Source organism: Janibacter sp. FSL W8-0316 (genome assembly GCF_038004165.1).
In the GTDB taxonomy this organism is placed as follows: domain Bacteria; phylum Actinomycetota; class Actinomycetes; order Actinomycetales; family Dermatophilaceae; genus Janibacter; species Janibacter indicus.
Genome location: NZ_JBBOQX010000001.1, coordinates 1,919,670 through 2,368,641, shown reverse-complemented (window position 1 = coordinate 2,368,641; position 448,972 = coordinate 1,919,670). Strand labels below are relative to the sequence as shown.

At 71.1% G+C, this 448,972-nt stretch carries 427 protein-coding genes, 4 tRNA genes, 5 pseudogenes and 3 riboswitches (2 of these 439 only partly in view); of the genes and pseudogenes, 241 read left to right on the top strand and 195 right to left on the bottom strand.

Annotated elements, in window-relative coordinates; translation table 11 throughout:
- Nucleotides 1–79, bottom strand: the beginning of a protein-coding gene (locus NYE39_RS11620; protein WP_341012763.1) for a DUF4395 domain-containing protein. It extends 428 nt beyond the left edge of the window; 79 of the gene's 507 nt are visible here — the first part of the coding sequence; it begins with the start codon at nucleotides 77–79; the stop codon falls past the left edge of the window.
- 74 nt (nucleotides 80–153) lie between these two features.
- Here NYE39_RS11620 and NYE39_RS11615 point away from each other — a divergent pair, with 74 nt between their 5' ends.
- Complete coding sequence (locus NYE39_RS11615; RefSeq protein WP_341012762.1) at nucleotides 154–546, top strand: hypothetical protein; 393 nt, start codon at nucleotides 154–156, stop codon at nucleotides 544–546.
- A 10-nt stretch (nucleotides 547–556) separates the two neighbouring features.
- A complete protein-coding gene (locus tag NYE39_RS11610; protein WP_341012761.1) occupies nucleotides 557–1,024 on the top strand; it encodes an aminoacyl-tRNA deacylase in 468 nt (155 codons plus the stop codon).
- A 133-nt stretch (nucleotides 1,025–1,157) separates the two neighbouring features.
- Here the strand turns inward: NYE39_RS11610 and NYE39_RS11605 are convergent, their stop codons facing one another.
- Nucleotides 1,158–1,916, bottom strand: a complete 759-nt coding sequence (locus NYE39_RS11605) for an SDR family NAD(P)-dependent oxidoreductase (RefSeq protein WP_072623388.1) — start codon at nucleotides 1,914–1,916, stop codon at nucleotides 1,158–1,160.
- An 80-nt stretch (nucleotides 1,917–1,996) separates the two neighbouring features.
- Here NYE39_RS11605 and NYE39_RS11600 point away from each other — a divergent pair, with 80 nt between their 5' ends.
- The 3 genes from NYE39_RS11600 to NYE39_RS11590 all read left to right on the top strand — a co-directional run bounded on the left by NYE39_RS11600 (nucleotide 1,997) and on the right by NYE39_RS11590 (nucleotide 4,927).
- On the top strand, nucleotides 1,997–2,956 hold the full coding sequence (locus tag NYE39_RS11600; protein ID WP_226282841.1) for a 5,10-methylenetetrahydrofolate reductase: 960 nt from the start codon (nucleotides 1,997–1,999) through the stop codon (nucleotides 2,954–2,956).
- A 169-nt stretch (nucleotides 2,957–3,125) separates the two neighbouring features.
- Nucleotides 3,126–4,289 (top strand): LLM class flavin-dependent oxidoreductase, encoded by a 1,164-nt coding sequence (locus NYE39_RS11595; RefSeq protein ID WP_341012760.1) that lies wholly within the window; start codon nucleotides 3,126–3,128, stop codon nucleotides 4,287–4,289.
- Nucleotides 4,286–4,927 carry an FMN reductase gene (locus NYE39_RS11590; protein ID WP_341012759.1) on the top strand — a complete coding sequence of 214 codons (642 nt, stop codon included), beginning with the start codon at nucleotides 4,286–4,288 and terminating at the stop codon, nucleotides 4,925–4,927. The genes NYE39_RS11595 and NYE39_RS11590 overlap by 4 nt, the downstream gene beginning before the upstream one ends.
- Nucleotides 4,928–5,074: 147 nt before the next feature.
- On the opposite strand, the gene NYE39_RS11585 is transcribed toward NYE39_RS11590, so the two are convergent.
- On the bottom strand, nucleotides 5,075–6,559 hold the full coding sequence (locus NYE39_RS11585; protein ID WP_341012758.1) for a hypothetical protein: 1,485 nt from the start codon (nucleotides 6,557–6,559) through the stop codon (nucleotides 5,075–5,077).
- A gap of 31 nt (nucleotides 6,560–6,590) precedes the next feature.
- On the bottom strand, nucleotides 6,591–7,511 hold the full coding sequence (locus NYE39_RS11580) for an NAD(P)H-dependent flavin oxidoreductase (RefSeq protein WP_341012757.1): 921 nt from the start codon (nucleotides 7,509–7,511) through the stop codon (nucleotides 6,591–6,593).
- A gap of 39 nt (nucleotides 7,512–7,550) precedes the next feature.
- Here NYE39_RS11580 and NYE39_RS11575 point away from each other — a divergent pair, with 39 nt between their 5' ends.
- Nucleotides 7,551–8,222, top strand: a complete 672-nt coding sequence (locus NYE39_RS11575) for a peptidylprolyl isomerase (RefSeq protein ID WP_341012756.1) — start codon at nucleotides 7,551–7,553, stop codon at nucleotides 8,220–8,222.
- Nucleotides 8,223–8,247: 25 nt separating this feature from the next.
- Nucleotides 8,248–8,583 (top strand): MGMT family protein, encoded by a 336-nt coding sequence (locus NYE39_RS11570; protein WP_341012755.1) that lies wholly within the window; start codon nucleotides 8,248–8,250, stop codon nucleotides 8,581–8,583.
- Between the two features lie 66 nt (nucleotides 8,584–8,649).
- On the opposite strand, the gene NYE39_RS11565 is transcribed toward NYE39_RS11570, so the two are convergent.
- Both NYE39_RS11565 and NYE39_RS11560 read right to left on the bottom strand, forming a co-directional pair.
- The gene (locus tag NYE39_RS11565) at nucleotides 8,650–10,158 is read right to left on the bottom strand and encodes a DHA2 family efflux MFS transporter permease subunit (protein WP_341012754.1); all 1,509 of its coding nucleotides are present in this window, start codon (nucleotides 10,156–10,158) and stop codon (nucleotides 8,650–8,652) included.
- A 56-nt stretch (nucleotides 10,159–10,214) separates the two neighbouring features.
- Nucleotides 10,215–10,394: a hypothetical protein gene (locus NYE39_RS11560; RefSeq protein WP_072623379.1), complete on the bottom strand. Its 180-nt coding sequence runs from the start codon at nucleotides 10,392–10,394 to the stop codon at nucleotides 10,215–10,217.
- 16 nt (nucleotides 10,395–10,410) lie between these two features.
- Here NYE39_RS11560 and NYE39_RS11555 point away from each other — a divergent pair.
- Nucleotides 10,411–10,578: pseudogene (locus tag NYE39_RS11555) on the top strand (XdhC family protein); the annotation flags it as partial.
- Here the strand turns inward: NYE39_RS11555 and NYE39_RS11550 are convergent.
- Nucleotides 10,569–11,129 (bottom strand): nucleotidyltransferase family protein, encoded by a 561-nt coding sequence (locus tag NYE39_RS11550; RefSeq protein ID WP_341012753.1) that lies wholly within the window; start codon nucleotides 11,127–11,129, stop codon nucleotides 10,569–10,571. The pseudogene NYE39_RS11555 and the gene NYE39_RS11550 sit on opposite strands and share 10 nt — an antisense overlap.
- Before the next feature lie 181 nt (nucleotides 11,130–11,310).
- On the opposite strand from NYE39_RS11550, the gene NYE39_RS11545 reads away from it, so the two are divergent.
- From NYE39_RS11545 to NYE39_RS11515, 7 genes are all read left to right on the top strand, one after another.
- Nucleotides 11,311–11,979, top strand: a complete 669-nt coding sequence (locus NYE39_RS11545) for a TetR/AcrR family transcriptional regulator (protein WP_341012752.1) — start codon at nucleotides 11,311–11,313, stop codon at nucleotides 11,977–11,979.
- Complete coding sequence (locus NYE39_RS11540; RefSeq protein ID WP_341012751.1) at nucleotides 11,976–12,932, top strand: ABC transporter ATP-binding protein; 957 nt, start codon at nucleotides 11,976–11,978, stop codon at nucleotides 12,930–12,932. The genes NYE39_RS11545 and NYE39_RS11540 overlap by 4 nt, the downstream gene beginning before the upstream one ends.
- The gene (locus tag NYE39_RS11535) at nucleotides 12,929–14,518 is read left to right on the top strand and encodes an ABC transporter permease (protein WP_341012750.1); all 1,590 of its coding nucleotides are present in this window, start codon (nucleotides 12,929–12,931) and stop codon (nucleotides 14,516–14,518) included. The genes NYE39_RS11540 and NYE39_RS11535 overlap by 4 nt, the downstream gene beginning before the upstream one ends.
- 934 nt (nucleotides 14,519–15,452) lie before the next feature.
- The gene (locus NYE39_RS11530; protein WP_341012749.1) at nucleotides 15,453–16,703 is read left to right on the top strand and encodes a beta-propeller fold lactonase family protein; all 1,251 of its coding nucleotides are present in this window, start codon (nucleotides 15,453–15,455) and stop codon (nucleotides 16,701–16,703) included.
- A gap of 10 nt (nucleotides 16,704–16,713) precedes the next feature.
- Nucleotides 16,714–17,607, top strand: a complete 894-nt coding sequence (locus tag NYE39_RS11525; protein WP_341012748.1) for a diacylglycerol/lipid kinase family protein — start codon at nucleotides 16,714–16,716, stop codon at nucleotides 17,605–17,607.
- A gap of 192 nt (nucleotides 17,608–17,799) precedes the next feature.
- Nucleotides 17,800–18,864, top strand: a complete 1,065-nt coding sequence (locus NYE39_RS11520; RefSeq protein ID WP_341012747.1) for a phosphotransferase family protein — start codon at nucleotides 17,800–17,802, stop codon at nucleotides 18,862–18,864.
- A gap of 31 nt (nucleotides 18,865–18,895) precedes the next feature.
- Nucleotides 18,896–19,654 carry an SDR family oxidoreductase gene (locus tag NYE39_RS11515; RefSeq protein ID WP_341012746.1) on the top strand — a complete coding sequence of 253 codons (759 nt, stop codon included), beginning with the start codon at nucleotides 18,896–18,898 and terminating at the stop codon, nucleotides 19,652–19,654.
- A gap of 77 nt (nucleotides 19,655–19,731) precedes the next feature.
- Here the strand turns inward: NYE39_RS11515 and NYE39_RS11510 are convergent, their stop codons facing one another.
- A complete protein-coding gene (locus NYE39_RS11510; protein ID WP_341012745.1) occupies nucleotides 19,732–20,691 on the bottom strand; it encodes a helix-turn-helix transcriptional regulator in 960 nt (319 codons plus the stop codon).
- A 126-nt stretch (nucleotides 20,692–20,817) separates the two neighbouring features.
- Between NYE39_RS11510 and NYE39_RS11505 the strand changes: the two genes are divergently transcribed.
- Entirely contained in the window at nucleotides 20,818–21,408 is a 591-nt protein-coding gene (locus NYE39_RS11505) for a mycothiol transferase (protein ID WP_341012744.1), read from the top strand.
- 7 nt (nucleotides 21,409–21,415) lie between these two features.
- Nucleotides 21,416–22,054: a VOC family protein gene (locus tag NYE39_RS11500; protein ID WP_341012743.1), complete on the top strand. Its 639-nt coding sequence runs from the start codon at nucleotides 21,416–21,418 to the stop codon at nucleotides 22,052–22,054.
- Between the two features lie 181 nt (nucleotides 22,055–22,235).
- On the opposite strand, the gene NYE39_RS11495 is transcribed toward NYE39_RS11500, so the two are convergent.
- Entirely contained in the window at nucleotides 22,236–23,207 is a 972-nt protein-coding gene (locus NYE39_RS11495; RefSeq protein ID WP_341012742.1) for a glycosyltransferase, read from the bottom strand.
- Between the two features lie 170 nt (nucleotides 23,208–23,377).
- Here NYE39_RS11495 and NYE39_RS11490 point away from each other — a divergent pair, with 170 nt between their 5' ends.
- On the top strand, nucleotides 23,378–23,890 hold the full coding sequence (locus tag NYE39_RS11490) for a MarR family winged helix-turn-helix transcriptional regulator (protein WP_341012741.1): 513 nt from the start codon (nucleotides 23,378–23,380) through the stop codon (nucleotides 23,888–23,890).
- Nucleotides 23,887–25,575, top strand: a complete 1,689-nt coding sequence (locus tag NYE39_RS11485) for an MDR family MFS transporter (protein ID WP_341012740.1) — start codon at nucleotides 23,887–23,889, stop codon at nucleotides 25,573–25,575. Before NYE39_RS11490 ends, NYE39_RS11485 begins: the two co-directional genes overlap by 4 nt.
- A gap of 179 nt (nucleotides 25,576–25,754) precedes the next feature.
- Here the strand turns inward: NYE39_RS11485 and NYE39_RS11480 are convergent, their stop codons facing one another.
- Nucleotides 25,755–26,678 (bottom strand): pseudouridine synthase, encoded by a 924-nt coding sequence (locus tag NYE39_RS11480; RefSeq protein ID WP_341012739.1) that lies wholly within the window; start codon nucleotides 26,676–26,678, stop codon nucleotides 25,755–25,757.
- Nucleotides 26,679–26,786: 108 nt separating this feature from the next.
- On the opposite strand from NYE39_RS11480, the gene NYE39_RS11475 reads away from it, so the two are divergent.
- Both NYE39_RS11475 and NYE39_RS11470 read left to right on the top strand, forming a co-directional pair.
- On the top strand, nucleotides 26,787–27,809 hold the full coding sequence (locus NYE39_RS11475) for a pirin family protein (RefSeq protein WP_192911235.1): 1,023 nt from the start codon (nucleotides 26,787–26,789) through the stop codon (nucleotides 27,807–27,809).
- Between the two features lie 109 nt (nucleotides 27,810–27,918).
- On the top strand, nucleotides 27,919–28,767 hold the full coding sequence (locus NYE39_RS11470; protein ID WP_341012738.1) for a hypothetical protein: 849 nt from the start codon (nucleotides 27,919–27,921) through the stop codon (nucleotides 28,765–28,767).
- Between the two features lie 24 nt (nucleotides 28,768–28,791).
- On the opposite strand, the gene rsgA is transcribed toward NYE39_RS11470, so the two are convergent.
- Together rsgA and NYE39_RS11460 are read right to left on the bottom strand one after the other, a co-directional pair.
- The gene (gene rsgA, locus NYE39_RS11465) at nucleotides 28,792–29,943 is read right to left on the bottom strand and encodes a ribosome small subunit-dependent GTPase A (protein ID WP_341012737.1); all 1,152 of its coding nucleotides are present in this window, start codon (nucleotides 29,941–29,943) and stop codon (nucleotides 28,792–28,794) included.
- A 76-nt stretch (nucleotides 29,944–30,019) separates the two neighbouring features.
- Nucleotides 30,020–30,523: a hypothetical protein gene (locus tag NYE39_RS11460; RefSeq protein WP_185221256.1), complete on the bottom strand. Its 504-nt coding sequence runs from the start codon at nucleotides 30,521–30,523 to the stop codon at nucleotides 30,020–30,022.
- A gap of 210 nt (nucleotides 30,524–30,733) precedes the next feature.
- Here NYE39_RS11460 and NYE39_RS11455 point away from each other — a divergent pair, with 210 nt between their 5' ends.
- Nucleotides 30,734–31,438: a thermonuclease family protein gene (locus tag NYE39_RS11455; protein ID WP_341012736.1), complete on the top strand. Its 705-nt coding sequence runs from the start codon at nucleotides 30,734–30,736 to the stop codon at nucleotides 31,436–31,438.
- Here the strand turns inward: NYE39_RS11455 and NYE39_RS11450 are convergent, their stop codons facing one another.
- On the bottom strand, nucleotides 31,439–31,918 hold the full coding sequence (locus NYE39_RS11450; protein WP_084450887.1) for an ATP-binding protein: 480 nt from the start codon (nucleotides 31,916–31,918) through the stop codon (nucleotides 31,439–31,441).
- 99 nt (nucleotides 31,919–32,017) lie between these two features.
- On the opposite strand from NYE39_RS11450, the gene NYE39_RS11445 reads away from it, so the two are divergent.
- From NYE39_RS11445 to NYE39_RS11430, 4 genes are all read left to right on the top strand, one after another.
- Nucleotides 32,018–32,899, top strand: a complete 882-nt coding sequence (locus NYE39_RS11445) for a DUF5926 family protein (protein ID WP_341012735.1) — start codon at nucleotides 32,018–32,020, stop codon at nucleotides 32,897–32,899.
- Nucleotides 32,900–32,901: 2 nt separating this feature from the next.
- Nucleotides 32,902–33,603: a glycosyltransferase gene (locus tag NYE39_RS11440; RefSeq protein WP_234993805.1), complete on the top strand. Its 702-nt coding sequence runs from the start codon at nucleotides 32,902–32,904 to the stop codon at nucleotides 33,601–33,603.
- Nucleotides 33,600–35,069 carry a glycosyltransferase family 87 protein gene (locus NYE39_RS11435; RefSeq protein ID WP_341012734.1) on the top strand — a complete coding sequence of 490 codons (1,470 nt, stop codon included), beginning with the start codon at nucleotides 33,600–33,602 and terminating at the stop codon, nucleotides 35,067–35,069. Before NYE39_RS11440 ends, NYE39_RS11435 begins: the two co-directional genes overlap by 4 nt.
- 310 nt (nucleotides 35,070–35,379) lie before the next feature.
- On the top strand, nucleotides 35,380–36,036 hold the full coding sequence (locus tag NYE39_RS11430; protein ID WP_192911227.1) for a hypothetical protein: 657 nt from the start codon (nucleotides 35,380–35,382) through the stop codon (nucleotides 36,034–36,036).
- Here the strand turns inward: NYE39_RS11430 and NYE39_RS11425 are convergent.
- Entirely contained in the window at nucleotides 36,018–38,285 is a 2,268-nt protein-coding gene (locus NYE39_RS11425) for a hypothetical protein (RefSeq protein ID WP_226282834.1), read from the bottom strand. The two genes, NYE39_RS11430 and NYE39_RS11425, sit on opposite strands and share 19 nt — an antisense overlap.
- 54 nt (nucleotides 38,286–38,339) lie before the next feature.
- Here NYE39_RS11425 and NYE39_RS11420 point away from each other — a divergent pair, with 54 nt between their 5' ends.
- The 3 genes from NYE39_RS11420 to pheA are packed head-to-tail and all read left to right on the top strand — an operon-like array spanning nucleotide 38,340 to nucleotide 40,952.
- Nucleotides 38,340–39,584: a glycosyltransferase 87 family protein gene (locus NYE39_RS11420; RefSeq protein ID WP_226282832.1), complete on the top strand. Its 1,245-nt coding sequence runs from the start codon at nucleotides 38,340–38,342 to the stop codon at nucleotides 39,582–39,584.
- Nucleotides 39,581–39,988 (top strand): DUF4446 family protein, encoded by a 408-nt coding sequence (locus NYE39_RS11415; protein ID WP_072623351.1) that lies wholly within the window; start codon nucleotides 39,581–39,583, stop codon nucleotides 39,986–39,988. The genes NYE39_RS11420 and NYE39_RS11415 overlap by 4 nt, the downstream gene beginning before the upstream one ends.
- A 31-nt stretch (nucleotides 39,989–40,019) precedes the next feature.
- On the top strand, nucleotides 40,020–40,952 hold the full coding sequence (gene pheA, locus NYE39_RS11410; RefSeq protein WP_192911225.1) for a prephenate dehydratase: 933 nt from the start codon (nucleotides 40,020–40,022) through the stop codon (nucleotides 40,950–40,952).
- 67 nt (nucleotides 40,953–41,019) lie between these two features.
- Here the strand turns inward: pheA and NYE39_RS11405 are convergent, their stop codons facing one another.
- From NYE39_RS11405 to NYE39_RS11380, 6 genes are all read right to left on the bottom strand, one after another.
- Nucleotides 41,020–41,973 carry an alpha/beta hydrolase gene (locus NYE39_RS11405; protein ID WP_192911224.1) on the bottom strand — a complete coding sequence of 318 codons (954 nt, stop codon included), beginning with the start codon at nucleotides 41,971–41,973 and terminating at the stop codon, nucleotides 41,020–41,022.
- Nucleotides 41,970–42,998, bottom strand: a complete 1,029-nt coding sequence (locus tag NYE39_RS11400) for a 1-acyl-sn-glycerol-3-phosphate acyltransferase (protein ID WP_341012733.1) — start codon at nucleotides 42,996–42,998, stop codon at nucleotides 41,970–41,972. The genes NYE39_RS11405 and NYE39_RS11400 overlap by 4 nt, the downstream gene beginning before the upstream one ends.
- Nucleotides 42,995–43,822 (bottom strand): patatin-like phospholipase family protein, encoded by an 828-nt coding sequence (locus NYE39_RS11395; protein ID WP_072623347.1) that lies wholly within the window; start codon nucleotides 43,820–43,822, stop codon nucleotides 42,995–42,997. Before NYE39_RS11395 ends, NYE39_RS11400 begins: the two co-directional genes overlap by 4 nt.
- A gap of 10 nt (nucleotides 43,823–43,832) precedes the next feature.
- A complete protein-coding gene (locus tag NYE39_RS11390) occupies nucleotides 43,833–44,918 on the bottom strand; it encodes a transglutaminase family protein (protein ID WP_164513540.1) in 1,086 nt (361 codons plus the stop codon).
- Nucleotides 44,915–47,509: a circularly permuted type 2 ATP-grasp protein gene (locus tag NYE39_RS11385; RefSeq protein ID WP_072623346.1), complete on the bottom strand. Its 2,595-nt coding sequence runs from the start codon at nucleotides 47,507–47,509 to the stop codon at nucleotides 44,915–44,917. Before NYE39_RS11385 ends, NYE39_RS11390 begins: the two co-directional genes overlap by 4 nt.
- A 152-nt stretch (nucleotides 47,510–47,661) precedes the next feature.
- Complete coding sequence (locus NYE39_RS11380) at nucleotides 47,662–48,867, bottom strand: endonuclease/exonuclease/phosphatase family protein (protein ID WP_341012732.1); 1,206 nt, start codon at nucleotides 48,865–48,867, stop codon at nucleotides 47,662–47,664.
- 347 nt (nucleotides 48,868–49,214) lie between these two features.
- Here NYE39_RS11380 and NYE39_RS11375 point away from each other — a divergent pair, with 347 nt between their 5' ends.
- Nucleotides 49,215–49,862 (top strand): helix-turn-helix domain-containing protein, encoded by a 648-nt coding sequence (locus tag NYE39_RS11375; RefSeq protein ID WP_341012731.1) that lies wholly within the window; start codon nucleotides 49,215–49,217, stop codon nucleotides 49,860–49,862.
- Nucleotides 49,859–51,163, top strand: a complete 1,305-nt coding sequence (locus NYE39_RS11370; RefSeq protein ID WP_341012730.1) for an MFS transporter — start codon at nucleotides 49,859–49,861, stop codon at nucleotides 51,161–51,163. The genes NYE39_RS11375 and NYE39_RS11370 overlap by 4 nt, the downstream gene beginning before the upstream one ends.
- A gap of 43 nt (nucleotides 51,164–51,206) precedes the next feature.
- Here the strand turns inward: NYE39_RS11370 and NYE39_RS11365 are convergent, their stop codons facing one another.
- From NYE39_RS11365 to NYE39_RS11350, 4 genes are all read right to left on the bottom strand, one after another.
- Complete coding sequence (locus NYE39_RS11365; protein ID WP_341012729.1) at nucleotides 51,207–52,370, bottom strand: acyl-CoA dehydrogenase family protein; 1,164 nt, start codon at nucleotides 52,368–52,370, stop codon at nucleotides 51,207–51,209.
- 125 nt (nucleotides 52,371–52,495) lie between these two features.
- On the bottom strand, nucleotides 52,496–53,338 hold the full coding sequence (locus NYE39_RS11360; protein ID WP_341012728.1) for a CaiB/BaiF CoA-transferase family protein: 843 nt from the start codon (nucleotides 53,336–53,338) through the stop codon (nucleotides 52,496–52,498).
- 1 nt (nucleotide 53,339) lies between these two features.
- A complete protein-coding gene (locus NYE39_RS11355; protein ID WP_341012727.1) occupies nucleotides 53,340–55,514 on the bottom strand; it encodes a 3-hydroxyacyl-CoA dehydrogenase NAD-binding domain-containing protein in 2,175 nt (724 codons plus the stop codon).
- A 35-nt stretch (nucleotides 55,515–55,549) separates the two neighbouring features.
- The gene (locus tag NYE39_RS11350) at nucleotides 55,550–56,770 is read right to left on the bottom strand and encodes an acetyl-CoA C-acetyltransferase (RefSeq protein WP_072623340.1); all 1,221 of its coding nucleotides are present in this window, start codon (nucleotides 56,768–56,770) and stop codon (nucleotides 55,550–55,552) included.
- Between the two features lie 114 nt (nucleotides 56,771–56,884).
- Between NYE39_RS11350 and NYE39_RS11345 the strand changes: the two genes are divergently transcribed.
- Both NYE39_RS11345 and NYE39_RS11340 read left to right on the top strand, forming a co-directional pair.
- The gene (locus NYE39_RS11345; RefSeq protein ID WP_341012726.1) at nucleotides 56,885–57,457 is read left to right on the top strand and encodes a TetR/AcrR family transcriptional regulator; all 573 of its coding nucleotides are present in this window, start codon (nucleotides 56,885–56,887) and stop codon (nucleotides 57,455–57,457) included.
- A 327-nt stretch (nucleotides 57,458–57,784) separates the two neighbouring features.
- Nucleotides 57,785–58,333 carry an NYN domain-containing protein gene (locus tag NYE39_RS11340; protein WP_341012725.1) on the top strand — a complete coding sequence of 183 codons (549 nt, stop codon included), beginning with the start codon at nucleotides 57,785–57,787 and terminating at the stop codon, nucleotides 58,331–58,333.
- Nucleotides 58,334–58,540: 207 nt separating this feature from the next.
- On the opposite strand, the gene NYE39_RS11335 is transcribed toward NYE39_RS11340, so the two are convergent.
- A complete protein-coding gene (locus tag NYE39_RS11335) occupies nucleotides 58,541–58,744 on the bottom strand; it encodes a hypothetical protein (RefSeq protein WP_125932744.1) in 204 nt (67 codons plus the stop codon).
- Between the two features lie 129 nt (nucleotides 58,745–58,873).
- On the opposite strand from NYE39_RS11335, the gene NYE39_RS11330 reads away from it, so the two are divergent.
- Entirely contained in the window at nucleotides 58,874–59,479 is a 606-nt protein-coding gene (locus NYE39_RS11330; protein ID WP_341012724.1) for a M23 family metallopeptidase, read from the top strand.
- 59 nt (nucleotides 59,480–59,538) lie between these two features.
- Here NYE39_RS11330 and NYE39_RS11325 read toward each other — a convergent pair.
- Nucleotides 59,539–59,621 (bottom strand) — tRNA-Leu (locus NYE39_RS11325).
- 77 nt (nucleotides 59,622–59,698) lie between these two features.
- The gene (locus NYE39_RS11320; protein ID WP_341012723.1) at nucleotides 59,699–60,331 is read right to left on the bottom strand and encodes a MerR family transcriptional regulator; all 633 of its coding nucleotides are present in this window, start codon (nucleotides 60,329–60,331) and stop codon (nucleotides 59,699–59,701) included.
- Between the two features lie 84 nt (nucleotides 60,332–60,415).
- On the opposite strand from NYE39_RS11320, the gene NYE39_RS11315 reads away from it, so the two are divergent.
- On the top strand, nucleotides 60,416–60,913 hold the full coding sequence (locus NYE39_RS11315; RefSeq protein ID WP_185221230.1) for a DUF4188 domain-containing protein: 498 nt from the start codon (nucleotides 60,416–60,418) through the stop codon (nucleotides 60,911–60,913).
- Nucleotides 60,914–61,035: 122 nt separating this feature from the next.
- On the opposite strand, the gene NYE39_RS11310 is transcribed toward NYE39_RS11315, so the two are convergent.
- Nucleotides 61,036–61,872 carry a LysR substrate-binding domain-containing protein gene (locus tag NYE39_RS11310; RefSeq protein WP_341012722.1) on the bottom strand — a complete coding sequence of 279 codons (837 nt, stop codon included), beginning with the start codon at nucleotides 61,870–61,872 and terminating at the stop codon, nucleotides 61,036–61,038.
- 163 nt (nucleotides 61,873–62,035) lie between these two features.
- Here NYE39_RS11310 and NYE39_RS11305 point away from each other — a divergent pair, with 163 nt between their 5' ends.
- From NYE39_RS11305 to pknB, 6 genes are read left to right on the top strand one after another with little or no spacing between them, the layout of a single operon-like run.
- Entirely contained in the window at nucleotides 62,036–62,965 is a 930-nt protein-coding gene (locus NYE39_RS11305; RefSeq protein WP_226282826.1) for an FhaA domain-containing protein, read from the top strand.
- Between the two features lie 28 nt (nucleotides 62,966–62,993).
- A complete protein-coding gene (locus NYE39_RS11300; RefSeq protein WP_072623326.1) occupies nucleotides 62,994–63,503 on the top strand; it encodes an FHA domain-containing protein FhaB/FipA in 510 nt (169 codons plus the stop codon).
- 2 nt (nucleotides 63,504–63,505) lie between these two features.
- On the top strand, nucleotides 63,506–64,741 hold the full coding sequence (locus NYE39_RS11295) for a Stp1/IreP family PP2C-type Ser/Thr phosphatase (RefSeq protein WP_341012721.1): 1,236 nt from the start codon (nucleotides 63,506–63,508) through the stop codon (nucleotides 64,739–64,741).
- On the top strand, nucleotides 64,738–66,114 hold the full coding sequence (locus tag NYE39_RS11290; RefSeq protein ID WP_072626047.1) for an FtsW/RodA/SpoVE family cell cycle protein: 1,377 nt from the start codon (nucleotides 64,738–64,740) through the stop codon (nucleotides 66,112–66,114). The genes NYE39_RS11295 and NYE39_RS11290 overlap by 4 nt, the downstream gene beginning before the upstream one ends.
- Nucleotides 66,111–67,565 (top strand): peptidoglycan D,D-transpeptidase FtsI family protein, encoded by a 1,455-nt coding sequence (locus NYE39_RS11285; protein ID WP_072623324.1) that lies wholly within the window; start codon nucleotides 66,111–66,113, stop codon nucleotides 67,563–67,565. The genes NYE39_RS11290 and NYE39_RS11285 overlap by 4 nt, the downstream gene beginning before the upstream one ends.
- A 46-nt stretch (nucleotides 67,566–67,611) precedes the next feature.
- Complete coding sequence (pknB, locus tag NYE39_RS11280; RefSeq protein ID WP_083545897.1) at nucleotides 67,612–69,504, top strand: Stk1 family PASTA domain-containing Ser/Thr kinase; 1,893 nt, start codon at nucleotides 67,612–67,614, stop codon at nucleotides 69,502–69,504.
- A 260-nt stretch (nucleotides 69,505–69,764) separates the two neighbouring features.
- On the opposite strand, the gene NYE39_RS11275 is transcribed toward pknB, so the two are convergent.
- Genes NYE39_RS11275 through NYE39_RS11265 form a run of 3 tightly spaced genes read right to left on the bottom strand, consistent with a single transcriptional unit; the run spans nucleotide 69,765 to nucleotide 72,215 of the window.
- On the bottom strand, nucleotides 69,765–70,748 hold the full coding sequence (locus NYE39_RS11275; RefSeq protein WP_072623323.1) for a YihY/virulence factor BrkB family protein: 984 nt from the start codon (nucleotides 70,746–70,748) through the stop codon (nucleotides 69,765–69,767).
- Nucleotides 70,749–70,765: 17 nt separating this feature from the next.
- Complete coding sequence (locus NYE39_RS11270) at nucleotides 70,766–71,422, bottom strand: aminodeoxychorismate/anthranilate synthase component II (protein ID WP_072623322.1); 657 nt, start codon at nucleotides 71,420–71,422, stop codon at nucleotides 70,766–70,768.
- 16 nt (nucleotides 71,423–71,438) lie between these two features.
- On the bottom strand, nucleotides 71,439–72,215 hold the full coding sequence (locus NYE39_RS11265; RefSeq protein WP_341012720.1) for a DUF881 domain-containing protein: 777 nt from the start codon (nucleotides 72,213–72,215) through the stop codon (nucleotides 71,439–71,441).
- 79 nt (nucleotides 72,216–72,294) lie between these two features.
- Between NYE39_RS11265 and NYE39_RS11260 the strand changes: the two genes are divergently transcribed.
- Entirely contained in the window at nucleotides 72,295–72,660 is a 366-nt protein-coding gene (locus NYE39_RS11260; protein ID WP_341012719.1) for a cell division protein CrgA, read from the top strand.
- A gap of 163 nt (nucleotides 72,661–72,823) precedes the next feature.
- On the opposite strand, the gene NYE39_RS11255 is transcribed toward NYE39_RS11260, so the two are convergent.
- The gene (locus tag NYE39_RS11255; RefSeq protein WP_341012718.1) at nucleotides 72,824–73,744 is read right to left on the bottom strand and encodes a rhomboid family intramembrane serine protease; all 921 of its coding nucleotides are present in this window, start codon (nucleotides 73,742–73,744) and stop codon (nucleotides 72,824–72,826) included.
- A 4-nt stretch (nucleotides 73,745–73,748) separates the two neighbouring features.
- Nucleotides 73,749–74,270 (bottom strand): peptidylprolyl isomerase, encoded by a 522-nt coding sequence (locus tag NYE39_RS11250; RefSeq protein WP_341012717.1) that lies wholly within the window; start codon nucleotides 74,268–74,270, stop codon nucleotides 73,749–73,751.
- Between the two features lie 122 nt (nucleotides 74,271–74,392).
- Here NYE39_RS11250 and NYE39_RS11245 point away from each other — a divergent pair, with 122 nt between their 5' ends.
- Complete coding sequence (locus tag NYE39_RS11245) at nucleotides 74,393–75,400, top strand: hypothetical protein (protein WP_072623320.1); 1,008 nt, start codon at nucleotides 74,393–74,395, stop codon at nucleotides 75,398–75,400.
- 102 nt (nucleotides 75,401–75,502) lie between these two features.
- Here the strand turns inward: NYE39_RS11245 and NYE39_RS11240 are convergent, their stop codons facing one another.
- Entirely contained in the window at nucleotides 75,503–76,333 is an 831-nt protein-coding gene (locus NYE39_RS11240; protein ID WP_072623319.1) for an alpha/beta fold hydrolase, read from the bottom strand.
- Between the two features lie 296 nt (nucleotides 76,334–76,629).
- Between NYE39_RS11240 and NYE39_RS11235 the strand changes: the two genes are divergently transcribed.
- A complete protein-coding gene (locus NYE39_RS11235; protein ID WP_072623318.1) occupies nucleotides 76,630–76,983 on the top strand; it encodes an MmcQ/YjbR family DNA-binding protein in 354 nt (117 codons plus the stop codon).
- Nucleotides 76,984–77,077: 94 nt separating this feature from the next.
- On the opposite strand, the gene NYE39_RS11230 is transcribed toward NYE39_RS11235, so the two are convergent.
- The 6 genes from NYE39_RS11230 to gyrB all read right to left on the bottom strand — a co-directional run bounded on the left by NYE39_RS11230 (nucleotide 77,078) and on the right by gyrB (nucleotide 82,717).
- Nucleotides 77,078–77,150, bottom strand: a tRNA-Ala gene (locus tag NYE39_RS11230).
- Between the two features lie 13 nt (nucleotides 77,151–77,163).
- Nucleotides 77,164–77,337, bottom strand: a complete 174-nt coding sequence (locus NYE39_RS11225) for a DLW-39 family protein (protein WP_341012716.1) — start codon at nucleotides 77,335–77,337, stop codon at nucleotides 77,164–77,166.
- Between the two features lie 23 nt (nucleotides 77,338–77,360).
- A tRNA-Ile gene (locus NYE39_RS11220) sits at nucleotides 77,361–77,437 on the bottom strand.
- 85 nt (nucleotides 77,438–77,522) lie between these two features.
- A complete protein-coding gene (locus NYE39_RS11215; protein ID WP_226282821.1) occupies nucleotides 77,523–77,996 on the bottom strand; it encodes a DUF3566 domain-containing protein in 474 nt (157 codons plus the stop codon).
- Entirely contained in the window at nucleotides 77,993–80,563 is a 2,571-nt protein-coding gene (gyrA, locus tag NYE39_RS11210; RefSeq protein ID WP_072623317.1) for a DNA gyrase subunit A, read from the bottom strand. Before gyrA ends, NYE39_RS11215 begins: the two co-directional genes overlap by 4 nt.
- Nucleotides 80,564–80,635: 72 nt before the next feature.
- Nucleotides 80,636–82,717, bottom strand: a complete 2,082-nt coding sequence (gene gyrB / locus NYE39_RS11205; RefSeq protein WP_341012715.1) for a DNA topoisomerase (ATP-hydrolyzing) subunit B — start codon at nucleotides 82,715–82,717, stop codon at nucleotides 80,636–80,638.
- A gap of 257 nt (nucleotides 82,718–82,974) precedes the next feature.
- Between gyrB and NYE39_RS11200 the strand changes: the two genes are divergently transcribed.
- Nucleotides 82,975–83,685 carry a hypothetical protein gene (locus NYE39_RS11200; protein ID WP_341012714.1) on the top strand — a complete coding sequence of 237 codons (711 nt, stop codon included), beginning with the start codon at nucleotides 82,975–82,977 and terminating at the stop codon, nucleotides 83,683–83,685.
- A gap of 43 nt (nucleotides 83,686–83,728) precedes the next feature.
- Here NYE39_RS11200 and NYE39_RS11195 read toward each other — a convergent pair whose 3' ends face one another.
- From NYE39_RS11195 to NYE39_RS11155, 9 genes are all read right to left on the bottom strand, one after another.
- Nucleotides 83,729–84,598, bottom strand: a complete 870-nt coding sequence (locus NYE39_RS11195; protein WP_341012713.1) for a hypothetical protein — start codon at nucleotides 84,596–84,598, stop codon at nucleotides 83,729–83,731.
- A gap of 1 nt (nucleotide 84,599) precedes the next feature.
- The gene (locus tag NYE39_RS11190; protein WP_341012712.1) at nucleotides 84,600–85,463 is read right to left on the bottom strand and encodes a hypothetical protein; all 864 of its coding nucleotides are present in this window, start codon (nucleotides 85,461–85,463) and stop codon (nucleotides 84,600–84,602) included.
- A gap of 117 nt (nucleotides 85,464–85,580) precedes the next feature.
- Entirely contained in the window at nucleotides 85,581–87,038 is a 1,458-nt protein-coding gene (locus NYE39_RS11185; protein WP_341012711.1) for an aldehyde dehydrogenase, read from the bottom strand.
- On the bottom strand, nucleotides 87,035–87,280 hold the full coding sequence (locus NYE39_RS11180; protein ID WP_264158414.1) for a tautomerase family protein: 246 nt from the start codon (nucleotides 87,278–87,280) through the stop codon (nucleotides 87,035–87,037). Before NYE39_RS11180 ends, NYE39_RS11185 begins: the two co-directional genes overlap by 4 nt.
- A 10-nt stretch (nucleotides 87,281–87,290) precedes the next feature.
- Entirely contained in the window at nucleotides 87,291–88,076 is a 786-nt protein-coding gene (locus NYE39_RS11175) for a 2-keto-4-pentenoate hydratase (protein ID WP_072623310.1), read from the bottom strand.
- Nucleotides 88,076–89,164: a 4-hydroxy-2-oxovalerate aldolase gene (gene dmpG / locus NYE39_RS11170; protein WP_341012710.1), complete on the bottom strand. Its 1,089-nt coding sequence runs from the start codon at nucleotides 89,162–89,164 to the stop codon at nucleotides 88,076–88,078. The genes NYE39_RS11175 and dmpG overlap by 1 nt, the downstream gene beginning before the upstream one ends.
- Entirely contained in the window at nucleotides 89,161–90,141 is a 981-nt protein-coding gene (locus tag NYE39_RS11165; RefSeq protein WP_341012709.1) for an acetaldehyde dehydrogenase (acetylating), read from the bottom strand. The genes dmpG and NYE39_RS11165 overlap by 4 nt, the downstream gene beginning before the upstream one ends.
- 11 nt (nucleotides 90,142–90,152) lie before the next feature.
- Nucleotides 90,153–90,944 carry a 2-keto-4-pentenoate hydratase gene (locus NYE39_RS11160; protein ID WP_341012708.1) on the bottom strand — a complete coding sequence of 264 codons (792 nt, stop codon included), beginning with the start codon at nucleotides 90,942–90,944 and terminating at the stop codon, nucleotides 90,153–90,155.
- Nucleotides 90,945–91,142: 198 nt separating this feature from the next.
- Complete coding sequence (locus NYE39_RS11155) at nucleotides 91,143–91,949, bottom strand: IclR family transcriptional regulator (RefSeq protein WP_341012707.1); 807 nt, start codon at nucleotides 91,947–91,949, stop codon at nucleotides 91,143–91,145.
- Between the two features lie 62 nt (nucleotides 91,950–92,011).
- Here NYE39_RS11155 and NYE39_RS11150 point away from each other — a divergent pair, with 62 nt between their 5' ends.
- Nucleotides 92,012–92,776, top strand: coding sequence for an IclR family transcriptional regulator (locus NYE39_RS11150; RefSeq protein WP_192911207.1), 765 nt, complete (start codon nucleotides 92,012–92,014; stop codon nucleotides 92,774–92,776).
- 35 nt (nucleotides 92,777–92,811) lie between these two features.
- Here NYE39_RS11150 and NYE39_RS11145 read toward each other — a convergent pair whose 3' ends face one another.
- From NYE39_RS11145 to NYE39_RS11120, 6 genes are all read right to left on the bottom strand, one after another.
- Nucleotides 92,812–93,909 carry an NADH:ubiquinone reductase (Na(+)-transporting) subunit F gene (locus NYE39_RS11145; RefSeq protein ID WP_072623306.1) on the bottom strand — a complete coding sequence of 366 codons (1,098 nt, stop codon included), beginning with the start codon at nucleotides 93,907–93,909 and terminating at the stop codon, nucleotides 92,812–92,814.
- Nucleotides 93,910–94,024: 115 nt separating this feature from the next.
- The gene (locus tag NYE39_RS11140; RefSeq protein WP_072623305.1) at nucleotides 94,025–94,351 is read right to left on the bottom strand and encodes a phenol hydroxylase subunit P4; all 327 of its coding nucleotides are present in this window, start codon (nucleotides 94,349–94,351) and stop codon (nucleotides 94,025–94,027) included.
- A gap of 1 nt (nucleotide 94,352) precedes the next feature.
- Entirely contained in the window at nucleotides 94,353–95,921 is a 1,569-nt protein-coding gene (locus NYE39_RS11135; RefSeq protein ID WP_192911206.1) for a YHS domain-containing protein, read from the bottom strand.
- Nucleotides 95,922–96,018: 97 nt separating this feature from the next.
- On the bottom strand, nucleotides 96,019–96,333 hold the full coding sequence (locus tag NYE39_RS11130) for an MmoB/DmpM family protein (protein WP_192911205.1): 315 nt from the start codon (nucleotides 96,331–96,333) through the stop codon (nucleotides 96,019–96,021).
- Nucleotides 96,334–96,415: 82 nt separating this feature from the next.
- Nucleotides 96,416–97,351: a hypothetical protein gene (locus NYE39_RS11125; protein ID WP_341012706.1), complete on the bottom strand. Its 936-nt coding sequence runs from the start codon at nucleotides 97,349–97,351 to the stop codon at nucleotides 96,416–96,418.
- A gap of 39 nt (nucleotides 97,352–97,390) precedes the next feature.
- Nucleotides 97,391–97,843: a hypothetical protein gene (locus NYE39_RS11120; protein ID WP_192911204.1), complete on the bottom strand. Its 453-nt coding sequence runs from the start codon at nucleotides 97,841–97,843 to the stop codon at nucleotides 97,391–97,393.
- Nucleotides 97,844–98,086: 243 nt separating this feature from the next.
- Here NYE39_RS11120 and NYE39_RS11115 point away from each other — a divergent pair, with 243 nt between their 5' ends.
- Nucleotides 98,087–99,034, top strand: a complete 948-nt coding sequence (locus NYE39_RS11115; RefSeq protein ID WP_192911203.1) for an AraC family transcriptional regulator — start codon at nucleotides 98,087–98,089, stop codon at nucleotides 99,032–99,034.
- A 10-nt stretch (nucleotides 99,035–99,044) separates the two neighbouring features.
- On the opposite strand, the gene NYE39_RS11110 is transcribed toward NYE39_RS11115, so the two are convergent.
- From NYE39_RS11110 to dnaA, 9 genes are all read right to left on the bottom strand, one after another.
- The gene (locus NYE39_RS11110; protein WP_072623299.1) at nucleotides 99,045–99,476 is read right to left on the bottom strand and encodes a GlcG/HbpS family heme-binding protein; all 432 of its coding nucleotides are present in this window, start codon (nucleotides 99,474–99,476) and stop codon (nucleotides 99,045–99,047) included.
- Between the two features lie 2 nt (nucleotides 99,477–99,478).
- Nucleotides 99,479–100,408: a catechol 2,3-dioxygenase gene (locus tag NYE39_RS11105; protein WP_072623298.1), complete on the bottom strand. Its 930-nt coding sequence runs from the start codon at nucleotides 100,406–100,408 to the stop codon at nucleotides 99,479–99,481.
- Nucleotides 100,409–100,410: 2 nt separating this feature from the next.
- On the bottom strand, nucleotides 100,411–100,779 hold the full coding sequence (locus tag NYE39_RS11100) for a 2Fe-2S iron-sulfur cluster-binding protein (RefSeq protein ID WP_072623297.1): 369 nt from the start codon (nucleotides 100,777–100,779) through the stop codon (nucleotides 100,411–100,413).
- 170 nt (nucleotides 100,780–100,949) lie between these two features.
- Nucleotides 100,950–101,504 (bottom strand): LURP-one-related/scramblase family protein, encoded by a 555-nt coding sequence (locus NYE39_RS11095; RefSeq protein ID WP_341012705.1) that lies wholly within the window; start codon nucleotides 101,502–101,504, stop codon nucleotides 100,950–100,952.
- A 14-nt stretch (nucleotides 101,505–101,518) separates the two neighbouring features.
- Entirely contained in the window at nucleotides 101,519–102,091 is a 573-nt protein-coding gene (locus NYE39_RS11090) for a DUF721 domain-containing protein (RefSeq protein WP_341012704.1), read from the bottom strand.
- Entirely contained in the window at nucleotides 102,088–103,293 is a 1,206-nt protein-coding gene (gene recF, locus NYE39_RS11085; protein ID WP_341012703.1) for a DNA replication/repair protein RecF, read from the bottom strand. The genes NYE39_RS11090 and recF overlap by 4 nt, the downstream gene beginning before the upstream one ends.
- A gap of 142 nt (nucleotides 103,294–103,435) precedes the next feature.
- Nucleotides 103,436–104,500, bottom strand: a complete 1,065-nt coding sequence (gene gnd, locus NYE39_RS11080) for a phosphogluconate dehydrogenase (NAD(+)-dependent, decarboxylating) (protein ID WP_072623294.1) — start codon at nucleotides 104,498–104,500, stop codon at nucleotides 103,436–103,438.
- A gap of 49 nt (nucleotides 104,501–104,549) precedes the next feature.
- Complete coding sequence (gene dnaN / locus NYE39_RS11075) at nucleotides 104,550–105,683, bottom strand: DNA polymerase III subunit beta (protein WP_072623293.1); 1,134 nt, start codon at nucleotides 105,681–105,683, stop codon at nucleotides 104,550–104,552.
- 738 nt (nucleotides 105,684–106,421) lie between these two features.
- Nucleotides 106,422–107,924, bottom strand: a complete 1,503-nt coding sequence (gene dnaA, locus NYE39_RS11070; protein ID WP_341012702.1) for a chromosomal replication initiator protein DnaA — start codon at nucleotides 107,922–107,924, stop codon at nucleotides 106,422–106,424.
- A 452-nt stretch (nucleotides 107,925–108,376) separates the two neighbouring features.
- Between dnaA and rpmH the strand changes: the two genes are divergently transcribed.
- From rpmH to NYE39_RS11030, 8 genes are all read left to right on the top strand, one after another.
- Entirely contained in the window at nucleotides 108,377–108,514 is a 138-nt protein-coding gene (rpmH, locus tag NYE39_RS11065; RefSeq protein ID WP_072626039.1) for a 50S ribosomal protein L34, read from the top strand.
- Nucleotides 108,515–108,525: 11 nt separating this feature from the next.
- The gene (gene rnpA, locus NYE39_RS11060) at nucleotides 108,526–108,900 is read left to right on the top strand and encodes a ribonuclease P protein component (protein WP_072626038.1); all 375 of its coding nucleotides are present in this window, start codon (nucleotides 108,526–108,528) and stop codon (nucleotides 108,898–108,900) included.
- A complete protein-coding gene (gene yidD / locus NYE39_RS11055) occupies nucleotides 108,897–109,229 on the top strand; it encodes a membrane protein insertion efficiency factor YidD (RefSeq protein WP_072626037.1) in 333 nt (110 codons plus the stop codon). The genes rnpA and yidD overlap by 4 nt, the downstream gene beginning before the upstream one ends.
- Nucleotides 109,226–110,266 carry a membrane protein insertase YidC gene (gene yidC / locus NYE39_RS11050; RefSeq protein ID WP_083546244.1) on the top strand — a complete coding sequence of 347 codons (1,041 nt, stop codon included), beginning with the start codon at nucleotides 109,226–109,228 and terminating at the stop codon, nucleotides 110,264–110,266. The genes yidD and yidC overlap by 4 nt, the downstream gene beginning before the upstream one ends.
- 54 nt (nucleotides 110,267–110,320) lie before the next feature.
- A complete protein-coding gene (locus NYE39_RS11045) occupies nucleotides 110,321–110,968 on the top strand; it encodes a Jag family protein (protein ID WP_072626036.1) in 648 nt (215 codons plus the stop codon).
- Between the two features lie 274 nt (nucleotides 110,969–111,242).
- Complete coding sequence (locus NYE39_RS11040) at nucleotides 111,243–111,641, top strand: 16S rRNA (guanine(527)-N(7))-methyltransferase RsmG (RefSeq protein WP_341012701.1); 399 nt, start codon at nucleotides 111,243–111,245, stop codon at nucleotides 111,639–111,641.
- A 291-nt stretch (nucleotides 111,642–111,932) separates the two neighbouring features.
- A complete protein-coding gene (locus NYE39_RS11035) occupies nucleotides 111,933–113,024 on the top strand; it encodes a ParA family protein (RefSeq protein ID WP_341012700.1) in 1,092 nt (363 codons plus the stop codon).
- Nucleotides 113,021–114,175 carry a ParB/RepB/Spo0J family partition protein gene (locus tag NYE39_RS11030; protein ID WP_192911201.1) on the top strand — a complete coding sequence of 385 codons (1,155 nt, stop codon included), beginning with the start codon at nucleotides 113,021–113,023 and terminating at the stop codon, nucleotides 114,173–114,175. The genes NYE39_RS11035 and NYE39_RS11030 overlap by 4 nt, the downstream gene beginning before the upstream one ends.
- Before the next feature lie 96 nt (nucleotides 114,176–114,271).
- On the opposite strand, the gene trxA is transcribed toward NYE39_RS11030, so the two are convergent.
- From trxA to NYE39_RS10990, 8 genes are all read right to left on the bottom strand, one after another.
- Entirely contained in the window at nucleotides 114,272–114,595 is a 324-nt protein-coding gene (gene trxA / locus NYE39_RS11025) for a thioredoxin (RefSeq protein WP_072626033.1), read from the bottom strand.
- Nucleotides 114,596–114,650: 55 nt separating this feature from the next.
- Entirely contained in the window at nucleotides 114,651–115,670 is a 1,020-nt protein-coding gene (gene trxB / locus NYE39_RS11020; RefSeq protein ID WP_072626032.1) for a thioredoxin-disulfide reductase, read from the bottom strand.
- Nucleotides 115,671–115,804: 134 nt separating this feature from the next.
- Nucleotides 115,805–116,566 (bottom strand): hypothetical protein, encoded by a 762-nt coding sequence (locus tag NYE39_RS11015; protein ID WP_341012699.1) that lies wholly within the window; start codon nucleotides 116,564–116,566, stop codon nucleotides 115,805–115,807.
- Nucleotides 116,563–117,189 carry an RNA polymerase sigma factor SigM gene (sigM, locus tag NYE39_RS11010; protein WP_341012698.1) on the bottom strand — a complete coding sequence of 209 codons (627 nt, stop codon included), beginning with the start codon at nucleotides 117,187–117,189 and terminating at the stop codon, nucleotides 116,563–116,565. Before sigM ends, NYE39_RS11015 begins: the two co-directional genes overlap by 4 nt.
- Nucleotides 117,190–117,200: 11 nt before the next feature.
- A complete protein-coding gene (locus NYE39_RS11005) occupies nucleotides 117,201–119,210 on the bottom strand; it encodes a hypothetical protein (protein WP_341012697.1) in 2,010 nt (669 codons plus the stop codon).
- Between the two features lie 93 nt (nucleotides 119,211–119,303).
- Nucleotides 119,304–120,980: a murein biosynthesis integral membrane protein MurJ gene (gene murJ / locus NYE39_RS11000; RefSeq protein ID WP_341012696.1), complete on the bottom strand. Its 1,677-nt coding sequence runs from the start codon at nucleotides 120,978–120,980 to the stop codon at nucleotides 119,304–119,306.
- A gap of 3 nt (nucleotides 120,981–120,983) precedes the next feature.
- On the bottom strand, nucleotides 120,984–123,014 hold the full coding sequence (locus tag NYE39_RS10995; protein ID WP_341012695.1) for a DUF6049 family protein: 2,031 nt from the start codon (nucleotides 123,012–123,014) through the stop codon (nucleotides 120,984–120,986).
- Nucleotides 122,987–123,469, bottom strand: a complete 483-nt coding sequence (locus tag NYE39_RS10990) for an NUDIX hydrolase (RefSeq protein ID WP_072626027.1) — start codon at nucleotides 123,467–123,469, stop codon at nucleotides 122,987–122,989. Before NYE39_RS10990 ends, NYE39_RS10995 begins: the two co-directional genes overlap by 28 nt.
- A gap of 156 nt (nucleotides 123,470–123,625) precedes the next feature.
- Between NYE39_RS10990 and NYE39_RS10985 the strand changes: the two genes are divergently transcribed.
- The 17 genes from NYE39_RS10985 (at nucleotide 123,626) to NYE39_RS10905 (ending at nucleotide 145,973) form a co-directional block, all read left to right on the top strand.
- Nucleotides 123,626–124,579: an esterase/lipase family protein gene (locus NYE39_RS10985; RefSeq protein WP_341012694.1), complete on the top strand. Its 954-nt coding sequence runs from the start codon at nucleotides 123,626–123,628 to the stop codon at nucleotides 124,577–124,579.
- A 40-nt stretch (nucleotides 124,580–124,619) separates the two neighbouring features.
- Nucleotides 124,620–126,086 (top strand): CCA tRNA nucleotidyltransferase, encoded by a 1,467-nt coding sequence (locus tag NYE39_RS10980; RefSeq protein WP_341012693.1) that lies wholly within the window; start codon nucleotides 124,620–124,622, stop codon nucleotides 126,084–126,086.
- Nucleotides 126,087–126,195: 109 nt separating this feature from the next.
- On the top strand, nucleotides 126,196–127,509 hold the full coding sequence (locus NYE39_RS10975) for a hypothetical protein (RefSeq protein WP_341012692.1): 1,314 nt from the start codon (nucleotides 126,196–126,198) through the stop codon (nucleotides 127,507–127,509).
- Between the two features lie 67 nt (nucleotides 127,510–127,576).
- Entirely contained in the window at nucleotides 127,577–128,053 is a 477-nt protein-coding gene (locus NYE39_RS10970) for a hypothetical protein (protein WP_341012691.1), read from the top strand.
- A 16-nt stretch (nucleotides 128,054–128,069) separates the two neighbouring features.
- Nucleotides 128,070–128,543, top strand: a complete 474-nt coding sequence (locus NYE39_RS10965) for a hypothetical protein (protein WP_072626022.1) — start codon at nucleotides 128,070–128,072, stop codon at nucleotides 128,541–128,543.
- A 35-nt stretch (nucleotides 128,544–128,578) separates the two neighbouring features.
- Nucleotides 128,579–129,379, top strand: coding sequence for a PP2C family protein-serine/threonine phosphatase (locus NYE39_RS10960; RefSeq protein ID WP_341012690.1), 801 nt, complete (start codon nucleotides 128,579–128,581; stop codon nucleotides 129,377–129,379).
- Nucleotides 129,380–129,381: 2 nt separating this feature from the next.
- Complete coding sequence (locus NYE39_RS10955) at nucleotides 129,382–131,598, top strand: FHA domain-containing protein (RefSeq protein ID WP_341012689.1); 2,217 nt, start codon at nucleotides 129,382–129,384, stop codon at nucleotides 131,596–131,598.
- 7 nt (nucleotides 131,599–131,605) lie between these two features.
- Nucleotides 131,606–133,303: a serine/threonine-protein kinase gene (locus tag NYE39_RS10950; RefSeq protein WP_341012688.1), complete on the top strand. Its 1,698-nt coding sequence runs from the start codon at nucleotides 131,606–131,608 to the stop codon at nucleotides 133,301–133,303.
- 5 nt (nucleotides 133,304–133,308) lie between these two features.
- Complete coding sequence (locus tag NYE39_RS10945) at nucleotides 133,309–133,797, top strand: hypothetical protein (RefSeq protein WP_341012687.1); 489 nt, start codon at nucleotides 133,309–133,311, stop codon at nucleotides 133,795–133,797.
- Nucleotides 133,797–134,513, top strand: coding sequence for a hypothetical protein (locus NYE39_RS10940; protein WP_341012686.1), 717 nt, complete (start codon nucleotides 133,797–133,799; stop codon nucleotides 134,511–134,513). The genes NYE39_RS10945 and NYE39_RS10940 overlap by 1 nt, the downstream gene beginning before the upstream one ends.
- A gap of 73 nt (nucleotides 134,514–134,586) precedes the next feature.
- Entirely contained in the window at nucleotides 134,587–135,939 is a 1,353-nt protein-coding gene (locus tag NYE39_RS10935; protein ID WP_341012685.1) for a hypothetical protein, read from the top strand.
- Between the two features lie 13 nt (nucleotides 135,940–135,952).
- Entirely contained in the window at nucleotides 135,953–136,921 is a 969-nt protein-coding gene (locus tag NYE39_RS10930) for an AAA family ATPase (RefSeq protein WP_072626016.1), read from the top strand.
- A 19-nt stretch (nucleotides 136,922–136,940) separates the two neighbouring features.
- Complete coding sequence (locus tag NYE39_RS10925) at nucleotides 136,941–138,359, top strand: DUF58 domain-containing protein (protein WP_341012683.1); 1,419 nt, start codon at nucleotides 136,941–136,943, stop codon at nucleotides 138,357–138,359.
- Nucleotides 138,356–140,785, top strand: a complete 2,430-nt coding sequence (locus tag NYE39_RS10920) for a transglutaminaseTgpA domain-containing protein (RefSeq protein WP_341012682.1) — start codon at nucleotides 138,356–138,358, stop codon at nucleotides 140,783–140,785. The genes NYE39_RS10925 and NYE39_RS10920 overlap by 4 nt, the downstream gene beginning before the upstream one ends.
- Before the next feature lie 5 nt (nucleotides 140,786–140,790).
- A complete protein-coding gene (locus NYE39_RS10915; RefSeq protein WP_164513619.1) occupies nucleotides 140,791–145,194 on the top strand; it encodes an FtsK/SpoIIIE domain-containing protein in 4,404 nt (1,467 codons plus the stop codon).
- Nucleotides 145,195–145,376: 182 nt separating this feature from the next.
- Nucleotides 145,377–145,649, top strand: a complete 273-nt coding sequence (locus NYE39_RS10910) for a WXG100 family type VII secretion target (protein ID WP_159451182.1) — start codon at nucleotides 145,377–145,379, stop codon at nucleotides 145,647–145,649.
- Nucleotides 145,650–145,694: 45 nt separating this feature from the next.
- Nucleotides 145,695–145,973: a WXG100 family type VII secretion target gene (locus tag NYE39_RS10905; RefSeq protein ID WP_125932886.1), complete on the top strand. Its 279-nt coding sequence runs from the start codon at nucleotides 145,695–145,697 to the stop codon at nucleotides 145,971–145,973.
- 84 nt (nucleotides 145,974–146,057) lie between these two features.
- On the opposite strand, the gene NYE39_RS10900 is transcribed toward NYE39_RS10905, so the two are convergent.
- The gene (locus NYE39_RS10900; protein ID WP_072626011.1) at nucleotides 146,058–146,276 is read right to left on the bottom strand and encodes a biotin/lipoyl-binding carrier protein; all 219 of its coding nucleotides are present in this window, start codon (nucleotides 146,274–146,276) and stop codon (nucleotides 146,058–146,060) included.
- Nucleotides 146,277–146,343: 67 nt separating this feature from the next.
- Here NYE39_RS10900 and NYE39_RS10895 point away from each other — a divergent pair, with 67 nt between their 5' ends.
- Entirely contained in the window at nucleotides 146,344–147,546 is a 1,203-nt protein-coding gene (locus NYE39_RS10895; protein WP_341012681.1) for a cytochrome P450, read from the top strand.
- 186 nt (nucleotides 147,547–147,732) lie between these two features.
- Here the strand turns inward: NYE39_RS10895 and NYE39_RS10890 are convergent, their stop codons facing one another.
- Nucleotides 147,733–148,827, bottom strand: a complete 1,095-nt coding sequence (locus NYE39_RS10890; RefSeq protein ID WP_072626009.1) for an inositol-3-phosphate synthase — start codon at nucleotides 148,825–148,827, stop codon at nucleotides 147,733–147,735.
- Nucleotides 148,824–149,432 (bottom strand): PadR family transcriptional regulator, encoded by a 609-nt coding sequence (locus tag NYE39_RS10885; protein ID WP_236953401.1) that lies wholly within the window; start codon nucleotides 149,430–149,432, stop codon nucleotides 148,824–148,826. Before NYE39_RS10885 ends, NYE39_RS10890 begins: the two co-directional genes overlap by 4 nt.
- A 187-nt stretch (nucleotides 149,433–149,619) precedes the next feature.
- On the opposite strand from NYE39_RS10885, the gene NYE39_RS10880 reads away from it, so the two are divergent.
- The 8 genes from NYE39_RS10880 (at nucleotide 149,620) to NYE39_RS10845 (ending at nucleotide 157,808) form a co-directional block, all read left to right on the top strand.
- Nucleotides 149,620–151,980, top strand: coding sequence for a transglycosylase domain-containing protein (locus tag NYE39_RS10880; protein WP_341012680.1), 2,361 nt, complete (start codon nucleotides 149,620–149,622; stop codon nucleotides 151,978–151,980).
- Nucleotides 151,980–153,320 carry a hypothetical protein gene (locus NYE39_RS10875; RefSeq protein ID WP_341012679.1) on the top strand — a complete coding sequence of 447 codons (1,341 nt, stop codon included), beginning with the start codon at nucleotides 151,980–151,982 and terminating at the stop codon, nucleotides 153,318–153,320. The genes NYE39_RS10880 and NYE39_RS10875 overlap by 1 nt, the downstream gene beginning before the upstream one ends.
- A gap of 170 nt (nucleotides 153,321–153,490) precedes the next feature.
- The gene (rpsF, locus tag NYE39_RS10870) at nucleotides 153,491–153,778 is read left to right on the top strand and encodes a 30S ribosomal protein S6 (protein WP_341012678.1); all 288 of its coding nucleotides are present in this window, start codon (nucleotides 153,491–153,493) and stop codon (nucleotides 153,776–153,778) included.
- 73 nt (nucleotides 153,779–153,851) lie between these two features.
- Nucleotides 153,852–154,487, top strand: coding sequence for a single-stranded DNA-binding protein (locus NYE39_RS10865; protein WP_341012677.1), 636 nt, complete (start codon nucleotides 153,852–153,854; stop codon nucleotides 154,485–154,487).
- 95 nt (nucleotides 154,488–154,582) lie between these two features.
- Nucleotides 154,583–154,819 (top strand): 30S ribosomal protein S18, encoded by a 237-nt coding sequence (gene rpsR, locus NYE39_RS10860; protein WP_007925814.1) that lies wholly within the window; start codon nucleotides 154,583–154,585, stop codon nucleotides 154,817–154,819.
- 27 nt (nucleotides 154,820–154,846) lie between these two features.
- Nucleotides 154,847–155,293, top strand: a complete 447-nt coding sequence (gene rplI / locus NYE39_RS10855; RefSeq protein WP_341012676.1) for a 50S ribosomal protein L9 — start codon at nucleotides 154,847–154,849, stop codon at nucleotides 155,291–155,293.
- Between the two features lie 185 nt (nucleotides 155,294–155,478).
- Complete coding sequence (locus NYE39_RS10850; RefSeq protein ID WP_341012675.1) at nucleotides 155,479–157,131, top strand: DUF3352 domain-containing protein; 1,653 nt, start codon at nucleotides 155,479–155,481, stop codon at nucleotides 157,129–157,131.
- Nucleotides 157,132–157,196: 65 nt separating this feature from the next.
- Nucleotides 157,197–157,808: a hypothetical protein gene (locus tag NYE39_RS10845; RefSeq protein ID WP_192911178.1), complete on the top strand. Its 612-nt coding sequence runs from the start codon at nucleotides 157,197–157,199 to the stop codon at nucleotides 157,806–157,808.
- An 86-nt stretch (nucleotides 157,809–157,894) separates the two neighbouring features.
- On the opposite strand, the gene NYE39_RS10840 is transcribed toward NYE39_RS10845, so the two are convergent.
- A complete protein-coding gene (locus NYE39_RS10840) occupies nucleotides 157,895–159,238 on the bottom strand; it encodes an MATE family efflux transporter (protein ID WP_192911177.1) in 1,344 nt (447 codons plus the stop codon).
- 310 nt (nucleotides 159,239–159,548) lie between these two features.
- Here NYE39_RS10840 and NYE39_RS10835 point away from each other — a divergent pair, with 310 nt between their 5' ends.
- The 7 genes from NYE39_RS10835 to NYE39_RS10805 all read left to right on the top strand — a co-directional run bounded on the left by NYE39_RS10835 (nucleotide 159,549) and on the right by NYE39_RS10805 (nucleotide 166,784).
- The gene (locus NYE39_RS10835) at nucleotides 159,549–161,627 is read left to right on the top strand and encodes a discoidin domain-containing protein (protein WP_341012674.1); all 2,079 of its coding nucleotides are present in this window, start codon (nucleotides 159,549–159,551) and stop codon (nucleotides 161,625–161,627) included.
- 112 nt (nucleotides 161,628–161,739) lie between these two features.
- Entirely contained in the window at nucleotides 161,740–162,732 is a 993-nt protein-coding gene (locus NYE39_RS10830) for an AAA family ATPase (RefSeq protein WP_341012673.1), read from the top strand.
- A gap of 7 nt (nucleotides 162,733–162,739) precedes the next feature.
- Entirely contained in the window at nucleotides 162,740–163,621 is an 882-nt protein-coding gene (locus tag NYE39_RS10825) for a DUF58 domain-containing protein (RefSeq protein WP_072625998.1), read from the top strand.
- Complete coding sequence (locus NYE39_RS10820; protein WP_341012672.1) at nucleotides 163,611–164,084, top strand: hypothetical protein; 474 nt, start codon at nucleotides 163,611–163,613, stop codon at nucleotides 164,082–164,084. The genes NYE39_RS10825 and NYE39_RS10820 overlap by 11 nt, the downstream gene beginning before the upstream one ends.
- Entirely contained in the window at nucleotides 164,084–165,067 is a 984-nt protein-coding gene (locus NYE39_RS10815) for a VWA domain-containing protein (protein ID WP_072626400.1), read from the top strand. Before NYE39_RS10820 ends, NYE39_RS10815 begins: the two co-directional genes overlap by 1 nt.
- Entirely contained in the window at nucleotides 165,064–166,047 is a 984-nt protein-coding gene (locus tag NYE39_RS10810) for a vWA domain-containing protein (RefSeq protein WP_341012671.1), read from the top strand. Before NYE39_RS10815 ends, NYE39_RS10810 begins: the two co-directional genes overlap by 4 nt.
- Nucleotides 166,044–166,784 carry a hypothetical protein gene (locus NYE39_RS10805; RefSeq protein WP_072625996.1) on the top strand — a complete coding sequence of 247 codons (741 nt, stop codon included), beginning with the start codon at nucleotides 166,044–166,046 and terminating at the stop codon, nucleotides 166,782–166,784. Before NYE39_RS10810 ends, NYE39_RS10805 begins: the two co-directional genes overlap by 4 nt.
- A 1-nt stretch (nucleotide 166,785) precedes the next feature.
- Here NYE39_RS10805 and NYE39_RS10800 read toward each other — a convergent pair whose 3' ends face one another.
- Nucleotides 166,786–167,517 (bottom strand): GntR family transcriptional regulator, encoded by a 732-nt coding sequence (locus NYE39_RS10800; protein ID WP_164513640.1) that lies wholly within the window; start codon nucleotides 167,515–167,517, stop codon nucleotides 166,786–166,788.
- A gap of 141 nt (nucleotides 167,518–167,658) precedes the next feature.
- Between NYE39_RS10800 and NYE39_RS10795 the strand changes: the two genes are divergently transcribed.
- The 11 genes from NYE39_RS10795 to NYE39_RS10745 all read left to right on the top strand — a co-directional run bounded on the left by NYE39_RS10795 (nucleotide 167,659) and on the right by NYE39_RS10745 (nucleotide 180,271).
- Nucleotides 167,659–168,681, top strand: a complete 1,023-nt coding sequence (locus NYE39_RS10795; protein WP_341012670.1) for a Gfo/Idh/MocA family protein — start codon at nucleotides 167,659–167,661, stop codon at nucleotides 168,679–168,681.
- 2 nt (nucleotides 168,682–168,683) lie between these two features.
- On the top strand, nucleotides 168,684–169,667 hold the full coding sequence (locus NYE39_RS10790; protein ID WP_341012669.1) for a TIM barrel protein: 984 nt from the start codon (nucleotides 168,684–168,686) through the stop codon (nucleotides 169,665–169,667).
- 17 nt (nucleotides 169,668–169,684) lie between these two features.
- Nucleotides 169,685–170,629 carry a 5-dehydro-2-deoxygluconokinase gene (gene iolC / locus NYE39_RS10785; RefSeq protein ID WP_445667089.1) on the top strand — a complete coding sequence of 315 codons (945 nt, stop codon included), beginning with the start codon at nucleotides 169,685–169,687 and terminating at the stop codon, nucleotides 170,627–170,629.
- On the top strand, nucleotides 170,626–171,546 hold the full coding sequence (locus tag NYE39_RS10780; protein ID WP_341012667.1) for a Cgl0159 family (beta/alpha)8-fold protein: 921 nt from the start codon (nucleotides 170,626–170,628) through the stop codon (nucleotides 171,544–171,546). The genes iolC and NYE39_RS10780 overlap by 4 nt, the downstream gene beginning before the upstream one ends.
- Nucleotides 171,543–172,517 (top strand): 5-deoxy-glucuronate isomerase, encoded by a 975-nt coding sequence (gene iolB / locus NYE39_RS10775; protein ID WP_341012666.1) that lies wholly within the window; start codon nucleotides 171,543–171,545, stop codon nucleotides 172,515–172,517. Before NYE39_RS10780 ends, iolB begins: the two co-directional genes overlap by 4 nt.
- Nucleotides 172,514–174,478 (top strand): 3D-(3,5/4)-trihydroxycyclohexane-1,2-dione acylhydrolase (decyclizing), encoded by a 1,965-nt coding sequence (gene iolD, locus NYE39_RS10770; RefSeq protein WP_341012665.1) that lies wholly within the window; start codon nucleotides 172,514–172,516, stop codon nucleotides 174,476–174,478. Before iolB ends, iolD begins: the two co-directional genes overlap by 4 nt.
- Before the next feature lie 79 nt (nucleotides 174,479–174,557).
- The gene (locus tag NYE39_RS10765; RefSeq protein ID WP_185221161.1) at nucleotides 174,558–175,529 is read left to right on the top strand and encodes a substrate-binding domain-containing protein; all 972 of its coding nucleotides are present in this window, start codon (nucleotides 174,558–174,560) and stop codon (nucleotides 175,527–175,529) included.
- Nucleotides 175,530–175,536: 7 nt separating this feature from the next.
- The gene (locus NYE39_RS10760; protein WP_072625991.1) at nucleotides 175,537–176,577 is read left to right on the top strand and encodes an ABC transporter permease; all 1,041 of its coding nucleotides are present in this window, start codon (nucleotides 175,537–175,539) and stop codon (nucleotides 176,575–176,577) included.
- Entirely contained in the window at nucleotides 176,574–177,458 is an 885-nt protein-coding gene (locus NYE39_RS10755; RefSeq protein WP_072625990.1) for an ATP-binding cassette domain-containing protein, read from the top strand. Before NYE39_RS10760 ends, NYE39_RS10755 begins: the two co-directional genes overlap by 4 nt.
- A gap of 182 nt (nucleotides 177,459–177,640) precedes the next feature.
- A complete protein-coding gene (locus NYE39_RS10750) occupies nucleotides 177,641–178,666 on the top strand; it encodes a Gfo/Idh/MocA family protein (protein ID WP_072625989.1) in 1,026 nt (341 codons plus the stop codon).
- 96 nt (nucleotides 178,667–178,762) lie between these two features.
- A complete protein-coding gene (locus tag NYE39_RS10745; RefSeq protein ID WP_072625988.1) occupies nucleotides 178,763–180,271 on the top strand; it encodes a CoA-acylating methylmalonate-semialdehyde dehydrogenase in 1,509 nt (502 codons plus the stop codon).
- A 327-nt stretch (nucleotides 180,272–180,598) separates the two neighbouring features.
- Here NYE39_RS10745 and NYE39_RS10740 read toward each other — a convergent pair whose 3' ends face one another.
- The gene (locus NYE39_RS10740) at nucleotides 180,599–181,408 is read right to left on the bottom strand and encodes an alpha/beta hydrolase (protein WP_083546238.1); all 810 of its coding nucleotides are present in this window, start codon (nucleotides 181,406–181,408) and stop codon (nucleotides 180,599–180,601) included.
- 139 nt (nucleotides 181,409–181,547) lie between these two features.
- On the opposite strand from NYE39_RS10740, the gene NYE39_RS10735 reads away from it, so the two are divergent.
- Both NYE39_RS10735 and NYE39_RS10730 read left to right on the top strand, forming a co-directional pair.
- A complete protein-coding gene (locus tag NYE39_RS10735) occupies nucleotides 181,548–183,662 on the top strand; it encodes a HelD family protein (RefSeq protein ID WP_341012664.1) in 2,115 nt (704 codons plus the stop codon).
- The gene (locus tag NYE39_RS10730; RefSeq protein WP_341012663.1) at nucleotides 183,601–184,917 is read left to right on the top strand and encodes an NAD(P)/FAD-dependent oxidoreductase; all 1,317 of its coding nucleotides are present in this window, start codon (nucleotides 183,601–183,603) and stop codon (nucleotides 184,915–184,917) included. Before NYE39_RS10735 ends, NYE39_RS10730 begins: the two co-directional genes overlap by 62 nt.
- A 1-nt stretch (nucleotide 184,918) precedes the next feature.
- Here the strand turns inward: NYE39_RS10730 and NYE39_RS10725 are convergent, their stop codons facing one another.
- Genes NYE39_RS10725 through NYE39_RS10715 form a run of 3 tightly spaced genes read right to left on the bottom strand, consistent with a single transcriptional unit; the run spans nucleotide 184,919 to nucleotide 187,892 of the window.
- Nucleotides 184,919–185,944 carry a Gfo/Idh/MocA family protein gene (locus NYE39_RS10725; protein WP_341012662.1) on the bottom strand — a complete coding sequence of 342 codons (1,026 nt, stop codon included), beginning with the start codon at nucleotides 185,942–185,944 and terminating at the stop codon, nucleotides 184,919–184,921.
- A 1-nt stretch (nucleotide 185,945) separates the two neighbouring features.
- Entirely contained in the window at nucleotides 185,946–186,716 is a 771-nt protein-coding gene (locus NYE39_RS10720) for an SDR family oxidoreductase (protein ID WP_341012661.1), read from the bottom strand.
- A 9-nt stretch (nucleotides 186,717–186,725) separates the two neighbouring features.
- Nucleotides 186,726–187,892 carry a phytanoyl-CoA dioxygenase family protein gene (locus tag NYE39_RS10715; protein ID WP_341012660.1) on the bottom strand — a complete coding sequence of 389 codons (1,167 nt, stop codon included), beginning with the start codon at nucleotides 187,890–187,892 and terminating at the stop codon, nucleotides 186,726–186,728.
- 137 nt (nucleotides 187,893–188,029) lie between these two features.
- Between NYE39_RS10715 and NYE39_RS10710 the strand changes: the two genes are divergently transcribed.
- Both NYE39_RS10710 and NYE39_RS10705 read left to right on the top strand, forming a co-directional pair.
- Complete coding sequence (locus NYE39_RS10710; protein WP_072625982.1) at nucleotides 188,030–188,293, top strand: type II toxin-antitoxin system VapB family antitoxin; 264 nt, start codon at nucleotides 188,030–188,032, stop codon at nucleotides 188,291–188,293.
- The gene (locus tag NYE39_RS10705; protein ID WP_084451100.1) at nucleotides 188,290–188,682 is read left to right on the top strand and encodes a type II toxin-antitoxin system VapC family toxin; all 393 of its coding nucleotides are present in this window, start codon (nucleotides 188,290–188,292) and stop codon (nucleotides 188,680–188,682) included. The genes NYE39_RS10710 and NYE39_RS10705 overlap by 4 nt, the downstream gene beginning before the upstream one ends.
- Before the next feature lie 9 nt (nucleotides 188,683–188,691).
- Here the strand turns inward: NYE39_RS10705 and NYE39_RS10700 are convergent, their stop codons facing one another.
- The gene (locus tag NYE39_RS10700; RefSeq protein ID WP_341012659.1) at nucleotides 188,692–190,212 is read right to left on the bottom strand and encodes a multicopper oxidase family protein; all 1,521 of its coding nucleotides are present in this window, start codon (nucleotides 190,210–190,212) and stop codon (nucleotides 188,692–188,694) included.
- Nucleotides 190,209–190,640: a hypothetical protein gene (locus NYE39_RS10695; protein WP_084451101.1), complete on the bottom strand. Its 432-nt coding sequence runs from the start codon at nucleotides 190,638–190,640 to the stop codon at nucleotides 190,209–190,211. The genes NYE39_RS10700 and NYE39_RS10695 overlap by 4 nt, the downstream gene beginning before the upstream one ends.
- A 173-nt stretch (nucleotides 190,641–190,813) precedes the next feature.
- Between NYE39_RS10695 and NYE39_RS10690 the strand changes: the two genes are divergently transcribed.
- A complete protein-coding gene (locus NYE39_RS10690; protein WP_341012658.1) occupies nucleotides 190,814–191,596 on the top strand; it encodes a MerR family transcriptional regulator in 783 nt (260 codons plus the stop codon).
- An 86-nt stretch (nucleotides 191,597–191,682) separates the two neighbouring features.
- Here NYE39_RS10690 and NYE39_RS10685 read toward each other — a convergent pair whose 3' ends face one another.
- Nucleotides 191,683–192,297: a DUF5701 family protein gene (locus NYE39_RS10685; protein WP_341012657.1), complete on the bottom strand. Its 615-nt coding sequence runs from the start codon at nucleotides 192,295–192,297 to the stop codon at nucleotides 191,683–191,685.
- 132 nt (nucleotides 192,298–192,429) lie between these two features.
- On the opposite strand from NYE39_RS10685, the gene NYE39_RS10680 reads away from it, so the two are divergent.
- The 4 genes and pseudogenes from NYE39_RS10680 to NYE39_RS10665 form a co-directional block, all read left to right on the top strand.
- Nucleotides 192,430–192,822, top strand: a complete 393-nt coding sequence (locus NYE39_RS10680) for a YciI family protein (protein ID WP_341012656.1) — start codon at nucleotides 192,430–192,432, stop codon at nucleotides 192,820–192,822.
- Nucleotides 192,819–194,105, top strand: coding sequence for an RNA polymerase sigma factor (locus NYE39_RS10675; protein WP_341012655.1), 1,287 nt, complete (start codon nucleotides 192,819–192,821; stop codon nucleotides 194,103–194,105). Before NYE39_RS10680 ends, NYE39_RS10675 begins: the two co-directional genes overlap by 4 nt.
- 100 nt (nucleotides 194,106–194,205) lie before the next feature.
- Entirely contained in the window at nucleotides 194,206–194,448 is a 243-nt protein-coding gene (locus NYE39_RS10670; RefSeq protein ID WP_445667072.1) for a transcriptional regulator, read from the top strand.
- A pseudogene (locus NYE39_RS10665) lies at nucleotides 194,445–194,858 on the top strand (SRPBCC family protein); the annotation flags it as partial. The gene NYE39_RS10670 and the pseudogene NYE39_RS10665, both read left to right, overlap by 4 nt.
- Nucleotides 194,859–194,893: 35 nt before the next feature.
- Here NYE39_RS10665 and NYE39_RS10660 read toward each other — a convergent pair.
- Nucleotides 194,894–195,277: pseudogene (locus tag NYE39_RS10660) on the bottom strand (AAA family ATPase); the annotation flags it as partial.
- A gap of 119 nt (nucleotides 195,278–195,396) precedes the next feature.
- On the opposite strand from NYE39_RS10660, the gene cmtR reads away from it, so the two are divergent.
- From cmtR to NYE39_RS10645, 3 genes are all read left to right on the top strand, one after another.
- Nucleotides 195,397–195,756 (top strand): Cd(II)/Pb(II)-sensing metalloregulatory transcriptional regulator CmtR, encoded by a 360-nt coding sequence (gene cmtR / locus NYE39_RS10655; protein WP_006590980.1) that lies wholly within the window; start codon nucleotides 195,397–195,399, stop codon nucleotides 195,754–195,756.
- Nucleotides 195,753–196,355 (top strand): cadmium resistance transporter, encoded by a 603-nt coding sequence (locus tag NYE39_RS10650; RefSeq protein ID WP_007925754.1) that lies wholly within the window; start codon nucleotides 195,753–195,755, stop codon nucleotides 196,353–196,355. Before cmtR ends, NYE39_RS10650 begins: the two co-directional genes overlap by 4 nt.
- A gap of 382 nt (nucleotides 196,356–196,737) precedes the next feature.
- On the top strand, nucleotides 196,738–198,180 hold the full coding sequence (locus NYE39_RS10645) for an alkaline phosphatase PhoX (protein WP_341012653.1): 1,443 nt from the start codon (nucleotides 196,738–196,740) through the stop codon (nucleotides 198,178–198,180).
- Between the two features lie 75 nt (nucleotides 198,181–198,255).
- Here NYE39_RS10645 and NYE39_RS10640 read toward each other — a convergent pair whose 3' ends face one another.
- Complete coding sequence (locus NYE39_RS10640; RefSeq protein WP_185221148.1) at nucleotides 198,256–198,558, bottom strand: sulfurtransferase TusA family protein; 303 nt, start codon at nucleotides 198,556–198,558, stop codon at nucleotides 198,256–198,258.
- Nucleotides 198,559–199,047, bottom strand: a complete 489-nt coding sequence (locus NYE39_RS10635; protein WP_341012652.1) for a glutathione peroxidase — start codon at nucleotides 199,045–199,047, stop codon at nucleotides 198,559–198,561.
- A 76-nt stretch (nucleotides 199,048–199,123) separates the two neighbouring features.
- On the opposite strand from NYE39_RS10635, the gene NYE39_RS10630 reads away from it, so the two are divergent.
- From NYE39_RS10630 to NYE39_RS10620, 3 genes are read left to right on the top strand one after another with little or no spacing between them, the layout of a single operon-like run.
- Nucleotides 199,124–199,783: a lysoplasmalogenase family protein gene (locus tag NYE39_RS10630; protein WP_192911159.1), complete on the top strand. Its 660-nt coding sequence runs from the start codon at nucleotides 199,124–199,126 to the stop codon at nucleotides 199,781–199,783.
- On the top strand, nucleotides 199,784–200,827 hold the full coding sequence (locus tag NYE39_RS10625; protein ID WP_341012651.1) for a LacI family DNA-binding transcriptional regulator: 1,044 nt from the start codon (nucleotides 199,784–199,786) through the stop codon (nucleotides 200,825–200,827).
- Nucleotides 200,824–202,041: an MFS transporter gene (locus NYE39_RS10620; RefSeq protein ID WP_341012650.1), complete on the top strand. Its 1,218-nt coding sequence runs from the start codon at nucleotides 200,824–200,826 to the stop codon at nucleotides 202,039–202,041. Before NYE39_RS10625 ends, NYE39_RS10620 begins: the two co-directional genes overlap by 4 nt.
- Before the next feature lie 124 nt (nucleotides 202,042–202,165).
- Here NYE39_RS10620 and NYE39_RS10615 read toward each other — a convergent pair whose 3' ends face one another.
- Nucleotides 202,166–203,614, bottom strand: coding sequence for a DHA2 family efflux MFS transporter permease subunit (locus NYE39_RS10615; RefSeq protein ID WP_341012649.1), 1,449 nt, complete (start codon nucleotides 203,612–203,614; stop codon nucleotides 202,166–202,168).
- A gap of 97 nt (nucleotides 203,615–203,711) precedes the next feature.
- Between NYE39_RS10615 and NYE39_RS10610 the strand changes: the two genes are divergently transcribed.
- From NYE39_RS10610 to NYE39_RS10595, 4 genes are all read left to right on the top strand, one after another.
- Entirely contained in the window at nucleotides 203,712–203,987 is a 276-nt protein-coding gene (locus tag NYE39_RS10610) for a DUF2277 domain-containing protein (protein ID WP_072625968.1), read from the top strand.
- A gap of 375 nt (nucleotides 203,988–204,362) precedes the next feature.
- Complete coding sequence (dnaB, locus tag NYE39_RS10605) at nucleotides 204,363–206,588, top strand: replicative DNA helicase (protein WP_445667071.1); 2,226 nt, start codon at nucleotides 204,363–204,365, stop codon at nucleotides 206,586–206,588.
- A gap of 328 nt (nucleotides 206,589–206,916) precedes the next feature.
- A complete protein-coding gene (locus NYE39_RS10600; protein ID WP_341013408.1) occupies nucleotides 206,917–207,540 on the top strand; it encodes a TnsA-like heteromeric transposase endonuclease subunit in 624 nt (207 codons plus the stop codon).
- Nucleotides 207,537–207,761: a hypothetical protein gene (locus NYE39_RS10595; protein WP_341012648.1), complete on the top strand. Its 225-nt coding sequence runs from the start codon at nucleotides 207,537–207,539 to the stop codon at nucleotides 207,759–207,761. The genes NYE39_RS10600 and NYE39_RS10595 overlap by 4 nt, the downstream gene beginning before the upstream one ends.
- Nucleotides 207,762–208,088: 327 nt before the next feature.
- Here NYE39_RS10595 and NYE39_RS10590 read toward each other — a convergent pair whose 3' ends face one another.
- A complete protein-coding gene (locus tag NYE39_RS10590) occupies nucleotides 208,089–209,045 on the bottom strand; it encodes a DMT family transporter (RefSeq protein WP_341012647.1) in 957 nt (318 codons plus the stop codon).
- Here NYE39_RS10590 and NYE39_RS10585 point away from each other — a divergent pair.
- Complete coding sequence (locus tag NYE39_RS10585) at nucleotides 209,044–210,483, top strand: aminotransferase-like domain-containing protein (protein ID WP_341012646.1); 1,440 nt, start codon at nucleotides 209,044–209,046, stop codon at nucleotides 210,481–210,483. The genes NYE39_RS10590 and NYE39_RS10585 overlap by 2 nt on opposite strands.
- Nucleotides 210,484–210,526: 43 nt before the next feature.
- Here NYE39_RS10585 and NYE39_RS10580 read toward each other — a convergent pair whose 3' ends face one another.
- The 11 genes and pseudogenes from NYE39_RS10580 to NYE39_RS10540 all read right to left on the bottom strand — a co-directional run bounded on the left by NYE39_RS10580 (nucleotide 210,527) and on the right by NYE39_RS10540 (nucleotide 220,083).
- The gene (locus NYE39_RS10580; RefSeq protein WP_341012645.1) at nucleotides 210,527–210,985 is read right to left on the bottom strand and encodes a hypothetical protein; all 459 of its coding nucleotides are present in this window, start codon (nucleotides 210,983–210,985) and stop codon (nucleotides 210,527–210,529) included.
- Between the two features lie 458 nt (nucleotides 210,986–211,443).
- Nucleotides 211,444–212,184 (bottom strand): SDR family oxidoreductase, encoded by a 741-nt coding sequence (locus NYE39_RS10575; RefSeq protein WP_341012644.1) that lies wholly within the window; start codon nucleotides 212,182–212,184, stop codon nucleotides 211,444–211,446.
- Nucleotides 212,181–213,320, bottom strand: a complete 1,140-nt coding sequence (metX, locus tag NYE39_RS10570) for a homoserine O-acetyltransferase MetX (RefSeq protein WP_341013406.1) — start codon at nucleotides 213,318–213,320, stop codon at nucleotides 212,181–212,183. The genes NYE39_RS10575 and metX overlap by 4 nt, the downstream gene beginning before the upstream one ends.
- Nucleotides 213,321–213,331: 11 nt before the next feature.
- Entirely contained in the window at nucleotides 213,332–214,300 is a 969-nt protein-coding gene (cysK, locus tag NYE39_RS10565; RefSeq protein ID WP_341012643.1) for a cysteine synthase A, read from the bottom strand.
- A gap of 31 nt (nucleotides 214,301–214,331) precedes the next feature.
- A complete protein-coding gene (locus NYE39_RS10560) occupies nucleotides 214,332–215,144 on the bottom strand; it encodes an arginase family protein (protein WP_341012642.1) in 813 nt (270 codons plus the stop codon).
- Nucleotides 215,145–215,173: 29 nt separating this feature from the next.
- Nucleotides 215,174–215,434 (bottom strand): annotated as a pseudogene (locus tag NYE39_RS17310) (YqcI/YcgG family protein); the annotation flags it as partial.
- A 136-nt stretch (nucleotides 215,435–215,570) separates the two neighbouring features.
- The gene (istB, locus tag NYE39_RS10555) at nucleotides 215,571–216,347 is read right to left on the bottom strand and encodes an IS21-like element helper ATPase IstB (protein ID WP_341011666.1); all 777 of its coding nucleotides are present in this window, start codon (nucleotides 216,345–216,347) and stop codon (nucleotides 215,571–215,573) included.
- On the bottom strand, nucleotides 216,344–217,891 hold the full coding sequence (istA, locus tag NYE39_RS10550) for an IS21 family transposase (RefSeq protein ID WP_341012641.1): 1,548 nt from the start codon (nucleotides 217,889–217,891) through the stop codon (nucleotides 216,344–216,346). The genes istB and istA overlap by 4 nt, the downstream gene beginning before the upstream one ends.
- Before the next feature lie 64 nt (nucleotides 217,892–217,955).
- Nucleotides 217,956–218,567 carry a YqcI/YcgG family protein gene (locus NYE39_RS17305; RefSeq protein ID WP_445667070.1) on the bottom strand — a complete coding sequence of 204 codons (612 nt, stop codon included), beginning with the start codon at nucleotides 218,565–218,567 and terminating at the stop codon, nucleotides 217,956–217,958.
- Nucleotides 218,568–218,941: 374 nt separating this feature from the next.
- Entirely contained in the window at nucleotides 218,942–219,535 is a 594-nt protein-coding gene (locus NYE39_RS10545) for a dihydrofolate reductase family protein (protein WP_341012640.1), read from the bottom strand.
- Nucleotides 219,532–220,083, bottom strand: coding sequence for a CGNR zinc finger domain-containing protein (locus NYE39_RS10540; protein ID WP_341012639.1), 552 nt, complete (start codon nucleotides 220,081–220,083; stop codon nucleotides 219,532–219,534). The genes NYE39_RS10545 and NYE39_RS10540 overlap by 4 nt, the downstream gene beginning before the upstream one ends.
- 196 nt (nucleotides 220,084–220,279) lie before the next feature.
- Between NYE39_RS10540 and NYE39_RS10535 the strand changes: the two genes are divergently transcribed.
- From NYE39_RS10535 to NYE39_RS10485, 11 genes are all read left to right on the top strand, one after another.
- The gene (locus NYE39_RS10535; RefSeq protein WP_341012638.1) at nucleotides 220,280–220,819 is read left to right on the top strand and encodes a hypothetical protein; all 540 of its coding nucleotides are present in this window, start codon (nucleotides 220,280–220,282) and stop codon (nucleotides 220,817–220,819) included.
- The gene (locus tag NYE39_RS10530) at nucleotides 220,816–221,394 is read left to right on the top strand and encodes a dihydrofolate reductase family protein (RefSeq protein WP_341012637.1); all 579 of its coding nucleotides are present in this window, start codon (nucleotides 220,816–220,818) and stop codon (nucleotides 221,392–221,394) included. Before NYE39_RS10535 ends, NYE39_RS10530 begins: the two co-directional genes overlap by 4 nt.
- A 371-nt stretch (nucleotides 221,395–221,765) precedes the next feature.
- On the top strand, nucleotides 221,766–222,671 hold the full coding sequence (locus NYE39_RS10525; protein ID WP_341012636.1) for an Abi family protein: 906 nt from the start codon (nucleotides 221,766–221,768) through the stop codon (nucleotides 222,669–222,671).
- A 91-nt stretch (nucleotides 222,672–222,762) separates the two neighbouring features.
- Nucleotides 222,763–224,559, top strand: coding sequence for a type I restriction-modification system subunit M (locus NYE39_RS10520; RefSeq protein ID WP_341012635.1), 1,797 nt, complete (start codon nucleotides 222,763–222,765; stop codon nucleotides 224,557–224,559).
- 434 nt (nucleotides 224,560–224,993) lie between these two features.
- Nucleotides 224,994–225,872, top strand: coding sequence for a hypothetical protein (locus tag NYE39_RS10515; protein WP_341012634.1), 879 nt, complete (start codon nucleotides 224,994–224,996; stop codon nucleotides 225,870–225,872).
- Nucleotides 225,872–229,012 (top strand): type I restriction endonuclease subunit R, encoded by a 3,141-nt coding sequence (locus NYE39_RS10510; RefSeq protein WP_341012633.1) that lies wholly within the window; start codon nucleotides 225,872–225,874, stop codon nucleotides 229,010–229,012. Before NYE39_RS10515 ends, NYE39_RS10510 begins: the two co-directional genes overlap by 1 nt.
- Before the next feature lie 376 nt (nucleotides 229,013–229,388).
- Nucleotides 229,389–231,278 carry a hypothetical protein gene (locus tag NYE39_RS10505; protein WP_341012632.1) on the top strand — a complete coding sequence of 630 codons (1,890 nt, stop codon included), beginning with the start codon at nucleotides 229,389–229,391 and terminating at the stop codon, nucleotides 231,276–231,278.
- Nucleotides 231,275–232,414, top strand: coding sequence for a phosphoribosyltransferase-like protein (locus NYE39_RS10500; protein ID WP_341012631.1), 1,140 nt, complete (start codon nucleotides 231,275–231,277; stop codon nucleotides 232,412–232,414). The genes NYE39_RS10505 and NYE39_RS10500 overlap by 4 nt, the downstream gene beginning before the upstream one ends.
- A gap of 94 nt (nucleotides 232,415–232,508) precedes the next feature.
- A complete protein-coding gene (locus tag NYE39_RS10495) occupies nucleotides 232,509–234,320 on the top strand; it encodes a hypothetical protein (protein WP_341012630.1) in 1,812 nt (603 codons plus the stop codon).
- 34 nt (nucleotides 234,321–234,354) lie between these two features.
- On the top strand, nucleotides 234,355–235,437 hold the full coding sequence (locus tag NYE39_RS10490; protein ID WP_341012629.1) for a hypothetical protein: 1,083 nt from the start codon (nucleotides 234,355–234,357) through the stop codon (nucleotides 235,435–235,437).
- Nucleotides 235,438–235,712: 275 nt separating this feature from the next.
- The gene (locus NYE39_RS10485; protein WP_341012628.1) at nucleotides 235,713–236,471 is read left to right on the top strand and encodes a PfkB family carbohydrate kinase; all 759 of its coding nucleotides are present in this window, start codon (nucleotides 235,713–235,715) and stop codon (nucleotides 236,469–236,471) included.
- Nucleotides 236,472–236,688: 217 nt separating this feature from the next.
- On the opposite strand, the gene NYE39_RS10480 is transcribed toward NYE39_RS10485, so the two are convergent.
- Nucleotides 236,689–237,810, bottom strand: a complete 1,122-nt coding sequence (locus NYE39_RS10480; protein WP_341012627.1) for a PD-(D/E)XK nuclease family protein — start codon at nucleotides 237,808–237,810, stop codon at nucleotides 236,689–236,691.
- 135 nt (nucleotides 237,811–237,945) lie between these two features.
- On the opposite strand from NYE39_RS10480, the pseudogene NYE39_RS10475 reads away from it, so the two are divergent.
- A pseudogene (locus NYE39_RS10475) lies at nucleotides 237,946–238,880 on the top strand (IS3 family transposase); the annotation flags it as partial.
- A gap of 110 nt (nucleotides 238,881–238,990) precedes the next feature.
- Here NYE39_RS10475 and NYE39_RS10470 read toward each other — a convergent pair.
- The 4 genes from NYE39_RS10470 to NYE39_RS10455 form a co-directional block, all read right to left on the bottom strand.
- Complete coding sequence (locus NYE39_RS10470; protein WP_341012626.1) at nucleotides 238,991–239,773, bottom strand: hypothetical protein; 783 nt, start codon at nucleotides 239,771–239,773, stop codon at nucleotides 238,991–238,993.
- A gap of 199 nt (nucleotides 239,774–239,972) precedes the next feature.
- Nucleotides 239,973–240,560, bottom strand: coding sequence for a hypothetical protein (locus NYE39_RS10465; RefSeq protein WP_341012625.1), 588 nt, complete (start codon nucleotides 240,558–240,560; stop codon nucleotides 239,973–239,975).
- A gap of 942 nt (nucleotides 240,561–241,502) precedes the next feature.
- Entirely contained in the window at nucleotides 241,503–242,621 is a 1,119-nt protein-coding gene (locus NYE39_RS10460; RefSeq protein ID WP_341012624.1) for a sensor histidine kinase, read from the bottom strand.
- Nucleotides 242,618–243,340: a response regulator transcription factor gene (locus NYE39_RS10455; protein ID WP_255494255.1), complete on the bottom strand. Its 723-nt coding sequence runs from the start codon at nucleotides 243,338–243,340 to the stop codon at nucleotides 242,618–242,620. The genes NYE39_RS10460 and NYE39_RS10455 overlap by 4 nt, the downstream gene beginning before the upstream one ends.
- A 156-nt stretch (nucleotides 243,341–243,496) precedes the next feature.
- On the opposite strand from NYE39_RS10455, the gene NYE39_RS10450 reads away from it, so the two are divergent.
- The 4 genes from NYE39_RS10450 to NYE39_RS10435 all read left to right on the top strand — a co-directional run bounded on the left by NYE39_RS10450 (nucleotide 243,497) and on the right by NYE39_RS10435 (nucleotide 246,914).
- Nucleotides 243,497–243,730, top strand: a complete 234-nt coding sequence (locus tag NYE39_RS10450) for an SHOCT domain-containing protein (protein WP_341012623.1) — start codon at nucleotides 243,497–243,499, stop codon at nucleotides 243,728–243,730.
- 34 nt (nucleotides 243,731–243,764) lie between these two features.
- On the top strand, nucleotides 243,765–245,261 hold the full coding sequence (locus NYE39_RS10445; protein WP_341012622.1) for a multicopper oxidase family protein: 1,497 nt from the start codon (nucleotides 243,765–243,767) through the stop codon (nucleotides 245,259–245,261).
- Entirely contained in the window at nucleotides 245,258–246,151 is an 894-nt protein-coding gene (locus NYE39_RS10440; protein ID WP_341012621.1) for a F510_1955 family glycosylhydrolase, read from the top strand. Before NYE39_RS10445 ends, NYE39_RS10440 begins: the two co-directional genes overlap by 4 nt.
- A 160-nt stretch (nucleotides 246,152–246,311) precedes the next feature.
- On the top strand, nucleotides 246,312–246,914 hold the full coding sequence (locus NYE39_RS10435) for a DUF305 domain-containing protein (RefSeq protein WP_179461440.1): 603 nt from the start codon (nucleotides 246,312–246,314) through the stop codon (nucleotides 246,912–246,914).
- 70 nt (nucleotides 246,915–246,984) lie between these two features.
- On the opposite strand, the gene NYE39_RS10430 is transcribed toward NYE39_RS10435, so the two are convergent.
- On the bottom strand, nucleotides 246,985–247,392 hold the full coding sequence (locus tag NYE39_RS10430) for a four-helix bundle copper-binding protein (RefSeq protein WP_084453131.1): 408 nt from the start codon (nucleotides 247,390–247,392) through the stop codon (nucleotides 246,985–246,987).
- 264 nt (nucleotides 247,393–247,656) lie between these two features.
- Here NYE39_RS10430 and NYE39_RS10425 point away from each other — a divergent pair, with 264 nt between their 5' ends.
- The 9 genes from NYE39_RS10425 (at nucleotide 247,657) to NYE39_RS10385 (ending at nucleotide 256,653) form a co-directional block, all read left to right on the top strand.
- Complete coding sequence (locus NYE39_RS10425; RefSeq protein ID WP_179461439.1) at nucleotides 247,657–248,247, top strand: YdhK family protein; 591 nt, start codon at nucleotides 247,657–247,659, stop codon at nucleotides 248,245–248,247.
- Nucleotides 248,248–248,460: 213 nt separating this feature from the next.
- Complete coding sequence (locus tag NYE39_RS10420) at nucleotides 248,461–248,802, top strand: NADH-quinone oxidoreductase subunit A (RefSeq protein WP_200811261.1); 342 nt, start codon at nucleotides 248,461–248,463, stop codon at nucleotides 248,800–248,802.
- A complete protein-coding gene (locus tag NYE39_RS10415; protein WP_223277688.1) occupies nucleotides 248,793–250,022 on the top strand; it encodes a hypothetical protein in 1,230 nt (409 codons plus the stop codon). The genes NYE39_RS10420 and NYE39_RS10415 overlap by 10 nt, the downstream gene beginning before the upstream one ends.
- A gap of 10 nt (nucleotides 250,023–250,032) precedes the next feature.
- Complete coding sequence (locus NYE39_RS10410) at nucleotides 250,033–250,950, top strand: complex I subunit 1 family protein (protein WP_223277687.1); 918 nt, start codon at nucleotides 250,033–250,035, stop codon at nucleotides 250,948–250,950.
- 3 nt (nucleotides 250,951–250,953) lie between these two features.
- Complete coding sequence (locus NYE39_RS10405; RefSeq protein WP_084453108.1) at nucleotides 250,954–251,517, top strand: NADH-quinone oxidoreductase subunit J; 564 nt, start codon at nucleotides 250,954–250,956, stop codon at nucleotides 251,515–251,517.
- A complete protein-coding gene (locus NYE39_RS10400; RefSeq protein ID WP_084453106.1) occupies nucleotides 251,514–251,816 on the top strand; it encodes an NADH-quinone oxidoreductase subunit NuoK in 303 nt (100 codons plus the stop codon). The genes NYE39_RS10405 and NYE39_RS10400 overlap by 4 nt, the downstream gene beginning before the upstream one ends.
- Nucleotides 251,813–253,723, top strand: coding sequence for a proton-conducting transporter transmembrane domain-containing protein (locus tag NYE39_RS10395; protein WP_192911136.1), 1,911 nt, complete (start codon nucleotides 251,813–251,815; stop codon nucleotides 253,721–253,723). The genes NYE39_RS10400 and NYE39_RS10395 overlap by 4 nt, the downstream gene beginning before the upstream one ends.
- A gap of 2 nt (nucleotides 253,724–253,725) precedes the next feature.
- The gene (locus NYE39_RS10390; protein WP_341012620.1) at nucleotides 253,726–255,216 is read left to right on the top strand and encodes a complex I subunit 4 family protein; all 1,491 of its coding nucleotides are present in this window, start codon (nucleotides 253,726–253,728) and stop codon (nucleotides 255,214–255,216) included.
- Between the two features lie 3 nt (nucleotides 255,217–255,219).
- Nucleotides 255,220–256,653, top strand: a complete 1,434-nt coding sequence (locus tag NYE39_RS10385) for an NADH-quinone oxidoreductase subunit N (RefSeq protein WP_192911134.1) — start codon at nucleotides 255,220–255,222, stop codon at nucleotides 256,651–256,653.
- Nucleotides 256,654–256,819: 166 nt separating this feature from the next.
- On the opposite strand, the gene NYE39_RS10380 is transcribed toward NYE39_RS10385, so the two are convergent.
- A complete protein-coding gene (locus NYE39_RS10380; RefSeq protein WP_341012619.1) occupies nucleotides 256,820–257,419 on the bottom strand; it encodes a TetR/AcrR family transcriptional regulator in 600 nt (199 codons plus the stop codon).
- 139 nt (nucleotides 257,420–257,558) lie between these two features.
- Here NYE39_RS10380 and NYE39_RS10375 point away from each other — a divergent pair, with 139 nt between their 5' ends.
- The 3 genes from NYE39_RS10375 to NYE39_RS10365 all read left to right on the top strand — a co-directional run bounded on the left by NYE39_RS10375 (nucleotide 257,559) and on the right by NYE39_RS10365 (nucleotide 259,330).
- Nucleotides 257,559–257,987, top strand: coding sequence for a DUF6153 family protein (locus NYE39_RS10375; RefSeq protein ID WP_341012618.1), 429 nt, complete (start codon nucleotides 257,559–257,561; stop codon nucleotides 257,985–257,987).
- A 91-nt stretch (nucleotides 257,988–258,078) separates the two neighbouring features.
- Entirely contained in the window at nucleotides 258,079–258,696 is a 618-nt protein-coding gene (locus tag NYE39_RS10370) for a DUF305 domain-containing protein (protein ID WP_072625916.1), read from the top strand.
- A 67-nt stretch (nucleotides 258,697–258,763) separates the two neighbouring features.
- Complete coding sequence (locus NYE39_RS10365; protein WP_084453151.1) at nucleotides 258,764–259,330, top strand: DUF411 domain-containing protein; 567 nt, start codon at nucleotides 258,764–258,766, stop codon at nucleotides 259,328–259,330.
- Between the two features lie 343 nt (nucleotides 259,331–259,673).
- On the opposite strand, the gene NYE39_RS10360 is transcribed toward NYE39_RS10365, so the two are convergent.
- Nucleotides 259,674–260,384 carry a 4a-hydroxytetrahydrobiopterin dehydratase gene (locus tag NYE39_RS10360; RefSeq protein WP_341012617.1) on the bottom strand — a complete coding sequence of 237 codons (711 nt, stop codon included), beginning with the start codon at nucleotides 260,382–260,384 and terminating at the stop codon, nucleotides 259,674–259,676.
- 219 nt (nucleotides 260,385–260,603) lie between these two features.
- Nucleotides 260,604–262,802, bottom strand: coding sequence for a DUF4185 domain-containing protein (locus NYE39_RS10355; RefSeq protein ID WP_341012616.1), 2,199 nt, complete (start codon nucleotides 262,800–262,802; stop codon nucleotides 260,604–260,606).
- A 125-nt stretch (nucleotides 262,803–262,927) separates the two neighbouring features.
- Between NYE39_RS10355 and NYE39_RS10350 the strand changes: the two genes are divergently transcribed.
- The 5 genes from NYE39_RS10350 (at nucleotide 262,928) to NYE39_RS10330 (ending at nucleotide 266,705) form a co-directional block, all read left to right on the top strand.
- Nucleotides 262,928–264,094, top strand: a complete 1,167-nt coding sequence (locus tag NYE39_RS10350; protein WP_341012615.1) for a glutathione-independent formaldehyde dehydrogenase — start codon at nucleotides 262,928–262,930, stop codon at nucleotides 264,092–264,094.
- 1 nt (nucleotide 264,095) lies between these two features.
- Nucleotides 264,096–264,665 carry a type 1 glutamine amidotransferase domain-containing protein gene (locus NYE39_RS10345; protein ID WP_341012614.1) on the top strand — a complete coding sequence of 190 codons (570 nt, stop codon included), beginning with the start codon at nucleotides 264,096–264,098 and terminating at the stop codon, nucleotides 264,663–264,665.
- A complete protein-coding gene (locus NYE39_RS10340) occupies nucleotides 264,662–264,964 on the top strand; it encodes a putative quinol monooxygenase (protein WP_072625910.1) in 303 nt (100 codons plus the stop codon). Before NYE39_RS10345 ends, NYE39_RS10340 begins: the two co-directional genes overlap by 4 nt.
- Nucleotides 264,965–265,105: 141 nt before the next feature.
- Nucleotides 265,106–266,236, top strand: coding sequence for an NAD(P)/FAD-dependent oxidoreductase (locus tag NYE39_RS10335; RefSeq protein WP_341012613.1), 1,131 nt, complete (start codon nucleotides 265,106–265,108; stop codon nucleotides 266,234–266,236).
- A 130-nt stretch (nucleotides 266,237–266,366) separates the two neighbouring features.
- Nucleotides 266,367–266,705: a TraR/DksA family transcriptional regulator gene (locus tag NYE39_RS10330; protein ID WP_007929433.1), complete on the top strand. Its 339-nt coding sequence runs from the start codon at nucleotides 266,367–266,369 to the stop codon at nucleotides 266,703–266,705.
- Nucleotides 266,706–266,783: 78 nt separating this feature from the next.
- Here the strand turns inward: NYE39_RS10330 and NYE39_RS10325 are convergent, their stop codons facing one another.
- Nucleotides 266,784–267,668 carry an aldo/keto reductase gene (locus tag NYE39_RS10325; RefSeq protein WP_341012612.1) on the bottom strand — a complete coding sequence of 295 codons (885 nt, stop codon included), beginning with the start codon at nucleotides 267,666–267,668 and terminating at the stop codon, nucleotides 266,784–266,786.
- Nucleotides 267,669–267,840: 172 nt separating this feature from the next.
- Nucleotides 267,841–268,473: an alpha/beta hydrolase gene (locus tag NYE39_RS10320; protein WP_341012611.1), complete on the bottom strand. Its 633-nt coding sequence runs from the start codon at nucleotides 268,471–268,473 to the stop codon at nucleotides 267,841–267,843.
- A 206-nt stretch (nucleotides 268,474–268,679) separates the two neighbouring features.
- On the opposite strand from NYE39_RS10320, the gene NYE39_RS10315 reads away from it, so the two are divergent.
- Complete coding sequence (locus NYE39_RS10315) at nucleotides 268,680–271,976, top strand: DEAD/DEAH box helicase (RefSeq protein WP_341012610.1); 3,297 nt, start codon at nucleotides 268,680–268,682, stop codon at nucleotides 271,974–271,976.
- 3 nt (nucleotides 271,977–271,979) lie between these two features.
- Here NYE39_RS10315 and NYE39_RS10310 read toward each other — a convergent pair whose 3' ends face one another.
- From NYE39_RS10310 to NYE39_RS10300, 3 genes are all read right to left on the bottom strand, one after another.
- A complete protein-coding gene (locus tag NYE39_RS10310) occupies nucleotides 271,980–272,324 on the bottom strand; it encodes a DUF2200 domain-containing protein (RefSeq protein ID WP_341012609.1) in 345 nt (114 codons plus the stop codon).
- A 279-nt stretch (nucleotides 272,325–272,603) separates the two neighbouring features.
- Nucleotides 272,604–273,683: a hypothetical protein gene (locus NYE39_RS10305; protein WP_341012608.1), complete on the bottom strand. Its 1,080-nt coding sequence runs from the start codon at nucleotides 273,681–273,683 to the stop codon at nucleotides 272,604–272,606.
- On the bottom strand, nucleotides 273,680–274,786 hold the full coding sequence (locus NYE39_RS10300) for a hypothetical protein (RefSeq protein WP_341012607.1): 1,107 nt from the start codon (nucleotides 274,784–274,786) through the stop codon (nucleotides 273,680–273,682). Before NYE39_RS10300 ends, NYE39_RS10305 begins: the two co-directional genes overlap by 4 nt.
- Nucleotides 274,787–274,913: 127 nt before the next feature.
- On the opposite strand from NYE39_RS10300, the gene NYE39_RS10295 reads away from it, so the two are divergent.
- The 5 genes from NYE39_RS10295 to NYE39_RS10275 all read left to right on the top strand — a co-directional run bounded on the left by NYE39_RS10295 (nucleotide 274,914) and on the right by NYE39_RS10275 (nucleotide 280,222).
- Nucleotides 274,914–275,543 (top strand): TetR/AcrR family transcriptional regulator, encoded by a 630-nt coding sequence (locus NYE39_RS10295; protein WP_341012606.1) that lies wholly within the window; start codon nucleotides 274,914–274,916, stop codon nucleotides 275,541–275,543.
- Nucleotides 275,540–277,084, top strand: a complete 1,545-nt coding sequence (locus NYE39_RS10290; protein ID WP_341012605.1) for an MFS transporter — start codon at nucleotides 275,540–275,542, stop codon at nucleotides 277,082–277,084. Before NYE39_RS10295 ends, NYE39_RS10290 begins: the two co-directional genes overlap by 4 nt.
- Before the next feature lie 107 nt (nucleotides 277,085–277,191).
- Nucleotides 277,192–277,968, top strand: a complete 777-nt coding sequence (locus NYE39_RS10285) for a HEAT repeat domain-containing protein (RefSeq protein WP_341012604.1) — start codon at nucleotides 277,192–277,194, stop codon at nucleotides 277,966–277,968.
- A 29-nt stretch (nucleotides 277,969–277,997) separates the two neighbouring features.
- The gene (locus tag NYE39_RS10280; RefSeq protein WP_341012603.1) at nucleotides 277,998–279,896 is read left to right on the top strand and encodes a hypothetical protein; all 1,899 of its coding nucleotides are present in this window, start codon (nucleotides 277,998–278,000) and stop codon (nucleotides 279,894–279,896) included.
- Between the two features lie 17 nt (nucleotides 279,897–279,913).
- Nucleotides 279,914–280,222: a GNAT family N-acetyltransferase gene (locus tag NYE39_RS10275; RefSeq protein ID WP_341012602.1), complete on the top strand. Its 309-nt coding sequence runs from the start codon at nucleotides 279,914–279,916 to the stop codon at nucleotides 280,220–280,222.
- Between the two features lie 6 nt (nucleotides 280,223–280,228).
- Here the strand turns inward: NYE39_RS10275 and NYE39_RS10270 are convergent, their stop codons facing one another.
- The 3 genes from NYE39_RS10270 to NYE39_RS10260 all read right to left on the bottom strand — a co-directional run bounded on the left by NYE39_RS10270 (nucleotide 280,229) and on the right by NYE39_RS10260 (nucleotide 282,653).
- Nucleotides 280,229–281,638 (bottom strand): dihydrolipoyl dehydrogenase family protein, encoded by a 1,410-nt coding sequence (locus NYE39_RS10270; protein WP_341012601.1) that lies wholly within the window; start codon nucleotides 281,636–281,638, stop codon nucleotides 280,229–280,231.
- Between the two features lie 41 nt (nucleotides 281,639–281,679).
- Entirely contained in the window at nucleotides 281,680–282,162 is a 483-nt protein-coding gene (locus tag NYE39_RS10265) for a cupin domain-containing protein (protein WP_341012600.1), read from the bottom strand.
- Between the two features lie 89 nt (nucleotides 282,163–282,251).
- Nucleotides 282,252–282,653 carry an ankyrin repeat domain-containing protein gene (locus NYE39_RS10260; protein WP_341012599.1) on the bottom strand — a complete coding sequence of 134 codons (402 nt, stop codon included), beginning with the start codon at nucleotides 282,651–282,653 and terminating at the stop codon, nucleotides 282,252–282,254.
- A 135-nt stretch (nucleotides 282,654–282,788) separates the two neighbouring features.
- On the opposite strand from NYE39_RS10260, the gene NYE39_RS10255 reads away from it, so the two are divergent.
- Nucleotides 282,789–284,219, top strand: coding sequence for a protein kinase domain-containing protein (locus NYE39_RS10255; RefSeq protein ID WP_341012598.1), 1,431 nt, complete (start codon nucleotides 282,789–282,791; stop codon nucleotides 284,217–284,219).
- A 33-nt stretch (nucleotides 284,220–284,252) separates the two neighbouring features.
- Here NYE39_RS10255 and NYE39_RS10250 read toward each other — a convergent pair whose 3' ends face one another.
- Both NYE39_RS10250 and NYE39_RS10245 read right to left on the bottom strand, forming a co-directional pair.
- Complete coding sequence (locus tag NYE39_RS10250) at nucleotides 284,253–285,443, bottom strand: winged helix DNA-binding domain-containing protein (RefSeq protein ID WP_341013403.1); 1,191 nt, start codon at nucleotides 285,441–285,443, stop codon at nucleotides 284,253–284,255.
- On the bottom strand, nucleotides 285,443–286,114 hold the full coding sequence (locus tag NYE39_RS10245; protein ID WP_341012597.1) for a class I SAM-dependent DNA methyltransferase: 672 nt from the start codon (nucleotides 286,112–286,114) through the stop codon (nucleotides 285,443–285,445). Before NYE39_RS10245 ends, NYE39_RS10250 begins: the two co-directional genes overlap by 1 nt.
- Nucleotides 286,115–286,251: 137 nt before the next feature.
- On the opposite strand from NYE39_RS10245, the gene NYE39_RS10240 reads away from it, so the two are divergent.
- Together NYE39_RS10240 and NYE39_RS10235 are read left to right on the top strand one after the other, a co-directional pair.
- Nucleotides 286,252–287,280: an excalibur calcium-binding domain-containing protein gene (locus NYE39_RS10240; protein ID WP_341012596.1), complete on the top strand. Its 1,029-nt coding sequence runs from the start codon at nucleotides 286,252–286,254 to the stop codon at nucleotides 287,278–287,280.
- 140 nt (nucleotides 287,281–287,420) lie between these two features.
- The gene (locus NYE39_RS10235) at nucleotides 287,421–288,002 is read left to right on the top strand and encodes a class F sortase (RefSeq protein ID WP_341012595.1); all 582 of its coding nucleotides are present in this window, start codon (nucleotides 287,421–287,423) and stop codon (nucleotides 288,000–288,002) included.
- 51 nt (nucleotides 288,003–288,053) lie between these two features.
- Here the strand turns inward: NYE39_RS10235 and NYE39_RS10230 are convergent, their stop codons facing one another.
- The 4 genes from NYE39_RS10230 to NYE39_RS10215 form a co-directional block, all read right to left on the bottom strand.
- Nucleotides 288,054–289,793 (bottom strand): AMP-dependent synthetase/ligase, encoded by a 1,740-nt coding sequence (locus tag NYE39_RS10230; RefSeq protein ID WP_341012594.1) that lies wholly within the window; start codon nucleotides 289,791–289,793, stop codon nucleotides 288,054–288,056.
- 141 nt (nucleotides 289,794–289,934) lie between these two features.
- Nucleotides 289,935–290,783 (bottom strand): C40 family peptidase, encoded by an 849-nt coding sequence (locus NYE39_RS10225; protein WP_072625895.1) that lies wholly within the window; start codon nucleotides 290,781–290,783, stop codon nucleotides 289,935–289,937.
- Nucleotides 290,780–290,968, bottom strand: a riboswitch (cyclic di-AMP (ydaO/yuaA leader). It overlaps the preceding gene by 4 nt.
- A gap of 180 nt (nucleotides 290,969–291,148) precedes the next feature.
- Entirely contained in the window at nucleotides 291,149–291,922 is a 774-nt protein-coding gene (locus NYE39_RS10220) for a C40 family peptidase (protein ID WP_341012593.1), read from the bottom strand.
- Nucleotides 291,919–292,102, bottom strand: a riboswitch (cyclic di-AMP (ydaO/yuaA leader). It overlaps the preceding gene by 4 nt.
- Nucleotides 292,103–292,232: 130 nt before the next feature.
- Nucleotides 292,233–292,904 (bottom strand): GTP pyrophosphokinase, encoded by a 672-nt coding sequence (locus NYE39_RS10215; RefSeq protein ID WP_205703078.1) that lies wholly within the window; start codon nucleotides 292,902–292,904, stop codon nucleotides 292,233–292,235.
- Nucleotides 292,905–293,005: 101 nt separating this feature from the next.
- On the opposite strand from NYE39_RS10215, the gene NYE39_RS10210 reads away from it, so the two are divergent.
- Nucleotides 293,006–293,971, top strand: coding sequence for a GNAT family N-acetyltransferase (locus NYE39_RS10210; RefSeq protein WP_341012592.1), 966 nt, complete (start codon nucleotides 293,006–293,008; stop codon nucleotides 293,969–293,971).
- On the top strand, nucleotides 293,968–294,462 hold the full coding sequence (locus NYE39_RS10205; RefSeq protein WP_341012591.1) for a hypothetical protein: 495 nt from the start codon (nucleotides 293,968–293,970) through the stop codon (nucleotides 294,460–294,462). Before NYE39_RS10210 ends, NYE39_RS10205 begins: the two co-directional genes overlap by 4 nt.
- On the opposite strand, the gene NYE39_RS10200 is transcribed toward NYE39_RS10205, so the two are convergent.
- Both NYE39_RS10200 and NYE39_RS10195 read right to left on the bottom strand, forming a co-directional pair.
- A complete protein-coding gene (locus tag NYE39_RS10200) occupies nucleotides 294,449–294,715 on the bottom strand; it encodes a metal-sensitive transcriptional regulator (RefSeq protein WP_084449617.1) in 267 nt (88 codons plus the stop codon). The two genes, NYE39_RS10205 and NYE39_RS10200, sit on opposite strands and share 14 nt — an antisense overlap.
- Nucleotides 294,716–294,740: 25 nt before the next feature.
- On the bottom strand, nucleotides 294,741–295,142 hold the full coding sequence (locus tag NYE39_RS10195) for a DUF302 domain-containing protein (RefSeq protein WP_341012590.1): 402 nt from the start codon (nucleotides 295,140–295,142) through the stop codon (nucleotides 294,741–294,743).
- Nucleotides 295,143–295,360: 218 nt separating this feature from the next.
- Here NYE39_RS10195 and NYE39_RS10190 point away from each other — a divergent pair, with 218 nt between their 5' ends.
- The 5 genes from NYE39_RS10190 (at nucleotide 295,361) to NYE39_RS10170 (ending at nucleotide 300,985) form a co-directional block, all read left to right on the top strand.
- A complete protein-coding gene (locus tag NYE39_RS10190; protein WP_341012589.1) occupies nucleotides 295,361–296,173 on the top strand; it encodes a sulfite exporter TauE/SafE family protein in 813 nt (270 codons plus the stop codon).
- A 63-nt stretch (nucleotides 296,174–296,236) separates the two neighbouring features.
- Entirely contained in the window at nucleotides 296,237–296,824 is a 588-nt protein-coding gene (locus NYE39_RS10185; RefSeq protein ID WP_341012588.1) for a rhodanese-like domain-containing protein, read from the top strand.
- Nucleotides 296,825–296,836: 12 nt separating this feature from the next.
- Nucleotides 296,837–298,210: an MBL fold metallo-hydrolase gene (locus NYE39_RS10180; protein ID WP_341012587.1), complete on the top strand. Its 1,374-nt coding sequence runs from the start codon at nucleotides 296,837–296,839 to the stop codon at nucleotides 298,208–298,210.
- A 292-nt stretch (nucleotides 298,211–298,502) separates the two neighbouring features.
- Nucleotides 298,503–299,540 carry an NAD(P)-dependent alcohol dehydrogenase gene (locus tag NYE39_RS10175; RefSeq protein WP_341012586.1) on the top strand — a complete coding sequence of 346 codons (1,038 nt, stop codon included), beginning with the start codon at nucleotides 298,503–298,505 and terminating at the stop codon, nucleotides 299,538–299,540.
- Between the two features lie 275 nt (nucleotides 299,541–299,815).
- Nucleotides 299,816–300,985: an endonuclease gene (locus NYE39_RS10170; protein WP_341013401.1), complete on the top strand. Its 1,170-nt coding sequence runs from the start codon at nucleotides 299,816–299,818 to the stop codon at nucleotides 300,983–300,985.
- 3 nt (nucleotides 300,986–300,988) lie between these two features.
- Here NYE39_RS10170 and NYE39_RS10165 read toward each other — a convergent pair whose 3' ends face one another.
- Entirely contained in the window at nucleotides 300,989–301,396 is a 408-nt protein-coding gene (locus tag NYE39_RS10165; RefSeq protein WP_072625891.1) for a hypothetical protein, read from the bottom strand.
- Nucleotides 301,397–301,498: 102 nt separating this feature from the next.
- Between NYE39_RS10165 and NYE39_RS10160 the strand changes: the two genes are divergently transcribed.
- The 5 genes from NYE39_RS10160 to NYE39_RS10140 are packed head-to-tail and all read left to right on the top strand — an operon-like array spanning nucleotide 301,499 to nucleotide 307,089.
- Nucleotides 301,499–302,341: a MerR family transcriptional regulator gene (locus NYE39_RS10160; RefSeq protein ID WP_192911105.1), complete on the top strand. Its 843-nt coding sequence runs from the start codon at nucleotides 301,499–301,501 to the stop codon at nucleotides 302,339–302,341.
- 42 nt (nucleotides 302,342–302,383) lie between these two features.
- Nucleotides 302,384–303,640 carry a glutaminase gene (locus NYE39_RS10155; RefSeq protein WP_341012585.1) on the top strand — a complete coding sequence of 419 codons (1,257 nt, stop codon included), beginning with the start codon at nucleotides 302,384–302,386 and terminating at the stop codon, nucleotides 303,638–303,640.
- Complete coding sequence (locus NYE39_RS10150; protein ID WP_072625889.1) at nucleotides 303,640–304,410, top strand: alpha/beta hydrolase; 771 nt, start codon at nucleotides 303,640–303,642, stop codon at nucleotides 304,408–304,410. Before NYE39_RS10155 ends, NYE39_RS10150 begins: the two co-directional genes overlap by 1 nt.
- 31 nt (nucleotides 304,411–304,441) lie before the next feature.
- Nucleotides 304,442–305,824, top strand: coding sequence for an FAD-binding oxidoreductase (locus NYE39_RS10145; RefSeq protein WP_341012584.1), 1,383 nt, complete (start codon nucleotides 304,442–304,444; stop codon nucleotides 305,822–305,824).
- On the top strand, nucleotides 305,821–307,089 hold the full coding sequence (locus tag NYE39_RS10140; protein ID WP_341012583.1) for a cyclopropane-fatty-acyl-phospholipid synthase family protein: 1,269 nt from the start codon (nucleotides 305,821–305,823) through the stop codon (nucleotides 307,087–307,089). The genes NYE39_RS10145 and NYE39_RS10140 overlap by 4 nt, the downstream gene beginning before the upstream one ends.
- Before the next feature lie 21 nt (nucleotides 307,090–307,110).
- Here NYE39_RS10140 and NYE39_RS10135 read toward each other — a convergent pair whose 3' ends face one another.
- The 3 genes from NYE39_RS10135 to NYE39_RS10125 all read right to left on the bottom strand — a co-directional run bounded on the left by NYE39_RS10135 (nucleotide 307,111) and on the right by NYE39_RS10125 (nucleotide 308,966).
- Nucleotides 307,111–307,905 carry a GTPase domain-containing protein gene (locus tag NYE39_RS10135; protein WP_341012582.1) on the bottom strand — a complete coding sequence of 265 codons (795 nt, stop codon included), beginning with the start codon at nucleotides 307,903–307,905 and terminating at the stop codon, nucleotides 307,111–307,113.
- Nucleotide 307,906: 1 nt separating this feature from the next.
- A complete protein-coding gene (locus NYE39_RS10130; protein WP_072626379.1) occupies nucleotides 307,907–308,128 on the bottom strand; it encodes a mycoredoxin in 222 nt (73 codons plus the stop codon).
- Nucleotides 308,129–308,246: 118 nt separating this feature from the next.
- Complete coding sequence (locus tag NYE39_RS10125) at nucleotides 308,247–308,966, bottom strand: SprT-like domain-containing protein (protein WP_341012581.1); 720 nt, start codon at nucleotides 308,964–308,966, stop codon at nucleotides 308,247–308,249.
- A gap of 71 nt (nucleotides 308,967–309,037) precedes the next feature.
- On the opposite strand from NYE39_RS10125, the gene NYE39_RS10120 reads away from it, so the two are divergent.
- From NYE39_RS10120 to NYE39_RS10100, 5 genes are all read left to right on the top strand, one after another.
- Nucleotides 309,038–310,054, top strand: a complete 1,017-nt coding sequence (locus NYE39_RS10120; RefSeq protein ID WP_341012580.1) for an LLM class flavin-dependent oxidoreductase — start codon at nucleotides 309,038–309,040, stop codon at nucleotides 310,052–310,054.
- Between the two features lie 146 nt (nucleotides 310,055–310,200).
- Nucleotides 310,201–311,007, top strand: a complete 807-nt coding sequence (locus NYE39_RS10115) for a M57 family metalloprotease (RefSeq protein ID WP_072625886.1) — start codon at nucleotides 310,201–310,203, stop codon at nucleotides 311,005–311,007.
- A 248-nt stretch (nucleotides 311,008–311,255) separates the two neighbouring features.
- Nucleotides 311,256–312,050, top strand: coding sequence for a M57 family metalloprotease (locus NYE39_RS10110; protein WP_192911100.1), 795 nt, complete (start codon nucleotides 311,256–311,258; stop codon nucleotides 312,048–312,050).
- Nucleotides 312,051–312,263: 213 nt separating this feature from the next.
- Entirely contained in the window at nucleotides 312,264–312,770 is a 507-nt protein-coding gene (locus NYE39_RS10105) for a hypothetical protein (protein ID WP_072625884.1), read from the top strand.
- A 19-nt stretch (nucleotides 312,771–312,789) separates the two neighbouring features.
- Nucleotides 312,790–313,275 carry an ASCH domain-containing protein gene (locus tag NYE39_RS10100; RefSeq protein WP_072625883.1) on the top strand — a complete coding sequence of 162 codons (486 nt, stop codon included), beginning with the start codon at nucleotides 312,790–312,792 and terminating at the stop codon, nucleotides 313,273–313,275.
- Nucleotides 313,276–313,401: 126 nt separating this feature from the next.
- Here NYE39_RS10100 and recD read toward each other — a convergent pair whose 3' ends face one another.
- The 3 genes from recD to recC are packed head-to-tail and all read right to left on the bottom strand — an operon-like array spanning nucleotide 313,402 to nucleotide 322,060.
- Nucleotides 313,402–315,258, bottom strand: a complete 1,857-nt coding sequence (gene recD, locus NYE39_RS10095; protein WP_341012579.1) for an exodeoxyribonuclease V subunit alpha — start codon at nucleotides 315,256–315,258, stop codon at nucleotides 313,402–313,404.
- On the bottom strand, nucleotides 315,255–318,662 hold the full coding sequence (locus NYE39_RS10090) for a UvrD-helicase domain-containing protein (protein ID WP_341012578.1): 3,408 nt from the start codon (nucleotides 318,660–318,662) through the stop codon (nucleotides 315,255–315,257). Before NYE39_RS10090 ends, recD begins: the two co-directional genes overlap by 4 nt.
- Complete coding sequence (recC, locus tag NYE39_RS10085) at nucleotides 318,659–322,060, bottom strand: exodeoxyribonuclease V subunit gamma (RefSeq protein ID WP_341012577.1); 3,402 nt, start codon at nucleotides 322,058–322,060, stop codon at nucleotides 318,659–318,661. Before recC ends, NYE39_RS10090 begins: the two co-directional genes overlap by 4 nt.
- Before the next feature lie 82 nt (nucleotides 322,061–322,142).
- Between recC and NYE39_RS10080 the strand changes: the two genes are divergently transcribed.
- Both NYE39_RS10080 and NYE39_RS10075 read left to right on the top strand, forming a co-directional pair.
- Nucleotides 322,143–322,694, top strand: a complete 552-nt coding sequence (locus NYE39_RS10080; protein WP_072625879.1) for a GNAT family N-acetyltransferase — start codon at nucleotides 322,143–322,145, stop codon at nucleotides 322,692–322,694.
- Nucleotides 322,695–322,746: 52 nt separating this feature from the next.
- A complete protein-coding gene (locus NYE39_RS10075) occupies nucleotides 322,747–323,451 on the top strand; it encodes a transporter substrate-binding domain-containing protein (RefSeq protein ID WP_072625878.1) in 705 nt (234 codons plus the stop codon).
- Between the two features lie 28 nt (nucleotides 323,452–323,479).
- Here NYE39_RS10075 and NYE39_RS10070 read toward each other — a convergent pair whose 3' ends face one another.
- The 3 genes from NYE39_RS10070 to NYE39_RS10060 form a co-directional block, all read right to left on the bottom strand.
- On the bottom strand, nucleotides 323,480–324,451 hold the full coding sequence (locus NYE39_RS10070) for a threonine ammonia-lyase (protein ID WP_341012576.1): 972 nt from the start codon (nucleotides 324,449–324,451) through the stop codon (nucleotides 323,480–323,482).
- 87 nt (nucleotides 324,452–324,538) lie between these two features.
- Complete coding sequence (locus NYE39_RS10065; RefSeq protein WP_341012575.1) at nucleotides 324,539–325,171, bottom strand: DUF305 domain-containing protein; 633 nt, start codon at nucleotides 325,169–325,171, stop codon at nucleotides 324,539–324,541.
- Nucleotides 325,168–325,806 carry a DUF3105 domain-containing protein gene (locus NYE39_RS10060; protein WP_341012574.1) on the bottom strand — a complete coding sequence of 213 codons (639 nt, stop codon included), beginning with the start codon at nucleotides 325,804–325,806 and terminating at the stop codon, nucleotides 325,168–325,170. The genes NYE39_RS10065 and NYE39_RS10060 overlap by 4 nt, the downstream gene beginning before the upstream one ends.
- An 89-nt stretch (nucleotides 325,807–325,895) precedes the next feature.
- Here NYE39_RS10060 and NYE39_RS10055 point away from each other — a divergent pair, with 89 nt between their 5' ends.
- From NYE39_RS10055 to NYE39_RS10045, 3 genes are read left to right on the top strand one after another with little or no spacing between them, the layout of a single operon-like run.
- Nucleotides 325,896–326,825, top strand: a complete 930-nt coding sequence (locus NYE39_RS10055) for an alpha/beta hydrolase (RefSeq protein WP_341012573.1) — start codon at nucleotides 325,896–325,898, stop codon at nucleotides 326,823–326,825.
- Entirely contained in the window at nucleotides 326,822–327,193 is a 372-nt protein-coding gene (locus NYE39_RS10050) for a hypothetical protein (protein WP_341012572.1), read from the top strand. The genes NYE39_RS10055 and NYE39_RS10050 overlap by 4 nt, the downstream gene beginning before the upstream one ends.
- Nucleotides 327,190–327,780, top strand: a complete 591-nt coding sequence (locus NYE39_RS10045) for a DUF998 domain-containing protein (RefSeq protein ID WP_341012571.1) — start codon at nucleotides 327,190–327,192, stop codon at nucleotides 327,778–327,780. The genes NYE39_RS10050 and NYE39_RS10045 overlap by 4 nt, the downstream gene beginning before the upstream one ends.
- On the opposite strand, the gene NYE39_RS10040 is transcribed toward NYE39_RS10045, so the two are convergent.
- On the bottom strand, nucleotides 327,777–328,715 hold the full coding sequence (locus NYE39_RS10040; RefSeq protein ID WP_341012570.1) for a LysR family transcriptional regulator: 939 nt from the start codon (nucleotides 328,713–328,715) through the stop codon (nucleotides 327,777–327,779). The genes NYE39_RS10045 and NYE39_RS10040 overlap by 4 nt on opposite strands.
- 156 nt (nucleotides 328,716–328,871) lie before the next feature.
- Between NYE39_RS10040 and NYE39_RS10035 the strand changes: the two genes are divergently transcribed.
- Nucleotides 328,872–330,077, top strand: a complete 1,206-nt coding sequence (locus NYE39_RS10035) for a Glu/Leu/Phe/Val dehydrogenase dimerization domain-containing protein (protein WP_072626377.1) — start codon at nucleotides 328,872–328,874, stop codon at nucleotides 330,075–330,077.
- A gap of 130 nt (nucleotides 330,078–330,207) precedes the next feature.
- Here the strand turns inward: NYE39_RS10035 and NYE39_RS10030 are convergent, their stop codons facing one another.
- Genes NYE39_RS10030 through NYE39_RS10020 form a run of 3 tightly spaced genes read right to left on the bottom strand, consistent with a single transcriptional unit; the run spans nucleotide 330,208 to nucleotide 332,379 of the window.
- The gene (locus tag NYE39_RS10030) at nucleotides 330,208–330,885 is read right to left on the bottom strand and encodes a GntR family transcriptional regulator (RefSeq protein WP_072625868.1); all 678 of its coding nucleotides are present in this window, start codon (nucleotides 330,883–330,885) and stop codon (nucleotides 330,208–330,210) included.
- Nucleotides 330,872–331,636 (bottom strand): maleate cis-trans isomerase family protein, encoded by a 765-nt coding sequence (locus NYE39_RS10025; RefSeq protein WP_072625867.1) that lies wholly within the window; start codon nucleotides 331,634–331,636, stop codon nucleotides 330,872–330,874. Before NYE39_RS10025 ends, NYE39_RS10030 begins: the two co-directional genes overlap by 14 nt.
- A complete protein-coding gene (locus NYE39_RS10020) occupies nucleotides 331,633–332,379 on the bottom strand; it encodes a maleate cis-trans isomerase family protein (RefSeq protein WP_072625866.1) in 747 nt (248 codons plus the stop codon). The genes NYE39_RS10025 and NYE39_RS10020 overlap by 4 nt, the downstream gene beginning before the upstream one ends.
- A gap of 71 nt (nucleotides 332,380–332,450) precedes the next feature.
- Between NYE39_RS10020 and NYE39_RS10015 the strand changes: the two genes are divergently transcribed.
- Both NYE39_RS10015 and NYE39_RS10010 read left to right on the top strand, forming a co-directional pair.
- On the top strand, nucleotides 332,451–333,440 hold the full coding sequence (locus NYE39_RS10015; RefSeq protein ID WP_083546221.1) for a D-2-hydroxyacid dehydrogenase: 990 nt from the start codon (nucleotides 332,451–332,453) through the stop codon (nucleotides 333,438–333,440).
- Nucleotides 333,437–334,807, top strand: coding sequence for an amidase (locus NYE39_RS10010; RefSeq protein ID WP_341012569.1), 1,371 nt, complete (start codon nucleotides 333,437–333,439; stop codon nucleotides 334,805–334,807). The genes NYE39_RS10015 and NYE39_RS10010 overlap by 4 nt, the downstream gene beginning before the upstream one ends.
- Nucleotides 334,808–334,950: 143 nt before the next feature.
- Here NYE39_RS10010 and NYE39_RS10005 read toward each other — a convergent pair whose 3' ends face one another.
- Nucleotides 334,951–335,445, bottom strand: a complete 495-nt coding sequence (locus NYE39_RS10005; protein ID WP_072625864.1) for a DUF3830 family protein — start codon at nucleotides 335,443–335,445, stop codon at nucleotides 334,951–334,953.
- A 1-nt stretch (nucleotide 335,446) separates the two neighbouring features.
- Nucleotides 335,447–336,688, bottom strand: coding sequence for an aspartate aminotransferase family protein (locus tag NYE39_RS10000; RefSeq protein WP_072625863.1), 1,242 nt, complete (start codon nucleotides 336,686–336,688; stop codon nucleotides 335,447–335,449).
- Between the two features lie 90 nt (nucleotides 336,689–336,778).
- Here NYE39_RS10000 and NYE39_RS09995 point away from each other — a divergent pair, with 90 nt between their 5' ends.
- Complete coding sequence (locus tag NYE39_RS09995) at nucleotides 336,779–338,260, top strand: NAD-dependent succinate-semialdehyde dehydrogenase (protein WP_341012568.1); 1,482 nt, start codon at nucleotides 336,779–336,781, stop codon at nucleotides 338,258–338,260.
- A gap of 54 nt (nucleotides 338,261–338,314) precedes the next feature.
- On the opposite strand, the gene NYE39_RS09990 is transcribed toward NYE39_RS09995, so the two are convergent.
- Entirely contained in the window at nucleotides 338,315–338,785 is a 471-nt protein-coding gene (locus NYE39_RS09990) for a VOC family protein (protein ID WP_072625861.1), read from the bottom strand.
- A gap of 9 nt (nucleotides 338,786–338,794) precedes the next feature.
- Nucleotides 338,795–339,211, bottom strand: a complete 417-nt coding sequence (locus NYE39_RS09985; RefSeq protein WP_072626375.1) for a helix-turn-helix transcriptional regulator — start codon at nucleotides 339,209–339,211, stop codon at nucleotides 338,795–338,797.
- A gap of 141 nt (nucleotides 339,212–339,352) precedes the next feature.
- Between NYE39_RS09985 and NYE39_RS09980 the strand changes: the two genes are divergently transcribed.
- Entirely contained in the window at nucleotides 339,353–339,685 is a 333-nt protein-coding gene (locus tag NYE39_RS09980; protein WP_341012567.1) for a DUF952 domain-containing protein, read from the top strand.
- 14 nt (nucleotides 339,686–339,699) lie between these two features.
- Here the strand turns inward: NYE39_RS09980 and ybaK are convergent, their stop codons facing one another.
- The 3 genes from ybaK to NYE39_RS09965 are packed head-to-tail and all read right to left on the bottom strand — an operon-like array spanning nucleotide 339,700 to nucleotide 342,389.
- On the bottom strand, nucleotides 339,700–340,209 hold the full coding sequence (gene ybaK, locus NYE39_RS09975) for a Cys-tRNA(Pro) deacylase (protein WP_341012566.1): 510 nt from the start codon (nucleotides 340,207–340,209) through the stop codon (nucleotides 339,700–339,702).
- A gap of 12 nt (nucleotides 340,210–340,221) precedes the next feature.
- A complete protein-coding gene (locus tag NYE39_RS09970) occupies nucleotides 340,222–341,682 on the bottom strand; it encodes a protein adenylyltransferase SelO (protein WP_341012565.1) in 1,461 nt (486 codons plus the stop codon).
- Nucleotides 341,683–341,702: 20 nt separating this feature from the next.
- A complete protein-coding gene (locus NYE39_RS09965) occupies nucleotides 341,703–342,389 on the bottom strand; it encodes a hypothetical protein (RefSeq protein ID WP_341012564.1) in 687 nt (228 codons plus the stop codon).
- A gap of 58 nt (nucleotides 342,390–342,447) precedes the next feature.
- Between NYE39_RS09965 and ppk2 the strand changes: the two genes are divergently transcribed.
- The gene (ppk2, locus tag NYE39_RS09960; protein WP_341012563.1) at nucleotides 342,448–343,338 is read left to right on the top strand and encodes a polyphosphate kinase 2; all 891 of its coding nucleotides are present in this window, start codon (nucleotides 342,448–342,450) and stop codon (nucleotides 343,336–343,338) included.
- Here the strand turns inward: ppk2 and NYE39_RS09955 are convergent.
- Nucleotides 343,257–344,030: a hypothetical protein gene (locus NYE39_RS09955; protein WP_341012562.1), complete on the bottom strand. Its 774-nt coding sequence runs from the start codon at nucleotides 344,028–344,030 to the stop codon at nucleotides 343,257–343,259. The two genes, ppk2 and NYE39_RS09955, sit on opposite strands and share 82 nt — an antisense overlap.
- 108 nt (nucleotides 344,031–344,138) lie before the next feature.
- Between NYE39_RS09955 and NYE39_RS09950 the strand changes: the two genes are divergently transcribed.
- The 5 genes from NYE39_RS09950 to NYE39_RS09930 all read left to right on the top strand — a co-directional run bounded on the left by NYE39_RS09950 (nucleotide 344,139) and on the right by NYE39_RS09930 (nucleotide 346,530).
- Nucleotides 344,139–344,795 (top strand): TetR/AcrR family transcriptional regulator, encoded by a 657-nt coding sequence (locus NYE39_RS09950; RefSeq protein ID WP_341012561.1) that lies wholly within the window; start codon nucleotides 344,139–344,141, stop codon nucleotides 344,793–344,795.
- 5 nt (nucleotides 344,796–344,800) lie between these two features.
- The gene (yczE, locus tag NYE39_RS09945) at nucleotides 344,801–345,484 is read left to right on the top strand and encodes a membrane protein YczE (RefSeq protein ID WP_341012560.1); all 684 of its coding nucleotides are present in this window, start codon (nucleotides 344,801–344,803) and stop codon (nucleotides 345,482–345,484) included.
- Between the two features lie 91 nt (nucleotides 345,485–345,575).
- Entirely contained in the window at nucleotides 345,576–345,800 is a 225-nt protein-coding gene (locus tag NYE39_RS09940; protein WP_341012559.1) for an OsmC family protein, read from the top strand.
- A 74-nt stretch (nucleotides 345,801–345,874) separates the two neighbouring features.
- A complete protein-coding gene (locus NYE39_RS09935) occupies nucleotides 345,875–346,135 on the top strand; it encodes a type II toxin-antitoxin system Phd/YefM family antitoxin (RefSeq protein WP_341012558.1) in 261 nt (86 codons plus the stop codon).
- On the top strand, nucleotides 346,132–346,530 hold the full coding sequence (locus tag NYE39_RS09930; RefSeq protein ID WP_072625852.1) for a type II toxin-antitoxin system VapC family toxin: 399 nt from the start codon (nucleotides 346,132–346,134) through the stop codon (nucleotides 346,528–346,530). Before NYE39_RS09935 ends, NYE39_RS09930 begins: the two co-directional genes overlap by 4 nt.
- Here the strand turns inward: NYE39_RS09930 and NYE39_RS09925 are convergent.
- From NYE39_RS09925 to NYE39_RS09915, 3 genes are all read right to left on the bottom strand, one after another.
- Nucleotides 346,527–348,335, bottom strand: a complete 1,809-nt coding sequence (locus NYE39_RS09925; protein ID WP_341012557.1) for a SelB domain-containing protein — start codon at nucleotides 348,333–348,335, stop codon at nucleotides 346,527–346,529. The genes NYE39_RS09930 and NYE39_RS09925 overlap by 4 nt on opposite strands.
- On the bottom strand, nucleotides 348,332–349,684 hold the full coding sequence (selA, locus tag NYE39_RS09920) for an L-seryl-tRNA(Sec) selenium transferase (RefSeq protein ID WP_341012556.1): 1,353 nt from the start codon (nucleotides 349,682–349,684) through the stop codon (nucleotides 348,332–348,334). The genes NYE39_RS09925 and selA overlap by 4 nt, the downstream gene beginning before the upstream one ends.
- A 41-nt stretch (nucleotides 349,685–349,725) precedes the next feature.
- Nucleotides 349,726–349,821 (bottom strand) — tRNA-Sec (locus tag NYE39_RS09915).
- A 59-nt stretch (nucleotides 349,822–349,880) separates the two neighbouring features.
- Here NYE39_RS09915 and selD point away from each other — a divergent pair.
- Nucleotides 349,881–350,882: a selenide, water dikinase SelD gene (gene selD / locus NYE39_RS09910; RefSeq protein ID WP_341012555.1), complete on the top strand. Its 1,002-nt coding sequence runs from the start codon at nucleotides 349,881–349,883 to the stop codon at nucleotides 350,880–350,882.
- Complete coding sequence (locus NYE39_RS09905) at nucleotides 350,879–351,271, top strand: rhodanese-like domain-containing protein (RefSeq protein ID WP_072625848.1); 393 nt, start codon at nucleotides 350,879–350,881, stop codon at nucleotides 351,269–351,271. Before selD ends, NYE39_RS09905 begins: the two co-directional genes overlap by 4 nt.
- A gap of 99 nt (nucleotides 351,272–351,370) precedes the next feature.
- On the opposite strand, the gene NYE39_RS09900 is transcribed toward NYE39_RS09905, so the two are convergent.
- From NYE39_RS09900 to NYE39_RS09875, 6 genes are all read right to left on the bottom strand, one after another.
- Nucleotides 351,371–351,799, bottom strand: coding sequence for a hypothetical protein (locus NYE39_RS09900; RefSeq protein ID WP_072625847.1), 429 nt, complete (start codon nucleotides 351,797–351,799; stop codon nucleotides 351,371–351,373).
- A gap of 337 nt (nucleotides 351,800–352,136) precedes the next feature.
- Nucleotides 352,137–353,672, bottom strand: coding sequence for an OFA family MFS transporter (locus NYE39_RS09895; RefSeq protein WP_341012554.1), 1,536 nt, complete (start codon nucleotides 353,670–353,672; stop codon nucleotides 352,137–352,139).
- A 54-nt stretch (nucleotides 353,673–353,726) separates the two neighbouring features.
- Nucleotides 353,727–354,893, bottom strand: coding sequence for an NrfD/PsrC family molybdoenzyme membrane anchor subunit (nrfD, locus tag NYE39_RS09890; protein WP_341012553.1), 1,167 nt, complete (start codon nucleotides 354,891–354,893; stop codon nucleotides 353,727–353,729).
- Nucleotides 354,890–355,996, bottom strand: coding sequence for a 4Fe-4S dicluster domain-containing protein (locus NYE39_RS09885; RefSeq protein WP_341012552.1), 1,107 nt, complete (start codon nucleotides 355,994–355,996; stop codon nucleotides 354,890–354,892). The genes nrfD and NYE39_RS09885 overlap by 4 nt, the downstream gene beginning before the upstream one ends.
- Nucleotides 355,996–359,319, bottom strand: a complete 3,324-nt coding sequence (gene fdh / locus NYE39_RS09880) for a formate dehydrogenase (protein ID WP_341012551.1) — start codon at nucleotides 359,317–359,319, stop codon at nucleotides 355,996–355,998. The genes NYE39_RS09885 and fdh overlap by 1 nt, the downstream gene beginning before the upstream one ends.
- Before the next feature lie 719 nt (nucleotides 359,320–360,038).
- Complete coding sequence (locus tag NYE39_RS09875) at nucleotides 360,039–361,598, bottom strand: SDR family NAD(P)-dependent oxidoreductase (protein WP_341012550.1); 1,560 nt, start codon at nucleotides 361,596–361,598, stop codon at nucleotides 360,039–360,041.
- Nucleotides 361,599–361,783: 185 nt separating this feature from the next.
- Between NYE39_RS09875 and NYE39_RS09870 the strand changes: the two genes are divergently transcribed.
- On the top strand, nucleotides 361,784–362,437 hold the full coding sequence (locus NYE39_RS09870; protein WP_341012549.1) for an HAD-IA family hydrolase: 654 nt from the start codon (nucleotides 361,784–361,786) through the stop codon (nucleotides 362,435–362,437).
- 16 nt (nucleotides 362,438–362,453) lie between these two features.
- Here the strand turns inward: NYE39_RS09870 and NYE39_RS09865 are convergent, their stop codons facing one another.
- From NYE39_RS09865 to NYE39_RS09850, 4 genes are all read right to left on the bottom strand, one after another.
- A complete protein-coding gene (locus NYE39_RS09865; RefSeq protein WP_072625839.1) occupies nucleotides 362,454–362,978 on the bottom strand; it encodes a ferritin in 525 nt (174 codons plus the stop codon).
- Nucleotides 362,979–363,053: 75 nt separating this feature from the next.
- Complete coding sequence (locus tag NYE39_RS09860; RefSeq protein ID WP_072625838.1) at nucleotides 363,054–363,236, bottom strand: hypothetical protein; 183 nt, start codon at nucleotides 363,234–363,236, stop codon at nucleotides 363,054–363,056.
- Between the two features lie 86 nt (nucleotides 363,237–363,322).
- Nucleotides 363,323–363,757, bottom strand: coding sequence for a hypothetical protein (locus tag NYE39_RS09855; RefSeq protein ID WP_192911072.1), 435 nt, complete (start codon nucleotides 363,755–363,757; stop codon nucleotides 363,323–363,325).
- Nucleotides 363,758–363,793: 36 nt separating this feature from the next.
- Nucleotides 363,794–364,582 (bottom strand): PIG-L deacetylase family protein, encoded by a 789-nt coding sequence (locus tag NYE39_RS09850; protein ID WP_341012548.1) that lies wholly within the window; start codon nucleotides 364,580–364,582, stop codon nucleotides 363,794–363,796.
- Between the two features lie 69 nt (nucleotides 364,583–364,651).
- On the opposite strand from NYE39_RS09850, the gene NYE39_RS09845 reads away from it, so the two are divergent.
- The 5 genes from NYE39_RS09845 (at nucleotide 364,652) to NYE39_RS09825 (ending at nucleotide 369,421) form a co-directional block, all read left to right on the top strand.
- A complete protein-coding gene (locus NYE39_RS09845) occupies nucleotides 364,652–365,485 on the top strand; it encodes a maleylpyruvate isomerase N-terminal domain-containing protein (protein WP_341012547.1) in 834 nt (277 codons plus the stop codon).
- 172 nt (nucleotides 365,486–365,657) lie between these two features.
- Nucleotides 365,658–366,629 (top strand): siderophore ABC transporter substrate-binding protein, encoded by a 972-nt coding sequence (locus NYE39_RS09840; protein WP_185221070.1) that lies wholly within the window; start codon nucleotides 365,658–365,660, stop codon nucleotides 366,627–366,629.
- On the top strand, nucleotides 366,626–367,609 hold the full coding sequence (locus NYE39_RS09835; protein WP_072625835.1) for an ABC transporter permease: 984 nt from the start codon (nucleotides 366,626–366,628) through the stop codon (nucleotides 367,607–367,609). Before NYE39_RS09840 ends, NYE39_RS09835 begins: the two co-directional genes overlap by 4 nt.
- Entirely contained in the window at nucleotides 367,602–368,669 is a 1,068-nt protein-coding gene (locus NYE39_RS09830; RefSeq protein WP_205703075.1) for an iron chelate uptake ABC transporter family permease subunit, read from the top strand. Before NYE39_RS09835 ends, NYE39_RS09830 begins: the two co-directional genes overlap by 8 nt.
- The gene (locus NYE39_RS09825; RefSeq protein WP_185221069.1) at nucleotides 368,666–369,421 is read left to right on the top strand and encodes an iron ABC transporter ATP-binding protein; all 756 of its coding nucleotides are present in this window, start codon (nucleotides 368,666–368,668) and stop codon (nucleotides 369,419–369,421) included. The genes NYE39_RS09830 and NYE39_RS09825 overlap by 4 nt, the downstream gene beginning before the upstream one ends.
- 54 nt (nucleotides 369,422–369,475) lie before the next feature.
- Here the strand turns inward: NYE39_RS09825 and NYE39_RS09820 are convergent, their stop codons facing one another.
- The gene (locus tag NYE39_RS09820; RefSeq protein WP_185221068.1) at nucleotides 369,476–370,657 is read right to left on the bottom strand and encodes a sterol desaturase family protein; all 1,182 of its coding nucleotides are present in this window, start codon (nucleotides 370,655–370,657) and stop codon (nucleotides 369,476–369,478) included.
- Between the two features lie 89 nt (nucleotides 370,658–370,746).
- Here NYE39_RS09820 and NYE39_RS09815 point away from each other — a divergent pair, with 89 nt between their 5' ends.
- Entirely contained in the window at nucleotides 370,747–371,346 is a 600-nt protein-coding gene (locus NYE39_RS09815; RefSeq protein WP_205703074.1) for a TetR/AcrR family transcriptional regulator, read from the top strand.
- Here the strand turns inward: NYE39_RS09815 and NYE39_RS09810 are convergent.
- Nucleotides 371,330–372,634: a spinster family MFS transporter gene (locus tag NYE39_RS09810; RefSeq protein WP_341012545.1), complete on the bottom strand. Its 1,305-nt coding sequence runs from the start codon at nucleotides 372,632–372,634 to the stop codon at nucleotides 371,330–371,332. The genes NYE39_RS09815 and NYE39_RS09810 overlap by 17 nt on opposite strands.
- Before the next feature lie 207 nt (nucleotides 372,635–372,841).
- Here NYE39_RS09810 and NYE39_RS09805 point away from each other — a divergent pair, with 207 nt between their 5' ends.
- The gene (locus NYE39_RS09805) at nucleotides 372,842–373,417 is read left to right on the top strand and encodes an LOG family protein (RefSeq protein ID WP_205703073.1); all 576 of its coding nucleotides are present in this window, start codon (nucleotides 372,842–372,844) and stop codon (nucleotides 373,415–373,417) included.
- Between the two features lie 10 nt (nucleotides 373,418–373,427).
- Here NYE39_RS09805 and NYE39_RS09800 read toward each other — a convergent pair whose 3' ends face one another.
- Entirely contained in the window at nucleotides 373,428–373,637 is a 210-nt protein-coding gene (locus NYE39_RS09800; RefSeq protein ID WP_341012544.1) for a hypothetical protein, read from the bottom strand.
- A gap of 97 nt (nucleotides 373,638–373,734) precedes the next feature.
- On the opposite strand from NYE39_RS09800, the gene fumC reads away from it, so the two are divergent.
- Nucleotides 373,735–375,135, top strand: a complete 1,401-nt coding sequence (fumC, locus tag NYE39_RS09795; RefSeq protein WP_072625830.1) for a class II fumarate hydratase — start codon at nucleotides 373,735–373,737, stop codon at nucleotides 375,133–375,135.
- 121 nt (nucleotides 375,136–375,256) lie between these two features.
- Here the strand turns inward: fumC and NYE39_RS09790 are convergent, their stop codons facing one another.
- Together NYE39_RS09790 and NYE39_RS09785 are read right to left on the bottom strand one after the other, a co-directional pair.
- Nucleotides 375,257–375,673, bottom strand: coding sequence for a tetratricopeptide repeat protein (locus tag NYE39_RS09790; RefSeq protein WP_341012543.1), 417 nt, complete (start codon nucleotides 375,671–375,673; stop codon nucleotides 375,257–375,259).
- A gap of 53 nt (nucleotides 375,674–375,726) precedes the next feature.
- Nucleotides 375,727–376,290: a nucleosidase gene (locus NYE39_RS09785; protein WP_185221065.1), complete on the bottom strand. Its 564-nt coding sequence runs from the start codon at nucleotides 376,288–376,290 to the stop codon at nucleotides 375,727–375,729.
- 32 nt (nucleotides 376,291–376,322) lie between these two features.
- Here NYE39_RS09785 and NYE39_RS09780 point away from each other — a divergent pair, with 32 nt between their 5' ends.
- Nucleotides 376,323–377,825, top strand: coding sequence for an amidohydrolase (locus tag NYE39_RS09780; protein WP_341012542.1), 1,503 nt, complete (start codon nucleotides 376,323–376,325; stop codon nucleotides 377,823–377,825).
- Nucleotides 377,826–377,890: 65 nt separating this feature from the next.
- Here NYE39_RS09780 and NYE39_RS09775 read toward each other — a convergent pair whose 3' ends face one another.
- Nucleotides 377,891–378,319 carry a hypothetical protein gene (locus tag NYE39_RS09775; RefSeq protein WP_341012541.1) on the bottom strand — a complete coding sequence of 143 codons (429 nt, stop codon included), beginning with the start codon at nucleotides 378,317–378,319 and terminating at the stop codon, nucleotides 377,891–377,893.
- Nucleotides 378,320–378,488: 169 nt separating this feature from the next.
- Nucleotides 378,489–379,652, bottom strand: coding sequence for a S1 family peptidase (locus tag NYE39_RS09770; RefSeq protein ID WP_341012540.1), 1,164 nt, complete (start codon nucleotides 379,650–379,652; stop codon nucleotides 378,489–378,491).
- A gap of 311 nt (nucleotides 379,653–379,963) precedes the next feature.
- Here NYE39_RS09770 and ahpC point away from each other — a divergent pair, with 311 nt between their 5' ends.
- The 10 genes from ahpC (at nucleotide 379,964) to NYE39_RS09720 (ending at nucleotide 391,276) form a co-directional block, all read left to right on the top strand.
- On the top strand, nucleotides 379,964–380,530 hold the full coding sequence (gene ahpC / locus NYE39_RS09765; RefSeq protein ID WP_084449693.1) for an alkyl hydroperoxide reductase subunit C: 567 nt from the start codon (nucleotides 379,964–379,966) through the stop codon (nucleotides 380,528–380,530).
- A 130-nt stretch (nucleotides 380,531–380,660) separates the two neighbouring features.
- Nucleotides 380,661–382,340, top strand: a complete 1,680-nt coding sequence (ahpF, locus tag NYE39_RS09760; RefSeq protein ID WP_341012539.1) for an alkyl hydroperoxide reductase subunit F — start codon at nucleotides 380,661–380,663, stop codon at nucleotides 382,338–382,340.
- Between the two features lie 52 nt (nucleotides 382,341–382,392).
- Nucleotides 382,393–382,821 (top strand): cupin domain-containing protein, encoded by a 429-nt coding sequence (locus NYE39_RS09755; RefSeq protein ID WP_341012538.1) that lies wholly within the window; start codon nucleotides 382,393–382,395, stop codon nucleotides 382,819–382,821.
- A 91-nt stretch (nucleotides 382,822–382,912) separates the two neighbouring features.
- A complete protein-coding gene (locus NYE39_RS09750) occupies nucleotides 382,913–383,731 on the top strand; it encodes an alpha/beta fold hydrolase (RefSeq protein ID WP_341012537.1) in 819 nt (272 codons plus the stop codon).
- 212 nt (nucleotides 383,732–383,943) lie between these two features.
- Nucleotides 383,944–385,596 carry a flavin-containing monooxygenase gene (locus NYE39_RS09745; RefSeq protein WP_341012536.1) on the top strand — a complete coding sequence of 551 codons (1,653 nt, stop codon included), beginning with the start codon at nucleotides 383,944–383,946 and terminating at the stop codon, nucleotides 385,594–385,596.
- Nucleotides 385,593–386,444 carry an SDR family NAD(P)-dependent oxidoreductase gene (locus NYE39_RS09740; protein ID WP_341012535.1) on the top strand — a complete coding sequence of 284 codons (852 nt, stop codon included), beginning with the start codon at nucleotides 385,593–385,595 and terminating at the stop codon, nucleotides 386,442–386,444. The genes NYE39_RS09745 and NYE39_RS09740 overlap by 4 nt, the downstream gene beginning before the upstream one ends.
- A 19-nt stretch (nucleotides 386,445–386,463) precedes the next feature.
- A complete protein-coding gene (locus NYE39_RS09735; protein WP_341012534.1) occupies nucleotides 386,464–387,462 on the top strand; it encodes an NAD(P)H-dependent flavin oxidoreductase in 999 nt (332 codons plus the stop codon).
- 66 nt (nucleotides 387,463–387,528) lie between these two features.
- Nucleotides 387,529–388,359, top strand: coding sequence for an aldo/keto reductase (locus NYE39_RS09730; protein WP_072625821.1), 831 nt, complete (start codon nucleotides 387,529–387,531; stop codon nucleotides 388,357–388,359).
- Nucleotides 388,359–389,711 (top strand): aspartate aminotransferase family protein, encoded by a 1,353-nt coding sequence (locus NYE39_RS09725; RefSeq protein WP_341012533.1) that lies wholly within the window; start codon nucleotides 388,359–388,361, stop codon nucleotides 389,709–389,711. Before NYE39_RS09730 ends, NYE39_RS09725 begins: the two co-directional genes overlap by 1 nt.
- 44 nt (nucleotides 389,712–389,755) lie before the next feature.
- On the top strand, nucleotides 389,756–391,276 hold the full coding sequence (locus NYE39_RS09720; RefSeq protein ID WP_341012532.1) for an acyl-CoA synthetase: 1,521 nt from the start codon (nucleotides 389,756–389,758) through the stop codon (nucleotides 391,274–391,276).
- Nucleotides 391,277–391,381: 105 nt separating this feature from the next.
- Here NYE39_RS09720 and NYE39_RS09715 read toward each other — a convergent pair whose 3' ends face one another.
- Complete coding sequence (locus NYE39_RS09715) at nucleotides 391,382–392,848, bottom strand: cytochrome P450 (protein WP_341012531.1); 1,467 nt, start codon at nucleotides 392,846–392,848, stop codon at nucleotides 391,382–391,384.
- Between the two features lie 115 nt (nucleotides 392,849–392,963).
- Between NYE39_RS09715 and NYE39_RS09710 the strand changes: the two genes are divergently transcribed.
- Nucleotides 392,964–393,260: a hypothetical protein gene (locus NYE39_RS09710; RefSeq protein ID WP_072625819.1), complete on the top strand. Its 297-nt coding sequence runs from the start codon at nucleotides 392,964–392,966 to the stop codon at nucleotides 393,258–393,260.
- A gap of 108 nt (nucleotides 393,261–393,368) precedes the next feature.
- Here NYE39_RS09710 and NYE39_RS09705 read toward each other — a convergent pair whose 3' ends face one another.
- Complete coding sequence (locus NYE39_RS09705) at nucleotides 393,369–395,489, bottom strand: NAD(+) synthase (protein WP_072625818.1); 2,121 nt, start codon at nucleotides 395,487–395,489, stop codon at nucleotides 393,369–393,371.
- Between the two features lie 351 nt (nucleotides 395,490–395,840).
- Between NYE39_RS09705 and NYE39_RS09700 the strand changes: the two genes are divergently transcribed.
- Nucleotides 395,841–396,587, top strand: coding sequence for an N-acetyltransferase (locus tag NYE39_RS09700; protein WP_341012530.1), 747 nt, complete (start codon nucleotides 395,841–395,843; stop codon nucleotides 396,585–396,587).
- A 97-nt stretch (nucleotides 396,588–396,684) separates the two neighbouring features.
- Here NYE39_RS09700 and NYE39_RS09695 read toward each other — a convergent pair whose 3' ends face one another.
- Entirely contained in the window at nucleotides 396,685–397,194 is a 510-nt protein-coding gene (locus NYE39_RS09695; RefSeq protein WP_192911056.1) for a hypothetical protein, read from the bottom strand.
- A gap of 181 nt (nucleotides 397,195–397,375) precedes the next feature.
- Between NYE39_RS09695 and NYE39_RS09690 the strand changes: the two genes are divergently transcribed.
- On the top strand, nucleotides 397,376–398,479 hold the full coding sequence (locus tag NYE39_RS09690; protein WP_192911055.1) for a Fic family protein: 1,104 nt from the start codon (nucleotides 397,376–397,378) through the stop codon (nucleotides 398,477–398,479).
- Nucleotides 398,480–398,495: 16 nt separating this feature from the next.
- Here the strand turns inward: NYE39_RS09690 and bla are convergent, their stop codons facing one another.
- Nucleotides 398,496–399,374, bottom strand: a complete 879-nt coding sequence (gene bla, locus NYE39_RS09685) for a class A beta-lactamase (protein WP_341012529.1) — start codon at nucleotides 399,372–399,374, stop codon at nucleotides 398,496–398,498.
- A 100-nt stretch (nucleotides 399,375–399,474) separates the two neighbouring features.
- Between bla and NYE39_RS09680 the strand changes: the two genes are divergently transcribed.
- Entirely contained in the window at nucleotides 399,475–399,888 is a 414-nt protein-coding gene (locus NYE39_RS09680) for a DUF1801 domain-containing protein (RefSeq protein ID WP_341012528.1), read from the top strand.
- Between the two features lie 108 nt (nucleotides 399,889–399,996).
- On the opposite strand, the gene NYE39_RS09675 is transcribed toward NYE39_RS09680, so the two are convergent.
- Nucleotides 399,997–400,899, bottom strand: coding sequence for a LysR family transcriptional regulator (locus NYE39_RS09675; protein WP_072625807.1), 903 nt, complete (start codon nucleotides 400,897–400,899; stop codon nucleotides 399,997–399,999).
- 93 nt (nucleotides 400,900–400,992) lie between these two features.
- Between NYE39_RS09675 and NYE39_RS09670 the strand changes: the two genes are divergently transcribed.
- Complete coding sequence (locus NYE39_RS09670) at nucleotides 400,993–401,280, top strand: hypothetical protein (protein WP_341012527.1); 288 nt, start codon at nucleotides 400,993–400,995, stop codon at nucleotides 401,278–401,280.
- Between the two features lie 128 nt (nucleotides 401,281–401,408).
- On the opposite strand, the gene ppdK is transcribed toward NYE39_RS09670, so the two are convergent.
- From ppdK to NYE39_RS09655, 3 genes are all read right to left on the bottom strand, one after another.
- A complete protein-coding gene (ppdK, locus tag NYE39_RS09665) occupies nucleotides 401,409–404,126 on the bottom strand; it encodes a pyruvate, phosphate dikinase (protein ID WP_445667069.1) in 2,718 nt (905 codons plus the stop codon).
- A 112-nt stretch (nucleotides 404,127–404,238) separates the two neighbouring features.
- Nucleotides 404,239–404,787: a GNAT family N-acetyltransferase gene (locus tag NYE39_RS09660; protein WP_341012526.1), complete on the bottom strand. Its 549-nt coding sequence runs from the start codon at nucleotides 404,785–404,787 to the stop codon at nucleotides 404,239–404,241.
- 147 nt (nucleotides 404,788–404,934) lie between these two features.
- Nucleotides 404,935–406,092 carry an MFS transporter gene (locus NYE39_RS09655; RefSeq protein WP_341012525.1) on the bottom strand — a complete coding sequence of 386 codons (1,158 nt, stop codon included), beginning with the start codon at nucleotides 406,090–406,092 and terminating at the stop codon, nucleotides 404,935–404,937.
- Between the two features lie 152 nt (nucleotides 406,093–406,244).
- On the opposite strand from NYE39_RS09655, the gene NYE39_RS09650 reads away from it, so the two are divergent.
- The 5 genes from NYE39_RS09650 to NYE39_RS09630 all read left to right on the top strand — a co-directional run bounded on the left by NYE39_RS09650 (nucleotide 406,245) and on the right by NYE39_RS09630 (nucleotide 412,621).
- Nucleotides 406,245–408,767, top strand: a complete 2,523-nt coding sequence (locus tag NYE39_RS09650) for an MMPL family transporter (RefSeq protein ID WP_341012524.1) — start codon at nucleotides 406,245–406,247, stop codon at nucleotides 408,765–408,767.
- Between the two features lie 11 nt (nucleotides 408,768–408,778).
- Entirely contained in the window at nucleotides 408,779–409,252 is a 474-nt protein-coding gene (locus tag NYE39_RS09645) for an SRPBCC family protein (RefSeq protein ID WP_341012523.1), read from the top strand.
- A gap of 582 nt (nucleotides 409,253–409,834) precedes the next feature.
- Nucleotides 409,835–410,641: a hypothetical protein gene (locus NYE39_RS09640; RefSeq protein ID WP_125932878.1), complete on the top strand. Its 807-nt coding sequence runs from the start codon at nucleotides 409,835–409,837 to the stop codon at nucleotides 410,639–410,641.
- Between the two features lie 79 nt (nucleotides 410,642–410,720).
- Nucleotides 410,721–411,530 carry a crotonase/enoyl-CoA hydratase family protein gene (locus tag NYE39_RS09635; protein ID WP_341012522.1) on the top strand — a complete coding sequence of 270 codons (810 nt, stop codon included), beginning with the start codon at nucleotides 410,721–410,723 and terminating at the stop codon, nucleotides 411,528–411,530.
- The gene (locus NYE39_RS09630; RefSeq protein WP_341012521.1) at nucleotides 411,527–412,621 is read left to right on the top strand and encodes a GNAT family N-acetyltransferase; all 1,095 of its coding nucleotides are present in this window, start codon (nucleotides 411,527–411,529) and stop codon (nucleotides 412,619–412,621) included. The genes NYE39_RS09635 and NYE39_RS09630 overlap by 4 nt, the downstream gene beginning before the upstream one ends.
- Nucleotides 412,622–412,720: 99 nt before the next feature.
- Here NYE39_RS09630 and NYE39_RS09625 read toward each other — a convergent pair whose 3' ends face one another.
- Nucleotides 412,721–414,019 (bottom strand): saccharopine dehydrogenase family protein, encoded by a 1,299-nt coding sequence (locus NYE39_RS09625; RefSeq protein ID WP_341012520.1) that lies wholly within the window; start codon nucleotides 414,017–414,019, stop codon nucleotides 412,721–412,723.
- A gap of 217 nt (nucleotides 414,020–414,236) precedes the next feature.
- Here NYE39_RS09625 and NYE39_RS09620 point away from each other — a divergent pair, with 217 nt between their 5' ends.
- From NYE39_RS09620 to NYE39_RS09605, 4 genes are all read left to right on the top strand, one after another.
- Complete coding sequence (locus NYE39_RS09620; RefSeq protein ID WP_341012519.1) at nucleotides 414,237–414,515, top strand: hypothetical protein; 279 nt, start codon at nucleotides 414,237–414,239, stop codon at nucleotides 414,513–414,515.
- On the top strand, nucleotides 414,512–415,747 hold the full coding sequence (locus tag NYE39_RS09615; RefSeq protein ID WP_341012518.1) for a cupin domain-containing protein: 1,236 nt from the start codon (nucleotides 414,512–414,514) through the stop codon (nucleotides 415,745–415,747). The genes NYE39_RS09620 and NYE39_RS09615 overlap by 4 nt, the downstream gene beginning before the upstream one ends.
- Before the next feature lie 10 nt (nucleotides 415,748–415,757).
- Nucleotides 415,758–416,651, top strand: a complete 894-nt coding sequence (locus NYE39_RS09610; RefSeq protein WP_341012517.1) for a sucrase ferredoxin — start codon at nucleotides 415,758–415,760, stop codon at nucleotides 416,649–416,651.
- A gap of 73 nt (nucleotides 416,652–416,724) precedes the next feature.
- Entirely contained in the window at nucleotides 416,725–418,182 is a 1,458-nt protein-coding gene (locus NYE39_RS09605) for a glyceraldehyde-3-phosphate dehydrogenase (protein WP_072625794.1), read from the top strand.
- Nucleotides 418,183–418,328: 146 nt separating this feature from the next.
- Here NYE39_RS09605 and NYE39_RS09600 read toward each other — a convergent pair whose 3' ends face one another.
- The gene (locus NYE39_RS09600; protein WP_341012516.1) at nucleotides 418,329–419,840 is read right to left on the bottom strand and encodes a metallophosphoesterase family protein; all 1,512 of its coding nucleotides are present in this window, start codon (nucleotides 419,838–419,840) and stop codon (nucleotides 418,329–418,331) included.
- 72 nt (nucleotides 419,841–419,912) lie between these two features.
- On the opposite strand from NYE39_RS09600, the gene NYE39_RS09595 reads away from it, so the two are divergent.
- The 4 genes from NYE39_RS09595 (at nucleotide 419,913) to NYE39_RS09580 (ending at nucleotide 426,207) form a co-directional block, all read left to right on the top strand.
- A complete protein-coding gene (locus tag NYE39_RS09595; RefSeq protein ID WP_341012515.1) occupies nucleotides 419,913–421,577 on the top strand; it encodes an FAD-binding dehydrogenase in 1,665 nt (554 codons plus the stop codon).
- Between the two features lie 63 nt (nucleotides 421,578–421,640).
- Nucleotides 421,641–424,685 carry an FtsX-like permease family protein gene (locus NYE39_RS09590; RefSeq protein WP_341012514.1) on the top strand — a complete coding sequence of 1,015 codons (3,045 nt, stop codon included), beginning with the start codon at nucleotides 421,641–421,643 and terminating at the stop codon, nucleotides 424,683–424,685.
- Nucleotides 424,682–425,521: an ABC transporter ATP-binding protein gene (locus NYE39_RS09585; protein ID WP_341012513.1), complete on the top strand. Its 840-nt coding sequence runs from the start codon at nucleotides 424,682–424,684 to the stop codon at nucleotides 425,519–425,521. Before NYE39_RS09590 ends, NYE39_RS09585 begins: the two co-directional genes overlap by 4 nt.
- Nucleotides 425,518–426,207 (top strand): ABC transporter ATP-binding protein, encoded by a 690-nt coding sequence (locus NYE39_RS09580; protein WP_341012512.1) that lies wholly within the window; start codon nucleotides 425,518–425,520, stop codon nucleotides 426,205–426,207. Before NYE39_RS09585 ends, NYE39_RS09580 begins: the two co-directional genes overlap by 4 nt.
- Before the next feature lie 90 nt (nucleotides 426,208–426,297).
- Here NYE39_RS09580 and NYE39_RS09575 read toward each other — a convergent pair whose 3' ends face one another.
- Nucleotides 426,298–427,275: an NAD(P)H-quinone oxidoreductase gene (locus NYE39_RS09575; RefSeq protein WP_341013396.1), complete on the bottom strand. Its 978-nt coding sequence runs from the start codon at nucleotides 427,273–427,275 to the stop codon at nucleotides 426,298–426,300.
- Nucleotides 427,275–427,574: a DUF4235 domain-containing protein gene (locus NYE39_RS09570; protein WP_007928796.1), complete on the bottom strand. Its 300-nt coding sequence runs from the start codon at nucleotides 427,572–427,574 to the stop codon at nucleotides 427,275–427,277. The genes NYE39_RS09575 and NYE39_RS09570 overlap by 1 nt, the downstream gene beginning before the upstream one ends.
- 85 nt (nucleotides 427,575–427,659) lie before the next feature.
- A riboswitch (TPP riboswitch) is annotated at nucleotides 427,660–427,762 on the top strand.
- 77 nt (nucleotides 427,763–427,839) lie between these two features.
- Between NYE39_RS09570 and NYE39_RS09565 the strand changes: the two genes are divergently transcribed.
- Nucleotides 427,840–428,484 carry an ECF transporter S component gene (locus NYE39_RS09565; RefSeq protein WP_341012511.1) on the top strand — a complete coding sequence of 215 codons (645 nt, stop codon included), beginning with the start codon at nucleotides 427,840–427,842 and terminating at the stop codon, nucleotides 428,482–428,484.
- A gap of 107 nt (nucleotides 428,485–428,591) precedes the next feature.
- Nucleotides 428,592–430,736, top strand: coding sequence for an ATP-binding cassette domain-containing protein (locus NYE39_RS09560; RefSeq protein WP_341012510.1), 2,145 nt, complete (start codon nucleotides 428,592–428,594; stop codon nucleotides 430,734–430,736).
- A gap of 4 nt (nucleotides 430,737–430,740) precedes the next feature.
- Here the strand turns inward: NYE39_RS09560 and NYE39_RS09555 are convergent, their stop codons facing one another.
- The 13 genes from NYE39_RS09555 to NYE39_RS09495 form a co-directional block, all read right to left on the bottom strand.
- Nucleotides 430,741–431,337: a hypothetical protein gene (locus NYE39_RS09555; protein WP_341012509.1), complete on the bottom strand. Its 597-nt coding sequence runs from the start codon at nucleotides 431,335–431,337 to the stop codon at nucleotides 430,741–430,743.
- On the bottom strand, nucleotides 431,334–432,257 hold the full coding sequence (locus tag NYE39_RS09550) for a hypothetical protein (protein WP_192911039.1): 924 nt from the start codon (nucleotides 432,255–432,257) through the stop codon (nucleotides 431,334–431,336). The genes NYE39_RS09555 and NYE39_RS09550 overlap by 4 nt, the downstream gene beginning before the upstream one ends.
- Nucleotides 432,258–432,270: 13 nt before the next feature.
- Nucleotides 432,271–435,486 (bottom strand): LysM peptidoglycan-binding domain-containing protein, encoded by a 3,216-nt coding sequence (locus NYE39_RS09545; protein WP_341012508.1) that lies wholly within the window; start codon nucleotides 435,484–435,486, stop codon nucleotides 432,271–432,273.
- Complete coding sequence (locus tag NYE39_RS09540) at nucleotides 435,458–435,952, bottom strand: hypothetical protein (RefSeq protein ID WP_072625781.1); 495 nt, start codon at nucleotides 435,950–435,952, stop codon at nucleotides 435,458–435,460. Before NYE39_RS09540 ends, NYE39_RS09545 begins: the two co-directional genes overlap by 29 nt.
- Nucleotides 435,952–436,386 carry a TadE/TadG family type IV pilus assembly protein gene (locus NYE39_RS09535; protein WP_226282732.1) on the bottom strand — a complete coding sequence of 145 codons (435 nt, stop codon included), beginning with the start codon at nucleotides 436,384–436,386 and terminating at the stop codon, nucleotides 435,952–435,954. The genes NYE39_RS09540 and NYE39_RS09535 overlap by 1 nt, the downstream gene beginning before the upstream one ends.
- Nucleotides 436,383–436,850, bottom strand: a complete 468-nt coding sequence (locus tag NYE39_RS09530) for a TadE/TadG family type IV pilus assembly protein (RefSeq protein ID WP_192911037.1) — start codon at nucleotides 436,848–436,850, stop codon at nucleotides 436,383–436,385. The genes NYE39_RS09535 and NYE39_RS09530 overlap by 4 nt, the downstream gene beginning before the upstream one ends.
- Complete coding sequence (locus NYE39_RS09525; protein ID WP_072625778.1) at nucleotides 436,847–437,065, bottom strand: hypothetical protein; 219 nt, start codon at nucleotides 437,063–437,065, stop codon at nucleotides 436,847–436,849. The genes NYE39_RS09530 and NYE39_RS09525 overlap by 4 nt, the downstream gene beginning before the upstream one ends.
- 121 nt (nucleotides 437,066–437,186) lie before the next feature.
- Nucleotides 437,187–437,549: a hypothetical protein gene (locus NYE39_RS09520; RefSeq protein WP_341012506.1), complete on the bottom strand. Its 363-nt coding sequence runs from the start codon at nucleotides 437,547–437,549 to the stop codon at nucleotides 437,187–437,189.
- A gap of 238 nt (nucleotides 437,550–437,787) precedes the next feature.
- Entirely contained in the window at nucleotides 437,788–438,705 is a 918-nt protein-coding gene (locus NYE39_RS09515; RefSeq protein ID WP_341012505.1) for a type II secretion system F family protein, read from the bottom strand.
- On the bottom strand, nucleotides 438,702–439,577 hold the full coding sequence (locus tag NYE39_RS09510; RefSeq protein ID WP_234993707.1) for a type II secretion system F family protein: 876 nt from the start codon (nucleotides 439,575–439,577) through the stop codon (nucleotides 438,702–438,704). Before NYE39_RS09510 ends, NYE39_RS09515 begins: the two co-directional genes overlap by 4 nt.
- On the bottom strand, nucleotides 439,574–441,202 hold the full coding sequence (locus NYE39_RS09505; protein WP_192911036.1) for a CpaF family protein: 1,629 nt from the start codon (nucleotides 441,200–441,202) through the stop codon (nucleotides 439,574–439,576). Before NYE39_RS09505 ends, NYE39_RS09510 begins: the two co-directional genes overlap by 4 nt.
- Entirely contained in the window at nucleotides 441,199–441,996 is a 798-nt protein-coding gene (locus tag NYE39_RS09500) for a MinD/ParA family ATP-binding protein (RefSeq protein ID WP_072625773.1), read from the bottom strand. Before NYE39_RS09500 ends, NYE39_RS09505 begins: the two co-directional genes overlap by 4 nt.
- A complete protein-coding gene (locus NYE39_RS09495; RefSeq protein WP_072625772.1) occupies nucleotides 441,996–442,763 on the bottom strand; it encodes an SAF domain-containing protein in 768 nt (255 codons plus the stop codon). The genes NYE39_RS09500 and NYE39_RS09495 overlap by 1 nt, the downstream gene beginning before the upstream one ends.
- 133 nt (nucleotides 442,764–442,896) lie before the next feature.
- On the opposite strand from NYE39_RS09495, the gene NYE39_RS09490 reads away from it, so the two are divergent.
- The 5 genes from NYE39_RS09490 (at nucleotide 442,897) to NYE39_RS09470 (ending at nucleotide 447,236) form a co-directional block, all read left to right on the top strand.
- On the top strand, nucleotides 442,897–443,391 hold the full coding sequence (locus NYE39_RS09490; protein ID WP_072625771.1) for a flavodoxin family protein: 495 nt from the start codon (nucleotides 442,897–442,899) through the stop codon (nucleotides 443,389–443,391).
- Nucleotides 443,392–443,493: 102 nt separating this feature from the next.
- The gene (locus tag NYE39_RS09485; protein ID WP_341012504.1) at nucleotides 443,494–444,249 is read left to right on the top strand and encodes a hypothetical protein; all 756 of its coding nucleotides are present in this window, start codon (nucleotides 443,494–443,496) and stop codon (nucleotides 444,247–444,249) included.
- On the top strand, nucleotides 444,249–445,940 hold the full coding sequence (locus NYE39_RS09480) for a hypothetical protein (protein ID WP_341012503.1): 1,692 nt from the start codon (nucleotides 444,249–444,251) through the stop codon (nucleotides 445,938–445,940). Before NYE39_RS09485 ends, NYE39_RS09480 begins: the two co-directional genes overlap by 1 nt.
- 31 nt (nucleotides 445,941–445,971) lie before the next feature.
- Nucleotides 445,972–446,379, top strand: coding sequence for a hypothetical protein (locus NYE39_RS09475; RefSeq protein ID WP_192911034.1), 408 nt, complete (start codon nucleotides 445,972–445,974; stop codon nucleotides 446,377–446,379).
- A 92-nt stretch (nucleotides 446,380–446,471) separates the two neighbouring features.
- Nucleotides 446,472–447,236, top strand: coding sequence for a thioesterase family protein (locus NYE39_RS09470; protein WP_341012502.1), 765 nt, complete (start codon nucleotides 446,472–446,474; stop codon nucleotides 447,234–447,236).
- 84 nt (nucleotides 447,237–447,320) lie between these two features.
- Here the strand turns inward: NYE39_RS09470 and NYE39_RS09465 are convergent, their stop codons facing one another.
- The 3 genes in view from NYE39_RS09465 to NYE39_RS09455 are tightly spaced (at most 42 nt apart) and all read right to left on the bottom strand, a layout consistent with a single transcriptional unit that may run on beyond the window.
- Nucleotides 447,321–447,839 carry a hypothetical protein gene (locus NYE39_RS09465; RefSeq protein WP_192911032.1) on the bottom strand — a complete coding sequence of 173 codons (519 nt, stop codon included), beginning with the start codon at nucleotides 447,837–447,839 and terminating at the stop codon, nucleotides 447,321–447,323.
- A 42-nt stretch (nucleotides 447,840–447,881) separates the two neighbouring features.
- On the bottom strand, nucleotides 447,882–448,649 hold the full coding sequence (locus NYE39_RS09460; protein WP_341012500.1) for a hypothetical protein: 768 nt from the start codon (nucleotides 448,647–448,649) through the stop codon (nucleotides 447,882–447,884).
- Nucleotides 448,646–448,972, bottom strand: partial view of a DinB family protein gene (locus tag NYE39_RS09455; RefSeq protein WP_341012499.1) — the 3' portion only. Its footprint extends 261 nt past the window's final position; only the last 327 of its 588 coding nucleotides appear in the window; its start codon lies off the right edge, out of view; the stop codon is at nucleotides 448,646–448,648. Before NYE39_RS09455 ends, NYE39_RS09460 begins: the two co-directional genes overlap by 4 nt.

The following is a 448,972-nucleotide window of genomic DNA, read 5'->3' as shown; positions in this document are numbered from 1 at the left end:
CGCTGATCGCGACGACACCGGTGGCGACCGTGCGCGCCGCCTTGTCGTTGACCGGGTTGGGGAAGGTGAAGAAGGCCATGCGTCCAATCATAAGCCTGCGTTTGGGTATTCATAACGTCATGTGATGTGTGCGTGCTGGCACGATGAACCGTCATGGACTCCGTGACGCGCGTGCTGACCGTCGTCGACCTCAACGGTGGCGCCAACGGCCCCCGGTCGATGTCCGTGTCCGCTCTCCACCTGGCCGTCCTCGACGACGGCAGCCGGCGGGTCCTGCTCGCCGACCGTGGCTGGACCACCCAGGGCCCCGACGACCTCTGGCGGCACACGACCGTCGAGGAGATCGCCGAGACGGCTGTGACCGTGGTCGGCCCGGACGAGCCCGGCGAAGACCTCACGGCTGACGACATGGCGCAGGCCCATTGGGAGTACCTGGCGGAGCACCTGCGGAGGCAGGGAGTGGCTGCTCGCGCGGCCGAGCTCAGCCGGCTCCAGCACGACGTCGAGCTGAGCCAGCGCCTGAGAGCGCGACTCGGGCGGCCGTAGGCTGCTGACCATGGACGGCGGCACCCGAGCGGCACAGGCCCTGGTCGACAGCGGCATCGAGCACACGATCACCCGGCACGGCATGGTCCGCTCCCTCGAGGAGGCGGCCGCGGCCCGCGGGGTCGAGCCGCGCGACATCATCAAGACCCTCGTCGTGCGAAGGGGGGAGGGCGACCACCTCTTCGTCCTCGTCCCGGGCGACCGGCAGATCTCCTGGCCCAAGCTGCGGGCGCTGCTGTCGGTCAACCGAATCTCCTTGCCCGACAAGGAGATCGCCCGCGAGGTGACCGGCTACGAGCGGGGGACGATCACCCCCTTCGGCTCGCTGCGGGCCCTGCCCGTCGTCGCCGACGAGACCGTCGCCGGCCGCACCGTCTCGATCGGCGCCGGCGCCCACGGCGTCGCCGCCACCCTCGACGCCGACGCCATGCTCGCCCACCTCGACGCCACCGTCGCCGACGTCACCGACCCCGCCTGACGCGCGCCCCCTGCGGGTGAAATACACAGCGCGTGAGCGATCACGCGCCGTGTATTTCACTGAGGACCGGCCTGACGCGACGGCCTCGCGGAGCGGACGCAAGCGAGGAGTCGCTGCCGAGAGGGACCGACACTCAGCGAGGAGCCATGCGCAGCGAGCCGTCCATGCGGATGACCTCGCCGTTGAGGTAGTCGTGGTCGATGATCGACAGCGCCAGCTGGGCGTACTCCTCGGGGCGGGCGAGGCGCTGCGGGAAGGGAACTCCCTTGGCCAGGCCCTCGCGGAACTCCTCGGAGACGGTCGCGAGCATCGGGGTCTCGACGATGCCGGGGGCGATGGTCATGACGCGGATGCCGTGCTGGGCGAGGTCGCGGGCGGCGGGCAGGGTGAGGCCGACGATGCCGCCCTTGCTCGAGGAGTAGGCGGCCTGGCCGACCTGGCCGTCGTAGGCGGCGATCGAGGCGGTGTTGATGATGACGCCGCGGGCGCCGTGCTCGAGGGCCTCGGTCTGGGAGATCTTCTCGGCGGCGAGGGTCAGCACGTTGAAGGAGCCGATGAGGTTGACCTGGATGATCTTGGCGTAGAGGCCGAGGTCGTGCGGACCCTTCTTGCCGAGGATGCGCATCGACGGGCCGATGCCGGCGCAGTTGACGACCGTGCGCAGCGGGACGCCGGCACCAGCGGCGGTGTCGACCGCGGCCTGGACCTGCTCGGGGTCGGTGACATCGACGGCGACGTACTCGATGCCGTCGACCTGCGGGGCCCCCTCGATGGCGGCCGGCAGGTCGAAGGCGAAGACGCGCGCGCCGCCCGCGACGAGCGCTGCGGCGGTCGCGGCGCCGAGACCCGAGGCTCCTCCGGTGACGATGGCGGCGGTGTCGGTGATCTGCACGGTGCTCTCCTCGAAGGGGGACGGTGTCCGGGTGTCGGGCCGAGCCTAGCCAGTGGCCGATCGCCGGTTACGGTGCCCGCATGAGTGAGCTCCCTCCGGAGGAATCCAAGACCCCTTCCCCCGGCGACTTCCCCGCCGCGGTGCGCAACCCGCGCGAGGTCCTGCTCTTCGGCATCACCCCACCCCGCGCCGAGACCGCGCCCGATCGGATCAGCGAGATCGCCGCGCGGACCCTCGCCCGCGTCGAGGCCCTGCCGGTCGACGCCCTCGTCCTCTACGACATCACCGACGAGGCCGACCGCAACGCCGCCCCCCGCCCCTTCCCCTTCGCCTCGATGCTCGACCCGGGCGACTACCTCGACCGCCAGCTCGCGGACTGGGATCGGCCGGCGATCGTCTACCGGGCCGTCGGCAAGTACCGCGAGGACGAGCTCGCCACCTGGCTGCAGGCCGCGCCCGACAACGTCCTGACGGTCTTCGTCGGCAGCTCGAGCAGCGATGCCGAGGTGCGCACGACGCTGCCGCGCGCGCTCGAGCTGCACCGCGAGGTGCGGCCGAGCCTGCCGCTGGGTGGCGTGACGATCCCCGAGCGCCACTCGAGTCGCGGCGACGAGCACGAGCGCCTCCTGCGCAAGCAGCACGGGGGCGCCGGCTTCTTCATCAGCCAGATCGTCTACGACATCGGCGCGGCCAAGAACCTCGCCTCCGACTACCGCTATGCCGTCGTCGAGGACGAGCTCGACCCGGCGCCGCTGATCTTCACGCTGTCGCTTTGCGGGTCGGACAAGACGCTGAGCTTCCTCGAGTGGCTCGGCGTGCGGGTGCCCAGCTGGGTGCGCAACGAGATCGTCCACGCCGACGACCCGCTGAAGTGGTCCCGCCAGCACGCGCTCAACGCGGCCCGCGAGCTCACCGACTTCTGCCGCTACCTCGGCATCCCCTTCGGCTTCAACATCGAGTCCGTCTCCAGCCGACGGGTCGAGATCGAGGCCGCCGAGGAGCTGACCCACGAGGTCGCCGCGCTGCTCGAACGGGACTGACCGAGGGCCCGGACGGCAACTGAGCAAGAGAAGCTGCCCCTTCGCAAGGGTTTGAAACCCTTGCGAAGGGGCAGTTTCTCGGGTCACCCGGAAATCTCGAGGCCTACGGGAATGCATCGTCACCCCCTGCCGCTAGACTAGTTGAGGATTCAACAAACTGGAGGCGGCAATGCAGTTCGGACTCTTCTCCGTCGGCGACGTGACGATGGACCCCACGACCGGTCGCACGCCGAGCGAGGGTGAGCGGATCCACGCGATGACCCAGATCGCGCTCAAGGCCGAGGAGGTCGGGCTCGACGTCTTCGCCACGGGTGAGCACCACAACCCGCCCTTCGTCCCCTCCGCGCCGACGACCCACCTCGCCTACATCGCCGCCAAGACCGAGCACCTCAAGCTCTCGACCGCGACGACGCTCATCACGACGACCGACCCGGTGCGCATCGCCGAGGACTACGCCTTCCTCCAGCACCTGTCGGACGGGCGCGTCGACCTGATGATGGGCCGCGGCAACACCGGCCCGGTCTACCCGTGGTTCGGCAAGGACATCCGCCAGGGCATCCCGCTGGCGATCGAGAACTACCACCTGCTCCGCCGCCTGTGGCGCGAGCAGAACGTCACCTGGAAGGGCCAGTTCCGCACGCCGCTGCAGGGCTTCACCGCCACCCCTGCGCCACTGGACGGCGTCGCCCCCTTCGTCTGGCACGGCTCGATCCGGTCCACCGAGATCGCCGAGCAGGCCGCCTTCTACGGCGACGGGTTCTTCCACAACAACATCTTCTGGAACATCGAGCACACCGCCCAGATGGTCGGCCTCTACCGGCAGCGCTTCGAGCGCTACGGCCACGGCGACGCCAGCCAAGCGATCGTCGGGCTCGGCGGACAGGCCTTCATGGCCGACAGCGAGGCCGAGGCCAAGCGGGTCTTCCGGCCGTACTTCGACAACGCGCCGGTCTACGGGCACGGGCCCTCGCTCGAGGACTTCACCCGCCAGACGCCGCTGACCGTCGGCACGCCCGAGATGGTCATCGAGCGCACCCTCTCCTTCGCCGACCACGTCGGTGACTACCAGCGCCAGCTCTTCCTCATGGACCACGCCGGCCTGCCGCTCGAGATGGCCCTCGAGCAGGTCGAGATCCTCGGCCGCGAGGTCGTGCCGGTGCTGCGAAGGGAGTTCGAGGCACGCCGCCCCGAGGGCGTGCCGAGCGAGCCGCCGACCCACGCGTCGCTGGTGGCCGAGGGGCCCGACAGCCCGCACCGTAAGGTCGTCACCAGCCCGGTCGCCATCGCCGAGCAGGAGGCGGCGGCGCAGCGCGAGGAGGTCGCCACCCGATGAGCAGGTCCGTCGTCGTCATCACCGCTGGGCTCTCGTCGCCCTCGAGCACCCGGCTGCTCGCCGACCAGCTCGCCGACGCCACGCGCGCTGCCGTGGGCGGGCGCGGCGAGTCGGTCGACGTCGAGTTCGTCGAGCTGCGCGAGCTGGCCGTCGAGATGGCCCAGACGATGGTCTCGGGCAACCGGCCGACGCCCGGCCTGGAGACCGTCCAGGCCAAGGTCGTCGCCGCCGACGGCTTGATCGCCGTCACGCCCGTCTTCACCGCGAGCTACTCCGGCCTCTTCAAGACCTTCGTCGACCTGCTCGACAAGGACGCGCTCATCGGCAAGCCGGTGCTCATCGCGGCCACCGCCGGCACGCCCCGGCACAGCCTCGTGCTCGAGCACGCGATGCGCCCGCTCTTCGCCTACCTGCGCGCGGTCGTCGTGCCGACCGCGGTCTTCGCCGCGACCGAGGACTTCGGTGGCGACGCCGACCTCGAGCGGCGAATGCACCGCGCGGCGGGCGAGCTCGCCGCCCTGGTCGTCGCCGAGCGCACCGGCGTCGCCGGCTTCGCGCCCACGGGTGACGAGGCGAGCGGCACGCTCGGTCCGGTGACCGACTTCAGCCAGCTGCTGCGCGGGCACGACGGGAGCTGACCTCCCTTCGCCCGGCTGGCGGTCACCTCACGCGCCACACGAATATCGGGTCACCCGGAAAACTGCCCCTTCGCCAGGGTTTCAAACTCTTGCGAAGGGGCAGATTCTCGGGTCACCCGGAAATCATGAGGCGAAGGGGGGCACCCCTCACCCCCGCAGTCGCCGGCGAAGGGAGCCGGGCAGGCCGGCCACGGCGGCGACCCCGAGCGCGGTCTTGGGCTCGTAGCCCACGCGCCACAGACCACCGTGGGCCGCGGCCTCGCTGAAGAGCTCCTCCGGGTGCGCGCGCTGCGGGGTCTCCCGTACGAGGTCACGCACGAGCAGCGCCGCCATGAGCGGGCGCACGGTCTCGGGGCGGAAGACTTCGACCCCGAAGTGGTGGGCGCCGCCGTAGGCCGCGCCGAGCACGGGGTTCTTGGTCACCGAGCGGGTCCACGTCGCGGGCGCGACGTTGAAGGAGACGGTCTGGCCGGCTCCCTCGGCGGCGACACCCCGCCAGCGCTGCAGCCGCTTGGCGACCGCGTAGTTGGGCCCCTGCTGCGGCACGAGGACGTCGGCGATGCCGGACTCCCCCGCACGGGCGTCGCGGTAGGCCGGGGCGAAGAGCCGCCGGCGGCCCAGCGCGCGGGCCGGCGCCTGCACCCCCTTGAGCGCGAACCCCCGTGCGGCCCAACGGCGTCGGGACTCCTCGACGACCTCCGGCGGCACGACGAAGGCATCGGTCGGCGTCGCCAGCCAGGCGAGCGCGGTCCGCGCGTCGTCGTCGGTCAGCTCGCCCATGAGCAGGTCCATCGCGGCGCTCACCCGCACGTGCACCCCCGAGTCGGCGTAGGCGTGCATGCCGACGGCCAGCGGCTCGTCGCCGCGCACCCGGCGCACCCACTCCAGGACCTGGCCGGGCTGGTGGACGACGTCGGCGCCGGAGTCGCCCGCGGCGTCGACGGGGAAGGTCAGGGTGCCGGCACCTCGGCTGGCGAGACCCTTCTTGTAGCGCCAAGCACGGCTGCGCGGCAGATCGATGGCGAGCACGTCGGCGCCCCACGACAGCAGCGTCTCGAGCGGCCCCATCTCGGCGCCGGCCCCGACGAGCAGCGCGCGGTGGCCGGGCAGGGCGAGCCACTCCGGGTGGTCGATGACCTCACCGACCGCCTCGGCGAAGGAGGGCTCGACGAGCCCGGCGTCGACCCAGGCCCCGAGCTGACCGCGCAGCTCCTCACCGGCGAGCTCGCGACCGCCGACGGGGACGCGCAGCTCGGTGACCGGCTCGGCCGTGCCGCGGACGCTCTCGGTGCCGAAGGGGGCCGCCCCGGCGGGCATCTCCGCGTGCGCCTCGTCGAGGGGCACCTCGCTGCCGGCGTCGTCCACGAGGACCATCCTTCGGCGCATCGAGGCGAGCCCGTCGGCGGCGATCCGACTCGCGGCCTCGGGCGAGCGGGCGCTGGCGGCCGTGACGTCGTGGACGAGGTCGACGTAGTCGGTGCGCCACTCGCGGGCGCCGTCGATGCGCTCGGCGAGCGCGGGGTCGACGGCACGCACCGAGTCCGCGAGGACCCCCTTCGTCGTCGTGGTCGTCGACCGCTTGCCCTGGTCGTCGGCCGGGAAGTGCACACCCGCGGTGGTCTCGTCGCTCATGCCCTCATCCTGTGACGGCGATCACGTCAGATCAAATGCCGTCCACGAGGGACCGCACGACGCTCGCTGCGTCGGTCTCGGCGGTGAGCCGGTCGACACCCACCCCGGCGTAGAGCGGGGTGTAACCGGTGTCGCCGCGCTCCCGGCCGTCGGCGTGCTCGGCGCGGGCGGCGTCGGTCATCGCGTCCTCGTCACCGGCCCACCGCTGGACGAAGGGGGTGTCCACCGCCCGCCCGCCGAACTCCCGCGGCCACGCGAGGCCCTGCGCGACGTCGTGCACGCGCGAGTAGCGGGTGGCGTCGGCGGCGACGAGCGCGGCCCTGGCTGCGGGGGTGTTGTCCGCCTCGACGCAGGTGAGGAAGGGGGTGCCGCACCACACGCCGGCAGCGCCGGCACCCATGACGCGGGCGACGTCGGCGGCGGTCGTGATGCCGCCGGCAGCGAGCACCGGGCGTTCGGTCGCGGCCAGCGCCATCGCGAGCAGGTCGTCGGTGGCCACCTCGTCACGGCCGTGTCCGCCCCCTTCGCCACCGCGGGCGACGATGATGTCGGCGCGCGCCTCGATCGCCTGCTCGAGATCGGCCGCGTTGCCGACCTGGCAGGCGACGAGCAGGCCCCACTCGTGCAGGCGCCGGACGGGTTCGACGAGGTCGCCGAAGGAGACCGACACGAGCTTGGGCCGCGACAGGCCGGCGAGCGAGGTGATCGCGTCGATCTGCTCGTCGAGCTGCGGCACCCACGCCATGAGCCCGATGCCGAAGGGGGTGGCCCCCTCTCCCGCGAGCGCCGCCTGCTCGGCGATCCACTCCGGCGACGAGGTGCCGCGGGCGCCGATCATGCCGAGCCCGCCCGCCGCGGAGACGGCGTGCGCGAGGCGGCCGCCGGCGACGCCGGCCATGGGGGCGCTGATGATCGGGTGGGTCGTGCCGAGCAGGTCGGTGATGGCGATCATGTCCCTCATCATGCTCCGTGCACTCCTAGACTCCGGCCCATGACCCGACGCGCCGCCGCCCTCGCCGCCTCCGCCGTGCTCGCCCTCGCCGGGTGCGGCTCCGACGACGGGTCCGGTGACGGCGGGTCCTCCGGTGCCGAGACCACCGCGATCAGCGGCGAGACCGAGTGCCCGCCGGAGGGCGGCGCCGAGGTGCGGGCCACGAGCTTCGAGCAGGCGCCGCCGATGTGCATCGACGGGGCGAAGACCTACACGGCGACGATGACGACCGACGCCGGTGAGGTGACGATCGAGCTCGACGCGAAGCAGGCACCCGAGACGGTCAACAACTTCGTCGTCCTCGCGCGCTACAAGTACTACGACGGGCTGACCTTCCACCGGGTCATCAAGGACTTCATGGCGCAGGGCGGTGACCCCTCGGGCGACGGCAGCGGCGGGCCGGGCTACGAGTTCGACGACGAGCTGCCGGAGCAGGGCGACTACGAGATCGGGTCGGTCGCCATGGCCAATGCGGGCGCCAACACCAATGGCTCGCAGTTCTTCATCATCACCGGCGACGCGGGCGTGCAGCTGCCGCCGAGCTACAGCCTCTTCGGCAAGGTGACGCAGGGGATGGACGCCGTGGAGAAGATCGAGGCCGACGGGTCCGCCGACGACGGCGCCCCCGCCAAGGTGCACACCATCGAGAGCGTGACGATCGCGGAGAAGTAGGCCCCGGGCCGAGGACGGAGGAGCCGTGGACGACGTCCTCGTCGAGCGGGTGCTGCGGGCGGTCGAGCTCGTGCCCCGGGGCCGGGTCGTCTCCTACGGCGACCTCGCCGCCCTCGTCGGCACCGGCCCGCGCCAGGTCGGCTCGATCATGCGCGTCTACGGCAGCAACGTCACCTGGTGGCGGGTGACCAATGCGTCGGGCGACCTGCCCTCGCACCTGAGGCAGGCGGCCTTCGTCGAGTGGGCGGTCGAGGGCATCGAGGTCAAGCCCAATGCGCTCGGCTGCCGGATCCGTGACCACCGGGCAGATCTGGAGGCGCTGGCCGCCGCGTGGGAGGCCGCGGTCGCCGACCTGGGGTGAGCGGGGCGCGCGAGCCGATGTATGAGAGTGAGTCCCAGCGCACCGAGGTACCTCAACCGAAGGGAGTCAGCCGCGCTGGTGCCGCATCTGCTCCAGCGCCAGGGCGGCCACCGCGCCGAGCACGAGGACCGCGGCGGGCAGGAGCAGCGACTCGGCGAAGGCGGACGACAGCGCCTCGGCGACCTGCGGGGGCAGGGCTGCGGGACCGGCGGCGGCGCTCCCTTCGCCCGAGCCGAAGCGCTCGGCCGCCTGCGGGCCGAGGTGGGAGGCGATGCGCGCGGACATGAGCGCCGCGATGGCCGCGGACCCGATGACCGAGCCGACCTGGCGGGTCGTGTTGTAGATGCCCGAGCCGGCGCCGGCGAGGTGGATCGGCAGGTTGCGGTTGGCCGTCGTCGCGAGCGGGCCCCAGATGCAGGCACCGGTGACGCCGATGAAGGTCATCGCGACGCACACCGCGACGATCGACGAGTCGGGGGTCATGAGGCGCGAGAGGACGAAGAGCGTCACGGCAAAGCCGCCCAGGCCCAGCGTCGGCAGCACCCGCGGGTGGATCCGGTCGACGAGCTGGCCGACCGGCCGGGCGAGCGCGATCGACGCGATGGCCTGCGGGGCCATGAGCAGCGCCGCTTCGGTCGGCGTGTAGCCACGCACGCTCTGCAGCCACACGAGTAGCGGGAACATCATCGCCGTCACCGACAGGCCCATCGTCGTGATCGCGAGGTTGGACAGCGAGAAGTTGCGGTCGCGGAAGAGCCCGAGCGGCACGAGCGGCTCGGCCGGCCCCCGCGCCTGCCACACGACGAAGCCGACGAGCACGAGCACCCCGGCGCCGATGAGCATCGGGACGGTGAGCGGACCGACGATCTGACCCCAGTCGTGGCCTTCGCCCTCCTGCAGGCCGAAGATCACGAGGAAGAGCCCGACCGCCGACAGGCCGACGCCGACCCAGTCCATCTGGTGCGCGTGCTGCTGCAGCCGCGGCACGAGCCGGGCCGCGGCGACGAAGCCGATGATCCCGACGGGCACGTTGATGAAGAAGATCCACTCCCAGCCGACCGAGTCGAGGAGCAGGCCGCCGAGCAGCGGGCCGACGAGGAAGGCGACGCCGGCGGTCGCACCCCACAGCGCCATCGCGGACCCGCGCCGCGCGGGCGGGAAGGTGCGGGTGATGACGGCCATCGTCTGCGGGGTCATCATCGACGCACCGAGGCCCTGGACGACGCGTGCGCCGATGAGCCAGCCGATGGTCGGGGCAAGCCCGCAGGCGAGCGAGGCGAGGGTGAAGATCGCCAGGCCGGTGAGGTAGAGCCGCTTGGGCCCGAAGCGGTCGCCGAAGCGCCCGGTGATGAGCAGCGGCACCGCGTAGGCGAGCAGGTAGGCGCTCGTCACCCACAGCACCGGCTCGATGCCCGTGTCGAAGGACTCCATGAGCGCCGGCGTCGCGATCGAGACGATCGAGACGTCGACGAGGATCATGAAGAAGCCGACGACCAGGGCCCACAGCGCCGGCCACGGGTTGTCGGGAAACTCGTCGTCGCTGAGCACGGGCGCCTGGCCCGCCTGGGTCGTCATGGGGCCGACGCTACGCCTCGGGCCCGACAGTCCCGCGACCATCTCGTCGGACCTCGTCAGTCCTCGGCCGCCGCGAGTTCCGCAGCGAGCTCGGCCCAACGATCGCTGAGCTCGTTGAGCTCGGCCATGATCTCCTGCTTGCGTCGGGGGTTGTGGGCAAAGAGTCGCTCGTCGAGCTTCGCCCGCGCCGCCCGGGTGCGCTTGAGCTCCGATTCACCGAGCGCGGTGATCTGCACGACCTTGCGCCGCCCCGACGACGAGATCGCCCGGCTCAGCTCGCCCATCGGCCTCGACCTCGGCGCCCGGACGCCCGAGGAGACGGCCGTGACGATCGCCGCGGAGATCATCTCGCTGCGCTGGGGCGGCGCGGGGTCACGGCTGTCGGACCGGGGCGGCCCGATCCACCACACTCACGCCTGAGGCCGGTCGACGTCCTGCCCGGTCGCGAGGTCGGCGCACTCGACGGTCTCGGCGTCGCGCCGCCGCAGGTAGTCCGCGGCCCCACGGTCGCCGTGGAGCTCGGCGACGAGCGGCGCCCAGTGGTCGCGGCCGAGGAGCACCGGGTGACCGGGCCTCCCGGAGTAGACCGCCCGCCGAAGGGCGCCACTCCCCACCTCTCCCCCGAGCAGCCGCTGCGCCACCGCCGCGGTGACGTCCGGCAGGTCGACGAGGTGGACCAGGGCGGCATCGGCCCCACCCTCGCCGAGCACACGCAAGCCATGACGAAGGGAGTGACCCACCCCCTTCGCCCAGTCCGGGCAGTGCGTCCACGAGGTGCGTGGCAGGTCAAGCTCCGCCTGCTCCCCGCTCGCCCCCAGCACGACGAGCGTTGCGGCACAACCCCCTTCGTCGAGGACCGACACCGCCCGGGCCAGCCACGAGGTGCCGTCGGGGTCGCTGACGAGGGCCTTGGGCCGGCCCATCCGACGACCGGCGCCGGCGGCGAGGAGGAGTCCGTGGACGAGGGCCATGAGGTCAGCCTAGGCCTCGAGACTCGGGCGCGAACGTCCTCGCACCGCCCACGCGGAACGCGGGTCCCGGACCACCAATGAGGCTGCATTCCCCCGGGGGAATGCAGCCTCAGGTGCGCATTGCCGTATGGCAATGCGGACTCCTTGACCGGGTACTGAACACGGGTTTAGCCTGCTGAACATGAGTTCAGTCGACGATCGCACCGGGCGGGCGCGGGTGCGCGATGCCGCGCTCGAGCTCTTCGCCGAGCGCGGCGAGGACGCCGTGACAGTGCGGCAGATCGCCGAGCGGGCCGAGGTGTCGCCGGCACTCGTGGTCCACCACTTCGGGTCCAAGGCCGGGCTGCGCGCGGCGGTGGTCGAGCACGTGCGCGCCTGGATGGACGAGCTCTTCGACCTGTCGACCGACACCGATCTCGCCGCCGACATGCAGGCCGCCGAGTGGTCGTCCATCGGCGAGATGCTCCAGCAGGCGCTGCCGGAGGGCTCCCCGATCGTGCCCTACCTACGCCGCCTCCTCATGAGTGGCGACCCGCTCGCGACCGAGCTACTCACCGCATGGCACCGGCGCACCGTCGAGGTCTTCCGCGTCTGGGACGCCGCGGGCAAGCTCGAGGCCGGGCCCGACCCCGAGATGCGCGCCGCGCTGGCCATGTCCTCCGACCTCGGCACCCTCTTCCTCGCCGACCACTGGCGCCAGATCCTCGGCGTCGACCCGATGCGCGGCGAGGGCCTCGTCCGCTGGGCCGACGAAGCGATGCGCTTCTATGCGGCAATCTTGCCCACACCCGATACAGCCGCAGACGGCGACATCGGGACCACACCCCCTTCGTCCGAGGAGCCCTCGTGAGCGACGTCATCCGCACCCGCGACCTGCGCAAGACCTACGGCAGCACCCACGCCCTCGACGGCCTCGACCTCACCGTCGGGCAGGGCGAGGTGCACGGCTTCCTCGGCCCCAACGGTGCCGGCAAGTCGACGACGATCCGCGTCCTGCTCGGCCTGACCCGGGCCGACGGCGGCGAGGTGAGCGTGCTCGGTGGCGACCCCTGGCACGACGCCGTCGAGCTGCACCGCCGCCTGGCCTACGTGCCCGCCGGCGTCACCCTCTGGCCCGGCCTGACCGGCGGCCAGTGCATCGACGTCCTCGGGCGGGCGCACGGCGGCCTCGACGAAGGGCGTCGCCGTGATCTCGTCGAGCGCTTCGACCTCGACACCCGCAAGCGCACCCGCGACTACTCCACGGGCAACAAGCAGAAGGTCTCGCTCATCTCCGCCCTGGCCGCCGACGTCGACCTGCTGCTGCTCGACGAGCCGACCTCCGGCCTCGACCCGCTCATGGAGCAGGTCTTCCAGGAGGTCGTCCGCGAGCGCGTCGCCGGCGGCACGACCGTGCTGCTCTCGAGCCACATCCTCGGCGAGGTCGAGGCGCTCGCCGACCGGGTGAGCATCATCCGCGCCGGCCGCACGGTGACGACCGGCACGCTGGCCGACCTGCGCCGCAGTACGAGCAGCCGGGTCCACGCGGTCACCGACTCCTCCCCCGGGCTCACCGGGCTCGACGGCGTCACCGCCCTGGACGAAGGGAGTGTCGACGGCCGCGTCGAGACCCGCTGCCACGTCGAGGCGCACGCCGTCTCCGACGTCGTCGGGCGGCTGCACGCCGCGGGCGTGCACACCCTGACGATCCAGCCGCCGAGCCTGGACGACCTCTTCCTCGAGCAGTACCGGGGTGACCCGGCTTCGAGGCTCGCTGGCGCTCGCACCTCAGCCAGCGACGGAGCGGGGAGTGAGCAGCGATGAGCGCGCTCAGCATCGCGGGGGTGGGGACCAGCCTGCGGGTGCAGTGGCGCACCGGGTGGAAGGTCGTGCTCGCCTGGGTCCTCGGCCTCACCGCGGTCGTGCTGCTCACGACGACCTCGATCACCGGCCTCTACGACACCCCCGACAAGCTGCGCTCCTACGCCGAGACCACGGCGGGCCCCGGCATGCGGGTGCTCAACGGCGACGTCGCCGGCACCGACACCCTCGGCGGGGTCCTCGTCAACGAGCTCGGCTTCGTCGTCGCCTTCGCCATCCCGCTCCTCGCGACCGCGCTGACCGTCCGCGGCACCCGTCGCGAGGAGGAGGCCGGGCGGCTCGAGCTGCTCCTCGCCTCCCGCGTGGGGCGACAGGCACCGCTCGTCGCGGCGATCGGTCTCGCCCTGGCCGCCCTCGTGGGTGTCGGGGTGCTCTCGGCCCTGGCCTTCCTCGCCGCCGACGCCGACCCCACCGGTTCCCTCGTCTACGGCGCGGCCCTCGCCTGCCTCGGCGCGGTCCACGTCGGGGTCGCCGCCGTCGCTGCCCAGGCCTTCGGGCACGGGCGCACCGTCTGGGCGGCGAGCCTGGCGGTCGCCCTGGTCTCCTACCTCGTCCGTGGCGTCGGCGCCGTCGACAGCACGTGGGTGCTGTGGCTCAGCCCGCTCGGCTGGTACGACGAGGTGGCGGCCTTCGGGGAGACGCGAGCGCTCCCCTTCGTCCTGAGCCTGGCCACCGCCGCGCTGCTCATCGCCGCCGCCCTCCGCCTCTCGACCCGCCGCGACGTCGGCGGCTCCCTCGTCGCCGCCCGCACCGGGCCGCGCCGGGCGAGCGCCGGGCTCGTCGCACCCCTGGGGCTCGCGCTGCGCGAGCACCGCACGGTGACGCTCGGCTGGGCGGTGCTCGTCGCCGTGCTCATGGGCACCTACGGCTCGCTCATGCAGACGGTCATCGACGCCATCACCGGCAACCCCGACCTCGAGGTGTGGATCGGCGGGGACACGAGCAGCATCGTCGAGCCGATGGCCGCGATGTTCGTCCTGCTGCTGTCGATGCTCGTCGGCGGCTACGTGCTCCAGTCGCTCGGGTCGCTGCGCAGCGAGGAGATCTCCGGGCGCCTCGAGCTGCAGCTCAGCGAGGCCCGCAGCCGGACCGCCTGGCTGGCCCCGCACCTGCTCGTCGTCGCCGGCGGGACGCTCGTCGTCGGCGCCGCCGGCGCCATCGCCCTCGCGGTGAGCACCGCTGCGGCACTGGGCGACTCGTCATGGGTGCCCACCCTCCTCACGGCCGCCGCCCAGCACCTGCCGGTCATGCTCCTGCTCGGCGGGCTCTCGCTCGCCCTCTTCGGCTGGGTCCCGCGGTGGCAGCCGGCCGTCTGGGCGGTCTTCGCCGTGGCGGCGGTCATCGGCTACATGGGCCCGGGGCTCGACCTACCTGCGGGGCTGGTTGAGTGGGCTCCCTTCGGTCTCGTCGGCACTGTCCCGGCGGAGGCGGTCGACGTCACCGGGTCGCTCGCCGCCGGGGTCGGCGGGCTGGCCCTCGCTGTGCTCGGCGTCATCGGCTTCCGCCGCCGGGACGTCCCGCACCGCTGACGGGTCCTTGCCCGACCGCTCCTCGCTCACGCGGTCCTCGCCGGACCGGTCCGAGCCCTGCGCGGAGGGGCCCCCTGCGCCCCTCCGCGCACGCTCGGCGTCCTGGTCCTGGCGGCGCCGGATCTCGGCCCGGGCCAGGAAGAGGCCGGCGAGGATCGGGAGGATGTACTTCGCGTGGTCGAGGATCCAGACGAGCCACCCGGGCGCGGTCCAGTCCGGCCACGGGATCGCGGGCAGGTCGAGCGACGGCCACGGGATCGACGGCAGGTCCCAGTCGGGCCACGGGATCGACGGCAGGTCCAAGTCCGGCCACGGGATCGACACGACGAAGCGAGCCGCGAGCGCGGCGAGCAGGATCGGGATGACGACCTTGCCCACCCCGGCCGCGACGTGCCGGGCGGCGTAGAGCCGCGGCCTGGCCCGCATCCGGTCCTCACGCACCGCGGCCGGCGACCCCGGCTCGGGCACGAGGTCGAGGCCGCCGACGCCGACCTGGGCCTTGGCCTCCGCCGCCGAGCGGTCTCCCTCGAACCACGTCGCGCGGACCGGCTTGCTCAGGGTGGTGAAGCGAGCGCGGACGGCGCCGACCTCGTCGGCGAGCTCGTGGTCCTCGTCGGCGACGAGGTAGAGGTTGTCGGCCGTGGAGGACTTCGCGGTGGCCAGCTCCTCGTCGTCGACCCACCACGTCGCCGAGTTGCTCCACCCGTCGCCGACGGAGGTCTCGACACGGTGCCGACGCCCGTCGATGACCATCTCGTAGACCTGACTGCCTCCCATGACGACGAGCCTACGAAGACGCCGGCGGGCAGCACATCGGCCGAAGGTCGCTCCCTTCGTCAGCCTTTGGGACGGGATCGGTCAGCGCCGGTGCGCCTCCCCCGGCCGCGGCCACAGCGGCCCTAGGTTGCTGGGGAAACCGACTCCGAGGTGCCCCGTGAAGATCAACAACGACCCGGTCTACGTCAAGCGACGCCGCGTCGCCCTGGCCGTGCTCATCGTCGTGCTCATCGTCCTCGTCGTGTGCATCGGCCGGCTCGTCGGCGGCGACGAGACCGCCTCTGCCGGCACGCCCCAGCAGGCGGCGGCCCCCGCGAAGCGCGCGGCCCCGGCCAAGGTCGAAAAGGCGGCGCCCGCGGTCAAGCCGGCGCAGAAGCAGGGCAAGGAGGCCGCACCCGCCGACTCCTCGATGGTGCGCATCCAGCGGCTCACCGGCGCCATGACGCCCAAGTCGGTCGTCGCCTCGCCCACGGGTCACGTCTTCGCGCAGAACATGATGTACAGCCACTCGGTCACCGCGCTCACCCCCGACGGCGCCATCGAGAAGACGATCTCGGACGCGGTGAAGCTCTCCGATTTCGGGGTCAAGGGCCACCCGGGCACGAGCAAGGGCGCGCCGGTCGAGATGGCCTTCAGCCCCGACGGCAAGACCGCGTGGGTGAGCAATTACGCGATGTACGGCGAGGGATTCTCCCCCGAGGGTGCCGACGCGTGCACCGGCCCCGAGGGCATCTCCGACAGCTACCTCTACAAGATCGACACCGACAGCCTGGAGATCAAGGACGTCATCCAGGTCGGCGCCGTGCCCAAGTACGTCGCGGCGACCCACGACGGCAGCAAGGTGCTGGTCACCAACTGGTGCTCCATGGACCTCGACGTCGTCGACACGGCGAAGGGAGAGGTCGTCACCACGATCCCCATCGACGGCAAGCACCCCCGCGGCATCGCCATCACGCCCGACGACAAGGTCGCCTTCGTCGCCGTCATGGGCTCGGACAAGACGGTCCGGGTCGACCTCGAGTCCGGCAAGACCAGCGACTTCGCCGCGACCGGCGACGGCCCGCGTCACCTGCTCGTCTCGCCCGACGGCTCGAAGCTCTACATCTCCAACAACGGCGCGGGTACCGTGAGCGAGGTGGACGCCACGACCGGCAAGACCCTGCGCGAGGTGCAGGTCGGGTCCGAGCCGCGCTCGATGGCGATCAGCCCCGACGGCGGCGCGATCTACGTCGGCAACTACGGCAGCAGCACGGTGAGCAAGATCCGGACCGAGGACTTCGAGGTCGTGCAGACCGAGAAGACCGACGCGCTGCCCATCGGCATCACCTACGAGCCCACGAAGAAGCGCGTGTGGGTCGCCAGCTACGGCGGCTCGATCATCGTCTTCGACGACTCGCGGACGGTGTGAGGACCGCGCCATGAGGGCCGCGCTCGTCCTCAACCCCTCGAAGGAGGGCTGGGAGCGCGCGCTCGAGGCGGTGGTCGCCGCGGCCCAGGCGGCCGGCTGGCCGGACCCCGACGTCCACCTGACGACCCGCGACGACTGCGGTCACGGCCAGGCCGCGGCAGCGGTGGCGGCGGGCGCCGAGCTCGTCGTCGCGGCCGGCGGCGACGGCACCGTGCGACACGTCGCCCACGCCCTCGGCGGCACCGGGGTCGACCTGGGCATCGTGCCGATCGGCACGGCCAACCTCCTCGCCCACAACCTCGACCTGCCGCGCACCGTCGAGGGGGCCGTCGAGGTCGCGCTGACCGGCCGCGCCCGACCCGTGGACCTGGGCATCGCGCGGGTCGACGACGAGGCGAGGGACCTCCCCTTCGTCGTGCTGGCGGGGATGGGCCACGACGCGGCGACGGTGGCGGCGACCAACCCGACGCTCAAGGAGCGCATCGGCTGGCCGGCCTATGTCGCGCCGGCGGCGGTCAAGGCGCTGCGGCGCCCGGTGCCGGTGACGGTCCGTCACGACGACGGCGAGGCCGAGCACCTGCGGGTGTGGAGCGTCCTCGCCGCCAACTGCGAACGGGTGCGGGCCGGCGTGCGGATCGCGCCGGGCGGGCTCGTCGACGACGGACTCTTCGACGTGCTCGAGGTGACGGTGCGACGTCCCGGGCAGTGGCTCGGCGTCGCGGCGAAGGGGGTCTTCCGTCTGCCCGGTGACGTCGCCGGCCTGGCGACCCGCGCCTCGCGTGAGGTCGAGGTGACGAGTGAGCAGCCGCTGCACGTCCAGCTCGACGGTGACGTGGTCGGCCCGGCCCGGCGACTGCACGTGCGCTGCGAGGAGCACGCGCTGGCGATCCGCGTGGCGGGCTGAGCACCAGTGCCCGCGGGCAGCGGGCCCCCAGCGACAAAGTCCTTCGTCCTCGCGTGGTCCCGTCGTTCTCGACTTCGGCTTGACGCTGCGCCAACCCGCCTGGCCGTCCGCTCTGATGCGCAGCCACCCCCCCTTCATCCTGCGGCAGGTAGGGTCGGGCGACATGAACCCGGGTTCAGGACAGGAGCGGCGATGAGTGCAGGAGCGGTGCGTGAGGAGGACGCCTTCGACGTGGCGCGGGTGAGCGCGTGGCTGCGCGAGCACGGCGACCCGCAGGTCGTCAGGGCGCTGGAGGGCGAGCCGCAGGTGCGGCAGTTCGACTCCGGGGCGTCCAACCTCACCTACGAGCTGCGGTGGCCCACAATGGCGCTCGTGCTGCGCCGCCCACCCCACGGGGCCCTCGGCGGCAGCGCGCACAACATGCACCGCGAGCACGACCTGCAGGCGGCGCTGCACCCCGTCTTCCCCCACGTGCCGCGGATGGTCGGGCTGTGCACGGACCCCGAGGTCCTCGGCAGCGACTTCTACGTCATGGACAAGCTCGAAGGCACGATCCTCGGCCGCGACCTGCCCGATGGCGTCACCCTCACCCCCGAGCAGGCCACCGCCCTGTGCGAGGCCGCGCTGGCGACGCTCGTCGAGCTGCACGAGGTCGACGTCACCGCCGTGCCGCAGCTCGCGGCCCTCGACCGCGGCGACGGCTACGTCCACCGCCAGGTCGAAGGGTGGTCCTTCCGCTATCGCGCAGCGGCGACCGACGACGTCCCGGACTTCGAGGACGTCATGGCCTGGCTGTCCGAGCACGAGCCGGCCGATCGGCCACATGCCTTGATCCACAACGACTTCCGCCTCGACAACCTCGTCCTCGACGCCGCTGACCTGACACGCGTCGTCGGGGTCCTCGACTGGGAGCTCGCGACCGTCGGCGACCCGCTCATGGACCTCGGTGGGGCACTGGCCTACTGGGCCCAGGCCGACGACGACGCGACGATGCGCTCCCTTCGCCTGCAGCCGACGCACCTGCCGGGCATGCTCACCCGCGCCGAGATCGTCGAGCGCTACTGCGCCGCACGGGGACTTGAGGTGAGCGAGCGCGAATGGGCCTTCTACGAGGTCTTCGGCCTCTTCCGGCTCGCGGGCATCGCCCAGCAGATCTACGCCCGCTACGTCTCCGGTGCCACGACCAACCCGCGCTTCGCGGCCTTCGGCCCGATGGTCACCTACCTCGACGCCCGCTGCCGCGCCCTCATCGGCTGATCCCCCTTCGCCCCACGACCCAGGAGTCCGCATGACCTTCACGACCCTCATCACCGGCGCCAGCTCCGGCCTCGGCGCCGAGATGGCCCGCCAGTTCGCCGCGCTCGGCCACGACCTGGCGCTCACCGCGCGCCGCACCGACCGGCTCGACGAGCTCAAGGCGCAGATCGTCGCCGCCCACCCCGGCCGCCGGGTCGAGACCTATGCCCTCGACGTCACCGACGACGACGCCGTCACCGCCGTCTTCGACCAGGCGAAGGGGGACTTCGGTCGCCTCGACCGGGTCATCGTCAACGCCGGACTCGGCAAGGGCGCGCCCTACGGCAAGGGCAGCCACTACGCCAACCGCGAGACCATCGAGACCAATGTGCTCGGTGCCGCGATCCAGACCGAGGCCGCGATGGCGATCTTCCGCGAGCAGCAGGCCGGCCACCTCGTGCTCATCTCCTCGGTCACCGCGCTGCGCGGCATGCCGAAGTCGATGACGACCTATGGCGCGTCCAAGGCCTTCCTCGCTTCGCTCGGCGAGGGCCTGCGCAGCGAGCTCATCGGCAAGCCCGAGCTCGACATCGACGTCACCGTCCTCTACCCGGGCTACATCCGCTCGGAGATGAACGAAAAGGTCGAGCAGAAGACGAAGTTCATGGTCGACACCGAGACCGGCGTGCGCGCGATGGTCGTCGCCATCGAGGGCCGCAAGGCCAAGGCGCTCGTCCCCGCCAAGCCCTGGGTCGCCGTCGGCTCCGCGATGAAGGTGCTGCCGCTCTCCGTCGTGCGCAAGATGCTCTGACGCCCGACTCTGCATTGCCCTACGGCAATGCGGGCTCCCGGCGACTTGAACCTGCATTGCCCTACGGCAATGCAGACTCACGTCTGGCGGATGGCGGCGAGGCGGGTGGTGAAGTCGTCGATGGCGTCGGCGAGGCCGGGCCCTTCGAGGACCTCGAGGGTGGCGCCGAGGTCGAAGGCGGCCATCGTCAGGTGACGGGCGAGGCTCGCGAGGTCGTCGGCGCTCGACTCGAGGTCGGTGACACCGGGGCGCACCTGGGTCGCGACCCCGTAGGCCGCGGGGACGCGGCGGCGCACCGCCTCGACGTCGGCGGTCAGGCGCACCCGCACTCGGTGGGCATAGCCGGCCCGGGTCACCGCCCGCCGTACGTGCTCGACGGCATCGGGCGCCGGCCGCGGCCGGAAGCGGAAGGTCGACGCCCGCACCCCCGACATCCGGTCGAGGCGGAAGGTGCGCCAGTCCTCCCTTCGCCCGTCCCACGCGAGCAGGTACCACCGCCGACCGGTCGCGACGAGGCGATAGGGCTCGACGTCGCGATCGCTCACCTCGCCCGAACGCCCCGTGTAGCCGAAGCGCACCCGCACGTGGTCACGCACCGCGTGGGCGAGGACGACGAGCACGCCGGTGTCGACGTCGTCGGTCGCGCCGGGCAGCAGGGCGGTGGCGTCGGCGAGCGCCGCCACCTCGCCGCGCAGCCGCGGCGGCATCACCTGGTCGAGCTTGGTCAAGGCCCGCACTGCGGGTTCGCCGATCGCCGAGATCCCTTGTGCGCCAACGCGAAGCGCCACCGTCACGGCCACGACCTCGTCCTCCTCGAGGAGCAGCGGCGGCATCCGCCCACCGCTGCCGAGCCGGTATCCGCCGCCGACCCCGGGCGTCGCCTCGACGGGATAGCCGAGCTCGCGCAGCCGCTCGACGTCGCGCCGCAGGGTGCGGGTGGTCACCCCGAGCAGCTCGACGAGCTCTGGCCCGGTCCACACCGACCGGGTCTCGAAGAGCCCGAGCAGGCGCAGCGCACGTTCGGTCGTCTCGGCCATGCCCACCATCTTCCTCGGATCGGTGACAGAACTTGTCCGCAATGCCGTGGACAGTGGATTCCGGGCGAAGGGAGGTCCCTCCCTTCGCGGCACGAGCACCGAGACTTCGACCGCAAGGAGCACGCCATGTACACACCGGCCGTCCACGACGAGATCACCGGCTACGCCGAGTACGTCGACCAGCAGCTCGAGAGCCTGCGCGCCAGCGCCCACGGCCTCACCGAGGAGCAGGCTCGCCTCACCCCGACCCGCTCAGCGCTGTCGATCGGCGGGATCATCAAGCACACGAGCTACGTCATCGCCTCCCCGGACGAAAAGGAGGGGCGCGTCGAGGAGGGCGGCGAGATCACCGAGGACGCCTACGCGGCCTTCATGGACACCTTCGCCCTGCGCGCCGACGAGACCCTCGCCGCGACCATCGCGACCTTCGACCGACGCCGGGTCACGGTCGTCGAGTGGATCCGCAGCAGCGACCCGAGCGCGGAGCAGACCGTCCCGCCGGCCCCGTGGTACGGCCTGATGGACTCCTCGCGGGCCGCGATGCGCTACTCCTTCGGCCACGTCATCGAGGAGCTCGCCCGGCACGCGGGCCACGCCGACATCATCCGCGAGCAGATCGACGGCGCGACCTCGCTCGAGCTGGTCCTCGCCGACACGGGCCGCCCGGCGACCCCCTTCGCCCAGCCCTGGTCACCGAAGGAGCCGGCCACGACATGATGGGCAGGTGCGCATCACCGGCCTGATCATCACCAGCCCCGACGTCGCCGCCACGCAGGACGCCTGGCGGCGACTCGGCACGCTCGACCGCGGGATCGAGGTCACGCCGGGCGAAGGGGGCCTGGCCGCCGTCGTCCTCGGCGTCGACGACGTCGCGGCGACCGAACGCCTGCTCCAGCGGCGCGGCCTCGACGGTGACGCCGGCGGCTTCGACCTCGGCGGGCTGACCTGGCGACTCGCTCCCTTCGTCGAGGGCGAAGGGAGCCCCAGCAGCACCGACCTCGTCCTCGACCACGTCGTCGTGCGCACCGGTGACGCCGAGCGGGCCGCCGCCGACCTCGGCGCGCGCGTCGGCCTCGACCTGCGGCTGGACCGGCGCCTGACGGAGCACGGCTTCCGCGGGCTCTTCTTCCGCTGCGGCGACGCGGTCGTCGAAGTCGCCGCGCCGATCGAGCCAACGGGCGAGCCCGACAGCTTCGGCGGCCTCGCCTGGCGGTCCGCCAACATGGAGGCCACCCGCGAGCGCCTCGTCGCCAGCGGCGTCGAGGTCTCCGAGGTGCGCACCGGCCGCAAGCCCGGCACCCGCGTGGCGACCGTCCGCGACCGGGCCCTGGGCACCCCGACACTGCTCATCGAGCAGGGCTGACCGTCCCCCTTCGCGCCTGCCCGCCCGGGTGCAGTCCGAGGGCATGGCCACGGACGCACGGACCCTGCTCGCCGGCATCGTCGCCGACCGGCTGCACGAGTTCGGCTGCGCCATCTCCGCGCGCGCTCGACGTGCCCTCCCTGCGGACCGGCATGAGCGCGATGACCGTCGCCCTCATGGCCTACCTGGCGAAGGGGGCCTGAGGCTCGCCGGTCGTGCCGGAGGTGGTGTCGGAGGCCCCGACCACGGTCGGGAAGAGGCGGGCCAGGGTCTCGTCGAGGTCCGGGACGACGCGGCTGCTCGTGGGGTCGGCAACCACCCGATCGACGCCCCGGTCCTGCTGGTCGTGCAGCAGCCGCAGGTACGACACCTGACGTGAGTCGAGCACGGTCGGCAGGTGCCGGTGCAGCACGGCGTGGCTGCGGGCGGACGAGGGGAAGCTCGTCCTGCCGGTCCCGTCGTGCCGACCGACGAAGGCCAGCCCCAACGCCACCATGGCCTGGACGCTCACCCCGAAGTCGGCGAGGGACCCGGCCGCGTAGCGGGCGGTGAGACCACGGCCGAAGCTCACCGCGAACCCGTCGTGGGCCAGGGTGACGAGCGGCAGCAGGCGGTCGAGGTAGTCGGCGGCGAGCAGGTCGTCGTCGTCGACGCGCACCCAGGCGAGTGGCCCGGCAGGCACACCGCGGGCCCGCAGGTCGTCACGGATCGCGCCGATGCGCCCCTTCCACCCGCCGACCGGGTCGAGGACCAGCGCCGGGTTGGCCTCGGCTGCGGCACGAAGGGGGTCCAGCCACCGGTCCGGCAGGTCGGGGCTGTGCTGCACGATGTGCCGGTAGCCGTGCCGCTCGTGGAAGCGCTGGTACACCGGCACCGCCCACTCGAGGAAGATCTGCTGGCGCGGCGCCATCCGCTCGGGGGCCCAGAGCCGGTCGCGGTACTCCGCGGCGTCCACCTGGGAGAGGCGCCAGTCCAGGCTCTCCGGCTGGAAGAGGCTGTAGCGGGTCACGCCGTAGACGGGCGGCACCACGTCCTGCCCTGCGCCGGCGCGAGCCCGCAGCAGCTCCTCCTCGAGCTCGGCGATCCGCTCGGCCCGCTCCCGCGAGCGCGCAGCGTGGTACTGCGCCTTGGCCTGCCAGTCCGGCTCCCCCATGGTCCATCCCCGCCGTTCGTGCGCGCTCCCCCGGCCACGTCCACCACGCAGCCGCCGTCACCGTACTGCCACCGCCCCGCCCGCAGCGGACGCCGCACCGCGTCCCCCTTCGCATTTCCTTGAGGTCGGGCGATTTGGTTGGTTGCGTCATGCAGGCATATGGTTGATGGGTGCACACAACCACCTCCCCCGTCGCAGTTCATCTGCAGGAGACCCTGGGCCAGGTCTTCGGGCTCTTCTCCAAGATGATCGCGCGCCGGCAGGCGACCGACCCCCAGGCGATGAGTCGCACCGACTACGCCCTCCTCGGGTCGCTCGCGCACTGCCCCACCGAGGCCGGCATCCGCATCTCGAAGCTCGCGGAGGCCCTTGGCCACGACCTGTCGACGATCAGCCGGCGGGTCACCCACCTCGAGGCGCACGACCTGCTCGAGCGACTGCCCGACCCGAGCGACGGCCGGGCCTCGACCGTCCGCCTGACCGCCGCCGGTCACGACGCGCTCACCGACGAGCGCTCGGCCCGCACCGGCCTCCTCGGCCGGGTGCTCGCCGACTGGCCGGTCGACGACCTCGAGGAGCTCGACCGTCTCCTCAGCCGACTGGCCACCGATCTTGCCGCCGAGGCGCACTCGGCGACGCACCCCCCTTCGCCGCTCCAGACCACCGGAAGGACCGCCTCGTGAGCTCCACCACGGCATCCGCCCCCTACACGATGAGCGCGGAGAACAAGCGCGTCTTCGCCGGCCTCATGCTCGGCATGCTCGTCGCCTCCGTCAGCCAGACCATCGTCGGCCCTGCCCTGCCCCGGATCGTCTCCGAGCTCGGCGGCATGGACCACTACAGCTGGGTCGCCACCGCGGCCATGCTCGTCTCGGCCGTCACCGTCCCGATCGTCGGCAAGTTCTCCGACCTCTACGGCCGGCGCGGCTTCTACCTCGGCGGCATCGTCGTCTTCATGATCGGCTCGCTCATCGCCGGCTTCTCCCAGTCCTTCTGGATGCTCGTCGCCGGCCGTGCCGTGCAGGGCCTCGGCATGGGCACGCTGATGCCGCTGTCGCAGACGATCATCGGCGACATCATCCCGCCGCGGCAGCGCGGCAAGTACCAGGGCCTGATGGGCGCGGTCTTCGGCGTCACCTCGGTCGCCGGACCGCTCCTCGGTGGCGTCATCACCGACCACCTCGGCTGGCGCTGGCTCTTCTTCGTGTCGCTGCCCATCGGCCTGATCGCCCTGGTCTTCATCGCGCGCTTCCTCCACGTGCCGCACACCCCGCGCAAGGCGCCGATCGACTACCTCGGCATCACCACGCTCTCGACCGGCCTCGTCGCGCTGCTGCTCGCCGTCTCCTTCGGCGGCTCCAGCTGGGCCTGGGGGTCCGGCGAGTCGATCGGCCTCTTCGCCCTGAGCGTCGTCGCGCTCACCGCCTTCGTCCTCGTCGAGCGCAAGGCCGTCGAGCCGGTGCTGCCGCTGCGCCTCTTCGCCAACCGCACGATCAGCCTGAGCCTGGTCTCCGCCTTCGGCGTCGCGATCGTCATGTTCGGCGCGATCATCTACATCCCGGTCTTCGCGCAGGGCGTCATCGGGGTCAACGCCACCAACTCCGGCCTGATCCTCATGCCGCTCATGCTCGGCTTCATCATCTGCGGCATCCTCACCGGGATGCTCATCACCCGCACGGGCAAGTACCTGCCCTTCATGCTCACGGGCATCGCGATCATGGCGGTCGGCGTCTTCCTGCTCACCCGCCTCGACCACGCCGCCACGAGCCTGCAGCTCACCGAGGCGATGGTCGTCCTCGGCATCGGCCTGGGCATGGCGATGCAGCAGTACACCCTCGTCGTGCAAAATGCCGTCTCCCGCTCCGACATGGGCGTCGCCACCGCGTCGACCCAGTTCTTCCGCAACGTCGGCTCGACCGTCGGCATCGCGATCTTCGGTGCGGTCATGTCGAGCGGTCTGCAGGAAAAGATCGCCTCGCACCTGCCCGGCGGCATGCCCGCGCAGGCCGGCGGTCACATGGACGCCGGGGCGGTGCTCGACCCGAGCGCCCTCGCCAAGCTCCCCCCGGCCGTCGCGGACGCGGTCCGCTGGGGCCTGGCGGACAAGCTGACCGACGCCTTTGCGCTCGGCCTGCCGATCCTCGCGGTGGTCTTCGTCGCGACGCTCTTCATCCCCAACACCCCGCTGCGCGAGACCAACGACGACGACCCGGTCGAGGACGCCGGCCAGCAGGTGCTCGACGCCTATGCGTCGGAGTCCGGTGAGAGCGACCACCGCACCACGGGCGAAGGGGGCGCCGCCGCCGGCCAGTCCACCGAGCCGGGCGCGTCGGTCGACTCGGACCTGGCCGGCGCGCGCCGGGGCTGAGACCCGGCAGGCGGGTCCGGGGACCCTGTCGCGGGGAGGCCAGGGGCCGACCCGGGCCCTACGCCACTGCTCCGTCCTCTGGGCCGACCCGAGGTACGGAGCAGTGGCGTATGCAGCCAACGGACCTGCAGAGTCAGCGGCAGCCGGCCCGCCACGAGCCGACCCAGAGGCTCGGAGGGTCAGCCCGGCGGGGCGATCGGCAGGCTCCGCCCGCTGACGAAGCGCCGCTCGCGCCCGTCGACCGGGTCGACGAGCTCGAGGGTGCTCGCGAGCAGCTGCAGCGGCGTCGAGAAGTCGTCGACCGACACGTCGAGCACCTCGGGGTAGAGCGGGTCACCGACGATCGGGATGCCCAGGCCGTGCAGGTGCAGCCGCAGCTGGTGGGTGCGCCCGGTGTGCGGGGTCAGCCGGTAGACCGCGAGGTCCCCGACCACCCGCGCCACCTCGATGTCGGTCACCGCGTTGACCGGGGCGTCGGGGACGACCTGTGCCTGCCACACCCCGCGCGTCTTGGCGATGTGGTTGCGCACCGTGAGCGGGAAGGCGAGGTCGTCGCGCCCGGACGCGAGCGCCTCGTAGGTCTTGCGGACGTGCCGGTGCTCAAAGAGGGTCTGGTAGGGCCCGCGCCACCGCCGCTCGGTCGCGAGCAGGAGCACGCCAGAAGTCACCCGGTCGAGCCGGTGCAGCGGGGTGAGCTCCGGCAGACCGAGCTCGTCACGCAGCCGCACCGTGACGCTCTGCATGACGTGCCGCCCACGCGGGATCGTCGAGAGGAAGGGCGGCTTGTCGACGACGACGAGTCGCTCGTCACGGTGCAGCACCGTGATCTCGCCAGGCACCGCGGGCTCCTCGCGCAGGTCGCGGTGGAACCACACGAAGGTGTGCGGCCGGTAGGCGTCGTCGGCCAGCAGCACCGAACCGTCGTCGTAGACGAAGCGCTCGTCGGCCAGCATCCCGTCGACGTCCACCCCTTCGGGCGAGGTGTCGCGCAGCCAGTGGCCCATCGTCGACCACGGGCGCGGCCGGCCGTGGTCGTGGTCGGGGGTGCGCACCCAGGCCGCGCCGAGGCCGTGGCGCGCTGGCAGGGGTGAGCGAGGGGGCACGGGTCCGAGGGTAGGCGAGGGGCAACGTGGGACCCAGACGATCGGGCGGGCGGAATGTTTGATTTTCAACTACTGTTGACCCAGGTGACATCAACCGAAGGAGCACCAGTGCCCGCCGTGACCGTCGACAACATTCTCGCCCTCCCCCGCGTCACCCAGCCGGCGCCGGAGGCGATCTCCCGCCCGGTGCTGTCGGTGAGCACCGCGCCCAAGGGCTTCGAGGGCGAGGGCTTCCCGGTCCGCCGCGCCTTCGCCGGCGTCGACATGGCGCGCCTGGACCCCTTCATCCACATGGACCAGATGGGCGAGGTCGAGTACGCCCCGGGCGAGGCGCGCGGCACCAGCTGGCACCCGCACCGCGGCTTCGAGACCGTCACCTACATCGTCGACGGCACCTTCGCCCACGAGGACACCCACGGGGGCGGCGGCCTGATCACCGACGGCGACACCCAGTGGATGACCGCCGGCTCCGGGCTGCTGCACATCGAGGCCCCGCCGGAGGAGCTCGTCGTAAGCGGTGGCGTCTTCCACGGGCTCCAGCTGTGGGTCAACCTGCCGAGCCACCAGAAGATGTCCGACCCCAGGTACCAGGACATCCGCTCGGGTCAGGTCGGCCTGCTCTCCAGCCACGACGGCGGCGCGCTGCTGCGGGTCATCGCCGGTGAGCTGGACGGCCACGAGGGCCCGGGCATCACGACGACACCGATCTCGATGATCCACACCACGGTCGCCCCTGGCGCGCGGCTGCACATCCCGTGGCGCGAGGACTTCAACGGCCTGGCCTACGTGCTCTCCGGCCGCGGCACCGTCGGTCCCGACCGCCGTCCGATCCGGGAGGGCCAGCTCGCGGTCTTCGGCGCCGGCGGCGCCCTGGAGATCACGGCCGACGACCGCCAGGACTCGCGCAGCCCCTCGCTCGAGGTCGTCCTGCTCGGTGGACGCCCGATCCGCGAGCCCGTCGCCGCCTACGGCCCCTTCGTCATGAACACCCGCGAGGAGCTCGTGACGGCCTTCGAGGACTTCCAGGCCGGCCGCCTCGGCGTCATCCCCAAGACGCCGAAGGTGCGCCCCGCCCTCGAGATCGCCGAGGCCATGGCGCAGGGCGGCCACCCCGGTCACGACGTCCTCTGAGGCGTGCCGCTCCCCCCTTCGTCGGCCCCCTGACTCCCGACGAAGGGGGGCGCACCCCACCGGGGCGCGTCGCCGCAGCGATGTCGTACCCGTGGGTGAGGATGATCGGGTGACCAGCCCGTCGGCGACCCGTCAGGCGGCCTCGGCCGATGCGGCCCGGCCCGCGACGAAGGGGGGAGGCTCCCCCCTTCGCCACTGGCCGTGGGCGCTGGTCGCGGTGGCCCTCCTCGCCCTGGTCGCGGTCGGCTGGTCGGCGACCGCCTCCTATCCCGAGCACGCCGGCTCGTGCGCCGAACCCGGCTGCGAGGCCGCGGCCGGCCACCGGGTTCTCGCCCACTGGGGCGGCATGGCCGCCGCCGGCCTCGCGCTCGCCGCGGGGCTGATCGCCTGCCTGCGCTCACGCTCGACGCAGCCGACGACCTTCCCCGCCCGGCTGTCCCCGATGTGGCACGGCACGGTCGTCGGGATCGTCGTCATGGTGCTGGCGACCTTCACGCTGTGGCCGACGGTGCGCGTCGGCATGCTCAGCCCGCCGCTCGGGGTCGCCGTCCTCGCCGTCGAGTGGGTGCTGCTCGCCGTGGCCCTCGACCGCATGCACCTGGCCGCCCGGCCGGCGAGCGCCCCGCGCCGCCGGCTGCTCCAGTCCCTCGCGGTGGCGGCGGCCGTCGTCGTCCTCGAGGTGGCGCTGCCGCTCGTCTCGCCCTTCCGGGCGCTGTCGGCCGGCATGCTGCAGATCGCGCTCGTCCAGGCCGGTCTCGCGCTGGCGCTCACGACCTGGCTGTCGCTGCGCGACCCGGCCGGTCACGGCGACACCCACGGCGAGCGGCGCACCGCCCGGCTCGCGACACTGGGCATGCTCGTCGTGGTCGTGACGATCTCGGTGACCGGGCTGCACCTGGGCCCGGGCAGCGCCGAGCGCTTCGGTCGGGACCTGGCCGACCTCGTCCAGCCCTGGTAGCCGGCGAGCACCCGGCCCATGGCATCAGGCGAAGGGGTCGCGCCCCCGCTTGAGCGCTGCCTGCGCTTTGCCCGACTTCCCGATCGCCGCCCACCGCTTGCGGGCAGCGGCCCGGGCGGCGGGGTCGGTGCGCATCGCGATCCACGCCGCCTCGCGCTGGAGCTTGCCCCAGCTGTGCCAGCGACGCTCGTCGAGCTCGCCGGAGGCCAGTGCGGCCTGCACCGCGCAGCCGGGCTCGGTCTCGTGGGCGCAGTCGGCGAAGCGGCAGGACGCGATGAGTTCCTCGACGTCGGGGAAGGTCAGCGCCACGCCGTCGCCGTCGTCGTGCAGCCCGATCGAGCGCAGGCCGGGGGTGTCGATGAGCACCCCTCCGCCGGTGAGGGCGATGAGCTCGCGCGCGGTCGTCGTGTGCCGACCCTTGCCGTCCTGCCGAGTCCCGGAGACGAGCTGGACCTCTTCTCCCGCAAGGACGTTGACGAGCGTCGACTTGCCCGCGCCGGACTGGCCGACGAGGGCGGTGGTCCCGCCGGAGAGGACCGCGGCGAGGACGTCGACGCCCTCGCCGGTCTCGGCGGAGACGACGTGGACGTCGACCCCGGGCGCGGCCGTCTCGACCTCGGCGCGGGTGGCGTCCGGGTCGTAGGCGAGGTCGCACTTCGTCAGCACGACGAGCGGCTGCGCCCCGGACTCCCAGGCGACGACGAGATAGCGCTCGATGGTCGACAGGTTGACCCGGGTCTCGAAGGGCACGGCCACGAGCACGTGGTCGAGGTTGGCGGCCATGACCTGGGCGTCGGACCGCTCGCCGGCGGCCTTGCGCACGATCGCGGAGCTGCGCGGCAGGACCACGCGGACGACGTCGCCGTCGGGGCGGCGCTCCAGGCCCACCCAGTCGCCGGTCGTCGGCTGGTCCTCGAGCTCGCTGCCCGCCGGCAGCCGGACGAGCGCCGGGGTCGGCCCGTCGGCGGTGTGGACGGTCACCCGCCCGCGGTCGACCCGGCCGACGCGCCCCGCCACGAGGTCGAAGGCGCCGTCCTTGGGTCCCACGTTCCGCGTGGGCGGAGCGACGGAGGAGCCACGAAGGGGGGAGCCCGTCACGGCGTCGTCAAAGGCGCCCGCGGTCGTGTCGTCCCACCCGAGGTCGGTGAGGGTGGGGACGGTGGTGGTGTCGCTCATCGGCACCACGGTGGCACCGGGGCCGGGCCGCTCGCCAGTGATTATCTGCCGGGCCCGGCGCCCGGTCCGTCAGGGATCAGGCGCGGCGGCGGCGCAGCCAGACGACGAGGCCGATGACCGTGACGACGACGGCGAGGCAGCACAGTGCGCCACCGATCGAGGCCATGACGATGCTGCCGACGGACAGGTTGTCCCCGACGACGAAGGGGGCCGTGCAGCTGATCGTGTAGCCGCCACCCTGCTCGGCGTCGAAGGCCATGACCCGGTGCAACGTCTTGTCGCCTGCCGTCACCGACTGGTCACCCGTACCGGAGTCGGACACGGCGCCGGCGGGACCGGTCACGGTGCACGATGCGGTCGCGGTCTCCGACCAGACGGCCACCGACTCACCCTCCTCGAGAGTGACCGAGTAGGACCCGGTCTGCATCGGCTCGTCGGCGAGCTCCTGGCTCTGGCCGAAGACCGAGAACCCGCCGATCCCGCACAGCACGAAGGAGATGAGGAGGATGACCAGACCGGTGACGAAGACCCAGGGGGTCCCGCGCTTCGTGGGCTGCTGGGGCGGCATCGCGTAGCTCATGGCCACACCCTAGGAGGACCGCACCCCGGCGCGTGGGACGGACTCACCACCAGACCGTTGACAGATCAACCACCCTCCGCCACGATGACGCCCGGGGGACCGCGGGAGCAGTGCATCGCATGGGCCTCCACACCTCACCTTCACCCCCCCCTTCGTCACTCGGAGTCTGCCGTGATCCGCGCTACCGCCACCTTGGCTACCGCTGCCCTGATGCTGTCCCTGCCCACCGCCGCGAGCGCCGCTCCGGCTGCCGCCGCCGCACCCGCTGCCGTCACCGTCTCCGCACCGGCCGTCGCCTCGGCGACGAGCGCCCGCCCCAGGGGCAGCTACGCGGTCAAGGTCGTGAGCGTCACCGACGGCGACACCATCCGGGTCTGGGTCAAGGGCCGCTCCACGCCCGTGCGCCTCATCGGGCTCAACGCCCCCGAGAGCAACCCTCGGCAGTGCTACGGCACCCAGGCCACGAGCCGGATGAAGCAGTTGACCAAGGGCGGCACCGTCTACATCAAGACGGATGGCTCGCAGGGCAACAAGGACAAGTACGGCCGACTGCTGCGCCACGTCTACACGCCCGGCGGCACGTCGCTGGCGCTGAAGATGATCGAGGGCGGCTACGCGCGGGAGTACACCTACAACCGCAAGTACGCCGGGCAGTACTCGCACCGACTCGCCCAGAGCCGGGCCAAGTCGGCGAAGCGCGGGCTGTGGCGCTCGTGCGTGACCACCCCGAAGCCGACGCCGGTCAGCACCAGCTGCAAGATCAAGGGCAACATCAGCAGCAGCGGCGAGCGGATCTACCACCTGCCCGGGCAGCGCTTCTACAACGTGACGAAGATCGACACGAGCAAGGGCGAGCGCTGGTTCTGCACCGAGACGCAGGCGCGCAACGCCGGCTGGCGCAAGAGCAAGGTCTGATCAGGGGCCGACGCGTCGCCGCGACGGGCCGCCCAGCGCCGCCCAGACCGTCGTCTGCTTGTCGTCGCGCTGGACGCCCCACTCGTGGGCGATGCTGCGCACGATCCGCAGGCCGCGGCCGGAGGTGGCCCACATCTGGCGGGGCGCCGGGGCCGGCTCGGTCTCGGCGCCGCCGTCGCTCACCTCGACCTCGACGTTGTCGCCGCGGGCCTTCCAGTGGATGCGCACGGTCCGGTCGGCGAGCGGCGAGGCGTGCCGAAGGGAGTTGGTCACCAGCTCGGTGACGACGAGCTCGGCCTCACCGATGACCTGCTCGCTGACCTCGCGCGCCGCGAGGTCGAGGGCGATCGCCTCGCGCACCCGGGTGACGGTCTGCAGCTCCCAGCGGGCCCGGATCGTGCGGGCCTGGCCGCGGCCGATCTCTCCTCCGAAGGAGTCGAGCGTCGGTGCGGTCGCGGCGCCGTCCTGTGGCTGCCCCATGTCTGACGATCCCTTCGTCGCGGTCGCGGACCCGGTCATTGTCCCTGCCACGGCGGTGCGACCCAACTCCCGGGCCGTGCAGCGCCTACGCTGACCGCCATGGGTAAGGCTTCACGTCGCAAGAAGGACGCACAGGGCAAGACCAAGGTCGCCCCCGTGCCATATGTCGCACGCCCCTTCGAGGGGCTGCCGGGCGAGCCCGATTGGGTGGCCGCCTACGAGATCCTCCCGGCGGCCACGGCCACCCTGACGCTGCGGTCCGACGCGGTGCCCGAGGGCTCCCCCGACACGGTCACGCTCGCCAGCGTGCTGCCGATGGCCTGGCCGGCGCTGCGCCGTCAGGACGGCAGCGTGCTCATCGCCAGCCAGTCCGGGTCGAGCAGCGGCGACCCGAGCCGCGACCTCGCGCAGGCCTTGCTCACCGCACTGGCAGCCGAGCCGGGCGCCCCGATCCCCCAGCTGCCGCGCACGACCGCCGAGACCCCGCGGCTGCAGGACCTCGTCGACACCTCCGCCCCCTTCGACATCACCGTCCACGAGGGCTTCGACTTCTGGGTCGACGGCCAGGAGGTGAGCGGCGAGGCCGCCGCGTCGCTCGAGCGGGCCAACGAGTCCGTCGTCCCGACCACCCCGATCGCCGGGACCCCGAGCACCTACTGGTGCCGCATCGGCGAGCGCACCTACATCCGCCACGTCCTCGCCGACGACGAGGAGAGCGCGACGACCGCCCTGGCCCGACTCCACGCGAAGGGGGAGGCGCACCTCGACGAGCACCGCCGCCTGCTCGGCATGTTCCGCGCCGGCGGCCTCGTCGTCCCCGTGTGGGAGGTCGCGGCCGACTCCGAGCCCGCCGAGCACGAGGGCGCGGTGGCCGACTTCGCCACCCGCTACGCGGCCGCGGCCGCCACGACCGACGACCTCACTGCCGACGAGCGCCGGGCCCGTTCCGGTCTGCTCTCGCGGCAGGTGACCCTGCGCTGACGATGTCCGCGAGAGTGGCCGCGATCGTCCCGGCCAAGGACGAGGCCGAGCGGGTCGCCGCGACGGTCACCGCACTGCTCTCGCTCCAGGACGTCGACGTCGTGGTCGTCGTCGACGACGGGTCGACCGACGCCACGGCCAGCGAGGCCGCCGACGCCGGGGCTCTCGTCGCGCGCCACCCCGCCAACCGCGGCAAGGCGGCCGCCCTCGAGACCGGCGTCGCCCGGCTCGTCACCGAGGAGCAGCGCACCGGATCGCCCGAGCACGTGCTCCTCTTCGCCGACGCCGATCTCGCCGAGTCGGCGGCCAACCTCGAGCCCCTCCTCGTCCCGGTCCTGCTCGGGTCCGCCGACCTGACCGTCGCCAACATCCCGCGCTCGGCGTCCTCGCTCGGCTCCGGCCGCGTCGTCCGGCTGGCCCGCGCGCAGATCGAGGCGATGACCGGACGCACGATCGAGCAGCCGCTCAACGGCATGCGGGCACTCACCCGGGCGACCTTCGCCGATGCCACCCCCCTGGCGTCCGGCTGGGGCGTCGAGGCGGCCATGCTCGTCGACGTGCTGCGGGCAGGCCGGCGGGTCGTCGAGGTGCCCGTGGAGCTGACCCACCGGCGCACCGGCAACGACATCAAGGGCCGGGTGCACCGGGCCATGCAGCTGCGCGACGTGTCGACGGCGCTGCTGGCTCGGCGCTTCCTGTCGTGAGGGACGACGGCGACCGCGACCCGCTGGGGCTCGGCCTGCTCGTCGTCGGCATCGGCCTGCTCCTGCTCGTCGGGGCGAGCGGCACCTCGCTGGCCCTCCCTCCCCTGGGACCGAGGGGCTGGGCTCCCCCTTCGCTCCCGTGGCGGCTCGGCGGCTGGACGGTCATCGCCCTCCAGGCCACCGGCTACGCCCTGGGCGCGGCCTCGCTGTGGCAACATGTGCGGCGACCGACCCCCCTTCGCCTGCGGTGGTGGCACCTCGTGGTGCTCGCCGGGCTGGTGCTGCTCACCGCGCCCTTCGGGACCGCCGACCACACCAACTACGCGGCCTACGGGCGGATCCTCGTCGAGGGCGGCGACCCGTGGTCGGTCGTGCCGGCGGAGTGGCGCGGCGGGGCCGACCCCGTCGTCAGCCGGGTCCAGGACCCGTGGCGTGAGGCGACGAGCGTCTACGGGCCGGTCGGCACGTGGCTCATGGGGCTCGCGGCCGGGGTCGGCGGTGACGTCGCCCGGCAGGTCGTGTGGGTCTGGCAGGCGCTCGTCGTCGCGGCCTGGCTGGGCACCCGTGAGCTGCTCGTGCGCCTGGGCACACCCCGGCCCACCGTCGACCGGTGGTGGACGACCAATGTCCTCGTCCTCGGCGCCGGGGTCCTCGGGGCGCACGTCGACACCCTCGCCGTCTGCGCGATGGCCGCGGCCCTCGGGCTCGGTCTCGCCCGGCGACCGCTGCTCGCCGGGCTGGCCACCGGGCTCGCCGCGAGCGTGAAGCTGACCGCCGGGGTCGTCGGCGTCGCGCTGCTGTGGGAGCTGCTCTCACGGCGTGGGGGTCGGTGGGCCGGTGCCGGTGCCGGTGCACTCGTGCTCGGGACCCTCCTCGTGCTCGTGCCGGCTCATGCCGTCGTGGGTGCCCACGCGCTCGGTCGGATCACCGAGGCCGGCGGCGGGATCTCCTACGCGATGCCGTGGCGTGGCCTCTACACGCTGCTCGACCTCGCCACGAGCGAGCCCTTCGCGCGCACGACGACGACCTGGATCGCGGCGGGCGCGTGCCTGCTGCTCGCCATCGCCCTGTGGCGGATCACCGAGGGCCTGACCGACGTGGTCGTGGTGCGGGCGCTGTGGGTGCTCACGACGGCCTACGCGCTCGGCGCGGGCTACGTCCTGCCCTGGTACGAGCTGCCGCAGTGGCTGGCGACTGCCGTGCTCGTCGGGGTCGTGGGGCGCGAGGGGTGGCGTCGGCTCGCTCCGGTGCTGCTCCTGCTGGTGGGTCGCTCGCTCGTCCTCGCCCTGGCCTACGTCCCCGGTCGCGTCCAGCTGCCCGAGACGATCGAGACGGTGACGCTGGGCTTCCGCTTCGTTGCGTCGCCGCTGGCCACGGTCGCCGTATGGATCGCGATCTGGGTGCTGTGCCGGCAAGCCCGTCAGAGTCGAGTCAGGGGATGGTCAGGAAGGGGTCAACGGATCTAAGATCCAGTGATCGCGCGCAACCCGGGGGGACGAGATGGAGTGCACTTCGTGCGGGACGACGGGCACGGGGGCCTTCTGCCCCGGGTGCGGGGTCCGCATGGCGACCGATGGTGGCACGGACGACGCCGGTCGCTTCTGGCAGGACGACGAGCCAACCCGTGCCCAGGCAGCACTCGACCCCGGCCCGGGCTGGCCGCAGCCGTCGCCCGAGACCTCGTGGGACGACTGGATCGTGCAGCCGACGCCGCCCGCGGGCCCAGGTCCACTCCCGGTCACGCCCTCTGCAGGTGCACCGACAGCGGGGGCCTCGATGGCCCCACCCCCCGGCTCGCACGGCGGCCCGCCCTGGACCGCAATCGTCGCTGCCGTCGCTGCCGGTGTCCTGCTGCTCGGTGCGGGTGGTGCAGCGTTGTGGTTCTTCGGCCCCGACGGCGAGCCCGCGGCCGGGCCCCCTTCGACCTCGACGCCGGCGACGACCGTGACCGCCACACCCCCGCCCACGACGACCGTGACGAGTACCGCGACGCCGCCGCCCCCGACCACGGTGACGACGACCGCGGCACCGCCGAGTGCGGCCGAGCAGCTGAGCGACAAGCGCGACGAGTCGCTCGCCCGGCTCGACACCGACGGCGACTGGGCGGTGAGCCTCTCGGCCAAGCAGGACGGCACCCGTGACGACCGCCAGGTCACGAGCAGCGGGTCGCACGTCTTCCGACTCCCCGACATCCTCCAGCTGCACGAGGGGTACGAGTCGACCTACGCCTGGGCCGACGTCTACCTGCTCAAGGCCGAAGATCTTGGCAGCACCGTGGGAGCCGACGACGACAAGATCTGGATGACCATCGTCGACCCCGGATGGCTGACCACCCGCGAGGACGCCGAGGCATGGTGCGCGGTCGAGTTCTCGTGGCTGAGCGGAGACGACCTCGACAACGCCTGCTACCCCCGTCAGCTGCGGGCTCCCTGACGCGCTGACCCGATCCACAGGACGACGAGGGCGGGGCCCAGCACGAGCGCGGCAGCGGCCGGGATCGCCGTGCCCGAGTCGTTGAGCAGGAAGCCCACGGTGAGCGCGACGACGAGACCGATGAGCCCCACGCGCAGGGCCGGGTATGCCGCCAGGACGGGCTGGATCCGTTGCCCCGCAGCGCTGTCCGGCCGCGCCAGCACCCAGATGACGGCGACGAGGACGACCGGCACGAGCAGCGCGGTCCGCTCCGGCCCGAGGAGCAGGTCGACATTGGTCTCGAGCTTGCGCACGAGGATCCCCCACGCGTCGCCAGCGAGCAGGCTGCCGAAGAAGCGGCCCAGATGGGTGCGCGACTCCTCGGGCCGCAGCCAGTCCAGCCCGGCCATCGCGAGGAAGCCGACGACCGTCGCGACCCCGATCGCCAGGACCTTGCCCCAGCCGAGCCGGACCCCCGCCACGGCCAGCACGAGGTAGCCGACGGACGGGATGAGCGCGAGCGCGCCCCCGCCGTCGGCTCCGAGCCAGGCGTCGACGACGAAGGTCGCGCCCCCCACGACCGCGACGACCAGCGCAGCCGTCCGCCGGCGCCCCGCCGCGACGAAGGGGGAGGCCAGCGCCGCCATGAGGAAGAAGGCCGCCGCGACGAAGATCGCGAAGGGCACGTTGCCGAAGCCGTGGAAGCGGCCGCCGTCGAGGGGCAGCAGACCGAGGACGGACAGCATCGTCATGCGCCCGCCGAGGAGCAGGTCGACGGCGAGCAGACCCCACGTCACGCCGGCGACGGTCCCGACGGCGACGAGCGCCGCCCGCCGTGGCCCGCCCGACGCTCCCTCGTCACCTGGCCAGCGCCGCTGGACGAGCAGCACGACCACCAGCACCAGCGCCAGCAGGGCCAGGTCGATGACGGCCAGCCGCAGGACGAACCCGCCCATGGCAGAAGGCGTGTCGAACCACCGGGTGAGCGTCAGCAGGTAGGTCGAGGCGGGCACCGCCATCGCCGCCAGGGCGATGACGCCGACGGCGCGGCGGACGACGGGGCGGCGGGACCGCGGGCCCAGCGCCCCGCCGAGGCCCGCGACGACGAGCAGCCCGGCGAGCCCGAGGCCGAAGCCCCGGAAGAAGGGCGGGATGACCTCGTCGGCCGCGCGCAGCTGGGCGTCGTCGTCGACGAGCGAGGCGCGCCGGTCCTCGTAGGCGCCGTCGTCGGGGACCGGCACCAGCATCCGGCCGGTGACCCTGTCGGGGGGCGTCAGCCCGGCGAGCGCGAGCGTCGTGTGGGTGACGTCGGCGACCTGGGCCATCTCGTCGCGGGTCGTCGAGTCGGAGTGCAGCCAGCCCGGCTCGACGTCGGCGCCGTGCATCGCGAGCACCCGCAGCCCGGGCTTCCCGCCGTCGTCGGAGAGGCCGGCGAGGATGACGACCGTGTCGCCGTCGACCGACGCGACGACGTCGGCGACGGTGCGGTCGACCGCCGCGACCTGCTGGGCCCGGACGCCTCCCTTCGAGGCTCCCTTCGAGGCTCCTTCGTCGCTCCTCAGGACATCGCCTTCGTCGCTCCTCAGGACATCGCCTTCGTCGCTCCTCAGGGACCGGGGGGAGGGAACGGAGATCGGGGGCGCGCCGACGAGGGTGATCGGGCACGGCTCGTTGATCCCCGCCCTCCCGGACCAGCCGCCGCCGGCGTGGTCGACGACGGCCAGGACCGACCCCGGTCCGCTGCCGGAGACGCAAACGCCCGCCTCCTCGGCGGTCTCGCCGAGCGTCCCGATCTGCGCGTCGAAGCCCTGCTGGGAGATCCGCTGCGACAGGTCGGCCCAATACTGCGGGTCCATCTCGACGGTCGTGAGGTCGGACGAGCTGTCGACCTGCGGCAGGGCGCTGCACGTCGGCAGCGCCCGCGGATCGGCGCGCAGCTGGGCGCGCGTCACGTCGCGCGGCTCGGCCGCGCGGGTCCCGGCAGAAAGCCCCAGCCAGCCATCGCTGGGACACGACGTGAAGTACGTCGACCGCACGTTGAGGTTGGCCAGGGCCGCCCCCTTCGCGAAGCTCGTGATCGCCGGCGCGCCCTCCTCGGTCACGTCGCTCCACGACAGGCCGGGGGCGCCGATGACGACGACGTCACGGGGTCCCCCTTCGTCCTGCGGGGCGGCGGAGGCCGGCGGCGCGGCCAGACCGGCGAGGACGAGCAGGGCCAGCAGCAGGGCGGGCGCACCCCGGGGACGAAGGGGGTGACGTCCGCTGGCCATGGACCCACCGTAGTGATCCGGGCCGGGCGGGCAGGCGTCGGACACAATGGCGACATGCGCCGCCTGAGCCGACCCCACCTGATCCTCGGGGTCGTCCTCTTCGTGCTCGTCGCGGCCTGGCCGGTGGCGAAGTTCCTCGTCTTCTTCCCGCAGGACCAGTGGCAGGTCGACGTGCAGGTCTACCGCGAGGGCGGCCTGTCGGTGCTGCAGGGGCGCGACATCTACGCGCAGATGACCCAGCCGCCGCAGCTGCTGCCCTTCACCTACCCGCCGATCGCGGCCTTGCTGTCGGTCCCGCTGGCCTTCGTCCCCTTCGAGGTCGCGGCCTGGGGGTGGACCATCGCCCAGCTGGCTGCCGACGTCGCGATCGTCTGGTTCGCCTGGTACCGGCTGCGCGAGCGGGTCGGGGTGTGGGCTCCGGTGCTCGTCGGGGTCGTCGCCGCCGGCTTCCTGTGGACCCAGCCGGTCGGTGACGGGATCCGCTTCGCCCAGGTCAACGCCTTCCTCGTCCTCGCCTGCCTGCTCGACCTGCAGCGGCCCCGGCAGCGCTGGCTGATGACGGTGCCACCGGGCGTGCTCGTCGGTCTCGCCATGGCGATCAAGCTGACGCCGGGCGTCTTCGTCATCCACTACCTCGTGGGCAAGCGGTGGCGCGAGGCCGGATGGGCCATCGGGACGGCGACCTTCGTCTCGCTGGCGGCGTGGTTCCTCCTGCCGCAGGCCTCCTTCGCCTTCTGGGGCGGGGCGCTGTCGGACCCGACCCGGCTGGGCCCCAACGAGGGGTCGGCCAACCAGGCCTTCCGCGCGACGCTCCTGCGGCGTGGCCTCGACGGCCCCGAGCTGCTGCTCGCGTGGGCGCCGTGGCTGCTCGTCGTCGGGGTCGCCGTCTACTGGGTCGCCCGCCGGGCGCACCGCCAGGGCGACTGGGTCGCCGAGGTCGCGGCCGTCGGGCTCGCCGGCTTCCTGCTCTCGCCGGTCTCGTGGGTGCACCACCTGCACTGGATCATGGTCATCGTCCCGGCGATCCTCGGCCCAGGCGTCGTGCGCTGGCGCCAGCCGGACTGGCCGCGCGTCGCCGCGGCCGCCGTCGTCGTCGCGTGGTTCGTCTGCACCCTGCCCTTCTGGGGCGTGCTGTGGGTGCGCGCCGACCGGGACCCGCGCTGGGTCGGCGACCTGCTCCAGGAGGGCAATGTCATCGGCAGCGTCGTCGTCCTCGTGCTCCTCGCGTGGGCGGTGCGGCGCAGCGACCGTGAGATGACGGCCGCGGAGCCGGAGGCAGCGCCTAGGGTGACGCCATGACCGCCGTCGAGATCGCCCTGCTGTGCGGGCTCGTCGTCGCGCTGGCGCTCGCCGCCGGCGCGCTCGCTGCAACCCGGCGGCTCGCGGCACGGGTCGCCGAGCTCGAGCACCGCTCCCCCGTCGGCGAAGGCGACCTCGCCTCCCTTCGCCACGACATCGCGCAGGCGCTGCGTCACGTGGCCGTCGTGCGCTACGACGCCTTCGGCGACCTGGGCGGGCGGCTGTCCTTTTCCGCCGCGATCATCGACGACGCCGGCGACGGCCTCGTCGTGAGCAGCATCCACGGCCGCGGGGAGTCGCGGACCTACGCCAAGGGCGTCGTCGGTGGCGATGCCGACGCCACGCTCACCCCGGAGGAGCGCCAGGCGCTCGCCGCGGCCCGCACCGGGTCACCGGACGCCTGACCCCCCTTCGTCCGTCACCAGGAGGAGAGAGATGACCCGCTACGCCTACCTCGGCCCCGAGGGCACCTTCACGCAGGAGGCGCTGCTGTCGTGGGTGGCCGACGCGGAGCACGAGCAGGTGCCGCTCGGGTCGGTGGACGCGGCCCTCGACGCGCTGCGCTCGGGCGAGGTCGACGCGGCGGTCGTCCCGATCGAAAATTCCGTCGAAGGGGGTGTCTCGGCCACCCTCGACGCCCTCGCCTCGGGTGACCCGCTCGTCATCGTCGGCGAGGTCCTCGTGCCGATCACCTTCGTCGCGTGCGCCCGGCCGGGCACCACGCTGGCCGCGGCGCGCGCCATCGGCACCCACAGCCATGCGTGGGCTCAGGTGCGCGGGTGGGCGGGCAAGGCTGCGCCGCAGGCGATCTACGTCCCGACGCTGTCGACGGCGTCGGCGGCCAAGGACCTGGCCGAGCACCCGGGCGAGGTCGGCTACGACGTCGCGGTGTGCGCGCCGATCGCGGCCGAGCACTTCGGGCTCGAGGTCGTCGGGCACGACATCGGCGACATGACCAATGCGGTGACCCGTTTCGTCGTCGTCTCCCGGCCGGACTGGCTCCCGGCGTCCACCGGACGCGACAAGACGACGGTCGTGCTCTACCAGCGCAGCGACCGCGCGGGCGGGCTGCTCGAGCTGCTCGAGCAGTTCGCCGTCCGCGGGATCAACATGACCCGGCTCGAGTCGCGGCCGACGAAGGAGTCGATGGGCTCCTACTGCTTCTCCATCGACCTCGAGGGGCACGTGCAGGACGAGCGGGTGGGCGCGGCGCTGATGAGCCTGCACCGGGTGTGTGCCGACGTGCGCTTCCTCGGGTCCTACCCGGCCGCCGCCGGCACCCCGATCTCGGTCGACCCGATCACGAGCGACGCGGCCTTCGTCGCGGCACGGGAGTGGCTCGACCGGCTGCGGCACCTCGGGGGCTGACGGGCTGACTCGGGAGGTCACCCCGGCTGCGAGCACATCCGCCACCGACCGACCCGACCGCGAGCGCCTACTCCCGCGCCAGCAGCTCCTCGCACCAGTCGAGCAGCCGGGCCATGAGCGCGGCCGACTCGGGCAGCCGTGCGTCGGACAGGTACGAGTGCCACATCCCCTCGGCGAGCACGAGATCCGCGTCGCCACCGGCGGCCCGCCACGCGGTGTGGATCCGGGCGGTGTCCGAGAGGAAGAGGTCGCGCGTGCCGGTCGTGAAGATCGCCGGTGGCAGCTCCCCGCCCGACCAGTCGGCGTGCACCGGGGAGACGAGCGGGTCGCGCAGGTCGGCCCGCCCGGCATAGGCCCGCGCGAAGCGCTCCTGCTGCCCGCGCCAGCGCAGGTAGGCATCGCGCCCTTCGTTGACGCGATAGGAGTCGCCCTCCCCTGCCAAGTCTCCGAAGGGGGTCAACCCCACCACCCCGAGCGGCAGCGGCAGGTCCTCGCCGGTCGCACGCCGCTGCCGGATCCGTTGCAGCACACCGAGTGCCAGGTTGGCACCGGCGGAGACGCCACCGAGCAGCACGCGCGGCCCGCGCTCGCGCACCCCGGCCTCGTAGGCGGCCAGGCAGTGCTCGATGGCCACCGGGAAGCGCGCCTCGGGCGCGAGCGGGTACTCGACCGAGACGACCGGGCGCCCGAGCCCGGCCGCGAGCCGCAGCCCGGTCCCGTCACGCGCCGACCCCCAGCAGAAGCCGCCCCCGTGCACCCACAGCACCCACGCCCCCTCAGTTCGCATTGCCCTACGGCAATGCAAACTCGTCAGCACCAGGTCACCGCGGACATCGCGCGCGACCTCGACCCCCAGGGCAGCGCGATCCGCCTCAAATCCGGCAAGGCGGGCGTCAGCACCCTTCGTCCGCAGCCAGCGGGTGATCCGGGGCGTGAGCGGCCACCGGTGCACGCGGTTGTCCGCCTCGCCCGCCGCGGCCACGGCCACCGAGCTCACCGTCGGCGGGAACCACGGCTTCACAGGTGCTCGCGCCCGCTGATCCGGGTGTCGACCCAGTGGTTGACCTCGCCCCACCGCGCGTCGAGCCACTCGGCGACCGCGTCGCCGTCGGTCGGCACGTCCTCGCTGCGATAGGTGCGGCCCCGGATCAGCAGCCGGTTGCGGAAGGGCACGGCCCGGATCACCGCGGCCGGCCCCGAGATCATGTCGAGCCCGGTGTGCGAGATGACCATGACATCGGCGTCAGGCGCGTGCTGACGCATCGACGCCACGCCGCGGGAGCGGGCCTCGAGCACCCACGGCCTCGAGACCGCGGTGGCGAGCCGGTCGGCCTCGCCCGCCGCCTTGAGCCGGCGCAGCTGGTCCTCGTGCCGCTCGCGGGTCCAGTTGCGCCCCTCGGGGAAGATAAGCATCGCGTCCTTGGACGAGAGGCTCGAGGCGAGCGTCGCGACCCCCTTGGTCCGGTCGTCGCCGGCACCCGAGCGCGAGGGCACGAAGTAGGAGTCGAGCCGCTGCAGCACCATCGCGATGCCCGGGTCCCAGAGCATCGCGTCGGCGAGGACGATCCGCGGGATCCGCCCGGCCGTGCCCGCGAGCAGCCAGGCGATGGCGAGCGAGTCGGCGGGGCCGGCGTGCCGGGAGATGACGACGAGCGGGTGGCCGGGGCGTCCCACGGTCATCTCACCCTCGATCTCGATGTGGAAGCCGACGACCTTCTTGGCCGTGTAGAGCACGTTGTTGAGGGCGCGCTGGATCAGGGCAAGGTGGTCGGCGTCCCACGTCGGGCTCGTACCGCGCGGCGAGCGCAGCCGCAGGTACCAGCACTCGACGACGAGGCCGATGTCCTCCCACATGATGTAGACGGTGAGGAAGAGGCAGCGCAGCAGCGCGAGGTGCCGGTCCCACGGCCACAGCAGCAGCAGGAAGGGCACGAGCACGAGGAAGAGCAGCGACATGACGATGCCGAAGAGGGGGTAGACCGCCTGCAGGACGATCCGCAGCCACAGCGGCGGCGCCGGGAGCGAAGGGAGGGCACTGATCCTCATCGCGTGGTCCCGTCGAGGTAGGCGCTCGTCGCGTCGAAAGCCCGGGACATCCGGTCCTCGACCTTGGCCATGGTGCCCCGGCCGAGCGGCACCGAGGTGGTCGGCGCCTTGTCGGTGCCGCTCGGCAGCACGTGCAGGCGCACCGAGTCGGGCACCTCGGCGATCTCCTCGACGAAGCGGTGCCGCCGCGCGATCTCGAAGGCCACCAGACCGACGTCGAGCGGGTTGGTCGGCGCGGAGAGCAGCTGCTCGACCCGGCCGACCTGCAGCACGTGGATCTCGGTGGCGCCCAGGGCGATCGCCCGCCCCACCGGGATCGAGTGGACGAGCCCGCCGTCGTAGTAGTGCGCCCCGTCGATCTCGACCGGCGCGAAGAGACCCGGCACCGCACAGCTCGCCGCGACCGCCGACGCGATCGGCCCGGCGGTGAACCACCGGGACGCCGAGCTCTCGATCTCGGCGGCGACGCACTGGAAGGGCACCGACAGGTCCTCGATGAGGTCGACCCCGAGGTGGCGCTCGACGAGCCCGGGGATCAGCCCGCGTCGCATGACGTGGGTGCCGTGGCGCGCGAAGCGCGCGGCCTGACGGACCGGGCTCTCGCTCATCTCGCCCGAGCGGACGACGTCGCGCCACAGCTCCTCGAGCCGGGCCACGCCGTCGGCGGTGGGGTCGGCGGCGACGAAGGCGCCGTTGACCGAGCCGATGCTCGTGCCGACGACCAGGTCGGGGGTGATGCCCGCGGCGAGGAGCGCGCGCAGCATGCCGACCTGGGTCGCTCCGAGGACACCGCCTCCGCCGAGGACGAAGGCGGTCGTGGACATGGGCGTCAGATTACTGGGCGGGGGTGTCGGCCCGCGGGTCGGAGCCGTCCTGGGGGATGACGTCGACGCCGACCTTGAGGCTGGAGCCACCCCCTTCGCCGAAGATCACGCCCTTGAGCGGCGAGACGTCGCGGAAGTCGCGGCCCCACCCCGTGACGATGTAGCGCGAGTCGGCGAAGTGGTTGTTGGTCGGATCGAGGTCGACCCAGTCGCCGTCGGGCGTCATCGCCGCGACCCACGCGTGCGAGGCGTCGGAGCCCTGGAGCTTGACCTTGCCCGGCGCCGGTCGGGTCTCGATGTAGCCCGAGACGTAGCGCCCGGGGATGCCGACGGCGCGCAGGCACCCGACGGCGAGGTGGGCGAAGTCCTGGCAAACGCCTTCGCGCTGGGCGAGCAGCTCGGGCAGCGTCGTCTTGACGCTCGTCGTGCCCTTGGCATAGCGGAAGTCCCGGTAGATGTCGGCGTAGAGCGCCACGAGAGCCTCGCCGAAGGGCCGGTCCGGCGGCAGGATGCCGGCCGAGTAGGCGACCACCTCGGGCGCGATCTCGACGAGCGCGGACGGCAGGAGGTACTGGGCGGCTTCGGCGCGGTCGATGCCCTCACCCGCCGCGAGCAGCTCGGCGGCCTCGGCGACGGTCCACTGGCCCAGCCGCTCCATGTCGGGGGCCGGCCACTCGATCTCCATCAGGCTGACCTTGTTGACGTCGAGGACCGTGTGCGGCGTGCGCACCTCGAAGAAGCTCGAGTGGTTGCCGAAGTGGTCGACGTGCTCGGTGAGGATGTGCGGCTCCGGCGAGATCTCCACCCGGTGCTCGAGGACGCGCTGCTGCCCGGTCTCCCTGGGGCGCAGCAGCGCCCGACCGAAGGAGTCGGTGACGTACTCCTCGTAGGTGTAGGTCGTGCGGTGGCGCACCTCGTACTGACGAAGGGTGTGGTGCTCCGGCTTGATCACGGGGACCGTGGGGTCGCCGGTGGCGACCGGCTCGGGAGCCGGCGGCCGCTCGGGGACGGAGGACTCCCCCTTCGGCTTGACGACGTCAGGCGTGGACTCGTCGGCGGGGGGCTGCTCGTCGGCAGGCTGCTCTTCGGTGCTCACCACGACTCCTCCCCACCGTTCCACTGGACCCACTGGACGTTGCGGCCCGGGGTCTTGCGCTGGAAGTAGGCCCGGTCGATGGACCGGTGCGTCTCGCGCAGGTCGGTGCCGAGCCGGGTCAGGGTGCGCACGAGGGGCGTGCGGTTGTCGGCGAAGAGCGCATCGAGGTCGAGCCCGGCGATCTGGTCGACGATGGCCCGCGCCTGCGGCAGCGCGGCCTCGTCGTCGATGAGCTCGAGACCCTCGACGAGCCGGTCGACCTGGAAGGCGACCGAACGCGGGTTGGTCCGGTCCCGCAGGAGCAGGTCGAGGGCGGCCTGCAGCGCCGACATCCCGCCGAGGCCCGCGGTGAGCCGACGGCGATAGGTGATGACCGACTCGGCGGCGAGGAGGGCTGCCTCGGTCGTCGTGCCCTCGACGACGGGGGTGCGCTCGACGGCGATGACCGAGGCGAGCAACCGGATCGTCTGCTGGGCGCGCTCGACGCGCTTGCCGGCATCGGCGAAGGCCCAGGCCGGGTCGCGGATGAGGGACTCGACGCCGATGCCCGCGAGCGCGAGCAGACCCTCGATCGTCTCCATGAGCAGCTCCTGCAGGTCGTCCTGGGGGAGGGCGTGCTGCAGGGTCCGCTCGAGGCGCGACATGACCAGCCAGGTGTCGAGCGACAGGCTCTCGCGCACGGCCTGGGCGGCGATGACGGCGCGGTGGGTGGCATAGGCGACCGACCCGACGATCCGCGGGTCGAGCGTCAGCTCGCGCAGGTGCGGCAGCGGGTCCGCCCGGCGCTCCTGCGCCTCCTCGCCGATGAACCCCGGGCGCACGGCCATGACCTCGGTGACCGCCCCGAGGATCGCGAGCATCGCGGCGTGGCCGGTCGTGCCGGGGCGGGCGGCGTGGTCGTCGACGAGGTTGTCGGCGACTCGCAGCAGGCGGGCGGCCGCTTCGGCGCGCTCGGCGTAGCGGCCCATCCAGTAGAGGTCGGCGGCGACACGGGGGGCCGGTGCGGCATAGCCGGCCGCGCTCGTGCCCTCGAGCAGGCTCGAGACGGGGAGGACCTCGCCCTCGGTGCGCGGGGTCTCGCTGTCGACGCGGACCCACACGTCCTTGCTCATCGCGCCGGTGAGGCTCGAGATCTCGCCGGAGTCGGCCCGCACCGACACGCGGCCGAGGCCGCCGGGCATGACGGCGTAGTCCTCCTCGTCGGCGACGGCGAAGGTGCGCAGCACGACATGGCGCGGCTCGAGGCCGCCGGCGGTGACGACCGGGGCGGTCGACATCGTCAGGGGGTCCTGCGCGGTCCAGCGCCAGGGCTCCGCCTGGATGCGCATCGCGAGGTCGTCGCGCTCCTGGGCGCTCAGCTGCCAGCCGAAGATCGAGTTGGTCGCGCCGCTGCGGGAGGCCGGCTTGACGACGAGGCTGCCCAGCTGGGTGACGATGTGGCTCAGGTGGGTCGGGTCGCCGGCCCACCAGGTCTGGGTGGAGGCGAGGAGCAGGTCCTCGCCGAGGACCTGGCGGCAGATCTGCGGCAGATAGGGGATGAGCGCCGGGTTCTCGAGGACGCCCGAGGAGATCGGGTTGACGACCGAGACATTGCCCAGCCGGGCGGCCTCGACGAGGCCGGGCAGGCCGAGACGCGAGTCGCCGCGCAGGTCGAGCTGGTCGATGGCATCGCCCTCGACGCGCCGCATGATGACGTCCACCGGGGTCAGCCCGGAGGTCGTGCGCATCCAGATCCGCCCGTCGCGGCTGACGAGGTCCTCGGACTCGACGACGGGCACACCGAGCACGGTGGACTGCAGCGCCTCGTCGAAGGCCGCGGCGCTCAGGGCGCCGGGGGTGAGGATGACGACGCGCGGGACGTCGTCGGTCTGCGGGGCGGCGGCGACGAGCGCCTTCTGCACCTGGAAGAAGAAGCCGCGCAGTCGCGCGAGGTCGACCTGGCGGTGCAGGTCGGGCAGGACGCGCGCGATGATCCGACGGTTGGCCATCGCGTAGCCGGCGCCGCTCGGGGCCTGGGTGCGGTCCGCGAAGACCCGCCAGGTGCCGTTACGATCCCGGGCGAGGTCCATCGCGGGCATGACGAGCTGGCGGGGGCCGGGCACCTGGATCCCGTCGGCCTGCGGCAGCCAGCCGTCGTGGCCGTAGACCGCGGCCCCCGGGACCACGCCGTCACGCACGAGCCGCTGCTCGCCGGTGAGGTCGGTGAGCACGGCGTCGAGGAGCGCGGCCCGCTGGCGCACGCCCTGCTCGAGGGTGCTCCACTCGCCGGCGCCGAACGTCAGCGGCAGCGGGTCGAGCTCCCACTCGCGCGGCTCGGTCGGGATCTGCCGGCCCTCGGCGGCCGCGTCCTCGTCGGGGGTGATGCTCGCGCCGTAGGTGATGCCGTCGTCGGCGACGAAGCGGCGGGCCGCAGCTCGGGCCGCGAGCAGCGCCGTCAGCCCGGCCCCGCCGACCTGGTCGGCGAGCGGCTCGGAGGCCTCACGAACCCCCTCGAGCGTCACGAGCTCATCGACGCCGTCGCTGCTCGTGACGACATCGCGGTAGTCGTCGATCAGGCCTGAGGAGGTCTCTGCGCTGGCCGCTGCGGACATGTGGCGACACTAACGCGCCGCACGACCCACCTTCACGTTGGTCGAGGTGTGAGGCCGGCCGCGGCCGAGCCTCGAGACCTGGCGACGTCGCGCGCACACGCCACCGGGTCTCGAGGCTCCTTCGTCGCACCTCGACCAACGGTGAAGGGGGGTCAGCCCCGGCCGTGCCCCCGCCCCACGGTCGTGTCGACCCACACCAGCCGGTGGTCGCTCGTCGGGAAGGGGTAGCTGCCGGTGAGCCGGTACAGCGGGCTGTCGCTCGTGGGCCAGAAGACCCGCGCGTCCCGGATCGGCAGGTCGCTGCTCGGCAGGACGTAGTCGGCGCGGATGTTGCCCGGCGGCTCGGCGAAGTCGGCGGTGTCCTGCGCCGGGTCGCCGACGTGCTCGTCGTTGATCCCGCCCTGCTGCTCGCTCGCCTCGACGGCGCCGCGGCTCGTCGGCGTCTTCGAGGTGTTGACCCGCGGGTGGTCGAGCAGCTGGTGGATCGCGTTGTCGGTGCTGTCGCCGTCGTCGGGGTCGGCGTTCTGGTCGCCGGCGATGACGAAGCTGGCACCCCGCGGGAGGCCACCTCGCCTCCCTTCGTCGTCGCGGATCCAGCGCGCGTCCTTGCCGCCGGAGACGTAGTCGGCCCACAGACGGATCTCGTCGGCATTGCGCCGGCCGTTGCGGTCCTCGGGCCCGTCGAAGGTGGGCGGCGTCGGGTGGCTGGCGAGGAGGTGGACGGTCCGGGTGCCGATGCGGATCGGCAGATCCCAGTGGCTCTTGCTGCTCAGCCGCAGGTCGGCCTGCTCGGCGGGCGAGTAGTAGTCGGTGGGCATGCGGTTGCCGGGCATCGACTGCCACGTCAGCTGCTGGAAGGTGCGCACCTTGCGCGTGTCGATCGGGTACTTGCTGTAGACGACCATGCCGTACTGCCCGGGGAAGAGCCCGAAGCCGTAGGCGTCGTCGCCACCACCGACGGTCCCGTCGTTGTTGAGGTCGTGCCCGCTCGGCACGCCCGTGTTGCTCGGCGCGATGTAGTGGTATGGGTAGTCCACGGGGTCGGCGCCGCGCTGGCCGACCGCCAGGTAGTTGTCGCGGAAGAGGCGAGCGGCCTTGCGGGAGTAGTCGAACTCGTTGACCAGCACGACGTCGGGGTTGGCCCGCTGGATCGTCTCGGCGACATTGCGCGCCTGCTCGTTGGCCCCGGTCGACAGGTCCTGCTCGAGCTGGCCCTCGGTGGCCCGGTTGAGCGAGGCGTTGAAGGTCGCGAAGCGCACCTCCTCGGGTCCGGGGCGGGCGGCGGCCGGCGCGGCCAAGGTCAGGGCGAGGGCGGCGGCCCCCGCGAGCGCGGCGGTCCGGCAGATGCGTGGCGTCATGCGCCCGACGCTAGGCCCGAAGGGAGAACACCGCCTGTCGTGCACACGAACACCTCCCTCCCCCCACGTTGGTCGAGACCCACTCCCACGCTGGTCGAGGTGGCCGAGCGCCAGCGAGGCCCTCGAGACCCCGTGACACCACGCTGGTCTGGGTCCCACGCTCCGCTTGGGGGTGCGAAGCCGCCCACACGTTGGTCGAGGTGCGAGGCCGCCCGCGGCCGAGCCTCGAGACCCCGTGACACCACCGCGTACGCCACCACGCCTCGAGGCTCCTTCGTCACACCTCGACCTACGCCAATCGCAAAAATCTCTTTGCAAAGAACGCTTTGCGGTCTACGCTGCCTCCCATGGACCCCGTCACCCCCGACGTCACCCAGCTGCGCGCGCTGACCCACCCGGTGCGCATGCGCATCCTCGGCCTGCTCCGCACGCTCGGTCCGGCGACGGCCAGCCAGGTCGCCCGCCGCCTCGAGCTCAACTCGGGCGCGACGAGCTACCACCTGCGCCAGCTGGCGGAGCACGGTTTCGTCGAGGAGGCGAGCGACCTCGGCAACAACCGCGACCGCTGGTGGCGGGCGAGCACGATGGCGACCTCCGTCCGCGACGACGCGGTGACGACGGACGAAGGGAGGGACGCCACCGACGCCTTCCACCAGCTGGCGGTCACCCAGCTCGCGAGCCGCATGCAAGGCGCCGCCGTCCGTCGAGGGGGCGAGAGTGAGGAGTGGCGCGCCGTCACCTCGATCAGCGACCTCCAGGTCCCCGTGACCGCCGAGCAGGCGGCGCAGATCCTCTCGCGCTTCGAGGACCTCATGTGGGAGGTCCTCGCGGAGCACCCACCCACGCCCGGCGAGCTCGCCGACGACCAGCGCCGCTACGCCGTCGTCATCTCGAGCTTCCCCGCCGACGACGAGGCGCCCTGGGACACCACCAACGCTGGTCTGGGTCCCACGCGCCGCGTGGGCGGTGCGACGAAGGAGTCTCGAGACCCGTGACCGAGCCCCTCTCCCCCCTCGCCGCCCGTCGGGTCTTCCTCACCCTGACGACGACCCGCTGGCTGCCGATCGGCTTCGTCGTCGGGCTGCTCGTCCTGTGGCAGCTCGAGCGCGGCCTGACCCTGCCGCAGGCCCTCACGGCCTCGGCCGTCATGGGCGTCGCGGTCGTCGCGCTGGAGCTGCCGACCTCCGGCTTCGCCGACGCGCTCGGTCGCCGGTCGGTCCTCATCGCCGCCGCGCTGGCCAATGTCGCCGCGATGGTTGCGCTCCTGGTCGCCCACTCCTTCACCGCCTTCGTCGTCGCGTCGGTGCTCACCGGCGTCTTCCGCGCCCTCGACTCCGGCCCGCTCGAGGCCTGGTACGTCGACACGGTGCACGCCACCCGCCCGGGTGCCGACGTCGACCAGGACCTCTCGCGATCCACCTCGATCCTCGGGCTGGCGATCGCGGGCGGGGCGCTGCTGTCGGGCGGTCTCGTCGCGTGGCACCCGATCGGGTCGCACTCGGCGCTGTGGCTGCCGGTTGTCATCTGCCTCGTGCTCTCGGTGCTCCACCTCGTCGCAGTCGTCGTCCTGCTCCGCGAGCCGGTGACGCACCTCGACTCGACCGGCTGGGCCCGGGCGGCCACCTCGGCCCGGGAGACGCCGGGCGTCATCGCCTCGGGTCTGCGGCTGGTGCGCGGCAACCCCGTGCTCCGCGGCCTGGTGCTGCTCGAGGTCTTCTGGAGCACCGCGATGATCTCGATGGAGTCGCTGACCCCGGTGCGCATGGCTGAGCTCCTCGGCGGCGAGGAGCGGGCGGGCGTCGTCATGGGCCCGCTGGCCGCAGGGGCCTGGGTCGTCTTCGCCGTCGGCGCCTGGCTGTGCGGTCGCGCCTCTGCCCGCTGGGGCGTGGCGCGCGCCGCGATCCTCGGCCGGGTCGTCCACAGCGTGCTGACGATCGGGATGGCTCTGGCCGTCGGGCCTGTCGGCCTCGTCGTCGCGCACCTGCTCGCCTACACCGGCCACGGCATGCAGGGCCCTGCCTACAGCGCGCTGCTGCACCGCGAGGCGACCTCGACCAACCGTGCGACCGTGCTCTCGCTGGCGTCGATGTGCGCCTTCGGCTCGACCGCCATCACCCTGCCGCTCGCGGGCCTGCTCGCCGACGCGACCTCGACCCCCATGGCCATGGCGGCTGCGGGAGTCTTCGGTCTCGGCGGCGTCTGGTGCCTGCTGCCGGCCCTGCGCGCCGAACGTCGCCGCCCTTCGCTCGCTGAGGCCGCTCCTGCCGGCCGAGCCGAGGTGCCCACGACCGAATAGGCGGACCCGGATACCTCGACCCGCCAGCAGCGGCGCCGGGGCCTCACAGGGTCCGCGAGATCAGCTCCTTCATGATCTCGTTGGTCCCGCCGTAGATCTTCTGCACGCGCGCGCCGGCGTAGAGCCGCGCGATGGGGTACTCGAGCATGTAGCCGTAGCCACCGAAGAGCTGCAGGCAGCGGTCGATGACGTCGCACTGGACGTCGGTCGTCCAGTACTTCGCCCGCGAGGCGGTCGCGGCGTCGAGCTTGCCGTCGACGTGCAGGGCGACGCAGTGGTCGAGGAAGGTCCGCGCCGCCATGACGTCGGTGGAGACCTCGGCGAGGGTGAAGCGGGTGTTCTGGAAGGCGCTGATCGGCTTGCCGAAGGCGGTGCGCTCCTTGGTGTACGCCACCGCGAGGTCCACGGCGAGCTCGGCGGAGGCCACCGCGCCGACGGCGATCGCCAGCCGCTCCTGCGGCAGCTGCATCATCAGCTGGTAGAAGCCCTGCCCCTCCTCCTCACCGAGCAGGTTGGCCACGGGCACCCGCATGTCGGTGAAGGCCAGCTCACGGGTGTCCTGACCGTGCTGGCCGACCTTCTGCAGCACCCGACCACGCTCGAAGCCCTCGAGGCCGTCGACCTCGGCCACGATGAGCGAGATCCCTTGTGCCCCTTCGCCGCCGGTGCGCGCGACGACCACGACGAGACCGGCGTGCGAGGAGTTGGTGATGAAGGTCTTCGACCCGTTGATGACGTAGTGGTCGCCCTCACGCTTGGCGGTCGTCTTGATGTTCTGCAGGTCCGACCCGGTGCCCGGCTCGGTCATCGCGATGGCACCGACGAGCTCGCCGGAGGCCATGCGCGGCAGCCACTTCTGCTTCTGCTCCTCGGACCCGTAGGCGAGCAGGTAGTGGGCGACGATCGACGAGTGCACGGAGTAGCCGAAGGCGTCGTCGCCGGCCCTCCCCTGCTCCCACATCACGGCCGCCTCGTGGGCGAAGCTGCCGCCACCGCCGCCGTACTCCTCGGGGACCGAGATGCAGAGCAGGCCCGCGGCGCCGGCGGCCAGCCAGGTCTCCTTGTCCACCTGGTGCTGCTCGGCGAAGCGCTCCGCGTGCGGCGTCACCTCCCGCTCGAAGAAGGTGCGGGCGAGGGTGAGCACGTCGGCCACCTCGTCCTGCATCCACGGGGAGACATAGGGCTGGGGCATGAGGATCTCGGGCATCGTTGCCTCTCTCTCACGCTGGCTGAGGTGCAAGGAGCTCTGCGACGAGCCTCGAAGCCCGGCACGGTCTCGAGGCTCGGCCGCGGGCGGCCTTTGCACCTCGACCAACGTTGGTCGGGGTGGGATCAGGTGGAGCGAAGGGGGGCGAGCGGCACGTCGTGCTCCGCAGCCCAGGTGGCCCACTCGTCGGCCGTACGGGTGGCGAAGACCTCCGCCAGCCGCTCGCGCGAGAGCTCCTCGGGCGCGATCCCGAGGACCTCGAGCAGGCAGGCGGTGAAGTGCGGCTCGAGCGCGGCGAGCGCGATCGGTCGGTCAGCGGTGTCGTAGACGGCGTAGACCGGCAGGCCGCCGCCGAGCAGGGCACCGGGTGCGGTGAGCCCGTGCAGGAGCGGCCCGGCGATCGTCTGCGACACGTCCGACAGGGCCACCTCGCGGCGTACCCCTTCACCCGTGCGGGCCCGGGACACGAGCGCGGCCGCAGCCTCCGCCGCCGCCCGCTCCGACCCGGCGAGGTCGACGACGAGGGTGGTGGGCATCCTCCCTTCGCCGAGCAGTCCGGTCACGGCCTGGTAGGTGAGGTCGTGACCGGGGGTCTCCGCCTCGTCGCCCGGGTGGCCGACGATGTCGACCTGGCAGACCTGCGGGTGCCGCGCGTGCACGGACTCCCAGTCGAGCCCGAGCCGCCGGAGGGCCGACGGCCGCGAGCTGGTGACGAAGACGTCTGCGGCAGAGAGGAGCTCGTCGACCTCGGCCCGGCCGGCGTCGGACTTCAGGTCGACCCGGCGCACCTCCTGACCGACGTGCAGCTCGTCGTAGTAGTCCTTGGCGAACTGCTCCATCGGGTCACCGCCCGGGGGCAGGACCGTCACGACGCTCGCCCCCTGCCCTGCCAGCCGCGCGACGGCGGCCGGACCGGGCAGGTTGATGGCGATCGAGACGACGCGGACGCCGGTCAGGGGGCCGCTCACGTCAGGCCTTGTCGACGAGGGTGCCGGCGGCGACCCGCCCGCGCAGCCACTCCGACGGGCGGAAGCGCTCGCCATAGGTGTCGGCGAGCTCGTCCGCGCGGGCGACGAAGCCGGCCAGGCCGCCCTCGTAGTTCGTCATGAAGGTCGCCGGCCCACCGGTGTGCGGCGGGAAGCCGATGCCGAAGATGCCACCGATGTTGGCCGACTCGGCGTCGGTGAGCACGCCGTCCTCGAAGCAGCCCGCGGTCTCCAGCGCCATGATGAAGAGGTAGCGGTCCTGCAGGTCACGAAGGGGGACCTGCGTCCCCTTCGCGAAGCGCTCGCGCAGCCCGGGCCACAGGACCTTGGGCCCGTCGGCCGGGTAGTCGTACATGCCGGCGCCGGCGGCGCGGCCCTTGCGACCCTCCGCGACCATCGTGTCGATGAGCTCCTCGCCCGGGCCCTTGGGCAGGGTCTTGCCCTCCGCGGCCGCGGCCTTGTCGGCCTCCGCGCGGATGTGCTGGGTGAGGGTCAGCGAGACCTCGTCGAGCATCGCCAGCGGCGGCGCGGGGAAGCCCGCCGTCGTCGCGGCCCGCTCGACGACCATCGGGTCGATGCCCTCGGCAACCGCCACGGCGCCCTCGAGGATCAGCGTGCCGAAGACCCGGCTGGTGTAGAAGCCGCGCCCGTCACCGACGACGACCGGGATCTTGCGGATCTGCTGGACGATGTCGATCGCGCGGGCGGTCGCCTCGTCGGAGGTCTGCTCGCCGCGGATGATCTCGACGAGCTGCATCTTGTCCACCGGGGAGAAGAAGTGCAGGCCGATGAAGTCGGCCGGGCGGCCGGAGAACTCCTGCAGCGAGGTGATCGGCAGGGTCGAGGTGTTGGAGCACAGCAGGGTGTCCGGCCCGACGACCGCTTCGACCTCGGCGAAGACCTGCTTCTTGAGGTCGTAGTCCTCGAAGACCGCCTCGATGACCGCGTCGACACCGGCGAGGTCGTTGACGTCCGCGGTCGGCGTGATGCGGGCGAGCACGGCGTCGGCCTTGGCCTGGTCCATCTTGCCGCGCTCGACACGCTTGGCGAGCAGCTTCTCGGAGTAGCTCTTGCCCTTCTGCGCGCCCTCGATCGAGACGTCCTTGAGGACGACCTCGATGCCCGACATGGCGGCGGAGTAGGCGATGCCGGCGCCCATCATCCCGGCACCGAGGACCCCGACCTTGCCGACCTGGCGGCGCTCGACGCCCTCGGGGCGCAGCTTGCCGCTGTTGATCGCCTGCAGGTCGAAGAAGAAGGCCTGGATCATCGCGGTCGACTCGCGGCCCGCCGCGAGCTCGGTGATGTAGCGCGACTCGATCCGGCTCGCGGTGTCGAAGTCGACCTGCGAGCCCTCGACGGCCGCGGCGAGGATCGCGCGCGGCGACTTCGTCGGGGCGCCCTTGAGCGTCTTGCGCAGGTTGGCGGGGAAGGCCGGCAGGTTGGCGGCGAACTTCGGGACCGACGGGGTGCCACCGGGGATCTTGTGGCCCTTGACGTCCCACGGCTTGGTGGCCACGCCCTCGTCGCCGGCGTGCTCGCGGATCCAGGCCTTCGCGGCCGGCACGAGCTCCTCGCGGGTGGCGACGAGCTGGTCGATCACTCCCTTCGCGTGGGCCGTAGCCGGGGCGTACTGCTGGCCCTGCAGCAGCCAGCCCATGAGCGCCTCCTGGATGCCGAGCATCCGCACGAGGCGGGTGACGCCACCGCCACCCGGCAGCAGGCCGAGGGTGACCTCGGGCAGGCCGAGCTTGATCTTGGGGTCGTCGACGGCGATGCGGTGGTGGGTCGCGAGCGCGAGCTCGAGGCCCCCGCCGAGCGCGGCGCCGTTGATGGCGGCGACGACGGGCTTGCCCAGCTGCTCTAGGCGCCGCAGCTGCGACTTGATGCCCTCGATGCCGGCGAAGAACTCACCGGCGGTCTCCTCGGTCACCGACTGCAGGTCGGTGAGGTTGCCGCCGGCGAAGAAGGTCTTCTTGGCGGAGGTCAGCACGACACCGGTGATGTCTTCGCGCTCGGCCTCGAGGCGGTCGACGGTCTCACCCATCGCCGCGACGTAGGTGTCGTTCATCGTGTTGGCGCCCGCACCGGGGTCGTCCATCGTCAGCGTGACGATGCCCTCGTCGTCGCGCTCGTAGCGGATCATGTTCTCGCTCATGGCTTCTCGTGCTTCCTGTCCGTGACGAAGGGGGGTCAGACGCGCTCGACGATCGTGGCGACACCCATGCCGCCGCCGATGCAGAGGGTGGCGATGCCGCGCTCGAGGTCGCGGCGCTCCAGCTCGTCGACGAGGGTGCCGAGGATCATCGCGCCGGTGGCGCCGAGCGGGTGGCCCATGGCGATCGCGCCGCCGTTGACGTTGGTCTGCTCCTCGCTCCAGCCCATGTCGCGCATGAGCTTGAGGGCGACCGCGGCGAAGGCCTCGTTGATCTCGACGAGGTCGATGTCGCTGGCCTTCATGCCGACCCGGTCGAGGGCCTTGCGGCACGACGGGGCGGGGCCGGTGAGCATGATCGTCGGCTCGGAGCCGATGACCGCGGTGGAGACGATGCGGGCGCGGGGGGTCAGGCCCATCTCCTGGCCGACGCGCTCGTTGCCGACGAGCAGCAGCGCGGCGCCGTCGACGATGCCCGAGCTGTTGCCGGCGTGGTGGACGTGGTTGATCGCGTCGACGTGCGGGTACTTCTCGGTGGCGACGAAGTCGAAGCCGCCCTGCTCACCCATCGCGGCGAAGGAGGGACGCAGGCCGCCGAGCGACTCAGCGGTCGTCCCGGGGCGGATCGTCTCGTCGCGGTCGAGGATCGTGATGCCGCTGGCGTCCTTGACCGGGATGACGCTCTTGTCGAAGTAGCCGCCCTCCCAGGCGGCCGCCGCGCGGGCGTGGGACTGGGCGGCGAAGCGGTCGACCTCGGCGCGGTCGTAGCCCTCGATCGTCGCGATGAGGTCGGCGCTGATGCCCTGCGGCACGAAGTCGGTCTCGAGCGCCGTGCGCGGGTCCATCGCCCACGCGCCGCCGTCGCTGCCCATCGGCACGCGCGACATCGACTCGACACCACCGGCGATGAGCAGGTCCTCGAAGCCGGAGCGCACCCGCGCCGCGACCTGGTTGACCGCCTCGAGGCCGGAGCCGCAGAAGCGGTTGAGCTGCACGCCCGCCACCGGCTCGGGGTAGCCGGCCTTGAGGGCGGCGATGCGCGGCAGCACCGCGCCCTGGTCGCCGACCGGCGAGACGATGCCCATGACGAGGTCGTCGACCTGCGCGGCGTCGAGGCCGGGGTTGCGCTCCCGGATCGCCTCAAGGAGGCCGACGGTCAGGTCGATGGGCTTGACCTCGTGGAGGGAGCCGGAGGACTTGCCCTTCCCTCGGGGCGTGCGGACGGCGTCGTAGATGATCGCCTGGGGCTGCTCGGGCATGGGCCGGCTCCTTCGCGGGTCACTGCTGGGGTTCGCCTCGCACCCTACGCAGCCGTTGAACACATGTGCAATGGTGGGTCGACTTGTTCACCGTCACACCGAAGGGAGGTCCCCGTGGGTTCACGAGAAGGCGCCGCCGGCGACACCAGCACGCGGATCCGGGACGCGGCACTGGCGCTCTTCGCCGAGCAGGGAGTCGCCGCGACGAGCCTGCGCGAGGTCGCCCGCTCCGCCGGGGTCGCCCCCGGTCTCGTCGGCCACTACTTCGGGAGCAAGGACGGGCTGCAGGAGGCCGTCGAGGACGCGGTCGTCGGGCTCTTCCACGACGCCCTCGGCTCGGTGCCGCTCGACGGACCCGTCGACGAGGTCGTCGCGGGGCGCGATGCCGCGGTCAACGGGATGTTCCGCGCCAACCCGCACGCCGTGGACTACCTGCGGCGGGTCGTCGTCACACCCGGTGCGGGTGACGGTCGTCTGGTGCGCAAGCTCCTCGACGAGCAGATCGTGCAGACCCAGACCCTGCGCGACCACGGCATCGGAGCCAGCCGCACCCCCGTCACCGAGCAGGCGGTCCGGGTGCTCGTCCGCCAGCTCGGCACCTGGCTGCTCCAGCCGGCCCTCGGCCGCCTCTGGGCCCTCTCCGGCGCCGAGAGCCCACCCCCCGAGGTCCGCGTCACCCTCCGCTGACAGTCACCCACCCCGTTGGTCGAGGTGGCCGAGCGCCAGCGAGGCCCTCGAGACCGCGCAACGCACCAGGTCTCGAGGCTCGGGCGCGGGGCGCCCTCACACCTCGACCAGCGATGCGCGTCAGGCGTTCGGGTCGGCGTTCTCCGGGCACTGGCACCACTGGTCAGCGGGCACCTGGGCCCGGACCTGGGCCACGTGCTCACCGCAGCCACTCCACGTCGTCTTGCCGCACTGCTGGCACCGGACCGGCATGCACACGGGCGGTCACTCCCCTTCGTCGTCATGGAGCCGGCGACGTGCCGGCCCCTCTCACAGTAGGGTCCGAGCATGGCCGATCGCACCACCTACCTCCTCGTCGACGGGGAAAACATCGACGCCACGCTCGGGGTCTCCGTCCTCGGGCGGCGGCCCGAGCCGCAGGAGCGCCCGCGGTGGAACACGCTGCTGGAGTACACCGAGGCGGTGTGGGACCAGCCGGTCAAGGGGCTCTTCTTCCTCGCGGTCGCCGGTGAGCTGCCGGCCTCCTTCGTCCAGGCGCTGCTCGCCATGGGCTACCGGCCGGTGCCGTTGCGCGGCGAGGGCAAGGTCGTCGACATCGCCATCCAGCGCACCGCCGAGGCGCTGCTCGAGCGCGACGCCGACGTCATGCTCGTCAGCCACGACAACGACTTCACGCCGCAGATGGAGGCGCTCGCCGAGGACGAGGACCGGCGCATCGGCATCGTCGGCTTCAGCGAGTTCATGGCGGGCGGGCTCAAGCAGATCGACGGCATGGAGTTCTTCGACCTCGAGTACGACGTGTCGGCCTTCAAGAGCCGCCTGCCGCGCGTTCGGGTCATCGAGATCGACGAGTTCGACCCGCTCGAGTTCATCTGACGAAGGGGGCGGTCTCCCTTCGTCGGGTGCTGCGCCTGCCTCAGCGGTCGCGCAGGGCGAAGAGAATCGCGCCGGCGACGAGGAGCGGCGCCGACAGACCCACGAGCACGGCCCCCACGAGCTCCGGCCCTCGGGCGAACTCCTCGAAGCCATCGGTGTCCCCGCCACCTGCGAGGACGAAGAGCGCGACCGCGCCAGGCCTGCTCGTCAGGCGCGGGGACGCCGCAGGAGCAGGACGATGCCGATGACGAGTGCCACGAGGGCGATCACGCAGGCCGCGATCCCGAGGACCAGCGACCACACGACCCACGGGTCCTCGCTCGCCTGGTCGACCATGATGGCGCCGAGGCCGCCGTAGCCGACGACGCCGAGTCCGCAACATCCCAGCAGGACGCCGAGACTGATGAGCACGGCCGCCAGTGCAGACCGGGTCCCCGAGGACGCGGGTCGAGGGGCGGGCGCCGGTGCACTCATGGTGCGACCCTAGTGAGCACGGGGTCGTCGGTGGCCCTTGCGCACGAGGCGAAGGGAGCCGGTCCGATGACGATCGAGCTCGCCCTCCCCTTCGTCGGGGCCTGGCAGGTGCGCAACTCGCCCGCCGACCGGGTGCCGAGCCACGGCACGACCCGCTTCGCGTCGGCCCAGGCGATCGACTTCGTCCCCGTGGGCGGGGACGAACGCACCGCGCCCCTCACGTGGCGGAGCCTGCTGCGACCGGAGCCGCCGCAGCGCTTCCCGGGGTTCGGCCGGGACATCGTCTCGCCCGTGGCCGGCGAGGTCGTCGCGGCGCACGACGGCGAGGTCGACCACGAGGCATATCGCGGGCTGCCGTCACTCGGCTACGCCCTGACCCAGGGTCGGCGGGCGGCCGCCGGCTGGCCCGCCCTCGCCGGCAACCACGTGACGATCCGCTGCGCAGTGGGTGTGGTCGTCCTGTGCCACCTCCAGCGCGGCAGCCTGACGGTGACGGTCGGCGAGCAGGTGGGCACCGGTCAGCCGGTGGCGCGCTGCGGCAACTCGGGCAACAGCACCGAGCCCCACGTCCACGTCCAGGCCATCGACCGGCTGCCCGTCGAGGCGGCGCAGGCGGTGCCGATGACCTTCGACGGTCGGCTCCCGCACAACGGCGAGATCGTGCAGGGCTGACCTGCCCCGAGCACGACGAAGGGCGTCGCACCAGCTGGTGCAACGCCCTTCGACATCTGTGCGCGAGGGGGGATTTGAACCCCCACGCCCTTTCGGACACTGGCACCTGAAGCCAGCGCGTCTGCCGTTCCGCCACTCGCGCAAAGAGTGTGCCCAGCGCCTTCCGGCGCACGAGCCGTCTCATTGTGCCCCATGACCGGGCAGATCCCAAAGCGAGGGTCAGTCGCTCTCGCTTACGGCGATGTGCTGCTGGGCGAGGCGACGCAGCGGGGCGAGGACCCGGTCGACGAGGACGGTGCCGAGTACCACCTGCCGCACCGCGCCGGCGGCGTCCGGCGGGACGGAGTCGACGTCGACGCGGGCGATGCGCAGCACGGCGTCGGCGTACTGCGTCATCCGTGCCTCGTCGAGACCGAGGCCGGCGGCGTCGCACGCGGCCCACGCCGTGTCGAGATCGTCGATGACGGGGTCGTGGGGGTGCACCTGCCAGCCCGCCTCCGTCAGCCAGGCACGGGCCCGCGAAGGGGGGTTCCCCCCTTCGTCGGGGTCGTCACCCTCGGGACCGGCCACGAAGTCCTCGCCGAGGAGGGCCCGCTGGGCGGCGCCCAGCACGTCGACCCGGGAGGTGCCGGGGTCGGCGATGACCTCGAGGACCTGCCGGGTCGTGGCCAGGGACAGCCCGCCGACACTCGTCAGCGCGCGGATCAGACGCACCCGCTCGACGTGCGCGTCCCCGTAGGCCGCGCTGGTGCGCGACAGCGCCTCGCCCGGCGGCAGCAGGCCCTCGCGCAGGTAGTACTTGAGCGTGGCGACCGGGACGTCGGTCGCCGCGGACAGCTCGGAGATCTTCATCAGGCTCACCTCTTGCGCCGGATAGTAGTCCTACCCAATACTGGATAGCGGCACTATCCATTGTGCACCAGGGAGGCACCGACCATGCAGCACCACACCCACGCGTGCGACGACGACGTCGTCGTCTTCAACATCGGCATGACCATCGCCAGGCCCCACCGCATCGACCTCTGGTGGCCGGTCTTCGTCGCCATGCCGCGGATGATCGCCGAGCTGGAGCGCAACCGCGCGGCAGTCGAGCGCGGCGAGGCCGAGGACCTCGGCTTCCTCGGCGCGACGACACTCATGGGCCGCCGCGGCCCCTGGGTCGTCCAGTACTGGCGCAGCACCGAGCAGCTCTACCGCTATGCCAGCTCCGCCGACCACGCCCACCTGCCGGCATGGAAGGCCTTCAACGCCGCCGGCCGCAAGCACCCCGGGGCCGTCGGCATCTGGCACGAGACCTTCGCCGTGCCCGCGAGCGGTGTCGAGACCCTCTACGGCAACGGCGCGCAGATCGGCCTGGGGGCGGCAACCGGCACCGTCGAGGTGAGCCGACGTGGCGCCCGGGCCCGCACCCGCCTGGGCTCGCGGGTCGCCTGACGCGCGACTCCCGCCGGTGGAGGTATCCGCGACCGGCTATCCGGTCGCTGCCACCTCGACCCGACCCGGGCGCCGCACGACCTTGAGGAATTGCGAAAGAAGGGCGGGCGAAGGGGGCGGCCTCAGGCGGCGCGGGCCTCATCGACGCCCCGAGCCGCCTCGAGCAGCAGGTCGATGGCGCGCTGCGCCGCAGGGTTGGTCTCCGAGGAGTCGCGCAGCAGCGCCACGATGCGGCGGCGCGGCACCGGATCACGCACCTCGAGCACGGCGGTCCCGGCAGGGGCGGTCAGCGCCGCCAGCCGCGGCAGGACGCACACGCCGACCCCGGCAGCGACGAAGGCCATCGCCGTGTGGTGGTCGTCGGAGCGGGCGACGTAGTTGGGCGTGACCCCGGCCGCGGCCGCGGCGCGGTTGATGATCTGGGTGCACATGCTCTCGACCCGGTCGTCACGGATCCACGCCTCGTCGACGAGGTCCGCCAGCCCGATCTCGCCGCGATCGGCGAGCGGGTGGTCGCGGGGCACGACGCACACATAGGCCTCCTCGGCGAGCACCCGACGGCAAAGCCCGGGCGTCTCGGGTACCTCGGCTTCCGGGTCCTCGACCCGGATGTCGATGTCGGCGCGCAACCCCTGCTGCTGCAGCGCCGTCTCGTTGAGCGCCAGGTCGACGACCAGGCCGGGGAACTCCTCGCGCAACGGGCGGACCACCGACGGCACCCACTGCTGCGCGGCCGAGCTGAAGGCGGCGATCTCCAGACCACCGGTGTGCCCGGCCCGCAGGTCGTCGACCATCCCGGTGAGCCGGGCGAGGTTGCCCATGAGCTCCTCGGACTCGGCGGCGAGCAGGCGACCGGTCGCGGTCGGCGCGATGCCGCGTCCTGCGGCCCAGGGCGCTGCGCCTGCACTGACGCTCCCTTCGAGACGGCCGCGGGCGGCCTCCTCAGGGAAGGTGAGCATGCTGGCCGCGGGCGGCCTCCTCAGGGAACGTCCGAAACGGACCGCGCACCACGCGCGGTCCGTTTCCGTTGCCGCGGCATGGGTTGCAGGCATCCCTCAGGGTCAGACGTTAGGCTCGCCGCACCGTGTGTCCGTGATGACGTCTGCCCGAAGGGAGGAGAGCGTGAGCCTCTTCGAACGCATGGAGCGCAAGCTCGAGCGCACCGTCAACGGCGTCTTCGCGCGCGCCTTCCGCGCCGAGGTCCAGCCGCTGGAGCTCGCCTCCGCCCTGCGTCGCGCCATGGACGACCGGGCGACGATGCTCGGCCGCGGCCGCACGATCGTGCCCAACCTCTTCACCATCGAGCTCGCCCCGAGCGACTACGAGCGCCTCACCGAGTTCGACCAGGAGCTCGAGGACGAGCTCGTCGCCGCCGCGCAGGAGCACGCCGAGTCCCAGCGCTACCAGCCCGGCGGCCCGCTGCAGGTCCTCTTCGACGAGGACGACGAGCTCGAGACCGGGGTCTTCCGGGTCCGCCCGGCCACCGCCCGCCAGCGCGTCGAGCGCGCCGACCAGATCCGCTCCTACGCCGACGAGCAGTCCGGCGACGACGACGCCTACGACGAGTACTCCGGCGGCTGGGAGCTCACCGACGACCAGGTGGAGGAGGCACCGGCCCCCGTGGCCGCGCCCGAGCGGACCGTGCCTCGTCCCCCTTCGCCCCGCCCGCCGGTGGCCCCGCAGCCCGAGCCCACCGACGACGCGCCCACGGCGGTCCACCGTCCGCAGCCGCCGCGGCAGAGCCCGACCCGCTCGATCCACGACCGACCGTGGCTCGAGGTCGACGGCGAGCGCTACCCGCTCATCGCCGCGATGACCGTCCTCGGCCGCGACGAGAGCGCCGACGTCGTCCTCGACGACCCCGGCATCTCGCGCCGGCACTGCGAGGTCAGGGTCACCCACGACGGTCCCCACCTCGTGACCCACCTGCGCGACCTGCGCTCGACCAACGGCACCTTCGTCAACGGCGAGCCCACCGACGCCGTGCGCCTGCACGACGGTGACCGGATCACCGTCGGGCGCACGCACGCCACCTTCCACGCCGGCCGCTGAGCCGGCCCACACGACAGGAGTCCCGGAGTTGAGCGAGTTGACGGTCACCGTGCTGCGCCTCGGCCTGCTCGTGCTCCTGTGGGTCTTCGTGCTCTCGGTCGCGTCCGTGCTGCGCACCGACCTCTTCGGCACGCGCGTGGTCAACCGGCGCCCCACGCCGCCCAAGAAGGCCGCCCGCGCGTCTCGCAGCGCGAGGTCCAAGGAGGCCCCGGAGGCGACCACGCCGCGTCCGCCGCGCAACCCCCGGACCCCGACCCACCTCGTGCTGACGACGGGGCCGCTCACGGGCACCTCCCTGCCCCTGCGCGACTCGGGCGTCCTCATCGGCCGCAACCCCGAGTGCGCGCTCGTGCTCGACGACGAGTTCGCCTCCGGGCGGCACGCCCGCATCATCCGCGGCGAGGACGGCTGGTACGTCGAGGACCTCGGCTCCACCAACGGCACCTTCCTCGGCCAGTACCGCGTCGGTGACCCCGTGCCCGTCGAGACCGGCACGTCGATCCGGATCGGCCGCACGGTCATCGAGCTGAGGAACTAGCGATGGCGCTGACCTTCCACTACGCAGCGCGCTCCGACGTCGGACTGGTCCGCAAGGACAACCAGGACTCCGGCTACGCCGGCCCCCACCTGCTCGTCGTCGCCGACGGCATGGGCGGGCACGCGGGCGGTGACCTCGCCTCGGCGACCGTCATCACCGAGCTCGTCGAGATCGACCACGACTCCCTCACCGCGGTCGAGGCCTCCTCGCAGCTGAGCCGCGCGATCACCCGGGCCAACGACGAGATCGCGCGCACCTTTGCCGACAACGCCGAGCTCGAGGGCATGGGCACGACCGTCACCGCGATCATGCGGGCGCGCAACAAGCTCATCCTCGCCCACATCGGCGACTCGCGGGCCTACCTGCTGCGCGAGGGCCGGCTGTCGCAGATCACCAAGGACCACTCCTTCGTCCAGACGCTCATCGACGAGGGTCGGATCACCGAGGAGGAGGCGAGCACCCACCCGCAGCGCTCGGTCGTCACCCGCGTGCTCACCGGGGCCGACGGCGACGAGCCCGACCTCGGGGCGCGCGAGGCACGCGAGGGCGACCGCTACCTGCTGTGCTCCGACGGCCTGTCCGGCTTCGTCGCGCTCGACACGATCGAGGAGATCCTCACCGGCGGCACGCCCCCGGGGCAGGCCGCCGACGACCTCGTCTCCCTCGCGCTGCGCGCGGGCGCCCCCGACAACGTCACGGTCATCGTCGCCGACGTCGTCGAGGCCGGCACCGCACCCTCCACCCAGCCCCAGGTCGTCGGCGCCGCGGCCCTGCGCCGCCCGCGCAAGCGGGTCGACACCTCCCCCGCCGCGCGTGCCGCCGCCCTGACACGCGACGAGGACGACGACGAGGGCGTCGAGCTCGACGAGGAGGGCCACGGCCGACGCGGCCGATGGCTGCGCCGTCTCGGGGGACTCGTCGTCGCCGTGCTGCTCGTCGGCGCCGTCGCCTACGCCGGCTATGCCTGGACCCAGCAGCAGTACTACGTCGGTGCCCAGGACGGCCACGTGACGGTCTACCGCGGCGTCGCCCAGGACCTCGGGCCCATCTCGCTCAACACGGCCGTCGACCAGACCGACATCGAACTGTCCGAGCTGCCGTCCTTCTACCGCGACGAGGTCGAGGGCACGATCTCGGTCGAGTCGCGCAGCGCGGCCGACCAGCGGGTCGACAGCCTGCGCGTGGCGGCCAAGAAGTGCGGACAGCTGCGGGCGACCGGGGAGCCCTGCGGACGATGAGTCGAGCCATCACGACGATCACCCCCGCGCGGGGCCGCAACGTCGAGCTGCTGCTCACGGCGCTGGCCATCGGCGTGGTGATCCTCGCCTACGTCAACGTCTCGGTCGCCGAGTCCGGCGAGATCCCGCCCGACCTGCTCGGTCACACGGGCATCCTCGCGGCCATCGCCCTCGGCGTGCACCTCGTGCTGCGCTGGCGGGCCTCCTTCGCCGACCCGATCATCCTGCCGATCGTCACCCTGCTCAACGGCATCGGCCTGGTGATGATCCACCGGCTCGACCTGGCGGCCGGCCGCGACTTCAGCTCCGGGCTGGCCCTGCGCCAGCTCATCTGGACGGGTCTCGGGGTGGCCATCGCCCTCGTCGTGCTCGTCGCGCTCCGCGACCACCGGGTGCTGCGGCGCTACACCTACACGGCGGGCCTCTTCGCGCTGATCTTCATCGCCCTGCCGCTCACCCCCTTCGGGCACTCGGTCTACGGGGCGAAGATCTGGATCAAGCTCGGCGCCTTCACCTTCCAGCCCGCCGAGGTGGCCAAGATCCTGCTGGCGATCTTCTTCGCCGGCTACCTCGTGCAGACCCGCGACATGCTGGCCCTCGCCGGGCGCAAGTTCCTCGGCATCACCTTCCCCCGCGCCCGCGACCTCGGCCCCCTCGTCATCGCCTGGCTCGCCGCTGCCGCGGTCCTCGTCCTGGAAAACGACTTCGGGACCACGCTGCTGATCTTCGGGCTCTTCGTCGCGATGCTCTACATCGCCACCGAGCGCACCTCGTGGATCGTCCTGGGCCTGGGCATGGCGGCCGCCGGCGCGCTCGTCGTCTACCAGTTCGCCAGCCACGTGCAGACCCGCATCCTGTGCTGGACCGACACCTTCTCCGAGGAGGGCGTCGAGCAGTGCGGGCAGATCGGCGCCGGCATCATGGGCATGGCCGCCGGCGGCATCTCCGGCACCGGTCTGGGGCGCGGCCGGCCGTGGCTGACCCCGCTGCCCGAGTCGGACTTCATCTTCACCAGCATCGCCGAGGAGCTCGGCCTGATCGGCGTCTTCGCGATCATCATGCTCTACGCGCTGCTCGTCGAGCGCGGCCTGCGCTCGGCCATCGGCCTGCGTGACGGCTTCGGCAAGCTCCTCGCGAGCGGACTGACCTTCGTCCTGGCCATCCAGGTCTTCGTCGTCATCGGTGGCGTCACCCGGGTCATCCCGCTCACCGGGCTCACCCTCCCCTTCGTCGCCTACGGCGGATCCTCACTCCTGACGAACTGGACCCTCATCGCCATCCTGCTGCGCATCAGCGACCACGCCCGCCGTCCCGAGCCGGAGTTCGACCCCGCCTCGATGGACGCCCCGACGCAGGTGGTGAAGGCGCGATGAACCAGCCCATCCGCAGGCTGTCGACGCTCGTGGCGGTGATGTTCGTGCTACTGCTCGGCGCGAGCACGTGGATCCAGGTGCTCGGTAGCCAGGACATCAACGACCGTCCCGGCAACCGCCGCACCCAGCTCGAGAGCTACGCCCGCGAGCGCGGCCAGATCCTCCTCGGTGGCCGCGCCATCGCCTCGTCGTCGCCCACCGACGACGACCTGCAGTGGCAGCGCACCTACAGCGACCCGCAGCTCTACTCCCACGTCACCGGCTGGAACTCCTTCACCTACGGTCCCGGGGGTGGCGTCGAGTTCGCCGCCGACGGCCTGCTGTCCGGGCGGGATGACCGGCTCTTCTACGACCGGCTCACCAGCACCATTGCCGGGCGCACGCCGAAGGGGGCGAGCCTGGAGCTGACCATCGACCCGCGCGTGCAGCGCGCCGCCGACGAGGCCCTGGGCGACCAGCGCGGCGCCGTCGTCGCGCTCGACCCGCGCACGGGCGAGATCCTCGCGATGGTCTCCCACCCCGACTTCGACCCGACGCCGCTCGTCAGCCACAACACGTCGACGGAGAAGAAGGCCTGGGAGGAGCTCAACTCCGACCCCAGCCGCCCGCTCGTCAACCGCGCGATCTCCGGCAACCTCTACCCCCCGGGCTCGGTCTTCAAGATCGTCACCGCCGCCGCTGCCATCGAGGACGGCCAGTGGGACGAGAACTCCTCCATCCCCGGGCCCGCCGTGCTCGACCTGCCGCAGACCGAGGTCGGGCTGCCCAACTCGCACGCCGGTGCCTGCGGACCCAACGACATGGTCACGCTGGCCGTCGCCATGCAGGACTCCTGCAACACCGCCTTCGGTTGGCTCGGCATGGAGCTCGGCGGCGACGCCGTCCGGGACCAGGCCGCGAAGTTCGGCTTCGGCGACGACCTCGAGATCCCGATGAACGTCACGCCGTCGACGGTGCCCGACGAGCTGAGCCCCCCGCAGGAGGCCCAGGTCGGCATCGGCCAGTACGACGTGCGCGTCACCCCGCTGCAGGTCGCCATGGTGAGCGCCGCCGTCGCCAACGACGGTGTCGTCATGACCCCGCACCTCGTCCAGTCGGTCCTCGGGCAGGACCTGTCGGAGATCAGCGAGACCAAGCCCGAGCAGCTGTCGAAGGCCATGGAGCCGGAGACCGCCGACCAGCTGACCGACATGATGAAGCTCGTCGTCGAGCAGGGCACCGGCACGCAGGCCGCCGTGCCGGGCGTCAGCGTCGCCGGCAAGACCGGGACGGCCGAGCACGCGACCGACGCCCCCCCGCACGCCTGGTTCACCGGCTTCGCGCCTGCGGACAACCCCAAGGTCGCCGTCGCCGTCGTCGTCGAGGACGGCGGCCGCGAGGGCAACGAGGCCTACGGCGGATCGGTCGCCGGACCGATCAGCTCGGCTGTGATGAAGGCGGCCCTGCAGTGAACCCCGCCCTGAGCACCCCACCCACCCGCGAGTCCAGGGGGACAGCATGAGCAGCTCGACACCCCGCCTGCTCGGCGGCCGCTACGAGGTCGGTGAGCTCATCGGACGCGGCGGCATGGCCGAGGTCCACCTGGGTCACGACGCCCGGCTCGGCCGACCCGTGGCGATCAAGATCCTGCGCACCGACCACGCGCGCGATGCGGCCTTCCTCGGCCGCTTCCGGCGCGAGGCGCAGTCCGTCGCCGGCCTCAACCACCGCTCGATCGTCGCCGTCTACGACTCCGGTGAGGACCGCATCACCGAGACCGGCGGCGCCACGCTCGACATCCCCTACATCGTCATGGAGTACGTCGACGGCCGGACCCTGCGCGAGGTCCTCAACGACTCCGAGACCGGCACGATCGAGCCCGACGAGGCGGCGAGGATCGTCCAGCAGGTCCTCGAGGCCCTCGACTACAGCCACGAGATGGGCATCGTCCACCGCGACATCAAGCCCGGCAACGTCATGCTCGCCGACGACGGCAGCGTCAAGGTCATGGACTTCGGCATCGCCCGCGCGATCGCCGACACCCAGGCCACGATGACCCAGACCCAGGCGGTCATCGGCACGGCGCAGTACATCTCCCCCGAGCAGGCCCGGGGCGAGACGGTCGACAAGCGCAGCGACGTCTACTCGACCGGCTGCCTGCTCTTCGAGCTGCTCACCGGACGCACGCCCTACACGGGCGAGCCGATCTCGCTGACCTACCAGCACGTCAACGCCGACATCCCCCTCCCTTCGTCCGTCAATCCGAGCGTGCCGCCGGAGCTCGACGCGATCGTCCTGCACGCCCTGACCAAGGACCGCGACGAGCGCTACCCAGATGCCCGGGCGATGGCCGAGGACCTCGGCGCCTTCCGCGGGGGCATGCCCATCAGCCCGGTCGTCACCGAGCACCTCGACGCCGCGACGACCGCGCTGCCCGTCGCCGCCGCCCGGCCCGAGGGAGCGCCCCTGCGCACCGAGCCCGACACCGCGTCGATGCCGGCGGCACCGCCGCGACGCCGACGCTCCGGGCTGGGCTGGGTCATCGCCGCCCTCCTGCTCATCCCACTCGCCCTACTCGGGTGGTACGCGTGGAGTGCCAGCCAGGGCGACGACGTCGTCGAGGTGGCCGTGCCACGGGTCGTCGGCATGGACGAGGACGCCGCCCGCGCCGAGCTGAACAAGGCCGGGCTGCGCACCGACGTCGAGACGGTGACCAACGACGCGACCATCGGCGAAGTCGTCGCGCAGGACCCGGGCGAGGGCACCAGCGTGGCCGAGGGCGACCCAGTGACCATCGAGGTCTCCGGCGGGCCTGACGAGGTGACGGTCCCGAGCATCGTCGGGATGAGCCGCGGCGAGGCCAAGAGCGCGCTCGAGGCCCAGGGGCTCGAGCTCGGCACGGTGACCAAGGAGGACAGCCCCGACCAGTCGGCCAACCACGTCATCAGCACCAGCCCCGGTGTGGCCGAGTCCGTCGCCCGCGGCAGCAAGGTCGACGTCGTCGTCGCCAGCGGTGACGTCGAGCTCAAGGACTATACCGGTCAGCAGATCGACGAGGTGCGCAATGAGATCTTCGCGCTCGGCCTCGACGTCAAGGTCGAGTCGGAGACCTCGAGCGAGGAGCCGGGCACGGTGCTGGGGCAGAACCCCGGCGCGGGCAAGATCAAGCAGGGGCGCACGGTGACCTTCACCGTCGCGACCGAGCCGGAGTCGACGACGACGGTCACCGAGACACCCTCGACGACGTCCGACGAGACGACCGACGAGACGACCGACGAGCCGACGACGGACGAGCCGACGAGCGACCCGACGTCGACGAGCGAGCCCACGGGCGGGACCCTAAGCCCCTCGCCCACCTCGACGGACCGACCCACGACCGACCGGACCACGCAGTCGCCCGCGAGTCCGTGAGGCAGGAGCCCGTGAGGGCGGCCGGTGCGCGGGCGCGGGGTGGCCGGTCGGTGCGCGCGTGCAGCCGGTCCGCGAGAGCGGGCAGGGCGGGGCGATCGGACCCCTGGCGGTCGGATCTGGGTGACGACGCCGTTGCTCCACAGGACGGGTCACGACCCAGACCACGGAGCAGCGGCGTAGCCCCTCCAACGCGACAGCCCTGTCCCACTGAGTCCGCCCGCCAGACTGCCCGCCGGATCCGGCCAGCCGGCCCCGAGCGGTCAGTCGTCGCCGTCGCGCCCGCGCGTCTCGTCGAAGAAGACGTCGATCCGCTGGAACCCCTTGAGCCGCTGCGCCTCCGCGTGCCGGGCGTAGGCGCGCTGGTCGGCGCTGGTGAGCACCACCTGGTCGGTGAAGGGCGTGAGCAGCGCACGGGGCCACAGGTGCTCCTTGCGCACGACGTTGACCTCGACGCACAGCATGATCGCCACCGACATCGTGTAGAGGAAGACGAGCAGGCCCAGGACGATCGCGAAGACCGAGTTGAGGTTACTCGCCCGCTCGATGACGGTGCTGACGTACACCGCACCGACCGCCTGCATCCCCTGCCAGGCCAGCGCCGCGAGGACCGACCCCGGCAGCACGTCCGCCAGGCTGAGTGGCCGGGTGGTGGCGATGATGAAGATCAGGGCGATGACGAGCGTGTTGAGCACGATCGAGGCGATGGTGATCGCCCACCCGGCGTAGCCGCCGGAGACCAGTCGCTGCAGATAGGTCGTCAGGCCGGTGGTGAGCACGATGGTCATGCCGGCCACGAGCATGAGCAGCAGCCCCCGGCCACGACTGGCGAAGGGGTTGGGCCGGCTGTTGCGCGGGACCATCCACGCGGTGTTGTTGGCGTACTGCAGGGCCTGACCGACGCCGAGCCCACCGTAGAGCGCTGCGAGTCCACCGACGACCAGACCGACGGGCCCACCACCGAGGGTGCCGGTCGTGCGGAGCTCGTCACCGACGATCGGGAACTCCGACAGCGCCGAGTCGAGGATCCGGTCCTGCCACTCGGGCTGCCCCTGCAGGACGAAGCCGACGACGGTCGACAGCAGCAGCAGCCCGGGGAAGAGCGAGAGGAAGCCGTAGTAGGTCAGCAACGCGCACAGGTAGCCGCCGAAGTCGTCGAAGAACTTGTAGACGACCGCGAGCGGGAAGCCGAGCACCGGGTGCCGGCGCTGGATCCGGTCCAGGGGGCCCACCGTCGGCTCGCCCATGCTCCCCCCTTCACCCGTCAGCCGGCCGCGACGGCCCGGGCCACGCCCTCGACGTCACGCACGAGCGGGGACATGCCCGCACTGCGCTCGACGGCGCCGGCGTCGCCGGTCATGGCCAGCCAGTTGGCGAGGATGCGGTGCCCGCCCTCGGTGAGGACCGACTCGGGGTGGAACTGCACGCCGTGCAGCGGCAGGTCGCGGTGGTGCGCGGCCATGATGACCCCGGACTCGGTGTGGCCGTTGGGCACGAGGGTGTCGGGCACGGTCGCCGGGTCGATGGTCAGCGAGTGGTAGCGGGTGGCGGTGAAGGGCGAGGCGAGCCCGGCCAGCACCCCCGTCTGGTCGTGCAGGACCCGGCTCGTCTTGCCGTGGAGCAGCTCCGGCGCCCGCCCGACCGTCGCCCCGAGGACGAGACCGAGGGCCTGGTGGCCGAGGCAGACGCCGAGCATCGGCTGGGCGCGCTCGGCACAGGCCTCGATCATCGCCGTGGAGACGCCGGCCTCCTCGGGCGTGCCGGGGCCGGGCGAGATGAGCACCCCGTCGAAGTCGGCACCGTCGGCGGGAGAGACGGCGTCGTTGCGCACGACCGTCGTCTCGGCCCCCAGCTGCTGCAGGTAGCCCACGATCGTGAAGACGAAGCTGTCGTAGTTGTCGACGACGAGGATGCGGCTCACCGGAACAGTATGTCCCTCACCGTCGGGACGAGAGCGGTCGGGCGTGGTCGAGCGTCGTGCGCCCGTCGAAGGGGGGCAGCTCGGTCTCGTCGTCGTGCTCGACCTCGTAGCCCAGGCCGACGGCGTCGACGTACTGCTTGTAGACGCTCACGGCGGGGTCCTCGTCGAGGGCGGCCTGGAGGTCCTCCTGGTCGCCGATCGCGGTGATCGTGAAGGGCGGCGAGTAGACTCGGCCCTGGAGGATCAGGGTGTTGCCGACGCAGCGGACCGCACTGGTGGAGACGACCCGCTGGTCCATGATCTGCATCGACTCGGCACCGCCGCGCCACAGGGCGTTGACCACGCCCTGCACGTCCTGCTGGTGGACCACGACGTCGTCGACGGTGAACCCCTCCGGCACCTCGCTCGCCTTGAGGTGGGCGTCGTCGAGCGTCACCGTCACCGAGGGGCCCTGAACGGCGGTCAGGCCGGCGGAGCGCGCATTGGCCCGGCTCTCCTCGTCGATGGCGCGCAGCCGCGAGCTGCCGGGGGCGGCGGACTTCGTCAGCTGGTCGACCTCGCTGCGCAGCGTCTGCACCCGCTGCGCGGAGCGCTCGTTGTCGAGGGTGCGCTCACGGATGACGTCGGGCACCCCCGTCGCCTCGCTGCGCAGGTCGGTCCCACGGGCCGTCGTGCTCGACGTCGCGAAGAGCAGGCCAGCGCCGGCGGCGATGACGGGCACGAGGGCCGACCACCGGCTCGGCCGATGGGTCAGCCAGGTGCGCACTCGGCTGCGCAGGTCACGGTCCGGCACGGGGCACCCCCTTCGGTCGGTGGATCGGTGCTCGGCATCTACGCTAGGCCACGACCCCCGTAGACCCGAGGAGCACCCAGTGGCGAAGTCCGCCGACGACGCGAAGGACACGACCGAGGCCCCGGCCGACAAGACCCGGGCCACGGCCAAGGCGAAGGCCGCGAGCAAGAGCGCCGCCCGCTCCGGCAACCCGAGCAAGCGCGCGGCAGCGGCCGAGGCGGGCGAGGCCAGCCGTTCGCGGCACAAGGTCAGGGCCCAGCGGGTGGGCAACCCGAGCTGGTTCGTGCCGGTGATGCTCGGCCTGATGCTCATCGGGCTCGTGTGGGTCGTGACCTTCTACATCACCCAGGAGCAGTACCCCGTCGAGTCGTGGGGCCGGTGGAACCTCGGCGCCGGGTTCGCCTTCATCCTCGCCGGCTTCGCCATGACGACGCGCTGGCGTTGACGCCGTGACCGGCAGGTTCCCCCTGTGGGAATCTGCCGGTTTCCCCCCACAAGCCTGTGGACAACTCGAGTTGTCCACAGGCTTTTTCACATGTGGGGACAAATGACACGCGTGTAACTCGGCGTTCTCCACAGCCTGCGATCGCCTGGGACCGCCGGTGTCATCACCCGAAGGGGGCCTCGAACCCGCTCGGGGACAGGGCATAGCGCGCCACGCCGAGGACGACGACGAGCGCGAGCACCGCGCCGACCCCGACCCACGCCAGGCCCGGCCGGCCGCGGCTGCGCGAGAGGGCGATGACCCCCGCGAGGACACCACCGGCGACGAGGCCACCGAGGTGCGCCTCCCACGCGACATTGGGGACGAGGAAGCCGATGACGGCGTTGATGCCGATCGTCGCGACCATCGACGAGCTGTCGCGGCCGAGGTGCCGGTTGAGCACGATGACGGCGGCGAAGAGGCCGAAGACCGCGCCGGACGCCCCGACGATCGGCACGTAGGCCTCGGGGTCGGCCGGGTCGACGGGCTGGAAGAGCAGCCAGGTCACCGAGCCGGCCAGCGCGGTGACGAGGTAGATCGCGAGGTAGCGGGCCCAGCCGAGCATCCGCTCGAGGTAGCCGCCGACGAGCCACAGCGCGAGCATGTTGAACAGGATGTGCATCGGCTGGTTGGGGCTGTGGGCGAAGGCCGAGGTCAGCAGGCGCCAAGGCTCGGTGGTGCCGAGGGCGGGCGCGAAGGCGACCTCCTGGAAGACCCGCGGCGAGAGCAGCTCGCCGATCCACACGAGGACGCAGATCGCGATGATCGCGATGGTAAGGCGCGGCGCGTCGGCGCCGCTGCCTGCACGGCCGCCGAAGACGGTGCGCTGGGGGCGGTCCCCCTTCGATCCCTGACGGACGCAGTCGACGCACTGGACGCCGACGGCGGCCGAACGCTGGCACTCGGGGCACACCGGTCGGTGGCACCGCTGGCAGCGGATGTAGGAGACCCGGTCAGGGTGCCGGGGGCACGTGGGGGCCTCGGGAGTGGCGCCGGTGCCGCCGTCCGTGGACGAACCGCCCCAGCCGGACGGCGGCAGCGACACGGGATCAGTCCTGGACGATCTCGACGGACTCGATGGTCACCGGCTCGACCGGCTTGTCCATCGCACCCGTCTGGACGCCGGCGATCTTGTCGACGACCTCGCGGCTCGGGCCGTCGGCCACCTCGCCGAAGATCGTGTGCTTGCCGTTGAGCCAGGGGGTCTCGCCGACGGTGATGAAGAACTGCGAGCCGTTGGTCCCGCGGCCCATCTGCTTGCCGGCGTTGGCCATGGCGAGCAGGTAGGGCTTGGAGAAGGTCAGGTCGGGGTGGATCTCGTCGTCGAACACGTAGCCGGGGCCGCCGACGCCCTGACCCAGCGGGCAGCCGCCCTGGATCATGAAGCCGGAGATGACCCGGTGGAAGTCGAGGCCGTCGTAGAACTTCGTCGGGTTGGTGCGACCCGCGTCGTCCTGGTACTCCTTCTCGCCCGTGGCGAGGCCGACGAAGTTGTCGACGGTCTTGGGCGCGTGGTTGGGGAACAGCTCGATGGAGATGTCGCCGTGGTTGGTGTGCAGGATCGCCTTCATGTCGCCCATGCTAACGACCGGGGCCGAAGGGGGGACGTGGCGGGCCTCATCGCCGCTCGCGGTTTCATCGCCCGGCGATCCAGTGCAGGATGGGTGTGTACCCCAATGGCGCAGGAGGAAGTGTGTTCCAGAAGAACAGCAAGGTCGAGGACGGCCGCGTCCGGGCCCACGAGACCGCCGAGGCGGCCTCGCTCAAGGTGCACGAGATCATCGACAAGGTCGCCGAGCACACCGAGCACGGCAACGAGCGGGCGCAGGAGCTCAAGGTCGCTGCGAGCCAGCAGGCGAGCGCCACCCGCGAGAGCGCCGCCGCCAAGGCCGACGAGCTGCGCGACGCCGCCGAGGAGGCCAGGAAGCAGGCCGCCAAGGACGCGAAGAAGGGCAAGAAGACCGCCCGCAAGCAGGTCCGCAAGGCGAGCAAGCAGGCGCGCAAGCAGGGCACGCAGGCCGGCAAGGACGTGCAGGACGTGCGCGACACCTTCGTCGACGAGGTGCTGCCCAAGGTCGTCACCACGGCGAGCGGCCTGGCCGCCGCCGGTGCCGCCGCGAGCCGCAAGGCCGCGGACGAGGCCGCTACCCGCGCCCCCGAGGTCGTCGCCGCTCTGCGTGACGACCGCGACCCGCAGCTGGCCCTGGCCGCCGCCAAGGGCGAGCAGCCGAAGAAGAAGCGCCGCGGGCTCAAGCTCCTCCTCCTTGCTCTCGTCGCCGGTGGCATCGCTGCCGTCGTCGCGAAGCAGAAGCAGGGCCCGAAGAAGGACCCGTGGGCCGTCCCCGCCGGCGACCCCTACAAGGCGCCCGCCTCGGGCCGCGCCTCCACGGTCTCCACCCCGGCCGCTGCCGGTGCCGCTGGTGCTGCCGCCACGACGTCCGAGGCCCCGGCCGCCGACCCGCTGGCCGCGCCGGCCGCGATCGACGAGGACCCGCTGGCCGCACCGGCGGCCCCCGTCGAGGACACCGCCGAGGCCCGCGCCCAGGACGAGTCCGTCGAGGGCACCGACGCGTGGAGCTCCGCCCGCGACTGGGCCGACAGCTCGGCCGTCCCGTCGACGACCGAGACCTCCGAGGGCAGCGACGTCACGCCGCACAACCTCGGTGGCGACCTGCCGGTCGAGGGCGACGGCAAGGCCTGATCGAGGCCGGTCCCTGAGGAGGGCGCCCCGCGCCCGTCTCGAAGGGCCATACGAGGGGGCCGGTTCCGCTGCTTCGGAACCGGCCCCCTTCGTCATGCCCACTCAGCCCAGGAAGTCCCCGACGAGCCGCGCGAAGCCCTCCGCGTGCTCGATCTGCACCCAGTGACCGCACCGGCCGAAGACGTGCAGCTGCGAGTCGTCGATGAGCTCGTGCAGTCGCATCGAGGTGCTCAGTGGGATCACCTCGTCGTCGCGGCCGTGGAGGATCAGCGCGGGCTGCGTGAGCGCGCGGATGTCGGCGTCGGGCACGGCCAACGCCTCGACCCAACGCTGCCGCGGGGCGGGGAACATCGCGCTGAAGGCCTCGTGGACCCCCGGCCGAGTCGCCGCGTCGAGCCGCAGCTGGGCCAGGTCCTCGGTGAGCAGCGACTTGTCGTACGCGAAGACGTCCATGAGCTCGATCATGTTGGGCAGCGACGGCTCGAAGCCCCACACCTTGTCCAGGCCCTCGGTGATCTCGAAGGGCACACCCGCCGCGCCCATGAGGACGAGCTTGTCGACCCGCTCGGGGTGGTGCGTCGCGATGTTGAGCGCGAGCGCCCCGCCGAAGCTGTTGCCGACGACCGCGACCCGCTCCAGGCCGAGTGCGTCGAGCAGCCCGACGAGGTGCTGGGTCCACGTCGCCATGTCGTAGGTGACGCCCTCCGGCCGCTCGGTGTACCCGAAGCCAAGCACGTCGGGGGCGATGACCCGGTGCTGCTGCGACAGGGTCGGCAGCACGCCGCGCCAGTTGGCCCAGGCACTCACGCCGGGACCGGAGCCGTGGATGAGCAGGACGGGGTCGCCCTCGCCGACGTCGTGGTAGTTGGTGGCGATGCCGCCGACGTCGATCGTCGAGGCGACCTCGGGGTTGGTGGTCTGCACAGCGTTCATGTCGGCAACCTATGGCCCCGGAGGCCGCGCGAAGGGGGGCGCTCCGCTGTGCGGAACACCCCCTGCCCCGGTCCCTGAGGAGCGAGTCCGCGCAGCGGGCGAACGTCTCGAAGGGCCGGAAGCCCCGCGCGAGCGCCAGGCCACCCACGCTGGTTGAGGTGCGAGCGCCAGGCCACCCACGCTGGTTGAGGTGCGAGCGCCAGGCCACCCACGCTGGTTGAGGTGCGAGCGCCAGGCCACCCACGCTGGTTGAGGTGCGAGCGCCAGCGAGCCTCGAAACCTGCCACGCTGGCCCCATGAGCGCCGACGCCGTCCGTGAGCACGCCCTGTCGCTACCGGGCGCTTGGCCCGACGAGCCGTGGGAGGGCGACCTCGTCGCCAAGGTGGGCCCCGGCGAGCGGGGCAAGATCTTCGCCTTCCTCGGCGGCACGAGCGTGGGCGTCAAGGCCGGCAGCACCCGCGAGGAGGCCGACGAGTGGCTCGCCCGCTATCCCGATGACGCCGCAGTCATGTCCTACATCGGCCGCAACGGCTGGAACACCCTGACGGTCGGCGGCGCCATCCCCCTCGACGAGCTGCTCGAGGCCGTCGACGACTCCTACGAGGCGATCGTGGCCAAGCTGCCGAAGAAGCACCGACCCCAGACATGACGAAGGGGGCGGCCCGCTCGTGCGGGCCGCCCCCTCCTTCGTGGTTCGCGCCCGGGGGCGCTCACGCCTCAGGACGGCGCTTCGTTCATCTCGGTGGAGGCGATCGGACTCGAACCGACAACCCTCTGCTTGCAAAGCAGATGCGCTACCAATTGCGCCACGCCCCCGAGGGCTGGTGGATCAGGTGGGACGGTCGGTGGCCTCGGCCCAGGCTGCGCCACCGGCGGGCTTGGGAGTGCTGGACATCCGACTGGTGGCGGCGTGGAGGTCCTTCTCCGACCGCTGCTGCTCGACCTTGCGCCGGGCGTAGACCGCGCCGGCTGCGGCCGCGACGAGTACGAGAACCTTCTTCACAGGACTCTCCTCACCGTGTGTGTTGGTGGGCCCAGGAGGACTTGAACCTCCGACCTCTTCGTTATCAGCGAAGCGCTCTAACCGCCTGAGCTATGGGCCCGTGTGCGCTGGGATCTCTCCGTGGCGCGACGCCCGAGATTACCCCACACCGGCCGCCGAAACCAAAACGGCGGCCAGGATGCGGATCAGTCGTCGGTGAGCGTCATGTGCACGCCGCCGACGAGGCTGGCGACGATGTTGTAGAGGAAGGCGCCGAGGGTCGCGATCGCCGTCAGCAGGAAGACGTCGACGACCGCGATGACGATCGACAGGGACAGCACCCGGCCGAAGCCGAGGAAGTCCATGACGTCGAAGGTCTCGCCCGACCCGTCGCCGATGATCTGGCCGGCGAGCTCGTTGATCGAGTCGAAGACGCCCATCGCGGACAGCAGTGCCCACATGACGCCGGTCATGACGACCATGGCGATGCCCATGGCCACCGAGACGAGGAAGCCGACCTTCATCACCGAGAAGGGGTCCACCCTCGAGACCATGAGCTTGACCCGGCGCCCGGCACGGGGGGCCGGTCGGGCCGCAGCAGGGGCGGCCTGGCTCCGTCGTGTCGCCTGGGACGAGCCCGCGGCCGTGCGGACGGCCGTGGTGTCTCCTGTCGTGCTCACTCCTGGTCACCTCCGGGGGCATCCCCCTGCTGGGCGGTCTCCGCCGTGTCCTCGACGGGTGCGTCAGGGTCTGACGCTACATCGTCACCCTCGGAGTCCGTTTCTTCGCCACGGTCGACGTTGCGCGCGACCGCGACGATCGCGTCACCCTTGCGCGGCTTGGCGAAGGAGACACCCATCGAGTTGCGGCTCGTCCGGTTGACCTCGGTCACCGCCGAACGGACGATGTTGCCCTTTTCCATGACGACGAGGACCTCGTCGCTCTCGTCGACGACGAGTGCCCCGACGAGCTGGCCACCCTTGCCGGACTTCGCTGCGAGGACCCCGAGGCCGGCACGGCCCTTGGCCGTCCACTCCGAGGCCGCGGTGCGCTTGGCGACGCCGTTCTCGAAGACGACGAAGACGTCCGGGTCGGTGCCGTCCTCGATGACGTTGAGCGCGAGCAGCGAGTCGCCGTCGCGGAACTTCATGCCCGTGACACCGCTCGTCGAGCGGCCCATCGGCCGAATGACGTCGTCGGTCGCGTGGAAGCGCACCGACATCGCGTTGCGGGAGACGAGGAGCAGGTCGTCCTCGGCCGCGACGAGGCCCACGCCGATGAGCTCGTCGTCATCACGCAGCTTGATGGCGATGAGGCCACCGCTGCGCGGCGAGTCGTACTCCGTGAGGCGGGTCTTCTTGACCAGTCCACGCTTGGTCGCCAGGACAAGGTAAGGGGCCACCTCGTAGTCCTTGATCGCGTAGACCGCGGCGATCTGCTCGTCCGGCTGGAAGGCGAGCAGGTTGGCCACGTGCTGGCCCTTGCCGTCCCGCGCCGCCTCGGGCAGCTCGTAGGCCTTGACCCGGTAGACCCGGCCGAGGTTGGTGAAGAAGAGCAGCCAGTGGTGCGAGGTCGTGGTGAAGAAGTTGCGCACGACGTCCTCGCCGCGCAGGGAGGCACCGCGCACGCCCTTGCCGCCGCGCTTCTGCGCGCGGTACTCGTCGACCCGGGTGCGCTTGGCGTAGCCACCCCGGGTGATCGTCACGACGACGTCCTCCTCGGGGATGAGGTCCTCCATCGCGACGTCGCCGTCGTAGGGCAGGATCCGGGTGCGCCGGTCGTCGCCGTAGCGGTCGACGATCTCGGCGAGCTCCTCGGAGACGATCTGCCGCTGCCGCTCGGGGCGGGCGAGGATGTCCTTGTAGTCGACGATGCGGGCTTCGATCTCGTCGTGCTCGTCGATGATCTTCTGCCGCTCCAGGGCCGCGAGACGGCGCAGCTGGAGGTTGAGGATCGCCATCGCCTGCAGCTCATCGATGTCGAGCAACTGGATCAGGCCCTCGCGGGCCTCCTCGACCGTCGGCGAGCGACGGATGAGCGCGATGACCTCGTCGAGCATGTCGAGGGCCTTGAGGTAGCCGCGAAGGATGTGGATCGCGGCCTCGTCCTTGCGCAGGCGGTACTCGGTGCGCCGGACGATGACGTCGATCTGGTGCTCGACCCAGTAGCGGATGAAGGCCGAGATCGGCAGGGTGCGCGGCACCCCGTCGACGAGGGCCAGCATGTTGGCGCCGAAGGTCGTCTGCAGCTGGGTGTGCTTGTAGAGGTTGTTGAGGACGACCTTGGCGACGGCGTCGCGCTTGAGGACGATGACGAGGCGCTGACCGGTGCGACCGGAGGACTCATCGCGGATGTCGGCGATGCCGGAGAGGCGACCCTCCTTGGTCATCTCGGCGATCTTCTGCGCCAGGGCGTCGGGGTTGACCTGGTAGGGCAGCTCGGTGACGACGAGGCAGGTGCGCCCCTGGATCTCCTCGACCTCGACGACGGCCCGCATGATGATCGACCCGCGGCCCGTGCGGTAGGCCTCGTCGATCCCGCGGTTGCCCATGATGAGCGCGCCGGTGGGGAAGTCGGGGCCCTTGATGAAGCCCATGACCGCCTCGAGAGCCTCCTCGCGGGGCACGTCGGGGTGCTCGAGCATCCACTGTGCGGCGTCGGCGACCTCCCTCAGGTTGTGCGGCGGGATCTGCGTGGCCATGCCGACGGCGATGCCGGCGGAGCCGTTGGCGAGGAGGTTGGGGAAGCGCGACGGCAGCACGTCGGGCTGCAGCGTCTTGCCGTCGTAGTTGGGGACGAAGTCGACCGTCTCCTGGTCGATGTCGCGCACGAGCTCCATCGACAGCGGCGCCATCTTGCACTCGGTGTACCGCGGGGCGGCCGCGCCGTCGTTGCCGGCGGAGCCGAAGTTGCCCTGCCCGTCGATGAGCGGGTAGCGCAACGACCATGGCTGCACGAGGCGGACCATGGCGTCGTAGATCGCGGAGTCACCGTGCGGGTGGTACTGACCCATGACGTCGCCGACGACGCGCGAGCACTTGTTGTAGCCGCGGTCGGGGCGGTAGCCGCCGTCGTACATCGCGTAGACGATGCGGCGGTGCACGGGCTTGAGCCCGTCGCGCACGTCGGGCAGCGCGCGGGAGACGATGACGCTCATCGCGTACTCGATGTAGCTGCGCTGCATCTCCGCGTTGAGGTCGACCGGCTCGGTCCGGTCGGTCTCGGGCGTGGTGGGGGTGTCGGTCATGTGGTCAGGTCACCTCGGGGTCGTGCCGAAGGGGGGCGAAGGCGGGGTCTGCGCGAAGGTGCGCCGGACGGCCTAGATGTCGAGGAAGCGCACGTCGCGCGCGTTCTTCTGGATGAAGCCGCGGCGGGACTCGACGTCCTCGCCCATGAGGACGGCGAAGATCTCGTCGGCCGCGGCCGCGTCGTCGAGCGTCACCTGGAGCAGGACCCGGGTGTCGGGGTCCATCGTCGTCTCCCACAGCTCCTGGTAGTTCATCTCGCCGAGACCCTTGTAGCGCTGGACCGGGTTGTCCTTGGGCAGGCGCCAGCCCTTCGACTGGCCCTCGGCGATCATCGCGTCGCGCTCACGGTCGCTGAAGGCGAACTCATGGTCGTGGTTGGACCACTTGAGGCGGTACAGCGGCGGCTGGGCGAGGTAGACGTAGCCGGCCTCGATGAGCGGCTTCATGAAGCGGAAGAGCAGCGTCAGCAGCAGCGTGCGGATGTGCATGCCGTCGACATCGGCATCGGCCATGAGGACGATCTTGTGGTACCTCGCCTTGGCCAGGTCGAAGTCCTCGCCGATGCCGGTGCCGAAGGCCGAGATGAGGGCCTGGACCTCGGTGTTGGCGAGGATCTTGTCGATCCGCGCCTTCTCGACGTTGAGGATCTTGCCGCGGATCGGCAGGATTGCCTGGTTCTCCGGGTTGCGGCCGGCCTTGGCCGAGCCACCGGCGGAGTCACCCTCGACGATGAAGACCTCGGAGACCGTCGGGTCCTTGCTCTGGCAGTCGGACAGCTTGCCCGGCAGGCCGCCGGACTCGAGCAGGCCCTTGCGGCGGGTCGCCTCGCGCGCCTTGCGGGCGGCCATGCGCGCCGCCGCGGCCTGGACGGCCTTGCGGACGATGTCCTTGCCCTCGTTGGGGTGGGTCTCGAGCCAGTGGCCGAACTCGTCGGTCATCGCCCGCTGGACGAAGCCCTTGACCTCGGAGTTGCCGAGCTTGGTCTTGGTTTGGCCCTCGAACTGCGGCTCGCCGAGCTTGACCGAGACGACAGCCGTCAGGCCCTCACGGATGTCGTCACCGGTGAGGTTGTCGTCCTTGTCCTTGAGCAGGCCCTGCTTGCGGGCGAAGTCGTTGATGAGCTTGGTCAACGCCGCGCGGAAGCCCTCCTCGTGGGTGCCGCCCTCGTGGGTGTTGATGGCATTGGCGTAGGTGTGGACCGACTCGCTGTAGGCGGTCGTCCACTGCATCGCCAGCTCGAGGGAGAGCGAGCGCTCGGGGTCCTCGTTGTCGATGGCGATGATCTCGTTGGTCACCGGCTCGGACTTCTTCGACCCGACGAGGTGCGTGACGTAGTCGACGATGCCGTTGTCGTAGCGGTAGGAGACCTTGCGGGCCTTCTTGGGGGCCGCCTCGGCGCCGTCCTCGGGGTCGACGACCTCGGTGATGTCGTCGTCGACGTGGTCGAGGTCCTCGGCCTGCTCGGTCTCGGTGGGCTCCTCGACGCGCTCGTCGACGAGGTTGATCGTCAGGCCCTTGTTGAGGAAGGCCATCTGCTGGAAGCGCGCGCGGATGGTCTCGTAGTCGTAGGTCGTCGTCTCGAAGATCTCAGGGCTGGCCCAGAAGGTGATCGTCGTGCCGGTGGCATCGGTCTCCTCCTCGCGGCGAAGGGGGCCGGTCGGCACCCCGCCCTCGAAGGACATCCGGTGGGCGTAGCCCTTCTGCCGGACGCAGACGTCGAGGCGGGTCGACAGGGCGTTGACGACCGACGAGCCGACACCGTGCAGGCCACCGGAGACCTTGTAGCCGCCGCCGCCGAACTTGCCGCCGGCGTGCAGCTGGGTGAGCACCAGCTCGACGGCGGAGACGCCCTCAGCCTCGTGGATGTCGGTGGGGATGCCACGGCCGTTGTCCTTGACGCGGACCGCGCCGTCCTCCATGAGGGTGACGTCGATCGTGTCGGCGTAGCCGGCCATCGCCTCGTCGACGGAGTTGTCGACGATCTCCCAGACGAGGTGGTGCAGGCCGCGCTCGCCCGTCGAGCCGATGTACATGCCGGGGCGCTTGCGCACCGCCTCCAGGCCCTCGAGGACCGTGATGGCGCTCGCGTCGTACTCGGGGCTCCCCGGGTCCGGGGTGCTCGGCTGGGTGTCTGGCGACTGCTCGTCTGCCACGGTGCTCCTCGAGTGCGGTGCATGGATCGCCGCGGGCTGGCCCCACAGGGCTGGCACCGCGGCCTCAACCCTGTGATTCTACCCCCTCGACGCCACGGACGACGCATCTTGGACGCCCGTGGCGGCGCCTCTCACCGCCGGCCGGGGCGCCGCACGACTCCCGGTACGCGCACCGGCCCCCCACGGGCTCTCAGGACCGCTCTCGGGGTTCACGCTCCGGCCACCCGCCGGTCCGTCTCGGCACATACGATCGAGGCATGAGCCCACTCCACGGACCCCGTGCCCTCGCTGCCCTCGCGACCGCTGCCGTCCTGGCCCTCTCGGCCTGCGGTGGTGGCTCGGAGCAGACCGACACCTCCAGCAGCTCCGCCTCGAGCGAGTCCACCTCCCCCGAGGACAGCGCGACCTCCGAGTCCACCGAGGCCTCCGAGGACCAGTCCTCGGACGACGAGGCCGAAGGGAGCGACGACGGCACCGCCACGGCGAAGAAGTCCGGCGTGAGCTTCGACGTGCCCGACGGCTGGACGGCCGTCGACCCGGCCGAGGTCGCGAGCAGCGGCGAGGCCCCGGATGCCCTCAAGGAGATGGCCCAGGCCCAGGGCACCACCACCGATCAGCTCCTCGAGGCCATGAAGAACATGGACCTGATGCTCGTCGGCGAGACCACCAACGACTTCGCCGACAACGTCAACGTCCTGGCCTCGCCGGCGATGCCGACCGAGGCGGACCTGAAGTCCCAGCTCGAGCAGATCAGCGCCAAGGTCGAGGGCACCGAGACGGTCGAGACCGACCTCGGCGAGGCGCTCGACACGACCTACTCCCTGTCGGCGGGCGGCACCACGGTCCAGGGCCGGATGCTCGCCGTCCCCACGGACCCCGGCGCGGCGATGATCACCGTCTCCGCCTCCGACGCCGGCACCGCCGACGAGGTGGCCACCGAGATCCTCGAGAGCGTCGACAAGGCCTGACGCACGACCTGACGCACGACCCCGTCGAGGCCGGCCGCGGCGATCAGCAGCGGCCGGCTTCGAGCGTGCCGCGGTGCAGCCGCACCGACCGGGCCAGCTCGTCGGCGATCGCGGTGCCCTCCTCATGGGTGCCGGTGCGCACCTGCAGGGTGACGGCCAGGTCCCCCTTCGCCCCGGGCACGATGCCCAGCTGCCGCACGACATAGCCCTCGGGGGTCGAGCCCCAGCCCCCCTTGAAGCGGGCGCCGGGGATCGTGCCCAGCCCCCAGCGCTGGCCGTCGACGACGCGGCCCATGGCCTCGGTGACGCTCGACGACCCGGCCAGGCAGGGCAGGGCGGCGGTGAAGCGGGTCTGGTCGGTCAGCCGCCACCGGGACTGACCGAAGGCCGAGTAGCCAGGCACCGTGACCTCGGCCGGCACCTCGGTGCGGGTGTCGTGACCGCGACGCAGCTGGGTCTCGACGGCCCCGGCAGCCGCCTCACCCGCACCCAGGCGCCGCCAGAGCGAGTCCGCGGCCGCGTTGTCGGAGGCGGTGAGGGCCCTCTCGACGTCACCCGACCAGTCGCCGCCGTCGGCCGAGCGGATGACCGCGAGCGCGAGCGGGACCTTGATCGTCGACCACGCGACGAGGGTCGTCGGGTCGCCGTGGACCTCGACGGGGCCCCGGGCCCCGACGGGGGCGTGCGCCAGCGCGATGTCGGCCTCGGGGTGCGCCCGGGCCACCTTGGCGACCGAGCGCGCCAGGTCCCGGTCGGCCCCCGCCGCGGCGGGTCGCGGCGTGGCCGCTGGGCGGCTCGACGTCGCGGTCGTCGACGCGGTGGTGCCGGTGGCCGGCGCCGGGAGGTCGCTGCAGGCGGGCAGCGTGAGCAGCGCGGCACCGAGGGCCGCGGCCGCCAGGCGGCGGGTGGTCACGTCAGTAGAGGACGACGACCGCGTCGTTGCCGCCGGTGCAGCGCGTGACGCCCTCACCGGAGCAGGTCATCGTGTAGGCCTTGTCGGTCACCGGGCTGGTGACGCGCAGGGTGGCCTTGCCGTTCTGGGGGTCGGCAGCGAGGTAGGCATCGCGCACCGCCGTGGCGAACTCGCAGCTCGTCACTGTGGTCCCGGCGCCCACCTTGGTGCCCTGCGAGGGTCCGGCGCACTGCTTGACCCCGGCGGGGGCGACACCCGGGCGGGTGGGGGAGGAGCTGGTGCTCGTCGACGACGTCGAGCTCGAGCTCGACGTCTCCTCGCTCGTCGGCGAGCTGCTCGACGTCTCGCTCTGCGGGGAGCTGGTCTTGGTCACCGTCGTCTGCGCGGTCGGCTCGTCGTCACCACCGCCCATCGCCATGACGGTGCCACCGACGCACAGCCCGCCGAGGAGCACGCCACCGACGAGCAGGGCCACGAGACCCAGCGGGGAGCCGGACCGGCCGGACCCACCACGGCGAGACGGCTGCTCGTGGTACGGGCTCGGCTCACCGACCGGCTGGGACTGCTGCCACGTGCTCGCAGCGGCCACGGGCGCCGCCGGGGTGGTCACGGGCTCGGGGTCCCACCAGTCGTCCGGCACCGCTCCCTGGGGGGTCGGCTCGGGCTGGATGGCGGGCACGGGCGCAGCAGCCTGCGTGGGCTGCTCGGTCCGTCGGCGCAGCTCGACGTCCTGGGTCGGCTCGTCCTCGGCGAAGGGGGCAGCGTCCGACTCGTGGGGCACGGGGCCCATCCGTCCGGACGGCGTCGGGTCGCCGAAGAAGTCGTCGAAGGCGTCGCCGCCTCGCGGGTTCTCCGGTCCGCTCATGGTTGCTCTCCTCGAAGGCATAGGGCCGCCCTCTGGATCAAGAGCGACATCTCACGATGCCATAACAACCCGGGGGGTCCGCCAATCGACGAGGTGACCTGGACCCCCTTCGGACTGTCAGGAGGCACCCTCGACGGTGCGGTCGATCTGCATGACGATGGCCTTGGGCTCGGTGAAGAACTCGCGGCTGAAGTTGCCGCCCTCCCGGCCCACACCCGAGTCACCGACCCCACCGAAGGGGGTGCGCAGGTCGCGGATGAAGAAGCAGTTGACCCACACCGTGCCGGCCCGCAGGTGTGAGGAGACGCGGTGCGCCCGCGAGAGGTTCTCGGTGAAGAGCATCGCGTTGAGCCCGTAGCGGGTGTCATTGGCCAGGTGGATCGCCTCGGCCTCGGTCTCGAAGCGGTTGACGACGCACACCGGGCCGAAGATCTCCTCGCAGTACTGGCGGGAGTCCAGGGGCAGGTCGGTGAGGATCGTCGGCCTGACCAGCCAGCGGCCCCCCTCGTCCACACCGCCGGTGAGAACCGTGCCGCCCTGCTCCTCGACGTCCTCGAGATAGCCCGACACCTTGTCGAAGTGCTTCTTGCTCGCGAGCGAGGAGAACGCCACCTCCGGGTCGAAGGGGTCACCGATCGTCAGGGCCTCGGCCGCGGCGACGAAACGCTCCATGAACTCGTCGTAGATGCCCGACTGGACGTACAGGCGCGAGCCGGCGAGGCAGATCTGGCCGGAGTTGCGGAAGATCGCCTCGACCGCCCAGTACACGGCGTTGTCCATGTCCGCGTCGTCGAAGACGATGTTGGCGCCCTTGCCGCCGAGCTCGAGCGAGACCGGGGCGAGGTGGGTCGAGGCCGAGGCCATGACCGCCTTGCCCGTGACGGACGACCCGGTGAAGGTCACCCGGTCGACCCGGTCGTCGGCAGTCAGGGTCGAGCCCGCGGGGGCGCCGTGGCCGTTGAGCACGTTGAGCACGCCCGGCGGGAAGCCCGCTTCGACGGCCAGGCGCCCGAGCAGGGTCACCGAGGCCGGCGTGTCCTCGCTCGGCTTGATGATGCACGTGTTGCCCCAGGCGATCGCCGGGGCGATCTTCCACGTCGCCATCATCAGCGGGAAGTTCCACGGCGAGATCGCCGCGACGACCCCGGCGGGGCCGAACTCGCTGTAGGTGTGGTGCCCCGACGGCATCGGGTAGACCTCGCCCGTGTGGTCGCGCTGGTGGTCGGCGAAGAAACGGAAGTTGGCCACGGACCGGCCGACGTCGTGCTTGGCCTGGGCAAAGGGCTTGGCCATGTTCGTCGAGTCGAGCGTCGCCAGCTCGTCGGCCCGCTCCTCCATGAGGTCGGCGAGCTTGTGGATCGCGGCCGCCCGCTCGGGATGGGTCATCCGCGGCCACGGACCCTCGTCGAAGGCCTTGCGGGCGCTGGCGATGGCGCGCTCGGCGTCCTCGGCGCCGCCTTCGGCGGCCTGCGCGAAGACCTCCTGCGTCCAGGGGTTCCACACGTCGAAGCGCTCGCCCGAGATGGACTCGACCTCTTCGTTGTCGATGATGTGGCCGAAGAACTGGGTGCTCACGGTGTCTCCTGCGGTGGGGTGGTGGGAGCCGCCGCGGGGTCACCCGTTGCGGCCGTCTGGGCTGCCTTGCGCTCGGCGATCGTCACGTCGCCTGCGGCGAAGTGCTCGGTGGGGATCTCGGTGACGAGCACGCGCACGTTCTCCTTCGGCGCGACGCCGGTGTCGGCGAGCGCCTGGGTCACCGCGGAGATCATCGATCGGATCGTCTCGGGGCTGCGCCCCTGGGTCAGGGTCACCTGCACGACGGGCACGTCACTCGCCCCCGTGGATCCGGACCGAGCCGAGGTTGGTGAAGTGGCACGAGATCGAGCTGCCCGGGGTCGCGAAGTAGGCGTCGGTCATGCCGCCGGTGAGGACGATCCAGCCGGGCTCGATCGCGTGGCCCCGCGTGGCGAGGTCGTTGGCCGCGAGGGCGAGCGCCTCGCCGGGATGTCCCTGCACGGCGGCACCGGTCGCCGAGTCGACGACCTGCCCGTCGACCTCGACGAGGACTGCCTCGAGGGAGAGGTCGAGCTCGCTCGGCGGGAGAGCCACCGGCCCGGTGACGAAGGCGCCGGAGCTCGCGTTGTCGGCGATGACGTCACCGGCGGCGAACTTGAAGTCGCGGTAGCGGCTGTCGATGACCTCGGCGCCGCCGAGGACGTGGTCGACGGCCGCCATCGCCTGGGCAGCGGTGACGCCGGGGCCCTCGAGCCGCTCACCCATGACGAAGACGAGCTCCGGCTCGATCCGCGGGTGGATGAGCTGGTCCTGGGGGACCGGGTCACCGGCCGGCAGCACCATGGCGTCGGTGAGCCAGGCGACGAAGGGGGTGTCGACCCCCATGCGCTGCTGCTTGGCCCGTGAGGTGAGGCCGAGTTTGATGCCGACGACCTTCTCGCCGCGGTCGAGGCGGCGCTGAAGGGTGAGGTCCTGGATCTCGTAGCCGGTGGCCACGTCGAGCTCGGGCCACTCGTCGGTGAACTTCGTGCGGTCGCGGCGCTCGTCCTCGCAGGCGAGCAGCTCGGTGGCGACCGACTCGACGTCCCAGGTGGCCATCAGGCACCCACCGTCGCGCCGGAGCGCTGCTGCTGCTCCCGCAGCTCGAGGGCCACGTCGATGATCATGTCCTCCTGGCCGCCGACGTAGCCGTACTCACCGACCTTCATAAGGATCTCGTGTGCCGGGACACCGTAGCGCTCGGCGGCCCGCTCGGCGTGGAGCAGGAAGGAGCTGTAGACGCCCGCGTAGCCCTGGGTGATCGAGGAGCGGTCCATGATCGGCATGCGGCGGATGAAGGGCTTGACGACGTCCTCGGCCGCCCCGAGGACACCACCGACGTCGATGCCCGTCGTGATGCCCAGACGCTCGAAGGAGGTCGCGAGGACCTCGGTCGGCGAGTTGCCCGCACCGGCGCCGAGGGCGCACAGCGAGCCGTCGATCTGGCGGGCGCCGGCCCGGTGGGCGAGCACCGAGTTGGCGACGCCGAAGGACATGTTCTGGTGGCCGTGGTAGCCAACCTGGGCGTCCTGGCCGATCTCGGCGATGATCGCCGAGACGCGGTCCGAGACGTCCTCGAGGATCAGCGCCCCGGCGCTGTCGACGACGTAGACGCACTGGCAGCCCGCGTCGACCATGATCCGGGCCTGCTTGGCCAGCTCCTCCGGGCCGATCATGTGGCTGAGCATGAGGAAGCCGACGGTCTCCATGCCGAGCTCGCGCGCGGCGCCGAAGTGCTGGATCGAGACATCGGCCTCGGTGCAGTGGGTCGCGATCCGGGCGATCTGGGCGCCCATCTGGTGTGCCTCGTGGAGCTTGTCCACGGTGCCCAGGCCCGGGAGCATGAGCACGGCGATCTTCGCCCGGTGGGCCTCGGCGACGGCCGCCTTGATGAGTGACATCTCGTCGACAGCGGAGAAGCCGTAGTTGAAGGAGGAGCCGCCGAGGCCGTCGCCGTGGGTCACCTCGATGACCTGGACGCCGGCGTCGTCGAGAGCGCGGACCGTGGTGCGCACCTGCTCCTCGGTGAACTGGTGCGACATCGCGTGCGAGCCGTCGCGCAACGTCGTGTCGGTGATTCGCACGTCGACGTCGCCATCGAAGAGCACGGGCGAGGGGGCCGTGTTGTTCGTGTTGTCGGTGCTCATGCCGTCGCCTCCTGGCCGGTCGTGCTGTCGGTGTCCGCGGGGACCCAGCCGGAGTCGACCCCCAGGCGGTGGGCCACCATCATGTCGCCCACGCGGGCAGCGGCGGACGTGATGATGTCGAGGTTGCCGGCGTACTCCGGCAGGTAGTCGCCGCGACCCTTGACCTCGATCGGAACGGTGACCCGGGCCATGCCCTGCCACAGGTCCCGGGCGTGGTCGAACTGCGGGTCGGCGCGCAGGTGGTAACCGGGGACGTACTCCTGCACGCGGGCGACCATGGCCGCGATGGACTCCTGCACCTTGTCGTGGAGCGCTCCCGCCTCGGCGGCCTCCTGCGGGATGGCGCAGAAGACGGTGTTGCGCATCATCAGCGGCGGCTCGACGGGGTTGAGGATGATGATCGCCTTGCCCGACCTCGCCCCGCCGACGACCTCGAGCGCCTCGCTCGTCGTCTCGGTGAACTCGTCGATGTTGGCCCGGGTGCCCGGGCCGGCGGACTTGCTCGAGATCGAGGCGACGATCTCGGCGTAGGGCACGTCGACGACCGAGGAGACGGCCGCGACGATCGGGGTCGTCGCCTGGCCACCGCAGGTGATCATGTTGACGTTGGTCGCGTCGAGGTTGAAGTCGAGGTTGACCGGCGGGCAGAGGTACGGGCCGACGGCAGCAGGGGTGAGGTCGACGGCGAGGATGCCGGCCTCGGCGTACTTCGGCGCATTGGCCTCGTGGGCCTTGGCCGAGGTGCATTCGAAGACGACGTCGGGCAGCTCGTCCTGGGCGAGCAGCCAGTCGACGCCCTCGTGACTGGCCTCGAGGCCGAGCGTCTTCGCCCGGCGCAGACCGTCGCTGCTCGGGTCGACGCCCACCATGTAGCGCGGCTCGAGGACCTCGGAGCGGCGCATGAGCTTGAACATCAGGTCGGTCCCGATGTTGCCGGGGCCGACGATGGCGGCGGTTCCCTTGGTGCGGGTGGTCATGGGTTCACCTTTCACTTCGACGCGAAGCACGCGGTGACGCTGCCGAGACCACCGAAGGTCGCGGTGAAGACGTCGCCGGGTGCCACGGGGACCATCGAGGTGACGGACCCGGGGAGGATGACGTGGCCGGCCTCGAGCGTCGTGCCGAGCGCACCGACGGTGTTGGCCAGCCAGACGAGGCTGTTGATGGGGGAGCCGAGCACCGCTCCGCCGGCACCGGTGCCGACGACCTGGCTGTTGCGGGTGAAGACGCAGCCGGTGAGGCGCAGGTCGACCTCGGTGAGGCGGGTCGGCGTGCTGCCGAGGACGAAGCCGCCGGAGCTGGCGTTGTCGGCGATGGTGTCGGCGAGTTTGATCTTCCAGTCCGCGACCCGGCTGTCGACGACCTCGAGGGCCGGCAGCACGTAGTCGACGGCGTCGATCGCCTGGGTGAGGGTGACCCCCGGTCCCGTGAGCGGCTTGCGCAGGACGAAGGCGATCTCCGGCTCGACGCGCGGCTGGAGGTAGGTGTCGAGCGCGATCGGCTCGTGCTCCAGGTGCGCGAAGTCGTCGGTGAGGTGACCGAAGTCGGGCTGGTCGACGCCGAGCTGCTTCTGCATCGCCAGCGAGGTCAGGCCGACCTTGTGGCCGATGATCCGTCGGCCGGCGTCGGTCCAGGAGCGGACCTGCTCGAGCTGGATGGCGTAGGCGTCCTCGACGGTCAGGCCGTCGAACTGCTCGGTGAGCGGCGCGACCGGCGTGCCGGTGGCATAGGCCTCGAGGAGGATCTGCGCCGCCCGGGTCCGGGTTGAGGAGTCGGTCATGGTCGTCACGCTAGGTCCGTCCTTCGTGGGTCGGTGGGGTCGTTCCCGGCACGGGAACGTCAGGTGGTGGACGAAGGGGGTCCCCCCTTCGTCCATCCAGTGGTGCCACGCCCCTGAGGCTGCATTGCCGTAGGGCAATGCGGCCTCCTCGCGCATTGCCGTAGGGCAATGCGGCCTCGGGGAGCGTGGGACGGGTGGTCAGGACTGGTACTGCCGGGCGATGCGGTTGGCGGCGGCGGTGAGCAGCGGGACGACCCGCCGCACGTCCGCCTCGATGAGGGGCGTCGGGCCGAAGACCGACAAGGAGCCGATGGCACGCCCCTGGGAGCGGATCGGGACGGCGACCGAGCTGGCCCCGGCGATGGAGCCGGAGTGGAGCACCGCATAGCCGCGCTGGCGGACCACGCCGAGTGCCTCCTCCCACTCCTCGACCCGACGCACGGTGCCGCGGGTGCGGGGCGGGAAGCCGGCCTCGCGACGGGCGCGGTCGACGTCGGGGTTGAAGGCCGCGATGGCCAGGCCCGAGCTGACGCAGTGAGCTGCCTGCCGTCGCCCGCTGTGCCCGAGGATGCGCACGCCGTCGACGGACTCGATGCGCTCGATGAAGACGATGTCGCCTCCGTCGGGCACGCCCAGGTTGACGGTGTGCCTGGTCTGCTCGGCGACGGCCTGCATGACGGGCAGGGCCACATGGCGCAGACCGTTGCGGGCGTGGGAGAGCATCCCGAGGTCGTAGAGGTGTAGCCCGAGCCGGTAGAGCCCCTGGCTGTCCTGCTCGATGAAACCGCGGCTCGCGAGGGTGGTGAGCACGCGGTGGGCGGTCGACTTCGCGACGCCGAGGCGGCGCGCGACGTCGGAGACGCCCAGGGCGGAGTCGACGGCGAAGCACTCGAGCACGTCGAGCGCGGTCCCGACCGAGCGCAGTCCGCCACCCGTGGCCCGCTTGGGCTTCGGCGTGCACCAGGCGTCGGCCTCGGTCTGGGGGTCGTGCGTCGCGGTGGTCATCGTCGTCCACTCCTTCGGTTCGATGCTGCACTGTGGGCCCTGGTATCGGGCATGATCAAGGAATGCGTTCCGCTGAGTCGAACGACCCACCCACCTCCGTCGTCGGGCGGGTCGCGGCCGTCCTCGGTGCCCTCGAAGGGGCCGACACCCCGCTCGGCATCAGCGAGCTCGCAGCCCGCACCGGCCTGGCGAAGGGGAGCGTGCACCGGCTCGTCGGGCAGCTCGTCGACGAGCGCCTCCTCGAGCGCACCCCCGACGGTCGCCTCGTCCTCGGCGTACGGCTCTTCGAGATCGGCTCGAGCGTCCCGCTGCCGCGCTCGCTCAGCCAGGTCGCCCGGCCGCTCATGGTCGACCTGCACCAGGCGACCGAGCGCCAGGTGCACCTGGCGACCCTCGAGGGGATCGACGTCGTCTACATCGAGATCGTCCGGAACCAGGGACCGCGGCTGTCCTCCCAGGTGGGTGGCCGGCTGCCGGCCCATGCCACGGGGGTGGGCAAGGCGATGCTCGCCTATTCGCCCAGGGCCGTCCTCGCGCAGCGGGTCGAGGCCGGCCTGCCCGCGATGACGCCGCGCACGCTCGTCACCCCGGGAGCGCTGGCCCGCAACCTCCAGGACATCCGTACCGAGGGCACCTCCTACGACCACGAGGAGTCCCACGTCGGCGTCTCGTGCGTCGCCGCGCCGGTCTTCGGCTCGGACAGGAAGATCCGCGCGGCGCTCTCGGTGAGCGGTCCGACCCAGCGCATGGACCTGCAGCGCCTGGGGGTGGCGGTGCGGACCGCGGCCTTCGCCATCTCGCGACAGCTTCGGGATGCCGACCTGTAGGTCATCGAGCCTGCCGGCCTTCGATCGGGCCGCGCTCAGCGCTTGATGAGCGGACTCTTCAGGCCTGTGGAGTTCTTGTCCGACTCGTCGAAGAAGTCCTCGCGGAAGATGTCCCGGGGGAAGAGGCGTCGGCTCATCAGGGTCTTCAGGGCCGCGTCGACCATCTGCGGCGGGCCGCAGAGGTAGCCGCGGCAGCCGGATAGCTTCGCGTGGTCGGCCTCGATGACATCGGTGACCATGCCGAAGGCGTAGTCGTCCGGGTCCTCGCCGTCGGCCTCGACCTGCTCGGGCGTCTCGTCGGAGAGGCAGGGCCGGTAGGTGAACTCGTCGTACTCGTCGGCGAGCGCCCGGAAGACGTCGACGTCGTAGAGGTGGGCTCGGGTGCGCCCTCCGGCGTAGAGGGTGAGGTCTCCCTCGTACTCGCCCGCCTCGAGGGCGTGCCGGACCATCGACTTCAGCGGCGCGACACCCGTGCCGCCACCGACGAGGATCGCGTGCTTGTCGTCACCCGTCTTGAGCACGAAGCGCCCGTAGGGCCCCGACAACCGGACCTCGTCCCCCGTCGCCAGGGTGGAGAAGACCCAGCCGTCCGTCCCGCGCCCGCCGGGCACGTTGCGAATGTGGAACTCCAGCCGGGAGCTCTCGCCGGGGGGCGAGCCGATCGACCACGTGCGGTCGCACGGCTCGGCCCCGTCCGCGCCGGGCACGGTGAACTTCATGTACTGGCCCGCGTTGAAACCGACCTCACGATCGAGCTCGACGACGAGCCGCTTGGTGTCCTGCGCGATGTCCTCGAGGACGACGACGGTGCCCGTGTAGTCCTCGACCGGGTGCACCTCCATGTCCTCGTCGACGTCGAGGTCGGCCTCGATCGTCACGTCCCCGCGGGGCCTCGCGCAGCAGGTGAGCAGCTTGCCCTCGTCCCGCTCGAAGTCCATGAGGGCGAAGGAGCTCGCCTCGCCCAGGTCCACCTCACCGTCGAGCTTGTCGACCTTGCAGGTCGCGCAGGTGCCGTGGGTGCAGCTGTGCGGCAGCCACACCCCCGCGCGCAGGCAGGCGTCGAGGATCGTCTGGTCCTCGTCGCACTCAACCTCGCGGCCGACGGGTTCGACGGTGATCGTGTGGGTGGTCATGGGTCTCTCCTCGAGCGGGACGAAGGGGGGAGCTGACGGCTTGTGAGGGAGGTGCAGGAGACGACGATTCCCGCAGCGAGACGCAGGAGCGCCTCAGGGAATCGTCGTCTCCACCTCAGGCGGCCACGCGGGTGCCGATGACGTCCTTGTGACGGACGCCGAGCTCGGCGAGCGTCTGGTCGTCACGCGGCTCGAAGGGGGCGCCGTGCAGCATCCACGTGCGGGGGGCAGCGGGGTCGTAGTCGGGGTCCTCCTCGGCGAAGGGCACGAACATCTGGTCCCTGAAGTCGGCCCAGGTCATCGCCCTCGGTGCCCGGAACATCGCCGGGGAGGCGAACCACATCGTGTCCTGGAACCACACGGAGACGAGCTGATCGTCGCCATAGAGCTCCTGCCGAGAGCGGGAGGGGAAGTCGTACGCGCCCAGGCTCTTGATCGCCATGTCAGGCACCTGCCTTCGTGTCGTCGGGGGTGGTGGTGTCGGCTGCGGCCTCGTCGTGCCAGGCCAGCCAGTTGCGGTGGTCGCGCGATCCGATGTACTCACCGGCGTCGCCGTCCTGCAGGCCGTACCACTCGAGCACCTCCGGCACGGTCGGACCCCCGCAGTTGCCCTGGTAGATCTGGTGCACGGGCAGCCAGGCCTGGCGGTACTTCTCCGGCTCGCGCTCGAAGATCCACTGACAGCCGTTGGAGCAGGTGTGGTAGATCTCGCCCTCGAACTCGGACTCACGCTGGGCGAAGGTGGTCGGGTCGCCGGGCTCGGTGAAGAGCATCGGCACCTGGCAGACCTGGCACAGCTGGGGCAGGCCCGGCGCGAAATGCCGTTCGCCGGCCTCGATGTTCTTCTTCTCCTTCTCCCAGAGCGGTCGGTAGTGGGTGTCGAAGGTGTCGGGGTAGGCCTGCGAGAGCCAGTCCATGTGCTCCTCGCTCGGAGCGCTCGTCGTGAAGGCGGCCGCGAAGGAGAACTGGTAGAGGGTCCAGTACACCTGGTGGGAGAGGATGTCCTTTTCCTTGATGGCGTCCTCGACGTGGCGCGGAGGCGTGATGCCGTAGAAGGCGAGGTCCTCGAAGAGGCCACCGAGCATCTGCTCCTCGAAGTACAGCTCGAAGGACTCCTTCCAGCTCATGACCTTGCGCGGGAGCATGTAGTCGAGCATCTGGGCGACGAGTGCGGTGACGCGGTAGGAGCGCCAGAACCACTTGTCGATCCAGCCCTGGACGATCGGGACGTTGGCCTCGTCCTGCTCGAGGAGGAACTTGATCGCCTCGAGGCCCAGGGTCATGTGCCGCGACTCGTCGGACTGCGCCGAGAAGCCGAAGGTCATCGTCGGCAGGTCGCCGTTGAAGGACGACCCGGACATGAAGGGCACGAAGAGCAGGTTGGTCAGCAGGTACTCGAAGGAGAAGCCGATCGCGATGAGGAACTCGAAGGGCCCGCAGGACAGTGCGTCCTCCATGAAGCTCTTGGGCACCGACAGGTACCAGACCCGGTCGTACTGCTCCGGCCAGTTGTGCAGGCCCGAGTAGTACTTGTTGTAGTTGGACAGGGTGTGGATCTCGGTCTGCATGTGACGGATCTCGTCGATCGACTGGCACAGTGCCGCAAACCGCGGGCCGGGTCCGGCGAAGTGCCGCGCCAGGTAGGAGAAGTGCCGGTGGGCGCCGTACTCGAGCGGTGTGACGCCCTGGATGAAGATCTTCATCGCGTTGAGGTAGCTCGCATCGGTCAGACCGAGGTGGCCCTGCCCCTGCGCGAAGCCGTCGAGGACGGCGTAGAGGCGCTTGTCCTTCTCGGCCTGGTACTTGCAGTAGGCGTCGATCGTCAGGCGGAAGGGGTCCTCCCAGGCCGCCCAGTCGTGGATCTTGATGCCCTCGTAGTCGAGGTGCGGGAACATCTCGTCCTTCTCGACGTAGGACGGCTCCCAGTCGAGGCCGCGGGTGAGGGCCTCGTAGCGGGCCTTCATCGACAGCTTCTTGGCCTTCTTCGTCTTCTTCTCCGGTGCAAGTGTCATCGTGGGTCTCTCCTGTGGTCAACGGTGGTCGAGGTGTGAGGGCGCCGGGCGCCCGAGCCTCGAGACCTGATGCGGTCGGTTGGTCTGTCTGTCTGTCTCAGTGGTCCCAGGCGATGACGATCTCGTCGTCGTCCCACTCCTGGATGTTGCCGAAGTAGCTGACGATCGCCATCTGGAACTCGTGCGTCTCCCACTCCCGGCCGAGCTTCTCCTCGACGGTCTCCTGGGTGACCACGATGCGGCCCGGGGCGGTGATGCGGACGAGTCCGGGGGTGCGCATCACGCTGCACCCGGGGTTGTCGGCCTCGATGGCCTCGATGACGGGCCGGTTGTTCTCCGACTCCTGGATGACGACGCCGACGTCGCGGACACCCTTCGTCTGCGGATCGTCTGCCGTGGTCTGCTCCTGCATGGCGCTCTCCTCTCAGGCGGCCGCGCCGGTGTGCGCAGCGCGCACCTCGGCGGCGGTCGTGGTGATCCGGTCGACGGCCGAGCTACCGCCGAGCAGCTCGTCGATGCGGGCGGCGAAGGGGGTGACGACCTCGAGCGCCGTGTCGACGGCGGCCGCGCCGTGCTCCGCGAGGAGGGCAGCATTGGTCGCACCGAGCTCGGGATCCTCGCGCCAGGCCGTGTACAGCGCGTCGATCCACCTGCGGTTGTCGGCGAACCAGCGCCATGTGCTGCGCGACGAGCGAGTAGGCCGGCGCACCGCTGACGACGGCCTGGTCATCGAGGTGCTGGTACAGCAGGTCGTACACGAGCCGGTCGACGGCGTCGAGACGCAAGAGCGCCAGACCCCAGTCGGTCTCGACGATGGTCTCCTCGGCCATCCGGCGCAGCCCCTGCAGGGGCGCGTCCTGCAGCCAGTGCTCCTTGGCCTCGGCGAGCAGGTCCGCCGTGCCGCCGCCGAGGGCGATGCCGACCCGGCTGAGGACCTGAGCGTTGCCGACCCGGTCGAAGGCAGAGTAGGCAGCCGCCTGGGTCACCGTCGCGCCCCAGCCGAAGCGGGCCATCCCGCAGAGGATCAGCTGGCCGGCGCTCTCGAGGTGCCGCAGGGGCAGCACGAGCTCGTCGAGGACGCTGCGCCAGCCGTCGGGCAGACGCTCGAGCAGCCCACGTGCCTCGATGTACTCGAGCGAGGTCGCGAAGGCCTCGTGGTGGCCGGAGCGGGCGGTGACGTAGGGGGCGTAGTAGTACTGCCGCGGGTCGAGGTAGCTGTAGGCATCGGTCAGCCGGAAGACGCTGTAGGAGTCGTCGTAGATCTCCCGCGTCGGGTCCCACGTCGGGCGGTACTGGAAGTTCTCCTTGGGCTGCACGTCGATGCTGCCCTCGATGTAGCGCGAGGCCGGCTTGTCGCCATAGCGCTTCGCGATGTGGGTGAAGGTCTGCCGCTGGGGTTCGATGACCTGGGTCTTGAGCTCGTACTGCACTGGACGTTCTCCTTGGTCTGGTGGACTGGCGAAGGGGGGTCAGCTCGGCTGCGCGGTGCGCATCGCCTGCGTCGGGGCGGTCTCCAGGAGCCGGACGAGCAGATCCGGCAGGGCGTCGGGACCGTCGAGCTCACGCTCGTCACCCCCTTCGTCAAAGGTGCCGACGAGACGACCGACCGCTCGGCCGTCGGCGAAGGTCGTGGAGCACCGGGCACCGGCGTCACCGAAGGTCACGGTGAACGCCAGCTCGTTCGGGAGGGTCTCGTCGACGAGGCCGAGATGCTCGCGCTCGGACCCGAGGACGGCATTCGCCTCGCAGACGTACTGCTCGGCGAGCGACCGCAGGGCGACGTGCCGGTCGGCGCCGGTCCCGGTCGCCACCCGCTCGCTGATCCGGGTCCGCGGCACGGTGGTCGGCCCCTGGGCCAGCTCGCCGTGGTGCTGATGGGGCGTGCCGACGAGCTCGGCGACGCGAGTCATGAAGGGCGTCATGGCACCTCTCCTCGGTGGTCCGGGGACGAGGAGCGAGGTCCGCCCCACCACCCCGGCGTGGTGTGTCGTGCAGGCAACGTAGGCCGGGTGTGGCGCCCGCCACGATCCGATGAACGCAGTCGCTGTCCGCTCGACGCAGGCACCCGGAAGCACACCGTCGTTCCCCGCTGCGGAACGCCACCGGGACCCGTCACCCTGGGGGGTCATCATCGGGCGATCACGGATGATCGCGAGAGGAGTGCGATGAGGCACCTTCTGCAGTCGGCACCCCGGTTCGAGGACTGGGAGGGGGTGCACGACGCCCTGTCCAATGCCTATTTCCCGCACGCGATGCACCCCAAGGCCGTGCCCGGGGCTTCTGCCTCGGGCATCGAGGTCGTCGACCTCGACAGTTGCCGGCTGGCCCGCATCACGTTCGGCGCGACCGTGGGGATCGAATCGGACCACCCCGGTGCCGTGGCGGTCAACATCCCGCTGAGCGGTCACCTCGCCTCCCGCATCGGCAGCATGAACTACGACGCCGCACCCGGTCGGGCCACGGCCTTCCCGGCCGACACCCCCGCACACATGCCGGCCTGGGCTCCTGACGTCGTCGTCCTCGGCCTGCGCATCGACAGCGCGCACCTGCACCGTGAGAGCGAGCGGGTCTTCGCCCGCAAGGACGTGCGGTTGCCGACCGACATCGACCTGCGCACCCCGGCGGGGGCTGCGTGGTTCCGGATGGCGCGCACGACCTTCGACAACGCCCGCGACTGCGGCGGCGTCCTCTACCGCGACCCGCAGGTCGCCGACTCCGTCGCGAGCATGCTCGTCACGGGGCTGCTCCTGGCCGCGGTCCCGGACGAACCCACCGCTCGCGACGCGCTGCGGCCCCGCCCCGTCCACCGCGTCGTCGAGGCGATGGAAGCCGACCCGACGCGTCCCTGGACCCCGGTCGACCTCGCCGAGATCGCCGGCGTCAGCGTGCGCCGGCTCCAGCAGGCATTCCGCGAGCACCTGGGCACGACACCCTTCGCCCATCTGCACGACCTGCGGCTCGACCGCATCCACGACGACCTCGTCCACGGGCGCGGGGGCACGGTGACCGAGGTCGCCCTCTCGTGGGGCATCACCCACCTCGGGCGATTCGCCGCGGCCTACCGCGAGCGCTTCGGGGAACTGCCGAGCCAGACCCTGGCCCGGGCTGCCTGACGCCCCGAGGCTAGGTCCCGGTGATCGCCACCGCCCCGGCCGCAGCCACCTGCTCGTCCTCGCCTGCCGAGCCACCGGAGGCGCCGACCGCACCGACGAGCTCGCCGTCGACGCGCACCGGGACCCCGCCGCCGAAGGCAGCCACCCCGGGCCGGTTGCCGATACCGCGGATCACCGCGTCCTCGCCGGCGAGCGCCTCGTAGAGGCCGGAGGTCGGTGCCCCGCCGAAGCGGACGACGGTCCGCGCCTTGTCGATCGCGATCTCGCCAGAGGCGGCGAAGGCGCCGTCCATGCGGGCGAAGGCGAGCAGCGTCCCGCCGGGGTCGACGACGGCGACGTTCATCCGCAGGTCGTGCTCGCGGGCGTACGCCAGAGCAGCGGCGAGCGCCGCCTCGGCCCCCTCGAGGGTCAAGACGGCGCTGCCGCGGGTGTGCTCGCCCATCCTCAGGTGAGCACGGTGGTGAAGCGTTCGTTGAGCTCGCGGTCGTGGTAGAAGATCCCCTTGCCGATCTGGTCGACGGTCCACACGTGCCTCGGGCGGTCGGGGAAGGCGAGGTACCCGCCGGAGAAGACCTCGTTGCGGTTGCCGCTGGGGTCGAAGAAGTACACGGTCTGCCCGCGGGTGATGCCGTGACGGGTCGGACCGATGTCGATCGGCACGTCATCCATGGTCATCAGGTCCGCCGCGCGACCCACGGAGTTCCAGTCGTCGAGGCGGAAGGCGAAGTGGTGCAGCTTGCCTTGGGGGCCGCCGATGACCGCGAGCTGGTGGATCTGGTTGTTGGAGGTCATCCACGTGCCGACGCACTCGTGGTCGTCCTCGAGGCTGGTCTGCACGCGCTCGGTGGCGTAGAAGCCGAAGACGTCGGAGAGCATCCGCTCCATCGTGCCCACGTCCTCGGTCGTGATGAGGGAGTGGTCGAGGGCCGGGGCGCCGATACCGACGAGGTGGCGGGGGAAGACCTCGGGGTTGTGCGTGCCCACCTCGGTGCCGATCGCGGTCGCCTGGTGGTAGACCTCGAAGACGTGCTCGCTCGGCGTGACGAAGCGGATGCCGTCGCCGATCTCCGGGTTGTCCCCCTTCGACATGCGCTCGACGGTCAGGCCGAAGGCCTTGGCCTTGGCCTCGACGTCGTCGATGTCGGCCTCGTGCTCGACCTTCCAGCCGTACTTGACGACGCCGACGCCCCCCTCCTCGAGGACGACCGAGTGGTGGTCCCACTCGTCCCAGCCCTTGTAGAAGACGCGCTTGTTGCCCTCCGGGGAGGTGTCCTCGAGGGTCTCGTAGAGACCCAACGTCGAGGCATAGTGGTTCTTCGCCTCGGTCATGTCGGTGACACGCACGTGGGCGTAACCCATCCGCATGATGCCCATGTCTACTGCTCCTCCAGTGGGGTGCCCGCAGACCGCTCGCGGTCGCAGCGCGCCGCGTTGATCTTGCCGAGCAGGGGGTTGACGAGCCGCAGGGACGCGTCTCGCATCTCGATGACCAGGTCCTCGTCGGCGACGGCGCGGCAGCTCAAGCAGGTGCCGTCGGTGCGCTCGTCCTCGGAGACGACCGAGTCGGCCACGGGTCGGTTGTAGGAGAAGTCGCCGTCGACGACATCCACCTTGCAGATTCCGCAGCCGCCACGGCGGCAACCCACCGTGTAGGCATAACCGGCCTTGTGCAGGCCGGAGAGCAGCGTCTCGCCGGGCTCGATGTGGATCTGCGTGCCCGACGGCTGCACGATGATCGTCGTCATCGAGCACTCCTTCGTGGTCGTGCCGGGTCGCCGACGACCCGGTGGGTCCACTGTGGGCGAGACCACGGACGAAGGGGGCGAACGTTCCCCTTCGCGGAACGGCCGGTCGGTCCCGGCCGGTCGGTCCCGGCTGGCCGGTCGGTCGGTGGCCGGCGCCGGTGGCGCTCGGCTCAACCGTTGTTGCGCTCCTTGGCTCGGATGAGGTCGAGCGCGATGACCGCACCGATGGTGCCCAGCTTTTCGGGGACCGGGACCTGCGGGCTGAAGCCGAGGACATAGCGCTCGCGCCCGAGGAGGGCCTCGGCGACGCCCGGCCAGTGCCGGCTCGCGGTCGCGGCCACACCTCCGGGGCCGGTCACCTGGAACTCGCGGTCCCACATCGACCCCTCGAGCCGCAGCTGCGGGCCGGTCGCGAGCTCGATGCGCAGGGCCTTCGTGAAGAAGGTGAACTCCTTGACGATGCGGGCGACGACCTGACCCTGCCCGTCGTGCACCTCGTAGCGGTCGAGACCGATGCCCGGCGGGTCGACGACCCGCATGAGCAGCGTGCCGTCGGTGTCGACGATCGCCAGCTGCCGGTTGCCCATGAGCAGCCGGGACCCGGCACCTCCCTCGGTGACGATGCGCCCGATCGGCGCACCCGTCAGGTCGTGGATGCCGAAGTCGTTGCTCAGGAAGGAGCGCACCTGGTCCAGGACGAGGGCGTCGGTCTGCAGGATCCCCATGAGGTCAGTGTGCGCTAGCCGTAGGTGTCCCGGGGCCCCCGGCCGTCGCTCGTGCGCCGCGGTCCGCGCGACCACGACGGGGCGCTCGGCCCGTGCACCCGCAGCTCGTGCACGACATCGGGCCCGACGGCCGCGGCGATGCTGCCGAGCAGCGAGCTCGACAGCAGCCGGATCTGCGTCGCCCAGGCCGTCGAGTCGGCCCGGACCGAGAGCACCCCGGCCTCGAAGCTCACCGGCTCGCAGTGCTCGGCGACCTGGCGACCGACGATCTCGGGCCACCGGCCCATGACCGACCCGGCGGCGACGTCGACCTGCCACCCGCGGTCGCCGACGAGTCGCTCGACCTGCTCGCCGACGGTCATCGGGTCGCGGCCGGTGCCGGCGAGCACGCCGCGGGGCTGCCACTTCCGCTTGCGCCGCGGCTTCATGCCGGGTCGCAGCCCCTTCGTCGCCGCGACCGCGCGAGCGCGGGCCAGGGCGGCAGCCGCCGCGTCCTGCTCCTCCTCCGCGGGGGCCGGCGTCGTCGAGGGCTGCGTCTCGTCCCCGCCGTCTCCCGACGAAGGGGGTGGGACCTCCCCTTCGCTCATGGGCCGGACACCTCGCCGAGCGTGACGGAGTAGCGGCGGCCGGCCATCGACTCGGGCACGTCCTCGGGGACGGCAGCGGTGATGAGCACCTGCTCGCAGTCGGCGATCATCGCCGCGAGCCGCTCGCGGCGGCCGCTGTCGAGCTCGGCGAAGACGTCGTCGAGCACGAGCACGGGGTCGTCACCGAGGTCGTGGCGCAGCAGGTGGTAGGCCGCCAGGCGCAGGCCGAGGGCGAAGGACCACGACTCGCCGTGGGAGGCGTAGCCCTTCGCCGGCATCGGCCCCAGGCCCAGGACGAGGTCGTCGCGGTGGGGACCGACGAGGTTGACCCCGCGCTCGATCTCCTGGTCACGCCGCTCACCGAGGGTGTCGAGGAGCATCTGCCGCAGCTCGTCTGGCTCGGGCACCTCGCCGCCGGCGATCGCCTCGGCCGCCTCGTCGTGGAGCGAGCTGCGGTAGACCGCCGTGGCCTCCGACTGGTTGGCGCTGACCTCGCGATAGGCCTGCTGGAGGTGCGGGACGAGGTCACGCAGCAGGCGCAGCCGCGCATAGAGCAGCTGGCTGCCGACCGTCGCGAGATGGTCGTCCCAGATGTCGAGGGTGCGCACGGCGTCCTCGCCCGCGGCCCGGGGATCGACCCCCTCGGGAGCGGCGGAGCTGCGACGGCCGCGACCGCGCCGGCCGCCCAGGAGTGCCGCGGCGGACTTCAGCATGGCCCCGCGCTGCTTGAGGATCTTGTCGTAGTCGGAGCGCACGCCCGACCAGCGGGGCTGCCGCTGGACGAGCAGGTCGTCGAGGAAGCGGCGTCGCTCGCCCGGGTCACCCTTGATGAGCGCGAGGTCCTCCGGCGCGAAGAGCACCGTGCGCAGGGTGCCCAGGACGTCTCGGGTGCGCGGCAGGGGAGAGCGGTTGAGCTTGGCGCGGTTGGCCCGCCCGGGGGTGATCTCCAGCTCGACGAGGCTCTCGCGCTCGTCGCGCACGACGGCGGCACGCACGATCGCCCGGTCGGCGCCGAAGCGCACGAGCGGCTGGTCGATCGCGACCCGGTGGCTGGAGAGCGAGGCGACGTAGCCGATCGCCTCGACGAGGTTGGTCTTGCCCTGGCCGTTGAGCCCGACGAGGGTCGTCACCCCCGGCTCGAGGGCCAGCTCGGCCGCAGGATAGCTGCGGAAGTCGCCGATGCTCAGGTGTCGGACGTACACGGGTCAGGACGCCGGGGGCCGGCCGGCCATCAGAAGACCCCCATGAAGAGCATCACGACGCCGACGAAGCCGGCGAAGGCCATCTTGAGCGTGATCGGATGGGTCTGGAGGTGCTCGCCGATGGGAGCGATGAAGCCGAACATCAGTCTCCCGAGGCCCCACCGGAGGTCTCGCCCGACCCGCTCGTCGGGCCGGCCTGGCTGGCGTCGCCCTTCGGTGCCTGCGCCGGCGTCGTCGGCTTGTCGACCTTCTTCTCCTCCTGGGCGTGGCTCGCCGCGGGGGAGGCCACTCCCTTCGCTGCCTCGGCTCGCAGGTCCTCGCCCTCGGCCACGGTCATCACCTGGTGACCACCGAACTGCCCGCGCAGTGCGGCGACGGCCTGCATCGCCGGACTGACCTGCTGCCGCGAGGCGAAGCGCGCGAAGAGCGAGGCCGAGATGACCGGCATCGGCACGGAGTTGGCGATGCCCTCCTCGACGGTCCAGCGACCCTCGCCCGAGTCGGCGGTGTAGTCACTGACGTCGTCGAGCGTGGGGTTGTCCTCGAGGGCCTTGACCATGAGGTCGAGCAGCCACGAGCGCACGACGGTGCCGCGGCTCCACGCCTTGAAGGCACCCGGCACGTCGGTGACGATGTCCTTGCGCTCGAGCAGCTCGTAGCCCTCGGCGTAGGCGTGCATCAGGCCGTACTCGATGCCGTTGTGGACCATCTTGACGTAGTGGCCGGCACCGACGGCGCCGGCGTGCACGAAGCCCTCGTCGCGCGGACCCTCGGGGCGCAGCGCGTCGAAGATCGGCATCGCCTGCTCGACGTGCTGCGCGTCGCCACCGACCATGAGGCCGTAGCCGTTGTCCAGGCCCCAGATGCCACCGGAGACGCCGCAGTCGAGGTAGCCGACCCCCTTCGCGCTCAACAGCTCGGCATTGGGGCCGTCGTCGCTGAAGCGCGAGTTGCCGCCGTCGATGACGAGGTCACCGGGCTCGAGGCGCTCGGCGAGGTCGGCGACGACCGAGCGGGTCACCTCGCCGGCGGGCACCATGACCCACACGACCCGCGGCGCCGGCAGCGCGTCGACCATCGCCTGGACCGACTCGGCGTCGGAGACCTCGGGGTTGGTGTCGTAGCCGACGACCTCGTGGCCGGCGCGGCGGATGCGCTCGCGCATGTTGCCGCCCATCTTGCCGAGTCCGATGAGACCGATCTGCATGACTGAGCCTTCCTGACGGTGGCACCCCACGACCGGGGCGAAGGGGGGATCAGCCGGCGAGACGCACCGGCTGCAGGACGTAGCGGTAGGTCGTGTCGATCTCGCCGTCCTGGGTGTCCTGACCGGTGATCATCGCCGGCTTGAGGGGGGCGGTGAAGGACAACCGGGTGAAGGTCGTACCGAGGACGCCGAGCCCGTCGAGCAGGTAGCCGGGGTTGAAGGCGACCTCGATGTCGGGGCCGTCGACCTTGGCCTCGACGGCCTCGGAGGCCTGCGCGTCGTCACCGGCGCCCGCCTCGATCGTCACCTGGCCGTCGCTGAAGCGCAGCCGCACGGGGGTGTTGCGCTCGGTGACGAGGGCGACGCGCTTGACGGCCTCGGTGAGCACCTCGGTGTCGACGACCGCCTCGGTCTCGCTCGCGGTGGGGAAGATCTTCGACACCTTGGGGTACTCGCCGTCGAGGAGCCGGCTCGTCGTGTGCCGCTGCCCGGCCTCGAAGCCGACGAGGCCCGAGCCGCCGGCGGCCGCGCCGAGCGAGACCTCGACCGAGCCGGAGGCGCCGAGCGCCTTGGCGGTGTCGGACAGGGTGCGGGCGGGGATGAGCGCGATGTGGCTCGCGTCGGGGGTGTTGGGGCTCCACGTCAGCTCACGCATCGCGAGGCGGTAGCGGTCCGTCGCCAGGAGGGTGACCTTCTCGCCCTCGATCTCCACCCGGACGCCGGTGAGGATCGGCAGGGTGTCGCCGCGGTCGGCGGCGATCTGCACCTGCTGGACCGCCTGGGTGAAGACCGTGCCGTCGATGCTCCCGCTGCCCTCGGGGGAGGTCGGCAGCGTGGGGTACTCGTCGGCGGGCATCTGCAGCAGGGCGAAGCGCGAGCTGCCGCAGGTCACCTGGACCTTGGCGCCCTCGGTCGTGATGTCGACCGGCTTGCCCGGGAGGTTGCGTGAGATGTCGGCGAGCAGGCGACCGAGCACGAGGACGGTGCCGGGCTCGGAGACCTCAGCGGCCACCGTGATGCGGGCCGAGACCTCGTAGTCGAAGGTCGAGAGGGTGAGCGTGCCGTCATCGGTGGCCTCGATGAGGACACCGGCCAGGACAGGGACCGGCGGACGGTTCGGCAGACCACGGGCCACCCAGGTGACCGCCTCGGCCAGCACATCGCGCTCGACGCGGAACTTCACGACAGACCTACCCTTCGACGCGCTCGAGCGCGAGGTCATGGGAATGACACGGATCCACGCGCATGGACGCGTGGGTTCCTGACATTACGTGGTCGGGGGCCGGTTGGGGAACCGAGGGTGATCTTGTGATTCGTCAGGGCTCGTACGTCCACAGGCAGGGCAGCAGCCATGCGTGGGGGAGGGAATGGATGGAGAGAGGACTCATCATCTTCTTCGGCGGTGTGGACACCGTGGACAACCCCCTGCAGCCCGCTGCTGGCACGGATCTTGGGTGTGGATGTCGACGTGGACAGCATGTCGACGAGCTGGCGTGGGGTGTGGACGCAGATGCGTCGTCCCAAGGCTGTCGGGCCCGTGCACAGTCTGTCCACAGCGTCGTCCGCAGGGGCGGCCCCGCGAATGTGGATGGTCGGTGGTGCCAAGGCCCCGTGATGACGTCGACGGCCGGACCCGGGGCGAACCGGGCTCGTGCTGTGGGTCGTCCCGGGTAGGTCTGTGGACGGTGTCGGGCGTGTTGCCCGGTATGCCGGGGAGAGCGCTACCCACAAGACTGTCCACAGCCTGTGGATCTGTGGACGAAGGGGGCGGAGGTGAGCTACCGGACGGTAGGTCACGGACGGGTCGCGGAGCGACACACAGGTGGGGAGAAGCCTGTGGACAACACGGGATCGCCGGATATCCATGGGTATCGGATGATCCGTAGACATCCGGATACGACCGGATCGGGCGAAGGAGGAGTCAGCCGGCCTGCTGCTTGATCCGGTTGGTCAGCTCGGTGACCTGGTTGTAGATCGCGCGGCGCTCGCCCATGAGCTCGCGGATCTTGCGCTCGGCGTGCATGACCGTCGTGTGGTCGCGGCCGCCGAACTGCTCGCCGATACGCGGCAGCGACATCTCGGTCAGCTCCCGGCACAGGTACATCGCGATCTGGCGTGCCGTCGTCAGCTTGCGGGTGCGCGAGGCGCTCTGCAGGTCCTCGATCGTCAGCGAGAAGTAGTCGGCGGTCTGGGCCATGATCGTCGCGCTCGAGATCTCGCTCGACTGCTCGGTCGGGATGAGGTCCTTGAGGACGATCTGCGCCAGGCCGATGTCGACCGCCTGACGGTTGAGGCTGGCGAAGGCCGTGACCCGGATGAGCGCTCCCTCCAGCTCACGGATGTTGGTGCTGATCCGGCTGGCGATGAACTCGAGGACGTCGGCCGGCACGGAGAGCTTTTCCTGGATGGCCTTCTTGCGCAGGATCGCGATCCGGGTCTCGAGGTCCGGGGGCTGCACGTCGGTGAGCAGACCCCACTCGAAGCGGCTGCGCATGCGCTCCTCGAAGCCGGAGAGCAGCTTGGGTGCCACGTCGGAGGTGATGACCACCTGCTTGTTGGCGTTGTGCAGCGTGTTGAAGGTGTGGAAGAACTCCTCCTGCGTCTGCATCTTGCCCTGGAGGAACTGGATGTCGTCGATGAGCAGGACGTCGACGTCGCGGTAGCGGCGCTGGAAGTTGGCAGCCTTGTCGTCGCGGATGGAGTTGATGAAGTCGTTGGTGAACTCCTCGGAGTTCACGTAGCGCACCTTGACGTGGGGGTAGAGGCTGCGGGCGTAGTGGCCGATCGCGTGGAGCAGGTGGGTCTTGCCCAGCCCGGACTCCCCGTAGATGAAGAGCGGGTTGTAGGCCTTGGCCGGGGCCTCGGCGACGGCGACGGCAGCGGCATTGGCAAAGCGGTTGCTCGCACCGATGACGAAGGTGTCGAAGGTGTACTTGGGGTTGAGCCGGGTCAGCTCGACCTGCTCGGGCTCGGGGCGGCCGCGGCGCGCGCGCACCGGCGCCGGCTCGGGGTCGTCGTCGACGAGCCCGTCGTCACGGCCCTCGACCGGGAGCGTGGAGGACAGGCCCTGGGGAGTGGGCTGGACGACCGGGTCGGCCGGGGCGGCCACCGAGTCGTTCTCGGCCAGGCCCTGGGTCGGCGGCAGCGGCTCGCCGTCGGCGAGGTCGGGGTCGACCGTGACGGCCAGTCGGACCTCACGACCCAGCTGCTCTGACAGGGCCTGGGTGACGTGCATGCGCAGTCGCTGCTCGACGAAGTTCTTCGAGAAGTCGTCGGGCACGGCGATCAGGGCGGTGTCGTCGAGGAGGCCGACGAGGCGGGCCATGCTGAGGAAGGCGCGACGGGTGACGGGAACGCCGTCGGCATCGAGGGTGTTGAGGGTGGTTCGCCAGACCTCACCGAAGTCGACCTCGCCTCCGGCCACGGGCGCACACCTCAACTTTTCTGCGGCTCGGCGGCCGATCGGGACTGATGTCGACGGTCATCCTCCCACTGCCGAAGGGTGCATCCACAACGTTGTCCACAGACTGTGGAGATGCATGTCGGGCAGGGTGGTGAGGTGCGACGCTAACAACACACTCCGGTGGCGGCAACCTGACGTCGCGACTTTTTTCGGGCTCCCGGCGTGTCGCGCTGGACAGCCGTCCCCGGGTTGGCATCGTGATCGGTTTCGTCGCGTGCGCGAGGAACCCCGTCATGGTTTGACCCCGCGCGAAGACGTCCCGTACCGTGGACGTCGGCCTGTCGGCCGCTTTCGCATGCCCACGATCTCGCTCGGGACTCCTTCGGTGCCGGACGTGGGTTTCCGATCGCGGCCGAAGCCGCCCACCAGACCTCAGCACCGGGCCCTGGGCCCACTGATCATCGGAGACTGCCATGAGCAAGCGCACCTTCCAGCCCAACAACCGTCGCCGGGCCAAGACGCACGGTTTCCGTCTGCGCATGCGCACCCGCGCCGGCCGGGCCATCCTCAGCAACCGCCGCGCCAAGGGCCGCTCGAAGATCTCTGCCTGACGAGCCGCCCGGTGCTGCCCACGCGGCACCGCCTGACGGAGCGTAGGGACTTCGCGACGACGATCCGGGGCCGCGGCGCTCGACGCCAGGGCTCCTCGTTGCTCGTGGTCCACGCCCGAGTGGCGGACGCGACCCAGACCGACGCCCGGGGGGACGACTCCCCGCGCGTCGGTCTCGTCGTGTCCACGGCCGTGGGCAATGCGGTGACCCGCACCCGGGTCAAGCGCAGGCTGCGGGCCCAGGTGGCACCGCTCCTCGCGGACCTGCCGCCCGGCACCGACGTCGTGATCCGGGCCAACCCCGCGGCCGCCGACGCCGAATCGCACGAGCTGGGCGCCGCCCTTCGGCACTGTCTGCGCTCGGTGCTCGTTGAGCGGGCGAGATGACTCTCCTCGCCCAGCCCCTCATCTGGCTCGTTCGCGGCTACCAGGTGCTCGTGTCCCCGCTGCTGCCGCAGTCCTGCCGCTACTTCCCCAGCTGCTCCGCCTACGGGCTGACCGCCCTGCGGCGCTTCGGGTTGGTGCGGGGCGGCTACCTGACCGTGCACCGCATCGTGCGGTGCAACCCCTGGTCCGCCGGGGGCATCGACCATGTGCCCGAGACCTGGGCGCAGCGCGGATCGCCTGACCTGGCCACGCCGCGCTTCGCCGATGTCGAGGGCCACGACGACGGCGTCGGCACCGACGCCACCGACCGAAGGACGTTCACCACGTGAGCTTCAGCGACATCATGTACCCCTTCGAGTGGCTCGTCGCCTGGATCATGTATCTGTGGCACGGGGCGTTCACGGCGATCGGGCTGCCGGAGGCCGGCGGCTGGACCTGGACCCTGTCCATCGTCGGTCTCGTGATCGTCATGCGGGCGGCGCTCATCCCGCTCTTCGTCAAGCAGATCCACGCCTCGCGCAAGATGCAGCTCATCCAGCCCGAGATGCAGAAGATCCAGGCGAAGTACAAGGGCAAGACCGACCCCGACTCCCGGCAGAAGATGACCGAGGAGACGATGGCGCTGTACAAGGACAGCGGCACCAACCCCTTCTCCTCGTGCCTGCCGATCTTCGTGCAGATGCCCTTCTTCTTCGGCCTCTTCCGCGTCCTGAACAGCCTCGACGAGATCGGCTCCGGCGCCAAGGCCGGCATCGGCCCGATCACCCAGCAGGTGGCCGCCCAGGCGGAGTCCTCGTCGATCTTCGGCGCCCAGCTGTCCGCGCAGTTCCTCGGGACCGGAGGCGGGATCAGCGTCAAGGTCGTGACAATCACGCTGATCATCCTCATGTCCCTGACGACCTTCACCACGCAGTATCAGCTGATGCGCAAGAACATGCCCGCGACGGCTCTCGAGGGGCCCTTCGCGCAGCAGCAGAAGATGATGCTGTACCTCTTCCCGATCATCTTCGCCGTCTCCGGCGTGTACTTCCCGATCGGTGTGCTCATCTACTGGTTCACGACCAACGTGTGGACCATGTGCCAGCAGTTCTACGTGATCCGGCGCATGCCGGCCCCGGGCTCCGCGGCCGAGAAGGCCATGCAGGACCGCCGCCGCAAGGCCGGGAAGTCGATCGACACCCCGGAGGAGACGCGCGAGCGCAAGCACGACGCCGAGATGGCCCAGGAGTTGGAGGCCAAGGGCGTCATCTCCGGGCAGCGCCAGCAGCCGACCTCGAAGAAGCGGGCCAAGAAGAAGGGCGGCCCGCCGCCGAAGTCCGGCTCGAGCTCCGCGGTGGACGAAGACCGCCCCCGGACCGACAACTGACCCCCGACGGGCCCGGAGGTCCGGGCCCGTCGACCGCCACACGCAGGAGAGACCATGAGCGACAACCTGACGACCGAGGTCGTTGAGGACCAGGCTGACGCGCCCGCAGAGCAGGCGCCGGCCCCGAAGAAGAACCGACGCCAGCTCCTGGAGCGCGAAGGGGAGGTCGCTGCCGACTTCCTCGAGACGCTTCTCGACATCGCTGACCTCGACGGCGACATCGACCTGGACATCGACGGGGACCGCGCCGCCGTGGCCATCGTCGACTCCGACGAGGGCCGCGTGCCACGCCGCCTCGTCGGGCAGGACGGCAAGGTGCTCGAGGCACTGCAGGAGCTGACGCGCCTGGCCGTGCAGTCGGCCACGGGTGACCGCAGCCGCTTGATGCTCGACGTCGCCGGTCACCGCGCAGCCCGTCGGGCCGAGCTCGTCGAGATCGCCCGCACCGCGATCGAGGAGGTCAAGACCTCCGGCAACTCGGTCGACCTCGAGCCGATGAGTGCCTTCGAGCGCAAGGTCGTCCACGACGAGGTGCTCGCCGCGGGCCTCGAGTCGGACTCCTCCGGCACCGAGCCGCGACGATTCGTCGTCGTTCACCCCGCACAGGTGGCCCCTGCCGCTGGCGAGAGCGCCGAGCCTGCCGACGGGGAGTCCGTGGCGGAGACCACGGGCGAGGCCGAGCCCGATGCATCCGAGGTGTGAGCATCCCGTTTCACGTGAAACGCTAGGGGCATGACGATCGACATCCCCGAGGCACCCGAGGGCGCCCGCCGATTCTTCGGCGGGCGCCTTCCTCGTGCCGAGACATTCGCCGCAGTGCTCGCGGACACGGGCGTGAGTCACGGACTCATCGGTCCGCGCGAGCTCCCGATCCTGTGGGAGCGGCACATCCTCAACTGCGCCGTCATCGAGGACGCCTTCACCGAGGGGGAAGGTCATCGACGTCGGCTCGGGAGCGGGCCTTCCGGGCCTCGCCGTGGCCATCGCCCGACCCGACCTCGACGTGCACCTGGTCGAGCCGATGCAACGGCGCACGGAGTGGTTGCGTGCCGCTACCGAGGCCACCGGCCTGGACAACGTCACGGTGCACCGGGGTCGCGCCGAGGAGTTCCACGGGGTCCTGTCCGCTCCGCATGTCACCGCGCGTGCGGTGGCGGCCCTCGACAAGCTGGCGCGCTGGTGCTGCCCGATGGTGGCTCCCGGCGGGCAGCTCGTGGCGATGAAGGGACAGTCGGCCTCGGCCGAGATCGACAAGGCGACCAAGGTGCTGCGGCGACTGGGTGTCACCGCGACCACGATCACCGAGCACGGCGCGGACGTCCTCCCCGCCCCCACGCTCACGGTCGACTGCACCGTCGGGACGGCGCGGACCTGAGGCGCGCGCTCCTGACGGCCCCGGCGTTTCACGTGAAACGCCGGGCCGCGACGATCGCCTCGTTTCACGTGAAACGCATCTGGCGATGGGTGTGCCATCCCTCGATGAGCTCCTGCACCCGGCCGCGAACACCCATCCCGTTGTCCACTGATTCTGTGGACAACACGACTGATTCGGTGGAAAACCCCCGAATTGCCCCCCATTTGTCCACAGCCCGCTCCCCGTTTGGCGTGTCGTCCCGGTCTGGGGTTGTATGGCTGGGCTCGCAGTCCCTTGAGGAGGAATGTCTCGGTGACCACACCACGCACCGTCGCCCCGGGTATCGGATGGCCGGCCCTCGAGGTCCCCACCGACACCGCACCGATCGGCTGGTTCGGGGTGCACCCAGCGTCCTCGGAGACCGTGCCCGAGACACCCGACGCGAGCGCCGTCGGCACGCTGGTACCGGATGACAGGGTCCACGAGGCCAACGATGACGAGGAGTGCCCCGTGGACCCCACGACCAGCCAACCGGAGGTCGTCGACGGCTCGTCCACGGCACCACGTGTGACCACGGCGCTGCCCCGCCCTCCGCAGCCGCGCATCATCACGGTGTCCAACCAGAAGGGTGGGGTCGGCAAGACGACGACCGCGGTGAACATCGCAGCGGCTCTGGCTGACGCGGGGCTGCAGGTCCTGCTCATCGACACCGACCCCCAGGGCAACGCCAGCACGGCCCTCAACATCGATCACCACGCCGAGGTGCCGAGCATCTACGACGTGCTCGTCGACGGCACGCCGATCTCCGAGGTCATGCAGGCCTGCCCCGACGTCGACAACCTCTGGTGCGTCCCCGCGACGATCGACCTCGCCGGTGCCGAGATCGAGCTGGTCTCCCTCGTCGCCCGCGAGAGCCGTCTGAGCAAGGCCATCGCGGCGTGGATGGCCGAGCGCGAGGAGGCCGGGGATCCTCGTATCGACTACGTCCTCATCGACTGCCCGCCGAGTCTCGGGCTGCTCACGGTCAACGCCTTCGTGGCCGCGCGTGAGGTGCTCATCCCGATCCAGTGCGAATACTACGCCCTCGAGGGCCTGAGTCAGCTGCTGAAGAACATCGACCTCATCCGCACGCACCTCAACCCGGCGTTGCACGTGTCGACGATCCTGCTGACCATGTACGACGGCCGCACCCGGCTGTCCGCCCAGGTCGCCCAGGAGGTGCGCGAGCACTTCCCTGAGCAGGTCCTCAGCTCCACCGTCCCCCGATCCGTTCGCGTCTCCGAGGCGCCAAGCCACGGGCAGACGGTCATCACCTACGACCCCCAGAGCACGGGCGCCCGGTCCTACACCGACGCGGCCACCGAGATCGCCCGCCGCGGCGCAGAGCAGAAGGACAACGCATGAGTGACAAGCGACGCGGACTCGGACGTGGCCTCGGCGCCCTGATCCCTGACTCTGCGGCCGCCGGCCGGTCTGCAGAGCGACCGGTGGACGTCTTCTTCCGTGACCAGGAGCGGCCCACTGCCCTGCCCAACACCGTCGCCGGCAAGATCGCCGAGGCGACTGCCCAGGCGCCGGCCACCCCGGTCCCCGCGGACCATGACGCCGTGACCATGGACGTCTCGCCCGAGACGGGTGCTGAGGGCTCGGTGAGCGACCCCTCGCCCGCCGACGAGGCTCCGGGCACCTCGGCCACGACGGACGACCCCGGCGACCGCCTCGCGCCCGTCCCCGGCGCCAGCTTCGCGGAGATCCCGCTCGACGCGATCCGGCCCAACCCGCGCCAGCCGCGCACCGTCTTCGACGAGGACGACATGAGCGAGTTGGTCCACTCGATCCGGGAGATCGGGGTCCTGCAACCGATCGTCGTGCGCCGGGTGAGCGATGGTGACGACGGCGTCGACTTCGAGCTCATCATGGGTGAGCGTCGCTGGCGTGCCAGCCGAGCCGCGGAGCGCGAGAGCATCCCGGCGATCGTCAAGGCCACCGAGGACGACGACCTCCTGCGTGACGCGCTCCTCGAAAACCTCCACCGCAGCAACCTCAACCCCCTGGAGGAGGCGGCCGCCTACCAGCAGCTCCTCGACGACTTCGGCTGCACCAAGGAAGAGCTCGCCGGCCGCATCGGCCGGTCGCGGCCGCAGATCTCCAACACGCTGCGCCTGCTGCGGCTGCCGCCGATGGTGGCTCGCCGCGTGGCGGCGGGTGTGCTCAGCGCTGGTCACGCGCGGGCGCTCCTCACTCTCGACGACGGGGAGCAGATGGAGCGGCTGGCGCAGCGCATCGTCGCCGAGGGCCTGTCCGTGCGCAGCGTCGAGGAGATCGTCGCTCTGGGCCTGGCCCCGGAGAAGGAGCGGCGGACGGCTCCGCGCGCCGGGCGCCACCACCCCCAGCTCGACGACCTAGCCGGTCGGGTGAGTGACCGCCTGGACACCCGGGTCAAGATCAACCTCGGGCAGCGCAAGGGCCGGATGACGATCGAGTTCGCCTCGATGGAGGACCTGCATCGCGTCCTCGGTCAGATGGGCGTGGCCTCCGAGGACGTCGACGGCTGAGCTGGACCACGACATGCGAGAGGGCCCCACGGTGACATCACCGTGGGGCCCTCTCACATGGTCAACGAGACGAATCTCGCTGTGCCACAGGCAAACTCAGCCGACGAAGGGCTCGATCTCCTTGACCAGCTTGGGCTTGGGCATGGCGCCCACGAGGGTCTTGACGATCTCGCCGTCCTTGAAGACGTGCATCGTCGGGATCGACGTGATGCCGTAGCGCGCCGTGATCTGCGGGTTGGCGTCGGTGTCGAGCTTGACGATCTTCAGCTTGCCGTCGTACTGACCGGACAGCTCTTCGAGGACGGGGGCGACAGCGCGGCACGGGCCGCACCAGGTGGCCCAGAAGTCGACGAGGACCGGGGTGTCGCTCTCGAGGACGTCCTGGTCGAAGGTGGCGTCGGTGGTGGGGGAGGTAGCCATTGGGGGTCCTTCTCTCTCGGTGGGTGTGGTCTGGGGGTCGGTGCGGCAGGACCGCTCAGCGGGCGCCGACGGTGCCGGCGACGGGGTTGTCCTGGGCGGTCAGGGCCTGGTCCACGGCGGGAGCCGCAGCCTCCTCGTGGGCCGCGAGCCAGCGCTCGGCGTCGAGCGCGGCTGCGCAGCCGGAGCCGGCGGCCGTGATCGCCTGACGATAGGTGTGGTCGACGAGGTCACCGGCGGCGAAGACGCCGTCGAGGTTGGTCCGGGAGGACCGGCCCTCGGTGAGCACGTAGCCCTCGTCGTCGAGGTCGACGACGTCTCGGACGAGCTCGTTGCGCGGGTCGTGGCCGATGGCCACGAAGAGCCCGGTGGCCTCGATCTCACGGGTCTCGCCGGTGACGGTGTCGCGCAGGGTCAGGCCGGTGACCTTGTCGTCGCCGTGGATCGCGGCGACCTCGGAGTTCCACGCGAAGCGGATCTTGTCGTTGGAGTGGGCACGGTCGGCCATGATCTTGCTGGCGCGCAGCTCGTCGCGGCGGTGGACGATGGTCACCGAGCGGGCGAACTTCGTCAGGAAGGTGGCCTCCTCGACGGCGGAGTCGCCGCCGCCGACGACGACGATGTCCTGCTCGCGGAAGAAGAAGCCGTCGCACGTCGCGCACCAGCTGACGCCGTGCCCGGACAGGCGCTTCTCGTCGGGGAGGCCGAGCTCGCGGTAGGCCGACCCCATCGCGAGGATGACTGCGCGGGCCCGGTGGGTGTTGCCCTCACCGTCGGTGACCACCTTGACCGGGCCGGTGAGCTCGACCGCGGTCACGTCGTCGGTGACGATCTCGGTGCCGAAGCGCTCGGCCTGGGCGCGCATGTTGAGCATGAGGTCGGGGCCCATGATGCCCTCGGTGAAGCCGGGGAAGTTCTCGACGTGGGTCGTGTTCATCAGGGCGCCGCCGGCGGTGACGGACCCCTCGAACATCAACGGCTCGAGGTTGGCGCGGGCGGCGTAGACGGCCGCGGTGTATCCCGCGGGGCCGGAACCGATGATGATGACATTGCGGATGTCGGTGCTGGCGTCGGCCACGGGGTGAGTCCTTGGGGTCGGGTGAAGTCGGTCTGAGGTGACAACGTCATCGTAGGCGCGGTCTGTTCCATGGTCGCCCACTGCACGATGAAGGGGGATCACCTCACCGGCCGCAGACCCGCCCGCGGGTCGGGCTACTGCGGGACGGCGACGGAGTCGGGCCAGATCGGCTCGCACCCGGAGGTGATCGCCCAGGCCCGGGCCTCGCCGTCGGGCGGGGTCTGCGCGATGAGCAGCAACCCGTCCTTGCCCTCGAAGGTCGCCACGTCGATGACGACGGCCTGCAGCTGTGGCTGACCCAGGCGGGTGAGGCAGTCCGTCGCCCCGGCCGCGGTCGTCAGGGTGCCGAGGACCTTGTCGTTCTTGGGCTCGGGGGCCTGCGTCGGGTCCTCGAGCAGCGTGGCCGCCTCGGACCCCAGCGACGAGCGGGTGTAGTCGGTGCCACTGGCGGTGATCGAGAAGGCCGGGACCTCACCCCTAGCTTCGCTGCCGTCCGCGGCCGCCGAGCTCTCGGTGGCCGAGCTCTGGCTCGAGGTCTGCATCGGCGCGGCGTCTCCGGCGCTGCCAGCCTCGTCGGACCCGCTCTGCGAGAGCATCAACCCGCCCACGCCCAGCGCGACGACCGTCGCTGCAGCCGCACCGAGGATCCACGGGGCGACCGAGCGGCGCCGGCGGGGACCATCGGGCTCGCTCATCGTGCTCCAGAAGCCGGAGCCCTCGTCCTCGGCCAGGGAGTCCTCGTCGGGCTCGCCCGCACGGTCGGGATCGGTGCGGGCGGCCTGCTCGTCCGCGAGCGTGGCGCGGATGCGCTCGGCCAGGTCGTCGGGCATCGGCCCGCTCTCCCGGAGGGAGGCGAGGAGGTGACGCATCCCGGTGGGGTCCTGGTCCTGGGTCATGGCCGCCTCCCTTCGTCTGTCTGGTGGCCTGTTGTGTCTGACGAGGCAGCGGCGCCTGAGGTTCCGTCGACGCCCACACCTGCGGCCGCGAGGATCTTGCCGAGGGCCTCACGGCCGCGCGAGCAGCGGGACTTGACCGTGCCCGTGGGGATGTCGAGGATCTGCGCGGCCTCGGCCACGGGGAGCCCGTGCATGTCGACGAGCACGAGCGCGACCCGGTGCTCGTCGGACAGGCGGGTGAGCGCCTCGTGCACCGCCAGCCGGGTGTCGACCTTGCCCGTCGCGTCGGCGGCCGGGGGCACCGACGCGATGACCTCGTCGGTGAGCTCGCTCGTCGGGCGGACCTTGCGGGTCAGGTCGATGCAGGCGTTGACGACGATGCGGTGCAGCCACGTGGTGACCGCCGCGTCACCGCGGTAGGAGCCGGCCCGTCGGAAGGCGGAGACGAAGCCCTCCTGGACGGCCTCGGCCGCGATCTCGCGGTCGCCGCACACGCCGACCGCCACGGCCCACATGCGGTCGCGGTGGCGGCGGTAGATCTCACCGAAGGCTTCGGCATCGCCCTCGACGTGCCGGCGCAGGAGCAGCCGGTCGTCGATCTCGGCGAGGGATGCGTCGCTCATCTGGTGGCCCCTCAGCGGACGGTGATCTCGCCGAGCGCCGCGCGGTAGCGTCCGTCGTCGCTCGGGGTCAGGGAGGTGAACCACACCGTGACGTAGCGGCCGTTGACCGCCGAGGAGGGCTGCAGCTCCACCTCGCCGGTGCGGCCCTGGGTGCGGCCGACCTCGGTACCGGAGTTGGCCGGCTGCTCGCCGGCGAAGACGGTGGCCTGGGCGCTCGTCGGCAGCTGCAGGGTCACCGAGCTGATCGACTGGGACTGGCCCAGGTCGACGGTGATGCCGACGCCCTGCTTGACGCCGCCGAAGGCCTCGCTGCCGTAGCCCTCGGTCGTCCAGGTGGTGTCGGGGTTGCCGTCGTAGACGCGCGGTGCCTCGGCATTGTGCTCGACCCCGTCACCCGGGGCAGGGTCGTAGCCGGCGGCATTGGCGATGGCGAGCGGCTCGCCACCACCCGAGGAGCTGCCCGAGCCGCCGGTGTCCTCGCTCGTGGCGACCGCGGTGGTCTCGTCACCGCCGAGGATGCGGCCCAGGTCGGAGCCGGAGCCGATCCGCGAGGCGCCGATACCGCCGAAGAGGCAGGCGAGCGCGACGAAGCCCGCCATGAGCACGAGCACGAGGTTGGCCTGGCGGCGGCTCGGCGGTGCGCCCGCCTCGGCCGGCAGCAGCGGTGCCGGGGCCTCGACCTCGGCGGTCGTCGGCGCCGAGCCGAGAGAGCTGCGGGTGCGCTGGTCGGCCCGGATGGCCTCGCGGCGGGCCCGGGCGTCGTGGATGGCCTCGCGGGAGCGGCCACCAGCCGTCTTGGCCGCCTTGCCGAGGCGGTCGCCGAGGACCTTGCCCCCGGTGCCGACGGCGCCGGCGGCGGCAGCAGCTGCGGCGGCCGCCGCGGTCCGGCGGCCGTGGGCGCTCTCGTCGCGGGAGCCCTCGTCGCGGGAGCGCTCTCGGGGCAGTCGCTGCGTGCTGTCGTCGTCGCGGGCGGCCCGGCTGCGCTGGCTGCGCCCGGCCGGCGTCTCGTCGCCCCGGGTGATCGTGGTGGTGACTCCCTCGCGCTGACCGAGGTTGATCTCGCGGGTCACCTCGTCGTCGCTCTCGCGCGGGATGGCCGTCGTCTCGTCGCCGTCGGCAGCGGACGCCACGGCGGCGCCGCCGGCGAGCGCCCCACCGGCGACGGCGGCACCTGAGCCACCCGCCTCGTCGGGAGTCTCGGTGTCGGACCGGGAGCCTGTCGGCACGGCGTGCGTGGTCTCGTCGGCAGCGGACGGCGCGGTGCGCAGGGCCCCGGCGAGCGGGATGCGCGACCAGGGGGCGATCTGGGCGGCGTAGTCACCGGGTGAGTCCGGACCGGTGCCCTCGCCGAGCGTCTCGCGGCAGATCGTGTCGAGGTCACCGGGGACCCCGACCGCCACGCGCGAAGGGGGTGGCGGTCCGCTGCCGTCGCGGGTGGCGCTGGGCAGTCCGCTGGGCCGATCGAGCGGCCAGGTGCCGGTGAGGCCGGCATAGGCCAGGGCCACGACGCCGGTCGCGTCGTCGCGGTCGGCCTCCTCACCCTCGGTCTCGATGCCGGCGAGGGCGGCAGCGGTGGCCAGCCCCTGGACCTTGACCCGGCCGTCGCCGGTGAGGAGCACCAGGTCGGGGGTCAGAGCCAGGTGGTGCAGGCCTCGGGCCCGGGCGGCCTCGATGCCCGTGGCGACCTCGCCGGTGATCCGGCGAACCTCCTCCGCGGGCAGCCCGTCGGTGCCGATGGCCTCGGTGTAGGTCGTCGCGTCGCCCACGGCGTCTTCGGCGATGAAGGACAGCCCGTCCTCGCTGCCGACGTCGAGGATGCGCACCAGCTGGGCCGCCTCGACACCGGCGGCCCGCCGGGCCGCGTCGAGTGCGGCAGCGGTCGAGTCTGCGTCGCTGGGCATGACGACGAGCGTCACGTCTCGGTCGAGCGTCGTGTCGCGCGCCGCCCAGCGCTCGCCGCCGGGGATCTCCTCGATCCGCGTCTCGACGGTGTAGCGACCGAGCTCCGTCCCCGGGTTCACCCCGTGCACGCTGCCCCTCTCGTCGGTGTGTGCCTGCCGCGCCATCCTAGGTCCACCCGGCGGCCCATCCGGGGAGCCGGGTCCGGGGGCGCGTCAGCCACGTCGCAGGCGCCGGGTCAGCGGGGCGAGGAGCTCGGAGACCTCCTCCACCCGCAGGCGGAGGGAGACCGCCAGTGCCACGGCGACGACGACGACGCCCACGAGGGCGGTGATGGCGAGGGCACCGACCCAGGTGCCGCCGTCGACCACGACCAGCAGGCCGCGCAGCACGCCCCAGCCCACGAGGGTCCCGAGCGCGGTCGCGATGCCCATGCGCACGAACTGCCGGACCACGCGGGCCAGCCCCAGCGACCCGAGGCGGCCACGCAGCAGCCACAGGCCGATGATCGCGGCGGCGAGGTTGGAGACGGTCTGCCCCAGCCCGACCCAGGTGGCGGCGTGGACGGGGGCGCCGATGCTGCCGACGAAGGTGAAGGTCAGGGCGACCCCGGTGAGGACGAGCTGCAGGACGAAGGGGGTGCGTCCGTCTTCGTAGGCGTAGAACGCGCGCTGCACGAGGAAGAACCAGCCGTAGGGCACGAGCCCGATCATCATGGCGACGAGGACACCGACGGAGGCGTCCGTCTGGTCGCGCGGGGTGCCCGGGAGGACGGCCGCGAGCAGCCACGGGGAGACGAGGAGGATCGCCGCGGTCCCCGGCAGCAGGATCGAGCCGGGCAGCGTCAGGCCGCGGCGCAGGTCGGCGGTCACCGCTCGCGTGTCGCCGTCGTGCGCGGCGTGCGAGATCCGGGTGAAGAGGGCGGTGACGAGGGAGACGGTGATGATGCCGTGCGGCAGCATGAAGAGCAGGAAGGCGTTGGCGTAGGCGGTCAGGCCGGCGCCCTCGACCCCCTGGGCATCGGCGGCGTGCAGGGCGCCCGTGAGCACCCGGGAGTTGACGAGGTAGGCGCCCTGCCCGACGACGACGGCGGCGAAGGCCCACATCGCCATCCGCGAGGCCCCGCGCAGGCCACTGCCGCGCAGCCCCCAGACCGGGCGGAAGCGCAGGCCGGTGCTGCGCAGGGCCGGGACGAGCGCGAAGGCCTGCAGGGCGATCGAGACGGTCGCCGACCCGCCGAGCACGGCGATCATCGTGGGGGTCCACTCGTCGACGGAACCCTGGCGGGTCTGGTCGGTGAGGACGAACCACAGCAGGCCACCGATGGCGACGAGGTTGGCCAGCGCCGGTGACCACATGAAGGCCCCGAACTTGTGGTGGGCCGTGAGGACCTGGCCGAGCAGCGTGTAGAGCCCGTAGAAGAAGACCTGTGGCAGGCACAGCACGGCGAAGGCGGTCGCCAAGGTGCGTGCCTCGGGCGGCCAGCTGCTGGAGACGACGAGCGAGACGAGCAGCGGCGCCGCGAGCATGAGCAGCAGGGTGATGACGGCCAAGGCCGTCACCGACAGCGTGAGCAGCCGGTTGATGTAGGTCGTCCCGCCGTCGGCGTCGCGCATCGCCCGGGTGATCTGGGGGACGATGACGGCATTGAGCACGCCACCGGCGATGAGCAGGTGGAAGATGTTGGGCAGCGTGTTGGCGGCATTCCACGCGTCGGCGGCGATGATCGTCAGGCCGACGACATAGGCCGTGAGGCTGTTGCGGGCGAAGCCCAGCACCCGGGAGAAGAGGGTGCCCGAGGCCATGATCGCGCTGGACCGGCCGATGTCAGGGCCGGAGCGGTGCTCGGCCTCGTCGCCGAGGTCCTCCTGCGGGGTCGCGGCCTCGCTCATGCGTCATGTCCCCTCGGGGTCCGTGGTCTCGGGCGCGGCCGCCCGTGCGCGACGGCCGCCCCGCACGGTACGCCACGTGCCTGCCGCGAGCAGGAGCGCGGCCGCGCCGCCGATGACCCAGTAGATCGAGTCCCCCGTGGGCCGGACCTTGACCTGGAGGGAAGCCGGTGCGGCGATCTCGCGCCCTCCGGGCGTGGTCACCGCGACGTCGACCGGGACCTGCCCGGCCGCCAGGGCGGAGGCCTGCACGGTGACGGTCTGCCGCCCGCCGGGCCCGATGGTCACGAGTTCGGGCTGCTCGTCGATGCGCAACGAGTGGTTGCCGGGGGTGAGGCGAACGGCGAGGTTGGACAGCTGGACGTCGGTGTTGTTGACGATGGTGATCTGCAGTCGACCCGTGTCGGCGAAGAAGTTGACGTCGCCCGACGAGACGACGAGGTCGTCCCGGGCGAGGGTCACCTCCTGCTCGATCTCGTCGTGCATCCGGATGAAGCCGTAGCCATGGCCCCGCCACCGCGTCGACGTCAGCTGCTGGAGCGAGGTCTGCATCTGCGACCGCCAGCCGGTGCCGTCGGAGCGCACCGAGGCGAAGGTGGCCATCGACCGGGCGTCGCGCAGCAGTCGCTGGGCGCGGCTCTCGGCGAGCATCGGGCCGGGAGTCGCCGCGGGCCGGGTCGCGTCGGCGATCTGGCCGCGCGTGCGCGGCGTCTGCGAGGCCTCGGCGTCCCGGGCGTGGTCGAGCGTCGACCGCAGGTCGCCGCCACCGAGCCACGGGATGTCGTCGGCGCTGTCGCGCAGCTCCTGCCAGGCGGTCGCTGAGGGGGTGCTGCCCCGGTCGGGGACGATGACGACGGTGCGGGAGGTGCCGGGGCGCTCGCGGAGCACGGCCGCGGTCTCGGCGACGAGCTGCTGGCGGGCCAGGGTCACGTCGGCGTCGGAGGCCAGGCCCTCGACGACCTGGGACAGCGGCCCGTCGCGCACGACGACCGGGCTCCCGGCGGAGGTGCGCTCGCCACCCGTCGGGGTGAAGCCCGACGGCTCCAGGCTCGTGCTCGGGACGAGCAGCGTCGGGTCGACGCCGCCGGGCCGCAGCTCGTGCAGGGCCTCGGCGCGCTCGCCGGTGGCCAGCCCGTCGGCCGGCCAGAGCACGTCGCTGCGTGCCCCGAGGGCCTGCGCGACCCGGGCGCCGTCGGCGAGCCGGGCCGAGACGAGGCGCCCCGCGGGCTCGGACTCGGCGCCCGCGGCGACGTCGGCGTCGGCGTCGGCGAGCACGAGGGTCCGCGAGCCGACGATCCGCTCGCGCAGGGTGGCGGCGAACTCCCTTCGCACGTCCCGCTCGGCGTCCTGGACGTCACCACCGGTCGCGGGCACGTCGAGCAGGGAGGGGTCGACGAGCCAGAACTCGTCGTCGGCGGGCTCCTCGGCGGTGAGCGCAGCCAGCCGCGAGTCCTCGCCGAGGGTCTCCTGCCAGGCCCGTGTCCGGTCGTCGCGTCCGGTGCTCCACAGGCGGCGGTCGGCGGGCAGGAGGAGCGGGACGCCCCAGAGCACGTCGAGCGGTTCGTACTCCTTGGTCCGGTGCACCCCGATGAAGGTGTGCACGGCGCGCGCATCGGTCTGGATGCTCACCCAGGCGGCGCCGGCGGAGGTGCCCGGCAGCAGGTCGGTGCCGTCGACCTGCAGGGTGAAGGTCGCCGAGCCACCGGCCGGCACGTCGTCGAGGGTCGTCGCGGCGAGCGCCGTCCCGGAGACGGGGGTGTCCCCCTTCGCCCACTCCGCGATGTCGGACCGGCCGGAGCCGGCCTCCTGGGGGACCACGGCGACCCGCGGGCCGTCGAGGGTCTCGCTGCCGGTGTTGCTCACCCGGCCACGGACGGTGGCGGTGCCGTCGCCGTCGACGACCGGGGTGATCGAGGTGATCGTGATCCGGGCATCGCCCGGACCGGCGGGTGCGGCAGCGACGGGGAGCGCGACGAGCAGGGCGAGCAGCAGGCCCGCGATGCCCGCGCTCAGGCGTCGCCGGCGAGCCGCTGCCACGCCTCCCTCGCGATGCGTCGTTCGTTGGGGAAGGTCAGGTGTCGGTGCGCCTCGCGCAGGGGGAGCCAGGCGACGTCGACGGCCTCGTGGTCGGGGTCGTTGTCGATCGTCAGGTACCCGCCGATGGCCTCGAGCAGGTAGTGGTGGACGAACTTGTGGATCCGTCGGTCGGGGGTGGCGAACCAGTAGTCGATGGTCCCGAGCTCGACGAGGACCCGCGCCTCGATGCCGGTCTCCTCGGCGACCTCGCGGGCAGCGGTCTCGACGAGCGTCTCCTCGCCCTCGATGTGCCCCTTGGGCAGGCACCACTCGAGACGACCGGCTCGGTTGCGTCGGGCGATGACGGCGATCCGCGCCTCGCCCTCGTGGACGTCGACGACCACCCCGCCCGCGCTGCGCTCCTCGACCGCGGGCAGACGGCGCTGCGGTCCGGAGGTGGGAGCGGGGTGACTCATGTGGTCACTGTAGCCATGCGACCTCAGGGGCCTCCTCGGGTGGCGAACCCTGCCCTTCCCGCACTGCGGGGTCGCGCCGTCGTCACTACTGTCTGGTAGGTCCGTCAACGAGGACGGACCGCGTCGACGACGACGCACGATCCCAGGGAGACTCTGATGCAGCCCACCCTCCGCAGGACCTTCACGGCGGCCGGTGCCGCCACCCTCATCAGCCTGACCTGGGGGGTGGGCTCGGCGGGCGCCGCACAGGAGGCGGAGCCGGTCACCGGTCCCTACCAGCTGAACTTCAGCAGCTCGCTCCTCTACTCACTGGTCCACCCCGATGCACAGCCGCAGGGCGTCAACGACTGGGGGTGCACCCCCCGGGCCGGGGAGAACCCCGTGGTCCTCGTCCACGGCACCTATGCCAACCAGTACGACTCCTTCGCCCGGATGGCGCCGGAGCTGAAGTGGGCCGGCTACTGCGTGTACTCCTTCAACTACGGCACCGACGGCACCGACGCCGCCGCCCAGATCCCCGGCGTCTACGGGACGACCGGGCTCTCGGGCAACGGGGACGAGCTCGCGGCCTTCGCCGCCACCGTCCGCGAGCGCACCGGGGCCAGCAAGCTCGACATGGTCGGCTGGTCCCAGGGCGGCACGCTCATCACGGACGTGCTGAAGAAGCACGGCGGCGGTGGGGTCGACGACGTCGTGACCCTCGCCGGCAGCCACCACGGCACGACCCTGTCGGGTCTGGGGACGATCGCCGAGGCCGTCGGGGCGACCGACCTCACCCGGGCCGGGCTGGGCCAGGCCGCCGTCGACCAGATGCAGGGGTCGGAGTACATCACCGCCCTCACGGCCGACGGCGACACCGTGCCCGGGGTCGACTACACCGTCATCGGGACGAAGTACGACGAGGTGGTCACCCCCTACCGCAGCACCTTCCTCACCGCCGGTCCGGGAGCCACGGTCCGCAACATCACCCTCCAGGACGGGTGCGCGATCGACGTCAGCGACCACCTGTCGATGACCCACAGCCCCCGGGTCATCGACATCACCAAGCGCGCGCTCAAGGCCGACGGGTCGGGCACCCTGCGCTGCCTGCCCAACGCCCCGGTGCTGTGATGTCGGGTCGGGGGACGGTGCCCACGTAACCTTGGGCCCCATGTCCCCCGACCTGCCCCCGGAGATCCTGCGTGCCGCCGTGGCCCACCTGGCCCCGACGGTGCCGCTGCTCACCGACCTGGGTGAGCGCTTTGCGAAGGGGGGTCATGACCTGGCTCTCGTCGGCGGCCCGGTCCGTGACGCCTTCCTCGGACGCACCAGCGGTGACCTCGACTTCACGACCTCCGCGAGCCCGGAGCAGACCGAGGCGATCCTCGCCGACTGGGGCGACGCGCACTGGGACATGGGGCGCGAGTTCGGCACGATCGGCGCCCGCAAGGGGTCGGACACGGTCGAGGTGACGACCTACCGCGCCGACGCCTACGACGGGGTGACCCGCAAGCCGGTCGTCGCCTTCGGCGACAACCTCGAGGACGACCTCGTGCGCCGCGACTTCACCGTCAACGCCATGGCGCTGCGGCTGCCTGACCTCGAGCTCGTCGACCCGCACGGGGGCATGCTCGACCTCGCCGCCGGTCGGCTGCGCACGCCGTCGACTCCCGAGGTCTCCTTCAGCGACGACCCGCTGCGGATGATGCGCGCGGCGCGCTTCGTCGCCCAGCTCGGGGTCGTCCCGGCTCCCGAGGTGCTCGAGGCGATGACCGCGGCGGCCGGCACCCTCGAGATCGTCTCGGCCGAGCGGGTGCGTGACGAGCTCGTCAAGCTCCTCCTCGCGGACGACCCGGTGGCCGGTCTGCGGGTCCTCGTCGACACCGGGCTCGCCGAGCAGGTGCTGCCGGAGCTGCCCGCCCTTCGCCTGGAGATCGACGAGCACCACCGGCACAAGGACGTCTACGAGCACTCGCTCACCGTGCTGCAGCAGGCGATCGACCTCGAGGGGCCCCCGCTGTCGGGCCCCGACGCCGACCCCGACCACCCGGTGCCGGCACCTGACCTCGTGCTGCGCCTGGCGGCGCTGCTGCACGACATCGGCAAGCCGCGCACCCGGCGCTTCGAGGCGGGGGGTGGCGTCTCCTTCCACCACCACGACGTCGTGGGCGCCAAGCTCACGGCCAAGCGGATGAAGGCGCTGCGCTTCGACAAGGACACGACCAAGGCCGTGGCCCGTCTCGTCGAGCTGCACCTGCGCTTCCACGGCTACGGCGAGGGCCAGTGGACCGACTCCGCGGTCCGGCGCTACGTCACCGACGCCGGCCCGCTGCTCGAGCGGCTGCACCGCCTGACCCGCGCCGACTGCACGACGCGCAACCAGCGCAAGGCCGCCCGCCTGCGCCGCGCCTACGACGACCTCGAGGAGCGGATCGCCGTCCTGCGCGAGCAGGAGGAGCTGGACAAGGTGCGCCCCGAGCTCGACGGCAACCAGATCGCCGCGGTCTTGGGGATCGAGCCGGGCCCGGTCCTCGGCGAGGCCTACCGCTACCTGCTCCAGGTGCGCCTCGACGAGGGGCCGATCGGCGCCGAGGCCGCCCAGGAGCGGCTGCGGCAGTGGTGGGCGCAGCGCTCCTGACACCTGCCGGGCGAAGGGGGGAGTGCTCCCCATGTCCTGCCCGACCGGACCTGCCTAGGTTGGGTGCTGACCGCACTCGAGGCCCACGGGGCCACCAGGGGAGAGACACATGAGCGTCCAGCACGGCATGGACTCCGGCCGAGTCCGCCAGATCGCGGGTCAGCTGCGGGGCGAGGTCCAGGCCCTCACGAACGTCCTCGGCGAGGGCAATGCGAGTGCCGGGCGCCTGCGCGAGCACTGGCTCGGTGACGACGGGCAGGAGCTCGTCGTGCGCTGGACCTCCGACGCCGCCAAGCAGATCGGCGCCGCCACCGAGACCCTCCGGGCGCTCGCCACCGGGCTGGAGCGCCAGGCCGAGGACCAGGACCAGGCGTCAGGGGCCGGCGGGAGCGGTGGACCGGGGGCGGGCGGGTCGCGCGGCACCGGCACGGTCGGTGACGGTGCCGGTCAGGACGGCCCTCGGCGCACCTACGACCGCCCGAGCGGCTACGACATCTTCGAGCGTGACCCGGGGTCGATGGGCGTTCGGACCAACCGCGACGAACACGGCAACCTCCACCACTACGACCCGCTCACCGGCCGGACCTGGCAGGAGGGGGCGGACGGCACCTGGCGCGACAGCCAGAGCATCTTCGGCGACACGCACACCGACATCCGCACGACCGAGCACGACGGCGGGTGGGAGACCACCCGCGAGAGCACGCGGAGCACCGCCGGACGAGGTGAGTGGGGCGAGTCCTGGTCGCACGAGCGCTCCTTCGACCACGAGGGCCTCGCGACCACCCAGGCCGTCCTCGACGGTGTCCAGAGCGAGCCGATCGTCGAGCAGGACCTGTGGGACGCCGGCGTGAGCGACCGGGTCGCCGGTGGGCAGGTCGGCGACGACCAGACCGGGGCGAGTGGCGAGGTCCTCTCGTACAACGCCGAGAGTCAGGGATCGATGGGCGTCGACGCGACCCGCGGCGCCTACATCGAGGCCGGTGCCGAGGCCGGCGCCTACCTGGCCCGTGGCGAGGCCCACTGGGGCAATAACCACGGGACGACGGCCAACGCCGAGGGCTACATCGGCGCGGAGGCCGAGGCAGGCGCCAGCGGGCAGATCGGCCCGGCCGGCGCCCAGGTGGAGGCCGGTTTCGAGGCCTTCGCCGGCGGCAGCATCGAGGGCGGCGTGAGCCAGGACCTCGGTCCCGCCGACGTCGGGGTCTCCGGGTCGCTGTCCTACGGCATCGGTGTCGAGGCCGACGTCGGGGCCGAGGTCTCCATGGAGGAGATCAGCATCTCGGCCGACATCGGCGCGACCCTCGGCGTCGGTGGGTCGCTGTCCTTCGACGTGTCGATCTCCCCCAACGAGATCGTCGACGGCCTGGCCGACGCCGGTCAGGCGCTCGCGGACTCACCGATCAACCCCGGCAACTGGTGGTGACCCCCCTTCGACCGAGATGGCAGGCTGGGCCGCAGCCCCGCCGCCCTCATGACCACAGGAGAGCAGCATGACCCGCATCAGCTACCCGAGCGAGGTCGTCCCCGGCCCGCCGCCCGTGAGCCTCGACATGCCCGAGGGATGGACCCAGGTCTGGGCCCCCGACACGCTCATCGCCATCCGTGACGACGCGCAGGGCGCCGACCACTTCCTGGCCAACGTCGTCGTCCGCTACTACCAGCGGCTCGCCCCCTTCGGGCCCGACGAGATCCAGGCCGAGCTGACCCAGTACGCGCAGCAGCGCCGCGACGGGCAGGTCGGGGCCCTCAAGCAGCTGTCCGTCGGTGGCCGCGAGTGGCTCGGCGCCGACCTGGCCTTCGTCGACGACCAGGCCGGGACCGTCGGCCAGGTCCACTGGTTCACCGCGCAGCGGCACAACGACGTCTTCGACGTCGTCCAGGTGACCGGGTCGTACGCCGGCTCGCGACGCGAGCAGGACTACGCGACCATTGACGCCATCGTGGACTCCGTCCGCGTCAACCCGTGAGGTAGGACTCCCACCGATGCCAGAGCTGAAGTACCCCAGCGAGGTCTTTCCGGGGCCCCCCGGGGTCACCGTCGACGTGCCCGAGACGTGGGCGCCCGTGCGCGTCGGAGGGACCCTGCTGTCCTGCCGGCGCATCGACAGCGACCAGGGTTTCGCGCCCAATGTCGTCGTCCGCGGCTTCCAGCGCACCGCCGACTTCACCATGCGGCACGCCCTGCAGGAGCTGCGGGGCTTCGTCAGCGACCAGCAGGACGGTCACGTCGACGAGCCCTTCGAGCTGACCCTCGGTGAGGTCCCCTTCCTCGGGGTCAACGTCTCGTGGACCGACCCCGAGATCGGCACGATCGTGCAGATCCACCTCTTCGCCGGGTCGCGCCGGGGTCGGATCGTCGACCTCGTGCAGGCCACGGGGTCCGTGGGGGGCGGGGACGCGCAGAGCGCCTATGCCGAGGTGCAGCAGATCCTGCAGACCATCCGGGTCACGAAGTGACTGCGGTGGCGCACCCTGATGAACGCCCCGGCCTGATGCTCCGTGTCGGAGCCGCGACCGACACCGGGCGGGTCCGCGACCACAACGAGGACTCGGCGCTGGCCGAGGGCGGGATCTTCGTCGTCGCCGACGGCATGGGCGGGCACGCGGCCGGCGAGGTCGCGAGCAGCATCGTCGTCGAGACGATGCGGGAGCTCGTCACGCGGGGCGAGCTGACCTCCGACGACGTCACCCGCCAGCTGCTCGTGGCCAACGAGCGGATCCTCGAGGGGGTCGCGTCGCACCCCGAGCAGCGCGGCATGGGCACGACCGCCACCGGGATCGTGCTCGTCACCGCCGGCGGGTCCGACCACTGGGCCGTCTTCAACGTCGGCGACTCACGGGTCTACCGGTGGATCGACGGGACCCTCAGCCAGGTGACCGTCGACCACTCCGAGGTGCAGGAGCTCGTCGACGCCGGCGTCATCACCGCCGAGGAGGCCCGGGTGCACCCGGCCCGCAACGTCGTCACCCGCTCCCTGGGCACCGACTACGCCTACCACTCCGACGTCTGGGTCCTGCCGCCCTACGCCGGTGAGCGCTTCGTCATCTGCAGCGACGGCCTGACCAACGAGATCACCGACGAGCGGTTGCGTGAGATCCTGCAGCAGTGCCCCGACCCCCAGGTCGCGGCCGAGGAGCTCGTCCGCGCCGCGGTCGAGGCCGGGGGCAGGGACAATGTGACCGTTGTCGTCGTCAACCTCGACGGCGACGTCGGGGACGACCTGTCGGAGACGAGCCCGCGGCAGCCGGGTGACGACACCACCCCGCGAGAGATCGTCAGCGAGGAGAAGTGACCATGCAGAGCAGGATCGAGGGTCGAGACGGCTGGGTCGAGGTCACCCGCGACGGGGTGGCCGTCCTGGCGAAGGGGGACGACGCCCTCGCCGAGCGCATCGGCGCCGCGCTCGACGCGGCCGACGGTGACGAGCTCGCCGACGTCGTCACCGACGAGCTGAGCTCTGGCGGGGTCCGACGGACCCCGGACTTCGCCGTCGTCGACCAGGCCTCCGGTCGGGTCCTCGTGCGCGGCACCGCCTCGGTGCAGGTCGTCGCCGCCGACGGCTCCACCCGCGAGTTCCTCGCTCCAGCCCGCGGCCCGTGGTCCGACGAGGACGCCGTCCTCGACGGCGAGGTCGTGCTCGTCACGGGCGAGCCCGAGCCCGCGGCCGAGTCCGGGGCCGCCGAGCCGGAGGTTGCCGAGGCCTCGGGGGCCACGGAAGACACCCCCGCCGATCCGATGACCCCTCAGGTGGCCCACCCCGAGGCCACCGACGCCGAGCCGACGCCGTCGGAGCCGGCGGAGGCCGAGGCGCTCGCGCCCCAGGAGGAGCCGGCCGCCGAGGATCCCGTCGTCGAGGAGCCGCCGTCCGCCCAGCCGACCGGCTGGGCGGTGCCCTCGGTCTTCGGCGGCGCCCCCGCCGCCTCGGAGGCGGCGACCGGTCGGCCGCAGCTGTCGGTCGTCCCCGACCCCGCGCCCGGGCCGGACTCCAGTGGCCAGCCCGCCCGGGACCCGGCACCCACCGCCCCCACCGACGAGCAGCCGGTCGAGGCCGGCGAGGTCGTCGAGACGCCCGCACCGACGCCGCAGGAGATCAGCGAGCCGGAGGCCGCGCCGGCCGAACCCGCCCCGGTGGCCGAGCCCACCGCGCCCAGTGACACCCCAGTCGAATACACCCCGGCCGGCGACACCCCGGCCGGTGAGGCCCCGGGAGCACCGGCCCCTGCCGCCGCACGTGGCGACGACGAGGAGGAGCTGCCGAGCTTCGACTTCCTCTTCGGCAACACCCACAGCCACCGCAGCTCGCTGCTCGCCGGTCTCGAGGAGGAGGAGGCGCAGGAGTCCATCGACTCCGGTCCCGTGGCGGCCGCCGGTGGCTTCCAGGCCCAGGACAACCCTGCCAACGCGACCCTCGCCCCGCCGACGGAGGAGGACGAGGCCCCGGCTCCCGCGCGCCCGCAGGGGCCGACCGTGGGGGCCCTCCCGGGCGGGTTGCCGCCCATGCCCGGCAGCGCGCCCGCGCAGCATGACGACCACGGCGACGCCGGCTGGTCGCCCGAGCAGCCGATGGCGGACGGGCCGGCGGTGCCCCCGCAGGAGCCCGTTGCTGAGGCCCCCGAGGCCCCTGCGGTCGACAACGGTCCCGAGGTCGTCGGCGCCTCGACCGGCCTGGGGGACACCCCGGCCCCGCAGCCCTTCGCCGGGTCCGGTCCCTCGCGGGTCCAGGCGGCCCGCGACGACGCCTCCGGCCACGAGCCCGGCGTCGTGCGTCCGCAGTTCGCCGACGGTCACCTCGTCGGCTCGCGCGTGCCGACGAGCACTCCGGCGGCCGCCCCGACGACGGAGGCGGCACCCCCTTCGCCCGCAGCCGAACCTGCCGCCGACGACGGTGGCGTCATCTCCGCCGTCCCGTGGGGTGGCGGGGCCGCGGCCCCCGGCATGCCCGGCGGACTGCCGCCGCTGCCGACCCCCGACCACGGAGCAGCCGAGCCGGTCCCGGCCGGGGCGGCGCCCGAGGAGGTCGGGGTCGACACCGGTGAGATCCCGAGCGGCCCGATGGTCCTCGCGGTCCGGTGCTCGCTCGGCCACCACAACGCCCCGCACGCGACCCGCTGCCGCGTGTGCGGCCAGGACCTGCCGACCCAGACGCCCGAGCAGACGCCTCGCCCCGCGCTCGGTCTGCTGCGCCTGTCCACCGGAGACGTCGTGACGCTCGACCGCGGGGTGCTCATCGGCCGCGCGCCCCGCGCGTCGGCCGAGGCGAGCGGCGCCCGCGCCCCGCACCTGGTGCGGATCTCCAGCCCGGACAACGAGATCTCCCGCAACCACGTCGAGATCGTCCTCGACGGCTGGCACGTGCTCGTCCGCGACCTCGGCTCGACCAACGGCACGACCGTCGCCCTGCCGGGGTCCTCGCCGGTGCGCGTGCGCCCGGGTGACCAGCAGACGATCGAGCCGGGCACGACGGTCACCCTCGCCGACCAGGTCTCGATGGTCTTCGAGGTCACGGGATGATGCCTGAGTGAGCAGCGCACTCCCTCCGGAGCTGCCCGGGCTGGACTACGTCCAGCCCCTCGGGTCGGGCGGCTATGCCGACGTCTTCCTCTACGAGCAGCAGATGCCACGGATGAAGGTGGCGGTCAAGGTCCTCAAGACCGAGGGCCTGACCCAAGCGATCCAGCAGCAGTTCATCGACGAGGCCAACACCATGGCCCAGCTCGCCGACCACCCCTACATCGTCCAGGTCTTCCGCTCGGACACCAGCGACGACGGCCGGCCGTACCTCATCATGAAGTACTACCCGCCGCCCAACCTCGCCCAGCGGGCGCGGGCGGCGCGCTTCTCCGTCGAGGAGGTGCTGCGCACCGGGATCCAGCTCGCGAGCGCCGTCGAGACGGCCCACCGGGCTGGCGTCATCCACCGCGACATCAAGCCGGCCAACGTGCTCGTCAGCCAGTACGGCTCGCCGGGCCTGACCGACTTCGGCATCGCCGGTCGCGGTGGTGCGCTCGAGGAGCTCGACGACGACATCGGCGTCTCCATCCCGTGGGCCCCGCCCGAGGTGCTCTTCGGGCAGAGCAACGGCGACGCGCGGGCCGACGTCTACTCGCTCTCGGCCACCCTGTGGCAGCTGCTCGTCGGGCGCTCGCCCTTCGAGGTGCCGGGTGGGGACAACTCCGCCTATGCGCTCATGCCACGCATCCGCTCCAACCCGCCGCCGACGACGGGCCGGGCCGACGTGCCGCAGTCGCTCGAGCGACTGCTGGCGCAGGCGATGAGCAAGAACCCCCTCGCCCGGCCGGCGAGCGCCATCGAGTTCGCCCGCAGCCTTCAGGCGATCGAGCAGGACGAGCGTTTTTCGCGCACGGCGATCGTCGTCCTCGACGAGCTCGGCCACTCCGGGGACTCCGGCGCGAGCCACGCCGACTCACCCGACCGCACCCAGCTGCGCGCGAACTCCGGCTCGGGGTCGGGCGGCGGTCCGCGACCCGTGCCGGGCGCGCCCCCGCCCCCGCTGGGCCAGCCGGTCATCGGCGGCCAGCTGAGCGGCGGACGCACGATCGGGGGGACCGGCCCGGTGCCCATCGCCGAGGGCGTCGCGGCCCGGGCGACGGGCGGCCCGCCGCCTCCCACGGTCTCCGGCCCGCGGCCGTCGCAGCGCAGTGCCCCGCGACCCGGCCACGCCGGCCCGCTGCAGGCTTCGGGACCGCGCCCGCCGCAGGCCTCCGGGCCCCGTCCGACGCAGTCCCCGGGCCCGCAGCCGCCACCGTCCACCCGTCGGCGGTGGGTGCCGGTGGCGGCCGTGGCGGCCGCCGTCGTCGTGCTCGCCGGCGTCATCGGCACCACGATCGCCGTGACCGGAGACGGTGGTGGGGAGCAGACCACCGGTGGCACCTCGGGCAACACCGGTGACGGGTCCTTCGAGGCGACGGTCCCCACCGCCGACCTCAAGCAGGAGGGGTCCAGCGCCGTCTTCGTCATGTCCGTCGACGGCTACGAGGACGGCGACACGTACTTCGTCCGGATGGCGCCCGAGCGTGGCGACCTCGACCGGGCGACCGCCTACGGGGTGCCGCAGATCGCGGACGGAACGGGGACCTTCTCCCAGGAGTTCGGCACGGCCGACCAGCTGTGCGGTCAGGCACAGGCGCGGCGCGGCGAGGAGCCTGACGAGGTGCGGACCCCGTGGAGCGACGTCACGTGCGTGGACAAGGAATGAGTGGGATGTCAGGTCGTGTCCCGCCGCAGGGCCAGCCCGCGACGCCCGAGCAGCCGTCGAAGGGGATCGAGGTGGGCTTGATCCCCTTCGTCGCCAGCATCGTCGGGGTGCTCCTCGTCATCGGCATCATCGGGGGCGTCCTGTGGGTCACCCGCGACGGCGAGGAGGTCAGCTCGCCCACGAGTACCGGGGCCGAGACCCCCGGCGGCGCCTTGTCGGGGCGGCCCACGCTCAAGGTGAGCGTCGAGGGCAACCAGCTCACGTGGACGATGGACTACGAGGGTCTGCGGGAGGGCGACTACTTCAGGATCAAGACCGGTGGTGCCCCCGACGCGGTCACCGGAGGGGCGGTGCCGCTCCCACGTGGCGAGACGGAGTACGAGCAGACGATCGCCCCCGGGGTGCGGCAGTGTGGCATGGTGCAGGTCGTCCGGGGTGGCGGGACGCAGACCTCAGGGTGGTCGGCGGTCCAGTGCGAGGAGGCAGGTAGCTGATGAGTGACAGCGTCGTGACGGTGGACTTCTGCGGAGAGGTCCACGAGGCACCGCGGGAGGGAACGCTGACGATCGGCCGCGAGGGCGACGTCGAGATCGACGACAACCCCTTCCTCCACCGCAACTTCCTGCAGATCACCCACGAGGGCGGCTGGTGGTGGCTGACCAACATCGGCTCGACCCTCACGGCGACCGTCGCCGACAAGAAGGGCCTCTTCCAGGCCTGGCTCAACCCCGGCGCCCGCATCCCGCTCGCCTTCGAGCGGGTCACCGTGTGGTTCACCGCCGGACCGACGACCTACGACTTCGACGTCCTCGTCGGCAACCCCAGCTTCACGTCCGTCGACCACGAGGTGCTGCTGCCGCAGCAGGGCGGCGAGACCACCGTGGGGCGGGTCGCCTTCACCCCCGACCAGAAGCTGCTCGTGGTCGCGCTGTGCGAGGACTTCCTGCGGCGCGACGGGGCCGGCCAGGGGACGATCCCGTCCTCCGCCGTGGCCGCGGAGCGTCTGGGCTGGAAGGTCACGAAGTTCAACCGCAAGCTCGACAACGTCTGCCAGAAGCTCGCCGACGCCGGGATCCGCGGCCTGCACGGCGGCCCGGGCAAGCTCGCGAGCAACCGCAAGTCGCGGCTCGTGGAGCACGCGCTGTCCACGCGCATGGTGACCCAGGAGGACCTCGTCCTCCTCGACGACCCCGAGACCGCGGAGGGCTGAGCGCCGGATGAGCGCGCAGGGGCAGGAGAGCAGGGGCACGGGCAGACGTCGCCGTCCGGTGTGGCTGCGGGTCGTGTCCGGAGGCATCGTCTCGCTGCTCGTCGTCGTCGCGGCGATCTTCGCCACCCGCTCCGACGGCCAGCCGGTTCACGACGTCGCCCTCACCGACGGTGGCCTGTGGGTCTCCGGCGGTCGCACCGGCTACTGGGCCCGGGTCAACACGGGTGCCCACCAGTTCGACCTCGTCCTGAGCGGCGCAGGTGACGCCGGCACCGGCCGGGACGTGCTGCGCGCCGACGTGCTCCAGGACGGCCGCAATGCCGTCGGGGTCACCGCCGACCGCCGCCTCATCGCCTTCGACACGCGCACGGGGCAGCGGATCAAGGGCGAGGTGCAGGTGCCCGAACCCACCCCGGTGACCGGGGTCGACTTCCACGAGCCCGACCGCGTCGCCCTCGGCGGCGACACCCTCGCGGTCGTCGACCACGACACCGGTCGGATCTGGGGCAAGCGCCTCGACCCCGCGGGTGGCACCCCGATCGCCGACCTGCTCGACACCGGTGAGCTCGACACGGTGGGCAAGCAGGCCGCGGTGACCGTCGACCTCGACGGCGACATCATGGCCGTCTCGGCCGACAGCGGCCGGGTCGTCGAGATCCCGGCAGAGGGCGACGGCTTCGGTCAGCCGATCCGCACCGACCTGGACTTCTCGGGCCGCGCTGCCGACATCACCGCCGTCGGCGACGAGTGGGTGGTCCTCGACCTCGAGACCGGCGACGTGATGTCGGAGCACCTGCTGGACCCGCAGCCCATCGCGGGCGGGACGCAGGACAACGCCGGCGAGGACCTGGCCATGGTCGCGCTGCAGCAGCCCGGCCCGGCGAGTGACGTCGTCGGCTACCAGACCCTCGAGCGCGCCGGCTACGCGCGCATCACCGAGGACAGCGACCACGACGGCGCCGACGTGGGCGTCGTCTCGGGCCTCGACGAGGGCGACGAGCGCCCGCAGGCGCAGTTCAACAAGATCTCCCGCCCGGTCGTCAACGGCGACTGCCTCTACGCCGCCTGGGGGATGGGCGGCACGATCCTGTGGGGTCGGGCCTGCGGCCAGACCCAGGCGCAGACCAGCCAGCTGCCCGTTGCCGGCAACCGCACCCGTCGCAACGGCGTCGCCGTGCGGCACGACCGCGGCCAGCTCGTCCTCAACGACCTCGACACCGGCCGGGTCTACGACCTGACCCTGCCGGGGGACCTGCGCATCGACACCTGGCCGGGAGGAGCCCCGCGTGGCGACCCGGAGCGCTACGACCCCTCCGGGTGGGGCGAGGACCCCAGCCCGAGCAGCACGACGAGCACCCGACGACCCGGCAGCAGCCCGAGCAAGACCCGCACGAGCAGCCCCACGACATCGACGAAGACCGGATGAGGAAGCAGGAACGATGAGCGTCTCCCAGGAGCAGGCCAGCTGGTTCAGCCAGGCCTTCCAGCAGATGGTCGGCAACGTCGACCAGGTCGTTCTCGGCAAGCAGCACACCGTGCGGCTGGCCCTCACCTGCCTGCTCTCCGAGGGGCACCTGCTCCTCGAGGACTATCCCGGCACGGGCAAGACGCAGCTCGCTCGGGCGGTCGCGGGCACGGTCCAGGGCTCCTCGAGCCGGATCCAGTTCACCCCCGACCTGCTGCCCAGCGACGTCACCGGCGTGACGATCTACGACCAGCAGACCAAGAAGTTCGACTTCCACCGCGGCCCGGTCTTCGCGACCATCGTGCTCGCCGACGAGATCAACCGCGCCTCGCCCAAGACGCAGTCCGCGCTCCTCGAGGTCATGGAGGAGGGCCGCGTCACCGTCGACGGCACGACCCACGAGGTCGGCCGGCCCTTCATGGTCGTCGCCACGCAGAACCCCATCGAGCAGGCCGGGACCTACCGGCTGCCCGAGGCGCAGCTCGACCGCTTCCTCATGAAGACCTCGCTCGGTTACCCCGACCACGAGGCGACCGTCGCGGTCCTCGCCGACGCGGCCCGCCGCGACCGTACCCAGGGTCTGCGGCCCGTCGTCACGGCCAAGGTCGTGCAGGACATGGCGGGCCTGGCCGACCAGGTGCACATCGACCCGGCGATCCTCGCCTACGTCTCGCGGATCGCGGAGGAGACCCGACGACACCGCAACATCCGCCTGGGCCTGTCGGTGCGTGGTTGTCTGGCCTTCGTGCGCTGCGCCAAGACCTGGGCCGCGAGCCAGGGCCGCACCCACGTGGTGCCCGACGACATCAAGGTCCTCGCGGAGCCCGTCATGACGCACCGGCTGCTGCTCACCGCCGAGGCCGAGTTCGCCGGCGTGCGCACGAGCGAGGTCATCGCCCAGATCCTCGGCGAGGTCGCCCCGCCGACCGAGCGGGTCGCCTGACCCACGAGGGACACCAGCGATGACGACAGGACTGCCCACACCCCCGCCGCAGGCCCCGCGCGGGCGCGGCCGGGTGCGCGAGGGCGGTGCCATGCCGGGCGGCACCCGGCAGGAGGACTCCCGTCTGGAGCAGATGGCGACCTCGGCCCGGCTGCGGTCGACGGGTACCAAGCGCACGGTGACCCTGCCCGGGGCCTCGGTCGTCAATGCCGGTCGCGGCGCGACCCGAGCCGTGCGGCGCGGCGCGACGGCGACGGACGAGCGGGTCCGGCGCCAGTGGTTCGGTGGGCGGCTCGACTGGATCACGCCTCTCGGCTGGACCTTCCTGGGCCTGTCCGTCGTGCTGTGGGTGCTCTCGGCCCTGCTCGGCTGGGCCGAGCCGGCGATCATCGCCGCGACGATGCTCGCGCTCGTCGTCGTGTGCGTCCTGCTGTCGATCGGGAGCCACCGGGCCGACGTCGAGCTCGTCGTCGAACCCCTGCGGGCGGAGATCGGGGACCTGGCGCAGGCCCACGTCGTGCTCACCAACTCGACGCGGCGCACGATGCTCCCTTCGCTCGTGCGCTTGCCCGTGGGCGACCACGAGGAGGTGCTGCCGGTCCCGCTCCTGCGCAAGGGGTCCAGCCACCGCACGGCCTTCCCCATCGCGACGCCGCGCCGCGGCGTCATCCCCGTCGGTCCGGCGACGACCGTGCAGGGCGATCCGCTGGGCATCACCCGCCGGACCGTGACCTTCGGTGGCGTGCAGCTCATGCACGTGCACCCGCGGCGGATCGCCCTCGAGTCCGGGGCCCACGGCCTCCTGCGTGACCTCGAGGGCGAGGTCACGCCCGAGCTGTCCATGGCCGACATCGACTTCCACGCGCTGCGCGAGTACGAGCCCGGCGACGACCGGCGCTACGTGCACTGGCGCTCGTCGGCGAAGCACGACCGCCTCCTCGTGCGCCAGTTCCAGGAGACCCGGCGCTCGCACCTGGGGGTCGTCGTCGACACCGACCCCGCGATGTACCCCGGCGGCGAAGGGGACGTGGAGACCGCCATCGCCGCGGCGGCCTCGCTCATGGTCCAGTCGATCACCGACGAGCAGGAGGCCTCGGTCGTGTGCAACGACGGCTTCGCCTCCCGCACCACCGTCCCGCTCGTCCTCGACACCCTGACGACCGCGACCGTGGGTCGGGTCGACCTCGTGCGCTCCGCGCGCCTGCTCGTCCAGCAGGCGCCGGACTCCTCGGTCGCGGTCCTCGTCACCGGGCCGGGGCGCGCCTTCCTCGAGATCCAGCAGTGCCTGGGCGAGTTCGAGACCGAGGTCCACAAGGTGGCCGTCGTCGTCGACTCCGTGGCCGATGCGAGCCTGCGCCGACTGCGGGGGCTGAGCATCGTCACCATCGGCGAGCTCACCGACCTGTCCACCGTCTCCGGGGGGCTGGTGCCGGCATGAGCGGCGGACGGACCACCGACGTGGGCGTCATCGGGGCCCCCAAGGAGGGGATGATCAAGCCCCAGCTGACGGCCAAGGAGCAGGTCCGGGCCACGCTCGGCCGGATGCGTCCCGGGCCGGCCCACTGGGTCGACACCGTCTTCACCATCGCGGTCGTCGCCTGCGGGCTCGTCGGGCTACGCACCGTCGTCTTCGGGTGGGAGTGGTGGCGGGCCGCCGCCGTCGGCCTCCTCCTCGGCCTCGTCCTCGGGCACATCCAGGGCACCTACCGGTGGCCGCTCGTCGCGACCACCGCCCTGGGCGCGGTCATGTACTTCCTCCTCGGTGGCATCCTCGCGGTGCGCGACGACGTGAAGTGGGGCGCGCTGCCCACGGGCCAGACCTTCAAGGACCTCGCCGCCGGCCCCATCTCCGGCTGGATGGACCTGCTGACGCTCGTGCCACCCGTCGACGCGCGCGGGCACATCCTCGCCGTGCCGCTCTTCATCGCCCTCGTCGCCACGACGCTGACCTACGCGACCGCGCGCATCACCCGCTCCCGCCTGCGGCTCGTCGCCACCCCCTTCGCGCTGCTCGCCGTGACCACCGCGCTCGGCACGACGGAGCCGGCATCGCTGCTCGTCCAGGGGCTGCTCCTCGCGCTGTTGCTCATCGGCTGGGTCGTCGCCCGCGACCACCTCGACCCCGACATCGGCATCGCCCGGCCCGGGATGCGGCGGCCGGCCCTCTCCCGGGTCGTCTCCGGGGCGCTGATCCTCCTCGTGGCGGCGCTCGTGGGCGGCACGCTCGGGCCCTACCTGCCGGGGCGCGACCACGAGGACCAGCGTCGGGTCGTGCGCACCGGTGTCGTGCCCGGCCACGACACGACGATCATGGCCTCCCCGCTCAGCCGCTTCCGCAACTTCACGCAGGACAGCCCCTCGCAGCTCTACAACCGCGAGATCCTCCGCGTGCAGGGGGTGCCCCGCAACACGCCGATGCGCCTGGCCACCCTCGACACCTGGGACGGCTCGACCTGGGGCATCGCCGGGCGCGGCGACACCCGGGCCGATGCCGGCCGCTCCTTCCAGCAGTTCGGGCGACGCGTCGGGGTGCTCGCGAGCGGGCGTCCCACCCAGGTCAAGGTCACCGTGCCGGAGGAGGGCTACACGGGCGGCTGGCTGCTCACCTCCGGCCGGGTCGAGGGCATCGAGTTCCTCGGTGCCGCGCAGAAGCGCCTGCAGGACAAGGCCTGGCTCAACCTGAGCACCAACACCGTCCTCGTGCCTCCGGGGCTGCGCCCCGGCGACGTCTACGAGGTGCGCACCGCGCTGCCGCCGGAGGGGTCGGGCGCACTGCCCGAGACCCTGCCCGTGTCGCGGGGCGAGATGCCCATGACCGGCGACACCTCCTTCGTCGACGCCCGGATCCAGGTGTGGAAGGGCGAGTCGCAGGACCCGTGGCAGCAGTTCCGCAAGATCGCGACGACGATGCGCGAGGAGGGCACCTACACCGACGGCACCCCGGCCACCGGGTCGGAGGCGCCGAGCGACTCGGAGCGGGCTGCGACCGCGCGGACCGCCCAGCTGTACCCGGCCGGTCACGGCCAGGGCCGTCTCGACCGCTTCCTCAACTCCGAGGTGCTCGCCGGCAACGACGAGCAGTACGCCGCGACCCTCGGCATCATCGGCAACCGCCTGGGCATCCCGACGCGCGTCGTCGTGGGGGCGACGGCAACCGACGACGGACTGCTGCGCGGCCGGGACATCCACGCGTGGGTCGAGGTGCGGCTGCGCGACGGCAGCTGGTACCAGGTGCTCGCCCCGACCTTCGTCCCCGACCGGGCCGAGCAGGCCACACCGGCCGACAACGACCCCCAGCCGTGGGACAAGCCGGCGGCCGAGCCCCCGCCGCCCCCACCGGAGGAGCCGCCCCCGCCGCCCGAGCCGGTCGTCGACTGGAGCTCGCCGTCGACCTGGCCGCTGTGGGCCCAGCTCCTCGCCGTCTTCGTCCTGCTGCCGCTGCTCGTGCTGCTGCTCACGCCGGTCGTCACCGCGGCCCGCCGCGCCGTGCGACTGCGGAGGGGCACGCCTGACCAGCGGATCGGTCGCGCATGGAACGACCTGCTCGCGGAGGCCCGCGTCCTCGGGATGCCGCTGCCGGCCGGCGGGACCCGGGTCGAGCAGGCCCGGGCCCTCGGACCGCAGGTCGACGCGGTGCCCGCCGCGATGCGGGCCGACGCGCTCGTCTTCGGTCCCGCCCCACCGGACCCGACGGCCGTCGGTCACTGGCAGGGTGAGCTGCGACAGGTGCGCCGACGGCTGCGACGCACGGCCCCCTTCGTCACCCGCGTGCGGGCGACCTTCGACCCCCGGTCCCTGCTGTCCCGTCACGAGGACATCGGGATGCACGGCACGACCACCTCCTCCCGTAAGGCGCTGAGATGAAGCTGATGTTCACCCTGCGTGGGTCGGGCAACGAGGACACCGACCTCGTCGCCACGGTCGACGGCCGCACCACCGTCGGCGACCTCGCCGAGCACCTGGTGCTGTCCGACCCGGAGCGGCAGCGCAGTGGCGGTGCGGCGCACGAGCGCTCCGACCTCGGCGAGCACACGCTCGCCCTCGTCGACGAGAACTACCGCGCGGTCGACCCCAACACCACGGTCCAGGAGTCGGGGCTGCGGTCGGGTGCGCACCTGACCGTCACCCGGCGCTCGTCGGGCTACAAGGACACCGAGGCACCGATCGCCGTCGCCAAGGTGATCGCCGGGCCGGACGCCGGCCGGGAGTACCAGCTGCAGCGCGGGACCTCGCACGTCGGTCGCGGGCGCGACTGCGAGGTGCAGATCAACGACGCATCGGTCTCGCGCAAGCACGCCAAGCTCCTCGTCGCCGATGTCGTCGAGGTGACCGACCTCGGCTCGTCCAACGGCGTCGTCGTCGGTGACGAGCAGGTCGACCGGGCGATCCTGCGCGAGGGCGAGTCCTTCACGATCGGCGACACGACCTTCAAGATCTCCGCCAAGACGCGGGCCGCGGGCGTGACGACCACCGACTCCGGCGACGTGGCCTTCACCCGCTCGCCGCGGATCGCGCCGATCTACCAAGGTCTGCAGTTCGAGGTGCCCGAGCTGCCCGAGCGCGGCAAGCCGCAGCGGATCCCGCTGGCGATGATGCTCGTGCCGGTCTTCATGGGCGCGACCCTCTTCGCCATCACCCGCTCGCGCTTCACGATCATGTTCATGCTCATGATGCCGATGATGATGCTCGCCAACACCTGGGAGTCCAAGCGGCGGGTGCGACTGGACTTCGAGGAGGCGATGGAGGACTTCCGCGAGGACGTGGGCTACCTCGTCGAGGACATCGAGGTCGAGCTCGACCGCGAGCACGACATCCGGCGGCAGGAGCACCCGGCGGTCACCGACTTCGCCCGGGCGGTCGCCGTCCACCACCCGCTGATGTGGACCCGACGCCCCGCGGACCCTGGTTTCCTCGAGTACCGGCTCGGCCTGGGCGTGCGCCCCAGCCGCAGCGAGATCAAGCTGCCGAAGATGGGACGCACCCGGGCCGAGGCCTGGCTCGAGGTCTCGCAGCTCATGCAGGGCCTGGGTGTCGTGGCCGACGTCCCGGTCACCGCGCACCCGCTGCTCGACGGCGCGATCGGCGTCTCCGGGCCGCGCGAGGCAGCGCTGGGGCTCGCCCGCTCGCTCGTCGTGCAGACCATGGCCGCGCACTCGCCGGCCGAGGTGGTCATGTGCGCCCTGGCGTCGACGACCTCGGCGCGGGACTGGGACTGGCTCAAGTGGGCCCCGCACACCTCGTCCCCGCAGAGCCCGCTCGACGTGCAGCACACCGCGAGCTCCGGCCCGGGGTGCGCGGCGATCATGGAGCAGCTCGAGGGGATCGTGGCCGCCGGCTCCGAGCGCGGCAGCTCGACGCCGATGACCGGCCCGGCCGTCGTCGTGCTCGTCGAGAACGACGCCCCCGTGGAGCGGGCGCGCCTCGTCCAGCTCGCCGAGGCCGGCTGGCGCCACCGGGTCGTCGTCATCTGGGTCGCCCCGGTGACCGAGCAGCTGCCTGCCGCGTGCCGCACCTTTGTCGAGGTCGGTGAGGACGGCAGCTGCCAGGTCGGTTGGGTCGGCCCGGCCCAGGTGGCCAGCGGGGTGCAGACCGACCTCATCCCCGTCGAGGAGGCGGTCGCCGCAGCCCGCAACCTGGCCCCGATGACCGACTCCAGCGCGGTCTCCCAGGACGACTCCGACATCCCGCGCTCGGTCTCCTACCTCGCGCTGGTCGGCACCGAGATCGCCCACTCCGAGATGGCGGTCATCGAGCGGTGGAACGAGAACCGCTCGATCCTCACGGGGCGGCACGCTCCGCCCACCCCGAGCCGCAAGCCGGGCTCCCTTCGCGCCGTCATCGGGCAGTCCGCGATGGGCACGCACAGCGTCGACCTGCGCACCGACGGCCCGCACGCGCTCGTCGGTGGTACCACCGGCGCCGGCAAGTCCGAGCTGCTCCAGGCCTGGATCCTCGGCATGGCGACGGCCAACAGCCCGCAGCGGGTGACCTTCCTGCTCGTCGACTACAAGGGTGGTTCGGCCTTCCGCGACTGCGTCCAGCTGCCGCACACCGTCGGCATGGTCACCGACCTGTCGCCGCACCTCGTGCGGCGAGCGCTCGCGTCGCTGTCGGCGGAGCTGCACTACCGAGAGCACCTGCTGGCGCGCTTCAAGGCCAAGGACCTCGTCGAGCTCGAGCGCCGCGGTGAGGTCGAGGCACCACCGAGCCTGATCATCATCGTCGACGAGTTCGCCGCGCTCGTGCAGGAGGTGCCCGACTTCGTCGACGGCGTCGTCAACATCGCCCAGCGTGGCCGCTCGCTCGGCATCCACCTGATTCTCGCGACGCAGCGTCCCGCCGGCGTCATCAAGGACAACCTGCGCGCCAACACCAACCTGCGCATGGCCCTGCGCATGGCGGACGAGGACGACTCGTCCGACGTGCTCGGCACCAAGGACGCCGCCTACTTCGACCCGGGTCTGCCCGGGCGTGCGATGGCCAAGTCCGGTCCCGGACGTCTCGTGCCCTTCCAGACCGGCTACGCCGGTGGCTGGACGAGCAACACCCCGCCGCCGCCGGACATGCTCGTCTCCACGCTCACCTTCGGTGCGCCCGTCACCTGGGAGCTGCCCGCCAAGCCGAAGGGGGACGAGGACGCCGACCTCGGCCCGACCGACATCCAGCGCGTCGTCGAGACGGTCGAGAAGGCTCGCGTCGAGTCGGAGATCCCCATCCCGCGCAAGCCGTGGCTGCCCGAGCTCGCCGAGGTCTACGACCTCGCGAAGCTGCCGACCGAGCGCCGCGACGACGAGCTGGTCATCGGCATCGCCGACAACCCCGAGAACCAGAGCCAGCCGACGATCTCCTTCCGCCCGGACGCCGAGGGCAACCTCGCGGTCTTCGGCGCGTCCGGGTCGGGCAAGAGCTCCTTCCTGCGGACGATCGCCATCGCGGCCGGCTTCACCGTGCGCGGTGGTCCCTGCCACGTCTACGGGCTCGACTTCGGCAACCGCGGTCTGGCCATGCTCGAGGAGCTGCCGCACGTCGGCAGCATCATCTCCGGCCAGGACGAGGAGCGCGTCAAGCGGCTCATCACGATGCTGCGGGAGATCATCGAGGAGCGGGCCGTGCGCTACTCCAAGGCCAATGCCACGACGATCACCCAGTACCGCCGGCTCACCGGCAACACCTCTGAGCCGCGGATCTTCGTGCTCGTCGACGGCCTGACCGCCTTCCGCAATGCCTACGAGTCGGCCGGCGCGCTGATGAAGTGGCTCGACGCCTTCACCTCGCTGCTCGCGGACGGCCGACCGGTCGGGGTGCACTTCGTCCTGTCGGTCGACGCCCGCAACGGCCTGCCGGTGTCGATGGGCTCGTCGGTGCAGTCGCGCTTCTCGCTGCGGATGGCGACCGAGGACGACTACTCATTCCTCGGGCTGCCCACCGACGTGCTCACCCCCGACTCGCCGCCCGGGCGCGGTCTGTTCAAGAAGCGTGAGGTCCAGGTCGCCGTCCTCGGCGGCACGTCCGACGCGTCCGAGCAGTCCCGCATGGTGCGCGGCTTCGCCGAGACGATGGCCAAGTCCGGGGTGCCCAGGGCGCCCGAGGTCGCCTCGCTGCCCGAGATCGTGCCGGCGGCGGACCTGCCGGCGCAGGTCGACGAGCTGCCGGTCATCGCGATGAACTCCGACGACCTCGCACCGATGGCCATCGACCCACGAGGTGGCTTCGTCGTCACGGGTCCGCCCGGGAGCGGGCGGACCACGACGATGGTCCAGCTGGCCAAGGCCATCAAGCGGTGGCGGCCCAGCGCCCAGCTGCACCTCATCACGCTGCGGCGCAACTCCGAGCTGACCGCACTGCCGGAGTTCGATCGCACGGCCACGCGCGAGGACGACATCAAGGAGCTGTGCGAGCTGCTCAAGGAGCGGGCGCTCGACGAGGGCTCGCCGCTGCAGGTGCTCATGGTCGAAAAGCTCGACGACCTGAACACCTCGCCCTACCAGAGCCCGCTGCAGGACGCGATCAAGCCGCTCGTCGACAACGACCACTTCGTCGTGGCCGAGGCGGACCCGAGCGCCATGACCACGAGCATGGGTCTGCCGGGCCTGGTCAAGGCGGCACGCTCGGGGATGGCGCTGGCCCCCGACGGGTCCGAGTCCTCGATGATCTTCAAGACCAACTTCCCGCCGCTCGCGCGGGTCTTCATGCCCGAGGGGCGGGGGGTCCTGGTGCGCAAGGGCAAGGCGGAGATCGTCCAGATCGCGCGTCCGGAGATGGCCGTTCGATGACGAATTTTGTTGTGCGACAACGCAATTGGCTTCGCATCTGTTAGCAGGGGAGTGGGTGGGGAGTCCTCCCCATGTACCTCGCGAGCACGTTGTCCCTAGTGTTGACCTCAGTCGGGCAGGGGAACAGCAGCCCGCAGGGAACACAACAGACCAGCAGCAACACCTACACGCAGGAGGACAAGATGGCTTGGCTCGGAATGAACCTCGAGACCGTCAAGGGCGAGCTGCCCAAGTGGCAGAACCTCGCTGAGGAGCTCAACGGCGTCATCAACAACGTCAACACCCAGGTGCAGCAGGCCAACGAGGCCTGGAACGGCCCGGACTCGGAGAAGTTCGTCTCGGAGTGGGAGGGTCAGCACCGCCCGGCGCTCGAGAAGATCAAGGCCCTCATCGAGCAGCTCTGCGAGCAGCTCCAGAGCGACATCCAGCAGCAGGCCGAGGTCTCCGGCTCCTGAGCCGCGACCCAGACGACGACACACGAGACTTAAGGAGAGATTGACATGGGTGGAAACCTGACCGACGGAATGGACACTGGCAGGGTCAAGGAGGTCGCGGGTCAGCTCAACACCGAGGCCGGCCGCGTGGGCGAGATCAGCTCCAACGGCACCTCGCAGGCGGGCACGCTCAAGGAGAACTGGCTCGGCCCGGACTCCGAGCAGTTCGGTGACGCCTGGGGCGACGCCGCCAAGGCCCTCCAGCAGGCCCAGGACGCGCTGCAGGCCTACTCCAAGGCCGCCATCCAGCAGGCCGACCAGCAGGAGAAGGGCTCCGGCGCCTGATCCGGCTCGCACGTCGAGGGGGCGGATCCGACCACACGGTCGGGTCCGCCCCCTTCGTCATGCCGCGGGGTGCAGCAGCGCAGATCAGTCGTCGATGACGACGAGCACCTCGCCCTCCTGGACCACGTCGCCGGCGGCCACCTTGACCTCGAGGACGCGACCGGAGCGGTCCGCCAGGACCGGGATCTCCATCTTCATCGACTCGAGGAGCACGAGCTCGTCGCCCACGGCGACCTGCTGGTCGGCAGCGACCTGCACGGCGATGACATTGGCGACCAGCTCTGACTCGACTCTGTGACCCATGCCACTGAGGTTAGTCGGGCGGGGGTGTGGTGGACACAGCCGGTCCGTGGGTGGCCATGATGGCGGCATGACCACGGTGGACCTCCTCGACCCGGCCCTCGTCGACGACCCCTACCCGCTGCTGGCGACCTGGCGGGACGCCGGGCCCATGCTCCGGGCCACCGACGGGCGCTGGGTGGCGACGACGCACGCGGCGGTGAGTGCCACCCTTCGGCACCGGGCACTCGGGCGGATCTGGACGGACTGGCAGCCGGCCGAGCAGATGGAGCCCTTCAACACGCTGCACCGCAACCAGCTCATGGAGAACGAGCCGCCCGAGCACACCCGCATGCGCCGCCTCCTCGCCGGTGCCTTCGCCAAGGGGCACGTCGAGCGCATGAGGCCGCGGATCGAGGCCCTCGCCGACGCGATGCTCGCCGAGCTCGACGCGACCGGCCCCGTCGACGTCCTGGCCGCCTATGCCGAGCCGATGCCCGTCTACGTCATCGCCGACCTGCTCGGGGTCCCCCGCGAGGACCACGTCCGCCTGCGCGACTGGTCGCAGGCCATCGTGCACATGTACGAGCAGGGCGTCGACGAGGCGACCCGGGAGTCCGCCGTGCGCGCGAGCGCGGACTTCGCGGACTACGTGCGCGGCGTCGTCGAGCTGCGTCGCGCGCAGCCGGGCGAGGACCTCGTGAGCGACCTCATCGCCGAGCGTGACGGTGGCAGCGGGTTCAGCGAGGAGGAGCTCATCGCGACGGTCGTCCTGCTGCTCAACGCCGGCCACGAGGCCTCGGTCAACACCTTCGGCAACGGCCTCCACGCCCTGCTGCGCCACCCCGACCAACTGGCCCGCGTCACGACCGGTGAGGTCACGCCGGCGACTGCGCTCGAGGAGCTGATCCGCTTCGACGCGCCGCTGCAGCTCTTCGAGAGGACCGCCACCGCGCAGGTCGAGATCGCGGGCGTCACGGTGGCGAAGGGGGAGACCGTCGCCTGCCTCATGGGCTCGGCCAACCGCGACGCCGCCGTCTTCGGCGCCGACCCGGCGACGGGTGCCGATGCCTTCGACGTCGCACGCGACCCCAACCCGCACGTCGGCTTCGGCCTCGGGCGCCACTTCTGCCTCGGCGCACCGCTCGCCCGGGTCGAGCTCGAGATCACCCTGCGACGGCTGCTCGAGCGATTCCCCGACATCGCCCTCGCCGGTGCCCCGCCCCGCCGCCCGACCTGGGTCCTGCGGGGTCTGGCCGCGCTGCCGGTCACCGTGGGGCCCGCTGGCCGCTGAGCACGACAAACACCCCCTTCGCAAGGGTTTCAAACCCTTGCGAAGGGGGTGTTTGTCGGGTGACCCGGAAAACGCGGGGTAGGTGGGTCAGCGCTCTGGTCAGCGCTCCGGATGGGATGGAGGAGCGCTTCCCGTCGCTCCACCGGGCGGACCCTCGTTCCTCGGGCCCACCCTCCGCCGCTCTGGTCAGCGCTCCTCGGTGCCGGCGATGAAGGCCTCGAGCTTCGCGCGGCCCTCGGTGTCCTCGCGCTGCTCCGGCGGGGACTTCATGAGGTAGCTGCTCGCGGAGAGCAGGGCGCCGCCGATGCCCCGGTCCTTGGCGATCTTGGCCGCGCGGATCGCGTCGATGATGATGCCCGCGGAGTTGGGCGAGTCCCAGACCTCGAGCTTGTACTCGAGGTTGAGCGGGACGTCGCCGAAGGCGCGACCCTCGAGGCGCACGTAGGCCCACTTGCGGTCGTCGAGCCAGGCGACGTAGTCCGACGGGCCGATGTGGACATTGCGGTCGTCGGCACCGACCCCGGCGAGCGGGCCGTCGAGGTTGGAGGTGACGGCCTGGGTCTTGGAGATCTTCTTCGACTCCAGGCGCTCGCGCTCGAGCATGTTCTTGAAGTCCATGTTGCCGCCGACGTTGAGCTGGTAGGTGCGGTCGAGGACGACGCCGCGCTGCTCGAAGAGCTTGGCCATGACGCGGTGGGTGATCGTCGCGCCAACCTGGCTCTTGATGTCATCGCCGATGATCGGGACGCCGGCGTCGGCGAACTTCTGCGCCCACTCCGGGTCGGAGGCGATGAAGACCGGCAGCGCGTTGACGAAGGCGACGCCCGCGTCGATGGCGCACTGGGCGTAGAACTTGTCGGCCTCCTCCGAGCCCACCGGCAGGTAGGAAACGAGGACGTCGACCTCGGCGTCGCGCAGCGCCTGGACGACGTCGACCGGCTCGGCCGGCGACTCGTCGATCGTCAGGGCGTAGTACTTGCCGATGCCGTCGAGGGTGTGTCCGCGCTGGACCGTCACGCCGGTCGTCGGGACCTCGGCGATCTTGATCGTGTTGTTCTCCGAGCTGTTGATCGCCTCGGCGAGGTCCTTGCCGACCTTCTTGTCGTCGACGTCGAAGGCAGCCACGAACTGCACGTCGGAGACGTGGTAGTCGCCGAAGGTCACGTGCATCAGGCCGGGCACGGTGCCCTGCGGGTCGGCGTCCTTGTAGTACTCGACTCCCTGGACGAGCGAGCTCGCGCAGTTGCCGACGCCGACGATGGCGACGCGGATGGCGGTCATGGGTTCTCCTTGGTGGGGGGCGGGTTGAAGGCGGGATGGGCGGGGTCGCTCAGCGAGCCCGGTCGCACCTGGGGTGCGCGACGCTCGGCGTCGATGAGCTCGTCGAGCCAGGCGACGGCACGCTCGGTCGCGTCCTCGCCGTGGCTGTGGAGTGCGGCGGTCCACCGGTCGAGGCGCTCGCCCTGCTCGGCGGCGCGCATCGCGCCCAGCTGCTCGGCCAGGCGGGCGCGGCGACCCTCGAGGAGGCGCAGGCGCACCTCGCGCTCGGTGCGGGCGAAGAAGGCAAGGCGCACGTCGAAGGCGTCGTCGGCCCAGCTGCTCGGGTCGGTGCGCCCGGCGATCGCGGCGAAGGCCTCGCGGCCGGCCTCGGTGATCGTGTAGGTGATCCGCTGCCGGCGGCTGCCCGCGGCGCGCGGCTCGTCGCGGTCGACGCTCACCAGCTCCTGCCCCTGCAGGCTCGCGAGGCAGGGGTAGAGGGTGCCGAAGGACAGCGCGCGGAAGGCGCCGAGCCGGGCGTTGAGCCGACGCCGCAGCTCGTAGCCGTGCAGCGGGCTCTGGTGGAGCAGGCCGAGGACGGCGAACTCGAGCATCTCTCGACGGCGCACGTCAGCTCCCTTCGCTCCATCGGTGGACCGGGCCGAAGGGGGCAGCCCGGGTCGGGCGTCGATCGGCGCGGTGCTCGTAGGTTACCCGATGTATCGAACAGATACATCGGGTTGTCGTTGGAGCGGCGCGTCGCCGTGCCCCCATACTGGAACGAGCCGTACCGTCCCCCGTCCCACCGAGGTGCTCATGTCCAACGCCCCCCGCTCGCGCGCCGAGGCGCGCTCCCGCCGCACGCGCTCTCGCGGTCGCGGACGACGTGGCGGCCGCGGCATCCTGCGCAAGCTCCTGCTGGGTCTGGCGGCCCTCGTCGCCCTGGGGATCGCTGCCATCGTGGCGGCCTACCTGCTCATCGACATCCCGAAGCCCAACGACCGGGCGGTCTCGCAAGCCTCGGTCCTCTACTACTCCGACGGCAAGACCGAGATGGACCGCATCGCCACGGTCAACCGTGAGTCGGTGGAGCTCGAGGAGGTGCCCGAGGGAGTGCAGCACGCCTTCCTCGCCGCCGAGGACCGCAGCTTCTACGACAACCGGGGCATCTCGCCCAAGGGCATCTTCCGCGCCGTGAGCGGCGCGGTCGCTGGCGAGGACCGCGGGGGTGGCTCGACGATCACCCAGCAGTACGTCAAGAACTACTTCCTCACCCAGGACCAGACCCTCGAGCGCAAGGGCCGCGAGATCCTGCTGTCGATCAAGATCGACGGCGAGCTGAGCAAGGACGAGATCCTCGCCAACTACCTCAACACGATCTACTTCGGCCGCGGCGCCGACGGCATCCAGACCGCCTCCAAGGCCTACTTCGGCAAGGACGTCAGCAAGCTGACCCCCTCGGAGGGTGCCCTGCTCGCCAGCGTCATCCGCGGACCCTCGCTCTACGACCCCGCTCTCGGCGAGCAGCAGACCCAGTCGGCCAAGGACCGCTGGGCCTACGTCCTCGACGGCATGGTCGCCGAGGGGTGGATGACCCCCGCAGAGCGGGAGAAGCAGACCTTCCCCAAGACGATCGCCCCCAAGCAGCGCTCGCAGGCCGCGTCCGACGAGATCGGTTTCATCACCGAGGAGGTGCGGGAGGAGCTGCGCAACCGCCTCAAGCTGTCCGACGCCGACATCGACCGCGGCGGCTTCAAGATCGTCACGACGATCGACCGCAAGGCGCAGCGCTCCGCGGCCGAGGCGGTCGAGGAGTCGCGACCGACCGGTGAGGGAACCTCCGACCTGCACATCGGTCTGGCCTCGATCCAGCCCGGCGACGGCGCGATCCGGGCGATGTACGGCGGACCGAAGTACGGCAAGGGCCGCTACGGGTACTTCAACTCCGCGGTCGACGGCAAGATGCAGGCCGGCTCGACGATGAAGCCCTTCACGATGATCGCTGCTCTGCGCAAGGGGATCCCGCTGTCGACGACCTACAGCGGGGCGAGCCCCTACTACAACCGTGCCTTCATCTACGACGGTGCCGATGCCTCGGACATCCAGCGCCAGGGTGGCATCGTCAACTTCGGCAACAGCTCCTACGGCCCGGTCAACATGCGCACGGCGACCCAGAAGTCGGTCAACACCTACTACGCGCAGCTCAACCTGGCCGCCAAGCCCAAGGCCACGGCCGAGTCGGCCAAGGACGCCGGCGTCGTCGCCTACAACGGCGACAAGCGCACCGGCCTGTCGACCGGTCCGGGCAATGTCTTCGGCACCGACGCGGTCCGGGTCATCGACATGGCCAACGCGTACGCGACGATCGCCGCCGAGGGGCGGCGGGCCACGCCCTACTACATCTCCAAGGTGACGAGCACCGGCGCGCACGACCTCGAGTACGAGGTGAAGAAGGACGTGCGCCGCGCCTTCCCGCAGGACGTCGCGCGCGACGCCATCCAGGCCATGAGCCTCGTGGGTCAGCCGGGCGGCACCGGGTACCCGACGGTCGCCGACCTCGGTCGGCCGGTGGGCGGCAAGACCGGCACGACCTCCAACAACTACGCGGCGTGGTTCGACGGCTTCACGCCGGGACAGCTGGCGACCGCGGTCGGCATGTACAAGGGCGACGGTCGTCTCGTCGAGAAGAACCAGCTGAAGAACATCGGCGGCTTCGCCGAGGTCACCGGCGGCACGATCCCGGCCCGGATCTGGACGGACTACATGATCGGGGCACTCGAGGGCGAGCCGGTCAAGAAGCTCCCCCCGGCCGGCAACGTCACCTACCGCCCGCAGACGGACAACACCACCGCGCCGGCGCCGATCACGACGACGCAGACGCCCGTCCCGGAGCCGACGACGACCCGGTCGACGACCCAGGAGCCGGAGCCCACCTCGACCTCCTCCTCGTCGACGTCGTCCAGCTCCAGCAGCTCGAGCTCGTCGTCCACCTCCTCGACGACGAGCAGCACGACCCGGACCACGCCGCCGACGAGGACCACGACGTCCACGCCTCGGCCCACGACGGAGGAGCCACCACCGCCGCCGCCGCCGACGACTTCGGAGCCGACGCTCCCGACGTCGACGGTGCCGAGCTTCACCCCCAACGGCGGTGCCACCACCGGGCAGCGTGACTAGTGCCTCGTGAGTGGACGGCGCGCGACCTGCTGCCGCCGGAGTCGAGCGCGGTCCTGGGCGGGCCCCTGGGTCGCCGGGCGTCGAGTCGTGAGCGCTCGCTGCCCCGGCTGCTGCCCCTCGTCGTCGCCCTCGTCGTGCTGCCGACGGCCGGCGCCTTCCTGCGTCAGGGGCACTGCGTCGTCAACGGCTGGAACGGCAACGACCAGTTCTGGCGCGGGTGCTTCTCCGACCTGCCGGCGCAGTACCAGCTCGCCGGGCTCGACCGTGGACTCGGCGGCTGGCTCACCGGCGAGGCCCGCCTCGACCAGATGCCCCTGCTGTCGGGTCTTATGGCCTTCGTCGGTGGCCTGGTCCCCGATGCCGGGTGGCTCGACGAGTCGCGGTGGTACCTCACCCTGTGGACGGTGATCATCGCGCTGTGCCTCGTCGTCGCGGTGTGGTGCGTCGCCCTGCTGCGGCCCGAGCGACTCGACCTGGCGACCCAGCTGGCCCTGTCGCCGGTCCACGTCGTCGCCGCGCTGCTGTCTCCCGACCTCGTCGTCGTCACCCTCCTCGTCGCCGCGATGCTGGCCGACACCCGACGTCGCCCCGTCCTCGCCGGGGTGCTCCTCGGCCTCGCGCTGCTCGGTCATGCCTGGGTGGGGCTGGCCGCCGTCGCCCTGGTCATCGCCGCTCGTCGGGTCGGGCACGAGGCCGCGGCAGTGCGGACTGTCCTCGTCGCCCTCGGGACCGCGGTCTCGCTCGCGGTCGTGCTCGCGCTCTCCGCCCCCGCGATCGTCACCGGCCCGCTGCGGGCGTGGTGGGGTGAGAAGCCGGGCTACGGGTCGGTCCTGCTCATCCCCGAGCTCGCCGGTCACCCGCTCCCGGACCGGGTCGCCCCGCTCGTCTCGCTCCTCGGCGTCGCCGTCGCGGTGTGGGCCTGCGTCGTCATGGCCCGACGGGCGTGGCGACCGGCCACGTGGGCGCAGGTCGCGGCCTTGGGGGTGCCGGTCATGGTCCTCACGAGCACCTCGGTGCCGGTCCAGGCAGCCCTGTGGGTCCTGCCGCTGGCGATCCTCGCCGGGATCTCCTGGCGCACCCACCTGGGCTTCGCCGCCGTGGAGGCCGTGCACGCGACCGCACTGTGGCTGCACATCGGTGCGGCCGCGGACCCCGACAAGGGACTGCCGGCCCAGTGGTACGCGGTCGTCGTCCTCGGCCGAGCCATCGCGTGGGGCTTCCTGCTGTGGTCCATCTGGTACACCCCCGTCGACAACCCGGTCGGGCGGCCGGCGCCCGTCGACCGTCCCCAGACGCCGCGGGCCCGACCCCACGATCCACAGCACGCGGCCACGGTCTGAGGCGCCCCCCTTCGTCCGGCACGCTTTGGTGCGAAGGGAGTGCAGCCGATACCCTGAACCGTCCCCCTTCCAGGTCGTCACCCGACGACGTGTCGGGGGGTACCGATGCACCAACCCTCCTGTCACGGAGAGACCGTGACCGCACAGACCGAAGGAGGCGGGTTATCAGCATGCGTCAGTACGAGCTCATGGTCATCTTCGACCCCGAGACCGACGAGCGGGCCGTCCAGCCGCTGTTCGACAAGTTCCTCACCGTCGTCACCAAGGACGGCGGCAGCGTGGACAACATCGACCACTGGGGCCGTCGTCGTCTCGCCTACGAGATCAACAAGAAGGCTGAGGGCCTCTACGCGGTCGCCAACCTGACCTGCACGCCGGCCACGAGCAAGGAGCTCGACCGCCAGCTGGGTCTCTCCGAGCAGGTCCTGCGGACCAAGCTCATGCGCGTCGACGCCTGAGGCGTCCACTTCCAGCCTGTCGGTCCCGGCTGACAGGCTCACCTGAGAGATCACCGATCGACAAGGAATCCCCATGGCAGGCGAGACCCCCATCACCGTAATCGGCAACCTCACGGCGGACCCGGAGCTGCGGTTCACGCCGAGCGGCGCGGCCGTGGCCAACTTCACCGTGGCCTCGACCCCGCGCACCTTCGACCGTCAGACCAACGAGTGGAAGGACGCGGAGACGCTCTTCATGCGCTGCTCCGTGTGGCGTGAGGCCGCCGAAAACGTGGCGGAGTCGCTCACCCGCGGGACCCGCGTCGTCGTCACCGGTCGTCTCGTCTCCCGCTCGTGGGAGGACAAGGAGACCGGGCAGAAGCGCTCCGTCATGGAGATGCAGGTCGACGAGGTCGGCCCCTCGCTGCGCTACGCCACGGCCAAGGTCACCAAGACCCAGCGTGGCGGCGGTGGCGGTGGCGGCGGTCAGGGCGGCGGCTCCTGGGGTGGCGGCGGCCAGGGTGGTTCCGGTGGCGGCTTCGGCGGCCAGCAGGACGACCCGTGGGCGACCGGCGGCGGCCAGGGTGGCGGCCAGCAGGGTGGCGGCTCGTGGGGCGGTGGCCAGCAGGCCCCGGCCCAGGGTGGCGCTCCCCAGGGCGGCGGCCAGGGCGGCGGCCAGGGCGGCGGTGGCTGGGGCAATGCCCCGAGCTACGACGAGCCCCCCTTCTGATCGATCTCTTACGCCCGACCCCGGTCGGGCACTGACACCACTTCCATCCCGAGGACCAACCTCGGGCTCTCATTGACACGAAGGAGAGCACCACGATGGCCAAGCCCGTAGTGCGCAAGCCCAAGAAGAAGGCCAACCCGCTCAAGGCGGCGAAGGTCGAGAACATCGACTACAAGGACGCGAACCTGCTGCGCAAGTTCATCTCCGACCGCGGGAAGATCCGTGCGCGTCGCGTCACCGGCGTCTCCGTCCAGGAGCAGCGTCGCATCGCGACCGCCGTCAAGAACGCCCGGGAGATGGCGCTGCTGCCCTACTCCTCGTCCAACCGCTGATCCGCGGCCGAGAAGCAAGGAGCAGACATGAAGGTCATCCTCACCCACGAGGTCACCGGCCTCGGTACCGCCGGTGACGTCGTCGACGTCAAGCCGGGCTACGCCCGCAACTTCCTCTTCCGCCGTGGCCTGGCCACCGCGTGGACCAAGGGTGCGCAGAAGCAGGTCGAGGCGATCGCCGCCGGCCGCGCCGCTCGCGCCGTGAAGTCCCTGGAGGAGGCCCAGTCGATCAAGGGCAACCTCGAGGCCCAGCAGGTCACGATCAGCGCCCACGCCGGTGACTCCGGTCGCCTCTTCGGCGCCGTGACCAGCCGCGAGGTCGCCGAGGCCGTCAAGGCCGGCGGTGGCCCCGAGCTCGACCGCCGCACCATCGAGATCCCGACGCCGATCAAGTCGGTCGGCCCGGCCCAGGCGCTCGTGCGTCTGCACCCCGAGGTGCAGGCCACGGTCGCTCTCGAGGTCGTCGCCGGCTGAGTCCGCGAGATCTCGGGTCGCGCCCTCGGGCGTGATCAGGCCGAAGGGGGGCGCCCACCGCACGGTGGGCACCCCCCTTCGTCATGCCCTCCCGGGCTGCTGATGGGTAGTCCTCCCCATGGTCTGCGCAGCCCCGTCGACCGTAAGGTTCCGGTAAGGACACCACGAGCACGGGGAGACCCACCATGTCGCAGCCACCCTTCGGTCAGCAGCCGCCCACGCCCGGGCCCGGTCAGCCGCCGCCCCCGCCCGGCTACGGGCCGGCCCACGGCCAGCAGCCCCCGCCGCCTGCCGGTTACGGGCAGCCCGGTGGGCAGTACCAGCAGGGTTACGCCCAGCAGGGGTACCAGCCCGGTCACCCGCAGCAGCCCGGCCAGTGGGGCCAGGCGCCGGTGCAGCCGCCGGCCCCGAAGTCCACCAAGGCCCTCAAGTGGGGGGCCTTCGGCGTGGCGGGCGTCGTCGCCCTCGGCCTCGTCGGTGGTGGAGCGGTCTTCGCCTACAGCAAGCTCAACGGTGGCGGGGCCCAGCCGGAGGAAGCCCTCCCGGCCACCTCGGTCGCCTTCGCCAAGATCGACCTCGACCCCTCGGCGGACCAGAAGGTCGACGCCTTCCGCTTCGCCCGCAAGTTCCCCGGCATGCGCGACTCCCTCGAGGGCGTCGACGAGAACGGCGACCTGCGCAAGGAGATCTTCGACGCGATCAAGGAGGACGGCGGGCTTGAGGGCGTCGACTACGCCCAGGACGTCGAGCCGTGGCTCGGCCAGCGCTTCGGTGTCGCGCTCCTGCCCGCAGCCGACGGTGGCACCGAGCCCGAGGTCGTCGTCGCCCTCGCGAGCACCGACGAGGACGCCGCCAAGGAGGGCCTGTCCAAGGTCACCAACGGCGAGGGTGGCTACTGCTCGGTCCAGGCCGACTTCGCGATCTGCGGCGAGGAGCAGTCGGTCGTCGACAAGGCGGTCAACGACGCCGCCGGCGCCAACCTCGCCGACAGCGACGCCTTCCGGCAGGACATGGACGACCTCGGCGAGGACGGCATGATGACCGGCTGGATGGACGCCGGCCGGGTGAGCGAGCTCGGGCTGTCGACGGGCACCGTCCAGGCCGACCAGCAGGGCCGGATCGCCGCGGCCGTCCGCTTCGACGGGCCGACCCTCGAGGTCGCCGGAAGGGTCAACGGCCTGCCGGCGGGCAGCGTCCCGTCGGGCGAGGGCACGATGGTCGGCGACCTGCCGGCCGACACCCTCGGGGTCTTCGCCGTCACCGGTCTCGACGAGTCGCTGCGCACGGCCTGGCCCGAGCTCGACAAGAACGCCAAGAGCATCCTCGGCGACGACTGGCAGGAGGGTCTGGACTCCTTCACCAACGAGACCGGCGTCTCGGTGCCGGACGACCTCGCCAAGGCCGTCGGCAGCGACACCGCGATCACCGTCGGCGCGTCGGCCGACGAGCCCAAGGTCGCGCTCGTCACCAACGGCGACCGCGGCATCATCGACAAGCTCACCGGCGCGGTCGACTCCGGGGGCACCTCCGGCGCCCCGCAGATCACGGTCAAGGACGCCGGTGACAACCGCACCGTCGTCGCCACGCCGGCCGGCTACGCCGACGAGGTCGCTCACGGCTCCGGCCTCGGTGACAGCGATGCCTTCAAGGACGCCGTGCCCGAGGCCGACGACGCGAGCAGCGTGCTCTACGTCGACATCAGCAAGGCCGTCGAGCTCTTCGGCGACGAGCTCGACGACGAGGAGCGGGCCAACATCGAGCCGCTCTCGGCGCTCGGCTTCTCGATGACCGGCGAGGACGACCACGCCGAGTTCGCGCTGCGCCTGACGACGAAGTGACCCGCCTGCCCGGCACCGGACTTTCGCCGGTGCCGGGCAGCAGGCAGGATGCAGGGGTGACTTCCATGGGGCAGACGGACGGCAGCACGCGCGAGGACTACTGGCGCACGGTCGGGCAGGTCGGCGCGCAGCGTCGGCCGCTCGGTGACGCCGACGAGCCGGCGCAGTGGCCGGGCGGGTCGTCGACCTACCGGCACGTGACGACGCCGCACTCGGGGATCATCGCGACCGACGGGCTGTCCGACGGCGCCGGCGACTCGCCGGGCCTCGAGATCTACGTCGAGGGCCGCGAGCTCGTGCAGGACCCCGACGGCGAGGGCCGCTGGCTCGTCGCGGCGCTCGAGGAGGCCGCTGGCGCGCTCGCCGCTGCGGGGGCCGAGCAGGTCGACGCCGCGCTGCGCGACCACACCCTGCTCTCGCTCGAGATCTCCGCCGGTGAGGCGCCGTCCGACTGGGCCGACGCCGGGCGCCTGGGTGTGCTCGTGGGCGTCGAGCTGCCGGGGCGTCCCCAGTCCATCGGTTCCGACGTGCGGGTCCTGGCGATCACGCCGCTGCGCCCGAGCGAGCTGGCCGTGGTGACCAGCGAGGGCCCCGGTGGGCGTCGCCGCATCGCCGAGGCCCTGGCGGGCCAGGGGTGGTACTCCTACGCCGACAGCACCCGCCCGTCCGTCGCCTGACGTCGTCGGCACACGTCGCCGGACCGCCCGCCCGGGGCGAGGTGCCCTCCACCGGATAGGCGGTCGCGACCATCTCGACCCGTGGATCAGCGGGTCGCGCCGGTGACCGCCCACGCGTCGCCCCGGATGCGCCAGGCCATGCAGGCCCCGCGCAGCACCATGAAGGCCGTGAAGGCCAACCACAGCGTCACCACGGCCGCCTCGGGACCGTGGTCGCCGCCGACGGCCCGGGCCAGGAGCACGACGGGGACGTAGGCGAGCAGCACGAGGCTCATCGACCCGGCGAGCCAGCGACCGTCGCCGGCCCCGATGAGCACCCCGTCGACGACGAAGACGTAGCCTGACAGCGGCTGGCACAGGGCGACGACGACCAGACCCGCGGCGATCGCGCTGCGCACGGCGGGGTCGTCGGTGAAGAGCGCGGGCAGGACCCGGTGCAGCGCGAGCAGCCCGACACCGAGCACGACGCCACCCCAGATGCCCCACCGGACCATGAGCGCCGTCGCGGCGCGGGCACCGGCCGCGTCACCGCTGCCGAGCTGGGCGCCGGTGAGGGCCTGGCCGGCGATGGCGAGGGCGTCGAGGGCGAAGACGAGCAGTGACCAGATCGTCGTCGTCACCTGGTAGGCGGCGAGCGGCACGTCGCCGAAGGCCGCGGCGGTCGCCACGGTGAGCAGGATGATCGCCCTCAGTGCGAGGGTGCGCACGAGGAGGGGGACCCCGTCGAGCGCTGCGGCCATCACCCGTCCCACGTGCGGGCGAAGGGAGGCCCCCGCGCCTCGTCCCTGCCGCAGGATGACCGCGAGCAGCGCGAACGCCATGCCCCACTGGGCGATGACCGTGCCCCACGCGGCACCGCCGATGCCCATCCCCACCCCGAGGACGAGGGCGATCGACAGCACGGCATTGGCACCGAAGCCGATCGCGGAGACGACGAGCGGGGTGCGGGTGTCCTGCAGGCCGCGCAGGATCCCGGTCGCGGCGAGCACGAGGAGCATTGCGGGCAGACCGAGGGCGCTGATCCGCAGGTAGACGACGGCCTCGTCGAGGGCGGCCGGGGAGGAGCCGAAGGCCTGGGCGAGCGGCCGCGCCCCCAGCCCGACGACGATCGCCGCCAGCGCCCCGAGGCCCGCAGCGAGCCAGATCCCCCCGACCCCGACCTCGATCGCACCGCGCCGTGAACCGGCGCCGAACTGCCGGGCGACGACGCTCGTCGTGCCGTAGGCGAGGAAGACGAAGACCCCGGCCGCGGTGAGCAGCACCGAGCTCGCCGCCCCCAGGCCGGCGAGCGGGACGACGCCGAGCCGGCCGACGACGGCCGCGTCGACCATGAGGAAGAGCGGCTCCGCGACGAGCGCGAGGAAGGCGGGGACGGCGAGCGAGAGGATCTGCCGCGGCCCGACCTGGGCTGCGGGTGCGGGTGAGGTCACCCCCGCACCCTACGAGCGCCCCGCCGGCCCGGGTCTCGCGCCCGCGCGACCCCGGCCGAACCGGCATTGCCGTAGGGCAATGCAGGTTCAGGTGGCATGAGGGCGCATTGCCGTAGGGCAATGCGGGTTCAGGTGGCTCGGGTCAGGGGCGGGCGTAGCGGAGCCCCGGCGGCGCAGTGCCCCCGTCGCGGGAGGGGCCGGCTGCTCGATCGCCGCCCCGTGAGAGCACATCGGCGCTCGGCCGCCATCACTGGCGAAGTAGCGCTAGTGTCGGTCAAGCGTCCCAGTTACTCACGAGTAGGAGCTTGGCATGACCGCACCGCACCGTCGCACGAGGCGAGGCCTGGGCCCCTTCGTCCTGCTCCTGCTCGTCGCCCTGCTCGGCGGCAGCGCCACGGGGGCGGGCGCGGACCCGCAGCCCTGGTACGAGCAGAGCGACCCGCTGCCGGAGGACTCCGAGCTCGGCGTCACGGGGGCGCCGTCCACCGGGACCGGGCCGAAGGGGGAGGTGCGTGGCCTCATCGACGCGCACACCCACCTGATGTCCGACGAGGGCTTCGGCGGCGACATCGTCTGCGGCAAGACCTTCAGCGAGCTCGGCATCGAGGACGCCCTCACCGACTGCCACAGCCACGGCAGCGATGGCCGCACCGGCCTCATCGAGAACGTCACCCACCTCGAGGGCAAGGGGCCGCTCGACCCGCACGACACCGATCTCTACCCGACCTTCAAGGACGCCCCCAAGTGGTCCTCCCTCACCCACCAGCAGATGTACTACCGGTGGGTGGAGCGGGCCTGGCGCGGTGGCCAGCGGATCATGGTCGCCGACACGGTCAACAACTCCGTCCTGTGCTCGCTGCCGACCCAGGTCAACACCAGCTCGTGCAACGACATGGACGTCGTGCGTCGCCAGGTGAAGAAGACCAAGGAGCTCGAGGCCTTCGTCGACGCGCGCCACGGCGGCCCGGGCAAGGGCTGGTTCCGCATCGCCTACTCGCCGGAGGAGGCCCGGCGCTACGTCGAGCAGGGCAAGATGGCCGTCATCCTCGGCATGGAGGTCTCCGCTCCCTTCGGCTGCGGCATGACCCTGGGCGTCTCGCACTGCTCCAAGGCCAAGATCGACGCCGGTCTCGACGAGGCCAAGGAGCTCGGGATCCGCTCGATGTACCTGTGTCACAAGTTCGACAACGCGCTGTGCGGGGTGCGCTTCGACTCCGGGACCCAGGGCATCGTCGTCAACGTCGGCAACTTCCTGACGACGGGGCAGTTCTGGCAGGTGGAGCGCTGCCGGACGCAGCTGCACGACAACACCGTCGAGGGCGGGGTCATCCCGCCCAAGGTCGCCGAGCTCGTCCCCGGCCAGGTGCTGCCGATCTACCCGGAGGGGCCGCACTGCAACCGGCGCGGGCTGACCTCGCTGGGCGAGTACGCCCTGCGCGGGATGATGGACCGCGACCTCATGGTCGAGATCGACCACCAGAGCGTCAAGGCGGCCTCGCGGACGATGGAGATCCTCGAGTCCGAGGCCTATCCCGGCGTCATCTCGAGCCACTCGTGGATGGACAAGCACTTCACCGAGCGGGTCTACCGGCTCGGCGGGTTCATCACGCAGTACGGCCACGGTGCCGAGGAGTTCGTCGAGGAGGGGCACGCCGAGCGGCCGGTCCGGCAGAAGTACGACGTCGGCTACGGCTTCGGCATGGACATGAACGGCTTCGGCGGGACGCCGCCGCCCCGTGACGACGCGGCCGACACACCGCTCGTCTACCCCTTCGCCCCCGTCACGGGCTCCGGCAGCGTCGACCGGCAGGTGACCGGTCAGCGCATCTGGGACTACAACCGCGACGGCGTCGCCCACTACGGGATGGTCCCGGACTGGGTCGAGGACATGCGCAGCAACCACGGCACGGAGGGCCGGCAGGTCGTCGACGACCTGCTGCGCGGTCCCGAGTCCTACCTGCGCACCTGGGCGGCGACGACCGGCTGGGAGCAGGGTGCTGACCTGACGAAGGGAGCGGTCGCCACCGCGAGCAGCACGGAGTGGAGCCTCACCGGCAAGCTGCGCCCCGGCAGTGCCATCGACGACGACGCCGCGACCCGCTGGTCGAGCCGGTGGGGCGACGACGCGTGGTGGGCGGTCGACCTCGGCACCCCGCGGATCGTGCGCCGGGTGAGCCTGGACTGGGAGGCCGCCCACGCCTCGCGCTACCGCGTGCAGACCAGCCTCGACGGGCAGTCGTGGACGACCGTGGCGACGGTGAGCGACGGCGACGGCGGGCTCGACACCCACACCATCAGCCCGACGTCCGCGCGGCACGTGCGGGTGGTCACCGACGAGCGGGCCACGAAGCACGGCGTCTCGCTGCACGAGGTGCGAGTGACCAGCTAGGTCGCCGGGTCTCGACCACCGTGGGGCCGGGGGAGTGCTCCCCAGTGCCCCGGCCCCGGTGACTCCGTAGAGTGGCGCCGTCACCACGGACACCACAGCGAAGGGGAGCGACGTGCCGCCCACGAGCAGGATCAGCAAGGACCAGCTGGAGCGGGCCCGGACCCTCGTCGCCTCGGTCGACAAGGGCTTCGAGTCCAAGGTCGTCGGCCAGCGACGGCTGCGCGAGACCCTCCTCATCGGTCTGCTCACCGGCGGCCACGTGCTCCTGGAGTCGGTGCCCGGTCTGGCCAAGACGACGGCCGCCCACGCGCTCGCGACGGCCATCGGCGGCTCCTTCAAGCGGATCCAGTGCACCCCTGACCTGCTGCCGAGCGACATCGTCGGCACCCAGGTCTACGACGCCAGCCAGGGCAAGTTCGTCACCCAGCTCGGCCCCGTGCACGCCAACTTCGTCCTGCTCGACGAGATCAACCGCAGCTCGGCCAAGACGCAGTCGGCGATGCTCGAGGCGATGCAGGAGCGGCAGACCTCCATCGGCGGCCAGGTCTTCAAGGTGCCCGAGCCCTTCCTCGTCCTCGCGACGCAGAACCCCATCGAGCAGGAGGGCACCTACGTCCTGCCCGAGGCCCAGCTCGACCGCTTCATGCTCAAGGACCTGCTCGACTACCCCAGCCCGGCCGAGGAGGCCGAGGTCGTGCGACGCATCGACGCCGGTGTCTTCGAGCAGCCCGAGCGGGCGATGATCGACATCGCCGACGCCCGCGAGTTGCAGCGTCTGGCGGCGTCGGTCTACCTCGACAAGGCGATCCTCGACTACATCACCTTCCTCGTGGCCGCGACCCGCACCCCGCACAAGGTCATGCCGCCGGAGCTGGCCCGCTACGTCGAGATCGGCGCCAGCCCGCGAGCCTCGATCGCCTTCGCCAAGGCCGCCCGGGCCGCCGCGCTCCTCCAGGCGCGCGACCACGTCATCCCCGAGGACGTGCGCCACCTGGCCCACCGCGTCCTGCGCCACCGCGTGCTCCTCACCTACGAGGCCACCGCCGACGACGTGCGCGTCGAGACGATCATCGACGCCATCGTGCGCTCCGTGCGCACCCCGTAGGGACGTCATGACGCGTCTGGTCCACAAGGTCAAGGGCAAGCTGTCGATCCACGTCCGACGCCGGTCGGTCGCGCTGCTCGACGGCGGCTACGCCTCTGTCCACAAGGGCCGCTCCATGGACTTCGACGACCTGCGCGAGTACGCGGTCGGCGACGACATCCGGGACATCGACTGGAAGGCATCGGCCCGGCACGGCTCGATGCTCATCAAGCGCTACGTCGCCGAACGCCACTTCTCGCTCATCATCGTCATGCCCGCCGGCCGGGAGATGGCCGCGACCGCGGCCGGTGGTGAGCCCAAGCGCGAGATCGCCGTCCTCGCCGCCGGCGTCCTGGGCTGGCTCGCGATCCGCCACGGCGACGACGTCGCGATGATCAGCGGCGCCCCCGGACGCATCCACGCGACGCGCGCCCGCAGCTCCGAGGGCCACCTCGAGCACCTGCTGCAGGAGACCCTGGCGCGCTCGCAGCCGGACTCGCCCTCCTCGGACCTGCCCGGGCTGCTGCGGCACATCACCCGCAACGTCAAGGGCCGCAAGGTGCTGCTCGTCGTCGCCGACGACGGCGTCGAGCCGGCCGAGGTCGAGGACACGCTGCGCTCCCTTCGCCTGCGGCACGAGGTGATCTGGGTCGACGTCGCCGACCTCGACCCGCTCGGGGTCGACCCCGAGACCCTCGTGCGCGATGTCGCCGTCGATCACCCGCTGCCCGACCTGCTGCTCTCCGACCGGGAGCTCGCGGCCGCCTTCACCCGGTCCGAGAGCACCCGCCGCCACGACATCGAGGCGATGCTGCGGCGCACCGACGTCTCGTCGGCCCGTGCCGGGCACACCGACGAGGTCGTCCCGATGATCGTCAAGATGCTCGAGAGGAGGCGTCGTGGACGCTGACCCGATCTACCTCGAGCCGCAGGGCTACTCGGTCATCTGGCCCGTGCTCGGCTTCTTCATCATCTTCGGGCTGCTCGTGTGGGCCGTGTGGATCTGGCTGCTCACCCGCGCCCCCGAGTCCGAGGACGGCTCCGGCTCGCTGCCGCCCGCGGCGCTGCTCAAGCTGCGCCGCGACGCCCTCGCCCGGATCGACAAGGTCGAGGCGGCGGTCGCCGCCAAGAAGACCTCGCCGCGCGCCGGACACCACGAGCTGTCGCAGATCGTGCGCGGCTTCGTCAGCAAGGCGAGCGGGTTCAAGGCCGAGACGATGACCGCCGCCGACCTGCGTGAGCGAGGTCCGGCGCACCTGGCTCAGCTCATCGAGGAGTACTACCCGCGGCAGTTCGGTCAGGCCGAGGCCGACCCGCCGAGCTTCGCCCGCTCCGCCAAGGCCGCGCGTGACGTCGTCGGGGGGTGGTCGTGATGGGTCTGGCCTTCTGGTGGCTCACCCTGCTCCTGGTCCTCGCGGTCCTCGCGGTCGCCGGCCTCGGCTGGTGGCGCGCCGGGCGCGACACCGCCGCCCGCGACGCGGTGCTCGTCGCCCACTCACGGCGACTGACCCGGCTGCCGGCCTACCGCGCCGCGATCGGGCGGCAGAAGGTGCGCCTCGCGAGCATCGCCGCGCTGCTGGCCGTCGTGCTCCTGCCGCTCGCCGTCGCCGCCGGTCGCCCCGGTACGACCGAGACGATCGACCCGGAGAAGAACAACCGCGACATCATGCTCTGCCTCGACGTCTCCGGCTCGATGTACTCGACCGACCGGGCCGTGCTCGAGAACTTCTCCGAGATCGTCAAGAGCTTCCGCGGCGAGCGGATCGGGCTGGTGCTCTTCAACAACCAGGCCGTCACCGCCTTCCCGCTCACCGACGACTACGACCTCGTCTCGGAGCAGCTGGCCGGCTACGCCGAGGGCTTCTCGCTCTTCGGCGGCAGCGAGTACGACCCGACCTCGGGCACCTTCAACGAGCGCATCCTCGCCAGCTCGCTCGTGCCCGACGGGCTCGCCAGCTGCGTGGAGAACTTCGACCACGCCGAGGAGGACCGCCCGCGCGCGATCATCCTCGGCACCGACAACGACGTGCACGGCGACGGGGTCTACACCCTCGACGAGGCGACCGAGCTGGCCAAGGAGCGCAAGATCCGCGTCTACGCGCTCAACCCGCTCGCCATCGGCAGCGACCACACCGAGCTCTCGGCTGCGACCGAGGAGACCGGGGGCCGGACCTGGGGGCTCGACCAGCCCGGGGCGACCGACGAGGTGACCAAGAACATCGAGAAGCTCGAGGCGGCCCGGCTGCCCGACGTCGCGCCGGTCCATGTCCGCACCGACCTGCCGCGGGTGTGGCTCGTGCTCAGCCTCATCGGCCTGGTCGTGCTCTACCCGCTGCTGTGGAGGTGGCGCCGATGAGCTGGCACCCTGTCCTGCCCTGGCCGATCGTCGTCGTCCTCGGGCTGCTCCTCGTCGGCTTCACCCTGTGGCGCCTGCTCGTCGACTCCCACCACCGGGTGCGCTGGGGGCTGCGGCTCGCGATCGCCGTGGCGATGGTCGTCGCCCTCATGGGCCCGGCCGTCAACGGCGCGATCGCCCGTCAGGCCGCCTCCGACGTCAGCGTCTTCTTCGTCGTCGACACGACGACCTCGGCGATGGCGCGTGACCACAACGGTGAGAAGACCCGCCTCGAGGGCTATCGCGAGGACATGGCCAAGATCCAGGAGGAGATGCCCGGGGCGCGCTTCGCCATCATCACCTTCGACTACACCGCCCGCGTGACGATGCCGCTCACGACCGACACCAATGCGCTGAAGACGGCCGCCAACAACCTCCGGGCCGAGAACAGCCTCTACTCCGGCGGGTCGTCGGTGACCGTCGCCCAGGAGCGGCTGAAGCTCACCCTCGAGGGGGCCAAGAAGCGCCAGCCCGAGCGCTCGCGCGTCGTCTTCTACCTCGGCGACGGCGAGCAGACCGCGAGCGAGGAGCCGGCCCCCTTCGACCTGGGTGACCTCGTCGATGGTGGCGCTGTCCTCGGCTACGGGACCGAGGCGGGCGGCCGGATGGCGTCGACCTCGGCGGACGGCACGACCGGTGAGGACATCAAGGACAGCCAGGGCAACCCCGGCGTCAGCAAGATCGACGAGAAGCAGCTCGAGGAGATCGCCGACCAGCTCGGCGTGCCCTACACCCACCGCGCCGGCGGCGACATCGCCCCGGCCCTCGAGGACGCCGACCCCGGCACGACGGTCGAAGGGGAGGGCGCGGCCATCGAGACCTACACCTCGCTCATCTGGGTCTTCGCCCTGCTCATGTCGCTGCTGCTGCTCATCGACCTCTTCGTCACCACGCGCGAGATCGGCCGACTGCGGCGGGTCGAGGCAGGAGGCACGCCATGACGGCACCCATCGAGCCGCGGCTGCGGCGCCGCCGCCGGATGATCCTCGCGACCATCCTCCCGGCGATCGTCCTGGTCGTCCTGGCCATCCGCTTCCTCACCCTGCCCGTCTTCATCGGGCAGGCGCAGGACGCCCACGGCGGCGACGACGGCCCCGGCATGGTCAAGGCGGCCGACCGCCTCCACCCGCTCAACATCGTCGAGCGGTGGCGGGCTCCCTTCGTCGAGGGGACCGGCAAGTCGATCGACGGTGACCTCGAGGGCGGCCGGGCCGACCTCGAGACCGCGCTGGATCGCACCAAGAACCCGCAGGACGACTGCACGGTGCGCACCAACCTCGTCATCACGATCTCCCAGCAGGCCGATGCCGCCAAGGAGGCCGGTGACGAGGACAAGGAGAAGTCGCTGGCCGAGGAAGCGCTGAAGCTCATCGAGGAGGGCCCCGAGGGCTGCCTCGACGGCAGCGACGACGGCAACGGCGGTGAGGCCGGCCGCAAGCAGCAGGAGCAGAAGGACAAGCTCGAGGAGCAGACGGGCAAGTCCCAGCCTGAGGAGCCGCAGGAGCCCGAGGACCAGGGCGACGACGGCGAGGGCGAGGACGAGGAGAAGAAGGACCCGAAGCAGAAGGAGCTCGAGGAGCGCAACCAGCAGGGTCAGCGCCAGTCCGAGACCGACCGCCGCGAGGAAGAGGGCGAGGAGAAGGGCAGCTCCGGCGCCGGCGTCGACAAGCCCTGGTGACTCAGCGCTCGTCGAGCATGAGGTCGATGGTGTAGTCCTCGGCGCGGTAGGCGTGGTCGCCGAACTCGATGGCCGCCCCCGAGGCGTCGAAGGCCATGCGTGTCATCGTCAGCACCGGCTGGCCGGAGCGCAGCCCGAGCGCCCGCCGCTCGGCGGCCGTCGGCATGCGCGCCCCGATCGACTGGCGCGCGACGACCGGCTTGACCCCCCGCTTGCGCAGCAGCGCGTAGAGCCCCTGGGCCTCGAGGCTCTCGAGGGTGATCTCGGCGTGGGCCGGCGGCAGCCAGTTGTGCATGATCGCCAGCGGCTGGTCGCCGGCGGAGCGCACCCGCACCACCGAGAGCATCTCGGTGTCGGCCGCGAGGTCGAGTGCCGCGGCGGCCCGCTCGTCGGTGCGCATCTCCATCTCGATGACGCTCGTGCGCGGCTCGCGCCCCTCGGCCTCGAGGTCGTCGAAGAGCGAGGACAGCCTGGCCTTGCGGTGCACCTTGCGGTTGGCGACGGTCGTGCCCAGCCCCCGGCGGCGCACGAGCAGCCCTTGGTCGACCATCTCCTGGATGGCCCGGCGGACGGTCGGCCGGGAGAGCGAGAGGCGGGTCGCGAGGGCGACCTCGTTTTCAAAAGGGTCGCCGGGCTCGAGGCGCCCGTCGTCGATCGCGGCGGTCAGCTGCTCGGCGAGCTGGTGGTACAGCGGCACCGGGGACTCCCGGTCGATGACCACCTCGAGCTGCATCGCTGACATGGTCGGAGCATACGCGGCGGGGTGCATGACAGCCATACGTCAGTATGTCCTGACAAACTGTTGACAGGCCCGTGGGCGTGGGGAAGAGTGACCCGCACACCCCGCACGAACCACGCAAAGGAGCGTCCCCGGATGCGGATCGGACTCGTCGGCCTCGGCCGGATCGGTGCCTTCCACGCCGAGACCCTCGTCGGGCTGCCGGAGGTCGACACCCTCGTCATCACCGACGCCCGCGACGGCATCGCCGACGAGGTGGCCGCCCGCCTGCGCGCGACCGGTTCGGTGGCGCAGGTCGAGGTCGTCGCCCCCGACGCGCTGATCGACGCGGACCTCGACGGTCTCGTCGTCGCGACCGCCACCAACGGCCACGCCGAGTGGATCCGCCGCGGTGTCGAAGGGGGCGTCCCCACCTTCTGCGAGAAGCCCGCTGCCGGCAGCCTCGACGAGACGATCGAGCTGGCCCGTCTCGAGGCGAGCAGCGAGGTCCCGGTGCACATCGGGCACCAGCGTCGCTTCGACGTCGGCTTCCGCCGGGCGCAGGAGGCCGTCGCCTCCGGCGAGCTCGGCTTCGTCCACACGATCCGGGCCAACACCCACGACCAGGCGCCACCGCCGGCGGAGTTCATCCCGACCTCGGGCGGCATCTTCCGCGACTGCGGGGTCCACGACTTCGACGCGGTCCGCTTCGTCACCGGCCGCGAGATCGCGAGCGTCTACGCGGTGGGGGCCAACAAGGGCGCCGACTTCTTCGCCGAGGCCGGCGACGTCGACACCGGCGCGGCGGTGCTCACCCTCGATGACGACACCCTCGTGCTGATGTCGACGACCCGCTACAACGGCGGGGGCCACGACGTGCGCATGGAGGTCATGGGCGAGCGCGGCACGATCACCGCCGGCCTCGACCACTCGCTGGCCATGGTGAGCGCCGAGCCCGACGTCGACTTCCCCCGCGGCCCGCAGCGCTGGTCCTTCATGGAGCGCTTCCTGCCGGCCTACCGGGCCGAGCTCACCGCCTTCTTCGAGGTGGCCGCGGGCCGCCGCAAGAGCCCCTGCACGATCGCCGACGCGCTCGAGGCCTATCGCACCGCTGAGGCGTGCGAGCTCTCGCGCGCCGAGCGCCGCCCCGTCGCCATGACCGAGATCCGAGGACTGTGACCATGATCGCCGCCACCACGCGCCGCCCGCTCACCGAGCGCATCGCCGCCGCCCCGATCTCCTGGGGGGTGTGCGAGGTCCCCGGCTGGGGCTGGCAGCACCAGCCGCCGACCGTGCTGACCCAGATGCGCGACCTGGGCATCGCGGCGACCGAGTTCGGGCCCGACGGTTTCCTCCCCGACGACCCGCAGGGCAAGGCCGACACCCTCGCCGAGTACGGCCTGGCGGCGGTCGGGCAGTTCGTGCCCGTGGTCCTGCACGACCCGGCGATCGACCCCCTTAGCACCGTCGAGACCGCGATGGCCGGCCTCGTCGCGGCCCGGGCGACCACGGTCGTCATCGCCGCCGCGACCGGCGCGGAGGGCTACGACGCCCGCCCCGAGCTCGACGAGCAGGGCTGGACCACGCTCCTGACCAACCTCGACCGGATCGCCGATGCCGCTGCGGCGCAAGGCCTCACGGCCACCCTGCACCCGCACGTGGGGACGATGGTCGAGTCCGGCGAGGAGACCGACCGGGTGCTCGCCGGCTCCCGCATCGGGCTCTGCCTCGACACCGGTCACCTGCTCATCGGCGGGGGTGACCCAGTGCGAGTCGCCCGGGAGCACCCGCAACGGATCGCCCACATGCACCTCAAGGACGTCGACCTCGCCTGGGCCCGCAAGGTGCAGGACGGCTCGGCCAGCTACACCGATGCCGTCGCGGCCGGCATGTACGTCGCCCTCGGTCGCGGTGACGTCGACATCGCCGCCATCGTCGCCTCCCTCGAGACCGCCGGCTACGGCGGCTGGTACGTCCTCGAGCAGGACACCGTCCTGGCCGGTGACCCCGCCGACCCCGTCACGCCGCAGGGGGCCGCGGACCCGGTCGCCGACGTGCGCGAGTCGGTGGGGTACCTGAGTGAGGTCGCGCGGGTGGTCGAGGGGTCTCGAGGCTCGTCGCAGAGCTCCTCGCACCTCGACCAGCGAGAGGGGACGCAGGCGTGACCCACGACCTCATCACCATGGGCCGGACGGGCGTGGACATCTACCCCCTCGACCACGGGGTCCCGCTGGAGGAGGTGCGCACCTTCGAGAAGTTCCTCGGCGGGTCGGCGACCAATGTCGCCGTCGCCGCCGCGCGCCACGGTCGCTCGGCCGCCCTCATCACCAAGACGGGGGCCGACGCCTTCGGCCGCTACGTGCGCGCCGAGGCCGAGCGCCTCGGTGTCGTCGGTGACTTCATCACCCCGATCAGCGGTGAGGGGCCGCCGACGCCGGTGACCTTCTGCGAGGTGCACCCGCCCGACGACTTCCCGCTGTACTTCTACCGCTACCCGATCGCGCCCGACCTCATGCTCACCGAGGAGGACCTGCCGCTCGAGGCGATCCGCGGCGCGCGGGTCTTCTGGACCACGGTCACCGGGCTGAGCGCCGAGCCATCGCGGGCGACCCACCACGTCGCTTACACCGCGCGTGGCCGGGCCGAGCACACCGTCCTCGACCTCGACTACCGGCCGATGTTCTGGGCCGACCCGAGCGAGGCGACCCACGAGGTCGGCCGCGCCCTCGAGCACGCGACCATCGCCGTCGGCAACCGTGAGGAGTGCGAGGTCGCCGTCGGCGAGACCGGCCCCCAGCGCGCCGCCGACGCCCTGCTCGAGCGTGGACTCGAGCTGGCCATCGTCAAGCAGGGCCCCCGCGGGGTGCTCGCCGCGACCGCCGACGAGAGGGTGGAGGTTCCCCCCTTCGCCGTCGAGGTGGTCAACGGACTGGGCGCCGGCGACGCCTTCGGTGGAGCCCTCGTCCACGGGCTGCTCGAGGGCTGGGACCTGCGGCGGATCCTCGAGTTCGCCAACGTCGCGGGCGCGATCGTCGCCTCCCGGCTGGAGTGCAGCACCGCGATGCCCACGGTCGCCGAGGTCGAGGCCGGCCTGGCGACGTGGGCGGCGAAGGGAGCCCGGGCATGAGCACGCAGCCGGTCACCGGGGCGACGCGCCCCGTCGCCGTCGACATCGCCGACATCACCGGCACCCGGGCCACCGACCCCGGCGCGATCGCCCGCGGCTGGGCCGCCCGCACCCGCCGACCGCTCCTCGCCGACGACGGCCGGATGCTCCTCGTCGCCGCCGACCACCCGGCCCGCGGGGCCCTGGGCGTGCGGGGCCAGGCGATGGCCATGGCCTCGCGCTCGGACCTGCTGCGCCGCCTGGCCACGGCGCTGTCACGGCCGGGCGTCGACGGGGTGCTGGGCACCCCAGACGTCCTCGACGACCTGCTCCTCATGGGGGCGCTCGAGGACAAGGTCGCCATCGGGTCGATGAACCGCGGTGGCCTGCAGGGCTCCTCCTTCGAGCTCGACGACCGCTTCACCGGCCACACTGCCGCCGAGATCGTCGCCAGCGGGATCGACGGCGGCAAGATGCTCACCCGCATCGACCTCGACGACCCGGCGAGCGTCGCCACCCTCGAGGCGAGTGCCCGGGCGGTCACCGAGCTCGCCGCGAACTCGACCATGGCGATGGTCGAGCCCTTCTGGTCGACCCGTCGCGACGGCAAGGTCGTCAACCTCCTCGACCCCGACTCGACGATCCGCTCGATCACCGTCGCCTCCGGGCTCGGCGCCACGAGCGCGCACACCTGGCTCAAGCTGCCCGTCGTCGACGAGCTCGAGCGGGTCATGGACGCCACGACCCTGCCCTCGCTGCTCCTCGGCGGCGACCCCCAGGGCGATCCCCGCGACACCTACGCGTCGTGGGGCCGGTCCCTAACCCTCCCGCAGGTGCGCGGGCTCGTCGTCGGGCGCGCCCTGCTCTACCCGCCCGACGGTGACGTCGCGACCGCCGTCGACATCGCCGCCGACCTCGTCCACGGAGGTGCCGCATGAGCCACGCCCCTCGCACCGGAGCGGACAACGACCGGTGGTACCTCCCCTTCGCGCCGAAGGGAGGTGCCTGGGCCGTCGAGGTCACCGACGAGATCGACGGCTGGCAGCACACCAGCCTGCGGGTGGCCGTGCTCGCGCCGGGTGCGTCCGTCGGCCACCGGCTCGACGGCCAGGAGTCGCTCGTCGTGCCGCTCGTCGGCGGGGTGAGGGTGACCACCGACGCGGACCAGCACGTGCTCGCCGGGCGCCCGAGCGTCTTCGCCGGCCCCACCGACGTGCTCTACGCGCCCTCCGGGACGGCCCTGGAGCTGACCAACTCCGGCGACGCCGAGGCGCGCGTCGCGGTCTGCGGTGCCCGGGTCGACGACCCGAGCGGTGGGGGGCGCGAGGTCACCGTTATCTGCGCCGACGAGGTGCCGGTCGAGCAGCGCGGAGCCGGGGCGTGCAGCCGCGAGGTGCGCGGTCTCGGCATGCTCGACACGCTGCCGGGCGCCGAGCAGATCCTCGTCTGCGAGGTCGTCACCCCCGCCGCCGGCTGGTCCTCCTACCCGCCGCACAAGCACGACACCGACCGGCCCGGTCAGGAGAGCGAGCTCGAGGAGATCTACTACTTCGAGACCCAGTCCGTCGGTGACGCCGACGCCGGGCGGGCGCCGCTCACCCGGGGCACCGACCGCGAGGACGGCCGCCAGCCCGTCGGCTACCAGCAGGTCTACGGAGCGGAGGGGCGACCCATCGACGTGCTCGTCGAGGTGGCCACCGGTGACACCGTGCTCGTCCCGCACGGCTGGCACGGCCCTGCGATGGCCGCGCCCGACGCCGACCTCTACTACCTCAACGTCATGGCCGGCCCCGGCCCCGAGCGGGCCTGGCTGATCTGCGACGACCCGGCGCACGGCGCGATCCGGGAGACCTGGGCCCTTCGAGACAGTCGCTGCGCGACTTCCTCAGGAACCGAGGAGGCGCGATGACGAGGGTGCGGCTGACCGTGGCGCAGGCGGTGGTGCGCTTCCTCGGTGCGCAGTGGAGCGAGCGCGACGGGGAGCGCCAGCGCCTCTTCGCCGGGGTGCTCGGCATCTTCGGCCACGGCAACGTGGCCGGCGTCGGCCAGGCCCTGCTCCAGGAGGAGCTCGCCGCCGGCGAGGGCGGGCCCGCGCTGCCCTACGTGCTCGCCCGCAACGAGCAGGCGATGGTCCACACCTCCGTCGCCTACGCCAAGCAGCGCGACCGGCTCCAGACCTGGGCGTGCACCGCCTCCGTCGGCCCAGGCAGCACCAACATGCTCACCGGTGCCGCGCTCGCGACGATCAACCGGCTGCCGGTGCTCCTGCTGCCGAGCTCGACCTTCGCCACCCGGGCCGCGGGGGCGCTGCTGCAGGAGCTCGAGCAGCCGCACGGCGGCGACCTCACCGTCAACGACGCCTTCCGCCCGCTCTCGCGCTTCTACGACGAGGTGCGCCGGCCCGAGCAGCTGCCGGCGATCCTCCTCGCCGCGATGCGGGTGCTCACCGACCCGGCCGAGACCGGCGCGGTGACGATCTCGCTGCCGCAGGACGTGCAGGCCGAGGCCTTCGACTGGCCGGTCGAGCTCTTCGCCGAGCGCACCCACCACATCGCCCGGCCCCCGGCCGAGGCCTCGCGGATCGCGGCCGCCGCCGAGATCATCCGCTCCGCGCAGCGCCCGATGATCGTCGCCGGCGGCGGGGTGCACTACTCCGGCGCCGAGGACGCCCTCGCCGCGCTGTGCGAGGCGACCGGGATCCCCGTCGGCGAGACGCAGGCGGGCAAGGGGTCGCTCCTCCACGGCCACCCGCAGCTCCTCGGAGCGGTCGGGTCGACCGGCACGACGGCCGCCAATGCCGTTGCGGCGCAGGCCGATGTCGTCATCGGCATCGGCACCCGCTACCAGGACTTCACGACGGCGAGCCGGACCGCCTTCGCCGCTGACGGGGTGCGCTTCGTCAACCTCAACATCACCCCCTTCGACGCGGTGAAGCACTCCGGCCTGACCGTCGTCGGTGACGCCCGCGAGGCGATCACGGCCCTGACCGCCGCCCTCGACGGCTGGTCCGTCGCCGACGACCACCGGCAGGAGCAGGCCCGGCTGTGGGCGGAGTGGGACGCGCAGGTCGAGGCGGCGCACCACCCGTCGCCCGAGGTCACCGATGCGCTCGCCGACGGGCTGCTCACCCAGGGCGAGGTGCTGGGACTGGTCAACGAGCTCTCCGACCCGCGCGACGTCGTGCTCTGCGCGGCCGGGTCGATGCCCGGCGACCTGCACAAGACGTGGCGGGTGCGCGACCGGCGCGGCTACCACGTCGAGTACGGCTACTCCTGCATGGGCTACGAGGTGCCCGCCTCGATCGGGATCCGGTGGGCCGACCCGACCCGCGAGGTCTGGGCCATGGTCGGCGACGGCGGCTACCTGATGATGCCGACCGAGCTCGTCACGGCCGTGCAGGAGCGGACCAAGGTCATCGTCGTGCTCGTGCAGAACCACGGCTTCCACTCCATCGGGTCGCTGTCGGCCTCGCTCGGCAGTCAGCGCTACGGCACCGCCTACCGGGCCCGGGGCGACGGGGGCCGCCTCGACGGCGACCGGCTGCCCGTCGACCTCGCCGCCAATGCCCGCTCGCTCGGCGCGCACGTCATCGAGGTGCACGACCGGGCGGGCCTCGAGGCCGCCATCGCCGAGGCCAGGGCGGCGCCGGCCGACGCAGGCCCCGTCGTCATCCACGTCGAGACCGACCCCATGGTCGTCGGGCCCGACTCGCGCTCGTGGTGGGACGTGCCCGTCGGCGAGGTGAGCGAGCTCGAGAGCACCCGCGCCGCGCGGGCCGAGTACGAGCAGGCGAAGTCCCGGCAACGAACGCATCTCGCCCCGGCGGATCTCCCGCCGTCCGGCACACCGGACAGCGACACTCACAACTGAATCGAAGCCGGCGCCACCCGGGCGCCGCTCCCCGACGTCCCCCGCAACGGAGCGGGAGAGATGAAGAAAGGCTGGACCCATGTCCCGTATCACCCGCGTCAGCGTCGTCGCGACATCGGCCGTGGCCGCTCTCGCCCTGGCTGCCTGCTCCTCCTCCGGGGGCAAGCAGACGGACGAGGGAGGCGGCGGTGGCGGTGGCGGCGTCGACACCCCTGAGATGACGGTCGCCTTCATCACCCACGCCGAGCCCGGAGACACCTTCTGGGACCAGGTCCGTGCGGGGGCCGAGGACGCCGCGAAGAAGAACAACGTCAAGCTCGAGTACACCGCCAACCCCGAGGGGGCCGGGCAGTCCAACCTCGTCCAGCAGGCCACGGACAAGAAGGTCGACGGCATCGCCGTCACCCTCGCCAAGCCCGAGGCGATGAAGGGCAATGTCGAGAAGGCCGTCGCCGCCGACATCCCCGTCGTCGCGCTCAACGCGGGCATGGACGACTGGAAGGAGATGGGCGCGCTGTCCTTCTTCGGCCAGGACGACGAGCTCGCCGGCGAGGCCGCCGGTGAGCGGCTCACGGAGGAGAAGGCGGGCACGACCCTCTGCGTCATCCAGGAGCAGGGCCACGTCGGCCTCGAGTCCCGGTGCAAGGGCGTCGCCGCGACCTTCGACAAGTCGGAGAAGATCTACGTCAAGGGCACCGACACCGCCAACGTCCAGTCGACGATCACCGCCAAGCTGCAGCAGGACAAGGACATCACCCACGTCCTGACGCTCGGGGCCCCCTTCGCCCTCATCGCCCAGAAGTCCGTCGACGAGGCCGGCAGCAAGGCCAAGGTCGCGACCTTCGACCTCAACGACGAGGCGCTGCAGCAGATCAAGGACGGCAACATCGAGTGGGCCGTCGACCAGCAGCCCTACGTCCAGGGCTACCAGGCCGTCGACTCGCTGTGGCTGCGCGTCAACAAGGGCGCGTCCGTCGGCGGTGGCGAGCCGAGCTTCACCGGCCCCGCCTTCGTCGATGACAAGAACGTCGATCTGCTGCTCGAGGACTGATCCACCGATGACCGCACCTTCGATCGCCCCCGAGGCCGATGACCGGGTCGTGGCGAAGGGGAGGATGGGCCTCCTCTTCGCCCGACCGGAGGTCGGGGCCCTCATCGGGGCCCTGGCCGTCATGGCCCTCTTCCTCGCCGTCGCCCCGTCCTTCCGCAGCCTGGGCAACACCGGCACGATCCTCTACGAGGCCTCGGCCATCGGGATCATGGCCGTCGGCGTCTCGCTGCTCATGGTCGGTGGCGAGTTCGACCTGTCGACCGGTGTCGCCGCCACCGCGTCGGGCATCTGCGCGGCCCTCACGGCGTGGAACTTCGGGCTCAACGTCTGGCTCGGGGTCATCGCGGCCCTCGTCTTCTCGCTCGCCGTCGGTGCCTTCAACGGCTGGCTGCTCATGCGGACCGGGCTGCCGAGCTTCCTGGTGACGCTCGGGACCTTCTTCGTCCTCCAGGGCGCCAACCTCGCGGTCACCCGACTCGTCGGCGGGACGGTCTCGACGCCGACGATCTCGGACATGGACGGCTTCGAGTCGGCCCAGCGGGTCTTCGCGTGGAGCGTGTCGATCGGGCCGGTCAACATCAAGGCCCTCGTCGTCTACTGGCTCGTCATGGTCGTCATCGGCGCCCTCGTCCTGCAGCGCACGCGCATCGGCAACTGGATCTTCGCCGTCGGTGGTGACGCCGACGCCGCCCGCGCCGTCGGTGTCCCCGTCAAGGCGGTGAAGATCGGGCTCTTCATGACCGTCGGCTTCTGCGCGTGGATGCTCGGCATGCACCTGCTCTTCAACTACCAGGTGATGCAGTCCGGCGAGGGTGTCGGCAACGAGTTCATCTACATCATCGCCGCGGTGGTCGGTGGCTGCCTGCTCACCGGTGGCTACGGCTCGGTCGTCGGTGCGGCCCTCGGCGCGCTGATCTTCGGCATGACCCGCCTGGGCATCAACTACGCGGGGTGGAACGTCGACTGGTTCTACACCTTCCTCGGCGCGATGCTCCTGCTCGCCACCCTGGTCAACCTCTACGTCAAGAAGAAGGCGGATGCGCGATGAGCACGCAGACCGGGCCGCGGCGCGCGGCCGACGTCCAGCCCCTCGTCGTCATGCAGGACGTCGGCAAGTCCTACGGCAACGTCAACGCACTGCAGGGCGTCAACCTCGAGGTCTACCCGGGTGAGGTGACCTGCGTCCTCGGCGACAACGGCGCGGGCAAGTCGACGCTCATCAAGATCATGGCCGGCCTGCACGAGCACACCACGGGCACCTTCGAGATCAACGGGGTGAGCCGCAACCTCGCCTCGCCGCGCGCGGCGCAGGCCCTGGGCATCGCGACGGTCTACCAGGATCTCGCTTTGGCGCCGCTCATGTCGGTGTGGCGCAACTTCTTCATGGGCAACGAGATCCGCAAGGGTCCCTTCCTCGACTCGCGGGCGATGCGACGCATCGCCGACGAGGAGCTGCAGAAGATGGGGATCCACATCGGGGACCTCGACCGGCCCGTCGGTGGCCTCTCGGGTGGGCAGAAGCAGTGCATCGCCATCGCCCGCGCGATCTACTTCGGCGCCAAGGTCATCATCCTCGACGAGCCGACCGCAGCCCTGGGCGTCAAGCAGTCGGGGGTGGTCCTCAAGTACATCGCCAAGGCTCGCGATGCCGGCCTCGGGGTCGTCTTCATCACCCACAACCCGCACCACGCCTACCTCGTCGGCAACCACTTCATCATCCTCAAGCTCGGTCGGCTCACCCTCGACGCGCACCGCGACGAGCTGACGCTCGACCAGCTGACCGCGGAGATGGCCGGTGGCCAGGAGCTCGACGCGCTCAAGCACGAGCTCGGCGACGTCGACCCCGGCAAGACCGTCGACCCGGACAACCCGGAGGCCCAGCTCGCCGGACCGGACAAGCCCCAGGTGCGGCAGGAGGAGCCGCGGTGACCTCCCTTCGGCCACCGGTCCCTGAGGTGCGACGAAGGAGCCTCGAAGGGAGCCTGCGGTGACCTCTCTTCGCCCACCGGTCCCTGAGGTGCGACGAAGGAGCCTCGAAGGGAGCCTGCGGTGACCTCTCTTCGCCCACCGGTCCCTGAGGTGCGACGAAGGAGCCTCGAAGGGAGCCTGCGGTGACCTCTCTTCGCGTCGGGGTCGTCGGCGTCGGCCTCATGGGTGCCGACCATGCTCGCCGGCTGGCCACACGCATCGCCGGCGCGAGCCTGGTGGCGCTCGCCGACCCCGACGTCGAGCGGGCGCAGGCGCTCGCCGACGAGCTCGGCGGGTCCGGCGGCACGGTGCGGGTGCACGCCGACCCGCTCGACCTCGTCGCCGACGAGGGTGTCGACGCGGTGCTGCTCGCCTCGCCCGGGTCGGTCCACGAGGAGCAGCTGCTCGCGTGCATCGAGCGTGGGGTTCACGTCCTGTGCGAGAAGCCGCTCACGATGAACGGCGACTCGTCGCGGCGGGTCGTCGAGGCCGAGCGCGCCGGTGGACGTGACCTGGTGCAGGTGGGCTTCATGCGGCGCTTCGACCCCGAGTACGTGCGGCTGCACGAGATGCTCGCGGACGGGCGCTTCGGTCGCCCGCTCGTGCTGCACCAGACGCACCGCAACCTGTCCGTGCCCAACCCCGACTTCCGCTCCGAGATGATCGTGCGCGACTCCCTCGTGCACGAGGTCGACTGCGCGCGCTGGCTGCTCGGCGAGGAGATCGTCTCGGTCCAGGTCATCGGCCCGACGCCGACGCGGCACGCCCTCGACGGGGTGGTCGACCCGCAGATCTCGATCTTCCGGATGGCGTCGGGAGCGGTGGTGACCAATGAGGTCTTCGTCAACAGCCGCACCGGCTACGAGGTCCGCGTCGAGGCCGTCGGTGAGGACGGCAGCGCGATCATCGGCCGACCCTGGGGCGAGGTCTACACGACGACCGCGGGCCACGACGGCGCGGCCGGCACGTGGGGTGGGCCGATCGTGCCCGACTACCGCGTGCGCTTCGAGCGGGCGTACGACCTCGAAGTCCAGGCCTGGGTCGACGCGAGCCTGCGTGGCGAGGTCGTGGGTGCCACGAGCCGGGACGGGTGGATCTCGACGCTCGTCTGCTCCGCCGGCATGGAGTCCCTGGCAAGCGGACGACCGGTCGACGTCGCCCTGCCCTGAGGCTCCCCCCTTCGCCCGACGAAGGGGGGTGACGCCCCCTTCGGTAGTTGTTAGTATGTAAGGACAAAGTCCGCCGTTGCCCAAAGGAGGGCACAGATGAGCGCCACCACGACCGCGCCCGGTCGCATCACCCACCTCGTCGGTCACCAGTCGTGGCAGGGGGAGCCCGGCCGCACCAGCGAGGTCTACAACCCCGCGACCGGTGAGGTCACCGGCACCCTCGACCTGGCCAGCGCCGACACGGTCGACGAGGTCGTGGCCAAGGCCAAGTCGGCGGCACAGGAGTGGGGGCACACCTCGCTCGCCCGGCGCGTCCGGGCGCTCTTCGCCTTCCGGCAGCTGCTCGAGGAGCGCAAGGACGAGATCGCCAAGGCGATCACCGCGGAGCACGGCAAGACCTATGAGGACGCCAAGGCGGAGATCTCGCGCGGCCAGGAGGTCGTCGAGTTCGCCTGCGGCATCCCTCAGCTGCTCAAGGGCGGCTTCTCCGAAAACGTCTCGACGAGCATCGACGCCTACTCGATCCTCCAGCCGCTCGGGGTCGTGGCGATCATCTCGCCCTTCAACTTCCCGGCCATGGTGCCGCTCTGGTTCGTCCCCGTCGCCGTCGCGACGGGCAACACCGTCGTCATCAAGCCGAGCGAGAAGGACCCGACCGCGGTCAACCTCATCGCCGACCTGTGGCGCGAGGCCGGGGTCCCCGACGGCGTGGTCAACGTCGTCCACGGCGACAAGGAGGCGGTCGACGCGCTGCTCGACCACACCGACGTCAAGGCGGTCTCCTTCGTCGGGTCGACGCCGATCGCCCGCTACGTCTACGAGCGCGGCGTCGCCGCCGGCAAGCGCGTCCAGGCGCTCGGGGGCGCGAAGAACCACATGCTCGTGCTGCCCGACGCCGACCTCGACCTGGCCGCCGACGCCGCGGTCAACGCCGGCTACGGTGCGGCGGGGGAGCGGTGCATGGCCATCTCGGTCGTGCTCGCGACCGACGCGATCGCCGACGAGCTCGTCGCCAAGATCGCCGAGCGCACCCGCACCCTGCGCACCGGTGACGGCATGGGCGAGTCCGACATGGGCCCGCTCGTCACCCGCGCGCACCTGGACAAGGTCACCGGCTACGTCGAGGAGGGGGTCGCCGCCGGCGCGGAGCTCGTCATCGACGGGCGCGAGGGTGCGGGCGACCTGGGTGAGGGCTTCTTCCTGAAGCCGACGCTCTTCGACCGGGTGACGCCGGAGATGTCGATCTACACCGACGAGATCTTCGGCCCGGTGCTCTCGGTCGTGCGGGTGGGCTCCTACGACGAGGGCCTGCAGCTGATCAACGACAACCCCTACGGCAACGGCACGACGATCTTCACCAACGACGGTGGGGCTGCGCGGCGCTTCCAGCACGAGGTCGAGGTCGGGATGGTCGGCATCAACGTGCCGATCCCCACGCCGATGGCCTACTACTCCTTCGGTGGGTGGAAGAACAGCCTCTTCGGCGACACCCACGCCCACGGCATCGAGGGCGTGCACTTCTTCACCCGGACCAAGGCGGTCACCCAGCGCTGGCTCGACCCGAGCCACGGGGGCCTCAACCTCGGGTTCCCGCAGAACGACTGACGACCCTCCGCGGGTGGAGGTATGAGCGACCGCCTATCCGGTCGCGGATACCTCCACCCGGACGAAGGGGGTGCCTGGCCGGCGGCGTTGGCGCCACCTGGCGTCGTTGGTGTCACCTGGTAGCCCCTCTCCGGGGGACCAGGTGACATCAACGCCGTTCAGGCCGCCAGCCGCTCGAGCAGGCCGGCGGTTCCCCCTTCGAGCGGAGGGCCGGGAAGAGCTGAGACGGCCGGGATGTCGGACAATGACCGCGCAATTGCTCGGCCATCTCCGGATATCCCGGCCATCCGCGGGTATCCCGGCCGCCCGCCTCGCCGGGAACCCCGATCAGCCGATGTGCTCGTGCACGAAGGCGAGGACGTCGTCGAGGACCTCTTCGCGGTTGGTCTCGTTGAAGATCTCGTGGCGTGCGCCGGGGTAGCGCTTCGAGGGGGCGCCGTCGGGGGCGATGTGCGCCCAGCCCTCGTCGCTGCGGTCGATCGGCACGAGCTGGTCGTCGGCCCCGTGCAGCCAGATCGTCGGGACCGTGAGGCGCCCGCCGCGGGTGATCGTCTCGAGGCAGGTGCGCAGCGCGAGCAGGGTCGGGCGCTTGAAGTCGCCGTGCCAGACGAGCTCGTCGGCCTCGTAGGCGCGGCCGACGTCGGGTTCGCGGCTGAGGGTGGTGATGTCGATCGGCGTCGGCGGGATCTCGTCGAGGTCGGCCAGGGCGGTCGGCTCCCAGGAGCCGAGCACCGGGCCGGAGAGCACCGTTGCCGTGAGCGTCTCGGGGTGGCGCTGGGTGTAGCGGGCGGCGATCATGCCGCCCATCGAGTGCCCGATGAGCACGAGCGGCAGGTCGGGGTGCTCCTCGTGAGCGCGCTGCACGAGCAGGTGCAGGTCGTCGACGACACCCTCGAAGTCGTCGACGAGCACTCGCTCGCCCTCGCTGCGTCCGTGGCCGATGTGGTCGTGCGCGTAGACGACTGCGCCGTCGGCGGTGAGCCGCTCGGCCACCCACTGGTAGCGCCCGACGTGCTCGCCGTAGCCGTGGGCGATGACGGCCACCCACGTCGGATCGGCAGGGGGGCTCCACTGCGAGCCGATGAGCAGGCCGGCGTGGCCCTGGGTCTCGATGTCCTCGGGCGGGATGGAGCTCACGGGGTCCTCCTGGGTGACGTCGGTGTCCGGCTCCAGTCTGTCAGCGGACCCGCTCGAAGGGGGACGACGTCCTGTCCGCGGGAACACGTCCCTGCCCCGGGTGCGTTGGACAGGGCCGCACTCGACGACGGGGGACCGCGTGACCGCAGGCAGGACCGACCAGATGACCGGGCAGGACGCGATCGGTGAGGAGCAGGAGGCACTCGACGCGGCACACGTGCGCCGCCTCGAGATCCAGGCAGAGCTCGAGCAGCGGCTGAGGGGCAGCGCCGAGGAGGACTCGGTGGTCGCGGCGGCGATGCGCTCGACGCAGACCCGGCTGCACGAGCTGACGCAGGCCGAGCAGGGACTGGTCTTCGGGCGGCTCGACAGCCGCGACGGCGACGTGCTCCGGGTCGGCCGGGTCGGTGTGCCGTCGGCCGACGACGACGCGGACCCCCTCGTCGTCGACTGGCGGGCCGAGGCATCCCGCCCCTTCTACACCGCGACCGCCGTTGCGCCGCAGGGGCAGTCGCGGCGCAGGCACATCCGCAGCGAAGGCAGCACGGTCGTCGGCGTCGACGACGAGCTCCTCGACGGGTCGACCGACGGTGACCTCGTCGGTGAGGGCGCGCTGCTCGCAGCGCTCGACGAGCGCCGCACCGGCCGGATGGGCACGGCGGTCGCCACGCTCCAGCGCGAGCAGGACGACATCGTGCGGGCCGACGCGCGAGGCGCTCTCGTCGTCCAGGGCGGTCCGGGCACGGGCAAGACCGTCGTCGCCCTGCACCGGGTCGCCTACCTGCTCTTTGCCCACCCGCAGCTCGCCCGGGCGGGTGTCCTCGTCCTCGGCCCGTCGCAACGCTTCCTCGACTACATCGGCCAGGTGCTGCCCGCCCTCGGCGAGACCGCGGTCGTCGCCGCGACCTGCGAGAGCCTCGTCCCCGGTGTCCGACCGGAGCGAAGGGAGAGCCGCACCCTCGCGGAGATCAAGGGCCGGGCGCTGTGGCAGCGCGCGCTCGCCGACCACGTGGCCGGGCTGGTGCCGCCCCCTTCGGACCTGATGCTCCACTGGGACGGCGAGGACCACGTCGTGCCGGCCGAGAGGATCGAGCGGCTGCAGCGCGGCGCGCTGTCGGGACGCTCCTACCACCACGCTCGGCGGGTGCTCACCGCCCAGCTCGTCGACGTGCTCACCGAGCTCGTCGCCGACCGCGCGGTCGAGCTGTTGGCCTCGGCGGAGGAGGGCTTCGAGGAGATCCTTGACCGCGTGGACAAGAGCCTGGCCGGCCAGGACGACCGCGGCGCGCGGACCCAGAGCTCGAGCGGCTCGGTCGACGGCGAGCTCAGCGAGGACGAGGTCGAGGAGCTGCGGCAGCGGATCGAGGCCGATCCCGGCATCGCCGCCCGGCTGGCGCTCCGGTGGCCGGACCGGGACCCCGCCGACGAGCTGCGCCGGCTGCTCGCAGACCGTGCCGCCCTCGCCGGGGTGCCGGGCCTGACCGATGTCGAGCGCGACCTCGTGGCCGCCGAGCCGACCCCCTTCGCGCCCAGCGACATCGCGCTCCTCGACGCGCTCGCCGACCTCCTCGGTGAGGCGGAGCAACGCGAGCGGCAGGGCGAGTTCACCGCCGATCGTGCTGCGGCACAGCGGGACTGGGTCTACGGGCATGTCGTCGTCGACGAGGCGCAGGAGCTCTCCGCGATGGAGTGGCAGATGGTCGCGCGCCGCTGCCCTGCCTACTCGATCACCGCCGTGGGCGACATCGACCAGACCGAGGCGCCGCACGCCCACATGACCTGGGAGGGCGCCGTCGGCGAGGTGCTCACCGACCGGTGGCGTCGCGCCGACCTAACGATCTGCTACCGCACCCCGCGCGAGGTCATGGAGCTCACCGGGCCGGTCCTCGAGGCCGCCGGCAGCACCAACGAGCCGCCGCGGGCGGTGCGCAGCAGCGGGGTCGAGCCGTGGCTGCGCAGCGTGCCTGCGGACGACCTCGCCGCCACCGTCGCGACCGAGCACGCCGCGCTCCTCGAGCGCTGGGCAGGCGGCTCGGTCGGCGTCGTCGCACCGGTCGAGCGGGTCGCCGACCTCGCGGCAGCGCTCGGCCCCGACGCGATCGTCATGTCCGCCACCCAGGCCAAGGGGCTGGAGTGGGACGCCGCCCTCGTCGTCGACCCCGACGGCATCGTCGCCGAGCCGCGCGGGTGGAATGGCCTCTACGTCGCCCTCACCCGCTGCACCCAGGAGCTCGGCCGGGTGGAGATCGCGTGACCGCCGGCGGGCCCTGTGCGAAGGTCGGGACATGAGCGAGAGCACGCGCGGGCCGGAGCAGGTCGTCGTCGTCGGGGCCGGCGAGTGCGGCACCCGGGCGGCGATGGCGCTGCGCGAGCGCGGCTTCACCGGCGAGATCACCCTGCTCGGCCGCGAGGAGGTCATCGCCTACGAGCGCCCCCCGCTGTCCAAGGCAGCCCTCGCCGCCGACGACCCCGAGCTCGTCCACCCGTGGACCGAGGAGGCGCTCGCGGAGGCGGGGATCTCCCTTCGTCTCGGGGTGGAGGTCACCGCCATCGACCGCGAGGGCCGGACCGTCGAGACGACCGACGGCCCCGTGCCCTACGACCGGCTCGTGCTCGCGACCGGCGCCGGGCCCCGCCGGCTGGGCCTGGACCACGTGCACTACCTGCGAACCCACGCCGATGCCGCGACGCTGCGCGACCTCGTGCGCCGAGGGGGGCGGCTCCTCGTCGTCGGGGCCGGCTTCATCGGGCTCGAGATCGCTGCGGGTGCCCGGGAGCGGGGCATGGAGGTCGTCGTCGTCGAGGCCGCCGACCGGGCCTTGGCCCGGATGGTGCCGTCGGTCGTCGCCGACAGGGTCGTCGCCCTCCACGCCGAGCACGGGGTGACGGTGCGCACGGGTACGACCGTGACCTCCGTGGAGCGGCACGCCGAGGGTCTGCGCGCAGCCCTGTCCACCGGCGAGGGCCTCGAGGTGGACGCCGTCGTCGCCGGGGTCGGTGCCGCACCGCACACCGAGATCGCCTCTGCCGCAGGGCTGCTCGTCGAGGACGGCATCGTCGTCGACGAGCAGCTGCGGACGAGCGACCCGCGGATCTGGGCGGCCGGCGACTGCGCGGCCTTCCCCGACGCCCGCAGCGGTCACCGGGTGCGCGTCGAGTCCTGGCGCAGCGCCCACGACCAGGCGGTCACCGTCGCCGCCTCGATGACCGGCGGGCAGGAGCCGCACGTCGCCGTCCCGTGGTTCTGGTCCGACCAGTACGACCAGATGCTCCAGACGGCCGGCCTGCCGACGACCGCCGTCACCGAGGTCGTGCGCGAGCGCGCTGACGGCTCGGTGATCGACTTCGGGCTCGATGCCGGTGGGCGGCTCGTCGCGGCCACCTCGCTCGGCCGCGGCCCGGTCGTCGCCAAGGACATCCGCGTCGCCGAGCAGCTCATCGCGACGCGAGCGACCCCCGACCCCGCGGCACTCGCGGACCCGGGGGTCGCCCTTCGCTCGCTGCGGTGACTCAGGCGCCGGCGGCGGCGCGCGCCTCGTCGATCGTCACGGGCCGGTGCTCGGCCAGCGACAGCGTCGCGGCCTCGGCCGCCCAGGCGGTGCCCATCGCGTCGGTGACGGTGCAGGGGTTGTCGAGCTCGCCGGCGGCGACGCGGGTGAAGACTCCGAGCTCGATGCGGAAGGCCTCGGCGAGGCGGTCCATGAAGAACGCGTGGGCGGGACCGGTCGGCCAGGTCGCGCCCGGCGCCGTCGAGCGAAGGGGGAGCCCCTCGTCGAGTCCTGCAGCGACGGCATCGGCGCTCCCGTGGACCTCCAACCTCACGTCGTAGCCGCGGCCGTTGGTGCGGGTGTTGGACACGACGCCGATGGTGCTGTCGGAGAGGGTGAGCAGCGCCGAGACGGTGGAGTGGTCGCCGTGGGCGGCGTACATCTCGGCCGGGGCATCAGGGTCGACCGCGCCGGTGGCGTAGACCTCGACGACCTCCTGGCCGGTCACCCAGCGCACCGCGTCGAAGTCGTGCACGGAGCAGTCGCGGAAGATGCCACCGCTCACCGCGAGGTAGGCCGCCGGCGGCGGGGCCGGGTCGAGAGTCGTCGAGCGGACCGTCGTCACCCGCCCGAGCTCGCCGGAGCGCACCGCGTCACGCGCGGCGACGAAGGCCGGGTCGAAGCGGCGCGGGTAGCCGATCTGGACCGGCACGTCGCTCCCTGCGACGGCGGCCTCGACGGCGAGCGACTCGGCGATCGTGCCGGCGACCGGCTTCTCGCAGAAGGTCGGGACCCCCTTCGCCACGGCCGCGCGAATGAGGTCGGCGTGCGCATTGGTGGCCGCCGCGATGACGACGCCGTCGACGCCCGACGCGAGCAGGGCGTCGGGGTCGACGACCGCGGTAGCCTTGCCGATCCGGCCGGTGACGGCCTCGACGGCCGCCGCGACCGGGTCGGTGACGACGAGCTCGTCGACGTGGTCGAGCCCCGCGAGGGTGTCGGCGTGGAAGGCGCCGATGCGCCCGAGTCCGATGAGTCCGATGCGCATCTCAGTCCTGTCCTCCGATGACCTGCTGGTCCCAGTCGATGACGGAGCCGGTGACGACCCCGCTGCGGTCCGAGAGCAGGAAGACGACCGCGTCAGCGATCTCGTCGACCTGCCCGAGCTTGCCCATGGGCAGGCGGGCGTTGGCCTGCTCCACCCAGTCGTCGCCGGCGTCGTGGAAGCGGCGCTGCGTCGCGTCCTCGCCCGCCGTCTGCGTCCACCCGATGTTGAGCGCGTTGACCCGGACCCGGTCGAAGCGGTGGGCGTGGGCGACGTTCTTCGTCAGGCCGAGCAGGCCGGCCTTGGCGGCGACATAGGGCGCGAGATAGGGCTGGCCGCCCTGGGCGCTGATGCTCGCGATGTTGACGATCGTGCCCGGCGCCGAGCGGGCGGTCATGTCGGCGATCGCGGCCTGCATGGTGAAGAAGGGGCCGCGCAGGTTGGTCGCGATGTGCGCGTCGAAGAGCTCGGGCGTGGTGTCGAGGACGGAGCCGCGGTCGGTGAGCCCGGCGCAGTTGACGAGGCAGTCGATGCGGCCGTGCCGCTCGATGGTCGCGGCGACGACTCCCTTCGCCTGCTCGGGGTCGGAGACGTCGCCGGTGACGGCGCTCGCGCGCTCGCCCAGCTCCGCGGCCAGGGCGGCGCCCGGCTCGGGTCGGCGCCCGGAGACGACGACGGTCGCGCCCTCGCGGACGGCGGCGCGGGCGATGCCGGCGCCGACGCCGGACGTGCCTCCCGCGACGAGGACGATCTTGTCGGTGAGCAGCTGCTGCATCGGGCTCCTTCAGGAGGTGCGGCGGGCGGCGGCATGCCCGGCGAGTCGGGTGGTGAGGTCGGCGGGCGAGGCGCCGTCGGTCAGAGCCTGCCGCACGATGTCGGCTTGCGAAGGGGGCGACATGCCGTCGACCGGCTGGTCCAGGTCGAGGTTGGTCGGGAAGGCGTAGCCCTCCGCGCTCGCGCTCACCGCGTGGTCGACGTCGTGCCCAGCAGCCTTGCGGGACAAGAGCGTCGGGTAGATCGCGGTGACGACGCGCTCGCGGTCCACAGCCTCCATGGCGCGGCCGAAGGCCGAGCTGATCTGCAGCAGGTTGGCCATGCGGCGCACGTCGCTCGTCGTGTTGGACCCGGCGGCGTGAAAGAGAGCGGGGTTGAAGAAGACGGCATCCCCCTTCGCCAGCGGCAGCTGCACGTGGTGCCGGGTGAAGTACTCCTGGAACTCGTCGAGCCAGTAGGCGAGGTAGCCGTGCGGGTACTTCTGCGAGTGCGGCAAGTAGAGGGTCGGCCCGGTCTCGATCGGCATCTCGCAGTGGGCGATCGCGCCCTGGAGGGTGAGCACGGGGGAGAGGGCGTGCACGTGCGCGGGGTAGCGCTCGGTGACCTCCGGCGAGGCGAAGCCGAGATGGTAGTCGCGGTGCACGGTCTGCCCGACACCACCGGGGTTGACGACGTTGACCTGACTGGTCACCTGGTATCCGGGGCCGAGCCAGGCGCGGGCGGCGAGGGCGATGAGGTCGTCGCTGTAGTAGTCGACGAAGTCCTCGGGGTGGTCGGCCGCGAGCTTCTCCAGAGCATTCCAGATGCGGTCGTTGACGCCGCCGGCGGCGAAGTGGTCGCCGACCTCGCCCCCCTTCGCTCGCTCGGCGGTGATGATCTCCTCGAAGGCCGCGGACACGCGGTCGACGACGGGGTGGGCCAGCGCGCCGGTCATGACGAAGATGCCGGGTCCGTCGGCGAGGACGTGCGCCAGCTCGGACTCGACTGCGGCACAACCCTCCTCGGTGCTGATGGCCGCCCGCAGGGTGGCCGCGTCGTAGACCGGCACCTGCTGCTCGATGCGGTCGGTGAAGGCCAACTGCGTGTCGGGCTGGGTCTCGAGGAGCTCACGCAGGTCCTCGACCCGGCAGTCGGCCTGCCGCAGCCGTCCGGCGAAGGGGGTGGACGTCGGTGTCATGCGCTCCAGCCTTCACTGTCCGGCCGGGCCGCGTCGGGGTCAAAAGACCTCAAAAACCCCTCAGAAGGCCCCGGGTGAGTGCGGTCGCACGACACCGCGGGTAGATTGGTGGACCTGAGGGTAGAAGGGAGTCGACGATGGGTCTGAACATCAAGAACCAGCGTGTCCATGACCTCGCGAGGGAGGTCGCGCAGCGCACGGGCACCACGCAGACGAGCGCGATCGAGGAGGCTCTGCAGCGCAGGCTGGAGGCGCTGCGGGCGGCCGATGACGACGACGCCCGCCGCCGGCGGCTGCTGCGTCTCATGGACGAGATCGAGTCCGACACGACGGACGCGGACCGTGCCCGGACCGCGCAGGTCCAGGAGGAGCTCTACGACGACCGTGGGCTGCCGGCGTGATCGTCGATACGTCGGTGCTCGTCTGCATCCACGACGGTGAGCCCGAGGCCCGCCGCTACCTGGAGGTGCTGCTCGACGAGCCCTCGCCACGCATCTCCGCCGGGTCGCTCCTCGAGGCCTCGATCGTCCTCGACGCGCGCCAGCCCCTGCGGACCTCTCGACGCCTCGACCGACTCGTGGCCGACCTGCGCCTCGACGTGGTGCCGGTGGACGAGCAGCAGGTCAGCGCTGCGCGAGCGGCCTACCGCGACTACGGCAAGGGGTCCGGGCACGCGGCCGGGCTCAACTTCGGCGACTGCTTCGCCTATGCCCTGGCCGCCACGACGGGAGAGCCCCTGCTCTTCAAGGGAGACGACTTCACCCACACGGACGTGCTGCCCGTGGTGTGACGCAGGGCCTCACACCACCGAAAAATCGGCCATCATCATCCGGTCCTCGTGCTCGAGGTTGTGACAGTGCAGGACGTAGCGCCCGCGATAGCCCTCGATCGGCACGAGCACCTCGGCGCGCGAGGTCGGGCCGACGTCGATCGTGTCCTTCCAGACCGGCGCGCCGTCCTGCTCGACCGGGAAGCCCACGAGGTGCGCGTGCACCGGGTGGTGCACGTCGGTCGTGAAGCGCCACCTCTCGAGGGTCCCGAGGCGGGGTCGGGCGATGTCGACCCCCGGCCGGTAGGGCTGGTCGTTGACCGTCCACATCGCGAGGTTGCCGCCGCCGCTGCCGTCGCGACCCCCGCCGCTGCTGCCACTGCCCGTGCTGCCACCGCTCGACCCGTGCGACCCGTGCCCTTGACCACGCGCGCCGAGCGAGAGCTTGAAGTCGCGCGTGACGACGACGTCGGCCGGGTCGAGCTGCTCGATGCTCGCCAGCCGTGAGGGCACGCGCGAGTCGTCCTTCGCCCGGCGCGCCACGTCGAAGCGCAGCACCTCACCCATCGCCGCGTCGTCGAGACGGTTGACGAGGGTCACCTGAGAGCCGACCTCGTGCTCCGAGAAGTCGACGACGACGTCCGCGCGCTCGGCCGGTGCGAGCGTGAGGGTGGAGCGTCGGTGCGGACGGGTCATCAGGCCGAGGTCGGTGCCGACCTGGACGAGGTCACCGCCGGGGTCGAGGGCCAGCTCGAGCCGACGGGCGTTGCAGGCGTTGAGGATGCGCAGTCGGTAGCGGGCGGCGTCGACGTCGGTCCGCGGCCAGGGCGCTCCGTTGACGAGCATGACGTCGCCGAGCAGGCCGCCGTGGTAGCGCGAGTCGATGACGCCGTCGGTCACTGGGTAGACCAGCTCCGCGTCGTCACCGAAGCTCCGGTCGGTGATCGCGAGGGTCAGCTCGCGCTCCTCTCGCGGCAGTCCGAGGTCCTCCTCGGCCGGGTCGCGCAGCACGAAGGCCCCGGCCATGCCGGCGTAGACATTCGGTCCCGTGAGGTCCATCGCGTGGTCGTGGTACCAGAGTGTCGCCGCGCGCTGGTCGAGCGGGTACTCGTAGACCCGCGAGGCGCTCGGCTGGACGAAGTCCGTCGGATAGCCGTCGTGCTCCGGCGGCACGACGCCGCCGTGCAGGTGGTTGACGATCGGGACGTCGAGCTCGTTGGCCACGGTCAGGTGCAGCGGGACCCCCTTCGTCGCCTCGATGGTGGGTCCGGGGAAGAGGCCGTCGTAGCCGGCGATCTCCGTCGTGCGCCCGGGCAGGATCTCGACTCCCTTGCGCCGCACCGTCACTCGCGCCCGACCGTCACGATCAGGACGAAGGGGGGTCAGCCGCGGCAGGTCCGTGCTGAAGGGTCGCGGCAGGGGGACCGAGCTCGTGAGGAGGGTCCCGGTGGACCCGCCCGGCGAGGTCATCGCGATGCCGCAGGCGGTGAGGGCGACGCCAGAGACGATGCCGCCGGAGAGGCCGAAGAGCTGGCGACGGGACAGGCTCATCGTCGCACCCCCCTCGCGCCGCGGGTCCACGGCCAGATCGCCAGCCACAGGGCGAGCGCCACGAGGGCGACGCCGAGCGGGACGTGCAGGACGAGGAGGCGGGTCGAGCCGAGCGCCACCTGCATCGTCGTGAGGAACCCGAGGGCCACCGAGGCCGCGACCAGCCACCAGTGCCGACCGACGACTCCGAGGGCCAGGCCGCACACCCCCGTCATCCACGTGACGACGACGAGGATCCCGCCGGTGATGAGGTGCACGTCGAGCGCCGCCCACGTCCCCTGGAGGAAGGAGCCGATCGAGATCGGTTGCAGCACAAAGGCGATCGCCTGCGGCAGCATGACCAGTCGGGTCAGCCACAGCAGCGCGGTGTGCAGCCCGGACCGGGGTGCGGCCGGCGGCGCAGAGGGGGCGAGGGTGGGCGTCGTCATGGTCTTCGACGCTATGGAGCGGCGCGACCGGCCACCATGGGCCGGGCACCCCAGGGCGAAGGGGGGATCGCCCCCACCTCGCCCACCGCTCCCTGAGGTGCGAGGCCGCTCGCGGCCGAGCCTCGAAGGGTGGGGCTTGACCCTCACGCGACGTGAGGCACCACGCTCATCCCATGACCAACGCGCACACTGGCCTCATGGAGGCGTTCACGGTGGGGCAGGTGGCCGAGACCTTCGGCGTGACGGTGCGGACGCTGCACCACTACGACGAGGTCGGGCTGCTAAACCCGAGCGAGCGCACTCCGGCGGGCTACCGGCTCTACACCGGTGAGGACCTGCAGCGGCTGAGCACGATCGTCGTCTACCGGCGGCTGGACTTCAGCCTCGAGGAGATCGGTGAGCTGCTCGACGCCGACGGTGCCGAGGTGATCGACCACCTGCGGCGGCAGCGCGAGGAGGTCAGGGCCAGGGTGGCGGAGATGACCGACCTGGTCGACGCGATCGAGCACCGACTGGAGGCAGAGATGGACAACCAGCCCGCGAAGACCGAGGACCTCAAGGAGCTTTTCGGCGACGGCTACCAGGAGGAGTACCAGGACGAGGCGGAGCGCCGCTGGGGCGACACGGACATGTGGAAGCAGTCCCAGGAGCGCACGGCCCACTGGACCAAGGAGGACTGGTCCCGCGTCAAGGAGCAGGTCGAGGACTTCGAGTCGCGCCTGGGTGCCGCGGTCCGCGAGGGCGTGGCCGTCGACGGCGACCGCGCGGCGGGGCTGGCCGAGGAGCACCGCGCGAGCATCGGGCAGTACTACGACTGCACGCACGAGTTCCAGGTCTGCCTGGCGCAGATGTACCTGTCGGACCCGCGCTTCACCGAGCACTACGAGCAGATCGAGCCCGGCACGGCGCAGTGGCTGCACGACGCGATCGTTGCCAACGCCGCCAACGCTGGCTGACCGAGCGTGCACAAGAGGTCGTCCTGAGGCGCGGACGTGGCTGCGAGTGCCACGAGATGCACCAGGACGACCTCTTGTGCACGCCGTCAGTGACGCGCGGCCGCCGAGGCGAAGCCCAGCCAGGTGTGCCGGTTGCCCGCCCAGCACCAGCCGACCTTGGGCGCGCCCTTGCGCTCACGCCCGTCGCGGCCGGTGCCGTTGCTGATCCAGATGGCGGGGGTGCGGGCGTCCAGGCCCTTGGCCTTCGGCTTGCGGGAGGCGATCGTCATGAAGCACCGGTTGCGCTCGAGCCGCTCCGGCTCCTGCAGCAGCCAGCTGATGCCCTCGCTCACCGTGAGCGGGTGGCGGCCGCGCTCGCGGATCGCCGGCAGCGCCTCGTCGGGTGACCAGCCCGCCATCTCGTCACCGCGCTCGATGTCGGTGATCCAGTAGAGCGGTGCATCGGGCACGACCTCATCGGGCCGCGGCACGAAGTCGGCCAGGTCGGTCATGTCCGTCACGACGAACCCGGGCTGGTCCCCCTTCGTCAGCAGCGGGGCGAGGTCTGCCGCCGGGACGAGCGAAGGGGAGACCACAAGCATGCCGTCGCTCTCCGGGGCGTCGGGGACGAGGTCGGCGAAGGCGGTGGCGGTGAGGCCGGCGAGGTCGTGGACCCCGAGGGCGATGAGGCGGGCGGTCTCGGCGGTGGCATCGGCAGTCATCGGTGGCGGAACGCGCCCCGGCCGCCATTCCTTCCCCGAGCATGTCGAAGAGCGCCCCGCGGCTCCGACGTCAATGGTGTCATGGCCAGCAGGCCGCATCCCGAGGCCGCCCCGGCGGCAGGAGGCACCACCATGAAGTTCGTCATCCTCGTCCACTCCACGCCCCAGCCCTGGGGACACCCCACGGGCGACTACGTCGCCGCACACCAGGCGCTGCCGGCGCAGCAGCGCGAGCAGATGGAGCGCGACTTCGAGCAGCTGCTCACCGAGATGCAGGAGGCGGGCGAGCTCCTCGGCGGCGAGGCCCTCGGCGACCCGGCGACGGCGCGGCTCTACCGCTGGGCCGACGGCGAGCCGATCGCGACCGACGGGCCCTACGCCGAGACCAAGGAGCAGTTCGCCGGCTTCTTCCTCGTCGACGTCGCCGACCGGGAGCGGGCCGAGGAGCTCGGTCGGGCCTTCGCGGGTCCCGGCGAGACGATCGAGATCCGTCCGACGATGTGGCCCGGCGGCGAGGAGCAGTGACCGGGGCCGAGGACGTCTGGCGGCAGCACACCGCCGACGTCCTCGCCGCCCTGCTGCGGCGCAGCGGCGACTTCGGGGCCTGCGAGGACGCAGTCCAGGAGGCGCTGCTCGCCGCGGCGGAACAGTGGCCGCGCGAGGGCCGGCCCGACGACCCCAAGGCGTGGCTGGTCCGGGTGGCCTCCCGCAGACTCATCGACGCCCAGCGCTCCGCGGGTGCCCGTGAGCGCCGCGAGGAGGGCGAATCCCGCTCTGCCGCACCGCTGCTCGAAGGGAGCAGGACCGCCGTCGGCGACCCCGGAGCCGTCGTCGACGGGTCGCCGGCCGATGACGACACCCTGCGGATGGCGATGCTCTGCGCCCACCCCGACCTGTCCGATGCCTCCCGGGTGGCGCTCACCCTGCGGGCCGTTGCCGGCCTGACGACCGCACAGATCGCGGCCTGCTTCCTCGTGCCCGAGGCGACGATGGCGCAGCGGATCAGCCGGGCCAAGGCGACGATCAGGGCGAGCGAGACTCCCTTCGCCCCGCCGACGCAGGAGGACGCGACGGCGCGGCTGCACGCGGTGCGGCACGTCGTCTACCTCGTCTTCACCGCCGGGCACACGACCGCTGCCGGTGACGCGCTCGTCGACGTCGACCTCCAGCGCGAGGCCCTGCGCCTTGCCGAGCGGCTCCACCGGGTGCTGCCGCGTGATCCCGAGACCGCCGGCCTGCTCGCCCTGCTGCTCGTCGACCACGCGCGGGCGGCGGCCCGCCAGGACGCGGCCGGTGACCTCGTCCCGCTCGACGCCCAGGACCGCGCGCTGTGGGACCACGACGCCATCGCGCGCGGCGTGCGGATCGTCGAGGAGGCGCTGGTGCGCGGGGCGGTCGGGCCCTTCCAGCTGCAGGCGGCGATCGCGGCGGTCCACGGCGAGGCGCCGACCGCGCAGGAGACTGACTGGGAGCAGATCGTCGTCCTCTATCGGATGCTCCTGCGCATCGCACCCTCGCCGGTCGTCCAGCTCAACCTCGCCGCGGCCGTCGGGATGGCGCAGGGGGCGGCAGCCGGTCTGGCCGCGCTCGAACCGCTGCTCGAGGACCCGGCGCTCGCCCGCGGGCACCGGGTCCACGCCGTCCACGCCCACCTGCTTGAGCGGGCAGGTCGACGCGAAGAAGCCTGTGCCGCATACCTGCTCGCGGCTAGCCGCACCCAGAGCATCCCCGAGCAGCGCTACCTCAACCGCCGTGCTGGCCACCGCCAGGGTTTATCGGGTGACCCGAGAGAGCCCGGCTTTGCATGAGTCCCAAACCCTTGCGAAGCCGGGGATTTCCGGGTCACCCGAGAATCGCGGGACTCCTGAGGGGTTGACAACGTACAACCATATGGCGGGGGAGCAGTCGGTGTCCGCCCTGGCCGCCGACTACCCGATGAGCTTCGCCGCCGTGCAGAAGCACGTGGCGGTGCTCGAGCGGGCGGGGCTGATCACCAAGCGCCGCAGCGGACGAGAGTCGCTGGCGAGCGGGGACGTCGAGGCCGTGCGTGCCGGCGGTGCCCTGCTCGCCGAGCTCGAGGCCGTGTGGCACGGCCGGGTCGCGGGGATCGACGCCCTGGTGGCCAACGACAGCACCACCCCCACCGCATGACCCACACCCAAGAGGTCACCATGCCCATCATCGACGTCACCACCGACCTCGACACCCGCACCCTCGTCATGACGACCGAGTTCCCCGTCAGCGTCGAGCGCCGCTGGCAGGTGTGGGCCGACCCGCGCCAGCTCGAGCAGTGGTGGGGGCCCGAGGGCTACCCGGCCACCGTGACCGAGCACGACCTCACCCCCGGCGGCACGGTGAGCTACCACATGACCAGCCCGGAGGGGGAGAAGTTCCCCGGCGGCTGGACCGTCGTCGCCGTCGACGAGCCGCGCCGGCTCGAGCTGCGTGACTACTTCGCCGATGCCGACGGCAACCCCGTCGACACCGCCCCGACCTCGACGATGGTCGTCGAGTTCGTCGCCGTCGACGGTGGCGCGCGCATGGTTGTGACTTCGTCTGCTGAATGGCGGGGTTCCTCGGTCGCTTCGTGGCGGGGTCAGGTGACACCGATGACCAGGGTGCTCTGTGCGGCTTCGATGACGTCGTTGGTGATGGTGTCGAGTTCGTTGATCTTCAGGACCCGCTGGATCTGGGGGAAGAGGCGTTCGAGGAGCCGGAAGTTGCCGCGGGTGATCCGTGCGATGGCTGCGATGGCTTGGGCGCCGGTGAAGTCGTCGGGGTCGAGGGTCTTGCCGAGGGATCGCCAGTGTCGCTCGAGGACGAACAGCAGTTCGTCTTGTCCCAGGGGCCGGTACTGGTGGGCGAAGCCGACTCGGCTGTAGAACTGGGGGTAGTGGCTGAACTGCTTCTCCAGGCCGGGCATGCCGATCAGGATCAGGGCGATGTCGTAGCGATCGCGCAGCAGTTCCAGAGCGGCAGGCGTGCCGTCGTTCCTCTCGATAAGTAGCGGTGGTGTCCGGTGAGGGTTCCCCTTACGGGCATGCGATCTGGGCTGACGCCTGTGACCGAGTGTTCAGTGCGCGCTGTATAGTTCAGTCCATGCTGACTATTGCTTCGCGTCTCGACGTGATGAACCGCCTGGGTCGTGCACTGGCCGACCCCACTCGATCCCGGATCATCTTGACCCTGCTCGACCATCCCGCTTACCCGGCGGAACTGGCCCGAGATCTGGACCTGACACGCCCGAACGTGTCCAACCACCTGGCATGCCTGCGCGATTGCGGGATCGTCGTCTCCGAGCCCGAGGGTCGTCGGACACGATATGAGATCGCCGATTCGCACCTGGCGCAGGCGCTGACGGCACTGGTCGATGCCACCCTGGCAGTGGACGAAGACGCCCCGTGCATCGATCCCGCCTGCTCGCTTCCCGGATGCGACGCAGCTGGGGAGGGCGCATGATCCTCACCTCGGTCTTGCAGGCGATGGGCCTGTTCGCAGCGACCAACATCGACGACATCATCGTGCTCTCCCTCTTCTTCGCGCGAGGGGCAGGCCAGCGCGGCACTACCGCCCGCATTCTGGCCGGCCAGTACCTCGGATTCGTCGGCATCCTCGGTGCCGCGGTCCTGGTGACCATCGGTGCCGGAGCATTCCTGCCCTCGGCAGCCATCCCGTACTTCGGTCTCATCCCTCTGGGCCTCGGCCTCTGGGCCGCATGGCAGGCCTGGCGCGGAGACGATGACGACGATGACGACGAGGCCAAGGTTGCCGGCAAGAAGGTCGGCGTGTGGACAGTCGCAGGCGTCACCCTTGCCAACGGCGGCGACAACATCGGCGTCTACACCCCTGTCTTCCTCAGCGTGGAACCTCTCGCAGTAGTCGCCTACTGCATCGTCTTCCTCGCGCTCGTCGCGGTCCTGGTGGCCCTGGCAAAGTTCGTCGCCACCCGCCCCCCGATCGCCGAAGTGCTCGAACGCTGGGAGCACATCCTCTTCCCCATCGTTCTCATCGGCCTCGGCATCGTGATCCTCGTCAGCGGCGGAGCCTTCGGACTCTGACGTAGCGGCAGCGATCCAAACGGTCCCGACCGGGCGCACCCCTCTCGGTTCAGACCGCGACACCTACCTGCAGCCAGTCCTGCGTGATCGCGGCAACAAGACCGCCACGGAGCGCTGCAAAAACCCCGCCACCAAGCGAACGAAGCCACACGCATGGTCAACACCTCCACCTGGGAGTCCGCCGACGACATGCAGAAGGTGCTCGACATGGGCGTCGTCGAGGGCTCGACGTCCGCGGTCAGCCAGCTCGACGCGCTGCTCGCCGCCTGAGCGCGGCCAACGATTCACCCACCGTTCGCCCGGAGGACCCGTGAGGGTCGCCCCGGGCGAACACCTGCTTGCTGGACTGCGGGCGTCCCCTCGACCGATCCCAGGAGTCCCCATGTCCACCCCCGCCCCCATCGACCGCCGCACCCTGCTCGGCGGCTCCGCCGGCGCCCTCGGCCTGCTCGTCGCCGGCAGCTCGGCCCCCTTCGCCGCGCACGCCACCGCCGCGCAGACCACCCGCCTGGCCGCCGGCTACGGCCCCCTTCGTCCCGCCGGTGAGCTGCTCGCCCTGCCGCAGGGCTTCAGCTACACGGTCCTCGCCGAGTCCGGCACGACCACGGTCGGCGGCTACGCCGTGGCCGGCAGCCAGGACGCGATGGGTGCCTTCGCCCGTGCCGGCGGCGGCTCGACGATCGTTTGCAACCACGAGATCGGTGGTGCCGACGACGGCGCCGTCCCGCACGTCGACGGACTGGTCTACGACCGCGGGGCGAAGGGGGGAACCTCCACCCTCGTCGTGGACGCCGACAACACCGTGCTCGAGCACTACACCTCGGTGGCCGGCACCGTCGACAACTGCGCCGGCGGCATCACGCCGTGGGGCACGTGGCTGACCTGCGAGGAGACCGACGAGCGCGCCGGCACCCACGAGGACGATGGCGTCACCTACACCTTCGAGCAGGACCACGGCTACGTCTTCGAGGTCGACCCGACCAGCCAGGCGGCCAACATCGGCAAGGCCAACATCCCGCTGAAGTTCCTCGGGCGCTTCGAGCACGAGGCCGCCGTCGTCGAGGAGGCGACCGGCCGGATCTACCTCACCGAGGACGCCGACGAGCCCAACGGCCTCTTCTACCGCTGGACCCCGCCCGCCGGCTACCGCCAGGGCAAGGGCGCACTCCACGTGCTCGCGGCCGACGGCGCCGTCGAGGTCGGCACCCTCGAGGCGCTCGTCGCCTTCGAGCGCAACGGCGCCCACGTCACTGACCTGTCGAAGGCGACGAAGACCAACACCACCTACACCGTGCGCTGGGTCGAGGTCCCCGACCGCGACGCTCGGGAGACCCCGATCCGTGAGCAGCTCGCCGACGACGAGGTGACCCGCGCGCGCAAGCTCGAGGGTCAGTGGTGGGGCGACGGCGGCGTCTACGTCGTCTCGAGCTATGCCCGCAGCGACGACGGCTCGCTCCACGAGCACGACGGCCAGGTGTGGTTCTTCGACCCCCGCAAGCAGACGATCACGCTGACGACGATCTTCGCGGTCAACGAGGACGGCGCCGGCGTCGACGGCCCGGACAACATCACCGTCTCGCCCCACGGTGGGCTCGTCCTCGCCGAGGACGGCGAGGGCGCGTCGCAGCTCATCGGCGTCACCGACCAGGGCAAGGCCTACCGCCTCGCGCTCAACCTCGTCGACGACAGCGAGTGGGCGGGCCCGACCTTCGACGCTACGGGCACGACCCTCTTCGCCAACATCCAGGGCGACCCGGGCCGCACCTTTGCGATCACCGGGCCGTGGGGTCGTCCGTCCAACGCCCGGGAGTCGGCCCGCGGCTGACCCCCTTCGCGCTCAGCAAGAGAAACCCGCGGTTCGCAAGAGTTTCAAACCTTTGCGAACCGCGGGTTTCTCGGGTCACCCGGAAATCGTGGGGTCGATGGGGTGCCAGGGCCGGTCCGGTCGGGTCTCGACCGGGCTGGCCCCCACCCGCACCGCGTAGACCGGGGGCGGGCCGGGCTCGGCGACGCCCAAGTAGTCGTGGCCGGTGATCCGGCACCACGCCGGCAGGTCGATGGGCGCCACCGGGTCGGTGGTGCTCAGGTGCACGATGCTGCCGGCGGGCAGCTCGGTGACCCGCGCGCGCAGCAGGACGAGCAGCCGCGCGCAGGACAGGTCGCCGCCGTCGATGGTCTCGGCCGGCTGCTCCGTCGCGTCCACTCAGCCGATGGCGGAGCGAAGGGAGGTCAGCACCCGCTCGTCGTCGGGCGTGACCTGGGGGCTGAAGCGGGCGAGCGGCGTCCCGTCGGCGCTGATGACGAACTTCTCGAAGTTCCACCGGATGTCGCCGCTCTCGCCGGCCTCGTCCGGGGTGTCGACCAGGCCCGCGTAGACGGCGTGGCGGCCGGGGCCGTTGACCTCGACCTTTTCGCTCATGGGGAAGGTCACGCCGTAGGTGGCGGAGCAGAACTCGGCGATCTCCTCGGCCGTGCCCGGCTCCTGCCCGCCGAACTGGTTGCACGGCAGCCCGACGACGGTGAACCCCTGCGGGGCGTACTCCTCGTGCAGCGCCTCGAGCGCGGTGTACTGCGGGGTGAGGCCGCACTTGCTGGCGACGTTGACGAGGAGCGCCGGCCGGCCGCCGGTGAGGTCGCGCAGCGTGCCGGGGGTGCCGTCGAGGCGGGCGATGGGGGCGTCGAGGAGACTCATGGCCCGACGATAGACCGTCGGGTGTCGAGGCTCCTTCGTCGCACCTCCACCAGCGGGGTCGCCGTAGGCTCGGGCCATGCCCGCGCTCGCCGCCCTCGTGGTCGTCACCCTCGTCCACCTGGCATCCCAGGCGGTGGACCCGGGGGGTGTGCTCGCCGACCTCACCCAGGTGCTGCTCATGCCCGTGCTCGCGTGGCTGCTGTGGACCACCACCCCGGACCCGAAGTCGCAGCTCGCGCGTCTGGCCCTCGCGGCGCTCGGCCTCTCGTGGCTCGGCGACACGCTCCCGCGGTTCTTCGAGGACGGCAGCGACGCTGGCTTCTGGGCGATGGTCGTGCCCTTCCTGCTCGCCCAGATCGCCTATGCCGCAGCCTTCCTGCCCTTCGTCGACCGGAGCATCGCGCGCACCCGACCGGTCCTCGTCGCCCCCTGTGTCGTGGCGGTGCTCGCCGTGCTGGTCTTCACCGCGCTGTGGACGGGAGCGATCTGGCCGGTCCTCGTCTACGGGGCCGCCATCGTCACCATGGCCGTCCTCGCGACCGGACTCGACCGGGTCGCGACGGTCGGCGCCGTCGTCTTCCTCGTCTCCGACGGGCTCATCGCGCTGCGCACCTTCGCCCTCGTCGAGCTGCCGCTCCACAGCGTGCTCGTCATGCTCACCTATGTGATCGCCCAGTTCCTCCTCGTCGCCTCGATCGCGCACCACGACCGGGCGGCCCGACCGCTGCGGGGCTGAGTGCGCAGCCACCGCGTCGCCGACATCGCCGAGCAGGCCGGCCTGTCCGAGGCCACCGTCGATCGGGTCCTCCACGGCCGGCCGGGTGCCAGTCCCCGCGCCGTCCGCGCGGTGGAGCAGGCGGTCGCCGAGCTCGACCGGCAGGCGAGCGCCCTGCGCCTGGGGGCACGCTCGCTCGTCCTCGACGTCGTCATGCAGGCTCCCGACCGCTTCAGCGGAGAGGTCACGGCGGCGCTGGAGTCCCAGCTGAGCGGGCTGCGGCCGGCCGCCGTGCGCGCCCGCTACCACCTGCGGGAGTCGGGCACGGTCGACGACGTCGTCGCCACGCTCGAGGGCATCGGGCGAAGGGGGCGGACCAGCCACGGCGTGCTCCTCAAGGTCCCCGACGAGCCGGCCGTCGCGGCCGCGATCGACGACCTCGCCGACCGCGGGGTCCCCGCGGTCACCCTCGTCACCGACGTGCACGGATCGCGGCGCATCGCCTATGCCGGGCCGGACCACGTCTCGGCCGGCCGCACCGCCGCGCACCTCGTGCAGCACTGGGGCAGAGGCGATCTCGCGAGCGTCCTCGTCACGCTGAGCCGCTCCTCCTTCGTCGGGGAGCGGACCCGGGTCGAGGCCTTCGTCGAGCAGATGAGCGCCACCGCACCGCACGTCGAGGTGCGCCGGGTCGCCGATGCCGACGGGCTCGACGCTGCGACCGCGGCCGTCGTCGCAGCCGAGCTCGAGGACGTCACGGCACCCCTCGGGGTGTACTCCGTCGGAGGCGCCAACCGGGCGATCCTCGCGACGCTCCGCGCGAAGGGGGTCCCCCCTTCGGTCTACGTCGGGCACGACCTCGACGCCGACAACCTCGGGCTGCTGCGCACGGGCGAGATCGACCTCGTGCTCCATCACGACCTGCGCGAGGACGCGCGCGCCGCGATCACCGCTGTGCTCCAGCACCACCGGCTCGTCCCGGGGGCGCCGACCTCGCTCGCGTCGGGGGTGCAGGTCGTCACCCGGCACAACATCCCCGCGCGGATGGTCCGGGGGTCGGCGTGAGGCACGAGGGCTACCTGCCGGGCAGCAGCGGCTACCGGCGGATCGTCTGGTCGCTCTTCGCGGCGGGACTCGCGACCTTCACCCTGCTGTACTCGACGCAGGCACTGCTGCCGGACCTGCGGCGCGACTTCGACGTCTCGACGGGTGCCTCGACCCTCAGCGTGTCGCTGGCGATGTTCGGCATCGGCGCCGGGTTGCTCATTGCCGGTCCGCTCTCCGACGTCGTCGGACGCACCTGCCTGATCCACCTCTCGCTCGGGGCCTCGGTCGTCATCGGCTTCGCCTCGGCGCTCGCGCCGACCTGGGAGGCGCTGCTCGCGCTGCGCTTTGCGGACGGCTTCGCGCTCGCCGGGCTGCCCGCGGTCGCGACGGCCTACCTGCGCGAGGAGCTGCACCCCTCGAGCCACGGGCGCGCCGCCGGGCTCTACGTCGGGGGCACGGCCTTCGGCGGGATGTCGGGCCGACTCGTCTCCGGATTCGGCGCGGAGCTGGGCGGCGGGTGGCGCTGGGGCATCGCCGCGACGGTGCTCGTCGGCCTGGCGTGCGCGGTCCTCGTGCGGCTCGCACTGCCGGCCTCGCGGGGCTTCGAGCCGGCGCCGGGCAACCCGCGTGCGCTGTCGGCGATGACCCGACGGGCCCTGTCGGACCCGGCGCTGCTCGCCCTCTACGCCATCGGCGGCTGCTCGCTCGGGGCGATGGTCGCGCTCTTCAACACCATCGGCTTCCGGCTGGCGGATCCCCCCTTCGCGCTGGGGATCGGTGCGGCGAGCCTCGTCTTCCTCGTCTACCCGCTGGGGACGGTCAGCTCGACGTGGTTCGGCGACCTCGCCGACCGTCACGGCCGGCGCACGGTCATCCCGATCGGGGCGGCCGTCGCGATCGTCGGGGCGCTGCTCACGCTGCCCGACGTGCTGTCGCTCGTCGTCGCCGGGATGGGCCTGCTCGTCATCGGCTTCTTCGCCGTGCACGGGGTGGCGAGCGGCTGGGTGCCGCTGCGGGCCCACCTCGGCGGGACGAGCGCCGGCCAGGCGGCCTCGCTGTACCTCTTCACGTACTACCTCGGGTCCGCGGTCTTCGGCACCGCCTCCGGCGCCGCGTGGACCCGGGCCGGCTGGCCGGGCTCGGTGGCGCTGTCCGTGGTGCTCATGCTGCTCGTCGTGGTGCTGGCGGTGCTGCTGCGGCGCACGCCGTCGCTCGTGCCCGGGGTGCGCTGACCGGGACCGGGGCCCGGCAGGGTGGGCCGGCGCGGGCCGCTACGCCCCTGACTCGTGCCGTGAATCATGATCCACGGCACGAGTCAGGGGCGTAGCCCTCGCAAGGACCCCGCACTCCCCGCGGCTACTCGTCGGCCGGGTCCTCGACCGGTGTGCTGACCATGAGGCAGGTCGCGACGCTCACCGCCGCGGCCACCGCGAGCATGACGAAGGCGGCCTGGACGCCCGAGGTGCGCTCGGCCGTGCTCGGGTCGGACCCGGCGACGAGGGACATGACGGCGATGCTCGTCGCGGTGCCGGCGGCGCCGAAGACCTGCTGCGAGGAGCCGAGCAGCGCCGACCCGTGGGCGTGCAGCGAGTGCGGCAGCGACCCCAGGCCCGCGGTGAAGAGCGGGGTGAAGAGCAGGGCGAGCGAGAGACTGAGCAGCACGTGCAGGATGAGCACGGTCCACATGCCGACGTGCGGCAGCAGCACGGCGAAGAGCGTCAGCGACAGGGTCATGCCGACCGCGCCGGGGACGACGAGGCGTCGGGCGCCGATGCGGTCGTAGAGCCGTCCGATCGACGGCCCGAGCAGGCCCATGGCCAGGCCGCCGGGGATGAGCAGCAGCCCGGTCTCGAGGGTGCTCAGGCCCAGCCCGCGCTGGAGGTGGATCGGCAGCAGGATGACCGAGCTGATGAGCGCGGCGAAGCCGAGGCACATCGTGACGAAGGCACCGGTGAAGCTGCGGTGCCGGAAGGCGCGCAGGTCCATGAGCGGGTCGCCGGTGCGAGCGAGGGTCAGCTGTCGCCAGGCGAAGACCGCGAGGGCGAGGGCTGCGACGCCGGCCGCGAGGAGGGGGTCGACGACGGGCTCGGGAGCGGGACCCCCTTCGCCGCCGTGGCCGCCACCGAGGCTCGATAGGCCGTAGACGATGCCGCCGAAGCCGACGACCGCCAGGGCGACGCTCGGCAGGTCGAGGCGGCTGTGCTCGCGCTCGCCGGTGTCGGGCAGCAGACGCAGGCCGAGGGCGAGGGAGGCGGCGGCGATCGGCAGCACGGCGAGGAAGATCAGCCGCCACGTGCCGAGCTCGAGCAGGACCCCGGAGACGGCCGGGCCCATCGCGGGGGCGACGGCGATGACGAGCGAGACATTGCCCATGGTGCGGCCGCGGTCGGCGACGGGCACGAGGTCCATGAGGGTGGTCATGAGCAGCGGGATCATCACCGCGGTGCCGCCGGCCTGCACGACGCGGGCGGCGACGAGCACCTCGAAGGTCGGGGCGGCCGCGGCGATCGTCGTGCCGACCGTGAAGAGGCCCATCGCCAGGGCGAAGGTGCGCCGCGTCGCCAGGCGTCGCATGATCCAGCCGGTCATCGGGATGACGACGGCCATCGTCAGCATGAAGGCAGTCGTCAGCCACTGCGCGGAGGTCTCGACGACGCCGAAGTCGTCCATGAGCCGCGGGATGGCGTTGTTCATGATCGTCTCGTTGAGGATCACGACGAAGGTGGCCACCGTCAGCACGCGCAGGATCAGCGTCGTCTGGGCAGGGGTGGTCACGGGGTGCGGCGCCGCCGCGGTGATGGGCATGTCCTCCATGGTCCGCCAGCCCACCGGCAGCGACCAAATGCCTTGTGACCGGCGAAGGGGGGTGCTCCTGTCGGTCAGCAGGAGGAGACTGGATGGCATGTGCCGAAACATCCGACAGCTGCACAACTTCGAGCCCCCGGCCACGACCGACGAGGTACGCGCCGCCGCCCTCCAGTACGTGCGCAAGGTGAGCGGGTCGACGAAGCCGAGCCAGGCCAACCAGGCCGCCTTCGACGAGGCGGTCGAGGAGATCGCGCAGGTGACCCAGCACCTGCTCGACCACCTCGTGACCAATGCGCCGCCGAAGGACCGCGAGGTCGAGGCGGCCAAGGCCAAGGAGCGGGCGCGGGCCCGCTACGAGCGCGCCGGCTGAAAGCTCCCGGGACCCGTGTGACCGGGCGGGCCGTCCGGCGATACGGGGCTTGCGGGATCGGCCCCGATGTGTCGCGGAGCACGTCGTGGTCTGTGGATGGTGGACTGGCTGAACTTTTTGGGGTCCACACCTGTTCCTCGGTGTTTGCGCAGGTCAGAGGCGGTGTCGGCGCTGGTACGGACCGGAGATCCACAGACTTGTCCACGGGCTGTGCACAGACCAGTGGCGCGTCGTCCACACCCGGTCCACACCTCTGTCCACAGGGCCGTTTGGCGTTGTCGGCACCGGGTGCGACAGTGCTCTGACGTCCCCTCGCGGGGGCGTGCGGACCCCCCCTTCGGCCGGGTCCGGTGCAGGAGACGGAGGGTAGCCCGGGTGACGACGTTCGAGCAGGACACGAGGTCATTCGGCGACTCTGACTCCTACTCGTCCAGGCCTCCCGCCGACCGGCTGCCCCCGCAGGACCTGGGCGCCGAGCAGTCGGTCCTCGGCGGCATGCTGCTGTCGAAGGACGCGATCGCCGATGTCGGTGAAGCGGTGCGCGGGCACGACTTCTACAAGCCGGCCCACGAGCTGATCTTCGACGCGGTCATCGACCTCTACAGCCGCGGCGAGCCGGCCGACGCGATCACCGTCTCCGACGAGCTGAGCAAGCGCGGCGATCTGCAGCGCGCCGGCGGCCAGGCCTATCTGCACGACCTGATCCAGTCGGTGCCGACCGCGGCCAACGCCGGCTACTACGCGCAGATCGTCGCCGAGCGGGCGGTGCTGCGCCGCCTCGTCGAGGCCGGGACCAAGATCGTCCAGATGGGCTACGCCCAGGGCGGCGGCGACGTGGAGGAGATCGTCAACGCCGCGCAGGCCGAGGTCTACACCGTCGCCGAGAAGCGTGGCGGCGAGGACTACGCCCCACTGTGGGACACGCTCAACGAGACGATGACCGAGATCGAGGTCGCCGCCGGTCGCACCGACGAGATGACCGGTGTGCCGACGGGCTTCACCGACCTCGACGAGCTGACGCACGGCCTGCACCCGGGGCAGATGATTGTCGTCGCGGCCAGGCCGGCAATCGGCAAGGCGCTCGCCCTCGACACCCCGCTGCCCACTCCGACCGGCTGGACGACCATGGCTGAGGTCGCCGTCGGTGACCAGCTCATCGACGCCGAGGGCCGGGCGACGACTGTCGTTGCGGCGACCGAGGTCATGACCGAGCGGCCCTGCTACGAGGTCGAGTTCTCGGACGGCTCGGTGATCGTGGCGGATGCGCAGCACCAGTGGCAGACGACGGCCGCGGTGCGCACGACGGAGCAGATCGCGGCGACGCTGTCGGAGCGTCACGAGGTGGCCTTCGCGGAGGCGCTGGACCTGCCCGGGGCCGAGGCGATCGAGGGCGCGTACGCCCTGGGTGTGGCGATGGGACGTGACTGCTCGGGTCGCGCCGAAGTTGAGCCCGAGGTCGCGATGTGGCTGGCGGGCGATTTTGACGCTACGCCGCTGCTCCGTACGGCGGGTCAGGACGAAGGGGGGATTGCCCTCGTCCTCCGCGCGGACCGGTCGTCGCGGCGCTCCGTGCTTGCCGGCCTCGTCGATGTCGCGGGCTCGGTGGACGACGCGGGTCGCGTCGTCGTCGACGGTCTGAGCAGTGCGAGCCAGCGTGACGTGACCGACCTCGTGCGCGGTCTGGGATTCCGCGTCGACGAGGTGAGTGGCCACGCGGTGGCCTTCAGCGCGGACGCCGACATCTTCCGGGTCGAGCGCCTGGCGATCCGGCACAAGGAACTGCGCGGGCCCGTCATGCCGCGGGTCATCACGGACGTCCGTCGCATCCCGTCGGTCCCGGTGCGCTGCGTCGAGGTAGACAACGCGGACCACCTGTACCTCGCGGGTCGCTCGATGGTCCCGACCCACAACAGCACGCTGGGTGTGGACATCGCCCGCGCGGCGGCGATCCACCACCAGATGGCGACCGCGATCTTCTCCCTCGAGATGAGCCGCAGCGAGATCACCATGCGTGTCCTCGCGGCCGAGGCGAGCATCCAGCTGCAGCACCTGCGGCGCGGCAAGATGAGCGACCCCGACTGGCGCAAGCTCTCCCGGGTTGTCGGCCGAATCAGCGACAGCCCGCTCTACATCGACGACTCGCCCAACCTCGCGCTCATGGAGATCCGGGCCAAGGCGCGGCGCTTGAAGCAGCAGCACAACCTCAAGCTCATCGTCATCGACTACCTGCAGCTGATGACCTCGGGCAAGAAGGTCGAGTCCCGCCAGCAGGAGGTCTCCGAGTTTTCCCGAGCCCTCAAGCTGCTGGCCAAGGAGCTGCAGGTGCCGGTCATCGCGATCTCGCAGCTGAACCGTGGTCCCGAGCAGCGCACCGACAAGCGTCCGGCGATGAGCGACCTGAGAGAATCAGGCTCTATTGAACAGGACGCAGACTTGGTTATACTTCTCCACCGCGATCGAGACCCCGGGTCCGAGCGCGAAGGGGAGGCCGACGTCATCGTGGCCAAGCACCGAAACGGCCCGACCGCCGACATCGTCCTCGGTTTCCAGGGGCACTACGCCCGCTTCTCCAACCTTGCCAAGGACTCGGGCGGGTTCTGATTGTAGAGAGGGGGCCTAGTTTGTACAAACGGCTCTGTACATTGTTTACGGCCACTTGCGGCGTGTCGTTAGGAGTTTCGCCCACGGCGTGGTATTGGAGCGCCAGCGTTCGATAGTGTCGCTGTGCAGACAAAGTTCGAGGGCGTCCCGTTGGCCCGGGACGCCCTCGTGAACAACTACCTGATCCCTTGGCTGGGTGGCAGGAGGAGTCGTTGTGTCCACAGTAGATGTTGCTACGCCGGAAACTCAATCCGTGGGGCCCGAGTGGTCCTTCGCGATCGAAGACCGGGTCGCCGCGGGTTGGGACTGGAGCCTGGGCCCGCCGAATGTGCGACTGCTGCGGTCGGTGAGGCAGGTTCGCTCGTCGACGTACTCCAGGAACGTTCCCGTGCACGCGATCTCGATGACGACCGGGGACGAGCTCACCTTGGAGTCGGGTCTGGAGCATCAACTGATGATGTCCCTGGATCGGGACCGGCGCGTCTCGTGGTTGGTGGCCCAGCCGTTCCTGCTGACGTGGTCGCCGAAGAAGTCTCACTACCCCGACTTGATGAGCGAGACCATCGATGGCGAGGTGACGGTCTGGGATGCCCGACCGGTCGAGATGCAGGACATCGACTTCACCTGGAAGGCCGAGCAGACCGCCAAGGCCTGCGCGGCCCGCGGATGGGAGTACCGAGTCTTCTCGGGGCTGTCCCGGGCCGAGGAGGTCAACTTGCGGTGGTTGTCGATGGCTCGTCGGGAGCAGCCGTGGATGCCGGCCGCGACAGTGCGCCTGCGCGAGCTCACTCGCGACTCTGCTGTGACCTTCGGCCAGGTCGCCGCCACTGATGATGGCGGCTACCTGCTCTCGACCATGTGGCACCTGGCATGGCGCGGTGATCTCGAGCTCGACCTTGCGGGCCGCTGGGGAGAGGACACGCCCCTGGTGTGGGCGGGTGCGCAGTCATGAGTGCGCGTGTCGCGCTGCATGAAGGGGCCACCATCTTGGGGCAGGACGGACCGCTGGTGGTGGTGGGTGTTCGTCCGCTCAGCATCCGGGTGCAAACCATTCACGGCGACGTCGACGACGTCCGGTTCGAGGATCTTGAGGTCGCTACGGGGGTGTTCAACGGCCGTGTTGACGCCGTGGTGGGTCCATTCCGCCACCGGTTCACACACACAAGCTGGTGATATCCAATAGTCACATTCGACATCAGTTCTCGCAGTCGCCAGGATTTTAGGGGAAGGCGTTCAGCTTTAGGCATAGCTTGCCTTCCCAACGTAGCCAGCCACGCCACTACGCCCGCCGATACCAGCATAAATTCCAGCATATCCATCACGAATCTCCCCGAACTATCTATCTACGTGCCCGTACCGCATCTCGACCACGGCTGACCAATCCTCATGCCCTGTCCGACTTCGCTCCGAGACGAAGGCGGAGCCATACGCTGTTCCGTTCTTGCGACTTGTCCTGTCACGCTGCACGGGCTATCTCGGCCGTGATCAGTCCCCGAACGGTCACCCTGAACGGCCGATTTTCTGAGGAGTTCTATGGCCTGTTGGCGCCTGCTTGGGGGTGGCGGTGCGTTGCGTGACAACTATGCAGCCCAGAACGGCAACCGCAGCAATAGGCACAGCCAGAGTGAGGGTCTCTCCCATAATCAGGACAGACCAGATCAGGGTGAGTAGTGGTTGCGCGAGTTGGAGTTGGCTAGCGCGAGCGACACCGATCAGCCCCATTCCTCGGTACAAGAGGACGAAGCCGCCGAACTGGGAGATCGCGGCGATGTAGGCCATGCCGGCGATGCTGAGCGGTGTCACATGCAGGGGCTCATAGCCGATGGCCACGCCCGAGACGATCAGATTGATCGGGGCGGCGAAGAGAACTCCCCAGGCGATCACTTTCCAGCTGGACATGTGCCCGGCGAGTCGTCCTCCTTCGGCGTAACCAGCGGCGCAGAGGAGTAAGGCCCCGAGGAGGTAGAGGTCGGCGACGGTTGGACGTCCTTGGTTCTGGGCTAGGGCGAAGATGACCACGACAGCTGTGCCAGCGGTTGCGGCGAGCCAGAACGTTGCTGGGAGGCGGCGCCCCGTTAGTAGTGCCGAGATGCTTGCGGTGGCCATCGGGAGCGCTCCGATAACCACGGCGGAGTGGGCGGTGGATGAGGTTTGTAGGGCGAGGGTGGTCAACAGGGGAAAGCCCACGACGCAGCCGAGGGCGACGACTCCAAGTCCGGCCCAGTCGCTTCTCTGGGGAAGTTGGGCGCGAGTGGCTAGGAGCGCGACGGCGGCGATTGCGGCGGCGAGCACTCCTCGCAGACCAGTGGCGGTCCACGGGCCGAAGCCATCGAGGGCCCACACGGTCGCGGGGAAGCTGAAGGAGAAGCTGAGGACCCCGAGGAGCGCGAAGATCGTTCCCTGCGTGGCGGTGGGTGCTACCGTCGGTCGTATAGTAGCGCTATCATGGCTTGTCATGAACAACGATAGCAGTTGGCGAGCGCTCGCGGAGTCTTTGTATCGGGAGTTCGAGGCACTCCCAGCAGGAGCGCGGATTCCGACGCACCGGCAGTTGGTGGCACGGTTCGGTGCGAGTGCCACTACGGTCTCTCGGGCTTTGACTAGCCTGAACCGTCAGGGGTTGATCGAGTCCCGCCCTGGTGCGGGCAGTTTCCGCTGCGCGGCTCGCCCTTCCCTCCCGCACGTCGATACCGGGTGGCAGGACGCGGCGTTGGGGATCACGCCGGGGACGGGGGTAGATCTGATCCCGCTCCGTCATCACGACGCGAGTGCGTTGGGGGCAACGCTGAGTTCGCCGGGGACGGACGTGGTTGATCTCAACGGGGGTTACCTGCATCCGGACCTGCAGCCGCTGGATCTGTTGTCGAAGGCTTTGGGCAAGGTTGGGCGTCGTACCGAGGCGTGGGAGCGTCCGGAGGCTGCGGGGCTGCCCGAGTTGCGCGACTGGTTGGCTACGGAGATCGGTGGGGGACTCGCTCGGCACGACGTGTTGATCACCTCCGGTGGCCAGGCCGCTCTTTCGCTGACGATGCACGCGATCGCTGGTCCTGGAGATCCTGTGATCGTTGAGACGCCCACCTACCCGGGGATTCTCGCAGCGGCCCAAGGCGCTGGTCTGCGTGTGGTCCCGGTGCCGATGGACCATGAGGGCATCCAACCCGGGCACCTCGAGCGGGCCCTAGTCCAGACGGGCGCCCGCCTCGTCGTTGTGCAGCCCACCTTCCAGAACCCAACGGGTGCTACCCAGGGCGAGGAGCGGCAGCGCGAGCTCGTTGATCTGGCTATCCGGCACGGGGCCTTCCTCGTCGAGGACGACTTCGCGCGCTATCTGACTCACACCGATGCCGCGCCCCTAGCCCGGCCGCTAATCGAGAAGGATTCAGCTGGTGTCGTTGTACACATCAGGTCTTTGACCAAGCCAACGTCGCCGAACCTGCGGATTGCCGGAGTGGCGGGTCGAGGTCCCGTGATGGCGCGCCTACGAGCAGCGCACATGGTCGACACCATGTTCGTTCCGGCGGTTCTGCAACACACAGCCTTGGACGTGCTTGCGGGCCCTTCCTGGCCGCGGGCGGTCCGTGTTCTGTCCGCAGCGTTAACGCAGCGGCGGGCCGCCACGGTGGAGGCCATTCGGCAGAACCTTCCCATGGGCACCTTCACCCATCAGCCTCGAGGTGGCTACCACCTGTGGATTCAGATACCGCCTGGGACGAGTGACAGGGACTTAGCGCTGAGGGCCCTGCAACTCGGTGTGTCCGTCACCCCAGGCAGCAACTACTCCAGCACTGGAGGGGCGACAGATCGCCTCCGCATCAGCTATGTCGCAGCCCCATCCGCTGCGGACGCTGCGGCCGGGGTTCGTCGGCTTGGTCTGGCCATCGCCGAGAGGGGATAGTGGTGGTCCAGGGGCTAGTTGCCAGCCGAGCTCTTGGCCGGTGTCAGCCACAGCGTTGCGCGAGGATTTCGGCGAAGCGACCTGCGCTTCCAGGGGCGAAGCACAGGCTCAGGGACGGTTCGACGAGCTCGAGCTCGTGAACAAGCGGTTGCCCATCGGAGTCATCGACGAGGTCCACCCGCGCATAGAGCAACGGTCCCACGGTCGTGGTCCGGCCCCGACTGGCCTCAAGCGCAGCCCGGGCGACTTCCACCTCTGCCTGGGATGGTTCGTGCGGTGCACGGACATCTTGGGTGGGCTCGCCGGCCGGTCCGGAGCGTGTCAGCAGAGGCGCCTTGGTGATGGCGTGGGACAGCTCGCCGCCGAAGAAGATGAGGTTGACCTCGCCATGGTCTTCGATGCCGTTGAGGTAGGGCTGGACCATCACGCGCTTGGTGGAAGTGAGAAGGTCGATCCCGTGCATCACAGCCTGTTCCTCGTCGCCTACGGTGAAGCGCCGCACTCCTCGTGAATAGGCCCCGACGGAGGGCTTAATGACCAAGTCGCACCCGGGGTGAGCCGCCCGTACCGCCGCGATGCTCCGTCGCACTCCATCTGCTCCCTCATCGGCCGTTGAGAACTCGGATAGAGGCACTGGAACCCCTTGCGCAGCGAGGTCGCGAACATAGGTCTTGTCGAGGTTCCAGCGGAGGATGTCCAGGGGGTTCCACAGGTCAGTGAGAGTCGCGGCGTGCTCACACCAAGACAGAAACTCCGACAAGCGACTTGTGTAGGACCACGGTGACCGCAGGACGGCGGCAGAGTAGGTGCGCCAGTCAACTGTGTGATCAGTCCAGTCGACCACCTGCACTTCGATCCCAGCCAGCGTGCACGCTTCGACGAGAGGGGCCATGTCGTGGTCGTCGGGAGTGCTCGCCGCGTCGGTGATGAGGGCGAGGACTCCTCGATCTCTCGGGTGCTTCACCATGGCAGGCTCGTCTTGCCGGTGACGAACGAGCCGGTGGGGCCGGCTTTGTCGAGTAGCGCGAGTCTCACCGCGGTCTGTGCCGCCTCTGCTGGTTCTAGGTCGCCCTCGCCGTCGTTGAGATCGGTGCGGGTGTACCCGGGGTGGGCCGCGTTGACCTTGATAGGTGTGTCCCGCAGCTCGTATGCGAGATGAACGGTCCATGAGTTGAGCGCGGTCTTTGAGGCGCTGTACGCCGGGAGCGATTTGAAGGTGTCGGAGTAGGTGTAACTAGTGCGGTCGCTGTGTCGGTCGAGGGAGGCGAGCAGGCTCGAGACGTTGACGATTCGGCCGGCGGATGAGCGCAGGAGGTAGGGCAGGAACTCCTGGGTCACTCGCACGGCGCCGAAGAGGTTGGTCGTGAAGGTGGTCTGCCAGTTCGCGAGCGACTGTTGCGATGGCGAGCGACCGTAGGGCTCGATTCGGATGGCCGCGTTGTTGATGAGGATGTCGAGGCGCCCATCGTTGTGCTCATCGAGGTGGCGGCAGGCGTCTACGAAAGTCGCATCGTCAGTGACATCTAGGACGACTGGAGTCACGCTAAGTCCCTCGTCGGAGAGGGATTTCGTCGCTTCCCAGACGCGGGTCTGGTTCCGTCCGGTGACTAGGACATGAACCCCGGCCTCGGCGAGTTGTCGGGCGATCTCTAGGCCGATGCCCTTGCTGGCGCCGGTGACTAGGGCGGTGCGTTGGTTCATGGAAGCTTCTCCAGACTGGGGGAGGGTAGTGAACTGAGGAAGGTGCCGATGGCGTCACCGAAACGGACGATGTCGACGAGGAATGAGTCGTGACCGTGTGGTGATTCCAACGTCGCGCCGGTGGTCTCGACCCCCATGCTCCGGAACCGCCTAATGATGCTCTCTTGCTGGTCAGGAGGGCTGAGAAGGTCTGTCTCGGCGCCGAGCACGAGGGCGTAGCGCAGCGCCCCGGCAGCCGCCGGCGTCTGTGGCTGAGTGAAGCGGTCGCTGGCCCGGCTGAGGTAGAGGTAGCAGTTGGGGTCGAACCGCTCAGAGAACCGGTTGGCGTGGTGCTGGAGGTAGCCCTCGACCGCGAACTCTGGATCGAATGGGGCCGCTACTGAGGATGCTGGGGTACGCCCGAATCGGACCTCCCATTCGCGGGCGCCCCGGTAGGAGAGCATGCCCAGCTTGCGCGCAGTGACGAGGCCTTGGCGGGGGAAGCGCTCCCGAATGTATGCGCCCCCTGCCCACGCGGGATCCTGCAGGATCACCTCTCGCTGGATTGACCTCACTGCGATAGCGAAGTCTGTCGATTGGGGTGCGGCGCACACGCTGATGTGCGCGGATGCTATGTGCGGATGTCTCGCAAAGAGCGAGAGTGCCGACATCCCGCCCATGGAGCACCCGACGACGGCCGCGAGTTGCTGGATTCCCAGGTGCGTCACAACGTAGGCTGCGGAGTCGGCGATGTCCTCGATCGAGATCTCGGGGAACGCGAGCCGGTAGGGCTGGCCTGTTCGGGAGTTCACCGACGCTGGGCCGGAGGAACCGAAGCAACTACCCAGGCTGTTGATGCACACGACGTGCCAGCGGTTCGTGTCGATCGCGCGTCCCGGGCCGACTATCCCTTCCCACCAGCCAGGTAGGGGGTCGTCGTCACCGGCGGCGATGTGCGCGCCAGCTGAGAGGCCGGTGAGAACGAGCACGGTGTTGTCGCGCCTAGGGCTAGGAGTCCCAAGAGTCTCGTAAGCGATCCGGCCCTGTTCCAACAGGCCCCCGCGATGAAGGACCAAATGTGAAGGCAGGTCGACGAATCGCGCAGCTGGCGGGACGAACTCGAAGTCTCCGAAGGGTGAGCTTGTGCCAAAGGCCATCAGAACGTCGCTCATTGAGTCCGAGACATGGACTGGAGCCACTCGTCGTCAGATCCCTCGTTGACCCCGTCCATGAGGAAGGTCGACAGGTACCGCTCTCCTGTGTCGGGCAACATCGTGAGGACGACTGACCCGGGTTCGGCGCGCTCGGCCACCGCGACTGCGGACGCAAGCGTCGCCCCCGCGGAGATGCCGGCGAAGATGCCTTCCTCCTGTGCCAGCCGACGGGCCATGTCGCGGCCCTCAATGTCGTTGACGGTGACGAGCTCGTCGATCACGGTGTCGTCGAGCAGGCTTGGGACGAAGTTCGGCGCCCACCCCTGAATCTTGTGGACCTGCCAGGGCTCCCCTCGAAGGACCGCGGAATTCTCGGGCTCGGTGACCACGATCTTGACGTCCGGTCGAGCCTGCCTGAGCATCTGCCCGACGCCGGTGAGCGTGCCTGTGGTCCCGAACCCTGTGACGAAGTAATCCAACCGCCTCCCAGCGAAGTCGGCAAGGATCTCCGCGGCTGTCGTCTCCCGATGGAAGGCCGGGTTGGCCGGGTTGTCGAACTGCCGAGATCGGAACCAGCCGTGATCGGTGGCGAGGTCGTCGGCGATCTGGTTGCCCCCGCTGCTGCCGAGTTCACCGGGGAAGAGAATGACCTTCCCTCCGTAGGCGCGGATGAGTTTGCGCCGTTCCACCGAGTACGTGTCGCCCATTACGGCGACGAACTGGTACCCGCGTGCAGCGGCGACCATGGCGAACGCGATGCCGACGTTGCCCGATGTGCACTCGATGATGGTGTCACCGGGGGTTAACTCGCCGCGACTTTCGGCGTCGAGAACGACCCCAAGGGCCAGGCGGTCCTTGACGGATCCGCCGGGGTTGAAGGACTCGACCTTGGCGTAGATCGTGGCGTGTGACGGACTGATGCGTTGGAGGCGAACGATCGGAGTGCCGCCGATGGTGTCCAGGATGCTCTCTTGCAAGGCCATGTGGCTCCTTGGGTAAGTGCGGTTGGTGAGATCAGGCCGCGGCGGCCGTGAGCGGTTCGACGATGCCCAACAGGACCTCCAGAGCGGACTGGGCCGTCGCAGAGTCCTCGGGTGCGTTGAACTCGGCGAGTTCAACCCCGCACAGCTGTGCGGGAGGGATGGCGGCGAAGATGTCTCGCAACTGGTCAGGGAGGATCCCGTCGGGCACGACGTAGTCGGCGGGAATGTGACCAGGGTCGAGGACGTCCCAGTCGACATGGATCCAGACCGGGCGTTCGCCGATGACCTCCCGGACTGCTCGAGGTGTCGCCGCCGCGGGCGGGAGGTGGCGCAGCCCATGCTCGGACATCAGGTTGGCTTCACCCGGATCGATGTCACGTGACCCGATGACCGCTGCTTGGCCAACTGGCAGCGTGCCGTTGTATCCAGTTTCCCAGAGACCGCACGCGCCGGAGAGCACCATGCCGCCGAGGTAACCGCTACCGGTCTGAGGGGTGTTGAAATCAGCGTGGCCGTCGATGTAGAGGACAGCGACTTCTGGATGGTGGCGGTGAACCACGGGGAGCGTCGCCAAGCTCGCCGAGCAGGTGCTGGAAAGGACGAAGGGCAGGTCGCCGCGGCTCATCACGGCGTCGAGAGTGCAGCCCAACTCGCTAAGGGTATCCGCGGCGGCCGGCAGGCTCTCGGTCCAGTCGTCGTTCGCGGCGGGTTCGGGAACGCCGACGATGGTCGTCTGGGCCGAAAGCCGCGAGGCGAGTGCGGCGCCCGTGACTTCAGCTCCTCGGATCATGAAGGGTGCGCGGTCGCCGACTCGGCCGCGGTTGATGATGACGTGTGCGGGCATGGGACTCCTTGGATGCGCAGCGGACAGGTCTAGGCCTGTTGACCTAAGAAGGGACAGCGTTCGGGATGTGTCGGCGGATCGACGTCTTGGATCTCGTACTGGTGCCACTCGAGGGACCCCGAGCCGTAGGTCCCGAGATCCCCGGAGTGCGGGAGGTCGTCGTAGATATCGACCCGCTGACGGATCACGGCGCGAGCTCTTCGGCCACGAGGCGTCGGGCCGGCGAGGGTGTCGAATCGCTCCCGCGGGTTGACCACGAACGCCAGGTGCTCACCCAGGTTTCGGGAGTGGCGTTGCTGGTGTCAAGGGCCAGTGAGAACTGCCCAGTGGCGGACATGAAACCTGCCCGCTGACGGCCACGAGAACTGCCCGGTGGTGGCCATGGGATCTGCCCATGGGGGCTGCGGCCACCACCGACCAGGGTGCTCAGCTCAACGGGCTCACCCCTTGGCCAGCCAGTGCTTGGGTGAGGCGCACGGAGTCGCCGCTGGTCTGGCAGACGTGGGCGTGGTGCAGCAGCCTGTCGACGGTGGCGGTGGCCAGCGTCTTGGGCATGAGTTCGTCGAATCCGGACGGGTGCAGGTTCGAGCTGATCGCGACCGAGCGCTTCTCGTAGGCGGCGTCGACGAGCCGGTAGAGGCCCTCGGCGGCGTCGGCGGCAACCGGCAGCAGCCCGATGTCATCAACGATGACCAGGTCGGCGCGCAGGACGCGGGCGATCGCCTTCGACACCGTGTCGTCCGCGCGGTGTCGGCGCAGTAGGACGCCGAGGTCTTCCAGGGTGAACCAGGCGACTTTCAGACCGGTCTCGACGGCTTGTTGGCCGAGCGCCTCGAGCAGGAACGTCTTCCCGGTCCCCGACGGCCCACAGACGACAAGGTTCTCTCGTCGGTGGACCCATTCCAGGGTCCGCAGTGCCTGCTGGGTGGGCGCCGGGATCGAGGACGCGTCGGGCTGCCATGCGTCGAAGGTCTTCCCGGTCGGGAACCCCGCCGCTGCACGCCTCGTGGCGAGTGCGGAGCGTTCCCGGCCGGCGACCTCCTCTGCGAACAGCGCCTTGAGGACCTCGGCCGGTTCCCAGCGTTGGGCCTTCGCGGTCGCGACGACTTCCGGGGCGTGGCGGCGGATGTGCGGCAGCCGCAGCCTGCGCAGCAGGTCTTCCAGGTCGGCTGGCAGTGGCGGCGCGGTGGTCGTGGTCTTCATGCGATCACCTCGTCGGTGTCCGTAGCGGACTGCTGGCCGAGCCGTGCCCAGGCGCTGGTGCCCTGGGTCAGCGAGGAGTCCTCGCTGGCCCGGTGCTCACCGGCGCCGGGTTGGCGGGCGTGGTGGTCCAGGATCGAGGACAGGTCGGCCTCGGCGAACCGGCCATGGACCGCGGCATGGCCCAGTGCCCAGTCGACCTCGACGGGGTCGAACAGCTTGGCCAGGGCAAGTGCCTCGGCCATCTTGACCCGCATCCGCGGCGTGCCCGCGGCGGCGGCCTCGACCAGCCACAACCTCGCGCCCTCGCCCAGGTCGAGGAACTCCGACTCAGCAGCGTTCTTCGCCCGCGGCCGACGGTCCAGCGGTCCCTCGGGCTGGGGCGGGAAGTGCTCGTCGTTGATCTTCGGCGTGCCCGGGGTGGCCCGGGCGTGGCGGGCGACCTCGACCGGACCATCGGCGCCGACGTGGACGATCACGACCTGCTCGTCGACCCCGACTCCTTGGGTGCGGACCCACACCGTGGCGCCCAGTAGGGACTGGTCGTCGTGGACGTGGGGGACCGAGTACTGGCCGGACTCGAAGGTCACCATCGGGGTGTTGGTCGGCACCTGCCGGGTGGTGCCGAACGCGACCGTGTGCGGCACCGCGGGGACCGGGTGCAGCCGGGTGGCTTCCTCGGCGAGCATCTCGACCGGTGGCCGCTTGGTGAGCCGGTGCGGGCGGGCGTTGACCTTCTGACAGAACGCCTCGCAGGCGGCCTCGAGCTCAGCGAACGTCGCGTACTCGACGAGCAGGTTGGTGTCCTTGGGGACCAGGTCGGCCTTGCTGATCTTCACCGACGACTCGGTGCCGCCCTTGGACGCCGGATCCGCCGGGACACAGGTGTGCACGACCACCGAGTAGTGCTCGGCGAAGCTGACGAGCTGGGCGTTGCGGACCGGGATCCCGGCGATGTGCTCGACCGTGACGGTCTTCTCGTTGTCGGTCAACACGTAGGTCGGCACCCCACCCAGTCGCCGGAACGTCTGGTCCAGCGCGGCGAACACGCTCGGCATCGTCTTGTCGCGCAGCGCGATCACCACCCGGAACCGCGACCACGCCAGCCAGGCGACGAACAGCACGGTCTTCGCGCCGTCGACGACCGGACCGTCGCCATAGTCGTACTGCAGCCACATCCCCGGCTCGGTGACCCACGGCCGGTGCACCCGCACCCGCCCGGCCCGGTAGGACGCCTTGACCTTCGCGACCGCCCGGCGGGTGGTGCGCTCCGAACCCTTGTAGCCCATCGCAAGCAGCTTCTCGTGGGCCACATCGGCGCGGACCTTGCCCTTCGAGCGTTCGACCCACTCCTCGACCTTCGCGAGGTACTCATCGATCACCTGCGGCCGCTGCGCGGCCCGGTCCAGCTCGCCGCCAGCGGCACGCCGCTCGACGTAGTGCTTCACCGTGTGGTGCGAGCAGCCGGCCAGCTCCCCGGCATCACGCAACGACCCAGTCAGGTCGTAGGCATCCAGAATTCTCATGATCTCCTCGGCAGACTTCAACTCATCCCTTCCTCGGGAGCGATCGGGCGCTTCAGCACCGCTCATCGCACCCGAGGAAGGGGCCTCAACCACGCAGCACGGCGAGGCAGACGACGTCGTGTCGGGCAGATCCCATGACCGTCAGCGGGCAGTTCTCATGTCCGCCACCGGGTAGTTTCGTGGCCGTCTCCGGGCAGTTTCTCGTGGCCGCCGACAGCTGGTGTGCCGGCGTACTCATGTTCACGAAAATCGGCGTCCCGGCGAAGCACATTGACCAGTCCGGGTCCTCTGGAGAGATGGGGATCTCCACGGGCCAAGGGGCGGGGTCCCGGCGGTGCAACTCGCGCAGAACCCACCACCCACGGTCTTGGAAGTCTCGGACACTTCGGCACCCTGCAGTGACTTGGGGAGCGAAGAGGACGACGAGAGGTGGAGCTGAGTCGACGCGCCCGTCCCAGTCGCGACAACTGTCGAGGAAGGACTTGAGGTGCTCAGCCAAGTGGTCGAGCTCCTCAGGGTCGAAGCCCTCGACGAACATGAAGCGGACGAGGCCCTTCTTCCCGGCGTTCCGTGCGAAAACACACGGAAACCCCTTGTGCCGTAGGCGCTGGGCAACTTCGCCAACTGCCGCATCACGCCAAGCGAGGGTGGAATCTGCAGAGGGATCGAATGACTGGCGGGGTAGCGAACCTCTCACGGCGCCTCGATGTTTGCGCAGACGGAGGGGATGTCGGTGAGGTGGAGGTCTGACTGTGGCTCAAGTAGCGCTGTCCAGCAATGAGCGATAGCGCTATTCGTGTTCCTCATGATCGACGGTAGCGCAGCTGAAGTGTGCTCGCAGGTCGATGCATGAAGGGGGCGACTGATGCCCTCGTCGTCATCCGCTCGAACAGGCTCCCGAGCATGGCGACCTACCCCGCTGGCCTTGACCAGGCCGCTCCCGGAGCCCGAGGTGCTGCTGGCGCAACTCGTCCATGGACTCATCCCACATCTGTCGTGCAGGACCTGGGGCCACGCCAAGACCTCTTTGAGGACTCCACCGGCGTCCACGCTCGATGGTGGGCGCTCAGCTCAGCCGACCGTTGCGTGGGACGGCGAGACTTCCCGGACGTATCGAAGAAGCACGACCCCGTCATTGAACGAACGGTTCTCGACGAGGGTGAGATCACGCAGGTCGTGCTCTTCGGAGAACAGGCGACGCCCGGCACCGACCACGACTGGGTAGATGAACAGCCTCAGCTCGTCGACCATGCCCAGCACCAGGAGCTGCCGCGCTAGCGAGATGCTCCCCGTCAGCACAATGTCCGTGCCCTCACGAGCCTTTAGGCCACGGATTTGCGACTCAAGCCCTTCGCCACCCTGGAGGACGGTGGTCCTCTCCCAGTCGGGGTCCTCCATGCTGCGGGACACGACGTACTTCTCGACGCGATTCAGGTGATCTGTGACGCCGGTCTTGTCGTCGGCCCGCCTGGGCCAGAATCCCCGCATCTCCTCGAACGTGACACGGCCAACGAGGAAACCATCCGATGCGGCCGCGTGCTTCCGCGTGGTCTCCGCGAGTTGCCGCCCCTGTTCGGAGTCGTCGGTGGGATCGAACCACGATCCGTCGTTCTCGACGACCCCGTCCAGGGTGATGTTCTCGGTGATGACGAGCCTGCGAGTCATTGCTGGTGCTCCTTCAGGTAATTCGTTTCCAGGTTTCTGGTCCTATGGGCGCGGACCTTGGCGCGGTTTCCGCATCGGGCCATTGAGCACCACGTGCGCCTGCCGCCGCGGGACACGTCGAGGAAGACGATGGGGCAGTCGTTTCCGCCACAGGTCCGCAACCGGTCTCGGTCGTCGCGCAGGTGCACGAGTGCGTCGCGAGCGATGCTCGACAGCGCCTGGTTTGCCACCGGCCTCTCTCCTGGCTCGTGGCCCGGGAAGACCGGTGGAAGGTCGGGCTGCGACGCGACCCGCGCGATCACGGACAGGTCGACGTCGTTGAGCTGCCCCCCTTCTGCGGCCGCCTTCGCGGCTCGGGTGATGCTGTCGCGCAGATCCAAAGCCGACTCGGCCTCGCGGGGTGTCGGTTGCTTCAGCCGGCGATCGAGGTGCGCAGCGAGCCAAGTACCCAACCCCGCGCCCGTGAGAAGGATGCCATCGCGCCACGGCCCCACGCCGAAGTCCCCGGTATAGACAAAGTCGAGGAACAGCGCACCGGGATCGAGCATCCACGTCTGCCCATCCCATGTGCGGACTCGCTGAGACATTCATCCACCCCTTCGTGTAACTGCATTAAACGGTTACACGATGCATCATGACAGTCAAGGGGGGGAATCTCTCGCACGCGTGGCCTCCGTCCCGCTCACGGCCTGGCCGACCCTATTTCGGCAATCATGATTTACTAATCCCATGGGTAGACCACGTATGTCGACCGACGAGGAGATCCTCGATCGGATCGCTCTGGCTGTGAGCGACTCCGCTTGGACGCTCGCCGGCGCCGCTGAAGCAGCCGGTTTGCACCCTTCGACGTTGATCAAACGCTTCGGCTCGCGGGAGGGCGTCCTGCTGGCGCTGAGCCGGCGCTGGGTGAACTCCGTGCCGTCCGGTCCCCTGAGCAGCGACCCGCACGCCGAACTGATGGCGTGGGCGGCGTCGCTAAGCGTTCGCGGCATCACCTCGGCAGGAGTCCTGGCGCGCATCGACATGCTTGCGGAGGACCTTCGCAACGAGGAACTCCGCGGCCTATTGCATCTCGGCTGGCAACGACAACTCGACCACCTCACTGCGCTGGTTGACGCCGCGGTCGACCGCGGAGACCTGCGCGTCACGGTCCCCGTGCGACTGGTTGCCCAACTGCTGATGGACACCGCCTCCGGAGCGCTCTTGCGTGCTGCCGTAGCGCCCGAACCGGCCGAGGCCGACCCCTGCACCGCTGTCCACGACCTACTGGAGGCACTGACATGACCGAACACAGGACTTGGAAGGGGGCCGTGTTCATCGCTGCGAGCGTTGACGGGTTCATCTCCCTACCCGACGGCGACCTCACCTGGTTGACGGACCCGCCGCCCGAACCACGCCACGTGCCGGGCTCCAAGGGGAACCACGCTCCGCAGGACTACGAAGAATTCACCGCTGGTGTCAGCCATCTCGTGATGGGACGCGGCACCTACGAGAAAGTGCTCACCTTCGGCTTCTGGCCCTACGAGAGGTTCCGCGTGCTCGTCCTGAGCACCACCTTGCCCGACGCCGCCGACACACGGATCACAGTCGTTCGCTCCGTCGCCGAGGCACGGCAGCTCTTGGACCTCGACGAAGCCACGAGCGTCTACGTCGACGGTGGACATGTACTCAGCGACTTTCTGCGCCATGACCTCATCGACGAACTCACCGTCACACGAGCGCCCATTCTCCTTGGACGCGGGCTCCCGCTATTCCACGAACTACCCCAACAGATCCGCCTGTTGCACCTCGGTACTGCGACCTCCGACACCGGCATGACCAGCACCCACTACGAGGTCGTACGAGACTCGGGCAACTGACCAGGGTCGCAGAGGAGCTGAGCCGGTGTACGTGTCCGCGGACAGTCTCTGTTGATCCGATGCCGCGCCACGCCTGTCGTAGGACCTTGAGTCCATTACTTTGCACATGCCCGCGTCAAGACGGGATCTGTGCAAAGTAGGCCGCGTGTCGTGTGCAGTCTTCGCTGCAGCTCGACACTGATGGGGGTGGGCGCTGGTCAGCTCTCGGCGAATTCCGCTCGCCGACCCTCGCCGTGTCCAGCCCGTCGCCATGACCTCAGTGCGTGCGTCTGGGTGCGAGCACTGAGTGTGCGATATGGTGTCTGGACCACGACCGGTTCCGCTCAGTTCACGCTGAGTCCAGGGCCGGTCTTCTCTGTTGGGGGCGCCTCGTGACGGCAGCCAAGGAGTTTCGGACCTACGCCCAACAGGTCGCCTTGCTTGAGGCGCGGGGGATGGACGTCGGCGATCCGGAGCAGGCCATCAAGCGACTCCGCAGCGTCAACTACTACCGGATGAGCGGTTACTGGTACCCGTTCCGCCAATTCGATTCCCCTGAAGGTGCTCGCCGGGACGAGTTCTTCCCCGGCACCACCCTCTCCGACGTGGTGCAGTTGTATGAGTTCGACGCCCGCCTGAGGGCGGCGACCTTTGCCGCTCTGGCCCCGGTGGAACTGAGGGTCCGGGCTCTGCTGGGTCACCACCTCGGCGAAGTTGATGAGGTCGCGCATCTCCGCCCAGACCTCCTGAGTGTTCGAGCGCGACAGGGCAGCGGGTATGACAAGTGGCGGAAGGACTTCCAACAGAGACTGGACCGGTCTCGAGAGGACTTCGTGCAGCACCATCGGACCAAGTACGGGGGTGTCCTACCGGTGTGGGCAGCGGTGGAGATACTCGATTGGGGCGGCCTTGTATGGCTATTCGGCTTCTCACCGCGTGGAGCGCAGGACCAGGTGGCCGCAGCCTTTGGTCTGAGGGCACCGCAACTCGAGTCATGGCTGAAGTCACTCAACATCGTCAGGAACGTCTGCGCTCACCACGGCCGCCTGTTCAACAGGGCATTCGCGCTGAGGCCGAAGTTGCCCCCGGCGCACAGAGCCAGGGAGCTCGATGTCATGGCTGACTTTACGAGGAGCTTCGGGCAGTTGACTCTGGTGCAGTACTTGCTGCGTGCGTCCGGCGAGCGCACGACCCTGTTGCCCGCGGTGATGAGGTCCTATCCGAACGTCACCAGGATCCCGGTCACTCACATGGGCGCACCGCGAGACTGGACTCGCTCCGGCCTGTGGAGGCCGTGACTCAGAACGACGGCCGAGGGCAGTAGCCCACGCGGCCCGCCCCTGCGGCAAGATGACGCAGGCAGTCGTCGTCTTGCCGTGAGGGGTCCTGTTGAGCACGCTCGGAAGCTTCATCTGGTCGATCGCTGACCAGTTGCGCGGGCCGTATCGGCCGAACCAGTACGGCAACGTCATCCTCCCGCTGACGATCCTCCGGCGCCTCGACTGCATCCTCGCTCCCGACCGCGAGACGGTCCGCGACCTCGCGGCCAAGTTCGAAAACCCCAACCGGCTCAAGGTCGAGGTGAAGAAGGCGACCGGGCGGACCTTCTGCAACACCTCGAACTACTCCTTCGCCAACCTGCTCAAGGACGCCGACGGGCTGGCGGACAACCTCAACGACTACATCGACCGCTTCTCGCCGGACGTCGACGTCTTCGAGTACTTCGACTTCAAGAAGGAGGTCGTCGCGCTCGAGAAGGCCGAGCTCCTGCGCGAGGTCGTCAGCTCCTTCGCGGCGATCGACCTGCACCCCGACCGGGTCTCCAACTCGGACATGGGGGACGCCTTCGAGTACATCATCCGCAAGTTCAACGAGGCCGCGAACGAGACCTCCGGAGACCACTACACGCCCCGCGACGCGATCAAGCTGCTCGTCGACCTGCTCTTCGCTGAGGACGACGCAGGCTTGGGCGAGGCAGGCATCGTGCGCACGCTCTACGACCCCACCGCTGGCACGGGCGGCATGCTCTCCCTGGCGCAGGAGCACCTGCTCGCGCAGAACCCCGACGCGAGGCTGAGCCTTTTCGGGCAGGAGTACAACCCGCAGTCCTACGCCATCTGCAAGTCGGACATGCTCGCCAAGGGCAACGACCCCACCAACATCGCCTTCGGCAACACCCTGACCGAACCTGCCTTCACCAACCGTCAGTTCGACTTCTGCATGTCCAACCCGCCCTACGGCGTGGACTGGAAGCAGTACGCGAAGGCGGTCAAGGAGGAGCGCGACCAGGCAGGTCCCTATGGTCGTTTCGCGCCCGGCCTGCCGGCGACGTCGGACGGGCAGATGCTCTTCCTGCTCCATCTGGCGCACAAGATGCGGGATCCGCAGGACGGTGGCGGCCGGGTCGGGATCGTCATGAACGGCTCGCCGCTCTTCAACGGTGCCGCCGGCTCCGGTCCCTCGGAGATCCGACGGCACCTGCTGGAAGGCGACCTCGTCGAGGCCATCGTCGCGCTGCCGACCAACATGTTCTTCAACACCGGCATCGCGACCTACATCTGGATCCTCGACAACTCCAAGGTCGCGGAGCGCAGGGGCAAGGTCCAGCTCATCGACGGCACGTCGTATTGGACGAAGATGCGCAAGAACCTCGGGTCCAAGGGCCGTGAGATCAGCGACGAGGACCGCGCCAAGGTCCTCAAGCTCTACGACGACTTCGAGGACGCGGACCCGGAGCACTCCAAAGTCCTGCGCAACGAGGACTTCGGCTACTGGACCATCACCGTCGAGCGGCCGCTGCTGGATGACGAAGGGGAGGTCGTCACTGACCGCAAGGGCAAGCCCAAGGCGGACAGCAAGAAGCGCGACACCGAGAACGTCCCCTTCACCTACGGCCGTACGGCGTCGGATGAGGAACAAGCGAGCCCCTCACCGGTGGTTGAGGAGCGAGCGCCAGCGAGCCTCGAAACCCCCGAGGACGTCATCGAGGCCTACTTCGACAGCGAGGTCGCGCCCCACGTCCCCGACGCGTGGGTCGACCACACCAAGACGAAGATCGGGTACGAGATTCCCTTCACCCGCCACTTCTACCGATACGTCCCCCCGCGTCCCCTTGCCGAGATTGATGCCGATCTGGAGACCCAAGTCGACAAGATCATGAAGCTCTTGCACGAGGTCGAAGAATGAGCCGACCGATGAGGCGCTCGGGCGTCCCTTGGATTGGTTTGCTACCGGAGGAATGGCGCGTTGTTCCGTTCCGGCACGTCTTTGCCGAGAGCCCCGAGGTGAACGGCGCGCGCCCCGTCGGCGTCATGCTTTCAGTTTCAGGCTATCGAGGTGTCGAGCCGAAGGAGTACGAGCACGAGTCGCAGCGCCGAAGCGACGACATGTTGGAAACCTACCGAGTCGTCCGTCCAGGGCAGCTTGCCGTCAACACCATGTGGATGAATTACGCGGGACTCGGAGTGTCCGAGCACTTGGGGCATGTGAGTCCAGCTTATAGGGCTTACGATTTTCGGGCCCGTTGCGATCGTAGATTCATTCATTACCTGATGCGGTCGGAGGCATACGTTCGGGCGTACACGGGCTGCCTTCGCGGTATCAGGCCCAATTCTTTGCAGATGGACCGCGCGACTCTGATGAGCTGGCCGATTTTGCTGCCGCCGATCGACGAGCAGCGGGACATCGCTGACTACCTCGACCGCGAGACCGCCCGCATCGGCATGCTCATCGAGGAGCAGCAGCGTCTGATCGCGATGCTCCGCGAGCGGCGTACCGCGCTCGTGGACTCGACTCTGACTCAGGGATTGGACGTGGAAGAATTGCGCGCGACCGGCAACACGTGGCTGCCGGATCTTCCTGCGAGCTGGAGGGTCACCCGCGCCAAGCACGTCCTTTCGTACGGCCCCCAGAACGGCATCTCCCCACAGGCCGGCGACTCTGACGACACGAAATCGCTTTCGCTTGGCGCCATTCGAGAAGGCCGGGTAAACATGCACTCAGATGTGACCAAGTACGTCGACGGTGCCGAGATTAGCGACCTCGAGGACTACAGTCTGCACTCAGGCGACATCCTTCTCGTCCGTGGGAATGGGAACATCGACCTCGTTGGGCGTGCGGGTCTTGTCGGCCCCGAGTTCAGCGCGTGCACCTATATCTACCCTGACCTGCTCATCCGAGTGCGGACGAGTGCGTCCATGCTTCCCGACTTCTTCGTCTGGGCCTGCAACGCAAACGCCACGCGGGCACAGGTAAGAGCGAACGCCAGAACTGCCGTCGGCACCTTCAAGGTTGCAGGCGGCGACGTTAGGTCGCTGGTACTGCCGCTACCTCCGCTGGAGACGCAGGCGGCGATAGTCGCGCACCTCAAAGAGCAGACGGCAAAGATCGATCACCTCATCATGGAGACGGAGCGGTTCATCGAGTTGTCACGCGAACGACGTTCGGCGTTGATCACGGCGGCGGTGACGGGGCAGATCGACGTACGAGAGGTGGCGTGATGGCTGACCACAACGAGGTGGTCTTCGAGGATGAGATCTGCGCGCATCTCGAGGCGCACGGCTGGCTCTACGCGAGGAACGACGCGGGGTATGACCGGGAGCGGGCGCTCTTCCCTGCTGACCTCTTCGCCTGGCTGGAGGAGACGCAGCCGGCTCCCTTCGCCAAGGCGTTGAAGGCCGCGGGGTCCGAGGCGAAGTTCCTCGACGTCCTGGCCACAGCCTTGGACAAGCCGCTCGAGCACGGCGGCGGGATGCTCAACACCCTGCGCAACGGCGTCCCGTTCGTCGGCGGGGGGCGGCTGAAGATGGCGCAATTCCGGCCCGACACCTCGCTGAACCCGACGACCGTCGAGCAGTACGCGGCGATGCGGGTGCGGGTGATGCGTCAGGTGCACTTCTCGACGGCGGACCAGCGCAGCATCGATCTGGTCTTCTTCGTCAACGGGCTGCCGGCGGCGACGGTGGAGCTGAAGACCGACTTCACGCAGTCGCTGGACGAGGCGGTCAACCAGTACAAGAAGGACCGCCACCCGATCACCAACGGACGGGTCGAGCCGCTGCTGTCCTTCGGCCACCGAGCCCTGGTGCACTTCGCGGTCTCCAACGACCTCGCCGCGATGACCACGCGGCTCGAGGGCGACAAGACGCACTTCCTCCCCTTCAACACCGGCAACGAGGGCGGCGCCGGCAACCCGCCGGCCGCGGACGGCACGTCGTCGACGGCCTATCTGTGGGAACGGGTGTGGGAGAAGCACGCCTGGCTCAACATCATCGGCCGGCTGATGATCGTCGAGACCAAGGAGGAGTGGGACGTGGCGACGGGAACCTCCCTTCGCCGCACGTCCATGCTCTTCCCTCGCTTCCATCAGTGGGAGGCCGTCACCAACATCGCTGCCGCCATCGAGGACGAAGGCGTCGGCCAGCGGTATCTCATCGAGCACTCGGCGGGGTCGGGCAAGACGAACACGATCGCGTGGACCGCGCACCGGCTGGCACGGCTGCACGTCAACGACGAGAAGGTCTTCGACTCGGTGATCGTCGTCGTCGACCGTACGGTCCTCGACGGGCAGCTGCAGGATGCGATCCGGCAGATCGATGGCGGCAAGAAGATCGTGGCGACGATCAGTCCGGAGGATGTGCACAAGGCGGGTGCGACCTCGAAGTCGTACTTGCTGGCCAAGGCGTTGAAGAACGGGGAGCTGATCATCGCGGTGACGGTGCAGACCTTCCCGTACGCGCTGGACGAGATCCGCAAGGACTCGGCCTTGAAGGGCAAGAAGTTCGCCGTCATCGCCGACGAGGCGCACTCCTCCCAGTCCGGTCAGGTCTCAGCGAAGCTCAAGGCGGTGCTGACCGCGGAGGAGGTCAAGGACATTGAGGAGGGTGGGCAGGTCGACGTCGAGTCGGTCCTGGCCGCGGAGATGGGGGAGCGGGCGGAGTCGCCGAACATCTCCTACCTGGCCTTCACCGCGACGCCGAAGAACAAGACGCTGGAGCTGTTTGGCCGTAAGGGAGCCGACGGCAAACCGGTGGAGTTTCATCTGTACTCGATGAAGCAGGCCATCGAGGAGGGGTACATCCTCGACGTGCTCAAGGGGTACCAGTCCTACGACACCGCGCTGAAGATCGCCGGCAAGGCCAGTGCCACCGGCGAAGGGGAGGTCGAGGAAGGGGCTGCGCGCAAGGGGCTGATGCGGTGGGTGCAGCTGCACCCGACGAACATCACCCAGAAGGTGCAGATCATCGTCGAGCACTTCCACGCCAACGTCGCTCACCTGCTCGAAGGCAAGGCCAAGGCGATGGTCGTGACGGACTCGCGCAAGTCGGCGGTCAAGTACAAGAAGGCAATCGACGCCTTCATCGCCAAGCGCGCCGCGGAAGATCCCTCGTACAACTACCGCACGCTCGTCGCCTTTTCCGGTGGGGTGACGATGGACGAAAACGAGGTGTGGACCGTCGAGTGGGGGCCGGCGCCGAGCAAGGACGACGAGTTCACCGAGGCCAACATGAACCCCGGCGCGGGCAGTGACCTGGCGGCAGCCTTCAAGGGCGACACCTACAAGTTCATGACGGTGGCCAACAAGTTCCAGACCGGATTCGACCAGCCGCTGCTGTCGGCGATGTACGTCGACAAGCGCCTGGCCGGGGTGACGGCGGTGCAGACGCTGTCGCGACTGAACCGGACGCACCGCACCGCTGGTGGGGAGCAGAAGCGCAAGACCTTCGTCATCGACTTCGTGAACAAGCCCGAGGACATCCGGCAGTCCTTCGAGCCGTACTTCACGGCAGCTCGTCTCGAAACCGAGACCGACCCCTATGTCGTGGTGCACCTGGCGACGAAGCTGGCGCACGCAGGGATCTACACCGAGGACGAGGTCCGCAAGACGGCTGAGCTGTGGGTGCGGCGGAAGGGCAACAACGCGCTGACCGCGGCGGTCTCCCCGGGGAAGACGGCCTTTGCGAAGCGGTACGAGAAGGCGCTCGAGACCGACGACAAGGTGCTGCTCAACGAGCTCGAACTTTTCCGCAAGGACGTGTCAACGTACGTGCGGCTCTACGACTTCATGAGTCAGATCGTCGACTACGGCGACCCGTACATGGAGATGCTCTCGATCTACCTGCGGCTGCTGGAGCGGGTGATCAAGGACGAGTCATGGGCAGCCGAGGTCGACCTGTCGGACGTGGTCCTCGTGGGGGTGAAGCACAACAAGGCCGCGGCGGTCGACATCTCCCTGACTGGTGATGGCGAGCTGAAGGGGATCAGTGCTGCTGGGACCGGGGCGAAGAAGGAGCCGAAGTACGTCGCGCTGCAGGTGGTCATCGACCGGATGAATGACCTTTTCGGTGCGGAGTCCTTCGCGGAGTCGCAGATCAGGGAGTTCGTCAACGGGCTCGTCGAGCGCCTGCTGGACTACCCCGACCTGGTGGCGCAGACGCGGGTGAACTCGAAGAAGCAGTTCATGGAGTCACAGGACTTCCAGGCAGCTGTCACCGAGGCCGTCGTGGAGAACCAGGACGCGCACAACACCATGGCGGACTACTTCTTCAGTGACGGGCCCGGTGTGAGTGGGGTCGTGGTGGCGCTTGCTGATGCGTTCTATGAGACGGCGACTGACCAATGGACGGAGAGGGTCGAGTGAGCGGAGTTCGAAGCGATCTCGCTTCGCGTGCGTATGAGCTGGCGCTTGGTTCAAGAGGAGATCGATGACGGACAAGGCACTAAGGCTGGGCGGACGACGCCCTCAGCTCGTTGCGTGCTGCCGAGGAACGGGCAGTGAGTGCGCGAGCAGCGCGCGCCGCCGAGCGGATGTTCTGACCGACTGGAGAGCTCAGCATCCACTGAACCCGGGACGGTTCAAGCAGTTCACGGGGCGCGCCCAGGTTGTCGCTGTGCTCAGGTTGACGGCTGACTAGGTGGAACTGTCGGTGCGGACCGGTAGCCTCGTGCTGATGCGAACCCCGCTTGCTTGTTGACGCGCGAAAGGTACTCCCTTGGCCCGCCCCTATCGGTCTGAAATGGCCGAACTCTCGGCCACCCTGGACTGGGTGAGTCATGCTGATATTTCGGACATTGTGACGTGCGTCGAGAGCGGAAAGTACCGGCCGATGGTTGCGGTTGGTTCGGGAGGGTCACTCTCCGCGGCCCATCATATGGCCCGATTGCATCGGTCGCTTGGTTTCAGCCTCAGCACAGCGCTGACTCCCTATCAGTTCCGTACCCAGCAACTTTCAAAAGAGACTCATTGTTGGGTCTTCAGCGCTGGTGGCTCAAATGTCGACGTCGTTGCGGCGTTATCGGCTGCTCGTCGCGCCGAAATGGCCGCCCTAAACTTGGTAACCCTTCGTAGCCGAAGTGCAATCTCAAGAGTCGCGAGTGAGGATCCGGTCGTACGACTTCACCATCTGGGAGTTCCGTCGAAGAAGGACGGATTTCTCGCGACCAACTCCCTGCTGGCCTTTTGCGCTGTCGCGACGAGGGCCTACCTTCAGGCAGACGCTCGCGGCGAGAGGTGGCTCGCCATCTCTGGGCTTCTTGAGGAGAGCCTCGGCGAGACGAGCCGCGGCGGCTGGCGCGACGCAGCTCTCTCCGTCGCTGGACGCGAGCACCTTGTGGTCCTCCACGACGCAAACACCAGCTTGGGAGCGTTCGACCTCGAGTCGAAGTTGATCGAGGCCGGCATTGTCGGAGTGCAACTTGCCGACTATCGACACTTCGCACATGGCCGCCATCACTGGTTAGCAAAGAATGGATCTAGCAGCAGTGTGTTGGCTCTCGTGTCGGATGCGGACAGATCGTTGGCCCGACGGACGATGCGTTTGCTGCCCGTCAGCGTTCCAAGAGCTGTTATCGACATCCCAGGCGATTGCGAAGTAGCCCAACTGGCGTCACTCCTCGCCGCCTTTCACATCACCGAAGCGCTGGGCTTCGCACGAGGCATCGATCCCGGCCAACCCGGTGTTCCTGACTTCGGTCGCAAGCTCTATCGACTTTCACTTGGGAAACCGCAGGCGAGGTCACGGTCACAGGTATCGATCGACCGCAAAGAGCAGCAGCGGTCAAGGCCGAAGACCGCCCGGCTTCAGCAGCTTTCGGCGGAAACCCTGGCCGCGGCTCATCGAGCATTCGAGAAGAATCTCGCGAACACCGCGCTTGGCGGCATCGTCTTCGATTACGACGGAACGATCGTGGATACACCCGACCGATTCCGACCGCCGCGCGACGACGTCACTGCAGAGTTGGTCCGCATACTCGGCGCAGGTTTGCCGGTCGGAATCGCAACAGGTCGAGGACAATCTGCTGGCTCGGACCTGAGGCGGACCATCCCTAAGGGCCTCTGGCCGTTGGTGACAATCGGCTATTACAACGGAGCAGAGATTCGCGAGCTGGGAGATGCCGAGCCCCTAGCCAGTGCTCAGGAGCCCGCGGGACCACTTGCTCTGTTGCACGATCAGCTCATGCGTGAAGAGGGAGCGCTGAAACTCACCCTTCGGCAGCACCAGCTCACCGTCCAAGCTGAAGGGGGACTCTCAGAGGAGAGACTGTGGGAGAGCGTCCAAGCTCTCGTTGCCGAACAGCATCTTACGACCCTGCGCGTAGTCCGATCGAGTCACTCCATCGACGTCGTTGACGCCAACGCTTCGAAGATTAATGTCATAGCCGCGGTCGCGTCACGCGCGAAGACGAACGACATCCTGAGAATTGGGGACCGCGGTCGCTGGCCCGGCAACGACCACGAGATGCTGGCATCGCCCCTAGGTCTCAGCGTCGAACAGGTTAGTCCCGATCTGGCGAAGTGTTGGAACATCGCACCAGAATCACTCCGTGGGAGCCGCGCGACCCTCTACTATTTGCGATCAGTGGAGGTGTGCGATGGAATCGCCTGGTTCAGAGTGGAGGGCGAATGAACTCGGATCTGGGCCTGCGGGTCTTGAGCAGCGTCATGGACTGGGACGACGACAAAGCCCACGACCAGTTCCAGCGCCTTCGCCTGATGGCGACGTTAAAGTACGACGGCTATCGCGACTTCGAAGCCGGCGTCCGCTTCACCGAGAGTTTGGCGTCCTGGCTCCAGCAGTTCGATCCTGATCAGCGGGAAACTGCCTACGATTTCATAATGACCAGACTGGTATACATCGGTCCTTCTGAGATGGAGAAACTCGTCGGGCAGTTCTACGCGAACGTGGTTCATCCTGAACTGATCACGGCAGTCGCCAAACAGATGGATATGCCGCGCTACAGCCTCCTCGCCAACGACGAAGCACGCGAGCGGATCAACAAGCTGCGCCGCCGAACGCTCTTCCTTGGCCTGAGTGATGGCGCGCGGGTCGACTTTATCCGTCACCAGAACGTCGGCCTGATCACCAACGAGCAAGTTGTTGGCTCGACCCAACTCGACCAAGCAAAGTGGAAGGATCTCCTCGACGAGCTCCGCACGGATCTTAACGACGACGAGGCTACCTTCCGGGCTGTCTACCTGATTGACGATTTCGCCGCGACTGGCACCTCGTTCTTCCGGCTCGACGGCGGCAGGGCCAAAGGGAAGTTGTCCAAGTTTGCCGCATCGGTGCAGGCAGCCCAGGCGGTGCTCGGTGGGAAGATTTTCGAAGACGGATACCAAGTCTTCATTCACCACTATGTCGGCACCGCTAAAGCGAGAACGGAGCTGGCCGATCGCCTCGACGCGGGTAAGCACGTATTGGCCGAAGCGGGGCTGCCGCCGAGCATCTCGACCACGTACGGCCTCTGGCTGCCTGAGTCGCTGCCGCTTGACACAGACAACCCTGCCGACCTGGGATTCCTCGACCTTGCCGACCAATACTACGACGACTCCATCACCAGCAGGCACACCGCTGTTGGGGGCACCGACGACATGAAACTCGGCTACGGCGGATGCGCGTTGCCACTCATCCTCGACCACAACACTCCGAACAACTCAATGCCGCTTCTCTGGGCGGAGACGGTCGGCTCGCCGAAAGTGGACGGCATGGCCGCGGTCCCGGCGATGAGGCCACTCTTTCGCCGTCGGCAGCGGCACATTTAAGGGGACGACAGTGGTCAATCCATTCGAGAAGCGAGCAACGGAGTACCTCGCCGATAGCGAGGCTTTCCTGGCTGTGGTAACCCCCGAGCCGCTCATGACCTTCTTCAAGCAGCCTGCGACCGATGGCTCCCTGTACGACCGGCTGGCGATTGTGACCGGGACACCTGGCAGCGGAAAGACCACGCTTGCTCGCTTGTTCGAATACGACACTGTGCGCGGCCTGCTTCGCAACCGCAACGCCAGCACTTACCGTTCGCTTGCGGACGCTCTCACGCAATGCGGAGTCTTGGAGGACTTGACTCCCAAGATTCTCGGCGCGCGGGTACCCCTCGAATCGGAGTACCGGGATTTCTGGGAGTTCCCCTACCCAGAAGAAACGCGGATGTTGCTGACTACCCGACTGCTCGAAGCGCGGTCCGTGATCCGCTGGTTGAGGCAGCTAAACGAGTCCGGCATCTCGTTGAACGATATCGAGATCGCTCCTCGAGCTGGCGCAGAGGCGGCTCTAGAACAGATAGGTGGACGCGACGGCCAGGCGGTTCTTGACAGGGCCCGCGACGTCGAGCGAGCGCTGTACAAGATCGTCCGCGCGCTGGTGCCGCCTCGGCTGGATTCCCTGGGCAGCGCCGTCAGCGAGGCATACCAGCCATTCGACGTGGTGGAGACCATCAACTTTCCTTGGGAGGGCCAGCGCATCAGCGTCACCCCGCTGGCGATGTTCGATGACGCCCACTCCCTCCACCCGGTCCAGTACGAGCGCCTAGAGCGTTGGCTCGCTCAGCGTGAGATGCGGGTCGGCCGCTGGATCCTGACTCGACTCGACGCACTCAACCCGGCGCGCGTGCTTGGTCAGGAAGGCGAGCCCGACGTCCAGAAGCTTCGGGTCACAACCGAGATTCGGATGCAACTGACCGAGAGGCGAGCCACTCGCACGGCCTTCCGCAAGATGGCCAAAGACATGTCAAACCGCTACCTGCGGCAGATCGAGTCGTTCAACCGCAGACGTCTTACGGACTTCAGTGACTTGCTCGCCACGGAGGTAGCTGCCCCGACGGATAAGAGGCTCGCCGAGCTCTCTGGACGAGTAGACGTCGTGCAGCGGCGGGTCGGTGCCTCCGATGCACAGCGCCGCGAACTTCAGGCCAAGGTTGAGGACTACCTCGACCGTTCAGCGTCTAACACCGGCGACCCGGCATTGATTCTCGCGGCAACCACCATCGCGCTTGAGCGGTTCGGCAAGCGCACACCTCAACTACCTCTCGACGTCTTCGCCGACGAGGACCTCGAGCCGAACAAGCCGATCACCATCGATGCCAGCGTCATTGACGGCGCCCGCATCCACCTGCTGCACGAAGGGGGCGTGCCGTACTACGTCGGATTCGACGCGCTATGCGATGCCTCGTCCGAAAACGCTGAGCAGTTTCTCCAGCTTGCAGGTCGACTGGTGACGCAAGCAGAAACCCAACTCGTGCGAGGAAGACAGGCTCTGCTGTCAGCCAACGACCAGCATCGTCTGATCCGTCAACGCTCAACGGAGATCATCAAGGCTTGGGACTTCCCCCACCATCGGGAAGTGCGAGCGCTGACCGACGCGATTGCCAAGCAGTGCGTCGAGCGGAGCCTAGAGGGCAACGCATCACTGGGCGGAGGTCCCAACGCATGGGGTATTCCGCAAGAGCAATTCGAGGCACTCCCGGAGAGGCACCCCGGTCTCGCAAGGGTCTTGCAGTTCGCTGTCGCCTACAACGCGTTGGTGTTGAAGACCGAGCACTCGACAAAGAACCAGCTGTGGTGCCTCCTCGAACTTGGCGGACCCGTGGCCGTGGCTAACGGGCTCACGCTGCGTCGCGGAGGCTTCTTGGAGCGTGACGTGCGGAACATACTGGCTGTAGTCGAGGCCGTCTGAAATGCGCGAAGAGGGACGCTACAGCGAGTGCGTCATGCACTGCTCCGACGACGTTACTCCGTTCTTCAGGTCGTACTTCAAAGGCCGTAACGTCCTGGTGGTCGGTGGCGCCGGATTCGACCCGCGCGCCTGCAACGCTGTTCAGCAACTCCAAGGCAGCGGAGCCCGGGTGCAACTGCACCTTATCCGCGAGCTCCGGCCAGGACCGACGGACGCCCTGACTGCCGCCGCAGAGAAGAACCTCGAGCTGTTCCAGGAACTGGCATCGGCAGTCCAGATGACCGATGTCGAGATCTTCGGCAACGACGGCGCAATCGTCGGAGGAAGGCGAGCAGCGCGTGCTGTGAGCGATCTCGCCATCATGTCCTACGACGACGTCATCGTGGACATCAGCGCACTTTCGATCGGAACCAGCTTTCCGGTTGTGCGCCTCCTGGTTGAGGAGTTTTCCCGCAATGCGCAACCCAAGAACCTCCACGTCACGGTCACCCACGATCCGAGCATCGATGCGAGGATCACGCGAACTGCCGGAGACCGGCCGGGGTGGGTCCACGGATTCAGCGGCACCCTCGGCGTTGACCGCGACCAAAATCCTGCAAGGCTGTGGATGCCCCAGCTTGCCTCAGGGGCGCAGCAAGAGATCCGCCGAATCTATGACTTCGTTCAACCCGACGACACGTGCCCCATCCTTCCATTCCCCGCACGTGATCCGAGGTTGGCCGATAACCTCGCGCTCGAATACCGCGAAGAACTGCTCAGTACGTGGCAGGTCGACGTCCGCAACATCGTGTACGCCGACGACGACGACCCCCTCGACGTCTATCGAACCATCCTGCGCATCGACGATCTGCGCAAGCCTGTCTTCGAAGGCAGCGGAGGATCCGCCACCATCCTGTCGCCCACGAGTAGCAAGCTCACCGCACTCGGTGCACTCATGGCCAGCACGGAGCGCGACCTCCCCGTTGCCTATCTTGAGGCTGAAAACTACGAACTCGAAGCCTCGGCCGCTACCCAGCCTAGGACCGGTCAGAGTGAGGCCAGCTCGAGTCTGGTGCATCTTTGGCTCGAGGGCGAGGCGTACGCTAGTGGGCGTCCGGCTATGAGAAGAGAGGTCTGAGCGGTATGCCTCAGCGGGCTCCGAAGATTCTGGGCACCGGGCTGGTCGCCTTGGACCTCGTGGTGAGCGCCGACCCAAATTTGCCAGTGCGATCGTGGGCAGGTGGAACCTGCGGAAACGTCCTCTCCATCCTTGCGTGGCTCGGTTGGGACGCGTACCCGATTGCGCGCTTGAACGATGATGCAGCCGCCGCTCGGGTCAAGGCAGACCTCGAACGGTGGGGCGTTCACCTCGACCTCGCGGACTGTGGCCCAGCGGCTAACACCCCGATCATCGTGCAGCAGATCAAGCCATCAACCAGTGGCGGTTCGACCCACAGATTCTCCTGGTCGTGCCTGCGCTGTGGTGGCTGGCTGCCATCCTTCAAGCCGATCACTCGTACAGTCGTTGATCGGGTGGTTCCGTACATTCCCGAAACCTCGGTGTACTTCTTCGACCGCGTCTCGCGAGGGGCCTTGGATCTTGCGGCTCAAGCATCCGCAAGCGGTGCGGTCGTCATGTTCGAGCCCTCCGGTCGTGGCGATATGAAGTTGTTTAAGGAGGCACTTGAGCTTGCCCATATTGTGAAGTACGCAGACCAGCGCATGGCCGATTTGGCTGGCAACGACACCGCAGACAACCTTCGGCTCGAGATTCAGACGCTGGGATCTGAAGGTCTCCGATTCAGGCTCCCGCGCAACCGCCGCAAACCAGGATGGCGAACTCTGAATGCTGCGCCGGCTCCTAACGTCCGTGACTCGTGCGGATCGGGAGACTGGTGCACTGCTGGAGTCTTGTCAAAACTCGCAAGCCGAGGCGTTCAAGCTCTAGACGACGCAACCGTTGCCTCAGTCACCGCTGCGTTGAAGTTTGGCCAAGAGCTCGCGGCTTGGAATTGCGCATTTGAAGGAGCGCGAGGCGGGATGTACGCCCAGCCGCAAGCCGTCGCAGTTCGGTCCGACCTGCTGCCCGGGACTTCCCACGTGACCACCCAGTGCGTCGACAATGGCGTTGCGGCGGATCTCGTCAGCTGCCCAAGGTGTGACGTCGCCTAACCGCAAGATGCAGTTAGCTGTCCAACCGTGTGTCTGACAGGCCGGACCGGCCAAACATTGACGACGTCGGCTGGGAAGGCCCGTATCGACAAAGTTTCCCGCAGAAGGGCCGCCAACCTTCGCTGCTTCTCGACATCTAATTGTCGAGATGCAGCGAAGATTGCAAAGAGGGCCTTCGTTTGCAGCAAAAACCCGATGTTATGAGTACGCATAACTGCTAGTTATGGCTTGGGCGGACGTCCTGAGTCGCGCCAGCGTCGGGCTGCTCTCCTTGGCAGGCCCGAGCGAGGTAGCGCAGCGTGCTGTCGATGAGTTCGCGGAGGTCGGCGCCCGTGACGAGTTCCGGGCCGAGGTAGAACTGCGCAGTCAAACGTCGTCCGTCGTCATGGTGGAAAACGGGGTGACGACCCACCCGGCCGTTCCCTGCAGCATCGACCTCGGTGAGCCAGTTCCGGAGGCGGTCCTCGCGATTGCGCGGCTGCTTCATGGGATTTGCGCCGCTCAACGTGGAGCCCAGGGGCTTGTTGGTGATTGCCTCGAGAGCTGTGGTGAGGTCGGCCAAGTTCAGGGCTGGCTCGAGTTCCGCCGCGAGGCGGTGGGCAGTGCGCCGCGCATCGGCGCGGTCATGCCCCTTGTCCACGTGGACACCAATGCGGTACACCCATGACTTGTCTGACTGGCTCTTGTCTTGGCACCGAAGATTCACGCACAGGTGCGCACCTTCGATGCCTGATGGGTGCGGGGCGTAGGCGACGAGAGCTGGCTGGCCCGCGCTCGTCGCGCTGGCGAAGGCTCGACGACCATCAGACGCCAGGCCAGTGGCGATCGACCTCATGACGACGGGGTACATGGCCGCGCTGATTCCCGCGAGCGAGCCGACACCTTGCTCCTGCCAACCACGGAAGACCTCGGCGATGGCGGTGCTGAAAACACGGGCAGTGTCATCCAAGGAATCGGCCCAGCACTCAAAGACTTCAGCCAGGCTGAACCTGGTCCAACCGGGAGGGACTTTGCTGCCCGGAAGTTCCAGGTCGATCAAGAACATCGCAGCACCGTGTTGGTCGGCGAACTCCTGATAGCGGGTGAGTTGATCGCCGTGCTCGGTCGCCGCCACCTTCACCTCCAGCACTGCGGTGGGGTGGCCACCTTCCCCGTACACGACCAGGTCCAAGCGGTTGCGCTTCCCGAAGGGCACTTCAACGCGAACCTCACGGATCGGCTCACGCAGCCTCAGAATTCGGCACAGCGGCTCCGGATCACGGCGGGCCACGAAGGCGAGCAGCGAGGCCGTGTCGACCTCGTGTATGAGCACACGTCCCAAGAAGTGATGAGCAGTCACATGCCCTCCAGTCCCACCGATGACCTTCCCCTGGCTTGGAACCTAGTCGAAGCCGATTCCACGGGGCCTGACCCCGGTTCTTGGACACGCAGAATCCAGCACCTGGTGCTGGGGAAGCGAGATGATTCGAGAATCATGGCCAGGAAGAACTACTCCGAGGAGTTCCGTCGTCAGGCAGTCGACTTGTACGAGTCCACCCCGGGCGCCACGGTCCGCGGCATCGCCGAGGATCTCGGCATCGTGCGGGGCACGCTGCGGCACTGGCTCGAGGCGTACGGGACCGGGAAGAAGACCGCTGCTGACGGGACGTTGACCTCCAGCCCGCTGCAGTCCAAGCCGTCGAAGAGTTCCTCGACGCCGGCTGATGAGACGTCGGAGCAGAAGATCGCCCGGCTCGAGGCTCGGGTCGACGAGCTCGAGGTCGAGACGACGAAGCTGACCACCGAGCGGGAGATTCTTCAGCGGGCGGCCAAGTATTTCGCCGGGGAGACGCGCTGGTGAGTCGCTTCCAGTTCGTCGCTGACAACTCCGCCACCTTCGCCGATCGCGGCGGGGTGAAGCGACTGTGCGAGCTCGTCGAGGTCGAGCGCTCGTCCTACTACGCCTGGCTCAAGGCTGCCCCGACACGCGAGGGGCGTGCCCGGGCTGATGCCGAGCTCGCGGAGCGGATCAGGGCCGTCCATGCCGAGGACAACACCCAGGGTGCGCCTCGGATCACCGCCGAACTCAACGACAACGCGCCTGCCGGTGCACGGGTGAATCACAAGCGCGTGGCCAGGGTGATGCGGCTGGAGGGCATCCGCGGCTATGTGAAGAAGCGTCGCGTGCGGACCACGATCCCCGAACCCTCGGGGCAGAAGTACCCAGACCTGCTGAACCGGGACTTCACCGCTCCTGCGCCGAACCGACGCTACGTCGGGGACATCACCTACCTGCCGTTGGCCGACGGGACGAACCTGTACCTAGCGACCGTGATCGACTGCTACAGCCGTCGGCTGGCCGGGTGGGCGATCGCCGACCACATGCGCACCGAGCTGGTCGAGGACGCTCTCAACGCCCCTGCGAGAACGCCAGGACTGCAACTGAACGTTCTGATCTCCGACGTCATCGCGAGGTCGTCACTGAGCGAACGGGGGCGAGGGCGGCTCGACCGTGACGGGTGGCATCCTTGGGCCACAAGTCAGTTCTCGAAGGCCACATGCAGATGGTCCTGGTGCACGTCGTTGGTGAAGTAGGGCGGACCCGGGCCGCCGATGTCGACGGGTCCGCCGATTTCGTCGGCACCGAGTCCTGCAGCCGCCTCCATGACATCGCGCCATGGTGCTCGGTCGTGGGCAATGACGGGAATGCGGTCGAGCGCCCAGAGGTCTACCGCCCTGCCCTTGGTGTGGTTGGAGGTTCGCTCCGTGCCAAAGACGTTGGAGGGATGCCCGGTACGTAGGACGTGGACACCCAGGTGCCAACGTTGCGAAAGCTCGACCATTAGCTCCATCAGCTTCGGGTCGATGCGGCCGGATGCCAGGTCAAGCCGGGCCTCGCGGGGTATGCTGAGCTGACGGCTGCGCAACAACTGCTTCGCTTCATCTGGGACCTTGGCCGCGCGTTGCCGGTCCTTGGGGATGATGACTTCGGTGACGCGCCAGGAATCGCGGCGGCGGAGTCGCACATCGATGGTCATGGAAGTGCTGGTCGTCGTGCTGCTGCCATTGGCGATGGCGACCAGGCTAAGGACGATCATGACGCTGGCTTGACGCCGATCCCGGCTCAGCCCGCCATATTGCGGATAGACCACCTCCACGACGGACTCCTCTACACCTTCGACGTGTCCACGAAGAGGGCGCAGTGCCGAGGGAATGCTCCTGCCGGGACCGCCGCCATCCACCGTCAATGCGGCGACCACTTGGTGGACGGCGGTGAGCTTGCATTGGACCTCGACCTCGTTCTCGTGCGGCTTCCACGCCACCGGAGGAGAAAGTGATGGTTGAGTCGGCGTGCTCGAGCTGGTGCTCGTGGACCCGGTAGCCGAGTTCGGTGAGCGCGCGGTGACGTCGGATGGAGCGGTTGGTTCCTGTGGCCTCGAGCAGGAGGCCACCACGGACACGCTCGCGGAGGTCAACGCTGCCGCGATCACGGCTCGCCGGTCGGGTCGCAACTGGTTCGTCTCACGCACAGGAGGGGTCCCCTTCCGTGAGGTCCTTGCGGAACTCGATCAGCGTTCTGCCGTCGCGTTCGCGTTGAGCAACGCGACGCCAGCCGAGGTGGTCGTACATGGCGGCTGCTCCTTGGGATTCGTCTGGCGCCAGGACGGCACCGGTCGGCGTCGTTGCGGCGTCTGTGACCAGCGCAATCTGGTCGATGCCTGCATCCGTGGTGCGCAACTGCGCCCAGTGCAGGAGTCGGTTTGCGACTCCTCGAAGCGCGTACCTGGGGTCAGTGACCACCGCGTGGATCACCGCTGGTATTGGGCCGTCGTCGGCGCTGCCTGGTCGACAGGGTCGGCGTGCGAGCAAACGCTTCGCGTAGCGCACTGCGCGCGTACGCACGAAGTGCAATCCGACGCCGGGGTGGCACAGGAGGCCGCGCGTCCCCTCCAGCAGGAGTTCGCGGCGGTACTTGATCTTCAGCTCGTGGACGTGGTCCAAGGGATCAAGGGCCAGCAGGAGGTACCCGACCACCGTGTCCTGGGCGGAGGTGTCCACCACGACCGCGCCCGCGGCGTGGTCGGTATCGAGGAAGGTGCGGTGCCACACGCGAAGAAAGCGTTGCCCAAGGGCAGGGAACAGCCCATTGGGTAGCTGGTGAGCGTGCAGTGTGGCCGTGGCTCTCAAGTGCTCGCAGGTGAGGGGACGGATCTCCAGGGAAGGGGTAGGTGCGTGCGGGAAGGCGTGCGGGGTCGGCTCATCGGCCATGAGTGTAGGTCCCTGCGGGTCGTCGGTGTGAGGTCACATCTCGACGGCCTTCTGGCGCAACCGGCGGGTCTTTCGGGTACGCGGGGAAGGGCCGTCATCGACGGCCTCTCAGACTCGGATCAAGCAGATTCTCAAACGCACATTCGTCGCTGGGAGCGGACTCGGACGTAGCCACCGGTGAGGCGGCGCCCGCAGGCGCCACCGTCGCCGGCGTGGCCGATAGTAGGGGCGAGCATGCTGCTGTCCCGATCGCCGGGTCCGGATCCGACGCTGCTGGTTCTGGGGCGAGGTCCTGCGCTGCAGATCCACTTCACTGACATGGTGGTGTCCGTGCCCAGAGTGCTGCAGGGTGTGGGGGTGCACGGACTGAGCTGCCACGGTGGGTAGCAACCCATGAGCGCCTGCCGCCATCGCGGCGCATAGGATCACTGAGAGCACGAACAGCGGCGCGCGCAACGTCCTCACAGGCGAAGGGAGGCGATCCGGCGCCGGGACGTCAGCCGCCCGAGGGACATCACTCATGGACGCATCGAGGAGACCACGGGTGTCTCCTGACTGGGCAGCGCTGGTCCGGGCGAAGGGGGCATGGCCGGGTGTACGCGCGTCGTGCGGGTGCGGAACCACAGCATGCTTCACCCGGGCCCACAGACCGTCGTCGTGCGAGTGATCGTGCCCCCTGGTCCGGGGTCGGTTCGGTCATCGTGATGCCTGGCGCCCAGCTGCCGATGATTCCGAGGCATCGTCGAACTGGTGGTGCCGCGCGGTTTCCGGCGATCTTCACGGTCAGCGCACGAGCGGTAGGGAGATGGTGAAGCATGAGCCCTTTCCGGGGCCGGGGCTGGATGCGGTGAGTCCTCCGTGATGCGCGTCGATGATGGCTTTGCTGATGGTCAGGCCGATGCCAGATCCTCGTTGGTCGTTTGTGCGAGCTGAGTCGCCGCGGTAGAAGCGTTCGAATGCGTGCTGTACCTGGTCGGGGGTCATGCCGTCGCCGGTGTCGGTGACGGTGATGATGGCCTCATCGCCGTCGCGTCTCGCCGCAAGGGTGACTGTTCCTTCCGCCGGTGTGTGCCTGAGGGCGTTGGTGAGGAGGTTGGTCATGACCTGGGCGAATCGGACCGGATCGACAAGGGTCTCCAGTCCTGTTTTCTCGTCCAGGTCCAGTACCAAATTGAGCCCCTTGTCGGAGTACCTGTCACGCATGCCTCCGTAGGCGGCCCACAGTAGGTCACCGACGTTGTGGCTGCGGAGATCGAGGGCGAGGTGTCCTTCTTCGGCTGTGGAGACCTCGTTGATGTCCTCGGCCAGCCGCGCGAGTCGTTCCGTCTGGGCGGTCAACGCGAGACGAGAGTCGTCGCCGAGGGAGACGACACCGTCGTGTAGTCCCTCGTGGTAGGCGCTCAAGGTCGCGATCGGCGTGCGCAGTTCGTGGGCGAGGTCGGACAGCATCCGTCGTCTGGTGTCCTCGACTCCTTCCAAGCGGGCCGCCATCACGTTGAATGCTCCGGCGAGGGTCTCGAGCTCAGTCCCCGCACCGACATGAGGCACGCGGGTGGAGTAATGGCCACGGCTCAGTTCGCGCGCGGCATCGGTCATCTGCGCCAGCGGTTGACGCAGCCGTCGGGCGAGGAACCAGGCCACCGCAGTCGCCCCAGTCAGAGAGATGAGCAGGCTCACGCCCAGGGCGATGAGCGAAGCGTCCCGAAAGGCCATCTCGATGTGGACCAGCTCGGGTGCGTTCTCCTGGTGCCCCGCTTGGAGGAGGTGGTCGTGGAAGATCGGGGGGCCGATGACGGCGGCGACGAGCCCGGCTGTCAGTGCTCCCGCAAGGAGTACCAGGATCTGTCCCGCCAGTAGTCGAGGCGCCAGACCCTTGGAGAGTGTGTTGACGCGCTTGTTCATCCGGGCCCCATCCGGTAACCGATGCCGCGCACCGTGGTGATGTAGCGAGCGAGATCGGGGTTGTCTCCGAGCTTGCGTCGCAGGTGAGCGATGTGGACGTCGACCAGGTGCTCGTCCCCGACCCAGCCGCCACCCCAGACCTCCTCGATGAGCTGCGTGCGGGAGAAGGCCATCGAGGGCCGTTGGGCCAAGGTCATCAGCAGATCCCGTTCGGTCGGTGTCAGCGGAACTGGTTCTCCCTTCAGGTGGACCTGCTGCCCGAGCGGGTCGACCTGAAGATCGCCGAATACCCATGGGGTCGCCGCAGCGCTGGAGTTGCCGGCGTTCCCGCCCCGTGGGCGACGCAGGACCGTCTGCACGCGTGCCATCAGCTCGCGCACGCTGAAGGGTTTGGTGACGTAGTCATCGGCGCCCACGGACAAGCCGATCAGGGTGTCCACCTCGTCCGATCGGGCGGTCACGACGATGACGTAGCAGTCGCTGAAGGTGCGGATCTGGCGGCAGACCTCGATGCCGTCCAGTCCGGGCAGTCCCAGGTCGAGGATCACCACGTCTGGGGACTGCTCTCGTGCTGCTTCGACTCCGGCGACGCCGTTGTGCTCGACTGTGGTCTGGTACCCGCTGCGGGCGAGATAGGCGGCGATCATCTCTGCCAGCGTCTTCTCGTCCTCGATGATGAGCACCTTCGCCAACGGCTCGACAGGGGTTCGTGTGCTCACGACAGACAGTCTCACCCGAGGGTCGCACCACGGCCGACATCAGCGGCGAATCGACGAGGATCTTCGTCAAACCTCAACGCGGCGACCACCAACCCATGACCTTCCCGCCGGAGCCTGTCTGCATGCCGGGAGGTCGGCTTCAAGAAGGAGTCTCCGATGATGTGCAACCACGGCTGCGACATGATGTGGCTGGGTATGGCCGCAGGCGTCCTCGCCTTCTGGGTGATCGTCGTGCTCGCCGTGCGCGCACTGTTCCCCGGCCAGAGCAGCACCGCCACAGGCCCCACCCGGACCGACGCGCTGACGCTTCTCGACGAAGGACTGGCCCGCGGTGACATCAGCGTCGATGAGTACGAAAAGCGACGTCACCTGATCATTCACGGCCGCTGACGCGCGTCGGTACATCGACGCTTGGAAGGGAACTATGAACACCATCACTCGCCGTGGCCTGCTGATCGGCGGTCTCGGTACCGCTGGCGCAGCGGGCTTCGGAGCCTATGCCGCCACCCAAGGATCGGGTGCCAGCGCGCCGAAGGGCACCTTCGGCGCTCCGACGCCGGTCTCACCTGACCCGGGCCAGACGGTGGTGACCAAGACGTTGACCGCCAAGCCGATCACCCTCGATCTAGCGGGCCGCACCGTCTCGACCTGGGGATACGGCGACGCCGTGCCTGGCCCACTTCTGCGGGCCACCGCCGGCGACTTCCTGCGGGTCACTCTCGACAACCGACTTCCGGACGAAACCACCATCCACTGGCACGGTCTTCGCTTGCGCAACCCGGCCGACGGCGTCCCCGGCATGACCCAGGACCCGGTGAAGCCAGAAACCTCCTACGTCTACGAATTCACAGCGCCCGACCCGGGCACGTACTTCTTCCACCCCCACGTCGGCGTCCAGCTCGACCGGGGGCTGTACGCCCCGTTGATCATCGACGACCCGAACGAGCCAGGCGACTACGACATCGAGTGGGTCCTCGTCCTCGATGACTGGATCGACGGAACGGGCACCACGCCCGACGAGGTCCTGGAGAAGCTCTTGGCCAACGACTCCGGATCCGGTGGCATGGGTGGCATGGACCACGGCGAGATGGATGGCATGAACCATGGCGCCATGGACGAGGCCGCGCCCTGGGGTGACGCCGGCGACGTGACCTACCCCTACTTCCTCATCAACGGACGGCCGCCAGCAGACCCCGAGACGCTCACGGCCAAGCCGGGGCAGAAGATTCGTCTGCGAATCATCAACGCCGCCTCCGACACCATCTTCACCGTTGCTCTCGGGGGGCATCGGATGACGATCACGCACAGCGACGGGTTCCCGGTCGAGCCGACCGAGACGGATGCGTTCTACATCGGGATGGGCGAACGTTACGACGCGATCGTCACCCTCGAGGACGGGGCCTTCCCCCTGGTGGCCAAGCCGGTCGGCAAGACCAGCGGCGGCCAGGCCATGGCCCTGGTCCGCACCGGAAGCGGCGCCGCCCCCGCAGCGGACGCCAACCCACGAGAACTCACTCGAGAAGTCCTCGTCGGCTCTGACCTAAGACCGGTCCAGGCAGCCAAACTGCCCAGCAGGAGACCCGATGCAACCGCGCGGCTCACTCTCACCGGATCGATGCAGCCCTACGCATGGGGGATGAACGGAGCTCCGTTCGGCAAGAACGAGCCCCTGACCGTCCGGGCCGGGCAACGACTGCGGATCAACGCCACCAACATGACGATGATGACCCACCCGTTGCACGTGCACGGCCACACCTTTGCCCTGCCCTCCGGGCTCAGGAAGGACACCGTCCTCATGGCCCCCATGCAGTCTTTCGCCATCGACCTCGACGCCGACAACGAGGGCGACTGGCTGATCCACTGCCACAACATCTACCACGGAGAGGCTGGCATGATGATCGCCCTGGAGTACACCGCATGAGGCCCCGTCGACGTCGCGGCGTCCTTGGTGTCGCTGCCGTCGCTGTCCTGGCGCTGCTGGCCGGCTGCTCTTCAACATCCGACACCGGGAACGAGTCCGCCGGCGTCGAGTCATCGACGGGCACAGCACAGGACGGCGCGGCCGGGCAGCCCACGCCCCTGATTCATGTTCATGGGATCGCTCGTCACCCACGCACCGACGACCTGCTGGTGGCCACTCACCACGGCTTGTTCCATCGAGTCGACGGCGAGCTCGTCCGCAAGGGTCCTGCCATCGACCTGATGGGCTTCACCATCGGCGACGACGGCACTCTCTACGCCTCCGGTCACCCAGCGCCCGGCACCGACCTCCCCCAGCCGGTGGGTCTCATCACCTCGCAGGACACGGGCCGCACGTGGCAGGTCGCCTCACTCGGTGGACGCTCGGACTTCCACGCTTTGACCGCCGGCCCGAACGGGGTCATCGGGTTCGACGGAACGCTTCTACACACCAGCGACAAAAAGACCTGGGACACGCGGGACATCCCCTCGCCACCACGGGTACTGGCCGCTTCTCCCACGTCCGGGACGTTGCTGGCCACCACCAGCGCTGGCCTGCTCATGAGCCAGGACGACGGCGTCACCTGGACCTCCCTCGCCCCACCGGAGACCGCCGTCCTCGCCGCCTGGGCCGACGAAGAGACCATCGTGATCTCGTCAGCCGAAGGAAGACTGGCAACCAGCAGCGACGCCGGCCAGACCTGGACCCTCCACCCCAAGAGCATCGGCCCGGCCGAAGCGCTGTGGGCGGGCCGCACCAGTGACGGGCAGCTGGAGATCATCGCGTCTGTCGAAGGGCGCGTGATCAGCACCACGGACGCAGGAGCGACCACCCAGACGTTGGGGCAGTGACTCGTCGTCACCATCCCTGTTGCAGGTCAGGCGCTGCGATTCGCCGATTCTCCACCGGCACCGGGTGGCCTTCATCCAACCTCAACGAAAGCGGGATCGAATCATCATCTCGCGACGTGAGGGTGGCCCTGTCCTCGACAATTTTGTGAAGGAGTCCCCAATGACCCCCCCTGGACGGCGCGCTGCCCTCGTGGTCGCGACAACCCTCACCGCAGGCGCCTTGGCTGCCTGCTCCAGCGGCTCAGACGGATCCATGTCCGGGATGGACCATGACAAGACACCGATGAGCGCCAGCGATACCTCTACGACGGCGGACGGTCGGCAAGGCGACATCATGTTCGCCCAGATGATGATCCCCCACCACGAGCAAGCGATCACGATGGCCGACCTCGCTCTCGATCCGTCCGCCAAGGCATCAGGGCAGGTCCGTGACTTCGCCAAGGACATCAAGGACGCCCAAGACCTGGAGATCCAGACGATGGAAGGTTGGCTCGAGGACTGGGACGCCCCCACCGCAAACTCCTCCGGCATGGACCACGGGTCCGGAATGATGACGCAGGAGGAGATGGCCAAACTCGAGTCGGCCACTGGCGCCGAGTTCGACAAGCAGTGGCTCACCCTCATGATCAAGCACCATCAGGGCGCTGTGACCATGGCAGAGCAAGTTCTCACCACGACTGAGGACGATGCAGTCGAGAGGATGGCCAAGGCCATCGTCAAGGCCCAGAAGGCCGAGATCAAGGCCATGCAGCGCGAACTCTGAGCGCGACAGCCATCGCACGTCCGGCTGAACGGACGAGCGATGGCCGCGCGAGCTGCACTCGGGTAAACGGTTAGGTGAGCGAACTGATCAGCTCGCGGCAGGCCCGCTCACAACGCCGGCACGCCTCGGCGCAGATGCGGCAGTGCTCATGCATCGAGGCGTGCTGCTCGCAGCTGTCGCCGCACGACGTGCATGCTGTTGCACAGGCCTCGAGGAGGGCCCGCGTCACGTTGGCGTCGTAACCGGTGTGGCGCGAGAGCGCCGATCCGGTCGTGGTGCAGATGTCCGCGCAGTCGAGGTTGGCGCGGATGCACTGGGTGAGATCAGCCACCTTGTCCTCGCTCAGACAGGCGTCGGCACAGGCTGTGCAGGTCTGGGCGCACTCGAAGCAGGCTTGGATGCACTCGGTCAGCTTGGCCCTGTCGATGCCACCCAAGTCCTTGGGGTAGGTATCGAGCATCTGTTCCACGGTGTGCATGTATTGCTCCTTCATCCGATGGTGCGGCGCGCACGATGGTCGGTGCGGCGCGCAGACGAGTTCGTGGTACCCGGGCGAGGTATGCCGAAACACGCTCGGCATTGCCCAAGAGCGGATCGTCGCTGGGATGCCGGCGTTGCCACTGCTGGTCAGCATGGCGCCCTCTCTCTGGACAGACTGACGCTAGGGGCTTCCCGGTTCGCCCTGCACAGGCGATACCGCCTAGGGGTATAGCGTGGGAGGACACGAAAGAAGGGAGATGGCATGACAACGGCCAATCGGCGGGTTCGCGTGGCGGCGACTGCTGCGGCGGCAGTCGCGCTGCTTGCAGGCTGCGGAGGAACAGCTGAGGAGGATGCGACGCAGTCGTCGGTGACGTCTGACTCCTCTGCGTCCGGCAGTGAGACCAGCGAAGCAATGGGCAGCCACAAGCCTGATGGCGGGCCTCCTCCGGAGGGCATTGAAGAGGCGAGCTCGCCGACGTATCCCATCGGCACGAAGGTGACTCTGACCGCGGATCACATGCCGGGGATGAACGGAGCCGAGGCGACCATCTCGGGCGCCTTCGATACGACGGCCTACTCCGTCAGCTATACGCCCATGGATGGCGGTGAGCGGGTCACCGATCACAAGTGGGTCGTTCACGAGGAGCTCGAGAACCCCGGCGAGGCGCCGCTCGCAGAGGGCACCGAGGTCGTCTTGAACGCCGACCACATGGCCGGCATGGCCGGCGCCGAGGCGACGATCGAGAGCTCGACCGACGAGACGGTGTACATGGTCGACCTCACGATGGACGGCATGAAGATGACCAACCACAAATGGATCGTCGAGAGCGAGATCCAACCAGCCGAGTGACCTCGACGCGGGGTGCCGCGCAACTGTGCGGCACCCCGCGCCAGGGCCGTCTGGATGCCTGTGGTCGCTCAAGGACAACCCAGCTGATGGCTGTGGTCACTCCGCTGAGGTGGTGCTGAGTGCGCAGGTCGTGGCAGAGGACGCCTTGTAGGGTCGATCCATCTGCTGCCTCACGAGAGTTCGTTGTCTAAAGGTCGAGAAGGGCGGATCGCGGTGTACGGGATCGTGGCCATGGCGCTGGTGGCTGTATTCGCTGTGGTGTCCCTCTATGCGCTCCACCGGGCTGTGAGTGTGTTGGCCGATCCGCTGACTGCGCTTCCTGCTCAGTCGGGGTGGGTTCCGCAGGAGCATGCTCTGTCTCGGTTCCATGCACGCTGGTATCCCGCCTCGATCGTCTTTCTCGCCTTCGACGTCGAGATGCTGTTCATGTACCCGTGGGCAGTAATCGTGGCCGAGGAAGGGATCTCTGCGGTCGTGGAGATGTTCCTGTTCCTGGGAGCACTGCTCATCGCCGTGACGTGGGCATGGCGGGAGGGGGTCTTCCGATGGGTCTGACCCGGATGCTCGCCCATCTGGCGATCCGCACCGCCCGTGTCCTGATCGTCGAGGCACCGGGTCAGTGGCTCACGCGCGCGGAGCTCGAGCAGCAGATGCTGCGTCGAGGCTGGCGTGCCGCATGGACGCCGGCAGAGGCTGACGTGCTGGTCGTGTGCGGTGTGCCAGGCCCCGAGCTAGGCGAACTCGTGGAGCGCCTGTGGGAGCAGATGCCCGGCCCACGGGTGCGCGCCGACGTCCCCTCGCCCACAGCTGTGGGCGGCGCCCTCGATGCCGCCGCATCGCTCCTGCTCGACACCCCGTATCACCGGATGGACGCCCAAGCACGGGCGCGAGAGCCTCAGATTCCGGACGACCACGGCCAGATGGACCCTGAGGGTCACGGCCACCATCAGGATATGGGCCACGAGGGCATGGACCACGGCGGGCACGAAGGCATGGACCACGGCGGGCACGAAGGCATGGACCACGGCGGGCACGAAGGCATGGACCACGGAGACCACGAAGGCATGGACCACGGAGACCACGAAGGCATGGATATGGCCCCGGCTGGGATCGCGCTGGCCCAAGGCGGTCAGGACCGGGACGGTCTGGAGATGGATGTCCTGCATCTCCCACTTGGTCCTGTCCTTCCGTTCTGGCCGGCCGGTCTGGTGCTGCTCTGCTCGCTGCAGGGTGACGTCGTGGTCGATGCCGAGGCGTCCATCGTCGATGCTTCGGGCCAGACTTCCGGCGGGAGCGAGCCTGAGGCGCATCCTGCGTCAGCCACTGCGCTGCGGTGCGACGGCGTGATGGCACTGTTGGCGATCGCTGGGGCCGGGCACGCGACCACATGTGCTCGCCATGCCCGGGACGCACTGTTGCGTGGTGATCAGCCCGCCGCCCGAGAGGCCATCGAGGCGCTGCACCGCACGGTGCGGAAGTCGTGGCTCCTGCGCTGGTCCCTACGTGGTGTACTGCCGCTCGATCAGTCCGATCTGGCACGTCACGACCTGCCGAAGGGCTGCCGAGGAGACGCCCACGACCGTCTTTCGTCCATGGTGGAGGGGCTTCGGGCCGAGATCGGCGGCGCGGGTCTGGCGCCGGCCGTGACCGACGCAGTGCCGTGGGAGGCTGTGCCGCAGCTGGTGGTCGGGTTGGAGCTGGCCACCGCGCGACTGGCCGTGGCCAGTTTGGGTCTGGAACCGTTCGCTGCCACCCAGGGGGTGGGGCATGCCTGAAGGTGTGCTGGTGACCATTCCTGTGGGGTGGGCCGTGCTGGCCGGCATCCTCCTGTGCGCTCTGGCTTACTTCGCGGTGGCGCTGGATGCGGTGCTGTCGGCCCGCGAGCACGGCCTTGGCGGCGGGTGGGCCGCGCCACTGAGCCGCACTGCCCGGCTGCTGCGGCAGCGGCGACGCACCACCGTGGCCGCGGACACCCTGCTGTGGCGGATCGGTGGCGCCGGGATGTTCGTCGGCGCGTTCTTGATGGTCGCAGTGATCCCGATGGGCCGGTGGGTGCTGGCCGATCCCGATGTCGGCATTGTGTGGTTCAACGTCGTCGACGTCATGGTCTGGGCGTTGGTGTGGCTGACGGGATGGGGCGCGAACTCCACCCACAGCCTGGTGGGGGGCTACCGCTTTCTCGCCCACGGACTTGCCTACGAACTGCCGCTGATGTTCGCCCTGGTGGCTCCGGCGATCGCCGCCGGCAGCCTCGGCGTCGGGGACGTGGTGGCCGCGCAGGACGGCCTGTGGTTCGTGGTGTGGATGCCGGTGGCGTTTGTCATCTACCTGGTGGGCGTGACCGGGTTCTCCGTGTGGGGACCGTTCGCCCCCGCGCTGGCGCCAGACATCGCCGGTGGGGTGCTGGCCGAGCTCTCGGCTGTGGACCGCCTGGTCTTCCAGGCCGGGCGCTACCTGTTCCTGGCCGCCGGAGCAGCCTTCTCCGTGCCGCTGTTCCTGGGCGGTGGCGCCGGGCCGGTGATGCCTGGCTGGGCATGGATGCTCGCCAAGACCGTGGTTGTGCTGGCCGTGCTGGTGTGGCTGCGCCGAAAGATTCCGCTGGTGCGCCCGGACCGGTTCATGGAGATCGGGTGGATGGTGCTGCTCCCGGCGGCCGTGCTCCAGGACCTCCTCGTGTCCCTCATCGTCATCCGGGGAGGCTGAACCGTGCTGACCGGAGTCGCGTTCTGGACGCTGGCCGTAGCGGCTGTGGCCTCGGGCGTCGCCGTGTTCGTGGTGGACTCCATGGCTCGAGCCACGTACGCACTGGCCCTCTCGTTCATCGCCGTGGGCATACAGATCCTCCTGCTGCAACAGGGCTACCTCGGGCTGATCACGATCCTGATGATGGTGATGGAGATGGCGGTGATGGCCATCTACATGGTGATGTTCATGGGCATGAATCCGGCGCTGATGCCCATGGACATGACCCACGGAAAGAAGACGGCGATCGGCGCATCGGTCGGGGCCTTCGTGCTGCTGGCCGGTGGTGCCCTGCTCATCCCTTGGCCGCAGCGCCGCGGCGCCGCCCCCGACGACCTGACTCGCGCCCTCGGTCTGGAGATCATGGGCGAGAAGATGCTGGTCATGGCCGTGCTGGGGCCGGTCATGGTCGCAACGATCGTGGCCGGGGTGGTCCTGGCTGCCCACCGCACCCGCTATGACCGGTTCGGCGATGATCTGCAGCGTCGCCCGGCCGAGGGCCCACAACGGGGAAATGCGGGCCGATGACCCTCGAAGCCGTGCTCGTGGTGGCTGCCGCACTGTTCGCGGTAGGTCTTTATGGTGCCCTGTCCCAGCAGGTCGTCGTGATGGTGATGATGGGGCTTGAGCTGATGATCAACGGAGTGCTCCTGGCTGCCGCAGGATTCTGGTTCTTCCTCGCCCCGGACCCTTCCGGGCAGGTCCTGCTGCTGGTGGTGCTGGCCGCGATGACGGTGGAAATGGCCATGGGCTTCGCCGTGGCCACGCTGCTGCATCGCCGGCAGCAGACGGACATGACCGACATGGCCCAGGAACTGTCCCGATGACCGGCGCCCAGACCGCACTCGTGGCCATGGTGGTGCTCCCAGCCACCGTTGGCGGTGCACTCGCCCTTCTGCGCCCGCACCGCGCCGCGGCACCGATTGCTCTGGTGACCTCAGGGCTCGCGACTGCCCTGGCGCTCGGCACTGCGCTGACTCGCCCGGCCGTGTCGTACCCCTTCATCGTGGGCGCTGACTTCGCGCTGGACGTCGACGCTCTCGCCGCGCTGATCGTGCCGATGATCACCACAGTCACCTTCTTCGTCCTCGTCTTCTCGGCCGGGAACATTCGAGAGTCCCAGGGTCGCTTCCACGGGCTGATGCTCATCTTCTCGGCGGCCGCCCTGGTCACTGCGACCGCCGCCAGCATCCCGGCACTGCTGTTCGCCTGGGAGGTGATGGGCGCGACTTCCTACGCCCTGATCGGCTTCTGGTGGCGAGATGTTGACCGCGTCTCAGCAGGCCTCACTGCGTTCGTCACGACCCGCACGGCCGACCTGGGCCTCTACGTCGCTGCGGGCGCTGCCTTGGCCGGAGGGACGGGGATGGCCTTGGCCGACCTCCCGGCCGCGCAGGGATCGTGGCGGCACGTCGCCGCCGCCGGGATCGTGGTGGCGGCATTGGGCAAGGCAGCGCAGCTGCCCTTTTCCTTCTGGCTCTCCGGAGCGATGAAAGGACCCAGCCCAGTCAGCGCGCTGCTGCACTCCGCAGCGATGGTCGCGATGGGCGGATACCTGCTGTTGCGCGTGGAGCCCCTGCTGGCCTCGACCGCCTGGGCCGGGCCGCTCACTGCGTGGGTCGGCGTGTCCACGGCGGTGCTCATGGGGATCGTGGCGTTGGCGCAGCGGGAGCTCAAGCAGCTGTTGGCCGCCTCCACGGCCGCCCAGCTGGGCTTCGTGGTGCTCGCCGCCGGCGTGGGCACAGTCAGCGGCGGCGCCGCCCACCTAGTGGCGCACGCCTGGGTCAAAGCTCTGCTGTTCCTGGCCGCGGGTGCGTGGCTGACGGCACTGGGCACCGAGGAGTTCACGAAACTACGGGGTGTCGCCCGTCGGTGGCCGGTCGTGGGTGTGGCCGCGAGCGTGGCGGCGTTGGCCTTGGCCGGGGTCGCGCCGCTGTCCTTGTGGGCGACCAAGGAGGCCGTGCTCACCGCTGCGCTCGAGACATCCCCGTGGCTCTACGCCGCAGGGTTACTGGCCGCGGCATTGTCGGCCGCCTATGCCGGCAAGGCACTGTGGGCGATCTGGCGGCGCGACTCTCACGCGGGAGTCCGGGTTGACGGCGCCAATGAGGTGAGCGCCTGGGAGCAGGCGCCGCTGGTCATGCTCGCCCTTGGTGCGGCCGTCCTGGGTGTGCTCGCTCTGCCTCCGATCGGTGGCCTGCTCGCCGACGCAGTGGGCGGTCACGGTGAGGTCCCAACTGTCGAACTGGCCGTCTCTGCCGTGATCGCGGTGGTCGTGGTGCTGCTGATGCTGCGGCTGCGTGCCCCTGCGCCGAGATGGGCGCTCGGGTGGTTGGGGCTGGAAGCGGCTGCGCAGGGAGTCGTCGTGCGTCCGTCCTTGACCTTGGCACGCACTCTGGCGCGGTTCGACGACCACGTCCTGGACAGGGCCGTGAATGCTCTGGCTGGGACGGCCCTTGTGCTGGCGCGGGTCGCCGCGCGCGTCGATGACCTCGTGGTGGACAGGGTTGTAAATGCCCTGGCTGGGGCAGCCCTTGTGCTGGCGCGGGTCGCCGCGCGCGTCGATGACGTCGTGGTGGACCGGGCCGTTGCATCCGTCGCCGGACGGGTCCGCCGCCTCGGACACTTGGCACGGGCCCCGCAGACAGGGGCCATCCACCAGTACTTCCTTCAGACCGTCGCCTTCCTCGCCGCAGGCGCCGTGGTCTGGTCCGTCTACTCCGTGATGGGTTGAGCATGCTGAGTCTGATCGTCTTCCTTCCCTTGGTCGTCGCCGCGGTCGTGGCTGCGGTTCCCACGCTCGGCGCCGCAGCCGCTCGGTGGGTGTGGGTCGCGGTAAGCGCCGTGGAACTGGTACTCGTCGGCGTGCTCTGGGCCGGCTACGAAGACCCCGGATCGAATGGGTTGGCCTTCGAGGAGCAGGTGCCGTGGATCCCGGGGGTCGGCAGTAGCTACCACGTTGGCGTGGACGGGCTGTCGTTGCCGCTGGTGGCCATGACGGCGGTCGTCTTCTTCGCCTGTGCCGTCTACGCCCTTCGCGACTGGGAACGGCCCCGCGCGCAGACGGCACTGTTCCTGTTCCTGCAGGGCGTGAGTCTCGGGGTGTTCGTGGCCGCCGACCTCATCTTGTTCTTCGTGTTCTTCGATCTGTCCATCGTGGGCATGTACTTCGTGATCGCCGGCTGGGGCCACGGGAACGCCGCCCGATCCGCGCTGAAGTTCTTCCTCTACACGTTCCTGGGATCTCTCGCCCTGCTGCTGGGATTCATCGGGCTGTACGTGGCCTCGGATCCGCACACCTTCGACATCCCCGAGCTCGTCGCGGCCGCGCCCTTGGAGGACAACCCGCTGGCCGGAGGGCTGGTGCTCGCGGCGATCCTCGTGGGTCTGGCCGTGAAGACCCCCACCGTGCCGTTCCACACCTGGCTGCCCCCAGCCCACACCGACGCACCGGCCACCGGCTCGGCCGTGCTGGCAGGCGTGCTGCTGAAGATGGGGACCTACGGCTTCGTGCGCATCGCCATGCCGATCCTGCCCGAGGCCTGGCGCGCATGGGCCTGGGCGATCGTGGTGATCGGCATCGTCTCCGTCCTGTACGGAGCGTTCGTGGCACTGGCCCAGACCAACCTCAAACGGATGATCGCCTACACCTCCGTGAACCACATGGGCTACATCGTCCTCGCCCTGGGTGCGGTCGGCCTCGTCGTCGACAACTCCGCCCAAGCCCGTTCGGTGGCAGTCACCGGCGCGGTCGTGCAGATGGTCAGCCATGGGCTGATCACCGCCGCGCTCTTCCTCCTGGCCGGGGTGATGCACACCCGCGCCGGCACCTACGACTTGGGTTCCTACGGCGGTCTGGCCAAGCCTGCACCGCGCTACGCGACGCTGTTCGCGGTGGCGGCGTTCGCCTCGCTGGGCCTGCCCGGATTGTCCGGGTTCATCGCTGAGTTCCAGATCTTTGCCGGCAGCATCGCAGTCGCCCCGGTCACCGCGATCGCTCTGTCGGGCATCTTGGTCACCGCCGCCTTGTTCCTGCTAGCGCTGCAGCGAGTCTTCACCGGCCCCACGCAGGGCCAATCGCCCGGATTTGCAGACCTACACGGCCGGGAGCTGTGGTCGATCGGTCCATTGCTGGCCCTGTCGCTGCTCATCGGGGTGTTGCCCCAGGTGCTGCTCGGGGTGATCGAGCCGGCCTCCGCCGCCCTCGTCGACCTCGTCGGGAGATAGCGGATGGACGGCTCGATGCAGATGCAACCGGCACTGCTACTACCAGAGATCACCACCTTCATCGGTGGCCTCATCGTCCTGCTGGGCGGGTCATTCCTCCCCCGAGACCGTCAGTGGATCGCCCGCGCCGTGGCCGCCCTCGCGCTGCTGGGCGCCGCGACCGCAGCGGTCCTGGCCATGGCCGGGCCCGCTCAGACCGCGTTCTCCGGAACCTTTGCCGTGGACACCGCCACCGGCGCCGCCCGGGTGATCGCCGCACTGACCACCCTGCTGATCTTGGGCGTGGCCTCCGGGGAGATCGCTGGTTCAGCCCGCGAGTCCGACACCTACGCACTGCTGCTCTTCGCCACCACGGGGGTCATGGTCCTGGCCGGAACCACCGATCTGCTCGTGCTCATCGTCGGATTCCTCCTCGCCAGCATTCCCTTGTACGGGATCGTGGGACTCACCGGCGGGCGCACCGGGGCCGAGGCGGCCTTGAAGACCTACCTCATGGGGGCCCTCTCGGGCATCCTGCTCATGCTCGGGGTCACCGTGCTCTACGCCCTGACCGGCGCCACCGACTACGCCCGGCTCAAGGAGGAACTGCCTGGGGCGCCGGGCGCAGCCGTGGGCGCAGGCGTGTTGTGTGTGCTCGTCGGGTTGCTCTTCAAGGCCGGCGGGGTGCCCGTCCACTTCTGGGTGCCCGACGCCGCCCAAGGTGCCGGTGTCACCGCCGCGACCTTCCTGACCACCGTGCCCAAGATTGGAGCGCTGGTGGCCGTGTACCGGCTGATGGCCATGGTCTCTGCCGGGAACGAGTCCTGGCTGGTCGTCGTGGCGGTACTGGCCACGGCATCGATGTTCCTGGGCAATCTGGCCGCCTACTGGCAGCGCGATCCACGCCGGCTGCTGGGCTGGTCGACGGTCTCCCAGGTCGGGTTCCTGCTCGTGCCCGTGGCCGCCGCGGGGCGCAGTGATCTCGCCCTGCCCTCGCTCCTTTTCTACCTGGCCGCGTACGCCCTGACCAACGTTGCCGCCTTCGCCGTCACCGCGGCCCTTCCCGAGTACCGGGACTTGACCGCCTACCGCGGCCTCGCCCGCGCCCGCCCCGGGCTCGCGCTGGCACTGCTCGTCGCGCTGCTCGGACTGGTGGGCACCCCACCGACGGCCGTGTTCGTCGGCAAACTCACCACCGCCACCGCCGCCTGGGACGGCGGGCACGGCTGGCTGGCCCTGGTCGTGATGCTCAACAGCCTGCTCAGCCTCTTCTATTACCTGCGCTGGTTCGGCCCCGTCTTTGCCCGTCCGGTGCCGGACTCTCCTCAAGCTCCGCGCCTGGTCGGGGAGGCCATCTGGCCCGCGGCCACCGCCGCTGCCGCTGCCTCCGCGAGCCTGGCACTCGGGATCCTCGCAGGCCCCCTGTGGACGGCTCTGGAGACGCCACTGCTGCTGTAGACGAGGCAGCTCAGTACTGCTCGTCCATGCCTGAGATCTGCGGCCGGTCCGGCACGCCAGGTACGGGTGAAGAGCTCGACCTCGGCATCGGCTCCCAAAGTGTGCAGACTTCTCGCGGCAGAGGTTCCTGCCGCGCCGGCGCCGATGATTCCGATCCGAGGAGAGCTCATCGTTCTCCCGTCTCCGTTGCAGTGAAGGCCGGCAGCAGGATCGCGTCGATGAACCAGGGCGCGTCGTCGGGATCGAGCCTGCCGATGCGCACTTCCTCGGCTGCACCGTTCAGCACGACGTGCGTGGTGGTCAGCAGCCAGGTCACCGGTAGGTCGACGCGGAAGGCGCCCTCGCGCTGACCGCGCAGCAGCAGACCGCGCATGCGGGCTTCGGCCTTCTCGTGCAGCTCGCGGATGCGCGCCGCCGAGAGCTCCTTCTGCGCTGTGGCCAGCAGGGCGCGGGACTGGTCGACGAACATCCAGCTGGAGGCCACCAGCCGCTGGAACGCCTCGCCCGCGTCACCGTCGAGGGGGATCTCGCTCAGTACCTCTTCGGCGCGTTCGAGGCTGTCGACTAGGGCGGCCTCGATGAGCTCGGCGCGGGTCTGGAAGTGCCCGTACAGGGTCATCCGCCCCACTCCGGCCTCCGCGGCGATGTCGGCAACCGAAGCGTCGGGATTCTTCCGGATCGCGATGACGGTCGCCGCCAAGATCTTCGCCCGGTTGCGCTGGGCGTCGGCCCGCTGATTGGCGACAACGGGCGACTGACCGTCCACTCCACGCCCACGGTCACGGACGAGGCCGTGCACGCAGCGATCGGGCAGGCTGGCTACACGATCGCAGCCAGCGGCTGACCGTGCCCACAGCCTTCTCGCCGCCGACATCCCACGACAGGCGACTCATAGAATGTGGGCCATGGCCCCCGACCACAGCGCGCGCACGCAGGTTGGTCGCACGCCTCAGCCCCTTGGGGTACTGGTTCTGGGGCTGGCCACCGCGGTGGTCGCCGGAATCCTTGCCATGCACGGATTCTCCGTCGGCCATCACATGCCGGGCGAGGCCTCCACGCAGCAGGTGGACTCGAGCACGAGCCACCAAACGCATCAAGACCCAGCGAGCTCGGGCGCACATTCATGTCCGTCCCCCGGCTGCGACGAGCACGGCTCGATGGCCGCGCTGTGCTTGTTCATGCTGCTGTGGCTGGTGACCCTCGTGCCACGGCGCGGTGGCTTCTCGTGGCGATGGCAATCCCCGTGGGTGACCTGGCTCGCTGCCCAGTCGCCACCCCCACCGGGGCACCTGTCACGCGTTTCGTTGATTCGGCTGTGCATCAGCCGAACGTGAACAGGCCGCTCGCGTCCGACCACGCCACACGGCGTCGCCGGACGCAGTCCTGCCCGATCAACGACACCAGACGAAGGAACCGCGATTTCGCATGCGCAAGTACACCATCACCAAGACATTGGCGACCGCCGCGGCAGCCACCCTCATCGTCAGCGGCTGCTCCCAAGGCAGTAGCAGCCACGACTCCCACGGCGGCAGCGAGAGCGGCAGCAGCCAGGCGTCGGCACAGTTCAACGACGCCGACGTCACCTACGCCGAAGGCATGATCATGCATCACCAGCAGGCCGTGGAGATGTCCGACATCATCCTCGACAAGTCCGGGGTCAACCCCGACGTGGTGGAGATGGCCAAGCAGATCAAGAAGGCCCAAGGGCCAGAGATCAAGGAGATGCAGACCTGGCTCAAGGACTGGGGTCAGGACGACTCTGGCCACAAGGGCCACGGTGGTGACTCCGGCTCCGGAGACGAGATGAGCCATGACGGCATGGTCAGCCCCGAGGACATCAAGAAGCTCAAGGCAGCCGACGGCGAACAAGCCTCCACGCTGTTCCTCGACCAGATGATCGAGCACCACCAAGGCGCCGTGAAGATGGCCAAGGACCACCGCCGGGACGGGGAGAACCCCGACGCGGTGGAGCTGTCCAAGAACGTCATCAGCGACCAGAACGCTGAGATCAAGGAGATGCGCACCATGCGCGACTCGCTCTGACTGCTCCCAACGGGCCCGGCCGGCTCTACGCCGGCCGGGCCCCCCACACATCGAAGGTCCTGATCCAATGTTCACCAGTTCACGCACCCCCCAACAGATCAGCCGGCGCTCCCTCCTCCTAGCCAGCATCGGGTCGGCGTCCTTGCTGACCGCCTGCGCGGACGAGGGCCCGGCGCCCACCGCGAAAGAGACGTCGTTGCCCGCAAAGGTCGCCGACTACGGAGTCGACCCGGAACAACTGGTGATGACTGTGTACAAGGATGCCTCCTGCGGGTGCTGCGGCGGATGGGTCGCCCACGCCGAAGACAACGGGTTCACCATCACCACCGAGCACCCCGAAGCCCTCCACGAGGTCTGGGAACGCCATGACATCGCCTTGGACATGCAGTCCTGCCACCTGTCGCTCACCTCCGACGGAGACGTCTTCGTCGGACACGTCCCGGCACGATTCGTCCTGAAGTACCTAGCCGACCCACCGAAGGGCGCACGCGGCCTGAGCGTGCCAGCCATGCCTGTCGGGACGCCCGGCATGGAGCAGGACGACGAGTTCGACCCCTACAAGGTCATGCTGCTCACCGACGGCGAACCAAGGGTCTTCGCCGACGTGAGGAAGGCATCGCAACAACGGACGTGACATGACCGACCAAAGGCTGCCCAGGTGGAAGGAGCCAGCGCCCCGCGACACTCCCAGATCGCGGGTCGCTGGTGTATGCCCACCATGCAACCGTGGTGGAGCCGAACAGCCCACGTGACGGGGCAGGCCCCGCAGAGGCCTACTTTGCACAGCCGCGCCATGCAGGACGATTCGTGCAAAGTGGGACGCATGTCGTGAGCAGTCTGGACTTGATCTCGACATCCAATCTCCTCCGAGAGTCGGTCAAGGCGCGCGCCTTGACCGTGCCCTCAGAGAACAACAGTCAACCTCATTGAGGGTGAGGAATGTCGAGCGGGCACTCAGCGACACATCTGAGGACCGATCAGGCCGGAGCCGCCGACATGTCGGCGCACAGCACGGCCCGGTTGCCCTCCGGGTCGGCGATGACCGTGAGGCCGGGCGCTTGGCTGTCGTCGACGACCTCGCCGCCGGCCGCGACGGCCGCGGCGACCCTCCCTTCGACCTGCTCGGTGGCCACGTAGACCTCGAGGTGGAATCGCTGCCCGCCCCCACCCTCCGGGTCCACTTCCCCGAACCACAGGTTGGGGATGCGCACGTCGGCGTCCCGGATCTCGTCGCCCGGCGTCCCGCGACCCTGCGACTGCGGGTCGCCGGTGAGCAGCGCGGCCCACACGGGCGCGACCTTCGCGGAGTCCGTGACGTCGAGCCCGAGCTCGACCTCGCTCACGCCAGCCGGGTCCGCGGTCAGCCCGAGCTCGGCGGCGATCTGCGTGATCCGGCGCGCGAGGTCGACGTCGCGCTGCGTCACCCACTCGATCCCGTGCAGCTCCGACCCGTCCTCGTCGTCGCGGTAGACCGCGTCCTGGCTGACGACCTCGAGGTCGACGACATCCTCCCCGATCCGCACGCGCGGATGATGACCGAGGTCGTCGCCCCCTGCGCCGACGGCCGTGACGAACCGCGCCGCCTCCCCGAAGCCTTCGACCCGATACCTCGCGTGCAGCCCCTGGGCGAGCTTGCGCCAGTCGGTGAGCCCCTCGGCAGCGATCTGATCTCCCCTGATCATGTCCATGGCGTCCACGCTAGCGGCGAAGGGGGTGCCGTTGCGGTCCGCGGATCGCCCCGACGTGGTCAGCCGGAGACGACCTCGGCGAGCACGACGAGCAGCCTCTGCGTCAGCTCGGCGCCTCTGAGGGTGTCGGTCACCTACCTCAGTGCCCTCTTCCCCTGCCTCCCGGGCGCCTTGGCCTCGACTCGGGCGTCTGGGGCCGGGTCGAGGCGCCGGGCCGGGTCACCTGGGCAGCGTGACCCGGACGAAGTGCGGCCGGTACCGCAGCGGGTCCTCGATCACGCGCTCGCTGTTGGTGTCGTTGGTGCTGTACGACGCGACGACGCTCCCGGCCTGCGGGAAGAGCGAGGGGTGCGCCAGCGGCATGTAACGCACCTGGCCGGTCTCTCCCTTCGACACCTTGGCGACCGCGGTGCCCGATGACCACGGCCCGGTGGGGGAGTTCGCGGTCCACACGGTGATGTCGCTGCCGAGCAGGTCGTTGCGCTTGCTCAGGGCATACCAGCGCCCGCCGCGAGTGAAGACACTGAGCGTCTGCGAGACCCCGTCACGCGCCGCGATCATCTCGATCGCGTCAGCTTGCGAGCGAGACCACCCGCTGCCGTCCCAGTAGCGCCAGCGCGACTGGTTCAGCAGGTCGTCGGGCCGCACCCGCGCGACGCGAAGGGAGTACCCCCACGCCCTGTCGGGGCCCGGGTTGGCGGTGCCGTAGACGTAGACCCACCGGTCCTTGCCGCTGCCGACGAGCGCGGTGGCGGCACCCCACGTCGGGTGCTCGCGGCCGGAGCGGTCGGCGCCGATGTCGCGCTGCTCGATCAGCTGCGGGGTCGCACCGGCGGGGACGACGAAGACGGCGATCGACAGCCCGAGGTTGTGGAAGTCGAAGGCGTCGGACCCGGTCGTCTGCACCCGTTGCGTCGTGACGTAGACGAGGTCGTAGCCCGTGCGGCGGTCGACGATCGTCGACATCGGCCAGTGGCCGACCAGGTTGTCCCCGTTGCCCGCTCGGTCCGGGATGAGGGCGCCGCCGGACTTCGGCAGGACGGCACGCAGGCACCGGTCGTCGGTGACGAGCATCGAGTTGCGGACATAGGTCGGGCCCGCCTGCCCGCCGCGCAGCGTGTCGCCGAAGAGCCACAGCCGCCGGCCGTCCTGCAGGAGTGCGTCGGCGCCGACGTCACCCCCGCGGAAGTCGTCGGTCCCGCGAAGGCCCGCGATCCGATTGAGGTCGTCGACCGAGGTCACGGACCCGGAGGCGACGCAGTCGGCGGTCGCGGCGAGCGAGGCCACCGGGCGCGGGGTGGCCGCCTCGGCGCGGGGCACGACGACGGCAAGCGCGAGCATCGCTGCGGTGAGCGGCGCAACGACGCCGAGGACCCGCACCCGCCACGCGTTGACCCCGCTCAGGTCCCGCAGCGACTCGTCGCCGACCGGCTCGGGTACGGCGTAGCGGCGCCGCACCGATCCGGCGAGCACGACGACGAGCAGCGAGGTCGCGATCCACACGAGCAGCACCGCGACCGGTCCGACGGCGAGCTCGCCGCGCAGGGTCACCGCGGTCGCGGTGTCGACGCCGGCGCCCGGCACCCCCAGCCCGGCGAGACTCGCCCACGGCTCGCCGACGAGATAGGGGTCGACCCGGGCGAGCACCGGTGCGCCCGTGGCGAAGAAGGCGACGACCACCAGCCCGAGACCCGCCCACCCGAAGAGTGCTTCGAGCGCGATGGTCGAGACCGCGGCCGCTCCGGCGACGGCGGCCGCCACGAGCACCTCGACCCAGCTGCCGCGCAGCACGAGCACACCGATGAGCGCCCCGCCGACGACGGAGGCGGAGCCGATGACGAGGGTCCGGCGCAGCGCGCGCAGGTGGGTGCGCGACACCGGCCCGTCGCGCAGGCTCGTGCCCACCGCGAGGAGGAACCCCAGGAGCAGGGCGAGGGCGACGGCAAGGCGGGCGGCCTCCCTTCGCTCGTCGGCGTCAGCGGGGCCGACGGTCTCGACGTCGACGGTGCGGCCAAGACTCTCGTCGGTCTGCTCGACGCGGTCGCGAATCGCCGCGTCGAGGGTGTCGTCGTTGGCCGAGGCGAGCAGCAGGCGGTCGACGGACCCCTCGAGATCGACGATGAGCGCGGCCCGCGCAGACCCGTCGTCGAGTGCCGCGCGTGCCGTGTCCTCGTTGGTCACCGCACGCAGGTCGAAGGGGTCGCCCGGCAGGTCGTCGTACTGCCGGGCCACGCTCTCGGCGACGACCGGGTCGGCGGCGACCACCGCGGGCACGGCGTGCGGACGCAGGTCGTCGGACCCCGCGAGGACAAAGGCGGCCCAGGCGATCTCGGCGACCACGACGACGGCGAGCACCATCGCGACCGCGGGGGGCATGACCTGCCGCAACCGCGGTCGGTCCGGATCGGTGGGGCCCACGGCCGAAGGCTAGGGGAATTCCGGTTGGCATGTCGGGTTCGGTGACACGCGTTTGACTCGGTCGTGACGCGCTGTGAGTGTGAAGGAGTCAGAAGTTCACCACGCACAACCATTGGAGACTCGCCATGAAGGCTGTCGTCTATCAGGGGCCCAGAGATGTCGCGGTCACGGATGTTCCGGACGCGAAGATCGAGCGCCCCACCGATGTGCTGGTCAGGATGACAACGACCAATATCTGCGGCTCGGACCTGCACATGTACGAGGGGCGGACCTCCTTCGAGGAGGGCCGCACCTTCGGCCACGAAAACATGGGGGAGGTGGTAGAGATCGGTCAGGGCGTGGAGAAGGTCCAGGTCGGCGACCGGGTCGTGCTGCCCTTCAACATCTCGTGCGGGTTCTGCAAGAACTGCGAGCGCGGGCTCACGAACTACTGCCTCACCACCCAGCCTGACCCGTCTGCCGCCGGTGCGGCCTACGGTTTTGCAGAGATGGGCCCGTACGGCGGCGGCCAGGCCGAGCTGCTCCGGGTGCCCTTCGGCGACCACAACGCACTGCGCCTGGGCGAGGACGCGGAGGAGAAGGAGAATGACTACGTCATGCTCTCCGACATCTTCCCCACCGGTTACCACGCCACCGAGATGGCTGGCGTGATCCCGGGCGACAGCGTCGTGATCGCTGGAGCCGGTCCGGTGGGTCTGATGGCTGCGCTGTCCGCGACGATCAAGGGCGCCGCGAAGGTCATGGTGGTCGATCGCCACCCCGACCGGCTCGCGCTGGCCGAGCAGATCGGAGCGATCGCCATCGACGACTCCAAGACCGACCCCGTGCAGGCTGTGCTGGACGAGACCATGGGGCTCGGAGCCGACCGTGGCTGCGAGTGCGTGGGCTACCAGGCCCACGACCCGCAGGGGAACGAAGACCCGGCTGCCACCTTGAACATGCTCATCAACTCGGTGCGTTTTACCGGCGGGATCGGCACCGTCGGCGTGTTCGTCCCCGAGGACCCGGGGGCCAAGGGCGAATTGGCCCAGCAGGGCAAGGCGGCCATCGACTTCGGCACCCACTGGTTCAAGGGACAGACCATGGGCAACGGTCAGTGCCCGGTCAAGAAGTACAACCGCCGGCTGCGTGACCTGATCGCGGCTGACAAGGCGAAGCCGTCCTGGATCGTCTCCCACGAGATCTCGCTGGACCAGGCCGCCGACGCCTACAGGAACTTCGACTCCAGGTCCGAGGGCTGGACCAAGGTCGTCATCAAGCCGGGTATGTCCGACGGAAAGAAGGCAAACTGACATGGCAGCAGATCTGCAGGGCAAGAGAGTCGCGATCCTCGCCGCGGACGGGGTCGAGCGCGTCGAACTCGAGCAACCCCGCGAGGTTCTGGACAAGGCCGGCGCCCGGACCGAGGTCCTCTCGGTCGATGAGGGCGAGATCCAGGCCCGCGAGAACGACCTGGATCCGGTGGGGACGTTCGCCGTCGACGGGCTGGTGGCTGAGGCCTCGGTGGCCGACTACGACGCCTTGGTGCTTCCGGGCGGCACGGTGAACCCCGACAAGCTCCGGCTCGACGAGGACGCTGTCGCCTTCGTCCGAGACTTCGTCGAGAGCGGCAAGCCGGTGGCGGCGATCTGTCACGGACCGTGGACGTTGATCGAGGCCGGCGTGGCCACCGGTCGCACCCTGACGTCCTTCCCGAGCATCCGCACGGATCTGCGTAATGCTGGCGCGAACGTCGTTGACGAGGAGGTCGTGGTCGACAAGAACCTCATCACCAGCCGCTCGCCGGAGGACCTGCCGGCGTTCTCCGCGGCGATCGTGTCCCAACTCGAGGACACCTCGACAACGGAAGGGGGGAAGTCATGAGTGTGACCAAGGGACTGCTGGTCAGGTTCGACGCGCTGCCCGGCAAGGAGGACGACGTGAAGGAGTTCCTTGACAGCGGCCGTGCGCTTGTCGAGGAAGAGCCGGCGACCACTGCGTGGTTCGCGATCCGCCTCGGGCCCTCCTCCTTCGGGATCTTCGACGTGTTCCCCGACGACGCCGGACGTGACGCTCACCTGTCCGGCGCTGTTGCGGCAGCTCTCGGCGAGCAGACCGGTGCGATGTTCTCCGAACCGACGATCGAGAAGCTCGACGTGTTGGGCTCCAAGCTGCCCGCCTGACACCACAGACCGGGAGTACTGACCCGGACATGAGGGGTCGCTGCCCGCGGTGACTTCGGGCTGACACAGTCCGTTGACGTCGTGGCAGCGACCCCTTTTCTTACGGCATATCGCACATCCCTAACAGATCGAGGAACCGCGATGACAGGAACTGACGACGACGTTGCCACGACGCGTTCACCCGAGGTAGCAGTGATCGGGGGCGGGATCGTCGGTCTGTCGACGGCGTACGCGCTGCGGGAGCAGGGCGTTCCGGTGCGCTTGTACGAGGCCGGTGTGCCCGGCACGGGTCAGTCCGCAGGCGAGTCGCGGATCTTCCGGCATGCCCACGACGACCCGCGACTCGTCGCTCTCGCGCGCGAAAGCCGCGGCGTATGGGATGAGTGGGCCGAACACTTCGACGTCGAGCTGGTCTCATCAGACGGTGTCGTGGCGATCGGCGACAGCGCTCTGGCGCGGCTACGGGTGATCGACCAGGTCGGCGGCGTGGAAGCGCACGAGATCGATGCAGCCGAGCTCGCCCAGCGAATGCCGCTGCTCGCTGGGTACTCGGGGCCAGCGATGCTCGACGAGTCGGGCGGCGCGATCCGCACCCGCACCGCGATCACGGCACTCGCGGGTGCCCTCGAAGATGCCGTCACCACCGCAGAGGTCATCTCCATCGATCCCCGCGCCGATGGGACGGTCGAGGTGCGCAGCGTCGCCGACCGGGCTGTCTACTCCAAGGTGGTCGTGTGCGCCGGCCGCGAAACCGCCCGCCTGGCCCGCAGCGTCGGCCTGTCGCTGCCGGTTCGCCTTGCCGCACACGTCCGGCTGACCTTCGACGTGAAAGCGGCCGCCCCGGCACGAGTCGCTTGCCTGCAGGACAGCAGCGGCGTCTTCGGCGAAGTCGGTGTGTACGCGACGCCGCTACCGGGCAACAGCAGTTATTCGGTCGGACTCAGCGAAACCGTCGGCGTCCGCGACGACGGAACGTTCATCGACCCTGCGGCGATTCGATCGCTGGACGAACGCGCACGCGAATACGTGACACGGGCGCTGCCCGGTCTCCACCCAGAGCCGCGCGACTTCCTTCACTGCTGGGTGACCGACCTCCCATGGAGCGAGGACGGCGTGGCCGTGTGGGAGGCAGGCTCTGTCATTTTTGTGGCCGGTCACAATCTGTTCAAGCAGGCACCTGCGCTGGGTCGCGCTCTTGCCCGGGCTGCGACCGGCGGCGGTCTCAGGGGCGAGCTCACGCCCGAAGCGCGCCTCGGCGAAGCCCAGGACTAGTGGCCGGCGACCCACGGATGCGGCGCTGCGCCAGCTCGAGAGGCTTGACGTCCTGGCGTCGAAGCTCCCCAACCCGACCCCACCTCCGGGGGCAGCCCGCCGACCTGTAGGCGGGTGCCATGATGCGTGGATGCCTGACCCACGGACACTTCTCGACGCCGAGCGAAGGGAGACCCTCGCTCGTCTCGCGACCCTCACCGGCGATTTCGACGCGCTCGTCGAGGCCAGCGAGGGGAGCAACGCCGACGACGAGCACGACCCGGAGGGGGCGACGATCGCCTTCGAGCGCTCGCAGGTCGATGCGCTCGCTCGGCAGGCCCGCGAGCACCTCCGCGAGATCGACGCTGCTCTGGCCCGCCTCGACGCAGGCGACTACGGCACCTGCGAGCGGTGCGGTCGCCCCATCTCGGCGGGTCGGCTCGAGGCGCGACCCACGGCGCGGACCTGCATCGATTGCGCTGCCCGCTGACCGCAGGTGGTGCGGATCAAGGACATCCCGCGTGCGCGAGCACGCGGGATGTCTGTGTCTCATGGGCCACGCGGCCCATCATGCCTCCGGGATCTCCCGGCCGAAGCTCTCCAGCGTGATGTCCTCCGGCTCGGGGCCACCGCGCTTGCCGGTGTCGAGGCCGTCGATGGCGGCCAGCTCGGTCTCGGAGAGCTCGATGTCGAAGACGTCGAAGTTCTCGGCGATCCGCGCGGGGGTCACGGACTTCGGGATGACCTGGCGGCCCTGCTGCAGGTGCCAGCCGAGCATGACCTGCGCGGGCGTCTTGCCGTGTGCGTCCGCGATCGAGCGGATCGTCTCGTTCTCGAGGGTGCTCGTGTGGCCGGAGTCGCGGTAGAAGGTGATGCCGCCGATCGGGGACCACGCCTGGCTGACGATCCCGAGCTCGTTGTTGCGGTCGAGCAGCGCCGACTGGCGGAAGTACGGGTGCACCTCGATCTGGTTGACGGCCGGCACGACCTCGGTCTCCGCGAGGAGCCGGTCGAGGTGCTCGTGCATGAAGTTCGAGACGCCGATGGCGCGCACCCTGCCGTCGGCGAGCAGCCGCTCCAGCGCTCGGTAGGCGCGGATCGTCGTGTCGAACTCGCCCGGCAGCGCCTGGTGCAGGATCAGCAGGTCGATCTGCTCGACGCCGAGCTTGCCGGCGCTCTTGTCGAAGGAGTGCAGCGTCTTGTCGTAGCCGTAGTCGCTGATCCAGATCTTCGTCTCGACGAAGACCTCGTCGCGGGCGAGACCCGAGCGGCGGATCGCCTCGCCGACCTCGCGCTCGTTGCCGTAGGCGGCGGCCGTGTCGATGTGCCGGTAGCCGATCTGCAGCGCCGTCTCGACCGCAGCGATCGTCTCGTCCGGCCGGGTCTGGAAGACGCCGAAACCGAGAGCCGGGATGGTCACGTCGTTGTTCAGGGAGATCGTGGGGGTGCTCATGTCCTCGACGATAGGACCCCGGCCGGTGCTGGGGGAGTGCCTGCCTGTCGGGGTACTGGCGTTCCCCCCTTCGCCTCAGCGGAGCAGACTGATCCGCCGCAGCCACGCCCCGGGACCCCGACGACTTCGGCGACGCGGTGACCGCGCGCTGCGCACGGGTCTGACGCGACCGTCAGGCGGTGACGTCCTCGAGCCAGGCCGACAGGGCCTGCCGGCTGGCGGCGGTGAGGTCGTGCCCACCCGGCTCGCGCAGCGCCGTCGTCGTGGCGCCGGACTCGCCGGTGAGGTAGTCCCACGTCCGGTCGAGGAGTTCGCCGGGGATGACCTGGTCGGTGTCGCCCTGGATGACGAGCGTCGAGGTGCCCGCGAGTCGCTCCGGCGTGGTCGGCAGGCCCGCGTCGAAGGGCATCGTCGCGAAGAGGATCGCCCCGCCCACGAAGCGCTGGGGGTCGGCCAGCAGGAGCCCGCCGGCGAAGGCGGCGCCACCGCTGAATCCGACGAGCACCACGGGGCGGCCCTCCGGGGCCACATCGTCGAGCCAGGCGCGAAACCACGCCATGGTCGCGGCGAGCGACTCGGCGACCGGCCGGCCGATGCCACGGTTGGCGAACCACGCGAAGCCCCCACCCTCGGCGATCGGTGCGCGCACCGCAGCGTATTGCAGGCCCTGCGGCAGATGGGGAGCGAGCGAGATGATCTCGCCCTCGTGCGACCCGCGGCCGTGCAGCAGCACGACGAGCGGCGCGTCGGGATCGCTCGGTCCGTGGGTGACGACGACGGGCTCGGGGAAGGTGTGGGTTGCCATGGAGGGGCTCCTGACGATTGTTGCTGTAACAACCAACGTACTCCATGGCGAAGGGGGCGTCGGCGCGATGCCATGGCCGGGTCCACAGGCGGGGAGTGGGGTGGGCGCCTGTCCACAGCCGGCGATCGTGGCGAGGCGGTGACGGGGGACCGGCCTACGGTGGGGGCATGCCGATCCTCCCTTCGTCCTCCCAGCGGGGCTGACCCGTGGTCTGGGACGTCGAGTCCGCCGAGTGGGTGCGCGGGCTGAGCGACGACGCGATCCTCGCGGCGACCGACGAGGGGTCCTTCCAGCGCGGCCTCGACTACGCGGCGCGCGGCATGGTCCAGCAGGTCGCGACCCTCAACCGGGGCCGGGTCGTCGTGGCCAAAGTGGCCGGGTCGGGGCGCGGCAGCTACCAGACCATCGTCTCCCTGCGCCGCGATCCGCGTGACGCCGTCGTCGACTGGGGCGCCCGGTGCAGCTGCCCCGTGGGCCGCGACTGCAAGCACGCCGTCGCCGTCGTGCTCAGCGTGCGTGATGTCCTCGGCGGCTCGGCCGGCGGCGCCGAGGCGCCCCCTGCGCTCCGCTCGTGGGAGGACGCACTCGCGCCGCTGGCACGCGATCCCGACCCCGAGCCCCTGGCCCAGGGCGCGCCCATCGCGCTCGTCGTCGAGCGGGTCCAGGCGCCGGTGCACACCTGGGGGCGAGAGCGGGCTCCCCGGCTCCGCCTGCGTCCGACCCGCCGCACCCAGGCGGGCCACTGGGCGAAGAAGTACTCGTGGGGGGAGCTCCTCCAGCGCGACTCGTACACCGCGGCGGGAGCTCGCGAAGGTCACCGCCGCGCCGTGAGTGCGCTCTACGCCCTCCACGAGGCGCACACCGGCATGCGCCGCCACACCTACGGCTCGGGTGGTGACGTCCACGTCGACGCGCTGGGGCCCAGCATCTGGCTCGCGCTGCGGCGGGTGCGCGACGCGGGCGTCGCGCTCATCGCGAGCGAGGCCGGCGATGAGGTCGAGCTGCTCGACGAGGCGGTCGAGGTGGTCCTCGACGTGACGGCCGTCGACGAGGGGCTCCTGCTGCGCCCTTCGATCGACGGTGCCGGCCCGGACGCCGGTGATCTCCAGCTCGTCGGCGAGCCGGCGCACGGAGTCGTCTGGACCGAGGCGGGCGACGACGGCGAGCGGGTGCGGCTGGCGCCCTTCGGGGCGGATCTGACACTCGAGCTGGGTGATCTGGTCGCCGGCAGTGACATCGTCGTGCCCGAGGCAGATGTCGAGCGCTTCGTCGCCCTCTTCCTCCCCCGGCTGCGGGAGCGGGTCACGGTCATCTCCTCCGACGACAGCGTCGACCTGCCGCAGCCCGAGCCGCCGCGGCTGCACGTCCACGTGCGTCGTGACGGCCACGGCGTGCTGCTCGACCTGGGCTTCGCCTACACGGCGGGAGGGAACACCCATGTCGTCGGTGCCGACGAGCAGGGGTCGCTCCCTCGCGATCGGCGGGCCGAGCGCGCCCTGCTGGAGGGCCTCGAGGCGCTCGCCGACCTGCCGGGCGCGAGGATCCGGTCTCCGAACGGCTGGCGGCTGCGCTCGCCGATGCGGCTCCACGGGCCCGCAGCGGTTCTCGCCCTCACCGAGGTCGTGCCGCGGCTCGACGACGACCCGCGCTGCATCGTGGTCGTCGACGACGACGTGTCGAGCTTCGAGGAGCTCGACGCCGAGCCCGATGTGTCCGTCCACCCGGCGAATGAGGACGGCGGCTCCGACTGGCTCGACCTGCACGTGCGCGTCACCGTCGGCGACGTCGAGGTCCCCTTCGAGCCGCTCTTCGCCGCGCTCGTCGCCGGCGACGAGATCATGCAGCTCGAGACCGGTGAGTGGTTCCGGCTCGGCCACCCGGTCCTCGACGACCTTCGGGCGCTCATCGAGGAGGCGCGGGCACTCGTCGAGCCGGAGGCGGGCGAGGTGCGGCTGAGCCGCTACCAGGTCGACCTCTTCGACGAGCTCGCGGCGATCGCCGACGTCGAGGTCGAGCGCGAGCACGCCTGGCGCTCAGGTGTCGAGACCCTCCGCGAGATCGACAGCCGCCCGGTGCCCGAGGCGCCGGCCTCCCTGCAGGCGACCCTGCGGCCCTACCAGCTCGAGGGCTATCACTGGCTGAGCACGATCTGGGACGCCGGTCTCGGGGGCGTCCTCGCCGACGACATGGGCCTGGGCAAGACCGTGCAGACCCTGGCACTGCTCGCCCGCGCCGACGAGGCGGGCGAGCTCGACCGGCCGGTGCTCGTCGTCGCCCCCACGAGCGTCGTCGGCACGTGGGCCAGCGAGGCCGCGAAGTTCGTCCCCGACCTCGTCGTGCGCACCCTGCCGCACACCCACCGTCGCCGCGGCGAGTCTGTTGCCGAGGCGGTCGACGGCGCCCACCTCGTCGTCACCTCGTATGCGGTGCTGCGCATCGACGCCGCGGAGTTCGCCGAGGTCGGCTGGCGTGGCGTGATCCTCGACGAGGCGCAGTTCGTCAAGAACGACCGCTCCAAGACCCATCAGGCCCTGCGGCGGCTGTCCACCCCCTTCGTCCTCGCGGTGACCGGCACCCCGCTCGAGAACTCGCTCATGGACCTGTGGTCCCTCTTCGCGCTCGCCGCGCCCGGGCTCTACCCGCGGCGTGACCGCTTCGGCGACCTCTACCGCAAGCCCATCGAGTCCGGCGAGCAGCCCGAGCTCCTCGACCGGCTGCGCCGCCGGATCCGCCCGCTCATGCTGCGTCGGACCAAGGAGGAGGTGGCGATCGACCTGCCGCCCAAGCAGATTCAGGTTCTCCCGGTGGAGCTCTCCTCGACCCACCGGCGCATCTACGACCGACACCTGCAGCGCGAGCGCAAGCGGGTGCTCGGGCTGCTCGACGACCCCAACGCCAACCGCGTGGCGATCCTTGCCTCGCTGACTCGGCTGCGACAGCTGAGCCTCGACCCCGGTCTCGTCGACGACGAGCACCGCGGTCAGGGCATCTCGGCCAAGCTCGACGTGCTCGTCGAGCACCTCGGCGAGCTGGCCGTCGAGGGGCACCGGGCGCTCGTCTTCAGCCAGTTCACCGGCTTCCTCGCGATCGCGCGCGAGCGGCTCGAGGCCGAGGGCATCACGACGAGCTACCTCGACGGGGCGACGACCGACCGGGCGGGCGTCATCGACGGCTTCAAGCAGGGCGAGCAGACCGCCTTCCTCATCAGCCTCAAGGCAGGTGGTGTCGGCCTGACCCTCACCGAGGCCGACTACGTCTTCGTCCTCGACCCCTGGTGGAACCCTGCGGCCGAGGCCCAGGCGATCGATCGGGCCCACCGCATCGGGCAGGACAAGCCGGTCATGGTCTACCGCCTCGTGTCGACCGACACGATCGAGGACAAGGTCGTCGACCTGCAGGAGCGCAAGCGCGACCTCTTCGAGCGGGTCGTCGACGACGGCGGCGCGCTGTCCGGGGCGATCACCTCCGCCGACATCCGCGCCCTGCTCGACCCCGGCGACTGACGCTCAGGCGGACCGCAGCACCTTGTCCATCGCCTTGCCCTTGGCCAGCTCGTCGACGAGCTTGTCGAGGTAGCGGATCCGGCGCATGAGCGGGTCCTCGACCTCCTGCACCTTGACCCCGCAGACCGAGCCGGTGATCAGCTCGGAGGCCGGGTTGAGCTGCGCCTGACCGAAGAAGTCCTCGAAGGTCGTCCCCTCGGCGAGGTGCCGCTCGAGCGCCGCCTGGTCGTAGCCGGTGAGCCAGCGGATCACCTCGTCGAGCTCGTCCCGGGATCGTCCCTTCTTCTCGACCTTGGTGACGTAGTGCGGGTAGACGTCGGCGACGGCCGTGGTGAAGATCCGGTGCATGTCGCCAGCCTAGGTCGGGATCCGCAGGGCTGCGGTGGTGCCGACCGGGCTCGTCGGCCACAGGACGGGGCGGCGGCCGCGGACACGGCAGACACCTACCGGGATCGACGCCGCGACCGCCTGGCGGGCGCAGTACGGACGGCGGACGTCCAGTGCGAGGTCATCGACGCCAGCCTGTCGACCAGCTTCCAGATCATGGAGCGACCCTCTTCGTCAGCGGCTCGGTGCTCAACGCCGGTGCCGTGGCCGCCTCTGGTCGCCGCGCCTGAGCGAAGGGGGTCAGCCCCGCCCGAGCGGGTACCGGCCCGCGACGCGCACCGTCGTCGGCGTGGTCGCCCCCTCGAGTCGTAGCGGGCGCACCGCCGAGAGCTCGCGCGGTGTCGCGTCGTCGTCGACGGCGAAGACCGCATAGCCGGAGCGGGCACTGGAGTAGCTCTCCCCGCCCTCGAGGCCCTCGGTGCGCTCCGGCGCCTGCCCGTCCAGGCGGAGCGAGAGGTCGCCGACGTCGGTGACCGTGCGGGGGGTGCCGGCGCGGTCCACGACGTACGACGTCAGGGAGGGGCGGACGGCGACCCCGGACCAGTGGCGCCCCTCGTCGGCCCAGCCGAGCTCGTCGTCCCAGGCGTAGGGGACCAGGGGCCCGGTCGTGAGGGTGGCCGCGCGGGCATGTGGTCGCCACGCTCCGTCGGTCCGCAGCTGGCAGGGGCGGGAGTCGGGGGAGGGTGCGTCGGGCCGCGGGGGCCGGGCGGCCAGTCCTTGGGCGGCCCCGCGGTCCAGCTCCCCGGTCGCCACGTCGAGGCGCTGGGTCACGCCGTCGAAGGTCACCTCGACGGCGAGTTCGTCCCCGGCGTCGACGGCGACGAGTGACGAGGTCTCGCGGCCGCTGGCCTCGGTGGCCAGCTCCCTGCCCGTCCCGCGTGCCAACTCCAGGCGCGTGTTGCCGGCGACGAGACGGATGTCGATCTGCTGCTCGCCGACCTCCTGGCCCGCGGAATTGTTGACCGGCCGGGCCGCCCACGAGACGGGGACGAGCCCGGCCCCGTCGTCGGCGCGCACGGCCGCGGTGTCCGACCAGTCGCGGTCGGCGCCGAGGTCGACGAGGCCCTGGTCCATCTCGCGCACGGGTCGACCGACCTGCAGGTCCACGGCCGTGCCGGGCACGAGCACCTCGTGCGGCTGCCCGTTGTGGACCCGCGACTCGAGCGGCAGCCGTTCGCCGGCGGCAAGGACGTGCCGGTGGTCGGCCTGCCAGCCTGCGGCGAGGTTGCTCGCGATGGCGGCCGCCACCACGACGGCGCAGACGGTGGTCCAGCGCTGCCCGCTCGTGGCCGGGCGTCGGGCGCAGGGGGTCCGGGTCACGACAGCCGCCCTCCCTCGACGTGCCAGGCGAGCCGGAGCGTCTCCCGGCCCGTGGCGAAGGGGTCGCTCGGCACGGCCTCGACCTCGAGTGTCGCCTCGAGGTCCGGGCTCGCCCCTTCGTCGACCTCGAAGACGAACATCTGGGGGTCGTCCGGGTCCTGGATCGCCAGGGTCCCGGCATTGAGCTCGTTGACGTCGATGGGGCCGGCGAGCGGCTCGTCGTCGCCGAGGCGCGCGGCGAGGGTGGTGGTCGAACGCCAGCTGTCGTCGCCGGTGCGCTCGATCTGGACGCTGCGGTCGAGGGTCAGGAGCACGGCGACGTACTCGCGCCCGCGCGGGGCCCAGCCCAGCCCGTCGACATGGAGCACTCTCAGCACCCGGGTCACGGTGCACGCGGCGTCGCGGGAGTAGTCCTCGAGCTCGAGGTCCGAGGAGTCGGCGCGGCGGCTGCGGCCGCAGTCGATCTCGGGCTCGTCCTGCAGTGCCGTGGCGGCGGGCAGGTCGGCCAGCTGCGCACCCCGGCCGAGGTCGACGTCGCCGTTGGTGTCGACGACCTGCTCCTCGCCGTCGACGGTGACGACGAGCTTCACGTCGGTCGGGGAGCCGTCGACGGCCACCCATCGCGTGCCGGTGGCGGTGGTCCACGGGGTCTCGGGGTCGAGGCGGATGCTTCCCGGGCGGTCGCTCAGCGGGTGGTCGACCCCGTCGGCCCGCACGGAGACCTCGACCTGCGTCGCCAGCGGGCGTCGGATCCCGACGAAGGGCACCTGGTCGACCGGGCTCGTCACGTCGACCCGGACGAAGCTGCCTCCCTCGGGAGGTGCCACGTCGGCCGGGGCGCCGCCGATGTCGGGCAGCCGCGGCTGCGCCACCCCGACGGCGACGTCGAGATGTCTCCACGGCAGCTCCAGCCGGACCTCGTGGGGCAGTGGCTCCTCGGCGTAGGGGGCGGAGAAGACATCGCCCGGGCTCGCCTGCGGACGCGAGTCGCCGTCGCCGTCGAGGCCGGTGACGGCCCAGGCGAGGCCGAGGGCCAGCGCGGTCCCGCTGGCGAGCGCGGCGGCGCTCGACCACAGCGACGGGAGCTCGGCGGTGCGTGACATGGGGACACCTTCCTGCAGGTGCCCGTGGGCGGCAACGGGGAGGGCTCCCCGAGACCGACTTGGCGAACCTCCCTTCGGTCGTGTACACATGTACATGTACGGATGTACAACAACGAAGGGAGGGGCCGTGGGCTCCACGCAGGACCGGCCGGCACCCGGGCGGCGCGACCCCGAGGGGCGGCGCCGCGCGATCATCGATGCGGCCGCAGAGCTGATCGTCGAGGGCGGCGCCTCCTCGCTCACCCACCGCGCCGTCGCGGCCCGCGCCGGGGTCTCGCTCGGCTCGACGACGCAGTACTTCTCCTCCCTCGACGAGCTGCGCGAGCTGGCCCTGCAGTCGCTCTCCGACCTCATCGACGCGGGCCTGGCCGAGGTCGAGGCGCAGCTGCTGCCGCTCGACGACGCCCCCGAGCGACTGGCGCAGGAGATGCACGCCTTCCTCAGCGACGAGCGGGCGGTGCGCGCCGACCTCGAGCTCGTCCACTCCGGGCTCGGCGACGACCCGAGACTGCGCGAGCTCGCCCTGCGGTGGACCGACCGGCTCGTCGAGATCCTCTCCCGCCACCTCGACCCGCCCGTCGCCGAGGCGATCGGCCTCTACCTCGACGGCGCCACGCTGCACGCCGGGCTGCACGACGAACCGGTGTCCGCCGAGGCGATGGCCGCGGTCTTCCGCCGGCTCATGGCCGCCCCGGCCCAGCCCACCGCCCGCGCCACGACCGACCCCACCACGACCGAAGGGAGTGACCCCCGATGACCTCCACCCTCACCTCCACGACCGCCCCGGTGTCGACGCGCCGCGCCTGGGCCGCCGTCGCCGTCCTCAGCGCGAGCCTGCTCGTCATCACGATGGACATGACGATCCTCAACATCGCGCTGCCCGACATGGCCGCCGAGCTGCGACCGACGGCCAACCAGCAGCTGTGGATCGTCGACGTCTACTCCCTCGTCCTCGCCGGCTTGCTCGTGCCGTGGGCCGCGGTCGCCGACCGGTGGGGCCGTCGTCGGATGCTCCTGTTCGGCTATGCGATCTTCCTCGTCAGCTCGCTGCTCGTCCTCGTCGCCGACACCGCCGAGGCGGTCATCGCCCTGCGTGCCGTCCTCGGGATCGGCGGCGCGATGATCATGCCCAACACCCTCTCGCTCATCCGGGTGATCTTCACCGACGCCGCCCAGCGGGCGACGGCCCTGAGCATCTGGGCCGCCGTCTCCGGGCTCGGGGCGGCCGTGGGCCCGCTCGTCGGCGGCTTCCTCCTCGAGCACTTCTCCTGGCACGCGGCCTTCCTCGTCAACGTGCCGCTGATGATCGCCGCGATCATCGCGGGCGCGATCGTGCTGCCGGAGTCGCGGGTCGAGGGCGCCGGCCGGTGGGATGTCACGGCCGCGGTGCTCGCGCTCGTCGGCATGGTCGCCTTCGTCTGGTCGGTGAAGTCCTTCGGCAAGGAGGCCAGCCTCCTCCACCCACCGGCACTGCTGGCGCTCGTGGTCGGCCTCGGTGCGCTGACGATCTTCGTGCGGCGCTGCCTGCGCAGCGATGCGCCCTTGCTGGACGTCGGCCTCTTCCGCAGCCGCCCCTTCAGCGCCGGGATCATCGCGGCGCTCGGCACGACCTTCGCCATGCTCGCGGCGCTGCTCCTGCTCACGCAGTGGCTGCAGCTCGTCGAGGGCGCGAGCCCGATCGAGTCCGGGATCAAGCTCATCCCCGTCGCGCTCGCCGGAGCCGTCGCCTCGCTCGCCGCGCCGCCGCTGGCGCGGGTCGTCGGGGCACGGGCCGTGCTCGCCTCGGGCCTGGCGCTGGCGGGGGTCGGTCTGCTCGCTGTCGGGCTCGGACCCGACGGGCTGACCTACCCGCTCGTGCTCACGGCCATGCTGCTCGTCGGTGCCGGCACCGGGTCGCTCGCCATCGCCTCGGCGATGGTCATGATGGGCTCGCCGGAGGCAAAGGCCGGCAATGCCGGCGCGCTCGAGGAGACCTCCTACGAGCTCGGCGGCACCCTCGGCGTCGCGATCCTCGGCAGCGTCTCCGCGCTCGTCTACCGCACCCACCTGCAGTCCTCGGCCGCCCTGGAGCAGGCGGGTCCGCAGGCGGCTCGGGCCGCCGAGGACTCGCTCGGTGCGGCGGTGGCGACGGCCGACGAGCTCGGCCTGCCGGCCCTGGCCACCGACGCCAGTGCCGCCTTCGTCGACTCGCTGCAGGTCGCCGGCCTCGCCGGCGGGACGCTCATGCTCGTCGTGGCTGCCGTGGTCTTCGTGCTCACCCCGCGCGGCACCGACATCTCCGGCGCCACCCACGGCTGACCCCCTGCGCATTTCCTTGAGGAAGAGCGAAGAATGGTGGGCCGGTGGTGGTCCTGAGCCTGCATTGCCGTAGGGCAATGCGAAGGGGGCCGGTAGCGTCGGTCGACGTGAGCGGTACTTCCTTCGACAAGGCCCTGCAGGCGGCGCGGCACGACGACCCCTCGGTGCGGCAGCGCGCCGCGCTGTGGCTCGGCACCCACGCCGACGAGACGGTGGCCGCCGACCTCGTGCGGCTGCTCGTCACCGAGCCGGACTTCTACGTCCGCGAGACCCTGACCTGGGCCGTCGTCACCCGGCACACCTCCACCTACCCGTTGCTCGTCGAGGCTCTGCGCGACGACTCGCTCGCCGAGGGGCCCGGCCGGGTCCAGGTGCTCCACGCCCTGAGCAAGATCCGCCGGCCCGAGTCGGTCGCCGAGATCCTCCCCCTCGCCGACGACGAGGACGACGCGGTCGCGGCCAAGGCGTGGTGGGCGCTGGGCCGGATCCACACGCCCGGCGCCGTCGCGGCGCTCGTCGACCACCTCGGGGTGGAGCAGGACTTCCGCCGCCGCGAGCTGACCCGAGCCCTCGAGCAGGCCGGCGAGGCTGCGGTCGAGGGACTGGCCCAGCGGCTGCGCGAGGACCCCGACCTCTCGGTGCGCCGGCACGCCGCCGAGGCACTCCTCGCGATCGGCGACCCGGCCTCCCGCGGGGCTGCCCCCGACCTCCTCCACGCCGTCGAGCACGACGACAAGGAGGTCGTCCTGCCGGCCATCGAGGCGCTCGCCGAGCTCGACCTGCCCGAGGTCGACTGGGTGCTCACGCGCTTGCGTGACGGTGACGACGCCTGGTTGTCGATCACTGCTGGGTGGTTGATCACGGACCGCGTCGAAAGGGCCTGAGCCGCACCGCCGCACGCTAGGATGGACCGATGGCCTCCACCTCGACCCGTCCGCGGCTGCTCCCTTCGCTCCTCGTGGCGCAGGCGCTGCTCGTCGCCTCGCCGATCGCCACGCTCGACAACCTGCTGACCTCGCCGCGCGCACTCGGCGCCCAGGCGCGGCGCGCGGACCTGCCGGCGACGGTCGCGTCGGGCCTGCCCTTCGTCGTGGCGCTGCTGCCGATCGCCATGGTCGCGGTCGCCGTCGCGGTCCGCCGCCGCACCCCCGGCTCGTGGATCGGCGCCGGCATCGTCTCGACAATGGCGCTCGTCATCGCCATCGCCCCGGGACAGCGCGGCATGACCACCGCGGCCGCGCTCGTGCACGGCATCCCGCTCGGGGTCGTCGCTGCCGCAACGCTGCTCGTGCTGTGGCGGGCTCGCGGTGAGCGCACCCGCGAGGACGGTCGCTCGCGGGCCGGCCGGGTCACCGTCGCCGTCGCACTGGCCTGGCTGCTCATCTTGGCAGCCGTCGGCACCACCCGCGACACCATCCCGATCGGCCCCATCGGCGCCGCGCTCAGCCCCGACCTCGAGGTGTCGTCCACGATCCCGACGGGGCCGCTCGACGGCGAGCCGGCCGCGCAGGCGCGGCACCTGGCCGCCAACCCGGACAGCAACATCCACGGCGACGCGGCGATGACCGACGCCTACACCGACCGCGAGGTGCTCGATCCCCGCGGCGCCGACGTCGTCCGCCGTCACCTCGGCGGGGTGTGTGCCTCGATGCTCTTCGACGAGCACGGCCGCATCGTCGCGGTGTGCGTCAACGCCACCCGGGTGACGCTCAACGTGCTCGACCCGGACTCGCTCGAGGTCCTCGCCCGCGAGCACGTCGCCGACCGGCCCTTCCGCGCCGACTTCGCGACGAACTTCGCCGGTGGCGGCTACGCCGTGCTCGACGACGAGCAGCGGGTCGTGCTGCCCACCTCCGACGGTCGGATCACACGGTGGTCCGTCGCCGACTCCGCGGGTGAGCCGGCGATCGAGGCGGTCGACGAGTTCGACGTGACCTCGGGCCTGACCGTCGGCGAGGGGATCAACTCCGCGGTGCCCGGCAAGGACGGCGAGATCTGGGTGGTCGGCCAGCTCGGGTCCGTGGCTGTCCTCGACCCCGAGTCCGGCGACGTCGGCTCGACGCGCTTCGAGGACGCCGACATCGAGAACTCCTTCGCCGTCGGCAGCGACGGACGCGCCTGGGTCGTCACCTCGCGCGAGCTCGTCGCCCTGCGCGCCGACGGCGCCACCCCGCAGGTCGTGTGGCGGCAGACCTATGACGCCGGCACCCGCCGCAAGCCCGGCCAGACGAGCCGCGCCTCCGGCACCACGCCCACCCTCCTGCTCGGCGAGCGCTACGTCGCCATCACCGACAACGCCGACCCGCGGATGCACGTCGTCGTCTACGACACGCGGCGGGGGCTGGGCGGCCGGGAGCACTGCCGGGTCCCGGTCTTCGCCCCCGGGCGCAGCGCCACGGACAACTCCCTCATCGCCATCGGGTCCTCCCTCTTCGTCGAGAGCAACTACGGCTACAACCTCTTCGACGCGACCTTCGGCCGGTCCACCGAGCCCGGCATGACCCGCATCGACGTCACCGACGAGGGCTGCGAGCAGGTGTGGGCCAACGACGAGATCCGCACCCCGTCGGTCGTCTCCAAGGGGACCGCGGCAGGGGTCATCGCCACCTACACGAAGGGGGAGTCCGTCGCCGGCATCGACGCCTGGTACTTCACCGCGGTCGACGCGACGACCGGCGAGGTCATGTGGCGCCGGCTCGCCGGGACCGGGCCGATGGTCAACAACCACTACGCGGCGATCTACGTCGGGCCCGACGGTGGGCTCTACGTCGGCGCGACGGGCGGGATCGTCGCCCTCCGGCCGCGGGGCTGACACCTAGGCTGGGACGCATGGCCGACGTGATCATCACCCACCGCCCCGAGGAGTCTCGCTTCGTCGCCGAGATCGACGGTGCCACAGCGGGATTCGCCGAGTACCAGCTGACGGATGACCTCTACGTCTTCACCCACACCGAGGTCGACCGGGCCCACGAGGGGCTGGGGGTGGGCGGCGCCCTCGCCCGCGCCGCGCTCGACCACGTGCGCGCCGAGGGCCGCCGCAAGGTGCTGCCGGTCTGCCCCTTCATCGAGGGCTGGATGGCGCGGCACCCCGACTACCAGGACCTCCACTTCAAGGCGCGCTCGACCGCGACCGACTGACCTCGGTCAGGGGCGCCGCAGCTCGACCGGCAGGGCCTCGAGCAGGCGCAGCCACACCTCGGTGACGTCGGGGAAGCTCGGCACCGCGTGCCGCAGCAGGTGGACCGGCACCCGCCCGGTGATCGCGATCGTCGCGGCGTGCAGCAGCTGGCCGGCGTCTGTCCCGACGAAGGTTGCTCCAAGGACCAGCCCACCCTTCCGGTCGACGACGAGCTTCGCCCGACCGGGGGCGTCGTCGCGCAGCAGGGCGGCCCCGCCGACCTGCGCGAAGGGGACCTCCGCCACCTCGACGTCGTGCCCTGCCTCGCGTGCCTCCGCCTCGGTCATCCCGACCCGCGCCACCTGCGGGTCGGTGTAGACGACCTGTGGCACCGGTGCCCCGTCGGGCGCCGGGAGCGGCCCGCGCCCGGTGGCCGCGGCGGCGATCGCGTCGCCGAGCACCCGCGCGCGGTACTTGCCCCAGTGGGTCAGGGGCGCCTCGCCGCTGGCGTCACCCACCGCGTGCAGCCACTCGGGCAGCCGTCCCTCGAGCACGTCGTCCGGGGTGAGCCCGACCGTGTCGAGGCCTACATCGCCCAGGCGGGGACGGCGCCCGGTCGCGACGAGCACCTCGTCGGCCTCGACCTCGCCGTCGTCGGTGACGACCGTGACCGGGCCGCCGTGGACACGGCCGACACCGGTGTCCCGGGCGTCGGGCCGGCGGCAGCCGGTGGCCGACGTAGAGAGGCGCAGGGCAACTCCCTTCGCCTGAAGTGCTTGTGCGACAACGCTGCCCGCGAAGGGCTCCTGGCCAACGAGGAGGGTCTCGCCCCGCACGAGCACCGTGACCTCGCTGCCGAGCGCGGCCATCCACGTCGCGGCCTCGACGGCCACGACCCCGCCGCCGACGACGACGAGCCGACCCGGGACCTCTGCGACCGCGGTCGCGTCGCGAGACCCCCACGGGCGCACATCGGCGAAGGGAGGTGGGACCACCGGCTCGCTCCCGGTCGCCAGGACCACCGCGTGCCGCGCCCGCAGCAGGTGAGGGCCGCCCTCGCCGGTCACCTCGACCTCGCGCTCACCGACGAGGCGAGCATGGCCGCGCACGGCCGTGATGCCCAGGTCCTCGGCCCAGCGGACCTGGCCGGTGTCGTCGCGACCGCCGACCCAGGAGTCGCGCCGGGCGAGCAGGCCCTCCGGTTCGATCTCGGCGGTGGCCACTCCCTGCAGGTGGGCGGTGGTGTCGGCGACGGCGATCGGGCGCAGCAGCGCCTTGCTCGGGATGCATGCCCAGTAGGAGCACTCGCCGCCGTAGAGCTCGCCCTCGACGAGCGCTGCGGTCAGGTCGGTGCCCTCGATGGCGTACTGCGCGACGTTTTCGCCGACCGGCCCGGCGCCGATGACGACGACGTCGTACTCGTGGGTCGCGGACATGCTGGCTCCTCGGGTGATGGGGTGGCCGGGCGAAGGGGAGGTCAGACCCAATAGGTGTCGTGCCGGACCATGAACTCGGCACGCTGCTCCTCGGTCATCTCCTCGCCGCGGGCGAGCGTCTCGAAGTAGTCCTCGCGCGGTGCCCCGGGGGCGAACATCAGCAGCATCGACGCGTGGTCGGACCCGCGGAAGCCGTGGACACCACCCTCGGGGACGTAGAGGAAGTCGCCGGAGGTGGCGGTCACCCACTCGCGGCCGTCGAAGAGGCGCACCTGCCCGGACAGGACGTAGAACTGCTCGGAGATCGAGCGGTGGAAGTGCGGGTCGGGCCCGGACTCGGTGTCGCCGAACGTCCACCGGTAGAGCCCGAAGCGGCCCTCGGTGCGCTCACCCCGGGCGAGGTACTCGCAGGTGCCGCCGTGGCGATAGGTGATCTCGGGGGGCTCGTCGGCCCGGCGGACCCAGGCGCTCGCCTCGCCCTTGCCCGAGTAGGTGTCGGAGGGGTAGCGCCGGATGAGGGACATGCGTCCGGTCTACCACCGTCGGGCCGAGCCGGCCAGAGGGCGCCGTGCCGGAGCCGGACGAAGGGGGAGCCCCCACCCGGGCTCGAGGGTCACCGCTCGAGCAGGCCCTCCTGGCCGAACATCTGCGCCGTCGCGCGGGCGCTCGGCGTGCCGGCGTCGGGGTCGGCGCCGTGCTCGAGCAGGGCGGCGACGACCTCGGGCTCGGCCTTGAAGACGGCGCCGGCCAGAGGTGACTGGCCGCGGTCGTTGAGCGCGTCGACGTCTGCCCCACGGCGGGCGAGCTCGCGCACCGTCTCGGCCTGCCCGTGGTAGGCGGCGAGCATGAGCATCGTGTTGCCCGCCGGGTCGCGCAGGTCGACCGGTGCCCCGACCTCGACATAGGCGGCCAGTCGCTCGGCCTGACCTTCCCGGGCCCAGTCGAAGAGCTGGTGGGCCAGCTCGACTGCCTCGTCGGGGAGGGGCGTCGGATCGTGCGGGGTGGGCTCGCTCATGCCTCCAGTGTGACCGCTGGGGCCCTTCCGGGGAGGGGCCCCAGCGCCTACCGTTGGGGGTGACGAACGGTGCAGGGGGCACGCCGGGGTCGGTCGACCGCCGGGTGGCACCCCACGAAGGGGAGGGAGCCGGTCATGAGCAGCGACGCGGCGCCTCGCGTGGCCGGCCGCTACGAGCGGGTCCTCGTCCGTGATCCCGGCTCGTCGCACCCGACCTGGCTGGGCCGCGACACGGTCCTGCAGCGCAGCGTCGTGCTGCAGCAGCTCGTCGTCGCTCCGGAGCACCTCGCGCAGGCCCTGCGCGAGGCCCGCGCTCTCACGGCGGTCGACCACCCCAACCTCGTCGCCGTCCACGACGTCGTCGCCGACGAGGACCCGCCTCTCGTCGTCCTCGAGCTCGTCGACGGCCCGACCCTGACCGCACTGGTGCGCGAGCACGGACGCCGTTCCCCGCGAGAGGTGGCGCTCGTCGGGTCGCAGGTCGCCGCAGCCCTGGCCGCGGTGCACCGGGCTGGCCTGGTCCACGGCGGCGTCGGGCCCTCGAGCGTCGTCATGGGCCCGGGTGACGAGGCGAAGCTCGCGCCGCCCGCCACCCCGGAGCACGGACTGGCCGGCGAGAGCGGTCGCTCCGCCGACGTGTGGGCCCTCGGCCGCACGCTCGACGCAGTGCTCGCCGTCCGGCCGGACACCGCCGGCGCGATCGGGCCGGTGCTGGCTGCGATGGTCGCCGACGACTCCCACAGCCGGATCACCGCTGCCGAGGCCTCCGCGCGGCTCGCGGAGGTCGCCCAGGAGGCGCCGGCCCCGGTGGTCGGTTTCGGGCTCTTCCCGTGGGACGACGGTGAGGACGTGGCCGCGACCCGTCCGGTGCGCGCAGCCCGCGAGGGTCGGCACCCCCGGGCCGCATCTGCCGGCGGCGGGGCCGTGGAGCCGGCAGCCGTCGCCGGCGGGGCACTGCAGACCGCGGGCGCCGACGGCGGGCCCCCTGGCTCCGGGTCGACCGCGACCGGCCGCGATCGAGGTCGGCGCAGGGGCGGTCTGCTGCTCGTCGGCGTCGCGGGGGCGGCCCTCCTCGTCGTGGGCGCGGCGCTGGCGCTCACCGGGCGCGAGGACTCGGCGGTCCCTGACGGGGCCCCGACCTCGACGACGACGATCAGCACGAGCACCAGCACGACGCGCACGGGCACACCGACGACCGCCACCTCGACCGCGAGCCCGACGAGCACCACCACCGCGCCGCAGCCGACGACGGCACCATCCGCGGCGCCACCGCCCCCACCGGCGACGACCCGGGCACCGGCACCCACGACCACCACATCCACGACCAGTTCCTCGACGAGCTCCACCACCTCGTCCTCGACGACGCCGTCCATGACGACCTCCACGTCATCGACGACCCCGGCCTTCACCCCGTCGCCGACGAGCGAGCCGTCGACCCCGCCGACCACGCCCACGAGCGAGCCGTCGACCACGAGCGTGCCCACGACCCCGCCGGCACCGACGACGGCACCGACGCAGACCTCGGCGCCCTCGAGCAGCCTGGCGCCCTCGGTCGACGGGCCGTAGCCCGCCCGACCGCCCGACCGCACCCGCGGCCGGTCAGGGCAGGGCCTCGCCCTTCATCAGCCGCGAGGAGTAGACATTGGTGATCCGCACGCCGTCGAGCCAGGCGGTGAGCCGCTCGGCCTCGGCGGCGAGAGCGGACCTCCCTTCGCTCCCGAGGTCGGTGCCCGGGCACTCGACGACCGAGACCACGCCGTCGTCGTCCTGCACCCACGCGCCGACGATCCGCCCGTCCCACCACGCGGTGGTTCCGCCGTTGCCGTTGCTGTCGAAGAGCAGCTCGCGGTGGGCGGGGTCGAGGTACCAGTCGCGGGCCTTCCACCCCATCGTCGTGGGGTCGAGCGTCGGCAGCAGGGCCGCCCACGGGCCGACCTCGGCGACCGGCTCGAGGTCGTCGGGCAGCAGCCACCCCGTGGCGCCACCCTCGAGCCCCACCTCGACGACGCCGACGTCCGCGAGGGCCGCGCGGGTGGCCCCCTTCGTCGCGCCGAGCCACCACTGCACGTCCTCGAGCGTGCCGGGACCGAAGCGCTCGAGCCACCGCCGCACGAGCTCGGCGTAGCCGGTCGCGAGATCGGGGACCGCCGGCTCCTCGCCGAGCCACGAGCCCATGAGGGTCCACGCGGGCTTCGACAGGCGCCAGTGGCCGGCATTGGGCCCGCGGGTGATCCGCCCCTGCGCCCCGAGCCAGGTGAGCACCCGCGGCGCGAGGTTGAAGGTGCCGCCGTAGCGCTTGCCCTCGTTGATCGTGATCGCCCCGGAGAGCTCCGGCAGCTCGGCGCGCAGCGCGGCGGCCGGCAGCGCTTCGCCGCCGGCGAGCCGTCGCTCCACCGCGGCTCCCGCCGTCTCGAGCCAGGCCGCGCCGTCGTCGGCGATGCCGTGCCGGGTGGCGTCGCGGGCGATGAGTCGGTGCTGCTCGGGCGCGATCCGCTCGCGGGCCACGGCGAGCGCGGCGGGCAGCAGGTCTCGGGGGAAGGCGAAGAGCGTGCGGCGCATCGCCAGCTGCTTGACGATGCTGCGGTCGTCGTAGAGTGCCGAGTCGACGTCGAAGGGGGTGACCCCGGTGGTGCGGGCGCCGACGGCCAGGTGCACGGTCGCGGCCTCGGTCGCGTGCAGGCAGACCACCGAGCGAGCCGCGCCGACGACGTCGGGTGCGTGGTGGTCGGGGTGCAGTGCCTGTCGCGTCGCGAGGCGGGCGCGGCGCTCGGCGTCGCCGACGGTGCGCATCACGCCCGGCGGCCGACGGCGAGGAAGACCGGGTAGTCGCGGTTCTGCTTGTGCACGTGGCCGGCATCGCCGACGGTCACGTCGACGAAGCCAGCCGATGTGAGCCGGCTCGCGACCTCGGCGCGGTCGAAGCCGTGGTGCCCGCCGAAGTCGTGGTCGTGGAAGCTGCCGTCCTCGCGGTCGAGGTCGGCGACGGCCACCCACCCGCCGGCGTCGAGCAGCTCGGCGAAACCGGCGAGGACCCGGTCGAGCTCCCCGACGTGGTGCAGGACGTTGGAGGTGACCACGAGGTCGAAGCGCTCGGTGGGCACCGGCTGGGTCTCGAGGTCGAGGTCCCACGCGCGCGTGGGCGAGGGCAGCGTGCCGGTCGCGACCTTGTCCGCGAGCACCTGCCGCATCCCCGAGGAGCTGTCGGCGACGGTCACCTCGACCTCCGGCAGGTGCGGCAGCAGCGCGGTGGTCACCAGGGCGGTGCCGGCCCCGTAGTCGAGCAGCCGCAGCCGCGGACGAAGGGGGACCCGCCCCGCGATCGCCGCCGCCACCTCACCCGACTGGCGCACCTTGTCGGGGTCGTCGTCCCAGGTCGCGGCCGTGTCGTCGAAGTGCCGCGCGTCCCCGTCGTGCCGGTGATCGTGGCGGTGGTCTCGGTGCCCGTGGTCAGCTTCGCCCATGCCCCCACCCTGCCAGCAGGCACCGTCAGCCAGCACCTGACGAAGGGGGCTTCCCGGGTGACCCCCGGCGGGTATATCTTGCCCACGAGCGCGCCCGTGGGGAGCGCCTTCGCCGTTTCGTCATGGGGAGAGCAGACGTGCGCACCACCGTTGTCAGGACCACCATCGCCGGACTCGTCATGTCGGGCGGCTTCGCGCTGACCCTCGCCACGCCGGCGGTCGCCGTGCCGAGCGACCTGTGCGGGGCGGGCACGACCTTCACCGTCACCAGCGCCGAGGGCGTCGACGCCGCGCTCGTCAGCTCGGTGCGCGACGCGCTCACCGCCCGCGGGCTGTCCGCGGTCGACAGCGGCGCCGACGTCTCGGCCGTCGTCGCGCCGGCATCGGATGTGGCCGCCGGTGGCGACGCGTCCGTCATGGCCGTCGCGCTGACCGCGGGCGAGCTCGACCCGGCGACCGCGACGCAGGGCACCGACTGGGCCCAGGCGGTCTGGACCGACGGTGCGACCCCGGTCCACACGCTCCTCGACGCGTCGTGCGGGGCGGCTGCGCCCGACGCCGCCGACGACACCCCGGCCACGGACTCCGAAGCCGACGGCGCGGTTCCCGCGTCGGCCGACGAGGCCTCGGCGGCGGACGCCCAGCAGGCCGCGCCGCTGGCCGCCCCGCAGTCTGCTCCGGCCGCTGCCCCGCAGGCGGCCGCCGCTCCGGCCGCTGCCCCGCAGGCGGCTGCCGCGCCGGCCACTGCCCCGGCCGCTCCCAAGGCTCCGGCTGCTGCACCCGCAGCGCCGGCGGCCCCCAAGGCCCCCGCCACGGCGCCGAGCCGGTCATCCGTCACCGTCTCGGCCTCGTCGGCCGCGCCCTCCGTCACGACCGCTGACAAGGACTGCCCCGACTTCTCCTCGCAGGCCGAGGCGCAGACCTTCTTCACCGCCAACGGCGGCCCGGCGATCGACCGTCACCGCCTCGACGCCGACAACGACGGCATCGCCTGCGAGACCTACTTCGGCACCGACGGCTCCGACGCCGCGGACCGCTCCCAGGCCCGCACGATCAACGCCGGTGTCCCCGACGTCGCCGGACCCAACACCTTGGGCCTCCTCGGCGGCGGGCTGCTGGTCCTGAGCGGTATCGGCGTCGCCGTGCGCGCTCGTCGCGCCAGCTGATCGGGCGCGGCACCCTGAGACGACTCGCGCTGCTGCTCGTCGCCCTCGTCCTCGTCACCGGGGGCGCGGCACTGACGTGGTGGTCGTTCGCGGGCGGCGAGGAGACTGTCGCGGCGCCGGTCCCCAGCCAGACCTTCGCGGTGGCGTCGCCGACCCCGGACCCGACCCGCACGGCGACCGTCGCCGCGATCCCCGACGACCCGGCGCCGTCCTCGAGCACCTCGACAGGCTCCCCGTCGAGCACGAGCCGGGAGCTCGTCATGTCGCCTGACCGCATGGGGCCCGATCGCCTCTACGTGCCCTCGCTCGGGATCTACGCGAGCCTCGACGGCGTGAAGTTCAGCAGTGGGTCCCTCGACATCCCGCGCGAGCCGTGGCGGGTCGGTCGCGACGTGTGGTCCGCCCCCCTCGGCGCCGGCGCGGGGACGACCCTGCTCGCCGGGCACGTCGACCTGTCCGGGACCCCTGGTGCCCTCGCGCGGCTCAGTGACGCCCGTCCGGGAGCGCTGGTCCACGTCACCGACGGCGCGGGTCGTCGGTCGACCTTTGTCACGACGAGCCTGCAGAGCTACTCCAAGGTGTCGCTGCCCCGCTCGATCTTCAGGGTGGACGGCCCCCGCCAGCTCGCCCTCGTCACCTGCGGCGGCCCGGTGATGACGATCGACGGGGAGCAGCACTACCGCGACAACGTCGTGCTCACGGCGGTGCCGGCGAGCCGCTGAGCGGACCCGACCGTCCCCGTCCGGGACCCCGGTTGCCCCTCGGGCCCCGACTCAGCGCTTCGCGTAGAGCCCCTCGATCGCCTCGGCGCGCTGGGTCTCGATGACGTGGCGCTTGAGCTTCTGCGTCGCGGTCATCTCGCCCGACTCCTCGGTGAAGTCGTCGTCGAGGACGACGAACTTCTTGATCCCCTCCGCCTTGGAGACCAGCTCATTGGCCTCGTCGACGACGTCCTGGAGCTCGGCCTGCGGGTCGGCGGGTCGCTCCGCCTCCGGGTCGAGCGTGATGAGCGCTGCGACGAAGGGCCGCCCCTCGCCGACGACCATTGCCTGGGACACGAGCGGGTGGGAGCGCAGCACGTCCTCGAGCGGGCCGGGCACGACGTTCTTGCCGCCGGCGGTCACGATGATCTCCTTGGCCCGCCCGGTGATCGTCAGGTAACCCTCGTCGTCGAGCGAGCCGAGATCTCCGGTGGCGAACCAACCGTCGACGATCGAGGATCGGGTCGCCTCCTCGTTGTTCCAGTAGCCGTCGGTGACCACGGCCCCGCGGACCTCGATCGCCCCGTCCTCGCTGATGCGCACCTCGTTGCCCGGCAGGGGGCGCCCGACGGTGCCGACACGCTGCTGGCCGGGCCCGTTGACGGTGATCGCCGCGCAGGTCTCGGTCAGGCCGTAGCCCTCGTGGATCGGCACGCCGACGCCGCGGAAGAAGTGGCCGAGGCGCTCGCCGAGCGCCCCGCCGCCGCTGATCTCGTACATCGTCTCCCCGCCGAGGGCCGCGCGGACCTTGGCGTAGAGCAGCCGGTCGAAGACCGCGTGCAGCACACGCAGCCGCAGCCCGGGGCGGCCCGGGCGCGGGTCGTCGCCCACGGCCCGGCTCCAGTCGACGGCGACCTGCTCCCCCTTCGCGAAGACGGCGGCGGAGACGCGGCGCCCGGCCGCCTTGGCGCGAATGCCGGCGTGCACCTTTTCGAAGACCCGGGGTACGCCGACGACCATGTGCGGACGGAAGGAGCCGAACTTCTCGACGATCGTCGAGAAGTCGGACCAGAAGCCGACCGTGGCGCCGGACTGCGCGGCGATGTAGGCGACGGAGCGGGCGAGCACGTGCGCCATCGGCAGGAACATCAGGATGCGGCGGCCGGGCGCCCCGACCTCGCCGATCGGGTGTGCCAGGCAGCCGGCGACCTCGGCGGCGAGGTGCCGGTGGGTGAGGACGACCCCCTTCGGCCGACCGGTGGTGCCGGAGGTGTAGACGATCCCGGCGAGGCCGTCGAAGGTCACTGCGTCCCGGCGCGCGTGCACTTCATCCTCGGCCACGGTCTGACCGCGCTCGGCGAGGGTGGCGAGGGCGCCGTCGTCGATGACGAGGACTTCGACGTCGAGACCGGTGGCCAACTGTGCCATCGCCGGCGTCTCGACGAGCAGGACCCGTGCACCGGAGTCGCGGACGATCCACTCGAGCTGGCTGCGCGACGACGACGGGTAGACGGGGACGGTGCCGGCCCCGGCGTTCCAGATCGCCTCGTCGAGCAGCAGCCACTCATAGCGGGTGTCGGCCATGAGCACCACACGGTCACCGGCGGCGACGCCGCTTGCGACGAGTCCCCGGACCGTCGCAACGAGGCTCTCGAGGTGCTCTCCGGCGGTGATGGTCTGCCAGTCGCCGTCGACGACGTGGCTGAAGGAGGGATGCTGCGGGTCCTCCTGCGCCCGACGCCAGGGACGAAGGGGGAGCAGGTCGCGGTCGGTGAGCTCGAGGGCTTCGCCGGTGGCGTGGGTGGCGGGCACGGATGACCTCCTGGGACGACTACACGTGTAGAAAGGGCCAGTGTCTCACGCGCCTTCGGCACCCGAGCACGACAAGGCCCCGACCGTAGCGGTCGGGGCCTTGTCGTGCGAGCCGCTCGGGAGCGGCCTGCGCGGGGTCGCTCAGAAGCGGCCGTAGGTCACGTCATCGGTCCAGATGTCGCGCTCCTGCACCGGCGACTCGGAGTTGCCCGCGTCGATGATCTTGCCGTCGCCGGCGTAGATCCCGTTGTGGTACGCGGGGTTGCCGAAGAAGACGATGTCACCGGGCTGTGGGTTGGAGACCGGGGTGGCTGCAGCCTGCTGCTGCTGCGTCGTGCGCGGGATGTCCTTACCCGCCTTGTCGTAAACGTACTGCACGAAGCCGGAGCAGTCGAAGCCCGCGGTGGTCGTGCCGCCGTAGACGTAGGGCGTGCCGGTGAGGCTGCGCGCGGTGTTGACGATCGACGAGTCGGAGGCCGGGGCGCTGGCCGAGGCCTGGGCGGTCTCGGCGGTGCCACCGTCCGCGGACTGGGCACCACCGGTCGAGCTGGAGCCGCCGCCGGTCAGGCCCAGGGCGGAGCCGGTCTCGGGGCCGACGATGCCGTCGGCCGACAGACCGTTCTTGGCCTGCCAGCTCTTCACGGCCTGCTCGGTCAGGGACCCGAAGACGCCGTCGGCACTGACGCCGACCTTGTCCTGGATCTGCTTGACGACGCTGCCGGTGTCGCCGACGCGCACGTGGTCGGAGAAGGAGGTCGAGCCGCTGGGAGCGACGGAGTTGCCGGCGCTCTGCGCGCCGCCGGTCGAGGCGGTCTGCGAGGTGGCCGGGGCCGGAGCCTCGGGGCCGCCCTGGGCTGCCGCGCTCGTGGCGGTCATCGTCGATGCCCCCAGGCCGAGAGCCGTGGCGGCGAGGACGCCGGCGCCCGTGCGCTGTGCCGCAGAGCGGTGGGCGCGGGGGGCGGCGTGACGTGCGGTGTAGAACATGGTCATGCTGTCTCCTCTCGCCTGCGAAGTTAGCTGTCGGGTTGGGATGGAGACCATCCCGCCCTTCGACCGGGCGATGCCCCGCCGTAGGACTTCACCCCGAGGCCGTGTGGCCAGAGGTTGGGTCCTCCGCTCCTACCGGTGCTGCTGGGGTACCCCGTCGAGGTGGTAGGACTCGGCGTCCTCGACGGCGTCCCGGCAGTGGCCGGGACCGCGTTCGACCATAGGTCATATAGTCACGAAATGGTAACGCGGGTGGCGAAACCCGTTGTGCACCAATGACGCAGGGGCAGCAATGACGAAGGGGCGAAAATGACGAAGGGGGCCCCGACCGTGATGGTCGGAGCCCCCTTCGTCGTGGGGTGCTGGGGTCAGCGGACGCGGCCGTAGGTCACGTTGCTCGTCCAGATCTTGCGCTTGGTCGTGTCGACGCGCGCGTTGCCGGCGTCGTACATCATGCCGTTGCCGGCGTAGATGCCCATGTGCCAGGCCGGCGCGCCGAAGAAGACGAGGTCGCCGGGCTGCGGGGAGTAGACGCGGGTGGTGGCGCGACGCTGCTGCTCGGCCGTGCGCGGCAGGCTCTTGCCGTGGCGGGCGAAGACGTACTGCGTGAAGCCCGAGCAGTCGAAGCCGGAGCGGCTCGTGCCGCCGTAGCGGTAGGGCGTGCCCACGAGGCTCGCCGCGGTCGAGAGGACCGAGGAGCTCGAGACGGTGCGGGTCGACGTGCGCGTCGAGGTGCGCGACGTGGACGTGCTCGTGGAGCGCAGGCCCATCTTGGTGCCGGTGCGGGGGCCGACGATGCCGTCGGCGACGAGGCCGTTGCGCTTCTGGTAGCGCTTGACCGCGGACTGGGTCATGGGGCCGAAGATGCCGTCAGCGCTCACGCCGACCTTGCGCTGGACCTGCTTGACCAGGCTGCCGCGGTGGCCCCGCTTGACCAGGCCGGAGAAGGTCGTCGCAGAGGTGGCCGACGAGGCGGAGGCGGCAGCGGGAGCGCTGACCGCAGAGGGAGCAGCGCTGGCGCCGGGGGCGGTGGCCGCGGCGGTGCCCAGGCTCACGGCGGCGACGGCGACCATGCTGGCGCCGGCGCGGCGGGGGGTCTTGGTGCTCGGGGCGCGGTGGCGCCCGGCGTAGAACATCGACATGGGATCTCCTCCGCCTGCGGAGTTAGCTGTCGGGTTGGAGTGGAGATGAGCACTCCGCCTGCTCGTCTTGCGACGAGCAGACTTCACCCCGAGGCACTGGGGCCGGTGGTACGTGGGTCCCCCGCTCCTGCCGTGGCGTTCAGGGACCACCCGGCTGGCAGGACTCGGCGACCTGGTGGTGACCCCGCAGTGTGGGGTCGAAAAGAAGAGTAGGGCATCGGGACACGGTTTGGTCACGAATCTGTGGAGAACTTTTATCGGTCTCGGCGTGTCCGTGGCGCCGGGCGCCCGCGGCAGGCGCCGGCCCGCCTCAATCGGTGCCGTGCACCGCCCGGTGCAGCTGCGCCATCTCCTCGTCCATGCGCGCGGCCGTGGCCGCCGCGTCGGTGATCCGCTGGCGCAGGTGGGCGGGGACGTCGCCCTCGTACTTGTAGAAGATCTTGTGCTCGGTGCTCGCCCAGAAGTCCATCGCGACGGTCCGGAACTGCACCTCGACGGGAACCTGGACCGGCCCGGAGGAGAGGAAGACGGGGATCTCGAGGATGACGTGCAGCGACCGGTAGCCGTTGGGCTTGGGGTTGGCGATGTAGTCCTTGACCACGCGCACCGAGATGTCGGCCTGCTCGGTGAGGGCGGTCATGAGGCGGTAGACATCGGCGACGAAGGAGCAGATGACCCGCACGCCGGCGATGTCGGTGATGTGCTCGCGCAGGGCCGGGATCTCCAGCTCCACGCCCTGCCGGGCGGCCTTCTCGAGGATCGACTCGGGGCTCTTGACCCGGGTGGAGATGTGCTCGATCGGGTTGTCGAGGTGCAGCTCGGCGAACTCCTCGCGCAGGATCTCCAGTCGCGTCGCCACCTGCTCCATGCCGAAGCGGTAGCCGAGCATCATCCGGGTGAAGTCCTCCCGGATCTGCGCGAACCGACGCACGGCGTCGTCGGAGAGCTCGGGTAGGCCAGGGGGCTGGGCGGCGCTGGTCACCCGTCCAGCGTAGGCCGGTGCCCTGAGAGCCGGGTGTGCACCGGTGAGGCCGGACGAAGGGGGGGAGCGTCCCCTTCGTCCGTGGCCACTAGCGTGCTGCAGTGATCTCCGTCCCGCTCCTGCCGATCCGCACCGAGCGCCTCGTGTTGCGGCCGTGGCGCGACGACGACGTCGACGCGGCCCTGGCCTACTACGCCGACCCCGAGGTCGCGCGCCACCTGCTCGAGCCGCCGTGGACCCGGGAGGTCGCCGTCGCCCGCCTCGCCGATCGGGTCGTCCGCACCGGCCTGGACACTCCGCGGCAGGCGCTCGCCCTCGTCGTCGAGCACGAGGGCCGGGTCGTCGGCGATGTCGCCCTGTGGGCCACGGACGGGACGGGCACGAAGGGAGAACTGGGCTGGGTCTTCCACCCCGACGTCGCCGGGCGGGGCTTCGCGACCGAGGCGGCCCGCGCGGTCATCGACCACGCCTTCGACCACCACGGCATGCACCGCGTCGTCGCCGAGCTCGACGCCCGCAACTCGGCATCGGCAGCCCTGTGCGAACGCCTCGGCATGCGGCTCGAGGCGACCCACCTCCAGGACCTCTTCAGCAAGGGGGAGTGGACCGACAGCCTCGTCTACGCCGCCCTGGCGAGCGACCGGCCCCGCGACCACGGCGACGCGATCGTCGTCAGTGCCGTCGACCTGCGCGACGCCGACGGGCACGTGCTCACGGTGCGCAAGCGCGGCACCACCGCCTTCATGCACCCGGGCGGCAAGCCCGAGGCGGGCGAGAGCCCGGCACAGTGCGCGCTGCGCGAGGTCGAGGAGGAGCTCGGGCTGGTCCTGGCGCCCGAGGACCTCGAGCTGCTCGCGGTCCACCGCACGGCGGCGGCCAACGAAGCCGGGCGCCCGCTCATCGCGAGCGTCTTCCGGCACCCGCACCTGGTGCGCGAGTCCCGGCCGCGGGTGATGCCGGCCGCAGAGATCGAGGAGGTGCGCTGGACGGACCCGGCGCAACCGCTGCCCGATGACGTGGCGCCGCTGCTGCGCTGGCTCGTCGAGCGCGAGGAGGAACAGTCATGAAGGTCGTCGACCCCAGCGGGCGAACGTGGCGGGTGTCGCGGCGGTGGATGCCGTGGCGGCGCAAGGCACACGTGGGTTACTGGGGCGACGTCCCCTCCGGCCACGGCCTCGGCGACGACCCGATCAGCGCGATCATCGGCGTCTTCCTGCTGATCCTGCTCATCCCCGTCGTCGTCCTGTCGGTCGTCGTGGCGCTCGAGATGCTGGTCCTGCTGCTCGTCCTCCCCTTCGCCCTGCTCGGCCGGATGCTCTTCGGCCGGCACTGGCACGTCGAGGTGCGGGACGGCTGGGAGTTCGCGTGGGAGACCGAGGCCGGCGACTGGCGGCAGAGCGGGCGGGCGATCGAGCACATCGCCGAGGGTCTGCGTCGCGGGCTGGTCCCGTGGCAGGCGGCGAGCCCCGCTGCGGCACAGGCCTCCCCGCACCAACCCGGCACGGGTGGGCCTCCGCCCGGGCAACCGCCCCCGCCGCCGGGCGTCAGGCGAGGGTGAGGAAGAGCTTTTCCATCGCGGCGCGGTCGTCCTCGTTGACCCCGTCGGGCGAGGAGAGGCACTCTCGCAGGCCCGAGGAGACGATGGCGAAGCCCGCGCGGTCGAGGGCGCGGCTCGCTGCGGCGAGCTGGGTCACGACCTCCTTGCAGTCGCGCCCCTCCTCGATGAGCCGGATGACGCCGCCGATCTGACCCTGGGCGCGGCGCAGTCGGTTGACGACCGGGCCCATGTCCTCCATGTCGAGGGTGACCATGTCTCTCTCCTTCGGGGTTGGTGGGTCAGGAGACCGTGCTCGGCAGCGAGGCCAGAGCGGTGTCGAGGCGGGTGCGGGCGTCGGCTGCGACGTCCTGCAGCTGCTCATTGTCCGTCACCCCGACCATCATGTCGGGGTCGAGGGCCTCGACGACGGTGCGGGCGTCGCCGTCGGCGCGCACGACGACATTGCACGGCAGCAGGAGCCCGATCGAGGGCTCGTGGGCGACGGCCTGCTCGGCCAGCTGTGGCCGGCAGGCGCCGAGGATGACGTAGGGGTCGAGGTCGGCGTCGACCTTCGCCTTGAGCGTGCAAGCGAGGTCGATCTCGGTGAGGACGCCGAAGCCCTGCTCGGCCAGTGCCTCGCGCGTCGCGGACAGGGCCAGCTCGAAGGGGGCGTCCACGGTGGTCGTGATGCCGTACTGCATGTCAGTTCTCCCGTTCGTCTGCGTGTCGTGACAGATCAAGTATACCCCGTGGGGTATCGCTGGGACTGAACTCACCCTCCCTTCGCCCAGCCCGGCGGCGTTGTGCGCGCATGGCTGCCCGGAGAGAGGCAACCAGGTGGCACCAGCGACGCCTGGCTCGGTCTGCGACCGCCGAACTGGGTTGGACAGATACCCCGGGGGGTATTATCGTCCGTGCCATGAGCACTGCCGAACTCCTCGCCGTGATCCCGCTCGGGCTGGCCATCGGCCTGTCCCTGGGCGCCCTCGGCGGCGGCGGCTCGATCCTCGCCGTGCCCGTGCTCGTCCACCTGCTGGGCCAGGGTCCGGTCGCCGCGACGACGAGCTCGCTCGTCATCGTCGGCATCACCGCCGCGCTCTCCCTGCCGGCCCACCACCGGGCCGGACGGGTGCGCCTCGGACAAGGCCTGACCTTTGGTCTCCTCGGGGTCGGCGGCGCAGTCGCCGGGTCCGCGGCCTCGCGTGCGGTCGAGCCCGACGTCCTCATGACCGCCTTCGCGGTCCTCATGACGGTCGTGGCGGTGCTCATGCTCCGTCGCGGCACGCGCCCGGAGCCCGACCTCGGGCCGCACGAGCCGATCCTCACCCTCAACCCCGTGACCTGCGCCTGCCCGCGGCTGCTCAAGCTCGTCGTGGCTGCGAGCCTCGTCGGACTCCTCACCGGCTTCCTCGGTGTCGGCGGCGGCTTCGTGGTCGTGCCGGCGCTCGTCATGGTCCTCGGCTTCCCGATGCCGGTCGCCGTGGGCACGTCCCTGCTCGTCATCGCCGTCAACAGCGCGACCTCCCTCGTCGCCCGCTTCCAGCACGGCGCCGGCGAGCTCGACTGGCCGCTGATCCTCGGCTTCGCCGCGGCGGCGGTCGTCGGCAGCCTCCTCGGCAGCCGCGTCGCCGACCGCATCCCCGCGCAGCGCCTCTCCAAGGCCTTCGCGGTCCTCGTCCTGGGCGTCGCGGCCCTCACCGCCGCGCAGGCCCTCCCCGGGCTGCTCGCCTGACGCAACCTGCCCCCGACCAACCCGACTGACCTCCCCTTCGTCCATCCCCGAGCAAAGGAACCCATGACCACCGTCACCACCCGCCCCACGACCCTCACCGCGACCGACCTGCGGGACTGGCTCGCCGAGCCGGCTGGCCCGCGCCTCGTCGACGTGCGCACGCCGGCGGAGTTCGCCGCGTGGCACATCCCCGGCTCCTACAACGTGCCGCTGCCGCTCCTCGAGGAGCACCGCCGCGAGCTGGCCGAGCACCTCGACGACGACGTCGTCCTCGTGTGCCGCTCGGGCGCGCGGGCCTCCCGGGCCGCGAGCGCCCTGGCCACCACCGGGACGGACCACCTGCACGTCCTCGACGGCGGCATCACCGCGTGGGAGAGCGCCGGTGGAGACGTCGTCGCGGGCGAAGGGAGCTGGGACCTCGAGCGCCAGGTCCGCCTCGTCGCCGGCTCGATCGTCCTCACCGGCATCCTCGCAAGCACCGTCGTCCCGCAGGCCAAGTGGCTCTCCGCGGGCATCGGCGCCGGCCTCACCGGAGCCGCCCTGACCAACACCTGCGCGATGGGCGCGCTCCTCTCGCGCATGCCCCACAACCGTCGCCACGAGCCCACCCCAGAGGCCGTCTTCGCGCAGCTGCGCGGCGGCCGGAACTGACAGGAGCGAGACATGATCCTCACCCAGTACTACCTCGGCTGCCTCTCGCACGGCTCCTACCTCATCGCCGACGAAGGGAGCCGCCGCGCCGTCGTCGTCGACCCGCGCCGCGACGTCAGCGAGTACCTCGCCGACGCCCGCGAGCAAGACCTGACGATCGTCGGGGTCATCAACACGCACGTGCACGCCGACTTCGTCGCCGGTCACCTAGAGCTCGCCGCCGCAACCGGCGCGTGGATCGGCTACGGCCCCACCGCTGCCGAGCGCGCCGAGTTCGAGGTGCGCACCCTCGCCGGGCGCGACCGCATCGAGCTCGGTGACGAGGTCACCCTGGAGATCCTCGAGACCCCCGGTCACACGTGGGAGTCGATCAGCGTCCTCGTGCACGAGCGCGGCGTCCCGCGCGCGGTGCTCACCGGCGACTCGCTCTTCATCGGCGGCGTCGGCCGGCCCGACCTCGTCGTCTCCGACGGCTCCACCGCCGAGGACCTCGCCACGGCGATGCACCACACCCTCCACGACGTGCTGCTGCCGCTGCCCGACGAGACCAAGGTGATGCCGGCGCACGGTGCCGGGTCCTCCTGCGGCCGTGGGCTCTCCGACGAGCTCGAGTCGACGATCGCGGCGCAGCGCGCGAGCAATCCCTTTGCCGCGGAGATGTCTGTCGAGGACTTCATCGGGATGGTGACGACCGGCCAACCTTCCGCGCCCGCGTACTTCCAGGTCGATGCCATGCTCAACCTGCGCCAGCGCGACCTGCTCGAGCCCGGGCAGTCGGTCGTCCCCTTCACGCCGGCCGAGGTGGCCGCCGCGATCGCCGGCGGCGTCACCGTCGTCGACGCCCGCTCGCCCGAGGACTTCGCCCGCGGGCACCTCGCGGGCTCGGTCAACGTCGGCCTCGACGGCCGCTTCGCCGAGACGGTCGGCACCGTCGTCGACCACGCCGTCGAGGTCCTCCTCGTCGCGCCCGAGGGCCGGGCGGCCGAGGCGGCGCTGCGGATGGGGCGGATCGGCCACGACGCGGTCGTCGGCCACGTCGCCGCGCCGCTCACGCTCGACGGTCCGCTCGCCCCCCTCATGACGACGAGCGAGCGCACCGAGGTCGCCGACCTCGCGGCGCTGCCCGAGCAGACCGTCGTCGTCGACGTGCGCAATGCCGGCGAGCGCGCCGACGGGCAGGTCATCCCCGGCGCCGTCCACATCCCCCTGGCCGAGCTCGCCCGCCGCCACGACGAGCTGCCGACCGACCGTCCGCTGCTCGTGCACTGCGCCGGCGGGTGGCGCTCGTCCGTCGCGGCGAGCCTGCTGCGCTCGGTCGGCCACACGGACGTCACCGACCTCGTCGGCGGGTACGCGGCCTGGGAGCAGCAGACCGTCGACGCCTGAGCGCCAGAGGTGACCTCACCTCGACCAGAGAGGTGGGGTGAGAGGCGGATGGTGGGCGGAGTGAAGGCCCCTTGTCGTCCCGTCTCGACGTCCTGACGCAGTTTTCGACGATGGACGCGGCAATGACCGCGTCCATCGTCGATATCCACGCCCAGGGGGGCGAAGGGGGTGGCGCGCCTCGAGCCGTCAGCGCCCGAGGGGGGCGCCACCGGGCGCAGGCCGCGTTTGGTCCTCGCGGGGAGCGGGAGTTGACTGAGGGGGTTCCCCTTCGTCCACTCGAGAGGAGCGCCCCGTGCGCACCGTGAAGGCCTGGGCGGCCCCGTCCGCCACCGAACCCCTGACCGCGACGACCATCGAGCGTCGAGACGTCGGCCCCAACGACGTCCTCATCGAGATCGCCTACGCCGGCATCTGCCACAGCGACATCCACACCGCCCGCGGCGAGTGGGGCGACGTGCCGTACCCCCTCGTCGTCGGCCACGAGATCGCCGGTGTCGTCGCCGAGGTCGGCTCCGAGGTGACCAAGCACGCCGTCGGTGACCGCGTGGGCGTCGGCTGTCTCGTGAACTCCTGCGGGGTGTGCGATGCCTGCCGGGCGGGCAACGAGCAGTACTGCCCCGACGCGATCGGCACGTACAACGCGACCGATCGCGACGGCACGATCACGCAGGGCGGCTACTCGACGCACGTCGTCGTCGACGCCGACTTCGCGCTGAAGATCCCCGAGGGCATCGAGCTCGACGTCGCCGCCCCCCTGCTGTGTGCCGGCATCACGACGTGGACGCCGCTGCGCCGCTGGGGTGTGCGCGAGGGCTCCAAGGTCGCGGTCGTCGGTCTCGGCGGGCTCGGGCACATGGGCGTCCAGCTGGCCGTCGCCCTCGGCGCCGAGGTCACCGTGCTCTCGCAGTCGCTGAAGAAGCAGGAGGACGGCCTCGCGCTCGGCGCCACCGACTACCGGGCGACGAGCGACGACGAGACCTTCACCGACCTGCGCGGGAAGTTCGACCTCATCCTCAACACCGTGAGCGCCGACCTGCCGATCAAGCGGTACCTGTCGCTGCTCGCCCCCGAGGGCACCCTGGTCAACGTCGGCGCCCCGGCCGAGCCCTTCGAGGTCCCGGTCTTCTCGCTCATCGGAGGTAGCAAGGCGCTCGCTGGATCCAACATCGGCGGGATCCCCGGCACCCAGGAGATGCTCGACTTCTGCGCCGAGAAGGGCATCGGCGCCAAGATCGAGGTCATCCCGGCCGACAAGGTCAACGAGGCCTGGGACCGCGTCGTCGCCTCCGACGTGCGCTACCGCTTCGTCATCGACGCCGCGACGATCTGAGGCACGCACCCCCGAGCACAAGAGGTCGTCCTGGGGGCTTCTCGCGGCCGACGAACGTCACGAGATGCATCAGGACGACCTCTTGTGCACGCCCGGGGGGCCACGTCGCGGACCACGTCGCCGACCGCCTGGTTGGCGTCGACGTGGGTGTCGTGGGCAAGCGCAGGGTGAATTGCGACCTCGCGCTGACCTATCGTTCACCCGCGGACCGAAGGGGGTCGCGAACATGGGCGCGACCCCCTTCGCCCACCCCGTGAGGTCCGCTCGTGTCCCGCATGCTCCGTCGACTCGCCGGCACCACCGCCGCCGTCGCCCTCGTCGCCGTCCCGATCCTCCCTGCGCAGGCCGTCACCCAGACGACCGCCGCCGCGGTCCAGTCCGCCGCGGCGCCCTCGGTCACCGATGCGCTCGGCCGTCAGGACGGGTCCACCCAGACCGTCCGCGGCTACGTCGTCGGCCAGCCGACCGCGACCGACCGGGTCGTAACGAGCCGCTTCCCCAACGACTACGCCATCGCGGTCGCGGCGACGAAGGGGGAGAGCGACACCTCGAAGATCCTCTACGTCCAGGTGCCGTCGGCGCTTCGCTCGCAGTGGGGGCTGGCCTCCAACCCCGACCTCGTCGGCCAGCAGGTCGACGTCACGGGAGCGCTCGAGAGCTACTTCTCCCACCCCGGGATGACCGGCACGAGCGCCATCGCCCTCGCCGACGGGTCCACCCCCGAGGAGCCGGAGGAGCCCGGTGAGCCGGGCGAGCCCACCGATCCCGGCAGCTACTACGACGGGACCGCGGGCCTGACCGGCTCGGCCCTGAAGTCGAAGCTGCACGACATCATCAGCAACAACACCGTCCTGTCCTACGACCAGGTCTGGGACGGCATCAAGGACGTCGACGAGGACCCGCAGAACACCAACAACGTCGTCCTGCTCTACAAGGGCACGAGCTCGCCGAAGTCCAACAACGGCGGCGACGTCGACAACTGGAACCGCGAGCACGTGTGGGCCAAGAGCCACGGCGACTTCGGCACCTCCAACGGCCCGGGCACCGACCTGCACCACCTGCGCCCCACCGACGTCACGGTCAACAGCGACCGCGGCAACCTCGACTTCGACAACGGCGGCAGCGAGAACGACGAGGCGCCCGGCAACTACTCCGACAGCGACTCGTGGGAGCCGCGTGACGCGTTCAAGGGCGACGTGGCCCGGATGATCTTCTACATGGCGGTCCGCTACGAGGCGGGCGACCGGGTCGATCTCGAGGTCAACGACCAGGTCAACAACGGCTCCAACCCCTACATGGGGCGGCTCTCGGTCCTCAAGCAGTGGAGCCAGCAGGACCCGCCGGACGCCTTCGAGCAGCGGCGAAACGAGCGGATCCACGACAACTGGCAGGGCAACCGCAACCCCTTCATCGACCACCCGGAGTGGGTCGAGTCGATCTGGTGAGGCTCAGTCGGTGAGCACCAGCTCGTAGGTCGTGCCCGCGTCCATCGTCGGCGTGGCGAGCTCGAGCGCGCTTCCCCGCTCGACGGTGAACTCCATCTCGTCCGTCGTCAGGTCGATGCCGCCGCCCTCCTTGACCGGCGACATCGCGTCGCTCGTGCGGATCTCCACCTCGTCGTCGCCGACGTCGGTGAAGGTGATCTCGAGGCCGTCATCGACGCGGACGGTCTGGCCCTCGACCGCCTCGACCTCGGTCGTCGTCTCGGTGGACTCGTGGTCGGGGTCCCAGCCGTTCCAGTCGTTCGCGGTGATCGTCATCGGGACGGGGGCCTGGTCCCGGTCGAGCACCCCGCATCCGCCGAGGGGCAGCGCGAGGGCGAGGGCCGTCGTGAGGGTGAGGTGCCGGTGGGTCATGGTTGCTCCTGTCGTCGCTGTCGGGGATGGGACGGGTCGGAGCCTGTCCCGGTTCCACTGCGGCCTTGACCCTCACACCGTGTGAGGCGACAGGGTGGGCCCATGACCGACACCCCGGACCTCATGTCGATCGGCGAGTTCTCCTACCGGTCGCGTCTCAGCGTGCGGATGCTGCGCCACTACGGCGAGCACGGGATCCTCGTGCCCGCCGACGTGGACGCGGTCTCCGGCTACCGCCGCTACGCGCCCGAGCAGCTCGCCGAGGCCGCCCACGTGCGGCGGCTCCGCGACGTGGGCTTCACGATTTCCGCCATCTCGGTCCTCCTCGCCGCCCACGGCACCGAGAGCTACCGGCAGGCACTCGCCCTGCAGCGGGAGTCCCTCGGCGACGAGCTGCGCGCGGCCAAGGAGCGGCTGGCACTCATCGACCAGCTCCTCGACCAGGAAGGCACTGCCATGTCCACCATCATCGTCACCCGTACGACCGTCCCCGCCCGCACCGTCGTCGCCCTGCGCGGCACCGTCCCCGCCTACGACCAGGAGGGCAGGCTGTGGGAGCGGCTCATGCCCGAGCTCGGGCGCCAGGGTCTGACACCCATCGGCCCGTGCGGCGTCTTCGAGCACGACCCCGAGTACCGCGAGGCCGACCCGACCCTGTCGATCTGGTGGCCCGTGCCTCCCGGCACCACCGCGCAGGCGCCCCTCGAGGTGCACGAGCTGCCTGAGCAGGAGGTCGTCCTCGCTCGCGTCGAGGGGCCGTATACGCAGCTCAGCGAGGCCCATGCCCGCATCGACGAGCTGGTCCGGTCCGAGGGGCTGACCCTCGCCCCACGCTCCGGCATCGACGACGACATCGCCGTCCTCGGCTTCAACCGCTATCTCGTCGACCCCTCGCAGGCCGCCCCGGAGGACCTCGTCACCGAGGTGTGCGTGCCGCTGGCGTGACGCACGCTCGCCCCCTTCGTCCTCGCCTGACAGGATCAGGACATGCGCTCTCCCCTGCCCGACTACCTGACCGAGGTCGCCGAGGCCTGCTCCGCGACGAAGGGGGGCGAGCCCGCCTCCTACATCCCCGAGCTGGCGAAGGTCGACCCCGACCGCTTCGGCATCGCGCTCGCGACGATCGACGGCGAGGTCTATGCCGTCGGTGACGCCGAGCACGAGTTCACGATCCAGTCGATCTCCAAGGCCTTCGTCTACGGGCTGGCCGTGCGCGACCACGGTCTGGAGCAGGTCCTCGCGAAGATCGACGTCGAGCCGAGCGGCGAACCCTTCGACGAGCTCTCCCTCGACGCCAGTGGCCGCCCGCGCAACCCGATGATCAACGCCGGGGCGATCACCGCCCACACCCTCGTCGGCGAGCCCGACACCGCGCCCCACGAGCGGGTCGAGCGGATCATCCGGCTCCTGTCCGACCTCGCCGGTCGTGAGCTGTCCGTCGACGAGGACGTGTGGCGCTCGGAGGTCGCCACCGCCGACCGCAACCTGGCGATCGCCCACATGCTGCGTAGCCACGGCATCCTCACCGACTCGGCGGTGGAGGTCGTGAGCGCCTACTCACGCCAGTGCGCCGTGCTCGTCACCGCGCGCGACCTCGCGCTCATGGCGGCGACCCTTGCCAACGGCGGCGTGCAGCCGGTGACCGGCAAGCAGGTCTTCACCGGCGCCCAGGTCCGCCACGTCATGTCGGTCATGCTCACCTGCGGCATGTACGACTCCGCGGGCGACTGGGTCTCCTCGGTGGGCATCCCGGCCAAGAGCGGCGTCGGCGGCGGCATCATCGGGGCGCTGGCCGGGCAGGCTGGCCTGGCGACCTTCGCCCCGCCGCTCGACGCCCACGGCAACAGCGTGCGTGGCGTCGAGACCTTCGGGCGGCTCTCCCGCGACATGGGCATGCACCTCATGAAGGTCGAGCCGCCAGCCCGCTCGGTGATCCAGTCGACGCGGGTCGTCCAGCGCGGCGGCGAGTCCATGCGCATCTACTACCTGTCGGGCACCATCGGCTTCAGCGGCGCCGAGTTCGTCGCGCGCCGGCTCTCGCAGGACCCGCCCGAGCATCATGCCGTCGTGCTCGACCTCACCGGCGTGCACTCGGTGACCGACGTCGGCCGGCGGATGCTCCTCGAGACGGCGCGCCGGCTGCGCCTCGACGGGCACGAGGTCTACCTCGTCGACACCGACGACGTCATACCCGATGCCGACCCCGGCGACGGGCGGCGCCTCCCGCTCCTGGCCGACCAGTGATGCTGCGCCGACTCATCTACCCCGTCCCCGCGTGGGACCCGGAGGGTGGCCTGCCCGTCGAGACGACGGCGGCAGGCACCCACCTCGTCCACGCGCCGGCCCCCGAAGGCGGTCGCACGATCGTCTACTTCCACGGCAACGGCTCTGATCTGGCCTCGATCAGCCCGCTCGCCGGGCTCTTCGCCCGGCACGGCCTCGGCTTCGCGGCCGTGGAGTACCCCGGATACGGCCCGGCGGCGGGACGTCCGCACCAGGAGGCGATCCTCGCGGCTGCACGCGACGGGCTGGCGCACCTCTCCCTTCGCGCAGAGCGGACGGTGCTCGTGGGTGAGTCGCTCGGCTCGTCGGTGGCGGCGCACCTGGCCGCGGAGGGCCTCCTCCACGACGGAGGGGCCTCGAAGGGGGGCGGGCGTCTCGTCCTCGTCTCGCCCTTCACCTCGATGACCGCGATGGTGCAGCGGGTCGTGCGGGTCTTCCCGCGGCAGCTGGTCCCCGATCGCTGGGAGACCGATGCGCTGCTCGAGCGGATCGACGTGCCGACCCTGCTCGTCCACGGCGAGCGTGACGACCTCGTGCCGCTGGCGATGAGCGAGCAGCTGGCACGAGGGATCTCGTCGTCGCAGCGGGTCGTCGTGCCGGGCCGCACCCACAACGACCTGTGGGAGGCGCCGAGCGAGTGCCTCGAGGTCGTCGCCCGATTCGCCACGCAGGACCTCGGCGGTGCCGCCGTCGAGGGCAGCACCGACGCGGGACGAAACCCGCTGTCCTGACCTCCGGCCCGAGGAGTAGGTTGTGTGCTCGATGCAGATAATTGGCTGGCAGGCACACGAGGCCGGGGTCGAGCGACTGGTCCGCTCGCACGCGGCGATCCCGCACGGGGCCACGGTCCGGCTCGCCAAACGCACGTCCAACCTCTTCCGCCCCCGGGCGCAGACCGAGGTGCCGAGTCTCGACGTCACGGGGCTCGCGGGGGTCATCGAGGTCGACCCGACGACGCGGACCGCCCAGGTCCAGGGCATGTGCACCTACGAGGACCTCGTCGCCGCCACGCTGCCGCACGGCCTGATCCCGCTCGTCGTCCCGCAGCTGCGCACGATCACCCTCGGCGGGGCGGTGACCGGTCTGGGCATCGAGGCGACGAGCTTCCGCAACGGCCTGCCGCACGAGTCGGTCCTCGAGCTCGACGTCCTCACCGGGTCGGGCGAGATCGTCACCGCCCGGCCGGAGGGCGAGCACGCCGACCTCTTTCACGCCTTCCCCAACTCCTACGGCTCGCTCGGCTACGCCACCCGACTGCACATCGAGCTCGAGGAGGTGCCGTCGCGGGTCGCACTGCGGCACCTGGGCTTCGACGACGCGCACGCGGCCGCCGCCGCGATCGAGGAGATCGTCGCTGCCGGCGAGCGCGACGGGGAGCGGGTCGACGCCCTCGACGGGGTGGCCTTCGCCCCGGACGAGATCTACCTGACCCTCGCGCGGTGGACCGACGAGCCGGGGGAGACGAGCGACTACACCGGCCAGCAGATCTACTACCGCTCGGTGCGCGAGCGCACGAGCGACCTGCTGACGATGCACGACTACCTGTGGCGCTGGGACACCGACTGGTTCTGGTGCTCCGGGGCCTTTGGGGTGCAGCACCCCGTCGTGCGACGGCTGTGGCCCAGGCGCTGGCGCCGCTCCGACGTCTACCACCGACTCGTGGCGCTCGACCGGCGGCACGGCATCGTCGACCGGCTCGACGCACGCGCCGGGCGGCCACGCCGGGAGCGGGTCATCCAGGACATCGAGGTGCCCACGGACCGGCTGGCCGACTTCCTCGAGTGGTTCGACGCGCGGATCGGCATGCGGCCCGTGTGGCTGTGCCCCCTTCGTCTGCGGGAGATCGACGGTCGGGCACGCACCTGGCCCGGCTACCCGCTCGAGCCCGGGCGCACCTACGTCAACGTCGGCTTCTGGGGCACGGTCCACGTCGGTCCGGAGGCGCCCGAGGGGCCGCGCAACCGTGCGATCGAGGCCGAGGTGACCGCCCTCGGCGGGCACAAGTCGCTCTACTCCGAGGCCTTCTACACGCGCGAGGACTTCGACCGCCTCTACGGCGGCGCCCAGCTTGCCGCCGTCCGGCGGCGCTACGACCCGGCCGGCCGACTGACCGACCTCTACGACAAGGTGGTCCGTACCCCGTGAGCACGATCAAGATCGCCGACGCCCTCGCCGGCATCCTCCCCGCCGACCTGCCGGTACGCGTCACGGCCTACGACGGCAGCGCCGCCGGGCCGGCCGATGCGCCGATCGGTCTCGAGCTGCGGACCGAGCGCGGCCTGCGCTACCTGCTCACCGCGCCCGGAGACCTCGGCATGGCGCGGGCCTGGGTCGCCGGTGACCTCACGGGCACCGGCTTCCACCCGGGCAACCTCTACCCGCTGCTCGACCTGATGAGCAGCACCGACCGGTGGCGCGTCCCCGGCCCGGCGGAGGCCCTCGAGCTCGTGCGCGGGCTCGGGTGGGAGCACCTCAACCCGCCGCCGCCCCCGCCGCAGGAGCACCTGCCGCGCTGGCGCCGGGTCGTCGAGGGCCTGAGGCACAGCCGCGCTCGCGACGCGGAGGTCATCCACCACCACTACGACGTGTCCAACCGCTTTTACGAGCTGGTCCTCGGGCCGTCGATGACCTACACGTGCGCGGTCTACCCGACCGCGGACGCCAGCCTCGAGCAGGCGCAGGAGTACAAGTACGAGCTCATCGCCCGCAAGCTCGACCTCCAGCCCGGGCAGCGGCTGCTCGACGTCGGTTGCGGCTGGGGTGGCATGGTCCGCCATGCCGCGAAGCACCACGGCGTCAAGGCGCTCGGCGTGACGCTCTCCCGGGAGCAGGCCGACTGGGCCAAGCGGGCGATCGACCGCGAGGGCCTGGGTGAGCTGGCCGAGGTGCGCTTCATGGACTACCGCGACGTGCCCGAGAGCGACTTCGACGCGATCAGCTCGATCGGTCTCACCGAGCACATCGGCGTGGCCAACTACCCGGCGTACTTCGCGGCGATGCGCGACAAGCTGCGGCCGCACGGGCGCCTGCTCAACCACTGCATCACCCGCGACCACAACCGCTCGACCCGCACCGGCGCCTTCATCGACCGCTACGTCTTCCCCGACGGGGAGCTCACCGGTGCGGGCACGGTCATCGCGCGGATGCAGGACGCGGGGCTGGAGCTGCAGCACGCGGAAAACTTCCGGGTCCACTACGCCCGCACCCTCGCCGGCTGGGTGGACAACCTCGTCGAGCACTGGGACGAGTGCGTCGCCGAGGTCGGTGAGGGCACGGCCCGCCTATGGGGCCTCTACCTCGTGGGTTCCCGGATCGGCTTCGAGCGCCACGACATCGAGCTGACGCACGTCCTGGCGACCAGGACGGACTCCTCGGGCGTCAGTGGTTATCCGCTGCGCCACACCTTCTGACCGGCCAGCGGGGGCGGGCGGTCAGGCGTGCCCGGAGAGCTGCCCCATGCGCGACTCGAGGGCGGTGAGCATCGCGCTGCAGCGCTTGCCGGCGTCCTTGCGGGCCGCCTTGTCGGTGGCCTCGCCGGGCTCGGTGCACATCGGCAGCACGTCGACGGAGAGGCGGGCGCCTCCGGCGAGGGAGCGCAGCTCGTCGAGCTTGGCGGCGAAGGGGGAGCCGCTGCCGGGGGAGTAGTAGCGCACCGCCTCGTCGACCTCGTCGGGGAAGAGGTCGGCCTTGGTGACGACGATGACCAGCCACACCGGCTTGTCACGGCGCAGCGCCATCGAGGCGATGCGGTGTGCGGTGATGGTCCAGTCCTCGAGCTCGGCGGCGAGCAGCTCCTCGCGGGTCGCGACGGCCTCGCCGGAGGTCCCGGCGGTGCGGCGCGCCGTGGCGTGCCCCCAGGCAACGACGTGGAGCACCCCGTCGACCGGGTCGTCGTGGAAGACCTCGTCGAGCGCGCCCAACCGGGTCGCGGCGTTGTCGCCGGGGACGACGCGGAAGCGGAAGCCGCGGCCCTTGGCCATCCGCCGGGTGCGGCGCTCCATCGTCGCCGAGCCCACCTCGACGGTGCTCTCGGCGGAGGTGCGGCGGGCCAGGCGGTCGGCGAGGCGGGTCTTGCCGACGCCGGTCATGCCGGTGACGGCGACCGTCGGGAAGCGCCCGCGGAAGAGGTGGCTCAGCTGGTGTGGCGCCCCCGACAGCGCGGAGAGGGCCCCACCGGCGATGCTCGTGCCGACGGCGGTGCGGGTCGCGGAGGACATGCGCGCCATGTCAGGCGAGCTGCTTCTTGACGTCGGCCAGCGAGGGGTTGGTCGCGGACGACCCGTCGGGGAAGAGCAGCGTCGGCACCGTCTGGTTGCCGCCGTTGATCGTCTCGACGAGCTCGGCCGTGCCGGGCGTGGTCTCGATGTTGACCTCGGTGTAGGCGATGCCCTCACGGTCCAGCTGGGACTTCAGGCGACGGCAGTAGCCGCACCACGTCGTGGAGAACATCGTCACCGTGCCGTCAGCGGGCAGGTCGAGGCCGGGGGGCAGGATCTCGCGCACGTTCACCCCTCCAGCCAACCACGAGTTGCCCGGATCTCCCGCACTCGGGGGCCTGTCGACCCCGTCAGGCGGCCTCGACGTGGTCGAAGGGCACGGTGAGCAGCGTCCCTCGGCCGCGCACGTGGAAGCGGGTGCGGCCCCGCTTGACGACGACCCCGACGAAGCCCTCGTAGCGCCCCGGGGTGAGCACGCGCACCCGGTCGCCGATGGCGACGAGCTCCCCGGCGCCCTCGCGGCGGGCCGACAGCTGCGTCGTCGCCAGGTCGCGTTGGTACGAAGGGGGCATGACCGCGGGCACCCCGTGGTGGGTCCACGTGAAGATCGCGTCGGGGTCGAAGCCGCGGCTGCACTGGCGGCACGAGGAGACGCGGGTCGGGCGCCGGTGGCGGTCGATGGTGTGCCCGGCCGGGCAGGTGCCGACCCAGTCGCCGGGGATGGTCCCGGCCTCGGTCGGCAGGCAGCGCTCGGGGACCGCGCCGATCGACGCCGCGATCGCGCGCCACGCCGGGCCGTGCCCGACGCCCGGCCCGGCGAGGGCGTGGGCGATCTCGTGGAGCACGGTGTCGCGGACCTGCGCGACGTCGTGCAGCTCGGTGAGGGGCCAGCTCAGCCCGATGGTCCGTTGCCCCGGGCGGCACACCCCGGCACGCCGCTTGGCCCGGTCGAAGGTCAGCTGCCACCCCTGCAGGCCGTGCTCGTCCATGAGCCCCCGTGCCATCTCGCGTGCCGCCCCGATCTCCATGAGGACCGAGCGTAGGCGCTCGCCGAGACGTGCCCGGACCACGCGATGACCTGGGGACGACCCCCTTCGTCGGGGTGGGTCTGGGGACGACGTGCCCGGGGAATATGTACCTGGTGCGGGCGGTTGCCACGGGTGTGATCCCGAAGCTCTCCCTCCTCGACCTGGCCACCGTGGGCCGCGACCAGCCGATCAGCGAGGCGCTCGCCGACACCGTCACCCTCGCGCAGCGGGCCGACGACCTGGGTGCCTTCGAGCGACTGTGGTTCGCCGAGCACCACAACATGTCGAGCATCGCCTCCGCAGCGACCTCGGTGCTCATCGCGCACGTCGCCTCGCAGACCCGACGGATCCGCGTCGGCTCCGGCGGCGTCATGCTGCCCAACCACTCGCCACTCGTCATCGCGGAGCAGTTCGGCACCCTCGCCGAGCTCCACCCGGGCCGCATCGACCTCGGTCTCGGGCGCGCGCCCGGCACCGACGGCGCCACGCTGCGCGCTCTGCGCACCGACCCACGTGCCGCCGAGGCCTTCCCCCAGGACGTGCGCGAGCTGCAGGGCTACCTCGCCGACGAGTCGATCGTCGACGGCATCCACGCCTACCCCGGTCGTGGGACCCGGGTCCCCCTCTACATCCTCGGCTCGTCGCTCTTCGGCGCCCAGCTTGCCGCCGCCTACGGGCTGCCTTACGCCTTCGCCAGCCACTTCGCGCCCGATGCCCTCGAGCAGGCGGTGCGCGTCTACCGCGAGCGCTTCACGCCGAGCGAGCAGCTGCAGCAGCCGCACGTCATCGCCGCGCTCAACGTCATCGCGGCCGACGACTCGGCCGAGGCCGCCGAGGCCCGCGACCGAGTGCTGCGGGCCCGCGTGCGGATGCTCGCCGGCAGGGTCGGCTCGGGTGGCCTCGACGAGGAGATGGTGACGGCGCTGCTCGACACCAACGTCGGCGCGCAGGCCCGGCACATGCTCACCCACACCGTCGCCGGTGATGCGGCCGAGGTGGCACAGGGTCTGGCCGACTTCGCCGCGCTGTCCGACGCCGACGAGCTCATGGTCACCAACCCGGCTCCCCTTCTGCCGCAACGGATCCGGACCCTCGAGATCCTCGCCGGGCTGGACGACAGCGGGAGCTGACCCCCCTTCGACCCTCCTGACGAAGTCCTGACGGCGACTGCCCGAACCGTGACGGCACGAGGATGGAGTCATGGTGCAGGCCGCGCATAGCGTCCACTCACGAAGGCGACACGACCGTGCTGCCGGGTTGATGAAGGGAACGCCACATGAAGCGCACCACCACGCGCGCTGCCACCGTCCTGGGCCTCGCCGCCACGCTGTCCATGGGAGCTGCCAGCCTCGGCTACGCCGACGGGAGCGACGAGCCGACGTACCAGGAGTACAAGGCCTCCACCTACCAGGACCCGACGGACCGGCAGTACATCGTCAACGGTGACATCCCGCTGGCCGGGGAGAAGCAGCTGCGCGAGTTCTACCAGGAGCTCGTCAACCCGCAGTACGAGAGCCAGCTCATCGTCAACACGGTCTACGGCAAGGACGACATCTGGAGCGCCAGCCAGGCGCAGAACCTCACCTACTGCGTCAGCGACAGCTTCGGCTCCGACAAGGCGGCGATCGTCAGCGCCATGCAGGCCGGCGGCAACCAGTGGGAGGCGGCGAGCTCGGGAGTCGACTTCACCTATGACTCCAGCCAGGACGCCAGCTGCACCACCCGCAACTCCAACGTCCTCTTCTCCGTGGAGCCGGTGAGCGGCGCCAACTACGTGGCCAGGGCCTTCTTCCCAAGCACGGCGACGTCCACGCGCAACGTCCTGGTCAACACCGACCAGATCTTCTCCTCGGGCTGGAGCGCGGAGAACGTCCTGGCCCACGAGCTCGGTCACGCGCTCGGTTTCCGTCACGAGCACACCCGGCCGGAGGCCGGCACCTGCTTCGAGGACAACAACTGGCGTCCGCTGACGCCCTACGACTCGTCGTCGATCATGCACTACCCGCAGTGCAACGGATCGTCTGACGACCTGAGCATGACCGCGGCGGATCGCGAGGGGATCCGCTCGGTCTACGGTTCCTGAGCCTCTCCCCCCTGCTCGGGAACCACCCTGGGAAGGGATACCCCCTTCGCCCCGGATTTCCTCCCCGGGGCGAAGGGGGCGTCCTGTCTCCGGGGGATGCCCACCGCGAGGTGACCACTGCCTGACCGAGTCCGGGCAGTGGCGCCCAGGTCCTTACCCGAAGCTGGTCGTCGCGGGCTCGTCACGGTCATACATTCCCTTCACCTGGGTGGCGCGACCGCGCCTCCGACGAGACGAAGGATGACCAGATGAAGCGTGTTGCAAGCGTGCTGGCGATTGCCGCCACCGTGTCGATGGGCGCCATGAGCGTCAGCAACGCCGCGTCGAGCGACGAGCCGACGTACGACGACTTCACGTCGCAGACCTACCAGGACGCCGACCACCAGTACATCGTCAACGGCGACATCCCCCTGTCGGGCGAGAAGCAGCTGCGCGAGTTCTACCAGCAGCTCGTCAACCCGCAGCAGAGCGACGCCCTCATCATCAACACCGTCTACGGCAAGGACGACGTCTGGACCGCGACCCAGGCCAAGAACCTCACCTACTGCGTCAGCACGAAGTTCGGCTCCGACCACGGCCGCGTCCGTGACGCGATGGCCAGCGGTGCGGCGCAGTGGGAGGCCGCCAGCTCCGGCGTGAACTTCACCTACGTCTCCAGCCAGGACAAGAGCTGCACGACGCGCAACAACAACGTCGTCTTCTCGGTCGAGCCGACCAAGACGACGCAGTACATCGCGCGCGCCTTCTTCCCCAGCACCGCCAAGCGCAGTCGCAACGTCCTCGTGAGCACCAACCAGCTCTTCAACGCCGGCTCGTGGAGCCCGAGCAACATCCTCGCCCACGAGCTCGGTCACGCGCTCGGCTTCCGTCACGAGCACACCCGGCCGGAGGCCGGCACGTGCTTCGAGGACAACAACTGGCGTCCGCTGACGCCCTACGACTCGTCGTCGATCATGCACTACCCGCAGTGCAACGGATCGTCTGACGACCTGAGCATGACCGCGGCGGATCGCGAGGGGATCCGCTCGGTCTACGGTTCCTGAGCCACCACCCGAGAGGGTGACCGGCACCCCCTTCGTCCGTGTGCTCCGGCAGGGCGAAGGGGGTGCCGCGTGCCCGCAGGTGGACGCTGCGTGAACGGCCCATGAGGGGATCCTCACCGTTGCCTCATGGGTGCCTCATCGACGGTGTCTACCTTCGGTGGCACGAGGTCGCGCCGTCGGGGCCGGCCAGTGAAGCCCGAAAGGCACGCCACCATGAAGCGTCTTCTCTCCTCCGCGGCCGCTGCCGGCCTCCTGCTCACCGCCACCGCCGTCGTCGCGCCGAGTGCGTCGGCCGACGAGCGCACCTGTCGCGGCACGCTGCGTGCCGTGACCGTCGACGACGTCAAGGTCCCCCGCGGCGCGACCTGCCGGATGTACGGCACCCGGGTCAAGGGCAACATCAAGGTCCAGTCCGGCGCGAAGTTCACCGCCGCGCGGATCAACGTCGACGGCAACATCCAGTCCCAGGGTCACCTGTGGGTCAAGGTCGAGGACTCGCGCGTCGACGGCAACATCCAGCTCGAGCAGGGTCGCGGTCTGACCCTCAACCGCAACATCGTCGACGGCGACATCCAGGTCTTCAGCAACCGCTCCGGCTACAAGAGCATCTACTCCAACCGCGTCGACGGCAACCTCCAGTGCAAGAGCAACAGCCCGGCTCCCAAGGGCGCCCGCAACATCGTCAAGGGCAACAAGGAGGACCAGTGCCGTCGCCTCTGATCCCTGACACGATGTGGTGATGGACGACATCGAAGCCTTCTGGCAGCGGGCGCAGCAGCACGCCGACCTCGCGCAGGTCAGCAGCTACACCGGGGTCAACCCGCTCGCGGTGCTGCGCCCGCCGGCCTGGGGCTTCGGGGCCACGCCCGAGCAGGCCGACGAGCTGCTCGGGCTCGTCCTCGCGGGCGACAAGACGGCGACCGCCAGCGCCCTGTGGGACTACGAGAGCGAAGGGGAGGAGGTCCCCTCCGAGGGCACGCTCGGGATCGTCGTCGACGGCTCGGGGACCCCACGGGCCCTCGTCGTGACGACGAGGGTGCGGGTGGTCCCCTTCGACGAGGTCGACGCCGCGCACGCCCGCGCCGAGGGCGAGGGCGACCTGACGCTGGAGTACTGGCGGCGGGTGCACGAGGACTTCTTCACCCGGCACGCGAGCCACGATCGGGGCTTCGTCCGGGACATGCCGGTCGTGCTGGAAGAGCTGCGGGTCCTGCACGCGGAGTAGCCGCCGGCGGTGCGCTGGTCCCACCCGCCGCACGATTCCCGGGTCACCCGAGAAACTGCCCCTTCGCAAAAGTTTCTTACTCCTGCGAAGGGGCAGTTTCTCTTGCCCAGCTGGGACGAAGGGGGCTCAGACCCGGTGGCGCAGCCCGGTCGCGCGCTGGGTGCGCCGGGTGACCGCCGCCCGGACGGCCTCGACCGAGCCGACGAGGGTCACCGACTCCTGCGCGCGGGTGATCGCGGTGTAGAGCAGCTCGCGGGTGAGCAGCCGTGAGTCCGGGTCGGGGAGCAGCACGGTGACCGAGCGCGCCTGGCTGCCCTGGCTCTTGTGGATCGTCAGCGCGTGCGCCGTGTCGACGTCGCCGAGGGTTGAGGCGGCGTGGACGATCGGTGCGCCCGGCTCCCCGAAGACCCCGACGACGCGGTGGTCGGCGCGCAGCGCCAGGACGCCCGTGTCGCCGTTGTAGAGGCCCAGGCCGCGGTCGTTGGTCGTCACGAGGAGCGGCCGGCCGACGACCTGCCGGCCGGGGTGCTCGCTCGCCTCGGCGAGCCACCGCTCGACGCGGTCGTTCCACGGGGCGACACCCCAGGGTCCGTCACGGTGCGCGCACAGCAGTCGGTGCTCGCCGAGCTCGCGCAGGGCGGCGGTGTGCTCGCCGGCGAGGGCGAGGTCGCGCAGCCGCTCGGCGTGGCCGAGCAGCCGTGGACGGAGGGCCTCGTCGGCCTCGAGCACCTCGTGGACCACGACGTGCTCGACCGGGCCGCCGGGGCGGGCCGCGGCCAGCAGCTCGAGGACCCGGTCGGCGTCGCCGACGCGCACCGCCTCGGCGAGGGCTCCGATCTCCTGCCCGAAGCGGTGGGATGTCTGCAGCCGGGCCACCGGGCCGTCCTCCCCGTAGCCGGCCACGAGGTCGGCGAGCACGGCCCCGGCCTCGACGGAGGCGAGCTGGTCGGGGTCGCCGACGAGCAGCAGTCGGGCAGTCGGCCGCAGGGCCTCGAGCAGCCGGGCGGTGAGGGTGAGCGAGAGCATCGAGGCCTCGTCGACGACGACGATGTCGTGGGGCAGGGGATTGCCGCGGTCGCGCTTGAAGCGGTTGCCGCTGTCGGGGCGCCAGCCGAGGAGTCGGTGCACGGTCACCGCCTCGATGTCGGTGCCCAGGCGTTGGCGGTCGAGCTCGGGCATGTGACCCAGAGAGCCCAGGACGGACTCGCGCAGCCGGGCCGCGGCCTTGCCGGTGGGTGCGGCCAGAGCGATGCGCGGCCGCCGGCCCCGGGACTCGGCCTGCTCGAGCAGCAGGGTGAGCAGGCCGGCAACGGTCGAGGTCTTGCCGGTGCCGGGACCGCCGGCGAGCACCGTCGTCAGGCGCCCGGCGGCGGAACGCACCGCGGCCCGCTGCTCGCCCCAGCCGTCGCCCGGGAAGACCCGCTCGAGCCCGGCCTCGAGGACCGGCTCGTCGACGGGTGGTGCCTCGGTGGTCGCCCGCCGGCGCAGGTCCTCGGCCACCTGCACCTCCTCGCGGTGGTAGCGATCGAGGTAGACCAGGTCGTGCTGGACGAGCAGCACGCCCGCCTCGGCCAGCGCGCTGCCCCGGACTCGGTCGAGCCACTCGGGTGTCGGCGGCAGCTCGACCGCGCCCGACTGCTGGGCGGAGGTGTCTCCGACCGCGCCCGACTGCTCGGTGGAGGTGTCTCCGACCGGATCGTCGGTCGCTGCTCCCTCGACTGGGGTGCTGGACTCCTCGGCGGCCTCGGCGAGCAGCTCGCGCGCGTGCTCCGGGTCGAGGCTGGTCGAGCCCTCCCGGGCCGCCCGCACGACGAGGGCCAGGGTCACCTGCACGAGGTCGTCGGTCTCGCCGACGAGCTCGCTGACGCGGGTCGCCACGTGGACGTCGGCGGCCTCGAGGACGCCGGTCGCGTTGAGCCGGGCCAGCTCGCCCGTCGCCGAGCGAACCACCCGCCGGTCGTAGCGGTCGAGGATCTCGGTCATCGGTCCCCCTCGGTCGGTCGGCGCCCATCGAGCAGGTCCGACACGCCCTCGATGAGCGCGACGGGCGGTGCCCACGAGAAGACGCCCGTCGGATGCCCGTCGACGAGCGGCGTGTCGGCACCGGCCATGCCCCGCAGGTAGAGGTAGAGCACGCCACCGAGGTGCACCGCGGGGTCGTAGCCGGGCTGGCGCCAGCGCAGGAAGCGGTGCAGCACGACCCCGTAGAGGATCGCCTGCAGCGGGTACGACGAGTGCGTCATCGCCTCGCGCAGCGCCGCCGGGTCGTAGTGCGCGGTCGTCAGCGGGGTGTCGACCGGTCCGAGCCAGTTGGTCTTGTAGTCGACGACGAGGTGCCGGTCGCCGATGCGCAGCACGATGTCGACCGAGCCGGTGAGGTAGCCGCGCAGCGCCTGGTCGCCGAGGACCGGGTCGTCGAGGACGTCGGCGAAGGGCAGGACCGGGTCGTCCGCCGGCAGGTGCGCCCGCATGAGCGCCGCCAGGTCGCCGAGGACGGCCTCGTCGGCACTCGGCCCGGGCGCCGCGTCGCCTCCGCCGAGCGGCAGCTCGAAGTCCATCTCGCAGAGCCGGTCACGGGCACCGACATCACGCAGCGTCACTCCCGGCGCGAGCGGCCCGAGCGGGGTGTCGATGACCTCGACGAGCGCGTCGGCGAGGGCATCGCGGTCGAGGTCGGGCACGGGCCACGCGACGACCTGCTCCTCGATGTGCGCGCGCAGCTCGGCCCGCAGGTCGCTCGCCTGCGCATCGGCCTCCTCGAGCACCGCGTGCACGAGCGAGCCGAAGCCGGCCCCCACCGGCAGCTCCGCCATGGGCGAAGGGAGGTGCGGGTGACCTCCCGCAGTCGCGGCCTCGGCGTCGTCGACGGGCTCGAAGCCCGCCGTCGAGGCTGCCGCGTCGAGGCCACGGACACCGCCCTCGTCGTCCTGACGGTCGGTGACCTCGGGCTCGCTGGCCACGAGGTCCTCCGTGGTGGGCCGGGCCACGTCGTCGAGCGGCCGGGTGAGCGCGGTGTAGGAGGTGCGTCGCCAGGCGTCGTCGACGGTGCGCGTGAAGTCGCGCACCGACAGGTCGGTCACGGGCGCCGCCGTCGTCATCGTCACCGCCGTGGGTTCGTCGAGGTACTCGACCCGCAGCGCGCCGCGGCGCTCCCAGTCGGCGAGGCGGTCCTGCAGGGTGTCGTCGCCGGGCACGGGGTGGGTGCGCGGCACCTCGCCCTGGCCCTGGGTGCGGCCGAGGAGGATGCGGTGCAGCGGCGAGGGCCCGGTGTTGCGCGCGGAGGGGAACCACCACGTGACGACCTGGCTCTGGGCGCGGGTCAGCGCCACGTAGAGCAGTCGCAGCGACTCGCCGCTCTCCTCGGCTGCGGCCCGGTCGAGTCGGTCCTGACGACCCTCGTCGCTCGTGATGCCGATGTCGAGCGCGCGGGTGCGGTCGGCCCGGTGGAAGTGCAGGACGTCGGGCCGGGGCAACCATCGGTCGCAGACGAAGGGGAGCATGACGACGGGGTACTGCAGGCCCTTGCTCGCGTGGATCGTCGCCAGGTGGACGGCGTCGGCGTCGCTGTCGAGCCGGCGAGCGCGCTCCTCCTTGCGGGCGGCGGCCATGCGCTCGCGCAGCCAGGCGGTGAGCGAGGCCAAGCCCTCGCCCTCGGTCACGACCCGCTGGTGGAGGGTCTCGCCGATGTGGCGCAGGTCGGTGAGCAGGCGCTCGCCGTCGGTGCGGGCGAGCACCCGGGCATCGAGCCCGTCGGCGGTCGCCGCGGCGAGGACGGCGGCGACCCCCCGACGGCCGAGCAGGGCGGCCCAGGTGCGCAGGCGGTGGGCGATCTCCTCGGTGAGATCGTCGCCGCGCGCGTCGAGGTCGCCGGCGCTCGCCCCGACGAAGGGGGTCAGCGCCGCCGCGCGCACCCGCTCGGCGCGATGGGTCAGCTCCATCGCCTCGAGCAGGGTGAGCCAGTGGGCGGCGGCGGGGGAGTCGTAGATGCTGTCGCTGGAGACGATGACCGAGCGCAGCCCGACGGCGGTCAGGGCCGTGCGCACCTCGTCGAGCTGCTTGCGGGTGTGGGCGAGGACGGCCACGTCTCCGGCCCGCAGCGGGCGCCCGTCGAAGGTCGTGCGCCCCGCGAGCAGCCGGGTGATCTCCGCGGCGCAGTCGCGGGCGACGAGCGGGCGCACCGACCCGATCGAGATGGTCTGGCCGGGCTGCTCGACACGGGCGCTCGGCACGGCCCGCAGCCGCACGGGGGCCAGCAGCCCGTCGGGCGCGACGCCGTCGGCGACCCCCAGGCGCGAGCCCTCGCGGGCGGCGCGCACCGGGTGGACGACGATCTGCTCGTCGCCGAGCTGCGCCCCGCCGAGGAGCGCACCCAGACTGCGCACGAGCGGCCCGTCGGAGCGGTGGTTGACCCCGAGGGTGTGCCGGGTCGTCGCCGACTCGGCGGCGGTGAGATAGGTGTCGACGTCGCCGCCGCGGAACCCGTAGATCGCCTGCTTGGGGTCACCGATGAGCACGAGGGTGCTGTGCCCGCTGAAGGCCCGGTCGAGGATCTGCCACTGCACCGGGTCGGTGTCCTGGAACTCGTCGACGAGCACCACCCGCCAGCGCTGGCGCATCCGCTCGCGGGCCGGCGAGTCCTCGTCCTCGAGGGCGGCGGCGAGGTGGGAGAGCAGGTCGTCGTAGCCGAGCACCCCGAGCCGCCGCTTGCGGCGGTCGAGCTCCTCGCGCACCAGTCGGGCGAAGCCCAGGCTCCGGGCGTCGGCGGAGCGCCCCTCGAGGGAGCTGGGGTCGAGCTCGGCATGCGGATTTTCGGTGACGGCCCGGGCGATCTCGCCGGCGCGCTTGCGGGTGAAGGCCGGCGGGCCCCCGGTGGCGAAGCCGCGGACGTAGAGGTCGTCGACGACCTCGTCGCGCAGGTCCGACAGGTCCTCGACGAGTCGGGCGTGCTGGTCGGTGTCGCCGGCGACACCCAGCCCCCGCAGCACGAGCTGGCAGAACTGGTGCGTCGTCGCGATCGTCGCCGCGTCGAAGTGGGTCAGTGCGTCGCGAAGCCGCCGCGCCCGCTCGGCCACCTCCTCGGGCGTGCCCTGGCGCAGCAGGGCGATGACCTCGTCGTCGGTGGCCAGGTCGGGGTCGGCCACGTGCCGGTGCACGTGCCGCAGGTGCTCGCGGACTCGCTCGCGCATCTCCCGGGAGGCGGCGCGGCCGAAGGTAATGACGAGCATGTCCTCGAGCCGCACGACTCCCTCGGCGATGTGCCGGGCGACGAGGGCACCGATGGTCCACGTCTTGCCCGTGCCGGCGCTCGCCTCGAGCAGGACCGTGCCCGTGGGCAGCTCGCCCGTGATGTCGAAGGGGGTCAGCGCGCCCGTGGTCGTGGCCGTCATGCCGTGCTCCCGACGTTGTCGAGCGCCGGACCCCACACCCGCGTCGCGAGGGTGGCCAGGTCGCTGCCGGGGCCGGCGAGGGGCTGCGTCAGGACGTCGAAGGGAGCCTCGCTCCCGTGGACGAGGCGCCACCACGCGTCGTCGCGCTCGCCGGGGATGACGTCGCCGCTCGTGAGGATGGTCGGCTCCCACTCGCCGACGGCCTGCTGCTGGGCGACCCGGGTGCGCGAGGGATTGCGGCTGATCGCCTGGGCATGGGCGTGGGCCGTCTTGGCCGGCAGGGGCAGCGGCACGGTCTGCCCGAGGGCGTGGACCTCGAGCAGGGTCGCCAGGTGGGAGCGGGCGGCGGCGCGAGGGAGCGCGCCATAGGTCGTGCGGGCGACCTTGCCCTTGAACCCCTTGCCCAGCGTGGAGGCCTGCCAGCCCTCGTCGTCGGCGCCCGCGGCGGTGAGGGCGAGCAGCCGGATCCAGGCCGCCATGAGCTGCTTGGCCCCCAGCTTGGAGTAGGTGATGTCGACCAGGTGCAGCCCGCGCACGCCGTCGACGGTGCCGGTGAGCCGCCGGTCACCGGGCAGGGTGACCTCGATGTCGACCGAGCGCGGGTCCTCGGGCGGCCCCAGCGCGAGCTGGCCCATGAGCTGCTCGACGGCCCGGCCGATCTCCTCGAGGGTGACGTCGCCGAGCGCGGCAGGAGGCAGCGAGCCGCGCAGCTGCTCGGCCCGGTAGATCGCACGCGGGTCGCGCCCGGCGATGCGGGCACGCAGGGCGCGGTCACCGATGGCCCACTTGTCGAGGCCGTCGAGGTCGATGGGCAGCCGGTCGCTCACCTCGTCGACCTCGTGCGAGACGCCGACCTGGAGGCGGTCGCGCAGGAACCCGCGAGCCGGGTTGTCGTAGAAGGCGATCAGGTCCGCGAGGCCGACATCGGTGATGACCCGCGCCGGCAGCGGTGCGGTGACGAGCCGGCCGGGCGGGGTGCGCTCCCCGGAGGCCGCCCGGGCAGCGAGCAGCGCCGACCGGTCGAAGCTCAGCGGACGCTCGCCCGCCGGGCCGCCGGGCGCGAGGTTGCGCGGGTCGAAGGGCTGCAGCGGGTGCTCGACGACCTCGACCGGGGCGCTCGTCGTCTCCCGGGCTGCGTCGACGAGCTCGCCGAGCGGGACGGCGGGCGGGCAGGGCTCGCCGCTGTGCTCGTCGGCGCCGGTGTAGGCGATGACGAGGCGCTCGCGGGCCGCGAGCACGGCGTCGAGCAGCAGCTGGCGGTCCTCGCTGCGCGCGTCTCGCTCGCCGGTGATCGGGCGCCGGGCGAGCACGTCGTCGCCGTCGATCGCCTGCTGGCGGGGGAAGGAGTCGTCGTCCATGCCGAGCAGGCAGACGACGCGGTGCGGCACGGAGCGCATCGGCGTCATCGTGCACACCGTCAGGCCGCCGGTGCGGAAGCTCGCGCGGCTCGGCCGCCCCGCCAGCTGGTCGGCGAGGAGGACGCGCACGTCGGCCAGCCGCAGCGGCACCTCGTCGCTGGCGTGCCGTGCGGCGGAGCCGAGGGTGCGCTGGAGGTCGCCGACCTGCCAGCGCTCGCGGGTCGGCACATCGGTCAGCGAGAGCACGGCCTCGGTGAGGGCGTCCATCCACTCGGTGGCGGTCCCGGCGTGCTCGAGGGCGTCGAGCCCATCACCGATGCGCGCGAGCAGCTCGCTCACCCGACCGACGAGGTCGACCGAGCCGCTGCCGACGTCGTCGAGCGGCATGACGTCGCCGACCTGCAGCGGCCCGTCGGCGGAGACGGCGACGCCGACGAGGAGCCGGTCGAGACCAAACCGCCAGGTGCCCTGGGGCTCCACGTCGAGGGCGAAGGGGGCCCGCCCCGCCTGGTCGTAGCCCCACCGGATGCCGGAGTCGCTGACCCACCGGGTCATCGTCGCCAGATCGTCGTCGTCGAGCCCGAAGCGCCGCCGCACCGGCTCGGTGGCAGCGAGGTCGAGCACCTCGCTCGCGGCGAGTCGACCGCCGGCGAGGCCGACGACCCGGTCGGCGACGGCGAGTAGGGGGTTGGTCGCCCGGAGCGACCGGTCGGCCAGACGGACCCGCAGCCGGTGGGCGGGGTGGGTGTCGACGCCGTCGGCGTCGGTGCCGTGGTCGCCCAGACCGAAGGCGGCCCCGATGAGCGGGGCGTAGGTCTCGACGTCGGGGCACATGACGAGCACGTCGCGTGGCTCGAGCGTCGGGTCGTCCTCGAGGAGGCCGACGAGCACCTCGCGCAGCACCTCGACCTGCCGGGCCGGCCCGTGGCAGGCGTGCACCTGGATCGAGCGGTCGTCGGGGACCACCCGGCGCTGCGCCCGCTCGGCCTCGTCGGGCACGTGGTCGTCGCGCAGGTCGGTCTGCAGCCACTCGAGCACCGACCGCGCCTCCCCACCCCCACGTTGGCTGAGGTGCGACGAAGGAGCCTCGAAGCCACCGGTCTCGAGGCTCGGCCGTGGACGGCCTCGCTCCTCGACCTCCGAGTGGCCCAGCACCCGCACCAGCTCGCGCGAGTCACGCCCGAGCGAGGCGAGCAGGGGGTGCCGCACGAGGTCGCTCGTCGCATCGCTCTCGCGGGCGACGAGCCCCTCCTCGGCGAAGGGAGCCAACCGCTCCCACAGGTCGGGCGAGGGCTGGGGCAGCCACAGGTGCACGTCGCGGCTGCGGCCGAGGGCGCGCAGCAGCTCGACCTCGGTGACGGCGAGCCGGGTGTGGCCGAAGAGCGAGAGCCGCTCCGGCAGCTCGAGTCCGTCACCGTCACCGCGCAGCCGCTCCACAGTCTCTGCGTGCCGCACGTCCGGCGGGGGCGCCTCGACTCGGGAGACGAGTCGCCGCCACAGCTCCGCCTGCCAGGTGAGGTCCGGGTCGAGCGGTGACCCGGTGCCGTCGGTGTCGCGCCCCTCGCGCCAGTCGGTGAGCATCGTCGGCCGGCTCTGCCCGTAGCGGTGGAAGAGCCGGGCCAGTCGCAGCGCGACCGAGTAGCGGCGGCCGGCGCGGGTGCCGTCGGGGTCGTCGCTGCCGTGCCCGAGGTGCCGGCTGAGCGCCTTGCACCACGGCTGCCCGAGGGAGGCGTCGATGACCTCGAGCAGCGGCCAGACGAGATGCTGCGGCAGCCACGGGTCGTCCTCGTCGCGGCCGGTGAGCATCGTGACGAGGGAGCGCGGCCGCAGGAAGGTGACGCCGGCGCACACCCCGTCCTGCCCCCCTTCGCCCCGGCCGAGACGGTGGGACAGCCGCTGGGCCAACCACCGCTCGATGCCCTGCTCGGGCACGACGACGACCTCCTGCGCGAAGGGGTCGGGCAGCGGGCTCGCCAGCAGCTCGCCGAGCTCGTCGGCGAGGGTGTCGGTGCGCTGCGCGCGGTGGAGATGCAGGGCCACGGTCAGACCGTATCCGCACGGGGCGACAGCGCGAAGCACACCTGTGGACGACGGTGTCGCCCCGCCGTGGTGGACTCGGTCCATGACCGACCTGCGTCACCTGACGACCGAGCGGCTGCGGCTCGATGCCCCGACGTCCGACGACCTGACCGAGCTCTTCGCCATCTACGCCGACCCGAGGGTGTGGACGCACTTCCCGTCGCTGCGACACACGACGATCGAGCAGACCGGGCAGATGATCGACGCCTGGACGCGGGCCTGGCAGGCCGTCGGCCTCGGACCGTGGGTCGTGCGCCGCCACGACGACGACACCGTGCTCGGGCACGCGGGGTGCTCGCCCCGTGAGGGCTGGTGGAACCTCGGCTACCGCTTCGCCGCCGAGACCCACGGGCAGGGCCTGGCCACCGAGGCCGCCCGCCCCGCGCTCGAGGTCGCGCCCACGGTGCGGGAGGTGCCCGTCGTCGCCTACCTCCTCGAGCACAACCACGCCTCTTGGCGGGTGGCGGACAAGCTCGGCCTGACCCTCCGGCACCGCGGCCCCGACGCCGGCAACCCCGACCCCGCCGCCGTCCGGCTGGTCTACGCCGACCGCGAGCTGGCCGCGGACCAGCTGGCCGGCATCATGCGCGAGTAGACCGCGCGAGCACGACGGCGAGCGCCGACGACCTCCGGCTATACATGGACCCATGCCCACCACCTCGGACACGCTCCGCGCCGACCTCTGCCCGACCGGCCCCCTTCGCGCCCTCATCAACCTTGGCAACCCTGTCCTCGTGCAGGGGACCCCGCAGCAGCCCACCGGGGTGACCGTCGACATCGCCCGGGAGATCGCAGCCCGTCTCGGGGTCGACGTCGAGTTGCTGCCCGTCACCGCGGCCCGCGACGCCTACGCGGCCCTGGTCGACGGGCGTGCGGACCTGGGCTTCCTCGCGATCGAGCCGGCGCGGGAGGAGGGCGTGCGCTTCACGACCCCCTACGTCCAGATCGAGGGCGTCTTCGCCACCCGCGACGCCTCGCTCACGGTCGCCGACGTCGACCGCCCCGGGACGACGATCGCCACCCGACGCGGGTCCGCCTACGACCTCTACCTCACCCGCACCATCGAGCACGCAACGATCGTGCGTGGTGACGAGGTCGAGCAGGCCTACGAAGGGGGAGCCGACGTCCTCTCCGGTGTGCGCCAGCCGATCACGGCCTATGCGCAGGAGCACGGGCTGACGGTGCTCGAGCCCGCCTTCCAGGCGATCCGTCAGGCCGTCGCCGTCCCGCGGGAGCGGCCCGAGCGGCTCGTGGCCGGCCTCGACGAGATCGTCGCCGAGCTCAAGGCGAGCGGCTTCGTCGCGGCGAGCCTCGAGCGGGCGGGGCAGGTCGCGACCGTGCCTCAGGACTGACCCTTCGAGACGGCCGCGGGCGGCCTCCTCAGGGAGCGGCGAGCACCTCGGCGAGCACCGAGGCGTCGACATTGCCGCCGCTCGCCACGACGACGACGGTCTGCCCGGCGAAGCGCTCCCGCTGGGCGATGAGCGCGGCCAGCGCGGCCGACCCGCCGGGCTCGACGACGAGCTTGAGCGTGCGGACCGCCTCACGCATCGCGACCCGTGCCTGGTCGTCGGTGACCTCGAGGCCGGTCACCCCGTGGCGGGAGAGCGCGGCGAGGGTGTGCTCGCCAACGGTCGGCGAGCCGATGGCGTCGAGGAAGACCGGCACGGCCGGCACCTTCTCGACCCGCCCGGAGGCGAGTGACCGCGCCATCTTGGGGTAGCCATCACGCTCCACGACGAAGGGGGCCGCCCCCGGATGCGTCTCCCGCACCGCCGTGATGACGCCGGACGAGAGCCCGCCACCGCTGCACGGGACGATGACCGCGTCGGGGGAGTGACCCCCTTCGCGCAGCTGGTCGACGATCTCGAGACCCACGGTCCCCTGACCGGACATCACGCGCGGGTCGTCGTAGGGGTGCACGAGGGTCAGGCCGCGCTGCTCGACGAGCTCGCGGCCGACGACCTCCCGGTCCTGCGTCGCGGGGTCGTAGAAGACGACCTCGGCGCCCCACCAGCGGCAGCCGTCGACCTTGATCCGCGGCGCGTCCTGCGGCATGACGATCGTCGCCGTCGAGCCCGTCATCCGTGCCGAGGCCGCGACGGCCTGGCCGTGGTTGCCGGTGGAAAAGGCGAGGACGCCGGCCGCCCGCTCGGCGTCGGTCAGCGACAGCAGCGTGTTGAGCGCGCCGCGGATCTTGAAGGAGCCGGTGAGCTGCAGGGCCTCGGCCTTGACGAGCACTGTTGCGCCGCAGAGCTCGTCGAGCATCGGGGAGGAGAGCAGGGGAGTGCGGCGCACCCGGCCCTCGAGTCGCTCGGCGGCCGCCCTGATCGTCTCGATCCCGAAGTCCATGGGCACCATCGTCCCGCGCCCCTTCGAGACGGCCGCGGGCGGCCTCCTCAGGGACCGGGAGAGCCGCATGTCCTCAAGGTCGTGCGATCAGTCGGCCATGGGCTTGGCGCCGCGCTCCTCGAGCATAGTGGTCATCGTCTCGACCTCGGTCGTCTGGCTCTTGATGATCGACGACGCGAGCGTCTCGACGGCCTTGTTGTCGGAGCTGTCGCGAGCGGCCTCAGCCATGGGGACGCCGGCCTTGTGATGGCGGATCATCAGCTGGAGGTAGTAGACCTCGGCACGCCTGCCGCGCAGGCCCTCGAGCTTCGTGATCTCCTCCTGGGTCGCCATGCCCGGCATGAGGCCGTCCTCGCCGAGCTCGGTGGCCTCGGTGCCGTGGTCGTGACCCAGGCCCTTCATCCAGTCCATCGGTTGGCCGGGCCCGGTGGGGGCCAGGCCCCACACCTGGAGCCAGCCGGCCATCTGCCCGGACTGGTGCGACTGCGTGCGAGCGATGTCGTAGGCGAGCGAGCGGACGAGCCGGTCGTCGGTGCCGTCGTAGATGATCCACGACATCTCCACCGCCTGGTCGTGGTGGGTCTGCATGTCGCGGGCAAAGCCGGCGGCGACGCTGCGGTCACCCGGGTGGTCGTCCTCGCCGGTGCGGCTCAGCGAGAGCCCGCCGAGCAGACCGAGCGCCAGCGCGACGACGACGGCGAGGACGACCTTGGGGGTCACTTGACCAGGCTCGTCTCGGGGGTCACCCCACCCGTGCAGGCCGCGCCCGGCTCGGGGGTCTGCGGGCCCTGGCGGTACTCCTTGATGAAGCCCTTGATCCGCGGGTCGTCGGCCGAGTCGAGCTCGAGCTGGTGGTTCCACGCGGAGATGACGATCTTGGAGCCCAGCTCGCCCTCGTAGGGGGCGAGGACGGTGTAGGTGTCGGGCAGCGCGTCGTCGAGCTTCTTGACGTCGGCCTCGGGCAGCTTCGGGTCGTAGGCGATCCACACGGCGCCGTGCTCGAGGGCGTGGACGGCGTGCTCGTCGGGCACAGCCTCGTCGTAGGTGCCGCAGTTGAGCCAGACGGCGTTGTGCTCGCCGCCGACCGGCGGGGACTCCTTGTAGTCGATCTTGCCGTCGACGTGGTTGCCGCCGTTGTAGTCGAAGGTCTGGACCCCGGAGAGGTCGCCGGCCGCCTTGCGCTCGTCGCGCTCGCCGAGGATCGCCCAGAGCACCGCGGCGGCGATGAAGACGATGACCAGGCCCGCTGCCCCGGCGATGAGGACGGCCCGGCGGCGCTCGGCGGCCTGCTGCTGCTGACGGGCTGCGGCGAGCTTGGCGTCTCGAGCGGAGGTGGTCTTGTTCTTCTTGCTCATGTGTCCCTCGGGTCTGGGGGCGGGTCCGGCGCGGATTATTGCACCGTCAACTGTGCGTCGCCTGAGTCGGCCATCGCTAGTGTGGCCGCATGCGCGCCGACACGTCGACCCTCGCCTCCCCGCTCGACGGGGCGGCCCTCTTCGTCCGCTCCTGGCAACCTGACGGCGACGTCAAGGCCGTGGTCCAGTTGGCCCACGGCATGGCCGAGCACTCCGCGCGCTACGAGCGCTTCGCGCAGGCTCTCACCGACGCCGGCTACGCGGTGTGGATCCACGACCACCGCGGCCACGGCGAGACCTCGAGCCTGCCGGAGGAGCGGGGCTACTTCGCTGACGACCACGGCTGGGACACGGTCGTCGACGACATGCACACCGTCGCGCAGGCCGCCCGTGAGGCCCACCCCGGCCTGCCCCTCTTCTTCTTCGGTCACTCGATGGGCTCGCTGCTCGGCCGTGACTACGTCACCCGCTACGGCCACGACCTCGCCGGCGCCGTCTTCAGCGGCACCGGCGGCGACCAGGGGCTGCTCGGCCGCGTCGGCGAGCTCGTCGCCCGGGCCGAGTCCCGGGTCCGCGGCCGCCGGGCGACCTCCCGCCTGATGAACTCCCTGACCTTCGGGTCCTTCAACAAGGCCTTCACGCCCGCCCGGACCGACTTCGACTGGCTCTCCCGCGACCCCGACGAGGTCCAGCGCTACATCGACGACGAACGCTGCGGCGAGGTCTTCACCGCCGGCTTCTTCGCCGACCTGCTGGGCGGCGTCAACTCCCTGCCGGCGCTCGCCGGCCGCACCCCCGTCGACCTGCCGGTCTTCTTCCTCTCCGGCTCCCAGGACCCCGTCGGTGGTGAGGCCGTGCGCAAGGTCGCCGGGTGGTACCGCGATGCCGGCGTCCGCGACGTGACCCTCGAGATCTATCCCGAGGGCCGGCACGAGCTGCTCAACGACACCGTGCGTGACGAGGTCACCGAGCGCATCATCGGCTGGCTCGACGCGCACCTGACGACGAAGGGGGCGTGAGTCCCGTGACCGAGGGCAAGCGCGATGCCCGCCGGACCATCGAGGACCTCGAGCTCGACAAGCACCTCGCCCAGGCGGGCGCGGCGGCGGCCAAGCTCGCCCAGGACGCGGTGAGCGTCGCGGGCGGCTTCGCCGACGCCCACCGCGAGCAGGCGCACGAGTGGCTCGGTCACGCCGAGGGCGAGATCGACCGGGTGACCGGCGGCAAGGCCACCGACCTGCTGGGCAAGGTGCGCTCCGGCCTCGCGGCCGGCGTCGACCTCGTCGCCGACCAGCGGCCCGAGCCCGACGCCGGCCCTGCCTCCGGGCCTGCCGGCGAGGCCGGTCCCGACGCACCGCCGGCGGACCCCCCTTCGTCCTCCGCGTGACCCGGCGCCGAGTCGGGGGGCTGCTGCTTCTGCTGGCCGCGCTGTACTTCGCCGGTGAGGCGTGGGCGCTGGCGGGCTGGCAGGGCCGGCCCTATGACCTGAGCGTCGACGCGATCAGCGCGCTCGGCGTGCCCTTTGAGATGCCCGACGGGGCGGTCTCGACCCGGCACGCGGCGATGAACGTGACCTTCATCGGCTCCGGCTTGCGGGCCCTGCTCGCGGGGTGGGCGCTGGCCCCCTTCGTCCCGCGGTGGCGGTGGGCGGTGCTGCCGCTCGTCGCGGTCTACGCGCTCGGGCTGGTCCTCGTCGGCCTCTCGCCCGCCGGCGAGACCGTGCACGGGGCCGGCGCCCTGCTGGCCATCGGCGGCGGGTTCGTCCTCCTCGTGGCACTCACCGGCGCGCTGTGGCGCCATCGGGGTCTGGCCGTCTGGTCCGTGGTGTGCACGGCGGTCTGCGGGCTCGGTTGGGTTCTCGCGCTGACCAACGCGGTCGGCTTCGGGGCGGCCGAGCGAACGGCCGTCTACGCCGTGGTCGTCTGGCAGGTCGGCGCTGGCCTGGCCCTGCTCCTCGCCCGTCGGTCCGACTAGGCGCCGGGCACGAAGGGAGGCGGCGGCCCCGCCGCCAGCCCCTGCTCGGCGGCGGCCGTGCGGACCGCCTCGACGAAGAGGTCGATGGACGGCCGCGGTGACGTCGTCGCCCGATGGGCGATCGAGACGGTCCGCAGCACCGGCTCGTCGAGCGGGATGACGTCGACCCCCGGCGGCAGCAGCGTCAGGCCGAGGTCGGAGACGAGGGTGACCCCGAGCCCGCCGGCGATCATCGCCAGCGCGGTGAACTGCTCCTCGACCGTGTGCGCGATGCGCGGCTCGAAGCCGCGCTCGTGGCACCACACCCGCACCGCCCGGCCGAAGTGCGACCGGGGCCCGGCGAGGATCCACGGGAAGTCCGCGAGGTCGTGCAGACCCACGGTCTCGCCGATGACCGAGCCCTCGGGCACGGCGGCGTGCAGCCGCTCGACGGCCACGACCGAGCGCTGGAGGGCCGGGTCGGGGTCGATCGTGTGGCTCGAGTAGTCGATGACGAAGGACATGTCGAGCAGCCCGTCACGGACGGCGTCGGCCGTCTCCTCGGGCGCGAGCTCGCTCGTGCGCACCTCGATGCCGGGGTGGTCGAGGTGCAGCGCCGACAGGGCGCGCGGCAGCAGGCCGGAGGCGACCGACGCCCACACGCCGACGCTCAGGCGCGCGGTGATGCCCGCCTGCGCCGCCTCGATGGCCGCGGTCGCCCGCTCGACGGAGCCGAGGATCTCCTCGGCGTGGTCGGACAGGAGCAGGCCGAGCTCGGTGAGCTGGACCCGGCGGCCGTGCTTCTCGATGAGCTTGACCCCGACCTCGCGCTCGAGCTGCGCGAGCTGCTGCGAGACGCCCGACGGGCTGTAGTGCAGGGCCTGGGCGGCAGCGGTCACCGTGCCGCGCCGGTGGAGCTCGCGCAGCATCTGCAGACGTCGCAGGGACAACTCCATCCGCCCACATTAGGCCGCAGGCCGCTCGTGGCGCGGGAGGCGGCGACCGTGCAGTGGGGGTGCACGATCCAGTGCACCTTCTGTAACTGGACGTGAAGCGGGTCACACGCTGACGCTGGCCGTACTGCACCCCCTTCGAGATTGGCGGTCATCACCATGACGGCGACCCACACCACCAACCCCGCACACGACTTCGTCGACCGCGAGCCCGCACACCAGATCACCTGGGTCGACCCGGTCACCGGTGCCCACGGCTACCTCGTCGTCCACACCCTCGTCGGGGGCATCGCCACCGGCGGCACCCGCATGCGGCCCGGCTGCACCATCAGCGAGGTCGGCGACCTGGCCCGCGGCATGGCCACCAAGACGGCGGCCTTCGGTCTGCCCGTCGGCGGGGCGAAGGGGGGAGTGGACTTCGACCCGAAGGACCCGCGGGCCTTCGGTGTCCTCACTCGATTCTTCACCGAGATGCGCCCGTGGCTCGATGGCCGGTGGGTCACCGCCGAGGACCTCGGCGTGACCCAGCAGCTCATCGACGACGTCTTCGCCGAGGTGGGCCTCTCGCAGTCCTTCCACGCGGCGATCTCGCGCTCGCCGCAGCCCGAGGAGACCCTCGCGCGGGTGCAGGCCGGCCTCGAGGTCATGACCGACGACGGGTACCCGCTCGGTGACGTCATCGGCGGCTACGGCGTCGCCGAGGCCTGCCTGGGTGCGGCCGAGGGCTTCGGCTGGGCGATCCCGGAGACGACGATCGCGATCCAGGGCGTCGGCACGATGGGTGGCGGCGCGGCGTGGTACCTCCACGAGGCCGGCGCGCGGGTGACCGCGGTCGCCGACGCCCGCGGCACGCTCTGCGACCCGGCGGGCCTCGACGTCCCTGCCCTGCTCGACCTGCGCGACGAGTACGGCGAGATCGACCGGACCCGGGTGCCGGCGCACGTGCAGCAGCTGCCGCGCGAGGCGATCGTCGGCATCGCGGCCGACATCTTCGTCCCGGCCGCCGTCTCCTACGCGATCCGTGAGGACAACGTCGACGCGGTCGCGGCACGGGTCGTCGTCGAGGCGGCCAATGCCGCCACGACGTGGGGCGCCGAGGACGCGCTCGTCGCGCGTGGTGTCGTCGTCGTGCCCGACTTCATCGCCAACGCCGGTGCCGCCGCGTGGGCGTGGTGGCTGCTGCAGGGTCAGGTCGGCTGCGACCCGCAGGACTCCTTCGACCGGCTCTCGGCGGAGATGCGCGCCAAGGTCGCCGTGCTCGCCGAGCGCTGGATCTGCGACCGGATCCCCATGCGGCAGAGCGGGTTTGCGCTCGCGTCGAGCAACCTGCACGCGCTCGAGGGGGCGCAGATCGTCATCCCCTGAGGTGTCCTGGCCCGGCCGCGACTGCGCATTGCCCTACGGCAATGCGCAGTCCGCCATCCCAATCTGCGCATTGCCGTAGGGCAATGCGCAGTCAGGAGGCGAAGGGGGTCAGGCCGGCGGCCGCACTTCCTCAAGGTCGTGCGGCCTCGCGCTTGTCGACGAGCCGGCTGACGGCGTCGTCGAGGTGCGCCTGGAGGGCAGCCTTGGACTTCGCCGGGCTGGCCTCGAGGATCGCCGTGCGCAGCTCCTCGTGCTCGTGCACCTGGGTCTCGAGGTCGCCGTAGGTCGTGCGCAGCTCGCCCAGGCACATGCGGGTCTCGACGAGCAGGGTGCGCATCGCGCGGATGAGGCGGGGGCTGCCCGAGGCCTCGACGAGCACCTCGTGGAAGTGCTGGTCCGCGTCGGAGACGGCGGGACCGTCCCCCTTCGCTGCGGCTCGACGCATGCGGCGCACCACGTCCTCGAGCTCGTCGGCGGTCTCCTGGCGCCGGGCCGCGTCGAGGAGGACCTCGAGGGCGCCGCGCTCGATGACCGAGCGGGTGCGGTAGACGTCGAGCACGTCGTCGAGCGTCAGCTCGGTGACGAAGACGCCACGGTTGGTGATCGCGTGGAGCAGCCCCTCGGAGACCAGTCGCTGCATCGCCTCGCGCAGCGGGCCCCGCGAGACCTCGAAGCGCCGCGCCAGGTCGGCCTCGCCGAGCTGCTCGCCCGGCTCGAGACGCCCGGCCATGATCGCGTCGCGCAGCTCGTCGGCGATGTACTCGACCGTCGACCGGCGCGGGTTGGGGCTGAGCTCACTGACGGGCATGGTCCTGCCTTCGTGGGGGGAGGCGACGGGCGAAGAGGGTGCCGAGGTCCGGCGACGTCGGCGTCGTCCCCGCGAGCCGCAAAGCCTGCCAGATCGTCACCTGGTTGGCCGTGAGGACCGGCTTGCCGAGGCGGGCCTCGAGCTCGGGGACCACCGCGAGGGTACGCATCGCGGTATCGGGGACGAGGAGCGTCTCGGCATCGGGGTGGTCGCGGGCGATGGCCAGCTCGACGACCTGCGCGGGCGTGAGGTGGCCGACCTCGGCGGCGGTGTCGATGCCCGCACTGCCCATGGCGGCGACCTCCACCCCGGCGGCCGCGAGGTAGTCCACGAAGAGGCGGGCCACGTCGTCGGGATAGCTCGCCGCCACGGCGACCCGGGTCAGGCCGAGGTGGGCGAGGGCGTCGACAAAGGCGGCGCTCGTGCTCGACGCGGGCACCCCTGCGACAGAGGCGAGCTGGTCGATCTGGTCGCGCGCTCCCTCGGGCCCGTAGACGAAGCTGCCCGAGGTGCACGCCCACAGGACCGACTGCGGGCGGTGCTCGGCGAGCCGCGCGGCGCCCTCGGCCAGACGGTCCGGGCGCCCGAGGTCGAGCAGCTCGGGGACGGCGTGCAGGTCGGTGCCGTAGACGTGGACGACGGGCAGGCGCACGCCGAGCAGGTCTGCGGCCCAGGGGTACTCGTCCTCGGCCGCGTGGTCGGGGTAGATGATGCCGGCCGTCGTCGGTGTGGTCGTGGCGGGTGTGCTCATGAGCCGAAGACCTCCCTCAGCCACCTGCCGGGCCCCATCATTGGCAGGCCCATCCGCGCCAGGCAGGCCCACACCGTCAGCTGGTTGGCGGTGAGCACCGGCTTGCCGAGCTCGCGCTCGAGCGGGTCGATGATGTCGTAGGTCGGCAGGTTGGTGCACGAGACGAAGATCGCCTCGGCCGCCGGGTCGTCGGCAGCCTCGACGAGCGCCGCGACGGTGCGGTAGTTGACCCGCCAGATGCCGCCGGCGAGCCCGAGGTGCTGCTGGGTGACGACCTCGACGTCGAGCTCGCCGAGGAAGTCGACGAGCCGGTCGGTCAGCGGCTGGTCGTAGGGCGTGATGACCGAGATGCGTTGCAGCCCAAGGGTGGTCACCGCCTCCGCGAGAGCTCCGGAGGAGGTCAGCGCCTCGGGGGCGCCGGCCTTGCGGATCGAGTCGACGAGCGCGGTCTCGCCGTCACGACCGTGGATGAAGCTGCCCGAGCTGCAGAGGTAGGCAACGACCTCGGGCTCGACCCCGAGCACGTCACGGGTGGCGGCCTGCAGGGCGCTCACCGACGAGACCCGCTGCGCCATCTCCAAGCTCACGGGCACCGGTTCGAAGGGAGTCCGCGCCAGGTGGAAGCTGACCTCCAGCGGCGCCCACCGCCACAGCTCTCGCTCGAGGGCGAGGTCGAAGGGGGCGATGACCCCGATGCCGCGCTGGGCCAGCGGCCCGTCGAGCTCCGCGCCGGTCAGGACCACGTGCGGACCTCCCTTCGCACCGGGATTGCCAGATTGTTGACAATCTAGGAACCCGCTCATACGTTGTCAACATGTCTCGCCAGCCCGTCGTCGTCGTGCTCCACGACGGCGAGATGCCCAGTGAGAGCTCGATGGCCCCGGTCGTGGAGCGGGCGCGCGAGGTGCGCTACGCCACCGCGGCTGAGCTGCCCGAGGCGATCGTCGGGGCCGACGTCCTCTTCGCCTACGACTTCTTCTCCAGCGCGATCCCCGATGCCTGGCCGGCCGCCGACGCCCTCGAGTGGATCCATGTCGCCTCGACCGGCGTCGACGCGATCCTCTCGCCCGAGCTGCGCGCGAGCGACGTCGTGCTCACCAACTCGCGCGGCGTCTTCGACGAGGCGATCGCCGAGTACGTGCTCGGGCAGGTGCTGAGCTTCGCCAAGGACCTGCCCCGCTCGTGGGAGCTGCAGCAGGCGCGCCGCTGGGTGCACCGCGAGTCCGAGCGCGTCGCCGGCACGAGCGCCCTCGTCATCGGCACCGGCCAGATCGGCCGGGCCATCGCCCGGCTCCTGCGTGCCGCCGGCATCCGGGTCTCGGGCTCCGGGCGGCGGGCGCGCACCGACGACCCCGACTTCGGCACGGTCACGGCCCAGGAGGACCTGCATGAGGCCCTCGCGGGCGCCGACTGGGTCGTGTGCATCGCCCCGCTCACCGAGGCCACCCGCGGCATGCTCGACGGCGCCGCCTTCCGCGCGATGGCCGACCACGCCCGCCTGATCAACGTCGGCCGCGGCGAGTCGGTCGTCACCGACGACCTCGTCACCGCCCTGCGCGAGGGGGCCATCGCCGGGGCCGCCCTCGACGTCCTCGACACCGAGCCGCTGCCCGACGACCACCCCCTGTGGGACCTGCCCGACGTGCGCATCACCCCGCACAACTCGGGCGACTTCGTCGGGTGGCGTGACGCGCTCGTGCGCGTCTTCACCGACAATTTCGCCCGCTGGGTCGACGAGGAGCCGCTGCGCGACGTCGTCGACACCTCGCTGGGCTACGTACCGACCGACGGGAGCGCCCGATGACACCCACCGAGATGACCGCCGTCGAGCTCGTCGCCGCCTACGGCGCCAAGGAGCTCTCGCCCGTCGAGGCGACCGAGGCGGTCCTGGCCCGGATCGACGAGGTCGACGGCGAGATCAACGCGATGTGCCTCGTCGACCGGGAGAGCGCCTTGGCGCAGGCCCGCGCGTCGGAGGCCCGGTGGCAGGCCGGCGCCCCCCAGGGGCTGCTCGACGGGGTCCCCACCTCGATGAAGGACATCTTCCTCACCAAGGGGTGGCCCACCCTTCGCGGCTCGAAGTCGATCGACCCCGACCAGACCTGGGACGTCGACGCCCCCGTCACCGCGCGGCTGCGCGAGGACGGCATGGTCTTCGTCGGCAAGAACACCACCCCCGAGATCGCCTGGAAGGGCGTCACCGACTCGCCCCTCACCGGCGTGACCCGCAACCCCCTCGACACCCGGATGACCGCAGGGGGGTCCTCCGGTGGTGCCGCCGCGATCGTCGCCGCCGGGATGGGCCCCGTCGCCGTCGGGACCGACGCCGGGGGCAGCATCCGCATCCCCGCCTCCTTCTGCGGAATCGTCGGCTTCAAGCCGACCCACGGGCGGGTGCCGATGTTCCCCGCCAGCCCCTTCGGGCCGCTCGCCCACGCCGGCCCGATGACGCGCACCGTCGAGGACGCGGCGCTGCTCATGGACATCATCTCGCTGCCAGACCACCGCGACCCGACGGCGCTCGCGCCGCCGCGCGCGACCTTCCGCGGTGAGCTCGCCCGCGACCTCACCGGGCTGCACGTCGCCTACTCGCGAGACCTCGGGTGGGTCGACGTCGACCCGGAGGTCGCCGCGACCGTCGACGCCGCGGTGGCCAAGGTCGACGCCGCCGGGTTGCACGTCACCGCGACCGACCCGGGCTTCGACGACCCCTTCGACGCCTTCGAGCTGCTGTGGGGCGCCAGCGCGGCGACGCTGCTGCGGACGATGCCGGGTGCCCGCGACACGATCGACCCGGAGCTCGGCCGGGCCTGGGACCTGGGTGAGTCGGTGAGCGGCGTCGACGTCTTCGAGGCGCGTGCCGTCGCCGCACGGCTCGGCATCACGATGGGCGCCTTCCACGAGCAGCACAACCTGCTCCTCACGCCGACGATGCCGATTCCAGCCTTCGAGGCCGGCCACGACGTCCCCCCGGGCAGCGGCATGACGCACTGGGCGCAGTGGACCCCCTTCACCTACCCCTTCAACATGACCCAGCAGCCGGCGATCAGCATCCCGTGCGGCACGACCTCGGCCGGCCTGCCCGTCGGCCTGCAGATCATCGGACCGCGGCACTCCGACGACCTCGTCCTCGCCGCCGCGCGCTGGGTCGAGTCGGTCCTCGCCGGCTGACCCGGCCCGGCCCACGGCGGCTGTGGTCGTCACCCGTTTCTCGGGTCACCCGAGAAACCTCCCCTTCGCAAGGGTTTGAAACTCTTGTCAAGGACGGGTTTCTCGGGTGACCCGATATTCGTGAGGTCTGGGCGCGACGCCCCTCAGGCCCGGGCGAAGACCAGCCGCTCGCCCTCGAAGCCTCGCCGCCACAGGTCGGTGCAGGCCGCTGCCATCTCGGCCATGCCCTCCTCGATCGTCGCGAAGACCGACCCGGGTACCCAGCCGACGTCGCCGTTGATGAGCAGGTTGTTGCGGCCGTAGAAGATCGCCAGGTCGGTCGCCCCCTGGGCCGCGTGCGCCTCGGAGCCGGGTTCGTAGCCGTAGGCGGGGTTGCCGATCTCCCAGGGCTCGAAGTCGAAGAGGCAGACGTCGCCGGGGATCGGGGTGACCGTGGGGTTTTCGCGGTGCGGGGCGGCCGCGATCCGTGGCAGCAGTGTGTAGACCTCGTTGCGCGCGTACTTCGCGTGGAAGGCGTCGCCGCCCGCGGGCAGCGCGTCCCAGACTGCCGCGCAGGTCAGCGGTGCCTCGTCGTCGAGGAGACGCGCGCGGCACGTCACCCCACGACTCTCGAGCGTGATGGTGACGTGCCGCGTCATGTCAGACCTCCGCCAGGACCTTGCCCCAGATCTCCAGGGCCTCGTCGACCTGCTCGGCGGTGACGACGAGCGGCGGGATCATCCGCACGACGTTCATGTGGGCGCCGCAGGTGAGCAGCAGCAGGCCCTTCTTGGCGGCCAGCTGCTGGGCCGCCTGGGCGCGGGCGGTGTCGGGCGTGCCGTCGGCGGCGGTGAACTCGCTGCCGACGAGCAGGCCGAGGCCGCGCACGTCGCCGATCCCGTCGACGGCGGCGGCCTTCGTGCCCTCGAGCAGCTGGGTGCCGCGCTCGGCGGAGTTGGCGACCAGGCCCTCCTCCTCGATGACCTCGAGGGTGGCGACGGCCGCGGCGCACGCGACGGCATTGCCGCCGTAGGTGCCACCCTGCGAGCCCGGCCACGCCTTGCTCATCAGCTCCTCGCTCGCGGCGATACCGGAGATCGGGAAGCCGGAGGCGATCCCCTTCGCCAGGGTGATGATGTCGGGCTGCACGTCGAAGTGCTCGTGGCCGAACATCTTGCCGGTGCGGCCGAAGCCGGTCTGGACCTCGTCCATGACGAGGAGGATCCCGTGCCTGTCGGCCCGCTCGCGCAGCCCCTGGAAGAAGGCGGTGTTGCCGGGGATGTAGCCCCCTTCGCCGAGGACCGGCTCGACGATGAAGGCCGCGGTCTCCTGCGGCGAGGTGAGCGTCGCGAGGATGTAGTCGAGCTCCTTGAGGGCGAAGGCGGTGGCCTCCTCCTCGCTCCAGCCGTAGCGGTAGGCGGTGGGGAAGGGGGCGACGTGCACCCCGCCCATGAGCGGGGAGAAGCCGGCCGAGAAGCGGGTGCCGGAGGTCGTCATCGTCGCCGTCGCGACGGTGCGGCCGTGGAAGCCGCCGTGGAAGACGATGACATTGGGCCGGCCGGTCGCCTGGCGCGAGAGGCGCAGGGAGGCCTCGAGCGCCTCGCTGCCGGAGTTGGCGAAGAAGAGGCTGTCGAGGTGCGAAGGGAGCACACCCTGCAGCTTGTCGACGAGGGCGAGCAGCGGCTGGTGCATGACCGTCGTGTACTGGCCGTGGATGAGCTTGCCGACCTGCTCCTGCGCGGCGGCGACGACCTTGGGGTGGCAGTGCCCGGTGCTCACGACACCGATGCCGGCGGTGAAGTCGAGGTGGCGGTTGCCGTCGACGTCGAAGATCTCGGTGCCGAGGGCGTGGTCGATCGTCACGGGGGTGGCCTGCTTCAGCAGGGGGGACAGCGCTGTCATCGGGACCTCCGAGGTGGGGTTGTTCGTCTGATTGTTGACAATACGTCTACGGTTGGGGAGACGGCAAGGACGCTGACGAAGGAGCCTTCCATGACGACCACGGACATGCCAGAGGTCACCCGCGAGCAGGAGCGCGAGGCCATCGCCTCGGTGCCCACCGGTCTCTTCATCGCCGGGGAGTGGCGCACCGCCCGCGCGACGATGCCGGTCGACGACCCGTCGACCGGCGAGCACCTCGTCGAGGTCGCCGACGCCGACCCCGACGAGGCCGCCGCGGCCCTCGACGCCGCCGTCGCGGCGCAGGCGGAGTGGGCGCAGGTCCCGCCCCGCGAGCGCAGCGAGATCCTCACCCGCGCCCGTGACCTCATGCTCGCCGACGTCGACCGGCTGGCCCTGATCATGACCCTCGAGATGGGCAAGCCCCTGGCCGAGGCGAAGGGGGAGGTGGCCTACGCCGCGGAGTTCTTCCGCTGGTTCGCCGAGGAGGCCGTGCGCATCGACGGCGGCTTCATGACCGCGCCGGCGGGCGGCTCACGATTCCTCGTCGCCAAGCAGCCGGTCGGCCCGTGCATCCTCATCACCCCGTGGAACTTCCCCATGGCGATGGGCACCCGCAAGATCGGGCCGGCCATCGCCGCCGGGTGCACGTCGGTCATCAAGCCCGCCGCCGAGACCCCGCTGTCGACCCTCGCGCTCGCCGACATCCTCGTGCAGGCGGGCCTGCCCGCGGGCGTGGTCAACGTCGTGACGACGAGCAAGAGCGACGACGTCATGCGCCCGATGATCCTCGACCCGCGCTCGCGCAAGATCTCCTTCACCGGGTCGACGCCGGTCGGCAAGCACCTGCTCGAGCTCGCCGCGAAGACCGTCATGCGCACGTCGATGGAGCTCGGCGGCAATGCCCCCTTCCTCGTCTTCGACGACGCCGACCTCGACGTCGCCGTCGAGGGGGCCATGGCGGCGAAGATGCGCAACATCGGCCAGGCCTGCACCGCGGCCAACCGGATCCTCGTGCAGCGTCCGGTCGCCGAGGAGTTCGCCCGTCGCCTGGGGGAGCGGATGGGCGCGCTGCCGATGGGCCGCGGCGTCGAGGACGGCGTCGTCGTCGGCCCGCTCGTCAACCAGAAGGCGGTCGACAAGGTCGACGAGCTCGTCCGCGATGCGCTCGACCGCGGGGCCACCGCGCAGCTCGGCGGCGCCCCCGCGGACCGCGACGGCTACTTCTACCCGGCGACGGTGCTCACCGGCGTGCCGGCGGAGGCCGAGATGGGCAGCTCCGAGATCTTCGGACCGGTCGCGGCGATCACCGAGTTCGACACCGAGGAGGAGGCGATCGCGCTGGCCAACGACACCCCCTTCGGCCTGATCTCCTATGTCTTCACGCAGGGCCTCGACCGCGGGCTGCGGGTGAGCGAGGCGCTCGAGGCCGGCATGGTCGGACTCAACCAGGGCGTCGTCTCCAACCCGGCCGCTCCCTTCGGCGGGATCAAGGAGTCCGGCGTCGGCCGCGAGGGCGGCTTCACCGGCATCGACGAGTTCCTCGAGACGAAGTACATCGGCGTGCGGGTGTGACCACGTTCGTCGAGGTGCGACGAGCGCCAGCGAGGAGCCTCGAGACGCCCCCGCTCACGCCCGCAGGTCGGTCGCGCTCTCCCCGTGCTCGGCGAAGTCCTCGGCGGTCACCGGGCCCTCCGCGGGCTGGGTGATCCGCACGGGGTTGCCGAAGGGGTCCCGCAGCGCGCAGTCGATGCCGTAGGGGCGCTCGGTCGGCTCCTCGGTGAACTCCACCCCCTTCGCCCGCAGGTCCTCGTAGGTGGCCCGGCAGTCGTCGGTCGTGAGGATCGCGGCGGCCCCGAGCGCACCCTTGGTGAGCAGGTCCCGCAGCTGCGCCGCGGTCTCCTCGTCGACGAAGGGGGCGCCCGGCACCTCGAGCATGATCTGCCGGTCGGGCTGGGCGGGCAGCGCGATGGTGAGCCAGCGCATGAAGCCCAGGTCGACGTCGGCGCTCACCTCGAAGCCGAGCTTGCCGCAGTAGAAGTCGAGCGCCTGGTCCTGGTCGAGGACGTAGACGGAGTGGTGGCTGATCCCTGTGAACATGGCTCCAACCTAGGGACGCGGCGGCTGGGGCGCTTCTCCGAAACTGCTCGGTCTCGTCCACCGCGTCACCACACACCCCGGCGCGGCGATCGGCGCCTCGTCGCGGAAGTCGCTCGGCGTGCGCCCGGTGACCCGACGGAAGGTCCGGCTGAAGGTGCCGAGGCTGTCGTAGCCGACCGCCAGCGCCACCTCGGTGACGCTGCGGTCGTGGTCGCGCAGCAGGGTCATCGCCCGCTCGATCCGCCGCCGCTGCAGGTAGCGGTGCGGCGTCTCGCCGAAGGTCGCCGTGAACTGCCGGGAGAAGTGCGCCGGCGACATCAGGGCCACCCGGGCGAGCGAAGGGATGTCCAGCTCGCTCGCGTAGTCGCGGTCCATGGCGTCCCGTGCCCGCAGCAGGCGGCGGTTCTGGTCCTCCCGCGGGGTCATGGTCACCCGGCTCAAACTACGTTCGTCGAGGTGCGAGCGCCAGCGAGCCTCGATTCGCCGTGCGGGCCCAGCCTCCGTTGGTCGAGGTGTGAGGAGCCCTGCGACGAGCCTCGAGACCCCGCGACCCGGCACCATGGACCCATGACCCTCCAGCACATCGCCCTCGAGTCCGACTGGCAGGCGGCGCAGTCCGCCGGCAGCTATCCCGTGTCCACGCGCGGGCGGACGATCAGCGAGGAGGGCTTCATGCACTGCAGCGGGTCGCCGGAGCAGCTCAAGGGAGTCCTCGGGCGCTTCTACGCGGACGTCACCGAGCCGCTCCTGCTCCTGACGATCGACGAGGCCTCGCTCGCCGGGCACGGCCTCGACGTGCGGTACGAGCCCGCGGTCCTCGGCGGTGACGAGCTCTTCCCGCACGTCTACGGCGGGGACCTGCCGATCGGCTGCGTCAGCCAGGTCGACCGCCTCCGCTGACCGACGAAGGGGAGTCAGCTCCCCTTCGCGATGGCGGCCGTGATCGCCCCGGTGACGTCGACGAGGTCACCCGGCGCGAGCTCGAGGTCCAGCCCCCGCCGCCCACCGCTGACGAAGACGGTGTCGTGGGTGAGGGCGGAGTCGTCGAGCACCGTTGCCAGAGAGCGCTTCTGGCCGATCGGGCTGATTCCGCCAACGACATAGCCGGTCGTGCGCTCGGCGAGGGCGGGGTCGACCATGCTCGCCTTCTTCGCTCCGACGGCGGCCGCGAGGGCCTTGAGGTCGAGCTGGTGGTCGACAGGCACGATGCCGACGACGAGGCCGTGGTCTCGGGGGAGATCGGTCTGCGCGAGCAGGGTCTTGAAGACCCTCGCTGGCGCGACCTCGAGCGCCTCTGCGGCCTCCATGCCGTAGGACTCGGCCCGCGGGTCGTGGTCGTACGCGCGCTCGACGAACTCGACCCCGGCCGCAGCCAGCGCCTTCGTCGCCGGGGTGGCGCCGCCCCCCTTCGCCCTCTTGCCCATGGGACCAGTCTGCTAGGTCCCGCAGTAGGTGATGTAGCCCCGCGTGAAGTCGGGGTCGGCCGGCTCCGCGTAGCGCTCCAGCCCCGGCTGCTCGACGAAGGGGGACCGGAGCACCTCGAGCAGCTGCTCGAAGGGAGCGAGGTTGCCCGCGTGCGCCGCGGCGAGGGCCTCCTCGACGAGGTGGTTGCGGGGGATGTGGACCGGGTTGGTCTCGTCCATGATCTGCGCGCTGGCCGCTGGGGCCTTGCCCTCGCCGTGCAGGCGGGTCAGCCACCGGTCCCGCCAGGCCTGCCACCGCGCCACGTCCCGGACGCGGTCCAAGGTCGGCGTCGGCTCGTCGCGCAGCACCCGGGCGAGGTCGCGGAAGAGGCCGGTGAAGTCCAGCGACTCGTCCGCGGCGATCTGCAGCAGGTCCTCGACGAGCGCGTTGTCCCCGGCGACGTCGCGGACGAGGCCGAGCTTGATGCGGAAGTTGTCGAGCACGTGCTGCTCGTAGGCCGGGGTGAAGTCCTCGAGTCGCTCCTGCGCCTGCGTCACGAGGTCGTCGGCCTCGCCGTCGGCGAGCGGGATGAGGCACTCGGCCAGCCGGGCCAGGCCCCACAGCGCCATCGTCGGCTGCGCGGAGTAGCGGTAGCGGCCACCGGTGTCGACGCTGCTGAAGAAGTTCTCCGGGTCGTAGGCGTCGAGGAAGGCGCACGGGCCGTAGTCGATCGTCTCGCCGGAGAGGGTCATGTTGTCGGTGTTCATCACCCCGTGGATGAAGCCGAGGGCCATCCAGTGGGCGACGAGCTCGGCCTGTCGTTCGACGACCGCGCTGAGCAGCGCCATCGGGTCCTGCGGCGGCACGTCGGGGTGGTGCCGGGCGCGGGCGTGCTCGACGACGGCGGCGAGCTGCTCGAGGCTGCCCTGCGTGGCGACGAGGACGAGGGTGCCGATGCGCAGGTGCGAGGCGGCGACCCGGGTGAGGACGGCGCCCGGCAGCGGCCTCTCGCGCACCACCGTCTCGCCGGTCGCGACGGCAGCCAGGGCTCGCGTCGTCGGCACCCCGACCGCGTGCATGAATTCGGAGACGAGGACCTCGCGCAGCACGGGCCCCATGACCGCGCGACCGTCACCGCCCCGGGAGAAGGGGGTGCGCCCGGACCCCTTGAGCGCGATGTCACGGCGCCGCCCGTGGGTGTCGACGACCTCCCCGAGCAGGTGCGCGCGACCGTCGCCGAGCATGGGGGAGAGGTGCCCGAACTGGTGCCCGGCGTAGGCCTGGGCGATCGGTTCGCAGCCCTCGGCGACGGCATTGCCCGCGAGGACGGCCACACCCTCTGGGGAGCGCAGTGCCGCCGGGTCGAGGCCGAGCTCGACGGCGAGGCCGTCGTTGAGCGCCAGCAGCTCGGGGGCGCGCACGGGGACCGGGTCGGCGCGGACCCCGAGCCAGCCGAGGTCGCGGACGAAGCTGTTGTCGCAGGGCCACCTCATGCCCCCACCATCGCAGACGCTCACGCGTGCTCCGCCGTGTAGCTCAGCTTGAGCTGCCCCTTCTTCGTGCGCACGCGGGTGATCTGGATGCTGGTGAGGTCGGCCGTCGTGCGCACGTGGGTGCCGCCGCACGGGTCGGTCTGCAGGCCCTCGATCGTCACCCGGCGCACGCCCTCGGCGTCGACCTCGGCGCCGAAGGGGAGGGCGGCCGCCACGTGCTCGCGAGCCCGATCGAGGACCGTCTCGACGAGCGCGGCCTTCGCCTCTTCGCCGTCGGGCAGGGCGCCGCCGTCGACGTCGTAGAGGAGGAAGGCCTGGCCCGGCGCGTGGCTCAGGCCGACGCCCACGAAGCCGAGCGGCACGACGCAGGCGTCGAGCAGGTGGCCCGCCGAGTGGAGCGCCGCGTGGCGGCGGCGCACCTCCGGGTCGATCGCGACGTGCACGTTCTCGCCCACGGCGGGCAGGTCGCCCTCGGGGTGCAGCCACACCGCGGTGTCGTCCTTGCTGACCGAGGCCGGGCCACCGTCGACGGTGACGGCGTCGTCAGGCTGGCCGCCCCCCTTCGGGTGGACGATGCCCTCGCGCACGGCGATGCCGGAAGTCGGTTCGTCGCACACCGCGATGACCTCGGTGTCGACCTCGTAGAGGTGGGTGTCGTCCCAGTACGCGCGGCGCTGCTCCATGGCGACATTGAAGCAGCCGCGCACGCTCCTCCCTTCGCCTGACGTCCACCTCCCGTCAACCTGACCTTGGTATCCATCACGCATGCAGCAGAACCTCCGCGAGTACATCGACCGGCTCATGGTCGAGGGCTACACCGTGCGTGACGACCAGGGCGACGACCCGATGCTCATCGCCCCCGACGGCAAGGCCGTCGAGACCTGGCGGGAGAACTACCCGTACGACGAGCTCATGGAGCGCGAGGAGTACGACGTCCAGAAGTACATGCTGCAGATCGAACTACTGAAGTTCCAGTACTGGGCGCAGGACACGGGGCGCAAGTTCATCGTGCTCTTCGAGGGGCGCGACGCCGCGGGCAAGGGCGGGACGATCAAGCGCTTCACCGAGCACCTCAACCCGCGAGGCGCCCGCGTCGTCGCCCTGACCAAGCCCTCGGAGCGAGAGCTCGGGCAGTGGTACTTCCAGCGCTACATCCAGCACCTGCCGACGAGCGGCGAGATCGTCCTCTTCGACCGCTCCTGGTACAACCGGGCCGGCGTCGAGCGGGTCATGGGCTTCTGCAGCGACGAGCAGTACGAGGGCTTCATGGACCAGGCCCCGAAGATCGAGCGGATGCTGGCTGACGCCGGGGTGCATGTCACCAAGCTGTGGTTCTCGGTGACCCAGCAGGAGCAGCGCACCCGCTTCGCCATCCGGCAGATCGACCCGGTGCGCCGGTGGAAGCTCTCCCCGATGGACCTCGAGAGCCTCGACAAGTGGGAGGCCTACACCCAGGCCAAGGAGGAGATGTTCCGGCGGACCGACACCCGGCACGCGCCGTGGACGGTCATCAAGTCCAACGACAAGAAGCGCGGCCGGATCAACGCGATCCGCTTCTTCCTCAACCAGTTCGACTACGAGGGCAAGGACCCTGAGGTCGTCTTCACGCCGGACCGCAAGGTCGTCTCCCGCGGCCGCAAGACCGAGGGCGACTGAGCCTCACCCGGCCCCTGAGTGGGTCCCACGTTCCGCGTGGGCGGCCGTCCGCGGCCGTCTCGAAGGGCAGCGACGGCCAGCACCGCCGCCGCGACGGCGAAGGCCACCCCGAAGCCCATCCGCCCCGTCGGCGGCAGGTAGAACTGCGGCAGCACGAGGGCGGCGCCGATGCCGAGGGGCCACGCGGCCCACGCGGGCGCCGTCCAGCGGCCTGAGCGGACAGCCCGGTGCCAGGCCAGGGCCGTGCAGACCCCGCTCACCGCGAGGAGCAGCAGGCCCAGGGCAAAGAGCGTCATCCCGGCCGGATGGTCCTGCCCGCGCACCCCGCCGACGAGCGTCATCGCCGTGGCATCCGCGAGGCCGGCCCGGCCGACGGCATGCAGCCCGAAGGTCTCGGCACCGTAGATCGGGAGGACGAGGACGGCGCCGGCCAGTCCCGTCCAGCGCGCGGCGAAGGTCGTCGTCGTGCTGAGCAGGTCGTCGATCCGCAGGCCGAGCCGTCCCACCTGGACGAGCGCCAGTGCGCCGGCGAGGTGGGCGACGACCCACCACTGGCTCGCATAGGCCGCGGCGGCCTCGGGGGACGTGGCGGAGTCAGCGTCGCCGTAGGGCCGGAGCAGCAGGTAGGTGGCCATGAGGATGCCGGCGGACGCGGCCGGCATGGCTAGGTGTCGGGTGTCGGTCGAGCGCATGGGCTCCTCCTCAGAAATGAGAGCAGCGCTCTCGGTTAAGTCGAGGGTAGACCCGCGCTGCGATTCGTGGCAAGAGCGGTGCTCTCGGTTGTGTGCGAGGATCTGTCCATGGCCGGTGTGAGGGAAGAGTCAAGGGCGCGCACGACGGCGGCGATCCTCGCCGCGGCGCGGGAGGAGATCGCCGCGCACGGCGGGGGAGGCCTGTCGATGCGTGCCGTCGCCCGCGAGGTCGGGATGGTCTCCTCGGCGGTCTACCGGTACTTCCCGACCCGCGAGGCGCTGCTCACGGCGATGATCCTCGAGAGCTACGAGAGCCTGGCCGCCGCGGTCGAGTCGGTGCGGGTCCGCCGTCCTGACCGCCGGTGGATCGCCCTCGGGGAGGCCATGCGTGGGTGGGCCGTCGAGCGTCCGCACGAGTTCCAGCTGATCTACGGCACCCCGGTGCCCGGGTACGTCGCCCCTCCGGAGACCGTGCCGGCCGCGGCCGCGGTGGCCCGCCCCTTCCTCGCGGTGGCGGGAGGGGTGGAGGTCGCCCCCTTCGCAGCCCCGCGGGTGGCCCGGCAGATGGAGGTCCTCACGGAGGTCGCCGAGGGCGTGACGCGCGAAGGGGGAGGCGCCGTCCTCGCCGAGCTCGCCGCCCTCGTCGGCGCCGTCACGCTCGAGCTCGGTGGCCATCTCGTCGGCAGTGCTGAGCCGGCCGATCCGTTCTTCCGCGCCCTGCTCCAGCGACAGGTCGACACCCTCGGCCTCGCCGGTGCAGGCTGACCCCCATGACGAAGGGAGCCGCCACCGCGCCGCGGGGCCGCCAGCTCGCCGACATCGGTCCGCTCGCCCAGCTCCGCGCGGGCCGCCTCGCCATCCGCCTGCCGCTGCTGCTCGCCGGGCTCTTCCTCTACGGCGCATCCATGGCGATGGTCCTGCGCGCGACCCTCGGCCAGATCCCGTGGGACGTGCTGCACGTCGGCGTCTCGCACCACATCCCACTGAGCTTCGGCACGATCGTCATCGGCGTCTCGCTGCTCGTTCTGCTGGGCTGGATCCCCCTGCGGCAGAAGCCCGGTCTGGGCACGATCGGCAACGCCCTGCTCATCGGCCCGTCCGCCGACCTCGTGCTGTCGATCCTCGACGAGCCGGCCGGGATGATCTGGCGCATCGTCCTGCTCCTTGGTGGCGTGGTGCTCAACGGTGTCGCGACCGGCATGTACATCGGCTCACAGTTCGGCCCCGGCCCGCGCGACGGTCTGATGACCGGGCTGGCCCGCATCACCGGTGGCTCGATCCGGCTCGTGCGCACCGGGATCGAGGTCGCTGTGGTCGCCGTCGGCTGGCTGCTGGGTGGCACCGTCGGCGTCGGCACGGTGCTCTACGCCGTGGCCATCGGGCCGTTGGCCCAGCTCTTCCTGCCGCTCTTCACCGTCGATCTCGGGCGCCCGATCCCACCCACCGATACATAACTGGACATTATGAATTGGCCCATGTGGGCGCGGTCGACCGACCGGGCCAAGCGATGGGCGTCGTCGCCGCGTGACCCACGCAGGAGCACCCATGTCCGCCCCCGCAGCCGCTTCGACCGTCCTCACCTCGAGCGTGCGGGGCCGCCTCGTCACCGGCACCGAGGTCGCGATCACCGCCCGCCAGCACGAATTCGCCATCGACGAGCCGCAGAGCCTCGGCGGCGCAGACAAGGGCGCGAACCCCATCGAGCACCTGCTCGCGGCCCGCGCCTCGTGCAGGCCGTCGCCGAGCACTGCCCCGTCCTCGGCAACCTGACGCAGGGTGTGCCGGTACGACGACCCTCGAGGTCGCCACTGCCGCCGCCTGACGCCGGTTGCTACGCTTGCTACATGGCAACTATCTCGCATCGAGAGCTCCGCAACGACAGCGCCGAGGTGCTGCGTCGGGTGGCGGCGGGTGAGAGCCTGACCGTGACCAACCGAGGCGAGCCGGTTGCGCGAATGGTGCCCCTGGGGGGTTCTGCATTCGAGGAGGCGGTCGCGTCGGGGCAGGTGCAGCCGGCGCGTGCGGCAAGGGACTTCTCGAGCATCCACCGAGTCGAAGGCGTGGACACGGCCGAGGTGCTCGCGGACCTCCGAGGCGATCGATGATCGTCTACCTCGACACGTCCGCGGCCTTCAAGCTGCTGGCGGCCGAGGCGGAGTCGGAACCCCTGGCGGCCGCGCTCACCGCACTGGATCCCGCCGACGTCCTGCTCTCCTCCAGGCTGCTCTTCACCGAGCTGCACTGCGCAGCCCAACGCCGATCGGTGTGGGACGTGACCGCGGTCAACGCCGTGCTGGAGATGATCACCCTGGCCGACGTCACCCGTGAGGACCTCGACCGAGCAGCGACGAGCGGATGGGGGCTGCGCAGCGCCGACGCGATCCACCTTGCCACGGCCCTGCGGATGCAGTCGGAAGTGCTGGCCGCGTACGACCGAGAGCTGTGCGCCGCGGGGGAGTCGGCCGGTCTTCGCCTGCTCCGCCCGGGGGCCACCGCCTAGCGCACGACCTCGCGCAGGCTCCCGTCGACCCGGCGGGTCCAGCCACGTGAGTCGAGGTGCTCGAGCAGCGGCACGGCGACCCGGCGAGTCGTGCCCAGCGCCTGACGCGCAGCGCTCAGGGTGAAGGGCTGCTCCAGCCCCGAGAGCAGTCGCATCGCCCGTGCCGGTCCGCTCGGCAGCAGGACGACGTCGTCGGGCAGTCGCAGCAGCCGCCCGAGGCGCGCGGCAGCGGCGAGCTCCGCGGGGCCCAGCCCGAGATCGTCGAGGTCGCCCCTCTCCGGCGCGAGGAAGGGAGCCTCCCGCAGCCTCTCCTCGAGAGCCGCGACCCCCGCCTGGGCGGGACCGAGGCCGGAGGCCCTCGGGTCCAGGACCCGCCCGTCGGCGATCGTCAGGTCGGAGCCTGCGACGAGGCCGCGGACGAGGTCGGGGCCCAGGTCCGCGGGCAGGTGGTCCGGCAGGGCGAGGGCCCGTGCGGCCTCGGCCACGGGCATCCCGGCGCTCAGGCGATCGGCGGAATGGTGGGCGCGGACGGCTTCGACCAACCGGCCTCGCCACGCCTCCATGGCTGCGGGGTCGATGCACCAGTCGCCCTGCCGCACAGCGGTGCTCGGCACCAGAAGCCCCAGTCGCTCGAAGGTGTCGAGGCGCTCCGCCGACCGCGACCGCAGGCGCGTCGCCGCGAGGTCGCCGGCTGACAGGGCCTCGGCCCGACGAGAGGCTCCGCCGCGGCGGGTGAGCGGCAGGGGGTCGACGTCAAGGATCCGCACGGCCCACAGTCGACGACTGCCCGGGTCGCGCAGGATCGCCCGGTCGCCGACCCGCCACGGCAGGTCGACGCCCGCCGACAGCCGGGCGAAGTCGTCACCGAGCGGTCGCACGTGCACCGGCACGTCGACCGACCCCACGTGCAGCGTCGCATGCTCGGGAGTCCGCATTTCCTTAAGGTCGTGCGAACCGGTCGCGTGCGAGCCACCCACCTCGGTGAGCCGCACGTCGACGGTTGGGGCGAGTTCCCAGGCGTCGGTGGTGAGCAGCACGGCCGAGCGGCTCACGTCGTCGACGCGGCGCAGGTTGACCGCGGTCCGCGAGACCGGGCCGACGGACTCACGCGCTGCGTCCTGGCTGTGCAGGCCGCGGACCGTCACCTCGCGGGTGGTGCCGCGGTCGAGCAGCAGCAGTCGGTCGCCGGTGCGGACAGTGCCGGTGCCGAGCGTGCCCGTGACGACGGTGCCCGCACCCGACACTGAGAAGGCGCGGTCGCACCAGAGCCGCACTGCCGCAACGACATCCGGCTCGGGCAGCCGAGCGGCGAGGTCGGCGAGGGCGGTGCGCAGGTCGTCGAGACCGTCGCCCTTCGTCGCGGAGACCTCGACCGCCGGCACGTCGAGCCCAGCCGCAGCAAGCCGCCGTCCGGCGTCGGCCTGCACGGTCGCGATGCGGTCGTCGTCGGCGAGGTCGCAGCGGGTGATGACGAGCAGCCCGTCGGTGATGCCGAGCGCCTGCACGGCCGCGAGGTGTTCGCTGCTCTGCGCCTGCCAGCCCTGATCCGCCGCGACGACGAAGACCACAGCCGGCGCCGGTCCCAGCCCCGACAGCATCGTCCCGACGAACCTCTGGTGCCCCGGCACGTCGACGAAGGCGATCTCGACCCCACCCGGCAGGCGCGTCCACGCGTAGCCGAGCTCGATGGTCAGCCCCCGGTCCCGCTCCTCCGACAGGCGGTCCGGGTCGCGCCCCGTCAGCGCCCGGACGAGCGTGGACTTGCCGTGGTCGACGTGGCCTGCGGTCGCCAGCACCCGCCTCATGACGAAGGGGGCTCCGCCCCGGTCCCGCGGTCGGCGGCGTTGTCGTCCAAGGCTGCTCGTAGCGCCCGCTCCACGTCGGAGTCACGGTCGGCCGGGATGCAGCGCAGGTCGACCAAGCCGCAGCCGCCCTCGACACGAGCCAGCACGACGGGCACCCCAGCGGTGGGTCGACGCAGCCGCTCGACCGCCTCGACGGGCACCTCGACCGCCCAGCCGGGCAGCGGAACCCCGGGGGCGCCGCCGCCACCGACGCGACCGTCGACGGCGACCACCTCCCGGCCCAGTGCGGTCGCGAGGACGTCGACCCGTGTCCGCAGCTCGTCAGCGGTGGCGTGGAGCGACAAGGTGACCGGCGGGACCGGGCCGCGCACGGTCGCCTCGAGCGCGGCGAGGGTGAGCTTGTCGACCCGCAGCGCCCGGGCGAGCGGGTGGCGCCGCAGCCGCTCGACGACCTCGGCATCACCGAGGGCGAGGCCGGCCTGGGGTCCGCCGAGCAGCTTGTCGCCGCTGGCGGTCACGATCGTCGCGCCGGCGCGCAGCCAGGTCGTCGCGTCGGGCTCGTCGGGCAGCAACGGGTCGGGCGTCAGCAGCCCGGAGCCGATGTCGGCGACGACCGGCACGCGCGAGCCGTCGGGCCGCGTCAGCCCGCGCAGCTCCTCCAGCCCGACCGCCGTGGTGAAGCCGTCGACCCGGAAGTTGCTCGGGTGCACCTTGAGCACGCACCCGGTCTCGGGGCCGATCGCGTCGGCGTAGTCGCGCAGGTGGGTCCGGTTGGTCGTGCCGACCTCGCGCAGCCGCGCCCCGGTCGAGGCGATGAGGTCGGGCAGACGAAAACCGTCGCCGATCTCGACCATCTCGCCGCGCGAGACGACGACCTCGCGGCCGGCGGCCAAGGCGGTCGTCGCGAGCACGAGGGCGGCTGCGCCGTTGTTGACCGCCAGCGCACCAGCCGCGTCGGGCACGGCCTCGAGCAGTGCGGCCAGCGCGCCGGCACCCCGTCGGCTGCGCGCCCCGGTCGCCAGGTCCATCTCGACGTCGACGTAGCCGGCGGCATCGACGACGGCCTCGATCGCGCTGGGGGACAAGGGTGCTCGCCCGACATTGGTGTGCACCACGACGCCCGTCGCGTTGAGCACCGGCGTCAGTGAGGAGGCCCGGGCCGGGAGCGATGCCAGCGCCGCGCCGGCCACGTCCTCCGGCGGGATCTCGCCGGCCCGAGCCCGCTGCTGGGCCGCGGTGATCGCCGCGCGCACCACCGGCCGACCGAGACGCTCCGCCGCCGCGACGAAGGGAGGATCCGCCAGCAGCGTGTCGGTGCGGGGGATCGACCGGCGCGGGTCTTCGCTCACGGGCGCTGCTCCCTTCGTCGGGCGTGGTGGTCGTGAAGAACTGGCGGAGGCGGACGGGAATCGAACCCGCCAGACCGAGATGCTCGGCCTCACCGGTGTTGAAGACCGGGGGGACCACCAGGAACCCAGACGCCTCCACGGGTCACCCTAGGACCTCGCCGGGCCCGACACCGGTCGTGGGCCCTACTGTGTCGTCATGGAGCCGATCCGCCTGACCCAGTACGCGCGCGGCGGGGGCTGCGCCTGCAAGATCCCGGCCGGGGAGCTCGAGCAGATCGTCGCCGGTCTGCACGCCTCGGCCCCGGCCGGCAGCGACGTCCTCGTCGGGCTCGACGACGGTGACGACGCGGCTGCCGTGCGCATCTCCGGTGGTCAGGCCGTGCTGTCGACGACCGACTTCTTCACCCCCGTCGTCGACGACCCCTACGACTGGGGGCGCATCGCGGCGGCCAACGCGGTCTCTGACATCTATGCCATGGGCGGTGACCCGGTCATGGCGATCAACCTCGTCGCCTGGCCGCGCGAGCTGCTGCCGACCGACCTGCTCCGTGAGGTCCTGCGTGGGGGCCTCGACCTCGCGACCGAGGCCGGCTTCCCCGTGCTCGGCGGGCACAGCATCGACGCCCCCGAGCCGATCTACGGCATGGCGGTCACCGGCACCGCCGACCCCGACCGGATCATGCGCAACGACGCAGCGGAGGCTGGGCTGCCGATCAGCCTGACCAAGCCGCTCGGCGTCGGGGTGCTCAACAACCGGCACAAGGCGACCGGCGAGCGGAGCGAGGAGGCGATCGCCTCGATGGTCACCCTCAACCGCGACTCCTCCCGGGCGGCCGTCGCGGCCGGCATCCGGGCGGCGACCGATGTCACCGGCTTCGGCCTGCTCGGCCATCTCTACAAGATGACTCGCGCCTCGGGCGTCGCCGCTCGCGTCGACGCGGAGGCCGTGCCCTATGTCGCTGGCGCCCGCGAGGCCCTCGCCGCCGGTCACGTCCCCGGCGGCTCTCGTCGCAACCTTGACTGGGTGCGTCCGCACCTCGCGGCCGACGGCATCGCCGAGGACGAGCTGATCCTCCTCGCCGACGCGCAGACCTCCGGCGGTCTGCTTGTCGTCGGCGAGGTGCCCGGCGCCCCGCTCATCGGCGAAACGGTCGCGGCCGGCTCCCTCGGTGACGGCGTGCTCGTGCAGGTCGCGTGAGCGAGGTCGACCGGGTCCTCGAGACGACCCGAGCCGGGCTGACCCGGCTCACCCCGCAGCAGGCCCACGACGCGGCGAAGGGGGGAGCCCTCCTCGTCGACACCCGCACCGCCGCGCAGCGGGCCCGGCAGGGCGAGCTGCCCGGCGCGCTCGTCATCGACCGCACCGTCCTCGAGTGGCGGCTCGACCCGACCTGCCCGCACCGCATCCCCGAGGCGCTGCCCGGGACCCAGGTCGTCGTGCTGTGCCGGCAGGGCTACAGCTCGTCGCTGGCCGCGGTCTCCCTTCGCTCGCTCGGGGTAGACGCGACCGACGTCATCGGTGGGGTCGAGGCTTGGGCCGCCGCCGGCCTGCCCCTGCACGACGGCCGTGCCGACGTCCGGGAGTGACGCGACGTGACGCGACGATGCCCTCCGTGACAGCGCGGGACGTCACGGAGGGCATCCGACGGAGCCTGTGCCCGGGGATGCGGGCTGGCGGGCTGCGCCTCAGACGGGGACGTGCCCGATGTAGTAGCGCTGCACGTAGACCTTGGAGATGTAGACGCTGCCGGTCTTCGTGAGCTTGGCGGCCGTCGGGTACATGGTGGAGCCGTAGCCGGTCGGGGTACGCCAGCTCTTGGTGCACCGCGTCACGTACTTCGAGCTGTTGGTGAAAGAGGCGACGGTGCCGAAGGCCGTCGGCTGCAGGTTGGCCTTGGTGGTGCCCTTGCCGACGACGCAGTACCGGTAGGTGGCTCCCGGGACGGGCTTGAAGGAGCGGCCCAGCGACGTCCACGAGGAGTACGAGAGGGACTTGCCGACGGTGGACGTCGACACGGTGCTCCAGCCGGAGGCGTTGGCGGGTGCAGCGGTGGTGCCGGCGATGCCCGCGGCCATGGCCACCGCCGCGGCCACGCCGAAGAGTCGAGTGCGCATGTGGAGTTGTCCCCTGATCTCGTGATGGTGGCCGACCCCGTGCCAGCCTGGTAGAAGACTGCCAGAGCCGCACCACTGCGCGCCAGAGGTGATCAGGCGTGCTGCGGCTTCCTCGTGATGACGGGGATGATCGCCCCGACGAGGGCGATGACGCCGACGACGGTGAAGGCGAGCGTGTGGGTCGCGGCCGCCACCGGCCTGCCCCTGCACGACGGCCGTGCCGACGTCCGCGAGTGACCCGACTCCGTCAGGTGGTCGGCTGGTGCTGCATACGCGTGAGGACGCAGCACCGAGCGACCACCTGACTCGGGTCCAGCGGCCGAGGCGCGGTAAGAGCTCAGCCGGTGAAGAGCTTGAGGGCGGTGCTCAGCGTCATCACGACCCCGTAGGTGAGCAGCGCCAGCACGACCGCCCACGAGAGCACGACGCGCAGGGTGCCGCGGCCGGCGACCTCGCCGGTGGCGGCGCCGACCGCCTCGGCCGCGGAGGGCAGCACGCGCACGTCGCCCTGCTCGTGGAAGCGGTCGGCGACCGGGCGCACGAGCAGGTTGGCGACGAAGCCGACCGCCAGGACCCCGACCATGGTCAGCAGCGCCGGACGGTATGCGGAGGCGTCGAGGCCGCCCGCGCCACCCGCGCGGTCGAGGAAGCCGTTGATGATCAGCGGCCCGGCGACGCCGGCGGCTGACCATGCGGTGAGCAGCCGGCCGTGGATCGCGCCCACCTGGAAGGTGCCGAAGAGGTCTCGCAGGTACGCGGGGACCGTGGCGAACCCGCCGCCGTAGAAGGAGATGATGATCGCGGAGAAGAGGACGAAGAGCGCGACCGCGGTCTGTCCGGAGAGAGCCAGCCCCAGGTAGAGCAGGATCCCAGCGCCCAGGTAGAGCATGTAGATGGGCTTGCGCCCGATCTTGTCGGAGGTCGTCGACCACACGAAGCGTCCGGCCATGTTGAACAGGGACAGCAGGCCGACGAAGCCACCGGCAGCGGCCACCGTGACCGACGAGGTGCCTGAGGCGTCGCGGAAGAAGTCCTGGAGCATCGGGCTGGCCTGCTCGAGGATCCCGATACCCGCCGTGACGTTGCAGAAGAGGACGACCCACAGCAGCCAGAACTGCGGGGTCTTCACCGCGTTGGCCGCGGAGACGTGGGCGTCGGTGACCATCGGCTTCTTCGCGACCGTCGAGGAGTCGAAGCCCTCGGGGGCCCAGCCGTCATAGGGCACGCGCACGTTGGCCACGCCGATCATCATCACGAGGAAGTAGACGATGCCGAGGGTGACGAAGAGCAGGCTGAGCGAGCGACCGTCGGCGAGGGAGGCGGCGTCGGTCGCGTCGTAGGAGGAGTCGTAGAGGGAGAGCAGCTGCCGCGAGAGCGGGGAGGCCACCATCGCGCCGCCGCCGAAGCCCATGATCGCCATGCCCGTGGCCAGGCCGGGGCGGTCCGGGAACCACTTGATGAGCGTCGAGACGGGGGAGATGTAGCCGATGCCCAGACCGATGCCGCCGATCACGCCGTACCCGAGGTAGACCAGCCACAGCTGGGACAGGGCGATCCCCGCGGCGCCGACGAGGAAGCCGGCCGCCCAGCAGCAGGCGGCGGCGAACATCGCCTTGCGCGGACCGGCACGGTCCACCCAGGTGCCGAGCACCGCGGCACTCAGCCCGAGCATGACGATGGCGATCGAGAAGATGAAGCCGATCTCGGTCAGGGAGGCGTCGAAGTGCTCGACGAGCGAGGTCTTGTAGACGCTGGTGGCGTAGGCCTGCCCGATGCACAGGTGGATGGCCAAGGCCGCTGGTGGGATGAGCCAGCGGTTGTAGCCCTGGGGCGCGATCGTGTGCGCGCGATCCAGGCGGTTGAGCACAGACATGCAGTGGTCCCTTCGTCGTTGAAGCGGGTTGGGGTGTGTTCGTGCGTCGTCGCGTCAGCCGGCGGTGGTGATCCCGTCGTCGACGACACCGTGTCGGCGACGACGCTCGAGGCGGTCGCGCTGCACCCGGACGGTGTAGCGCGGGTCCTTGGCGGACTCGATGCCCGCCTCGACCATGCCCATGCGGGTCAGTGCCGAGGCGGCGGCGAGGGCGGCGCCCGAGGCGACCGCGACGATCCGGCTGCGACCGGCGAGTAGGGTGCCGAGACCGCCACCGATGGCGAGGGCGCGGGCCAGGCGCAGGCGGCCGCCCGCGGTGCCCGTGCGCACCGGCTCGTCGATACCCAGGTCGGTGAGGTGCTCCTCGAGGCGGTGCATCGCGAGCAGCTCGGTGCCGACACCGAGCAGCGCCAGTCGTCGCACCGGCCCGGCGAGGGCCGTGGGCGTGAGCACCATCTGCACGCCGCCGGCGGCCAGCGCGGCCGAGCCGACGAAGACGAAGGGGAGCTCCCGCCGGCTCTCGTGCCACACCGGGTGCGCGGTGTCGGCGAGCAGCACCGCCGTGTAGGCCGCGAGCGGCGCGCCGAAGGCCGCCTGGCCGATGGTCGAGGGCGTGCCGACGGCGTCGGTGACGCGGATGAGTGCGGTGACCGGACCTCGGGCGGGCAGCAGGCGCAGCACCTCGGCCCCCGTGGTGATCCCGGCGAAGCCCGCGTAGGCGGACAGGATCCACGTGCCGACCGACATCGGCGAGGTGAGTTTGACCGTGCGCATCATGTTGAGGAATCGCTCGGGCCGGCCGAGGTCGGCGACGAGTGCGATGCCGCTGAGGCCTACGGCGGCCATCGCCGTCAGGCGCGAGTTGCGTTGCAGCACGGAGTTGCCCGTGGCCGCCGCGCCCGCCTGGACGATGCCCGAGACTCCGGCGATGCCGCCGACGAAGAGATAAGCCGAGATCTTGTGGTCCCACGGCACCGGCTTGACGATCGCCTGGCCGTAATAGCTGCTGAACTCCGCGTCCGGCACCGCGGGCGCCTCGCGTCGGCCGCCGCCCTCGCGGGTGAGCCAGCTGCGGGCGGTGCCGGCCCTCCTCGGTCCCTGAGCTGCGACGGAGTGGGTCCCACGTTCCGCGTGGGCGCCTCGAAGGGACGCGCGGTCACGGCGGCGTCTGCGGCCACCCTCCTCGGGGGGTCGGTAGCTGTCGAAGGGAGAGGTCGTCACGTCCGGCTCCCGACGAAGGAGATCGCCACCGCGCCGAGCAGGCCGAGCCCCGCGACACCCGCCGCGCGGAACATCTCGGGCAGCCGCTTGGTCGGGGCCTCGGGGTCCGGCGGCAGGCCGTAGACCTCGGGCTCGTCGAGCAGGAGGAAGACCGAGCCGGTGCCGCCGACGCCGTCGTGCTCGTTGGCCCCGTAGAGGCGCGCCTCGGTGAAGCCCTGCTCGTGCAGCTGCGCCACGCGTGCCTTCGCCGTCGCGACCATGTCGTCGTGGGTGCCGAACTTGATCGACGTCGTCGGGCAGGTCTGCGCGCACGCGGGTGTCTGGTCGTGGGAGAGACGGTCGTAGCAGAGCGTGCACTTCTGCGCGACACCGACGTTGGGCACGTGGTCGTCGGCGCGCACCGAGACGCTCGCGTCGGTGCGCCGCTCGATGACGCCGAAGGGGCACGCGCCGACGCAGTAGCCGCAGCCGTTGCAGATGTCGGCCTGGACGACGACCGTGCCGTGCTCGCTGCGGAAGAGCGCACCCGTCGGGCACACATCGAGGCAGCCGGCGTGGGTGCAGTGCTTGCAGACGTCGGAGGACATCAACCAGCGAAAGTCCGGCACCGCTCCGGCCATCGCCTGACCGCCCTCGGCCGCGGCCTTCTCCGCGAGCATGTCGGTCAGCGCCGGGCCGTGCCCCTCGATGGGTGCGGGGAGGGTGCCGTAGCCGGCGGGGGGAGGGGCCGTGGTTTCGAGGCTCGCTGGCGCTCGCTCCTCAACCACCGGGGAGGTCGGCTCACCGACGGCCGGCATCCCCAGGTCCGCGAGCCGCTGCCCGGACTCGCGGGCGGCCTCGATGCGCTCGCGGCTCTGCTCGACGAAGGCGACGTGCCGCCACGTGCTCGCGCCGAGGTCACCGGTGTTGTCGTAGCTGTTGCCGGTGATGGCGAGGCCGTCGAGGGGGATGCCGTTCCACTCCTTGCACGCGACCTCGCAGGCCTTGCAGCCGATGCAGATCGAGGTGTCGGTGAAGAATCCCTTGCGCTCGGGCGCCTCCTGCCACCCGGCGTCGCGGGCGGGGTCGGTGGCCCCGGAGAGCTGGCGGGCGAGGTAGCCCATCACGGTCTCCCTTCGTCGTGGGGTTCGTCGCGGTGGGTGTTGCCCGTCTCGACGGTGGTGCCCGAGCGGGACTGGTACTCCGCGACGAGGCGCAGCAGCTCCTCGCCCCGCGGCCGGCGACCGGGGCGGATGTCGCAGGAGCCGACCTTGGACTCCTGGATCTGGACGTTGGGGTCGAGCACCACGCCGAGCAGGTCGTTGGCCCCGTCGCCCTCGACGACGGCATCGCGGCCGACGCCCCAGTGGTAGGGCAGGCCGATCTGGTGGATCGTGCGGCCCTTGATCGTCAGCGGGGTCATCCGCTCGGTGACGAGTACCCGCGCCTCGATGGCGCTGCGCGCCGAGATGAGCGTCGCCCACTCGCCGTTGACCAGGCCCTGTTGCTCGGCGAGCTCGGGGGAGACCTCGCAGAACATCTCCGGCTGCAGCTCCGACAGGTAGGGCAGCCAGCGGCTCATGCCACCGGCCGTGTGGTGCTCGGTGAGCCGGTAGGTCGTGAAGACGAAGGGGTAGACGTCCGACCCCGGCTCGTCGCCGGACGGGCTCCACAGGTTGTCCTTGCGCGGGTAGACGAGCCGGGCCGGGTTGCGCTGCTGCCCGTAGACCGGGTTGGCGACGGGCGACTCCTGCGCCTCGTAGTGCGAAGGGAGCGGACCGTCCACCATGCCCTTGGGCGCGAAGAGCCAGCCCTTGCCGTCCGCCTGCATGATGAAGGGGTCGTCGCCGGCGATGGCCGCCGGGCCGCCGACGTCGGGGTCGGGCCGGAAGGACGGGTCGCGGTCCACGGGGAAGTCGGGGACGTCCTTGCCCGTCCACTTCTTCGCCTCCTCGTCCCACCAGACGTACTTCTTGCGCTCGCTCCACGGCCGCCCCTGCGGGTCGGCGGAGGCGCGGTTGTAGAGGATGCGCCGGTTCATCGGCCAGGCCCAGCCCCACTCCGCGGCGGTCTCGTCCTGCTCCTTGCCGGGCACGCGGTTGGCCGACCTGTTGACCCCGCCGGCGTAGACGCCGGTGTAGATCCAGCAGCCGCCCGAGGTCGAGCCGTCGGCCTTCATGTCGGCGAACTTGTCGAGCAGCTGCCCGGCCTTCTCACCGCTCACGTGGTAGCCGTTGATCTCCCGCAGGACCGCCTCGGCGTCGGTCTCGCCGTGCGCGTCCTTGGGGTAGTCCCAGGTCAGGTCGAGCAGCGGGCGGTCACGCTCGTCGGTCGAGTCCGCGAGGCGCTCGCGGATGCGCACGCCGAGCTCGTGGAAGAACTCGAGCTCGCTCTGCGCGTCGTTCGGCGGCTGCACGGCTTGGTGGCGCCACTGGAGCATCCGCTGGGTCTGGGTGAAGGTGCCCGACTTCTCCACGTGGTTGGCCGCGGGGAAGAAGAAGACCTCGGTGTCGATGTCCTCGGTCTTGAGCTCGCCGCTGGCGATCTCGGGGGAGTCCTTCCAGAAGGTCGCCGACTCGATGAGCTGGAAGTCGCGGACGACGACCCACTTGAGGTGCGTCATCGCCAGCCGCTGCATCTTGCCGTGGGCCGAGCCGACCGCAGGGTTCTGCCCGAGCACGAAGTAGCCCTCGACCTCGTCCTCGAGCATCGACATCACCGTCTGGTAGGTGCCGTGGGCACCCGTCAGGCGCGGCAGGTAGTCGAAGCAGAAGTCGTTGTCCTCGGTCGCCGCGTCGCCGAACCAGGCCTTCATCAGGCTCGCGGTGTAGGCCGGCGCCTCGGTCCAGAAGCCCTTCTGCAGCGGCGAGGAGATCGTCGCGAGGTACTGCTCGAGGGTGTCGTGCTGGCCGGCCACCGGCATCGGCAGGTAGCCGGGCAGGAGGTTGAAGAGCGTCGGGATGTCGGTCGATCCCTGGATGCTCGCGTGCCCGCGCAGCGCCATGATGCCGCTGCCCGGTCGGCCGACATTGCCCATGAGCAGCTGGAGGATCGCCGCGGTGCGGATGAACTGCGCGCCGAGGCTGTGCTGGGTCCAGCCCAGGGCGTAGGCGAAGCAGGTCGTGCGCTCGCGCCCGGAGTTGCTCGTCAGAGCGTCGGCGATCTCGCGGAACTGCCACTGCGGGATGCCGCACACCTCCTCGACCATCTCGGGCGTGTAGCGCGCGTAGTGCCGCTTGAGCACCTGGAAGACCGACCGCGGGTGCTGCAGCGATTCGTCGCGAATCACCCGGGCGTGCTCGAGGGCCGGACCCGCGGCGCCGTGCTGGTCGCCCGCGGCGCGGGCCCTCTTGTGCGCTCCGTCCTCGTGGTCACCGCTCGGGCCGCCGACCTCGTCGTCACCCGAGGGACTCCCTTCGCCGTCCTCGCGCTCGGCATAGGCCCACGAGCTCATGTCATAGGTGCCGGACTGCTCGTCGTAGCCGGAGAAGACGCCGTCCAGGTCCTCGGTGTCGACGAAGTCCTCGCTGACGAGTGTCGCCGCGTTGGTGTACGCGACGACGTAGTCACGGAAGAAGAGGTCGTTGTCGATGACGTGCTTGATGAGCGCCCCGAGCAGTACGACGTCGCTGCCCGCCCGGATCGCGACGTGCGTGTCAGCGATCGCGGAGGTGCGGGTGAAGCGCGGGTCGATGTGGATGATCCGCGCACCCCGCGCCTTGGCCTCGGAGACCCACTGGAAGCCCACCGGGTGGCACTCGGCCATGTTGGAGCCCTGGATGATGATGCAGTCTGCGTTGGCCATGTCCTGCAGGGACTGGGTGGCGCCGCCGCGCCCGAAGGAGGCTCCCAGACTGGGAACCGTGGCGGAGTGTCAAATACGCGCCTGGTTCTCGATCTGGATCGCGCCGGCCGCCGTGAAGAGCTTCTTGATCAGGTAGTTCTCCTCGTTGTCGAGGGTGGCTCCCCCGAGCGAGGCGATGCCCATCGTGCGCCGAAGGGGGCGGCCGTGCTCGTCGTGGTCCTGCCACTTCGCGCGGCGCGAGGCGAGGAAGCGGTCGGCGACCATGTCGATGGCCCGGTCGAGCTCGATCCGCTCGAAGTCCGTGGCCCCCGGCGCGCGGTAGAGCACGTGCGTCTGCCGGGTCGGCGAGTTGACCAGCTGCTCGCTCGCAGCGCCCTTGGGGCACAGACGCCCTCGGCTCACCGGGGAGTCCGGGTCGCCCTCGATCTGGACGACCTGCTCGTCCTTGACGAAGACCCGCTGGCCGCAGCCGACGGCGCAGTACGGGCAGACACTCTGCACGACCCGGTCGGCGCTCGAGGTACGCGGCTCGGTCTCACGGGTGCGGCGCGAGGTGACGGCGTTGCCGCGCCCCAGGAAGTCGCCCGAGGCCAGCTGCCGCAGCACGGGCCAGCCGAGGAAGGTCGAGTCCTTCGGTGCCATCCCTGCCACTCCCTACGCGAGAAGACGTGCTCAGGATCACCGTATCCCCCCCTCGGCCTGTCGCCGGTGGTCTGGGTCCCACGTTCCGCGTGGGCGCCTCGAGACCCGGGGCTCCCCACACGTTGGTCGAGGTGTGAGGAGTTCTGCGACGAGCCTCGAGACCCCGGGCTTCCCCCACGTTGGTCGAGGTGTGAGGAGCTCTGCGACGAGCCTCGAGACCCCGGGCTTCCCCCACGTTGGTCGAGGTGTGAGGAGCTCTGCGACGAGCCTCGAAACCCGGGGCGTCCCACACGTTGGTCGAGGTGTGAGGAGCTCTGTGACGAGCCTCGAGACCCCGGGCTCCCCGCACGTTGGTCGAGGTGTGAGGAGCTCTGTGACGAGCCTCGAAACCCGGGGCTCCCCGCACGTTGGTCGAGGTGTGAGGAGCTCTGCGACGAGCCTCGAGACCCCGGGGCTCCCCGCACGTTGGTCGAGGTGTGAGGAGCTCTGCGACGAGCCTCGAGACCCCGCCTCCGGACGAAGGGAGACGGCTGCGCCCACCGAAGGGCCGCTCCCGGCGAGGAAGGTTGGCGCGCTGCCGAAGTCCTTCGTCGTCGTGTGGTCCTCTTGTCGTTCTCGACTTCGGCGTGACGCCACGCCAACCCTCGCCGTCCGCTCCGCTGCCAGCTGCCCCCGTGGGTCGAGGTGTGAGGAGTTCTGCGACGAGCCTCGAGACCCGCTTACCAGGCGTAGGGCTCGAAGTTCTTCAGGAAGACGCCGTAGAGGTCCTCGCCGCGCTCGCCGCGCACGATCGGGTCGTAGACGCGGGCGGCGCCGTCGACGAGGTCGAGCGGGGCGTGCCAGCCCTGGGCGGCGATGTCGAGCTTTTCGTGGTGCGGGCGCTCGTCGGTGATCCAGCCGGTGTCGACGGCCGTCATGAGGATCCGGTCGGTCTCGAACATCTCGCCCGACGAGGTGCGGGTGAGCATGTTGAGCGCGGCCTTGGCCATGTTGGTGTGCGGGTGGCCGGCGCCCTTGTAGCGGCGCGAGAACTGGCCCTCCATCGCCGAGACGTTGACGACGTAGGCGCGGGCGCGGTCCCCGACGACCTCGCGGTGTCGCTCGACCGCGGCCCGCATGACCGGCCGCAGCCGCGATACGAGGAGGAAGGGCGCGACCGAGTTGCACATCTGCACCTCGAGCAGCTCGAGCGGGTCGACCTCGTCGACGGTCTGCTTCCACGAGTTGGTCGTCACGACGTCGGGCAGCAGTCCTCCGGCGTCGACGGCTGTGCCGGCAAGGTGTGCCTCGAGGCTGGCGCTGCCGGCGGTGAGGGCGAGGCGGGTGAGGTCGGCGGCCGACCGCACGGCCGCGGCGTCCGTGAGGTCGGCGGCCGACCGCACGGCCGCGGCGTCCGCGTGCGGCACCGGGTGCTCGCCGAGCGAGCTGACCAGCGCCGCGGGGTGCGCCTCGCTCACCCGGTCGAAGGAGATCATCGTCGGCGTCGGCCCGTCGATCTCGAGGGGCCGCGACTCGCCGTCGACGAGCTGGCTGTAAGCGCCCGGGGAGCGCCGCACCGTCTGGCAGGCGTTGTTGACGAGGATGTCGAGCGGCCCGGCGGACGCCACCTCGTCGGTGAGCGCGACGACCTGGGTCGGGTCGCGCAGGTCGATGCCGACGATCGTCAGCCGGTCGATCCACTCGGGCGAGTCGGCGAGCTCGGCGAAGCGCCGCGCGGCGTCACGGGGGAAGCGGGTGGTGATCGTCAGGTCGGCGCCGTCGCGCAGCAGCCGCAGCGCGATGTACATGCCGATCTTCGCCCGGCCGCCGGTGAGCAGCGCCCGGCGCCCGCGCAGGTCGGTGCCCTGGTCGCGCCGCGCGTGGCTCATCGCCGCGCAGTCCGGGCACAGCCAGTGGTAGAAGGCGTCGACGAGCGTGTAGTCGGCGTGGCAGATGTAGCAGCCGCGGGGGATCTGCAGCTCGCCGACGAACCGGCTCTCGCTCGACGCGGCGAGGGGGATCCCCTTCGTCTCGTCGTCGATGCGCATCGGCGACCCGGTCGCGGTCTGGTCGAGGATCGCCTGGTCGTGTGCCACCTTGGGCCCGCGCTCGGCCTGTCGGGCCTCGCGGCGGCGGGCCTTCTTGACCCGGTTGTACATCGTGCCCGCGGCCCGCTTGACCGTCGCGATGTCCTCGTGGCCGGCCGGCAGCTCATGGAGCATCCCGAGGACCCGAAGGGTGGTCGCCAGGTCCTCGGGGTCGACACCTTCGGTGCCGGACGGGTCGGGGAGTTCGCTCACGAGCCCCGAGGATACGTCGCCCGGGACTGGCCACCGCAGGCCGAAGGGGGATGCCTGCGCACATCAAGCCGAAGTCGAGAACGACAACGTGACCAAGCGACAACGAAGGACTTCGGCGGGCGCGGGCGTCTCCCTTCATCCGGAGGCGGAGCGGGGACGAGGGTGACGCGCCCTATGGTCGGGGCATGAGCCTGGGCGATCGCACCTTCGCCGCCGTCCTCTTCGACAACGACGGCACCCTCGTCGACTCGACGGGTTCGGTCACCCGCTCGTGGGTGACTTGGGCGCAGGAGCACGACATCGACCCGCGGACGCTCGTCGGCCACCACGGGATGCCGGCACCGGCGATCATCGCGTCGGTCGCGCCGCACCTGGACCCGCAGCAGGCCTTCGCGCGGATCGAGCAGCTCGAGGTCGACGACGTCGAGGACGTCGTCGCCCTGCCCGGCGTGCTCGACGCCATCGCGGCGATCGGCGACGCACCCGCCGCGGTCGTCACCTCGGCCACGCATGAGCTGGCCCGGGTCCGGCTGGCGGCAGCGGGCATCGGCATCGCGCAGGTCGTGACCTTCGACGACGTCGAGCGGGGCAAGCCCCACCCCGACCCCTTCCTCCTCGCCGCCCAGCGGCTCGGCGTCGACCCGACGGACTGCCTGGTCTGCGAGGACGCCCCGAGCGGGGTGGCGGCCGCCCGGGCCGCGGGCTGCTCGGTGCTCGCGGTGACGACGACGAGCACCCCCGACGAGCTCGGCGATGCCGACCTCGTCGTGTCATCGCTCGCCGACGTGGTCTTCGAGGTGGTCGACGGCCGGGTGCGGGTGCACCCCCGTCAGCCCTGACCGGGGCGAAGGGGCATCAGGCGCCGGCCTGCTTGGGAGCGGCTGCGTCGGGTCCGGCAGCGGCGAGGTCACGCTCGACGTAGGCCTCGATGGCGTTGAGGTCGTCCTCGCTGCGGCGGACCACGGCGAGCAGGTCCTGCATCGTGGCGACCTCCTCGACCTGCTCCTTGATGAACCACTGCATGAACTGCTCGGCCGCGAAGTCGTTGTCCTCGCGGGCCGTCCGCGTCAGGGCGTGGATCTGCTCGGTGACCCGCTTCTCCTGCTCAACGGCCAGTTCGACCGGCGGGACGATCCCCTCGAAGGCGCTGACCGGCGCGGCGATCGCCGACAGGTGCACCGGCTGGTCGGTGTCGAGCAGGTACTGGATCATCATCTTGGCGTGGCCGCTCTCCTCGGCCGCCTGCCGGTAGAAGAATCCCGCGAGCTGGGGCAGGGTCAGCGACTCGTAGTGGGCCGCGACGGCCAGGTACTGCTGGTGGGCGGCGAACTCCTCACCGATCTGGGTGGTGAGCTGGGCGGCGAAGGGCGAGGCGGTCATGCCCGAAAAATAGGCGGCCCGTCGGGGCCGTCGCCAGCAAGGACAGCCGACCCTTCGTGACCGTCTGCGGGCGGGTCAGGCGGCCTTGCGCAGCTTGTCCTTGGCCTTGGCGGTGACGAGCCGGCGCTTGTGGACCGCATAGCCGTCGGGCAGGCGACCCTCCTTGAGCAGGCGGATCGGGCAGGAGCTGCAGCGCTTCTTGCTGACGCAGCACTTCTCCTTGACCTTGATCTTCCCGATCTTGACCTTCTTGCCCATGGCGGCACGCTAGGCCATGCAGGTGAGGCTCGCCTACCCTCCGTTCGCTCCTCGGGAACCGGCGGCGGATCCCCCTTCGCCCGGGGCTAGGAGGTGGCGGCGGGCTCCTGCGGGTCCTCGCAGAGGAAGGGCGCCGTGCTCCCGCCCGAGTGGTACGTGTACTCGCGGCCCTGCGCTCGCAGCACGATCCGGTGTCCCTCGACGAGGGTCTGGCCGTAGACCCGCCCTGGCTCCGGGCAGCCGAGGCTGCTGTCGCGCCAGGTCACCACGTCCTGTGACACCAGCTCGACGTCGGCAGGGTCGATGGCCAGACGCTTCGCCAGGTCTGCGGCCGCCGCAGCCTGCCGGTCCGAAGGGGGCGTCGTGCTCGTCATCGAGGTCTCCGTGGTCGGGTTCGAGGTCGGGGTGGACGATGCGGGGTCGGTCGGGTCCTGCGCGCAGGCCCCCAGTGTGAGGAGGAGGGCGGCGCCGGCCAGCGCCCGGCCCGCGCGTGGCGGGCCGACGAGTCCACGACCAGTCATCACGACAACACCTCCCGGTCTCTCCATGGTGCCCGCTCAGACGAAGGGGAGCGCGCTGACCATCCCCTCGGGGCGGCCCGGCTCGGCGTAGTGCTCGACGCCGAAGGCCGCGGCGAAGATCTCGCGCGGCATCTGCAGCATCTCCTGCACGTCACCCTGCGAGGCGTGGCAGGCGAGGGCCGCGCGCTTGACGTCGATGACCTCGGTGACGTCCACGGCGTGGTGGATCTCGCTCTGCGGCAGGCCCATCGGGTTGCCGTCGTCCATCGGGTCGTCGGGGGAGAAGCCGGGGTCGATGCCCGCGGCCTTCGCCTGCTCGATCTGCTCGCGCATGCGGTCGCGGTTCATCGTGTTCTCGAGGACGCGTGGGCGGCGGGCCGCCAGCTCGGCGGCGCGGTGGGCGACGTGGTGCACCTTGACGTGGTCGGGGTGGCCGTAGCCGCCGTGCCAGTCGTAGCCGACGAGGATGTCGGCGTCCTCCTCGTCGAGGATCGCGGCGAGGCGGCCGGCGGCCTCGTCGAGCTCGGCACCGTGGAAGGACCCGTCCCAGGCGTTGTGCTCCCAGCCGGTCATGCCGGAGTCGACGTAGCCGAGCCAGGCGACGCGGGCGGTGCCCGTGACGGCAGCCGAGGCCTCGGCCTCCTGCCGACGGTGGTCGGCGAGGCTCCTCCCTTCGCCCAGGTCGTCGGGGACGGTCCCGTGCTCGCCGCCGGTCGCGTAGACGACGACCACCCGGCCGCCGGCGCGGGCGGTGAGGGCCATCGACCCGGAGGTCCCGCTGGCCTCGTCGTCGGGATGGGCGTGGAAGAAGACGGTGGTCGTCACGAGGACATCGTGCACCGGCGCACCGACAACTCGATTGCCGAGGCGGGCGAAGGGGGGAAGTCTCCACCCATGACCCCTCACCCCCCGGCCGCAGGGCTCCCCGTGGACACCTACCTCGCCGCGATCGAGCGCGAGACCCGCCGCTTCCGCGAGTGCCTCGCCGACGCCGACCCGGGGCTGCGGGTGCCGACCTGCCCCGACTGGAGCGCCGACGACCTGCTGTGGCACCTCGGGGGAGAGGTGCAGGACTTCTGGGCCTGGGTCATCGCCCGCCGGCCCGAGGTGCCGGAGGTCTACGAGGAGCCGGAGCGGCCCGCCGAGCGGGCCGGTCTGATCCGGCACCTCGACCACGCCCACGAGCAGCTCATGCTCGGCCTGCGCAATGCCGACCCGGTCGACGCCGCGTGGTCGTGGATCGGTGACCCGACGCTGCACACGGTCGGCTTCACCGTCCGGCGTCAGGCGCACGAGGCGCTGATCCACCGCGTCGACGCCGAGCTGACCGTCGGGGCGGTCACACCGCTCGACTCGCAGCTCGCGAGCGACGGCGTGCTCGAGTGCCTCGAGTGGATGCACGGCAACCTCCCCGGCTGGGCCGGCTGGGAGCACGATGGGTCGCGGGTCCTCGTCCACGCGGCCGACACCGGCCACCGCGTCCTCGTCGGCCTCGGCCGGGTGACTGGCCGCAACCCGCGCACCGGTGACGAGATCGACCAGACCGAGCTGCAGGTGCTCGACCGCTCCGTCCACGGGCATGCCGAGGCCGACGTGACGATCACCGCCGGCGCCGCGGCTCTCGACCTGTGGCTGTGGCACCGCGGGCCGGCCCACCCGGTCGAGATGGAGGGGGACGAGGCTCTGCTCGACCGGCTGCTCGGCGTGCTCGGCCAACCGATCGACTGATTCCCGGGTTGGCTGCACCGGCTCCGCCGTCCGGCGAGGGCAAAGGGGGCCGGCCCGCCGTTCCGCAGGACGGGACCCGCTTGCGGTGACCAAGGTTGGTGAGGCTAGCCTTAGGCAACCCGCGGCGAGGTGCCCACCCGGCGCGGTCCCTCCCTTCGCAAAGGACTCCATCGTGCTCAGCCGTACCCGCCCGCTGGCCATCGTCAGCGGTCTCGCCCTCGCCCTGTCCGCCTGCGGCGGATCGTCCGACTCCGACTCCGCCGCCGGCCCGACCATCGAGGTCGAGGACAACAACGGCACGCAGCAGGTCCCGCAGGAGCCCACCTCGGTCGTGGCAACCGACAACCGGACCTTCGAGACCCTCGCCGATTGGGACGTCGAGCTCTCCGCCGCCGCGGTGAGCCTCATGCCCGAGACGATCTCCTACACCAAGGACAAGGATCTCGTCGACCTCGGCACCCACCGCGAGCCCGACCTCGAGGCCATCGTCGCCGCGAAGCCCGACCTCGTCATCAACGGCCAGCGCTTCACCCAGCACGAGGACAAGCTCAAGGAGCTCGCCCCTGACGCAGCCTTCCTCAACCTCGACCCGCGCGAGGGCGAGCCGCTCGACACCGAGCTCAAGCGGCAGACCGAGGTGCTCGGCGAGGTCTTCGGCAAGCAGGACGAGGCCAAGACCCTCGGCGAGGACCTCGACGCGCAGGTCGCCCGCGTGAAGCAGGCTTACGAGCCCGGCGACACGGTCATGGCGATCAACACCTCCGGCGGAGAGCTCGGCTACATCGCGCCGACCGTCGGCCAGACCTTCGGCCCGGTCTTCGACCTCTTCGATCTCGAGCCGGCCCTCGAGGTCGAGGGTGCGAGCGACGACCACCAGGGTGACGAGGTGTCCGTCGAGGCGATCGCCAAGGCCGACCCCGACTGGATCCTCGTCCTCGACCGTGACGCGGCCGTCGCCGCCGACGAGGAGGGCTACACGCCCGCCAAGCAGCTCATCGAGGACTCCGAGGCGCTCCAGGACGTCACCGCGGTCAAGGAGGGGCAGGTCGTCTTCGCCCCTGCGGACACTTACACCAACGAGGGCATCCAGACCTACACCGAGATCTTCTCGGCCTTCGCTGATGCGCTGGAGGAGCAGAGCTGAGCACGACCACGGCTGAACGCGTCGCCTCCAAGGGGCGCCTCCTCGACGCGAAGCTCGTCCTCGGCATCCTCGCCGTGGGCGGGCTCCTCGTCGTGTCGCTGCTCACCGGGGTGTACGACATCTTCGACGGCGACCGGGGCGGCGAGATGTTCGCCATCACCCGCATCCCGCGGACCGTCGCCCTCGTCCTCGCCGGCGCCGCGATGGCGATGTCGGGCCTGGTCATGCAGCTGCTGACGCAGAACCGCTTCGTCGAGCCGACGACGACCGGCACGACCGAGTGGGCGGGCCTGGGCCTGCTCGCCGTGATGATCCTCTTCCCCGGGGCCAGCCTCCTCGAGCGGATGATCGGGGCGATCATCGCGGCCTTCATCGGCACGATGGTCTTCTTCCTCTTCCTGCGAAGGGTGACCCTCCGGTCCTCGCTCATCGTCCCGATCGTGGGGATCATGCTCGGCGCCGTCGTCGGGTCCGTCTCGACCTTCATCGCGCTGCAGACCGACATGCTGCAGAACCTCGGGATCTGGTTCGCCGGTAGCTTCACCTCGGTCCTGCGCGGCCAGTACGAGGTGCTGTGGATCGTCGCCCTCGTCGCGATCGCGATCTTCGTCGTCGCGGACCGCTTCACCGTCGCCGGCCTCGGCGAGGAGATCTCGACGAATGTCGGGCTCAACTACAACCAGGTCGTCCTCATCGGCACGGTCCTCGTCGCCGTCGCGACCGGGGTCGTCACGGTCGTCGTGGGCAACCTGCCCTTCCTCGGGCTCATCGTCCCCAACATCATCTCGATGTGGCGCGGCGACGACCTGCGCAGCAACCTGCCGTGGGTCTGCCTGCTCGGCATCGCCATCGTCACCGTCTGCGACCTCGTCGGGCGCACGATCATCGCCCCCTTCGAGGTGCCCGTCTCGCTCATCCTCGGCGTCGTCGGCGCAGTCGTCTTCATCGCCCTCCTCCTGCGGCAGCGTCGTCGTGGCTGAGGCACCCGCGCAGCCGCGCACCACCCCGCCGGTCACCGCCCCAGTGGCGTCCGGCGGAGCACGCGAGTCCGGCCCCCTTCCCACCGCCCGCTCCCGCCGGCGCTACCGGGTCGTGCTCGTCGGCCTGCTCGTGCTGGCCGTCGGCCTGGGGTTCGCCCACCTCGCGGTGGACAACCCGATGCCGGTCGGCAGCGAGGGGTTCTGGCTCGTCGCGCAGATGCGGGGCAGCTCGCTCGTCGCGATGGCGGTCGTCGCGGTCTGCCAGGCGATGGCGACGGTGAGCTTCCAGACGGTGACCAACAACCGGATCATCACGCCGTCGATCATGGGCTTCGAGTCGCTCTACGTCGCCGTGCAGACCGCGGCCGTGTACTTCCTCGGCGTGTCCGGGCTCGGCATGCTCACCGGGCTGCCGCAGTTCGTCCTGCAGATCGCGCTCATGGTCGGGCTCTCGCTGGCGCTCTACGGGTGGCTGCTGTCCGGGCGCTACGCCAATGTGCAGATCATGCTGCTCATCGGCATCGTCATCGGCGGTGGGCTCGCGTCGGTCTCCTCCTTCATGCGGCGGATGCTCACGCCGAGCGAGTTCGACGTGCTCACCGCACGGATGTTCGGCTCCATGACCAACGCCGACCCGATGTACTTCCCCATCGCGATCCCGCTGTGCCTCGCCGCGGCCGCCCTGCTGTGGTGGCGCGCCCGACGGCTCGATGTCGTCGCGCTCGGCCGCGATGCCGCGACCAACCTTGGGCTCGACCACCGGCGTGAGCTCATGGGCACGCTCTTCCTCGTCTCGGTCCTCATGGCCGTCTCGACCGCGCTCGTCGGGCCGATGACCTTCCTCGGCTTCCTCGTCGCGACCCTCGCCTACCAGGCCGCCGACACCTACGACCACCGCCGGATCTTCCCCGTCGCCGCGCTCATCGGCTTCGTCGTGCTCTGCGGCGCCTACGTCGTGATGAAGCACGTCTTCTACGCCCAGGGTGTGGTGTCGATCATCATCGAGCTCGTGGGCGGCTCGGTCTTCCTCCTCGTCATCCTCAAGAAGGGGCGCCTGTGATCACCCTGACCGACGTCGGCAAGAGCTACGGCGACGAGGTGACGATCGGGCCGGTCGACCTCGAGATCCCGGCCGGCGGTGTCACGGCACTCGTCGGGCCCAACGGGGCCGGCAAGTCGACGCTGCTGACGATGATCGGACGGCTCCTCGACATCGACGAGGGTGCCATCGAGATCGCGGGCTACGACGTCGCCAGCACCAAGTCCAAGGACCTGGCGAAGATCGTCTCGATCCTGCGGCAGGAAAACCACTTCATCACTCGGCTCACCGTGCGCCAGCTCGTCGGCTTCGGGCGCTTCCCGTACTCGCAGGGACGCCTCACGGTCGCCGACGAGGAGGTCATCTCCCGGTCGATCGACTTCCTCGACCTCACCGCCCTCGAGGGCCGCTATCTCGACCAGCTCTCCGGGGGGCAGCGGCAGCGGGCCTACGTCGCCATGGTGCTCGCCCAGGACACCGACTACGTCCTGCTCGACGAGCCGCTGAACAACCTCGACATGCAGCACTCCGTGCACATGATGCGCCACCTGCACCGGGCCGCCGCAGAGCTCGGGCGCACGGTCATCGTCGTGCTCCACGACATCAACTTCGCCGGGCACTACGCTGACCGGATCTGCGCGGTCAAGGACGGCCAGGTCGTCGAGTTCGGGACCCCAGGGCAGATCATGACCGACGAGGTGCTCACCCGGGTCTTCGACACCGAGGTGCAGGTGATCGACGGACCCAACGGGCCGCTCGCCGTGTACTACTGACCGCCGTCGGTGGAGGGGCGAGCGCCAGCGAGCCTCGACACCCGATCCGCCCACTCAGCCCGCGACCGGCTCCGAGACGCGCTCGGCGGCGACCGGAGCGTCCGACGGCGGGGCGAGCTGCTCCCTTCGCTCGTAGGCCCACCCGGGGCCGCGCAGGAGGAAGCCGAAGCGGTCCGACCAGGTCGGCGCCGTCGCGATGTCCTTGGCGATGTCGCGCCACTCGTGGGTGGCGATCGTGCCGAGGTTGAAGCTGTCGATGTTGCGGGTCAGGCCGTAGCGCACCCGCTCGACCTCCGGCTCGAAGGTGCCGAAGAGCTTGTCCCACAGGATGAGGATCGAGCCGTGGTTGATGTCGAGGTACTGGCGCTGGCTGCCGTGGTGGGCGCGGTGGTGGCTCGGGGTGTTGAGCACCTTCTCCAGCCAGCCGATGGAGCGCACGGCCTCGGTGTGGATCCAGAACTGGTAGATGAGGTTGAGCGCCCGTGCGTCCTCGATGTAGCGTGGCGGGATCCCGAGCAGCGCGAGCACCCCATAGGGCGCCGACAGGGTGAAGCCGTCGGCGACCGGCTGCCGCAGCGCCGTCGACAGGTTGTAGCGCTCGCTGCTGTGGTGGACCACGTGCACCGCCCACAGCCACCGCGACTCGTGGGCCGTGCGGTGGTTCCAGTAGTAGATGAAGTCCCAGCCGGCGATGGCGAGCAGGTAGGGGACGGCCCCCGTGCGCTGGCGGAAGGGACTGATCGCGGCGAGCCGCGTCGCGGAGGTCTGTAGCGCCCACACCGAGGCCGCGGCGACCGCGGTCGAGCCGACGGCGGCGACGGCGGAGCCCGAGGTGAGCAGGCCGAGGGCGTCGACGCGCGAGCGGACGGTCGTCGGCTGCGGGGCGTCCGAGGGGAGGGTGCCGGCCTCGGGCAGCTCGCCCCCGTGGGCGCGCCGCTGGCGCAGCACGTCTCCGACGGTCGTCACGACGGCCGCCGCGGCGCCGACGGCCATGAGCGCGGTGCCCGCCCGCGTGGTCCCGGGCGCCAGACGACGCACGAGCGGCCCGGTGACGAAGGGGGCGATGAGACTGCCGATCCCCATGCTCAGGCTGGCGAAGGTGTCGTTGAGCTCGTAGTCCCCTGGCCGGTCCTCGTCGGGTGCGGCCGGGCGCTTGTGGTGCATCCACCAGTACTCCACACCCATGGCGCCCACGAAGGCAGGGATCGCGAGGACGGTCAGGTCAGGGCGTGCCATGGGGGCTCCTTTGCCGAGGACGAGCTCAACTGACCATAGAGTCAGTTGTCGTGCCTGACAAGATGTGCCGGATCACAGAGGAGGCATCCGTGAGTGGCATCGGGACGAAGGGCGTGGCCCGCGCCGAGCGCAGGCAGCAGCTCGTGCACGAGGCGGTCGAGGAGCTGGGAAGCCAGGGCTATGCCTGCGCCTCGATGGCCGACGTCGCCGCGCGCGCCGGTGTCTCGAAGGCCATGGTGCACAACGTCTTCGGGTCCAAGGCCGACCTCGCGCAGGCCTGCCTCGAGGAGGTCGGACCGCGCCTCGTCGCCACGATCGCCCAGGCCCAGACGGCGACCGATCCCGGTGAGCGCGCCCTCGACACCTTCACCGCGATCTTCTCGGCGATGGCCGAGCACCGCTATGCGTGGGCGCTCGTCAAGGACGAGACCCTGCCCGAGGGGTCGGCGGCTGCCGAGCTGGCACAGGGCTACCGCGCACAGCTGCACTCGATGGGGACCGTCGGCACCCGAGACGTCCTCGAGGCGGCCGGGCTCGCCGACCCGCTCGACCACGACCTGCTCGACCACATCTGGGAGTCGATCGTCGAGGCCGCGGTCGCGTGGTGGCAGGAGCACGATGACCACACCGCGGAGCAGATGGCGCAACGGCTCACCCGCCTGCTGGCCGTGGTCACGCTGCGGGGGTGACCCCCTTCGTCATGGCATCGCGGTCGTGGGGGAGCGCGCGGCTGGCCCGCCACGCACCGAGGACGGCGATCGCCAGCCCGATGGGGATCACCGTGAGGAGCGCGCGGTGCAGGCCGACGGCATCGGCGGCCAGGCCGTCGACCGGTGTGGCGAGGCCGTCCGAGAGGGCGCCGACGAGGATCGGGCCGATCGTCGCGCCGACGAGGTTGAAGGACGCGAAGTAGACCGCGATCGCCGTGGCCCGCAGCTGCGGTGGCGTGACGTCGGCGATCGCGGGCGACGCTGCGGCGGAGAGGAACTGGGTGCCCGTCCAGCCGATGGCGAAGAGCGCGACGAAGGCGACGGCACGGCCGGGGCCGAGCAGCAGCGCGGCGAGGGTCAGGGGGATCGCGGCGGCGAAACCGGCTGCCGCGACGACGAGCCGGCCTGACGGGTGCCGGTCGGAGGCGCGGTCGGCCAGACGCCCCCCGAGGAGCAGGCCGACGATGCCGGCGAGCCCGAGGATCGCCCCGGCGCCGATCGACGCCGGCCCGATCGACAGGCCGAAGTAGCGCTGGAGCAGTGGCACGACGAAGGTCGCGACGCCGTAGGTCGGGATCTGCAGCCCGATGCCGGCGACCATGAGCCAGGTGATCGTGCGGATCCGCAGCACGGCGCGATAGGGGTGCCGCTCCTGCTCCTGCGCGTGCAGCTCGACGGTGTCGGTGGCGCCGCGGGGTGGTTCCTTGACAAAGAGGACGGCGATCGCGAGGAGCAGGCCGGGCACGGCCGCGATGACGAAGGGGGCCCGCCACGTCCCCGTGGCCTCGACGAGCACGCCGACGGTGAGGAAGGCGAGGAGCAGCCCCACGGGGATCCCGAGGGAGACGATGCTGATGGCGCGGCTGCGGCGCTTCGGCTCGTAGACGTCGCAGATCAGCGCATTGGACGCCGGGCCGTAGCTCGCCTCGCCGATGCCGACGCCCAGGCGGAAGAGGAAGAGGAAGAGGAAGCCCTGCACGAGACCGCTCGCCCCGGTGAAGAGGCTCCACACGACGAGTCCGGCCGCCATGACGTAGCGACGCGGGACCCGGTCGGCGAGCCGACCGAGGAGCACGCCGGCGATGGCGTAGACGACGGTGAAGGACCCGCCGAGCACGCCGACCATCGTGTCGGTGAGGCCGAACTCCTCCTTGAGCGGCTCGACGATGACGGCCGGGATCGTCCGGTCGTAGAAGTTGACGACATTGGCGAGGGTCAGGCTCGCGAGGAGGTACCCGCGCTGCCCGCGCGTCAGTGGCTGCGGCATGCCCACAGTCTGTCGGGAATTCGCTGGTCGAGGTGCGAGGTCGCGCCTGGCTTCGAGGCTCCTTCGTCGCTCCTCAGCCACCGTTGGTCGAGGTGCGAGGTCGCGCCTGGCTTCGAGGCTCCTTCGTCGCTCCTCAGCCACCGTTGGTCGAGGTGCGAGGAGCTCTGCGACGAGCCTCGAGACCCGGCGACCACATATCGTCGAGCCGTGATCAAGCGCCTCACCGTCTTCTGCGGCTCGACCCCCGGCACCGACCCTCGCTGGGTGGACCTCGCGCACGACGTCGGGGCCGAGCTGGCCCGCCGGGATATCGGTCTGGTCTACGGCGCGGGCGGCGGTGGCCTCATGGGCGCCGTGGCCCAGGGTGCGCTCGACGCAGGTGGTGAGGTCATCGGCGTCATCCCCACCTTCATGATCGAGCGGGAGTGGGGCCGCGACGACCTCACCGAGGTGCACGTCGTCGAGACGATGCACGAGCGCAAGGCGCTCATGGCCGACCTGACGAGCGCCTTCCTCGCGCTGCCCGGCGGCATGGGCACGCTCGAGGAGGTCTTCGAGGTGTGGACCTGGCGGCAGATCGGCCTGCTCGACAAGCCGGTCGGCTTCCTCGACGCCGACGGCTTCTGGACCCCGCTGCTCGACTCCCTTCGCGGCATCTCGCAGGCCGGCTTCATGTCGCAGGCGAGCCTCGACGACGTCGTCGTCGCGCCCGACCTCGATGCCGCGCTCGCCGGCCTCGAGGCGCGCGGCACCGGCACCCGGATGCTGCGGCCGGTGACCTGACCCCCCTTCGTCAGGCGGCGTCGGGGCGGATCCCGATGAGGCGAAGGGAGGATCCCGCGCACTCGGGGCACGGGTGGGCCAGGGGTGCGTCCACCTCCGGCCACAGGATCCGGAAGGTCTCGTGCACACCGCACCGGTAGGCGACGATGCGCGGACCCTGCGCGGGGCGGGTGAGCTCGGGGGCGGTCAGGCGACGGACGGTGCTTGTGTGGCGCTGCATGCGAGAGATGGTGCGCCGCAAGGATTTCCCGACTGCTGCGCTCATGTTTCCGGGGTATTGCGCGGGCCGTCGTCCGCCGCCGAGTAGCGTTGTCCCCATGACTCAGACGCGTGCGGAGAAGGACAGCATGGGCACCATCGAGGTGGCCGCGGACAAGTACTGGGGCGCGCAGACGCAGCGCTCGCTCGGCAACTTCGACATCGGTCGCGACACCTTCGTCTGGGGCCGCTCGATGATCCGCGCCCTCGGCATCCTCAAGAAGTCCGCCGCCCTGGCCAACGCCGAGCTCGGCGAGCTGCCGCAGGACGTCGCCGACCTCGTGGCGCAGGCGGCCGACGAGGTCATCGCGGGCGACCTCGACGAGCACTTCCCGCTCGTCGTCTTCCAGACCGGCTCGGGCACGCAGTCCAACATGAACTCCAACGAGGTCATCTCCAACCGCGGCATCGAGATCGCCGGCGGCGAGATGGGCTCCAAGACCCCGGTCCACCCCAACGACCACGTCAATCGCGGCCAGTCGAGCAACGACACCTTCCCCACGGCGATGCACATCGCGATCGTCCTCGACCTCAACGAGCGTCTCTACCCGTCCGTCACGCAGCTGCGCGAGACCCTGGCCGCCAAGGCCAAGGAGTTCGCCGACATCGTCATGGTCGGCCGCACCCACCTGCAGGACGCCACCCCGGTGACCCTCGGTCAGGTCATCGGCGGCTGGGTCGCCCAGATCGACTTCGCCCTGGACGCGGTCAAGCACGCCGACGAGCGCGCCCGCGAGCTGGCCATCGGTGGCACCGCGGTCGGCACGGGCCTCAACGCCCACCCCGACTTCGGCAAGCTCTGCGCGGCCAAGATCAGCGACGAGGCCGGCTACGACTTCGTCCAGGCCCCCAACCTCTTCGCCAGCCTCTCGGCGCACGACGCGCTCGTCGAGGTGAGCGGCTCCCTTCGCACCCTCGCCGGCGCCCTGATGAAGATCGCCAACGACGTGCGCTGGTACGCCTCCGGCCCCCGCAACGGCATCGGCGAGCTGGCGATCCCCGAAAACGAGCCGGGCTCGTCGATCATGCCGGGCAAGGTCAACCCCACCCAGGCCGAGGCGATGACGATGGTCGCCACCCGGGTCTTCGGCAACGACGCGACGGTCGGCTTCGCCGGCAGCCAGGGCAACTTCCAGCTCAACGTCTACAAGCCGGTCATGGCGCACGCGGTCATCGAGTCGATCCGCCTGATCTCCGACGCCTGTGTCTCGTTCGACACCAACTGCGCCGTCGGCATCGAGCCGGTCCGCGAGAAGATCGACGAGAACCTCTCGCGCAACCTCATGCTCGTCACCGCGCTCAACCGCCACATCGGCTACGACAAGGCCGCGGCCATCGCCAAGAAGGCGCACAAGGAGGGCACGAGCCTGCGCGAGGCCGCCGTCGCCTCTGGTGACATCTCCGGCGAGGACTTCGACGCCTGGGTCGTCCCGGCCGACATGACGCACCCGAGCGCCTGACGACGCCTCACCCGCCCCGGGATTTCCGGGTCACCCGAGAAACCTCCCCTTCGCAAGGGTTTCAAACCCTTGCGAAGGGGAGGTTTCTCTTGTTGAGCAGCGGCGGGAGTCGTCGGGCCGGTCAGAAACCCTCGTCGGCGACCTTGGCCGCCGGGCCCGCAGCGGTGCCGTAGCCTCCGAGCAGCTCCGCCAGGCGAAGGGGGCCGCGCGCCTCGTCGGCTCGGCCGGCCCGCTGCAGGGTGCGGCCCAGGAGCAGGTGTGCGTAGGCGTCGTCGGGTGCCTCGGCGATGACTTCGCGGGCCGCGGCCTCGGCCCGCCCGAGCTGCGCGGAGTGGAAGTAGCAGCGCGCCAGCAGCAGGTGGATCTCGGCGGTGCCGTGCCCGACGGGGTTGGCGTCGCCCTCCGCGCGGGCGGCCGCGAGATCGGTGAAGAAGTCCTCGAGGTCGCTCGCCGCATCGGTGTAGCGGGCATCGTCGAAGGCGTGCTTCGCGCGCTCGTAGCGCTCGAAGCCGTACAGCTCGCGCGTCGTCGTAGTCATGCCGTCCTCAACCCCGCCGGGGTGAGAACCATTCCCAGCAGGCCGGCGCACGCTCAGCGCACGCGGTCGAGCCGGACGAAGTCCGCCAGCCACGCGCCCAGCTCGCGGGCGCAACCGTCGACGGCCGCGGACCAGTCGTGCGCGGTCTCGTCGGCGTTGTCGCTCACGACCTTGACCAGGTGGACGGGCACGCCGAGCTCGGTGCACGCGAGGGCGATGGCGTAGCCCTCCATGTCGACGAGGTCGGCGCGTGTGGCGAGCTCGTCGCGCACGGCCGGGTCGGTGACGAAGAGGTCGCCGCTCGCCAGCGCCGTTGGTCGGCCGGCGTCCAGCTCGATCCGCTCGCGAGGGTCGAGGCCGAGCTGCCGGATCGGCTCGGCCGACAGGTCGTGGTTGAGCACGGTCCCGATCTCGTGCAGTCCGGCGACGTCGGGGCGCAGGGCGCCGGCCGTGCCGATGTTGACGACGACGAGCTCGTCGCGGCGCGGGTGCTCGCAGATCGCGCGGGTGACCTGCACGGCCGCGAGGGTCTTGCCGACCCCGGTGACGAGGACCTCGAGGTCTTCGGGGACGTGGGCGGCCTCGGCCCGGATCGCGGCGACGACGAGCAGGTGCATGGCGCCACCGTATCCGTCGTATCGTGCCGAGCATGGCCCCCTTCGTCCCGCATGCGCTGATCCGTGGCGCCCGCCTGCGACCCGGCGCCGCACCCGTGGACATCCGGCTGCGCGAAGGGAGGATCGCCGAGATCGGCGAGCACCTCACCACCGCGGGGGCCGAGGTCCATGACGCCGGCGGAGCGCTCGCGCTCCCGGGGCTGTGGGACGCACACGTCCACTTCGGCCAGTGGGCGGCGATGTCCCGCCGGGTCGACGTCGCGGACACCGCGAGCCCCGAGGAGGTCACGGCCCGGGTCGCGCGCCACCTCGCCGCGGAGCGACCGGCGCCCGGGACCGTCGTGCAGGGCTTCGGCTGGCGCGTGGCCGGCTGGGACCGCCTGCCGAGCACCGCCGAGCTCGACGCCGTCGCCGGCGACCGGCCGGTCATCCTCATCAGCGGGGACTGCCACGCCGGGTGGCTGAGCAGCGCGGCCTTCCGAGCCCTCGGTCTGCCGGTCCACGAGGGACACCTCGACGAGGACGAGTGGTTCCCCATCTACCAGCGCCTGGCCGACCTGCCGGAGGACCCGGCCGTCATCCGCGCCAGCCTCGACTCGGCGATGCGTGCCGCCGCGGCGAAGGGGGTCGTCGGCATCGCCGACATGGAGTTCGAGGCGGGGCGCCTCGAGTGGCCTCAGCGCACCGCCGACGGCCTCGTCCTGCTACGGGTGCGTCCGGCGACCTACCCCGAGGGGCTCGAGGAGACCATCGCCGCGGGTGTGCGGACCGGCGACGTGCTCGACGGGACCGGCCTGGTGACGATGGGCCCGTTCAAGGTCATCACCGACGGCTCGCTCAACACCCGCACCGCCTGGTGCTGCGAGCCCTTCGTCACCGACGACGACCTCGGCGACCCGCACGGCAAGAGCACTGTCGGTCCCGAGGAGCTCACCGAGCTGCTGAGGCGCGCCCACGTGCACGGCCTCGACGGCGCGGTCCACGCGATCGGCGACCAGGCGCTGCTCGACGCCCTCGACGCCTACGCCGCGAGCGGCGCACGCGGCACGATCGAGCACGCACAGCTGGTGCGGATGGAGGCGCTGGGTCGCTTCGCCGACCTCGGGCTCATCGCGAGCGTCCAGCCGGCGCACCTGCTCGACGACCGCGACTCGACCGAGGCCCTGTGGCCCGACCGGCTCGACCGGTGCTTCGCCCTGCGCTCGATGACGACGGCGGGGATCCCCCTTCGCCTGGGGTCGGACGCTCCCGTCTCCCCGCTCGACCCGTGGCTCGCCATGGCGGCGGCGGTCCACCGCAGTGCCGACGAGCGCGAGCCCTGGGCGCCGGAGCAGGCGATCACGCCCCGCGAGGCGCTGCTCGCCTCGACCGATGGGGTCACCGAGCTCGTGGTCGGGGGCCCGGGCGACGTCGCCCTCCTCGCCGAAGACCCCTGCCCCGCAGGGCTGCCCGGCACTGCAGCTCAGGCAGCTCACCTGCGGGAGACCCGGGTGCTGGCGACCTTTGTCGGCGGGCGCCTGACCCACTCCGCCTGACCTCAACCCGCATTGCCCTACGGCAATGCGGGTTCGACGTCGCATTGCCGTAGGGCAATGCGGGTTCAGAAGCCCTCGACGAGCGAGTCGATCTTCGCGGCGGAGGGGTGCGGCTCGCCGCCGCAGACGGTCGTGACGACCTCGCGGTCGGCGCTGCCGGCGCCGGTCACGGTGAGGTTGGTGCCGCCCGCTCCGAGGCATGGGCTGTCCTGACCCTCGATCTCGTCGAGGCGGGCGGGCAGCTCGGCGACGAACTCCTCCCACTGGTCGGCGTCCATCGGCCGTGTCGTCTCGTCTCCCTTGACCTCCCCGACGACCTCGTCCTGGGAGAGCCGGAGCGAGCGGGTGTCCTGGTAGCGGTCGGGGGTCGAGGGCGGGACCCAGCTGACCTCCACCACGACCGTGGCCGGGTCGAGCTGCGGCTCGTCGCCCCCGCCGACGAGCCCGCAGGCGGAGGTCAGCAGGAGCGCGGCGGCGAGGGCGAGAGGCTTCATGCACCTGTGACGTGGTGCGTCGGCGGAAAGTTCCGTGGTGTCGAGGCTCGGCCGCGGGCGGCCTCGCGCCTCCACCAGCGGGTGGGTTCGGCAGCGGGCGGCCCCGCGCCTCCACCATCGGATGGGCGAGGCCGTGAGGCCCCGCCCATCCGGTGATGCTGGCCAGGGGTCAGTTGGCGGTGTCGATCGTGACGCCGTAGTAGCTCGCCGCGTCGACGACCGGCTGGTAGAAGCTGTACGACCCGGCGTTGTAGCCCTGGTTGTAGCCGCACTCGACGCCGACCGGACCGCCGGAGGTCATGCCCTGGGCGAGGTTGCCGACGCCGATGTAGGCGCCACCGGAGTCACCGCCCTCGGTGCACACGCTCGCCTCGGCGAGACCGGAGACGACCGTGCCGCCGTAGTTGACGGTGCGGTTGTAGGCCTTGATCGTCCCGCAGGTCCAGCCGGTCGTGTTGCCGGCCTTGCAGATCTCGGAGCCGACGGCGTTCTTGCTCGCGCCCTCGACCGGGTAGTAGCCCGAGTGGCCGCGGCTGTCGACGTAGGGCATGCCCGTGTCCTCGCTGTCGATGTCCATCAGGCCCATGTCGACGCTGCTGTACCCCTCGCGGAAGCGGGTGTGCGTCCCCTTGCCGATGTGCGTGCCGTTGGCGTCGAGGATGTCCGGCAGCCCCTCGACGCAGTGGCCGGCGGTGAGCAGGACGTTGTTGCCGCTGGACGTCTTGCCCGGGTAGCCGAGCGAGCAGTTGGTCCCGGGGGAGAGGTCCATGATCCGGCCCGGGACGACGTCGGCCTGCGTCGTCAGCTCGTCGGCGGTCGTCACGGTCACCCGGTCCATGGCCGCGATGCGCTGGCGAAGGGAGTCGGGCGCGTCCGCGGCGATCCGCACCTCGACGACGCCCTGCTGCAGGTCGGGTCCGACGGTGACGACGTGCTTCGAGGCGCCGGCCTGGCCCAGCACCTTGGTCGCGACGCGGTCCAGATCCCGTTGTCCCACAGCGGTGCTCGGGCGCAGCCCGGCGGCACGGACCTTCGCGGCGTCGGCTGCGGAGTCGACCCCGACGACGAGCTGGGTGCCGTCGAACCACGCGCCGTCGGCCGTGACCCCCTTCGCCTCGAGCGATCGGAGCGTGGCCTGCTTGGTGTCCTTGGTCGCCAGGTAGGCGCGGGCCTGTGCCCGGGTCTTGCCGTCGCGCTCCATGACGTAGGAGGTCATCGGGTCCTGCGTGGAGACCCCGCCGTCCGGCACGGGGGCCGCGGTGGCGGCCGGGGCAAGGAGCGTGCCGGCGCCGGCGAGGGCGGCCGTGAGCATCAGGGTGCTGCGCGAGGTCATGGGGTTCTCCTTCGGTGTCGAGCCGGGGGTGTCCGGCCGGTGAGTCGAAGGTGGCGGGAGGATGTGACCCGCGCCACGCCACCTGACCGAATCCGGGATCGGCTGGCGATATCCCGACCGCTGGGACGGTCCCCCTGACTCTTGCCGGGTGAGTTCGCGCCCTTCACACGCAGGGTTCACGTCGATGTCACCGCCCCGGTTTGCATCGAAGGAGGGCCTTGGCTAATCTGGAGTCGTTCCAATCAACGGAGCGGTCAAGTCCGCGCCGGATGGAGCGAACTGAACCCGAGAGATGCACAGGAGACCAACGCATGTCCCTCATCAACACCCAGATCAAGCCCTTCCAGGCCACCGGCTACATCGACGGTGAGTTCAAGGACTTCTCCGAGGCGGACATCGCCGGCAAGTGGGCGATCTTCTTCTTCTACCCGGCTGACTTCACCTTCGTCTGCCCGACGGAGCTCGAGGACCTCGCGGCCGAGTACGACGCGGAGCTCAAGGGCTTGGGCGTCGAGGTCTTCTCGGTCTCGACCGACACGCACTTCACTCACAAGGCGTGGCACGAGACCTCCGACGCGGTCGGCAAGGTCACCTACCCGATGCTCGGCGACCCGACCGCCACCATCTCGCGCAACTTCGACATCCTGCGCGAGGACGAGGGCCTGGCCAACCGTGGCACCTTCCTCGTCGACCCCGACGGCGTCATCCAGTTCCTCGAGATCACGGCCGAGGGCATCGGCCGCAATGCCAAGGAGCTCGTCCGCAAGGTCAAGGCCGCCCAGTACGTCCGCAACAACCCCGGTGAGGTCTGCCCGGCCAAGTGGGAAGAGGGCGCCGAGACCCTCGCCCCGAGCCTGGACCTCGTCGGCAAGATCTGATCGGGCCTCTCCGCTCGACCTGATCGCCGTCACGCACGGTGCATCTCTGGTGGGGGCGGCGCGACCCGCCCGCCCCCACCCACGCCCCGCAACTGTCATCCCCCTTCGTCCTGCAGGAGTCGCTCGCACCATGGCCCTCGACCAGAACCTCGCCACCCAACTCAAGGCGTACCTCGACAACCTCCGCGAGCCCATCGAGCTCGTCGCGAGCCTCGACGCGAGCCCCAAGTCCCGTGAGCTCGACGAGCTGATCGTCGAGATCGAGGGGATGAGCGACCTCATCACCCGCCGCGTGGCCGAAGGGAGCGACCTCGACGAGCGCGTCCCCTCCTTCGCGATCACCCGCGTGTCCGACCCGCAGGTGTCCGTCCGCTTCGCCGGCATCCCGATGGGCCATGAGTTCACCTCCCTCGTCCTGGCGCTGCTCCAGGTCGGCGGGCACCCGAGCAAGGCCTCGCAGGACGTCATCGAGCAGATCAAGGGTCTGACCGGTGAGCACCACTTCGAGACCTTCTTCTCGCTCAGCTGCCAGAACTGCCCCGACGTCGTCCAGGCGCTCAACCTCATGAGCGTGCTCAACCCCGGCATCACCCACACGGCCATCGACGGCGCCGTCTTCCCCGAGGAGGCCGAGCGCCGCGGCGTGCTCGCCGTGCCGACCGTCTTCGTCGACGGCGAGTCCTTCGGCTCCGGCCGCATGGAGCTCGCCGAGATCGTCGGCAAGGTCGACGAACTGGCCGGTGGCGACTCCGCGGCCCGCGCCGCCGAGGAACTGTCTTCCCGTGAGCCCTACGACGTCCTCGTCGTCGGAGGTGGCCCCGCCGGCGCCTCCGCCGCGATCTACGCTGCGCGCAAGGGCATCCGCACGGGTCTCGTCGCCGAGCGCTTCGGCGGCCAGGTGCTCGACACCATGGCGATCGAAAACCTCGTCTCCGTCCCGCACACCGAGGGCCCGAAGCTCGCGGCCGACCTCGAGCGCCACGTCGGCGAGTACGACGTCGACATGATCCGCAGCCAGGCCGCCGCCGGCCTCTCCGCAGGCGACGACGGGCTGACGGTCGTCGACCTCGTGGGCGGCGCCGCGCTCAAGGGCAAGACCGTGGTCCTCGCGACGGGCGCCCGCTGGCGCACCATGGGCGTCCCCGGCGAGGAGGACTACCGCAACAAGGGCGTCACCTTCTGCCCGCACTGCGACGGCCCGCTCTTCAAGGGCAAGCGCATCGCCGTCATCGGCGGCGGCAACTCCGGCGTCGAGGCCGCGATCGACCTCGCGGGCATCGTCGGGCACGTCACCCTCGTCGAGTTCATGGACGAGATGCGCGCCGACGAGGTGCTCCAGCGCAAGCTGCGCTCGCTGCCCAATGTCGACGTCCGCCTCGGCACCAAGACCACCGAGGTCGTCGGCGACGGCGGCAAGGTCACCGGCATCGTCGTCGAGCCCCGCGACGGCGGCGAGGGCGAGACCCTCGCTCTCGAGGGCGTCTTCGTCCAGATCGGCCTGCTGCCCAACACCGAGTGGCTCGGCGACGCGGTCGAGCTCTCCGAGCGCGGCGAGATCGTCATCGACGGCGTCGGCCGCACCAACCTGCCGGGCGTCTTCGCCGCCGGCGACTGCACGGTCGAGCCCTACAAGCAGATCGTCACGGCCCTGGGTGCCGGGTCGACCGCCTCCCTGAGCGCCTTCGACCACCTGATCCGCACGAGCGCGCCCGACGAGGACGCCGCGATCGCCGCCACCAAGGCCGCCGACGGTCCGCTCGAGGCCGGCGACCAGATCGACGTCCCCGACTCGGTGGGCGCGCGGGCCTGAGGCATCGGTAGCGTGACTGTCGTCCTCCCTCCCGACCTCACCAGGAGACTCCATGAGCGAGCAGATCGACCTCACCGACCACGGCCCCGCGCCCTACGTCGTCGACATCGAGTCGGCCACCCTGCAGAACTCCAACTACCGCTCCACGCTGTGGACCGGCACCAACCTGCAGCTGACCGTCATGGCCATCGCGCCCGGTGACGACATCGGTCTGGAGGTCCACGAGGACCACGACCAGTTCATCCGGGTCGAGGAGGGTCGCGGCCGGGCCCAGATGGGGCCGGCACGGGACGACCTGAGCTTCGACCGCGAGGTCGGCGACGACGACATCATCATGGTGCCGGCCGGTCAGTGGCACAACGTCACCAACATCGGCGACGTGCCGCTGAAGGTCTACTCCCTCTACGGCCCGCCGGAGCACGTGCACGGCACGGTCCACGCGACCAAGGCCGACCAGGACGCCGACCCCAACGAGCACTGATCACGACGAAGGGTGGGACCCGCCAGCTGGTGGGTCCCACCCCTCGTCATGTGGTGGCGTGCCAGGTGACCGGCCGGTAACGTCCGGCGCCATGCGGAACACCATCAAGTACACCCACGTCCCCGGGGACGGCGCGCCCGTCGTCCTCGTCCACGGCATCGGCCACCGGCGCCAGGCGTGGGGCGAGGTGCCGGAGCTGCTCGCGGCGCGCGGTCACGACGTCTACGTCGTCGACCTGCCCGGCCACGGGGACTCGCCGAAGCCCACCCGGCCGGACGGCTGGTCGATGCGCAGTCATGCCGAGCAGTTCGAGCGGCTCTTCCGCGAGCTGGGCATCGAGCGGCCGCACGTCGTCGGCAACTCACTCGGCGGCGCGATGGCCCTCGAGCTGGCCGCCCGCGAGGGCGTCGTCAGCAGCGTGACCGCCCTGTCGCCGGCCGGGTTCTTCCCGCCGTGGCACCTGCCCAATGTCGCGGCCAACCTGCTCTTGATGAAGGCCGGCAGCCACCTCCCCGAGGCGCTGCACCGCCGCCTCACCGCCCACGTGTGGTTTCGCAAGCTGGCCTTCCGTGCCCTCTACACGCACCCGGAGAAGGTCACCGTCGAGGCGGCGGTGGGGGACACCCTCAACCTGCGCCGGGCACCGGGCTTCTGGCCGCACTTCGTCCGGGCGACCTTCCTGCGCGTCACCGAGCCGCTCGCCGTCCCGACGGCCATCGCCTGGGGCGACACCGACCGCCTGCTCCTGCCCTCCGAGGCAGACACCGCCCGAGCCCGCTTCCCCGAGGCGACCCACGTCTCGCTCGAGGACTGCGGGCACTGTCCTCAGATCGACCACCCCGAGCTCGTCGTCGACACCGTCGTCGCGACGATCGAGCGAGCGAGCTCCCGCCAGGGGGCCGTTCAGTAGAACCGGGAGGGGGACGGCTACTCAACAACCGACCTGCGGATGAGCACCTCACCCGTGCTCCTTCGTGCGGGCGCACGGGCGACGGCATCTGGACCCATCCGTCGACGACCGAGGCGCTCAGCGATGTGCACGCCGGCTGAGCAGGGGTGCGCGGCTTCGCGGCGAGGCGTAGGTTACCGGTGAGAAACAAACCAATGGATGGAAGGTCACCGATGACTGCCGCGCCCAGCCAACCGCAGGGCACCACCCGCCGCGAGCTGCCGGAGCGTGTCGACGTCCTCGTCGTCGGCGCCGGCATCTCCGGCATCGGTGCCGCACACCGCATCCTCGAGGCCACGCCCGACGTCGACCTCGCGATCGTCGAGGCCCGTGCAGCGACCGGTGGCACCTGGGACCTCTTCCGCTACCCGGGGGTGCGCTCGGACTCCGACATGTTCACCCTCTCCTTTCCCTTCCGGCCGTGGCAGGGGCGCAAGGCGATCGCCGACGGTGGTGACATCCGGGACTACATCCGCGAGACGGCGCGCGACGGAGGGCTCGACGAGCGGACCCACACCGGCTGCCGGGTCGTCGCGCTCGACTGGTCGAGCGACGCCCAGGAGTGGACCGTGCAGGTGGACACGGACGGGGGCCGGCGCGAGGTGCGCGCCGGGTGGGTCCACTTCGGCAGCGGCTACTACGACTACGAGGAGGCCCACGACCCGGGCTTCGCGGGGGTCGAGGACTTCTCCGGGACCGTGGTGCACCCGCAGTTCTGGCCGCAGGACCTCGACCACGCCGGCAAGCGCGTCGTCGTCATCGGCTCGGGTGCGACGGCTGTGACCGTCGTCCCGGCGATGGCGCAGACGGCGGCCCACGTGACGATGCTGCAGCGCACGCCGAGCTATGTCTTCTCCCAGCCGGGGATCGACCCCTTCGTCCAGCTGCTGCGCAAGCGGCTGAGCCCGCAGCGGGTGCAGTCGCTCACCCGGGTCAAGAACCTCGGCCTGCAGTCCTTCCTCTACGAGCTCTCCCGCAAGCGTCCGCGGGCGGCCAACGCGATCGTCCTTGGGCAGGTGCGCGCCTTCCTGCCCAAGGAGGTCGTCGCCGAGCACTTCACCCCGCCCTACGACGTGTGGGACCAGCGCCTGTGCGCGGTGCCCGACGGCGACCTCTACGCGGCGATCCGGCGCGGTGCCGCCGACGTCGTCACCGGGCACATCGACCGCTTCGTGCCTGAGGGCGTGCGCCTGACCGACGGTCGGGTCCTCGAGGCCGACATCGTCGTCACCGCGACCGGCCTGCGGCTGCAGCTCTTCGGCGGGGCGCAGGTCTCGGTCGACGGTGCGCCGGTCGACATGGCCCGCCGCTTCGCCTACCGCGGCCTGATGCTCGCCGGCGTCCCCAACGTCACGATGACCGTCGGCTACGTCAACGCCTCGTGGACGCTGCGGGCCGACCTGGTGAGCCGCTATGTCGCGCGGCTGCTCGGGCACCTGCGCGACCGTGGTCTGGGCACCGCGGTCCCGGTCGCGCCCGACGGCATGACGGCCGGCCCGATCATGGACCTGACCTCGGGCTACGTGCAGCGCATCGTCTCGACCTTCCCCAAGGTCGGTGACCGCGCGCCGTGGACGATGCCGCAGAACTACCTCAAGGACAAGATCGCCTTCCGCCGGGCCGACGTCACCCAGGACATGTTCTTCGCTCCGCTCGGGGCGAAGGGGGTCGCCCTCCCGTCGGGTGCGGAGGCACCGGCGCAGCTGCCGCTGCCCGGGTCGTCGAGCAATGTCGACGGCGCCGTGGGCGATGTCGTCGAGGTGCCGGCGACGGAGGCCGCCGAGTCACCGGTCAGCGTGGAGGCCGTCGCGGAGACCTCGCGGTGAAGCGCCCCGATCTTGTCGTCGCCGGCGGCACGGCGGTCGTCACCGGGGCCGCCGGTGGCATGGGCGAGCACCTGGCCAAGGGCCTGGCGCGTCGCGGTGCCGACCTCGTCGTCCTCGACCGCGACGCCGCCGGCCTCGAGCGGGTCGTCGCGGAGATCGGCCGGGAGACGCCCGGGGCGTGGGTCACCCCCTTCGTCGTCGACCTGTCGGAGCGGGCCGCTGCCGACGCGGCGATCGCGCGCATCCGCGACGAGCACGCCGGCGTGACGATGCTCTTCAACAACGCCGGCGTCGCGGTCGGTGGCCGGTTCGTCGACGTCTCGGCACAGGACTTCGACTGGCTGCTCGAGATCAACCTGCTCGTGCCGATCCGGTTCACCCGGGCGCTGCTGCCGCTCATGCTCGCCAACGGTCAGGGGCAGGTGGTCAACACCTCGAGCCTCTTCGGGCTCATCGGCCCGCCGGGGCAGTCGGCCTACTCGACGAGCAAGTTCGGGCTGCGCGGGTTCAGCGAGTCGCTGCGCAGCGAGCTCGAGGCGGAGGACCAGCCGGTGGGGGTCACGAGCGTGCACCCGGGCGGCATTCGCACCGGCATCGCCCGGAACGCCCGGATCGCCGCGGGCACCGGCCCCGACGAGAGCGAGCGCGGGCGCGCGGCCTTCGACAAGGTGCTGCGCTACCCGGCCGACCGGGCCGCCGAGGAGATCATCGAGGCCGCCGTCGCCCGGCGCCCCCGGCTGCTCATCGGCAACGACGCCCGCGCCCTCGACGCCGTCGCCCGGCTGCTGCCCGCGCGCTACTGGTCGCTCATGGGTCGAGGAATGGCCCTCGCGGGGAAGCGCCAGTAGCGACTGCCATCATGGGGCCATGACGATGCCCCAGCAGCTCCAGGGCCGACTGCGCCTGCCGATCATCTCCGCGCCGATGTTCCTCGCCTCGGGCGTCGACCTCGTCGTCGGTGCCTGCCGCGCCGGGGTCGTCGGGACCTTCCCGGCGCTCAACCTGCGCACCACCGAGGACTTCGACGGGTGGCTGACGCAGATCGAGACGGCCCTGGCCGAGCCCGACGCGAGCGGTCGCCGGCCCGCGCCCTTCGGCGTCAACTTCATCGTCCACCACACCAACAAGCGCATCGAGGCCGACCTCGAGCAGATCGTCGCGCACGAGGTGCCGCTCGTCATCACCAGCCTCGGCGCTGCCAAGGAGGTCGTCGACGCGGTCCACTCCTACGGCGGCCTCGTCTTCCACGACGTCACCAATGCCAAGCACGCGGCCAAGGCGGCGGCCGCGGGGGTGGACGGGCTCATCCTCGTCTCGGCCGGTGCCGGTGGGCATGCGGGCGGGCTCAACCCCTTCGCCCTGATCAGCGAGGTACGCGCGGTCTGGGACGGGCCGCTCATCCTCAGTGGTGCCCTGTCGACCGGCCGCGACGTGCTCGCCGCCCAGGCCGCCGGTGCCGACCTGGCCTACATGGGCACGCGCTTCCTCGCGACGAGCGAGTCGCTCGTGTCGCAGGAGTACCGCGACATGCTCGTCGGGCACAGCGCCGAGCAGATCGTCTATACCCCGTCGATCAGCACCATCCCGGCGAACTTCCTGCGCGAGAGCATCGTCGCCGCCGGCCTCGACCCCGACCACCTGCCGGTGCCCGAGCGGGTCGACCTCGGCCACGTCACCAACCCCCACGCCGCGGAGCCTGCGAGCACGACCTCGACGACCGCCCCCAAGGCGTGGAAGGAGATCTGGAGCGCCGGCCAGTCCGTCGCCGGCATCTCCTCCGTCGTCCCCGTGGCCGATCTCGTCGACCAGCTCGAGGCCGAGTACACCCAGGCGAAGGGGGAGCTGCTCGCGGTCCTCGGCGAGTAGGTGAGCCGGCGGCCGTGGGCGCGAACCCCCTTTGCGCGGATGGACCGCGGGGCTAGCGTGGCAGGCATGGCTGAAACCCCCACTCGCGTCCTCGGGGACGGCACGTCGGTGCCGGTCCTCGGATTCGGCACCTACCCGCTGCGCGGAGACGACGGCGTGCGTGCCATCGCATCGGCTCTCGAGGTGGGCTACCGGCTCATCGACACGGCGGTCAACTACCGCAACGAGCGAGAGGTGACCGAGGCGATCCGGGTGAGCGGCGTCGACCGCGGCGATGTCTTCGTCCAGACCAAAGTCCCCGGCCGTGACCACGAGAACGCCCGCACGAGCATCGAGACCTCGCTGCAGGTCATGGACCTCGAGTACCTCGACAGCGTGCTCATCCACTGGCCCAATCCCTCGCAGGGCCACTACGTGAAGGCTTGGCAGGGGCTCGTCGACGCGCGCGAGGCGGGGCTGGTCCGCTCGATCGGCGTCAGCAACTTCACGCCCGCCCACCTCGACGAGATCATCGAGGCGACCGGCGTGACTCCGGCGAGCAACCAGGTCGAGATGCACCCCGCCTTCCCACAGGCGGACCAGCGTGCCGCCGACGCCGAGCGGGGCATCACGACGCAGGCGTGGAGCCCGATCGGCCGGGGCGAGATCCTCGACGCCGAGCCGGTCGTCGCCGCCGCACGGGCCCACGACGTCACGCCCGCCCAGGTCGTCCTGCGCTGGCACCTGCACCTCGGGTCGCTCCCGCTGCCGAAGTCCGGTGACCCGGAGCGGCAGCGGACCAACCTCGAGATCTTCGGCTTCGATCTCTCCGAGGCCGAGACCGAGGCGATCACCGCGCTCGGCCGTCCCGACGGGCGCCTCTTCGACGCCGACCCGACGTACCACGTGGAGATGTGATGGAACTGCTGCCCCGCCTCGACGCCGCGGAGGTGCGCCGACTCGACCGTGCGCACGTCATGCACTCGTGGAGCGCGCAGGACCTCATCGACCCTCCGGGGGTCGTGGCGGCACGGGGCAGCAGGTTCACCGACCACACCGGTCGCGAGTACCTCGACTTCTCGAGCCAACTGGTCAACGTCAACCTCGGGCACCAGCACCCAGACCTCGTCGCGGCGATTGCCGAGGCCGCCGGTCGGATGACGACGATGGCGCCGAGCTTCGCCGTCGAGACCCGCTCGCAGGCGGCCGCGATGATTGCCGACCGGGCGCCGGGCGACCTCGACGCGGTCTTCTTCACCAATGGTGGCGCCGACGCCAACGAGCACGCGATCCGTATGGCGCGGCTGCACACCGGCCGACACAAGGTGCTGGCCGCGTACCGCAGCTACCACGGCGGCACGGCGGGCGCGATGGCCCTCACCGGCGAGCCGCGACGGTGGGGGAGCGAGCCGTCCCTGCCCGGCATCGTCCACCACTGGGGTCCCTACCCCTACCGCTCGCCCTTCCACTCCGACAGCCCCGAGCAGGAGTGCGAGCGGGCGCTGGCCCACCTGCGCGAGGTCGTCGAGGTCGAGGGTCCGCAGCACGTCGCCGCGATCGTCCTCGAGACGGTCGTCGGGACCAACGGCGTACTCGTGCCGCCCGACGGCTACCTCGCCGGGGTGCGCACCCTGTGCGACGAGCACGGGATCGTCATGATCGCCGACGAGGTCATGGCCGGCTTCGGCCGGGTCGGCGAGTGGTTCGCCGTGGACCGGTGGGGCATCACGCCCGACCTCATCACCTTCGCGAAGGGGGTCAACTCCGGCTACGTCCCCCTCGGCGGGGTCGTCGTCAACGCCGCGATCCGCGAGACCTTCGGCCGTCGGCCCTATCCGGGCGGGCTGACCTACCAGGGGCACCCGCTCGCCTGCGCCTCTGCGGTGGCGTCGATGAGGATCTTCGAGCGGGACGGGGTCGTCGAGCACGCCCGCGCGCTCGGCGAGGACGTCATCGGGCCGGGCTTGCGCGAGATCGCGCAGCGCCACCCGAGTGTCGGCGAGGTCCGCGGGCTCGGCGTCATGTGGGCGGTCGAGCTGGTCCGAGACCGCGAGACGCGAGAGCCGCTCGTGCCCTTCAACGCCTCGGGCGACGCGGCCTCCCCGATGTCCGAGGTTGCTGCGGCGTGCAAGGCCGCCGGGCTGTGGCCGATGGTCGCCGGCAACCGCGTCCACGTCGTCCCGCCGTGCACGACGACCGCCGACGAGGTCCGCGAGGGTTTGGCGATCCTCGACGAAGCGCTGGCCGTCGCTGACGCCCGCACCGCGTGACGGGCGGTGATCGTTGGCCGGTACGCCCCGAGCCGGGCGAGGCAGTGCCGACCCCCTTCGGCATGTCGGCCTACTGCGTCGGTGACCCCGCTGCACACGCCCCCGACCGGGACGCCCTCGTCGTCGTCCACGGGCCGGGTGACGACTCGCGCTCGACCTTCGCCGAGGTCGACGACGTCGTCCGGGCCGTCGCAGCCGGGCTGCTCGGGCTGGGGTTGCAGTCGGGCGACCGGGTGCTGCTGCGCATGGGCAACCGAGCGCACTTTCCCTTCGTCTTCTTCGGGGCGATCGCGGCCGGGCTCGTCGCCGTGCCGACGAGCGCGCAGCTGACCGCGGACGAGGCGGCCGGGCTGCTCGCGGACAGCGGTGCCCGGGCCGTGGCCCTCGACCCGGACCTCGATCTGGCTGTGCCGCAAGGCATCTCGGTCATCACCTCCGACGATGTCGGCCGTTGGGTGGCCGACGGCGAGCGGGCCGAGCACGACCTCGGTGACCCCGCCCGCCCGGCCTTCATCACGTACACCTCCGGCACGACCGGGCGGCCGAAGGGGGTCGTCCACGCTCATCGCAGCGCCTGGGGCCGCCGCCCGATGTACCGCGGTTGGTACGGCCTCGGCGAGGGCGACGTCATGCTCCACGCGGGGGCACTCAACTGGACCTACACGCTCGGCGTCGGACTCACCGACCCGTGGGCCAACGCCGCGACCGCCATCGTCTACGACGGCCCGCGCGACGGGCTCGTCTGGCCGCGAATCGTCCACTCGCTCAAGGCGACCCATCTCGCGGCCGTGCCCGGGGTCTACCGTCACCTGCTGCGTCACGGTGACCCGGGGGAGTGGGACCTGAGCTCCCTGCGGACCGCGCTCGTCGCCGGGGAGGCGCTGCCCACGGCACTGCTCGAGGAGTGGAGCGCCGCGACCGGGGTGCCGCTGCACGAGTCGCTCGGCATGAGCGAGATCTCGACCTTCGTCTCGACCGGGCCCGGCATACCCGTGCGTCCCGGCAGCCCGGGGCGGGCACAGCCGGGACGGCGGATCGGGGTCCTCGACCCCGAGGTGCTCGAGGACCCGCAGTCCTCGCCCGTGGAGCTCTCGGTCGGCGAAGTCGGCCGCCTGGCCGTCCACCGCGAGGACCCCGGCCTCATGCTCGGCTACTGGCAGCGGCCCGACGAGACGGCCGAGGTCATGCGTGGCGAGTGGTTCGTCACCGGCGATCTCGCGGAGGTCGACGCCGACGGTTACCTGACCTATCACGGCCGTGCTGACGACGTCATGAACGCGATGGGCTACCGGGTCTCCCCGGTCGAGGTCGAGGAGGCCCTCGCCGGGGTGCCGGGCGTTGCCGAGGTCGCCGTCGCCGCCCTCGACGTCGGCGACGGGGTGAGCATCGTGTGCGCCTGGGTCGTGCCGACGACGGACGTCACCGACCGGGATGCCGTGCGGGAGCGGGTCGTCGAGCGTGCGGCCGAGCGGTTGGCTGTCTACAAGCGACCTCGCGAGGTGCGCTTCGCCGACGCGCTGCCGCGCACGGCCAACGGCAAAGTGGTGCGGCGCGACCTGGGCTGAGGCTCCGCCGCGCGCGGTGCAGGCAGCCTCGAGCTCGGCGATGCCGACCTGCTCGAAGATCTCGATCCGCTGCCCGTGGTGCCTGACGGCACCCTCGGCTGACGGTCAGCGCCGGGTCAGGCCCACCCGGAAGCCCACTGGCATGAGCGTCAGCCGCTCGGTGATCGTCAGGTCGTAGCCGGGTTCGGACGTCAGGTCGAAGCGGTGCAGCAGCTTGGCCAGGACGATGACCGACTCGTGCAGGGCGAACTGGCGGCCGATACAGGCGCGCTCGCCGGTGCCGAAGGGCTTGTAGGCGTGGGCGGACCGGGCGCGATTGTGCTCCGGCAGGAACCTGTCGGGGTCGAAGCGCTCCGGGTCCGGCCACACGTCGGGGTCGCGGTGCAGCAGCGGGATGAAGACGAGGACCTTGTCGTCCGGCGTCATGCGCAGGCCGCCCGGCACCCCCGCCGATCCGTCGGCCCCGATGGTCGTCGTCTCCCTCGGCGACCGGGCGAAGCCGGGCGCCGTCGGCCACAGCCGCAGGGTCTCGTCGACGACCCGGCGCAGGTAGCGCAGCTTGGGCACCTGCTCGAAGCTCGGGGTCGCGGACGGGGCGGTGCCGAGCACCTCGTCGAGCTCGGCCCGCACCCGCGCGAGCACCTCGGGCTCGCGCGTCAGGTGGTAGAGCGCGAAGGAGACCGCCCCCGAGGTCGTCTCGTGGCCGGCGACGAGGAGGGTGAGGATCTGGTGGCGCACGTTGGCGGCGTCGAGCAGGGAGCCCGACTCGTCGACGGGGACGTGCATCATCCGGCCGAGCAGGTCGTCGTGCTCGACGCCGCTCGTCTCCCGCTCGGCGACGATGTCGCGCAGCAGGCGGTCGATGTACTCGTGCCGCACGAGTGCCTCGCGGTCCCTGGTGCGCACCATGCGCCGCCCGACGAAGGGGAGGGCCGCCACGTTGGAGCGGACAGCCGCGTGGGACATGTCCGCGACGAAGGTCGTGACGAAGGGGTCGACCTCGGCGGTCTCGAAGCTGTGGAAGGTGTGGCTGAAGGCGGCCCGCCCGATCGTCTCGAGGGTGAGCTTGGTGAGCCACGGGGAGACGTCGACGGTCCTCCCTTCGCCGGCGGCCTTGTCCCACACCGAGATCAGCTCGTCGGTCGCCTCCACCATGACGTCGTGGTAACCGCGCATCGCCGACTTGCTGAAGGCCGGCATGAGCAGGTCGTGGGCCAGCCGCCAGTTGGGTTCGTCGGTCTCCGCGGTGAAGAGGCCGTCGGCGACGAACATCCGCAGGTCCGCCACGCCGGGCGCCAGGGCCTTGGTGAATCGCTTGTCGTCGCACAGCTCGCCGACGAGGTCGACGCCGCGGGCGAAGACGAACTTGCGGCCCATCGCGAGCATCTCGAAGATCGGCCCGAGGTCGGCGCCGAGGCGCAGCATGTTCTGGACCGGTGTGGTCGGGTCCATGCCCTTGCGGAAGGCATCACCGAGGATGCGGCGCCGCCCCGAGGGATGGGGGAAGTCGTGCTCGGCCCAGCCCATCCCGTCGTTGGGCGGGTACTCCACGAGGGTGTCGGTCGCGGCCACGCTGCCGCTCCTTTCGTCAGGTGTAGTGACCCGCACCACCGTAGCCCCGACAGGGTGCGCTCGGGAGGCGCCAGCCCTTGCCGATCGTCGGCGGCCTCATGGGATGATGTGCGCCATGAGCAAGCACAAGCACCAGCGTCTCTCGCACCCGCCGACCGGGCCGCACGCCGTCGAGGACCTCGGGCACGCGCAGAACCCCGCGTGGTGGACCGTCATGGCCCTCGGCATCATCGCCGGTGCCGTCGGCACCTGGGCAGTCTTCGTCCTCAGCCCGTTGCTCGGCATCATCGCCGTGGTGCTCACCGTCCTGACGATCGTCGTCGGTGTCGTCATGTCGAAGATGGGTCTGGGCTCCTACACCTACGGCAAGGGCGACACCGCCACCGACAGCGCCTCCATCGGCATCAAGTAACCCCACCGCGCTGGCTGAGGTGCGAGCGGCCTTCACCCCGCTGGCTGAGGTGCGAGCGGCCCCTCACCCCGCTGGCTGAGGTGCGAGCGCCAGCGAGCCTCGAAGCCCTCACCCCGCCGGGACGTTGTCCTCGATGTCGGCGAGCCAGCGGGTGGCGGCGGCGTCGCTGGGCATCCGCCAGTCGCCTCGCGGTGAGACCGCGCCGCCCGGGAGCACCTTGGGCCCGTTGGGCAGCGCCGACCGCTTGAACTGGTTGTCGAAGAAGCGCTGCACGAAGACGACGAGCCACTTCCGGATCTCGGCGAGGTCGTAGGCGCCGCGGTCCTCCTGTGCGACGGAGCTGGGCCACTCTCCCTTCGCCGCGTCCGACCACGTCTGCTCCGCGAGGAAGGCGATCTTGCTCGGCCGGTCCCCGCGCCGGAGCACGTGGAAGAGCGTGAAGTCCTGCAGCGCGTAGGGGCCGATCTTGTCCTGCGTCGACTGCGGCCGGTCGGCGTCCTTGCTCGGGACGAGCTCGGGGGAGATCTCGGTCGCGAGCACCGAGCGCAGGGTCTCGGAGACCTCCGGCAGCTGGCCGGTGTCGGCGACCCAGTGCACGAGGTGCTGCATGAGCGTCTTGGGCACGCCGGCGTTGACCCCGTAGTGGCTCATCTGGTCGCCGACGCCGTAGGTGCACCAGCCGAGGGCCAGCTCGGACAGGTCGCCGGTGCCCAGGACGATGCCGCCGCGCTGGTTGGCGATGCGGAAGAGGTAGTCGGTGCGCAGCCCGGCCTGCACGTTTTCGAAGGTGACGTCGTAGACCTCGTCGGGGTGGTCGGCGTCGGGGTCGAGCCCGTAGGGGTGGCCCATGTCGCGCAGCATCTGCGTCGCGGTGGGCCGGATGTCGAGCTCCTCCCACGTGATGCCGAGCGACTCCATGAGCGCGACGGCATTGGTCTTGGTGTGGTCGCTCGTGGCGAAGCCGGGCATCGTGATGCCGATGATGTCGGTGCGCGGACGCTCCAGCCGGTCCATCGCCTTGGCCGCGACGAGCAGCGCGTGGGTCGAGTCGAGCCCACCGCTCACGCCGATGACGATCTTGGGCTGCCAGTCGGCGCCGCCGATGGCGCGCAGCCGCTGCTCCACCGCGGAGACCTGGATGTTGTAGGCCTCGTAGCAGTCCTGGGCGAGGCGGGCCTCGTCGTCGGGCACGAAGGGGAAGCGGTCGAGCGGGCGCAGCAGCCCGAGGTCACCGGCGGGTGCGTCGAGCTCGAGGTGCAGGTCGCGGTACGCAGAACTCGGCGACCCGATGCTGCGTCCGATTCCATGGGCCACGCCGTTGTCGTCGAAGCTGCCCTGCCGCAGGCGCTCCTGGCGCAGCCGGTCGACGTCGACGTCGACGAGCGTCTCGCGGGGGCCGGCGGGGAAGCGCTCGGACTCGCCGAGGAGGTCGCCCCCTTCGTAGACCATCGTCTGGCCGTCCCACGACAGGTCGGTGGTGGACTCCCCTTCGCTCGCGGCGGCGTAGAGGTAGGCGGCATTGCAGCGCGCCGAGGCGGAGCGGGCGAGCAGGTGCCGGTCCTCCGCGCGGGCGACGGTGATGGGGGAGGCCGACAGGTTGAGCAGGACGGTCGCGCCGGCCAAGGCGGCCTCGGCGCTCGGCGGCACCGGCACCCACATGTCCTCGCAGACCTCGGCATGGATGACCAGGCCCGGCACGTCGTCGACGTGGACGAGCAGGTCGGTGCCGAAGGGGACGCCGTCGAGCACTTCAGCGTCCTCGCCTTGGGCGAAGGTCGGCCGGAACCACTCGTCGACGATGCCCGCGCCGGCGGCGAAGTGCCGCTTCTCGTAGAACTCGCGGTAGTTGGGCAGGTAGGACTTCGGGGCGATGCCGACGATCTCGCCGCGGTGGATCAGGACCGCGCAGTTGTAGAGGCGGTTGCGATGGCGAAGGGGGGCGCCCACCACGACGAGGGGCAGCAGGTCGGCGGTGCCTCGGGCGAGCTCGACGAGCGCGGCCTCGACCTCGCGCAGCAGCACGTCCTGCAGGAGCAGGTCGTCGATGGCGTAGCCGGTGATGCCGAGCTCGGGGAAGAGCGCGATCGCCGCCCCTTGCCCACCGACGTGGCGGGCCCGCTCGAGGGTCGCCGCGGCATTGGCCTGCGGGTCGCCCATCGTCACCGGCAGCGTGCACGCGGCGACGCGCGCGAAGCCGTGGCGGTAGAGGTTGCGGAAGTCGCGGTCCATGCCCCGAGCCTATGACCCCCGCCCTCCACCGGTGGTCTGGGTCCCACGTTCCGCGTGGGCGGTGCGAGGAGCTTTGCGACGAGCCTCGAGACCCGCTCCCGGCGAGGCGTTCCGGCGCGCTGCCGAAGTCCTTCGTCGTCGTGTGGTCGCCCGGTCGTTCTCGACTTCGGCTTGACGCTGCGCCGGACCTCCTCCCCGTCCGCTCGACGTGCGCCGCCATCCCCCTTCGCCCTCCGGCCACCCCGCTGGTCGAGGTGCGAGCGCCAGCGAGCCTCGAGACCTACCTCAGCGTCTGGGTCGAAGGGACGAAACCCACTGGTCGGGGCGGCTCCCTTCGTCTTTGATGGGGCGATGCAGACGCACTCACTCGCCGAGCGGCCTGACCTCGTGGAGGCCTTCTGGTCGATCGCCGGGGACTGGCCGACCTTCATGCTCCAGGACCCGACCTCGGACCGGGCCTACGAGGCGGCGGTCGACGCCTTCCCGCAGCTGCACCTCGTCGTCATGGAGGGTGAGGCGGCGGTCGCGCGGCTGCACGCGGTGCCCTTCGGCCACGGTCTGGCGCACCTGCCGGCGCGGGGCTGGGACGCCGCGATGCAGGAGGCCGAGTGGCTGGCGGCGAAGGGGGAGGCCCCGGACCTGTCGACGGTCAGCCTCATCGAGGCGCGGGTCGCGGTGGACCGGCGGGGCGAGGGCCTGAGCGGTGCACTCCTCGCCGAGGCGCGTCGGCGCTACGCGGCGCTCGGGTGCCGCGACCTCTTCGGCCCGGTGCGCCCGACGCGCAAGTGGCTTGAACCCCGCACCGCCGCAGACGAGTACGCGCGTCGGGTCCGCGAGGACGGGCTGCCGGTCGACCCGTGGCTGCGGGCCCACGTGCGGCTCGGTGGCCGGATCGTTCAGGTGGCGCCGCTGTCGATGACGATCCCCGGGACGCTGGCCCAGTGGCGGGAGTGGACCGGTCTGCCCTTCGACGTGGACGGGTCCGTCGAGGTCGAAGGGGGCCTCGCCCCGGTCCACGTCGACCTGGCCAATGACCACGCGGTCTACGTCGAGCCGAATGTCTGGGTGCGCCACGACCTGCGCGCCGCGGCAGGTTGAGGTCGAGGTCGTCACCGGCCGACCCTCGAAACCGGCGCCGCTCCCTGCCCCCGGTGGTTGAGGTGTGAGGCCGCCCGCGGCCGACCCTCGAAACCGCCTATCGCCTGAAGGTGAGGAGGGCAACCCCCAGCAGGGCCGACAAGGCGAGCCAAGGGCGAAGCCGTGAGCTCGAACGCGAAAGGCGCCGGTCGTCGTAGGCCGCGGCCTTCGTCTTGCATGCGCGATCGACCGCCGCGCTGTCGAGGATGATGAGGGCCACCGCCCCCAGAGTCAGCCCGAACGCCATGATGACGCCCGGCAGGGCCAGGTCTGCCCACAAGGCGACGACTCCGGCGCCCAGGAGAAGTCCGTAGGCCGCGAGGTCGGCAAAGCCGATCGGACCGATGATGCCCCGCTCCTGCATGACGGCAGGCCTCAGCAGGAAGACCTTGGCCTGTCGGTCGTGGTACCTGGCCTCGTCGGCGATGCCAGCCCGTCGTAAGAGTTCAGCCTGGCGGAGCTGTCCTTCTGCTCGTGCGTTGAGTGTCATCCGTCCGAGCACGCGGGTGCCGGCAGTTCCGACCGTCACGACGGTGGCGGCCGCCGTGGCGATGATTTCAACGTTCATGTCGCATCCCCCTGCGGGTTCAAAGCGCGGCCCGTGCAGCGATTCGAGTCAACGTATGACCGTCCACCGACAGCGAACTGGCGCGACTCCGCTCGCTGGAGTCCTCAAGCCCCGAGGTTGATCATGTAAAAAATCGGCGCAAATGTTTACATATCCAGAGCAACGTGTCAGGTTTTGTGACATGAGGAAATGGCGGGCAGATCGCCCCTTCAACGAGTTGCCGGCACCCCCGTCTGCCGACACCTTGGAGACCAAGGCTGTCCTCAAGGCGGCGATCGGTGCTCGCGAGGCGGTTGCTCGCCTCGACCAGGCAAGCCGCGCCATGCCCAACCCTGGCGTGCTCATCAACACGATCCCGCTCCTCGAGGCACAAGCCAGCTCGGAGATCGAAAACGTCGTCACGACGTCCGACGACCTCTTTCGACACATGGACGATGACGACTCGTCGACGGACCCTGCGGTGCGGGAGACCCTGCGATACCGGACCGCCTTGCACGCCGGGTTTCAGATGGTTCGGGACCGGGGCCTCACCATGGGGACGGCCGAGCGTGTGTGCAGCACCATCCATGCACGGGAGATGAGCGTCCGGTCCCTCCCTGGGACGCGCATCGCCAACCCTGCGACCGGAGCGATCGTCTACAGCCCGCCCGAAGGGGCGGACGTCATTCGTGACAAGCTCACCCACTGGGAGCGCTTCGTCCATGCGGGCGACGGTCTCGACCCGCTGGTGCGCATGGCCGCAGCGCATTACCAGTTCGAGGCGATCCACCCTTTTTCGGACGGTAACGGACGTACTGGCCGCATCCTCAATGTCCTCATGCTCGTCGAGGCCGGTCTCCTGCACATGCCGGTCCTCTACCTCTCCCGGTACATCATCCGGACCAAGGACGATTACTACCGCCTCCTGCGGGAGGTCACCAGCGCGGGCAACTGGGAGGAATGGATCCTCTACGTCTTGGCCGGAGTCGAGCGAACATCCACGGCGACAGTCGCCAAGATCAGCGCGACCCGAGAGCTCCAGATGGATTTCGCCCGCAGGGCTCGTGCTGTCTCCAAGGGGGGCGCTGACGCGGAGTTCCTCGCGGTCCTGTTCGAGCAGCCCTACTGCCGCATCGCGACCGTGATTGAACGATGCGGCGTGTCCAGACCCACCGCCACCCGCTGGTTGTCCGAGCTGGCTGCCGCTGGACTTCTTGACGACCACAAGGTCGGGCGCGACCGGCTTTTCATCAACCGCGAGTTCCTCACGCTGTTGCTCAGCGAGCAGGGCGAAGAAGGTCGGTGAGCGGGCGCCGCCGATGTCAGGCGACCTCGGCGACGATGAGCTCCGAGATCGAGCGCATCAGGCCGGGGTGCCCGGTGGCGTCGGGGTCGGTGGTGGACCGCCGGGTCAGCGCGGCGAAGATGATCTGGGTGCCGTCCGGCGCAGAGACCAGCCCCGCGCAGTTCGTCACGCCGTAGCTGCCGGAGCCGGTCTTGTCGGCGCTCCACCACCCCTCCGGGAGGCCGGCCCGGAAGGTCTTGACGCTCGTCGTGTTCGCCTCGAGCCACCCGCGCAGCGCCCACCGGTCACTGCCCGTGAGCCCGTCGCCGAGAGTCAGCCGGCGATACGTCGTCGCCAGTGCGCGCGGCGTGCTCGTGTCGCGGGGGTCCCCGGGGATGGCGGTGTTGAGCTCGGTCTCCCACCGGTCCAGGCGGGTTACGCGGTCCCCGAGGCGACGGAGGTCGCGGGTCAGGCCACGCGGCCCGCCGATGCGCTCGAGGAGGAGGTTGGCGGCGGCGTTGTCGGAGTAACGGATCGCGGCGTCGCAGAGCTCGCCAACCGTCATGCGGCGGCGCTCACCGGTGATCGGCGAGTAGTCGACGAGATCGCTCCTGGCGTAGCGGATGACCCGGTCGAGGTCGATCCCACGCCGCAGGGCGGTGGCCGCAGCCAGCGTCTTGAAGGTCGAGCACATCGCCTCTCGGTCGTCGGCCCGGTGCGCCAGGGTGGCGTCGGTGCCCAGGTTGCGGGCGTAGAGACCGATCCGGCTGTCGAGCTTGTCCTCCAGTGCGGCAACGGGGTCCGAGGTCGCCGATCGCGATGATGACCAAGAGGGCACCGCCCCGGCGATCGTGGGTGCGCCGAGGATGGAGCCCCCCACCCCGAGGCCGGCCGCGAGCAGTCGCCGGCGTCCCACCCCTCGGTTCGACGGCGTGCGGATGGGCCGGTGCGCTCGATGATCATGCGACCAGCACATCTGCCCCGGGCGGACCCCGCAACCGGACTAGCCTCGGTCCATGGCCAACGACCGCAAGACCAAGCCCACCGACACCTCCCCCGACGAGGTGCTCGGCGCAGTGGCCGACGACCGCCGCCGCACCGACGCGCAGGCCGTCCTCGACCTCATGCGCCAGGTCTCCGGGGTCGAGCCGGTCGTGTGGGGGCCGTCCATGATCGGCTTCGGCACCCAGCCCTACACGACGGCCGACGGCAAGGAGCGCGAGTGGTTCCGCATCGGCCTCGCCCCGCGCAAGGCGGCCCTCACGCTCTACGGGCTGACCTTCTACGGGTCCAACGAGGACCTGCTCGACCGCCTCGGCACGCACACGACCGGCAAGGGCTGCCTCTACGTCAAGCGCCTCTCCGACGTCGACGCCGACGTCCTGCGCGAGCTCATCGAGCGCTCCTGGGCAGGGTCCGGCGAGAGCTGAGCAAGAGTTTCCGCCGGTTCGCAAGGGTTTGAAACCCATGCGAAGAGGGGGTTTCTCGGGTGACCCGGAAATCGGGAGGCGCGTGGGAACGCTGAGGCGAAGGGGGCGTCACCGCCGCCGGGCAGAGGCGGCGGCGATCTGCTGCAGCAGGTCGACGGCGAGCTTCGCCGCCTCGTTGGACCGGGCCACGGGCGCGGTGAGGGCGACGATGTCACGCACCGGGTTGGGGTTGGTCAGGCGCAGGCGGCGCACCGACTTGGGGATCGAGCGGCTGGCGAGGTCGGGCAGGACCGTGATGCCCACACCCGCCGCGACGAAGGCCGTGGCCGTGTAGTGGTCCTGCGCCTCGACCGTGTATCGGGGTCGGAACCCCGCTGCGCGGCAGGCGCGGTCGACCATGTCCTGGGTGATGCCGGCGGAGATGTCGTTGCTGATCCACGAGCTGTCGGCGAGCTCGGCCATCTCGACTCGGCGCCGCGCGGCGAGCTTGTGGTCGGCCGGCACGAGTGCGACGAAGTGGTCGGTCATCAGGGGAGTGACGAGGTGGCCGGCCCGGACCGAGGTGGTGGGGTCGGCGGGCACGACGTCGATGTCGACGATCGGCGCCTCGCCGCGCGGGTAGCCCTCGGTGAGGACCATCTGCAGGGTCAGCTCGGGCATCTTCGCCTGCAGGCGCTTGGCCAGTTGCGGCATCCACCGATAGCCCGCCGACGCGAAGTACCCGATCGCCAGCGAGCCGGTGCTCCCTTCGCGCAGGTCGTCGACGACGGCGTCGACCCGCTTGAGCTCCGTCATGAGCTGCTCGGACTCCGCGGCGAGCGTGTGGGCCGCCGGTGTGGGCTCGATCCCGCGCCCGTGGCGGGTGAAGAGTGTGAGCCCGGTCTCCTTTTGCAGCGCGGCGATCTGCTGGCTCACCGCCGACGGCGAGTAGCCGAGGTGTCCGGCGGCGGCGTTGACCGAGCCGGAGGCCATGACGGACAAGAAGGTCCGGAGTCGGTGGGCGTCGACCATACCCGGAAGACTAGCCGAGGGTGAAGTAAATCTGCATGATCTGCCACAAAACTGCATTGGTCACGGATAGTTGACGCTGACATCATCGTGGTCATGGAGAAGCTCTGGATGACCTACATCAACGCCCTTCGTCCCGCCGCCAACCGCCACTGGGGTGCCGGCCCGGACTCCGACCACACCCGCATGGCCGCCGAGCTGGCCGCCATGTCCCAGGACGAGACCGCCCGTGAGGTCCGCGACGACTCGACCCGCGGAGCCGCCCGCCGGGTCCGCCACACCAAGCGCGACCTCGTCTCGTCGGCCACCACGGCTCCGGCGTACCACGCGCCCTACGACAACCGCATGAGCGACCGCTTCAAGCCGGTCCTCTCCACCCGCTGACCCTTCGAGACGCTCGCTGCGCGAGCTCCTCAGGGACCGAAGCCGTCCGGGGGTGAATCCAGCCCGGACGTGACGAAGGCCCCGCACCACGTGGTGCGGGGCCTTCGTCGTGCCCGGACGAGGTCCGGTCAGCGGGTGCCGACGTCGTCGGTGAGCACGACCGCGCGGCCGGCCTCCAGGCGCGCCACGGGGACGCGGAAGGGGGAGCAGCTCACGTAGTCGAGGCCGGCCTCGTTGAAGAAGTGGATCGACTCCGGGTCGCCGCCGTGCTCGCCGCAGACACCGGTCTTCAGGCCCGGCTGCGTGCTCCGGCCCTTGTCGACGCCGATCCGCACGAGCTCGCCGACGCCGAGCGCGTCGAGGGTCTCGAAGGGGGAGATCGTCAGGACGCCGTTCTCGAGGTACTTCGGGAAGAAGGCCGTCTCCACGTCGTCGCGGGAGAAGCCCCACGTCGTCTGGGTCAGGTCGTTGGTGCCGAAGGAGAAGAAGTCGGCGGTCTGCGCGATGCGGTTGGCCGTGAGGGCCGCACGCGGCAGCTCGATCATGCAGCCGATCGGCAGGTCGATCGACTGGTTGTGGGCCTCGGCGACCTCGGCGATGATCTCCTCCGCCTGGGCCCGGACGATGACGAGCTCACGGTTGGAGCCGATGAGCGGGACCATGATCTCCGGCTGGGGGTCCTTGCCCTCCTCGCGCAGCCGCACGACGGCCTCGGCGATGGCGCGGATCTGCAGGCCGAAGAGGCCGGGGATCTTCAGCCCGAGGCGCACGCCGCGCAGGCCGAGCATCGGGTTGGACTCGTGGATCGCCCGCACCGCGTCGCGCAGCGCGCGCGCCCGCTCGACCTCGGGGCCGCTCTCGCCGCGCTCCTCCGCCAGGGCCACCTCGACGGTCAGGTCGGTGAGGTCGGGGAGGAACTCGTGCAGCGGCGGGTCGATGAGCCGGATCGTCGTCGGCAGCCCGTCCATCGCGGAGAGGAGCTGGGCGAAGTCCTCGATCTGCGCCGGCAGCAGCTCGGCGAGGGCGGCATCGCGCTCCTCGTCGGTCTCGGCGAGCACGACCCGCTCGATCTGCTGGCGCCGCTCGCCGAGGAACTGGTGCTCGGTGCGGCACAGGCCGATGCCCTCGGCGCCGCGGTCGCGGGCGCGCTGGGCGTCCTCGCCGGTGTCGGCGTTGGCGCGCACCTTGAGCCGGCGACGGGCGTCGGCATGGGTGAGCAGCCGGTCGACGGCCTCGATGAGCTCGGTCGTCTCCTGACCGTCGGAGATCGCCCGGGCGGCCTCGATGCCCTCGGAGATGTAGGTCATCACGGGGGAGTCGACGACGTGGACGTCGCCGAGGAAGACCTCGCCGGTCTTGCCGTCGATGGCGATGGTGTCGCCCTCGCGCACGACGTGCTCGCCGACCCGGATCTCCTTGCTCGCCACGTCGACGATCAGGTCCTCGGCACCGACGACGGCGCACTTGCCCATGCCGCGGGCGACGACGGCCGCGTGCGAGGTCTTGCCGCCGCGCGCGGTGAGGATGCCGGCCGCGGCGATCATGCCGGGCAGGTCCTCGGGGGAGGTCTCGCGACGGACGAGGATCACGGAGCTCCCTTCGGCCTGCTTGGCCTCGGCGCTCGCGTTGTCGAAGGCGACCGCGCCCACGGCCGCGCCCGGGGAGGCGCCCATGCCGGTCGCGATGAGGGTGCGCTCGGCCTCGCGGTCGAACTGGGGGAAGAGCAGCTGGCTCAGCTGCTCGCCGGTGACCCGCTCGAGGGCCTCGTCCATCGTGATGAGGGCTTCGTCGACGAGCTGGGTCGCGATGCGGAAGGCCGCGCCGGCGGTGCGCTTGCCGACGCGGGTCTGCAGCATCCACAGCTTGCCGCGCTCGATGGTGAACTCGATGTCGCACAGGTCGCGGTAGTGCGTCTCGAGCCGGCGCATCGCGGCGCGCAGCTCCTTGTAGGCCTCGGGGTCGCGCTGCTCGAGGTCGGTGAGCGCGAGGGTGTTGCGGATGCCGGCGACGACGTCCTCACCCTGCGCGTTGGGCAGGTAGTCGCCGTAGACGCCGGAGTGGCCGGAGGAGGGGTCGCGGGTGAAGCACACGCCCGTGCCCGAGGTCTCGCCGAGGTTGCCGAAGACCATCGCCTGCACGTTGACCGCGGTGCCGAGGTCGTCGGCGATCCGCTCGCGGCGGCGGTAGAGCTGGGCGCGCTCGGTGTTCCAGCTGCGGAAGACCGCTTCGATCGCCATGTCGACCTGGCGGCGCGGCGTCTGCGGGAAGGGATTGCCCGTCTCGTCGAGCACGATCTGCTTGAACTCCGCGACGACCTCCTTGAGGTGGTCGGCGGTCAGGTCGACGTCCGCCTGGACCCCGGCCTGCTCCTTGTGCGCGTCGAGCACGTCGCTGAAGCGCTCGGAGTCGATGTCGAGAACCGTCTTGCCGAACATCTGGATGAGGCGGCGGTAGGAGTCCCACGCGAAGCGCTCGTCGCCGGCGAAGGAGGCCAGCGAGTGCACGGTGTCGTCGTTGAGCCCGACGTTGAGCACCGTCTCCATCATCCCGGGCATGGAGAACTTCGCCCCGGAGCGCACGGACAGCAGCAGCGGCTCCTCGGAGTCGCCCAGGGTGCGGCCGATGAGGTCCTCGACGTCCCGCAGGCGCTGGGTCACCTCGACGCGCACCTCCGGCGGCACCCGCCCCTCGGAGAGGTAGGCGCGGCAGGCCTCGGTGGTGATCGTGAAGCCCGGCGGGACGGGCAGGCCCAGCTTGACCATCTCGGCGAGGTTGGCCCCCTTGCCGCCGAGCAGATCCTTCTGGTCGCGATCGCCCTCGCTGAACATGTGGACGTACTGAATCACCGGGTGCCTCCCAAATGCGTGCGTGGAACCCGCCCACTATGGCAGGTGTGACCCGGATCTCCACGTCCGGTTCCACGTGGCCGGACGGGCGGGGGCGAAGGGGGGAGTCCGCTCAGTCGTCGTCGCGGCCGAGCGCCTCGAGCGCGTCGCCGTCGAGACGGTAGGTCAACCACCCGTCCTGCGGCGTCGCGTCGAGCGAGTCGTAGAAGGCGATCGACGGGGCGTTCCACCGCAGCACCGACCACTCCAGGCGCGGGTACCCACGGTCGCGGCACTCCTGCGCGAGGGTCTCGAGCAGCGCCTTGCCCAGGCCCGACCCGCGGTGCCGCGGCTCGACGTAGAGGTCCTCGAGGTGGATGCCGTGCCGGCCGGTCCAGGTGGAGAAGGTGAGGAACCACAGCGCCATCCCGACGACCTGGCGGTCCCTCCCCTTCGAGGCTCCTGCGTCGCGACTCAGGACATCGCCTTCGCCCGCCTCGGCGACGTGGCACCAGGCCATCGGCGACGCGCTCTTGCCCGTGGGGAAGAGTGCGGCCCGGAAGTCCTCCTCCGTGGCGACGGCCGCATCGGGCTCCTTCTCGTACGTCGCCAGGTCCTTGACCAGACGGATCAGGTCGGGCAGGTCCTCCGGCGTGGCCGGGCGGATGTCGGGGTGCGCCATGGGGCCGACGATATGCCCTCCGGTCCCTGGGCTGGCGAGATGCCCTCCGCTCCCTGGGCTGGCGAGATGCCCGCCGCTCCCTGGGCTGGCGAGATGCCCGCCGCTCCCTGAGGAGCTTGCGCAGCAAGCGTCTCGAAGGGCGAAGGCTCAGTCCAGCGTCGTGCGCCCGCGGTGGACCCGCAACGAGACGAAAAGGACGACCAGGCCGGCCGCGGACAAGCCGGCGCCGACGAGCGAGGGCGCCTGCCAGCCCCAGCCGGCGGCGAGCACGAGGCCACCGAGCCAGGCGCCGAGGGCGTTGGCGACGTTGAGAGCGGCGTGATTACCGGCGGCGCCGAGGGTTCGGGCGCGTCCGGCGACCTCCATGAGCCGCAGCTGGAGGGCCAGGACGAAGGCCGAGACGGAGATGCACACGAGGAGCAGGACGATGCCGGCCGGGATCGCCCAGTTGGCGGCCCAGGCGAAGAGGGCGAGGCTGGCCCCGGTCGCGATCGTCGACCCGATGAGCGTGCGCAGCACCGACTGGTCGACGAGCCGCCCGGCGATCATCGTGCCGAGCAGGCCACCGACGCCGTAGACGAAGAGGTAGATCGGCACCGCGTCGGCGGGCAGGCCGGTCTGGTTGCGCAGGATCGGCGAGATGTAGGAGTACATCGCAAAGACGCCGCCGAAGCCCACCGACCCGATGAGCAGGGTGAGCCAGACCTGCGAGTCGGCGAAGGCGGACAGCTCGCTGCGCACGTCGGCCTCGGTGTCGGCAGGCTGGTGCGGGACGACGATGCTGACGAGCACGGCGGTGAGGACACCGATCGCGGCAACGAGCCAGTACGCGGAGCGCCAGCCGGCCTGCTGGCCCAGCCAGGTCGCGAGCGGGACACCGGCGACGTTGGCGATGGGGATGCCGAGCATGATCCTGCTGACCGCCCACCCGCCGCGCCCCGGCGCGACGATGTCGAAGGCGACGATCGAGGCGATGCCGAAGAAGGCGCCGTGCGGGATGCCCGCGACGAGCCGGGCGAGCATGAGCGGCGGGTAGCTCGTGGCGACCGCGCTCAGGGCGTTGCCCACGGCGAAGAGGACCATGAGCGCGACGAGCAGCTCGCGGCGGGGGAGCCGGTTGCCGAAGATCGCGATCGCCGGTGCGCCGACGACGACGCCGAGCGCGTACGTCGAGATCGTGTGCCCGGCCTGTGGGATCGTTGTCCCGATGCCCTCGGCGATCTCCGGGAGCAGCCCCATCGTCACGAACTCGGTGACGCCGATGCCGACGCCCCCGAGCACCAGGGCGGCGAGGGCTGTCCCCACCCGACCGCCGGTGGACAATCGTGCAACCGTGGGGGGCGAAGGGAGATTCACCGATCCATTCTCTCCCACCGTTTGACCTCTCAACGACATGGCTCTACTTTTGTAGATGACTGTTCTACGAAAGTAGAAAACTCAATCAGGAGATCACTCGCATGGCACTTCGCCTCTACCGCCTCGGCCGCTGGTGCGCTACCCACGCCAAGAGCGTGCTCGCGACCTGGCTCGTCGTCCTCGTGCTGGCCGGATCCGGCGCCGCCGCCTTCGGTCGCCCCCTGACGAACGAGGTGTCGGTGCCCGGGAGCGAGTTCGAGGCGGTGCTGGACAACCTGCAGACCGAGATCCCCGACGCAGCAGGCGGCTTCGGCACGGTGGTGCTCCACACCGAGGACGGCGCATTCACCTCCGAGCAGCGCAAGGCGATCGACAAGGTCTACGGCGAGTGGGAGGACCAGCCGAGCGTCAAGCGGGTCATCAACCCCTTCGACAGCCAGCGGACCCTCGACGACTCGCGCACCGACCTGACGGAGGCGAAGAAGGAGCTCGACAAGGGCCAGAAGGACCTCGACAAGGCCTGGGTCAAGATCTCCAAGGCGCAGGGCCAGCTCGACTACGGCAAATCGTGGATCGACTACTTCGAGAAGAACGACCCCGACAGCCCGCGCCTCGCCGAGATCCGTCAGCAGGTCAAGGACGGCGAGAAGAAGTTGGCCAAGGCCAAGAAGGACTACGCGAAGGGGGAGCGCAAGCTCAAGGCCGCCCGGACCCAGTACGACGCCGGCACGATCGTCGTCCACGGGGCCGCGGACACCCGATTTGTCACCGACGACGGCTACGCGCTGACCCAGATCCAGTTCGACACCAACACCAACTCCGTCGACCCCGAGGTCAAGGAGGCGATCGTCGAGATCGGGAAGCAGCTCGACGACGTCGGGATCCAGACGCAGTACAGCGTCGAGATCACCCAGGAGAACACCCTCGTCGGCCCCGGTGAGGTCGTCGGCCTGATCATCGCTGCCATCGTGCTCACCCTCGCCCTCGGCTCGCTCATCGCTGCCGGACTGCCGATCTCCGGTGCCCTCCTCGGCGTCGGCGTCGGCCTCGCCGGGGCCATGACCGCGACCCACTTCTTCGACATGCACGCGATGACCCCGGCGCTCGCGCTCATGCTCGGCCTCGCCGTCGGCATCGACTACGCGCTCTTCATCGTCAACCGGCACCGCACCCAGCTGCTCGACGGGCGCGACATGACCGACTCCATCGCGCACGCCGTCGGCACCGCGGGCAGCGCCGTCGTCGTCGCCGGCACGACCGTCGCCATCGCGCTCACCGCACTCGTCATCACCCCCGTTCCGCTCCTCGGCCAGATGGGACTCGTCGCCGCCGCGACCGTCGCCGTGTGCGTGTGCGTCGCCCTGACGCTCACCCCGGCCCTGCTCCACGTCGTCGGCCGCCGGGTCATCTCGAAGCGCGCGTGGGCCAAGCACGCCGCCCGCCCCGACACCGACCAGGTCTTCGGCTCGCGCTACGTCGCCGGCGTGACGAAGCGCCCCGCGCTCGTCGTGCTCGCTGTCATCGCCCTGTGCGGGATCATCGCGGTGCCGGCGCTCTCCCTTCGCCTCGGGCTGCCGGACGGGTCGAGCGAGCCGCTCGAGTCCACCGCCCACCAGGCCTACGTCGAGGTCCGGGACAACTTCGGCGCCGGGGCCAACGGTCCGATCATCGCCGTCGCAACCCTCGACGAGCCGGCGAAGGACGAGGACGCAGTCCTCGTCCAGCAGAGCCACCTCGTCAAGGCGCTGCGCAGCGTCGACGGCGTCAAGGCGGTCATCCCCTTCGGGGTCAGCGACGACCGGACCACGCTCGCCTTCCAGGTCGTCACCGTAGGCGGTCCGGCAGACAAGGAGACGAGCGACACCGTCCGCCTGCTCAAGGCGAGCGCCGGCCCGATCGGCACGGTGACGCACTCCGAGATCGGCCTCACCGGCCAGACCGTCGCCAACATCGAGATCTCCGAGCAGCTGGCGGCCGCGCTGCCCCCCTACCTGGCGATCGTCATCGGGCTCTCGCTCGTCCTGCTCACCATCGTCTTCCGCAGCATCCTCGTGCCGCTCGTCGCGACCGCCGGCTTCCTGCTGTCCGTCGCCGCGTCCTTCGGTGCCGCCGTCGCGGTCTACCAGTGGGGCTGGCTCGGCTCGCTCCTCGGTGTCGACACCCCGGGGCCGATGCTCAGCTTCATGCCGATCATGCTCATCGGCGTCCTCTTCGGCCTGGCGATGGACTACCAGATGTTCCTCGTGTCCGGGATGAAGGAGGCGCACGCCCACGGCGCCGATGCCCGCTCTGCGGTGCGGTACGGCTTCACCCACGGGGCGAAGGTCGTGCTCGCCGCGGCCCTGATCATGGCGGCGGTCTTCGCGGGCTTCATCTTCGCCCACCTGACGATGATCCGGCCGATCGGCTTCGCGCTCGCCGTCGGAGTCCTCGTCGACGCGCTCCTCGTGCGGATGACCCTCACCCCCGCGGTGATGCACCTGCTCGGCGAGGGCGCCTGGTGGATGCCCCGCTGGCTCGACCGGATCCTGCCGGACCTCGACGTCGAGGGCACCGCCCTGGAGCAGGGGCCGGTGACGAAGGGGGAGACCTCGACCACGGCGGAGCCCGTCACCGGCTCATAGGGTCGGGTCGTATGACGACGACGCAGAACGCCCCGCTCCTGGAGTCCACGACCGACATCGATGCCACGCCCGAGCAGGTCTGGGCGGTCATCACCGATCCGCGCGCCCTCGGCGGACTGTCCGACCAGGTGGTGCGCACCCACGTCGTGGGCACGGCTCCGATCGGGCTCGGCACGCGCACGATCAACATCAACCGTCGCGGTCCGCTGCTGTGGCCGACCCGGGCCAAGGTCGTGCGCTTCGTGCCGTCGCGCGACTACGCCTTCCGCGTGAAGGACAACGCGACGACCTGGTCCTTCGAGCTCGCGCCCTCGCCCGCGGGTGGCACGACCGTGACCCACCGCCGCGAGGCCCCGCAGGGCACGACGCAGATCTCGCGCATCCTGCAGGACAAGGTGCTCGGTGGCGTGTCCGACTTCGACCGCGAGATGGAGGCCGGCATGGCCACCACCCTGCGCCGGCTCAAGGCCCTGCTCGAGCGCTGAGGGGCACCGCTCCTCCCGGTGGCTGAGGAGCGAGGAACGAGCGTCTCGAAGCCACGGACGAAGGGGGATGCTCCCGGCGAGGAGGGTTGGCGCGCTGCCGAAGTCCTTCGTCGTCGCGTGGTCACCGGGTCGTTCTCGACTTCGGCTTGACGCCACGCCAACCCACCTCGCCGTCCGCTCCGCTGCCTGCCGCGTCGGCTTGATGTGCGCAGCCATCCCCCTTCGTCCTGCGGCTCCCCCTTCGTCCTGTGACGCTCTCCTCGAGTGAAAGACAGAGCGCGTGTTCGCTCACGCGCTGTGTATTTCACTCGAGGTGGCCTCCCTTCGTCCTGCGGCTCTCCCGCCGCCATCGAGGAGCGGGGGGCAACCCCCGGGAGGGATGGGTACTTCTCCCCATCGACCCGTCACTGCGGCATCCATAGGTTTGTGGGTGTCAGCAGGGCACGGGGACGCTCCTCCTGACACCGGCCCGGAGCCTGCAGGGGGGTTCCGGACCACAGCGCAGGGCGGGACTCCGCAGGGGGAGTCCCGCCCTTCGTCGTGCCCGTATCGCAACCGGCCCCGCCGTGGGACGATGAGCGCATGTCCACACCAGCAGGGGGCCCGAGCGTCCCGCCGCCTCCGGGCGGCTCCTTCGGCAACACGCAACCGCCGTCCGGTCAGTTCGGCCAGACGCCACCCTCTTCCGGGCCCGCCTACGGCGCACCGGGTCAGCCGGGTCAGACCGGCGGCTACGGCGGCCCGGGAGGACCGGCCGGCCCCGGAGGTCCGGGGCAGCCCTACGGCGGTGGGCCCGGTGGCCAGCCGCCGAAGAAGGGCATGGGCAAGGGAGTCATCGCCGCGATCGTCGGCGTCGTCGCCCTCGTGCTCCTGGCCTGCTGCATCGGCGGCTTCTTCATCGCCAACCGTGATGACGACGACCCGACCTCCTCGACGACGACGAGCGAGACGACCACGGAGTCGACGACCGAGTCGACCACCGAGACCTCCGAGCCGACGTCCGAGACGACCACGGAGTCGACGACCGAGACCTCGGAGCCGACCTCCGAGACCTCCTCGTCCAGCTCGGCCGCTGCCGGCAGCCTCCCGGAGGAGTTCGACGGGTGGCAGCGCGGGACGACCAGCTCCAGCGGTGGCCAGGACACGGCCGTCTACCGCAAGGGCTCCGACACGATCTCGGTCGTCGTCGGCGAGGGCGTCAAGCCGGCCGACTTCGAGGCGATCTGGGACAACCCCAAGAAGGTCGGCGACTACAACTGCGGCGAGCTGTCCTCCACCACGCAGTGCGCCGGCGAGACCGGCGGCACGACCTACCTCATCACCTCGGCGTCCGGCTCGTCCGCGTCGGAGGTCTCCAAGATCCTCGGCGAGTTCCTCAAGGCCGTGTGAGCCAACCCACCACCCACCGGAAGGGGCTCGTCCTCGGACGAGGCCCTTCCGTCGTCCTCGTCCCGCCTAGGGTGGAGGCATGCCCCGGCACATCACGACGACCATTCAGGACGGGATCGGGCACGTGCGCCTGGCCCGCCCTGACAAGCTCAACGCGCTGACGCTCGACATGCTCGACGACCTCGTCGCCGCCGCCCACGGGCTGCGCGCCGACCGGCGGCTGCGCGCCGTTGTCATCTCCGGTGAGGGTGACTCCTTCTGCGCCGGTCTCGACTTCGGCTCGGCGATGAAGAAGCCGTCGGGCATCGCCACCCGCTTCCTCCCGCGACCGTGGCGGGGGACCAACACCTTCCAGGAGGCGCCCTGGGCCTTCCGTCGGCTGCCGGTCCCGGTCATCGCCGCCGTGAGCGGGCACTGCCTCGGTGGCGGTCTGCAGATCGCCCTCGCCGCCGACTTCCGGATCACCCATCCTGACGCGACGTGGTCGGTGCTGGAGGGGCGCTGGGGGATCATCCCCGACATGTCCGGGGTGCAGGCGCTGTCGGAGCTCGTCGGGATCGACGTGGCGAAGAAGCTGACGATGACCGCTGACAAGATCTCGGGCACGCGCGCCCAGGAGCTCGGCCTGGCGACCGAGGTCGCCGCCGACCCGGTCGCGGCCGCCACCGAGCTCGCCCAGCAGCTGGCGACCCGCTCGCCCGACGCGCTCGCGGCGACCAAGCGGCTCTTCGACGGCACGTGGCACCGCAGCCCGCGCCGCACCTTCGCCCGCGAGCGGCGTGAGCAGCTGCCGCTGCTGCTCGGGCCCAACGCCGCGCGGGCGCGGGCGGCCAACTCCCGCAAGGGGTCCCCCGACTTCCTGCCCCGTCAACGGCGGATGGTCCCGTGAGCGGCGGCCCCCGCACCCAGACCGGCTTCCTCCCGATCGTTCCGGAGGACCTGCCCGAGGGCTGGACGACCCGGGTGCCCGACGAGACCGACGTCGACGAGCTCATCGCGCTCGTCTCGTCGGCCAAGCGGGCGGTCGACGGTTCCGGTGCCGTCGAGGCCGAGCTCGTCGCCGGCGAGGCCGTCGGCGAGGGGTCGTGGACCCGCCGGCAGGTCGTCGTCGCGGACCCGCAGGGCGTGATCAGGGTTTGGGCCAGGGTGCACGATCGGGCGGCCGGACGGTCCAACGTCGACCTGACCGCCGACCCGGCGCTGGGCCGCGAGGTCGAGCAGGAGCTCGCCGCCTCGCTCCTCACCTGGGCCGAGGCGGTCGCGCTGCGCATCGCTCGTGGGCGCGGGCTCGGGGGTACCCGGCTCGACGTGTCGGTGCACGAGGACGACGACCGCCTGCGCAGCATGCTCGAGGCGGCCGGCTTCACCCGCGCCCGTCGGTGGCTGCAGATGAGTCGACCGATCGGTCCCGGCGACGCCGAGCTCGCCGAGACCCGCGAGGGCGTCGTCGTGCGCCAGGTCGCGCGCCGCGAGGACGGCACCCCGTTCGCGGCGGACCTGCAGGCGGTCTACCGGATGATCGAGGAGTCCTTCGCCGACCACTTCAACTCCTATCGCGAGTCCTTCCCGGAGTTCCTCTCGCGGCTGCGCGAGGCGCCCGGCCACCGGTGGGACCACTGGTGGATCGCCGACATCGAGATCGAAGGCCAGTGGGTGCCCGGGGGCGCAGTCGCCGCGGCGGTGCTGCCCGAGGACGCCGACGGCCACGAGGGCACCTACATCGACTACATCGGCGTCCACCGGTTGGCCCGGGGCCGCGGGGTCGCCAAGTCGCTGCTCCACGCCGTCATCGCCGACGCCGCCCGCCGCGGCCGCAACCGCGTCTCGCTCGAGGTCGACGCCGACAGCCCGACGGGAGCCGACGGGATCTATGCGTCGATGGGCTGGGTCACCCGCTATCGCACCGAGTCGTGGCACCGCGACGTGCGCGTCGAGGGCACCGACGCCCCGGTGCCGCAGGCCCGCCTCGACGAGTCCTGAGCTCCCCCTCGCACGCCATGAAGCTGCATTGCCCTACGGCAATGCAGCTTCATGGCGCCGCCCTCCCGCATTGCCGTAGGGCAATGCGGAAATCGCAGGTCAGGCGTCGATGCGCCGGGTCTCGATGGTGAAGTCCTGTGCCCGCAGGCGCTCGATGAGCGGGGCGGCCATCGCGACTGCGGGGGTGAGCACGCCCCCTTCGCTCGTCAGGTCGTCCTGGGCGAGGCACAGCGCGGCCTGGCCGAGCATGATCGCCGTGCCGTTGTAGCCGGGGTCGGCCTTGGCCGCGACGGTCGTCGCGTACTGCGCGCCACCGGTGGTGGAGGCGACGACCTCCATCGTGAAGCGGCCGTTGACCCGCGTCTGCTCGTCCGGACCCTCGCCCGGCTCGGGCAGGAACCGGTCGACGACCCGACGGGTCGGCGCGAAGGACAGGCCGGCGACGAGACCGAGCAGGCCGGCGGTCATGCCGGTGGCGGCGAAGGGGGACTTCGCGCGGCTGCCGAAGTCGGTCACCTCGTGGTAGCGGAAGGCACGGCCGTAGGCCCAGCCGAGCAGGGCATTGCTCCGGCGCACGATGCGCGTGTTGTACGACGCCATGATGAAGGGGCCGGTCCAGTGGCCGTCGGCCGTGCGGCGCACCGGCAGCCGGGAGCCGACCTTGCCGAGCGTCGAGCGCACCCGCGAGTGCTCGGTGGTCGACGGCGCGACCTCGGCCCGGTCGGCGCTCGTCGGCTCGGCGGCGCGGTCGGGGCTCAGGCCGTAGGGGTCGTTGATGACCCGCCGGTCCTCGACGGACTCGCGCGCGGCGATCGTCTGGCGGCGCATCGAGTCAATCGTGCCGCCGGAGAGGCCGCCGCGCAGGCGGCGCACGAAGAGCACCGTGTCGGTCAGCTCGCCGGCGCCCTCCTCGCGGGCGACCCGGGCCGTCTCCCAGACGCCGATGTCCGAGGGGATCGAGTCGAAGCCGCACGAGTGGACGACCCGGGCGCCGGAGCGCTGGGCCACCTCGTGGAATGCCTCGGCGGAGTCACGGACGAAGAGCACCTCGCCGGTGAGGTCGGCGTAGTGCGTGCCGGCGACGGCGCAGGCCTTGACGAGCTCGCGCCCGTAGGCGGCATAGGGGCCGACCGTGGTCACGAGGACGCGCGTGCGGGCGGCGAGGTCCGCGCAGGCGGCGGGGTCGGAGACGTCGACGACGACCCGCGGCCAGGTGGCGGCGGCGCCCCCCAGCTCGGCTGCGAGGGCGTCGAGCTTGTCCCGCGAGCGTCCGGCGAGCGCGACGCGCAGGCCTTCGGGGGCGTGGTTGCGCAGGTGCGCCGCGGTGAGTCGACCGACGAAGCCGGTGGCTCCGACGAGCACGACGTCGAGGTCGCGGGCAGCGGTGGGTGCAGTCATGAATCGACACTAACCCGTTGTGCCCCAACCTGTTCCATCTTCAACCGACTCGCACCCTTCCCTTGCGGGGCACTCTCCGATAGACAGGGAGCCCGGGGACGATGTCGTCCCTCCTCTCGACAGTGAAGGAGAAGCACCATGACGCAGCCTCCGAACGACACCCCTGACCTGCCCGAGGAGGCCATCGGCGGCGTGCCCGTCGAGGCCCCGACCGCCGGTGACGGCGGTGCCGATGGTGCCGCTGGTGACGGTGGCGCGGACGGTGCCGCTGGTGACGGTGGCGCTGGTGACGGTGGCGCGGACGGTGCCGCTGGTGACGGTGGCGCGGACGGTGCCGCTGGTGACGGTGGCGCGGACGGTGCCGCTGGTGACGGTGGCGCGGACGGTGCCGCTGGTGACGGTGGCGCCGACGGTGCCGCTGGTGACGGTGGCGCCGACGGTGCTGCCGGCGATGGTGCTGCCGGCGACGGTGGCGCCGACGGCGGAGCCTGAGTGACCGACGCCCACGGGGCCGGTGCACCCGCGCGGTGCACCGGCCTCACCCGCGTCACCGACCTCGGCCCCGAGGAGCTCGAGCGCTCCTGGGGTCGAGAGCCCCGGCACGTGCCCGCGGCGGCGCTGCCGACCCCCTTCGACGACCTCCTGACGACACGTGACGTCGACGACCTGCTCTCGCGGCGCGGCCTGCGCACCCCCTTCTTGCGCGTGGCCCGTGACGGGCACACGCTCGCCGACGCCGACTTCACCCGCGGCGGTGGCGTCGGCGCGGGCGTGACCGACCAGCTCGACGACACCGCGCTGCTGCGCCTCTTCGCCGAGGGGCACACCCTCGTCCTGCAGGGCCTGCACCGCACCCACCCGCCGGTGCTCGAGCTCGCCCAGGACCTCGCCGCCGACCTCGGCCACCCCGTGCAGGTCAATGCCTATGTCACCCCGCCGAGCAGCCGCGGCTTCGCCGCCCACTACGACGTGCACGACGTCTTCGTCCTGCAGACCGCGGGGGAGAAGCGCTGGCGCCTGCACGCCCCTGTCCAGCCGCACCCCCTGCGTGACCAGCCGTGGCAGGACCGGCGCCCGGCCGTCGAGCAGGCGGCCGCCGGCGAGCCGCGCCTCGAGGTCACGCTGCGCCCCGGCGACGTGCTCTACGTGCCCCGCGGCTGGCTGCACTCGGCGACCGCCCTCGGCGGCGTGAGCATGCACCTGACCGTCGGCATCCACGTGTGGCACCGCGGACACGTCGCCGAGGCCGTCCTCGAGGCCGCGCGAAGGGGGCTGGCTGCGCAGGAGTCGCAGCGGACCTCCCTTCGTCCCGGGGTGGACGTCGCAGACCCCGAGGCCATCGCCGACGACCTCGCCGCCGTCCGCGAGGCCCTGCTGCGGGCCGTCGCCGACGTCGACGCCCGCGCCGTCGCCGCCCGCCTCGCCGCTCGCCAGCGCGCGGCCCAGCGGCCGGCGCCGGTCGACCCGGTCGGGACCGTCGAGACCCTCGCCGACGGGTTCGACGACCTCGCCGTCGCGCCCCGCGCCCACCTGCAGGCCTCCCTCGAGACCGGCACCGAGGGTGCGGTCCTCGTCAGCCGGGCCGGGAGGCTGCCCCTCACCGACGACGACGCGGCGGCGGTGACGGCCTGGCTCGCCGACGAAGCACCCGCCGTGCTCGACCCCGACCTCGCCCGGCGGCTCGTCGTCGCCGGGGTGGCGGTGCCCGCCGCCGAGCGCCCCGCGTAGGGTCGTGAGCGTGAGCACGACCCCCACCGCGAGTCCCTCCCGGTGCTCGCTCGCCGCCCTCGAGCGCGGCGACGTGCCGGTCGGCACCGCCGTGCCCGCCCGCTACTGGATGCTCGTCGGTCACCCCGGTCCGTGGCCGGCCAAGCCGATCGCGGCCCCCGGCATCGCCGACGTCCGCGCCGACCTCGACGCGGCCCTGGGGCGCTTCGGTGCCCGGCTGCAGCTCATCCGCCGGCACGGACGGCTCGAGGGCGACCAGATCGAGGCCGAGGGCCTGCGACAGGTCTTCCTCGTCGACGTGCACCGCGGGCTCGTCGGCCGGGCCCACTGGGAGCGACCCGAGGACCTCGTCGAGCTCGCCGGGCGCTTCGACGACCTGCCTGACCCGACGAGCGAACCGCTCTTCCTCGTGTGCACCCACGGCCGCAAGGACGTCTGCTGCGCCGTCGAGGGGCGGGTCGTCGCGGCCGTGCTCGACGACGCGCTGCCCGGTGCCGTGTGGGAGACCACCCACCTGGGCGGCGACCGCTTCGCCGGCAACGTCGTCGTCCTGCCCGAGGGCTCGATGTACGGCCGGCTCACCGGGGACACCGCCCCGCAGGTGATCCTCGATCACCTCGACGGACGCGTCGACCTCGACCGCTGGCGCGGCCGCTGCTCGTGGCACCCGGCGGCGCAGGTAGCCGCCCACGACCTCATGCGCGCCGACCCGACCGTGCTGCTGCGTGACCTGGCCGGGCCACGGCTCGAGGAGAGGGGCGACGAGGCCTGGCTGGTGCACCTCGACCACGGTGGGGGGACCTCCCTTCGTCACGTGGTGCGGACCATGAGCGCACCCCACCAGCTGACCTGCGGAGGGGCTGCCAAGGTGCAGGCGCTCTTCGACGTGACGACCCCCGGCTGACCGGTGTGAGATCCGTCGTCGCAGGCCGGTCCGAGGCTCGTCCCCGAGGCGTCAGCGGCTACGATCTGGGCCCATGACGACGACGCCGCAGACGAGCAACGCAGCCGACGACCACCTCTCCGAGTGGGCCGACCGCCAGGCCAAGGCGGAGGCGATGATCCCCGTCGTGGGCCGCCTCTACCGTGAGTTCGGGGTCGTGACCTCGATCCACGGCCGCACTCTTCTCGGCCAGTCCTCGACCGATGTGCTCAAGGCGCACCGCTTCGCCCGTCGCGTCGACATCGCGTTGACCGTCGACGACACCCTGCCGATGCTTGAGGCGCTCACCGCCCTGCAGCCCGGCCCGGCCTCCATCGACGTGGCCCGCCTGCACCGCCGCCGCCTCGAGGCCGGCGAGGGCGTCTCCCTCGAGGACTTCCTGCGCTCCGAGCTGGCCGACGTCGTCGGCAAGCACGGCCAGGGCGAGCTGCCGAGCACCGACGTCGTCCTCTACGGCTTCGGCCGCATCGGCCGCCTGCTGGCCCGCATCCTCATCGAGCACGCCGGTACCGGCCACGGCCTGCGCCTGCGCGCCATCGTCGTGCGCAAGGGCGCCGACAACGACCTGTCCAAGCGGGCCAGCCTGCTGCGCCGCGACTCGGTCCACGGGTCCTTCGCCGGCACCATCACCGTCGACGAGGAGGCCAACACCATCCTCGCCAACGGCACCCTCATCCAGGTCATCTACTCCGACGACCCGTCGAGCGTCGACTACACGCAGTACGGCATCGACGACGCGATCGTCGTCGACAACACCGGCAAGTGGCGGGACGAGGAGGGCCTGTCCAAGCACCTGCAGTGCCCCGGCGTCTCCCGTGTGCTGCTCACGGCTCCCGGCAAGGGCGGCCTGCCCAACATCGTCAGCGGCATCAACGACGCGATGATCGGCGACGCCAAGGTCGTCACGGCCGCGTCCTGCACGACCAATGCGATCGTCCCCGCGCTCAAGGCGGTCAGCGACGAGTACGGCATCGTCGGCGGTCACATCGAGACCGTCCACGCCTTCACCAACGACCAGAACCTCATCGACAACTTCCACAAGGGCGAGCGCCGCGGTCGTTCGGCGGCGCTCAACATGGTGCTCACCGAGACCGGTGCCGCCAAGGCCGTTTCCAAGGCGCTGCCCGAGCTCGAGGGCAAGCTCACCGGCAACTCGGTGCGCGTGCCGACCCCCGACGTGTCGATGGCGATCCTCAACCTCACCCTCGAGCGGGGCGTCGAGCGCGAGGAGCTCAACGACTTCCTGCGCGAGGCCTCGCTCTACGGCGACCTGCACAAGCAGCTCGACTACATCGACAGCCCCGAGGTCGTCTCGACCGACTTCGTCGGCAACCGTCACGCGGGCATCGTCGACGGCCGCGCGACGATCACCTCGGGCGACCGCGTCGTCCTCTACGTCTGGTACGACAACGAGTTCGGCTACTCCTGCCAGGTCGTCCGCGTCCTCGAGGAGATGGCCCAGGTCCACCCGCCGGCCTTCCCGGCGGTCTGAGCCGCGGGTCGTCGCACCCCCGCCACGTTTTCCGGGTCACCCGGGAAACCGCCGCTTCGCACGGGTTTCAAACCCATGCGAAGCGGCGGTTTCTCGGGTGACCCGATTTTCGTGGGGCCAGTGGGGTGAGGGCCCAGCCCCCGTGGCTAGCGAAGGGGGCGGACCGTCGCCTTGTCGCCACCGCAGGTGCGCCCCTCCTCGGGGGCGTCGACGATCCGGGCGGCGTTGAGCACGGCGAGCGAGTCGAAGCTCGGGCGCCCCTCGATGACCGAGCGGTACTCGTAGCGGGTCAGGCGCTGGGCCCGGCACTGCTCGTCGAAGGTCAGCACGTCGAAGGAGCTCGGCTGGCCGACGAGCTCGGCGTCGGGCCCGCCGACGAAGTGAGAGAGCGTGCCGCCGCCGGTGAAGGTGCCGACCTGCAGGCGGTTGCCGCTCACCTGCGGCACGTGCCCGTGGCCGTGGACGCGCAGCCGCCCGGGGGCGTCCTCGAGCGCGGGCTCCTCGTGGGAGACGGTGATGTCCGGCGGTTCGGCATCGCCGAGGGCCTCGACCCAGCGTTCACGGGCCGCGACCTGCTCGTCGGTGCTGCCGTCGTCGTCGTCGCCGTAGTAGCGCGGGTCGTTGAACCCGGCGATCCGCAGGCCGCCCACCTCGATCTGCTGGTACTCGCCCGACCCGGGCTCGAGGAGCGTCACGCCGTCGGTGCCGGCGAGGTCGTCGAGGAGCTGGGTGTCGTCGACGGCGCTGCGGTCGTGGTTGCCGGCGACGAAGACATAGGGCACCCCGAGCGAGGAGATCGACCGGTAGAGGTTGCTCAGCCCGGCCTCCTGGACCCGCCCGAAGTTGATGAGGTCGCCGGAGTCGATGACGACGTCGATGTCTTGCTCGCGCACGATCGTGCGCATCAGGGCGTACTGGTTGGAGGCGTGCACGTCGGAGACGAGCAGCACCTTGAGCGCGGCGGTGTCGTCCTCCGCCTCCGGCGCGTACTCCTGCTGCATGGCCGTCGACAGCGCGAGGAGGTTGCGCAGGTAGGGCGTGGCCTGGTCGGCTCGCTGCTCGACGTCGTCGAGCAGGTCGCGGTTGGCGATCGCCAGCTGGAGCAGCCCGCTCGAGCGCAGCTCGACGAGCCGGTCGGGGTCGTAGGTGCGCCACGCCGACAGGCCCAGGGTCGACAGGGTGACCGCGGTGACGAGGCTCGCGCCCAGGACGGTCCGCCGGTGCGGGAGTGTGCGGCGGCGCAGCCGGACGACGCCGAGGCACAGGAGCAGGCCCAGCACACCGCCGGCCGCGAAGCGCAGCCCGACCCCGACCGCGGCCTCGGTGATGACCCGGGTGCGCTCCTGGGGGCTGACGTCGAGGCTCGCGGCATCGAGGTTGCCCGAGGCGACGAGGTCGGTGATCGAGGGCTTGACCCGCGGCGAGACCCGCACGCCCGGGGCGATGCCGGCGAACTGTGCGGACACGCTCCCGACGACCGTGTCGGTGCCGATGTGGGACCGGTCCGTCCAGCTCGGCGACAGGCGCACGTCGGCTGCGTAGTAGTCGGTCTCGACGTTCACGGGCCACAGCGAGGCGGTGACGAGCCCGCCGGTGACGACTGCGGCCACGAGGGCCAGGGTCGCGGCGACGAGGCGTAGGCGGGCGGTCCAGGACATGGCGCCCACTGTAGGCAGAGGCCACCTGAACCCCAGTTGCTACTGGTCAGTAATGCGGTTTAGGGTCAGGTCATGAATGCTGATGCCATCGTCGTGGGCCACGGCCTCGCCGGACTCGTCGCGACCGCGGAGCTGGCCGACGCCGGCCGCAAGGTCCTCTTCGTCGACCAGGAGAGCGAGGCCAACCTTGGCGGTCAGGCGCACTGGTCCTTCGGTGGCCTCTTCTTCGTCGACAGCCCCGAGCAGCGACGCCTGGGCATCAAGGACTCTGCCGAGCTGGCCCACTCCGACTGGATGAACACCGCGGGCTTCGACCGCGAGGAGGACCACTGGCCGCGGCAGTGGGCGCAGGCCTACCTCGACTTCGCGGGCGGGGAGAAGCGGGCCTGGCTGCACGAGCAGGGCATGCGCTGGTTCCCCATCGTCGGCTGGGCCGAGCGCGGCGACGGATCGGCGCACGGGCACGGCAACTCCGTGCCCCGCTTCCACATCACGTGGGGGACCGGACCGGGGGTCGTCGCCCCCTTCGTCCGTCGTGTGGAGCAGGCCCGGGAGCGGGGCCTGGTGACCTACGCCCACCGGCACCGCGTGGACGAGATCATCGTCGAAGGGGGTGCCGCCGTCGGTGTGCGCGGGGTCGAGCTGGCGCCTGACGGCGCCGAACGGGGCGTGGCGACCAACCGCGACAGCATCGGGGGCTTCGAGCTGCGGGCCCCCGTCGTCCTCGTCGCCTCGGGAGGCATCGGCGGCAACCACGACCTCGTGCGCGCCAACTGGCCGGAGAGGCTCGGCACGCCGCCGAAGCACATGGTGACCGGGGTGCCGGCGCACGTCGACGGCCGGATGATCGGGATCACCGAGGCAGCCGGCGGCAACCTCATCAACCGCGACCGCATGTGGCACTACGTCGAGGGGATCCGCAACTGGGACCCCATCTGGGCGCAGCACGGCATCCGGATCCTGCCCGGGCCGAGCTCGATGTGGCTCGACGCCGAGGGCACCCGCCTGCCGGCGCCGCTCCTGCCCGGCTACGACACGCTCGGCACGCTGGCGCACCTGCGGGCCACCGGGCACGACCACTCGTGGTTCATCACCAACCGCTCGGTCGCCGGCAAGGAGTTCGCCCTCTCGGGGTCGGAGCAGAACCAGGACCTCACTGGCAAGGAGGTCGCGGGCGTCATCCGCAAGCGCTCGCTGGCCGACGTCACGCCGTCGATGCAGGCCTTCCTCGACAAGGGGGCGGACTTCGTCATGGCCGACACCGTCGAGGAGCTCGTCGCGCGGATGAACGACCTCGTCGAGGAGGGCGAGCCGCGGCTCGATGTCGCCCACGTCAAGCGTCAGCTCGACGAGCGTGACGGGCAACTCGACAACGCCTACTCCAAGGACGCTCAGATCGCCGCGATGCGGGTCGCCCGCTCCTACATCGGCGACAAGATCTCCAAGCGCGCCTACCCGCCGCACAAGCTGCAGGACCCGAAGAAGGGCCCCCTCGTCGGGGTCAAGTTGCACGTCCTCTCCCGCAAGACCCTCGGGGGCTTCGAGACCGACCTCGGGGCGCGGGTCCTGGGGCGCGACGGCGAGGTGATCCGCGGGCTCTACGCGGCGGGCGAGGCGGCCGGCTTCGGTGGCGGCGGGGTCCACGGCTACCGGGCGCTCGAGGGCACCTTCCTCGGCGGCTGCATCTTCTCCGGTCGGTCGGCGGGCCGGACGATGGCGCAGGACCTCGGCGACTGAGCCGTCATCGGAGGTGACCCGGGTATAGCGTGGCGCGGGTCACGACCGAAGGGGGATCGCTGCATGTGGGCAGCGCTGCGGCACCGCAGGGGGCAGGTCGTCGCCCTTGCCCTCGTCTCCGCGCTCGTCGCGACGTGCGCCGCCTTCGCGCCGATCTTCGCCCGCAGCATCGACCAGGGACTGCTGCGGACGCACGTGACCCAGGCCGACGCCGAGCAGACGGCGACGGCGATCTCCCGACCCCGCACCGCTGACGCGCGTGACGTGCTGCCGGCCGTGGTGGCCGAGCAGGTGCCGGCAGAGTTGGCGGCGGTCTCCGGCGACCCGGTCGAGGCGATGCGCCAGTCCACCCGGGTGGTGCCCGAGGCCGGCAAGCAGGCCTCGCCTGTCGTGCTGCGCTCGCGGACCGACGCCTGCGACCACCTCGAGGTCGACGGCCGGTGCCCGCAGGCGGCCGGCGAGATCCTCGTGTCCGGTGCCGACGCCAAGGCCTGGGGGTGGAAGGTGGGGACCGCGCTCGAGATCCCCGACGACACCTACCCCGGCCGCTACCCCAACGTCGACGCAGAGCCGCCCCCGATCGACCTGACAGTCGTCGGCACCTACACGGTGCGCGAGGACCCGGGCTACTGGCTCGGCGACCGCCCCGACGGCAAGTCCGGGGTGACGACCCCTGACCTGGACAACCTGCCCCTGGTCGACGACCTCATCACCACCGAGGCGACCTTCGAGGGGGTGCTGCCCAAGGCGACGATGCTCGTGGTGCTGCCACTCGACCCGCAGGCCGCGACGCTCGACTCCCTCCCTCTGGCTGCGCAGGCCGTGGAGCGGATGCGTGAGGAGCACCCGGAGCTCGACGTCGACGACACCGCGACGTCCCTCACGGACGGCATCGCGGCCGGGCGGGACCAGACGGCGGTCATCGTCCCCTTCGTCACCATGCAGCTGGCGCTGCTGTCCGTGCTCGTCCTCTTCCTCGTGGCCCAGTCCGGCGTCGACCAGCGCCGCCACGACGTGGCCCTCGCCCGACTCCGCGGCCGCTCCCGCGCCGGAGCCCGCCGACTGCTGCTCACCGAGCTCGTCGTCCCGGTCGTCCTCGGCCTGCCGATCGGCTTCGTCTGTGCGGTGCTGCTCGCGGTGCTCGTGCGCCGGTCCATGCTGCCTCGCGGCATCCCCTTCGAGATCCCGCTCGCGGTCCTGCCCTGGCTCCTCGGGTCCCTCGTCGTCTCCGTGCTCGCCGTCGCCCTCGCGGCACGGCCGGTGCTGCGCGAGCCGGTCAACGACCTGCTGCGCTCGGTGCGGCCGTCGTCGGCCGGCGGGTCGGTCGTCGTCGAGGTCGTGGTCGTCGTGCTCGCCGTCATCGGCGTGGCCGGGCTCGCGACGGGTGCCCTGAGCGGGCCCGCGGCCCTGGCGACGCCGACCCTGCTCGCGATCGCCGTCGGTGTGCTCGCCGCCCGCTTCGTGCCCCGCCTCGCCGCCCGCCGCGCCCGCTCGGCCATGCGCCGGGGGAGGGTGGCGGCCGCGGTCGCGGGTCACGCCGTGGCCCGGCGACCGGCCGCCCGCCGGGTCCTCGTCGTCACGACGGTGGCTACTGCGCTCGCGGTCTTCGGGGCCAATGCCGTCGTCGTGGCCGACCGCAACCGGCTCGCCCGCGCCGAGCTCGAGACCGGCGCCCCGGCCGTCGTGTCCGTCGACGTCGCCACCGCGCCGGAGCTGCTGTCGGCTGCGGGCACCCTCCAGGAGGCGGACATCGCGGCCGTCCCGGTCGCCATCATCCAGCCGCGGGACAAGGACGCCGAGGCGACCCTGGCGACCGACCTCGACTGGCTCTTCAGGGCGGCCAACCCCGATGCCATCGCCGACCTCGACCCTCGCCCCCTCGCCCTGCCCGACCAGAAGCCGATCGAGGTCCCAGGACGCACCGCGACCTCGCGGGTCTCGTGGGACCTGGCGAGCGAAGGGAGCGAGGATCCGCCCGAGCTGGTCCTCGACATGAGGACCGGCACCGGCGACAAGCGGTCGGCCCGGCTGACGACGCTCGGGCCGAAGGCCCGCGGCAGCGCCCGGGTCGACGCCGATCTCTTCTGCACCGACGACTGCCGGGTCGCGGGCATCCGGGTCGCGACCTCGGGCTTCCCCGGCAGCTCCGTCGACGGGACCGTCGAGGTCGCCGGTCTCGCCGTCGACGGCAAGCCCCTGCCCGTCACGGGTCCGCGGACGTGGGACTCCGACGCGCCCGCCGCGGGCAGCTCCTGGCTGACCGTCACGCCGAAGGGGGACGACCTTCACCTCGAGGTCGCAGCGCTCGACGGCGCGGACGTGACCGCCCACGTGGCCGACGTGCCCCGGCCACTCCCGGCGATTGCCGCCGGCGCGGACGCCGAGGTCGACGATGTCCGCTCGGTGACCGACGTCGCCGGCGGCCAGACCGAGATCGAGGTCGCGCAGGTCGTCGACGCGCTGCCCGCGGCGACCGACCACGGGGTGCTCGTCTCCCTTCCGGCGCTCGCGCGCACGAGCGGCGAGCTCGACACCACCCGCACGCAGCGCCAGATCTGGCTCGGCGACGCCTCGCCGGCGACGATCGAGCGGGCGCGCGACCTGCTCGGCGACGCCGACGTGCCCGTCCGATCGGTGACGACGACGGCCGAGGCCGACCGGGTCTACGACCAGTCCGCGTCGGCCTGGGGGCTGCAGCTCGCGCTGCTCGGCGGTGTGCTCGCGGTCATCCTCGCCGCGCTCGTCCTCGTCGTCCTCGCGATCACCGGGTGGCGCTCCAGCGCCCGCGACCTCGCCGCGCTGCGGGTGAGCGGGGTGAGCTCCCGCGCGGTCGGGCGGGCCCTGCGCACCGAGCACCTGACGAGCGTCGCCGTCGGCGTGGTCCTCGGCGCGCTCTGCGCACTCGTCGGGTCGTGGATCGCGCTGCCCGAGCTGCCGCTCTTCACCACCCCGGCCGCGGTGCCAGTGGCCGATCTCGCGCCGGCGTGGCTCGCGGTCGTCGCCGCCACGCTCGTCGTCGCGATCGTCCTGCTCGTCGTCGCCCGCCTCATCGCCGGGGCGATCGGGCGCCGGGTGCGACTCGGCGCGGCCCAGGGGGAGGCGACATGAGCGGGCTGCCCGTGCGCACCCACGGACTGGTGCACATATACCGTGCCGAGGGCCATGACGTGGCCGCGCTCTCCGGGGTCGACCTCACCGTCGCCGCGGGCGAGCGGATCGCCCTGCTCGGCCCCAGCGGGGCGGGCAAGTCGACGTTGCTCGCGCTCTTCGGTGGGCTGCTGCGACCGAGCGCCGGCCGGATCCACGTCGGCGACCACGAGTTGTCGGTGATGAGCGAGGCGCAGATCGACGCCTTCCGGTCGGGCGAAGTCGGCATCGTCCTGCAGGGCGCGGCTCGCAACCACCTGCCATGGCTCACGGCGCGAGGCAATGTCGCGTTCGCCCAGGGGGCAGCGCGGCGCACCGGGCGCAGCGTCCCTGCCGTCGACGAGCTGCTCGGCCTGCTCCGGCTCGACGAGGTGGCCGACCAGCCGCTGGAGTCGCTCACCCCCGGCCAGCTCCAGCTCGCGGCCCTGGCTGTCGCCCTCGCCTGCGGGCCGGGGCTCCTCCTCGGCGACGAGCCGACGAGCCAGCTCGACCACGACGCCCGCGACGTCGTCCTCGAGGCGATGGCCGAGGTGGGGCGCACGCTCGGCACGACGATCGTCGTCGTCACCCACGACCCCGACGTGGCCAAGGCCTTCCCCCGCACCGTGACCATCCGCGACGGCCGGGTCGGCGGTGAGGGACGCAGCGGCGAGGAGTACTCCGTCGTGGCCGCCGACGGGTCGTTGCCGCTGCCGCCGCCGGCACTCGAGGCCTTCCCCCCGGGGACCCTCGTGCGCGTGCACCGCACCGACGACGGGGCCTGGCAGCTCCTCGTCGACGAGGAGGAGGGGCGATGAGCGAGCCGATGAGCGAGGACCTCGTGCTCGAGGACGTCGCGGTGCGCTACGGCGACGTCATGGCGGTCGAAGGGGTCCGTGCGGTCGCGCGTCCCGGAGAGATCACTGCCGTCACCGGGCACTCCGGCGCCGGCAAGACCACGTTGCTGTGGGCGGTCGGTGGACTGCTCGAGCCAGGCTCGAGCGGGCGGATCCGACTGGGGGAGAGGCAGATCGGTGACGAAGCCGGCTCACGCGATGCCGGTGCCGTGCTCATCCCCCAGGGCAGCGCCCTGGCCGAGGTGCTCACCGCCCGCGACAACATCGCGGTGCCGCTCGTCGCGGCGGGCATGTCCGGTGGCGACGCCGGCGAGGCCGCTGACCGGGCGCTCGCCTCGGTCGGGCTCCACGAGCACGGAGGCCACCTCGCGGAGGAGCTTTCCGGCGGTCAGCGGCAGCGCGTGGCCGTCGCCCGGGGACTGGCGCTGTCCTCCCTTCGCCTGGCGGCGGGGAGCCTGGTGCTGCTCGCCGACGAACCCACCTCGGAGCTCGACCACGACACCCGCGAGCAGGTCGTCGTGCTGCTGCAGGACATCGCCCGCCGGGGCGGGATCGTCCTGCTCGCCACGCACGACCCCGAGGTCGCCGAGGCTGCGGCCGCCCGCTGGCACCTCGACGAGGGCCACCTCCAGACCGCATTGCCGTAGGGCAATGCGGGGTCCAGAGTGCATTGCCGTTGGGCAATGCGAGAGGGGGAGGGTCGCGGGCCGCATTTCCCTCAGGAAATTCGAAGGGTGTCAGGCGGTGAGCAGGATCTTGCCGATGTGACCGCTCGCCTCGAGCTCGCGGTGGGCGTCGGCGGCGCGCTCGAGCGGGTGGGTGCCCTGGACGATCGGGCGCACGGCGCCGTCCTCGATCAGCGGCCACACGTGCTCGCGGACGGCGGCGACGATCGCCGCCTTTTCCTCGGCGGGACGGGCCCGCAACGAGGTCGCGATGACCGCGGCGCGCTTGCTCAGCAGCTTGCCGAGGTCGAGCTCGCCCTTGCGGCCACCCATGAGGCCGATGACGACGAGCCGGCCCGACGTCGCGAGCAGGTCGACGTTGCGCGGGAGGTACTTGGCGCCCATGAGGTCGAGGACGACGTCGGCCCCGTGACCATCAGTCGCGGCGCGCACCTCCTCGACGAAGTCCTGCTCGCGGTAGTTGACGAGGATCTGCGCGCCGAGGTCGCGGCAGACGTCGAGCTTGGCCTGCGAGCCGGCCGTCACAGCCACCCGCGCACCGGCGGCCGTGGCGAGCTGGATGGCCATCGTCCCGATGCCGGAGGACCCGCCGTGGACGAGGAAGACCTCGTCGGGCTGGAGGTTGGCGGTCATGAAGACGTTGGACCAGACCGTGCACGCGACCTCGGGCAACCCCGCGGCATCGGTGAGGGAGACCCCCTTCGGCACGGGCAGCAGCTGCGCCGCCGGGACCCGGACCTGCTCCGCATAGCCGCCACCGTCGACGAGGGCACAGACCTCGTCGCCGACGGACCAGCCCTCGACACCCGGACCGACCTCGCGGATCGTGCCCGAGACCTCGAGGCCCGGCAGCGGCGAGGCGCCCGCGGGCGGCGGGTAGTGCCCCAGACGCTGCATGACGTCGGCGCGGTTGACGCCCGCGGCGACCATGTCGACGACCACCTCGCCGGGGCCCGCGGACGGCGCCTCGACCTCGGTGACCTGCAGGACGTCGGCGTCACCGGGCTCGGTGATGGAGATGCCCTGCATCACGACTCGAGCCCCAGCTCCTTCTCGACGTCCTCGCGCATCGGCTTGGGCAGGTGACCGGCGGACCTCTGGTAGATCGCCGCCGCCTGACGGGTGGTCATCGTGCGGGCCAGGCCGACGGCCAGACCGGCGAGGGCCGCATAAGCGAGGGCCTCCCCGAAGGAGGTGTTGGGGTTGGTCGGGTCGATCTCGGTGTCTCGGCCGGCCTTCTTCCACACCTCGGTGATCACCTTGTTGGCGACGATGCCGGCGAGGATCGCCGATCCGCTGCCCAACAGCTTCCACACCACGTTGCCCATGAGGGGTCCTTTCGCCACGCGTGAGAGGTGGTCACGGTCCGCGCCACCCGGTACGGGACCAACCCTGCCACAGGCCTATGCTGGAGGGGCACGACAGGGGAGCGCAACAGCGCTGAGAGTGCGGGCGACCGCAGACCCTCGTACCTGATCCGGTTCGCACCGGCGTAGGGAGTCGAGTCTCACGGACCGTCGTCGCCGGACGGCCTCGCCGTCGCGGGTGGCGTCGGCCCGCCCTGTGGAGTCACACCACACAGGAGAAGCACACATGTCCACCACGAAGTCCACGGGCGCGACCCGCGCCGGGACCGTCCTCGCCACCCGCCCGCTCATGGGTTGGCGCACCGTCGACCTGCTGACGATCGCCTTCCTCGGCGTCGCCTTCGGTGTCGCCTACTGGGGCTACGGACTGCTCTACAACGGACCCATCTCTGCCCTCGGCCTGGCCTTCCAGCCGCTCTTCGGGCTCTTCGTCGGGTTCTGGTTCATCGCCGGCGTCGTCGGCGGGCTGGTCGTGCGCCGGCCCGGCGCCGCCATCGCCTGCGAGCTCATCGCCGCGACCGTCTCCGCGCTCTTCGGCAACCAGTGGGGGGTCACGACGGTCGTCTCCGGCCTGGCCCAGGGGATCGGCGCCGAGCTGGCCTTCGCGATCTTCGCCTACAAGGCCTTCGGCCCGGCCGTCGCGCTGCTCTCCGGTGCGCTGTCGGCACCGCTGGAGTGGGTCTACGAGATCTACTGGTACTTCGTCGACTGGACCTGGGCGTGGAAGCTCGCCTACCTGCCGCTCATGGTCGTCTCCGGCGTCGTCGTCGCCGGGCTCGGCGGGTGGCTGCTCACCCGCGCGCTGGCGCAGGCCGGTGCGCTCAACCCCTTCCCACCCGGCCAGGAGGTCCTCGAGCGGAGGGCCGTCTGATCCACGAGCGGACGAAGGGGGAAACCCCCGGCGACGTCGGCCTCGCGGGCGGTGGTGAGGTCGTCGTCCGCGACCTCACGTGGCGGCCCGTCGGTCGACGCGAGCCCGTGCTGCGCGAGCTCGACCTCACGCTGCGCCCCGGCGAGCGGGTCCTGCTCGTCGGGCCGAGCGGGTCCGGCAAGTCGACCCTGCTCCGGGCCCTCGCCGGCCTGCTGCTCACCGTCGACTCCGGTGACCTCGTCGGCGAGGTACGGGTCGACGGGGCCGCGCCCGGCGAGCGTCCCGGTGCGGTCGGGCTCGTGCTCCAGGAGCCCGGCTCGGGCACGGTCGCGGCGACCGTGGGGCGCGATGTCGCCTTCGGGTTGGAAAACGTGGGTGTCCCCGCCGGCGACATGCCGGCCGTCGTCGACCGCTGCCTGGCCGCTGTGGGGCTGGGGGACCTGCCGCGCACCACCCCGACCGGCGCCCTCTCCGGTGGGCAGACCCAGCGGTTGGCGCTCGCCGGTGCCCTCGCCCTCCAGCCGGCCCTCCTGCTGCTCGACGAGCCGACCGCGATGCTCGACGCCGCCTCGGCCGCCCGGGTCCGCGACGCCGTCGTCACCGGCGCGGCCGGTCTGACGACGGTCGTCGTCGAGCACCGGATCGAGCCCTGGCTCGAGCACGTCGACCGGGTGCTCGTCCTCGGCCGCGACGGGCGGATCCACCACGACGGGTCGGCCGCCGAGGTGCTGGCCGAGCACGGTGAGGCGCTGGCCGCCGACGGCATCTGGGTGCCGGGCGTGCCGGCTCCTGAGCCGCTGACGATCGACCTCGGCCCCCTCGCCCGTGCGGTCGAGCCCGGGGCGACGCTGCTCACGAGCGAACCGCTCGTCGTCGAGCGAGCGCGCAACCACCTCGATGGCAGCAGCGAGGTGACGACCGCGCTCGTCACCGACGCGCCGCTCTCCCCGGCCGCGGGCCGGGCCACCGCGCTCGTCGGACCCAGCGGTGGGGGCAAGTCGACGTGGCTGGCGGCGCTCGGCGGGCTGGTGGCGCCGTCGTCGGGACGGGTGCTCGCCGACGGACGGTCGGTCGGGGACCTGCCCGCCACCGAGATCGCCCACCTCGTCGGGTGGGTGCCGCAGTGGAGCTCCAGCGCGCTGCTCGCCCGCACCGTGCTCGACGAGGTGCTGCTCACCGGCCGCACCCTCGGCACCGCTGACGAAGGGGAGGCCCGTCGCCTCCTCGAGGTCCTCGGGCTGGAGCACCTCGAGCGGGCCGACCCGCAGACTCTCTCCGGTGGCGAGCAGCGTCGGCTGGCCGTCGCGGCCGCGCTGGCCCACGGCCCGGCCGTGGCCCTCGCGGACGAGCCGACGGTCGGTCAGGACCGTGGCACGTGGGCGGCCGTCGTCGGCCTGCTCACCGCCCACCGTGACCGCGGCGGTGCCGTCGTCGCCGCCACGCACGACCCCGACCTCGTCTCACTCGTCGACGAGGTGCGGCAGGTGCGTCCGCCGGAGACCGAGCCGTCCCGGGAGACGCCACGGGCCGTGCTGTCCGCGTGCGGGCCGCTCGCGCTCTTCGCCGCGGCCGCGATCCCCATGGCGGCCGCCGTCCTCTCACCCGGGTGGCGGGTCTCGCTCGTCATCCTGGGCCTGCTCGTGCTGGGCGCCGTCGTGGGCCTGAGCAACCTGCCCGGCCGCGGCGCCGGCTGGACCGTCCCGGGCCGGTGGCGCGGTCTGGCGATCCGACTCGTCCCCGCCCTCGTCGGCGGTCTCGGCGTCGGCTGGTCCACCTGGTTGCTCGGGTCGCGCGACGTCGAGGTCGCGCTCTCGGCCGCGCTGCGGCTGCTCGTCATCGTCGTGCCCTCGGCGATCCTCCTCGCCTTCGTCGACCCCGACGACCTCGCCGACCACCTGGGCCAGCGGCTCCGGCTGCCGGCCCGCCCGGTCGTCGCGCTGGGCGCGGCGTTGCAGCGGGTGCAGACCTTCGGCGTGGCGTGGACCGAGGTCGGCTGGGCGCGCCGGCTGCGGGGCCAGGGCGTGACCTGGCGCTCGCCGCGCAGTGTCGTGGCGCACCTGTGGGCCTCGACCTTCGGGATGCTGCTGCGCTCGCTCGGGTCCGCGGCCACGCTCGCCGTGGCGATGGACGCTCGTGGCTTCGCCGGCGCCGGTCGGCGCACCTGGGCCACCCGGGCCCCGTGGCGCGCGGCCGACACGGTGGTCGTGCTCGCCTCGCTCGTGACGGTGCTCGTCGCGCTGCTCGCCCGCTGACGGTTCAGCAGGAGCCCTTGATGTCCTCCTGCCAGGCGATCCGCCAGGTGTCGGTGTTGGGCCAGCTGCGGTTGAGCACGTGGAAGCTCACCGGTCGCGGCCCCTTGCCCCCCGAGCCCTTGACCTTGGTCCCGGAGGCGTTGACGAGGTGGGTGCCGCTCTCGTCGATGCAGGCCCTGACCTTGACGAAGGGAGGGATGGCCGTGCTCTTGATCGGGGCCGGGTCGAGGTCGATCTTCGTCGCGGTCGGGTCACCCACGAGCTTCGTCTCGCCCTTGCGGGTCTGCTTGTCGACGGTCAGCTCGGCCGCGTCGGCGAGGATGGCCGTCGCCTCGGTGCCCTCGGCGAAGCCGATGGAGGCCTCGGTGGTGTAGTGGTCGGGCTGGGCGAGGATGGTGTTGCGGCCGTTCACCCACTGGTAGACGCGCTGACGCGCGCGGTCGGAGGCGACGTCGTCGGCGTCCACCGACGTCGTCTGGCTCTGGTCGACGAGGTCGGGTGGCAGGTGCTCGTCCTCACGATCACCGTCACCGCAGCCGGCGAGGACCGCTCCCAGGGCAAGCACCACGGCCAGGTGCCCTCCGCGACGGGGTCGGGTCACTTGTTGACCACCTGGTTCTCACCGATACGGATCCACAGCGACTGCTTGAACTCGGTCTGCATGCGGCCTTCGCCGTTGGCATCCCGGTAGTTGATGTTCCAGTAGGTCGTGATGCGCACGAGGTAGTTGCCGGGCTTCTTGTACTTGTGCCCGCAGTCGGGGGTCTGCTCGGCCTTGCGCCGGGCGAAGGGCTCGCTCTTGCCGCAGGTGATCGACGTCCCGTCGCCCATCTCCCACTTGACGTGCGTCACGCCGGCGTCGACAAAGTAGCCGGTGTCGGGGTCCTCGACGAGCGGTGGGTCCCACTGCGAGTCGAACAGGGCGCGGGGCCACATCCACACGTTGAGGCCGACCGGCGCCATGCGGTACCCGTCGAAGCGGGCGTGCATGGGGACGGGGCTGGGCGCCAGACCGGGGTACATCGCCCGGAAGCGCGTGCCGACGGCCGTCTCGAGGTCCTCCTGGAGGTCCTGGGGGTTGTTGGTCTCCGGCGGCTCCTCCGACCAGAAGGAGTCCCGGGGGATGAGGACATTGCCCTCGTCGTTGAGGCCGGTGCACGTGTAGAGCTTGGCGCCCTCGCGGTAGCCCGGGTGGTCGGGACCCGGCTGGTCGATCGCCTCGATGACGTAGCACTGCCGAGCGTTGCTCCACGAGCCGGCGACGGCGTCCTCGCAGGGCACGCTCTTGTACTCCGGCGCGCCACGGTGGCAGGCCGGTCGCCCGCCACCCTTGCCGCCACCGGTGCCGTCGGACTTCTCCCCGCCGAAGACGATCCGGCAGTTGGCCCGCAGGCCGAAGTTGCGGCAGATGTTGGCGTCGCTGTCGGGCGCGGCCGACAGGGAGAGGGCGAGGAAGAGCAGGGTCACGCCGAAGGTGGCGAACAGGCGCTCCCGGGTCAGGACGCGGGTCAGGATCGTCATCGCTGTGGCCTCCTCAGACCGCGTGATGGGTGGTCGTGGGGGTCTGCGAGGCGGTGATCTCGGGCAGGGTGGCGAGCAGCTCGCGCGACGCGGGCTCGAGGACACCATCGGCCAGCCGGCCGCAGTCGGCCAGACCGAAGGCCGCGGCATCGCGGGCGACCGGGTCGCCGAGCTCGTGGGTGGCCAGCAGCTGCAGGCGCCACAGGGCCTCGACGCCGGGCTCGACCGTCAGGCCGACCACGGTCGCGTCGTGCGCGGCCGCCCAACGCCCCTCCATGAGCCGGCGGCGGGCCAGCTCGGTCGCCGCAGTGGTGATGGCGAAGATCATCTGCGAACGCAGCGCCTGCGCCCAGACGTAGTGCCGCGGGTGCACCCCGGCGAAGGGGCGTCCGCGAACCAGACCGAGGGCCTGCTCGAGGTGCTCGGTGCCGGCGGTCGAGGGGTCGGCGGGCACGAGTCCCTGCCACAGCGACCAGTCGCTCGCGATCGTGCGGGCCGCGACCAGACCGCCCTGCGGGGTCTCGTCGGGACCCAGCCAGGAGCCGAGCCCGGCGAGCGAGCTGTCGCGCACGCGCGAGTGGTCGTGCACGGCGCGGTTGGGCCACATGGCGTCGTCGATCTCGGTGCCCGTCGCCTCGGGGTGCGTGCTGAGGTAGGCCGCGAGCTCGGTGAGGCGCATGCGGTGGGCGGGGGTGACGTCGCCGACGTTGTCGATGTCGACCGGGCCGAGCAGTCGCAGCACCGGCTCGTCGGTGGGCGCGGCGAGCTCGCGGACCCGCTCGGGGAAGGCGATGACCGGGGGCAGCGGGGTGCCCGGGGTCGGCGTGATCTGGTTGGACAGCCACCCCGGGGTGGTCCCCTGGGCGGTGATCTCGAGGCCAGCGGTCCGGCGGACCGTCGCGACGTCCTCACCCGGGGCGAAGGGGGTGTCCCCAGACGGGGTGTTGACCGGGGTGTTCCACCGGACCTGAGTGCGGCTGCCGCTCTCGTCGTCGATCTGGGAGCGGCGAACGGTCGGTGCGTCGTCGAGCAGGTCGTCGCCGGGGTCGACGGTGACCTCGGGCGTGGCGGCCGCGACGGAGGCGAGCGTCGGCTCGCCCTCGGCGGGCGCCCAGACGTCGTCGGAGGGGGCCACGAGATCGAAGAGGAAGCCGATGCGGGCGGCGTCCTGCGCACTCAGCCGCTCGGGCCGCACCTGCAGGTAGGCGGGGGAGAGGACAGCCGCGTCGGGGTCGTCGCCGATGATCAGGGCGTCGGCGCCGTCGGCGATGCTGCTCGCGGAGTGCGCCAGGGCCACGCGGGGCGAGGAGGCGACAGCCTTGTCGAGCCGACGACGGTCGCGCGCGTCGAGGTCGCCGCTCACGACGATCACCTCGCGGGCGGTCGGGTCGATCTGCACCTGCACCGAGAGGGTGTAGGCGGCCATGTCGGGGACGAAGCGCACCCGCGACGAGCCGATGACCTGCTCGAGCTCGGGGTGGCCGCCGATGACCGTGACCGTCGTGGCATCGGCCCACGGCGAGGTGGCGAGCGAGAGCGTCATGGCCGCGAGGGTGTCGCGGGTGCGGGAGCCGTCGCTGACGACGGCGAAGGTGCGCGCGTCGGCGAGGTTGACCAGGACGTGGGCCTCCTCGTCGTCCTGCCCGACGGCCACGAGCGCGGGGAAGGGGGCCGGCTCGGTGACGAGCATGCCGGGATCGAGGGTCATCGCCCGGTCGACCGCGAGCGTCCACAGGCGCGGATCGGCGGTCGAGGTCCACGGGGCGGGCAGGCGCATCGGGTCGGCGAGCTGCACGTCGAGCTGCGAGCGCCCGACGCGCACCGAGCGCAACCCGGGCAGGGCGCGGCCGGCCTCGCGGGCGGCCACCGCGATGTGCCGCAGCGCGATGTCGACCGTGTCGATCGTGTGGACGTCGGCGACGAGCGCGAGCTCTCGCTCGAGGTCGGTCGCGTCGGTCTCGTCGGGGCGGGTGAGCCGGCCGGCCCGACGGCGGCGAGCGAGGTCGAGGAGGGAGAGCAGGCCGGCCGCGGTGAGTCCGGACAGGCCCAGGACGGTGCTGCCCCACTCGTCGGCCGGGTCGCCGAGGACGACCGGGTCGGTCGAGCCCTCGTCGGTCGAGCCGTCGTCGGTGACTCCGGTCGGTGCAGCCGTGGCCGATGCGCCGACCCCGGCGACACCGGATGCGGCGCCGGTCGTCGAGTCGGCCTCGGCGCGGTCGGTCGTGTCGGCGTCCGCCCCGCCCGTGGCGGCAGCAGCGTGGGCGCTGGGAGTCGTGGAGCCGTCCGGGACGGTCGACGTGGGCGTCTCGGGGCTCGCTGCGGCAGCGCTCGTGCTGCCCGGGACCTGCAGCTCCCAGCCGGGCTGGATGAGATCGGGGTCGGTGAGTCGTCCGCCGTCGGGCTGCTGCTCGGCTCCGGTCGCCTCGACGATCTCGGTGTAGCGGCTGCCGTCGCCGAGCTCGTCCTCGGCGATCTCCCAGAGGGTGTCGCCCTGCTCGACCGTGTGGGTGTCGCCGTCAGCAGCAGGCGCTGGCGACTCGTCGGGCAGCTGGAGCTGCTGGCCGGGCGAGATCCAGTTGGAGGCCGGGATCGTGTCGCGGTTGAGCTCGAGGATCTCGGTGTAACGGGCGCCGTCGCCGAGCTGGGACTCGGCGATGGACCACAGGCTCTCGCCCTGGGCAACCTCGTGGGTGATCGTCGCGCGCTCGCTCGTCGGGGCTACGGAGTCGGTCTCGGCCGTGGCCGCAGCATCGGCGGCGACGGCGGCGACGGCCCCGCCGGCAAGGGTGGTGCTCGCGGTCGTCGCGTCGCCGGAGCCCGGCGCGGGAGCGGCGTGCGCGGTGCCGGCCCAGGTGCCCACGGTCGGGATGGTGATGAAGAGCAGGGCAGCGGTGCCGACGATGTAGCGGGCGATGCCCTGGGGCAGCGAGAGCCCCGGCAGCCGTGGCACGTCGACGCCGAGGAGTCGCGCCCCGATCTCGAGGACGATCGACAGCGTGATGAAGAGCCACGCGAGCCAGGCGGCGTAGCGGAAGATGACGAGCAGCACGGACCCGTCGTCGGGGGAGGTGACGGCCTCCCAGATCTCGGCTGGGGAGGCCCACCGGTCAGGGACCGGGCCCGCGCCGATCTGGAGCAGCAGCCACGGGACGCCGACGACGAGGAGGACGACCCCGACGAGGGCGAGCAGCCCCTTGGCCCTACTGGCAGGCGCCGAAGGCGTTGACATCGGGGTCGTACTCCTCTCCCTTGCCGTCCGTGCGGTACTGGTAGGCGCTGCCGGTGCCCTCGACCTCACGCGAGCCGACGCCGAGGATGCCCAGGAAGATCGGCTCCCAGGTGCGGGTGGCCTCGACCGTGACGGTGTGCCCGCCCTCGGTGACCCGGACGTCGGTGAGGGTGACGTCGGTGGTGTGGGTGGCCACGAACTCCTCGGCCGCGGTCTGCGCCTGGTGCTGCGGGACGGTGATCTCGGCGCCCCAGATGGCGCACCCCTTGTTGATCGACTGCCCGGCATAGCGCGCCGTCTCGGCGGCGACGTCGTTGGCCTGCTGCATCGCGCGGACCTGACCGCCGCCGTCGACGACGAGGCCGACGAGCGGGATCGTCGCGAAGACCGCAGAGACGAAGTAGGTGCTCAGCGAGCCGCGCTCGTCGCGCAGCCGGTCGAGCATGCGGGGGGCCGGTCGGTGCATCAGCGCTCCCGGTAGGCGTCGATGGGGCTGCTGGCGGTCGCCGAGACCTGGTGGCTGCCCCCGACCCCGGGCAGGGCCAGGTCGGCCAGGGCGACGTCGCATGTCACGGTGGCGGCCACGACGAGCCCGGTGACGCCGGGGTCGGTGTCCTTGCCCGAGGTGTCGAGCTGGATGTCCATGGAGTTGCAGGTCAGGTCCTGCTCGGCGAGGAAGGCCTCGGCCGCCTCGAGGCCGCGCTTCTCGGCGTCGCTGCCCCGCTCGATCGACGCCGCCCGCGCGGCCTCACCGGCGGCGGACTGGATCGACTGCTGGGCGAGGGCGAGCCGGCCGCCCATGACGAGCATGGCGATGAGCAGGCCGAAGGCGGGGGCAAGGATGACCATCTCGATGCTGGCCGAGCCGCTCTCGCTCCGCAGCCACCGCCGGTGGCTCACCACGACGGCCTCTCGGTGCGGTCGATGCCGCTGCCCTCGAAGTCCTCCACCCGGGTGAACTCCTCGATCGCGCGGGTCGAGGACTGCGAGACCTGGGGGTCCCACCCGGGGATGATCGACATCGTCGTGCCGGTGACACGGACGGTGACGGTGCCGTTGCCGCGGTCGCGGGTCACCTCGACGTCGGGGCTCTCGAGCAGGCCGTCACCACCTGCGCGCGCGGCGAAGTCGAGGGCTGCGCTGCGCCCGTGCTCGTCGGTCTGCTCGTAGCCGGCGGCCCCTCGGGCGCCCTCCTGAGCGGAGGCCAAGGCGACGGTGCGGCCCTGGTAGTAGACGGCGCCCTGCACGGCGAGGAAGAGCAGGCTCAGGGCGAGGGGGAGCAGGACGACCATCTCGAGGGACAGCGCACCGCGGTCGGAGCGCCACCGCTCCGGCCTACCGTGCTGTGCCCCCCGGGTGATCAAGGTGCCTTGATCTCCTGGCTCTTGCTGCGAACGAAGGTCGTGATGGCGCCGATGACGATGACCGAGATGGTGATGACCGCGACGGCCCACAGCACCTGCTCGATGGTGACCGAGCCGCGCTCGTCGCGGGCGCGGTTGATGACATCCGTCTGGTCGCCGAAGTAGTCAAGGGCCTGTGCGCCCAAGACCTGGAGGGCGGCGAAGAACTGGATCATGTGGGTCTCTCCCGGGACAGAGTGAGGGCTGGCCCGGGAGGCTGCTGTCCCCCCGGACGTGTCACAGGCTATCGGAGGGTGGCCTCGGACCCCAAGAAGAGAACTCCCCGCCACCCGGCGTTCACCCCGTCAACTGAGCGAGGTCAGTAGACGACTCGTTTGGGTTCCACAAACGCACCCTTGTAGGAGCCGACCTTTGATGTGTCTCGAACACTGCGTTGTGCCCGGGAGAAGTTTCCCAGCCCGCGACAGCAGGCAGGCACTTCGACGAAACCCACACCTTGGTCGAGGTGATCCGGCCACCCGGAGGGATGGCATAGGTGGTCCACGCCTGTGGGGTTGAACGGATGACTCCGCTGGCTGCGTAGCAGTCGAACTTGATGCTGAACTGGACCTTCTTGATGGCGTTGTGGGTGTTGGCCCAGTTCACCCGGATCGTCAACGAGCGACCACGCTTGACCGAGCGCGGCATGTCGTTGCTCACGATGGTCACCGTGCGGGAGGAGGCCCCCGCGGACGTCGGCGTCGCCGGAGCGGTAGACGCCCCGGACACGTTCGCGCCCAGAACCGTCAGAAGGGCGGCCGCGCCGACTGAAGCAGCCGCAGTGCGTGCAGGGGCCGTTGGTTCGTCGTTCGACTTTTCATTGCTTCCCCTTGTCTGGTCATCCGGTGACCACCTCAGGCTAGGACGTGGGGAATCTGTCGCAACTTGAGATTGCGGATCAGGCGCCGATGATCCGCAGCAGGGAGGGAGTCACGAGGATGGCCATGAAGATCAGCCCGAGTGTGGACATCGGGATCGACATCCGCTCACCCGTGGCGTTGGCCTCGGCGAGGGCGGAGTTGAGCTCGGCGGTGCGCATGCTCTGCGAGCGCGAGCGCAGGGTCTGGTAGACCTGCGCGCCCTCCTCGCCGGACAGGCGCATGATGTCGGCGAGGTCGGCGAGCTCCGGCAGGCCGAGCTCGTCGGAGAGCTTGCGCAGAGCGTCCCAGGGCGGCAGGCCGGACCAGCGGGAGCGGGACAGCTCCTCGGCGAGCCGGCGGAAGACCCAGGAGTCGCCGATGTTGGCCGCGATCTCCATCGCCTGGCGGGGCCCGGAGCCGCTGTTGCGCTCGAGCGCCACGAGGTCGATGTAGGAGGCCAGGGCGCGGCCGAACTCCTTGCGGGCAGCCTTGGCGTCGTCCTTGACGTTGTAGTCCGGCAGGAAGAACAAGCCGACTGCGCCGCCCGCGGAGGCGAGGAGGGTGATGATCCAGGGCAGGCCGAACCCGAAGAAGGAGAGGACGGTGAGCAACATGACCGGGATGAAGGCGCCCAGGATCGCGAAGACGACCTTTTCGCCGTAGAAGCGGTGCACCGGGATGCGCATGAGCGCCAGCTCGCGGTAGGGCGGCGCACCGAGGGAGTCGAGGGGCAGGGTGCGCATGGCCCAGCGGCCGAGCTTGTCGCGGGCGTCGCCCTCGGCGGCACCCGCCTCGACCGCACCCTCGTCGTGCGCGGACAAGGAGCGGTCCGGGGAGAGTCGGTCGAGGGCGGTGGCGAGGTCGACCTGGGCGGGCCGGAAGCGCCAGACGAGCATCGACAGGCCGAGCCCGACGAGGGCGCCGGCAATCATCGCGATCTGCAGGGTGGTGGTCATCGACGCGCCTCCTCGGCGACCTCGTTGCCGATGAAGCGGGGCAGCTTCTTGCCTTTGGCCATCGACTTCATCCAGACGAGTGCCCCGACGTAGGCGGCGAGCAGCACCGTGAGGATGACCTGGCCGATGCCGCTGCGGTAGGGCTCGAACATCGTCGTGAAGAAGAACATGATGACCAGCACCGCGAGGGTGATGATCGTGACCCAGCGGGCGGTGGCCCGGGGCTTGGCCCGGTCGGCCTCGACCATGCGGCGCGAGCGCACGTCCTCGCCGACGGCGACGGCGACGGACTCGAGGACGCTCGCCAGGCCGGCGCCGCGACGCTGGGCGCCGAGCAGGAGGTTGGCGGCGAGCAGGTCGCCCGTGGAGTCGTCGAGGTCGTCGGCGAAGGCGCGCAGGGCGTCGTCGGTGGGCCAGCGCGCCCGCAGGCGGGCTGCCAAGAGGTTGACCTCGGGCTCGATCTCCTTGGGCGCCGAGCGCAGCGTTGCGACGATGGCCTGCTCGAGGCCGACACCGACGGTGAGCACGCCGGCGAGGGAGCGGGTCCACTCCTCCATCGCCTCGAGCCGGTCGATGCTCGCCTCGGCATCGCCGGAGCTGAGCAGCCACGGCAGGCCGATGATCGTCGCCGGGATGAGGACGATGGCGATGACCCAGCCGGTGAAGAGCGCGAAGATCACCCCCGCGACGACCCCGATGATGATGATCTGCCGGGTCCGGCGCGGCAGCTTGTCCCACCAGCCGTCACGGTCGGCGGCGGCGAGCTTGACCTTCTTGGGGCGCGGCGGGACCTTGCGCATGCCCTCGACGAAGGTGATGCCCGCGAGGACGAGCAGGCCGCCCATGAGGGCGCCGGTCAGCCAAGGGCTCACTGCGGTGCCCGGGCGAAGTAGCCGTCGAGGTCGAACCCCCACCGGGCGAGCGAGCGGTAGTCGTCGGGCAGGATCCCCGGGATCGGCGCCCCGCCCTGCGGGTTGGGTTGGAAGACGTGGGTCGTCGCCGGCCCGTCCTCGCCCGGGTGGATCGCGATGATCTCGCTGACGTAGCGCTCGCGGCGGGCCTCGCCGTCGGCGGTGGGCGCGGTGTCGAGCTGCAGCTGGACGATGACGTCGATGTGCTCGGCGACCGCGCGCTCGGCGTAGGCCTCGGTGACGTGCGAGCCGGCCTCCATGGCACAGGTGATGAGCTTGCGGATCGCGCCGACGGCATTGGCCGAGTGGGTCGTGCTGATCGAGCCGGAGCCGGACTGCATCGCCTTGATCATCGCCAGCACCTCGCGACCGCGGACCTCACCGACGATCTGGCGCGAGAGGTTGAAGCGGAAGGAGTCGTAGAGGAGGTCGTCGAGCGGGATCTCGCCGGCCTGACGGCCGTCGGCCCCGACCTCGCCGGAACCGGGACGCGACTCCCAGGCGACGATGCGGCGGTGCTTCTCCGGCAGCTCGTGCAGGTGCAGCTCGTACTCGGTCTCGAAGGTGCCGATGCGCTCCCACGGGTCGAGCTCGGCGCACAGGGCCCGGACCATCGTCGTCTTGCCCGCGCCCTGGGCGCCGGCGACGACGATGCTCTTCTTCGCCTTGACTGCGGCCCGCAGGAAGGAGACGGCGACCGCGTCGAGCATGCCGCGCTCGGACAGCTCCTCGAGGGTGATCTCGCGCAGCCGGTGGCGTCGGATGACCATCGACGGCCGGGGGGTGACCCATGCCGTCGCGGCGAGCCGGGCGCCGCCGTCGAGGCGCATGTGCAGGCGCGGCTGGGCCTCGGAGAAGGGCCGGGCGTTGACCTCGGAGCGGCTGGCGAGGAAGACGAGGAAGTCGATGAGCTCCTGGTCGTTCTCGGCAACCGGCGGGCCCGGGCGCAGCGTGCCGTCGGTGTACTCGAGGAGCACCTGGTCGCAGCCGGTGATCTCGATGTTCTCGACGTGCTCGTCGTCGACGAGGGGCTGCAGCCGGCCGAGACCGAAGAGCGCGTCGAAGACGGCCTGACCGATGCGGTCCTGCTCGTCCATCGACCAGGCGCGCCGGCCGACGGCGAGGTTGTTGGCGGCGGTCGTCTGGAGCAGCTCGACGATGATCGAGCGGCCCAGCTCGCGCTGCGCCTGCTGGTCGAGGTGCTGGCGGTCCTGGAGGGCCCCGGTGAGCATCTCGGAGGCCTGGGTGCGCAGCTCGGCGACCTGGCTCCAGTCGATCTCGGTGTCGTGGACGGTGTCGGCGCTCAGCCGCTGCGCGGGCACCGTCGAGACACGCTGCGCGCCCCCGGACGAAGGGGGCGGAGCCGCCGGCTGTCCCGGGGGCGGGGTGGCCGCGGCCTGGCCCATGCCCCACGTCGGCGGGGGCGGGGTCTGCGTCGGTGCCGCGTGCCGGTCGTGCGGCGAGACGCTGCCGGCGCCGGCAGCCAGGCGCTGGGAGATGTCGTCGCGCGGGCGGGTCTCCTCCGGCGGGTCGGTCTCCTGCGCGAAGAGCGGCAGGGAGGTGGGGTCGAAGGGGGGCTGGCTCATGCCTGACCTGCCTCCTGGACGCGCTGGGTGCCCAGACGCTGTCGGTTGTTGGCGATGAGTCCCTGCGAGGAGCTCACGGTCGCTCGCAGGGCGCGGTTGAGCGGCCCGGAGGCGAAGCCCTTCTTCGGGCGCTGGCCCGAGTGGTAGACCTCGGCGGACTCGGGGTCCCACGGGATCTCGGCGACGACCGGCAGGCCGAGGACCGCGCGGATCTCGCGGGCGGAGTAGGGCCGACCGGGGCCGACGAGCAGGACGCCGAGCTGGTGCGCGGCACCCATGCCGGCGAGCTGCTCGCGCAGCGCGCGGGCCCACCCGCGGGCGCCGGACACGGCCGGCAGGTCGCTGTGCAGCACGAGCAGGGAGAGGTCGGAGCCGCGCACGAGCGGCATCGGGGAGTGCTCCAGGCCCAAGCGGCCGGCGTCGACGACGACGTCGACGCCGCGCTGCTCCATGCCGCGCAGCACACCGGACAGCGGCTCCCAGAGGTTGGTCATCGACGCGGCCTGCTGGTGCGAGCGGATGCCGGGCACGAACTCGACGTTGGAGCCGGGCAGGGTCATCGACACCGTCGCGATGGCCGCGCCGAGGTTGCCCACGCGGTTGGCCACCGCGAGGTCGAGGAGGCCCCGGTCGTGGACGGTCTGGCCCTGCAGGTAGCCGGCGAGGACCGCCGAGGACCCGGTCGGGTCGGCGTCGACGAGCATGACGTGTCGCTGCCAGGCGAGGGCCATGCCGAGCGCGGAGACGGTCACCCCGGGGGAGCCCGAGGCGGAGAAGAGCGTGACGACGGCCATCAGCTGGTCGGCGAGGCGCTCGGGGTGGTGTCCGAGGTCGAGTCGGACGGCTCGGCCGCGGTGTCCCCGGAGCCGTTGCCCTTGGACTTCACGACGATCGCGACCTCCTGGCGGGCCGCGGCGGCGGCCAGCGGGGAGGCGTCGTCGGTGCGGACCTGCACGTCGACGAGCTTGGTCTGGCCGTCGTCGGACATGTCGACGCTCGAGACGATGCCCTCGTAGGTCGTCGGACGGCCGGTGATCGCCTCGGCGCTCGCCGGCACGACGACGGCCTCGATCGGCTGACCGACCCGCAGGTCGCCGGTGACGCCCTGACCCGGGGTGAGCGCCAGACCGACGATCGACCAACCGTCGGCCGGGGCGATCTCGGCCGAGACCGACTCTCGGGTCACGAGCGAGCCCTTGGCCATGTCGACGTTGGCGTACATGCCGATGAGGCTGCGCTGCTCGTCCCACGACAGCGGCGAGATGGAGTTGTCGCGGCGCAGCTGGGTGCGCACGAGGTCGGTCTCCTTGATGACGTCGCCGCGCTCGATGTCGGCCCGCACGGCGACGTAGTCGTCGGTGCCGGACAGGGTGCTCAGCAGGAAGGCACCGAGCAGGGCACCGAGCGCGGTGAGCAGGACCGAGACCGCGATGAGCATGGGGCGGCGACGCAACTTGGGCGGCTCGGGGGCGGCGGCCCCCTCGGCGGTGTTGCCGTCGCCGTTGCGGTTGCGGCGGGTGGCCTGCTCCGCCGGTGGCGGCTCAGCGGTGGGGGCGGTCATGGGTGCAACTCCCTGTGCGTCGTGCCCGAGGGGTGCGGTCGTGCGTGACGGCTCCCCGATGTCCGGGGATCAGGCTAAGGCACGGCGGGCCCCTCCGGCACGCGGCGGCCCACCAGCGGGCACGATGGGAGACATGGCCCGTCTCCTCGTCGTCCACCACAGCCCCACGCGCTCCACGCAGGCGCTGCTCGACGCGGCGCTCGCCGGGGCCCGCCACCCCGACATCGAGGGGGTCGAGGTGCAGGTCGTCCCGGCCCTCGAGGCCACGGCCGATGACGTCCTTGCCGCTGACGGTTATCTCCTGGGCACCCCGGCCAACTTCGGCTACATGTCGGGGGCCCTCAAGCACTTCTTCGACTCGACCTTCCTCCAGGTCGGCGGTGCCCTCGACGACTCCGGCGGCGCCGGCGACGGCTCCGGGGGCGGGTCCACCGCCAAACGGCCCTACGGGCTGTGGGTCCACGGCCGCTACGACGTCACCGGCGCCGTGCGCGCCGTCGGCTCGATCGTCCAGGCCCTCGACTGGCGGCAGGCCGCCGAGGTCCTCGAGGTCGTCGGCGACGTCGACGACGCCGCCCTCGAGTCGGCGACCGAGCTCGGCGGCACGCTCGCAGCCCTCCTCACCTGACCTGCGGCCGTCCCCCTTCGTCCGCGGAGGGGAGAACTCCCCATTCCCCATTCGCCCGCTTGTCCCTAGCGTCGTCACCACCGGCGGCATCGAGGGAGAGTCATGGCGCAGCAGACGAGGTTCAGAGCACGCACGATCGGGGCACGGACGCTCGACGTCCTCACCCGGGCCGTCCGGGGGGAGCCGCCGGCGGGTCACGCCGAGCAGTGGGCCGAGCTCGTCGACGCCGGCATCGCCACGCCCCGGCGCGAGCTGCAGCCGCGGTGGCACGAGGTGCTCACCGAGGCGGCCACGGCGCCGGTGCGCTTCGAGGTCGACTCGCGGATGGGCCGGGCGGGGATGCGCAGCCGGATCTCGCTCACCCCGCGGATCGGCCTGTCGATCACCGAGCGCCGCCGGCTCACGGTCACCGACGACGAGATCGCCGTCGAGGCGGTCGAGGACGCCGTCGAGATCGCGTTCTTCGATCCGCGGATCATCTGGCCGGCCGTGCAGCGGACCCTGCCCCCGAGCCCGGCCGTCCGGGCGGAGGGCGGCGCCGACCCGCGCCTCGAGCACACCGTCGGCGTCATCCGTGACGTGCCCGAACGCTCGGCCCTGCCCGACGAGGTGCTCACGCGGCTCGCCGGTGCCGACGTCGAGGTGGGCCTGGTGCTGCAGGTCGACAACGGGAGCGAGACCCCCTTCGTCACGGCGCGGCACTGGCTCGAAGGGGACGACGGTCGCCTGCTCGAGGTCCGCCTGCTCGAGGACGAGGTCGAGGTCGTCGAGGTGCCGGCCGGGACCGTCGCGGCCGAGATCGCCTGGCTGACGGTCGGGGCCTTCGACCTGCGCTCGCGCGCCCGGACGGTGGCGTGATGAGCGTCAGCGAGGGGATGGACGTCGAGCGGGTCCGCTCGATCGCCGCACAGCTCGGCCGCTCCAGCGAACGCATCCGGGGCGTCCACGGCGACGGTACCGGCAGCATGCGGGTGCTCGACGGGGTGTGGGCCGGGCCCGACCTCGAGACCTTCAGCCGCGGCTGGGATGCCGGGGCGAGCTCGCTCGAGTCGGCGGCCGCCGCGCTCGCCGGCCTGCAGCGCGACCTGCTGCGGCAGGCGCAGGACCAGGACAGCGCCTCCGGCGACGGGTCTGGCGGGGGTGGCTCCGGTGGCGGCCCCGCCGACGACCGCGGCCGCGACCCGCGGGAGGTCATCGAGGACTTCTTCGACGACCTCTTCGACGGGGACGGCGACGACGGGGGCGGCGGCTGGAGCCTGCCCAACCCGGTCGACGGCCTCCGAGACGCCTGGGACCGGGGCACCGAGGCGGTCGAGGACGCCTGGGACTGGGCCGGCGACCGGGGGCGGGACGTCGTCGAGTGGGGGCGTGACGGGCTGGACTGGCTCGGTGACCGGGGCCGCGACCTGGTCGACGCGGGGCGCAACTTCTGGGACGAGCAGGTCGTCACCCGGTGGGACGCCGGGATGGCGGCGCTCGCCCGGCTGGGGCCGTCGATCGTCAACTTCGGCGAGCAGTTCACCCAGATCTTCACCGAGGGCCGGTGGCCGCGCTTCCACGAGGTGGCCGCGAGCGCGATCCTGCTCCTGGGCCGCACCGGTGGGCTCTTGGCCAACATCGCCACCGGTGAGGACCACCAGATCTTCGACAGTGGCGACGGCGTGGTGACCTCGACCAACTCCGTCGAGGCCGACCCCGAGGTCGCCGGTCGCATCCCCACCGATCTCAACGCGCTCATGCAGATCCAGAACGACACCTACGACAACACCGAGGGGCGCGAGAGCGACAACCGGCACGTGCGCGTCACCGAGGTGCGCCAGCCCGACGGCAGCTCGGCCTACATCGTCACGGTGCCGGGGACCAACGGCCTCTTCGACTTCCCCGGGTCGGTGACCGGCGGCGACGAGGCCTTCGACAACACCTCCAACCTCGAGCTGCAGGCCGGCCAGCGCAGCGCCTCGATGGAGGCCGTCGAGGCGGCGATGGAGGAGGCCGGCATCCCGCCCGGGGCCCCGGTCATGCTCCAGGGGCACAGCCAGGGCGGCATGGTGACAGGCGAGCTCGTCCAGGACCCGGCCTTCATGGAGCGCTACAACGTCACGCACATGATCACCCAGGGCTCGCCCAACGACAGTCGCTCGATCCCGCCCGGCGTGCAGACCCTCGCGCTCGAGCACACCAACGACCCGGTGCCCAAGGTCGACTTCGGCGACAGCCTGGCCGGGCCGCCGATGCCGATCCCGCTGCCGGGGCCGCTGCCGACGGTCGTCGCCCCGATGACGCCGATCCCCAACTTCGACCCGGCGCTCGCCGGCTCCGGCGACCACGTGACGCAGGTGCGGATGGAGCCGGGTCCCGGGGTGTCGATGTTCGGCGGCGGCAACGACAGCGCGCACCACTACCGCAACTACTCCGACTCGGTGGAGCGCGAGATCGCCGCGGGCAACCCCGGCATCGTCGACTACGCCGACAGCCCCGGGATCGACGTCTTCCTCACGGGCGACGAGGGGGCGGTGACGATCACGGAGTACGGCACCGGGCGCGAGTGATCTGCGGTTGACTGGGGTCATGCGAGCGGTGATGAGCGTGAGCCTGGGGCTGGTCCTCGTCGGTGTCCTCACCGGCTGCGGCCTCTTCGGTCGGGGTGGGTCGGCGCAGGTGCCGGAGAGCCCGACCTGGCGCGAGGACGCGGTGGCGGCCATCCGTGAGACGCCCGGGGTCACCGCGGCCGAGGTGACGGTCAACGACGTCGACGACGGCGGCGGCTCCTCGGGCCCGGTCGTCTATGGCAAGTTCACCGTGAGCGGGGACGCGCAGGCGGTCGTCGACGACGCGCTGCTTCGCCTGAGCGAGGTGCTCGGCCCCGAGTCGAAGGGAGTCGGGCTCAACCTGTCGGTGACCTCGCCGGAGGGGACCGGGCAGACGCTGGGGGCCTTCGGATACGGGGGAGCGCGGCACGGGGCGGCGCTGTGGGAGCAAACGCACTGACCGACCGAGATCGCTGAGCCGAGATCGCTGGGCCGAGGTCGCAGACCCGGGGTCGGTGATCGCGACCACCGGGCTACTGCTGCAATGGGGCCGTGGCCTACTTCGAACGCATCGACGCATCCACCGTCCGCCCCACCCCCCACACCGGAGGTGCCTGGGCCGAGCACGAGCAGCACATCGCCCCGGCGATCGGTCTGCTCGCCCATGTCGTCGAGGTCGACCGGGATGCCCGGCGGGACGACGGGCTGCCGCTCGCCCGGATCTCCTGCGACATCCTCGGGACGGTGCCACTCGAGCCGTGCACCCACGAGGTGCGGGTGCTGCGCCCCGGGAGGACGGTCGAGCTCGTCGAGGCGACCCTCAGCCACGGCGGCCGTGCGGTCGTCGTCGCCCGCGCCTGGCTCATCGCCACCGGGGACACGACCGCCCTCGAGCACAGCGACCTGCCCCGGATCCCCGGGCCCGACGAGGTCGAGCCCTGGGACGCCGGGAGCGTCTGGCCCGGTGGCTTCATCGCCTCGACCGAGGTGCGACGTCGGGCCGCGGCCCCCGGGCGCGGTCAGGTGTGGGTGCGCACCGACGTGCCGCTGGTCGACGAACCCCACAGCCGGCTCGCCGCGGCCGTCGGGCTGCTCGACATCGCCAACGGGATGAACGTCCTCGCCTCCCCGCGGGAGGTCCTCTTCCCCAACGTCGACCTCACGGCGCACTTCTTCCGCACCCCGGGCGAGGGGTGGCTCGGCCTCGACACGAGCGTCTCCTTCGGCCCTGACGGTCACGGGTTAACCTCGAGCATCGTGCACGACGAGCAGGGGCCGGTCGGCACGCTCGCGCAGGCGCTGACCGTGCGTCCCTGACCCCGGCTGTGTCACGACGCTGCCGGCACCACGACGAGGGGCCCCGCCGAACTGGCGGGGCCCCTCGGTGTCGCTGCCGGGCGATCAGGCGTGGCGCGCGGTGTAGCGGCTGTGGCGCGCGGTGTAGCGGGAGTTGGCGCGACGCAGGGCGACGGCACCGGCGACGACGCACAGGGTCCAGACGCCGAGGGCGATCCAGCCGGCCAGCCACGTGGCGGCCGCACCGACGAGGACGACCGCGGCGAGGACGCAGGCGACGGCGATGAGGTTGCGGCGGATGGCCGCGACCGACTCGGGGCTGGCGTGGCGGTGGCGCAGGTTGTGGCCGACCGGCGTCGCGACCGGCTCGACCTCGGGGGTCGGCGCAGCAGGGGCGGCCTCGGTGGCGGTCTCGGTGGTGCGGCCCTCGACGGCGGTCACGGTGGCGGCGCCGGGGGCGGCAGCCTCCTCGACGGCGTCGCGGAAGGCCAGACGCGGGATGGCGGCGGTGTCCACCTCGTCGTCGTTGGTCGCGAGCATGGCCTCGAGGTCCTCCGCCTGGATGGCCCAGGTCGGCAGGTCGGTGGGTGCTGTGCGGTCAGAAGTCGTGCGCGCCGTGCTCATGGGGCCCATGATCCCGCGCGGCTGCAGGGATCCTGCGCAAATTCACCGCACCGGGCGTGTCCCGAGGTCGGCGATGTCCTGCGTCACACGAGTCACACGTGCCTCAGCCGTGTTGACCCGGTCACGCGCGACGACGAGCGCGGCCCGCACCTGCGACTCCTCGAGCCGGGCCGCGGAGAGCTCGCGCTCGGCCTCGCGCAGCTCGTCGCGGGCGGAGTCGAGGGCCGCCTGCCGAGCGCGCTCTTGCGCGTCGACCTCGGGGTCGGCCGCCCCGTCACCGGCGTCGTCGGGCAGCGGCGGCAGCAGCCGAAGGGGGGTCGCCACGGCGTCGTCGAGCTCCACCTCGCCGAAGCCCGCGTAGGTCAGGGCCCGCAGCAGCGTGCCGGAGGCGAGGGCGCGGCCGCTCTGCTCGTCGGCGAGCACCGCGACTGCCGTGGCGTCGACCTCACTCCTGGCGGCAGCACCGAAGGGGGAGCCCGTCGCCTCGGCGCACCGACCGGCCGCGGCGACGAGGGCGTCGATCGCGGCCCGGCGCTCCGGCCTGGCCTGCGCGAGGGTGGCGCCGTCCCCCTTCGCCTGGGCGGCGCGCATCCGCTCGCCGAGGGCGGTGAGGTCGGCGACCACCTGCGGCTCGTCGCGGGCGACGCGGTTGAGCAGCCACGCGGTCCGCGTCGGCTTGCGCAGGGCGGTGATCGCGGCGGCGAGGTCGGGGTCGTCCCCCTTCGCCTCCCGGGCCAGGCGGGTGCGGGTGGCGACGAAGTCCGCGGGGGCGGCTGCGTAGAGCTCGTCGACGGCGTCCTCGAGTCTCACGGGGCGTGCGCCTCGGCGATGCGGGTGAGGCGCGCGACGTAGTCGGCCCAGCGCTGCTCGTCCCACTCGGGCAGGTTGTTGCCCTCGGAGCGCAGGCCCACCGCGCCGTCGAGCTGCTCGCGGAGGATGTCGGCGTGCCCGGCGTGCCTGGCCTCGTCGAGGGCCATGTGGACGATGATCTGCCCGAGCGTCACGGTGTTGCGGTCCTCGGGCCACCACGGCACCCGGCCCTCGGCCTCGAGGGGCAGCGCCCCGATCGTCGCGTCGGCGTGGTCGAAGCAGGCCCGGCTCCAGGCGAGTACGTCGGCCATCGACTCGTCCTC

Coding starts and splice junctions, on each gene's coding strand:
- NYE39_RS11615 (WP_341012762.1), top strand. CDS start 154: ATGGACTCCGTGACGCGCGTGCTGACCGTCGTCGACCTCAACGGTGGC.
- NYE39_RS11610 (WP_341012761.1), top strand. CDS start 557: ATGGACGGCGGCACCCGAGCGGCACAGGCCCTGGTCGACAGCGGCATC.
- NYE39_RS11600 (WP_226282841.1), top strand. CDS start 1,997: ATGAGTGAGCTCCCTCCGGAGGAATCCAAGACCCCTTCCCCCGGCGAC.
- NYE39_RS11595 (WP_341012760.1), top strand. CDS start 3,126: ATGCAGTTCGGACTCTTCTCCGTCGGCGACGTGACGATGGACCCCACG.
- NYE39_RS11590 (WP_341012759.1), top strand. CDS start 4,286: ATGAGCAGGTCCGTCGTCGTCATCACCGCTGGGCTCTCGTCGCCCTCG.
- NYE39_RS11585 (WP_341012758.1), bottom strand. CDS start 6,559: ATGAGCGACGAGACCACCGCGGGTGTGCACTTCCCGGCCGACGACCAG.
- NYE39_RS11580 (WP_341012757.1), bottom strand. CDS start 7,511: ATGATCGCCATCACCGACCTGCTCGGCACGACCCACCCGATCATCAGC.
- NYE39_RS11575 (WP_341012756.1), top strand. CDS start 7,551: ATGACCCGACGCGCCGCCGCCCTCGCCGCCTCCGCCGTGCTCGCCCTC.
- NYE39_RS11565 (WP_341012754.1), bottom strand. CDS start 10,158: ATGACGACCCAGGCGGGCCAGGCGCCCGTGCTCAGCGACGACGAGTTT.
- NYE39_RS11550 (WP_341012753.1), bottom strand. CDS start 11,129: ATGGCCCTCGTCCACGGACTCCTCCTCGCCGCCGGCGCCGGTCGTCGG.
- NYE39_RS11545 (WP_341012752.1), top strand. CDS start 11,311: ATGAGTTCAGTCGACGATCGCACCGGGCGGGCGCGGGTGCGCGATGCC.
- NYE39_RS11535 (WP_341012750.1), top strand. CDS start 12,929: ATGAGCGCGCTCAGCATCGCGGGGGTGGGGACCAGCCTGCGGGTGCAG.
- NYE39_RS11525 (WP_341012748.1), top strand. CDS start 16,714: ATGAGGGCCGCGCTCGTCCTCAACCCCTCGAAGGAGGGCTGGGAGCGC.
- NYE39_RS11520 (WP_341012747.1), top strand. CDS start 17,800: ATGAGTGCAGGAGCGGTGCGTGAGGAGGACGCCTTCGACGTGGCGCGG.
- NYE39_RS11515 (WP_341012746.1), top strand. CDS start 18,896: ATGACCTTCACGACCCTCATCACCGGCGCCAGCTCCGGCCTCGGCGCC.
- NYE39_RS11510 (WP_341012745.1), bottom strand. CDS start 20,691: ATGGCCGAGACGACCGAACGTGCGCTGCGCCTGCTCGGGCTCTTCGAG.
- NYE39_RS11505 (WP_341012744.1), top strand. CDS start 20,818: ATGTACACACCGGCCGTCCACGACGAGATCACCGGCTACGCCGAGTAC.
- NYE39_RS11495 (WP_341012742.1), bottom strand. CDS start 23,207: ATGGGGGAGCCGGACTGGCAGGCCAAGGCGCAGTACCACGCTGCGCGC.
- rsgA (WP_341012737.1), bottom strand. CDS start 29,943: ATGAGCGACACCACCACCGTCCCCACCCTCACCGACCTCGGGTGGGAC.
- NYE39_RS11460 (WP_185221256.1), bottom strand. CDS start 30,523: ATGAGCTACGCGATGCCGCCCCAGCAGCCCACGAAGCGCGGGACCCCC.
- NYE39_RS11455 (WP_341012736.1), top strand. CDS start 30,734: ATGCTGTCCCTGCCCACCGCCGCGAGCGCCGCTCCGGCTGCCGCCGCC.
- NYE39_RS11450 (WP_084450887.1), bottom strand. CDS start 31,918: ATGGGGCAGCCACAGGACGGCGCCGCGACCGCACCGACGCTCGACTCC.
- NYE39_RS11445 (WP_341012735.1), top strand. CDS start 32,018: ATGGGTAAGGCTTCACGTCGCAAGAAGGACGCACAGGGCAAGACCAAG.
- NYE39_RS11440 (WP_234993805.1), top strand. CDS start 32,902: ATGTCCGCGAGAGTGGCCGCGATCGTCCCGGCCAAGGACGAGGCCGAG.
- NYE39_RS11430 (WP_192911227.1), top strand. CDS start 35,380: ATGGCCCCACCCCCCGGCTCGCACGGCGGCCCGCCCTGGACCGCAATC.
- NYE39_RS11425 (WP_226282834.1), bottom strand. CDS start 38,285: ATGGCCAGCGGACGTCACCCCCTTCGTCCCCGGGGTGCGCCCGCCCTG.
- NYE39_RS11420 (WP_226282832.1), top strand. CDS start 38,340: ATGCGCCGCCTGAGCCGACCCCACCTGATCCTCGGGGTCGTCCTCTTC.
- NYE39_RS11415 (WP_072623351.1), top strand. CDS start 39,581: ATGACCGCCGTCGAGATCGCCCTGCTGTGCGGGCTCGTCGTCGCGCTG.
- pheA (WP_192911225.1), top strand. CDS start 40,020: ATGACCCGCTACGCCTACCTCGGCCCCGAGGGCACCTTCACGCAGGAG.
- NYE39_RS11400 (WP_341012733.1), bottom strand. CDS start 42,998: ATGAGGATCAGTGCCCTCCCTTCGCTCCCGGCGCCGCCGCTGTGGCTG.
- NYE39_RS11395 (WP_072623347.1), bottom strand. CDS start 43,822: ATGTCCACGACCGCCTTCGTCCTCGGCGGAGGCGGTGTCCTCGGAGCG.
- NYE39_RS11385 (WP_072623346.1), bottom strand. CDS start 47,509: ATGTCCGCAGCGGCCAGCGCAGAGACCTCCTCAGGCCTGATCGACGAC.
- NYE39_RS11380 (WP_341012732.1), bottom strand. CDS start 48,867: ATGACGCCACGCATCTGCCGGACCGCCGCGCTCGCGGGGGCCGCCGCC.
- NYE39_RS11375 (WP_341012731.1), top strand. CDS start 49,215: ATGGACCCCGTCACCCCCGACGTCACCCAGCTGCGCGCGCTGACCCAC.
- NYE39_RS11365 (WP_341012729.1), bottom strand. CDS start 52,370: ATGCCCGAGATCCTCATGCCCCAGCCCTATGTCTCCCCGTGGATGCAG.
- NYE39_RS11355 (WP_341012727.1), bottom strand. CDS start 55,514: ATGAGCGAGAACATGATCCGCTACGAGCGCGACGACGAGGGCATCGTC.
- NYE39_RS11350 (WP_072623340.1), bottom strand. CDS start 56,770: ATGCCCGAGCAGCCCCAGGCGATCATCTACGACGCCGTCCGCACGCCC.
- NYE39_RS11340 (WP_341012725.1), top strand. CDS start 57,785: ATGGCCGATCGCACCACCTACCTCCTCGTCGACGGGGAAAACATCGAC.
- NYE39_RS11330 (WP_341012724.1), top strand. CDS start 58,874: ATGACGATCGAGCTCGCCCTCCCCTTCGTCGGGGCCTGGCAGGTGCGC.
- NYE39_RS11320 (WP_341012723.1), bottom strand. CDS start 60,331: ATGAAGATCTCCGAGCTGTCCGCGGCGACCGACGTCCCGGTCGCCACG.
- NYE39_RS11315 (WP_185221230.1), top strand. CDS start 60,416: ATGCAGCACCACACCCACGCGTGCGACGACGACGTCGTCGTCTTCAAC.
- NYE39_RS11310 (WP_341012722.1), bottom strand. CDS start 61,872: ATGCTCACCTTCCCTGAGGAGGCCGCCCGCGGCCGTCTCGAAGGGAGC.
- NYE39_RS11295 (WP_341012721.1), top strand. CDS start 63,506: ATGGCGCTGACCTTCCACTACGCAGCGCGCTCCGACGTCGGACTGGTC.
- NYE39_RS11290 (WP_072626047.1), top strand. CDS start 64,738: ATGAGTCGAGCCATCACGACGATCACCCCCGCGCGGGGCCGCAACGTC.
- NYE39_RS11285 (WP_072623324.1), top strand. CDS start 66,111: ATGAACCAGCCCATCCGCAGGCTGTCGACGCTCGTGGCGGTGATGTTC.
- pknB (WP_083545897.1), top strand. CDS start 67,612: ATGAGCAGCTCGACACCCCGCCTGCTCGGCGGCCGCTACGAGGTCGGT.
- NYE39_RS11275 (WP_072623323.1), bottom strand. CDS start 70,748: ATGGGCGAGCCGACGGTGGGCCCCCTGGACCGGATCCAGCGCCGGCAC.
- NYE39_RS11250 (WP_341012717.1), bottom strand. CDS start 74,270: ATGAAGGCGATCCTGCACACCAACCACGGCGACATCTCCATCGAGCTG.
- NYE39_RS11240 (WP_072623319.1), bottom strand. CDS start 76,333: ATGAACGCTGTGCAGACCACCAACCCCGAGGTCGCCTCGACGATCGAC.
- NYE39_RS11235 (WP_072623318.1), top strand. CDS start 76,630: ATGAGCGCCGACGCCGTCCGTGAGCACGCCCTGTCGCTACCGGGCGCT.
- gyrA (WP_072623317.1), bottom strand. CDS start 80,563: ATGACCGACACCCCCACCACGCCCGAGACCGACCGGACCGAGCCGGTC.
- NYE39_RS11200 (WP_341012714.1), top strand. CDS start 82,975: ATGAGCCCACTCCACGGACCCCGTGCCCTCGCTGCCCTCGCGACCGCT.
- NYE39_RS11190 (WP_341012712.1), bottom strand. CDS start 85,463: ATGAGCGGACCGGAGAACCCGCGAGGCGGCGACGCCTTCGACGACTTC.
- NYE39_RS11175 (WP_072623310.1), bottom strand. CDS start 88,076: ATGGCCACCTGGGACGTCGAGTCGGTCGCCACCGAGCTGCTCGCCTGC.
- dmpG (WP_341012710.1), bottom strand. CDS start 89,164: ATGAGCACCGACAACACGAACAACACGGCCCCCTCGCCCGTGCTCTTC.
- NYE39_RS11165 (WP_341012709.1), bottom strand. CDS start 90,141: ATGACCACCCGCACCAAGGGAACCGCCGCCATCGTCGGCCCCGGCAAC.
- NYE39_RS11160 (WP_341012708.1), bottom strand. CDS start 90,944: ATGACCGACTCCTCAACCCGGACCCGGGCGGCGCAGATCCTCCTCGAG.
- NYE39_RS11155 (WP_341012707.1), bottom strand. CDS start 91,949: ATGACCACCGCGACGCACGACCCCCAGACCGAGGCCGACGCCTGGTGC.
- NYE39_RS11150 (WP_192911207.1), top strand. CDS start 92,012: ATGCGTTCCGCTGAGTCGAACGACCCACCCACCTCCGTCGTCGGGCGG.
- NYE39_RS11145 (WP_072623306.1), bottom strand. CDS start 93,909: ATGACCACCCACACGATCACCGTCGAACCCGTCGGCCGCGAGGTTGAG.
- NYE39_RS11140 (WP_072623305.1), bottom strand. CDS start 94,351: ATGGCGATCAAGAGCCTGGGCGCGTACGACTTCCCCTCCCGCTCTCGG.
- NYE39_RS11135 (WP_192911206.1), bottom strand. CDS start 95,921: ATGACACTTGCACCGGAGAAGAAGACGAAGAAGGCCAAGAAGCTGTCG.
- NYE39_RS11130 (WP_192911205.1), bottom strand. CDS start 96,333: ATGCAGGAGCAGACCACGGCAGACGATCCGCAGACGAAGGGTGTCCGC.
- NYE39_RS11120 (WP_192911204.1), bottom strand. CDS start 97,843: ATGACGCCCTTCATGACTCGCGTCGCCGAGCTCGTCGGCACGCCCCAT.
- NYE39_RS11115 (WP_192911203.1), top strand. CDS start 98,087: ATGAGGCACCTTCTGCAGTCGGCACCCCGGTTCGAGGACTGGGAGGGG.
- NYE39_RS11110 (WP_072623299.1), bottom strand. CDS start 99,476: ATGGGCGAGCACACCCGCGGCAGCGCCGTCTTGACCCTCGAGGGGGCC.
- NYE39_RS11105 (WP_072623298.1), bottom strand. CDS start 100,408: ATGGGCATCATGCGGATGGGTTACGCCCACGTGCGTGTCACCGACATG.
- NYE39_RS11100 (WP_072623297.1), bottom strand. CDS start 100,779: ATGACGACGATCATCGTGCAGCCGTCGGGCACGCAGATCCACATCGAG.
- NYE39_RS11095 (WP_341012705.1), bottom strand. CDS start 101,504: ATGGGGATCCTGCAGACCGACGCCCTCGTCCTGGACCAGGTGCGCTCC.
- NYE39_RS11090 (WP_341012704.1), bottom strand. CDS start 102,091: ATGAGCGAAGGGGAGGTCCCACCCCCTTCGTCGGGAGACGGCGGGGAC.
- gnd (WP_072623294.1), bottom strand. CDS start 104,500: ATGCAGATCGGTCTCATCGGACTCGGCAAGATGGGCGGCAACATGCGC.
- rpmH (WP_072626039.1), top strand. CDS start 108,377: ATGAGCAAGCGCACCTTCCAGCCCAACAACCGTCGCCGGGCCAAGACG.
- yidD (WP_072626037.1), top strand. CDS start 108,897: ATGACTCTCCTCGCCCAGCCCCTCATCTGGCTCGTTCGCGGCTACCAG.
- NYE39_RS11045 (WP_072626036.1), top strand. CDS start 110,321: ATGAGCGACAACCTGACGACCGAGGTCGTTGAGGACCAGGCTGACGCG.
- NYE39_RS11030 (WP_192911201.1), top strand. CDS start 113,021: ATGAGTGACAAGCGACGCGGACTCGGACGTGGCCTCGGCGCCCTGATC.
- trxA (WP_072626033.1), bottom strand. CDS start 114,595: ATGGCTACCTCCCCCACCACCGACGCCACCTTCGACCAGGACGTCCTC.
- NYE39_RS11015 (WP_341012699.1), bottom strand. CDS start 116,566: ATGACCCAGGACCAGGACCCCACCGGGATGCGTCACCTCCTCGCCTCC.
- sigM (WP_341012698.1), bottom strand. CDS start 117,189: ATGAGCGACGCATCCCTCGCCGAGATCGACGACCGGCTGCTCCTGCGC.
- murJ (WP_341012696.1), bottom strand. CDS start 120,980: ATGAGCGAGGCCGCGACCCCGCAGGAGGACCTCGGCGACGAGGCCGAG.
- NYE39_RS10990 (WP_072626027.1), bottom strand. CDS start 123,469: ATGAGTCACCCCGCTCCCACCTCCGGACCGCAGCGCCGTCTGCCCGCG.
- NYE39_RS10985 (WP_341012694.1), top strand. CDS start 123,626: ATGCAGCCCACCCTCCGCAGGACCTTCACGGCGGCCGGTGCCGCCACC.
- NYE39_RS10980 (WP_341012693.1), top strand. CDS start 124,620: ATGTCCCCCGACCTGCCCCCGGAGATCCTGCGTGCCGCCGTGGCCCAC.
- NYE39_RS10975 (WP_341012692.1), top strand. CDS start 126,196: ATGAGCGTCCAGCACGGCATGGACTCCGGCCGAGTCCGCCAGATCGCG.
- NYE39_RS10970 (WP_341012691.1), top strand. CDS start 127,577: ATGACCCGCATCAGCTACCCGAGCGAGGTCGTCCCCGGCCCGCCGCCC.
- NYE39_RS10965 (WP_072626022.1), top strand. CDS start 128,070: ATGCCAGAGCTGAAGTACCCCAGCGAGGTCTTTCCGGGGCCCCCCGGG.
- NYE39_RS10960 (WP_341012690.1), top strand. CDS start 128,579: ATGCTCCGTGTCGGAGCCGCGACCGACACCGGGCGGGTCCGCGACCAC.
- NYE39_RS10955 (WP_341012689.1), top strand. CDS start 129,382: ATGCAGAGCAGGATCGAGGGTCGAGACGGCTGGGTCGAGGTCACCCGC.
- NYE39_RS10945 (WP_341012687.1), top strand. CDS start 133,309: ATGTCAGGTCGTGTCCCGCCGCAGGGCCAGCCCGCGACGCCCGAGCAG.
- NYE39_RS10940 (WP_341012686.1), top strand. CDS start 133,797: ATGAGTGACAGCGTCGTGACGGTGGACTTCTGCGGAGAGGTCCACGAG.
- NYE39_RS10930 (WP_072626016.1), top strand. CDS start 135,953: ATGAGCGTCTCCCAGGAGCAGGCCAGCTGGTTCAGCCAGGCCTTCCAG.
- NYE39_RS10925 (WP_341012683.1), top strand. CDS start 136,941: ATGACGACAGGACTGCCCACACCCCCGCCGCAGGCCCCGCGCGGGCGC.
- NYE39_RS10920 (WP_341012682.1), top strand. CDS start 138,356: ATGAGCGGCGGACGGACCACCGACGTGGGCGTCATCGGGGCCCCCAAG.
- NYE39_RS10915 (WP_164513619.1), top strand. CDS start 140,791: ATGTTCACCCTGCGTGGGTCGGGCAACGAGGACACCGACCTCGTCGCC.
- NYE39_RS10910 (WP_159451182.1), top strand. CDS start 145,377: ATGGCTTGGCTCGGAATGAACCTCGAGACCGTCAAGGGCGAGCTGCCC.
- NYE39_RS10905 (WP_125932886.1), top strand. CDS start 145,695: ATGGGTGGAAACCTGACCGACGGAATGGACACTGGCAGGGTCAAGGAG.
- NYE39_RS10900 (WP_072626011.1), bottom strand. CDS start 146,276: ATGGGTCACAGAGTCGAGTCAGAGCTGGTCGCCAATGTCATCGCCGTG.
- NYE39_RS10895 (WP_341012681.1), top strand. CDS start 146,344: ATGACCACGGTGGACCTCCTCGACCCGGCCCTCGTCGACGACCCCTAC.
- NYE39_RS10890 (WP_072626009.1), bottom strand. CDS start 148,827: ATGACCGCCATCCGCGTCGCCATCGTCGGCGTCGGCAACTGCGCGAGC.
- NYE39_RS10880 (WP_341012680.1), top strand. CDS start 149,620: ATGTCCAACGCCCCCCGCTCGCGCGCCGAGGCGCGCTCCCGCCGCACG.
- rpsF (WP_341012678.1), top strand. CDS start 153,491: ATGCGTCAGTACGAGCTCATGGTCATCTTCGACCCCGAGACCGACGAG.
- NYE39_RS10865 (WP_341012677.1), top strand. CDS start 153,852: ATGGCAGGCGAGACCCCCATCACCGTAATCGGCAACCTCACGGCGGAC.
- rpsR (WP_007925814.1), top strand. CDS start 154,583: ATGGCCAAGCCCGTAGTGCGCAAGCCCAAGAAGAAGGCCAACCCGCTC.
- rplI (WP_341012676.1), top strand. CDS start 154,847: ATGAAGGTCATCCTCACCCACGAGGTCACCGGCCTCGGTACCGCCGGT.
- NYE39_RS10850 (WP_341012675.1), top strand. CDS start 155,479: ATGTCGCAGCCACCCTTCGGTCAGCAGCCGCCCACGCCCGGGCCCGGT.
- NYE39_RS10845 (WP_192911178.1), top strand. CDS start 157,197: ATGGGGCAGACGGACGGCAGCACGCGCGAGGACTACTGGCGCACGGTC.
- NYE39_RS10835 (WP_341012674.1), top strand. CDS start 159,549: ATGACCGCACCGCACCGTCGCACGAGGCGAGGCCTGGGCCCCTTCGTC.
- NYE39_RS10825 (WP_072625998.1), top strand. CDS start 162,740: ATGACGCGTCTGGTCCACAAGGTCAAGGGCAAGCTGTCGATCCACGTC.
- NYE39_RS10815 (WP_072626400.1), top strand. CDS start 164,084: ATGGGTCTGGCCTTCTGGTGGCTCACCCTGCTCCTGGTCCTCGCGGTC.
- NYE39_RS10810 (WP_341012671.1), top strand. CDS start 165,064: ATGAGCTGGCACCCTGTCCTGCCCTGGCCGATCGTCGTCGTCCTCGGG.
- NYE39_RS10805 (WP_072625996.1), top strand. CDS start 166,044: ATGACGGCACCCATCGAGCCGCGGCTGCGGCGCCGCCGCCGGATGATC.
- NYE39_RS10800 (WP_164513640.1), bottom strand. CDS start 167,517: ATGCAGCTCGAGGTGGTCATCGACCGGGAGTCCCCGGTGCCGCTGTAC.
- NYE39_RS10795 (WP_341012670.1), top strand. CDS start 167,659: ATGCGGATCGGACTCGTCGGCCTCGGCCGGATCGGTGCCTTCCACGCC.
- NYE39_RS10790 (WP_341012669.1), top strand. CDS start 168,684: ATGATCGCCGCCACCACGCGCCGCCCGCTCACCGAGCGCATCGCCGCC.
- iolC (WP_445667089.1), top strand. CDS start 169,685: ATGGGCCGGACGGGCGTGGACATCTACCCCCTCGACCACGGGGTCCCG.
- NYE39_RS10780 (WP_341012667.1), top strand. CDS start 170,626: ATGAGCACGCAGCCGGTCACCGGGGCGACGCGCCCCGTCGCCGTCGAC.
- iolB (WP_341012666.1), top strand. CDS start 171,543: ATGAGCCACGCCCCTCGCACCGGAGCGGACAACGACCGGTGGTACCTC.
- iolD (WP_341012665.1), top strand. CDS start 172,514: ATGACGAGGGTGCGGCTGACCGTGGCGCAGGCGGTGGTGCGCTTCCTC.
- NYE39_RS10765 (WP_185221161.1), top strand. CDS start 174,558: ATGTCCCGTATCACCCGCGTCAGCGTCGTCGCGACATCGGCCGTGGCC.
- NYE39_RS10760 (WP_072625991.1), top strand. CDS start 175,537: ATGACCGCACCTTCGATCGCCCCCGAGGCCGATGACCGGGTCGTGGCG.
- NYE39_RS10755 (WP_072625990.1), top strand. CDS start 176,574: ATGAGCACGCAGACCGGGCCGCGGCGCGCGGCCGACGTCCAGCCCCTC.
- NYE39_RS10745 (WP_072625988.1), top strand. CDS start 178,763: ATGAGCGCCACCACGACCGCGCCCGGTCGCATCACCCACCTCGTCGGT.
- NYE39_RS10730 (WP_341012663.1), top strand. CDS start 183,601: ATGGCCTCTACGTCGCCCTCACCCGCTGCACCCAGGAGCTCGGCCGGG.
- NYE39_RS10725 (WP_341012662.1), bottom strand. CDS start 185,944: ATGCGCATCGGACTCATCGGACTCGGGCGCATCGGCGCCTTCCACGCC.
- NYE39_RS10720 (WP_341012661.1), bottom strand. CDS start 186,716: ATGCAGCAGCTGCTCACCGACAAGATCGTCCTCGTCGCGGGAGGCACG.
- NYE39_RS10715 (WP_341012660.1), bottom strand. CDS start 187,892: ATGACACCGACGTCCACCCCCTTCGCCGGACGGCTGCGGCAGGCCGAC.
- NYE39_RS10710 (WP_072625982.1), top strand. CDS start 188,030: ATGGGTCTGAACATCAAGAACCAGCGTGTCCATGACCTCGCGAGGGAG.
- NYE39_RS10700 (WP_341012659.1), bottom strand. CDS start 190,212: ATGAGCCTGTCCCGTCGCCAGCTCTTCGGCCTCTCCGGCGGCATCGTC.
- NYE39_RS10695 (WP_084451101.1), bottom strand. CDS start 190,640: ATGACGACGCCCACCCTCGCCCCCTCTGCGCCGCCGGCCGCACCCCGG.
- NYE39_RS10690 (WP_341012658.1), top strand. CDS start 190,814: ATGACCAACGCGCACACTGGCCTCATGGAGGCGTTCACGGTGGGGCAG.
- NYE39_RS10685 (WP_341012657.1), bottom strand. CDS start 192,297: ATGACTGCCGATGCCACCGCCGAGACCGCCCGCCTCATCGCCCTCGGG.
- NYE39_RS10680 (WP_341012656.1), top strand. CDS start 192,430: ATGAAGTTCGTCATCCTCGTCCACTCCACGCCCCAGCCCTGGGGACAC.
- cmtR (WP_006590980.1), top strand. CDS start 195,397: ATGCTGACTATTGCTTCGCGTCTCGACGTGATGAACCGCCTGGGTCGT.
- NYE39_RS10650 (WP_007925754.1), top strand. CDS start 195,753: ATGATCCTCACCTCGGTCTTGCAGGCGATGGGCCTGTTCGCAGCGACC.
- NYE39_RS10645 (WP_341012653.1), top strand. CDS start 196,738: ATGTCCACCCCCGCCCCCATCGACCGCCGCACCCTGCTCGGCGGCTCC.
- NYE39_RS10635 (WP_341012652.1), bottom strand. CDS start 199,047: ATGAGTCTCCTCGACGCCCCCATCGCCCGCCTCGACGGCACCCCCGGC.
- NYE39_RS10630 (WP_192911159.1), top strand. CDS start 199,124: ATGCCCGCGCTCGCCGCCCTCGTGGTCGTCACCCTCGTCCACCTGGCA.
- NYE39_RS10615 (WP_341012649.1), bottom strand. CDS start 203,614: ATGCCCATCACCGCGGCGGCGCCGCACCCCGTGACCACCCCTGCCCAG.
- NYE39_RS10610 (WP_072625968.1), top strand. CDS start 203,712: ATGTGCCGAAACATCCGACAGCTGCACAACTTCGAGCCCCCGGCCACG.
- NYE39_RS10595 (WP_341012648.1), top strand. CDS start 207,537: ATGAGTGCGCGTGTCGCGCTGCATGAAGGGGCCACCATCTTGGGGCAG.
- NYE39_RS10585 (WP_341012646.1), top strand. CDS start 209,044: ATGAACAACGATAGCAGTTGGCGAGCGCTCGCGGAGTCTTTGTATCGG.
- NYE39_RS10590 (WP_341012647.1), bottom strand. CDS start 209,045: ATGACAAGCCATGATAGCGCTACTATACGACCGACGGTAGCACCCACC.
- NYE39_RS10575 (WP_341012644.1), bottom strand. CDS start 212,184: ATGAACCAACGCACCGCCCTAGTCACCGGCGCCAGCAAGGGCATCGGC.
- metX (WP_341013406.1), bottom strand. CDS start 213,320: ATGGCCTTTGGCACAAGCTCACCCTTCGGAGACTTCGAGTTCGTCCCG.
- cysK (WP_341012643.1), bottom strand. CDS start 214,300: ATGGCCTTGCAAGAGAGCATCCTGGACACCATCGGCGGCACTCCGATC.
- NYE39_RS10560 (WP_341012642.1), bottom strand. CDS start 215,144: ATGCCCGCACACGTCATCATCAACCGCGGCCGAGTCGGCGACCGCGCA.
- istB (WP_341011666.1), bottom strand. CDS start 216,347: ATGAAGACCACGACCACCGCGCCGCCACTGCCAGCCGACCTGGAAGAC.
- NYE39_RS10545 (WP_341012640.1), bottom strand. CDS start 219,535: ATGACTCGCAGGCTCGTCATCACCGAGAACATCACCCTGGACGGGGTC.
- NYE39_RS10540 (WP_341012639.1), bottom strand. CDS start 220,083: ATGCTCGATCCCGGTGCGCTGTTCCTCGACTTTGTCTATACCGGGGAC.
- NYE39_RS10535 (WP_341012638.1), top strand. CDS start 220,280: ATGTCGACCGACGAGGAGATCCTCGATCGGATCGCTCTGGCTGTGAGC.
- NYE39_RS10530 (WP_341012637.1), top strand. CDS start 220,816: ATGACCGAACACAGGACTTGGAAGGGGGCCGTGTTCATCGCTGCGAGC.
- NYE39_RS10515 (WP_341012634.1), top strand. CDS start 224,994: ATGGACCGCGCGACTCTGATGAGCTGGCCGATTTTGCTGCCGCCGATC.
- NYE39_RS10510 (WP_341012633.1), top strand. CDS start 225,872: ATGGCTGACCACAACGAGGTGGTCTTCGAGGATGAGATCTGCGCGCAT.
- NYE39_RS10505 (WP_341012632.1), top strand. CDS start 229,389: ATGGCCGAACTCTCGGCCACCCTGGACTGGGTGAGTCATGCTGATATT.
- NYE39_RS10500 (WP_341012631.1), top strand. CDS start 231,275: ATGAACTCGGATCTGGGCCTGCGGGTCTTGAGCAGCGTCATGGACTGG.
- NYE39_RS10495 (WP_341012630.1), top strand. CDS start 232,509: ATGACCTTCTTCAAGCAGCCTGCGACCGATGGCTCCCTGTACGACCGG.
- NYE39_RS10490 (WP_341012629.1), top strand. CDS start 234,355: ATGCACTGCTCCGACGACGTTACTCCGTTCTTCAGGTCGTACTTCAAA.
- NYE39_RS10460 (WP_341012624.1), bottom strand. CDS start 242,621: ATGAACAAGCGCGTCAACACACTCTCCAAGGGTCTGGCGCCTCGACTA.
- NYE39_RS10450 (WP_341012623.1), top strand. CDS start 243,497: ATGATGTGCAACCACGGCTGCGACATGATGTGGCTGGGTATGGCCGCA.
- NYE39_RS10445 (WP_341012622.1), top strand. CDS start 243,765: ATGAACACCATCACTCGCCGTGGCCTGCTGATCGGCGGTCTCGGTACC.
- NYE39_RS10440 (WP_341012621.1), top strand. CDS start 245,258: ATGAGGCCCCGTCGACGTCGCGGCGTCCTTGGTGTCGCTGCCGTCGCT.
- NYE39_RS10435 (WP_179461440.1), top strand. CDS start 246,312: ATGACCCCCCCTGGACGGCGCGCTGCCCTCGTGGTCGCGACAACCCTC.
- NYE39_RS10430 (WP_084453131.1), bottom strand. CDS start 247,392: ATGCACACCGTGGAACAGATGCTCGATACCTACCCCAAGGACTTGGGT.
- NYE39_RS10425 (WP_179461439.1), top strand. CDS start 247,657: ATGACAACGGCCAATCGGCGGGTTCGCGTGGCGGCGACTGCTGCGGCG.
- NYE39_RS10415 (WP_223277688.1), top strand. CDS start 248,793: ATGGGTCTGACCCGGATGCTCGCCCATCTGGCGATCCGCACCGCCCGT.
- NYE39_RS10400 (WP_084453106.1), top strand. CDS start 251,514: ATGACCCTCGAAGCCGTGCTCGTGGTGGCTGCCGCACTGTTCGCGGTA.
- NYE39_RS10395 (WP_192911136.1), top strand. CDS start 251,813: ATGACCGGCGCCCAGACCGCACTCGTGGCCATGGTGGTGCTCCCAGCC.
- NYE39_RS10390 (WP_341012620.1), top strand. CDS start 253,726: ATGCTGAGTCTGATCGTCTTCCTTCCCTTGGTCGTCGCCGCGGTCGTG.
- NYE39_RS10385 (WP_192911134.1), top strand. CDS start 255,220: ATGGACGGCTCGATGCAGATGCAACCGGCACTGCTACTACCAGAGATC.
- NYE39_RS10375 (WP_341012618.1), top strand. CDS start 257,559: ATGGCCCCCGACCACAGCGCGCGCACGCAGGTTGGTCGCACGCCTCAG.
- NYE39_RS10370 (WP_072625916.1), top strand. CDS start 258,079: ATGCGCAAGTACACCATCACCAAGACATTGGCGACCGCCGCGGCAGCC.
- NYE39_RS10365 (WP_084453151.1), top strand. CDS start 258,764: ATGTTCACCAGTTCACGCACCCCCCAACAGATCAGCCGGCGCTCCCTC.
- NYE39_RS10360 (WP_341012617.1), bottom strand. CDS start 260,384: ATGGACATGATCAGGGGAGATCAGATCGCTGCCGAGGGGCTCACCGAC.
- NYE39_RS10350 (WP_341012615.1), top strand. CDS start 262,928: ATGAAGGCTGTCGTCTATCAGGGGCCCAGAGATGTCGCGGTCACGGAT.
- NYE39_RS10345 (WP_341012614.1), top strand. CDS start 264,096: ATGGCAGCAGATCTGCAGGGCAAGAGAGTCGCGATCCTCGCCGCGGAC.
- NYE39_RS10340 (WP_072625910.1), top strand. CDS start 264,662: ATGAGTGTGACCAAGGGACTGCTGGTCAGGTTCGACGCGCTGCCCGGC.
- NYE39_RS10335 (WP_341012613.1), top strand. CDS start 265,106: ATGACAGGAACTGACGACGACGTTGCCACGACGCGTTCACCCGAGGTA.
- NYE39_RS10330 (WP_007929433.1), top strand. CDS start 266,367: ATGCCTGACCCACGGACACTTCTCGACGCCGAGCGAAGGGAGACCCTC.
- NYE39_RS10325 (WP_341012612.1), bottom strand. CDS start 267,668: ATGAGCACCCCCACGATCTCCCTGAACAACGACGTGACCATCCCGGCT.
- NYE39_RS10320 (WP_341012611.1), bottom strand. CDS start 268,473: ATGGCAACCCACACCTTCCCCGAGCCCGTCGTCGTCACCCACGGACCG.
- NYE39_RS10310 (WP_341012609.1), bottom strand. CDS start 272,324: ATGCACCGGATCTTCACCACGGCCGTCGCCGACGTCTACCCGCACTAC.
- NYE39_RS10300 (WP_341012607.1), bottom strand. CDS start 274,786: ATGTCACGCACCGCCGAGCTCCCGTCGCTGTGGTCGAGCGCCGCCGCG.
- NYE39_RS10290 (WP_341012605.1), top strand. CDS start 275,540: ATGACCTCCACCCTCACCTCCACGACCGCCCCGGTGTCGACGCGCCGC.
- NYE39_RS10280 (WP_341012603.1), top strand. CDS start 277,998: ATGGCCTCCACCTCGACCCGTCCGCGGCTGCTCCCTTCGCTCCTCGTG.
- NYE39_RS10275 (WP_341012602.1), top strand. CDS start 279,914: ATGGCCGACGTGATCATCACCCACCGCCCCGAGGAGTCTCGCTTCGTC.
- NYE39_RS10270 (WP_341012601.1), bottom strand. CDS start 281,638: ATGTCCGCGACCCACGAGTACGACGTCGTCGTCATCGGCGCCGGGCCG.
- NYE39_RS10265 (WP_341012600.1), bottom strand. CDS start 282,162: ATGTCCCTCATCCGGCGCTACCCCTCCGACACCTACTCGGGCAAGGGC.
- NYE39_RS10260 (WP_341012599.1), bottom strand. CDS start 282,653: ATGAGCGAGCCCACCCCGCACGATCCGACGCCCCTCCCCGACGAGGCA.
- NYE39_RS10255 (WP_341012598.1), top strand. CDS start 282,789: ATGAGCAGCGACGCGGCGCCTCGCGTGGCCGGCCGCTACGAGCGGGTC.
- NYE39_RS10250 (WP_341013403.1), bottom strand. CDS start 285,443: ATGCGCACCGTCGGCGACGCCGAGCGCCGCGCCCGCCTCGCGACGCGA.
- NYE39_RS10245 (WP_341012597.1), bottom strand. CDS start 286,114: ATGGGCGAAGCTGACCACGGGCACCGAGACCACCGCCACGATCACCGG.
- NYE39_RS10225 (WP_072625895.1), bottom strand. CDS start 290,783: ATGACCATGTTCTACACCGCACGTCACGCCGCCCCCCGCGCCCACCGC.
- NYE39_RS10220 (WP_341012593.1), bottom strand. CDS start 291,922: ATGTCGATGTTCTACGCCGGGCGCCACCGCGCCCCGAGCACCAAGACC.
- NYE39_RS10205 (WP_341012591.1), top strand. CDS start 293,968: ATGAAGGTCGTCGACCCCAGCGGGCGAACGTGGCGGGTGTCGCGGCGG.
- NYE39_RS10200 (WP_084449617.1), bottom strand. CDS start 294,715: ATGGTCACCCTCGACATGGAGGACATGGGCCCGGTCGTCAACCGACTG.
- NYE39_RS10195 (WP_341012590.1), bottom strand. CDS start 295,142: ATGCAGTACGGCATCACGACCACCGTGGACGCCCCCTTCGAGCTGGCC.
- NYE39_RS10190 (WP_341012589.1), top strand. CDS start 295,361: ATGAGCACTGCCGAACTCCTCGCCGTGATCCCGCTCGGGCTGGCCATC.
- NYE39_RS10185 (WP_341012588.1), top strand. CDS start 296,237: ATGACCACCGTCACCACCCGCCCCACGACCCTCACCGCGACCGACCTG.
- NYE39_RS10180 (WP_341012587.1), top strand. CDS start 296,837: ATGATCCTCACCCAGTACTACCTCGGCTGCCTCTCGCACGGCTCCTAC.
- NYE39_RS10170 (WP_341013401.1), top strand. CDS start 299,816: ATGCTCCGTCGACTCGCCGGCACCACCGCCGCCGTCGCCCTCGTCGCC.
- NYE39_RS10165 (WP_072625891.1), bottom strand. CDS start 301,396: ATGACCCACCGGCACCTCACCCTCACGACGGCCCTCGCCCTCGCGCTG.
- NYE39_RS10160 (WP_192911105.1), top strand. CDS start 301,499: ATGACCGACACCCCGGACCTCATGTCGATCGGCGAGTTCTCCTACCGG.
- NYE39_RS10155 (WP_341012585.1), top strand. CDS start 302,384: ATGCGCTCTCCCCTGCCCGACTACCTGACCGAGGTCGCCGAGGCCTGC.
- NYE39_RS10150 (WP_072625889.1), top strand. CDS start 303,640: ATGCTGCGCCGACTCATCTACCCCGTCCCCGCGTGGGACCCGGAGGGT.
- NYE39_RS10145 (WP_341012584.1), top strand. CDS start 304,442: ATGCAGATAATTGGCTGGCAGGCACACGAGGCCGGGGTCGAGCGACTG.
- NYE39_RS10135 (WP_341012582.1), bottom strand. CDS start 307,905: ATGGCGCGCATGTCCTCCGCGACCCGCACCGCCGTCGGCACGAGCATC.
- NYE39_RS10130 (WP_072626379.1), bottom strand. CDS start 308,128: ATGTTCTCCACGACGTGGTGCGGCTACTGCCGTCGCCTGAAGTCCCAG.
- NYE39_RS10115 (WP_072625886.1), top strand. CDS start 310,201: ATGAAGCGCACCACCACGCGCGCTGCCACCGTCCTGGGCCTCGCCGCC.
- NYE39_RS10110 (WP_192911100.1), top strand. CDS start 311,256: ATGAAGCGTGTTGCAAGCGTGCTGGCGATTGCCGCCACCGTGTCGATG.
- NYE39_RS10105 (WP_072625884.1), top strand. CDS start 312,264: ATGAAGCGTCTTCTCTCCTCCGCGGCCGCTGCCGGCCTCCTGCTCACC.
- NYE39_RS10100 (WP_072625883.1), top strand. CDS start 312,790: ATGGACGACATCGAAGCCTTCTGGCAGCGGGCGCAGCAGCACGCCGAC.
- recD (WP_341012579.1), bottom strand. CDS start 315,258: ATGACCGAGATCCTCGACCGCTACGACCGGCGGGTGGTTCGCTCGGCG.
- NYE39_RS10090 (WP_341012578.1), bottom strand. CDS start 318,662: ATGACGGCCACGACCACGGGCGCGCTGACCCCCTTCGACATCACGGGC.
- NYE39_RS10080 (WP_072625879.1), top strand. CDS start 322,143: ATGACCGACCTGCGTCACCTGACGACCGAGCGGCTGCGGCTCGATGCC.
- NYE39_RS10075 (WP_072625878.1), top strand. CDS start 322,747: ATGCCCACCACCTCGGACACGCTCCGCGCCGACCTCTGCCCGACCGGC.
- NYE39_RS10070 (WP_341012576.1), bottom strand. CDS start 324,451: ATGGACTTCGGGATCGAGACGATCAGGGCGGCCGCCGAGCGACTCGAG.
- NYE39_RS10060 (WP_341012574.1), bottom strand. CDS start 325,806: ATGAGCAAGAAGAACAAGACCACCTCCGCTCGAGACGCCAAGCTCGCC.
- NYE39_RS10055 (WP_341012573.1), top strand. CDS start 325,896: ATGCGCGCCGACACGTCGACCCTCGCCTCCCCGCTCGACGGGGCGGCC.
- NYE39_RS10040 (WP_341012570.1), bottom strand. CDS start 328,715: ATGGAGTTGTCCCTGCGACGTCTGCAGATGCTGCGCGAGCTCCACCGG.
- NYE39_RS10035 (WP_072626377.1), top strand. CDS start 328,872: ATGACGGCGACCCACACCACCAACCCCGCACACGACTTCGTCGACCGC.
- NYE39_RS10030 (WP_072625868.1), bottom strand. CDS start 330,885: ATGCCCGTCAGTGAGCTCAGCCCCAACCCGCGCCGGTCGACGGTCGAG.
- NYE39_RS10025 (WP_072625867.1), bottom strand. CDS start 331,636: ATGAGCACACCCGCCACGACCACACCGACGACGGCCGGCATCATCTAC.
- NYE39_RS10015 (WP_083546221.1), top strand. CDS start 332,451: ATGTCTCGCCAGCCCGTCGTCGTCGTGCTCCACGACGGCGAGATGCCC.
- NYE39_RS10010 (WP_341012569.1), top strand. CDS start 333,437: ATGACACCCACCGAGATGACCGCCGTCGAGCTCGTCGCCGCCTACGGC.
- NYE39_RS10005 (WP_072625864.1), bottom strand. CDS start 335,445: ATGACGCGGCACGTCACCATCACGCTCGAGAGTCGTGGGGTGACGTGC.
- NYE39_RS10000 (WP_072625863.1), bottom strand. CDS start 336,688: ATGACAGCGCTGTCCCCCCTGCTGAAGCAGGCCACCCCCGTGACGATC.
- NYE39_RS09995 (WP_341012568.1), top strand. CDS start 336,779: ATGACGACCACGGACATGCCAGAGGTCACCCGCGAGCAGGAGCGCGAG.
- NYE39_RS09990 (WP_072625861.1), bottom strand. CDS start 338,785: ATGTTCACAGGGATCAGCCACCACTCCGTCTACGTCCTCGACCAGGAC.
- NYE39_RS09985 (WP_072626375.1), bottom strand. CDS start 339,211: ATGACCCCGCGGGAGGACCAGAACCGCCGCCTGCTGCGGGCACGGGAC.
- NYE39_RS09980 (WP_341012567.1), top strand. CDS start 339,353: ATGACCCTCCAGCACATCGCCCTCGAGTCCGACTGGCAGGCGGCGCAG.
- ybaK (WP_341012566.1), bottom strand. CDS start 340,209: ATGGGCAAGAGGGCGAAGGGGGGCGGCGCCACCCCGGCGACGAAGGCG.
- NYE39_RS09970 (WP_341012565.1), bottom strand. CDS start 341,682: ATGAGGTGGCCCTGCGACAACAGCTTCGTCCGCGACCTCGGCTGGCTC.
- ppk2 (WP_341012563.1), top strand. CDS start 342,448: ATGCAGCAGAACCTCCGCGAGTACATCGACCGGCTCATGGTCGAGGGC.
- NYE39_RS09955 (WP_341012562.1), bottom strand. CDS start 344,030: ATGCGCTCGACCGACACCCGACACCTAGCCATGCCGGCCGCGTCCGCC.
- NYE39_RS09950 (WP_341012561.1), top strand. CDS start 344,139: ATGGCCGGTGTGAGGGAAGAGTCAAGGGCGCGCACGACGGCGGCGATC.
- yczE (WP_341012560.1), top strand. CDS start 344,801: ATGACGAAGGGAGCCGCCACCGCGCCGCGGGGCCGCCAGCTCGCCGAC.
- NYE39_RS09940 (WP_341012559.1), top strand. CDS start 345,576: ATGTCCGCCCCCGCAGCCGCTTCGACCGTCCTCACCTCGAGCGTGCGG.
- NYE39_RS09935 (WP_341012558.1), top strand. CDS start 345,875: ATGGCAACTATCTCGCATCGAGAGCTCCGCAACGACAGCGCCGAGGTG.
- NYE39_RS09930 (WP_072625852.1), top strand. CDS start 346,132: ATGATCGTCTACCTCGACACGTCCGCGGCCTTCAAGCTGCTGGCGGCC.
- NYE39_RS09925 (WP_341012557.1), bottom strand. CDS start 348,335: ATGAGGCGGGTGCTGGCGACCGCAGGCCACGTCGACCACGGCAAGTCC.
- selD (WP_341012555.1), top strand. CDS start 349,881: ATGGAGCCGATCCGCCTGACCCAGTACGCGCGCGGCGGGGGCTGCGCC.
- NYE39_RS09900 (WP_072625847.1), bottom strand. CDS start 351,799: ATGCGCACTCGACTCTTCGGCGTGGCCGCGGCGGTGGCCATGGCCGCG.
- NYE39_RS09895 (WP_341012554.1), bottom strand. CDS start 353,672: ATGTCTGTGCTCAACCGCCTGGATCGCGCGCACACGATCGCGCCCCAG.
- NYE39_RS09885 (WP_341012552.1), bottom strand. CDS start 355,996: ATGGGCTACCTCGCCCGCCAGCTCTCCGGGGCCACCGACCCCGCCCGC.
- NYE39_RS09870 (WP_341012549.1), top strand. CDS start 361,784: ATGAGCCTGGGCGATCGCACCTTCGCCGCCGTCCTCTTCGACAACGAC.
- NYE39_RS09865 (WP_072625839.1), bottom strand. CDS start 362,978: ATGACCGCCTCGCCCTTCGCCGCCCAGCTCACCACCCAGATCGGTGAG.
- NYE39_RS09860 (WP_072625838.1), bottom strand. CDS start 363,236: ATGGGCAAGAAGGTCAAGATCGGGAAGATCAAGGTCAAGGAGAAGTGC.
- NYE39_RS09855 (WP_192911072.1), bottom strand. CDS start 363,757: ATGACTGGTCGTGGACTCGTCGGCCCGCCACGCGCGGGCCGGGCGCTG.
- NYE39_RS09845 (WP_341012547.1), top strand. CDS start 364,652: ATGACCCCTCACCCCCCGGCCGCAGGGCTCCCCGTGGACACCTACCTC.
- NYE39_RS09820 (WP_185221068.1), bottom strand. CDS start 370,657: ATGGCACGCCCTGACCTGACCGTCCTCGCGATCCCTGCCTTCGTGGGC.
- NYE39_RS09810 (WP_341012545.1), bottom strand. CDS start 372,634: ATGCCGCAGCCACTGACGCGCGGGCAGCGCGGGTACCTCCTCGCGAGC.
- NYE39_RS09800 (WP_341012544.1), bottom strand. CDS start 373,637: ATGCAGCGCCACACAAGCACCGTCCGTCGCCTGACCGCCCCCGAGCTC.
- fumC (WP_072625830.1), top strand. CDS start 373,735: ATGACTCAGACGCGTGCGGAGAAGGACAGCATGGGCACCATCGAGGTG.
- NYE39_RS09790 (WP_341012543.1), bottom strand. CDS start 375,673: ATGACTACGACGACGCGCGAGCTGTACGGCTTCGAGCGCTACGAGCGC.
- NYE39_RS09785 (WP_185221065.1), bottom strand. CDS start 376,290: ATGCACCTGCTCGTCGTCGCCGCGATCCGGGCCGAGGCCGCCCACGTC.
- NYE39_RS09780 (WP_341012542.1), top strand. CDS start 376,323: ATGGCCCCCTTCGTCCCGCATGCGCTGATCCGTGGCGCCCGCCTGCGA.
- NYE39_RS09775 (WP_341012541.1), bottom strand. CDS start 378,319: ATGAAGCCTCTCGCCCTCGCCGCCGCGCTCCTGCTGACCTCCGCCTGC.
- NYE39_RS09770 (WP_341012540.1), bottom strand. CDS start 379,652: ATGACCTCGCGCAGCACCCTGATGCTCACGGCCGCCCTCGCCGGCGCC.
- ahpC (WP_084449693.1), top strand. CDS start 379,964: ATGTCCCTCATCAACACCCAGATCAAGCCCTTCCAGGCCACCGGCTAC.
- ahpF (WP_341012539.1), top strand. CDS start 380,661: ATGGCCCTCGACCAGAACCTCGCCACCCAACTCAAGGCGTACCTCGAC.
- NYE39_RS09755 (WP_341012538.1), top strand. CDS start 382,393: ATGAGCGAGCAGATCGACCTCACCGACCACGGCCCCGCGCCCTACGTC.
- NYE39_RS09750 (WP_341012537.1), top strand. CDS start 382,913: ATGCGGAACACCATCAAGTACACCCACGTCCCCGGGGACGGCGCGCCC.
- NYE39_RS09745 (WP_341012536.1), top strand. CDS start 383,944: ATGACTGCCGCGCCCAGCCAACCGCAGGGCACCACCCGCCGCGAGCTG.
- NYE39_RS09735 (WP_341012534.1), top strand. CDS start 386,464: ATGACGATGCCCCAGCAGCTCCAGGGCCGACTGCGCCTGCCGATCATC.
- NYE39_RS09730 (WP_072625821.1), top strand. CDS start 387,529: ATGGCTGAAACCCCCACTCGCGTCCTCGGGGACGGCACGTCGGTGCCG.
- NYE39_RS09725 (WP_341012533.1), top strand. CDS start 388,359: ATGGAACTGCTGCCCCGCCTCGACGCCGCGGAGGTGCGCCGACTCGAC.
- NYE39_RS09710 (WP_072625819.1), top strand. CDS start 392,964: ATGAGCAAGCACAAGCACCAGCGTCTCTCGCACCCGCCGACCGGGCCG.
- NYE39_RS09705 (WP_072625818.1), bottom strand. CDS start 395,489: ATGGACCGCGACTTCCGCAACCTCTACCGCCACGGCTTCGCGCGCGTC.
- NYE39_RS09700 (WP_341012530.1), top strand. CDS start 395,841: ATGCAGACGCACTCACTCGCCGAGCGGCCTGACCTCGTGGAGGCCTTC.
- NYE39_RS09695 (WP_192911056.1), bottom strand. CDS start 397,194: ATGAACGTTGAAATCATCGCCACGGCGGCCGCCACCGTCGTGACGGTC.
- NYE39_RS09690 (WP_192911055.1), top strand. CDS start 397,376: ATGAGGAAATGGCGGGCAGATCGCCCCTTCAACGAGTTGCCGGCACCC.
- NYE39_RS09680 (WP_341012528.1), top strand. CDS start 399,475: ATGGCCAACGACCGCAAGACCAAGCCCACCGACACCTCCCCCGACGAG.
- NYE39_RS09675 (WP_072625807.1), bottom strand. CDS start 400,899: ATGGTCGACGCCCACCGACTCCGGACCTTCTTGTCCGTCATGGCCTCC.
- NYE39_RS09670 (WP_341012527.1), top strand. CDS start 400,993: ATGGAGAAGCTCTGGATGACCTACATCAACGCCCTTCGTCCCGCCGCC.
- NYE39_RS09660 (WP_341012526.1), bottom strand. CDS start 404,787: ATGGCGCACCCCGACATCCGCCCGGCCACGCCGGAGGACCTGCCCGAC.
- NYE39_RS09650 (WP_341012524.1), top strand. CDS start 406,245: ATGGCACTTCGCCTCTACCGCCTCGGCCGCTGGTGCGCTACCCACGCC.
- NYE39_RS09645 (WP_341012523.1), top strand. CDS start 408,779: ATGACGACGACGCAGAACGCCCCGCTCCTGGAGTCCACGACCGACATC.
- NYE39_RS09640 (WP_125932878.1), top strand. CDS start 409,835: ATGTCCACACCAGCAGGGGGCCCGAGCGTCCCGCCGCCTCCGGGCGGC.
- NYE39_RS09635 (WP_341012522.1), top strand. CDS start 410,721: ATGCCCCGGCACATCACGACGACCATTCAGGACGGGATCGGGCACGTG.
- NYE39_RS09625 (WP_341012520.1), bottom strand. CDS start 414,019: ATGACTGCACCCACCGCTGCCCGCGACCTCGACGTCGTGCTCGTCGGA.
- NYE39_RS09605 (WP_072625794.1), top strand. CDS start 416,725: ATGACGACGACGCCGCAGACGAGCAACGCAGCCGACGACCACCTCTCC.
- NYE39_RS09600 (WP_341012516.1), bottom strand. CDS start 419,840: ATGTCCTGGACCGCCCGCCTACGCCTCGTCGCCGCGACCCTGGCCCTC.
- NYE39_RS09595 (WP_341012515.1), top strand. CDS start 419,913: ATGAATGCTGATGCCATCGTCGTGGGCCACGGCCTCGCCGGACTCGTC.
- NYE39_RS09590 (WP_341012514.1), top strand. CDS start 421,641: ATGTGGGCAGCGCTGCGGCACCGCAGGGGGCAGGTCGTCGCCCTTGCC.
- NYE39_RS09585 (WP_341012513.1), top strand. CDS start 424,682: ATGAGCGGGCTGCCCGTGCGCACCCACGGACTGGTGCACATATACCGT.
- NYE39_RS09580 (WP_341012512.1), top strand. CDS start 425,518: ATGAGCGAGCCGATGAGCGAGGACCTCGTGCTCGAGGACGTCGCGGTG.
- NYE39_RS09575 (WP_341013396.1), bottom strand. CDS start 427,275: ATGCAGGGCATCTCCATCACCGAGCCCGGTGACGCCGACGTCCTGCAG.
- NYE39_RS09570 (WP_007928796.1), bottom strand. CDS start 427,574: ATGGGCAACGTGGTGTGGAAGCTGTTGGGCAGCGGATCGGCGATCCTC.
- NYE39_RS09565 (WP_341012511.1), top strand. CDS start 427,840: ATGTCCACCACGAAGTCCACGGGCGCGACCCGCGCCGGGACCGTCCTC.
- NYE39_RS09550 (WP_192911039.1), bottom strand. CDS start 432,257: ATGACGATCCTGACCCGCGTCCTGACCCGGGAGCGCCTGTTCGCCACC.
- NYE39_RS09545 (WP_341012508.1), bottom strand. CDS start 435,486: ATGTCAACGCCTTCGGCGCCTGCCAGTAGGGCCAAGGGGCTGCTCGCC.
- NYE39_RS09540 (WP_072625781.1), bottom strand. CDS start 435,952: ATGCACCGACCGGCCCCCCGCATGCTCGACCGGCTGCGCGACGAGCGC.
- NYE39_RS09525 (WP_072625778.1), bottom strand. CDS start 437,065: ATGATCCAGTTCTTCGCCGCCCTCCAGGTCTTGGGCGCACAGGCCCTT.
- NYE39_RS09515 (WP_341012505.1), bottom strand. CDS start 438,705: ATGACCACCACCCTGCAGATCGCGATGATTGCCGGCGCCCTCGTCGGG.
- NYE39_RS09505 (WP_192911036.1), bottom strand. CDS start 441,202: ATGAGCCAGCCCCCCTTCGACCCCACCTCCCTGCCGCTCTTCGCGCAG.
- NYE39_RS09500 (WP_072625773.1), bottom strand. CDS start 441,996: ATGGCCGTCGTCACGCTCTTCTCCGCCTCGGGCTCCCCCGGGGTGACC.
- NYE39_RS09495 (WP_072625772.1), bottom strand. CDS start 442,763: ATGACCGCCCCCACCGCTGAGCCGCCACCGGCGGAGCAGGCCACCCGC.
- NYE39_RS09490 (WP_072625771.1), top strand. CDS start 442,897: ATGGCCCGTCTCCTCGTCGTCCACCACAGCCCCACGCGCTCCACGCAG.
- NYE39_RS09485 (WP_341012504.1), top strand. CDS start 443,494: ATGGCGCAGCAGACGAGGTTCAGAGCACGCACGATCGGGGCACGGACG.
- NYE39_RS09480 (WP_341012503.1), top strand. CDS start 444,249: ATGAGCGTCAGCGAGGGGATGGACGTCGAGCGGGTCCGCTCGATCGCC.
- NYE39_RS09475 (WP_192911034.1), top strand. CDS start 445,972: ATGAGCGTGAGCCTGGGGCTGGTCCTCGTCGGTGTCCTCACCGGCTGC.
- NYE39_RS09465 (WP_192911032.1), bottom strand. CDS start 447,839: ATGAGCACGGCGCGCACGACTTCTGACCGCACAGCACCCACCGACCTG.